At 55.5% G+C, this 453,568-nt stretch carries 459 protein-coding genes, 17 tRNA genes, 3 rRNA genes, 1 other RNA gene and 8 pseudogenes (2 of these 488 running past the window's edge); 199 read left to right on the top strand and 289 right to left on the bottom strand.

Translation table 11 applies throughout. From position 1 onward, the window contains the following. From ACZ5GQ_RS03315 to ACZ5GQ_RS03295, 5 genes are all read right to left on the bottom strand, one after another. Positions 1–726: the 5' portion of a VIT1/CCC1 transporter family protein gene (locus ACZ5GQ_RS03315; protein ID WP_498857207.1), read on the bottom strand. The gene continues 195 nt to the left of window position 1, outside the view; the window shows 726 of its 921 coding nt (coding positions 1–726); it begins with the start codon at positions 724–726; the stop codon falls past the left edge of the window. 43 nt (positions 727–769) lie between these two features. Next, positions 770–1,294 (bottom strand): NUDIX hydrolase, encoded by a 525-nt coding sequence (locus ACZ5GQ_RS03310; RefSeq protein WP_498857206.1) that lies wholly within the window; start codon positions 1,292–1,294, stop codon positions 770–772. After that, positions 1,291–3,231 (bottom strand): S9 family peptidase, encoded by a 1,941-nt coding sequence (locus ACZ5GQ_RS03305; RefSeq protein ID WP_498857360.1) that lies wholly within the window; start codon positions 3,229–3,231, stop codon positions 1,291–1,293. The genes ACZ5GQ_RS03310 and ACZ5GQ_RS03305 overlap by 4 nt, the downstream gene beginning before the upstream one ends. 64 nt (positions 3,232–3,295) lie before the next feature. Further along, on the bottom strand, positions 3,296–5,620 hold the full coding sequence (locus ACZ5GQ_RS03300) for a M1 family metallopeptidase (protein ID WP_498857205.1): 2,325 nt from the start codon (positions 5,618–5,620) through the stop codon (positions 3,296–3,298). A 149-nt stretch (positions 5,621–5,769) separates the two neighbouring features. Next, positions 5,770–7,152 (bottom strand): hypothetical protein, encoded by a 1,383-nt coding sequence (locus tag ACZ5GQ_RS03295; protein WP_498857204.1) that lies wholly within the window; start codon positions 7,150–7,152, stop codon positions 5,770–5,772. 130 nt (positions 7,153–7,282) lie between these two features. Here ACZ5GQ_RS03295 and ACZ5GQ_RS03290 point away from each other — a divergent pair, with 130 nt between their 5' ends. Beyond that, on the top strand, positions 7,283–8,554 hold the full coding sequence (locus ACZ5GQ_RS03290; RefSeq protein WP_498857203.1) for a hypothetical protein: 1,272 nt from the start codon (positions 7,283–7,285) through the stop codon (positions 8,552–8,554). Here the strand turns inward: ACZ5GQ_RS03290 and sat are convergent. Beyond that, a complete protein-coding gene (sat, locus tag ACZ5GQ_RS03285; RefSeq protein WP_498857202.1) occupies positions 8,532–9,695 on the bottom strand; it encodes a sulfate adenylyltransferase in 1,164 nt (387 codons plus the stop codon). The genes ACZ5GQ_RS03290 and sat overlap by 23 nt on opposite strands. 12 nt (positions 9,696–9,707) lie before the next feature. Continuing rightward, a complete protein-coding gene (locus ACZ5GQ_RS03280; RefSeq protein ID WP_498857201.1) occupies positions 9,708–9,947 on the bottom strand; it encodes a hypothetical protein in 240 nt (79 codons plus the stop codon). Positions 9,948–10,058: 111 nt separating this feature from the next. Here ACZ5GQ_RS03280 and cysC point away from each other — a divergent pair, with 111 nt between their 5' ends. After that, on the top strand, positions 10,059–10,601 hold the full coding sequence (gene cysC / locus ACZ5GQ_RS03275) for an adenylyl-sulfate kinase (protein ID WP_498857200.1): 543 nt from the start codon (positions 10,059–10,061) through the stop codon (positions 10,599–10,601). On the opposite strand, the gene ACZ5GQ_RS03270 is transcribed toward cysC, so the two are convergent. Beyond that, complete coding sequence (locus ACZ5GQ_RS03270; RefSeq protein WP_498857199.1) at positions 10,579–10,788, bottom strand: CopG family transcriptional regulator; 210 nt, start codon at positions 10,786–10,788, stop codon at positions 10,579–10,581. The genes cysC and ACZ5GQ_RS03270 overlap by 23 nt on opposite strands. A gap of 41 nt (positions 10,789–10,829) precedes the next feature. Then, on the bottom strand, positions 10,830–11,204 hold the full coding sequence (locus tag ACZ5GQ_RS03265) for a hypothetical protein (protein ID WP_498857198.1): 375 nt from the start codon (positions 11,202–11,204) through the stop codon (positions 10,830–10,832). 58 nt (positions 11,205–11,262) lie between these two features. Here ACZ5GQ_RS03265 and ACZ5GQ_RS03260 point away from each other — a divergent pair, with 58 nt between their 5' ends. Then, positions 11,263–11,691 (top strand): hypothetical protein, encoded by a 429-nt coding sequence (locus tag ACZ5GQ_RS03260; protein WP_498857197.1) that lies wholly within the window; start codon positions 11,263–11,265, stop codon positions 11,689–11,691. Here the strand turns inward: ACZ5GQ_RS03260 and ACZ5GQ_RS03255 are convergent. From ACZ5GQ_RS03255 to ACZ5GQ_RS03235, 5 genes are all read right to left on the bottom strand, one after another. Then, positions 11,680–11,994, bottom strand: a complete 315-nt coding sequence (locus ACZ5GQ_RS03255; RefSeq protein ID WP_498857196.1) for a hypothetical protein — start codon at positions 11,992–11,994, stop codon at positions 11,680–11,682. The genes ACZ5GQ_RS03260 and ACZ5GQ_RS03255 overlap by 12 nt on opposite strands. Further along, positions 11,952–12,665: a Gfo/Idh/MocA family protein gene (locus ACZ5GQ_RS03250; RefSeq protein ID WP_498857195.1), complete on the bottom strand. Its 714-nt coding sequence runs from the start codon at positions 12,663–12,665 to the stop codon at positions 11,952–11,954. Before ACZ5GQ_RS03250 ends, ACZ5GQ_RS03255 begins: the two co-directional genes overlap by 43 nt. Positions 12,666–12,712: 47 nt before the next feature. Further along, complete coding sequence (locus tag ACZ5GQ_RS03245; protein ID WP_498857194.1) at positions 12,713–14,083, bottom strand: ABC transporter permease; 1,371 nt, start codon at positions 14,081–14,083, stop codon at positions 12,713–12,715. Between the two features lie 6 nt (positions 14,084–14,089). Continuing rightward, positions 14,090–15,100 carry an ABC transporter permease gene (locus ACZ5GQ_RS03240; protein WP_498857193.1) on the bottom strand — a complete coding sequence of 337 codons (1,011 nt, stop codon included), beginning with the start codon at positions 15,098–15,100 and terminating at the stop codon, positions 14,090–14,092. 86 nt (positions 15,101–15,186) lie between these two features. Next, complete coding sequence (locus ACZ5GQ_RS03235; RefSeq protein ID WP_498857192.1) at positions 15,187–17,910, bottom strand: ABC transporter substrate-binding protein; 2,724 nt, start codon at positions 17,908–17,910, stop codon at positions 15,187–15,189. A 213-nt stretch (positions 17,911–18,123) separates the two neighbouring features. On the opposite strand from ACZ5GQ_RS03235, the gene ACZ5GQ_RS03230 reads away from it, so the two are divergent. Together ACZ5GQ_RS03230 and ACZ5GQ_RS03225 are read left to right on the top strand one after the other, a co-directional pair. Then, the gene (locus tag ACZ5GQ_RS03230; protein ID WP_498857191.1) at positions 18,124–19,101 is read left to right on the top strand and encodes a UDP-N-acetylglucosamine--N-acetylmuramyl-(pentapeptide) pyrophosphoryl-undecaprenol N-acetylglucosamine transferase; all 978 of its coding nucleotides are present in this window, start codon (positions 18,124–18,126) and stop codon (positions 19,099–19,101) included. Between the two features lie 13 nt (positions 19,102–19,114). Beyond that, on the top strand, positions 19,115–20,044 hold the full coding sequence (locus tag ACZ5GQ_RS03225) for a Rossmann-fold NAD(P)-binding domain-containing protein (protein WP_498857190.1): 930 nt from the start codon (positions 19,115–19,117) through the stop codon (positions 20,042–20,044). Here ACZ5GQ_RS03225 and ACZ5GQ_RS03220 read toward each other — a convergent pair. Together ACZ5GQ_RS03220 and ACZ5GQ_RS03215 are read right to left on the bottom strand one after the other, a co-directional pair. After that, a complete protein-coding gene (locus tag ACZ5GQ_RS03220; RefSeq protein WP_498857189.1) occupies positions 20,033–21,313 on the bottom strand; it encodes a glycosyltransferase family 2 protein in 1,281 nt (426 codons plus the stop codon). The two genes, ACZ5GQ_RS03225 and ACZ5GQ_RS03220, sit on opposite strands and share 12 nt — an antisense overlap. 55 nt (positions 21,314–21,368) lie before the next feature. Further along, positions 21,369–21,626, bottom strand: a complete 258-nt coding sequence (locus ACZ5GQ_RS03215; RefSeq protein ID WP_498857188.1) for a hypothetical protein — start codon at positions 21,624–21,626, stop codon at positions 21,369–21,371. Positions 21,627–21,754: 128 nt separating this feature from the next. On the opposite strand from ACZ5GQ_RS03215, the gene ACZ5GQ_RS03210 reads away from it, so the two are divergent. Further along, positions 21,755–22,429: a GNAT family N-acetyltransferase gene (locus tag ACZ5GQ_RS03210; protein WP_498857187.1), complete on the top strand. Its 675-nt coding sequence runs from the start codon at positions 21,755–21,757 to the stop codon at positions 22,427–22,429. Here the strand turns inward: ACZ5GQ_RS03210 and ACZ5GQ_RS03205 are convergent. Together ACZ5GQ_RS03205 and ACZ5GQ_RS03200 are read right to left on the bottom strand one after the other, a co-directional pair. Beyond that, positions 22,416–23,435, bottom strand: coding sequence for an MraY family glycosyltransferase (locus ACZ5GQ_RS03205; protein WP_498857186.1), 1,020 nt, complete (start codon positions 23,433–23,435; stop codon positions 22,416–22,418). The genes ACZ5GQ_RS03210 and ACZ5GQ_RS03205 overlap by 14 nt on opposite strands. 33 nt (positions 23,436–23,468) lie before the next feature. Next, entirely contained in the window at positions 23,469–24,413 is a 945-nt protein-coding gene (locus ACZ5GQ_RS03200) for a glycosyltransferase family 2 protein (protein ID WP_498857185.1), read from the bottom strand. A gap of 73 nt (positions 24,414–24,486) precedes the next feature. On the opposite strand from ACZ5GQ_RS03200, the gene ACZ5GQ_RS03195 reads away from it, so the two are divergent. The 3 genes from ACZ5GQ_RS03195 to sfsA are packed head-to-tail and all read left to right on the top strand — an operon-like array spanning position 24,487 to position 25,988. Further along, positions 24,487–24,948: a hypothetical protein gene (locus ACZ5GQ_RS03195; RefSeq protein WP_498857184.1), complete on the top strand. Its 462-nt coding sequence runs from the start codon at positions 24,487–24,489 to the stop codon at positions 24,946–24,948. After that, a complete protein-coding gene (locus ACZ5GQ_RS03190) occupies positions 24,926–25,291 on the top strand; it encodes a NifB/NifX family molybdenum-iron cluster-binding protein (RefSeq protein ID WP_498857183.1) in 366 nt (121 codons plus the stop codon). The genes ACZ5GQ_RS03195 and ACZ5GQ_RS03190 overlap by 23 nt, the downstream gene beginning before the upstream one ends. Then, the gene (gene sfsA / locus ACZ5GQ_RS03185) at positions 25,269–25,988 is read left to right on the top strand and encodes a DNA/RNA nuclease SfsA (protein WP_498857182.1); all 720 of its coding nucleotides are present in this window, start codon (positions 25,269–25,271) and stop codon (positions 25,986–25,988) included. The genes ACZ5GQ_RS03190 and sfsA overlap by 23 nt, the downstream gene beginning before the upstream one ends. Here sfsA and ACZ5GQ_RS03180 read toward each other — a convergent pair. The 5 genes from ACZ5GQ_RS03180 to truD form a co-directional block, all read right to left on the bottom strand. Next, positions 25,945–27,294, bottom strand: a complete 1,350-nt coding sequence (locus ACZ5GQ_RS03180; RefSeq protein ID WP_498857181.1) for an alkaline phosphatase family protein — start codon at positions 27,292–27,294, stop codon at positions 25,945–25,947. The two genes, sfsA and ACZ5GQ_RS03180, sit on opposite strands and share 44 nt — an antisense overlap. Before the next feature lie 130 nt (positions 27,295–27,424). Next, positions 27,425–31,552: a hypothetical protein gene (locus ACZ5GQ_RS03175; RefSeq protein WP_498857180.1), complete on the bottom strand. Its 4,128-nt coding sequence runs from the start codon at positions 31,550–31,552 to the stop codon at positions 27,425–27,427. A gap of 130 nt (positions 31,553–31,682) precedes the next feature. After that, entirely contained in the window at positions 31,683–34,508 is a 2,826-nt protein-coding gene (locus ACZ5GQ_RS03170) for a hypothetical protein (RefSeq protein ID WP_498857179.1), read from the bottom strand. 5 nt (positions 34,509–34,513) lie between these two features. After that, positions 34,514–35,251, bottom strand: a complete 738-nt coding sequence (locus ACZ5GQ_RS03165; protein WP_498857178.1) for a hypothetical protein — start codon at positions 35,249–35,251, stop codon at positions 34,514–34,516. A gap of 48 nt (positions 35,252–35,299) precedes the next feature. Next, entirely contained in the window at positions 35,300–36,412 is a 1,113-nt protein-coding gene (gene truD / locus ACZ5GQ_RS03160) for a pseudouridine synthase family protein (protein ID WP_498857177.1), read from the bottom strand. 48 nt (positions 36,413–36,460) lie between these two features. Between truD and ACZ5GQ_RS03155 the strand changes: the two genes are divergently transcribed. Continuing rightward, the gene (locus ACZ5GQ_RS03155) at positions 36,461–37,573 is read left to right on the top strand and encodes a glycosyltransferase (RefSeq protein WP_498857176.1); all 1,113 of its coding nucleotides are present in this window, start codon (positions 36,461–36,463) and stop codon (positions 37,571–37,573) included. On the opposite strand, the gene ACZ5GQ_RS03150 is transcribed toward ACZ5GQ_RS03155, so the two are convergent. Then, positions 37,563–38,933, bottom strand: coding sequence for an APC family permease (locus ACZ5GQ_RS03150; protein ID WP_498857175.1), 1,371 nt, complete (start codon positions 38,931–38,933; stop codon positions 37,563–37,565). The two genes, ACZ5GQ_RS03155 and ACZ5GQ_RS03150, sit on opposite strands and share 11 nt — an antisense overlap. A 129-nt stretch (positions 38,934–39,062) precedes the next feature. Between ACZ5GQ_RS03150 and ACZ5GQ_RS03145 the strand changes: the two genes are divergently transcribed. Beyond that, positions 39,063–39,974, top strand: a complete 912-nt coding sequence (locus ACZ5GQ_RS03145; protein WP_498857174.1) for a glycosyltransferase family 2 protein — start codon at positions 39,063–39,065, stop codon at positions 39,972–39,974. Between the two features lie 3 nt (positions 39,975–39,977). Here ACZ5GQ_RS03145 and ACZ5GQ_RS03140 read toward each other — a convergent pair whose 3' ends face one another. Continuing rightward, positions 39,978–41,111, bottom strand: a complete 1,134-nt coding sequence (locus ACZ5GQ_RS03140; RefSeq protein WP_498857173.1) for a DUF58 domain-containing protein — start codon at positions 41,109–41,111, stop codon at positions 39,978–39,980. Between the two features lie 2 nt (positions 41,112–41,113). Continuing rightward, on the bottom strand, positions 41,114–42,037 hold the full coding sequence (locus tag ACZ5GQ_RS03135) for an AAA family ATPase (RefSeq protein WP_498857172.1): 924 nt from the start codon (positions 42,035–42,037) through the stop codon (positions 41,114–41,116). A 91-nt stretch (positions 42,038–42,128) separates the two neighbouring features. Between ACZ5GQ_RS03135 and ACZ5GQ_RS03130 the strand changes: the two genes are divergently transcribed. Further along, positions 42,129–42,206: transfer RNA gene (locus tag ACZ5GQ_RS03130), tRNA-Trp, on the top strand. A gap of 19 nt (positions 42,207–42,225) precedes the next feature. Here the strand turns inward: ACZ5GQ_RS03130 and ACZ5GQ_RS03125 are convergent. The 8 genes from ACZ5GQ_RS03125 to ACZ5GQ_RS03090 form a co-directional block, all read right to left on the bottom strand. Next, on the bottom strand, positions 42,226–42,849 hold the full coding sequence (locus ACZ5GQ_RS03125) for a helical membrane plugin domain-containing protein (protein ID WP_498857171.1): 624 nt from the start codon (positions 42,847–42,849) through the stop codon (positions 42,226–42,228). Between the two features lie 90 nt (positions 42,850–42,939). Next, on the bottom strand, positions 42,940–45,723 hold the full coding sequence (locus ACZ5GQ_RS03120) for an ABC transporter substrate-binding protein (RefSeq protein WP_498857170.1): 2,784 nt from the start codon (positions 45,721–45,723) through the stop codon (positions 42,940–42,942). A gap of 89 nt (positions 45,724–45,812) precedes the next feature. After that, a complete protein-coding gene (locus ACZ5GQ_RS03115; protein WP_498857169.1) occupies positions 45,813–46,901 on the bottom strand; it encodes an ABC transporter ATP-binding protein in 1,089 nt (362 codons plus the stop codon). A 37-nt stretch (positions 46,902–46,938) separates the two neighbouring features. Continuing rightward, positions 46,939–47,829 carry an ABC transporter permease subunit gene (locus tag ACZ5GQ_RS03110; protein WP_498857168.1) on the bottom strand — a complete coding sequence of 297 codons (891 nt, stop codon included), beginning with the start codon at positions 47,827–47,829 and terminating at the stop codon, positions 46,939–46,941. 12 nt (positions 47,830–47,841) lie between these two features. Further along, positions 47,842–48,726 carry a carbohydrate ABC transporter permease gene (locus ACZ5GQ_RS03105; protein ID WP_498857167.1) on the bottom strand — a complete coding sequence of 295 codons (885 nt, stop codon included), beginning with the start codon at positions 48,724–48,726 and terminating at the stop codon, positions 47,842–47,844. 12 nt (positions 48,727–48,738) lie between these two features. Continuing rightward, positions 48,739–50,283, bottom strand: a complete 1,545-nt coding sequence (locus ACZ5GQ_RS03100) for a type 2 periplasmic-binding domain-containing protein (RefSeq protein WP_498857166.1) — start codon at positions 50,281–50,283, stop codon at positions 48,739–48,741. Positions 50,284–50,425: 142 nt separating this feature from the next. Beyond that, on the bottom strand, positions 50,426–51,883 hold the full coding sequence (locus tag ACZ5GQ_RS03095) for an alkaline phosphatase family protein (RefSeq protein WP_498857165.1): 1,458 nt from the start codon (positions 51,881–51,883) through the stop codon (positions 50,426–50,428). Positions 51,884–51,963: 80 nt separating this feature from the next. Then, the gene (locus ACZ5GQ_RS03090; protein ID WP_498857164.1) at positions 51,964–52,092 is read right to left on the bottom strand and encodes a hypothetical protein; all 129 of its coding nucleotides are present in this window, start codon (positions 52,090–52,092) and stop codon (positions 51,964–51,966) included. A gap of 125 nt (positions 52,093–52,217) precedes the next feature. Between ACZ5GQ_RS03090 and ACZ5GQ_RS03085 the strand changes: the two genes are divergently transcribed. Further along, positions 52,218–53,183 (top strand): MBL fold metallo-hydrolase, encoded by a 966-nt coding sequence (locus ACZ5GQ_RS03085; RefSeq protein WP_498857163.1) that lies wholly within the window; start codon positions 52,218–52,220, stop codon positions 53,181–53,183. On the opposite strand, the gene cobB is transcribed toward ACZ5GQ_RS03085, so the two are convergent. Further along, positions 53,175–53,963: an NAD-dependent protein deacetylase gene (cobB, locus tag ACZ5GQ_RS03080; RefSeq protein ID WP_498857359.1), complete on the bottom strand. Its 789-nt coding sequence runs from the start codon at positions 53,961–53,963 to the stop codon at positions 53,175–53,177. The two genes, ACZ5GQ_RS03085 and cobB, sit on opposite strands and share 9 nt — an antisense overlap. Before the next feature lie 212 nt (positions 53,964–54,175). Between cobB and ACZ5GQ_RS03075 the strand changes: the two genes are divergently transcribed. Then, a complete protein-coding gene (locus tag ACZ5GQ_RS03075; RefSeq protein WP_498857162.1) occupies positions 54,176–55,225 on the top strand; it encodes a GTPase in 1,050 nt (349 codons plus the stop codon). Here ACZ5GQ_RS03075 and ACZ5GQ_RS03070 read toward each other — a convergent pair whose 3' ends face one another. Further along, positions 55,226–56,107: an AbrB/MazE/SpoVT family DNA-binding domain-containing protein gene (locus ACZ5GQ_RS03070; protein WP_498857161.1), complete on the bottom strand. Its 882-nt coding sequence runs from the start codon at positions 56,105–56,107 to the stop codon at positions 55,226–55,228. A 182-nt stretch (positions 56,108–56,289) separates the two neighbouring features. Here ACZ5GQ_RS03070 and ACZ5GQ_RS03065 point away from each other — a divergent pair, with 182 nt between their 5' ends. From ACZ5GQ_RS03065 to ACZ5GQ_RS03045, 5 genes are all read left to right on the top strand, one after another. Further along, complete coding sequence (locus ACZ5GQ_RS03065) at positions 56,290–56,847, top strand: 2-oxoacid:acceptor oxidoreductase family protein (RefSeq protein WP_498857358.1); 558 nt, start codon at positions 56,290–56,292, stop codon at positions 56,845–56,847. Between the two features lie 5 nt (positions 56,848–56,852). After that, positions 56,853–57,176 carry a 4Fe-4S binding protein gene (locus ACZ5GQ_RS03060; protein ID WP_498857160.1) on the top strand — a complete coding sequence of 108 codons (324 nt, stop codon included), beginning with the start codon at positions 56,853–56,855 and terminating at the stop codon, positions 57,174–57,176. Between the two features lies 1 nt (position 57,177). After that, positions 57,178–58,371, top strand: coding sequence for a ferredoxin oxidoreductase (locus tag ACZ5GQ_RS03055; RefSeq protein WP_498857159.1), 1,194 nt, complete (start codon positions 57,178–57,180; stop codon positions 58,369–58,371). Next, positions 58,371–59,345 (top strand): thiamine pyrophosphate-dependent enzyme, encoded by a 975-nt coding sequence (locus ACZ5GQ_RS03050; protein ID WP_498857158.1) that lies wholly within the window; start codon positions 58,371–58,373, stop codon positions 59,343–59,345. The genes ACZ5GQ_RS03055 and ACZ5GQ_RS03050 overlap by 1 nt, the downstream gene beginning before the upstream one ends. A 253-nt stretch (positions 59,346–59,598) precedes the next feature. After that, positions 59,599–61,452 (top strand): APC family permease, encoded by a 1,854-nt coding sequence (locus ACZ5GQ_RS03045; protein ID WP_498857157.1) that lies wholly within the window; start codon positions 59,599–59,601, stop codon positions 61,450–61,452. A gap of 46 nt (positions 61,453–61,498) precedes the next feature. On the opposite strand, the gene ACZ5GQ_RS03040 is transcribed toward ACZ5GQ_RS03045, so the two are convergent. From ACZ5GQ_RS03040 to ACZ5GQ_RS03030, 3 genes are all read right to left on the bottom strand, one after another. Beyond that, positions 61,499–61,604 (bottom strand) — tRNA-Pro (locus ACZ5GQ_RS03040). Between the two features lie 72 nt (positions 61,605–61,676). Beyond that, complete coding sequence (lysS, locus tag ACZ5GQ_RS03035; protein ID WP_498857357.1) at positions 61,677–63,167, bottom strand: lysine--tRNA ligase; 1,491 nt, start codon at positions 63,165–63,167, stop codon at positions 61,677–61,679. A gap of 35 nt (positions 63,168–63,202) precedes the next feature. Beyond that, a complete protein-coding gene (locus ACZ5GQ_RS03030; RefSeq protein ID WP_498857156.1) occupies positions 63,203–63,769 on the bottom strand; it encodes a hypothetical protein in 567 nt (188 codons plus the stop codon). Between the two features lie 131 nt (positions 63,770–63,900). Between ACZ5GQ_RS03030 and ACZ5GQ_RS03025 the strand changes: the two genes are divergently transcribed. Both ACZ5GQ_RS03025 and hemB read left to right on the top strand, forming a co-directional pair. Then, the gene (locus ACZ5GQ_RS03025; RefSeq protein ID WP_498857155.1) at positions 63,901–65,118 is read left to right on the top strand and encodes a glutamyl-tRNA reductase; all 1,218 of its coding nucleotides are present in this window, start codon (positions 63,901–63,903) and stop codon (positions 65,116–65,118) included. Then, on the top strand, positions 65,115–66,131 hold the full coding sequence (gene hemB / locus ACZ5GQ_RS03020) for a porphobilinogen synthase (protein ID WP_498857154.1): 1,017 nt from the start codon (positions 65,115–65,117) through the stop codon (positions 66,129–66,131). The genes ACZ5GQ_RS03025 and hemB overlap by 4 nt, the downstream gene beginning before the upstream one ends. On the opposite strand, the gene ACZ5GQ_RS03015 is transcribed toward hemB, so the two are convergent. The 3 genes from ACZ5GQ_RS03015 to glmS are packed head-to-tail and all read right to left on the bottom strand — an operon-like array spanning position 66,132 to position 70,300. Beyond that, complete coding sequence (locus ACZ5GQ_RS03015; RefSeq protein WP_498857153.1) at positions 66,132–67,241, bottom strand: MFS transporter; 1,110 nt, start codon at positions 67,239–67,241, stop codon at positions 66,132–66,134. A gap of 33 nt (positions 67,242–67,274) precedes the next feature. Then, the gene (locus tag ACZ5GQ_RS03010; protein WP_498857152.1) at positions 67,275–68,432 is read right to left on the bottom strand and encodes a nucleotidyltransferase family protein; all 1,158 of its coding nucleotides are present in this window, start codon (positions 68,430–68,432) and stop codon (positions 67,275–67,277) included. Positions 68,433–68,437: 5 nt separating this feature from the next. Continuing rightward, positions 68,438–70,300: a glutamine--fructose-6-phosphate transaminase (isomerizing) gene (gene glmS / locus ACZ5GQ_RS03005; protein ID WP_498857151.1), complete on the bottom strand. Its 1,863-nt coding sequence runs from the start codon at positions 70,298–70,300 to the stop codon at positions 68,438–68,440. A gap of 200 nt (positions 70,301–70,500) precedes the next feature. On the opposite strand from glmS, the gene ACZ5GQ_RS03000 reads away from it, so the two are divergent. The 7 genes from ACZ5GQ_RS03000 (at position 70,501) to ACZ5GQ_RS02970 (ending at position 75,852) form a co-directional block, all read left to right on the top strand. After that, positions 70,501–71,004 carry a YbhB/YbcL family Raf kinase inhibitor-like protein gene (locus tag ACZ5GQ_RS03000; RefSeq protein WP_498857150.1) on the top strand — a complete coding sequence of 168 codons (504 nt, stop codon included), beginning with the start codon at positions 70,501–70,503 and terminating at the stop codon, positions 71,002–71,004. Positions 71,005–71,105: 101 nt separating this feature from the next. Then, positions 71,106–71,513, top strand: a complete 408-nt coding sequence (locus ACZ5GQ_RS02995; RefSeq protein ID WP_498857149.1) for a helix-turn-helix transcriptional regulator — start codon at positions 71,106–71,108, stop codon at positions 71,511–71,513. Between the two features lie 14 nt (positions 71,514–71,527). After that, a complete protein-coding gene (locus ACZ5GQ_RS02990) occupies positions 71,528–71,818 on the top strand; it encodes a signal recognition particle subunit SRP19/SEC65 family protein (protein WP_498857148.1) in 291 nt (96 codons plus the stop codon). A 74-nt stretch (positions 71,819–71,892) separates the two neighbouring features. After that, positions 71,893–73,047, top strand: coding sequence for a TIGR04053 family radical SAM/SPASM domain-containing protein (locus tag ACZ5GQ_RS02985; RefSeq protein WP_498857356.1), 1,155 nt, complete (start codon positions 71,893–71,895; stop codon positions 73,045–73,047). Further along, complete coding sequence (locus ACZ5GQ_RS02980; RefSeq protein WP_498857147.1) at positions 73,044–74,015, top strand: Lrp/AsnC family transcriptional regulator; 972 nt, start codon at positions 73,044–73,046, stop codon at positions 74,013–74,015. The genes ACZ5GQ_RS02985 and ACZ5GQ_RS02980 overlap by 4 nt, the downstream gene beginning before the upstream one ends. Further along, a complete protein-coding gene (locus ACZ5GQ_RS02975; RefSeq protein WP_498857146.1) occupies positions 74,012–75,184 on the top strand; it encodes a radical SAM protein in 1,173 nt (390 codons plus the stop codon). The genes ACZ5GQ_RS02980 and ACZ5GQ_RS02975 overlap by 4 nt, the downstream gene beginning before the upstream one ends. Continuing rightward, a complete protein-coding gene (locus ACZ5GQ_RS02970) occupies positions 75,181–75,852 on the top strand; it encodes a precorrin-2 dehydrogenase/sirohydrochlorin ferrochelatase family protein (protein ID WP_498857145.1) in 672 nt (223 codons plus the stop codon). The genes ACZ5GQ_RS02975 and ACZ5GQ_RS02970 overlap by 4 nt, the downstream gene beginning before the upstream one ends. 477 nt (positions 75,853–76,329) lie before the next feature. On the opposite strand, the gene ACZ5GQ_RS02965 is transcribed toward ACZ5GQ_RS02970, so the two are convergent. The 5 genes from ACZ5GQ_RS02965 to gyaR form a co-directional block, all read right to left on the bottom strand. Beyond that, positions 76,330–76,407, bottom strand: a tRNA-Arg gene (locus tag ACZ5GQ_RS02965). An 88-nt stretch (positions 76,408–76,495) separates the two neighbouring features. Beyond that, on the bottom strand, positions 76,496–77,380 hold the full coding sequence (locus tag ACZ5GQ_RS02960; RefSeq protein WP_498857144.1) for a dimethylarginine dimethylaminohydrolase family protein: 885 nt from the start codon (positions 77,378–77,380) through the stop codon (positions 76,496–76,498). 69 nt (positions 77,381–77,449) lie between these two features. Next, positions 77,450–78,295, bottom strand: coding sequence for a nucleoside phosphorylase (udp, locus tag ACZ5GQ_RS02955; RefSeq protein WP_498857143.1), 846 nt, complete (start codon positions 78,293–78,295; stop codon positions 77,450–77,452). Positions 78,296–78,328: 33 nt separating this feature from the next. Continuing rightward, the gene (locus ACZ5GQ_RS02950; RefSeq protein ID WP_498857142.1) at positions 78,329–79,267 is read right to left on the bottom strand and encodes a carbon-nitrogen hydrolase family protein; all 939 of its coding nucleotides are present in this window, start codon (positions 79,265–79,267) and stop codon (positions 78,329–78,331) included. Positions 79,268–79,646: 379 nt separating this feature from the next. Continuing rightward, positions 79,647–80,654 carry a Rossmann-fold NAD(P)-binding domain-containing protein gene (gene gyaR, locus ACZ5GQ_RS02945; RefSeq protein WP_498857141.1) on the bottom strand — a complete coding sequence of 336 codons (1,008 nt, stop codon included), beginning with the start codon at positions 80,652–80,654 and terminating at the stop codon, positions 79,647–79,649. A 164-nt stretch (positions 80,655–80,818) separates the two neighbouring features. On the opposite strand from gyaR, the gene ACZ5GQ_RS02940 reads away from it, so the two are divergent. Further along, complete coding sequence (locus tag ACZ5GQ_RS02940; RefSeq protein WP_498857140.1) at positions 80,819–82,903, top strand: (Fe-S)-binding protein; 2,085 nt, start codon at positions 80,819–80,821, stop codon at positions 82,901–82,903. On the opposite strand, the gene ACZ5GQ_RS02935 is transcribed toward ACZ5GQ_RS02940, so the two are convergent. Together ACZ5GQ_RS02935 and ACZ5GQ_RS02930 are read right to left on the bottom strand one after the other, a co-directional pair. After that, the gene (locus ACZ5GQ_RS02935; protein ID WP_498857139.1) at positions 82,898–83,371 is read right to left on the bottom strand and encodes an Hsp20/alpha crystallin family protein; all 474 of its coding nucleotides are present in this window, start codon (positions 83,369–83,371) and stop codon (positions 82,898–82,900) included. The genes ACZ5GQ_RS02940 and ACZ5GQ_RS02935 overlap by 6 nt on opposite strands. A 13-nt stretch (positions 83,372–83,384) precedes the next feature. Beyond that, on the bottom strand, positions 83,385–84,161 hold the full coding sequence (locus tag ACZ5GQ_RS02930; protein ID WP_498857138.1) for a proteasome assembly chaperone family protein: 777 nt from the start codon (positions 84,159–84,161) through the stop codon (positions 83,385–83,387). Between the two features lie 287 nt (positions 84,162–84,448). Here ACZ5GQ_RS02930 and ACZ5GQ_RS02925 point away from each other — a divergent pair, with 287 nt between their 5' ends. After that, positions 84,449–84,688, top strand: a complete 240-nt coding sequence (locus ACZ5GQ_RS02925; protein ID WP_498857137.1) for a ferredoxin — start codon at positions 84,449–84,451, stop codon at positions 84,686–84,688. Between the two features lie 56 nt (positions 84,689–84,744). Here ACZ5GQ_RS02925 and glnA read toward each other — a convergent pair whose 3' ends face one another. Next, positions 84,745–86,094, bottom strand: a complete 1,350-nt coding sequence (gene glnA / locus ACZ5GQ_RS02920; protein WP_498857136.1) for a glutamine synthetase family protein — start codon at positions 86,092–86,094, stop codon at positions 84,745–84,747. Between the two features lie 185 nt (positions 86,095–86,279). Between glnA and ACZ5GQ_RS02915 the strand changes: the two genes are divergently transcribed. Next, complete coding sequence (locus ACZ5GQ_RS02915) at positions 86,280–87,305, top strand: AbrB/MazE/SpoVT family DNA-binding domain-containing protein (protein ID WP_498857135.1); 1,026 nt, start codon at positions 86,280–86,282, stop codon at positions 87,303–87,305. Here ACZ5GQ_RS02915 and ACZ5GQ_RS02910 read toward each other — a convergent pair. Next, positions 87,271–87,945: a hypothetical protein gene (locus tag ACZ5GQ_RS02910; protein WP_498857134.1), complete on the bottom strand. Its 675-nt coding sequence runs from the start codon at positions 87,943–87,945 to the stop codon at positions 87,271–87,273. The two genes, ACZ5GQ_RS02915 and ACZ5GQ_RS02910, sit on opposite strands and share 35 nt — an antisense overlap. Before the next feature lie 86 nt (positions 87,946–88,031). Here ACZ5GQ_RS02910 and cmk point away from each other — a divergent pair, with 86 nt between their 5' ends. Beyond that, positions 88,032–88,589, top strand: coding sequence for a (d)CMP kinase (cmk, locus tag ACZ5GQ_RS02905; RefSeq protein ID WP_498857133.1), 558 nt, complete (start codon positions 88,032–88,034; stop codon positions 88,587–88,589). Positions 88,590–88,608: 19 nt separating this feature from the next. Here cmk and albA read toward each other — a convergent pair whose 3' ends face one another. After that, on the bottom strand, positions 88,609–88,908 hold the full coding sequence (gene albA / locus ACZ5GQ_RS02900) for a DNA-binding protein Alba (RefSeq protein WP_498857132.1): 300 nt from the start codon (positions 88,906–88,908) through the stop codon (positions 88,609–88,611). Positions 88,909–89,118: 210 nt separating this feature from the next. Between albA and ACZ5GQ_RS02895 the strand changes: the two genes are divergently transcribed. Both ACZ5GQ_RS02895 and ACZ5GQ_RS02890 read left to right on the top strand, forming a co-directional pair. Then, the gene (locus ACZ5GQ_RS02895) at positions 89,119–90,342 is read left to right on the top strand and encodes a M48 family metallopeptidase (RefSeq protein WP_498857131.1); all 1,224 of its coding nucleotides are present in this window, start codon (positions 89,119–89,121) and stop codon (positions 90,340–90,342) included. Between the two features lie 253 nt (positions 90,343–90,595). Then, complete coding sequence (locus tag ACZ5GQ_RS02890; protein WP_498857130.1) at positions 90,596–93,511, top strand: type B DNA-directed DNA polymerase; 2,916 nt, start codon at positions 90,596–90,598, stop codon at positions 93,509–93,511. Between the two features lie 192 nt (positions 93,512–93,703). On the opposite strand, the gene ACZ5GQ_RS02885 is transcribed toward ACZ5GQ_RS02890, so the two are convergent. The 3 genes from ACZ5GQ_RS02885 to ACZ5GQ_RS02875 all read right to left on the bottom strand — a co-directional run bounded on the left by ACZ5GQ_RS02885 (position 93,704) and on the right by ACZ5GQ_RS02875 (position 96,127). Next, a complete protein-coding gene (locus tag ACZ5GQ_RS02885; protein WP_013266051.1) occupies positions 93,704–94,222 on the bottom strand; it encodes a hypothetical protein in 519 nt (172 codons plus the stop codon). Positions 94,223–94,393: 171 nt separating this feature from the next. Next, entirely contained in the window at positions 94,394–95,902 is a 1,509-nt protein-coding gene (locus ACZ5GQ_RS02880; RefSeq protein WP_498857129.1) for a sodium:solute symporter family protein, read from the bottom strand. Positions 95,903–95,908: 6 nt separating this feature from the next. After that, on the bottom strand, positions 95,909–96,127 hold the full coding sequence (locus ACZ5GQ_RS02875; RefSeq protein WP_498857128.1) for a DUF3311 domain-containing protein: 219 nt from the start codon (positions 96,125–96,127) through the stop codon (positions 95,909–95,911). Between the two features lie 167 nt (positions 96,128–96,294). Between ACZ5GQ_RS02875 and ACZ5GQ_RS02870 the strand changes: the two genes are divergently transcribed. After that, positions 96,295–96,516, top strand: a complete 222-nt coding sequence (locus ACZ5GQ_RS02870) for a DUF2283 domain-containing protein (RefSeq protein ID WP_498857127.1) — start codon at positions 96,295–96,297, stop codon at positions 96,514–96,516. On the opposite strand, the gene ACZ5GQ_RS02865 is transcribed toward ACZ5GQ_RS02870, so the two are convergent. From ACZ5GQ_RS02865 to glyS, 3 genes are read right to left on the bottom strand one after another with little or no spacing between them, the layout of a single operon-like run. Continuing rightward, positions 96,513–96,965, bottom strand: a complete 453-nt coding sequence (locus tag ACZ5GQ_RS02865; protein ID WP_498857126.1) for a hypothetical protein — start codon at positions 96,963–96,965, stop codon at positions 96,513–96,515. The genes ACZ5GQ_RS02870 and ACZ5GQ_RS02865 overlap by 4 nt on opposite strands. Next, the gene (locus ACZ5GQ_RS02860) at positions 96,962–97,309 is read right to left on the bottom strand and encodes a hypothetical protein (RefSeq protein ID WP_498857125.1); all 348 of its coding nucleotides are present in this window, start codon (positions 97,307–97,309) and stop codon (positions 96,962–96,964) included. Before ACZ5GQ_RS02860 ends, ACZ5GQ_RS02865 begins: the two co-directional genes overlap by 4 nt. A gap of 5 nt (positions 97,310–97,314) precedes the next feature. Further along, the gene (glyS, locus tag ACZ5GQ_RS02855) at positions 97,315–99,069 is read right to left on the bottom strand and encodes a glycine--tRNA ligase (protein ID WP_498857124.1); all 1,755 of its coding nucleotides are present in this window, start codon (positions 99,067–99,069) and stop codon (positions 97,315–97,317) included. Between the two features lie 56 nt (positions 99,070–99,125). Here glyS and speB point away from each other — a divergent pair, with 56 nt between their 5' ends. After that, positions 99,126–100,058, top strand: a complete 933-nt coding sequence (gene speB, locus ACZ5GQ_RS02850) for an agmatinase family protein (RefSeq protein WP_498857123.1) — start codon at positions 99,126–99,128, stop codon at positions 100,056–100,058. On the opposite strand, the gene ACZ5GQ_RS02845 is transcribed toward speB, so the two are convergent. After that, positions 100,051–100,293 (bottom strand): TFIIB-type zinc ribbon-containing protein, encoded by a 243-nt coding sequence (locus ACZ5GQ_RS02845; protein ID WP_498857122.1) that lies wholly within the window; start codon positions 100,291–100,293, stop codon positions 100,051–100,053. The two genes, speB and ACZ5GQ_RS02845, sit on opposite strands and share 8 nt — an antisense overlap. 92 nt (positions 100,294–100,385) lie before the next feature. Here ACZ5GQ_RS02845 and ACZ5GQ_RS02840 point away from each other — a divergent pair, with 92 nt between their 5' ends. The 8 genes from ACZ5GQ_RS02840 (at position 100,386) to ACZ5GQ_RS02805 (ending at position 107,104) form a co-directional block, all read left to right on the top strand. Continuing rightward, on the top strand, positions 100,386–100,691 hold the full coding sequence (locus ACZ5GQ_RS02840) for a translation initiation factor (RefSeq protein WP_498857121.1): 306 nt from the start codon (positions 100,386–100,388) through the stop codon (positions 100,689–100,691). Positions 100,692–100,766: 75 nt separating this feature from the next. Continuing rightward, positions 100,767–101,783 (top strand): nicotinate mononucleotide-dependent phosphoribosyltransferase CobT, encoded by a 1,017-nt coding sequence (gene cobT / locus ACZ5GQ_RS02835; RefSeq protein WP_498857120.1) that lies wholly within the window; start codon positions 100,767–100,769, stop codon positions 101,781–101,783. Then, positions 101,770–102,852: an adenosylcobinamide amidohydrolase gene (locus ACZ5GQ_RS02830; RefSeq protein WP_498857119.1), complete on the top strand. Its 1,083-nt coding sequence runs from the start codon at positions 101,770–101,772 to the stop codon at positions 102,850–102,852. The genes cobT and ACZ5GQ_RS02830 overlap by 14 nt, the downstream gene beginning before the upstream one ends. Then, on the top strand, positions 102,845–103,360 hold the full coding sequence (locus tag ACZ5GQ_RS02825; RefSeq protein WP_498857118.1) for an NTP transferase domain-containing protein: 516 nt from the start codon (positions 102,845–102,847) through the stop codon (positions 103,358–103,360). The genes ACZ5GQ_RS02830 and ACZ5GQ_RS02825 overlap by 8 nt, the downstream gene beginning before the upstream one ends. Further along, positions 103,332–104,408: a pyridoxal phosphate-dependent aminotransferase gene (locus ACZ5GQ_RS02820; RefSeq protein WP_498857117.1), complete on the top strand. Its 1,077-nt coding sequence runs from the start codon at positions 103,332–103,334 to the stop codon at positions 104,406–104,408. Before ACZ5GQ_RS02825 ends, ACZ5GQ_RS02820 begins: the two co-directional genes overlap by 29 nt. After that, positions 104,399–105,121, top strand: coding sequence for an adenosylcobinamide-GDP ribazoletransferase (gene cobS / locus ACZ5GQ_RS02815; protein ID WP_498857116.1), 723 nt, complete (start codon positions 104,399–104,401; stop codon positions 105,119–105,121). Before ACZ5GQ_RS02820 ends, cobS begins: the two co-directional genes overlap by 10 nt. Further along, positions 105,118–106,062, top strand: coding sequence for a CobD/CbiB family cobalamin biosynthesis protein (locus ACZ5GQ_RS02810; RefSeq protein WP_498857115.1), 945 nt, complete (start codon positions 105,118–105,120; stop codon positions 106,060–106,062). Before cobS ends, ACZ5GQ_RS02810 begins: the two co-directional genes overlap by 4 nt. A gap of 19 nt (positions 106,063–106,081) precedes the next feature. Beyond that, positions 106,082–107,104 carry an asparagine synthase C-terminal domain-containing protein gene (locus ACZ5GQ_RS02805; RefSeq protein WP_498857114.1) on the top strand — a complete coding sequence of 341 codons (1,023 nt, stop codon included), beginning with the start codon at positions 106,082–106,084 and terminating at the stop codon, positions 107,102–107,104. Here the strand turns inward: ACZ5GQ_RS02805 and ACZ5GQ_RS02800 are convergent. Beyond that, positions 107,084–107,794 (bottom strand): DUF72 domain-containing protein, encoded by a 711-nt coding sequence (locus ACZ5GQ_RS02800; RefSeq protein ID WP_498857355.1) that lies wholly within the window; start codon positions 107,792–107,794, stop codon positions 107,084–107,086. The genes ACZ5GQ_RS02805 and ACZ5GQ_RS02800 overlap by 21 nt on opposite strands. 49 nt (positions 107,795–107,843) lie before the next feature. Between ACZ5GQ_RS02800 and ACZ5GQ_RS02795 the strand changes: the two genes are divergently transcribed. Beyond that, the gene (locus ACZ5GQ_RS02795) at positions 107,844–108,509 is read left to right on the top strand and encodes a DUF2250 domain-containing protein (protein WP_498857113.1); all 666 of its coding nucleotides are present in this window, start codon (positions 107,844–107,846) and stop codon (positions 108,507–108,509) included. On the opposite strand, the gene ribC is transcribed toward ACZ5GQ_RS02795, so the two are convergent. Genes ribC through ACZ5GQ_RS02765 form a run of 6 tightly spaced genes read right to left on the bottom strand, consistent with a single transcriptional unit; the run spans position 108,504 to position 111,132 of the window. Next, positions 108,504–108,920, bottom strand: coding sequence for a riboflavin synthase (ribC, locus tag ACZ5GQ_RS02790; protein ID WP_498857354.1), 417 nt, complete (start codon positions 108,918–108,920; stop codon positions 108,504–108,506). The two genes, ACZ5GQ_RS02795 and ribC, sit on opposite strands and share 6 nt — an antisense overlap. 22 nt (positions 108,921–108,942) lie before the next feature. Next, a complete protein-coding gene (locus tag ACZ5GQ_RS02785; RefSeq protein ID WP_498857112.1) occupies positions 108,943–109,182 on the bottom strand; it encodes a 3,4-dihydroxy-2-butanone-4-phosphate synthase in 240 nt (79 codons plus the stop codon). Beyond that, entirely contained in the window at positions 109,122–109,628 is a 507-nt protein-coding gene (locus ACZ5GQ_RS02780; protein ID WP_498857353.1) for a 3,4-dihydroxy-2-butanone-4-phosphate synthase, read from the bottom strand. Before ACZ5GQ_RS02780 ends, ACZ5GQ_RS02785 begins: the two co-directional genes overlap by 61 nt. Continuing rightward, a complete protein-coding gene (locus tag ACZ5GQ_RS02775) occupies positions 109,615–110,340 on the bottom strand; it encodes a hypothetical protein (protein ID WP_498857111.1) in 726 nt (241 codons plus the stop codon). The genes ACZ5GQ_RS02780 and ACZ5GQ_RS02775 overlap by 14 nt, the downstream gene beginning before the upstream one ends. Further along, positions 110,337–110,960, bottom strand: a complete 624-nt coding sequence (locus ACZ5GQ_RS02770; protein WP_498857110.1) for a stage II sporulation protein M — start codon at positions 110,958–110,960, stop codon at positions 110,337–110,339. Before ACZ5GQ_RS02770 ends, ACZ5GQ_RS02775 begins: the two co-directional genes overlap by 4 nt. Next, positions 110,947–111,132 (bottom strand): hypothetical protein, encoded by a 186-nt coding sequence (locus ACZ5GQ_RS02765; protein WP_498857109.1) that lies wholly within the window; start codon positions 111,130–111,132, stop codon positions 110,947–110,949. The genes ACZ5GQ_RS02770 and ACZ5GQ_RS02765 overlap by 14 nt, the downstream gene beginning before the upstream one ends. Positions 111,133–111,249: 117 nt before the next feature. Between ACZ5GQ_RS02765 and ACZ5GQ_RS02760 the strand changes: the two genes are divergently transcribed. Beyond that, on the top strand, positions 111,250–111,966 hold the full coding sequence (locus tag ACZ5GQ_RS02760; RefSeq protein ID WP_498857352.1) for a DUF2192 domain-containing protein: 717 nt from the start codon (positions 111,250–111,252) through the stop codon (positions 111,964–111,966). Here the strand turns inward: ACZ5GQ_RS02760 and ACZ5GQ_RS02755 are convergent, their stop codons facing one another. Continuing rightward, a complete protein-coding gene (locus tag ACZ5GQ_RS02755; protein WP_498857108.1) occupies positions 111,967–113,166 on the bottom strand; it encodes an acyl-CoA dehydrogenase family protein in 1,200 nt (399 codons plus the stop codon). 310 nt (positions 113,167–113,476) lie between these two features. On the opposite strand from ACZ5GQ_RS02755, the gene ACZ5GQ_RS02750 reads away from it, so the two are divergent. Then, on the top strand, positions 113,477–115,234 hold the full coding sequence (locus tag ACZ5GQ_RS02750; protein ID WP_498857107.1) for an APC family permease: 1,758 nt from the start codon (positions 113,477–113,479) through the stop codon (positions 115,232–115,234). 77 nt (positions 115,235–115,311) lie between these two features. On the opposite strand, the gene ACZ5GQ_RS02745 is transcribed toward ACZ5GQ_RS02750, so the two are convergent. Further along, a complete protein-coding gene (locus tag ACZ5GQ_RS02745; RefSeq protein WP_498857106.1) occupies positions 115,312–116,157 on the bottom strand; it encodes a DMT family transporter in 846 nt (281 codons plus the stop codon). An 80-nt stretch (positions 116,158–116,237) separates the two neighbouring features. Here ACZ5GQ_RS02745 and ACZ5GQ_RS02740 point away from each other — a divergent pair, with 80 nt between their 5' ends. From ACZ5GQ_RS02740 to ACZ5GQ_RS02730, 3 genes are all read left to right on the top strand, one after another. Then, the gene (locus tag ACZ5GQ_RS02740) at positions 116,238–116,696 is read left to right on the top strand and encodes a DUF2286 domain-containing protein (RefSeq protein WP_498857351.1); all 459 of its coding nucleotides are present in this window, start codon (positions 116,238–116,240) and stop codon (positions 116,694–116,696) included. Then, complete coding sequence (locus ACZ5GQ_RS02735) at positions 116,696–117,283, top strand: MarC family protein (protein ID WP_498857105.1); 588 nt, start codon at positions 116,696–116,698, stop codon at positions 117,281–117,283. The genes ACZ5GQ_RS02740 and ACZ5GQ_RS02735 overlap by 1 nt, the downstream gene beginning before the upstream one ends. A 197-nt stretch (positions 117,284–117,480) precedes the next feature. Further along, positions 117,481–117,909, top strand: coding sequence for a universal stress protein (locus ACZ5GQ_RS02730; protein WP_498857350.1), 429 nt, complete (start codon positions 117,481–117,483; stop codon positions 117,907–117,909). Here the strand turns inward: ACZ5GQ_RS02730 and ACZ5GQ_RS02725 are convergent. Continuing rightward, positions 117,881–119,113, bottom strand: coding sequence for an MFS transporter (locus tag ACZ5GQ_RS02725; RefSeq protein WP_498857104.1), 1,233 nt, complete (start codon positions 119,111–119,113; stop codon positions 117,881–117,883). The genes ACZ5GQ_RS02730 and ACZ5GQ_RS02725 overlap by 29 nt on opposite strands. Positions 119,114–119,243: 130 nt before the next feature. On the opposite strand from ACZ5GQ_RS02725, the gene ACZ5GQ_RS02720 reads away from it, so the two are divergent. After that, complete coding sequence (locus ACZ5GQ_RS02720) at positions 119,244–119,981, top strand: nucleotidyltransferase family protein (RefSeq protein ID WP_498857103.1); 738 nt, start codon at positions 119,244–119,246, stop codon at positions 119,979–119,981. Here ACZ5GQ_RS02720 and ACZ5GQ_RS02715 read toward each other — a convergent pair. Genes ACZ5GQ_RS02715 through ACZ5GQ_RS02705 form a run of 3 tightly spaced genes read right to left on the bottom strand, consistent with a single transcriptional unit; the run spans position 119,962 to position 122,555 of the window. Continuing rightward, positions 119,962–120,348 carry an aconitase X swivel domain-containing protein gene (locus ACZ5GQ_RS02715; RefSeq protein ID WP_498857102.1) on the bottom strand — a complete coding sequence of 129 codons (387 nt, stop codon included), beginning with the start codon at positions 120,346–120,348 and terminating at the stop codon, positions 119,962–119,964. The genes ACZ5GQ_RS02720 and ACZ5GQ_RS02715 overlap by 20 nt on opposite strands. A gap of 3 nt (positions 120,349–120,351) precedes the next feature. Next, positions 120,352–121,626 carry an aconitase X gene (locus ACZ5GQ_RS02710; protein WP_498857101.1) on the bottom strand — a complete coding sequence of 425 codons (1,275 nt, stop codon included), beginning with the start codon at positions 121,624–121,626 and terminating at the stop codon, positions 120,352–120,354. Next, entirely contained in the window at positions 121,557–122,555 is a 999-nt protein-coding gene (locus ACZ5GQ_RS02705) for a hypothetical protein (protein WP_498857100.1), read from the bottom strand. The genes ACZ5GQ_RS02710 and ACZ5GQ_RS02705 overlap by 70 nt, the downstream gene beginning before the upstream one ends. Before the next feature lie 55 nt (positions 122,556–122,610). On the opposite strand from ACZ5GQ_RS02705, the gene ACZ5GQ_RS02700 reads away from it, so the two are divergent. Next, positions 122,611–122,913: a PolB1-binding protein PBP2 family protein gene (locus tag ACZ5GQ_RS02700; protein ID WP_498857099.1), complete on the top strand. Its 303-nt coding sequence runs from the start codon at positions 122,611–122,613 to the stop codon at positions 122,911–122,913. Positions 122,914–123,205: 292 nt separating this feature from the next. Here the strand turns inward: ACZ5GQ_RS02700 and ACZ5GQ_RS02695 are convergent. The 9 genes and pseudogenes from ACZ5GQ_RS02695 to ACZ5GQ_RS02655 form a co-directional block, all read right to left on the bottom strand. Continuing rightward, positions 123,206–126,286 (bottom strand): 23S ribosomal RNA (locus ACZ5GQ_RS02695). A 190-nt stretch (positions 126,287–126,476) separates the two neighbouring features. Continuing rightward, positions 126,477–127,973: ribosomal RNA gene (locus ACZ5GQ_RS02690) — 16S ribosomal RNA — on the bottom strand. Together the 16S and 23S rRNA genes form the textbook arrangement of a ribosomal RNA operon. A gap of 412 nt (positions 127,974–128,385) precedes the next feature. Further along, positions 128,386–128,616 carry a hypothetical protein gene (locus ACZ5GQ_RS02685; RefSeq protein WP_498857098.1) on the bottom strand — a complete coding sequence of 77 codons (231 nt, stop codon included), beginning with the start codon at positions 128,614–128,616 and terminating at the stop codon, positions 128,386–128,388. Beyond that, positions 128,613–128,972 carry a hypothetical protein gene (locus tag ACZ5GQ_RS02680; protein ID WP_498857097.1) on the bottom strand — a complete coding sequence of 120 codons (360 nt, stop codon included), beginning with the start codon at positions 128,970–128,972 and terminating at the stop codon, positions 128,613–128,615. Before ACZ5GQ_RS02680 ends, ACZ5GQ_RS02685 begins: the two co-directional genes overlap by 4 nt. Further along, positions 128,969–129,244: an elongation factor 1-beta gene (locus tag ACZ5GQ_RS02675; protein ID WP_498857096.1), complete on the bottom strand. Its 276-nt coding sequence runs from the start codon at positions 129,242–129,244 to the stop codon at positions 128,969–128,971. Before ACZ5GQ_RS02675 ends, ACZ5GQ_RS02680 begins: the two co-directional genes overlap by 4 nt. Before the next feature lie 11 nt (positions 129,245–129,255). Next, the gene (locus ACZ5GQ_RS02670; protein WP_013266090.1) at positions 129,256–129,465 is read right to left on the bottom strand and encodes a zinc finger domain-containing protein; all 210 of its coding nucleotides are present in this window, start codon (positions 129,463–129,465) and stop codon (positions 129,256–129,258) included. Positions 129,466–129,499: 34 nt separating this feature from the next. Continuing rightward, a pseudogene (gene rqcH, locus ACZ5GQ_RS02665) lies at positions 129,500–131,445 on the bottom strand (ribosome rescue protein RqcH). A 17-nt stretch (positions 131,446–131,462) separates the two neighbouring features. Further along, positions 131,463–131,846, bottom strand: coding sequence for a UBP family nucleoid-associated protein (gene ubp / locus ACZ5GQ_RS02660; protein WP_498857095.1), 384 nt, complete (start codon positions 131,844–131,846; stop codon positions 131,463–131,465). Between the two features lie 81 nt (positions 131,847–131,927). Continuing rightward, entirely contained in the window at positions 131,928–132,647 is a 720-nt protein-coding gene (locus ACZ5GQ_RS02655; RefSeq protein ID WP_498857094.1) for a metallophosphoesterase family protein, read from the bottom strand. 351 nt (positions 132,648–132,998) lie between these two features. Between ACZ5GQ_RS02655 and ACZ5GQ_RS02650 the strand changes: the two genes are divergently transcribed. Further along, positions 132,999–134,201, top strand: a complete 1,203-nt coding sequence (locus tag ACZ5GQ_RS02650) for a tRNA pseudouridine(55) synthase (protein ID WP_498857093.1) — start codon at positions 132,999–133,001, stop codon at positions 134,199–134,201. 12 nt (positions 134,202–134,213) lie between these two features. Beyond that, positions 134,214–135,515, top strand: coding sequence for an ArsB/NhaD family transporter (locus ACZ5GQ_RS02645; RefSeq protein ID WP_498857349.1), 1,302 nt, complete (start codon positions 134,214–134,216; stop codon positions 135,513–135,515). Here the strand turns inward: ACZ5GQ_RS02645 and ACZ5GQ_RS02640 are convergent. The 6 genes and pseudogenes from ACZ5GQ_RS02640 to ACZ5GQ_RS02615 form a co-directional block, all read right to left on the bottom strand. Continuing rightward, positions 135,512–136,297, bottom strand: a complete 786-nt coding sequence (locus ACZ5GQ_RS02640) for an enoyl-CoA hydratase/isomerase family protein (protein ID WP_498857092.1) — start codon at positions 136,295–136,297, stop codon at positions 135,512–135,514. The genes ACZ5GQ_RS02645 and ACZ5GQ_RS02640 overlap by 4 nt on opposite strands. A gap of 95 nt (positions 136,298–136,392) precedes the next feature. Beyond that, positions 136,393–136,478, bottom strand: a tRNA-Ser gene (locus ACZ5GQ_RS02635). 35 nt (positions 136,479–136,513) lie between these two features. Further along, a pseudogene (locus ACZ5GQ_RS02630) lies at positions 136,514–137,541 on the bottom strand (RNA-guided pseudouridylation complex pseudouridine synthase subunit Cbf5). A 60-nt stretch (positions 137,542–137,601) separates the two neighbouring features. Next, the gene (locus ACZ5GQ_RS02625; protein WP_498857091.1) at positions 137,602–137,892 is read right to left on the bottom strand and encodes a KOW domain-containing RNA-binding protein; all 291 of its coding nucleotides are present in this window, start codon (positions 137,890–137,892) and stop codon (positions 137,602–137,604) included. Between the two features lie 55 nt (positions 137,893–137,947). Next, entirely contained in the window at positions 137,948–138,667 is a 720-nt protein-coding gene (locus tag ACZ5GQ_RS02620; protein WP_498857090.1) for a molybdenum cofactor biosynthesis protein, read from the bottom strand. Between the two features lie 115 nt (positions 138,668–138,782). Next, positions 138,783–138,911, bottom strand: coding sequence for a hypothetical protein (locus ACZ5GQ_RS02615; RefSeq protein WP_498857089.1), 129 nt, complete (start codon positions 138,909–138,911; stop codon positions 138,783–138,785). Positions 138,912–139,014: 103 nt separating this feature from the next. On the opposite strand from ACZ5GQ_RS02615, the gene ACZ5GQ_RS02610 reads away from it, so the two are divergent. Both ACZ5GQ_RS02610 and ACZ5GQ_RS02605 read left to right on the top strand, forming a co-directional pair. Further along, on the top strand, positions 139,015–141,834 hold the full coding sequence (locus tag ACZ5GQ_RS02610; protein ID WP_498857088.1) for a DEAD/DEAH box helicase: 2,820 nt from the start codon (positions 139,015–139,017) through the stop codon (positions 141,832–141,834). Then, positions 141,831–142,400, top strand: a complete 570-nt coding sequence (locus tag ACZ5GQ_RS02605) for a hypothetical protein (protein WP_498857087.1) — start codon at positions 141,831–141,833, stop codon at positions 142,398–142,400. The genes ACZ5GQ_RS02610 and ACZ5GQ_RS02605 overlap by 4 nt, the downstream gene beginning before the upstream one ends. Positions 142,401–142,498: 98 nt before the next feature. Here ACZ5GQ_RS02605 and ACZ5GQ_RS02600 read toward each other — a convergent pair whose 3' ends face one another. Beyond that, positions 142,499–142,699 (bottom strand): ribbon-helix-helix domain-containing protein, encoded by a 201-nt coding sequence (locus tag ACZ5GQ_RS02600; RefSeq protein ID WP_498857348.1) that lies wholly within the window; start codon positions 142,697–142,699, stop codon positions 142,499–142,501. Between the two features lie 175 nt (positions 142,700–142,874). On the opposite strand from ACZ5GQ_RS02600, the gene ACZ5GQ_RS02595 reads away from it, so the two are divergent. Then, positions 142,875–143,807, top strand: coding sequence for a GHMP family kinase ATP-binding protein (locus tag ACZ5GQ_RS02595; RefSeq protein WP_498857086.1), 933 nt, complete (start codon positions 142,875–142,877; stop codon positions 143,805–143,807). On the opposite strand, the gene ACZ5GQ_RS02590 is transcribed toward ACZ5GQ_RS02595, so the two are convergent. Genes ACZ5GQ_RS02590 through ACZ5GQ_RS02580 form a run of 3 tightly spaced genes read right to left on the bottom strand, consistent with a single transcriptional unit; the run spans position 143,791 to position 146,054 of the window. Further along, on the bottom strand, positions 143,791–144,546 hold the full coding sequence (locus ACZ5GQ_RS02590) for an FKBP-type peptidyl-prolyl cis-trans isomerase (protein WP_498857085.1): 756 nt from the start codon (positions 144,544–144,546) through the stop codon (positions 143,791–143,793). The genes ACZ5GQ_RS02595 and ACZ5GQ_RS02590 overlap by 17 nt on opposite strands. Beyond that, a complete protein-coding gene (locus ACZ5GQ_RS02585; RefSeq protein ID WP_498857084.1) occupies positions 144,547–145,047 on the bottom strand; it encodes a PUA domain-containing protein in 501 nt (166 codons plus the stop codon). Next, entirely contained in the window at positions 145,047–146,054 is a 1,008-nt protein-coding gene (locus ACZ5GQ_RS02580) for an RsmB/NOP family class I SAM-dependent RNA methyltransferase (protein WP_498857083.1), read from the bottom strand. Before ACZ5GQ_RS02580 ends, ACZ5GQ_RS02585 begins: the two co-directional genes overlap by 1 nt. A gap of 55 nt (positions 146,055–146,109) precedes the next feature. Here ACZ5GQ_RS02580 and ACZ5GQ_RS02575 point away from each other — a divergent pair, with 55 nt between their 5' ends. From ACZ5GQ_RS02575 to ACZ5GQ_RS02560, 4 genes are read left to right on the top strand one after another with little or no spacing between them, the layout of a single operon-like run. Then, positions 146,110–146,643: a nucleotidyl transferase family protein gene (locus ACZ5GQ_RS02575; protein WP_498857082.1), complete on the top strand. Its 534-nt coding sequence runs from the start codon at positions 146,110–146,112 to the stop codon at positions 146,641–146,643. Positions 146,644–146,694: 51 nt separating this feature from the next. Beyond that, a complete protein-coding gene (locus ACZ5GQ_RS02570) occupies positions 146,695–147,186 on the top strand; it encodes an adenosine-specific kinase (RefSeq protein ID WP_498857081.1) in 492 nt (163 codons plus the stop codon). A gap of 25 nt (positions 147,187–147,211) precedes the next feature. Next, positions 147,212–147,784, top strand: a complete 573-nt coding sequence (locus ACZ5GQ_RS02565; RefSeq protein WP_498857080.1) for a nucleoside/nucleotide kinase family protein — start codon at positions 147,212–147,214, stop codon at positions 147,782–147,784. Then, complete coding sequence (locus tag ACZ5GQ_RS02560; RefSeq protein WP_498857079.1) at positions 147,753–148,193, top strand: RNA-binding domain-containing protein; 441 nt, start codon at positions 147,753–147,755, stop codon at positions 148,191–148,193. The genes ACZ5GQ_RS02565 and ACZ5GQ_RS02560 overlap by 32 nt, the downstream gene beginning before the upstream one ends. Here ACZ5GQ_RS02560 and ACZ5GQ_RS02555 read toward each other — a convergent pair. Both ACZ5GQ_RS02555 and ACZ5GQ_RS02550 read right to left on the bottom strand, forming a co-directional pair. Next, positions 148,190–149,071, bottom strand: a complete 882-nt coding sequence (locus ACZ5GQ_RS02555; RefSeq protein WP_498857078.1) for a ribonuclease Z — start codon at positions 149,069–149,071, stop codon at positions 148,190–148,192. The genes ACZ5GQ_RS02560 and ACZ5GQ_RS02555 overlap by 4 nt on opposite strands. A 25-nt stretch (positions 149,072–149,096) precedes the next feature. Continuing rightward, complete coding sequence (locus ACZ5GQ_RS02550) at positions 149,097–150,107, bottom strand: class I SAM-dependent methyltransferase (protein WP_498857077.1); 1,011 nt, start codon at positions 150,105–150,107, stop codon at positions 149,097–149,099. Positions 150,108–150,200: 93 nt separating this feature from the next. Here ACZ5GQ_RS02550 and ACZ5GQ_RS02545 point away from each other — a divergent pair. After that, a tRNA-Thr gene (locus ACZ5GQ_RS02545) sits at positions 150,201–150,293 on the top strand. Between the two features lie 18 nt (positions 150,294–150,311). Here ACZ5GQ_RS02545 and ACZ5GQ_RS02540 read toward each other — a convergent pair. Next, a complete protein-coding gene (locus ACZ5GQ_RS02540; protein WP_498857076.1) occupies positions 150,312–150,746 on the bottom strand; it encodes a hypothetical protein in 435 nt (144 codons plus the stop codon). Positions 150,747–151,325: 579 nt separating this feature from the next. After that, the gene (locus ACZ5GQ_RS02535) at positions 151,326–152,396 is read right to left on the bottom strand and encodes a glycosyltransferase (RefSeq protein ID WP_498857347.1); all 1,071 of its coding nucleotides are present in this window, start codon (positions 152,394–152,396) and stop codon (positions 151,326–151,328) included. A gap of 83 nt (positions 152,397–152,479) precedes the next feature. On the opposite strand from ACZ5GQ_RS02535, the gene ACZ5GQ_RS02530 reads away from it, so the two are divergent. Beyond that, positions 152,480–153,091 (top strand): metallophosphoesterase, encoded by a 612-nt coding sequence (locus ACZ5GQ_RS02530; protein ID WP_498857075.1) that lies wholly within the window; start codon positions 152,480–152,482, stop codon positions 153,089–153,091. Next, complete coding sequence (locus ACZ5GQ_RS02525) at positions 153,076–153,258, top strand: hypothetical protein (protein ID WP_498857074.1); 183 nt, start codon at positions 153,076–153,078, stop codon at positions 153,256–153,258. Before ACZ5GQ_RS02530 ends, ACZ5GQ_RS02525 begins: the two co-directional genes overlap by 16 nt. Here the strand turns inward: ACZ5GQ_RS02525 and ACZ5GQ_RS02520 are convergent. The 5 genes from ACZ5GQ_RS02520 to pcn all read right to left on the bottom strand — a co-directional run bounded on the left by ACZ5GQ_RS02520 (position 153,251) and on the right by pcn (position 156,147). Beyond that, positions 153,251–153,817, bottom strand: coding sequence for a TATA-box-binding protein (locus ACZ5GQ_RS02520; RefSeq protein WP_498857346.1), 567 nt, complete (start codon positions 153,815–153,817; stop codon positions 153,251–153,253). The two genes, ACZ5GQ_RS02525 and ACZ5GQ_RS02520, sit on opposite strands and share 8 nt — an antisense overlap. 125 nt (positions 153,818–153,942) lie before the next feature. Further along, positions 153,943–154,425, bottom strand: a complete 483-nt coding sequence (locus tag ACZ5GQ_RS02515; RefSeq protein WP_498857073.1) for a hypothetical protein — start codon at positions 154,423–154,425, stop codon at positions 153,943–153,945. Beyond that, positions 154,370–155,134: a DNA primase small subunit domain-containing protein gene (locus ACZ5GQ_RS02510; protein WP_498857072.1), complete on the bottom strand. Its 765-nt coding sequence runs from the start codon at positions 155,132–155,134 to the stop codon at positions 154,370–154,372. Before ACZ5GQ_RS02510 ends, ACZ5GQ_RS02515 begins: the two co-directional genes overlap by 56 nt. Beyond that, positions 155,094–155,438: a hypothetical protein gene (locus tag ACZ5GQ_RS02505; RefSeq protein WP_498857071.1), complete on the bottom strand. Its 345-nt coding sequence runs from the start codon at positions 155,436–155,438 to the stop codon at positions 155,094–155,096. Before ACZ5GQ_RS02505 ends, ACZ5GQ_RS02510 begins: the two co-directional genes overlap by 41 nt. Beyond that, entirely contained in the window at positions 155,407–156,147 is a 741-nt protein-coding gene (pcn, locus tag ACZ5GQ_RS02500; protein WP_498857070.1) for a proliferating cell nuclear antigen (pcna), read from the bottom strand. The genes ACZ5GQ_RS02505 and pcn overlap by 32 nt, the downstream gene beginning before the upstream one ends. 214 nt (positions 156,148–156,361) lie before the next feature. On the opposite strand from pcn, the gene ACZ5GQ_RS02495 reads away from it, so the two are divergent. The 3 genes from ACZ5GQ_RS02495 (at position 156,362) to ACZ5GQ_RS02485 (ending at position 157,031) form a co-directional block, all read left to right on the top strand. Next, positions 156,362–156,437 (top strand) — tRNA-Asn (locus ACZ5GQ_RS02495). An 83-nt stretch (positions 156,438–156,520) separates the two neighbouring features. Continuing rightward, positions 156,521–156,808: a 50S ribosomal protein L44e gene (locus tag ACZ5GQ_RS02490; protein WP_013266120.1), complete on the top strand. Its 288-nt coding sequence runs from the start codon at positions 156,521–156,523 to the stop codon at positions 156,806–156,808. A gap of 13 nt (positions 156,809–156,821) precedes the next feature. Then, entirely contained in the window at positions 156,822–157,031 is a 210-nt protein-coding gene (locus ACZ5GQ_RS02485; protein WP_498857345.1) for a 30S ribosomal protein S27e, read from the top strand. Between the two features lie 41 nt (positions 157,032–157,072). Here the strand turns inward: ACZ5GQ_RS02485 and ACZ5GQ_RS02480 are convergent, their stop codons facing one another. From ACZ5GQ_RS02480 to ACZ5GQ_RS02470, 3 genes are all read right to left on the bottom strand, one after another. Then, positions 157,073–157,243, bottom strand: a complete 171-nt coding sequence (locus ACZ5GQ_RS02480; RefSeq protein WP_498857069.1) for an RNA-protein complex protein Nop10 — start codon at positions 157,241–157,243, stop codon at positions 157,073–157,075. Between the two features lie 11 nt (positions 157,244–157,254). Next, complete coding sequence (locus ACZ5GQ_RS02475) at positions 157,255–158,064, bottom strand: translation initiation factor IF-2 subunit alpha (RefSeq protein ID WP_498857068.1); 810 nt, start codon at positions 158,062–158,064, stop codon at positions 157,255–157,257. 68 nt (positions 158,065–158,132) lie between these two features. Further along, a complete protein-coding gene (locus tag ACZ5GQ_RS02470; protein ID WP_498857067.1) occupies positions 158,133–158,531 on the bottom strand; it encodes a hypothetical protein in 399 nt (132 codons plus the stop codon). Between the two features lie 117 nt (positions 158,532–158,648). On the opposite strand from ACZ5GQ_RS02470, the gene ACZ5GQ_RS02465 reads away from it, so the two are divergent. Next, positions 158,649–158,894 (top strand): hypothetical protein, encoded by a 246-nt coding sequence (locus ACZ5GQ_RS02465; RefSeq protein ID WP_498857066.1) that lies wholly within the window; start codon positions 158,649–158,651, stop codon positions 158,892–158,894. Between the two features lie 35 nt (positions 158,895–158,929). On the opposite strand, the gene ACZ5GQ_RS02460 is transcribed toward ACZ5GQ_RS02465, so the two are convergent. Together ACZ5GQ_RS02460 and secY are read right to left on the bottom strand one after the other, a co-directional pair. Continuing rightward, on the bottom strand, positions 158,930–159,556 hold the full coding sequence (locus ACZ5GQ_RS02460; protein WP_498857065.1) for an adenylate kinase: 627 nt from the start codon (positions 159,554–159,556) through the stop codon (positions 158,930–158,932). Beyond that, a complete protein-coding gene (gene secY, locus ACZ5GQ_RS02455) occupies positions 159,556–160,923 on the bottom strand; it encodes a preprotein translocase subunit SecY (protein WP_498857064.1) in 1,368 nt (455 codons plus the stop codon). The genes ACZ5GQ_RS02460 and secY overlap by 1 nt, the downstream gene beginning before the upstream one ends. Positions 160,924–161,055: 132 nt before the next feature. Here secY and ACZ5GQ_RS02450 point away from each other — a divergent pair. Further along, a tRNA-Leu gene (locus tag ACZ5GQ_RS02450) sits at positions 161,056–161,143 on the top strand. 74 nt (positions 161,144–161,217) lie between these two features. Further along, positions 161,218–162,414, top strand: a complete 1,197-nt coding sequence (locus ACZ5GQ_RS02445) for a hypothetical protein (protein ID WP_498857063.1) — start codon at positions 161,218–161,220, stop codon at positions 162,412–162,414. Here ACZ5GQ_RS02445 and pdo read toward each other — a convergent pair. Beyond that, positions 162,403–163,146 (bottom strand): protein disulfide oxidoreductase, encoded by a 744-nt coding sequence (gene pdo / locus ACZ5GQ_RS02440; RefSeq protein ID WP_498857062.1) that lies wholly within the window; start codon positions 163,144–163,146, stop codon positions 162,403–162,405. The two genes, ACZ5GQ_RS02445 and pdo, sit on opposite strands and share 12 nt — an antisense overlap. A gap of 181 nt (positions 163,147–163,327) precedes the next feature. Here pdo and ACZ5GQ_RS02435 point away from each other — a divergent pair, with 181 nt between their 5' ends. The 6 genes from ACZ5GQ_RS02435 to ACZ5GQ_RS02410 all read left to right on the top strand — a co-directional run bounded on the left by ACZ5GQ_RS02435 (position 163,328) and on the right by ACZ5GQ_RS02410 (position 168,153). Further along, complete coding sequence (locus ACZ5GQ_RS02435; RefSeq protein ID WP_498857061.1) at positions 163,328–163,741, top strand: transcriptional regulator; 414 nt, start codon at positions 163,328–163,330, stop codon at positions 163,739–163,741. A gap of 200 nt (positions 163,742–163,941) precedes the next feature. Next, positions 163,942–164,967 (top strand): transcriptional regulator, encoded by a 1,026-nt coding sequence (locus tag ACZ5GQ_RS02430; protein WP_498857060.1) that lies wholly within the window; start codon positions 163,942–163,944, stop codon positions 164,965–164,967. Beyond that, positions 164,891–165,481: a nucleoside-triphosphatase gene (locus ACZ5GQ_RS02425; protein ID WP_498857059.1), complete on the top strand. Its 591-nt coding sequence runs from the start codon at positions 164,891–164,893 to the stop codon at positions 165,479–165,481. The genes ACZ5GQ_RS02430 and ACZ5GQ_RS02425 overlap by 77 nt, the downstream gene beginning before the upstream one ends. Continuing rightward, positions 165,432–166,598 carry a hypothetical protein gene (locus ACZ5GQ_RS02420; RefSeq protein ID WP_498857058.1) on the top strand — a complete coding sequence of 389 codons (1,167 nt, stop codon included), beginning with the start codon at positions 165,432–165,434 and terminating at the stop codon, positions 166,596–166,598. The genes ACZ5GQ_RS02425 and ACZ5GQ_RS02420 overlap by 50 nt, the downstream gene beginning before the upstream one ends. Before the next feature lie 78 nt (positions 166,599–166,676). Continuing rightward, positions 166,677–167,795, top strand: coding sequence for a DUF373 family protein (locus ACZ5GQ_RS02415; protein WP_498857057.1), 1,119 nt, complete (start codon positions 166,677–166,679; stop codon positions 167,793–167,795). Between the two features lie 16 nt (positions 167,796–167,811). Further along, a complete protein-coding gene (locus ACZ5GQ_RS02410; protein ID WP_498857056.1) occupies positions 167,812–168,153 on the top strand; it encodes a hypothetical protein in 342 nt (113 codons plus the stop codon). Here ACZ5GQ_RS02410 and ACZ5GQ_RS02405 read toward each other — a convergent pair. From ACZ5GQ_RS02405 to ACZ5GQ_RS02395, 3 genes are read right to left on the bottom strand one after another with little or no spacing between them, the layout of a single operon-like run. Further along, positions 168,150–169,547: a hypothetical protein gene (locus tag ACZ5GQ_RS02405; RefSeq protein WP_498857055.1), complete on the bottom strand. Its 1,398-nt coding sequence runs from the start codon at positions 169,545–169,547 to the stop codon at positions 168,150–168,152. The two genes, ACZ5GQ_RS02410 and ACZ5GQ_RS02405, sit on opposite strands and share 4 nt — an antisense overlap. Further along, a complete protein-coding gene (locus tag ACZ5GQ_RS02400; protein WP_498857054.1) occupies positions 169,544–170,956 on the bottom strand; it encodes a type II/IV secretion system ATPase subunit in 1,413 nt (470 codons plus the stop codon). The genes ACZ5GQ_RS02405 and ACZ5GQ_RS02400 overlap by 4 nt, the downstream gene beginning before the upstream one ends. A 6-nt stretch (positions 170,957–170,962) precedes the next feature. Beyond that, on the bottom strand, positions 170,963–171,427 hold the full coding sequence (locus tag ACZ5GQ_RS02395) for an archaellin/type IV pilin N-terminal domain-containing protein (RefSeq protein ID WP_498857053.1): 465 nt from the start codon (positions 171,425–171,427) through the stop codon (positions 170,963–170,965). Between the two features lie 142 nt (positions 171,428–171,569). On the opposite strand from ACZ5GQ_RS02395, the gene ACZ5GQ_RS02390 reads away from it, so the two are divergent. From ACZ5GQ_RS02390 to ACZ5GQ_RS02380, 3 genes are all read left to right on the top strand, one after another. Continuing rightward, positions 171,570–172,529, top strand: coding sequence for a deoxyhypusine synthase (locus ACZ5GQ_RS02390; protein WP_498857052.1), 960 nt, complete (start codon positions 171,570–171,572; stop codon positions 172,527–172,529). Between the two features lie 154 nt (positions 172,530–172,683). Continuing rightward, positions 172,684–174,354, top strand: coding sequence for a DNA topoisomerase VI subunit B (locus ACZ5GQ_RS02385; protein ID WP_498857051.1), 1,671 nt, complete (start codon positions 172,684–172,686; stop codon positions 174,352–174,354). Between the two features lies 1 nt (position 174,355). Beyond that, positions 174,356–175,519 carry a DNA topoisomerase IV subunit A gene (locus ACZ5GQ_RS02380; RefSeq protein WP_498857050.1) on the top strand — a complete coding sequence of 388 codons (1,164 nt, stop codon included), beginning with the start codon at positions 174,356–174,358 and terminating at the stop codon, positions 175,517–175,519. Positions 175,520–175,575: 56 nt separating this feature from the next. Here the strand turns inward: ACZ5GQ_RS02380 and ACZ5GQ_RS02375 are convergent, their stop codons facing one another. The 17 genes from ACZ5GQ_RS02375 to ACZ5GQ_RS02295 all read right to left on the bottom strand — a co-directional run bounded on the left by ACZ5GQ_RS02375 (position 175,576) and on the right by ACZ5GQ_RS02295 (position 186,131). After that, complete coding sequence (locus tag ACZ5GQ_RS02375; RefSeq protein ID WP_498857049.1) at positions 175,576–176,337, bottom strand: DNA polymerase sliding clamp; 762 nt, start codon at positions 176,335–176,337, stop codon at positions 175,576–175,578. A 69-nt stretch (positions 176,338–176,406) separates the two neighbouring features. Then, positions 176,407–176,805: a 30S ribosomal protein S8 gene (locus tag ACZ5GQ_RS02370; RefSeq protein ID WP_498857048.1), complete on the bottom strand. Its 399-nt coding sequence runs from the start codon at positions 176,803–176,805 to the stop codon at positions 176,407–176,409. Positions 176,806–176,816: 11 nt separating this feature from the next. Beyond that, positions 176,817–176,981, bottom strand: a complete 165-nt coding sequence (locus tag ACZ5GQ_RS02365; RefSeq protein WP_048812935.1) for a 30S ribosomal protein S14 — start codon at positions 176,979–176,981, stop codon at positions 176,817–176,819. An 11-nt stretch (positions 176,982–176,992) separates the two neighbouring features. Beyond that, positions 176,993–177,559 carry a 50S ribosomal protein L5 gene (locus ACZ5GQ_RS02360; RefSeq protein ID WP_498857047.1) on the bottom strand — a complete coding sequence of 189 codons (567 nt, stop codon included), beginning with the start codon at positions 177,557–177,559 and terminating at the stop codon, positions 176,993–176,995. 4 nt (positions 177,560–177,563) lie between these two features. After that, entirely contained in the window at positions 177,564–178,316 is a 753-nt protein-coding gene (locus tag ACZ5GQ_RS02355; RefSeq protein ID WP_498857046.1) for a 30S ribosomal protein S4e, read from the bottom strand. Further along, the gene (rplX, locus tag ACZ5GQ_RS02350; protein WP_498857045.1) at positions 178,316–178,726 is read right to left on the bottom strand and encodes an uL24 family ribosomal protein; all 411 of its coding nucleotides are present in this window, start codon (positions 178,724–178,726) and stop codon (positions 178,316–178,318) included. The genes ACZ5GQ_RS02355 and rplX overlap by 1 nt, the downstream gene beginning before the upstream one ends. A gap of 11 nt (positions 178,727–178,737) precedes the next feature. Then, a complete protein-coding gene (locus tag ACZ5GQ_RS02345) occupies positions 178,738–179,160 on the bottom strand; it encodes a 50S ribosomal protein L14 (RefSeq protein ID WP_498857044.1) in 423 nt (140 codons plus the stop codon). Between the two features lie 6 nt (positions 179,161–179,166). Then, positions 179,167–179,511 carry a 30S ribosomal protein S17 gene (locus tag ACZ5GQ_RS02340; protein ID WP_498857043.1) on the bottom strand — a complete coding sequence of 115 codons (345 nt, stop codon included), beginning with the start codon at positions 179,509–179,511 and terminating at the stop codon, positions 179,167–179,169. Between the two features lie 136 nt (positions 179,512–179,647). After that, the gene (locus ACZ5GQ_RS02335; protein WP_498857042.1) at positions 179,648–179,935 is read right to left on the bottom strand and encodes a ribonuclease P protein component 1; all 288 of its coding nucleotides are present in this window, start codon (positions 179,933–179,935) and stop codon (positions 179,648–179,650) included. Further along, positions 179,932–180,192, bottom strand: coding sequence for an uL29 family ribosomal protein (rpmC, locus tag ACZ5GQ_RS02330; protein WP_498857041.1), 261 nt, complete (start codon positions 180,190–180,192; stop codon positions 179,932–179,934). The genes ACZ5GQ_RS02335 and rpmC overlap by 4 nt, the downstream gene beginning before the upstream one ends. Then, positions 180,167–180,883, bottom strand: coding sequence for an uS3 family ribosomal protein (locus ACZ5GQ_RS02325; RefSeq protein ID WP_498857040.1), 717 nt, complete (start codon positions 180,881–180,883; stop codon positions 180,167–180,169). The genes rpmC and ACZ5GQ_RS02325 overlap by 26 nt, the downstream gene beginning before the upstream one ends. Position 180,884: 1 nt before the next feature. Next, a complete protein-coding gene (rplV, locus tag ACZ5GQ_RS02320) occupies positions 180,885–181,364 on the bottom strand; it encodes a 50S ribosomal protein L22 (protein WP_498857039.1) in 480 nt (159 codons plus the stop codon). Positions 181,365–181,370: 6 nt separating this feature from the next. Then, positions 181,371–181,793, bottom strand: a complete 423-nt coding sequence (locus ACZ5GQ_RS02315) for a 30S ribosomal protein S19 (RefSeq protein ID WP_498857038.1) — start codon at positions 181,791–181,793, stop codon at positions 181,371–181,373. 118 nt (positions 181,794–181,911) lie between these two features. Further along, a complete protein-coding gene (locus ACZ5GQ_RS02310) occupies positions 181,912–182,337 on the bottom strand; it encodes an AbrB/MazE/SpoVT family DNA-binding domain-containing protein (RefSeq protein WP_498857037.1) in 426 nt (141 codons plus the stop codon). Positions 182,338–182,579: 242 nt separating this feature from the next. Then, positions 182,580–184,310, bottom strand: a complete 1,731-nt coding sequence (metG, locus tag ACZ5GQ_RS02305; protein ID WP_498857036.1) for a methionine--tRNA ligase — start codon at positions 184,308–184,310, stop codon at positions 182,580–182,582. Positions 184,311–184,372: 62 nt separating this feature from the next. Continuing rightward, positions 184,373–185,329 carry a hypothetical protein gene (locus ACZ5GQ_RS02300; RefSeq protein WP_498857035.1) on the bottom strand — a complete coding sequence of 319 codons (957 nt, stop codon included), beginning with the start codon at positions 185,327–185,329 and terminating at the stop codon, positions 184,373–184,375. Beyond that, positions 185,271–186,131 (bottom strand): nucleotidyltransferase domain-containing protein, encoded by an 861-nt coding sequence (locus ACZ5GQ_RS02295; protein ID WP_498857034.1) that lies wholly within the window; start codon positions 186,129–186,131, stop codon positions 185,271–185,273. Before ACZ5GQ_RS02295 ends, ACZ5GQ_RS02300 begins: the two co-directional genes overlap by 59 nt. Positions 186,132–186,300: 169 nt before the next feature. Between ACZ5GQ_RS02295 and hsp20 the strand changes: the two genes are divergently transcribed. Further along, a complete protein-coding gene (hsp20, locus tag ACZ5GQ_RS02290) occupies positions 186,301–186,834 on the top strand; it encodes an Hsp20/alpha crystallin family protein (RefSeq protein ID WP_498857033.1) in 534 nt (177 codons plus the stop codon). Between the two features lie 126 nt (positions 186,835–186,960). Beyond that, entirely contained in the window at positions 186,961–188,328 is a 1,368-nt protein-coding gene (locus tag ACZ5GQ_RS02285) for a digeranylgeranylglycerophospholipid reductase (RefSeq protein WP_498857344.1), read from the top strand. Positions 188,329–188,343: 15 nt separating this feature from the next. On the opposite strand, the gene cysS is transcribed toward ACZ5GQ_RS02285, so the two are convergent. Next, positions 188,344–189,774 carry a cysteine--tRNA ligase gene (gene cysS, locus ACZ5GQ_RS02280; protein ID WP_498857032.1) on the bottom strand — a complete coding sequence of 477 codons (1,431 nt, stop codon included), beginning with the start codon at positions 189,772–189,774 and terminating at the stop codon, positions 188,344–188,346. Between the two features lie 146 nt (positions 189,775–189,920). Here cysS and ACZ5GQ_RS02275 point away from each other — a divergent pair, with 146 nt between their 5' ends. Further along, on the top strand, positions 189,921–190,805 hold the full coding sequence (locus tag ACZ5GQ_RS02275; RefSeq protein WP_498857031.1) for a prenyltransferase: 885 nt from the start codon (positions 189,921–189,923) through the stop codon (positions 190,803–190,805). Between the two features lie 19 nt (positions 190,806–190,824). Here ACZ5GQ_RS02275 and ACZ5GQ_RS02270 read toward each other — a convergent pair whose 3' ends face one another. Together ACZ5GQ_RS02270 and ACZ5GQ_RS02265 are read right to left on the bottom strand one after the other, a co-directional pair. After that, positions 190,825–191,406 carry a hypothetical protein gene (locus ACZ5GQ_RS02270; protein ID WP_498857030.1) on the bottom strand — a complete coding sequence of 194 codons (582 nt, stop codon included), beginning with the start codon at positions 191,404–191,406 and terminating at the stop codon, positions 190,825–190,827. A 94-nt stretch (positions 191,407–191,500) separates the two neighbouring features. Further along, complete coding sequence (locus ACZ5GQ_RS02265) at positions 191,501–192,010, bottom strand: 50S ribosomal protein L11 (protein WP_498857029.1); 510 nt, start codon at positions 192,008–192,010, stop codon at positions 191,501–191,503. A 183-nt stretch (positions 192,011–192,193) separates the two neighbouring features. Between ACZ5GQ_RS02265 and ACZ5GQ_RS02260 the strand changes: the two genes are divergently transcribed. Next, on the top strand, positions 192,194–194,143 hold the full coding sequence (locus tag ACZ5GQ_RS02260; protein WP_498857028.1) for an aldehyde ferredoxin oxidoreductase N-terminal domain-containing protein: 1,950 nt from the start codon (positions 192,194–192,196) through the stop codon (positions 194,141–194,143). Positions 194,144–194,213: 70 nt separating this feature from the next. Here ACZ5GQ_RS02260 and alaS read toward each other — a convergent pair whose 3' ends face one another. The 4 genes from alaS to ACZ5GQ_RS02240 all read right to left on the bottom strand — a co-directional run bounded on the left by alaS (position 194,214) and on the right by ACZ5GQ_RS02240 (position 199,368). Continuing rightward, entirely contained in the window at positions 194,214–196,955 is a 2,742-nt protein-coding gene (alaS, locus tag ACZ5GQ_RS02255) for an alanine--tRNA ligase (RefSeq protein WP_498857343.1), read from the bottom strand. Between the two features lie 103 nt (positions 196,956–197,058). After that, positions 197,059–197,403 carry a 50S ribosomal protein P1 gene (rpl12p, locus tag ACZ5GQ_RS02250; protein WP_498857027.1) on the bottom strand — a complete coding sequence of 115 codons (345 nt, stop codon included), beginning with the start codon at positions 197,401–197,403 and terminating at the stop codon, positions 197,059–197,061. 278 nt (positions 197,404–197,681) lie between these two features. Further along, positions 197,682–198,716 carry a 50S ribosomal protein L10 gene (locus ACZ5GQ_RS02245; protein WP_498857026.1) on the bottom strand — a complete coding sequence of 345 codons (1,035 nt, stop codon included), beginning with the start codon at positions 198,714–198,716 and terminating at the stop codon, positions 197,682–197,684. 7 nt (positions 198,717–198,723) lie between these two features. After that, entirely contained in the window at positions 198,724–199,368 is a 645-nt protein-coding gene (locus ACZ5GQ_RS02240) for a 50S ribosomal protein L1 (RefSeq protein WP_498857025.1), read from the bottom strand. A gap of 144 nt (positions 199,369–199,512) precedes the next feature. On the opposite strand from ACZ5GQ_RS02240, the gene ACZ5GQ_RS02235 reads away from it, so the two are divergent. After that, positions 199,513–199,587 (top strand) — tRNA-Arg (locus ACZ5GQ_RS02235). Positions 199,588–199,720: 133 nt separating this feature from the next. Here ACZ5GQ_RS02235 and ACZ5GQ_RS02230 read toward each other — a convergent pair. Then, positions 199,721–201,478 carry a hypothetical protein gene (locus ACZ5GQ_RS02230; protein WP_498857024.1) on the bottom strand — a complete coding sequence of 586 codons (1,758 nt, stop codon included), beginning with the start codon at positions 201,476–201,478 and terminating at the stop codon, positions 199,721–199,723. Between the two features lie 526 nt (positions 201,479–202,004). Continuing rightward, positions 202,005–202,775, bottom strand: a complete 771-nt coding sequence (locus tag ACZ5GQ_RS02225) for a hypothetical protein (RefSeq protein WP_498857023.1) — start codon at positions 202,773–202,775, stop codon at positions 202,005–202,007. An 88-nt stretch (positions 202,776–202,863) separates the two neighbouring features. On the opposite strand from ACZ5GQ_RS02225, the gene ACZ5GQ_RS02220 reads away from it, so the two are divergent. Continuing rightward, complete coding sequence (locus ACZ5GQ_RS02220; RefSeq protein ID WP_498857342.1) at positions 202,864–203,124, top strand: hypothetical protein; 261 nt, start codon at positions 202,864–202,866, stop codon at positions 203,122–203,124. A 15-nt stretch (positions 203,125–203,139) separates the two neighbouring features. Next, positions 203,140–203,475, top strand: coding sequence for a hypothetical protein (locus ACZ5GQ_RS02215; protein ID WP_498857022.1), 336 nt, complete (start codon positions 203,140–203,142; stop codon positions 203,473–203,475). On the opposite strand, the gene ACZ5GQ_RS02210 is transcribed toward ACZ5GQ_RS02215, so the two are convergent. From ACZ5GQ_RS02210 to ACZ5GQ_RS02195, 4 genes are all read right to left on the bottom strand, one after another. Then, positions 203,453–203,686 carry a hypothetical protein gene (locus ACZ5GQ_RS02210; protein ID WP_498857021.1) on the bottom strand — a complete coding sequence of 78 codons (234 nt, stop codon included), beginning with the start codon at positions 203,684–203,686 and terminating at the stop codon, positions 203,453–203,455. The genes ACZ5GQ_RS02215 and ACZ5GQ_RS02210 overlap by 23 nt on opposite strands. A gap of 254 nt (positions 203,687–203,940) precedes the next feature. Continuing rightward, on the bottom strand, positions 203,941–204,984 hold the full coding sequence (gene twy1, locus ACZ5GQ_RS02205; RefSeq protein ID WP_498857020.1) for a 4-demethylwyosine synthase TYW1: 1,044 nt from the start codon (positions 204,982–204,984) through the stop codon (positions 203,941–203,943). Positions 204,985–204,986: 2 nt separating this feature from the next. Next, positions 204,987–206,009, bottom strand: a complete 1,023-nt coding sequence (locus ACZ5GQ_RS02200) for an NAD(P)/FAD-dependent oxidoreductase (RefSeq protein WP_498857019.1) — start codon at positions 206,007–206,009, stop codon at positions 204,987–204,989. A 251-nt stretch (positions 206,010–206,260) separates the two neighbouring features. After that, positions 206,261–206,932 (bottom strand): GntR family transcriptional regulator, encoded by a 672-nt coding sequence (locus ACZ5GQ_RS02195; RefSeq protein ID WP_498857018.1) that lies wholly within the window; start codon positions 206,930–206,932, stop codon positions 206,261–206,263. Between the two features lie 92 nt (positions 206,933–207,024). On the opposite strand from ACZ5GQ_RS02195, the gene ACZ5GQ_RS02190 reads away from it, so the two are divergent. The 3 genes from ACZ5GQ_RS02190 to ACZ5GQ_RS02180 all read left to right on the top strand — a co-directional run bounded on the left by ACZ5GQ_RS02190 (position 207,025) and on the right by ACZ5GQ_RS02180 (position 208,763). Then, positions 207,025–207,459 (top strand): hypothetical protein, encoded by a 435-nt coding sequence (locus ACZ5GQ_RS02190; protein ID WP_498857017.1) that lies wholly within the window; start codon positions 207,025–207,027, stop codon positions 207,457–207,459. Positions 207,460–207,613: 154 nt separating this feature from the next. Then, positions 207,614–207,728, top strand: a tRNA-Tyr gene (locus tag ACZ5GQ_RS02185). Between the two features lie 63 nt (positions 207,729–207,791). After that, positions 207,792–208,763 (top strand): MBL fold metallo-hydrolase, encoded by a 972-nt coding sequence (locus ACZ5GQ_RS02180; protein WP_498857016.1) that lies wholly within the window; start codon positions 207,792–207,794, stop codon positions 208,761–208,763. A 468-nt stretch (positions 208,764–209,231) separates the two neighbouring features. Here ACZ5GQ_RS02180 and ACZ5GQ_RS02175 read toward each other — a convergent pair whose 3' ends face one another. The 6 genes from ACZ5GQ_RS02175 to ACZ5GQ_RS02150 all read right to left on the bottom strand — a co-directional run bounded on the left by ACZ5GQ_RS02175 (position 209,232) and on the right by ACZ5GQ_RS02150 (position 214,220). Then, positions 209,232–210,044, bottom strand: coding sequence for a hypothetical protein (locus ACZ5GQ_RS02175; protein WP_498857015.1), 813 nt, complete (start codon positions 210,042–210,044; stop codon positions 209,232–209,234). Between the two features lie 6 nt (positions 210,045–210,050). Next, the gene (locus tag ACZ5GQ_RS02170) at positions 210,051–211,154 is read right to left on the bottom strand and encodes an electron transfer flavoprotein subunit alpha/FixB family protein (protein WP_498857014.1); all 1,104 of its coding nucleotides are present in this window, start codon (positions 211,152–211,154) and stop codon (positions 210,051–210,053) included. Next, entirely contained in the window at positions 211,151–212,005 is an 855-nt protein-coding gene (locus tag ACZ5GQ_RS02165; RefSeq protein ID WP_498857013.1) for an electron transfer flavoprotein subunit beta/FixA family protein, read from the bottom strand. Before ACZ5GQ_RS02165 ends, ACZ5GQ_RS02170 begins: the two co-directional genes overlap by 4 nt. A gap of 12 nt (positions 212,006–212,017) precedes the next feature. Beyond that, on the bottom strand, positions 212,018–212,323 hold the full coding sequence (locus tag ACZ5GQ_RS02160; RefSeq protein ID WP_498857012.1) for a ferredoxin family protein: 306 nt from the start codon (positions 212,321–212,323) through the stop codon (positions 212,018–212,020). Next, on the bottom strand, positions 212,320–213,624 hold the full coding sequence (locus ACZ5GQ_RS02155; protein WP_498857011.1) for an FAD-dependent oxidoreductase: 1,305 nt from the start codon (positions 213,622–213,624) through the stop codon (positions 212,320–212,322). Before ACZ5GQ_RS02155 ends, ACZ5GQ_RS02160 begins: the two co-directional genes overlap by 4 nt. A gap of 164 nt (positions 213,625–213,788) precedes the next feature. Next, positions 213,789–214,220 (bottom strand): translation initiation factor aIF-2 subunit beta, encoded by a 432-nt coding sequence (locus ACZ5GQ_RS02150; RefSeq protein WP_498857010.1) that lies wholly within the window; start codon positions 214,218–214,220, stop codon positions 213,789–213,791. Positions 214,221–214,327: 107 nt separating this feature from the next. Here ACZ5GQ_RS02150 and ACZ5GQ_RS02145 point away from each other — a divergent pair. Next, positions 214,328–214,400: transfer RNA gene (locus ACZ5GQ_RS02145), tRNA-Ala, on the top strand. Between the two features lie 168 nt (positions 214,401–214,568). Beyond that, positions 214,569–215,948 carry a serine--tRNA ligase gene (gene serS, locus ACZ5GQ_RS02140; RefSeq protein ID WP_498857009.1) on the top strand — a complete coding sequence of 460 codons (1,380 nt, stop codon included), beginning with the start codon at positions 214,569–214,571 and terminating at the stop codon, positions 215,946–215,948. A 45-nt stretch (positions 215,949–215,993) separates the two neighbouring features. On the opposite strand, the gene ACZ5GQ_RS02135 is transcribed toward serS, so the two are convergent. The 3 genes from ACZ5GQ_RS02135 to ACZ5GQ_RS02125 are packed head-to-tail and all read right to left on the bottom strand — an operon-like array spanning position 215,994 to position 217,985. Next, positions 215,994–217,211: an ABC transporter permease gene (locus ACZ5GQ_RS02135; RefSeq protein WP_498857008.1), complete on the bottom strand. Its 1,218-nt coding sequence runs from the start codon at positions 217,209–217,211 to the stop codon at positions 215,994–215,996. After that, on the bottom strand, positions 217,192–217,518 hold the full coding sequence (locus ACZ5GQ_RS02130; protein WP_498857007.1) for an ATP-binding cassette domain-containing protein: 327 nt from the start codon (positions 217,516–217,518) through the stop codon (positions 217,192–217,194). Before ACZ5GQ_RS02130 ends, ACZ5GQ_RS02135 begins: the two co-directional genes overlap by 20 nt. Before the next feature lie 53 nt (positions 217,519–217,571). Continuing rightward, positions 217,572–217,985: an ATP-binding cassette domain-containing protein gene (locus tag ACZ5GQ_RS02125; protein WP_498857006.1), complete on the bottom strand. Its 414-nt coding sequence runs from the start codon at positions 217,983–217,985 to the stop codon at positions 217,572–217,574. A 73-nt stretch (positions 217,986–218,058) separates the two neighbouring features. On the opposite strand from ACZ5GQ_RS02125, the gene ACZ5GQ_RS02120 reads away from it, so the two are divergent. Further along, positions 218,059–218,694 (top strand): hypothetical protein, encoded by a 636-nt coding sequence (locus ACZ5GQ_RS02120; RefSeq protein ID WP_498857005.1) that lies wholly within the window; start codon positions 218,059–218,061, stop codon positions 218,692–218,694. On the opposite strand, the gene ACZ5GQ_RS02115 is transcribed toward ACZ5GQ_RS02120, so the two are convergent. From ACZ5GQ_RS02115 to coaBC, 4 genes are all read right to left on the bottom strand, one after another. Next, on the bottom strand, positions 218,644–219,444 hold the full coding sequence (locus ACZ5GQ_RS02115; protein ID WP_498857004.1) for a 4-phosphopantoate--beta-alanine ligase: 801 nt from the start codon (positions 219,442–219,444) through the stop codon (positions 218,644–218,646). The genes ACZ5GQ_RS02120 and ACZ5GQ_RS02115 overlap by 51 nt on opposite strands. Positions 219,445–219,452: 8 nt before the next feature. Then, complete coding sequence (locus tag ACZ5GQ_RS02110) at positions 219,453–220,292, bottom strand: pantoate kinase (RefSeq protein ID WP_498857003.1); 840 nt, start codon at positions 220,290–220,292, stop codon at positions 219,453–219,455. Positions 220,293–220,325: 33 nt separating this feature from the next. Next, positions 220,326–221,129: an NAD+ synthase gene (locus tag ACZ5GQ_RS02105; RefSeq protein WP_498857341.1), complete on the bottom strand. Its 804-nt coding sequence runs from the start codon at positions 221,127–221,129 to the stop codon at positions 220,326–220,328. A 139-nt stretch (positions 221,130–221,268) separates the two neighbouring features. Beyond that, a complete protein-coding gene (coaBC, locus tag ACZ5GQ_RS02100; protein WP_498857002.1) occupies positions 221,269–222,510 on the bottom strand; it encodes a CoaC/EpiD family decarboxylase in 1,242 nt (413 codons plus the stop codon). Positions 222,511–222,605: 95 nt separating this feature from the next. On the opposite strand from coaBC, the gene rimI reads away from it, so the two are divergent. Then, entirely contained in the window at positions 222,606–223,196 is a 591-nt protein-coding gene (rimI, locus tag ACZ5GQ_RS02095; RefSeq protein WP_498857001.1) for a GNAT family protein, read from the top strand. A 39-nt stretch (positions 223,197–223,235) separates the two neighbouring features. On the opposite strand, the gene ACZ5GQ_RS02090 is transcribed toward rimI, so the two are convergent. Together ACZ5GQ_RS02090 and ACZ5GQ_RS02085 are read right to left on the bottom strand one after the other, a co-directional pair. Next, the gene (locus tag ACZ5GQ_RS02090; RefSeq protein WP_498857000.1) at positions 223,236–223,748 is read right to left on the bottom strand and encodes a hypothetical protein; all 513 of its coding nucleotides are present in this window, start codon (positions 223,746–223,748) and stop codon (positions 223,236–223,238) included. An 80-nt stretch (positions 223,749–223,828) separates the two neighbouring features. Continuing rightward, positions 223,829–226,240 (bottom strand): hypothetical protein, encoded by a 2,412-nt coding sequence (locus tag ACZ5GQ_RS02085; RefSeq protein ID WP_498856999.1) that lies wholly within the window; start codon positions 226,238–226,240, stop codon positions 223,829–223,831. A gap of 136 nt (positions 226,241–226,376) precedes the next feature. On the opposite strand from ACZ5GQ_RS02085, the gene prf1 reads away from it, so the two are divergent. After that, positions 226,377–227,507, top strand: a complete 1,131-nt coding sequence (gene prf1, locus ACZ5GQ_RS02080) for a eukaryotic release factor 1 family protein (RefSeq protein ID WP_498856998.1) — start codon at positions 226,377–226,379, stop codon at positions 227,505–227,507. Positions 227,508–227,525: 18 nt separating this feature from the next. Here the strand turns inward: prf1 and ACZ5GQ_RS02075 are convergent, their stop codons facing one another. Next, positions 227,526–228,038 (bottom strand): nicotinamide-nucleotide adenylyltransferase, encoded by a 513-nt coding sequence (locus ACZ5GQ_RS02075; protein WP_013266199.1) that lies wholly within the window; start codon positions 228,036–228,038, stop codon positions 227,526–227,528. An 81-nt stretch (positions 228,039–228,119) separates the two neighbouring features. Between ACZ5GQ_RS02075 and ACZ5GQ_RS02070 the strand changes: the two genes are divergently transcribed. After that, entirely contained in the window at positions 228,120–228,752 is a 633-nt protein-coding gene (locus ACZ5GQ_RS02070; protein WP_498856997.1) for a zinc metalloprotease, read from the top strand. A gap of 120 nt (positions 228,753–228,872) precedes the next feature. Next, positions 228,873–229,178 (top strand): hypothetical protein, encoded by a 306-nt coding sequence (locus tag ACZ5GQ_RS02065; RefSeq protein WP_498856996.1) that lies wholly within the window; start codon positions 228,873–228,875, stop codon positions 229,176–229,178. Between the two features lie 105 nt (positions 229,179–229,283). On the opposite strand, the gene ACZ5GQ_RS02060 is transcribed toward ACZ5GQ_RS02065, so the two are convergent. The 4 genes from ACZ5GQ_RS02060 to ACZ5GQ_RS02045 form a co-directional block, all read right to left on the bottom strand. Then, complete coding sequence (locus ACZ5GQ_RS02060; RefSeq protein WP_498856995.1) at positions 229,284–229,676, bottom strand: hypothetical protein; 393 nt, start codon at positions 229,674–229,676, stop codon at positions 229,284–229,286. 152 nt (positions 229,677–229,828) lie between these two features. Beyond that, a complete protein-coding gene (locus ACZ5GQ_RS02055) occupies positions 229,829–230,293 on the bottom strand; it encodes a RecB-family nuclease (RefSeq protein WP_498856994.1) in 465 nt (154 codons plus the stop codon). A 1-nt stretch (position 230,294) separates the two neighbouring features. Next, a complete protein-coding gene (locus ACZ5GQ_RS02050) occupies positions 230,295–231,698 on the bottom strand; it encodes a class-II aminoacyl-tRNA synthetase family protein (protein WP_498856993.1) in 1,404 nt (467 codons plus the stop codon). Positions 231,699–231,736: 38 nt separating this feature from the next. Next, on the bottom strand, positions 231,737–232,390 hold the full coding sequence (locus ACZ5GQ_RS02045; protein WP_498856992.1) for a hypothetical protein: 654 nt from the start codon (positions 232,388–232,390) through the stop codon (positions 231,737–231,739). Positions 232,391–232,476: 86 nt separating this feature from the next. On the opposite strand from ACZ5GQ_RS02045, the pseudogene ACZ5GQ_RS02040 reads away from it, so the two are divergent. The 8 genes and pseudogenes from ACZ5GQ_RS02040 (at position 232,477) to ACZ5GQ_RS02005 (ending at position 240,123) form a co-directional block, all read left to right on the top strand. Then, positions 232,477–234,923, top strand: a pseudogene (locus tag ACZ5GQ_RS02040) (valine--tRNA ligase). Positions 234,924–235,017: 94 nt separating this feature from the next. Further along, positions 235,018–235,945 (top strand): annotated as a pseudogene (locus tag ACZ5GQ_RS02035) (malate dehydrogenase). Positions 235,946–236,094: 149 nt separating this feature from the next. Next, positions 236,095–236,364 carry a hypothetical protein gene (locus tag ACZ5GQ_RS02030; protein WP_498856991.1) on the top strand — a complete coding sequence of 90 codons (270 nt, stop codon included), beginning with the start codon at positions 236,095–236,097 and terminating at the stop codon, positions 236,362–236,364. 109 nt (positions 236,365–236,473) lie between these two features. Beyond that, entirely contained in the window at positions 236,474–236,959 is a 486-nt protein-coding gene (locus ACZ5GQ_RS02025) for a multiprotein bridging factor aMBF1 (RefSeq protein ID WP_498856990.1), read from the top strand. Continuing rightward, positions 236,956–238,119, top strand: coding sequence for an HflX GTPase family protein (hflX, locus tag ACZ5GQ_RS02020; RefSeq protein ID WP_498856989.1), 1,164 nt, complete (start codon positions 236,956–236,958; stop codon positions 238,117–238,119). The genes ACZ5GQ_RS02025 and hflX overlap by 4 nt, the downstream gene beginning before the upstream one ends. Then, a complete protein-coding gene (locus ACZ5GQ_RS02015) occupies positions 238,037–238,615 on the top strand; it encodes a tRNA (cytidine(56)-2'-O)-methyltransferase (protein ID WP_498856988.1) in 579 nt (192 codons plus the stop codon). The genes hflX and ACZ5GQ_RS02015 overlap by 83 nt, the downstream gene beginning before the upstream one ends. Beyond that, positions 238,587–239,171: a transcription initiation factor IIE subunit alpha gene (locus ACZ5GQ_RS02010; RefSeq protein ID WP_498856987.1), complete on the top strand. Its 585-nt coding sequence runs from the start codon at positions 238,587–238,589 to the stop codon at positions 239,169–239,171. Before ACZ5GQ_RS02015 ends, ACZ5GQ_RS02010 begins: the two co-directional genes overlap by 29 nt. Then, positions 239,146–240,123, top strand: a complete 978-nt coding sequence (locus ACZ5GQ_RS02005; protein ID WP_498856986.1) for a DNA cytosine methyltransferase — start codon at positions 239,146–239,148, stop codon at positions 240,121–240,123. Before ACZ5GQ_RS02010 ends, ACZ5GQ_RS02005 begins: the two co-directional genes overlap by 26 nt. Before the next feature lie 25 nt (positions 240,124–240,148). Here ACZ5GQ_RS02005 and ACZ5GQ_RS02000 read toward each other — a convergent pair whose 3' ends face one another. From ACZ5GQ_RS02000 to ACZ5GQ_RS01985, 4 genes are all read right to left on the bottom strand, one after another. Continuing rightward, positions 240,149–241,315 carry a proteasome-activating nucleotidase gene (locus ACZ5GQ_RS02000; protein WP_498856985.1) on the bottom strand — a complete coding sequence of 389 codons (1,167 nt, stop codon included), beginning with the start codon at positions 241,313–241,315 and terminating at the stop codon, positions 240,149–240,151. Between the two features lie 279 nt (positions 241,316–241,594). Continuing rightward, positions 241,595–242,314: a replication initiator protein WhiP gene (locus ACZ5GQ_RS01995; protein ID WP_498856984.1), complete on the bottom strand. Its 720-nt coding sequence runs from the start codon at positions 242,312–242,314 to the stop codon at positions 241,595–241,597. A 118-nt stretch (positions 242,315–242,432) separates the two neighbouring features. Further along, positions 242,433–243,095: a hypothetical protein gene (locus tag ACZ5GQ_RS01990; protein ID WP_498856983.1), complete on the bottom strand. Its 663-nt coding sequence runs from the start codon at positions 243,093–243,095 to the stop codon at positions 242,433–242,435. After that, a complete protein-coding gene (locus ACZ5GQ_RS01985) occupies positions 243,016–243,309 on the bottom strand; it encodes a hypothetical protein (RefSeq protein ID WP_498856982.1) in 294 nt (97 codons plus the stop codon). The genes ACZ5GQ_RS01990 and ACZ5GQ_RS01985 overlap by 80 nt, the downstream gene beginning before the upstream one ends. A 210-nt stretch (positions 243,310–243,519) precedes the next feature. Between ACZ5GQ_RS01985 and ACZ5GQ_RS01980 the strand changes: the two genes are divergently transcribed. From ACZ5GQ_RS01980 to ACZ5GQ_RS01955, 6 genes are all read left to right on the top strand, one after another. After that, on the top strand, positions 243,520–245,067 hold the full coding sequence (locus tag ACZ5GQ_RS01980; RefSeq protein WP_498856981.1) for a type II/IV secretion system ATPase subunit: 1,548 nt from the start codon (positions 243,520–243,522) through the stop codon (positions 245,065–245,067). Positions 245,068–245,101: 34 nt separating this feature from the next. Next, positions 245,102–245,926: a pilus assembly protein TadB gene (locus ACZ5GQ_RS01975; protein WP_498856980.1), complete on the top strand. Its 825-nt coding sequence runs from the start codon at positions 245,102–245,104 to the stop codon at positions 245,924–245,926. A gap of 10 nt (positions 245,927–245,936) precedes the next feature. Beyond that, complete coding sequence (locus tag ACZ5GQ_RS01970; RefSeq protein WP_498856979.1) at positions 245,937–246,830, top strand: type II secretion system F family protein; 894 nt, start codon at positions 245,937–245,939, stop codon at positions 246,828–246,830. Between the two features lie 103 nt (positions 246,831–246,933). Continuing rightward, complete coding sequence (locus ACZ5GQ_RS01965) at positions 246,934–247,347, top strand: hypothetical protein (protein WP_498856978.1); 414 nt, start codon at positions 246,934–246,936, stop codon at positions 247,345–247,347. After that, the gene (locus ACZ5GQ_RS01960) at positions 247,334–247,624 is read left to right on the top strand and encodes an LYR motif-containing protein (RefSeq protein WP_498856977.1); all 291 of its coding nucleotides are present in this window, start codon (positions 247,334–247,336) and stop codon (positions 247,622–247,624) included. Before ACZ5GQ_RS01965 ends, ACZ5GQ_RS01960 begins: the two co-directional genes overlap by 14 nt. Further along, entirely contained in the window at positions 247,611–249,650 is a 2,040-nt protein-coding gene (locus ACZ5GQ_RS01955; protein WP_498856976.1) for an LYR motif-containing protein, read from the top strand. Before ACZ5GQ_RS01960 ends, ACZ5GQ_RS01955 begins: the two co-directional genes overlap by 14 nt. Here the strand turns inward: ACZ5GQ_RS01955 and ACZ5GQ_RS01950 are convergent. Next, positions 249,629–250,003, bottom strand: a complete 375-nt coding sequence (locus ACZ5GQ_RS01950; RefSeq protein ID WP_498856975.1) for a hypothetical protein — start codon at positions 250,001–250,003, stop codon at positions 249,629–249,631. The two genes, ACZ5GQ_RS01955 and ACZ5GQ_RS01950, sit on opposite strands and share 22 nt — an antisense overlap. Positions 250,004–250,082: 79 nt before the next feature. After that, positions 250,083–251,030 carry an ornithine carbamoyltransferase gene (gene argF / locus ACZ5GQ_RS01945; RefSeq protein WP_498856974.1) on the bottom strand — a complete coding sequence of 316 codons (948 nt, stop codon included), beginning with the start codon at positions 251,028–251,030 and terminating at the stop codon, positions 250,083–250,085. Positions 251,031–251,108: 78 nt separating this feature from the next. Here argF and ACZ5GQ_RS01940 point away from each other — a divergent pair, with 78 nt between their 5' ends. Both ACZ5GQ_RS01940 and ACZ5GQ_RS01935 read left to right on the top strand, forming a co-directional pair. Next, on the top strand, positions 251,109–251,573 hold the full coding sequence (locus ACZ5GQ_RS01940) for a PUA domain-containing protein (RefSeq protein ID WP_498856973.1): 465 nt from the start codon (positions 251,109–251,111) through the stop codon (positions 251,571–251,573). Beyond that, a complete protein-coding gene (locus ACZ5GQ_RS01935; RefSeq protein WP_498856972.1) occupies positions 251,570–252,304 on the top strand; it encodes a proteasome assembly chaperone family protein in 735 nt (244 codons plus the stop codon). Before ACZ5GQ_RS01940 ends, ACZ5GQ_RS01935 begins: the two co-directional genes overlap by 4 nt. A gap of 1 nt (position 252,305) precedes the next feature. Here ACZ5GQ_RS01935 and tgtA read toward each other — a convergent pair whose 3' ends face one another. Then, positions 252,306–253,856, bottom strand: a complete 1,551-nt coding sequence (gene tgtA, locus ACZ5GQ_RS01930) for a tRNA-ribosyltransferase family protein (RefSeq protein WP_498856971.1) — start codon at positions 253,854–253,856, stop codon at positions 252,306–252,308. Continuing rightward, complete coding sequence (locus ACZ5GQ_RS01925; protein WP_498856970.1) at positions 253,856–254,305, bottom strand: Lsm family RNA-binding protein; 450 nt, start codon at positions 254,303–254,305, stop codon at positions 253,856–253,858. Before ACZ5GQ_RS01925 ends, tgtA begins: the two co-directional genes overlap by 1 nt. A gap of 77 nt (positions 254,306–254,382) precedes the next feature. Between ACZ5GQ_RS01925 and ACZ5GQ_RS01920 the strand changes: the two genes are divergently transcribed. Further along, entirely contained in the window at positions 254,383–254,844 is a 462-nt protein-coding gene (locus ACZ5GQ_RS01920; protein ID WP_498856969.1) for an acyl-CoA thioesterase, read from the top strand. On the opposite strand, the gene arcC is transcribed toward ACZ5GQ_RS01920, so the two are convergent. From arcC to ACZ5GQ_RS01905, 3 genes are read right to left on the bottom strand one after another with little or no spacing between them, the layout of a single operon-like run. Then, entirely contained in the window at positions 254,841–255,758 is a 918-nt protein-coding gene (gene arcC, locus ACZ5GQ_RS01915; RefSeq protein ID WP_498856968.1) for a carbamate kinase, read from the bottom strand. The genes ACZ5GQ_RS01920 and arcC overlap by 4 nt on opposite strands. 24 nt (positions 255,759–255,782) lie before the next feature. After that, entirely contained in the window at positions 255,783–256,541 is a 759-nt protein-coding gene (locus tag ACZ5GQ_RS01910) for a phosphoribosyltransferase family protein (RefSeq protein ID WP_498856967.1), read from the bottom strand. Positions 256,542–256,557: 16 nt separating this feature from the next. Then, positions 256,558–256,785 carry a 30S ribosomal protein S17e gene (locus tag ACZ5GQ_RS01905; protein ID WP_498857340.1) on the bottom strand — a complete coding sequence of 76 codons (228 nt, stop codon included), beginning with the start codon at positions 256,783–256,785 and terminating at the stop codon, positions 256,558–256,560. Positions 256,786–256,914: 129 nt separating this feature from the next. Here ACZ5GQ_RS01905 and thsB point away from each other — a divergent pair, with 129 nt between their 5' ends. The 7 genes from thsB to ACZ5GQ_RS01870 all read left to right on the top strand — a co-directional run bounded on the left by thsB (position 256,915) and on the right by ACZ5GQ_RS01870 (position 265,591). Continuing rightward, positions 256,915–258,597: a thermosome subunit beta gene (gene thsB / locus ACZ5GQ_RS01900; RefSeq protein WP_498856966.1), complete on the top strand. Its 1,683-nt coding sequence runs from the start codon at positions 256,915–256,917 to the stop codon at positions 258,595–258,597. 175 nt (positions 258,598–258,772) lie between these two features. Continuing rightward, the gene (locus ACZ5GQ_RS01895) at positions 258,773–259,840 is read left to right on the top strand and encodes an NAD(P)-dependent glycerol-1-phosphate dehydrogenase (RefSeq protein WP_498856965.1); all 1,068 of its coding nucleotides are present in this window, start codon (positions 258,773–258,775) and stop codon (positions 259,838–259,840) included. A 102-nt stretch (positions 259,841–259,942) separates the two neighbouring features. After that, positions 259,943–260,572 carry an archaeal proteasome endopeptidase complex subunit beta gene (gene psmB, locus ACZ5GQ_RS01890; protein ID WP_498856964.1) on the top strand — a complete coding sequence of 210 codons (630 nt, stop codon included), beginning with the start codon at positions 259,943–259,945 and terminating at the stop codon, positions 260,570–260,572. Positions 260,573–260,614: 42 nt separating this feature from the next. After that, a complete protein-coding gene (locus ACZ5GQ_RS01885; protein ID WP_498856963.1) occupies positions 260,615–262,639 on the top strand; it encodes a beta-CASP ribonuclease aCPSF1 in 2,025 nt (674 codons plus the stop codon). Positions 262,640–262,648: 9 nt separating this feature from the next. Then, positions 262,649–263,884, top strand: coding sequence for an Nre family DNA repair protein (locus tag ACZ5GQ_RS01880; RefSeq protein WP_498856962.1), 1,236 nt, complete (start codon positions 262,649–262,651; stop codon positions 263,882–263,884). Positions 263,885–263,981: 97 nt separating this feature from the next. Then, positions 263,982–264,437 (top strand): Fur family transcriptional regulator, encoded by a 456-nt coding sequence (locus ACZ5GQ_RS01875; protein ID WP_498856961.1) that lies wholly within the window; start codon positions 263,982–263,984, stop codon positions 264,435–264,437. Positions 264,438–264,628: 191 nt separating this feature from the next. Beyond that, the gene (locus ACZ5GQ_RS01870; protein WP_498856960.1) at positions 264,629–265,591 is read left to right on the top strand and encodes an acyl-CoA thioesterase; all 963 of its coding nucleotides are present in this window, start codon (positions 264,629–264,631) and stop codon (positions 265,589–265,591) included. Here the strand turns inward: ACZ5GQ_RS01870 and ACZ5GQ_RS01865 are convergent. Continuing rightward, positions 265,588–266,781 carry a thiolase family protein gene (locus ACZ5GQ_RS01865; RefSeq protein WP_498856959.1) on the bottom strand — a complete coding sequence of 398 codons (1,194 nt, stop codon included), beginning with the start codon at positions 266,779–266,781 and terminating at the stop codon, positions 265,588–265,590. The genes ACZ5GQ_RS01870 and ACZ5GQ_RS01865 overlap by 4 nt on opposite strands. A gap of 141 nt (positions 266,782–266,922) precedes the next feature. Between ACZ5GQ_RS01865 and ACZ5GQ_RS01860 the strand changes: the two genes are divergently transcribed. From ACZ5GQ_RS01860 to ACZ5GQ_RS01845, 4 genes and pseudogenes are all read left to right on the top strand, one after another. After that, entirely contained in the window at positions 266,923–267,906 is a 984-nt protein-coding gene (locus ACZ5GQ_RS01860; protein ID WP_498856958.1) for a methylcobalamin--homocysteine methyltransferase, read from the top strand. Beyond that, positions 267,906–268,898 carry a methionine synthase gene (locus tag ACZ5GQ_RS01855; protein ID WP_498856957.1) on the top strand — a complete coding sequence of 331 codons (993 nt, stop codon included), beginning with the start codon at positions 267,906–267,908 and terminating at the stop codon, positions 268,896–268,898. The genes ACZ5GQ_RS01860 and ACZ5GQ_RS01855 overlap by 1 nt, the downstream gene beginning before the upstream one ends. Continuing rightward, positions 268,892–269,956, top strand: coding sequence for an AIR synthase family protein (locus ACZ5GQ_RS01850; protein ID WP_498856956.1), 1,065 nt, complete (start codon positions 268,892–268,894; stop codon positions 269,954–269,956). Before ACZ5GQ_RS01855 ends, ACZ5GQ_RS01850 begins: the two co-directional genes overlap by 7 nt. Next, positions 269,949–270,326, top strand: a pseudogene (locus ACZ5GQ_RS01845) (AAA family ATPase); the annotation flags it as partial. The gene ACZ5GQ_RS01850 and the pseudogene ACZ5GQ_RS01845, both read left to right, overlap by 8 nt. A 108-nt stretch (positions 270,327–270,434) precedes the next feature. On the opposite strand, the gene ACZ5GQ_RS01840 reads toward ACZ5GQ_RS01845, so the two are convergent. Continuing rightward, positions 270,435–272,099 (bottom strand): ATP-binding protein, encoded by a 1,665-nt coding sequence (locus ACZ5GQ_RS01840; RefSeq protein WP_498856955.1) that lies wholly within the window; start codon positions 272,097–272,099, stop codon positions 270,435–270,437. A 58-nt stretch (positions 272,100–272,157) separates the two neighbouring features. On the opposite strand from ACZ5GQ_RS01840, the gene ACZ5GQ_RS01835 reads away from it, so the two are divergent. Further along, entirely contained in the window at positions 272,158–273,177 is a 1,020-nt protein-coding gene (locus tag ACZ5GQ_RS01835; protein ID WP_498856954.1) for a molybdopterin-dependent oxidoreductase, read from the top strand. 125 nt (positions 273,178–273,302) lie between these two features. Here the strand turns inward: ACZ5GQ_RS01835 and ACZ5GQ_RS01830 are convergent, their stop codons facing one another. Beyond that, on the bottom strand, positions 273,303–273,866 hold the full coding sequence (locus ACZ5GQ_RS01830; protein ID WP_498856953.1) for a class I SAM-dependent methyltransferase: 564 nt from the start codon (positions 273,864–273,866) through the stop codon (positions 273,303–273,305). A gap of 73 nt (positions 273,867–273,939) precedes the next feature. Here ACZ5GQ_RS01830 and ACZ5GQ_RS01825 point away from each other — a divergent pair, with 73 nt between their 5' ends. Beyond that, positions 273,940–274,398 (top strand): hypothetical protein, encoded by a 459-nt coding sequence (locus tag ACZ5GQ_RS01825; RefSeq protein ID WP_498856952.1) that lies wholly within the window; start codon positions 273,940–273,942, stop codon positions 274,396–274,398. 7 nt (positions 274,399–274,405) lie between these two features. Here ACZ5GQ_RS01825 and ACZ5GQ_RS01820 read toward each other — a convergent pair whose 3' ends face one another. Further along, positions 274,406–274,723, bottom strand: a complete 318-nt coding sequence (locus ACZ5GQ_RS01820; protein WP_498856951.1) for a hypothetical protein — start codon at positions 274,721–274,723, stop codon at positions 274,406–274,408. A 201-nt stretch (positions 274,724–274,924) separates the two neighbouring features. Between ACZ5GQ_RS01820 and ACZ5GQ_RS01815 the strand changes: the two genes are divergently transcribed. From ACZ5GQ_RS01815 to ACZ5GQ_RS01800, 4 genes are all read left to right on the top strand, one after another. Further along, entirely contained in the window at positions 274,925–276,334 is a 1,410-nt protein-coding gene (locus ACZ5GQ_RS01815; protein WP_498856950.1) for an APC family permease, read from the top strand. Positions 276,335–276,406: 72 nt separating this feature from the next. Beyond that, a complete protein-coding gene (gene fni, locus ACZ5GQ_RS01810) occupies positions 276,407–277,540 on the top strand; it encodes an isopentenyl-diphosphate delta-isomerase (RefSeq protein ID WP_498856949.1) in 1,134 nt (377 codons plus the stop codon). Next, complete coding sequence (locus tag ACZ5GQ_RS01805; protein WP_498856948.1) at positions 277,530–278,546, top strand: polyprenyl synthetase family protein; 1,017 nt, start codon at positions 277,530–277,532, stop codon at positions 278,544–278,546. The genes fni and ACZ5GQ_RS01805 overlap by 11 nt, the downstream gene beginning before the upstream one ends. Before the next feature lie 2 nt (positions 278,547–278,548). Next, positions 278,549–280,279: a glutamate--tRNA ligase gene (locus ACZ5GQ_RS01800; protein ID WP_498856947.1), complete on the top strand. Its 1,731-nt coding sequence runs from the start codon at positions 278,549–278,551 to the stop codon at positions 280,277–280,279. A 5-nt stretch (positions 280,280–280,284) separates the two neighbouring features. Here the strand turns inward: ACZ5GQ_RS01800 and ACZ5GQ_RS01795 are convergent, their stop codons facing one another. From ACZ5GQ_RS01795 to pheS, 5 genes are all read right to left on the bottom strand, one after another. Continuing rightward, a complete protein-coding gene (locus tag ACZ5GQ_RS01795) occupies positions 280,285–281,646 on the bottom strand; it encodes a hypothetical protein (RefSeq protein ID WP_498856946.1) in 1,362 nt (453 codons plus the stop codon). Between the two features lie 47 nt (positions 281,647–281,693). Then, positions 281,694–283,547 (bottom strand): glycoside hydrolase family 15 protein, encoded by a 1,854-nt coding sequence (locus tag ACZ5GQ_RS01790; RefSeq protein WP_498856945.1) that lies wholly within the window; start codon positions 283,545–283,547, stop codon positions 281,694–281,696. A gap of 136 nt (positions 283,548–283,683) precedes the next feature. Next, positions 283,684–284,502 (bottom strand): GTP cyclohydrolase I FolE2, encoded by an 819-nt coding sequence (locus tag ACZ5GQ_RS01785; protein ID WP_498856944.1) that lies wholly within the window; start codon positions 284,500–284,502, stop codon positions 283,684–283,686. 7 nt (positions 284,503–284,509) lie between these two features. After that, entirely contained in the window at positions 284,510–286,186 is a 1,677-nt protein-coding gene (pheT, locus tag ACZ5GQ_RS01780) for a phenylalanine--tRNA ligase subunit beta (RefSeq protein WP_498856943.1), read from the bottom strand. Positions 286,187–286,190: 4 nt separating this feature from the next. Further along, positions 286,191–287,636, bottom strand: a complete 1,446-nt coding sequence (gene pheS / locus ACZ5GQ_RS01775; RefSeq protein WP_498856942.1) for a phenylalanine--tRNA ligase subunit alpha — start codon at positions 287,634–287,636, stop codon at positions 286,191–286,193. A 105-nt stretch (positions 287,637–287,741) separates the two neighbouring features. On the opposite strand from pheS, the gene ACZ5GQ_RS01770 reads away from it, so the two are divergent. Then, the gene (locus tag ACZ5GQ_RS01770; RefSeq protein WP_498856941.1) at positions 287,742–288,677 is read left to right on the top strand and encodes a hypothetical protein; all 936 of its coding nucleotides are present in this window, start codon (positions 287,742–287,744) and stop codon (positions 288,675–288,677) included. On the opposite strand, the gene ACZ5GQ_RS01765 is transcribed toward ACZ5GQ_RS01770, so the two are convergent. From ACZ5GQ_RS01765 to ACZ5GQ_RS01725, 9 genes are all read right to left on the bottom strand, one after another. Further along, positions 288,670–289,368, bottom strand: coding sequence for a nucleoside phosphorylase-I family protein (locus ACZ5GQ_RS01765; protein WP_498856940.1), 699 nt, complete (start codon positions 289,366–289,368; stop codon positions 288,670–288,672). The genes ACZ5GQ_RS01770 and ACZ5GQ_RS01765 overlap by 8 nt on opposite strands. Beyond that, the gene (locus tag ACZ5GQ_RS01760) at positions 289,369–291,282 is read right to left on the bottom strand and encodes a DALR anticodon-binding domain-containing protein (RefSeq protein ID WP_498856939.1); all 1,914 of its coding nucleotides are present in this window, start codon (positions 291,280–291,282) and stop codon (positions 289,369–289,371) included. Positions 291,283–291,318: 36 nt separating this feature from the next. After that, positions 291,319–292,884, bottom strand: a complete 1,566-nt coding sequence (locus ACZ5GQ_RS01755) for a vWA domain-containing protein (RefSeq protein ID WP_498856938.1) — start codon at positions 292,882–292,884, stop codon at positions 291,319–291,321. Next, positions 292,874–293,836, bottom strand: coding sequence for an AAA family ATPase (locus tag ACZ5GQ_RS01750; protein ID WP_498856937.1), 963 nt, complete (start codon positions 293,834–293,836; stop codon positions 292,874–292,876). Before ACZ5GQ_RS01750 ends, ACZ5GQ_RS01755 begins: the two co-directional genes overlap by 11 nt. 48 nt (positions 293,837–293,884) lie before the next feature. Then, positions 293,885–294,511 carry a CRISPR-associated protein Cas4 gene (gene cas4, locus ACZ5GQ_RS01745; protein WP_498857339.1) on the bottom strand — a complete coding sequence of 209 codons (627 nt, stop codon included), beginning with the start codon at positions 294,509–294,511 and terminating at the stop codon, positions 293,885–293,887. Beyond that, positions 294,511–297,696, bottom strand: coding sequence for an isoleucine--tRNA ligase (ileS, locus tag ACZ5GQ_RS01740; protein WP_498856936.1), 3,186 nt, complete (start codon positions 297,694–297,696; stop codon positions 294,511–294,513). Before ileS ends, cas4 begins: the two co-directional genes overlap by 1 nt. Before the next feature lie 3 nt (positions 297,697–297,699). Further along, entirely contained in the window at positions 297,700–297,972 is a 273-nt protein-coding gene (locus tag ACZ5GQ_RS01735) for a hypothetical protein (protein ID WP_498856935.1), read from the bottom strand. A gap of 75 nt (positions 297,973–298,047) precedes the next feature. Beyond that, positions 298,048–299,115, bottom strand: a complete 1,068-nt coding sequence (locus tag ACZ5GQ_RS01730; RefSeq protein WP_498856934.1) for a radical SAM protein — start codon at positions 299,113–299,115, stop codon at positions 298,048–298,050. Beyond that, positions 299,116–300,105 carry a TIGR00269 family protein gene (locus ACZ5GQ_RS01725; protein WP_498856933.1) on the bottom strand — a complete coding sequence of 330 codons (990 nt, stop codon included), beginning with the start codon at positions 300,103–300,105 and terminating at the stop codon, positions 299,116–299,118. A gap of 121 nt (positions 300,106–300,226) precedes the next feature. Here ACZ5GQ_RS01725 and ACZ5GQ_RS01720 point away from each other — a divergent pair, with 121 nt between their 5' ends. Beyond that, positions 300,227–300,700, top strand: coding sequence for an NUDIX hydrolase (locus ACZ5GQ_RS01720; protein ID WP_498856932.1), 474 nt, complete (start codon positions 300,227–300,229; stop codon positions 300,698–300,700). 77 nt (positions 300,701–300,777) lie between these two features. Here ACZ5GQ_RS01720 and ACZ5GQ_RS01715 read toward each other — a convergent pair whose 3' ends face one another. Next, a complete protein-coding gene (locus ACZ5GQ_RS01715; RefSeq protein ID WP_498856931.1) occupies positions 300,778–303,129 on the bottom strand; it encodes a DUF3536 domain-containing protein in 2,352 nt (783 codons plus the stop codon). A gap of 221 nt (positions 303,130–303,350) precedes the next feature. Here ACZ5GQ_RS01715 and ACZ5GQ_RS01710 point away from each other — a divergent pair, with 221 nt between their 5' ends. Then, a complete protein-coding gene (locus tag ACZ5GQ_RS01710) occupies positions 303,351–303,902 on the top strand; it encodes a CPBP family intramembrane glutamic endopeptidase (RefSeq protein ID WP_498856930.1) in 552 nt (183 codons plus the stop codon). Here the strand turns inward: ACZ5GQ_RS01710 and gcvPB are convergent. The 3 genes from gcvPB to ACZ5GQ_RS01695 all read right to left on the bottom strand — a co-directional run bounded on the left by gcvPB (position 303,894) and on the right by ACZ5GQ_RS01695 (position 308,870). Continuing rightward, positions 303,894–305,459: a glycine dehydrogenase subunit 2 gene (gene gcvPB, locus ACZ5GQ_RS01705; RefSeq protein WP_498856929.1), complete on the bottom strand. Its 1,566-nt coding sequence runs from the start codon at positions 305,457–305,459 to the stop codon at positions 303,894–303,896. The genes ACZ5GQ_RS01710 and gcvPB overlap by 9 nt on opposite strands. Then, the gene (gene gcvPA / locus ACZ5GQ_RS01700; RefSeq protein WP_498856928.1) at positions 305,456–306,850 is read right to left on the bottom strand and encodes a glycine dehydrogenase; all 1,395 of its coding nucleotides are present in this window, start codon (positions 306,848–306,850) and stop codon (positions 305,456–305,458) included. The genes gcvPB and gcvPA overlap by 4 nt, the downstream gene beginning before the upstream one ends. A gap of 94 nt (positions 306,851–306,944) precedes the next feature. Continuing rightward, a complete protein-coding gene (locus ACZ5GQ_RS01695; RefSeq protein ID WP_498856927.1) occupies positions 306,945–308,870 on the bottom strand; it encodes a glycoside hydrolase family 15 protein in 1,926 nt (641 codons plus the stop codon). Between the two features lie 134 nt (positions 308,871–309,004). On the opposite strand from ACZ5GQ_RS01695, the gene ACZ5GQ_RS01690 reads away from it, so the two are divergent. Continuing rightward, positions 309,005–309,319 (top strand): helix-turn-helix domain-containing protein, encoded by a 315-nt coding sequence (locus ACZ5GQ_RS01690; protein WP_498856926.1) that lies wholly within the window; start codon positions 309,005–309,007, stop codon positions 309,317–309,319. Here ACZ5GQ_RS01690 and ACZ5GQ_RS01685 read toward each other — a convergent pair. Continuing rightward, a complete protein-coding gene (locus ACZ5GQ_RS01685; RefSeq protein ID WP_498856925.1) occupies positions 309,309–309,590 on the bottom strand; it encodes a hypothetical protein in 282 nt (93 codons plus the stop codon). The genes ACZ5GQ_RS01690 and ACZ5GQ_RS01685 overlap by 11 nt on opposite strands. Before the next feature lie 140 nt (positions 309,591–309,730). Here ACZ5GQ_RS01685 and ACZ5GQ_RS01680 point away from each other — a divergent pair. Further along, positions 309,731–309,818: transfer RNA gene (locus ACZ5GQ_RS01680), tRNA-Leu, on the top strand. Positions 309,819–309,942: 124 nt separating this feature from the next. Here ACZ5GQ_RS01680 and ACZ5GQ_RS01675 read toward each other — a convergent pair. Further along, entirely contained in the window at positions 309,943–310,308 is a 366-nt protein-coding gene (locus tag ACZ5GQ_RS01675) for a hypothetical protein (protein ID WP_498856924.1), read from the bottom strand. A 59-nt stretch (positions 310,309–310,367) separates the two neighbouring features. Here ACZ5GQ_RS01675 and ACZ5GQ_RS01670 point away from each other — a divergent pair, with 59 nt between their 5' ends. After that, on the top strand, positions 310,368–310,637 hold the full coding sequence (locus ACZ5GQ_RS01670; RefSeq protein ID WP_498856923.1) for a MarR family transcriptional regulator: 270 nt from the start codon (positions 310,368–310,370) through the stop codon (positions 310,635–310,637). 174 nt (positions 310,638–310,811) lie between these two features. Here ACZ5GQ_RS01670 and ACZ5GQ_RS01665 read toward each other — a convergent pair whose 3' ends face one another. Beyond that, complete coding sequence (locus ACZ5GQ_RS01665) at positions 310,812–312,173, bottom strand: acetyl ornithine aminotransferase family protein (RefSeq protein WP_498856922.1); 1,362 nt, start codon at positions 312,171–312,173, stop codon at positions 310,812–310,814. Positions 312,174–312,220: 47 nt separating this feature from the next. On the opposite strand from ACZ5GQ_RS01665, the gene ACZ5GQ_RS01660 reads away from it, so the two are divergent. Next, positions 312,221–312,451 carry a hypothetical protein gene (locus tag ACZ5GQ_RS01660; RefSeq protein ID WP_498856921.1) on the top strand — a complete coding sequence of 77 codons (231 nt, stop codon included), beginning with the start codon at positions 312,221–312,223 and terminating at the stop codon, positions 312,449–312,451. A 16-nt stretch (positions 312,452–312,467) separates the two neighbouring features. On the opposite strand, the gene ACZ5GQ_RS01655 is transcribed toward ACZ5GQ_RS01660, so the two are convergent. From ACZ5GQ_RS01655 to ACZ5GQ_RS01630, 6 genes are all read right to left on the bottom strand, one after another. Further along, on the bottom strand, positions 312,468–313,727 hold the full coding sequence (locus tag ACZ5GQ_RS01655; RefSeq protein ID WP_498856920.1) for a nucleotidyltransferase family protein: 1,260 nt from the start codon (positions 313,725–313,727) through the stop codon (positions 312,468–312,470). Positions 313,728–313,819: 92 nt separating this feature from the next. Next, complete coding sequence (locus tag ACZ5GQ_RS01650) at positions 313,820–315,244, bottom strand: glycoside hydrolase family 57 protein (protein WP_498856919.1); 1,425 nt, start codon at positions 315,242–315,244, stop codon at positions 313,820–313,822. Next, positions 315,241–316,818, bottom strand: coding sequence for a glycogen/starch synthase (locus ACZ5GQ_RS01645; RefSeq protein WP_498856918.1), 1,578 nt, complete (start codon positions 316,816–316,818; stop codon positions 315,241–315,243). The genes ACZ5GQ_RS01650 and ACZ5GQ_RS01645 overlap by 4 nt, the downstream gene beginning before the upstream one ends. Positions 316,819–316,868: 50 nt before the next feature. Then, a complete protein-coding gene (locus ACZ5GQ_RS01640; RefSeq protein ID WP_498856917.1) occupies positions 316,869–317,609 on the bottom strand; it encodes a hypothetical protein in 741 nt (246 codons plus the stop codon). Continuing rightward, on the bottom strand, positions 317,593–318,339 hold the full coding sequence (gene alaXM / locus ACZ5GQ_RS01635; RefSeq protein ID WP_498856916.1) for an alanyl-tRNA editing protein AlaXM: 747 nt from the start codon (positions 318,337–318,339) through the stop codon (positions 317,593–317,595). The genes ACZ5GQ_RS01640 and alaXM overlap by 17 nt, the downstream gene beginning before the upstream one ends. Positions 318,340–318,358: 19 nt before the next feature. Beyond that, positions 318,359–318,463 (bottom strand) — tRNA-Thr (locus tag ACZ5GQ_RS01630). A gap of 166 nt (positions 318,464–318,629) precedes the next feature. Here ACZ5GQ_RS01630 and ACZ5GQ_RS01625 point away from each other — a divergent pair. The 4 genes from ACZ5GQ_RS01625 (at position 318,630) to ACZ5GQ_RS01610 (ending at position 321,527) form a co-directional block, all read left to right on the top strand. Next, a complete protein-coding gene (locus ACZ5GQ_RS01625) occupies positions 318,630–319,862 on the top strand; it encodes an aminotransferase-like domain-containing protein (RefSeq protein ID WP_498856915.1) in 1,233 nt (410 codons plus the stop codon). Positions 319,863–320,167: 305 nt separating this feature from the next. Further along, on the top strand, positions 320,168–321,130 hold the full coding sequence (locus tag ACZ5GQ_RS01620; protein WP_498856914.1) for an NAD-dependent epimerase/dehydratase family protein: 963 nt from the start codon (positions 320,168–320,170) through the stop codon (positions 321,128–321,130). A 29-nt stretch (positions 321,131–321,159) separates the two neighbouring features. After that, positions 321,160–321,237: transfer RNA gene (locus ACZ5GQ_RS01615), tRNA-Glu, on the top strand. A gap of 200 nt (positions 321,238–321,437) precedes the next feature. After that, a tRNA-Cys gene (locus ACZ5GQ_RS01610) sits at positions 321,438–321,527 on the top strand. An 11-nt stretch (positions 321,528–321,538) separates the two neighbouring features. On the opposite strand, the gene ACZ5GQ_RS01605 is transcribed toward ACZ5GQ_RS01610, so the two are convergent. The 4 genes from ACZ5GQ_RS01605 to ACZ5GQ_RS01590 all read right to left on the bottom strand — a co-directional run bounded on the left by ACZ5GQ_RS01605 (position 321,539) and on the right by ACZ5GQ_RS01590 (position 324,782). After that, the gene (locus tag ACZ5GQ_RS01605; RefSeq protein WP_498856913.1) at positions 321,539–322,573 is read right to left on the bottom strand and encodes an ABC transporter ATP-binding protein; all 1,035 of its coding nucleotides are present in this window, start codon (positions 322,571–322,573) and stop codon (positions 321,539–321,541) included. Continuing rightward, entirely contained in the window at positions 322,512–323,336 is an 825-nt protein-coding gene (locus ACZ5GQ_RS01600) for an ABC transporter permease (RefSeq protein ID WP_498856912.1), read from the bottom strand. The genes ACZ5GQ_RS01605 and ACZ5GQ_RS01600 overlap by 62 nt, the downstream gene beginning before the upstream one ends. Before the next feature lie 6 nt (positions 323,337–323,342). After that, entirely contained in the window at positions 323,343–324,545 is a 1,203-nt protein-coding gene (locus tag ACZ5GQ_RS01595; protein ID WP_498856911.1) for a type 2 periplasmic-binding domain-containing protein, read from the bottom strand. A gap of 66 nt (positions 324,546–324,611) precedes the next feature. After that, positions 324,612–324,782 (bottom strand): CopG family ribbon-helix-helix protein, encoded by a 171-nt coding sequence (locus ACZ5GQ_RS01590; RefSeq protein WP_498856910.1) that lies wholly within the window; start codon positions 324,780–324,782, stop codon positions 324,612–324,614. 148 nt (positions 324,783–324,930) lie between these two features. Between ACZ5GQ_RS01590 and ACZ5GQ_RS01585 the strand changes: the two genes are divergently transcribed. Next, positions 324,931–325,038: transfer RNA gene (locus ACZ5GQ_RS01585), tRNA-Met, on the top strand. Positions 325,039–325,127: 89 nt separating this feature from the next. Here the strand turns inward: ACZ5GQ_RS01585 and nuoN are convergent. The 11 genes from nuoN to ACZ5GQ_RS01530 all read right to left on the bottom strand — a co-directional run bounded on the left by nuoN (position 325,128) and on the right by ACZ5GQ_RS01530 (position 335,457). Next, entirely contained in the window at positions 325,128–326,567 is a 1,440-nt protein-coding gene (gene nuoN, locus ACZ5GQ_RS01580; RefSeq protein ID WP_498856909.1) for a proton-conducting transporter membrane subunit, read from the bottom strand. Positions 326,568–326,574: 7 nt separating this feature from the next. Next, positions 326,575–328,635, bottom strand: a complete 2,061-nt coding sequence (locus ACZ5GQ_RS01575; RefSeq protein WP_498856908.1) for an NADH-quinone oxidoreductase subunit 5 family protein — start codon at positions 328,633–328,635, stop codon at positions 326,575–326,577. Further along, the gene (locus tag ACZ5GQ_RS01570; protein WP_498856907.1) at positions 328,635–330,203 is read right to left on the bottom strand and encodes a complex I subunit 4 family protein; all 1,569 of its coding nucleotides are present in this window, start codon (positions 330,201–330,203) and stop codon (positions 328,635–328,637) included. Before ACZ5GQ_RS01570 ends, ACZ5GQ_RS01575 begins: the two co-directional genes overlap by 1 nt. A gap of 7 nt (positions 330,204–330,210) precedes the next feature. After that, positions 330,211–330,525 carry an NADH-quinone oxidoreductase subunit K gene (locus ACZ5GQ_RS01565; protein ID WP_498856906.1) on the bottom strand — a complete coding sequence of 105 codons (315 nt, stop codon included), beginning with the start codon at positions 330,523–330,525 and terminating at the stop codon, positions 330,211–330,213. Continuing rightward, a complete protein-coding gene (locus tag ACZ5GQ_RS01560; protein ID WP_498856905.1) occupies positions 330,522–331,019 on the bottom strand; it encodes an NADH-quinone oxidoreductase subunit J in 498 nt (165 codons plus the stop codon). The genes ACZ5GQ_RS01565 and ACZ5GQ_RS01560 overlap by 4 nt, the downstream gene beginning before the upstream one ends. Then, positions 331,016–331,606 (bottom strand): NuoI/complex I 23 kDa subunit family protein, encoded by a 591-nt coding sequence (gene nuoI, locus ACZ5GQ_RS01555; protein WP_498856904.1) that lies wholly within the window; start codon positions 331,604–331,606, stop codon positions 331,016–331,018. Before nuoI ends, ACZ5GQ_RS01560 begins: the two co-directional genes overlap by 4 nt. A 108-nt stretch (positions 331,607–331,714) precedes the next feature. Further along, complete coding sequence (nuoH, locus tag ACZ5GQ_RS01550) at positions 331,715–332,674, bottom strand: complex I subunit 1 family protein (protein ID WP_498856903.1); 960 nt, start codon at positions 332,672–332,674, stop codon at positions 331,715–331,717. A 5-nt stretch (positions 332,675–332,679) separates the two neighbouring features. Then, entirely contained in the window at positions 332,680–333,885 is a 1,206-nt protein-coding gene (locus tag ACZ5GQ_RS01545; protein ID WP_498857338.1) for an NADH-quinone oxidoreductase subunit D, read from the bottom strand. A 48-nt stretch (positions 333,886–333,933) separates the two neighbouring features. Continuing rightward, on the bottom strand, positions 333,934–334,449 hold the full coding sequence (locus ACZ5GQ_RS01540) for an NADH-quinone oxidoreductase subunit C (RefSeq protein ID WP_498856902.1): 516 nt from the start codon (positions 334,447–334,449) through the stop codon (positions 333,934–333,936). Then, on the bottom strand, positions 334,436–335,053 hold the full coding sequence (locus tag ACZ5GQ_RS01535) for an NADH-quinone oxidoreductase subunit B (protein WP_498856901.1): 618 nt from the start codon (positions 335,051–335,053) through the stop codon (positions 334,436–334,438). Before ACZ5GQ_RS01535 ends, ACZ5GQ_RS01540 begins: the two co-directional genes overlap by 14 nt. A 2-nt stretch (positions 335,054–335,055) precedes the next feature. After that, entirely contained in the window at positions 335,056–335,457 is a 402-nt protein-coding gene (locus tag ACZ5GQ_RS01530) for an NADH dehydrogenase subunit 3 (protein WP_498856900.1), read from the bottom strand. A 139-nt stretch (positions 335,458–335,596) separates the two neighbouring features. On the opposite strand from ACZ5GQ_RS01530, the gene ACZ5GQ_RS01525 reads away from it, so the two are divergent. From ACZ5GQ_RS01525 to ACZ5GQ_RS01515, 3 genes are all read left to right on the top strand, one after another. Next, complete coding sequence (locus ACZ5GQ_RS01525; RefSeq protein ID WP_498856899.1) at positions 335,597–335,980, top strand: prefoldin subunit beta; 384 nt, start codon at positions 335,597–335,599, stop codon at positions 335,978–335,980. Positions 335,981–336,070: 90 nt separating this feature from the next. Continuing rightward, a complete protein-coding gene (locus tag ACZ5GQ_RS01520) occupies positions 336,071–336,997 on the top strand; it encodes a DHH family phosphoesterase (protein ID WP_498856898.1) in 927 nt (308 codons plus the stop codon). After that, positions 336,990–337,730, top strand: coding sequence for an ERCC4 domain-containing protein (locus ACZ5GQ_RS01515; RefSeq protein ID WP_498856897.1), 741 nt, complete (start codon positions 336,990–336,992; stop codon positions 337,728–337,730). The genes ACZ5GQ_RS01520 and ACZ5GQ_RS01515 overlap by 8 nt, the downstream gene beginning before the upstream one ends. On the opposite strand, the gene ACZ5GQ_RS01510 is transcribed toward ACZ5GQ_RS01515, so the two are convergent. Continuing rightward, positions 337,727–338,647, bottom strand: a complete 921-nt coding sequence (locus tag ACZ5GQ_RS01510) for a polyprenyl synthetase family protein (RefSeq protein WP_498856896.1) — start codon at positions 338,645–338,647, stop codon at positions 337,727–337,729. The genes ACZ5GQ_RS01515 and ACZ5GQ_RS01510 overlap by 4 nt on opposite strands. Positions 338,648–338,729: 82 nt before the next feature. Here ACZ5GQ_RS01510 and ACZ5GQ_RS01505 point away from each other — a divergent pair, with 82 nt between their 5' ends. Together ACZ5GQ_RS01505 and ACZ5GQ_RS01500 are read left to right on the top strand one after the other, a co-directional pair. Continuing rightward, the gene (locus tag ACZ5GQ_RS01505; protein WP_498856895.1) at positions 338,730–339,437 is read left to right on the top strand and encodes a hypothetical protein; all 708 of its coding nucleotides are present in this window, start codon (positions 338,730–338,732) and stop codon (positions 339,435–339,437) included. A 256-nt stretch (positions 339,438–339,693) separates the two neighbouring features. Continuing rightward, positions 339,694–341,439, top strand: coding sequence for a hypothetical protein (locus tag ACZ5GQ_RS01500; RefSeq protein ID WP_498856894.1), 1,746 nt, complete (start codon positions 339,694–339,696; stop codon positions 341,437–341,439). Positions 341,440–341,598: 159 nt separating this feature from the next. Here ACZ5GQ_RS01500 and ACZ5GQ_RS01495 read toward each other — a convergent pair whose 3' ends face one another. Both ACZ5GQ_RS01495 and ACZ5GQ_RS01490 read right to left on the bottom strand, forming a co-directional pair. After that, positions 341,599–343,812, bottom strand: coding sequence for an elongation factor EF-2 (locus ACZ5GQ_RS01495; RefSeq protein WP_498856893.1), 2,214 nt, complete (start codon positions 343,810–343,812; stop codon positions 341,599–341,601). Between the two features lie 85 nt (positions 343,813–343,897). Next, positions 343,898–344,365: a DUF371 domain-containing protein gene (locus ACZ5GQ_RS01490; protein WP_498856892.1), complete on the bottom strand. Its 468-nt coding sequence runs from the start codon at positions 344,363–344,365 to the stop codon at positions 343,898–343,900. Between the two features lie 78 nt (positions 344,366–344,443). Here ACZ5GQ_RS01490 and ACZ5GQ_RS01485 point away from each other — a divergent pair, with 78 nt between their 5' ends. Beyond that, a complete protein-coding gene (locus ACZ5GQ_RS01485) occupies positions 344,444–345,115 on the top strand; it encodes a protein-L-isoaspartate O-methyltransferase family protein (RefSeq protein WP_498856891.1) in 672 nt (223 codons plus the stop codon). A gap of 151 nt (positions 345,116–345,266) precedes the next feature. Here ACZ5GQ_RS01485 and proS read toward each other — a convergent pair whose 3' ends face one another. The 3 genes from proS to dcd all read right to left on the bottom strand — a co-directional run bounded on the left by proS (position 345,267) and on the right by dcd (position 347,846). Next, on the bottom strand, positions 345,267–346,712 hold the full coding sequence (gene proS / locus ACZ5GQ_RS01480; RefSeq protein WP_498857337.1) for a proline--tRNA ligase: 1,446 nt from the start codon (positions 346,710–346,712) through the stop codon (positions 345,267–345,269). Between the two features lie 67 nt (positions 346,713–346,779). Beyond that, positions 346,780–347,190 carry an ATP synthase subunit c family protein gene (locus ACZ5GQ_RS01475; RefSeq protein ID WP_498856890.1) on the bottom strand — a complete coding sequence of 137 codons (411 nt, stop codon included), beginning with the start codon at positions 347,188–347,190 and terminating at the stop codon, positions 346,780–346,782. A gap of 104 nt (positions 347,191–347,294) precedes the next feature. Further along, the gene (dcd, locus tag ACZ5GQ_RS01470) at positions 347,295–347,846 is read right to left on the bottom strand and encodes a dCTP deaminase (RefSeq protein ID WP_498856889.1); all 552 of its coding nucleotides are present in this window, start codon (positions 347,844–347,846) and stop codon (positions 347,295–347,297) included. Between the two features lie 199 nt (positions 347,847–348,045). On the opposite strand from dcd, the gene ACZ5GQ_RS01465 reads away from it, so the two are divergent. After that, on the top strand, positions 348,046–348,804 hold the full coding sequence (locus tag ACZ5GQ_RS01465) for a DUF1614 domain-containing protein (protein ID WP_498856888.1): 759 nt from the start codon (positions 348,046–348,048) through the stop codon (positions 348,802–348,804). Here ACZ5GQ_RS01465 and ACZ5GQ_RS01460 read toward each other — a convergent pair. Continuing rightward, complete coding sequence (locus tag ACZ5GQ_RS01460) at positions 348,801–349,847, bottom strand: class I SAM-dependent methyltransferase (RefSeq protein ID WP_498856887.1); 1,047 nt, start codon at positions 349,845–349,847, stop codon at positions 348,801–348,803. The two genes, ACZ5GQ_RS01465 and ACZ5GQ_RS01460, sit on opposite strands and share 4 nt — an antisense overlap. A 17-nt stretch (positions 349,848–349,864) precedes the next feature. Beyond that, positions 349,865–350,183, bottom strand: an RNA gene (gene rnpB, locus ACZ5GQ_RS01455) — RNase P RNA component. An 81-nt stretch (positions 350,184–350,264) separates the two neighbouring features. Between rnpB and ACZ5GQ_RS01450 the strand changes: the two genes are divergently transcribed. Both ACZ5GQ_RS01450 and ACZ5GQ_RS01445 read left to right on the top strand, forming a co-directional pair. Next, on the top strand, positions 350,265–351,131 hold the full coding sequence (locus ACZ5GQ_RS01450; protein ID WP_498856886.1) for an NAD(+)/NADH kinase: 867 nt from the start codon (positions 350,265–350,267) through the stop codon (positions 351,129–351,131). Then, positions 351,073–351,549, top strand: a complete 477-nt coding sequence (locus ACZ5GQ_RS01445) for a hypothetical protein (protein WP_498856885.1) — start codon at positions 351,073–351,075, stop codon at positions 351,547–351,549. Before ACZ5GQ_RS01450 ends, ACZ5GQ_RS01445 begins: the two co-directional genes overlap by 59 nt. Here ACZ5GQ_RS01445 and ACZ5GQ_RS01440 read toward each other — a convergent pair. Both ACZ5GQ_RS01440 and ACZ5GQ_RS01435 read right to left on the bottom strand, forming a co-directional pair. Continuing rightward, the gene (locus ACZ5GQ_RS01440) at positions 351,536–352,849 is read right to left on the bottom strand and encodes a MiaB/RimO family radical SAM methylthiotransferase (protein WP_498856884.1); all 1,314 of its coding nucleotides are present in this window, start codon (positions 352,847–352,849) and stop codon (positions 351,536–351,538) included. The two genes, ACZ5GQ_RS01445 and ACZ5GQ_RS01440, sit on opposite strands and share 14 nt — an antisense overlap. A gap of 34 nt (positions 352,850–352,883) precedes the next feature. Continuing rightward, entirely contained in the window at positions 352,884–353,360 is a 477-nt protein-coding gene (locus ACZ5GQ_RS01435) for a Holliday junction resolvase-like protein (protein ID WP_498856883.1), read from the bottom strand. A 72-nt stretch (positions 353,361–353,432) separates the two neighbouring features. Between ACZ5GQ_RS01435 and pyrG the strand changes: the two genes are divergently transcribed. Then, a complete protein-coding gene (gene pyrG, locus ACZ5GQ_RS01430; protein WP_498856882.1) occupies positions 353,433–355,043 on the top strand; it encodes a CTP synthase in 1,611 nt (536 codons plus the stop codon). Between the two features lie 102 nt (positions 355,044–355,145). Beyond that, on the top strand, positions 355,146–355,751 hold the full coding sequence (locus tag ACZ5GQ_RS01425) for a hypothetical protein (RefSeq protein ID WP_498856881.1): 606 nt from the start codon (positions 355,146–355,148) through the stop codon (positions 355,749–355,751). 8 nt (positions 355,752–355,759) lie between these two features. On the opposite strand, the gene fen is transcribed toward ACZ5GQ_RS01425, so the two are convergent. The 3 genes from fen to ACZ5GQ_RS01410 all read right to left on the bottom strand — a co-directional run bounded on the left by fen (position 355,760) and on the right by ACZ5GQ_RS01410 (position 359,540). Continuing rightward, entirely contained in the window at positions 355,760–356,812 is a 1,053-nt protein-coding gene (gene fen / locus ACZ5GQ_RS01420; RefSeq protein ID WP_498856880.1) for a flap endonuclease-1, read from the bottom strand. A gap of 37 nt (positions 356,813–356,849) precedes the next feature. After that, positions 356,850–357,134, bottom strand: coding sequence for a hypothetical protein (locus tag ACZ5GQ_RS01415; RefSeq protein ID WP_498856879.1), 285 nt, complete (start codon positions 357,132–357,134; stop codon positions 356,850–356,852). Between the two features lie 183 nt (positions 357,135–357,317). Continuing rightward, positions 357,318–359,540, bottom strand: coding sequence for a CDC48 family AAA ATPase (locus ACZ5GQ_RS01410; protein WP_498856878.1), 2,223 nt, complete (start codon positions 359,538–359,540; stop codon positions 357,318–357,320). A 156-nt stretch (positions 359,541–359,696) separates the two neighbouring features. Here ACZ5GQ_RS01410 and ACZ5GQ_RS01405 point away from each other — a divergent pair, with 156 nt between their 5' ends. Genes ACZ5GQ_RS01405 through ACZ5GQ_RS01385 form a run of 5 tightly spaced genes read left to right on the top strand, consistent with a single transcriptional unit; the run spans position 359,697 to position 364,555 of the window. Then, positions 359,697–359,948 (top strand): hypothetical protein, encoded by a 252-nt coding sequence (locus tag ACZ5GQ_RS01405; RefSeq protein WP_498856877.1) that lies wholly within the window; start codon positions 359,697–359,699, stop codon positions 359,946–359,948. A 32-nt stretch (positions 359,949–359,980) separates the two neighbouring features. Continuing rightward, positions 359,981–361,456 carry a B12-binding domain-containing radical SAM protein gene (locus ACZ5GQ_RS01400; protein WP_498857336.1) on the top strand — a complete coding sequence of 492 codons (1,476 nt, stop codon included), beginning with the start codon at positions 359,981–359,983 and terminating at the stop codon, positions 361,454–361,456. Beyond that, positions 361,446–362,435 (top strand): flippase-like domain-containing protein, encoded by a 990-nt coding sequence (locus ACZ5GQ_RS01395; protein ID WP_498856876.1) that lies wholly within the window; start codon positions 361,446–361,448, stop codon positions 362,433–362,435. Before ACZ5GQ_RS01400 ends, ACZ5GQ_RS01395 begins: the two co-directional genes overlap by 11 nt. 48 nt (positions 362,436–362,483) lie before the next feature. Further along, the gene (asnS, locus tag ACZ5GQ_RS01390) at positions 362,484–363,779 is read left to right on the top strand and encodes an asparagine--tRNA ligase (RefSeq protein ID WP_498856875.1); all 1,296 of its coding nucleotides are present in this window, start codon (positions 362,484–362,486) and stop codon (positions 363,777–363,779) included. Beyond that, a complete protein-coding gene (locus tag ACZ5GQ_RS01385; protein ID WP_498856874.1) occupies positions 363,776–364,555 on the top strand; it encodes an adenine nucleotide alpha hydrolase family protein in 780 nt (259 codons plus the stop codon). Before asnS ends, ACZ5GQ_RS01385 begins: the two co-directional genes overlap by 4 nt. Here ACZ5GQ_RS01385 and ACZ5GQ_RS01380 read toward each other — a convergent pair. Continuing rightward, entirely contained in the window at positions 364,495–365,232 is a 738-nt protein-coding gene (locus ACZ5GQ_RS01380) for a TatD family hydrolase (RefSeq protein ID WP_498856873.1), read from the bottom strand. The genes ACZ5GQ_RS01385 and ACZ5GQ_RS01380 overlap by 61 nt on opposite strands. Positions 365,233–365,358: 126 nt before the next feature. Here ACZ5GQ_RS01380 and ACZ5GQ_RS01375 point away from each other — a divergent pair. Further along, positions 365,359–365,436, top strand: a tRNA-Val gene (locus ACZ5GQ_RS01375). Here the strand turns inward: ACZ5GQ_RS01375 and ACZ5GQ_RS01370 are convergent. The 4 genes from ACZ5GQ_RS01370 to ACZ5GQ_RS01355 form a co-directional block, all read right to left on the bottom strand. Next, positions 365,415–366,512 (bottom strand): site-2 protease family protein, encoded by a 1,098-nt coding sequence (locus ACZ5GQ_RS01370; RefSeq protein ID WP_498856872.1) that lies wholly within the window; start codon positions 366,510–366,512, stop codon positions 365,415–365,417. The genes ACZ5GQ_RS01375 and ACZ5GQ_RS01370 overlap by 22 nt on opposite strands. A 65-nt stretch (positions 366,513–366,577) precedes the next feature. Continuing rightward, positions 366,578–367,432, bottom strand: coding sequence for an SAM-dependent methyltransferase (locus ACZ5GQ_RS01365; protein WP_498856871.1), 855 nt, complete (start codon positions 367,430–367,432; stop codon positions 366,578–366,580). A gap of 67 nt (positions 367,433–367,499) precedes the next feature. After that, positions 367,500–367,997: a PadR family transcriptional regulator gene (locus ACZ5GQ_RS01360; RefSeq protein ID WP_498856870.1), complete on the bottom strand. Its 498-nt coding sequence runs from the start codon at positions 367,995–367,997 to the stop codon at positions 367,500–367,502. Between the two features lie 160 nt (positions 367,998–368,157). After that, on the bottom strand, positions 368,158–370,221 hold the full coding sequence (locus tag ACZ5GQ_RS01355; RefSeq protein ID WP_498856869.1) for a V-type ATP synthase subunit I: 2,064 nt from the start codon (positions 370,219–370,221) through the stop codon (positions 368,158–368,160). Positions 370,222–370,356: 135 nt separating this feature from the next. On the opposite strand from ACZ5GQ_RS01355, the gene ACZ5GQ_RS01350 reads away from it, so the two are divergent. Genes ACZ5GQ_RS01350 through ACZ5GQ_RS01335 form a run of 4 tightly spaced genes read left to right on the top strand, consistent with a single transcriptional unit; the run spans position 370,357 to position 374,505 of the window. Next, positions 370,357–370,692, top strand: a complete 336-nt coding sequence (locus ACZ5GQ_RS01350; protein WP_498856868.1) for a V-type ATP synthase subunit F — start codon at positions 370,357–370,359, stop codon at positions 370,690–370,692. Between the two features lie 5 nt (positions 370,693–370,697). Continuing rightward, the gene (locus ACZ5GQ_RS01345; protein WP_498856867.1) at positions 370,698–371,297 is read left to right on the top strand and encodes a V-type ATP synthase subunit E; all 600 of its coding nucleotides are present in this window, start codon (positions 370,698–370,700) and stop codon (positions 371,295–371,297) included. A 2-nt stretch (positions 371,298–371,299) separates the two neighbouring features. After that, positions 371,300–373,105: a V-type ATP synthase subunit A gene (locus ACZ5GQ_RS01340; protein WP_498856866.1), complete on the top strand. Its 1,806-nt coding sequence runs from the start codon at positions 371,300–371,302 to the stop codon at positions 373,103–373,105. Next, positions 373,102–374,505, top strand: coding sequence for a V-type ATP synthase subunit B (locus ACZ5GQ_RS01335; protein WP_498856865.1), 1,404 nt, complete (start codon positions 373,102–373,104; stop codon positions 374,503–374,505). Before ACZ5GQ_RS01340 ends, ACZ5GQ_RS01335 begins: the two co-directional genes overlap by 4 nt. Before the next feature lie 69 nt (positions 374,506–374,574). Here the strand turns inward: ACZ5GQ_RS01335 and pyrH are convergent, their stop codons facing one another. Continuing rightward, on the bottom strand, positions 374,575–375,264 hold the full coding sequence (gene pyrH / locus ACZ5GQ_RS01330; RefSeq protein ID WP_498856864.1) for an amino acid kinase family protein: 690 nt from the start codon (positions 375,262–375,264) through the stop codon (positions 374,575–374,577). A 133-nt stretch (positions 375,265–375,397) separates the two neighbouring features. Here pyrH and ACZ5GQ_RS01325 point away from each other — a divergent pair, with 133 nt between their 5' ends. Next, positions 375,398–375,793 carry a hypothetical protein gene (locus tag ACZ5GQ_RS01325; RefSeq protein ID WP_498857335.1) on the top strand — a complete coding sequence of 132 codons (396 nt, stop codon included), beginning with the start codon at positions 375,398–375,400 and terminating at the stop codon, positions 375,791–375,793. Between the two features lie 50 nt (positions 375,794–375,843). On the opposite strand, the gene ACZ5GQ_RS01320 is transcribed toward ACZ5GQ_RS01325, so the two are convergent. After that, positions 375,844–376,257, bottom strand: coding sequence for a hypothetical protein (locus tag ACZ5GQ_RS01320; RefSeq protein ID WP_498856863.1), 414 nt, complete (start codon positions 376,255–376,257; stop codon positions 375,844–375,846). A gap of 92 nt (positions 376,258–376,349) precedes the next feature. Here ACZ5GQ_RS01320 and ACZ5GQ_RS01315 point away from each other — a divergent pair, with 92 nt between their 5' ends. The 5 genes from ACZ5GQ_RS01315 (at position 376,350) to ACZ5GQ_RS01295 (ending at position 379,709) form a co-directional block, all read left to right on the top strand. Then, complete coding sequence (locus ACZ5GQ_RS01315) at positions 376,350–376,637, top strand: DNA-directed RNA polymerase subunit K (RefSeq protein ID WP_498856862.1); 288 nt, start codon at positions 376,350–376,352, stop codon at positions 376,635–376,637. A gap of 207 nt (positions 376,638–376,844) precedes the next feature. Further along, positions 376,845–377,144 carry a 50S ribosomal protein L21e gene (locus ACZ5GQ_RS01310; protein WP_013266345.1) on the top strand — a complete coding sequence of 100 codons (300 nt, stop codon included), beginning with the start codon at positions 376,845–376,847 and terminating at the stop codon, positions 377,142–377,144. A gap of 55 nt (positions 377,145–377,199) precedes the next feature. Continuing rightward, a complete protein-coding gene (locus ACZ5GQ_RS01305) occupies positions 377,200–377,517 on the top strand; it encodes a hypothetical protein (RefSeq protein WP_498856861.1) in 318 nt (105 codons plus the stop codon). 165 nt (positions 377,518–377,682) lie between these two features. Further along, positions 377,683–377,961 (top strand): hypothetical protein, encoded by a 279-nt coding sequence (locus ACZ5GQ_RS01300; protein ID WP_498856860.1) that lies wholly within the window; start codon positions 377,683–377,685, stop codon positions 377,959–377,961. After that, positions 377,919–379,709, top strand: a complete 1,791-nt coding sequence (locus tag ACZ5GQ_RS01295; RefSeq protein ID WP_498856859.1) for a DNA topoisomerase I — start codon at positions 377,919–377,921, stop codon at positions 379,707–379,709. The genes ACZ5GQ_RS01300 and ACZ5GQ_RS01295 overlap by 43 nt, the downstream gene beginning before the upstream one ends. 4 nt (positions 379,710–379,713) lie before the next feature. Here the strand turns inward: ACZ5GQ_RS01295 and ACZ5GQ_RS01290 are convergent, their stop codons facing one another. Beyond that, positions 379,714–380,250, bottom strand: a complete 537-nt coding sequence (locus ACZ5GQ_RS01290) for a S24/S26 family peptidase (protein WP_498856858.1) — start codon at positions 380,248–380,250, stop codon at positions 379,714–379,716. A 90-nt stretch (positions 380,251–380,340) separates the two neighbouring features. Then, positions 380,341–383,273, bottom strand: a pseudogene (locus tag ACZ5GQ_RS01285) (adenosylcobalamin-dependent ribonucleoside-diphosphate reductase). A 363-nt stretch (positions 383,274–383,636) separates the two neighbouring features. Between ACZ5GQ_RS01285 and ACZ5GQ_RS01280 the strand changes: the two are divergent. Continuing rightward, positions 383,637–384,509, top strand: coding sequence for a hypothetical protein (locus ACZ5GQ_RS01280; RefSeq protein ID WP_498856857.1), 873 nt, complete (start codon positions 383,637–383,639; stop codon positions 384,507–384,509). Here ACZ5GQ_RS01280 and ACZ5GQ_RS01275 read toward each other — a convergent pair. Next, positions 384,439–385,293 carry a hypothetical protein gene (locus tag ACZ5GQ_RS01275; protein ID WP_498856856.1) on the bottom strand — a complete coding sequence of 285 codons (855 nt, stop codon included), beginning with the start codon at positions 385,291–385,293 and terminating at the stop codon, positions 384,439–384,441. The two genes, ACZ5GQ_RS01280 and ACZ5GQ_RS01275, sit on opposite strands and share 71 nt — an antisense overlap. Positions 385,294–385,415: 122 nt before the next feature. On the opposite strand from ACZ5GQ_RS01275, the gene ACZ5GQ_RS01270 reads away from it, so the two are divergent. The 3 genes from ACZ5GQ_RS01270 to ACZ5GQ_RS01260 all read left to right on the top strand — a co-directional run bounded on the left by ACZ5GQ_RS01270 (position 385,416) and on the right by ACZ5GQ_RS01260 (position 387,526). Further along, positions 385,416–386,198, top strand: coding sequence for a radical SAM protein (locus ACZ5GQ_RS01270; protein ID WP_498856855.1), 783 nt, complete (start codon positions 385,416–385,418; stop codon positions 386,196–386,198). A gap of 66 nt (positions 386,199–386,264) precedes the next feature. Then, positions 386,265–386,588 carry a (Fe-S)-binding protein gene (locus tag ACZ5GQ_RS01265; protein ID WP_498856854.1) on the top strand — a complete coding sequence of 108 codons (324 nt, stop codon included), beginning with the start codon at positions 386,265–386,267 and terminating at the stop codon, positions 386,586–386,588. Beyond that, positions 386,585–387,526, top strand: coding sequence for a (Fe-S)-binding protein (locus ACZ5GQ_RS01260; protein ID WP_498856853.1), 942 nt, complete (start codon positions 386,585–386,587; stop codon positions 387,524–387,526). The genes ACZ5GQ_RS01265 and ACZ5GQ_RS01260 overlap by 4 nt, the downstream gene beginning before the upstream one ends. Here the strand turns inward: ACZ5GQ_RS01260 and ACZ5GQ_RS01255 are convergent. From ACZ5GQ_RS01255 to map, 8 genes and pseudogenes are all read right to left on the bottom strand, one after another. Further along, positions 387,512–389,749 carry a hypothetical protein gene (locus ACZ5GQ_RS01255; RefSeq protein ID WP_498856852.1) on the bottom strand — a complete coding sequence of 746 codons (2,238 nt, stop codon included), beginning with the start codon at positions 389,747–389,749 and terminating at the stop codon, positions 387,512–387,514. The genes ACZ5GQ_RS01260 and ACZ5GQ_RS01255 overlap by 15 nt on opposite strands. Positions 389,750–389,879: 130 nt before the next feature. Beyond that, positions 389,880–389,954: transfer RNA gene (locus tag ACZ5GQ_RS01250), tRNA-Glu, on the bottom strand. Positions 389,955–390,001: 47 nt separating this feature from the next. Next, positions 390,002–392,875, bottom strand: a complete 2,874-nt coding sequence (locus ACZ5GQ_RS01245; protein WP_498856851.1) for a DEAD/DEAH box helicase — start codon at positions 392,873–392,875, stop codon at positions 390,002–390,004. 121 nt (positions 392,876–392,996) lie between these two features. Beyond that, positions 392,997–394,671: pseudogene (gene thsA, locus ACZ5GQ_RS01240) on the bottom strand (thermosome subunit alpha). Positions 394,672–394,815: 144 nt separating this feature from the next. After that, a complete protein-coding gene (locus tag ACZ5GQ_RS01235) occupies positions 394,816–395,106 on the bottom strand; it encodes a hypothetical protein (RefSeq protein ID WP_498856850.1) in 291 nt (96 codons plus the stop codon). Positions 395,107–395,151: 45 nt separating this feature from the next. Further along, positions 395,152–395,436, bottom strand: coding sequence for a hypothetical protein (locus tag ACZ5GQ_RS01230; protein WP_498856849.1), 285 nt, complete (start codon positions 395,434–395,436; stop codon positions 395,152–395,154). Continuing rightward, positions 395,436–396,548, bottom strand: a complete 1,113-nt coding sequence (locus ACZ5GQ_RS01225; RefSeq protein WP_498856848.1) for a DUF1512 domain-containing protein — start codon at positions 396,546–396,548, stop codon at positions 395,436–395,438. Before ACZ5GQ_RS01225 ends, ACZ5GQ_RS01230 begins: the two co-directional genes overlap by 1 nt. Positions 396,549–396,607: 59 nt before the next feature. Then, positions 396,608–397,519, bottom strand: coding sequence for a M24 family metallopeptidase (gene map / locus ACZ5GQ_RS01220; RefSeq protein WP_498856847.1), 912 nt, complete (start codon positions 397,517–397,519; stop codon positions 396,608–396,610). Positions 397,520–397,621: 102 nt separating this feature from the next. Between map and ACZ5GQ_RS01215 the strand changes: the two genes are divergently transcribed. Next, positions 397,622–398,308 (top strand): MBL fold metallo-hydrolase, encoded by a 687-nt coding sequence (locus tag ACZ5GQ_RS01215; RefSeq protein WP_498856846.1) that lies wholly within the window; start codon positions 397,622–397,624, stop codon positions 398,306–398,308. A gap of 32 nt (positions 398,309–398,340) precedes the next feature. Beyond that, positions 398,341–400,146: an ATP-binding cassette domain-containing protein gene (locus tag ACZ5GQ_RS01210; RefSeq protein ID WP_498856845.1), complete on the top strand. Its 1,806-nt coding sequence runs from the start codon at positions 398,341–398,343 to the stop codon at positions 400,144–400,146. Here ACZ5GQ_RS01210 and ACZ5GQ_RS01205 read toward each other — a convergent pair. Next, the gene (locus tag ACZ5GQ_RS01205) at positions 400,143–400,880 is read right to left on the bottom strand and encodes an RNA methyltransferase (RefSeq protein ID WP_498857334.1); all 738 of its coding nucleotides are present in this window, start codon (positions 400,878–400,880) and stop codon (positions 400,143–400,145) included. The two genes, ACZ5GQ_RS01210 and ACZ5GQ_RS01205, sit on opposite strands and share 4 nt — an antisense overlap. Positions 400,881–400,883: 3 nt before the next feature. Then, positions 400,884–401,465: a 6-phospho-3-hexuloisomerase gene (gene hxlB / locus ACZ5GQ_RS01200; protein ID WP_498857333.1), complete on the bottom strand. Its 582-nt coding sequence runs from the start codon at positions 401,463–401,465 to the stop codon at positions 400,884–400,886. Positions 401,466–401,777: 312 nt separating this feature from the next. Between hxlB and ACZ5GQ_RS01195 the strand changes: the two genes are divergently transcribed. Further along, on the top strand, positions 401,778–402,047 hold the full coding sequence (locus ACZ5GQ_RS01195; RefSeq protein ID WP_498856844.1) for a hypothetical protein: 270 nt from the start codon (positions 401,778–401,780) through the stop codon (positions 402,045–402,047). A 33-nt stretch (positions 402,048–402,080) separates the two neighbouring features. Beyond that, positions 402,081–402,458: a hypothetical protein gene (locus ACZ5GQ_RS01190; RefSeq protein ID WP_498856843.1), complete on the top strand. Its 378-nt coding sequence runs from the start codon at positions 402,081–402,083 to the stop codon at positions 402,456–402,458. Here ACZ5GQ_RS01190 and ACZ5GQ_RS01185 read toward each other — a convergent pair. The 4 genes from ACZ5GQ_RS01185 to ACZ5GQ_RS01170 all read right to left on the bottom strand — a co-directional run bounded on the left by ACZ5GQ_RS01185 (position 402,453) and on the right by ACZ5GQ_RS01170 (position 405,084). Further along, positions 402,453–402,776 (bottom strand): hypothetical protein, encoded by a 324-nt coding sequence (locus tag ACZ5GQ_RS01185; protein ID WP_498856842.1) that lies wholly within the window; start codon positions 402,774–402,776, stop codon positions 402,453–402,455. The genes ACZ5GQ_RS01190 and ACZ5GQ_RS01185 overlap by 6 nt on opposite strands. Before the next feature lie 72 nt (positions 402,777–402,848). After that, on the bottom strand, positions 402,849–403,478 hold the full coding sequence (locus tag ACZ5GQ_RS01180) for a class I SAM-dependent methyltransferase (protein ID WP_498856841.1): 630 nt from the start codon (positions 403,476–403,478) through the stop codon (positions 402,849–402,851). Continuing rightward, positions 403,451–404,203, bottom strand: a complete 753-nt coding sequence (gene rsmA / locus ACZ5GQ_RS01175) for a class I SAM-dependent methyltransferase (protein WP_498856840.1) — start codon at positions 404,201–404,203, stop codon at positions 403,451–403,453. Before rsmA ends, ACZ5GQ_RS01180 begins: the two co-directional genes overlap by 28 nt. Continuing rightward, a complete protein-coding gene (locus ACZ5GQ_RS01170) occupies positions 404,200–405,084 on the bottom strand; it encodes a DUF655 domain-containing protein (protein ID WP_498856839.1) in 885 nt (294 codons plus the stop codon). The genes rsmA and ACZ5GQ_RS01170 overlap by 4 nt, the downstream gene beginning before the upstream one ends. 139 nt (positions 405,085–405,223) lie before the next feature. Here ACZ5GQ_RS01170 and ACZ5GQ_RS01165 point away from each other — a divergent pair, with 139 nt between their 5' ends. Continuing rightward, positions 405,224–405,583 (top strand): hypothetical protein, encoded by a 360-nt coding sequence (locus ACZ5GQ_RS01165; RefSeq protein ID WP_498856838.1) that lies wholly within the window; start codon positions 405,224–405,226, stop codon positions 405,581–405,583. On the opposite strand, the gene ACZ5GQ_RS01160 is transcribed toward ACZ5GQ_RS01165, so the two are convergent. The 5 genes from ACZ5GQ_RS01160 to aspS all read right to left on the bottom strand — a co-directional run bounded on the left by ACZ5GQ_RS01160 (position 405,580) and on the right by aspS (position 410,310). Further along, positions 405,580–406,725 carry a glycosyltransferase family 2 protein gene (locus tag ACZ5GQ_RS01160; protein WP_498856837.1) on the bottom strand — a complete coding sequence of 382 codons (1,146 nt, stop codon included), beginning with the start codon at positions 406,723–406,725 and terminating at the stop codon, positions 405,580–405,582. The two genes, ACZ5GQ_RS01165 and ACZ5GQ_RS01160, sit on opposite strands and share 4 nt — an antisense overlap. Before the next feature lie 87 nt (positions 406,726–406,812). Next, positions 406,813–407,166 (bottom strand): transcription factor S, encoded by a 354-nt coding sequence (locus tag ACZ5GQ_RS01155; protein WP_498856836.1) that lies wholly within the window; start codon positions 407,164–407,166, stop codon positions 406,813–406,815. Between the two features lie 84 nt (positions 407,167–407,250). Next, positions 407,251–408,312: a phosphoesterase gene (locus ACZ5GQ_RS01150; RefSeq protein WP_498856835.1), complete on the bottom strand. Its 1,062-nt coding sequence runs from the start codon at positions 408,310–408,312 to the stop codon at positions 407,251–407,253. A 94-nt stretch (positions 408,313–408,406) separates the two neighbouring features. After that, entirely contained in the window at positions 408,407–408,982 is a 576-nt protein-coding gene (locus tag ACZ5GQ_RS01145) for a DUF429 domain-containing protein (protein ID WP_498856834.1), read from the bottom strand. Continuing rightward, complete coding sequence (aspS, locus tag ACZ5GQ_RS01140) at positions 408,982–410,310, bottom strand: aspartate--tRNA ligase (RefSeq protein ID WP_498856833.1); 1,329 nt, start codon at positions 410,308–410,310, stop codon at positions 408,982–408,984. Before aspS ends, ACZ5GQ_RS01145 begins: the two co-directional genes overlap by 1 nt. A 137-nt stretch (positions 410,311–410,447) precedes the next feature. On the opposite strand from aspS, the gene ACZ5GQ_RS01135 reads away from it, so the two are divergent. Both ACZ5GQ_RS01135 and ACZ5GQ_RS01130 read left to right on the top strand, forming a co-directional pair. Beyond that, positions 410,448–411,257 carry a CoA transferase subunit A gene (locus ACZ5GQ_RS01135; protein ID WP_498857332.1) on the top strand — a complete coding sequence of 270 codons (810 nt, stop codon included), beginning with the start codon at positions 410,448–410,450 and terminating at the stop codon, positions 411,255–411,257. Continuing rightward, positions 411,257–412,003 (top strand): CoA-transferase subunit beta, encoded by a 747-nt coding sequence (locus ACZ5GQ_RS01130; protein WP_498856832.1) that lies wholly within the window; start codon positions 411,257–411,259, stop codon positions 412,001–412,003. The genes ACZ5GQ_RS01135 and ACZ5GQ_RS01130 overlap by 1 nt, the downstream gene beginning before the upstream one ends. Here ACZ5GQ_RS01130 and ACZ5GQ_RS01125 read toward each other — a convergent pair. Then, the gene (locus ACZ5GQ_RS01125) at positions 412,000–412,800 is read right to left on the bottom strand and encodes an aldose 1-epimerase (RefSeq protein WP_498856831.1); all 801 of its coding nucleotides are present in this window, start codon (positions 412,798–412,800) and stop codon (positions 412,000–412,002) included. The two genes, ACZ5GQ_RS01130 and ACZ5GQ_RS01125, sit on opposite strands and share 4 nt — an antisense overlap. 188 nt (positions 412,801–412,988) lie before the next feature. On the opposite strand from ACZ5GQ_RS01125, the gene ACZ5GQ_RS01120 reads away from it, so the two are divergent. Continuing rightward, the gene (locus ACZ5GQ_RS01120; RefSeq protein ID WP_498856830.1) at positions 412,989–414,581 is read left to right on the top strand and encodes a radical SAM protein; all 1,593 of its coding nucleotides are present in this window, start codon (positions 412,989–412,991) and stop codon (positions 414,579–414,581) included. On the opposite strand, the gene ACZ5GQ_RS01115 is transcribed toward ACZ5GQ_RS01120, so the two are convergent. Then, a complete protein-coding gene (locus tag ACZ5GQ_RS01115) occupies positions 414,559–415,179 on the bottom strand; it encodes a trimeric intracellular cation channel family protein (protein ID WP_498856829.1) in 621 nt (206 codons plus the stop codon). The two genes, ACZ5GQ_RS01120 and ACZ5GQ_RS01115, sit on opposite strands and share 23 nt — an antisense overlap. Before the next feature lie 119 nt (positions 415,180–415,298). Between ACZ5GQ_RS01115 and ACZ5GQ_RS01110 the strand changes: the two genes are divergently transcribed. From ACZ5GQ_RS01110 to ACZ5GQ_RS01065, 10 genes are all read left to right on the top strand, one after another. After that, a complete protein-coding gene (locus ACZ5GQ_RS01110) occupies positions 415,299–416,357 on the top strand; it encodes a PhoU domain-containing protein (RefSeq protein ID WP_498856828.1) in 1,059 nt (352 codons plus the stop codon). Between the two features lie 39 nt (positions 416,358–416,396). Continuing rightward, on the top strand, positions 416,397–416,708 hold the full coding sequence (locus ACZ5GQ_RS01105; RefSeq protein ID WP_498856827.1) for a hypothetical protein: 312 nt from the start codon (positions 416,397–416,399) through the stop codon (positions 416,706–416,708). Positions 416,709–416,710: 2 nt separating this feature from the next. Beyond that, a complete protein-coding gene (gene gatA / locus ACZ5GQ_RS01100; RefSeq protein WP_498856826.1) occupies positions 416,711–418,150 on the top strand; it encodes an Asp-tRNA(Asn)/Glu-tRNA(Gln) amidotransferase subunit GatA in 1,440 nt (479 codons plus the stop codon). Next, positions 418,147–419,598 carry an Asp-tRNA(Asn)/Glu-tRNA(Gln) amidotransferase subunit GatB gene (gene gatB / locus ACZ5GQ_RS01095; protein ID WP_498856825.1) on the top strand — a complete coding sequence of 484 codons (1,452 nt, stop codon included), beginning with the start codon at positions 418,147–418,149 and terminating at the stop codon, positions 419,596–419,598. The genes gatA and gatB overlap by 4 nt, the downstream gene beginning before the upstream one ends. A gap of 69 nt (positions 419,599–419,667) precedes the next feature. Beyond that, positions 419,668–420,819 carry an alkaline phosphatase family protein gene (locus ACZ5GQ_RS01090; RefSeq protein ID WP_498856824.1) on the top strand — a complete coding sequence of 384 codons (1,152 nt, stop codon included), beginning with the start codon at positions 419,668–419,670 and terminating at the stop codon, positions 420,817–420,819. 53 nt (positions 420,820–420,872) lie between these two features. Beyond that, a complete protein-coding gene (locus ACZ5GQ_RS01085) occupies positions 420,873–422,120 on the top strand; it encodes an MgtC/SapB family protein (protein ID WP_498857331.1) in 1,248 nt (415 codons plus the stop codon). A gap of 152 nt (positions 422,121–422,272) precedes the next feature. Continuing rightward, on the top strand, positions 422,273–423,253 hold the full coding sequence (gene radA, locus ACZ5GQ_RS01080; RefSeq protein ID WP_498856823.1) for a DNA repair and recombination protein RadA: 981 nt from the start codon (positions 422,273–422,275) through the stop codon (positions 423,251–423,253). A 4-nt stretch (positions 423,254–423,257) separates the two neighbouring features. Beyond that, positions 423,258–423,902 (top strand): hypothetical protein, encoded by a 645-nt coding sequence (locus ACZ5GQ_RS01075; protein WP_498856822.1) that lies wholly within the window; start codon positions 423,258–423,260, stop codon positions 423,900–423,902. Between the two features lie 134 nt (positions 423,903–424,036). Next, entirely contained in the window at positions 424,037–424,441 is a 405-nt protein-coding gene (locus tag ACZ5GQ_RS01070) for an HIT family protein (RefSeq protein WP_498856821.1), read from the top strand. Next, on the top strand, positions 424,419–425,465 hold the full coding sequence (locus tag ACZ5GQ_RS01065; protein WP_498856820.1) for a DHH family phosphoesterase: 1,047 nt from the start codon (positions 424,419–424,421) through the stop codon (positions 425,463–425,465). Before ACZ5GQ_RS01070 ends, ACZ5GQ_RS01065 begins: the two co-directional genes overlap by 23 nt. A 13-nt stretch (positions 425,466–425,478) precedes the next feature. On the opposite strand, the gene ACZ5GQ_RS01060 is transcribed toward ACZ5GQ_RS01065, so the two are convergent. The 9 genes from ACZ5GQ_RS01060 to ACZ5GQ_RS01020 form a co-directional block, all read right to left on the bottom strand. After that, positions 425,479–425,892, bottom strand: coding sequence for a hypothetical protein (locus ACZ5GQ_RS01060; protein ID WP_498856819.1), 414 nt, complete (start codon positions 425,890–425,892; stop codon positions 425,479–425,481). Between the two features lie 75 nt (positions 425,893–425,967). Continuing rightward, positions 425,968–426,927 (bottom strand): ABC transporter ATP-binding protein, encoded by a 960-nt coding sequence (locus tag ACZ5GQ_RS01055; RefSeq protein WP_498856818.1) that lies wholly within the window; start codon positions 426,925–426,927, stop codon positions 425,968–425,970. 79 nt (positions 426,928–427,006) lie between these two features. Then, positions 427,007–427,948 carry an ABC transporter ATP-binding protein gene (locus ACZ5GQ_RS01050; protein ID WP_498856817.1) on the bottom strand — a complete coding sequence of 314 codons (942 nt, stop codon included), beginning with the start codon at positions 427,946–427,948 and terminating at the stop codon, positions 427,007–427,009. 92 nt (positions 427,949–428,040) lie between these two features. Next, positions 428,041–428,162: ribosomal RNA gene (gene rrf / locus ACZ5GQ_RS01045) — 5S ribosomal RNA — on the bottom strand. Positions 428,163–428,288: 126 nt separating this feature from the next. Beyond that, the gene (locus ACZ5GQ_RS01040; protein WP_498856816.1) at positions 428,289–429,356 is read right to left on the bottom strand and encodes a tRNA (guanine-N1)-methyltransferase; all 1,068 of its coding nucleotides are present in this window, start codon (positions 429,354–429,356) and stop codon (positions 428,289–428,291) included. Between the two features lie 2 nt (positions 429,357–429,358). Further along, a complete protein-coding gene (gene rnhB / locus ACZ5GQ_RS01035) occupies positions 429,359–430,030 on the bottom strand; it encodes a ribonuclease HII (protein WP_498856815.1) in 672 nt (223 codons plus the stop codon). A gap of 42 nt (positions 430,031–430,072) precedes the next feature. Further along, the gene (locus ACZ5GQ_RS01030; protein WP_498856814.1) at positions 430,073–430,522 is read right to left on the bottom strand and encodes a metal-sulfur cluster assembly factor; all 450 of its coding nucleotides are present in this window, start codon (positions 430,520–430,522) and stop codon (positions 430,073–430,075) included. A 59-nt stretch (positions 430,523–430,581) separates the two neighbouring features. Then, positions 430,582–430,776, bottom strand: coding sequence for a hypothetical protein (locus tag ACZ5GQ_RS01025; RefSeq protein ID WP_498856813.1), 195 nt, complete (start codon positions 430,774–430,776; stop codon positions 430,582–430,584). Continuing rightward, entirely contained in the window at positions 430,757–431,572 is an 816-nt protein-coding gene (locus ACZ5GQ_RS01020) for a nicotinamide mononucleotide deamidase-related protein (RefSeq protein WP_498856812.1), read from the bottom strand. Before ACZ5GQ_RS01020 ends, ACZ5GQ_RS01025 begins: the two co-directional genes overlap by 20 nt. Positions 431,573–431,691: 119 nt before the next feature. Between ACZ5GQ_RS01020 and ACZ5GQ_RS01015 the strand changes: the two genes are divergently transcribed. After that, complete coding sequence (locus ACZ5GQ_RS01015; protein ID WP_498856811.1) at positions 431,692–431,943, top strand: hypothetical protein; 252 nt, start codon at positions 431,692–431,694, stop codon at positions 431,941–431,943. Here the strand turns inward: ACZ5GQ_RS01015 and ACZ5GQ_RS01010 are convergent. Beyond that, positions 431,915–432,586: a V-type ATP synthase subunit D gene (locus ACZ5GQ_RS01010; protein WP_498856810.1), complete on the bottom strand. Its 672-nt coding sequence runs from the start codon at positions 432,584–432,586 to the stop codon at positions 431,915–431,917. The two genes, ACZ5GQ_RS01015 and ACZ5GQ_RS01010, sit on opposite strands and share 29 nt — an antisense overlap. Positions 432,587–432,665: 79 nt before the next feature. On the opposite strand from ACZ5GQ_RS01010, the gene ACZ5GQ_RS01005 reads away from it, so the two are divergent. Further along, entirely contained in the window at positions 432,666–433,745 is a 1,080-nt protein-coding gene (locus tag ACZ5GQ_RS01005; protein WP_498856809.1) for a pelota family protein, read from the top strand. On the opposite strand, the gene ACZ5GQ_RS01000 is transcribed toward ACZ5GQ_RS01005, so the two are convergent. The 11 genes from ACZ5GQ_RS01000 to ACZ5GQ_RS00950 form a co-directional block, all read right to left on the bottom strand. Further along, entirely contained in the window at positions 433,726–434,520 is a 795-nt protein-coding gene (locus ACZ5GQ_RS01000) for an FIG domain-containing protein (RefSeq protein WP_498856808.1), read from the bottom strand. The two genes, ACZ5GQ_RS01005 and ACZ5GQ_RS01000, sit on opposite strands and share 20 nt — an antisense overlap. 60 nt (positions 434,521–434,580) lie before the next feature. Next, on the bottom strand, positions 434,581–435,681 hold the full coding sequence (locus tag ACZ5GQ_RS00995; RefSeq protein ID WP_498856807.1) for an MFS transporter: 1,101 nt from the start codon (positions 435,679–435,681) through the stop codon (positions 434,581–434,583). A gap of 7 nt (positions 435,682–435,688) precedes the next feature. After that, positions 435,689–436,735: a glycosyltransferase family 4 protein gene (locus ACZ5GQ_RS00990; protein ID WP_498856806.1), complete on the bottom strand. Its 1,047-nt coding sequence runs from the start codon at positions 436,733–436,735 to the stop codon at positions 435,689–435,691. Between the two features lie 5 nt (positions 436,736–436,740). Then, entirely contained in the window at positions 436,741–438,012 is a 1,272-nt protein-coding gene (locus ACZ5GQ_RS00985; protein WP_498856805.1) for an NAD-dependent epimerase/dehydratase family protein, read from the bottom strand. Positions 438,013–438,098: 86 nt separating this feature from the next. Next, positions 438,099–438,383: a winged helix-turn-helix domain-containing protein gene (locus tag ACZ5GQ_RS00980; RefSeq protein WP_498856804.1), complete on the bottom strand. Its 285-nt coding sequence runs from the start codon at positions 438,381–438,383 to the stop codon at positions 438,099–438,101. Further along, positions 438,380–439,021: a hypothetical protein gene (locus ACZ5GQ_RS00975; protein WP_498856803.1), complete on the bottom strand. Its 642-nt coding sequence runs from the start codon at positions 439,019–439,021 to the stop codon at positions 438,380–438,382. Before ACZ5GQ_RS00975 ends, ACZ5GQ_RS00980 begins: the two co-directional genes overlap by 4 nt. A 74-nt stretch (positions 439,022–439,095) precedes the next feature. Continuing rightward, positions 439,096–439,914, bottom strand: a complete 819-nt coding sequence (locus ACZ5GQ_RS00970; protein WP_498856802.1) for a carbohydrate kinase family protein — start codon at positions 439,912–439,914, stop codon at positions 439,096–439,098. Continuing rightward, entirely contained in the window at positions 439,911–440,963 is a 1,053-nt protein-coding gene (locus ACZ5GQ_RS00965; RefSeq protein ID WP_498856801.1) for a potassium channel family protein, read from the bottom strand. The genes ACZ5GQ_RS00970 and ACZ5GQ_RS00965 overlap by 4 nt, the downstream gene beginning before the upstream one ends. Positions 440,964–441,013: 50 nt before the next feature. Continuing rightward, complete coding sequence (locus tag ACZ5GQ_RS00960; RefSeq protein WP_498856800.1) at positions 441,014–441,649, bottom strand: TenA family protein; 636 nt, start codon at positions 441,647–441,649, stop codon at positions 441,014–441,016. 57 nt (positions 441,650–441,706) lie between these two features. After that, positions 441,707–442,918, bottom strand: a complete 1,212-nt coding sequence (locus ACZ5GQ_RS00955; protein WP_498856799.1) for an MFS transporter — start codon at positions 442,916–442,918, stop codon at positions 441,707–441,709. A gap of 32 nt (positions 442,919–442,950) precedes the next feature. Beyond that, positions 442,951–443,292 (bottom strand): MGMT family protein, encoded by a 342-nt coding sequence (locus ACZ5GQ_RS00950; protein ID WP_498856798.1) that lies wholly within the window; start codon positions 443,290–443,292, stop codon positions 442,951–442,953. 70 nt (positions 443,293–443,362) lie between these two features. Between ACZ5GQ_RS00950 and ACZ5GQ_RS00945 the strand changes: the two genes are divergently transcribed. Continuing rightward, the gene (locus ACZ5GQ_RS00945; RefSeq protein WP_498856797.1) at positions 443,363–443,878 is read left to right on the top strand and encodes a helical membrane plugin domain-containing protein; all 516 of its coding nucleotides are present in this window, start codon (positions 443,363–443,365) and stop codon (positions 443,876–443,878) included. Between the two features lie 58 nt (positions 443,879–443,936). Here ACZ5GQ_RS00945 and ACZ5GQ_RS00940 read toward each other — a convergent pair whose 3' ends face one another. The 6 genes and pseudogenes from ACZ5GQ_RS00940 to ACZ5GQ_RS00915 form a co-directional block, all read right to left on the bottom strand. Continuing rightward, positions 443,937–444,188 (bottom strand): ferredoxin, encoded by a 252-nt coding sequence (locus ACZ5GQ_RS00940; protein ID WP_498856796.1) that lies wholly within the window; start codon positions 444,186–444,188, stop codon positions 443,937–443,939. Positions 444,189–444,302: 114 nt separating this feature from the next. Then, positions 444,303–444,938 carry a superoxide dismutase gene (locus ACZ5GQ_RS00935; RefSeq protein WP_498856795.1) on the bottom strand — a complete coding sequence of 212 codons (636 nt, stop codon included), beginning with the start codon at positions 444,936–444,938 and terminating at the stop codon, positions 444,303–444,305. A 55-nt stretch (positions 444,939–444,993) separates the two neighbouring features. Continuing rightward, positions 444,994–445,359, bottom strand: a complete 366-nt coding sequence (locus ACZ5GQ_RS00930) for an AAA family ATPase (protein WP_498857330.1) — start codon at positions 445,357–445,359, stop codon at positions 444,994–444,996. Beyond that, positions 445,333–445,735: pseudogene (locus ACZ5GQ_RS00925) on the bottom strand (ATP-binding cassette domain-containing protein); the annotation flags it as partial. The gene ACZ5GQ_RS00930 and the pseudogene ACZ5GQ_RS00925, both read right to left, overlap by 27 nt. Further along, complete coding sequence (locus tag ACZ5GQ_RS00920; RefSeq protein WP_498856794.1) at positions 445,729–446,718, bottom strand: FecCD family ABC transporter permease; 990 nt, start codon at positions 446,716–446,718, stop codon at positions 445,729–445,731. The pseudogene ACZ5GQ_RS00925 and the gene ACZ5GQ_RS00920, both read right to left, overlap by 7 nt. Beyond that, a complete protein-coding gene (locus ACZ5GQ_RS00915) occupies positions 446,699–447,970 on the bottom strand; it encodes an ABC transporter substrate-binding protein (RefSeq protein ID WP_498856793.1) in 1,272 nt (423 codons plus the stop codon). Before ACZ5GQ_RS00915 ends, ACZ5GQ_RS00920 begins: the two co-directional genes overlap by 20 nt. Positions 447,971–448,095: 125 nt before the next feature. Between ACZ5GQ_RS00915 and ACZ5GQ_RS00910 the strand changes: the two genes are divergently transcribed. The 3 genes from ACZ5GQ_RS00910 to ACZ5GQ_RS00900 all read left to right on the top strand — a co-directional run bounded on the left by ACZ5GQ_RS00910 (position 448,096) and on the right by ACZ5GQ_RS00900 (position 450,365). Then, the gene (locus ACZ5GQ_RS00910) at positions 448,096–448,977 is read left to right on the top strand and encodes an eIF2B alpha/beta/delta subunit family protein (protein ID WP_498856792.1); all 882 of its coding nucleotides are present in this window, start codon (positions 448,096–448,098) and stop codon (positions 448,975–448,977) included. A 16-nt stretch (positions 448,978–448,993) separates the two neighbouring features. Then, positions 448,994–449,341: a hypothetical protein gene (locus ACZ5GQ_RS00905; RefSeq protein WP_498857329.1), complete on the top strand. Its 348-nt coding sequence runs from the start codon at positions 448,994–448,996 to the stop codon at positions 449,339–449,341. A gap of 142 nt (positions 449,342–449,483) precedes the next feature. After that, entirely contained in the window at positions 449,484–450,365 is an 882-nt protein-coding gene (locus ACZ5GQ_RS00900; protein WP_498856791.1) for a mechanosensitive ion channel family protein, read from the top strand. A 1-nt stretch (position 450,366) separates the two neighbouring features. On the opposite strand, the gene ACZ5GQ_RS00895 is transcribed toward ACZ5GQ_RS00900, so the two are convergent. After that, entirely contained in the window at positions 450,367–451,455 is a 1,089-nt protein-coding gene (locus tag ACZ5GQ_RS00895) for an MFS transporter (protein WP_498856790.1), read from the bottom strand. Positions 451,456–451,623: 168 nt separating this feature from the next. On the opposite strand from ACZ5GQ_RS00895, the gene ACZ5GQ_RS00890 reads away from it, so the two are divergent. Continuing rightward, positions 451,624–452,373: a helix-turn-helix domain-containing protein gene (locus ACZ5GQ_RS00890; RefSeq protein WP_498856789.1), complete on the top strand. Its 750-nt coding sequence runs from the start codon at positions 451,624–451,626 to the stop codon at positions 452,371–452,373. Here the strand turns inward: ACZ5GQ_RS00890 and ACZ5GQ_RS00885 are convergent. Then, positions 452,370–453,245: an MBL fold metallo-hydrolase gene (locus ACZ5GQ_RS00885; protein ID WP_498856788.1), complete on the bottom strand. Its 876-nt coding sequence runs from the start codon at positions 453,243–453,245 to the stop codon at positions 452,370–452,372. The genes ACZ5GQ_RS00890 and ACZ5GQ_RS00885 overlap by 4 nt on opposite strands. A 145-nt stretch (positions 453,246–453,390) precedes the next feature. On the opposite strand from ACZ5GQ_RS00885, the gene ACZ5GQ_RS00880 reads away from it, so the two are divergent. Continuing rightward, positions 453,391–453,568: the beginning of a DMT family transporter gene (locus tag ACZ5GQ_RS00880; protein ID WP_498856787.1), read on the top strand. Its footprint extends 680 nt past the window's final position; 178 of the gene's 858 nt are visible here — the first part of the coding sequence; its start codon is at positions 453,391–453,393; its stop codon lies off the right edge, out of view.

The raw sequence follows: 453,568 nt of genomic DNA, 5'->3' as shown, positions 1-453,568 counted from the left end.
CAGCAGTGAAGCCGCCAGGGCCTCGGCAGTGCTGCTGAGGAGCAGGTAAGGTATGCCCAGGAGCAGGGCGGTCACGAAGTAGGAGAGCCCCGTGGCCGCGGCGCTGAGGCCCGGCCTAGTGGTCCCCTCCTGCCTTGACTGCAGGAAGGCGGCCGCCGCCATTGAGATGGCGGCAGAGAACCCCACGAGGAGGCCCGCGAGCCCTACTATTAGGGTCCTCGCGGTGGCCCCAAGGAAGCCTGCATAAACGCCAACCAGCTCAGTTATGGCATCAGCCATGCCGAGGGCGACAAAGCCCAGGTACTCAACCCTGACGTCCTTAAGCCCCCTGAGGAACTCCGACTCATGGCCCTCCTCGTCAGCTATTATCTGCTCAAGCCTCGGCCTGAGCTCCTGGGGCATCCTAGGCATGAACCTCCTGTACTCCCTGGCCGCGCTGGCCTCCCTCCTCTCCAGGGCCTGCAGGGTGAACACAGGCCCAAAGATCTTGTATAGCACCCTGAACGCCCTGCCCGGCGGCGACGCCCTGCAGTCCCTGCCCAGGAGGGACCTCCAGAAGAGGTAGTGGCCCCTCTCCTGCTCAGCGGCCTGCCTCAGCTTCTGGGAGAGCTCGCCCTGCTCCTCGTCAGCCAGGGCCTCGTACAGCAGGTAGGTGCCAAGCTCGTCCTTGCAGTAGGCCTCCACCTTCTTCATGTCCTCCTCAGTGAGGCCCAGCTGCGCCTGCATGATTCACCTGAAGTCCATGTAACCCCGTGACCGTTATATCTTTCTACAGATTTAGCCTCGCCTTAAAGCTAACGTAGGCCTCCAGCAGGGCTATGGTCTTGAGGTCCCTCGCCTGCCCAAGGGCCTCCTCAGGCCTCATGAAGACCAGGCCTATGACCTCGTCAGGCTCAAGCCTCTGGCCAACCCTCGTCAGGCCCTCCGCAATATAGCCGTACTGCACCTCGTCGCTGTAGCCTGGGCTCACGTAGGCCTCGTAGACCCTGGTGAGCCTTGAGGCCCTGTAGCCAGTCTCCTCCTCGAGCTCCCTCAGGGCCGCCTCCTCCGGGGACTCCCCCTGCTCCACCCTGCCGGCTGGCGCCTCAAGGACCCAGGAGCCCGTGGCGGGCCTCCACTGCCTCTCAAGTATGACCCTGCCGTCGTCAAGCACCGGAAGCACCGCCACGGAGAGGCCGAAGGAGACCCTGTCAGCGTCGAACTCCCTGCCGTTGTAGGAGAACCTGACCCTCTCGAGCCTGACCCTGGCCCCCGAGCAGAGCCCCTCGCTCGAGACTATCCTGGGCTCGCTCACCTTGACTCACCCAGGTGTCCCTTCATCCAGTCAAGCATCAGCTTAAGGTACTCGACCCTGGTCCTGGGCCTGCCGCTCCTGGTCAGGTCATGGTCCTCGCCAGGGAATAGGGCCAGCTTGACCTCGACGCCAAGCACCTTGAGGGCTGTGAACAGCTGGAGGGCCTGGCTCACGGGGCACCTGTAGTCCTCCAGCGCGTGCATTATGAGCAGAGGGGTGGTCACGGACTCTATATAAGTCATTGGGCTTGCCTTTAGGTACTGGTCCGCGGACTTCCACGGCGGCTGGGCCATCAGCTGGTCCTCGTCGAAGTACCAGCCTATGTCGCTGGTCCCCCAGTCGCTGTAGAACTCCACGCAGCTCCTCTCGGTCATAGCTGCCTTGAACCTGGACGTGTGGGTTATCACCCAGTTGGTCATGAAGCCCCCGTAGCTCCCGCCGGCCACCCCGGCCCTGCTGGGGTCGAGCTGCTGGAACTGCCTCGTGGCCTCGTCAGCTATGGTCATTAGGTCCTCGTAGTCCACGGTGCCCCACCTGCCCCTTATGTCAGCGAAGTCCTCGCTGTAGCCGTCGCTGCCCCTCGGGTTGCCGTAAACAACGGCTATCCCAGCCGAGGCGAGCACGTGGAAGGCCACCATGAAGCCATAACCGTAGCTCGTCTTGGGCCCCCCGTGTATGTAGAGCACCCACGGCACCCTGCCCTTGGCGTCCCTCGGAAGGAGGACCCAGAAGTCCAGCTCCGTGCCGTCCCTGGCCCTTGCCTTTGCCTTAAGGGCCCTCGGCAGCGAGGCCTGCCTGAGGAAGTCGTCATTGAAGGACGTGAGCCTCCTGCCCGAGGTCCCCCTGAGCACGTGGAGCTCCGCGGGCTCGGACTCGTTCATCTGCGTGTAGTAGACCACGTCGGACGACTGGGACACGCTGAAGTCGTCAATGACCGCGTCCTCGGGCTTGAGCACGGGCTCCAGCCTGCCGCTGAGGGTGGCCCTGTAGAGCCACGCCCTGCCGGCGTCGCTGACGCTGAAGTAGAGCCAGCTGCCCGAGGCCTGTATGGGGCTTGTGCACGACGGCCCCCTGGCCTCGCTGTTGACGCTGTTAATCAGGTTCCTGTCAAGACCGAGCTCCACCTTTGTTAACTCCCCGGTCCTCAAGTTATAGGAGTAGAGCTTGTAGTGGCTCGAGAGCCCCCTCTCAAGCCTGTGCATGAGGAGGGCTATGCTGTTGCCGTCAGGGGACCAGGCCAGGCCCGCTATCGACGCCTTGGATAGCAGCTGCACGTCCTCGCCAGTTTCCACGTTCAGGAGCCTCAGCTCGTCGTACTGTGCGTGCACCTCCTCGAGCTGCTTAACGTAGGCTATCCTCTTGCCGTCAGGGGACCAGGCGAAGGAGCTCACGTCAAGCGTGTGGGAGGTCAGCCTCCTGGGCTCCCCTCCGCTGGCGCTGACGAGGTAGATGTTCCTGGGCCTGTCGAATATGTAGCCCTCGCCGTTGAAGAAGGGCGGGAGCCTCTCAATGACCAGGGCCTCCCTCTTGGAGTAGTCCTTCCACTCGCCCTGCCCCAGCGGCTTCCTAGCGATGAAGGCTATTGAGCTCCCCGCGGGCGACCATGCTATTGACGAGGCGCCGAAGCTCCACGTGAAGAGGGGGGTGGGCTCGTAGCCTGGCCTCATCAGCATAACTGAGGTCTGGGCAGGCTGCCCCTCCTGCCTCACGGTCCTTATGAAGGCTATCAGCTGGCCGTCTGGGGACCAGGCCGGGCACGAGTCCCCAGGGCCTGAGGTCACAGGGTAGTAGGAGCTGCCGTCGTAGAGCCATATGGAGCTGTCGTACCTGTTCTGCTGCACGTTAGGCCTTGAGACCACGAACAGCGCCTTAGAGCCGTCAGGCGAGGCCGCGGGGCTGGAGACAAGGGTAAGCTTAGCTAGGTCCTCAGGTGACATGCCGGACAACTCGAGGTCCCGGCTACACCTGCGTGGGAAAAATAAAAGCTAAGCACTATGGCGCTTACTGCCTCAGCCTTGAGTACGCCTCCAGGATCTCAAGGCCTCCCCTGACCTCAGCGCTCCTGCCGTCAGGCCTTGAGGCGAAGAAGTCGCTGACCTCCTTCTCCCTCCCGAGCCCTATGAAAGGCAGGTAGCCCATGAGCCACCTCTGAACTATTGCCGTCCCCTCGAAGGCCTTCTCCAGCCTGTCAAGGCCCCCGTCCCTTAGCCAGCCCCAGAGCAGGTCCCTGCCGTCGGGGTTAAGGCCAACCGTGAGCACGTAGAGCATGTTCTGCCTCCTCCCAGAGGCTATCCACTCTATGGCCTGCTGCAGGGCCGACCTGTCCCTGAGCTGGGCTGCAGCTATGAGGACCTTCACCTTCTCGGAGTCCAGCTGCTGCCTCTCGTGCTCCCTCCTGAGGCCCTCGAGGTCGCCCGTGGCCACTGCGTAGGCCGTGTAGACGGCCTGCCTCATGTTGGGGTCCACCTCCCTGCCGAACTGGGAGGCGAGCTCGGCGGCGAAGGAGCGGTCCATTATGGCCAGCCTGTTTGCTAACCTCCCGGCCAGCTCCCTGTACTGCTCCTCGGGCCTCCTGGACTGGAACGCGAACTGGGACCTGTGGTAGTCTATGGCCCTCTGCGCGAATATCGCTGGGTTAATGAGGAACAGGTTGAAGAGCTCGTTGCTCAGCTCAAGGGCGGGCAGGTAGTCCGGCACGCTGAAGTTGGTGTCAACGACCCTGAGGTACTCGTCCCTGCCAACGAGGCCAGCGAGCATGAAGTAGTAGTAGTCGTTGAGAAGCCCGTAGGCCTCAAGCTGGTTAAGCTTGGCGAGACCTGAGAGGTCCTGGTACAGGACCCTGTAGAAGCCCGCCCTGTCCAGGTTTACCTTGAGCTGTTTCACCTCCTCGCCCACGTCGACCTCATAGACCCTGGAGCTGAATATGGCGTTAACCCTCCTGCCGTTGACCTCCAGGGTGGCCGGCACCATGTAGGTCAGGTCCTCGAGCTTGCCCGAGAGCGAGAACCTGTGCTGCTCCAGCCTAACCTTGCTGCCCTCCACCGTTACCTTGAGGTACGGGTAGCCAGGCTTCATGATCCAGTCGTTCATGAGGTCCGCCACGGGCACCGATGTGAACGGCTGTATCGCGGTCCAGAGGTCCTGGGCGACGGCGTTTGAGTAGGCGTGGTGCTCCAGGTACGACGAGAGCCCTTTCCTGAACGATTCGCCCAGGAAGTACTCTACCATCCTGAGTATGCTTGCGCCCTTGCCATAGCTTATGTCATCAAATATCTCCTCTATCTCGTCAGGCGATGAGACCTCCACGTGTATTGGGTGGGTAGTGCTGAGCGAGTCCCTCACCATGGCACCGTCGGTCTCGCCCAGCAGGAAGTTCTCCCACATTAGGAGCTCAGGGGCGAAGGAGCTCACAGCCTTGTAGCTCATGAAAGTTGCAAAGCTCTCGTTGAGCCACAGGTCGTCCCACCACTTCATGGTAACCAGGTCCCCGAACCACTGGTGGGCTATCTCGTGAGCCACTACCTCCGCGACCCTCCTGCGCTGGGCCATGTCGGCGTTGTCAGGCGCTAGGAGGGCGCTCTCCCTGAACGTTATGGCACCCCAGTTCTCCATGGCCCCAAAGGCGAACTCAGGGACAGCTATGAGGTGCATCTTGGGCAGGGGGTAAGGTATGCCGAAGTACCTCTCGTAGAAGTCCACGCTGTTCCTTGCAGCCCAGAGGGCCAGCGAGCCGTACCTTGTCTTGCCGGGGACTGTTGCAAGAACGTAACGGCCTCCGCTGTCGACGACCTCCTCCCACTTGCCTATGCCTATGTACAGCAGGTAAGTTGACATGGGCGGCGTCTCCATGAACTCCACCAGCTTCCTGTCACCCTCGATGGTCACCCTCTCTATGGGCATGTTGGATATCGCGTGAAGGTCCCTGGGTATCCTCACAGAGAGCTTGAACCTGGCCTTGTAGGCCGGGTTGTCAACGCACGGGAACATCTCCCTGGCGTGCACGGACTCGAACTGCGTTGATATTACGTAGCCGCCCTCGTAAGGGGCCCTGTATATGCCTACCAGCTTCTCGGCGGCCTCGCCCTCGAAGTCAACCTCGAGCGTGCCCGAGAACCTCCCAGTCCTTACCGTGACCCCCTCCTCGTCTTGCGCGAACTGGACCGGGGACCCGTTGGCCTTAACTGAGGTCACCCTCACTCCCTTGGCGTCAAGCCTCAGGTCCTCCTGGGTCTCGAGCTCTATGGATTCATGACCCCTGTACCTGAAGCCATCAAAATCCATGAATATTACGTACCTCTTTATCGTTGCCTTGGGACTGGATGCCAAGCTGAGTCCCAGGAGCCTGTTATATAACTACATAAAAAGTGTTAGCACTTGCATGAGGTCAGGAGGCCGCTGGCGCGGCCAAGACCTGATCCCTAAGCCTAAAATAAAAGCGTAAAAACAGCTGCAATGAGGGGCCAGGACTTAAGGCATCAGTGCCTCCTGAGCAGGAAGAATGCCACGAGCAGGAGGCCAACGACCACCGCAGAGCCTCCTATGACATCCTTCGCCGGCGCGCTGCCGCTGGGCACTGTTACAACCACAGAGCTCAGGTTGCCTATGGTGGTCTGCGACGGCTTCACGGTGACGCCGTCAACGCCGACAAGGGTCACCTCCTCGTCCTCGACCGAGGCGAAGGCCTTGGCTATGTGGTCAAGCCCGTTCTGTTCATAGAACTGCGAGGCATTGCTGAAGAGGTACTGTATTGCCACCAGCGTGTCCTTTGGGTTCTTGGCGTTGGCCCCTATTATCATTGGGCTCCTGAAGCTGAACGTCACCATGTGGCCGTAGCTCGTTACGTTTATCTCCTCGCTCGAGGGCACCACTATCCTGAAGTTCTGCTGTATGTAGCTTATGAGCTCTGACGTGGCGTTAACGAAGGGCTCGGCGTTGTCAATCAGCTCCCCCAGGAGGCCGCTGTAGTCGCCAAGGTCAGTGTTCCCCTGCAGGCCTCCCTGCTGGGCCAGGGCTCCCAGGCCCCTGGCTAAGGCCTTTTGCAGGAGCTCTATTAGGCTGTCAGAGACGTTGACGCTTACCTCCTCTGAGGCCTCCCTGGCCTGATAGTTAACGTAATAGTGATAGCTGCCGTTTATGAAGCCTGGCGCCAGGGCGGCGCCTATGATGGCCTGCGCCAGGCCCAGGGTTGTGTTTGGAGGCGCTGGCGTGGCGTTAACCACTGCCTTGAGCACAACGCCGGTAAAGGTTGAGTTCTCATAGACCTTGAGCTCAGTTATGTTTATGCCAGTGGTGTTCAGGCTCTCATACTTGAACAGCTGAATGGGCACTGGGTATGGCGTGTGTGACACGTTAGCCTCTAGCAGGACTATGTACTCGGGCGAGGGCGACGTCACCGCCTCCACAAGCCTGTAGAGGCTCACGTTGGCCTCAAGCTGACCCTCACTTGCCAAAGCTACAACGGTGCCCATGAGCCTGAGCTCTGAGACCCTGCCGTTGGAGGTCCTGTTTATGAGGCCTGAGACGTTCAGCGACTGCAGGCCCAGCTCGCGGCCGGCGAACTTGCCCAGGCCGTTGAACCTGAGGTGCCCGTGCTTCGGCACCTGGCCGCTGTAGACGAGCCTCAGGTATGTCGAGCTGCTGTAGTAGGTTACCTCTAGGCTCAGGTTCTCCTTGGGTACCTCGTGCTCAAGCGTCGCCGTGCCGTTAACTGCTACCACCACCGCGCTGTTGGGGTAGACGTAGATGTAGTTGCTCCTGTTTACATGAACGCCCTCGGCCAGCGAGGCCGCCGGGTAGAGGACTATTATAGCTATTAGCAGCATTGACGCGGCCGCGGCGAGGGCCCTCCTGATCTCCAATAACTTCACCTCAAGGAGGTTAAAGTGTCGGGAAGAGTTATATGCGTATCTGCATAATGCAACGATGGGATTCCATTCCCTCGCATCCTGCTTACCGCTTTTAACGTCACAGAGGGACTGGGCACGGGGCTTGGGCTTGATACCTCGGTGGGCCGTTGCAGTCCTTGTCTATCTAATACTGATAGCTGGGGCCCTAGCAGCAGCGGCTTACCCCTACGTGAGGGGCTCCACGGACTGGGGAGTCCTCCTGGAGGGCCACAGGCTCATCTACTTCAGCCCAAGCGAGGGGTGGGTCGTAGCAGCAAGTAACAGCAGCACCGTAGTCTACTTCGACGGCAGGTGGCTCTCGCTCAACGTTACGGCCACGGCAGCGTGCCAGCTGGGGGACCAGCTCGTAGTGGTCGGCTTAGCCAGCGGCAGGCCCTCCATGGCTGACCTAAGCAGCTCCGGGGTCACGTACTACTACGTTGACGCTCAGGGCTACCTTACGGCCGTCTCATGCCATGAGGGCGAGGTCGCCGCGTCGGGGGTGCTCAACACGACCCCGTTCCCGCCCTACAGGCTCCTGGTGGCCTCGCTTAGGAACGGCTCGCTGATGGCGTACTCCACTAACTTCACCACGCTGGTACCCCCCTACAGCGCCGCCCCCCTCAGCGACGGGGTTGCGGTTGCGTTCAGCGACAGCTACCTAGTCTACGTGGATCCTCCGCGCGCCCAGGCCTACTACTATGGCAGCAACGTGACCATAGACTATGTTGGCAGCTATGACGGGGAGCCGCTCGTGGCGGGCTCTGAGATAGTAAAAAACCTGCAGGACGCGATGATAGCCCTTAACGGGACTGCCTACGTCTACAACGTTGAGGCCTACGCCTTCGCAGCAGCGGGGACCCTCAACGGGCTTGCGCTGTACCTGAGGCCGCCATATGGGTGGGCCTCAGTGCTCTACACCTACGGGGAACTTCCAAGGGCTGAGACCACGGCAGCGCTCGACTACCCCTTCTCGCTGGAGACCGCGTACCCGTTCCTTCACGGCATTGTGTACCTTGGACAGATCTTCGTGGGCTCAGGGAAGGACTACATAGCGGTTTACGTCAATGGGACCGTGCAGGGCTACCTAGAGGCTAACGGCTCCGTCATAGGGTGGGCCACGTCGTCCAGGCCAGCGGTGGTCACGCCCTCCCTCCTGGCGACGTTTCACCTTAGGCCCGTGAGCTCTTACGGGCTGTCCCTGCAGGCGCTTAACGTCAGCTCCCTGCACGGGGAGCCCGCGCAGGCCGGCCCGCTGAGGCTGGAGCACGTGAGGCTGGAGCACGGCTTCTACAACTACGCCATCGGCTACTCGGTTGATGCGATAATTGTTGGCACCATAATACTTGCGTTCATTGAGAGGAGGAGTTTATGAAGAGCCTGTCCTTAAGCTTTATCAGCGCGTCCGCCACCTCTGGCCTCATCATGTAGTCCGGCGGCCTCTGGCCCTCGGACAACAGCTTCCTTATCTCGGTGCCGCTTATCCTTCTCCTGTACTCGTCCCCGTGCGGACATATCTTGTCATTCACTATGCCTCCGCACTTGACGCAGTAGAAGGCCTCCCTCAGGAACAGCGGGGTTATGCCGAGGTCGGGGAACTCCCTGAAGATGTTCCAGGCCTCGTAGGGGCCGTAGAAGGAGCCCACGCCGGCGTGGTCCCTGCCCACTATTATGTGGGTTGCCCCGAAGTTCTTCCTCACTATAGCGTGGTGTATAGCCTCCTTTGGGCCTGCGTAGACCATCTTCATCCTGAGCACGCTGAAGACGTAGCTCGACCTGGGGAAGTAGTCCCTCAGAAGGACCTCATACGCTGCAACTATGGCTTCATCCGTGAAGTCCCCCGGCTTCTTCCAGCCCACCAGGGGGTTCACGAACAGGCCGTCTACGAAGCTCAGGGCGGCCTTCATGACGTACTCGTGACCCATGTGAGGCGCGTTCCTGGTCTGAAACGCTGCTATGCTCCTCCAGCCAAGCTGCTCGAAGAGGACCCTGGTCTCCTTGGGCCACAGCCTGTACTTCTCGAATGGCTCGGGCAGCTCGGCGAACTGCTCCACCTTGCCCCCTATGAGCATCTGCCCCTCCCTCCTGTAGAGCAGCACGACGCCAGGGTGGGCCTGGTCGGTGGTCCCGAAGACCTTCTCAGCGAAGGTCTTCCTGTCCCACTGGAAGGCGTCCTCTACGTTCATGATTGCGAACCTGACGCCCTTGTAGGACAGAGCTATCTCAGAGCCTAGGACCTCCTTGGCAAGCCTCGGCTCCACGTCAAGCACTATGGGTATGGTCCACGGGAGGTCGTTGGTTAACCTCGAGTTCCTCAGCACGCTCTCGTACTCGTCCTCAGTCATGAAGCCCTCCAGGGGGCTGTAGACGCCGTGAGTTATGTTGGCCACATCATAAGCTAGGGCCCCGGAGAGCTCAAGGGCGGGCAGCTCCGCAGCCTGGCACGATAGCTTCTCCGCCCTGGGCCCCCTGGCCACCCTGTCGATCAGCCTTCCGCCGTGGGGCTGGGACACCAACCTGGCTTCACCTCAGAGGTAGCCCAGGCTCTTGAGCCTCCTCAGTATCTCCTCCTTCTCCTCCTCACTTATCGCGCTCTGAACTTTCTCCCTCTCCATGTCGCTCACGACCTCCCTGAGGACGTAGGTGACGAACTGGGAGACGCTGTTGAAGCCCGTGCCGGCTATGAGGCTCTTTATCCTGTCGTAGAGGGGGGTGGGTATTGAGACCGTGGTGTACCTCCCCCTCTCGCCCTCTGGCTTCCTCGCCATTGACCTCGCCTTCTAATTAAGCTTAATTAGGAATATTTAAGCTTAATTAAGCTTAATTAAGGCCCGCGCTTTAAAGCCCCTAAAGACGCGTTGGCCCAGAGGTGCTGAGGCTTGAGGGGCCTGGTGGTCTGGCTCACCGGCCTGCCAGGGAGCGGCAAGACAACCATAGCTAACGCTGCCGCCGAGAGGCTAAGGGCCATGGGCTACAGGGTGGAGGTGCTTGACGGCGACTGGTTCAGGTCCCACATAGACCCCGAGGCCGGCTACACGAAGGAGGAGAGGATGAAGCACCTGGTCAGGGCCTCGTGGGTGGCCAGGCTCCTGGCCAGGAACGGGGTGATAGTGATCTGCAGCTTCGTCTCGCCCTACAGGGACGCCAGGGAGGAGGTCAGGAAGATAATATCGGAGGAGGCTGACTTCCTGGAGGTCTACGTCAAGTGCCCCCTGGAGGAGTGCATAAGGAGGGACCCCAAGGGCCTCTACAGGAAGGCCTTAACTGGCGAGATCAAGCACTTCACTGGCGTCTCAGACCCCTACGAGGAGCCGCTGAGCCCTGACCTCGTGCTTGACACTGTAAAGGACAACGTCAATGAGAACGCCGAAAAGCTCGTGAGCCTCATAACTTCAAGGCTTAAAGGTAGCCGAGCCTCCTGAGCCTGTCCTTTACGGCCTCCTCGTCCTCCTTGCTCATTGCTGTGCTCTCCTGCTCCTCGAGGAGTTGCCTGAGGAGGAACTCGACTAGTTCGTCAACTGACCTGAAGGTTCCCTGCTCCTCCACGTACTTCCTTGCCTTCTCGTAGAGGTCCCTGGGTATGGAGACCTGCGCCCTGTCCTCTGTCAAACGCTATCCCCGCCCTGAGCTGGCCGTGGGGCTAATATAAGCTAGTAGCAGGGGCTGCCGGCGGCCCTTAGCCTCTTCCTCCTCCTTACCCTAAGCAGCACCCTGAGAAGCTCCAGCAGGGGGAGCCAGAAGGTGAGGACTATCATGCTTGGCTCGTCAAGGGCCACGTGCCTTATGACGCTGTCGTTTAGGTTAGCCCTGTCCCTGTGGACCACGTAGAAGTGCTTGAACTCGAGCACGTGCAGGCAGCTCCCGTCGCTCAGTGTGGCCCTCCAGTTCCTCAGCTGTCCCCTGGGCTTCCCGAAGGAGGGCTCAAGGCACTGGTCCTCGGGCCTGGGCACAGAGTTCTTGGGCACTATGTAGTCAACGTGGTAAGGCGCCTTAGCCATGACCCTCTCTATGGTCTGCCAGTCCATTGAACCGCCACTAAGGCGTAATTTGTCACAAAATAAAACAGTTAGCATGTGCTGCAAAATGAGCGAGGAGTGCAGGGGCACCCTGAGGGTCGTGGCAGGGCTCATAGCCCTAGGTATGACTAAGGAGATGATAAGGGCCGCCCTGCACTACGACTTCAAGCTTGACTTGAGCGACGAGCAGTTCGACCAGCTTTACTCCAGCGCGGCTAAGTGCGTCGAGAGCGGCACGGTCAAGGTCAGGAGCTGGTCCACCCCCTTCAGGCCAGGGGACTGCAACAACGAGGTAGTAAGGGAGGTGGCAGCCATGATAATGAGGGGCGAGGACCTGGACTCCATAGTGCCCACCGTTCTCAGGAGGCACTACATGCTTAGGAGCGGCACCACGTACAGGGTGCTGACCCAGAGGGACGTGGAGTACGCCTACGACGTTGCGCTCCTCTGCATTAAGGACAAAATAGAGAGGTCCAGGAGGTGGTCAGCACCTTGAGGACGAGTATATGTCAAGGACGGCCCTGAGGTCCCTCAGCTCAAGCTCTGTGGGCATTGGGTTGTCCTTCCTCTTGCCGTCAACGTACTCAGCGAACGCCCTTACCTCCTCGCCTATCATGTCAGTCTTCGCCACCTCGAGCCTTGAGCCGTTCACCACCAGGTCCCCGTGCCTTGCAAAGTACCTGAAGCCCCTGGACTCCAGGAAGAGCCTTGAGGAGGGATCCTCGTATATGGACCCCCTGTCGCCGTAGACCTCTATTATAGGGGCGGGGGCTGCGCTCCTGAAGGCCCATCCATACATGTACACCCCCCTGCGCCTGACCTGAAGTTAAACATGGCGACCCCCACGTCCTCCCCCTCCATGTCAACGCTCCCCGTGCGGTAGACCATGGAGCACACGGAGGAGTACTCGCCGGCCACGTTTAGCATGACGTGTATCATGTGTATGCCGCCGTCTATCACGGCCCCGCCGCCCATGAGCTCCTTGACCCTCCTCCACGTCCTCGGCTGGTTGTAGTGTATGTCCCTCACAATCACTGTGTGGATCCTGCCAACGTTGGGCAGCTGCCTGTAGAGCTCGTTGAAGGTCTCGTCAAAGTGGTAGTTCTCAGCAACCATGAACTTAAGGCCCGAGGACTCTGCAGCCTTAACTATGGCCTCCGCCTCCTCCATGTTCCTGGCTATGGGCTTCTCAAGCATGACGTGCTTGCCGGCCCTGAGGGCCCTCAGCGTCATTGGCATGTGCGCGTCGTGGCTCACCACTAGGTCCACGGCGTCAACCTTTGACGAGAGGACGTCGTCGTAGTTGGTGAAGTAGCCGGCGGCGCCGAACCTCTCAGCTATGGCCTTGGCCTCCTGCTCAGAGGAGCTGTAGGTGTAGTACTCGATGTCGAAGCCCTCGTCCTTAAGCCTTGACATAGCTGCAAGGTGCACTGAGCCGAAGCCCCTGCTGCCAACGACTGCTATCCTCAACTCAGACCCTGCAAGGATGTGAGCTTCACGGCAAAAAAGGTTTAGCCCTACCTCCCGCCGAACGACGCCCTCTCTATGGCAAAGCCCACGACCACGAATGGCAGACTGACGAGCACTATCATGAGGCCTGGGAAGAGTATCCACCACCACCAGCCGTTGAGGGCAGCGTTGGCGTCGTAGGCGGCGTCAAGTATGCCTCCCCACGTCACTATGTTAGGCGGGGCTATCCCTATGAAGGCCAGGGTCTCAACCAGCAGTATTGCCCCCGGTATCCCAAGCACCGTGTACGCCACTATGAATGGCACCAGCCTGGGCAGGAAGTGCGTCAGGAACGTCCTGTACGAGGGTATACCCATCAGCTTGTCAGCCTCAACGAACGAGTTCGTCTTTATGCTCTGGGCCGCGCTCCTGGCTATTATTGCGTAGAACGGCCAGCTCAGGAACGTTATCAGGAGGGCCTCCTCCATTATTGACAGGCCTGACTTCAGCAGCAGCCCAAGGGCCACCAGGAACGGCAGTGCTGGGAGCGCCAGTATGACCGTGCTGAACCAGTTGAGGGCGGCGTCGGTCTTGCCTCCCAGGAAGCCAGCGTAGCCACCTATGAACGTGCCTATGAGCACTCCCAGCAGCGAGGTCACCACGCCTATCTCAAGCGCGTTCGGCAGCCCCAGCAGTATGCCAAGGAATATGGGCCTGCCGTAGATGTCGGTGCCCAGGGCTCCGTAGGCGTTCCCCATTATCCTCACCTGGGCAGCCTTAAACTTGGCGGGGCCCGCCGTCGCAATGAAGACGTTCACCCCGTAGGTGCCCAGCTCCGTTGGGCCCACGGTCCTCCTGGAGAGGTTGCTGAAAAGCGCCGTCGCCAGGGCCTGCGTGGTCAGCACCGTGGGCACCGTGCCCGTCTTCTGGAGCAGGTAGGCCGAGAGCGGCTTGGCCAGGGCGCTGAGGTCAAACGAGTACGCCGTCCCCATCACGGTCACGGTGGCGTTGACCGTTGACCCCGACGGCTTAACCCACTCCACCAGCATGTACTGCATTGTAGTGTTGGAGGCGAAGTTAAAGACCACGTCGGTAGGGACCTTGGAGTAGCGCCAGTTGAAGCTGTAGGTGAGCTCGTACACGTAGACCGTGCCTATGTGCTCATACACCTTCACCGAGTGGGGGTTCACGTAGAGCGAGGGGGCATAGCTTGACGGGCTCAGGAACGCCATCCAGGAAGGCGCCGCCACGGTCGGGTACGCGCTCTCCCAGTACTGGAGGTTGTTCAAGTAGTTGAACGCTACGCTCTTCGGCCACGTGCTTACGTACGCGGCGAGGCCTACGAAGATAAATATAACCACGAGGGCCGCCAGCGCGCTCTTGCTCTTCAGCACGTACTTCAAATAGAACATGAAGCTAGAGCCTGCCTCCTCAGACATCCCGCTTCACCCTTGGCTTGCCCTTATCCTTGGGTCCAGCATCCCCTTTATTACCTCGTTAAGGAACAGCGCTATTACAAGCACCAGAGTGAGCACGTAGGTTATTGCCATCACGGTCGCCTCGTCGGACTCCATGACAGCGTAGTACGTAAGCAGCCCTATGCCGGGCCACACGAACACTATCTCCGTCGTCAGGCCTCCGGCGAAGGAGCTCGCCAGCCACAGCATGGCCTGGGTGGCTATCGAGGGCGAAGCCGTCTTAAGTATGTGGCCAAAGACTATCCTCCTCTCGGGCAGCCCCCTGGCCTTTGCTGTGAGCACGAAGTCCTCCTTGGTGGTGGCCAGGGTCAGGCTCCTGACCACGTAGGCGAAGCCGCCTATGTTAACTATGAAGAAAGCCAGGAGCGGTAAGGTCATGTGATCCAGCAAGCTGGCCACGTACTGTAGCGGCTCCTTGGAGAAGTTGAGGCCGGCGCTCACTATGCCCCCCGGCGGGAACCAGCGGAGGCCGTAGGCGAGGCCAGCTATGAGCAGGAAACCTATCCACCACGTGGGCAGGCTCTGGTGCACAACCGCTATCACAGGTATAGCCTTGTCGTAAGCCGAGCCCTGGTACCTGGCCGCGAGCACCCCGAGGAGGGTGCCAACTGCAATTATTATCACAGTTCCAGTTGTGAAGAGTATTATGGTCCTTGGCAGGGCTACGGCAATTATCTGGGCTATGTTATTGGAGGTCGTGTAGCCCGGGTAGCTGACGCCTGGAGGAGTTACACCGAAGTGGAAGGTTATCAGGGCCTTCATCTGCAGGGCGAACCTAACTATGAGGGGCTGGTTGAGCCCGTAGGCCGCCTCAAGGGACTTCTCATACTCCTCAACCTCAAGGTTGACCTGAGTTAGGTTGAGGCTCCCCCTGGCGTGCCTTATGAGCTCGGTCTTCAGCTGGCTCGCCGAGTACTTCACGTAGTCAGAGTAAAGCCTCTGTATTACGGGATAGGTGAAAACATACAGTATAACCATGGCGGCAAAAAGCACAGTAATGTATATAATCGCAGTTTTAGCTAAAAAAGTCTTATAACCCATTAGTGGCTGTCACCCCTGGCCATTCACTTTCTCCTGGCCAGGAGTGCCACGGCAGCTATTATAACTATTACAACGACGACTATTCCCACTATCAACGTAGTCGATATAGTTACTGGCTTAGGCGTTGTCGTGGTCACTGGCGTCGTGGACGTTGTTGTGACTACTGGCGTTGTAGTTGTAGACGTTGTTGTCGTGGTCACCACTGGGGTGGTCGTAGTTGTGGTGGTCGTTGTCGTCGTTGTAGTAGTTGTGGTGGTCGTGGTGGTCACCATTGGGGTGACCGTTATGGGCACCTTTACCGGGTCAAGCAGTATGTTAGCAGGCGTGTAGGCCCACAGTATCAGGTAGTAGCTCCCAGGCGACAGGCTTGTGGGCACAGGTATGCTCACTGAGCCGTCGGCGCCGCTGGTGAGGTTCTCCTGAGCCACTACAGCGCCCTCAGGGGTCACGAACTGCGCTATGACGAACACTCCGCTCTGCGGGGTGGTGACATTAGTTCCGTCCGGCGTGCCGTAGACAGTGGCGCTTATGCTGCCTCCCGCCGGCACCATGCCCAGCGGCGGCAGGGTCACGTGCACGGAGTACAGCACTGGCGTGCTGGTCAGTATGCTGGGCACAGGCACGTTGAAGTACGGGTTCTTAACGAGCTTAGCGTACTGGCCAGGCTGGTAGGCCACCAGCATGTAGGGTCCTTCACCTATGACAGCGTTGCCGTATGTGTTGATGTAGTTTATGGCATCCGTGTAGGCCTCGTGGGCAAAGGTCGTGTTAACCAGCTGGACTCCGCTCAGGTTCTGGACCTCAAGCAGGCCCTCAGGTATGTAGCCCGTGCTGTTGTAGAGCTCCAGCGCCTTGAGCACGTTGCCCACGTCAGTTGGGTTCACGAGGTTTAGCCAGTCGACGTGCTCGCTGGTTGCGGCGCCGCTGCTCCATGCGGCCTCGCCGTGGGCCACCACGTAGGCCATGGCTGCGTAGAGCGGCCAGGGCATCATTCCGCCTCCGGGCTCAGCGTAGCCAAGTATTATGAAGTCGCCTACTGTGCTCAGCGCCGCGTACTCAGGGTTGAACCACCACGCAGTGCTCCAGATCTCCAGCGAGGTGCTGTTCAGTATCTCGAACCCAACTATCTGCTGCAGCGACGGGCCGTAGACTGCGGCCGCGGTCGAGTCGTATATTGGGCTGTTAGCTGACAGGCTCGCGTTGGCCGCTATCAGGTACTGCTCTATGAGGTCAGCTAGCGTTACTGGCTGGCCGTCAACGAACCTGTCGTTCTGTAGGAGTGGGGCAAAGTTAACTATCACAGCTACCTTGGCCGTTGTGTTCGGCGGCACATGCTGCACCTTCATGCTCGTCGCGTTGTACATGAGAGCCGACGTGGGCACGGTTATGTTAGCGACAGGTGAGAGGGCCACCAGCTTATAGGTGAACCCGACGGGCACGGGGAAGCCGTTGCCAGGTGTGTAGTATATTATTGGCAGGAAGACGCTGGCGGCCGTGGCAACGCTGTAGGAGTCAGTAAAGCCGGCTACTGGGTTCATGCTGCCCATGGCCAGGTGCCTCACCCCTATGGTGAGGGTGCCCGTCGGCGTCTTAGCGTTCAGGAAGCTGAACGGAGTAACCAGGCCCTCTATGTAGTTGGGCACCAGCCCTGTCACCATGTTGCTGTTGACAAATATGGGTATCAGGCTCATGCCCAGGCCGATCCTTATTGCAGATACTATGCCATAGTAGTTTATTATGTCGAGCCACTTGTAGTACTGCTGCTCACTCGTGAACTCGCTGAGCGCCAGCCTGAGGCTCAGGTTGTCTATTATGTTGAGCTCCTGGGTCAGCTTGGGCTCCTGTATGTTAGTCGTGTTAACGGGCAGGCCCCACGCCGTGCCGTAGGCGTCGCTCGCTGGCAGGTCGCCAAACGCAGCTCCGTAGAGGGAGGCCGGCAGGCCCCAGTCGTAGAAGCCGTAGGTGCCGCCCCAGGCCTCTATGAGCACGTTCCACGTGGTCTCATTTGGCACCATGCTGTATATGTCAGTTATCTCCTTCTGCAGGTTGCCGTACACAGGCTGCACCTGGAAGCCCAGGCTCTTGAGCTGGTCTATCAGGAATGACGCGTAGATGTACCTTACAGTGGCGTCAGTCCTGACGAAAACGTATATAACCACGGGCTGGCCGTTGGGGTAGTACCACTGGCCGTTTATGTACTTGTAGCCGTGGGCGGTGAGCGTCTTGTATATGGTCTCATTAGCGTAGGAGGGGTTGTAAGTTATGTTTGAGAACGCCGCGGTCACATTTGAGGTTGTCAGCATTTCGTACTCACCGCCGTACAGGGTCAGCGTCGGTATTCCGTAGCCGTAGAGGACGTCATTAACGAAGTAGCTCCTGTCCACTATGTAGTTAATCGCAAACCTGACGCTCTGGTAGTAGAACGGGTTGAGGACCTCCTGCCCGCTCGGGTTCTCTATGTACTCAACTGGGTTCAGGAGAACGTCATAGTAGGTTGAGGGCATCTCGTAGGCAACTGACCCTGGAGGCAGCGTGCCCATCTTGTAGGGCGGTATTGCATAGTCGTAGAAGGCTATGTAGCCGTGATCAAAGTCGCCGACCCCAGCAGTGTCTGACCCAGAGTAGCTCTTCAACACTATCGTTGACACGGGCTGCCCTGATGTCTGGGCCTTTGCAGTGAACGTGAGCGGCGTGAGCAGTACCAGGCTAAAGACTACAAACAGGGAGGCTACTAGGACTAGCTTCAACGCGTGCCGCATACTACCACGCTGTCTGTGTGGTATTACATTCAGAGAATTTATCTGTTGACTTTCGTAAGGTATTGCTGCTATCTGTCAACATGTGTTGCAATTACTTTACCTAAACGTGTTAAGTCTCACACGTAGGGATCTTATTTAACGCTGAGGGGCCCAGGGCGGTTAACGTTAAGAGCTCCCCCGAGCTGAAAGTCGCGAAGGAGCTTGAAGGCGCTGATAATAGCGAGCGGCGGCGGCCACACGGGGCACGCCCTGGCCCTAGCTGAGAGGCTCGTGGACTCCGGGGTAGCTGTTGACTTCGTTATACCGGAGGGCGACAGGTGGAGCGAGGAGCAGGTCTCCAGGCTGGGCAGGGTGGTCGCCAGGACGCCTAAGTTCCTCGACCCAGGCGAGGGGCTGGCGAAGGGAGTGCTCAGGCTCCCAGGCGCCCTGGTCAGGTCGCTGGCAAGGGTTCCCAGGGGCTATGACGTGGCCGTGGCCAGCGGGAGCAACCACAGCATAGCCTCAGGCATAGCGGCGTGGCTTAAGGGCTCCAAGCTGGTCACCATAGAGGCGACCGAGAGGTTCGTGGAGCCCAGCAGGGCCGTCAGGGCACTGTCCCCCATATCTAAGCTGGTGGCCCTTCAGTGGGAGGAGCAGAGGAGGTTCGCCCACAAGGGCGTCGTTGTGGGGCCGCTGCTGGGAAAGCAGCACTACAAGGTAAGGGACGAGGGCTACATACTTGTCACCGCGGGCAGCTACGGCTACAGGGCCCTCTTTGACGCGGCGGCCTCCTCCAGCCTAAGGGATAAGCTGATACTGCAGACGGGCAGGGTTGACCCGGGGCCCTACGTCAAGGCTGGCCTCAGGGCCTTCAGCTTCAGCCCAGAGCTTGAGGACCTGATAGCTGGGGCCAGGGTCGTGGTGACCCACTTCGGCAGGACAGCCGTCGAGGCGGCCTGCAAGTACGGCAAGCCCACTGTCCTGGCCCCCAACACGGAGTGGGTGTGGATGAGGGACCCGGTGAGGATGATAGAGGCCAGCATGATGGCCAGGAGGATAGGGGCCGTGCTCCTGCCCCCCGAGCAGGTCACCCCAGAGGGCGTTGAGAGGGCCGTGGAGGAGGCCCTGAAGTCAAGGCCTGCCAGCTGCGACGACGGCTCCGTCAAACTGGCTCAGATAATAACCTCCTGGGGCAGTTAACCCGAGGGCCCGCTTGAAGTTCATAGTGACAGGGGGCGCTGGCTTCATAGGGAGCAGCCTAGCGAGGCTGCTCCTTAGCGAGGGATATGAAGTCGTGGTTTTCGACGACCTGTCATCGGGCAGCAGGGATAACGTGCCCGAGGGGGCAAAGCTCATAGTTGGTGACGTCTCCAACAGGGGGGACCTTGAGAGGGCTGAGGCCGAGGCCAGGGGCGACGACGTAGCCATAGTCCACCTGGCCGCGGTCTCGGGGGTCGTGGAGGCCAGGGAGGACCCCTCCAGGGCCGTGAGGGTGAACGTGCTTGGCACCCAGGAGGTGCTGGACCTCGCGAGGAGGCTTGACGCCTACGTCGCTATTGCAAGTAGCGCGGCAGTCTACGGCGACGTCAGCGAGGTCCCCGTGAGGGAGGACATGCAGCTCAGGCCCACGAGCCTCTACGGCCTCACGAAGCTCTTTGACGAGCAGCTAGCTGAGCAGGCCCGCAGGGACTACGGGCTAAGGTCTGCCTACCTGAGACTTTTCAACGTCTACGGTCCAAGGATGAGGAGGGGACCCTATGCGAGCGTTATCTACAACTTCATGGAGGCCGCCATAAGGGGCCTCAGGCCCGTGATCTACGGCGACGGCCTTAACACCAGGGACTTCGTCTACGTTGACGACGTTGCCAGGGCCTTCGTTGAGGCCGTGAGGAGGAGGGCCACAGGGCCCTTTAACATAGGCACTGGCAGAGAGGTGAGCGTCCTGGACATACTTAAGCTCGTGTCCAAGGTCACTGGCGTCGACCTGAGGCCTGAGTTCAGGGAGCCGAGGCCAGGGGACATAAGGAGGAGCTGCGCGGACATAAGTAAGGCGAGGGAGGGCCTCGGCTGGGAGCCAAGGGTGAGCCTTGAGGAGGGCCTCAGGCTGACGTACAACTACATGAGAGAGAGCCTAAGACCTTGAGCCCCTCCACTCGTACCTCCTGAGGAGCATCTTTGGCAGGGCCACCAGCCCTGCGAGCAGGTAAATGGCTATGGCTGCCGGCAGGGGCCTCACGGCCTTCCCTGCCTTTGCTACGGCGCTTATGTAATAGGCGGCGCTGGGCACCAGCCACGCGGCTGACCACGCAAGGGTCCACGTCAGGAGCTCAGGGTGAAGCCTGGCAACTGCAAGTATGCCAAGCCACGGAGTTATGAGGTAGCCCCAGGCAGGCATTATGAGGAAGAGCAGCAGGGGCCACGTCCTCCTGACTCCCCTGAGGGCAGTGAAAGTGGCTAACATTGAGCCCCTTACCCACCTCTCCTTCTGCCTTATCACTGCCCTTATGGAGGTAAGGGGCTCCTCAACAACTGGGCTGCCGCTGAGGAAAGCGACCTTCATGCCCTTGCTGAGGAGCTTAGCTGAGAGGTCCAGGTCCTCAGTGGGGGCCCAGGGCGTCCAGAGGCCCACGGCCTCCAGGTCCTCCCTCCTCACGAAGTAGCCTGAGCCTGTTATCCAGGCGGAGCCTGTGAAGCCCATCAGGGCGGGCGCCAGGAACTGGTTGTAGAGCCTCATCTCCGCCGCCTGGGCCCTCATGTGGGCCCCGGCGAAGGTCCTCCTGGCCTCGGGCGGCAGTGCTATCTCCCTGGGAAGCTGTGCCGCCGAGTAGCCTGAGGCTATGGCCGAGACAGCCCTTGATATGGCGTCCGGAGGGGCGACGCCGTCGGCATCCAGCACGCCTATTATGTCACCCGTGGCCATCAACTCAGCCCTGTTGAGGGCCGCTGGCTTGCCCCTTGTGCTCCCGTCGCCCAGGGAGAGCCTGACCCTGACGCCCTCCACCATAGCCTCAGAGCCGTTGACCTTCCTGAGCCCCAGGGCCCCCAGCACGTCGTCAATAGTTGGGTCGTCGGCCTCAGCGGCTATTATTACCTCATAGAGGCCCCTGGGGTAGTCCTGGCTTAACAGTGACCTGACGGCCCTGAGGGTCCTCTCGCCCTCCCTGTAGGTGGGTACTATCACAGAAACCCTTGGCGTCGCGGGCAGGGGTTGCCTGGCATCCTGGGCCCTGCCCCTGGGGAGGCCGTGGAGTATTATGACCAGCTCTACTACGAGGGCCACGCCCACTGTTATAGCGCTCCCTGCGGCGTAGGCCATCAGGGCCTTTGAAGTCGATATGCTAAGGTGTAGGCTCTGTAGGTACTGGTGAAACGTTGTTATAATCTGCTGGCTGCTGATCACGTTAACACTCAAAGGTGCCCCCTTTCACCTTTAGCTCAGGGGCTAGAACTTAAAAAAGGTTAGGGACCTAGGCGTTGCCCTGCTGGCCCTTCAGCTCCGCTATCCTTCTGTCTACCTCCTTGAGCTGTTCTTCGACCCACGACCTGAGGTCCTCCAGGTACAGCCTGTAGGCCTCCAGTGCCCTGAGCTCGGAGTCCTTGTCGTAGTAGCCGTACCACGCCATGGCCCAGCCGGGCCTCTCCCACGGCGGCAGGTAAGAGAAGGGCCCGTGGCCAGGCCAGGGCCCCCAGCCCCACCAGCGCCTCCACCAGCCCGTATCGCTCACCCAACTCGAATATCCGATACAAGCCTTATAAGTCTTAATGCTGGGCCTTGCAGCTGCTGGAAAAAATAAATAGGTCAAATGCGAACTGTAAGCGTGAGCTGTATGCAACTCAAACCAAGGTGGTGCGCGTGCTCTCAAGGGTTAAGGTCTCCTTCGCGAGGGTCACCGCCGATGACAGGGAGGCAGTGCTGTCCATGTTAAAGGGCGCCCCTGAGCTGAGCCACATAGACATAAACGCCGCCTTTGACCGGTGGCTCAGGGAGGGCTACTTCATAAAGGCAGTTGACGCCGACAACAGGATAGTGGGGGTCCTCCACGCCATACAGCTCGAGGACGCCGTGTGGATGGAGGGCATCGGGGTGAGCAGCGACATAAGGAGGAAGGGGGTTGGGAGGCAGCTTGCGGCCTACGTGATGGACCTCACGGGGGGCAGGGTGTTCAGGGTAATGGCCAGCGAGAGGAACATACCGTCAAACGCCCTGGCGCTCTCCCTGGGGTTCAAGGAGGTTGACAGGGTCTACTTCAGCGACGGCGTGAGGGTTTCAGCTCCGGAGCTTGCAAGGAGGCTCGGCCTTGACGAGGCCCATGGGGCCAGCGTTGAGGGGCCCGGCTACGTGGACTCCTGGGTCTGGAGGCCCATAGAGTACTACAGGGGCAGGGTGTTCTCGAACGGCCAGGTCAAGCTCCTTGACACGGATCCGCCGTTCTTCGCCTCGGGCGACGCGGACGGCTACATGAGGTTCTCAAGGCAAAGGAGCGCCTACTCAGAGGCCTTTATAGTCTACGAGCTCAGGAGGGCCTGAGGAAGATTAGCAGGGCCGCGGCCCCCACTATGGCCTGAAGGGTCATGAGGCCTATCGTGACCCCCCTCTCCGTTGCCCTTCCCCTGAGCCTCCTCTGAAGCCTTATCATGACGTGCGTCAGGCTGTAGGACCTGTCGTAGGGGGGCTCAAGGGAGCCGTCGGGGCCCACCTTGCCGAAGTTCTCCTTGTAGACCCCGTGCAGCAGCCCCCTTATGAAGAGCAGGAGCTCTACGTAGTAGAGCAAGTACATGAAGAGGCCGAAGGCCGCTATGTCGCCCAGCACAACTATGCCGGCGTAGTAGGCGCCCACGGCGTAGGTCATCGTGTTGCCCGGGAAGACCCTGGCCGGGTACCAGTTGTAGAACAGGAAGCCCACGAGTGCCGCCATCATTATCAGTGACAGGTACGCCGTGAGCCAGAGGCCCTTAGCTATCGAGAAGGCCGCCGTGAAGGCAAGCATTACGACCCCCATGCCGGCCTCCAGGCCGTTGTAGCCCGCTATCATGTTGTAGGCGTTTGAGGCGCCCATGACCCCTATGGGCACCACAACCAGGGGGAACAGGAGCCCCAGGTAGAGCACGTGAATTACGGGCACGTGAACTATGTAGGCGTTGTACTTGGCTATCATGAGCGGCAGGGCGGCGGGTATCGTTGAGAGGACCCTCACCAGCGGGGGTATGCCCTTCTTCCAGCCAAGTATGTCGTCAAGGAGCCCTATGAGCCCGGTGAGCATTAGCAGGGAAAGCATTGAGAACAGAGGCACGGGGTTGTAGAGGGAGCCGTTGACGAAGGTGTTTATGGCCTCCATGACCAGGAGGCCCAGCGAGGCCCCCACTATGACCCAGAGGCCCCCGGCCTCGGCCACCTTCCTCCTGTCAGGCTTGTTCATGTCAGAGCCAACTAACCCCCTCGAGCTGGCCACGGCTATCCATGAAGGCTCCAGGGCCATCACTGAGCCCATGGCCACCAGCGACGATATTACTGCTACCACGGCCTCCTGCAGCAAGCTCCTCCCGAGGGCGTTGTCCTGGTCCTAGTTTTAAGCGTTGGAGCTGCAGGACCCCAGCGGCACCCCTATCTCCCTGGCCCTATCAACAACCCTGCTCGGCAGGAGGCTGACGTCGAAGCAGGGCCTCCCCCTGGCGTCCTCCTCCATGAGCCTGAGGCCCACCTCCTTCAGGTCATCAGTGCCGTACAGCCTCCTGGCCTCAGCCCTGACGGCCTCCATGGCCCTCTCGACGCCCTGGGATGACGCTATTGAGTAGAAGTTGGCCCTGGGCATGAGCCTCTTAACTGCGACCCTCTCAGGCCTCCTGACGCCGGTGAGGTGAAGCCCCATGGGGCTTGACGAGAGCCTCCTCCTGAAATAATATGGCGGCGCGTACAGGTACTCAAACCTCCCGTCCCACAGGTACCTGAGCCTCCTTGAGTATGTGAAGGCCCAGTGCTCCTCGTGGAGCCTGTCGGCCCTGCACCTGTGGCTCAGGTCGCCGCAGAGGGTTATGAAGGGCCAGTAGAGCAGCACGTACCTGTCCCTCCCCTCGCCCTCGACGAAGCCCCTGAGAGCCCTGCCGAGGCCCTCAAAGGCTATGAAGTCGGAGTCCCAGACCAGTATGTACCTGTACTTCGACTCCCTGAGGGCCAGCTCCCTGGCCTCGGCGTAGCCCCTCGGCGGGTACTGCCTGACCACCCTCACGCCGAGCCTTGACCTGGCGTCCTCCAGGACATCTTCAGTCTCGTCCCAGGGGTCGGAGGAGTCTATGACCAGCACCTCGTCAGCCATGGACGCCGCGTCCTCCAGGGCCAGGGGGAGCCAGTCAGGGTCATCATAAACTATTACAGTGGCGCTTACCCCAAGGGGCCTGCCCTCCCTCGAGGGGTCCACTAGCCTGAGGCCCCTCGCTACGGCAGCAAGCGAGTTGTAGACGGCCCACGTAACTCTCCTGCCCATCAGCCTTCTGGCGTACCTGAGCAGAGCTGCCAAGGCCCCTCAGGGGCCCCGCTGGGGGGACAGGTTATTAACTGCAGCCGCGACAGGCGGAGTGGGCCAAGGAGGCTTGAACTGGGACGACATAGTTAAGGTAGTGCTTTCCATGCCTCCTCACAGGGACCTGGCGCTCCTCAAGTCCCAGCTGCCGAGCCCCAGGTTGTCGGGGTTCAGGAGGAGGTGGCTCTCGGAGCCCAGGGGCCAGAGGGCTGACTGGGAGAAGGTCATGCCCGACGGGAGGTCAGTCCACGTGAGGGAGTACAGGGACTACTACCTGGTGCACTGGGACATTGCCTCGCCCTCGAGGAGCGCCCTGAGGCACCTGCTCTACGACGCCCCCCACTGGCTGCTCATAGCTATGACTGCCGCGGTCACTGTGATAGCCGTGCTCCTAGGGCCTGGAGCTAAGGTGGGCGCTGCAGGGGGACTCATGGCCACGGGCAACATGCTCCTGGGGTATAGGAGGTCGCTTATAGCCCCGGCCGAGCCCCTCAGGGCTCAGGGCTCTGTTGAGGGTCTGCCTACCACTTGACGAGGGCGGCAGGGTAGCGCTGTCCTCCAGGGCCAAGTACATGGCCTTAGGGGACCTTAACGGCAACTCTGTAAGCGTGGAAAAGGTCATTGAGAACCCGGCGCTGAGGGCCAGGGAGAGGAGGCCCAGCTTCATAAGGGCCTGCAGGGAGGCGGGGGCTGAGGCCGTGGTGGCGGCCCACGGCTCCTACTGCATACCGTCAGCCATAGAGGCCAGGAGGGGGCGGCTGAAGCTGCTCGTGGGCGAGGGGAGGCCCGAGGACCTCAGGCTCAGGGAGGCCGGCGCGTGGGAGTTCATATACTCCAGCCTGCTGGCCACCGTTGAGAGGGCGAGGGGCCATTAGGCCTGGCGAGGTCGCCTACACCTTTGAGGGCCCCCTGAGGGAAGCGACGGTAAGGGCGAGGCCCAACAGGTTCCTCGTGATACTTGATGACGGCACCAGGTGCCACCTTCATGACCCGGGGAGGCTGAGGGAGCTGATATACCCGGGCAACAGGGTCCTGGTGAGGCCCACCAGGGGGCTCAGGACGTCCTGCTCGGTGACGGCCGCCTGGTCCAACGGCAGGTGGGTCGTGGTGGACAGCAGGGTCCACAACAGGGTTGCGTCCCTCTTCCTGCCCCAGGGCGCCAGGCCAGAGGTGAGGGTTGGGGACAGCAGGCTTGACTTTAAATATGACGACACCTACGTTGAGGTCAAGGGCTGCACCCTCGTGGTTGATGGGGTCGCGCTCTTCCCGGATGCGCCCACTGAGAGGGGCAGGAGGCACGCTGAGGAGCTCGCGAGGCTCAGGGGCGAGGGCCACGGGGCCCTGATGATGTTCCTCATAATGAGGGACGACGCCCTCTGCCTCTCGCCCAACTGGTCAACGGACCCTGCGTTCTCGTTGCAGTTCGCCAGTATGGTCAAGGCCGGGGTCGCTGTTGAGGCCCACAAGTTCAGGCTGGAGGGCAACAACCTCGTGTATGTGGGTGATGTTCCGCTCTGCGAGGGGGCCCTCAGCGGGAGGCCAGCAGCTCCTCCAGCAGCCCCCTGGCCTTAGTTATGTCTATCAAGCCCTTGTCCCCCCTGGCCACCGTGCCCTCGGGGTCGTAGACGGAGAGCACCCCGAGCCAGTCGTGCATGGAGTCGTCTGGCCCCTTGTCGTTCCTGTCCATGTAGTTGGACGGCCACCCCACCGTGCCTATGGGCCTCCAGTTCAGGTCGTCCAGGTAAACTGTTAGGTCAGGCGCGTCCCCCCTGGCCACTGGGTATATCTCCTGCGGCTCGTAGGCCTCATTCCTCCAGGCCTCCCCGTTGGGCCCCCTTATCTTCATGACCGCCTCCTTCACCTCCCTCACCAGGCCCTCCAGCTCCTCCCTGCCAACTATGCCGTGGGGCTCCCTGCCCCTCACGTTGAAGAAGAAGCGGGAGTAGTAGCCTCCCCAGGCCCAGACCCTGGTGTGGTCCCAGTCTATCATGTCTGGCGTCAGGTCAGCGCCGGGGGAGCTAGGCCTCTCCTTCAGCTTCAGGTACCCCTCCTGCTCGAGCCACTGGTTTATGGCGAAGGCCCCGTGCATAGGCTTAGTGCCGTGGTCGCTGACTATCACTATTATTGAGTCCTTGAGGGGGCCCTTAGTCATTTCCTCGAGCCAGGAGTCCACCCTGCTGTAGACCTCAGGTATTGCCCTGCTGTAGACCTCGTGGTACGTGTACCTGGGGTGCCTCTCGTCGAAGTACTTCCAGAAGGCGTGGTGGGCCCTGTCTATGCCTATCTCAACGTATATGAAGGCGTCCCAGGCCTTGCTCTCTGCCAGGTACCTTACTATCCTGCCGTGGTTCTCAACCATGGCCAGCAGGTCCCTCCTGGCCGCGTCCCTGTCCTCAGTCCTGTAGACTATGTCAAAGATGGGGTCCCCCACGCTTGACTGAAGCTCCTGCCTGAGCCACGGGGGCCACGTGTAGGGCCTCTGGGGGCCCGGGGTGTTGAAGTCCGTCACCATGAAGCCGTTCACCGGCTTAGGAGGGTACGTCGGGGGGACGCCGAAGAGGCCGAACCTGAGCCCCCTCCTGCCCAGGTCGTCCCATATGGCCGGCTCCTTTACGTCCTGCGACGTGACCACGTAGGAGTCAAAGGTGCCGGGCCTCCTGTGCCTGAAGCCGTAGATGCCCAGCTCCCCGGGGCTCCTTCCGGTGAACATCACCATCCAGGCGGGCACCGTTATGGGAGGGTGGCAGGTCCTCATTAGGTAGCGGGCCGAGTCCTCCACCAGGCCCCTTATGAACTTGAAGCCGCCGCCGTCGTGGCCCTCGTAGAGCACGTAGGGAGGCAGGGAGTCAAGGCCTAGGACGAAGAGCCTCCTGGCCAAAGCACCTCACGCGCTGCCTTGAGCTCCAGGGAGTTAAATAAATGAGGTTCCCATGTGGAGCGAAGGGACAGCAGGTAACAAGATAGAATAAAAAGCAAAAGAAAAAAGCTAACTAATTAAATTTAGGCCCTCAGAACTTGGCGAAGGCAACGTAGGCTATCAGGGCCAGGGCTATTATTGCAACTATCAGCGCGCCGAGGCTGTAGGTGGCCGCCGAGGCGGCCGTTGAGGCCGCGCTGTGCGCTTCGCTCTCAGCGCTCGAGGCCGTGCTGCTGAGCGAGCTGAGGGTTGAGCTCATGCTGGTCACTGTGCTACTTATGGAGCTGACGGTGCTACTCACGCTGCTGAGCGTTGAGCTCATGCTGCTCACCGTGCTGCTTATGGAGCTGACCGTTGAGCTTATGGAGCTGACGGTGCTGCTGAGCGAGCTGATGCTCGAGGCGACGCTGCTTATTGTTGAGGCCGCCGAGCTGACGGTGCTGTTGACGCTCTGCAGTGACGAGTATATGCCGCTGAGGTCACTGGCCACGGTGCTCACGGTGCTCTTTATGGACTCCACGTTGCTTGCTATGGCGCCCAGCTGGCCGCCCAGGTTAGTTATGTCGGTCTCCACTGTGTTGAGTGACGCGTTCACGGCGCTGAAGTTGCCGGCCAGGTAGCCGCTTATGGTGGCCTTAGCCGTGCTTATCTGCGACGAGAGCATGGAGGCCTCAGACGCTATGGTTGAGTTGAGGCTGCCCAGCTTGGCTGAGAGGCCGCTGACCATGGATGCCATGGAGGCGTAGTCCTTAGCTATGGTTGAGTTGAGGCTGGCTATCTGCTCAGACAGGCTGCCCAGCTTGGCTGAGAGGCCACTGTACTCGCTTGCTATGGTTGAGTTGAGACCCTGGAGGTCAGAGCTCACCTGGCTCTCGAACTTGTTGAGGGCTGCCTGTATGGCAGTTGTGTTGACCTGCACTATGCCAGTGGCAGCTGCGGCCTCGCCAGTGAACTTCTCGCCAGTGAATATGTAGGTGGCGGCCTGCGTCACAGTTACGGCCAGGGTCCCGCCTGTCACGTTGCTGGGCAGCGCTATGAAGTACACGTAGTAGCCGGGTATCGTGGTCACGTACATTATGTCAGACGGCGGCAGCTGCTCCACGCCCGTTGGAGTGCTCACGTACGCAGCTATGGCAGGCTTCGACAGCACGAAGAAGTCCGAGGTGAACGACACCGGCAGGCCCAGCACGGGCACCTCGGTGGGCACCAGCACCTCAACCGGGGAGCCGCTGGCTGAGGCTGGGGCCACCAGCTGCGCCTGCACTGGGTAGGCCGGCAGGGTCTGCACGAAGTAGAGGGTGGCCTCGCCCGGCGGTATGGTCCTAGTTATGTTGACCGGAGGTGTAGCTGTCTGCGGCACGTAGGGCCCAGTTATGGACTCAGCTATCGTGTTGTAGCCTGGGCAGAGCTGCAGCGTCACGCCAGCCTGCAGGGTTGTGCCCACGGTGAGCTGCGGGTTGAGCAGGGTGCCGTTTACTATGTAGCCTATGAGCACCTCGCTGACAAAGCCGCACTGAGGCGAGACGTTTATGTAAACTGGCAGCGAGTACGGGTGCGTTATGGTCTGCGTCGTGTTGTAGCTTATCGGCGAGCCGAAGACGTACTCGGTGAGCGGCGTGCCCATGAGCGTCAGCAGGTAGCCCGGACTCGTGAGCAGAGGCGAGGACTTCACTATCACGCTGCCGTTGTTGTCGGTGAAGTTGGTCAGCACGTAGCCTATTGAGTACTGCCCAATGAGTATGTCAGCAGCCCTCGCCACGAAGACGCCCGTGTAGCTCGGGGCTGAGCCTGCCTCCACTGAGGCGTTGTATATGCTTATGTTGTACGCGCCCTCATAGGCGTTCGGTATGTAGGCTGCCGTTCCAGGCAGGTTCGGCACCGGCACGTTGTAGAAGACGCCGTAGCCTCCGGCGTACCAGGTTCCGCTGAAGGCTGTGTCCTCGAAGGGAGCCACCTGGGACACGTTGACCCCTGCGAAGTAGTCTGAATACTGCGGCAGGTAGAACCTGAGGACCACGGTGCCGTACTTGCCAGTGCTCACGTTAGCGGTGAAGCCTGCGCCTACCACCACTATGGTGCTTATCTCGCCCTCAGAGGCAGGTATGAGCGGCGCCGTCATGTTAGTTATGTACTTGGTCGCCTTGTACGGGTACTTCAGCAGGAAGCTCGGGAGCCTCACCTGGCCGAGCAGCCCAGTCGCTATGGGCTTTGGGCCGAAGACCTCAGGCGTCGGGTTGACGTAGACTATAGCGTTGCCCGAGTACTCGTTTATGGGCACGGTGAATGAGCTGCCGCTGCTGGTGGTGCTGTTGGTTACCAGGAACGTGTAGAGTGAGTTCTCAACATGTACAGTGTAGTCACCTGGAGCCTTTGAGAACACGTTGGTGTAGAGGCTGCCGCTGACGGGCACCTGGCTTATGTATGCGAAGTCGCCGTAGCCGTCAGCCACCTCAAGGGAGCTGCTTATTGGGGCAAGCGTCGAGGAGTAGACGGAGTTCGTCATGATCGGGTACTCAGAGGACTTCAGGGATGTGGTGAAGCCGAAGCCCCTCACTAGCAGGTAGTTGCCGAGCAGCAGAGTGCCGTTGTAGTAGAACATGCCCTGCCTGTTGCTCGTGAACACCTGGTAGAACGGGTACACGGGGACGGAGGCCTTGTTGTACCAGAGCGTGTCGTTCGCTATGAAGTTGTACGGGCTTACGGTGCCTGAGACGACCTCTGGCGAGTAGTGCAGCTCATACTCGAGTCCCAGGTAGGAGAACGGGTAGTAGGGCGCGTTGGGCACGAGGGCGTAGAACGACCCCATCCCACTTATGGTAGTGGTGGTAGATATGTTGGTGAATGAGTAGTTGGCGAACGTTATTCCCATGACGTAGTAGCCCTCTGAGGTGTAGAAGCTCTCCGAGTTCTCCTCAGCTGGGTACATGTACGGGCTGGTGGGCAGCAGCGTGCCGTTGCCTATGGCAGTCACTGCCGCGAAGGTTGTGTCATAAGGCACATCATATATGTTGAACTCCAGCACGTCGCCTGGGTTCAGCTGACTGGTCGGGCCGGCCACGCCGGTGCTCTCCCAGGTTACCTCAAAGCTTGGGAATATGTCGAGGGTCCCAGCGGCTGGGTTAGGCGTGAAGAGGCCGTACGGCTTGAACGTCGACGGGCTCACGCCGTAGTTTGTGAGGCTGTAGTTCACCGGGTGGAAGGTCACATTGCCCTTGCCATACTCGTAGGCACCCGTGGGCTCAAACATGACGTATGCGGTGCTCGGGGTCCCAACTGTTATTGTTGAAGTGCTAACAGCGTCAAGCTGGAAGAGGCTAATGTTGAAGTAGCTGGTCAGCGCACCTGACTTGAGGTGAACGGCGTCGGTCAGGGCTGGCAGAACTACGTCAGGAGATAATGTGCCGTATACGCCCAGCGAGGGCGGGGTGGTCGTGTAGTTGAAGGTTGGTGAACTAAACACTTCAGAGGCCTTAGATAAATTATTAGCTATCTCCAGAGCGCCGGTGGTCACGCTCACGTTAGAGTAGGAGCCGCTAAGCACATAGTACAGTTTCTCTGAAGCTATTTCAGCTATTATGCCTGAGGCAAACTGGTTGGCCCCGGTCACGTTGAGGAAGGCCTTGTCGCTGGTCGTGACCTGGGCTATGGGCACGTAGCTCAGGTTGTTTATCGGCTTTATCGCTACCTGTATCATGGGCCTTATGGTGAGGTTGAAGGGCCCAGCCGCTATCGCTGAGGCCGTGCCGCCGTACTGCACTGGGGCGGCAGTCGAGTACTTTAGGTACACGAGGGCCCAGCCCTGGGTGGTCAGGTTGTGCAGCACGGTCGTCTCCTCAGTCCGCCCTGAGGAGAGGGCATCCTCCGTGGAGCCGTAGGTGCTCAGATTCGCCAGGAAGTTGTACACGTCACCAGCTGATATGGTCAGGCTGCCCAGCACCGCGGTCACGTTGCTCGTGGAGAAGGCAGGGGTTATGGCGACGTCACCGTAGTAGACGTTAGGCAGGCCGTTGGCAGAGAGGTATATGTAGGCTTCCGCACCCTCGTAGGTCGACGTCAGGTTGAAGTTGAACTCAACGATGCCGTTGACGCTTACTACCTTGGTGTACACTTTGCCAGTTCCTTGGAGCGGCGAGTAGGCCTTGGCTGCCACAGCCCCCAGCAGGGGGGCGAGCAGCACGAGGGCCAGGACTATCGCTGCTAGAGCCTTATACGATCTCAACACGGCTCACCTATGCTTGGCCAGGACTACTTGGTCCTCATCGGGGTATTTAAGAAGTAACACCTGGGTATGCGGCACATAGAATCCCACCTGTGGGATAGGGGTTATGCGCCTCCCTTGGGGAGGGCCCTCAGCCCCCCGGGGCGACCAGGTAGATAATACCGAGCCTCCCCCTCACGGCAACCGTGACGTTGCCCTCAAGCGGCTGCGGGGAGAGCCCCAGGTAGAGGTAGCCTCCAACCTTGAGCACCACCAGGTAGGCTGTACCGTTAAGCCCTGCGCACGACAGCACTGCTGCGCTGAGCTGGGTTACGTTGACCTCAACGAAGGCCCCCTCCAGGGCCAGGGCAGTCCACGCAATAAGCTTGGCCGGGGCCTCGAAGGCAGTAACCTTGCCGCCAGCCCTGCCCGCGAGCTCCATGGCCCTGAGCGAGTAGTTGTAGGCCCCAACTGCATAAGCGCTTCCCTGGCCCCCCTCAAGGAGCTCCGCCTCGGCCCTCCCGAGCAGGGCTGCCGCCTGGCTAAGGTAGGCGTAGGCCTGCACCGAGGCGCCCCCGGCGAGGGCGTCCTCCTGGGCCTCTGAGTAGAGCTCCTCCATCCTCAGCGAGGCGAGCCTCAGGGAGCCGCTCAGGTTATTGACGAGCGGCGCCAGCGAGGAAACTATCTCAGCGGGCCCGCTGCCGGTGACCCCCTGGGTAATCGCCAGCGCCCTTGAGGCGTAGTCAACAGCCTCGCTGTAGTTGCCCTCGGCAGCGTAGCCCGCCGCCTGGGAGTCCAGGTAGAGTGCCCTGCCCAGGGCCCCCCAGTCCTCTGAGGCCTGGGAGGCCCACGAGCCTACCTGGGAGACCTGTGTCTGCGCCTCAGCCTGGAGGCCTGCCACGGGCTCGCTGCTGTTAACTATGGTGTCCACGTCCCCTGAGGCTGCCAGGAGCGTGGAGTTGAGCCAGGGCAGGTTCGGGGTCCCCTTGACGGCGGCCGAGTAGTTCCCTATCCCGGCGGCCCTCTCGGCCGAGGCGCTGGCAAGCTCAAGGGCCCCGCTGTAGTTGCCCAGGTATGCCTGCTCCAGGGCCTCGCCAAGCAGGAGCGAGGACCACTCGGCGTAGCTCAGCTCCCCCAGGTCTGCCACCGCCTGGGACAGCTGCTGGGCCAGGCTCGGGTCCTTCGAGTACGCCACGTCCCTCAGGCCTACCACGTAAGGCTCGGCCTCCCACAGGTAGTCGGTGGCGTTGGCAAGGACTGCGCTGGCCTGGGGGCCGGTGCAGTTGAAGGCCTCAGAGTCCAGGAGGAGCGACATGGAGAGCAGCATGGTGGCGTTGGCGGCCTCCTTCAGGTACGGTATGTACTTTGACGGCGGGGCCGGGTACTGGTTCACGGCGTAGTTTATGTAGCCGTCAAGGGACGCTATGGCGGCGCTGACGTTGCCAAGGAGCTCCCTCACCGGTGCGCTGACGTAAATGTAGTATGCGGTCGCGTCCTGCAGGGCCTCCTCGGCCAGCTGCTGGGAGGTGTAGGAGTACTCAAGGGTCAGGCCGTCGTTGCCGCCTATGTAGGCAGTTATTGCCAGGGACGCGTTGCCCAGGGCCTCGTAGTCCAGCATGGCCAGCTCCGAGGCCTGGGCGCGGGAGTCCCTGACTATTGAGGTCGAGAGGCTCAGGTTTGCCTCGCTGCTGTTGAGCACCACCATAAGCTCCCCGAGGGCCGAGGCCAGCGACCTGAGGGAGGCAGTGGCGTTCCTGACGTATGGCCCCTGAGGGGAGGCGTTAACAAGCGTGAGGAGCCTTAGGGCGCTGGACAGCGGGGCGTTGCTTAGCTTAGGCGATCCTCCTGACGAGAGATCCTCTATGGCCTGAACAATGTTAAGGTATGTCTGGTTCAGGTAGCCCATGGCCTGGCTGAGGTTCCCGTACGCCGCCTGAAGGCCCAGGCTGACGTTAACGCCCGGGAGCCCCTCGGCTATTGCCTTCAGGTCCTCCAAGGCGTGGCTTATGTTGCCCTCGAGCTGCCCGGGCCTGAGGTACGAAACGCTGCAGTTCCCTGGCTCCCTTAGCATGTACTCCTCCTCCAGGGCCCCCTGAATGCATGACATCGCTGAGGAGGCGTTGGAGAGCTCCCTCATTATTGTAGCATAGGTAGAGTTCAGTGCGCTGGTTTCGTTTGCCGCCTTAGCTAGAAGCTCCTCGGCCAGGCTTAGGTTAGCTGAGGCCTGGGCTGCCACGCGCTCCCTGAAGCTCATGTTGAGCAGGGGCTGCAGCCGCGGGCTGCTCTCATTTATGAGCTTTAGCAGCGAGTAGAGCTCGACGAGCTGCCCTGGAGACGTTACGTTGGCCCCTGAGACAAGCAGGTAAAGCTCCTCGGCCTCGCTGTACATGTTGGCCCTGGCCTCGCCGCTGGCCGAGGTGTTAATCTCAAGCACGTCCCGCTGCGCCAGGGAGAGCAGCTGGGCCAGCCCAGCGGGGAGGCCCGAGGAGGCCATGGCGGCTGAGTACCTGCTGGCCAGCTCAATGCCCCTGAGGCTCTCATTTATGGAGCCGCTGTAGTTGCCCTTTGACAGCAAAGAGTACGCCCTGGCTACGTATGCCTCCAGCAGCAAGGAGTAAGTTGAGTTAAATGAGAGCGAGGAGGCCAGATACTCCAGGGCCGCCAGGTAGCCCGCGGCCTCCGCCCACGGGGCAGGCCTCGGCGACTGGGCCCTGAGGTACAGGTATGATGCCTTCATTACCTGCAGGCTCAGCTCCTCGGCGCCGGTGTAGTTGCCCTCAGCGTACAGCTCCATCGCCCTGGAGAGCGTTGCGTTGAGGTAGCTCACGTTAGCCCCATAGGCCCTCAGGACTGACAGGTCAGCCGAAGCGGCCCTGAGCTGAGGGGGCGGCGAGGAGGACGCCAGCGTGGACGAGGGAACTGCGGCCAGCAACAGCAGGAGGAGCAGCGATGCCGCCAACAGATACCTGGACCTCAAGGGCCTCACCTCCTAGTAACTGCCACGGAGACGGCCACCGCAAGGGCCACCAGGACAGCTATTATCGTGATGTACTTGAGGACGTCAGACCTAGGCCTTGGGGTTGTAGTGGTTATTGGAGTTGTGGTTGTCGTGGTGGTCGTAGTAGTTGTGGTTCTAGTTGGGGTTGCGGTGGTTGTGGTCGTCATAATATGACTCGTAGTTGTGGTTGTCGTGGTGGTCGTTGAAGTGGTGGTCGTCACTGTTGTGGTAGTGGTTGTAGTAGTTGTGGTTGTCGTGGTGGTCACAGGCTGCGGCGTCACGTAAAGGGTAAGGTTCCCCGGCCCAGCCAGCAGGGCTGACAAGTTAACTAGCGTCGCGTTGGCCCCTGAGTAGTAGACCAGCACGCTGCCGTTGGCCACGCTCACGTAGGCCCTGTACGGCAGGTATATCCAGTAGGCCGCCACTGCCCCCTGGGTCGAGCACGGCGGCAGGTAAACGCTGATGTTAACGATGCCCGGGCTCAGCACGGAGACCTGCAGGGCGCCGTTGGAGTACTCGGCGTAGAGGCTCCCGACGCCCTGCTCATAGGCTGCGTATGAGTATGGCTTGGTGCAGAGGGGCAGCTCAAGGAGCTGGGGCGTTGACGTCACGTTAAGGCTCAGGGACTCCACGGCGCCTACATAGCTTACCTCTACCTGGGCGTGGACTACAGGCGCAAGGACTGCCGCTGCAACTATCAGCAGGACGGCCCACCTTATCATTGCCTAGGCCCGAGGGAGCTGGGCTGGGGCGACTATTATTTCTAAGTGCTACCCAGCGAAGGTTAACGGGTCTTGTCTGAGGAGCTCCCTGAGGACAACCGTGGCGTACATGCCCCTACCCAGGGAGAACTCGAGCCACTCTCCCGAGAGCCTCAGCCCCCTGACGTCCATGAAGGCGTCCCTAACCATGTCCCTGGCCCTCACCCCGAGCTCAGGGGACGCCAGCTCATTTACCCCCTCCTCAGCCATGACCTCCCTGCAGGCGCCCTCAGCGCTCGAGACCCTGGAGGGCACCACGATCCTTGCCGGAGCCTCGTTGACCTCAATGTACCTCGAGAGGCACAGGTTAAACAGGTAGGACTGGTATGCCTCCACAAAGAAGCCGGGGGGCACGGGGTACCTCCTTATGGCCCTGGCCGGGTCGCCGGTCCTCATGAGCTCCCTGAGCGCCCTAACCTCAGGCCACAGGCTCCCCCTGGCGGCCTCGAGGGCCTCCCTGTACATGCCCCTGTCGTAGAGCTCCCTGAACTCCCTCCATGCAGGGGGCTCAGTGCTGAAGGGCCTGCCGAGCAGCAGGTCAACCGCCTCCTTAAGGTTTCCCCTAACTATTGCCTTGCCCACCAGGTGGCTGTTGGGCCTCACGAGGCCGAACCTCTGGTAGCCGAAGTAGGCAGGCAGCCTCCCGCTCGAGGCCAGGGCCGAGGCCCTCCTGGCCAGCTCGTCGGCCCTCTGGGTGACCACCCTTATGGAGAACCTGTTGCCCGTGTGCTCGAGCCTCCTGTCGTGGTCCCCCAGGTACCTGAGCTCAACGCCGTCCCTCCTCGCCTCCATGACCTTCGGGGTACCCCCGAGAGTGTAGATGAGTTGAAAGGTCACGGCGTTTGAGTCCTTGATGCCAATGAAGTGGGGCCTGGAGCCGAGAAGCTTCAAGGCAAGCCTCGAAGCTGTGGAGTGGTCAACCCCCACCTTGGTTAAGATGTAGACGTGCATTCTGCCTGAGCCGCTGGGCCTGAACTCCGTGCACGGAACCCCAGCTATCTCCTCAACTACCCTGAAGCCTTCTGGCCTGGGCACCTGGGCCCCCAGCGGGCCCCAGTCGTAGTCAAGGTAATAGTAGAGCATGCCTATCATGACGTCAAGGTCGTAGGCGCTCCTCCTCAAGCCTTATCAAGTGAGGCCTGGGGGCTAGGCCTTTAAGCTCAGGGCATAATGAGGCCTGGGAGAAACATGGAGGTCGCCTCGCTGCTGTTTGCAGTGGGAGTCGCCCTGCTGTTCTGGCACGCAGCCTCGGCGCTGACATATTATGCCATGATGGCCAGGAGGTCGAAGGCCTACAGGCCGCCGAGGGGTGACTTCAGGGGCACGGTCACGGTTGTCATACCTACGTACAACGAGTCGAAGATAATAAGGAGGAAGCTTGACAACGTGGTATCTCAGTGGGATCCATCAGGGCTCGAGATACTAGTTGTCGACTCCAGCACCGACGGCACCGCAGACGAGGTGGAGAGGTGGTCCAGGGAAAGGGGCGTCCCAGTCAAGTTGCTGAGGGAGGCCTCCAGGTCTGGCAAGCACTTGGCGGAGAACTGGGCCCTCAGGGAGGCCAGGGGCGACATCGTCGTCTTCACTGACGCTGACTGCGAGTGGTCCCCCGGCTCGCTCCCCTCAGCGCTGTCGTCGCTGGCGGCCCCCGGGGTAGGCCTAGTGACTTGCATAAAGGAGCCCCCCTCAGGGGTCGAGGGCACCTACAGGTCGCTCTACAACGTTCTCAGGCTCGGCGAGAGCCAGGTCCACAGCACGCCCATAGCCCACGGCGAGCTCCTTGCTATCAAAAGGGACCTTGCAACGAGGCTGGGGGGCCTGAGGCCCGGCGCCGACGACAGCGACCTGGCCCACAGGGTTGCAATGAGCGGCCTCAGGTCAATAGCCCTGCCCGACGCCGTCTGCAGGGAGTACGTGCCTGACAGGGGCTACTTCAGGTGGAAGCTCAGGAGGGCTCAGCACCTCGTGGAGCACATGGCCAGGGCCTCCAGGGACCTTCGCAGGGCCCCCGGGGGCTACAGGGCGGTGCTGGCGTGGGAGTCATTCCTTCACCTCGTGAACCCCTGGCTGGCAATAGCTTCTCTGGCGGCCCTCATAGCGTCAGCAGCCATGGGCTCGCTGCCGGCCGCCATAGCCTTAGCCCTGGTGGCCGCCTCCATGGCCTTAAGCATGGCCAGGACCTGGGCCCTGGAGCAGCTGTTCCTGGTAATTGCAACGGCTAGGAACCTGGCCGGGAAGAGGGAGTACGTGTGGGAGAAGGTAGAGAAGTCCGTCAGCCCCTGAGCTTCTTGACCACCAGGAGCACGGCTACTGCCAGGTAGGCCGCCATCGCAGGCACGGCGTAGAGCACGGGCACGTTAAGGCCTACTAGGCTGAAGTAAATTATCACCAGGGACGTCGCGGTCCCCGCGGCCGGCAGCAGGTAGTGGCTCATGGCTGTCGCCAGGCCCCTGAGCCTCTCCCTCATGGCAACCCTTGAGAGGGACAGGTTAACTGCCACGTGGTAGGCCATGTTGAGGACGCTCATCAATGTTATCCAGAAGAGGATGCCGTAGAGCAGCCCGCGGACCACGCCGTAAAGCCCCACCATGGCTGCCTCCGTCAGCAGGGAGGCTGCGACGGCAACTGCAAAGGTAGTTATGCATGCATTTGAGGGCGAGCCGTACCTCTCGTGGACCCTGCAGAGGTAACCTGGGAGCAGGCCGTCCCTGGCCAGGGAGAACATCGTCCTCTCGGCCGAGCTGCCGAAGACTAGGACCCCCGTAAAGTAGCCTGATAGGGCTATCGCAAGCACAATAGTGGAGTACGCCCTCCCGGTGTAGCTTGAGAAGGCCGCCACGGCGGGGAGGAAGAGCGACCTGAGGCCCTGCACCTGCGAGGGGGGCACGGAGACCACGAGGGAGTACTCTACAAAGGTGTAGAAGGCTGCCATCATTACCAGCGCGGCCACCATGGCCTTCCTTATGGTCTCCCCGGGGGCCCTCGCCTCCTCGCCAAAGTTAACAATTGTCGAGTAGCCTATGTATGCCGTGTAGGGCCCCGTGAGGACCGCCAGGAAGAAGCCCGCTGGGCCCACGGCAGGCATCGTGAAGGGCTCAAGGCTCAGGTACCTGCTCCTCAGCACTATGACCAGGCTGCCAGCGAGTATGGCGGCCATCTGGGCGGCCCCGCTTATCATAGCAACCCTGGCCGAGAGCCTCACGCCCATGTAGCTCACTGCAAACATGAAAGCCTGCGTGAGGAGTCCCAGGGCCACGAGCAGCGGCAGGGGCACGGATATGTTGTAGAGCGACCTAAGGGCCACGTCAAGTATCCAGGCGAGCGCCACAGGAGTTATTATAATGGGTGAGAGCTGGGCCAGGAGCTGGGCCATGCCAACGACGCTGGCGGCCCTCCTGCCCCACGCCGCCTCGACAAACTTGTAGAAGCCGCCCGCGCTGGAAACCCTCCCACTGAACTGGTATATTGAGCTCGCGTTTATGAACACCAGCAGCGCCCCCAGCAGGAACGCCAAGGGCGCGGCGGCCCCGGCGTAGGCTATTGCGTTCCTGGAGACCACCAGGTATATGGAGCCTGGAAGTATGGCGCACACGCTCAAAAAGGCCAGCTGCAGGAACCCCACGGAGTTGCTCCTGAGGCTCATCGTTATCTCTTCCTAGAGAAAGTCCCTTGAGGTTTTAAGCGTGAGTAATGATCTCTGCAGCCAGGAAGGGCCCAACCCTTAAATAAGCCCTCCCACCATTGTTCCTGGGGCTCGCCTTTGGTGTAAAACATGAACTTGGAGGACGTCACAGCAATAGTACCAGCCGTTAATGAGGCTGAGGGGATAGTGCCCACCATACAGGAGCTCATAGACGTCGGCATACCGCCAGATAACATAATTGTAGTTGACGGCGGCAGTACCGACGGCACCCCCGAGCTGGCCTCAAAGCTTGGGGCGAGGGTAGTCAGGCAGAGGGGCAAGGGCAAGGCCGACGCCATAAGGTGCGGCCTGAGGCATGCCAAGACTTCCCTGATACTGGTTATAGACGCTGACTACACCTATCCAGCTAAGTACGTGCCGCAGATGGTAAGCGTGCTCAAGGAGGGAGGCTATGACGAGGTCATAGGGGTGAGGCCGGGCAGGTCGCAGCCGCTGGTCTATAAAATAGGCAACAGGCTGCTCACGTGGCTCTTCGACTCCATGTTCGGCGTCAAGCTCAGGGACGTGCTCAGCGGGCTCTACCTTGTGAAGAAGGAGGCGCTGACAGACGCCAGCTTTGAGATGGGAGGCTTCAGCGTTGAGAGCGAGATAGCGGCCCACATAGTCTCAACCGGGGGCTCCGTGGGCGAGGTGGAGATAGAGTACAGGAAAAGGCTTGGAAGGAAGAAGCTGAGGCCCTGGCACGGCCTCAGCATAGCCCTTGACATGGTCAGGCTGTCCTGGAGGTACAACCCCACGAGCACTCTCTTCCTCGCGGGGGCGCTCCTCATGATACCGGGCCTGCTAGTGGGCGGCGTCACGGCCTACCAGTTCTACTTCAAGCATGTCGACCACTTCGTCAACGCCATAATGGCCCTGGTGGTCACCGCCGCCGGCTTCAACAGCCTGCTCCTCGGGATACTCAGCATGTACCTGAAGAGGATGGAGTACAGGCTCCTGAAACACATAAGGTCCATGAGCAGGGGGCAGGGATCTGGCTGAGGGCTACGCTATCGTCAGCTCCCTGCAGCTGAAGAGCACCTTGCAGCCCGAGGCCTTCAGGAGCGAGACCTCGCGGTCATGCCTCTCCTTCATCAGGTAGGCCTCCTCCAGCGAGGGGGTCCTGAGCCAGGGCCTCGTGGGCTGCACCACAACGCAGCCGGGCGGCAGGAGGGAGGGGAGGGGGCTTAGCAGCTGGGTCACCGCTATCACCCTGCCCTCGGGGATGCCCTCAGATAGCCTGAGCCTGCCGGGGTAGTCGTCGAGCACCCTGAAGGCCTCGGGGTAGTACCTTCCCAGACGCTCAAGCAGCGCCCTGGCCAGGCCCTCGATGCCGTTGACCCTGGCCAGCCTCTCGCCGTCGTATATGTACGGCGTCACGCTGAGGCTCCCTGAGAGGCCAACAGCTATTGAGAGGGAGGCCGTCGCCAACTCGTCAGCTGAGACCGGGTCTGTGGCCGTCAGGTCGACCACGAGGGACACCTCCCTTGAGCCCTGGGGGTAGAACCTCTTGACCATGAGCCTCCCCCTCCTGGCAGTGGCCTTCCAGTCTATCACTTCCGCTGGCTCGCCAGGCCGAAGCTCCTCGCTCCACGCGTACTCCTCGCCCCTGGGCAGCGTGTACGCGGCCTCCGAGGTCACCTCCCCCCAGCCTTCCCTGGCCCCTGCAAGGGCCGCCACGGCCAGCGGCAGGAACCTGGGGCTCACGGAGACCCTGACCGGCGGCCTTACTGGGTCCTCCCAGGAGGCCGCGAAGAGGCCAAGGGGCGACCTCGCGGCGAACCTGACGAACGACAGGAGCCAGCTGCCAGCGTGGGGGCACCTGAGCCTTAGCAGGGAGCCGCCCCCGCCAACGTCAAGGGCGGCAACTAGCTGGTCCCTGACCAGGGCGCCCCTGAGCCTCCCGTGGGCTAAGGCAACGGCGGCCTCGGAGCCTACGGCGCAGGATACCTCCCTCTGCGACGGCCTGAGAGTGGTCGGCCTTGAAGACGTCAGGAGGGCCGCCAGGTCGGCGAGGGACGCGAGGGCCAGGGCTGCCCCCACGGCAGCTACAAGGTAGGCCTTCACTGCAGAACCTATGACAAGGAGTGCCGCCGAGAGCGCCAGGACCCTGGCCCCCCTTGACGTAACTCTTATCAAGTTCAGCCCCTCGGCACGGGCACCCTCTCAAGCACGGACCTTATTAGCGAGTCCGACGAGAGCCCCTCGCTGACTACAACCCTGTGCCTCAGCACGGGCAGGGCCACTGCCTTGACGTCGTCAGGGGTGACGAAGTCCCTGCCCTCCATGAGGGCCCTCGCCCTTGACATGCGATAAAGCCAGAGGGACGCCCTGACGCTCAGGGGCTCGGCCAGGTCAGACTTCCTGAGCTCGTCTATGATGTTAATCATGTACTCGGCGACCGAGTCATCAACCCTCACCCTTTTGACGGCCTCCTGGGCCTCCGCCACGTCCCTGAGGCTGGCCACGGACTTTATCTGGGGCGACATAAGCTCGTCGGCCATCTTTAATATCTTCAGCTCCTCCTCCCTCCGCGGGACCCCGACCTCCACCTTGGCCGCGAACCTGTCCACCTGGGTCACCGTGAGCGGGAAGACGCCGCCGGTGTCCCTGGGCACCTGGGTGGCTATGACAAGGAAAGGCCTTGGGAGCTGGAAGGTGCTGACGTCAACCGTCACCTGGCCCTCAGCCATGGCCTCCAGCAGGGCGCTCTGGGTCCTCGGGGTAGCCCTGTTGAGCTCATCAACGAGTACCACGTTAGCGAATATGGGGCCCGGCCTGAACCTGAACTCGCCCTTGGCCTGGTCCCACACCATGGAGCCGAGCACGTCTGAGGGCAGCAGGTCGGAGGTCATCTGGACCCTCTTGAACTGTCCCCCCATAGCCTGGGCCAACAGCTTGGCCAGGGTAGTCTTGCCGACGCCGGGCGGGCCCTCGAGGAGTATGTGCCCCTCGGCTAGTATAGCTGCCAGGGCGGTGTCAAGGGCCTCGTCGTTGCCCGCGTAGTAGGTCCTCACGGCGGACCTTATGGCGCTTACCACGTCCCTTGCCCTGCCTAGGTCCAAATGCCCACCCCCATCTTGGCCAGGGCCTTGAGTTAAAATTCTGAGCTGCCCTAACGCTTTAAAATTTCGGAGGACAAGGACCTCAGCTGGCGGGCCCGTAGCTCAGCCAGGTTAGAGCGGCGGGCTCCAGACCCGTAGGTCGGGGGTTCGAGTCCCTCCGGGCCCACCACATGGGGCCTCGGCCCCGGTCACTTTGACTTGTTCCTCTCCCTCACGCAGCGGCCTAGGCCCTTCGCTATCTGAAGGAGTATCCAGAGCGAGGTCCCCACGTCAGGGTCCCTGAGCCTGTAGCCCATGCCCAGGGCCCCGTACCTGCGCTCCTCCGTTACGTCAACCCTTCCAAGGGCTGTCACCGCGCATGAGGTGAGGTCCTGTATTGAGTTCTGGGCCAGAGCTATGTCGTCAGGCGATACCTTGGTCACTCCGTAACTTACAGAGGCCAGGAGGGCCATGAGCCTCATCAGGGCGGGATCGGTAGCCGCTGAGAGGAAGGAGTCCTCGGCCTTGTCAGCCAGGTAGGAGATCATGCCTAGCAGGCCGCTCCTCTTCAACTTTATTATGGCATCTAGCAGCTCCACCACTGCAACGGTTCCGACGTCAACGGGCGGCGGAGGCGGAAGCACTATGGGCTGTGGCGCCTGGGGCTTAGCCGCTGGGGCCTGCTGGGCTGCCGGAGCAGGGGGCCTAGCTGCGGCTGGGGCCGGCTTAGCTGCCTGAGGCGCCGTGGCGGCCTGAGGCCTTGCCTGTGGCTGCGCCGCGGGCCTTTGAGTGGCCTGAGGCGCGGCCTTGTCCTGAGGGCCCTGCTGGGACAAGTGCAGGTCACCTGGCACCTTAGGTCATATTTTAGAATTTATGCTTTCACAGTCCGCTTAAACGGCGCGGCCATTATATAGCTGCTGGGGCTAGCCCTTGACCCACCAGAAGTACGCGTAGTCGTTAATGCCTCCCCACATGGGGTTCTCCTGCCACGATATGAGGCCCATGTAGCCGTGCATGTAGGGCTTCGCCGCTATCAGCGCGTTCTGGTATATAGTGTAAACGTACATGTAGAGGTTCACCGCCTCCTGCTCTGCCTGCCTGTAGAGCTCGTAAGCCTCTGTATAGTTGCCAGATATGTCATAGTAGTTTGCGACACCTATAGTATTGTTCATTTCGAGGTACTCCATGGCCTCCTGCCAGAGCCACTTGCCTATCTCGGGCTCGACGCTCGGGCTCAGGCCTGGGTAGCTAATCTTTGACTGGTTGAAGTAGGCGCTGAGGTTCTCCAGGTAGGTCACGTTCCAGCCGTCAGGCAGGGCGTAGTCCCCGTCTTCTAGATACATGCCGTTCATGAAGTCATCAGCCATTGGGTAGTCGGCGCTCCAGTACCAGTAGTATATAGGCAGGCCGTTCTGCCCCGGCACCTGGTAGGCCTCTATTACGGCCTGGGGAAGGTATATGGGCACGGCGTTTATGTTCGGGTCTATGTTGTGGAGGGCCGCGGCCCACATCTGGGCCGCCGTGTAGTCCGTCGTGTCGCCGCTTGATATTACTATTGGGAAGTAGACGCTTATGTTATAGAAGCCGCTCTCCTCGAGCAGCTCCTTGGCGTACGTCAGGTTGAACGTGGGGCAGCCGGCGAGCTGCGAGGGGGGTATGTAAATGTCAAGGCCTGGAACCAGGGCCCCGCAGTAAAGGCTGCCGAAGTTGAAGTGGTACTTCACGTTCCCAACTATGTCGTTTATGTACTCAGTGTAGTTGAAGGCGTAGGCGAAGGCCTCCCTGACCAGGGGGTTGGCGAAGTACCAGCTGGGTACGTGGTACGCGGGGTTGATCTGCGAGAGCAGGGACTCGTTGACCTGAACGTTAAAGGCGAAGAACCACTCGAGCAGCGAGGGCGAGAAGGAGTAAATGACTGCCTTGCCCTGCGACTCCAGCTGAAGCAGCCTTGGTATGTAGCTTGTCGGCAGGTTTGTCACTATGTCCGCCTGGCCGGAGGCGAAGAGCTCATAGGCGGTCGTCGGGTCCTTGACCCACTCTATAACCACGGTATCGTTTGGCCTGGGGAAGTAGGTTATGTTGTTCGGCCAGTAGGGGTTAGGCTTGAGCACCACGCTCTGGCCCGGCGTGTAGACAGCTATGTAGTAGGGCCCCGTGAAGCCGGCGGACTGCCCTGAGGGCCACTGCACCGCCGTGTTGTAGCTGCCCTCGCTGCAAGTCTGCTCGTAGCTGTAGAAGGCCTCCGCCAGCTGGGTCATGTTGTGGTCGTAGAGGCCTGTGAAGTTTATGCCGTCCCCCACCTCCTCGAGCCACTTCGCGTCAAGGATTGAGCCGCCTTGTGGGTCAGCCAAAGCGTCAAAGAATGCCACTTGGCCAACAGGCCTCACCAGGTGGAACGTGACAGTGTCGGTCTCGTTGTTGTAGCTGACAGCGTTTATGATCTCCTCGGCCCCCTGGGTGTCGTTGGGCGACGTGACGACGAAGGTGAAGGGCGTGTAGTTCGGTATGAGGTACTGGGTGAGTATCCAGCCCGGCGTGCCGGGCGTTCCGCCGGCGCAGAGCATGTCCCTTATCACGCTGTACCAGACGTCGTACGCTGTTATCGGGTCGCCGTTGGCGGCCCTAAGGCCAGGCCTCACCTTGAATATGTACACCGTGTAGTTCGGCGATATGGCCCCGTAAAGGTACCTGGCCGTGGCGTTGGACCAGTTGCCCACGGTGGGCAGGTACTCGGCCGCCATAGGTATGAACTTGGTGGTGTTGGCCCCGAAGTACTCAACGAGCGTGGAGTAGACGTTAAGGAGCACCTCAAAGCCTATGTTGCCGTAGTCTATGTCTGGGTCGAAGCTGAAGGGACCTCCTGGCACGTTCTTAGCCACGACTATAGTGCCCGGGTTCGGAAGGTCAACGTCAAGCTTAAACATGGAGAACCTGAGCCCCCTCGACTCAACGGCCACCGTCTGCGTGTAGCTGTAGTTGAACGTCTGGCCGCTGGACACGTTGAGGGTCTCGACGGTCAGCGTGAGCGGGTAAAGGCCAGGCTCGCTGAAGCTGACGTTTATCGGGTCCTCAAGGGGCCTCAGGTACGTGTAGTTGCCAGTCCCAAGGTATGCCGTGTAGTTCCTCGGGCTGACCTCTATGGTCGTCCCGTTGCCAAGGCTGAGGAAGTACCTGTAGATTGTCATGTTCTGCCCCGAGGGCGGCTGGAGGTAGCCTATGAAGACGCTGGCCCTCTGGCCAACCTCAAGGACTGGGGTGCCATTTATGCCGCTTACTACAATTATTGGCACGCTGACCTCCTGGGACAGCTGCCCGCTGACGTTAGGGGTCACCAGGACCTCTATGAGCTCCTGCGACGTCGACGCCACCGCCCTGCCTCCCTTGATGAGCACGTAATATATCAGGTACCTGCCAGGCCAGCGGTACCTTACTGTAAGGTAGTCGCCACTTACCGTGACGCTGGAGCCGTTGCCCAGGAACACCTCGGCGGAGTAGCCGGCCGGGATCGGTATGTAAAGGCTGAGTGGCTGGCCGGCCACAACGGAGTAGGAGCTAGGCGCTGGCGGGGAGAGCTGCAGGGAGGCTGCGCTCCGCTGATGCTCTGAGCGTTGTACATAGGAGGCCGCCGCCAGGGCAACTATAACTGCCAGCAAAACGAGGGCCGCAAGGGCCTTGAAGTGCACGCCGCTCCTATACCCAGTTTTCACCTCGGGTCTCGGGGGGTTAATGGAGCCCCCCTATTTAAGCGTTACAATGGAAAACCCTGGCTAACAGCTTATTAGCCTTGTAAGAAAGGTCAGCGCCTCTGCTCCAAGTTATTGCCTGTGCTGGGGTCGTAGAGAGAGACCGCCTCGGCGGGCACGCTGAAGTTGACCCTGTCCCCTCTGTTGACGGTTGAAAGCGAGGGGTAAACGACTCTCAGCAGCTGGCCATCGCCGACGTCCAGGTGTATTACCGTGTAGGCCCCAACCCTCTCCACCATGGACACGGTGCCTGAGAGCTCCCCCTCGCCCACCCTTACGTCCTCGGGCCTGAAGCCAAATATGACCTCCTGGCCATCCTTGACGAGCTTCCTGTACTCCTCGGGCACTGGGACCCTGAGCTTGCCCTTCTTAGCAACTATGTAGCTGCCCGAGACGACCCCGTCAAACAAATTCATGGGCGGGTTGCCCACGAACGAAGCCACCCAGGCGTTCCTAGGCCTCCTGTAGACCTCCATTGGGTCCCCGAAGTCCTGTATTACCCCGTCGTGAAGGACGGCCAGCTTAGTAGCCAGGGAGAGGGCCTCAACCTGGTCATGTGTCACGTAAACTATTGTGGTGCCGAGCTGCCTGTGGAGCTGCTTCAGCTCCTCCCTTGCGAAGACCCTGACCTGGGCGTCAAGGTTTGCCATGGGCTCATCCATAAGTAGTATATCGGCCCCCTTGACCAGGGCCTTAGCTATGGCGACCCTCTGCTTCTGGCCCCCGCTGAGCTCGGAGGGCTTCTTCTGAAGTATGTCAGTTATCCTGAGCATCTCGGCCACCCTCTTGACCTCGCGGTCTATCTCCTCCTTGGGCCTGTGGGCCAGCTTCAGCGGGAAGGCTATGTTATCATACACGTTCATGAAGGGGTAAATGGCGTAGCTCTGAAATACCATTGCGACCCTCCTGTCCTTGGGCGGCAGGTCGTCCACCAGCTCGCCCCTCAGATATACGTGTCCCTTGTCCTGCTTCAGGAGGCCGGCTATGACCCTTAGCAGCGTCGTCTTGCCCTCCCCTGAGGGGCCCAACACCACTACTAGCTCGCCCTTGTCAACGCTCATGTTGAGGCCCCTGAGGGGGGTCACGGTGACGTTCTTCGTCCTGTAGGTCTTCCACACGTCCTCAAGCCTTATGTACTCCATGTCAACCCCACCTGGGCTTAGCTTGCCTGATTTAAAATCACTTTATGCCGGCCAGGCTGCTGTAGGCCTTAGTCATCATCCTCTGTGACACCAGGAACAGCGCCATGAGCGGTATTCCCATGAGCACCGCGCCTGCCGCAAATATGTTATAGTTAGGCGCAGAGGCCGGGTTGTAGAGGCCCGCCAGGTAGTAGAGGCCTAACATGGCTGTCCACAGCTTGGGGTTTATCCCTATGAAGGCGTAGGCGGTGGCGTAGTCCATGTAGGCCCCTAGGAACCCCAGGAGGGCAGTAAGTGCCACCACTGGCATGGCTAGCCTGAACACTATCCTTATGAAGGCGCCGAACCTGGAGAGGCCGTCAACCATTGCCGACTCCTCATAGTCGGGCGGTATGGAGTCTATGGCAAGCTTGGCCAGGAACGCCGCGAAGACAGCCGTGCCTGGGGTGTATGCAAGGACGAGGCCAACGTAGTTAAGCAGGTGAAGCCTGGCGAAGAGCAGGAAGAGCGGCACCGTAGTGGCAGTTACGGGCAGGAAGGTTATTATGTAGGTGAACGTGGCCAGCGTCTTCTTGGCTGGTATGTCAAGCCTTGAGAGCCCGTAACCCGCCACCATGGCCAACGCTATTGACAGGAGGGAGGTCGCCGCCGCGAGCTCTATGCTGTGCATGACCCAGAGCGGGAAGTTAGGTGCCTTTATGGTCGGCAGGAAGCGTCCCAGGATGAGCTGCCTGTAGGCTGTGAGCGTTATGTGCGTAGGTATGAGGTCCTTCAGCGAGAAGGCTAGGAGCCTGGTGACGTTGCTGAACGAGAGCAGTACTATATAGTAAATGGGCAGGATGGACCAGATGGCCATTACTATCAACACTAAGTATGACACGGCAAGCCTCAGCGCCCTCAGCATCTTGGCGCGGCTCCTAGAGCTCAAGGACACCACCCCTCACGTTATGCCCTCCAGGACCCCTGTGTACTTCATAACTATTATAGCTAGCACTATGGTTATTAGCGTTGATATTATGGAGAGGGCCGCGCCCATAGCATAATTGTTGTAAGCGAACGCCTGCTGGTACGCATAGACTATGTAGGTCTCCGTTGAAATGCCCGGCCCGCCGCCCGTCAGCACATATATTGGGTAAAAGTTGTTCCAGGTGAACACAAAGCTCGTTATAGCGACGAAGGCTATGGTCTTCCTGAGCGAGGGCAGCGTTATCTTGAGGAACTTTGTCAGGGCCCCAGCCCCATCGACGTCCGCCAGCTCATACAGCTCGCCTGGTATGCTCTGCAGCCCTGAGTAGAAGACCGTCATGTAGTAGGGAAAGCTGAGCCACACGTTTGTTACTATGAGCTCCGCCCAGGCCCCTGACACTGAAGACAGCGAGTTCACAGGGGGGAGGTGAAGTAAGGGGAGCAGGTACCTGTTCATGAACCCGTACGGGTACACCCACATGCCTTGCCACACCAGCAGCGAGATGAAGCCTGGGAAGGCCCACGGGAGTATCAATATCGCGTAGAACACTGACTTCCCCTTAAGGTCCTTCTGGTTTAATATGAGGGCAAGAGCAAAGCCGAGCGCCATCATTGGGACGAGGCTCCCCACGGTCCAGATCACTGTGTTTATTAGCAGCGTTGAGACGTAGTGTAGCCTTATCGCTATGACGTAGTTTAGCAGTCCCACGAACTTGTACTTGTAGAAGTGCAGGAGGCTCATGTCAGTCATTGATATGTATACAGAGTATAGTAGCGGATACAGGAATAGAAACAGGACAGCAGCCAGCAGGGGTAAAAAATATAGTAAGCCTTCAAGCTTAGGCGAAACTTTCGGCATTAGCTCCCCGCCTCAGTACCTGCTGGCGGGGAGCTCGGGCACCGTTAAAACTTCGCTTGGAGGCAGCTGGGCTGGGCTTAGCAGCCCGGCGCTCTGCAGCGAGCTTATGAAGGCCTGCTCCATGCCTTGCGCGGCCTGCTGGGCATTTATCTTTCCAGCGAAGAACTCGCTGGCATACTCGTGGAATGAGTTCCAGTAGTAGGCCATCTGCGGTATGTTCGGGAACTTCTGGCCGTGCTGGCTCTGCGCAAGTATTCCCTTTATCACCTGGTGCAGGCAGGCCAGGGTCTGGTTGCTGGTGGGCGCGCTCAGGTTCTGCAGGGCTGCCTGGTAAGCGCTGTTGAGCGCAGGTATGTCACCGGCGTACTCGAAGAGCCCGTACTCGTTGCTGTAGTTAGTCATGAACTCTATGAAGAGCAGGGCGGCGTGCAGGGTGGCGTTCCACTGGCTCGCGGGCACACCGTTGGCCTGAGGCGTGGTTATCGACCAGCCGGTGCTGCCTATGAAGGGCTCAGCGTAGAGGCCCGTCTGGCTCACCACGGGCAGCGGTGCGGCGCCAAGGTCACAGCCCAGGGCCTGGAAGTACGGCTTCAGGTCCCACGGGCCGTCGAATATTATGGCTGCCTTGTTCTCCATGAAGAGCTGGCCCTCGGCGCCTCCGGCCCCCGTGCTTGGGGCCAGGTAGTTAATCTTTAGGTCATAGGTCAGGTTGTACCAGAAGTTAAGGGCGTTAACCATGGCAGTTGAGTTGAGGGCAGGCACTATCTTGCCGTTCTGGGTCACGAATATCTGCCCGCCGAACCCTGCGAACCAGGCGGCGAACCTGTAGCCATACTCATCGCTGGCGCCGTAGGCGATCCCCCAGACCCCATAGGTCTTGTTTACCTGCTCAGCTATCTGTATCAGCTGGTCAGTGGTGTTAGGCGGCTCAGGCACGTACTTCTTGTTGTAGAACATCACTATGTAGTTTATGTTGTCGGGCAGCCCGTAGACGGAGCCGTTGAGGGTCCAGTCCTCTATTGCGGTGGGGTTAAACCTCTGGAAGTAGCTCGGCGGCAGGTACTGGCTTAGGTTAACCAGTATGCCTGCTGCGAAGAGGGCTCCGGCGGAGTCGCTGGAGTCCCTTATAATTATGGGCGCGTCGTGGGCCTGGGCCTCAGAGGTGTAGGGGCTTGTCCCTATGCCGGCGCCGTACTCAACCTCAACGTGTATCCACGGGTACTCCTGCTCGAACTCGGCCAGGGACTTGTTGAAGGCAATGTTCTCGCTGGTGCTATAAGAGTCAGCAACTGTAAGCGTGACCACCTGCGTCGTTGTTGTGGGCGAGGGCGTTGTTGTAGTCGTGGTGGTTATGGGCGTGGAGGTCGTTGTTGTGGGCGTAGGGGTCGTGGAAGTTGTGGTCGGGCTAGTGGAAGTTGTTGTAGGCGTCGTGCTTGTGACGTGGTGCCTCGACGAGACGTAGGCTAGGTAGCCCCCGACGGCCACAATAACTATTATAACTATTATGATAGCCGCCAGGGCCGCTGTAGATATGGACCTCCTGCTCTTTGACCTCACTCTCTACACCCCAAAACCGTGCTGCAGTGAACTATATTTTTAATGCGATATAAATGCCTTTATGAAGTTATGAACAAGTATATATACCGTATAATGTGTGCAACTACATTCCCACAGACTTGCAGACTTGCCAAGTCTTCCCCTAGCCACTGCGCCCCCTGAGCCTCACCCTCAGCCTGACGGCCGCGTCATAGGGGTACTCGCCAGCGCTCGCCCCAACAAGGCTTCTGCCGTCGGCCCCCCTGGGGGTCCTGAGACCCAGAAGGGAGAGCAGGGTGGGCGCAACGTCGTATACCTCCGCTACGTCAGCCCTCACCTCAGCGCCCCTCACGAGCAGGACGCCGTACACTTCATGGTCTGGCATCATGTCGTGCCTCAGGGCAGCGAGGGACCTGCTTGAGACCACGTGGTACCTCAACTCATCTACCGTCTCCACGAAGAGGCTTGGGTATGGGGGCATGTAGGCCCCCCTGAACCTCTCCTCAAGCTTTGACACCCTGAGGTACCTTGAGGCCGAGGACCCCTCTATCGCCCTGAGGCCTCTCTCCCTGGAGGCCTCGTCCCTGAAGTAGAGTATCCTGTCTATTGACAGACCCCCGGCGTCGTAGGTGAAGGGCTGCCTGGCCAGCTCACTCTCGCCCGAGGACTCGTGCGTGGCGGCAACTGCAACGTTGACTAGCTCTCCGCCAAGCCTTCCCCTGACCCTGGCCAGCGGCCCCCGCCTGGAGAGCTCCCTTGGCGAGAGGGAGGGGGGCAGGGCTCTTGAGATGAAGTCAGCTGCGGTCACAAGGTAAAGGGCTAGCCTCCCCGTAAGGCTCCTCGGCACCCCTACGCCGAACTCCCTCATTAGGGGGGCCAGCGCGTTGACGCAGACCCTGTGCACCCCAGCCCCATGATCTGAGGCAAGCACAAAGAACTTGGACCTCCTCATGAGCTCGCCGGCGAGCTCATCTATTGCCTCCCAGACCTCAGCGGACCTCGGCCCCACCGAGAGCACCTCCCTGTGGTCCTTGTGGAACGCCTGGTCTGGGTAGGGAAGCACTATGAAGTAGGCGTCCGCGTCAACCTCTGAGAGCAGCTCCAGGGCGCCCTCAACCAGCCTCTTAGTCCTCTCGTAGGGGTCCGGCATGTCGTTGAACGTTATGAAGTGCCTGCCCAGCCTGCCCGCCAGGTCCCCGGGGCTGTAGACGACCCTGGGAGCCAGGAAGGTGTCGCCGACCACGGTCATCCTGTCAAGGCAGCAGAGGCCCTCCAGGGGCCAGGTCAGGGGGTAGTTGACTACGGCGACGTCAAGCCCCATCAGGGCCGCGTCCTCAAAGACCCTGGGGAACATGACGTCCAGGGATGTGTAGGGCCTCGAGAGGTGCTCCCCCTTGGGCCCCCTGTAGTACTTTGTGAAGCCCCAGACCCCGTGCTTCGCCGGGTTCACGCCCGTGGCCATGCTGGTCCATGCCGTGGGCGTTATGGGCGGCATCGAGTGAAGCGGTATGGGCCTGCTGTCGCTCAGGGCGTACCCTATGTTCTTCAGCCCCAGCCTCTCCACAGCCCTTGAGAGCAGCGACGGCGACAGGGCGTCAAGGCCCAGTAGCGAGAGCTTCAAGCCAGGTACCAGGAAGCCCTAACGCCGCCGAATTTTAAGGAATAGCCTCAACAACTGCGCCAGCTTAGCGCGACTGAAGCTCATGCGCCCTCCGCAAAGGCGCTGGAGAGGTACCAGTCGAGCCTCTCCTCGTCCTCGGCTGAGACCTCAAACTTCACCCTCCTCTCCTTTGTCTGGCCCACCTCTACCCTTCCTGCCTCCACGCTCACTTCTTTCACCCGCTGTAAGAGTATGGGTGACGGAACCTTTTAAAGGGAAGTCCTAGGCTTCTTTCGGCAGCTGTCTAACAGAGGGCAAAATTAGCTTTGGGCCCCCACGGAGGACCGGGAAGGCCTTGGACGTCCAGAGGCTAAAGGTTTCAATACCGATCAAGGCCCTCGGCTACGTGAACTCTTACATTATAATAGATGATGGCAGCTTCAGCCTAGTTGACCCAGGCATGTACTGGGCCAACAGCTTTGACAGCCTGGCTGTGGGGCTTAAGGGCCTTGGTCTGAGCCTCAGCCGCCTCAGATCAATAATTGTAACGCACTTCCATGTTGACCATGCCACGGCGGCCCCCGTGCTGGCAAACTTAGCCGGAGCTGAGGTCTACATGGGGGCCGTGGACCTCGATGTCGTGAGGAGGGGCTTCAGGGACTACTTTGAGGGGGTCCTGGAGACCTACAGGTACTACGGAGTCCCAGAGGCCGAGGTCAAGGCGATGGAGGAGGTGCACCCGGTGCCAAGGCTCGGGGAAGTTTACGACGAGCTTGCCGATGTTGCTAGACCCCTGAGGGAGGGGGATACGCTGAATGTCGGCGAACCTCTTAAGGTAATTGAGCTGCCCGGTCACACGCCGGGGCACATAGCGTTGATAGGTAACGGGACGGCCATCGTGGGAGACGTAATATTGGACAGGATAACGCCTCACGTCATACTGGACACCGCGAATGCCTCCAGGGACCCCCTGGGCGACTACCTGAGGACCCTTGAGAGGGTCAAGTCTATGGACATTAGCACAGCAATGCCAGGCCACGGGGATATCATAAAGGCCCCGGCCAGGAGGGCCGATGAAATAATAGAGCACCACCGCAGCAGGCTCAGCGAGGCTAAGTCCCTCCTCTCGGTTCCAGCCACGCTTTATGACGTGGCCAGGCGCATGAGCTGGAGGACCTCGGCCAGCTCATGGGAGCTGATGAGCCCCTACGAGAAGTACTTTGCCATAGGCGAGGCCCTGGCCCACCTGAGGCACCTAGAAGTTATCGGTGAGGTCGAGGAGGTCAGCCGCGGCGGGCAGGTGCTCTTTAAGTTAGCTTAGGCCGGCCGCAGCCCTGCAGCCGCTGCCCTTTGCCAACATGTCCTCGACGAGCGCGCAGACCATGGGCATGAACTTCTCTACGGGGGCCTCCACCCTCAGGTCAGCCATGTCATCAAGCATAGTCTCCCCGACGTTTACTATGACAAGCCTTGCCCCCCTAGCCTTAGCTGCTATCGGGAGCTGGTTGGCAGGGCTCACGGCAAGGCTTGAGCCCACAACTATGAAGAGGTCCGAGGACTCAGCGAGGGAGAAGGCCTCCTCAAGGGCGTCCGAAGGAAGGGGCTCGCCGAAGTAGACAACGTCAGGCTTCAGGAGCCCGCCGCACACGGGGCACGTGGGGAGCCTGCCCTCCCTGACGGCTTTAAATGCCTCCTCTATGTCATACTTTCTGCCGCACTCTGTGCAGACAGCCCTCGAGGCGTTGCCGTGAAGCTCGATAACCCTCCTGCTTCCCGCGGCCTGGTGAAGGCCATCTATGTTCTGCGTTATAACAGCCTTCACGAGCCCCAGCTCCTCCAGCCTGGCTATAGCTATGTGGGCAGGGTTAGGCCTGACCCCCTTGAGCTGCCCGAACCTCTCCATAAAGAGCCGCCACGAGCCCAGGGGGTCCTGGTAGAAGTAGGATATCTCGAAGAGGGACGGGTCAAGCCTCCTCCAGAGGCCGTTGGGCCCCCTGAAGTCAGGTATGCCGCTCGCTGTGCTGACGCCGGCGCCCGTTAAGATTACGGCATTCCTGGCGGCCAGAAGCATCTCAGCGAGCCTCCTGGCCTCGGCCTCCATTGACACTCTCAGCCCCCAAAGCGCTCGAGGTTGACTAGCTATAAAGCGAGGGCCTCTCAGAACGAATAAAAGCATTTCAAGGAACTGAAGATTCTGGGGAGCCAGCCATAGTAACCAACCTGCCCGCTGAGGCAATAGCTAAGCTCAACAAGTACACTGAGGCTAAGACGACGGAGGAGAAGATCAGGGCGCTTGAGGACTTCCTGAGCTCTGTGCCCAAGCACAAGGGCACCGAGAAGCTGAGGCTGTGGGCGACCAGGAGGCTGGCCGAGCTCAGGGAGGAGTCAGAGAGGGAGAGGCAGAGGAGGTCGGGCAGCTCAAGGCCCGGCATGTTCATTGAGAAGGCCGGGGCGGGCCAGGTGGTGCTACTTGGGCCGCCCAACTCAGGCAAGAGCTCCATAGTGGCCAGGCTGACCAACGCCAAGGTGGCGGTGAGCCCAATACCTTACACCACGCAGCTCCCAGTGCCGGGCATGATGACCTACCTTGACGTCAAGCTGCAGCTGGTGGACACGCCGCCGCTCATCAACCCGGACGGCAGCGTCAACTCCAGGGTCGTGGCCCTGGCCAGGAACGCCGACGTCATAGCAATAGTTATCGGGCTTGACTCCCCCGAGCCGTCCAATGACTTGAGGGCCAGCCTCGAGGCGCTCGAGGACAGGGGCATAGCCTACTCCCTCGAGAAGGGCTTTGTCAAGGTCGAGAGGAGGACGCAGGGAGGGCTTACATTCATTTACAGGGGCACCCCCAGGTTCACAGAGGAGGACGCGAGGAGGCTGCTCAACAACTACAGGGTCTACAACGCTGTCATTGAGGTCTACGGCCCCGCCACGCTTGACGACCTCGAGGAGGCCATATTCAGCTTCAAGGTCTACAAGCCCACATTCGTGATATTCAACAAGGCCGACCTTCCTGCGTCAGAGTCAAGGGCCAGGGAGGCCGCCGGGCTGCTGCCGAGGGACGTGCCCTGGATTCTGGCCTCCGCCGAGACCGGCATTGGGCTGAGCAGCGTGGGGCCAGTGGCCTACAGGCTGCTTGGAGTCAAGAGGATCTACACCAAGAAGCCAGGCCAGCCCCCCAGCCCTGAGCCCCTGATAGTCAGGGCTGACGCCACCGTCAGGGAGATAGCTGAGAAGATAAGCCCGTCGCTGGCCAGCAGCATGAGGTACGCCAGGATATGGGGCAAGGGGGCCAAGTATGAGGGCCAGAGGGTCGGGCCAGACTACGTGCCCCAGGACGGTGATATTATAGAGATAAGGTGATCACTCGGAGAGGTTCTCGGCCTCCTGCTCCAGTATGCTTGGACATATGAGCTTCATTGACGCGCTCATCAGGGCGTCAGTCAGGGGCACAACCACCGTGGCGGCCCCTCCCTCGTGAAGGGCCATGTCCCTCAGCTCAGAGGCTATCATGGCTGAGTTTAGCAGCCTCCTGCCGCTGGCGCTCGCGAGGCCTCCCAGGAACTCGCCAACTGCCTCCTTCAGCTTATTGAGCAGCTCTACCCTGCCCTTCAAAACCACGGAGGAGTCCGCCACCATTGATGGCAGGGCCAGGAGCACCCCATAGGCCATGGGATCTATGATGTCTGACCCCCTCGAGTTCCTGAGGGAGGACTCTATGAGCTCCAGGGCCTGCCTCTCAAGCCTCCTTATCTCGGCCTCCTCGGCCCCTGAGGCCGCCGCCTCAAGCAGCTGCTGGAGCGAGCTGCTGGCCTCCTTTATGAGCCTGGTGACGTCAAGGCTTGGCGAGGGCGCCAGCGTCACCACAAGCCTGTCGGTGCCCCTCTCCACGGAGGCCACCTTCCTGCTTGCGTTGAGCTCCGCCATGAGCCTTTTGACGTCCGCCTCCCCAAGGCCCCTGATCAGTATCTCCACCTTGTCATAGCCGTGCACAAAGGCGCAGTTTACTATGGCCTCGACTCCGGCTATCTTAGCTATCCCGTTGTACCTTATAGTTACGGTGCCTGCCCTGTCCTCAGCCCTCTGATCCCTGGGCTGGACCAACAGCTTGCCGCCGCTCTCAATGACCTCTATCTCGTCGCCGACCTTTATCCCAAGCCTCCTGGCCCACTGCTTCGGCAGCGTTATTATCAGGCTTGACCCTCCGAGCCTCTGAACCTTCCTTGTGGTCGCGGTTTCACTCAAGCTCCCGCACCCAACTCTACAGGTATATGGGCGTATATATAACTTTAACGGCGTTAAAGAAAATTAGATGTTATTCTAAAAAGAAAATCCTCTAGACTGGGTACTTTTTATGGGAAGAGGGCTCAATTTACTTATATTTGCAGCTCCTCACTGAACTGCTGGTGAGGCGCTCAAAGTTGGTTATGCTGGAGATCAGGTGGCACGGCAGGGGAGGCCAGGGGGCAGTCACGGCAAGCGAGGTCATAGCCTCCGCCTCAATAATTGAGGGCAAGTACGCCCTGGCGTTCCCCGAGTTCGGAGCCGAGAGAAGAGGGGCGCCAGTGAGGGCTTACACCAGGATAACTGACAGCCCGCTCATACCCAGAACCCCTATAGAGCACCCAGACGTGGTGGTCGTGCTTGACAGGAGCCTGCTCAAGCCCTCCTACATAGAGGGCCTGAAGGACGGGGGCATCCTGGTAGCCAACAGCCCGCTCAAGCCGGACGAGCTCCTCCAGAAGCTGGGCTTCGGCAACAAGTACAGGGCGGCGACTGTGGACGCGACTGCCGTGGCTATGAAGTGGCTGAGGGCCAACATAGTTAACACGGCAATACTGGGGGCCCTCGTCAAGTCAACAGAGATTGTAAAGTTAGATACCGTATTAGACGTAATAAGGTCCAGGTTCCACGGTAAGATCGCGGAGGCCAACGTGATGGCGGTTAAGGAGGCCTATGACTTAACTCAGCTATCGTGGAGGTGAAGGACATGTCCGTGAGGCTACCGGGCTGGAAGGAGATGGTTATCGGTGGCGTCATTGCGAACCCTGGGAACAGCCTCGAGTATAAGACCGGCGACTGGAAGGTCCTCATGCCAGTGATAAACCAGGATAAGTGTATAAGGTGCAGGATCTGTTGGTACGTCTGCCCAGACAACGCCATAAAGGAGCTTGACAAGTCCTACACAACTAAGGCCAAGAGGGTCTACAAGATAAGCTACGACGTTGATTACGACTACTGCAAGGGGTGCGGTATGTGCGCCCAGGAGTGCCCAGTTAAGGCTATTGACATGGTTCCCGTGGAGGTGAGCTGAGGTGCAGGCCCAGGTTCAGTATAAGAGGCCCATACCCCTTAGCACCAACTACGCGGTGGCTCACGCCGTCAAGGACTTAGACGTTGACGTCATAGCTGCTTACCCAATAACCCCGCAGACCACCGTTGTGGAGAAGCTCTCGGAGTTCGTCGCCAACGGTGAGCTGGACGCTGAGTTCATACATGTTGAGAGCGAGCACAGCGCTCTGAGCGCCACCCTGGCAGCCTCCCTGGCCGGCGCAAGGGCCTTCACTGCTACCGCCAGCCAGGGACTGGCCTTCATGCACGAGGTTCTTCACGTCGCCTCAGGCCTGAGGGCCCCCATAGTCATGAGCGTCGCCATGAGGGCGCTGAGCGCCCCAATAAGCATATGGAACGACCAGACAGACCTCTTCAACGCCAGGGACGCTGGCTGGATAATCTACTTCGTCCACACTGCCCAGGAGGCCTACGACACCATAATACAGGCCTACAGGCTGGCCGAGGACAGGGACGTGCTTCTGCCCGTCATGGTGGGCTACGACGGCTACGTGATGAGTCACACCACGGAGCCCGTGGTGGTAGAGGACAGGGACACGGTGCTCAAGTTCGCGCCCAAGAGGCCATACCCGTACAAGCTTGACCCTGACCACCCTGTGACCATAGGGCCCATAGTGCCCCCTGAGTACTACTATGAGATAAAGTACCAGCAGGTCAAGGCCATGGAGGGCGTGCCGGAGAAGGCTGAGGATATAGACAGGGAATTCGGCAAGACCTTCGGCAGGAGCTACGGCATTATGGAGTGCTACATGTGTGACGGCGCCGAGGCCCTTATAGTTGCAAACGCCAGCTACGCCGCGACCCTGAAGAGCGTGCTGCCAGACGCCTGGAAGCAGGGGCTTAAGGTGGGCCTGCTGAGGCTGAGGCTCTACAGGCCGTTCCCAGTAAAGCACTTCGTTAACTACACGTCAAACGTGAAGAGCGTTCTCGTCATAGACAGGGCCATTAGCTACGGCGCGCCATACCAGGGGCCGCTGGCCAACGAGATAGCCGGCCTCAAGGTCAGGGAGGACCTCGGCTTCAACCTGACAAGCGTCGTGGCCGGCATAGGGCAGAGGACCATGGAGAACGAGGACTTCTTGGCGCTTGCCCGCCTGGCCTGGGAGGCCAGGACGAGGAAGTACCCTGAGACCATATTCTACGGGGTGAGGGAGTGATGGCGGAGCAGGTCAAGAGGTTACCCAGGATAAGGAGCCTGTTCGACCTGCCCAGGGATGAGTACTTCCTGAGCGGCCACGGGCTCTGCGCAGGGTGCACGGCTGGCACAATAATGAGGATGCTGACCAAGGTGGCGGGCAAGGACACAATAATAGTTAACGCCACGGGCTGCGTTGAGGTCTCAACAACTAGGTACCCATACTCCAACTGGGCAGTGCCCTGGTTCCACTCGGCGTTTGAGAACGCCGGCGCCAGCGCGGGAGGCATAGCGAGGGCCATTGAGGTAATGAAGAGGAAGGGCATGATACCGAAGGACAAGCAGATAAAGGTAATAGCGGTCGCTGGGGACGGCGGCACGGTTGACATAGGCCTGCAGAGCCTGAGCGGCATGCTCGAGAGGAGGGACCCCGTCATGTACGTGCTCTACGACAACGAGGCCTACATGAACACGGGCATACAGAGGAGCAGCGCAACGCCGTTCCACGCGTGGACAACCACAACGCCGGCAGGCAAGGTGTGGAGGGGCGAGTGGAGGACCAAGAAGGACATAGCCATGATAGTCGCTGCCCACAGGATACCCTACGTGGCTACCGCTAACCCGGCCTACCCACAGGACATGATAAACAAGTTCATAAGGGGCCTGGAGGTCCTTGACGAGGGGCCGTCGTTCATACACGTGTTAATGGCGTGCACCACCGGCTGGAGGTTCGACCCAGCCCTTGGAATAACCATATCAAGGCTTGCAACCGAGACCGGCGTGTTCCCGCTCTATGAGATTGACCATGGCAACTTCAGGGTCACGTTCCCAATAGCTAAGAGGAAGCCCGTCTCTGAGTACCTGAAGCTGCAGGGCAGGTTCGCCCACCTGACGCCTGCCGAGATAGAGGAGATACAGAAGCTTGTCGATGAAAGGGTGGCCGAGATAAACAAGCTGGCTGGAAAGGAGGTAATAGGCCCAGTAGCTAAGTCCTAACGTCACCGCCGTTCTTTCCTTTGGGCCTATCAATGGCTTATTTTCAGCACCTTACTAGTTGTATACAGTCATCGCTGGCTTCCTTCATGGGAAAAACTTAAATATTAACTCCTGCGGGCCAGGCTCAGGCGACCCACCTTTGTGGTGGAGGCTCACGGGCCCGGCTACGGGCCTAGAGGAACGTTACGCTTAACCTCATGGCTTTTTGTTAGCTGTCCCCATGGTAGCTTTATGGCCTGCGGGGTGAGGCCTCTTGGCTGACCGCGGTACTATAGAGGAGGACCAGAAGCTAAGCCGCTCCCTAGGCCTCTGGCACTACGTCGCAATAAACATAGGCGCAATAATAGGCGCTGGCTGGCTCCTCGCGCCGCTAGGAGCCGCCGCCTTCAATGGGCCCCTCTCCGTGGCCTCGTGGATAGTTGCGGCCGTGCTTGTGGCATTCATGGCTATTGCTTACGCCTACCTGGCCTCCGCCGCCCCGAGGAGCGGCGCCGTTGTAAGGTACCCTCAGATGGCCCACGGCGACCTCGTGGGCTTCTCAGCCGGCGTGCTCTACCTGCTCTCAATATCGTCGCTCCTTCCAGCTGAGGCCGTGGCAGCGGTCTCCTACGCCAGCTATTACATACCTGGGCTCGTCAGGAGCGCCACGGTGCTCGGGCAGCAGCTGACCGTGCTGACCCCCAAGGGACTAGTCGTGGCCGTTGCCATAGTATTAGTGATCTTTGCCATAAACTACTTCGGCGTCGCGCTGGTTGGCAACGTGAGCCTTGCCCTGATGATCTGGAAGGTAGCTGTCCCGCTGACAGTGATAGTGGCCCTGCTGACCCTTGCCTTTAACCCGCACAACTTCGCCCTTGCAGTGAGCACCCAGGCCTCGGGCGAAGGGCTCTCAGGGGCCGCAGCCGTCCTCGCGGCCATACCAGTTACAGGCATAGCTTACGCCATGCTGGGCTTCAGGCAGGCCGTTGAGTACAGCGGCGAGGGCAGGAGGGCCTCCAACGATGTCCCTAAAGCTGTCATCCTCTCTGTGGCGATGACGGCCGCCATATTCATCCTACTTCAGGTAGCCTTCATAGGGGGCCTCCGGTGGTCAAGCATAGATGTTAGCGAGACCGTCAGGCTCAGCAACGGAACTACCGTAAGCCGCCTCGAGCCTGTGACCCCAGGCAACTGGAGCGCCCTGGCAGTCTCAAGCATAGCGGCGGCCCCGCTGGCCAGCGAGCTTGCAATCGTTGGCCTTGGGGCCCTCAGCGTATTGATGATAATAGACGCCTGGGTCTCGCCGCTGGGCAACGCGATAGTCCAGATGGGTAACCTGGGCAGGATAGTCTATGGCATGGCGGCCAACGGGCACCTGCCTCGCAGGCTGAGCGGCCTTAACAGGTACGCGGTGCCAGGCCTTGGGCTCATAGTTGCCCTGGTGCTGGGCCTCATATTCCTGCTGCCCTTCCCAAGCTGGTACGCCATAGGGAGCTACGCCGTGCTCACGACACTGCTGACCTATGTCACTGGTGGGACGGCCCTAGGCGCTTTCACCGCGAGGAGCAGGTCCGTTAAGTTGCTCACGGCGGGCGCCCTCGGCGCCATAGGGGCCTCGCTGATAGCCTACTGGGCCGGCATGATACCCATGATACCAGTGTTCATAACGTTCACCTCGGCCCTGGCAGCATTCATGATAATAAGGGCCCTCTCCTCACGCACGTCCATGCTCGCAGTGGCCCTGCCCTACGCAGCTGCTATAGCGGTGTCGGACTACATTCTTGCCATCAAGGTGTTTTACCCTCTCAGCTCCGGGATAAGCGTCCCAGAGCAGGCAGTGGTCCACTACCTTGCGCTGTCCATGCTGCTATCCGTGCTATCCATGGCGGCCGCGATGGCGGCTGGCTACCTTATGGACAGGGACCTCAGGCCCTCGGTGAGGAGCGGCGCATGGTACGTTGGGCTTGTGACCTCAATGATGTTGGTTGACATACTTGGCCCCTACGGCCTCTCCTCCGTCTATGGGGGCGACCCGCTCATACCGTTCCCATTCGACCTCGTCATCGTGGCCGCGGTTACGTTGGCCGCCTACCTTGTCTCTGTGCTGACCGCGCCTAAGGAGTCCTAGCCGGCATAGCCCCTGCCGTGAGGCCTATCCTTCCTTCAGAAGCCGCTGGTGGGCCCGGGGGGATTTGAACCCCCGACCACAGGGACCCGAGTCGGGCGCCAAGTCCTCGGCATTGGCGTACCCCGCATCCTGCCAGACTGGACTACGGGCCCACCAAGGGAAAAGATGGGGGCAAGATATATAAACTTGAAACCAGGACCTGCCCGTGAACCATGTTGTGGGGGTCAGCCCCCCTGAACCAACTTGGCGCTGACCATGGGGAACGGCAGGACCTCCTTTATACTGTTCACGCCGACGAACATCATGACGAGCCTGTCGATGCCCACCCCTAGGCCGCCCGTGGGTGGCATGCCGTAGCTTAAGGCCCTGACGAAGTCAACGTCGTATGGGTGCGCCTCCAGGTCGCCCCTCTTCCTCATCTCCTGCTCCTCCCTGAAGAGCTGGTCCTGAAGCACGGGGTCGTTTAGCTCTGTGTAAGCGTTTGCCAGCTCCACGCCGGCCACGTAGAGCTCGAACCTCTCTACAAGCCCTGGCTTTGACCTGTGGGGCTTGCAGAGCGGGGTCGTCTCAATGGGGTAGTCCAGCACGAACGTGGGCTGTATAAGCTTGGGCGTGACGAGCTTATCAAAGAGCTTCTCTATCATCAGGCCCCTTGAGTAAACCCCTCCCCTGGGGACCAGGCCCATCTGGTCGAGCATCCTCTTCATCTCGTCGTCGCTCACCTGCTCTATGTTCTTACCTAAGGCCTCGGAGAGGAGGTCAAACATGGTCTCCCTCCTGAACCTCTGACCTACGTCGACCTCGGCCACGCTGCCGTCCGGCATAGGTATCCTGAGCTTAGTGGTTCCCAGCACCCTGGACGCCACAGTCCTTATCATGTCCTCCGTCAGGTCCATTATGTCGTTGTAGTCTGCATAGGCCCAGTAGAGCTCCATCATTGTGAACTCAGGGTTGTGGGTTACGTCTATGTCCTCGTTCCTGAACACCTTCCCTATCTCAAAGACCTTGTCGAAGCCTCCCACTATGAACCTCTTGAGGTAAAGCTCCAGCGATATCCTGAGGTACCAGTCCTCATCCAGGGCATTCACGTGCGTCATGAAGGGCCTCGCCAGGGCGCCTCCATAGACTGGCTGAAGGACCGGCGTCTCGACCTCGACAAAGCCCTTGGAGTAGAGGTACTGCCTGATCTCCTTAATAGTGTTGAACCTCACCTCCATGGCTCTCCTGGCCTGGTCGTTGTAAAGGAAGTCAACGTACCTGTGAGCATACCTGAACTCAGGGCTCAGCTTCGTCCAGTCGGGCGGCTCTATCAGGGCCTTGGCCAGCAGCTGGTAGTCCTTAACCAGGAGGGACAGCTCCCCCTTCATTGTGTAGAAGAGGTCCCCCCTGACCCCAATTATGTCCCCCCTTCCCACGTAATAGAGAAAGTCCTTGTACCTGTCGCCGAGCTCGTTAACTCTCAGGTAAAGCTGAAGCCTCTCGCCCTCATCGAAGATGTCTACGAACGAGGCCTTGCCGTGCCTCCTTATGTTGGCCACCCTCCCGGCGGTCGAGATGTCTTTAAGGAACGGCTCGTGGGGCTTGTCGCTCCTGGAGGCGGCAAGCTCCCTTATCTGCTTGATGGTGTGCGTTACGGGGTACTTGTGGGGGTAGGGGTTGATCCCCTTGGACCTGAGCTCCTCGAGCAGCTTGAGCCTCTCCTTATCCCACTCCACGCTCACGCTTGAGTGCCCCTAGAGCTATACTTTGACTAACTTTTAAGCGTGAGGCCCCTGCTGAGCTCCCTGAGCCACTCCCTAATCTCATTAAATGCCACATCAATGAGCGGGCCTAGAGCCCTTGAGCCGCATGCCCTGGCGGCCTCCTCGGCCTCGCTAACTATCTTTCCTGGGAGGAGCGCGAGCGGCGCTATGCAGTCCGCGCAGCCGTCGTTAACCACAGTTAGCCCGTTAAGCGTTATCATGGCCGCTATCCTTCCCACGTCGTCAAGCTGATCCTCAAGGAACCTCTTGGCAGGCCAGAAGTAGAGCCTGACGCTGGAGCACCCGGCCTCCTTGGCGGCCCTGGCTATAGCTGATGCCGTCAGCTCTGGGGGGATTGTGCCCCTCCACGAGGCGCCAGACCTCGCGGCGAACTCCATGACCTCCCTGGCGTGTCCTCCCCTCATTGGCATCAGTAGGACCACGGAGTCGCCTGCTGACGGGCTTATCGATGCGACCTCTGAGACCCTGACAAGCCGGGCACCCCCTACCTGTCTGACGACTTCTACTAGTTTTGAATCGTCGCCTCCTGGATCATGATAGAGTATATAGAGCAAAGCAGGTCAGCGTTTTTCAGGTGCGGTATATGTCTAAAATAGACATGTATATACTAGTTTAGTTCAGGTTGAGGGCAGGCATATGCAAGGCCCTTATTTGGATCCACCAACAGGTGCCCTTGGCGTCACTCTTGGAGGACCAGGAGAGCTTAGACATAAGTTCGCTGGAGATGTACGGGGTCACCTTCAGGGACTCATGCTTCCTCAGCATCTCACCGCACGCCAACAAGCTTGTGGAGAGGGCCTACCGCGAGCTTCTGCCCCTGTCCCGCGGAGTCGTGGTGCTCTCCACGTGCAACCGCTTTGAGGTATACCTTGACTCGCCGGCCCACGACAGGGCTGACGACATAGTTAACGAGATGCTTGGGTGCCACGTCCACCTGACGGGTATCGAGGCCGCCAGGCACCTGCTCCGCGTCGCCTCAGGCCTTGAGTCGGCCATACTTGGAGAGGACGAGGTGCTTGGCCAGGTCAGGGAGGCCTGGGTTTACTCCAGGAGGGCCGGGTACAGCAGCGAGCTCCTGGACGCGGTGTTCCACAGCGCCATCTCAGCCGGCGCCAGGGTTAGGAGCTCCACAAACATATCAAGGGGCGTCCTTGGGTACCCCAGGGCAGCGGTAGAGATTGCCGCGGCCAGGCTGGGAGGGCTTGACGGCAGGAGGGTGGCCATAGTGGGCGCCGGCATGGCCGCGGGCGAGATGGCCCAGCACCTATGTTCAAAGTGGAGGCCCTCCTCCTTGGTGATAGCTGACAGGAGCCCAGAGAAGGCCAGGGCCCTGGAGAGCCTATGCCAGCAGACAAAGGTTGAGGTCGCCACTCTTCAGCAGCTGCCCTCGTTGGCGCCCTTTGACGTCATGCTAGTGGCCATAAAGGGCGGCATGAGGCCCGAGCTGGAGGTGGCGGCCAGAGGGTCGGGCCTCGTGGTGGACATCTCGACGCCCCCGGCCTCGCCGCTCTTCCACGTGGGCATAGATGAAGTTAAGGACTTTGTAAACGCCAACCTATCTGCAAGGCTCGCAGAGGTCCCCAGGGCAGAGAAGATCATAGAAGAGGAGCTTGAGAACCTTCAGCAGGTAATAGTTAGGAAGGCCGTAGACAGAGCCATTTCATCAATAATGAGAGTCGTAAGCGTCATAGTGGACGAGGAGGCCAAGCTAACGGCAAAGAACATAGCCGGGGGCCAGGACCCCTACCAGGCGGTCTTGACCGCGCTGAACAGCACCGTGAAGAAGACCATGTTCCCGATATTCTCCTACCTCAGGGAGAGCCCTGAGTCAAGGGCAGAGCTGGCCAAAGAGCTTATGAACAGGTACAACTCCATGATAGGCCTGAGGGGGAGAAGACCTTGACAGGCTTTCCAAGGATAAGGCCGAGGAGGCTGAGGTCCTCCAGCTCCCTCAGGTCGCTCATAGCCGAGGTCGACCTAACGCCGTCAAGGTTCATAATGCCCCTCTTCGTTGACGAGAACCTCAAGTCGCCGGCCCCAACGCCAGGCCTTGAGGGCTACACCACGTACCCACCCGACTCAAAGGAACTCGTAAACCTCATCAACGCAGCCATGGAGGTGGGCGTAAAGTCGTTCCTGATCTTTGGGGTTCCCTCAACTAAGGACGAGGTGGGCTCCAGGGCCTTCGCTGAGGACGGGCCCGTGCAGAGGGCCCTGAGAGCCATAAGGTCTGAGGTGGGCTGGGAACCCGTTCTCATGACCGACCTCTGCATATGTGAGTACACGTCGCACGGGCACTGCGGCATCCCCGTGAGCTCAAAGAGGGGTACCATAATCGATAACGACTCCACCTTGAAGATTTACCAGAAGATAGCAGTGTCCCAGGCCCAGGCCGGGGCGGACTTCATAGCCCCCTCAGGAATGATGGACGGCCAGGTCAGGGCCATAAGGGAGGCCCTGGACGACGCCGGCTTCACAGACGTTGGCATAATGGCGTACTCAGCTAAGTACGCGAGCTCCATGTACGGCCCCTTCAGGGAGGCTGTGGACTCGGCCCCAAGGTTCGGCGACAGGAAGAGCTACCAGATGGACCCGCGCAACGCCAGGGAGGCCATAAAGGAGGTCAGGCTGGACCTTGAGGAGGGGGCCGACATAGTTATGGTCAAGCCGGCCCTCATGTACCTTGACGTCATAAGCCTCGTCAAGAGGACCTACCCTGACGTGCCCCTGGCCGCCTATAACGTCAGTGGGGAGTACGCAATGATAAAGGCGGCGGCGAAGCAGGGGCTCATAGACGGCGTGGCCGCCATGATGGAGGCCCTCTACTCCATAAGAAGGGCAGGGGCTGACATGATAATAACTTACTTCGCCCTAGACGCCGCCAGGGCCCTGACCTCTGGCAAGGCCTTCTTCTGATCACCTTACGTTTCTGAACAGCACGTAGAAGGCTGCGGTTGCCGCGCTGTAGAGCGCGGCAGTTATGAAGAACGGCAACGTCAGGTTCCCCACAGAGTATATGTAGCCTGTGAGCCATGGACCCATGGACCTCGGGAGCCCGTCTATCAGGTTAATCAGGCTTGAGCCCCTGGCCCTCTCCTCCTCAGGAACCATGGTGACCACGAGCGACATGAAGAGGGGGTTAGCCATATTCATAGCAGCGTTGCGGGCCACAAATATCGCGGCGGCCTCGTAGAAGGAGCCCGAGAAGGGCAGGGCTATCAGGAGCGCTATCCCTATGGCGTGAGTTAGCACTATAGCCCTTACCCTGCCCATGGCCTTGGCTATCGCAGGGGCCCCTATCGATGCCAGAGCTAAAGTAGCGTCAGCCATCATGTAGACCGGGGAGAGCCTCGCTGCCGTCACGTGAAACCTCAGGTTAAACCAGAGGGACATGAGGGGGAGTATCAGGCCTGCCCCTAGCCCTATAAGCGCGTCCGTCGATAGCCTGGCTATGTTCCTTATTGAGCCAAGCCTAAAAGTCACCCTGCCCGTGCCCCTGTAGCCCTCCCTTATCGGGGCCACCAGCGCGGCGGTTAGCATCACGGTCAGCGAGTCCGCGAGCATCGTGTACCTAAGGCCAACAGCCCAAGGTATGGAGGCCCCCACTATAGCAAGGGCCGTCGACAGCGATGACATTAAGCTCATGTTCCTGTCTATGTCCCTTGACTTCTCAGCCATGAGGGCCTGAAGGGACCCTCCCCCAAGGCCAAATATGAGGAGGGCGGCAACTGGCACGCCAAGGAACAGCAGGAGGTACGCTGTCGCTGACACCAGCCTCCCAACTATGAAGAACCTCTTCCTGCCGTAGGCGTCCGCTAGGGCGGACACCAGGAGGCCAGTCGTGGAGCCCACCAGTACGTAGCCACCAACAAGGAGGCCTACCTGGAACGAGTTAAGGCCGAGCGACTTCAGGTAAAGGGGGAGGGCCAGGGTCGTAGAACCAAATATTATGCCTGAGAGAGAGCCCGTGATTACCAGGAGCAGCTCCTCAGGCGTAAGCCTTGGCAGGCGCAGAGGCCATCCCACTGCCTAAGCCTTGGCTAGGAATTTAGCCTTAGCTCAGGGCAGCACTGCCCCCTTGCCGCTGACGGTGCAGCACTGGACCTCGTGGCCCGGCGACACTACAGCGCCCAGCTTGACCTTCTCCCCTAGGTACTCCGTGAGCCACCTGAGCCTCTCGGGCAGCCTCTCAGGGTAACCGTCGACCAGGTGGGCCCCGGGACCTATCACTGCGCCCTCACCAACCACCGAGCCCCTGACCTCCGACAGGGCCCCTACCCTCACATTGATGCCAACGTAACTCCTGTCTACAATAGCGTTCTCCTCCACCACCGCGCCCTGCTCTATCGAGGAGAAGCCCTCAACTACAGCGCCACTCATGACCCTCACATCCCTGCCTATGTATGCGGGCCCCTTCACCACCGCCCCCTCCTCCACCACCGCGCCCTCATCAACTATCACGTTATCGCCGATCACAGCTGACCTTGAGACCCTGGCGCCCCTCGCAACCCTGGTGCCGACGCCTTCAAGCAGCATGTTTATAGCTTCAAGTATGTCCCAGGGGTAGCCTATTTCGACCCACCTGCCGGGCCACTGGACCCCTCCCAGCACGCCCTGCCTTGCCATGGCCTTCATGGACTCGGCGAAGGGGGCCCTTGAAGCCTCCTCCAGCCTCCCCACGTCGCTCACCATGACGCCGCCGAAGACGTAGCCCCTCCCCATGCCCCACCTGTTGGCCTCCTGGGACTCCCACATGAAGTCCCTCACAGCGCCCCTGTAGTCAACGGTCACGAAGCCGTAGGTCTCGAGCCCCGTGGCGGCCGAGGCCAGAGCTAGAACTACAGGGAAGCCGCTGGTCTGATAGTACTCTACTGCGAGCTTAGCTATGGTGTTTGGGCTCGCCAGGAAGCCCGTGTAGACGACTATAGCCTCCTTCTCCTTTGAGGCGGCCGCCTCCTCATAGGCAGTCCTCAGGGCCCCCTGAATGTCAAGGCCCCTCTGCTCAACTACCCTGACGCCCTCGCGGCCGGCAGAGGCCATGCTCGAGAAGCCCTGGGTTGCAATTATCACTACGTCATCAACGCCCGCCTCCCTCAGCATGTCGAGGCTGTAGTCTATAAGCTGCCTCCCCAGCAGCTGCATGAACGGCTTCGGAGTCCTGGAAGTTATGGGCAGGAGCCTCTTGCCGTAGCCCCCTGCCAGGACGAACCCTATCATGGCAATCACTCCACCGTGACTGTCTTGGCCAGGTTCCTCGGCTTGTCAGGGTTGTAGCCCCTGCTGACAGCTATCCTGTAGGAGAGCAGCTGGAACAGCGGGGTCAGTATGAAGGGCTCCAGCTCCAGTACCCCCGACGATGGGGGCATGTCGATCCTAGTTATGGACTCGCGGCCCTCAAGCTCAAGTCCGAGGTCGGCGGGCTTCACAACGTAGACCCTCGCCCCTCTGGCCGCCATCTCCACCGCGTTGCCCGCTATCTCCCTGGCGTCGGAGGTGGCTACTATGAAGACCGGGAAGCCCCTCTCCACCAACGCTATGGGGCCGTGCTTGCTCTCGCCAGCCGGGTAGGCCTCAGCATGTATGTATGCTATCTCCTTCACCTTCAGCGCCCCCTCCCTGGCTATGGCGGCCCCGAGCCCCCTGCCCAGTATGTAGGCGCTGCCCGAGAGCCCCTTGGAGAGGGCCGTGGCCACTGGGTCTGAGGCCTCAAGGGTGTTGGCCAAAAGCTGCGGCACCTCCCTGAGGGCCCTGAGCAGCTCCCCTGCCTCAGAGGGCCTGAGCCTCCCCGAGGCCTCCCCGGCCCTTATTGAGAGGAGCTCTAGCAACATCACCTGCGACAGGAAAGTCTTGGTGGCGGCGACTCCGATCTCCGGGCCCGCCCTTGTGTAGAGCTTTAGCTGGGACTCCCTGTCAAGGGCGCTGCCGAGGACGTTAGTAACGCCAACAACCGTGGCCCCCCTCTCCTTGGCCTTCCTCACCGCCTCCAGGGTGTCGTAGGTCTCGCCGCTCTGGCTCACCGCTATAATTAGGTCCCCGCCGTCAATGCTGTCAACCAGGTAGGGCAGCTCCGAGGATATTATTGTGTGGGCCAGCACGCCCGCCCTCCTCGCAAGCAGTGATGAAAACACGAGCCCTGCATGGTAGCTCGTCCCGGCGGCTACCACTATCACCTTGTTGGCCCCTAATATGGCGGAGCTCGCCTTCTCAAGCGCTGGGTCCTCAACGTTCCCCTCGTAGGTGTCCCTCACTGCCTGGGGCTGCTCGTATATCTCCTTTATCATAAAGTGCGGGTACCCTCCCTTGCTGGCGGCCTCCGGGCTTATGTCAACGTGCCTAATCCTTGACTTTACCTCCTCCTCGCTGAGCCTCTCGTAGCCTGAGGGCGTCAGCCTGTAAATTGCCACCTCCCTCGGCGTGACGTAGCCGAACTCGCCGTCCTCAAGGAATATGATGTCCCTGGTGATGTCAAGGAGCGCGGGCACGTCGCTTGCCACGGCCTTAACCTTATCGCCTACTCCAACCAGGAGGGGGCTCCTGTTCTTGGCGAAGTAAACCCTGTCGGGCTCCCTCGAGTTAACTATGGCGAAGGCATAGGTTCCCTCGACCCTGCTTAGGGCCTGGGCCAGCGCCGAGACGAAGTCCCTGCCGTCCTTTACCCCCTCCTCTATAAGGTGCGCCACCAGCTCCGTGTCCGTGTCGCTCCTTATCCTGTGTCCCCTTGCCAGGAGCTCCTCCCTCAGGGAGGCGTAGTTTCTTATGACGCCGTTGTGAACTATAGCTATAGTTCCCGTGCAGTCCGTGTGGGGGTGGGCGTTGACGTCATTGGGCGGCCCGTGGGTGGCCCAGCGGGTGTGGCCTATGCCCGTGAGCCCGCTCATCTCATCTAGAGAGAGCCTCCTCCTGACGACCTCCAGCTCGCCGGCCCCCTTCCTCACGGCCAGCCCGTTGCCGCCCACCACAGCTATGCCGACGCTGTCGTAGCCCCTGTACTCAAGCCTCTGAAGGCCCTTTATTATAAGGGGCACGACGTCAGAGCAGCTGGCCGCGGCGCCTATTATGCCACACAAGGGCTTAGCCCTGCTCATTAAAAATGACGTGGACTAATAAGTTCTCCTCTTATGCGAGGACCATATATAAGCGCTGGGGGCACTGGATCGTTGGGATGAGGACGCCACGGGGCTGAGCTAGGCGATGATGTAACCTGTCTCAGCCGACCTCCGAGAAGTTCAACTGGCTAAGGGTTAAAGCTCTCCCAGAGCCTACAGTTTAAAAGGTGTGCACCTAGTTGGCTAAGGAGTACGTGATCCGCGAGGGGGCCCAGTTCCAGCTCCTCAGCGAGGCCTTTAAGGAGGGTGACGTCATACCTGTCAGGTACACCTGCGATGGCGAGGACTTAAGCCCGCCGCTCAGCTGGTCCTCGCTGCCACAGGGCACTAAGAGCCTTGCCCTGATAATGTACGACCCTGACGCACCTTCCGGCACCTTCATACACTGGGTCATCTATAACATCCCTCCAACGCTGACGCGCCTGGAGGAGGGCGTCGGCTCAAGCGGCGCGAGGGAGATCCCAGGGGTTGGGATCCAAGGAGTTAACGACTTCGGTGACGTAGGCTACGGGGGCCCGTGTCCTCCCAAGGGTCACGGACCTCACAGGTATTACTTCGCCCTTCACGCGCTGTCGTCACAGCTCACGTTAAGATCACCTGTGACCGCGTTATCCCTTCTAAACGCCATGAAGGGCAAGGTGCTCGGCTACTCCCTTCTCATGGGCAGGTACTCGAGGCAGTGAGCCTTGAAGGCTTACTTTTCTATCAAGAAACTTATTAAGCTCTCTCAAGCTTACTTAAAATTAGTGAAGTTTGCCGAACAGCTACTAACAGGGTGATAGCTATGTCTGATAACGAGAACGGCGACCTAGAGGAGAAGGCTATTGACATATTACGTCAGTACAAGGACGGCATCCTTCAGAGCGAGCTCTGGAAGACGCTGGGCATCTCGAGCAGGGAGGGCTCAAGGCTTGTCCTGAGGCTGATTCGCAGGGGAGTTGTAAGGCGCGAGGAGGTCACAGTAAACGGCAGGAGGACGTACAAGCTTTACGCGGTTAAGGTAGGCACGCCAACATTCTCCATAAAGGTCGACGTCAGCAGCATTTTAGACATACCGTGCGCGGCCTGCCCCCGCATCAGCGAGTGCGGCGCGGGAGGCTACTACGACCCGTCCACGTGCCCCCTCCTTGAGGCCTGGCTTAAGAAGGAGATTGCGAAGCTCAGGGTTCAGAGGGTTCAGACCGCTAGCTGATGACGGTGTCCCCCATGCCCAAGGAGGACCTAGAGGGAAAGATGATAATATGGCCCGTGTTCCTTGACTGCAACTACCCCAGATCCCTGGGCAGAAGGCTGTCGCTGGACGAGTGCGTTAAGTCCCCCAGCGTGCAGGAGATAGTCAAGGCTGCGAGGGACCTGGGCCTCAATCCAACAGCCGATGAGGCTAGTTACCCCAGGTTATGGTATGAGGTCAGGGGAAGGGTCATAGTTGACAAGAAGATGGGAAGACAGGAGGCCCTTAGGGCCATAGCGTCAAGGATCAAATCCATGAGGTCCTGAGGTCTTTGCGTGCATATACTAATTATCAATAGCCTATACGCGGCTGCAGCCGTGGGACGTGAAGCTTGAGCAGAATGGGCAGGTGGCCCTTTGAGGAGAAGCCTCTGCTGGTGTTCTGGGAGACCACCAAGGCCTGCCCCCTGGCGTGCATACACTGCAGGGCTGAAGCGATAACTAGGCCCCTGCCAGGGGAGCTCAGCCACGCTGAGGGCCTTGAGCTCGTGAGGCAGGTGGCGGAGTTTGGAAGGCCCTATCCAATACTGGTCTTCACCGGAGGTGACCCGCTGTCAAGGGACGACATATGGGAGCTCGTGGACGAGGCGCACAGCCTTGGAGTGCCAGTTGCCATGGCTCCCAGCCCTTCAAGGGCGCTGCTTGACAGCCTGGACATGATAGCCAGCGGCAAGGTGTCAGCGGTCTCGATAAGCATAGACCACCCGAGCCCAGAGGTTCACGACAAGGTTAGGCGATACCAGGGCTCCTGGGAGGCGGGCGTGACAGCAATAAGGGAGCTCATAAAGAGGGGGGTCAGAGTTCAGGTCAACACTGCCGTTATGAGGTCCACGGTTGATGGACTCCCAGGCATGGTAAAGCTCCTCAGGGACCTAGGAGTTGACGTCTGGGAGGTCTTCTACTTAGTGCCTGTGGGCAGGGCGGAGGCCAGGGAGGACCTGACGCCGCAGGAGTGGGAGGACGTGAGCGCATTCCTCTACGAGGCCAGCAGGTACGGCATAAACGTCAGGACCTCCGAGGGACCCATGTTTAGGAGGGTCTCCCTGCTGCTTAACTATGCCCGCTCAAGGAGACTGGAGCCCTCAAAGCTTGTGAGGCTTGGAGATCTTTACAGGAGGCTCACCAGCCAGCTCAGGGACCTAATGGGCGAGCCTGGGGAAGAGGCCAGGTTTGAGACCTCGGGCACTAGGGACGGCAAGGGAATAGTGTTTGTCTCGCACGACGGCATGGTGTACCCCAGCGGCTTCCTCCCGGTGCCGGTCGGTAACGTCAGGAGGGAGAGGCTAGTTGACATATACAGGCGCTCAAAGCTCATGGTGAGCCTCAGGGAGGCCTCGTTCAGGGGCAGGTGTGGCCAGTGTGAGTTCAAGGAGATATGCGGGGGCAGTAGGGCGAGGGCCTTCGCCTACAGCGGCGACCCCCTAGGCGAGGACCCCGCATGCCCCTATGTGCCTGGAAGCCTCGGGGTTAACATAAAGGAGGTGATGGCGTCTTGAGCGGCCTAACGGACCTGCAGGTAAGGGCCATAATGGAGCTGGAGTACAACTTCCCCCTCACGTCTACCGACCCCTACGCTGAGGTGGCCTCTTCGCTTGGGGTTGACGAGGAGGCCCTGCTGCAGGAGCTCAGGCTTCTGAGGTCCAAGGGGGTCCTTAAGAGGGTCGGCTTCTACTATAACTTCAGGTCGCAGGGCAAGGACGCCGCGCTGGTGGCCCTGAGGGCCGAGGACATAGATGCCATAGCCAAAGCCACCGCGGCTGACCCCCTGGTGACCCACTCATACCTAAGGGACGACCCTGACTACAACGTGTGGGTTGTAATAAAGCGCAACAACATGGACGAGATACTTAAGGCCACGGAGGAGCTTGCCCATATAGGCAGGGCCTCAAGGTACGTGGTCCTGACCTCCGTGAGGACCTACAAGCTCAGCGTCAAGTATGACTTGATAAAGGGCGTCTCAAGGGCTGGGAAGTACGCGCTGGTGCCCCCCACTGCCCCAAGGCCGGAGGCCCTGGGCATCTCCCCTAAGCTGCCGGAAGCCCTGAGGTCGCTCCCGCTCGAGTCTAGGCCCTATTCTGCGGCAGCTAAGCTAAGCGGGCTCACTGAGGAGGGCGTCGTAAGGCTCATCCCAAGGCTGCTGGAGGCGGGCGTCCTCCTGGACCCAGGGGCCGCGGTCGACGGCGAGGCCCTCGGCTTCAAGGAGAACGGCATGGTTGTCATGGAGCCCTCTGGCTCGGCCGAGGAGCTCTGCGAGGCCGCAGCCAGGAGCGAGCACTCGACGCACGTTGTCCTCAGGTCATCAATACCTGAGGGGGCCTGGAGGTACCCCTGCTACGCCATGATCCACGCCGTCAGGAGGGACCTGGTGGAGGAGGTGGCCAGAATAATAGCCAGGGACGCCGGGGCTAAGTCGTACAGGGTAATCTACAGCATAAGGGACCTGAAGCCGGGTGTGGTAAGGTGATACCGGTAAGCGTCATGGTTGCCGGTAAAGGGACTGTCTCAACCAAGATCAAGGGCCACTACGGCAAGGGCGCACCCTCAAGGTTCAGCGAGGAGCTCAGGCCAGTGGTCTTCTGGAACATAACCTACGCCTGCAACCTGAGGTGCGAGCACTGCTACATAGACGCCGGCCCAGCTCCAAGGCATGGAGAGCTCGGCAGGGAGAGGCTCCTCGAGGTGGCCGAGGAGATGGCTGAGATTGGAATACCACTAGTCATCTTCAGCGGAGGGGAGCCGCTGCTGAAGCCAGAGTTCTGGGACGTGGCTAAGCTGATATCAGAGAAGGGGAGGCCCAAGATGGCCCTGAGCTCCAACGGCACCCTGATAACAAGGGAGATGGCTCGGAGGCTCAGGGAGCTCAACTTCAGCTACGTTGGGGTGTCGCTCGACAGCCTCAGGCCTGAGGCCCACGACAAGTTCAGGGGCGTCCAGGGCGCCTTCAACATGACGGTGAGGGGGATCCGTAACGCTGTCGAGGAGGGCCTTGACGTCGGCATAAGGACCACTGTCACCAGGTGGAACTACTCTGAGGCGCCCAAGGTCGTTGACCTTGCGGCCCAGCTGGGGGCCAGCAGGGTCAGCTACTACCTGCTCGACTCCATAGGCAGGGCCAGGAACATAGTGTCAGAGCTGCCGAGCCCCCAGCAGGTCAAGGAGTTTGTCGACGCCATAATTGATAAGGCCAAGGAGTACGCCGGTAGGGTTGAAGTTGAGCTGGTTAGGGCTAACTTCGCGGGAATTTACATAGCAGACCTGCTCGCCAGGGACGCCAGTGAGTTCATGGATTACCTGAAGCTCATAAGCGCCCAGGGGGACTGCGGCAGGAAGACCGTAAGTATATACCCGGACGGCACCGTCAGGCCGTGTCAGTTCATAGACGAGTACATAGTAGGCGACCTGAGGAGGCAGAGCCTTAGGGAGATACTAAGCTACAATAACCCAGAGCTTGTCAAGTTCATAAAGCTCTATGAGAACCTGAGGGGGCCCAAGTGCGGCTCCTGCCCCTTCAAGCTGGTGTGCGGGGGCGGGAGCAGGGGGAGGGCAGAGGCCGTGAGCGGCGACTTCTGGGGGGACGACCCCCTCTGCTTCATAGACCCAGTGGAGCTGTGGCGCAGGAGGGGTCAGGGTTGACCTTCATACCCCTCTTCATAGACGTCAGCGGCCTCAGGGTCGTAGTATTTGGCGGCGGCTCCGTGGGGACCAGGAGGGCCCTGGAGTTCTCGTCAGCAGGGGCCAAGGTCACAGTGGTGGCCTCCCAGTTCTCCCACGAGCTGGAGGTGGCGTTCAAGGCAGGCCAGGTGGAGCTCGTGAAGGCCGAGATCAGGCCAGGCGATGATGTAGACAGGTTCATAAGGGGGTCGCACATAGTGGTTATAGCCACTTCTGACATGAAGCTCAACGACTACCTCGCCTCGAGGGCCCTGAGCCTCGGGGTCCTTGTAAACAACGCCACTGAGGCAAGGAAGGGCAACGTGGTGTACCCGTTCACCGCAGAGCCCATAGAGGGCCTCAAGGTGGCTGTCACCTCCCTGGGACTCTCAGGGGTCGCCGCCAGGAGGGCCAGGGACAGGATAGTTGAGTGCCTCAGCTCTGACAGGTACCTTAGGACGCTCCTCTCGGTCATGAGTAAGTTCAAGGAGGAGCTCAAGGGGTCAGTGAGCGACCCCAAGGTCAGGGTGCCGCTCTACTTCAAGGTGTCCGAGGACGAGATGTTTAACAAACTGGTAGAGCAGGGTGACGAGGAGGGCGCCCTCAGGAGGGCCCTTGAAGTAGCCCGCGAGTCGCTTGGCAAAGCCTAGCCTACCCCCACTAATGATTTCTTGAAAGGGTCCCGGGTTCCCCTCCTTCAGGGCCTCAAGGGCCTTCTCTATCTCTACTACCGAGAAGTTGCCGAGGGACCTTATGGCTATCCTTATCATGGTCCTTGCCATGCTCTCCGGCACCACGTGTAGCATCTCCCTGTAGGTGCCTACGGGATCCTCTACCAGTGACTCAGCAAAGGAGCGGCCGTGTATCATGTAAAAGTGGCTGTCCAAGTTAACCACCATCCCCAGGGCCACCTTCCTTAGCGCTGCGTCTATCAGCTTAACGGCCTGCTCCTTTGAGACCAAGGCGATCAACCGTGAAGCCTACAGTATACTTTATGGAGTGCCAAATATATTAGTTCTCAGACATCAGCTTTATGATGTTACTCTGCAAGCGCCTTGAAAAGACGGTATTACCCTCCTGAGGTGGAATATTAAAGATTGGAAAAGTCAAACAAGAGCCCTGCGATGTGGCGGACCCGGGGGGATTTGAACCCCCGACCACCGGCTTAGGAGGCCGGCGCTCTGTCCTGGCTGAGCTACGGGTCCACCGGCCTCCTCGCAGAGGGGTAGCCCACAACCTTATTTTAACTTTACTGGATTCCTAGGGCCAGAAGTAAGCATCGTACCTAATGGCTTAGCTATCGCTCACCTGATCCCTCCTCAGCACCCCTGTCAGGCAGTGCACGCCCCCGCCGCCCTTGAGAACCTCGTCAACCTTGACCTCTATCACGTCAACTCCCTCCGACTCCAGGACCTTCCTGACAGGGTCGCAGCCAGCGCCCATGACCACCCTGAGGGGCCTGAGGGCCACCATGTTAAGGCAGAGCCTTGCGCTCACGCCGCCAGGCAGCTGGGAATACTCTATAGGCACTACATTAAACCCAAGCCTCTGCAGCCTGTCCATTGCCTCCCACGGGAACATCTGCCTCACCGTTACTATAGTCCTCACGTCAACCTGAGCTATGTACTCGTCTATGTGGATGACGTTTATGGGTACCTGCACCTCGACTACCTCCTCGACTCCCATGGACTTCACCGTCTCTATGAAGGACCAGAGGCCCTTCCTGTTGGTCCTCTCCCCCACGCCGGCGATCGCCACGCTGGGGGAGAGCATCATGGCGTTGCCCCCCTCAAAGACCTCGTCATCCTCCATAACCTTCGCTATAGGGTAGCCAAGGCTCTCTATCTTCTCCTTGAAGGCCACCTCCTCGCCCCGACGAACCTCATACATAAACCTTGATATTATCGCGCCTGAGGGCCCCATGAAGAACGGGTCCCTGGCGTACATGGCATTCGGCTTGTCAGTTAGGCCCTCAACAGTGTGAACCTCAACCCCTTCCTTTCGATAGACCTCTATTAAGCTCTCAACCTCACTCCTGGCCTCCTCCAGGTTCAGGGGGGAACGGAAGAGGTAACGGCGGTAGTTGCTCTCGTTAACTATAGTCACCTCCTGGCCGGGCACGTGCATTAAGACCTCCCTTAGCCTGCCCACCTCCGAGCTGACCAGAAGGCCTCCCATGCGAGGTCCCAGGCTAGGCCTGATGCCCAAACATTAAATTTCTGTTAACTTGAGCGCACTGAAGGCCACTCAGGAGTTATACTTCAGAAGTGACGGGTAGAAGTACCTCTTGCCTGCCCTTCCTTTAGCCTCGTCCCACTCGTGAAGTATCCTCACGGCCTCGTTCGCCACCTTTATTAGGTTCTCCTCGCCGGCGTGCGCAACAAACTCGTCCCTGACCCTCTGGGCGTATACCGCGTGTACCGCCCCTGCCCTGAAGCCGTAGATGTTGGCCAGGGTGAGGAGCGTGGCGCTCTCCATCTCAAAGTTCAGCACCCTCATCTGCCTCAGGTCAGGCATTAGGTTCCTTGACCAGCTTGGCATGTAGCCCCCGTAGCCCGGCCTCCCCTGGCCCACGTAAAAGCTGTCGGTTGAGGCCGTGACCCCCACGTGGTACCTGACCCCGAGGCTCTCAGCTGCCTCTACCAGGGCCATGACTACTTCATAGTTGGCTGATGCCGGGTAGCCAGCTGGGGCGTATTGGTAGCTGGTGCCGTCCATCCTGACGGCGGCGGCAGTTATTATTAGATCCCCAACTTCTATGTCGTCCTGTATTGCCCCAGTGCTCCCAACCCTTATCATGGTGTCAGCGCCGAGCTCAAGTAACTCCTCAACGGCTATGGCCGTGGCCGGCCCCCCTATGCCAGTAGATATGACAGCCACGTCAACTCCCCTGTAGAGGCCCCTGAAGCTTGAGTACTCCCTCCTCTGGGCCAGCCTCCAGCTCCTGTCCCAGGATGAGGCTATCCTTGAGGCCCTCTCAACCTCGCCTGGCAGCAGCACGTACCTTGGGACGTCGCCCTTCCTGAGGCCCAGGTGGTAAACCCTGCCCTCAGAGTCGAAGGGCCTTGAAGCCGAAGACATGCGCTCCTCCAAGCAGACCCCTGCGTGGGCAGGCCTTGCTTAGAACTAAAGCTCTTCCTCCTCGGGCTCCCCTCCCTTAGCGCTGCTGTTCCTGCACAGTGACCTGAGGAGAGGGTAGAGGAAGTCCTTCGGCTCCCTTGAGGCGGCCCTGTCGACTTCAACATAGACTGGGAGGTCAAGGTCATCAAAGAGCCTGACCCTGTCCTTTATCACGCCGTTCTCAGGCTCGGCCATTATCGTAGGCATAAACGCCACGTAGCCGAGGCCGTTAGACCCCTCAACGGCACCCCCGACAAGCACGGCAGAGAAGCCGTTCTCGCGGGTCCTCACGTCCAGGAGCTCCATCACTTGCTCATAGTCCAACGTGAGTATGCCGTTGCCGGGCTCGGACCTCATCCTTATGAAGTTTGACTGAAAAGGCAACATAGTGCCTATAACGACGTCAGCCCCATTATATGACAGGGACCTGAGGACCTCGGGGTAGTTTATGTCCTCGTCAACGAAGATCCCGACCTTCACGTTAGTGCGCCCGACCTCGAACACCAGGACGTCCTTGCCTGGGGTGAGCCCGCTCTCCCTCTCCTTCCTTGTGAGCGCCACCTTCCTGTACTTGCCTACTAGCCTTCCGTTTGGGCCCACAACTATTGTTGTCAGGTAGAGCCTGGGCCCAGCCCTCTCGACGAGGGGGCCGGCTATTACATAGACCCCGTACTCCTCGCTAACTTTCGACACCATGGTTAGGGTGGGGCTCAGCTGCATCTCTGACTCTGAGATCCTCTCAGCAAAGCCCTTGAGTATCGAGGGGACCTTCTGGTCAGGGTAGTAGCCCACTATGGGGCCCGTGACCGGGTAGGCCGGGAGAACCAGTACATCGACTGGATGATCACTAACTGCCTTAGCCGCTAGCTCAAGGAGCCTCTTGGTGTTGGTCCTCCTGGCGCCAAGCCTTATGCGGGTGTGGAGCACTGCTATCCTCAGCGGCATCGCCAGCACCTGCAGCTCTTGGTTCAGTTAGGCGAAGTGGACTTAAAGCCTATACAGGCTTTTGGCTTATATCATTAAGGGAAGGCTTTCGCCATCACTGTTATAGCACTGGCCTAAGACTAACAACGAAAAACAAAAAGACCATCTTCTGTAATATTAGAAATTTAGAATGCAATCGCCAGCAGCTTACTTCTTCTGCTCACCCTGCTGCTCAGTGGCAGTCTTCTTCTTCTTTGCCAATTCAGGTCACCGGCCCTTACGGGCCGAGGATACTTTGTACTTGCCTGCACTCTTAAGAGTTTATACCCTCGAGGGCGGGGAGGCTGATTCAGGTTCCTATCTTTGGCGTTATACTCCATAGGAGTACGCTCATGGATGCTCAGAAGCCGGGCGGCCTAACCCTAAGGACCTCCTCGTTCACTAGCGTCGGAGGCCTCTCCCCCCTGCTGAAGGCTTCGAGGTTCCTGTAGACGAGCTCCGCCATCCTTGCCCTTGTCTCCCTCGTGGCGCTGCCAATGTGGGGTGTCAGCACCACGTTGCTCAGCTTAGTTATTGGGTGCGATGGGTCAAGGGGCTCGTTGGGGTACACGTCAAGGCCTGCCCCTGCTATCCAGCCCTCCTTGAGGGCCCTATATAGGGCGTCTATGTCGACTACCTTCCCTCTGGCCGTGTTCACTAGTATGGCCGTCCTCTTCATGAGCCTCAGCCTGGCCTCGTTGACCAGGTTCTGGGTCTCTGGCGTGAGGGGCACGTGCAAGGTCACTACGTCGCTCTCCTTGAAGAGCTCGTCTATGTCGACATAGGTTGCCCCTAGGGCCTCCATCTCGGGGTGCCTCCTCCTGCTGTTGTATATTATGTTCATGCTGAAGCCCTTGGCCCTCTTGGCGACCGCCTGCCCTATTCTGCCACCTCCCACTATGCCCAGCGTCTTGCCCACCAGGTCAAAGCCTAGCATCATAGTAGGGTGCCAGGCCGCGCCAGAGCTCCTCCAGCCCCCGTTCCTGACGTAGGCGTCTGACTCCACTATCCGGCGGGCCACAGCAAGTATGAGGGCCCAGGTCAGGTCTGCGGTGGCGTCGGTGAGCACGTCAGGCGTGTTAGTAACGTAGACGCCGTGCTTTGTGGCGCACTCAAGGTCCACGTTGTCAAAGCCTACGGCGTACTGGGCTATGATCCTGAGCTCGGGGCTCAGGGCCTCTATCACGTCGCACGTAACCTTGTCCTCAAGCGTAGTGACCAGGGCCTGAGCGCCCCTGGCCCTCGAAATTAGCTCCTCCTTGGTTGGGGGCCTGTACTCAGGCCACACGTCAACCCTCTGGAAAAGCTTCTTCACAGACTCAAAGGCAGGGAACGGGATCTCCCTGGTCACAAAGAGCCTGAGCTCCAAGCTCTCACTCCTGGCTAGTCGCGGAAGCTTGGATTAAATACAGTAGAGTAAAACGCCTCACTAATAGCGGGCCAGCTAAATTACAGCCTACTAGGGTGCAAAGGTACAGGCTATAGTTCAAGGCTTTTATATCAATTGACCTCAAAGGTTTTCTGGCGCTTAGCTTGACCTACATAGGCATAGTCAACTTCGTCTGGGTCAGGCAGTACGAGGCCTTGGTGTATGCAGTGGGTTTTGTGGTCTTTCTATGGCTTCTCTACGCGGCTTATGATGGCTACAGGCGGTGGACCCACGGCCTGACCAAGTGGAAGCTCATGTGCTGGCCGCCTGGCTACCCAGTTTCCACGGCGCTGAGGAACTTCGCCAAGTTCGCGCTGCTGCAGTGGAAGACCCTGAGGCAGCGCTTCCCAGGGGTCATGCACGCGCTGATATTTTACGGCATAGGGTGGCTCTTCATAGCGACCATACTCAGGGCAATAAACATGCACGTGGTTGTCTTCCTCACTGGCGACGTGTTTTATGTGTACAAGCTTCTCAACAACGTGGCCGGCCTAATGGTTATAGTAGGCGCGTCCATAGCCATTGTAAGGAGAAGGCTTAAGCTCACGCCCAACCTGCCCCAGGACCCCTACTACTACCTTGTGCTGGGCCTCCTCCTGGTCATTGTCGTGACTGGCTTCCTCGTTGACGGCATAGCCGGCGTGGCCTACAGGTACACCTGGGAGAGGCCCTGGTTTGACCCGGTCGGCTACCTCGTGTTTATGTGGGCCAGAACCGTGCCCGTGCCAGAGCTCCAGGAGATCTACAGGGGGCTGTGGCTCTTCCACATGAGCATAGCCATGGCAGCCCTGGCCATAATACCGTTCACTAACCTCTGGCACATCTACGCGGCGTCCCTTAACGTGACCTTCCAGAGGCAGGGCACGGCCCCCCAGGGAGTCAAGCCCGTGACGGACCTCGACGAGAGGATAGAGCAGGGCAAACCCCTTGGAGTGGTCAAGCTCTCTGACACCACCTGGAAGCAGCGCCTGGACTTTGACGCCTGCACCTCATGCATGAGGTGCACCAACGCCTGCCCAGCCTTCGCCGCAGGGAAGCCCCTGAGCCCCAGGGATGTAATAGTTACCATGCGTGACGCCATGAGGGAGGGCCTCTGGGACCAGCAGGTTTGGGGCAGCGGAAGGCTACAGGTTAACCCTGAGGCGCTCTGGAGCTGCGTCACCTGCGGGGCCTGCGTCTACGAGTGCCCTGTCACCATACACCACGTTGACACTATAATAGACGTGAGGAGGGGCATGGTCAGCGTGGGCTCTGAGGACGTCCCCAAGGACGCCCTTGACGCGCTTTACAGGCTGCAGCAGAACGGCAACCCGCTGGGCGCGAACCCGTATGATAGGGAGCAGTGGCTCAACGAGCTCGCCCAGAAGTACGGCGACGACATAATAGCTAAGGAGGGGGAGGAGTACGATTACCTCTACTGGGTGGGCTGCATAACCTCCTATGACCCAAGGATAAGGCCCGTTGCTGAGGCCATAGTGTCGCTCCTGAAGTCCGCGGGCGTTAAGGTGGCCATACCGGCTGAGCAGGGGTGCTGCGGCGAGCCGGCGAGGGCCATAGGCGACGAGGCCCTCTACGTTGAGCTCATGAAGCAGGCGCTGGAGGTCCTCAGCAGGTACAAGTTCAAGAAGCTTCTGGTCAACTGCCCCCACGGGTTTAACAACTTCAAGAACAACTACAAACTCTACAGGGACTACCTAGCCAAGAGGGAGGACACGGCTAAGCTTGCCGAGGTCCTGGACAGGCTTGAGGTTGAGCATCACTCAGTTGTGCTTGCCAGGCTGGTCAAGGAGGGCAAGATAAGGCCTGGCAAGGGGATTGACGCAGTGGTGACGTACCACGACCCGTGCTACCTCGGCAGGTGGAACGGCGTCTACGAGGAGCCCAGGAGCGTCATAGAGTCCACGGGCCTCAGGATAAGGGAAATGCCGAGGAACAGGTCCAGGAGCTTCTGCTGCGGCGGCGGTGGCGGGCAGCTGTTCTACGAGGTGAAGAAGGGGGAGCGCATCTCTACGCTCAGGGCTGAGGAGGCCTCAAAGACCTTGGGCGAGGGGGGCAGGAGGGTCGTAGCAGTCGCCTGCCCGTTCTGCAACACTATGTTCAGGGCTGAGTCAGGCAAGTTCAACTTCGAAGTTATGGACATAGCTGAGATACTTAGGGCTTCAGTCAAGGAGGACAAGGGAAGCTCATGACGAAGCCTTCTTAACTGTTATTATTAGGACTCCTCCCCTAAGCTCCGACTTGGCGGTCCTTGGATCAACGGGCTCCGGCAGCGCCTGCTCCCCGCTGTAGTAGCTTACCTTCCTGGCCCACGACACCTGGCCGTAGGCCTTCCTCAGGGCCTCGCTCCTTATCTGGGCCTTTACCGCTATCCTGTCCCGGGTCAGCTTGACGTCAACGGTGCGCGGGTCTGAGCCTGAAAGGTCCACCACTATTACCAGGTGGTCGCCCCTGTCGTGTATGCTTATGAGCGGGCTCAGCACGCCGCTCCTGAGCTCCTTGAGCCTCTCCTCGAACAGCTGCTCAGGCCTCATCTCCTCCTCAAGGTCGTCCACCATGGACCTCATCCAGGCCTCCATCTCGTCGAAGTCTGACATTATGTCGCGCATTATCCTCAGCGCCCTCTTCCTCATGCGCTCGAAGATGTCGTCGTATGACATTTCTGGTCAGCCCTCAGCTATATATTAGTGGAGCCCTGTACTCATAGCCCTTACCTACCTTGGCCAGGGCGTCCTTGGCCTCCCTGGCCATGCCCTGAAGCCTCAGCCTCAGGGTCTCGGCCTCCTGGAGCAGCTGGCTCACGTCGACGCTTATCCCAGTGACCCTCGAGAGCCCCTGAACCGCAAGGGCCGCGGCCTCCGGGTCAGGTATGTCAACAAATGAGTCGGTCAGCAGCAGTAGGGTGTTTACTCCTCTCTTCACGGACTCCTTCAGTATGGTCGCATAGGGGCCCACTATGAGGCCGTCAGGGAACGGCTTCCCCATGTCCTTTAGCGGCGCGGCCAGCGCCTCGGCCTCAGGAGTGGTTGCGAGCCAGTAGAGCGAGGGCTGAGCCTCAGCCCTAGCTGGGTTGCCGAGGCCGGAGATCCCTATTATGTACTCTATCCCCCTCTTCCTGGCGAACTCCACTATAGCGATAGCTAAGGGCACTATGCCGCTGGCAACCGGCATTACCTCAGTTACGAGGACGGCCATGTTACTGCCTGAGTATATCCTTATCGGGTACTTAACCGAGCCGTTGACTACGACAGCTGCTGGGGGTAGGTAGCCGTAGCTTTCTATGCCTACGGCGTCGTTTAGCTTGAGGCTCCCCACTATGTGGCCTGATGCTATAGGACCTACCAGGCCGGCGTCCGGTATCCCAAGCACTAGGTACTTGGGCTTGCCAAGCTCGCCGTACTCTATGAAGTTGTAGCCTAGGATCTCCTCTTCATAAGCCGCCAGGGGCACCCTGCAGCACCTTCCTACTGCTGCGCCGCAAACAATAATAAATAAAATAAAGAACACGACATGTATTGGCGATGCCAGGCGATCTTACCCCTTGCAACAGAGGCCTAGTCTGCCCAGTGGGTCTCGGTTAGAACACTCAAAACTCAAGGCGCTATATGGCAAGCTTTAGCGATATATCGGAAAGAAACTCATATTTGCTATTTAATAACAGTCCTTGTCTAACCCGTAATAAAGTTTTTGTACCTGTTCAGCCAGAACATGTGAGTCGGCAAGGGTGGTGACCTAGAGTGACCTTGAAGGTTTCGATAGACCCCAGGGATAACTGCATAGCAGACATGGTGTGCGTGAGCCTTTGCGGAGACGTCTTCGAGATGAGTGACGTGGACGGCAAGAGCCAGATAATAGCCAAGTGGAGGACGGACCCCAACACGATAAATGTTGGCCAGATACCAGACGATATGAAGGACTGCGCTGAGGCTGCCCAGCAGAGCTGCCCCACTAGCATAATTCACGTCGAGCCCGCATAAAGCCCTGCAATATCTTAAATTAAGAAAAAGTAACCAAAGCGCCCCTTTTTGCAGGTTCAATAACTCATGTACATGTAGAGTTCCACAGGTGATGGGTACATCCTTATGGTGTCCGACTCCCTCCTCTTGACCTCTATGTAAGAGTCTATCAGCTCCTTGCTCATAACGGGCAGTAAGTACTGGTAGTCACTCTCCAGGGCATCAAGGGCCTCGTCGAGGCTTCTGGGCAGCGTCTTGAGGCTCTCGCCCTCCATCTCATAGACGTTGTCACTGACCGGGTCGCCGGGATCTATCTTCCTAACTATGCCATCGTAGCCCGCAAGGAACGTAGCCGCCAGGGCCAGGTAAGGGTTGCAGAGGGGGTCTGGGCTCCTGAACTCCACCCTCGCCAGGTCCTTGTTACCTCCTGTGGCCGGCACCCTCACAGCGGCGCTCCTGTTGGAATAGCCCCACACGAGGTACACTGGAGCCTCGTAGCCAGGCACGAGCCTCCTGTAGCTGTTAACGGTAGGCGCCACGAAGGCCGCAAGGCTCCTGCCGTGCTCAAGTATGCCCCCTATGAAGTACCTGGCGGTCTGGCTCAGCTCGCTGCCATCCCCTGCAAAGAGGTTGTTACCCTTGGAGTCCCATAGGCTCAGGTGGAAGTGAAGCCCGCTACCGTTGTCGCCATAGAGCGGCTTCGGAAGGAAGACCGCAACCATGCCGTTCTCCCTGGCCGCCTGCCTGGCCACCTGCTTGAATGTGACTATTTCATCAGCTACGAACAGCGGGTCGCCGGCCTTCACGCTCACCTCCGACTGGGACACCGCGACCTCGTGATGAGTCGCGTTGAAGTCATATCCAAACGCCCTGAAGTACTTCAGCATCTTCTCCCTTATGGGCTCAAGGGTGTCCATGGGCTCTGGCAGGTGGTAGGCCTTCTTAACTACGCCGTGCGGCGCCTCCGTGTCCCACGGCTGCTCCTGGCTCACCACTGAGTAGCCTATGCCTTTCAGTGGGTTTATGATGTCTATCTTAATGGACTTGAAGAGGAAGAACTCGACCTCAGCGCCTGCAAGGGGGTGGTACCCGTTGTCGGCAAGGTACTTTATTACGGCCTCGGCCACGTACCTTGGGTCCTTCTGGTACCTCTGGCCGCCCGGCTCGTATATTTTGCCAAGGACTCTGGCCCTCTCGGGCCTCCACGGTATCCTTGAGAACGTTGACTTGTCGGCTGCCAAAAGCAGGTCGCTCCTGTTTATCGGCTCGAAGCCCTCAACGCTGCTGCCGTCAAAGGCTGCAATGATTCCGTCTGACTTCTTAAGGTAGCTCTCGTAAGGTATAGTTACTGAGCGAACGACTCCTGGTAGGTCTATATACTGTACTTCCAGGAACTCAGGATCCTTGCCTGCCTCGGCCTCGCCCATGTCGGCCTCACAGGCAAGGTAACCTGTAGCACACCAGGTTATAAATTTTTCTGAGCCTTTTCAGATAAAACACCAGCTTTAATTTTTATGATAGACATATACAAATACTTGTAGGATTATGGTGGAAGGCTTTTAACCGCTGTACATTTATTTGTCCCACTCTGTATACTTTAATAGGGAGCAGCTTGAAAGCCCTCACCTCCGATGAAGGGTCCCTGGAGGGCCGCGTCCTTCCCCGCAAGGTTCAGAAGCTTGGCACCTCCTCGCTCATAATAACGCTGCCGCGCGACTGGGCTAGGTCTCACGGCCTCAAGGCAGGAAGCATGGTAACTATAGTTGAGGATGGCGATAGGCTTGTGGTCATACCCTACGTCAAGGGCAGGCCCCTCACCGCGTCCTTCTCGCTTAAGCACCTCAACATATGCAAGCACCTGGGGCGCATGGTCTTCTGCGCTTACCTATCAGGCCTTGACGGGCTCACCTTTTACTCCAACAGGCCCATAAGGACTGACCTGGTGGAGAAGATAAGCAAGGTCTCAGATACAATAAACAACGACAGCGTCAAGGTCTACCTAAACAACATGTACGAGGTCAACGTCACCATAGAGGAGTACAGGGATGATATAACCAACGCGCTGGCCAACTACGGCAGGAGCCTCGCCTCAGCCTTCTCAAGGCTCTCCCAGCACGTCGCCGGCATAAGGATGACCGAGGAGGAGCTTGAGAGCATTTACAGCGACCTGAGGGGGCTAGCGTTCAGGACCCTCAGGTCAGGCGCCAAGGGAGTGGGCTATGGGATATCGCAGGAGCACCTGAACAGGCTCCTCATGGCTGGAGTCGGCTTGATGGTTCTCGTCAACGAGTCCTTCTACAAGCTCGGCAAAGATCTCCTGACCCTGGACAGCCAGCTCACGCAGGACGAGAAGGAGAGAGTCAAGTTCCTGTTCCAGGTGCTTGAGGTATCGCTGGTGGCCGCCTCGCTCGGGGTGGAGCCGCCGAGCATAAAGAAGGAAGAGGACGCGTACTTCAAGCTCAAGAGCCTGCTTGACCTTGAGGGGGAGCTCAGCGACATAGTGCGCGGCTCAACTGCCGCCTACGCCTACATATTGGCAAAGACCCTGGACATAGCGAGAATAATAAAGAATATAGAGGAGACGCTGCTCTGCCACGCGCTCTTTAAGAAGTACTCTGGGTCCGAGCAAGAGATATGATGTAGCTTTCAGCCCTGAGCAGCGACGAGAGGAAGCTCTCAGTAACTGAGGTGAGCTCTCCCTGTAGCTGAGGGTCAGGCCCGTTTACTAGAGACTTTGCTATAGCTGAGAGGTTCTGGGCCGCCTGCTCCGCCTGTGAGAGGTAGCCATTAAGTGTGGAGTTGGCCCCCAGCTCGCCCCCGATAAGCTGCAGAGACTTTATGGCCTCCACGCTTAGGTTGGCCGCCTCCGAGGCGGCCGTGGCCAGCTCATACCTATAGTAGACGCTGGGGGTCTGGTTGGCCTCGATAGTCAGGTTCACGGCAACGTCAAAGCTTTTCACTGCCACCAAGTTAAGCTCCAGGGACACGTTGGTTACCAGGAGTGACCTCTCGGCACTTAGCACGTTTACTGTAGTGTTGAGGTACCTCGTTAGGTTCTCATAATCCTTGAGGAGCTTGACGCTGTCGTTTAGCAGCTTGGCGGTTTCCAGGGCGTAGCCTGTGACGTTCTGAAGCTTTGAGCTGACGCTGTTGTACCTCTGCTGTAGGGAGGTGTAGTTGAAGTACCACGCTAAGTTTGTAGAAATTAGAACTACAGCAAGCGCTATTAACACTATGAACGCCCCTGCCTTAGACCTAGGGCCTCCCTGCTGGGACAAGTCTTGAACCTGAGCAGGCACACGCCTAAGAGCCTATTAAGCTTATCTGAACAGCCTAACTTAAGAGCCTTGAGGGGGCTAGCAGCTTGAACTCCATATGCAACGGCCGCAGGCCCGTTATAGTGTTCTCTGGTCAGCCGGGCTCAGGCAAGTCTACCTACGCGAGGAGGCTCGCGGCCGAGCTCGGCCTAAGGTACTACACCACCGGTCAAGCCTTCAGGAGCCTGGCGGAGAAGATGGGGGTCAGCCTAATGGAGCTGAACAGGCTCGCTGAGAGAGACCCCTCCATAGACCTTGCTATAGACGCTGAGTCACTCAGCGAGGCCAGGAAGGGATGCGTCGTGATAGACAGCCACCTGGCCGGGTGGCTCCTCAGGGACCTCGCTGACATCACGATATATATCAAGGCGTCACTGCCTGAGAGGACAAGGAGGATAGCCCTAAGGGACTCTAAGCCTGAGAGCGAGGCCCTCTTTGAGGCCTCGCAGAGGGAGATAAGCCACTGGGAGAGGTTCGCCAAGTACTATGGCATAGACCTAAGGGACCTGTCAAGCTATGACCTGGTAATTGACACCACAAGGATGGGCATCGAGGAGACCTATCAGGTGATCCTTACCTTCGTCAAAAAGGCCCTCTCCGTTTGACTTCGCTGAAGCCCTGCGCTTAAGACTTAGCTATGCAGATCTCTATGCTGCTTACCCTCCTCGTCTTCTGCTGGTTCGTCTGTGGGTCGGTGACAGTTATGTCGTGGCTGCCTATGTCAATGCCCTTTATCGTGACGTTCTTGGCGAACCTGCTCCTCACTATCTCAACAGTGTCCACAGCCTTGGTTATGTTCCTTCCCCTGGCCTTTATCACCACCTGACTGACGTTCTGCTCCATTAGGGTAGTCAGGACTGCCAAAACATAGTTCATTACAGGCTTCTTACCGATCCTTACCTCAGGTGCGCCCTCACAGACCATTTCGGACACCTCAGACCTAGACCTATGGACTGATTTGCAGTAGGACTATAACTCATATAAAAGCTTTTTGGAGCCCCAAGCCTCCTGAGGCGGCGTTTTACAGAACCTTGCGGTGGCATACTTAATTGAAGCTAGCGCTTTTAACTTCTCCAAGTTGGAAGTGGACTATGAAGAGACGTGAAGTAAGTAGTGGCAGGAGGAGATCGCAACATGATAGTGTATGATCCGCTCTTCGGGCTTTTCGCCTTTATGATGGCCTACTGGTGGCTCCTGATCCTAACCTCAATAGCCGCCGGAGGCGCAGTGGCTTTAATGGCAGCCATAGCGCCTAAGGCAATCAAAGGTGAGCCAAAGAGCCTGGCGGGCCTGAGGACTTCTATGGCTATAACAGCCATAGCAATAGTGCTGGCAGGGGTCGGCGTCTTCATAGGGGTGGCCGAGCTAATAGGCTACATCTTCGGGTACGCCCTTGTGGGCTCCTACCTAGTAATGACGGCCGTCATCTTCACGTTCTTCATAATATTGATACAGTGGCTCCTCTCGCCGTTCTTCATAAACCTGGTCTACAGGACCCACCCGCCCAGGACTGACGAAGAGAGGAAGTACCAGGCCATGCTAGAGGAGGTCGCCAAGAGGAGCCACATAAAGACCCCTAAGCTCAGGATAGCCGAGACTAACATACCAAATGCCTTCTCTTACGGCAGCCCCCTGTCCGGCAGCTACGTGGCCGTGACCAGGGGGCTCCTTAATCTGATGCCTGACGACGAGGTCGAGGCTGTACTGGGCCATGAAGTGGGCCACCTCAGGCACAGGGACGTCTCATGGATTTTGGCGCTAAGCGTCATACCCCTAGCGGTTTACTACCTGGGCCAGATGCTAATCTGGAGCGGCTTCTTTGGGGGCGGTGGCGGCGAGGAGAGGGGCAGGGGTGGCGGCATCAACGGCGGCATACTCTTAATGCTTGTCGGAATGCTGCTGGTGGTTGTGGGTGTCGTCTTCAGGTTCCTGGTCGGCAACTTCAACAGGCTAAGGGAGTACTACGCTGACGCCAACAGCGCCATGGTTACCTCCCCAAGGAAGATACAGAGGGCCTTGGCAAGGCTTCACATTGCAGTGGAGGGCAACAACTACTTTAAGCACCAGGTCAACTCCAGCAGCGGCTCCATGCTTAAGGCGCTCTTCATAGTGGCGCCTTTCGTTGAGATAAACGGAGGCTTCCTGTATGAGCCCGACGAGAACGCGTGGCCCTGGAGGAGGAGAAGGGAGCCCGACCTGAGCAGGTACAGGGACTATGACGTGGACCAGCTCATAGAGAAGATAAAGAATGAGAGGACGGACCCGGTGGCTGAGATGTTCGCGACTCACCCACCCATACCTAAGAGGCTCAGGTTCATCGACAACATAAAGTATTCCGTGAACCCTGTTGAGCCGTAACTTAGCCCGCACTCCTCCTTTTGTTTTAGGCAAAGGTAACCCTTTGCCTAAGGTTCTTTCTCAGATCGCAGCACAATGGATAATACCGAAACCAGACTGAAGGCTAAGCCGCCTAGGCAGGCCCAGGACCGGCCAGGGCTTTTTCGTTAATAGGTGCCAGCGCGGCCTTAACAGGTGGGGTTGAAGCCTGACGCCTGAGCCAGCCACCAAGAAGAAGGGGCCAAACCTGGACGAGTTCCTAAAGCAACTAGAGATGGCGCTGCGCAGCGATGGGCAGCCCCAGGCAGGAGGTCAGAACAGAGCTAATGATGAGCGCAAATCTAAGTCCTTTACCAGCTCGGGAGAGAAGAACAGTGATAACAGTAGAGCTCCAGCAAAACAGGCCCAGAGGCGGCTGGAGCCCGCCACAGGTAAGAGAGGCGCCAGGAGCATACTGGACTTTATGAGCGAGCCTAACGTTCAGGAGCTGCCGCAGGCCCCCCAGAGGCCAGCGGCTGAGCAGAACGACAACAAGCAGGAGCCCCGCGAGGCCCCAGCTAGGGCGCAGGAGGGGCAGCCAAGAGGCGAGCCTGAGCCCAGCGAGGCCAAGCTCCCAGAGACCTACGCCTGGTACGCCAGCTCCAAGGACTACCTTGTTGAGGCTCAGAAAGGTCAGAAGGCCCCGGGCCAGTGGTGGCTCTTCCAGGAGGAGACATACGTGGCCCAGGCGTCAGGCTACCTGCTTGAGGTTAGATATGACGGCGACCTGGGCAAGGCCGTTGCCTTCATATATGACCCCTCGACAAGCCGCGTGGTTAAGTGGGTTGACAGGACTGGCCACAAGCCCTACTTCCTGACTAACATGGAGCTTGGGGAGGACGGCAGGCCCCCTATAGACCTGACCAAGTACAAGTCCTTCAGCAACCTTGCCGTGGTCACCAAGAGGGACCCCATCACTAACCGCGACGTGAAGCTAACCAAGATAATAACTAACGACCCCCTGGCCGTCAAGTCCCTGAGGACCGTGCTTGCAGAGAAGGGCTACAGGGTGTGGGAGGCTGACATAAAGTACTTCCTTAACTACATCTACGACAACCAGCTCATACCGGGCATGCCTTATGAGGTGGCTGACAGCTGGAGGCAGAGGAACTGGAGGCGCAGTGAGGAGCTTGAGAAGCTCATAAGGGAGTCCTTCACCGAGGACCTGAAGGACATGGCGCTTGACTGGCAGTACATATTTGAGGAGCCGTCGCCCAAGGTACCTAAGGTGGCCTTTGACATAGAGGTCGTGGCCCCAGGGGAGGGCCGCTTCCCTGAGCCCAAGGAGGCTGACATGCCGGTAATGAGCGTCTCCATAGTTGACGACAAGGGCAACAGGTCCGTGCTCCTCCTGGCAAGGCCTGGAAGCCGGTTCAGCGGCAAGCAGAGGGTCGACGGCGAGGTTGAGCTCTTCGACAGCGAGAGGGCCATGCTTCTTGAGCTGCTGAGGAGACTGAGCCACTACGCCGTGGTGTTCACGTTCAACGGTGACAACTTTGACGTGCCGTACATCTACAACAGGCTGATAAACCTCGGCGTGAGGCCTGAGGACATACCAATAGCGTTCCTCCAGGACTACGTGACCTTCAAGGGGAGGCTGCACGTGGACCTTCACAGGGTCTTTGACATAAAGGCCCTGCAGAGCTACGCCTTCGGCAACAAGTACAGGGAGAAGAGCCTCGAGGCTGTATCTGAAGCTCTCCTTGGCCAGACCAAGCGTGAGATAAGCACGTTCCTTAATGACGTGAGCCTTGACGAGCTGGCCGCCTATAACCTCCAGGACTCCGTGCTCACTATGGGCCTCGTAACCTTTAACAACGAGCTGACGTGGAACCTGCTGGTCCTCCTGATGAGAATAAGCAAGTCAGGCCTTGAGGAGGTCTCAAGGTCCCAGGTCTCGGCCTGGATAAAGAGCACCCTGTACTGGGAGCACAGGCGGAGGGGCCTGCTGATACCGAGCAGGGAGGACATAGAGAGGATGATAGGCAAGCAGGCCCCGAGGAGCGCAGCCATAATAAAGGACAAGAAGTACAGGGGCGCCATAGTGCTCCAGCCGCCCCAGGGCGTGTTCTTCAATGTGATAGTGCTTGACTTCGCGAGCCTGTACCCGTCGGTCATAAGGAACTGGAACCTGAGCTATGAGACCGTTGATAACCCCTACTGCCAGAAGTACGTAGAGGCACCCGAGGTCGGGCACAAGATATGCATGGACAGGAAGGGCATTTCAAGCCAGCTCGTGGGGCTGCTGAGGGACTTCAGGGTTAAGGTGTACAAGAGGAAGGCCAAGGACAAGAACCTAAGCGAGGAGGAGAGGCTCTGGTACGAGACTGTTCAGGCGGCTATGAAGGTATACATAAATGCCAGCTACGGGGTCTTTGGTAACGAGGCCTTCGCGCTCTACAGCCTCCCAGTGGCTGAGAGCGTCACGGCAATAGGCAGGGCAACGCTCCTCGAGACCCTGCGCAAGGCCTCGGAGCTGAACCTGCACATACTTTACGGGGACACGGATAGCCTCTTCGTCTGGGACCCGCCGAAGGACGCCCTTAATGAGATAATAAAGTACGTACAGGAGAAGCTTGGTATGGACCTTGACATAGATAAGACCTTCAGGCTGGTGCTCTTCAGTGGCCTCAAGAAGAACTACGTCGGCTTTGACGGGGACAGCTACATAATAAAGGGCATGGTAGCCAAGAAGAGCAACACGCCTGAGTTCATAAAGTCTGAGACGGCGGACGTTATGAAGATACTGGGCAGCCTGCAGCGCCCTGAGGACCTGGAGAAGACTCTGGACCTGCTCAGGGAGAAGGTGCAGGAGATCTACACTAAGCTCAGGAGGAGGGAGTACACGCTAGACCAGCTGGCCATATCAGTCATGCTGAGCAAGGACCCAATGGAGTACAAGAAGAACACCCCGCAGCACGTCAAGGCGGCTCTGCTCCTCATAAATGAGGGCGTCCCGGTCAGCAGGGGTGACATAATATCGTTTGTGAAGACTAAGGACAAGGTAGGCGTTAAGCCCGTGAGGCTTGCAAGGTTAGCTGATGTTGACACGGCCAAGTACCTGGAGTACGTGAGGTCTGCCTTTGAGCAGTTCCTGCTCGCCTTTGGAGTCAGATGGGATGAGATGACAGGCGTCAAGAAGCTCCTCTAAAGCGTCAGCCCTCACACGGTTCCTCATCCCATGGGTCAGGCCGAAGTCGCTCTTCATCCGCCACACAGCTAGCTGTGGAAGGAGTTTAAGTGCTCTAGGTTTTACCAAAACAAATGGAAGGCCTTTCTGCTAAGGGAGAGGGTAAAGAATGACATAAAGAAAATAATGGGAGAGATTATAGGGCCTCTGCTATCACTTGGGGCTCCTTATGCCCCACAGCTTCCTGGCTGTGACCTTGAGGCCCGCGCTTATGGCATCAAGTATCTTGGGGTTAAGCTGCATCCTAGCCCTTGCTGGAGGCGGTGATATCTTGCTCAGCTGCAGGCCCAGGCTCAGCACAGAGCTTAGCACCTCGCGGGAGCCTGGATACTTGGTGCCCCCTATTAGGTCGGCAAAGTACGGCGCCCACGCGGTCGGATCCCTGCTCCTCCTGGTGATAACCAGGAAGCCTCCAACTGCGGCGCCGACCTCGGGCTTTATCTTGTACGAGGTGTAGTTCCCGGTGCTGGCCTCCTCCTCTATGTAGTTGCCGTTCTTAAGCGCGGTGGAGAGCATGTCAAACAGCTGCTGGGCCTTCCTGCCGCCTATCCTTACCAGGGTGGCCTCCCTTCCCTGAGATCCTGGCCCCCTGAACTGTATGATCAGGCCCCTTGCCGTCTTCCTGAGCACTAGCCTGTACAGCACTGGCTTGGAGCTCTCCTCAGCCGCCAACCTAGCTCACCTCCACGACTCACCAGATCAGTGGCAGCCAGCTAAATTATAGTTTTCCTCCGCGAAACAGGGGCTATCAACTTCTGCGAACATTGTCCGGAAATACCGTCATGTGAGGCTTCATAATTTAAAAGTCAAAAACGATAACCTGTGACCGATTAACTGGTCATTTCATTTATTGGACCTCCAGCCAGCGGCATAAGCTATGGCCGTGCCCAGGAGTACGACAGCTACGTTTACTGCAAGCGACAGGACGCCTATGTATAGCGGGTACCCAAACACAGGGTACGCCGACTTTGTCAACGGGCCAAAGTGATTAGCCAGGAGCAGCAGGTATATGCCTGAGAACATACCGGCGACCCACCCTGCAATTAGGGAGTACTTGTTCAGCTTCCTCGTCAGGAGGCCCAGGAAGACCGGCGGGAGGGTCTGCAGTATTATTATTCCTCCGGTGAGCTGGAGCTGGATGGCGTAGGTCAGCGGGGTCACGAAGACGAAGCCGAGGGCCAGGAACTTGAAGAAGACCGAGGCCCACTGCGCCGCCCTCGTCTCCCCCCTCTCGCTGAGCCTGAAGAACGGCTTTATTAAGTTCCTGACCAGCAGGTTGGCCTGAGCTATGGCCATTATTGCCGCTGGTACCATGCCACCTACGAATATGCCCAGGAGCACTATGCCGGCGAACCATGATGGCAAGGTAGCCACGGCGAGGGCCGGGACCGCTAACAGGCCCCTCTCGGCCGGCGGGAACTGGGCGAGCAGGCTCTCGGCCCCTGGGGAGGCATAAACCAGTATGCCGAGCAGCGCAAGTATTGCGAGCCCTATGCCGTAAATGGGTAAAAGCGCTGTGCTGTACCTAAGCGCCTTCCTGGACTCTGAGCTGAGGGAGCCATTAACAGCGTGCGGGTAAAGGTAAAGCGCCAGCGCGCTCCCTATAAAGAGGCTCTCATAGGCTGAGGCGAACGCAGGCTTAAGGTAGTCAACACCGCTGACAAGGTTATGCTTGGCGGCCACGCTGAAGGCCGTGGAGAAGCCGCCGTTTATAGAGAGCGGCACCAGGACCACAAGCGATATGACTCCCAGCCACACCAGGGCGTCCTTGAACACAGCTCCAAGGGCCGAGCCCCTGAGGCCGCTGGTGTAGGTGAAGGCTGCAAGTATTATGAATGCCACCACCAGAGCTATCTCGGAGACCTCTTTGGCGCTTGAGAGGCCCGCCATCATGACCTCAAGCACAGCCCTCATGCCGTCAATCTGAAGCGCTATGTAGGGCAGCTCGGCTACTATGCCAGTCAGGGCAACCAGTATGGCCAGCGTCACGGAGTTGAACTGGTCCTGGACGAAGTCAGCTGCCGTTATGTAGCCCTTTTCCCTTGACTTGTCCCACAGCATAGTCATAAACAGCATGGCGACTGCGAAGGTTATGGAGACGTAGGGCACCGCAAAGAAGGCCAGGGCGCCCTGAGCGTACTCTAGTGACGGAACCGCTACAAAGGTGTACGCCGTGTAAAGGTCAGCGCCTATGAGGAACCAGGCAAGGAACACTCCAAGCCTCCTGCCAGCCAGGGCCCACTCGTGCAGCTGGGCTAAGTTGCCTCTCCTCCACCTGGCCCCATAGAAGCCCAGGAACACAAAGACTACGAAGAGCGCCCAGAAGGTAACCCAGCCGGCTGTGCCTAACAAGCTGCCTCACCTCCCGCTAAGCCACCTCTCCCACAGGACTGCGGCTATGATGAACAACAGCGATGATATGGCCAGCCAGAGCGTCTGGTACCAGTAGAAGAACGGAACGCCCCCAAGGGACGGGCTGGCAAAGTCGTAAGTAGTGTACGCCATGTAGACTACGAGGGGTATTATAAGAAGTATCGCAATCACCACCTTCTGTCCTACCGTAAGCCCCTTGCTCACTTTCACCGCCAGGATTTCTTTGAAAACTGTATACAATTTTAAGTCTTTCCCTTTAAAGCTAACATATACCACACTTCCTTTTGCTAAACTTCTTGGTAGACATAAGGCCCGCGCGTAGTCCAAACCCTATTTAACTAAGGTTGAGAAGCAGGAAAGGGGGTCCGGCGTTGCAGGAGGCCGGCGAGGGCTATCCAAGGAAGTTAGTGGTCGATGACATAGGTAACATGTGGGTAGAGTATGACAAGCAGAGCGACACGCTGTATATAGGGTTCAGCGACAAGGAGGCCGAGGAGAGCTTTATGCTAGATGACGGCACAATAGTCAACATAAGCGGTAATGAGCTGATAAGCATAGTTATACAGAATGCCAGCAGCAGGCTTAACCTTTAGCTGCCCTTTCTTGCCTTAGAGGAGGCCCTGATCAGCACCTCCTGTATCAGCCTCGTCACCCTCCCGACTCCATCAAGGTCCTCGCTTACGTCAACTACCCTGCTGGCCTCCTTCAGGAGCTCCCTCTCCCTCCTCGAGCCCGCCATGATGTAGTAGCCCAGGAGGGCCTCCATGTAGTCGTCCCTTGTAAGGCAACAGCCGACGAGCGCCTCGTACTCCATAGTGGCCTTCTCTATCCCTTCCCTGGCGCTCCTGAGGGACCTGATGGTCTCCTCCATCTGCTCTACCATGCTCTCCTTCTCCTCATCCCTCAGCGACATGTACTGGTTCAGCTGCCCCCTCATCCTCTCCAGGAGGTCCGCGTGCTCCTGGAGGGCCTGGGCTATCTTATTGACGTTGAACTGAAGAAGCTCAGCTATGTTGTTACAGTTTACTTTGCAGCCACTCACTTCGGGGACCTCACGGACACGGTGCTCCTGTCAGCTATTCCGTGTCCCTTCATTTCGTCGGGGTTGGCCCACACCGAGGTGTCATCGTCGGTGGACTCATCTATGACAGCCTTGAACCTGAGCCTTATCTTGCCTCCCACGGCTATCTCAGCCTCATCAGTTATGCCGAGCTCCGTGGCCAGCTTCTTCGAGATCCTCAGCGTCCCCTGCTCAACCGCGGGGTCGTGTATGAGCTTCACCCTCTTCTCCTGCAGCTTGGTCTGCTTTGAGTAGAGGGCCGACGCGGGAGGTATGAAAGACAACATCTTGCCTATGTCCACCTTACCCTCGTCACCGGAGCTCATGATCTCTACCCTTCAGGCTCTACAGGCTTCCCAAGCTGAGCTATGTCCGCCAAGTTATAAATAAATTTCTTCAAGGCCTCGGGCGCGTCCTCAAGCCTGAGCCTGACCTGACGCCACGTGTCCCTGTCCCTCAGAGTCACTGTGCCATCCTCAAGGGTCTGGTAGTCAACCGTGAAGGCCGCGGGCACGCCTATTTCGTCAGCCCTAGCGTACCTCTTGCCGATGCTGCCCGAGTCGTCATAGAGCACGGTGAAGCCCGCGGAGACCAGGAGGTCCCTGAGCTGCCTGGCCTTGGACTCGAGCTTCTCCTCGCCCTCTATAAGCGGGAACACCGCAGCGTCAACAGGTGCCAGGTACCTTGGCAGGGAGAGCACTACCCTGCCCTCCCTCTCCCTGTAGGCCCTTTCTAGGGCCACGTAGAGCAGCCTGTCAGTGCCGAATGAGGGCTCAACCACGTGAGGGATGTAGCTCCTGCCGCTGACCTTCTGCTCAACCTCAACTATCTTAACTGCCGAGGCGGGGAACTCGAAGTCCCCTACCCTGAGCTTGCCGCTCTCCCTGAGCTGCCTCTCCGCCTCCTCCGCGGGCAGGGACTCAGCCAGCTTGATGGCCTCAGAAGCCCTTGACCTGTAGGTGCGGCCCGCGTAAGCCAGGTCCACAAGCACCTTCTTGACCTTCTCAACGCGGGGCTCCTTGTAAGGCTCGAACACCTTTAGGTCCTGCCCGCTGTACTTCATGTGCCTGCTGAGGTCGTAGTCGCCCCTGTAGGCATACCCAGCCACCTCAACCCAGCCCCACCTTGAGGTCTTGACCAGCTGGTCAAAGACCTGCGTGGCGTAGTGGGCCTTCTCCTTGGGCCCCTTCTCCTCAAAGAAGGTCTCGTCCTCGGGCACGCCTATGTACTTAACTAGGTCAAGGCCCACTGCCATCCAATACGCCATGCACGGGTGCACCACCACCTTCTTCTCTATGAGCTCCCTCACGGTGAACTCCTGGGGCTCCCCGCCCTCAAGGCGAACCTTGTACTGTCTGACCCTTAGCTTGCGGTCCAGGACCCTGTCAAGGTTTGGACAGCTGTCGCTCTGGGGGTCGAAGAAGAACTCCATCTCCATTATTGTGAAGTCCCTCAGCCTTATCATGCCCTGCCTTGGGCTTATCTCGTTCCTGCCGACCCTGCCCACCTGGGCTATGCCGAGCGGCATCCTGTTCCTCATGGACTCAAGGACCCTCCTGAAGCTGGTGAACATGCCCTGGGCCAGCTCTGGCCTTATGTAGCCGACGCTTCCCTCGTAGGGGCCTATCTGAGTCTTGAAGAGGAGGTTGAAGGTGCCCACATCTGAGAGCTCCCCTCCGCAGACGGGGCACCTTATGTTGTTCTCCCTTATCTTCCTGGTCAGCTCCTCAGGGCTCAGCCCCTCAGCGCTGACCTTAAGGACTTCCTCCACCAGGTGGTCAGCCCTGTATATCCTGCCGCACTTGGTGCACTTGACAACGGGGTCTGTGAAGTTCTCAACGTGACCGCTCGCCTCGTAAACTATGGAGGGCCCCACGGCTGGAGTCTCTATCTCAACTACGTAGTCCTGGTGGTTGAACACGAAGAACTTTCTCCAGGCCTCTATTATCTTCCGCTTCACGGCCAGCCCGTAAGGGCCTATGTCATAAAATCCGGCGAGCCCGCCGTATATCTCATAGCTGGGCCAGAAGAACCCCCTCCTCTTGGCCAGGTCGACAATCTTGTCATAGATGTCTTCCTCTGTCAATCCTGTTCACTTCCCGCGTTCCCTCTGTGCATGAGGTTTTAATCTATTGAAGCGACATGACCAAGGGGGCTGAGATGGGGCTCGGAAGGCTTTACATAACCACGGCTAACAGGCAGTTCGCCGGAATAGAGGGCAACCCGAAGTCCAAGTACAGGATAATAGGGGTCCCCTACGACTCCACGACGAGCTTTAGACCGGGCACCAGGTTTGGCCCTGACGCCGTCAGGCTCGCGGCGGCCGGTCTTGAGAGCAACAGCGCCTTCATAAAGGACGTCTACCTTGAGGACCTGTCGCCCTTCGATGAAGGGGACGTGGCTGTCTCCATAGGGGACACGGGCGAGACCCTAGCTAGGGTGGAGGCCGCGGTGAGGGAGCTGGCCTCTTCTGGCCTCCCGGTCATGTTAGGCGGCGAGCACACGATAACCCTAGGCGCACTCAGGGCCCTGGCCGACAGGAGGCCCTGCGTTGTCATGTTTGACGCGCACCTGGACCTCAGGAACGAGTACCTCGGCCTCAAGGTGGGGCACGCGACCTTTATGAGGAGGGCGCTGGAGCAGGTTAACATACCTAAGCTAATTTACATAGGCGCCAGGGCGTTCTCAAGGGAGGAGCTTGAGTTCGCCAGGTCCAAGGACAACATAATAACGATCTTCGGGCCCTCGGACATAATGACTCTGGGTCCCGTTAACGTGGCCTCCAACGTGCTCTCGGCCCTTAAGGGCTGCGAGAGCACCTATGTAACCGTTGACATGGACGCCTTTGATCCCGCCTACGCCCCAGGCGTGGGCAACCCGGAGCCCCTGGGCCTCACGCCCTACGAGGGGCTCTACCTGGTGTCCCGCATAGTTGACGAGAGGCTAGTTGGAGTAGACGTTGTTGAGGTCTCCCCCCACTACGACCCGGGAGGTGGCACGGCGGCGCTCGCGGCCAAGGTCCTAATAGAAGCTATGCTCAAGCACTATACGTCGCAGGCGAGGGCCTCTAAATAGCGTAGACCCTCCTCGGGGCAACTATGGTCGAGGGCGCCCTCACCTTAACGAACACCCTGTAGCCGCACATTGGGCACACCATGCTGTAGTACCGGCTCAGCTCGCTCTTGCTGGCCTTGTAGCCGCACCTGAGGCACATGTAGTAGACCTCCCTCGGCTTAATGCCGTAAAGCTCCACCTCCCCGGTCTCACCTGCTCCCTGGGCCTCGCCCTCGTTTGTAGGCTCCTCTGACACCTTAGGCTACCCTAAAGGTAGCGGCCCGGCAAACGTATATATCCTTAGCTACAGCCTATCAGCAAGAGAGGGAGGGGTGGCTGCAAAAACCCATGTCTGAGAACCTGGAGTGTGGAGGGCTGCCTCCTGAGATCTGCGAGCAGCTTAACGCAGAGCAGCAGATTATCAAGATAAGGCTTGAGGTAAGGAAGTTCAACAAACAGGTCACCGTTATAGAGGGCATAGACAGTAAGCAGTTCAACCTCAAAGAGATAGCCTCAAAGCTGAAGAGCGAGCTGGCCGCCGGCGGCACCTACAAGGATGGAAGGATAGAGATACAGGGCGACCACAGGAGGAGGGTCAAGGAGATCCTTGTCAAGATGGGCTTCCCTGAAGAGAACATAATGATAATAGAGTGAGTTTCCTCACACATACTTGCCTTAAGCTCAAGGCTTTTTTAAATGGCTGGCTACCCTAGCCAGCTAGGGGCTATATTGCGGCCAATAGGCGTCTACGTGGGCGGTTCTACGCTCACGTCAACAATTCCAGGCCTTAGCATAGCTGGCCCCTCTCCTGAGGGAACCCTCTACACTCCCACGCTTGACCTTGAGTACCTCGTGCTCGGGCTTCCTAGGTCTATGAAAGTGATCCCCATGACTCCCGACGGCCTGCCCACGCCGGCGCTGATAACTAGGGCCGTGCTTGAGCTCATGAAGGTTCCTTACCTTGTAGTCGACGCTGGCACCTACTATGGAATAAGGGCGCCCCACGTAAGGCTTCCCAGCGCTAGACATGGGGGGAACATAGCTGAGGGGCCCGCAATGCCTGAGGGGACCGCCAGGTCACTCTTTGAGGAGGCGAGGACCCTAGGGAGGCTCATATCAAGAGGTCATGACGTCGTCCTCATAGGCGAGACAATACCTGGCGGCACCACCGTGGCGGCGGCAATAATGAGCGCTGTCGGCCTGGATGGCGTGAACTACGTGAGCAGCGCCTCTCCAGACAACCCCAGGGACCTGAAGCGGCAGGTAGTGTCTAAGGCGCTCAGCAGGGTCAGCAGGGGGTCAGACATATTCAGCATAGTTGACGCCGTCGGCGACCCTGTCCACGTCACCATGGCGGGCGTGGCCCTTGGAGCTATGGAGGAGGGGGCCTCCGCTGTGCTGGCTGGGGGAACCCAGATGGGGGCAGTGCTGGCCATCCTTAAGGGCGCTGGCGTCGACACAAGCAGGCTCTCCCTCTGGACGACCAGGTGGATCCTTAACGACAGGACGTCAAACATAAGGGCGATAGCTGAGGCCTTTGGCGTCAGGGACCTGGAGGGGTCCGAGGTTGACTTTGCTGACTCGCCCTTTGAGGGACTGAGGATGTTTGAGAGGGGCTTCGTTAAGGAGGGGGTAGGCGCCGGGGGCACCATGGTTTTAGCCGCTAAGATGGGCTTTGACGTTAGTAGCGTTAAGTCGGCTATATACTCGGAGTACAAGAGGTTAAAGGACCTTGGTAGCGCTTGAGCTGGGCGACAGGTACCTTATAGTAAACTTTGACTCCCCCATGCACTTGCTCACCACGGCCCACCCAGAGGGCCTGGTGAGGTCCTCAAGGGTTGTAATTTACCAGGTCACTGACTCCGATGACCTTTCAAGGCCTGAGAAGTTCAAGGACGAGGTCAGGAAGTCCTTGGGCCTCAGCGGGAGCGACCCAGTGATGCTCACCGCGGCCGACGTGAGCGGGTACAGGAAAGCTACAGACGGGAATTATGGAGTTGTCGCCACCGTGGGCCTCTCCCACCCCTCATGCCATAACATGGGACTAACGTACGCCCCGCTCACGCCCTCCACCATAAATGTAGTTGCCTGGGTCCCTGAGAGGCTGACCATGTCAGCAATGTTAGACCTTCTCAGGGTCGTGGCCGAGACTAAGGCCGCCGCCTCGGCGGACCTGATGCTCAGGTGCGAGGGCGGGAGGGCTACAGGCACTGTAAGCGACGCCATAACTGTGGCCGCAACCCTGGACCCCTCAGGTGCGCTGTGGGCTGGGCAGGCAACCACAATAGGCTCCAGGGTGGCGTCCCTTGTCTATAGGGCGATCACCTCAGAGAGGCCCCCGCGCGAGCAGGTGCTCTCGTGGGCCCTGGGCCTCAGCCTCGAGGAGCTAGTAGATGATGCCATGAAACTGTACAGGTCAGCCCCCGTGCCCAGCGTGGCTGAGGACAAGGTCAAGGAAATGGTTGCGCGCGAGCTCGATCATCTGCTCCAGGACCCGAACGTCTGGGCCTTCATAGTTGCCGCGAGGGAGAACGACATTAGGGGTCAGGAGGGCCTGCTGCCGGGCCTCAGCCCTGACGAGTTCGCAGCTGACAGCAAGAAGGTGATAGCCGACGAGCTTCTCGCCACGGCGCTGAGCCTCTACATAAATGGCTTCAAGGCGCTAACTGCCACATATTGGGCTGACACACTGAAGGACAGGCTTGGCCTCAGGCTAGCCGCGCTGCCAATGTTTGAGGACGACATAGCTGCGTCCCTGGCAGCCTCGGTCCTCTCAAGGGTCTATGACAGGCTCCTGGGCGAGGGCCATGATTGAGGTGGCAGCTATAATGGCTGGAGGCCTTGGTTCAAGGCTTGGAGGCCCATGGAAGCCCGCGGTTCAGGTCTGCGGGAGGCCCCTCATAAGCCATGTAATGGACGCCGCGTCGTCCGTGTCAAGGCTCACGCTCATAGTGGCGTCGCCGGCCTCCCTGGAGTACCTGAGGGGGCTGCCCCTCCCGCCTCGCTTTGCTGAGCTTGTGCTAGACGGCAGCGGGTACGGCTATGACCTTAGAAGGCTGCTCAACGCCGTGAGGCCAAGGCCCCTGCTGGTGCTTCCAGCTGACCTATACGGCCTGAGGGCCAGGGACCTCGAGGAGGCCTACCGAGCTAGCCTAGAAGTCGCAGAGCCCGTGGTGACTGTGAGGGCCCGCGGCAAGTACGTCGGCATCTCCATCTTCAAGGGTTACAGCTATGATAGGTGGGTCGACGTGGATATAGACATGGATGTTATAAATGTCAACGACGGTGAGTCCCTTGAGGAGGCCCGCAGCAGGTGCAAGTAGAGGCCACGGAGGGGCCGCTCCCCCGGGCGCTTTAGACTTCAGCGCCCCCGCCAACCCCCTAGGCCCCCCGCCCGGACTGAGAGCCGCTGTCAACGAGTGCGCTGCCCTGGGCTCTTACCTCAGGTACCCCTCCCCAAGTGATTACATGAACCTCCTCAGGGCTGCCTCCGAGTTCCTAAATGTCGATGAGGATCACATAGTGCTTTCCAACGGCTCAGCCGAGCTGCTGTCCCTGATACCGCTCCCACTCAGGGCCAGGAGCCTTGTGGTGGTGGAGCCCAACTTCGGTGACCACGAACTACTTGCTAGGGCCGCATCCCTCGAGCTTGTTAGGGTCACAATGAGGCCCCTAGGCAACGCCTTCGCCTTTGACGAGGACATGGTCATTAAGGCTGCCAGGGCCACAAGGAGACCCGCCGTGCTCGTGATCTCCAGGCCCAACAACCCCACGGGCCTCGCGGCTGACGAGAAGTCCATAGATCGCATAGCCTCGTCCCTGCCCAATAACGTCTGGATGGTTGTTGACGAGGCCTTCGTGGACCTCTGCCCCGGCTGCCGCAGCCTGGGGGACCGCGAGGACATCGTAGTGCTCAGGTCGTTCACCAAGAGCCTCTCGTCACCGGGCCTCAGGCTAGGGGCCATGGTAACTGCGAACAGGAGGGCCCTTGAGGTTGTGGCGGGCTCCATGCAGGCCTGGCCCATAGATTCAATAACCGCCTGCTCGCTCTCTAAGGTCCTTGCACTTAAGTCAACAGCGCTTCACGTGGAGCGGGGGAGGGAGCTGGTCAGGCAGGAGCTGCCAAGGGTTACCTCAGCCCTGAGGTCCATGGGGCTCGTGGCCTTCGACTCCTCAGCCCCATACGTTCTGCTCCGACACCAGCCGCCAAACCCTCACTTCCAGAGGTCCCTGCTGGGCCAAGGCTTTTACATAAGGGACGCCTCCACCTTCTACTCACTGGACGGCCACTACTCGAGAATCTCTATCAGGGCCCCCGCGGAGAACAATGCCCTCATAAAGGCCATCGGGGTGGTCCTGGGTTGGGGCTGAAGGACCTCCTGGCCCTGTTCACCAGGCTCCCCGTTGGGGCTGGGAACCTTGAGGCCGCCGCCTCAAGCTTCTACATGGTGCCGGTGGTAGGCCTCGTAGAGGGTATTATAGTTTCGCTCCTAGGCCTTGCCGTGTCAGCTATTAAGCCCGTGCCATTGCTCGCGGCGTCAGTAATGATAGCAGCTCATGTCGCTGTAACAGGGGGGCTCCACCTGGACGGGCTGGCGGACTACAGCGATGTTTTGGGCTCGGGCCTGAGGGGCGAGGAGGCGGTGAAGGTCCTTAAGGATCCCAGAAGGGGGTCCTTCGCTATCATATCAGTGGCCGTTGCCCTGCTTGCCAGGTTCTCGGCATTATACTATCTCTACAGGGACCCAGCAATCATAATAGCCGCATACACCTCGTCCCTGGAGGCTTCCTTCGTCGCCGCCAGGGCTGGGGTTCAGGAGCCCTACGATGGCATGGCCTCCCACTTTGAGAGGGCCGCCAAGGACAGCCGGCAGCTTATGTTAAACGTACTGATTTACCTTATAATAATGGCTACCATAGCAGTCGTGAGGCCGCTTAGCATAATAAGCGCACTGGCCCTGTTAGTAGGCCTCGTCGTGGCCGTCGACGCGAACTCAAGGCTTGGTTTTGTCAACGGTGATGTAATAGGCGCCTCCATAGAGGTCAGCGGGCTAGCGGCCCTGGTCCTGGGTGTCCTGGCTTGATCCTGCCCAGGTTCCTCTACCCAGGGCCGTTAGAGCTCCTCTCAGCGCTGGCCCTCGCAATAGCCCTTGACATAGTCTACCCCTACCACAGCGGCCTCATGCTGAAGGTGCACCCTGTCCACACCTCCTACTTCATGGCGCTCAGGCTCTACAGGCCCTTCGCGTCACGCGCGCGGGGCATTATAATATGGGCTGCCGTGATGTCGTCTCACCTGGTAGCCTACGCGGCCGCGCTTTACCTTGCATACAGGCTCGGCCCGATTGCATGGGTTCTCGTGGCAGGCTACATAACTAAGACGTCGGCGTCCCTGAGGCTACTTATAGACGAGGTGAGCGGCGCTGGGAAGGCCCTTGAGGAGGGCGACCTAAGCAGGGCCAGGGCCCTGGCCCAGGGCCTTGTGAGGAGGGATTTAAGCAGGGAGGACGCGGGTCACGTGGCCTCAGCTGCCATAGAGTCCCTGGCTGAGAGCCTTAACGACGGCTTCGTCTCCCCCCTCTTCTGGTACGCCCTCCTTGGGCCCCTTGGGGCCCTGGCGCAGAGGATCATAAACACCCTGGACGGCGCCCTGGGCTTCAAGGACCCTGAGCACCTGAAGGTTGGCTGGATGAGCGCGTGGGCTGACACCGTGGCTAACTATATACCAGCAAGGCTCACAGCCGCGCTGATAGTAGCGGCCTCTGCAAGGCTTGCCAGGAGGGCGGCCGCTGCGTGGGCCTCATGCTCAGGGCTGACTGAAAGCAGGAACGCCGGCGCGCCCATGTCGGCCATGGCGGGAAGCCTTGGGGTGACCCTCGAGAAGAGGAGCTCTTACACCCTCTGCCCAGAGTTTGGCAGGCTCCCGGGGCCTCAGGACATAAAGGGGTCCATTAAGATAGCCATAACGTCGGCAGCGCTCATGGTGAGCTGCGAGGCTGTTATTTTAGCCCTGCTGCGCGCCTGAGCGCGGAAGTGAAAGTGACTTGAGCTGCGAGGCCCTGGGCCTCAGGCTCCTCCGCGACGTGGGCGACCTGCTTAAGAGGAGCTCCTGCGACTGCGTGCTCTTCAGCGGCGGCATAGACACGAGCTTCGTCACACTAGCAGCTGTCGAGGCAGGCTTAAGGCCTAAGCTGGTCACGGTGCTCTTCGAGGGCTCCGCCGACGAGCCGTACGTGGAGTACGTCTCCAAGGTCCTGGGTCTCGAGCTGGTCAAGGTGAGGCCAACCCCTGAGGAGGCCATGGAGTGCGTCGACATCGCGCTAAGGTCAATGGTTACCATAGACCCCATTGAGGTGGTCTCGGGGAGCGCCGTCTGCCTTGGGCTCAGGAAGGCCAGGGAGCTCGGCTGCAGGTGCGTGGCGACTGGCGACGGAGGGGACGAGCTCTTCATGGGCTATGACTTCCTCTTCGGCAGGGACAGGGAGCACCTGGAGGGCTGGCTCAACAGGGCTATCAGCAGCGCCTTCTTCAACTCGCTCCCCATATCGGCCCAGCTCGGCGTTAACGTGCTCCTGCCGCTCTACAGCGACGAGGCCAAAGCGGTTTCACGGGAGGCCTTAAGGGAGGGGTGCGACATCAAGGAGGTCAATGGGGTCACATACGGCAAGTATCTCATGAGAAGGGTCCTGGAACTCAAGGGCCTTAGCCTGGTGGCCTGGAGGAGGAAGGACCCCATAACCAGGGGCAGCGGCTCGGAGCAGCTGCTGAAACTTATGTCGTCCCTGGTGGGAGATGAAGAGGTCAGGAGGCTGACAGCGCTCACGGGCGTGCTGGTCCCCTCGAGGCCCCACGCCTACCTGCTGAGCAGGAGGCTGTCCCTCGGGCTCCCCATGCCTGGGAGGGCCGCCGAGAGTCCCTGCCCCATATGCGGGTCTGAGCTTAGGAACGGCTTCTGCAGGTTCTGCGGCACTTACATTGACGAGGCGGGGCGCCTTTCCGTCTACTCTGACGACGCTTCCAATCTGTCAGGGGCCTCCAGGCTCCTCTCAAAGGGCCCTAAGGGCTGAGAGCATGAACCTGGCGTTGTCTAACATCCAGTGGTCGTTGTTAAAGAAGACGTAGACCTTCCTAGGGCTGAGGGACCTTATGGCGTTGACGTCCTCCATGAGCTCCTCCCTGCTGTAGTTATAGGCATACCAGCTGCCCCTCCCATGCATCCTTAGGTAGACAACATCGTTGAAGCTCCTTATTATTACTCCCAGTGGGGAGTCCAGAGACACGAACGTGGCCCCAAGGCCTTTGGCCTCCTCAATAGCGCTTTCCGTGAACCAGGACTCGTGCCTGAACTCAAGGGCTGCCCTCTGGCCAAGCCCTGCGCTGGCCAGGAAGCTCCTCAGCCTTCCCAGGTTCTGCTCGCTAAACGAGAAGTTAGGGGGCAGCTGGAAGAGGTAAAAGTCTATGAGGTTGTCCATTGGTGAGAAGAGCTGCCTGAACTTAAGCCAGAGCTCCTGGGCCCTCTCGTTGAGCCTGTGCACGTGAGTTATGAGCCTGCTTACCTTGATGGACCACCTGAGGCCCGAGCCCCTCCTGGCCCACCCCTTCACCTGCGACGGGAAGGGGAACCTGTAGAACGAGGCGTTGAGCTCCACGGCGTTGAGGCCGCTGTTGCTCACGTACCAGTCAAGACTGCCGTCCTCGTTCCAGTCGTAGAGCCAGCCGGAGGTTCCAACGTAGACCTCCAAGCCCTGGGCCTCCATAGTGTTGTCCCCGTCAGCTAGCTTAAAGGCCCTTAGGCTTGCTACTAACTTGCGGAGGTGCGAGGCCGCGCAGGAGAGCGCTGACAAGGGCAACGAGGTTGAAGGCAAGTTAATGTCGCTGAGCCCCCTCTCGCTCTACATACTGTTTCACCTGAAGAAGGCCAACGTGGACTACGCTGGATCCATATCTAAGGTAATAGAGGTCCCGATAGATAAGGTTGTGGAGGAGCTTGACAAGCTTGAGGCCTCTGGCCTGATACAGAGGAGGGTGGGAGGCTCATCAATAAAGCGCAGCGAGGCCAGGTTTAAGCTCTCCGATGAGGTTCACAAGCACCACGTGTACTATGAGCTGAGCAGGGAGGGGGAGAGCCTCGTGAGGAACCTAATGCACAACCCCCAGGAGCTCTGTAAGTACTTTGAGTACCTAGCAGGTCACAAGAACGTGCTTAAGCTCCTCCTCTTCCTCTTTGAGGCCGAGAACGAGCACGCGGGCACGCTGGCCAAGGTGGTCGGCGACACCCCGTGCAACACCGTGGACCTACTGGACAGGCTTGAGGCCCTGGGCCTCGTGGTAAAGGTGAAGGAGAAGGTCATAAAAGCCTCCCACAGGAAGGCTAAGCCGAAGCCCGAGACCAGGACCCACCACGTTTACTACAGGGTCAGCGAGATGACAAAGATGCTCATAAGGTACAGCGGCCTCAGGAGGACTTCATAGGGGGCCTACGCTTGGCCTTCCCTGCCTGACGCCCTGGCCAGCCCACGGCCTGAGGGCGTCGAGACCTCCAGTCAAGAGCTTCACCAGGTTCTCCGCGTGGGCCCTCGCCCTGTTTATGGCTATTTCCTTGAGCTCCCTTGGGTCCTGGGACTCGTCCTCGTGGACAGTCACGTCAATTATGACCTTCCCCGTGAGCACCGAGAGCATTACAAGGCCGACGCTCATGGCGATGTAGCTGTACTTGTCCACCTGGGAGGCGCCGACCCAGCCAAGCGTTATGATGCCGTCGCACCCCATGTCTATGAGCCTGCGGGCGGCCCCGGGCAGGTCCTTTATGCCTGGCACTGTGTACCTGACTACCCTGTAGTCCGGCAGCTCCTCCCTCAGCACCTCCTCGGCGACGGAGCCCATGTCAACCCTTGAGAACGTGGTGTCAATCACTCCAACACATCTCGACTCCTTCACAGGCCTCAACCACCTCCCTGCCGCTCACCAGTACCAGGCCCTCCCTCTCAGCCACGGCCCTGGCCTTTTCAAGGCTCAGGGAGGGGCCGCGGTCGAGCATCTCAGCAAAGGTCGTGGCAGGCTCAAGGCCAGCCAGCACTGAGAGAGCTATGCTGAGCTCCGTGTGCCCCCTCCTGTTCCTGAGCCCCCTGGAGGCCAGGAGCGGCACGTGCCCAGGGGCCTGGAACTCTCCAAGGAACTTCCTCCTGCGCCCTCCTTGTCGCCAGAGATGAACCTCCTGACTACCTCGTAGAGCTCCCTCACGGTCTTTGACCTGTCAATGTCGCTTATGCCCGTCCTCACCGACATGTGGTTCACCCATATTGTGAAGGCAGGCCTGTCGCCGTAGAACAGCCTCCTCTCTGTCAGGGGCCTCAGGCCCGGCACCGAGGCTATGAGGTCGTCGCCCCACGGCACCCCAAGGTAGCTGGCTATGGACCACCTGGTGGCAAAGCATATGAGACCCCCAGCCATGGTCCTTAGAGTGTATATGGCGTCCGGCGTCACCGAGGACGCGTGGTATACCAGGTCCACCTCTGACTCCCTGGAGTCGGAATCGTATATCAGCACGGGCCTGCCGCTCTTGAAGGCCTTTATGGCATCATCTATGCTCACGCTCAACCACCAACGAGGTAGTTAGGGCCAGCAGGGAGATTATTAACAGAATGTAGGGTCCCTCCAACAGATCCCTGCCCAGGGGCCTACCGTTGCCGCCTGGACCTACTATGTATATGGGCGGCGGCAGGCCCTGTGGCCGCGAGCCGGCGGCGGTGGAACTGTTCACCAGGCCTCCCAGTACTATATCAGTATACCACCCGTCGCCCCTCAACAGGACCGAGAGCCACGTCGAGTTAGTGAAGTAAGTTAAGGGCTGAAACTCGGGCAGGCCGCCCTCAAACTCAACTAAGCGGCCGCAGCCTGCCCTGGACTCGCTTACAAGGCCTTCAAGGCCAGGGACCTCGCCGGCATTTACATAGGAGTCCCCCTGCCAGAGCCCTGCCAGAGAAACGTTGCCGCTACTGTTGACGCAAAGAGCCACGTCAGCGGTCCAGCCCCCGAGCGGCTGAACGTAGGTGGGGCTCACGTTAACAAGCTTAAGGGACACGTTAGAGATGAGTATAAGGACCAGGCCGCTGACGCGGTAGACCGCTATCCTCGAGCTGCCAGCCGAAAGACTAACGTATGTAACTTCGGCGCTGCCCGCCTTTAGCGCCGCCAGCTGGGGCGACGTGAGGGCTACTGTAGAGTTTTGAACAGGCACAGAGCTGTTGCCTATCAGTATAAGCAGCGGGAGCAGCGCGGCAAGGAGCGCTCGAAGCCAGCTCAAGGCATCGCACCAGCGGTGGCGTTTGTAAGGGCCTGCACGAAGGAGCCCGCCAGTATTGTTATACTCGACTCCGTCAGCGCTGCGACCACTAGCATGAGCACCGAGAGCGCCAGCAGCGAGAACGCTATAGAGTAGGCCTTGCTCAGGCCTCGCCTGAAGATGAGAATCATAGAGGACGCCACCAGGGAGAACGCCGGTATCTCTATAACTCCGTGTGGCGCGAGGAAGTAAAATATGACGAGCGAGTTGCCGTGAATAGGCAGCGTGTAGACACTAACGAAACCGACCAGGCCCCCGTTCAGTATTATCACAAATATTGGAAATACTATGGTTATCATGAGGACGAAGTCCATTATGTCCGTCAACGAGTTCTTGGCGAATATTATGCCTGGCAGGGCGGCGTAGAAGTAAGGCGATGACGTGTTTACAAAGCTCACTATGCTCCTTATGCTCTGCGTCTGGTTCAGCAGGTACTGGCCTAAGTAGCTGCTTATTATCTCCCTGTAGAACGTGGCCACCAAAACAGCCACTAACCCAAAGACTGCTATAAACAAGTACCAGGCTCTCCTGTAGGTGTCGTCGCCGGCTAGCTCGTCTAAAGCGTCGTCAAGCAGGCCCACTCCCTTCACCCCACGCTACCAGGACAACGCAGTCCCTGGCTATCCTGTCAGCCACCTTGAGGAGCACCTCAGGGGTGGTCTCAATGAGGTGGGCGCTCTCGCACGCCCTTAGGCACTCCTCAGGGCTGGCGCACCGAGTAAAGCTTACCTTGAACTCGGAGGCCCCGCCCAAGCCTACCTGGCCCAGTAGCTTCTGTCCGTTAAAAGTTAAATGAATATAGCTTTCAGCAAACACAGAGCTCTGGGTCAACACTGGCGGTGATGAGCCACGAAGGGCAGAACCAACAAGATTAGGTCAGAGGCCTTAATGAATGTATGGAACAACATAATAAGCATTTGGGACTCGGGCCAGCAGGTCGACAGGCAAAGCGCTATAGAGCTGCTCCGAAAGGAGTACGAAGGACTTAAAATTACGCCTATCAAGGGCTCGGCCGACCCGGCGGACCTTTATGACAAGGAGCTGACCAGCCTCTACGTAATGGGTAAGTATGGCATGGGTCTTGACGAACAGTACCCTGAGCAGTTTGACGCTATCTTCAGCATTGAGGTTAAGCTGGAGCAGGCCGCATCAATACTGACTACTGAGGGGGCCGCCGCGAAGGACAAGGTTCTCGCGCTCCTAGGCTCCGTCGACGGCAACACTGTTGCGAGGATCCTCAGGATAGGCCTGACCAAGGTTTACTTCGGCTTCGCTGATGACTCCTACATGAAGCAGCTAAGCGACGCCATCTCGGCCGCATTCCCGGAGAGAGCTGATGACGTCAACAGGTTCCTCAAGTTTTACTCCGCCTTCAAGGTAGCCATGGCCATAGAGCAGGGCTCCGTGAGGGACAGGCTCACCAAGGAGGCGCTCAAGGAGGCCGTGGCAATTCAGCTTGGCAGGGGCAAGGAGGCGGTGCCCAGCGACAGGTACATCGTGAAAATTGCCTCGGAGGTCTTCAAGGTTCCCGGGAAGGTGCTGAGACAAATCTTCGGGAGCATCAAGGAGGGGGCAGGGGGCCCCTAGTCATATCTTTAGCCCGAAGGCCTGCCTCAGCATCTCCTTCACTATTGTCAGCCTCTGGACCTCGTTTGTGCCCTCATAGATGGTAGTTATTATGGCGTCGCGCAGGTACCTCTCGAGGCCTGTCTCGAAGTCAACGCCGTAGCCTCCGTGTATCTGCACCGCCTGCCTGGCTATCCACTCGGCAGACTCCGAAGCGAATGTCTTGGCCAGGCTCGCGGCTATTGTGTACTCGGGCCTGCCCTGGTCTGCCAGGCTCGCGGCCCAGTAGGTGAGAAGCCTTGATGCCTCAAGTCTTATGTACATGTCGGCCAGCTTCTCAACTATCATCTCGAAGTTGATTATCCTCTGCCCGAAGAGCTCCCTCTGAAGGGCGTAGCTCACAGCCTTCTCGAAGGCCGCCTGGGCTATTCCGACGGCCTGGGCAGCTATGCCTATCCTCGTGTGATCGTACGTGGTGACCACGACCTTAAAGCCCTCGTTCTCCTTACCAACAACGTTCTCCGCTGGCACTTTAACGTTGTCCAGAACAACCTCATAGGGCTGCTCGCCCCTCATGCCTATTACCCTGAACTGCTGCCCTATCTTGACTCCGGGCCAGTCCCTCTCGACGACAAACGTGGTTATGCCCCACCACCTCTTGCCCTCCTGCGGCGGGCTTGTCCTGGCAGACACGAGGAGGTAGTCTGCCTCGCCAGCGGCGCTTATGAAGACCTTCCGCCCGTTTATTATATAGTGGTCGTTCTCCTTAACAGCCCTTGACTGTATGCCAGCGACGTCGCTGCCCCCGCTGGGCTCCGTGTTGGCATGAGCTCCCCTCCTCTCACCTCTAGCTATGGGCGTCACGTACTTCTTCTTCAGGTCCTCTGTGCCGAACTCCAGCACAGGTATGGCAAAGAGGTGGTTGACCCCAATGGCTACCGCTAAGCTCGGCACAGCCCTGGCTATCTCCTCCATGGCTATTGCGGTCATCAGCTGGCCGCCGCCCTGGCCGCCGTACTCCTCTGGTATTCCGACCCCCGTGAGGCCCTGCTCAGCCATAGCCTTGAATATCTCTGGCGGTATCCTGTTGCTCTCCTCTATCTCCCTCCACCTGGGCATCACCTCCTTCTCTACGAACTCCCTCACGGACTTCCTGAAGAGCTCGTGCTCCTCCGTCAGGTTTATCTTAAAGTCTTCAACGCTTTTGAATGGAAACACCATATTGGGTCCCATTTTGGAGGGTCCAAGGAAAATAATATGTAGAATGCCATAGAGGCCTCTGGCGACGCCAGCTGGGCAGCTTATTAAGCTGCCCGCATCAGCTCTAGATTTTGGCAAAAAGAGCCCGTATCTTAAATCCCACTGCATTACTGCTATAATATTGCTCAGAATCTGTATGCTGCCCTCGAAACTCTTTTATTCTCACACTTAGCAGGGACTGCTATAAAAGTGGTGATAGCTTGCGTCAGGCGGAGAAGGTAGCGCTGGCGGAAGCCCTGAGGGTGCGGCTCAGCCCACCCTCAGGAAGTCCTTGACCCTCCTGGACATCTTCATGTTAGGCATCACTGGCATGATAGGCTCGTCATGGCTCTTCAGCGTCTTAGGCGCCTCTGGCGTCATGGGCCCGGCCTCGCTGCTTTCGTGGATCCTGGCTGGGCTCTTCTTCGCCTTAATGGTGTTTGGGTTCGCTGAGCTTGGGGGTCTCTTCCCCTTCAGCGGCTCGCTGGCAAGATATAACCACTACACTCACGGAACTATAAGCAACTACATGCTGGCCTGGGCATACTTTGTTGGAGCGGTCACCACCGTGTCAGCGGAGGCCGTGGCCGTCGTTGAGTACGGCAGCCAGTATATGCCCTGGGCCTGGAACTCCAAGCTCGGCCTGCTCACGCCCGCTGGAGTTGCCCTGGCTGCCGCGCTAATACTTGTATTCTTTGCAATACAGCTCGTAGGCGTTCATGTCTTCGGCTGGTTCAACAGGTTTATCACCGCCTGGAAGCTCATAATACCGACGCTGACCCTGCTGCTCCTCCTATTGCTTTACTTCCACCCATCTAACGTGGTCGGCACCCCTAAGGGCTTCTTCCCCTTCGGGACGGCCGCAGTCTTCAGCGGCATGATAACTACTGGCATAGTGTACGCCTATGAGGGCTTCAGGCAGGGCCTTGAGTACGCGGGCGAGGCCAAGAACCCGCAGAGGGACGTGCCGCTCGGAACCCTCCTGGCCCTGGTGGTCACCATAGCAATTTACACGCTGCTTCAGCTGGCCTTCCTTGGCGGAATAAACTGGTCAGCGGCGGGCGTTCAGTTTGGAAACTGGACAGCCCTGAGCCAGAGCAGCTGGGGACCGCACCCGTTCTACTCCGAGCTGACGGCCACCGGAGTACCGATCCTTGTTGGCTTCGCGGTGCTCCTGCTCATAGATGCCATAGTGTCCCCGGCGGGCACCTTGGCGGCGTACGTGGGCACCAGCGGCAGGAACATCTACGGTATGTCAAGGGTTGGCTACATACCTAAGTTCTTTGCTAAGATACACAGGAGCTTCAGGACTCCCTGGGTAGCGCTGTTGGTGTCAACTATAATAGCCGTGGTCTTCCTCCTCCCGTTCCCCACCTGGTATGAGATCATGTCAATATCGGCTCTGGCCACTGTCTACAACTACCTTACGGTTGGCGTCACGAACCACGCCCTGAGGAGACTGGCCCCTGACCTGAAAAGGTCCTACAGGCCGCCGCTCTGGTACATAGTCTACCCGGCGTCCTTCGTAGTGGCCGCCATGTTTGTCTACTGGTCAGGGTGGAGCCTGGTCAACGTGATGGTGGAGCTTGTGGTAGTGGGCCTTCCACTTCTGCTGCTGGGCCCCTACAGGGACGAGCTGAAGCTCTCAAGGGGCCTCGCATGGTCCCTCGCAGGAATCGCCTGGGCCTCCTCTGCTGCAATCATCGCTGCCTACTACCTGAAGCTTGACAACATGGGCCTCCTGGGCTTTTCGATCTACTGGACCATAATTTCGCTCATCCAGGTGGGCTTCATGGCAGCGCTGTGGGTTGTCAGTAAAGGGCACCCAGACATAAGGGGCGCCATCTGGCTAGTTATATTCAACATAGTAATAGGCATAATATCGTTTATAGGGTCGCTGGGGCCCCTGCCGAAGCCCATAGTGCCCTACCCCTGGGATTACCTCTTGGCCGCGCTGGCCTCGCTGGCCGTCTACTTCATAGGGGTCTACACTGCGTACGAGACTAAGGACCTCAGGCAGGTCAAGGAGAGGGGGCTGCCTCTAGAGTAACTTCCCTGCTCTTCTCCCCTCCTTTCCTTTTTGTTAATAAGCATGTTATTAAACGGGCTCTCTTGAACTACCTTGGGCTAGGCCAGCTGAACTAACGTGGCGCCGCCGATCACTGCCGCGGAGGCCGCTATCTCTATGGGTCTGAGGAGCTTTCCAAGGAGGAGGGCCGTTGAGGCCATGGCAACTATCGGCGTTATCATTGAGAAGGCGCCGGCCCTGACCCCTCCCAGGCTCTTAACTCCGTAAAACCACGTGAGCCAGCCAATGGCCTGGATTATCACGGTCACGTAGATTATCAACAGTAAAGACCTTAGCGTTAAGCTGATGTACATTCCCAGCGGCCAGAAGGCCAGCACCAGTGGCGTGGAGGCCAACGACATAAAGGCCGTCACCCCCACAAGGTCCACCCCTTCGTCAGCCGCAACGTACTTCTCGAAGTATATGGTGCCAGCCGACCACAGGATGGCCCCCAACAGGCCAAGAAGTAAACCCATGTTCAGGCCCCTCAAGTCAGCCGCTGTCAGCGCCCCTATCCCTAACATACCTATCGTGACCCCGACGTACTGCAGCCCCTTTATCTTCCTGTGCAGTGCGTATGGGGTAGCTATCGTCGTAAACAGGGGCTGAGCGTAAATCATGACCGCAGCCAGCGAAGGGTTTGGGGAAAGCACTATTGAAAGGTTAAGGAGCACCAGGAAGGCTCCTATATTTATGAAGCCGGCGATCAGGGTCCTCCAGTTGGCGACCAGCTTCCTCGATATGGCCGCCAGCACGGCGCCCCCTATCAGGGTCCTGAGGGCCGCCAGGGCCACCGGGGAGACGTACCTCTCGGCCACGTCTATTATTGGGTAAGCGGTGCCCCAGACCGCCACGGTCACTGTCAGGTACGCGTAGCCCAGCCTCCTTGAAGCCCCCAGGCCCAAGCGGGCATCCTCGGCTTAGGCACCCCAGCTTTGCTTTTAAGCAGAGCTGCAGCCAGACTCGCGGGCTGAAAGGATTGAAGGTGCTTTCAATAAGGGCTGAGAGGGGCAAGGTAGTTCAGAGCGAGGTCGTGGACGGCGACCTAAGGGAGGTCGTGAAGAGGAAGGCCCTTGAGGCCATGAACGAGTGGGACCCGGCCACCAGCGACTTCATAGTGCTGAAGGATGACAGGGAGCTGGAGTTCCCCCTCCCGCTCAAGCCTGAGATAGTGGACCTCTTCAGGGACCTCGGGGAGCTTGGAAGCCTCGGAAGGACCAAGGACAAGGCCGTAGCACGCTTCCCTGTGTACACCATAAGCTTTGAGAACCGCATGGTAAGCGAAGACAAGTACGTGGAGTACAAGATCTACCTCCTGGCCCCCTACATAAATGAGGACGTCAGGACAGAGCTTGAGGCTGAGGCCCAGGACATAACTACTGAGAAGCAGGGGCCTGAGGGCATAGAGGAGGAGGGCGAAGGAGAAGAGGAGAAGGAGGGTTGATGAGCCTCAGCAGGGAGCTATTTGGCCTAGGCGAGGCAGTGGTAACTCTCTTCATAGTTCTTGACCCCTTCTCAGTGGTACCCTTCTACGTGAGCACCGTTGAGAAGCTGCCGCCCGCGAGGAGGGGCGGCTTCCTCAGGACATTAATATACTCGGCCATTTTCATGCTGCTCGCGTTCATAATAATAGGCGACTACATGCTTGAGCTCCTGGGGGTGACCCTGAGCGACTTCAGGATAGCGGCGGGCATAATACTGCTCGTGTACGCCATATCAAGCCTCTTCGACATAGAGATAGGGGCCCCGAGCAGCCCCGAGTCCATAGAGAAGCAGGCCATAGTGCCCCTGGCCACCCCCCTCCTGGCGGGGCCGGGGAGCATATCCACGGCCCTCTACTTCAGGTACATCTACGGCTACCCGGTGGCGATAGCCAGCGTGCTGATAAACGCGGCCCTGGCCTACGTCATACTGTACTTCGGCGAGAGGCTCATGCTGCTCCTTGGAAAGCACGGTGCTCTGCTCATAGACAAGTTCATGAGCCTCGTACTTGCGGGCTTTGCGGTGAGCCTCATAAGGGCCTCAATTTAGCGCCTCAGCCGGGGACAGCGTCCTCACCGGCTCAGACCTATCGACCTCCTCATCGGCGTTAAGCCTGAGGCCCTCTGCAACACAGGCCTTGATCATCGGTAGTCACGCTTGCAGCGCTCTTCATCGGGCCGCTCAGATACCTTGCCTTCTAACGTTTATAAAATCTAAACTTCAATAACAAGCACGTGGTGGGCCAGATGTATAAGAAGATACTTGTTGGCTACGACGGCAGCGAGGGCGGCGAGAAGGCGCTCAGCAGGGCCCTTGAGCTAGCCAAGAGCTTCAACAGCGAGCTCTGCCTCCTGACGGTCATACCCCCTAGCTCCATGGCCTTCGGAGAGATTGTTGTGCCGGATGCTGTCAACCTCTCGCTCATAATAGAGTCCTCCAGGAAGAGGCTCTCGGACCTCGCCGCTAAGCTCTCGGCAGAGGGCTATAAGGTCAGGTTCGAGGTGCTCACTGGCGACCCAGGGGACACAATAGTTAGCTATGCCGAGGTCAACGGCTGTGACCTGATAGTGCTTGGCAGGAGGAGGCTGTCAAGGCTCGAAAGGCTGGTCCTCGGCAGCGTGACCCACAAGGTGGCTGGCAAGTCTACTAAGGCTGACGTGCTTGTTGTGCCTTAGGCCTCCTTGGTAACATTATTAACATTATTGACGATATGACTGCAAAGGCCGCAAAGGCCCACATAGTAGCCTCGAGCGGCGTCATTCCAAGGAGCCCGTCGCCCTGAAGTATGAAGCCGCCCAGCAGGGCCCCAACAGAGCCTCCTACCGTGTTGCCTATGCCCCACACTATTGAGTTCGCCTGCGCCCTCACGCTCCTGTCAACCACCTCGGACACGTAGCCCAGCAGCACCGGGAAGCCGCTCATGGCAAAGAAGCTGTAGAGGCCCAGCAGCGTGGTTATCATTATAGGGCTGCGAGTGAACAGGAACGCTATGTAGAGGACCGTGGAGGCCAGGGTTGTCAGCACTATGACGCTTCTGCCCCCGTACCTGCTGACCATCCACCCAAACAGAGGCTGACCAGCTATGGCCGTGGCGTACGATGTCGTTACTATTATTCCCATAAGTATCCTGGACCTTACCAGGTGCTCGACGTAGGTTGGCACATACGTCATAACCCCAGTCATGAATATGGCCCTGATGAACACTATGGCCGTCAGGGGGACCAGGAGGTAGCTGTACTGGGATAGCCTTGAAAACGACCTGGCGGCGCTCTCCCTTGTGGCAGGCATCCTGAGGCCGCGAAGCCCAAAGCTTATGATGCCCGCCACTATGAAGACGTACGCGGCTATTATCGCCAGGGCCTCGCTGCCGCCCAGGTAAGCTATAGCTATCGTCATCACCGTGGGGAATACTGCCCTGCCAACGCTGCCGGCTGAGCCATTTATGCCGAGCGCCCTGCCCGCCTGGCCCTCATAGGAGTACTGAAGTATCGAGCCCCCCAGCGGGTGGTAGAAGGAGAGCCCAAGGCCCAGGAGCACCGACCCAAGGCCTATCAGGGCGAGCCTTGCATAGCCCCCGTACACGAAGGTTCCGGCGAAGGAGGCCATGGAGGCCCCTATGAATATGAAACCTAAGGTCATGAGCTTGACGTGGCTTCCCGTCCTGTCAGCCCTGTTGCTTATCACGGGGCTCACGAGGCCTGAGAGCACGTTAACCAGCGCTGCCATGCCTCCAAGGAAGGCCGGCGACACGTGCATGTCTATGTAGTACGTTATCAATATCGACACCGTGACCAGGAAGCTGTCATTTAAGAAGTGCGCCACGGAGGTGAACAGCAGCGACCTGGTCCTGATATTCATGGCAGCTCCCTTAAGGCTCAAGTCAGACTACAGATAAATATTTATCTACTAATTATCGAAGCACAAGGCCCCAAGCCTTGAAGTCCTAGGCGGCGCTGCCTAGAAGTTATTAAAATATCGTATTAATCACAGAGATATGGGGGAACAGCCTTTGTCCCTCACGGCAGCAATCCTGGCAGGAGGGGAGGGCACCAGGTTCAGGCCATACACTGACCTCATACCAAAGCCCATGATACCTCTGGGCCCTGATGAGAGGCCCGTGGCAGACCACATAGTTAGCATCCTTATAAAGGGCGGCGTGAGCCACGTGGTCTTCCTTGTCAACTACAAGTGGAAGTACGTGAGGAACTACTTTGGCTACGGCGACAGGTTCGGGATAAAGATAGACTACAGCATAGACGACGACAAGTACAAGAACACCGGGGGCTCGCTGCTCAAGGCCTATAAGCACCACCTGCTTGACAGCGATCCCATAGTTGTGTGGTACGGCGACATACTAGCTCCCATAAACGCCGGCGAGCTAGTCAAGGAGCACGTGAGGCAGGGTGCCGACGCCCTGGTAGTTGTCGCCAACAGCTACCAGGTCCCCGTGGGCGTCGCCGAGGTCAATGACAACAACGACGTGATTAGCCTCAAGGAGAAGCCGTGGATAAACATGAAGGTCACCATAGGCGTCCTCACGATAAGGCCAAGCCTCCTTGAGGAGTACGAGGGGCGGCTGGGCACCTCATTTGACATAATGGGGGACCTGATACCAGCCATGATAAGCTCAGGCAAGAAGGTCAAGGCCTACATATACAACGGCCCATGGGTTGACGTGGGGAGCCTCGAGAGGTACAAGAAAATAGACGAGGACCTGCTCAGGGAGGTCACGGAGCTGCCCTCCTGACCCTCACGACCCCGTCCCCCTCGAGCTCCACGAGGTCCCCGTCCCTCACCTGCGACAGCTGGGCCTCGGGTATGGAGTCCACCAGGGGTATCCCAGCCAGCACGCAGCCTGCCACAATTATGGGGTCAACCCTCGACATAACTATGGCGGCTGGAGCGACCCCGTTAGCCTTGAGCGCGTAAATAATGTAGCTGCCCACAGTGCTCCCCCTGGGCCTCATGGCCACTATGATCTTTGAGGCCACGCTCCTGCCGTCAGAGGTCTTGCCGGTGCTGGGATCCACGTCGCCGTAGAAGCTCAGGGCCTCCATTACAACTGCCGGGCCCAGAGCCCTGCCCGGGACCAGCTGCCTTCCCCTGAGCTCCATGGCTTACACCTCAGAGCCCAGCCTCCTGGCCAGCTCCTCCATGGGCTCAAGGCCCACCCTGAGCCCGTGCCTTGAGAGGTAGAACATGGCCTTGTAGCTGTAGGTCGCGACCCTTAGCCCCTCCCTCCTCAGCTTTGAAACTATGAGGCACGTGTCCCTCAGCACAACGGCCCCGTAGTCCCTGAGCACCCTCATGGCCTCGGGGCTCACGCGCCTCTCCTCCTCCCTTGACGTAGTTATGAGCAGCTGGGGCCTGTTGCTCTTGGGCTTAAGCCTTGAGAGCTCCCTGGCCAGGGCCTCCAGCTCCTCCGCGGAGGCGTGGGGGCACCCTATGTACACCAGGTCCACGTCGTCAATCCTCATGGACTCCAGCTCGGCCTCCAGGTCCCTGTAGTCTATTGAGACCACCTCCTCAAGCTCCCTGGGAGGCTCCTCCGGCGTGAGGCCCGGGACGAAAACCATAGCCATGTCCCCCTCGGCGCCTACCGCTGCCCCAAGCTCCTTAAAGGTCTCCCTGTCAACCTTGGCGTCCAGGAGCGGCGGCCCCTCGCGGCGGTGAAGCCTGACAAGCATCTTGCCGAGCGCGGCGGCCCTGGCGTAGTCAAGCCTGTAGCCCTCGGGGGCCTCGAGCCTGTAGGCGGCCCTGGGCCTCCTGTGTTCCGGCACGTGCATCCCATAATAGTACGTCCTGCCGGCTATGGCTGCCATCAGGGCCACAGGGCCCCCTTCCCTGTTGGTCCTCAGGCCAAGCACGCTGTTGGCGTAGACCACGGCGTTAGACTCCCCCCAGGCCACGCTCTGGCCGGGCCTGAGGCCCCTGACGGACGGTATGTAGTACGGGGTGCACGTCAGGGTCAGGGAGGCCCCCATCCTGTGAAGGGCGCTCACTATGGCCCTCTGCCCCTCGAGGACCTCCCCGTCAGCCGATATTAGGTCAAAGGCATCAGGGGCCTCAAGGTCGAAGCCTATGGGGTTAACAGTGGTCGGCACCGAGAACCTGGCGCCCATGTTGGCCAGGTCCTCTATGAGCTTCCTGCCCGGCTCCCCTATGTTTATGTAGGACACGCCTGAGACGTGGGCGTGAACTATGGGCTGGAGCCTCTCGGCCCCCAGGGCCTCGCCGACCTTAACTATCACCTCCAGCGCCTTTGCCTTGGCCTCCCCCTCCTCCCCCCTCAGGATCCTCTCCTCCTCAGCGGTCAGGTACATCAGTACCACCACGTGTCCATGAAGTTGTGCTCTGGCACCATGTAGAGCCTCTCCGACCTCGCCCTGCACGCCGGGGCCAATATGCACTCGCCACTATCGCAGCCGCCGAGGGAGCTGCACCTGGCCGAGCAGCCGGAGACGCACGAGGGCCCCTCGAAGGTGCAGCACGACCTGCCGAAGGACCACAGGAAGTCGTCCATTATGAACGGGTCCACGCCCGCAGCCTGGGCCACCAGCCTGTAGGCCTCCCTCACCGCCAGCCTGAGCATGACGTCCTCCTGGGGCCTGAACGGGTGGCCCGCCGCTATGAGCTCAAGTGTGTTGGAGTCAACGTCGACTATGCCGGTCCTGAGGGCTATCCTTGTCAGGTGGTTGTCCACGGGGACCTCCTTGTTCTGGGGGTCCTGGAATATCACCACCTCCCTCCTCTCTATGAACTTAGCCAGGAGGAAGGCCTTCTTTTCCACTGGGTCCTGGTAGGCCTTGAACACCTTGAGCAGGTCTATGAAGCCCTGGTTAACCCCCCTCCTTAGGTAGCCCCCTGAGTCAAGCACGATCCTGTATGGGTCGCCGTCGAAGAGGACCTTGAGCTTCAGGCCAAGGTCCCTGAGCAGCTCCGCCCTCACGTGGGCGTCCGGCGGCCTGGCCCCGTCAACGGTAAGCCACCTGAGGACTTCCTCATCGCTTACCCTGGCCAGCCTGTCCGCAGTGAAGAACCCTGGGTCCTCGGCGAAGAGCTTAGAGCCGAGCCTGTAGAGAAGGTCAGCCCCGTGGAACCTCTCGCCGTTAACCTCGGCCTCGTACTGCCTCCTGCCCCTGCTCAGCCTGTGGTCCATGGCAACCATGACTAGGAAGTACGCCATCACCTCCCTCCTAGGCGTCCCCCTGGGCGGGTAGTACCTGGGGTCCTCGAAGGTCTCAGGCTTAAGCCTGCCGGCGGCCTTAGCTATTAGCTTGCCGAGCTCCCTCGCCCTCTCCCTGTTGACCTCGACCTTCAAGCGGCGTCCCGTAACGCTGTTAAGTCTGACCAAAGATAAGCTTAGAGGAAGAGGTATGAGCGAGGACTGGGAAATAAGGGCCTCCCAGCTCCTTGAGGTTGCCAGGTCGCTCAAGGGGGAGCTGAGGGAGGCCTTCATCTACCTGGTGGACAACATATCAGTGGGCGACCTCAGGGCAGCCATGGACCTCAGGAGGAGGGGCATAAAGGACCCGGCGGCCGTGCTCGAGGAGCTGGTTAACATGGGACTGGCCGAGAGGGGGGACGAGTGCTACAACCTCCCCGCCCCCCTGAGGAGGCTCATAGCCGAGAGGGGGATTGGGGCCGTCGAGAGGGTCCTGGGCTCGGGCCCCGGCTAGGCGTTAACAATTGTTGACTGGCATGAAGCTGCGCTTAGTGGCCTCCTCCGCGGCTGCGAGGGAGTTGAAGGCGTCCATAGCGGCAGCTAACGGCCCCGGGCCGTGCAGGGCTGGCAGCACTCAGGCCTTGCCCCTGCGGCCATTATGTTAAGGGCTGGCCCCTGCAGCCGGCAAACTAAAACATGAGTAGTCTACCATCGCTGAAGAAGAAGCATAACTACGAGCGCCGCCCACCCGATGGGGCCGGCTGAACCCTCCAGGCCTGGCCCCACCAAGGTTCTAACTTATCCCTAGCCCCTGGGCCTCGGGCGATTGGGAACGGCGGGCTGAACCGCTCGGGCTTGCGCCCTCGCGGCTTACACCCCCGTCCCATCAACCCCGTCTTCTACGGGAGCCCTCGTCGCCCCGCCGGCAGAGCCGACGGAGCGAGTGGCCGCCTATTTTCGGGGTGGGGTTCCCGCTTAGATGCTTTCAGCGGTAACCCCTTACGGCGTGGCTGCCCGGCTTGCCCACCAGGACAGCCGGTAAACTAGAGGCCGCGGCGCCCCGTTCCTCTCGTACTGAGGGCACCTTCCCCTCAGGCGGCCAGCACCCCCCGCGGGTAGAGCCCAACCTGTCTCACGACGGTCTGAACCCAGCTCACGTTCCCCTTTAATGGGCGGGCAGCCCCACCCTTGGGGGCTGCTGCACCCCCAGGATGGGAAAAGCCGACATCGATGTAGCAAACCGCGGGGTCGATAGGAGCTCTCGCCCGCGACGACTCTGTTATCCCCGGGGTAACTTTTCCGTCGTGCCCGGCCCCCACCGAAGGGGGCACGAGCGTGCGCTAGGCCGCGGTTTCCCGTCCGGGCCCCATGCAGTTAAGGGCCCGGTCAGGCCGGCTTTTGCCCTTGCACTCTACGGCGGGTTTCTGACCCGCCTGAGCCGACCTTTGGGCGCCCGTGTTACCCTTTCGCGGGCGTGCCGCCCCAGCCGAACCGCCCACCTACCGCTGTCCCTGGCTTGCGCCAGGTTAGACCCTCAGGCAGAGGTGGGTGGTGTTTCATTGCCGCCTCAGGGCCTCCCGAAAGAGGCCCCTCACGGGCTCCCACCTACGCTACGCGCCTCCACCCGAGGGTCAACGGCAGGCTGCGGTGAAGCTCCACGGGGTCTTCTCGCCCTGCGGGGGGATGTGGGGCTGTGCACCCACCCAGTGGGTTCGCGGGGCCCCAGGCCGGGACAGCGGGGACCTCGTTGATCCGTTCATGCGCGTCGGAACTTACCCGACAAGGCATTTGGCTACCTTAAGAGGGTCAGGGTTACCCCCGGCCTTCAGTGGCGCTTTGCCCGGTTGTACCCGGGTTTCACGTACCACCAGTGGCCAGGATTCACCCCCCGTACACACCCTTTCGGGCTAGCGGGGAGCTATGTTTTTGTTAAACAGTCAGGTCCCCCTTGTCACTGCGACCTGCGGACCCCGGTTTTAGCCGAGGACCGCAGGCACCCCTTCTCCCGAAGTTACGGGGCCAGTTTGCCGAGTTCCCTGGCCTGGGTTGACCCCCCGACGCCTTGGGCTCCTCACCCAGGGGCACCTGTGTCGGTTCTCGGTACGGGCGTGGGGGATCCTTCCTGGCCTCCTTTTCATGGGCCCCGGGGCTCGGCGGAACCCGCCAAAGGCGGGCCATTCCCCCCTTCGGCCGCTTCTCGCCATTACGGCACTCCACGGCCTTCGGGCAGTTAGCTGGGTCGCCCCCGAACGGAGGCCCCCAGTCCGCCTACCCTGAGGCGTCGGAGGCCAGGCCTTGGGTTGCCCCGAAACGTACCCCCACGGCACGGGAATGTTAACCCGTTTCCCCTTCCCGGGCGCCGGTTAAGGGCCCGGTTAGGACCGGCTAACCCCCGGCTGACGAACATAGCCGGGGAACCCTGGCCCTTCCGGCGGCGGGGATTCTCACCCCGCTTCGCTGCTACTACCGCCGGGATCAGCACTCGGAGCGGCTCCACGGGACCTCACGGCCCCGCTTCTGCGCCACCCCGACGCCCGCCTACCGCACGCCCCCATCACGGAGGCGGCCCGAGGTCTCGGCGGCCGGCTTAGCCCCGACCAATCTTCGGGGCCCCCCGCCTCGGCGGGTGAGCTGTTACGCACTCCTTAGAGGATGGCTGCTGTTGGGCCCACCTCCCCGCTGTCTTAGGCGGGGGACGCCCTTCGATTGGCACTTAGCCGGCACTTTGGGGCCTTAACCTCGGTTTGGGTTGTTTCCCCCTCGGCCCCCAGCCTTACGCCGGGGAGCCCCACTCCCGCCTTCTTCGGCGGCCGCAGGTTCGGAGTTTGACTGGGTGCCGGAGGGTTTCCCCTCCTGGTCAACCCAATCAGTAACTCTACCCCACGGCCTGCCTCTGGCGAGGCTGGGCTCCGGCCCACTTCGGCGGGAACCAGCTATCACCGGGCTAGATTGGCCTTTCACCCCTAGACGGGGGTCATGGGAACGAGTTGCACGTCAGAACCCCTTCGGCCCTCCACGGGGGTTAGCCCCCCGCTTCGGCCTGCCCCCGTCTAGATCGCCCGGTTTCGGGCCTCACGGCCGTGACTCCAGGCCCTGTTAGGACCCCGCCCCTCGCTGGGTTTCCCCAGCTGCGGGCTTGTCGGTTTCCCTACGCCTTCGGGGCTGACCCCCTTAGGCTCGCCACGGCCGTGAACTCCCCGGCCCGTGTTTCAAGACGGAAGGCGTGACCCCGGTCAGCACCCCTCGTACTCCTCGGTCACCCGAGTTTCCTTCGGGGGCCTCACCCCTTTCGGGCCACGCCCTTTGTGGCCGCCCGGTTTCAGGCTCTTTTCACACCCCTACCCGGGGTCCTTTTCAGCTTTCCCTCACGGTACTTAGTTCGCTATCGGTCTCGGGACGTGTTTAGCCTTGGAGGTCGGTGTCCCCCACCTTCCCACGGCGAAACTAGGCCGTGGTACTCTCCTTCGCGGCGCGGGCCACCGCGGTTTCGCCTACGGGGCTATCACCCTCTACGGCGGGCCTTTCCAGGCCTCTTCGGCTACCGCGGCTAGGCCCGCTGGGGGTTGCCCCCCAGCCGCGAAGGCAGCGACCCCTCATCTCCCTACGGTTATCCCGTAGGGAATTGGTTTGGGCTCTCCCCCTTTCGGTCGCCCCTACTCAGGGGATCTCGATTGATTTCTCTTCCTGCCCCTACTAAGATGTTTCCGTTCGGGGCGTTCCCGTCCCTTACGGGACGCACGGGGCTGTTAACCCCGTGCAGGAGGTCCCATTCGGGGATCCCGGGTTCAGCGGCTGCATGCGCCTACCCCGGGCATATCGCCGCTTGCCGCGCCCTTCCTCGGCGCCCGAGCCGAGCCATCCACCGGGCGGCGTAGGCGCCGCAAGGGCCAGGGATAAGTCAGGTGCCCCTGGTGGGGCCAGGCCCAGATCTGGGCGCTGGCCCCATCGGGTGGGCGGCGCTCATTGAGCCCAGCCTCCGCTGGGCCCTAGCGCCCTTCGCTCACAAGCTTAGCTTGTGAGCTGCATCGGCTAAGGGGCCCGTGAGCTTTCACGCGGCAGGGCGCCCAACCGCCATTCGGGAGGTGATCCAGCCGCAGGTTCCCCTACGGCTACCTTGTTACGACTTCTCCCCCCTCGAGAAGGAGGGGTTCGACTCCCTCCCGAAGGAGGAAGCCTCACCCCTCCTTCTCTCAGGTGGAGCGACGGGCAGTGTGTACAAGGGGCAGGGACGTATTCACCGCGCGATGTTGACGCGCGGTTACTAGGGATTCCAGGTTCATGGGGGCGAGTTGCAGCCCCCAATCCCGACTACGGCGGGGTTTGAGGGATTGCCTCCCCCTTTCGGGGTCGGATCCCGCTGTCCCCGCCATTGTAGCCCGCGTGCAGCCCGGGGGTTTAGGGGCATGCTGACCTGCCGTGGCCCCCTCCTTCCTCCGCCTTAGCGGCGGCAGTCCCCCTAGTGTGCCCCAGCGGTCGCCCGCTGGGTCGCAACTAGGGGCGGGGGTCTCGCTCGTTGCCTGACTTAACAGGACACTTCACAGCACGAGCTGGCGACGGCCATGCACCTCCCCTCAGCGCGTCGGGCAAGGTCGTTAGCCTGGCCGTCATCCTGCTGTCGCCCCCGGTGAGGTTCCCGGCGTTGACTCCAATTGAGCCGCAGGCTCCACCCCTTGTGTGCCCCCCCGCCAATTCCTTAAAGTTTCAGCCTTGCGGCCGTACTCCCCAGGCGGCGGGCTTAACGGCTTCCCTGCGGCACCGGGCGGGCTCTAACGCCCGCCCGACACCTAGCCCGCATCGTTTACAGCCGGGACTACCCGGGTATCTAATCCGGTTCGCTCCCCCGGCTTTCGCCCCTCACCGTCGGGCGCGTTCCAGCCGGGCGCTTTCGCCACTGGTGGTCCCCCAGGGATTATCGGATTTCGCCCCTACCCCTGGGGTACCCCCGGCCTCTCCCGCCCCCTAGCCCCGCAGTATCCCCCCCACTCCCTGGGTTGAGCCCAGGGCTTTCAGGAGGGACTTACGGGGCCGGCTACGGGCGCTTTAGGCCCAGTAAACGTCCCGACCACTCGCGGGGCTGGTATTACCGCGGCGGCTGACACCAGACTTGCCCCCCGCTTATTCCCCCGCCTCCTTGCAGCGGGGAAAAGCTCCCTTACGGGAGCACTCGGGGTGACCCCGTCACGGTTTCCCGCATTGCGGAGGTTTCGCGCCTGGTGCGCCCCGTAGGGCCTGGGCCCTTGTCTCAGGGCCCATCTGGGGGCTCCCGCTCCCACGGCCCCTACCCGTCGTCGGCTTGGCGGGCCATTACCCCGCCAACAACCATGATGGGCCGCAGCCCCATCCTCGGGCGGACCCCAGGCGATAACCCCCCAGGGTCCCTTTCGGCGAGGGACCGTTCCAGGCCCCCTCGCCTATCGGGGATTAGCCCCAGTTTCCCGGGGTTATCCCCGTCCCGAGGGTAGGTTAGCTACGTGTTACTCAGCCGTGCGCCGCGCCCAGCGGCGGCTGGGCGCACGACTCCCATGGCTTAGCCTCACCCCGATAGCAGTCGGGTCCGGCAGGATCAACCGGAGTTCAGCCGCAAGGCGGCTGAGGCGGTTGGGCACACCCTGCCGTTGCGTGGCTCACGGGCCCCTGTCAGACCTAAGCGTCCCTGAGGTACCACTCCCCAGGGTTTGCTTAGGCCCCCATTCGCTAAGCGTCCACGGCTCCTGTCAGAGCCGTAGATTCTTCTTACTGTGCTAGGGTTTATAACGTTTGCTAGTAGCTGATACCTCAGAACAAGGTTATTAGCCACCCCAAGGCTCCGCGGACGCCGCTAGAGCTGAATTCTCTCAAGCGCTGCACATCATAATTGAATATCAGAACAATGTCCCCGCAGCCAGAGGCCGGGCCTCACACCGGGAGCGACGACTCCCCGTTGGCCCAGCGCCGCCGGGCGAGCAGCTGCGGGGCGCTATTACTGTGGCCTCCAGGGCTATTAACTTCAGGGCCCCCTGAGGAGGCCGAGCCTCCTGGCCAGGGACTCCCAGTCAAGGCTGAACACTATAAGGCCCGCCACCAGGCCTGCTGCAGCCATGAACGTTATAACCAGGTACTCTGGCAGCCTGAATATCATGGACACCTCGCCGGTTACGAAGTATAGCAGTGAGGTCTCGGCAACAGTCTTCAGGAGCTTGGCCGCGGCGGCCACGAGGCCCATGAGCTTGGCCCTCATGCCTGAGGCACCCCCACCATGTAGACGAAGTCATCAAGCGGGAGCACGGGCACCACCGCGGCGAAGAAGGCAAGCAGGTAGGCCCACCTGCTGTCAGAGTACCTGGCCAGGAACCTAACGTTCCTGCTCCTCCTCAGGACTCCCTTGAGGCCCACCCCAAGGTAGTACATGACTATCTTGGCCAGAGCCGCCCCAGCCGAGGCCGCCAGCACTGGGGGCCAGAAGCCCAGGCCCCCGTACCTTATCTCAAGCAGGACGACGGTGACGTAGGGAGGGGCCCCAAGGGGGATCAGGTTGAACAGCAGGGCCACGGAGAAGCTTATTAGTATTACTGAGGCCGCGCTCACGTGCGTCACTCGCTCATCCTTGTGACTGCCTCTACCTGCACGTCCTCGACGTCAGGCACTGACCTCAGCACGTCCTCAAGAGTCTCTGTGCCCCCCTCCACGTCCTCCGGCATAGCTATCACGAGCTTGAGCGCCTTGAGGCCGAAGGCTATGGGCTCCTCGCCTGAGTTAAGGACCTCGTAGCCCTGGGGCAGCGAGCCCTTGATCCTGTTGAGCAGGTCGCTCAGGTTAACGTCAACGGAGGACGGGGTTACAGTGACCAGCACAGCAACCTTCGCCAAGGCCGGTCACCTCACGGGCCCACGAAGCCGCAGTTGGGGCACCTGTACGGCGTCCCCTGCTTCCTGCACTTAGCGCAGCGCCATATCAGCACCTTGCCGCAGTTGGGGCAGTAGAAGGCCACCGCCTTCTCCTTCGGGTGAATTATCCTCCCGCAGCTAGTGCACACGGGCGGCTGGACCATGTCAAGCATGTCTATCTTTCTCACGGCAGCCACTGACATGCAGTCTCCCAGCTTCAGCTGAGGGGTTACCCTATTAAGTGTTAGCCCCAGGCGGCTCCTCCTTCGGCCTCCTCAGCCCAGCCCCCTGGCCTCTCCTGGCCAAGGTTATGTCGCACCTGCCCGGGAGCCTCTGGGCTACCTCTGAGGCGATCAGCGCCCTGACCCTGTCGTCGCCCGAGGCCCTGTACATGCGCTGTATGGCCTCCTCAGCGGCCTCCTCGACCTTCATGTCGCCGGGTATGAGCCTCACGTAGGCCAGCGACTGCAGGCGCACGAGCTCCTCGGTGCCAACCACTACAACCGGGAGCCCCTCCTCGTCAAGGGCCACGCCCAGGTAGAGCTCCATCCTGTAGGGCCTGAGGTAGCTCTTCTTGCCGTAGACCATGAATGAGCCCTTGGACAGGTACTCCCCCGAGGGCGGGCTCTTGGACACCTGGGAGCCCAGGGCCCAGTAGACGCTGACTGAGCCCATGCCCGCCTTCCACGCCTTGCTGTAGACCGCAGTTATGAGGCCCGCCTCCTGCAGGTCCTCATCGGAGAAGCCGCGCCCCTGGTCAGGAGCACCACCGCCGGCGCCCCGTGCACGTCAGCGTGAAGGAACACGTCACTCGGCCCGAGCAGCTTCCTCACTATGCTCTCGTTCTGGTCGGCGTCCCTCCCCCCTATGGCCAGGAGCCCTGAGCTGGTGACCAGCCAGTGGTACCTCTCGTACCAGGCCCTTCTCCTCCTGCTGGCCGCCGCCCTGAGCTCCTGAAGCCTGAGCTGCTCCTCCAGCTCCTTCAGCCTCTCGTCCATCTCAGCCTCAACGGCCCTGGCCCTCTCCGACTTTGCCCTGAGCTCGCCGGCCTCGCGATAGAGCCTCTTGACGGCGTCATCTACTGTCTCGTAAAGGTAAAGCTTCACGTCAACCCCTCCCACGCTAATTATTGCGTAGCCCTGCCTCCTGTTGACCTCCTTGACCCCCTCGCAGCCCTCCCTGCCGGCCTTAGCGCACTCGAGGGCGTCCTTTACATAGTAGTAGTTTGAGGCCACGGCGTTGGCCTGGCCCTCAAGCTCCCTGGACAGCTCCGCGTACCTCTCGGCCTCCTCCTTCGCCGCCTCAAGGCTTCTCATTAACTTCTGCCTCTCGGCCTCAGCGGCGCTGGCCCTCGGAGTGGCGGCCGCGGCCCTGCTGAAGTAATAGTCTAAGGCCTCGTCAAAGGTTGCGAACTCAAGCTCCTCAGCCCCCCTGACGCTAGTTGACCTGAAGGGCGTGGCCTGCAGGGCCTGGCCCGTTGACCTGTCCACGTAGACGTACCCCTTGCCCTGAGTCGACTCCGCAAGTATGGAGGCCAGGGACCTGGCGAGCCCCTCCGCGTCCTCGCCGCGAAGGGCCTGGGGCTCCAGGTCGGGGCTCAGGCCAGCCCTGAAGACCGCCTCCTCCGCGGCCTCGCCGGGGACCCCGAGGTCAAGAACTAGGGCCCTGACCAGGTCCTTGGCCTTGCTCCTGTGCACGACGTCCTCCAGCTGCCCAGGCCCCAGGGTGAATGGGTTGGCCTGCCTGAGGGGCGGGTAGGCGTAGGGGCTCCCCCTCCTCACTGACCTGTCCTTGGCCTGCAGGTACGAGCTCGCCGCTATCACCTTGCCCTCAGGCGAGACCAGAGCTACCACGCCCCTGGGCACGAGCTCCACTACTACCCTGCTGCCCCCCTCAAGGCTCAGCTCAACGACCCTGTCGAAGGCCACCTGGCTTATGCTGGATATCCTTGAGTCCCTGATGTTATCCCTCAGGGCCCTCACGAGCGGCGTCAGCTCGGCCCCGGGCTGGTACCTTGACGACATGTGCATCCTGACGGCCGGCTGTATCACCAGGTAGTCCCCATAGTAGGCCTTAACCTTCAGCCCTATCAGGTCGCCTGACTGGTATACGTTGTCAACCCTAGAGCCCAGCAGCGCCTTAGCAGATGATGACACCCAGGCGTACACGTCAAGGGAGCTCATGCTCTTCCTGGCCAATCCTATGACACCCTCTCAGCCCGCAGCCCCTTGAAGAGCTCCTTGAACCTCTCATAAGTGCCGCAGTCGACAATAATGTCGTTGTCCTCCCTTATCACCGAGAGCCCGTCCAAGGGGTTTGGCGGCGGCTCCGGCAGCCCCCTGGGCTTTACACTGCCAGCGTAGATGAGCCTGGAGTCGCCCTTCCTCCACCAGTACCTCCCGTAGTACTCGTAGACCCTGGTCAGCCCCCCGACCCTCTTGTAGACCTTGTGTACTGGCTTCAGGTAGTAGCCCCGCGACGAGGCGATCACGTTATAGGAGTATATGGCCTCCTTGATGTCGTTCAGGACGCGGCTAATGGGGCCGTAGCCGCCGTAGACCCTAACCCTGCACGGGGGCTCCATCGGCTTTTCCCGCTCATCCCCGCCAGGTCGCCTCGTCGCAGGTTCCATCACCGCCCCCAGGGCTACGTCGCTTGCGACGGATTAAAGGAAAGCGTCCAGGCCCACCCTCACCCTCCTGACCCACACGGGCGACCTGTTGAGGGGGAACGCAACGTTGTAGACAGGCACGCCATTAACTTGGGTCAGCCTGGTCCCGTTGTGGGCATGCCCGTGGACTGCCACGGTCGGCCTCGCCTCGGCTATCAGCCGCTCCATCCTGGAGCTGTAGAGGCTTGGGTATATCCTTGGGTCCTCCCCCTTAAGGTTTCCTCTGGCCAACGCGTAGTGCGACAGAAGTATAACATAGTCCGCCTGCGACCTCGCCTCGCGGAGTAACTCTGCGACCCTGTTGACCCTCTCAGCATAAATCTTAGTGATGTTCTCTATGTGCCGCAGCTGCCAGGAGGTGGGCCTGTCGATGGCCCCTGGGGTCCCCACGACCGCCACCCTCACGCCGCCGCAGGTGTAGACCTTCAGCTCGTCAGCGAGCCAGTCGACGTCGGGGTACCTTCTCCTCAGCTCGTCCCACCTGTCCTGAAACTCGTCGTTGCCGAACGTGGCCACCATCCTGCCCTCCACGACCTCCCTGGCGGCGGCGAACACCGGCTCAGCTGCAGCAACGTTGCCCCTGTCAATAATGTCACCTGCGAAGAGGAAAAGGCAAGGCCTCTCCTTAAACGACCTGAGGGAGTCCAGGAACGCCTTTAGGTACTCGGGCGAGTGTATGTCTGACGTGGCCAGTATCCTCGGCTCCTCCGTCACGGCCACCGCAATGAGTTTGTGAGGCGGGACTCTAAACTCTGTTGATACGTACGGCCCCCGCCAGCCTATTAAGACCTGCCGTAACCAATAGGCGAGTAACATCACCTTTTACCCTGCCCTTATTTCAGTTGGCGCGGCCCCGCCTCGCCATAAAGGTCCTGAACTTCAGCGGTGACCTGCATGCGCTTTTCGTTACAGCCGGCCTTAGCTTGCACAACCTATTATAATCGCCGCAGCCCCAGCCAGCGCGGGCCTATGATGCGCGATGGGCAGTCCGAGCCGTGAGGACTAACGACTTCCTGAGGCCCTATCCTTAATATTCTATTGGAGCCTGTCAGAGGGGGCGCTGACTTGAGCGAGGACCCAGTGCAGCAGGCCATGAAGGTGCTCGCCAAGTACCCGCTGTGCGACAGGTGCCTGGGGAGGCTGTTCGCGGGCCTGGGCAGGGGGCTGAGCAACGCCGATAGGGGCAGGGCCCTCAAGATCTCGGCTGTAATGAGCCTTCACGCCGCGGCGCTTAGCGGGAGGCTCCCGGAGGACGCGAAAGAGGTGCTGGCCAACGCCGGGGAGGCCGCCGCCCAGGTCTATGCTCAGCTCTTTGGCTCCCTTCCTGAGCGCAGGAGCTGCTACATATGTAATGACTTGCTGGACAAGTTCCTTGATGAAATGCCCCGGAGGGTGGCCGAGGCAGTGAAGGAGTGGGGCGGCGGCACCTTCCTGGTAGGCGCAAGAGTTGACCCGGAAATAATGGGCAGGGAGGAGCGCATAAAGGCTGAGTTCGGCCTTGCCTTCGGGGAGTCTATAAAGTCCGAGATAAAGAGGGAGCTGGGCAAGAGGGCCCAGCTGCTCGGCCCCAGGGTCTCATTTGACAGGCCGGACGTTGTAGTCATGGTTAGCTTCCCGGACGGCAACATTGACGTGCAGCCCAGGAGGCTCGTGGTCAAGGGCCTCTACAGGAGGTCCAGGAGGGACCTGCAGCTGAGGGCCAGGGAGGCCCTGTCCCACCCTCTTGTGGCCAAGCTGGTTAGCGACACGCAGTCGTCAAAGGTTGGGATAGCGGGGCTCTCCAGGGATGAGAAGGGGGTCAGGGTGCTGGGCCTGGGCGTGCCTGTGGAGTTCCACCTAGGGAGGCCCAGGGTGCGCCTGGCGCCCCCTGACGGCACGGTCATAGAGGCCGAGGGGGCCTCTCTTGAGGTCAACAGCTCCGTTGAGGCCCTCAGGCCAGAGGACCTCTCGAGGAGGGTCAGGGTCTACAGGTGCGTCATGTACGCCGAGGGGGCCTCTTTCGAGTCGCTGCAGCTGGCCGTGTCATCGCTGCGGGGCAGGGAGGTCAGGCAGAAGCTCATGGGGAGGGAGGTCAGCGGTGTCGTCAGGGAGGCCCAATGCATTGACATGGAGGGCGGCCTGGCCGAGTGCGTCATAGCACTTGACGAGAGGCTCTACATTATGGAACTGGTGAGCGGGAGGGGGACGGAGCCGAGCCTGAGCGGCCTCCTGGGAACCCCCGTCGACTGCGTGGAGGCCGACCTCCTTGGAGTGGTTCCCCTAAGGTGACTGAAGTTGATAGTGCATGACATAGTGAGGGAGCTCGCCGGGGGCGCCATTGTGGCCCTTATACTTGGCGGCCTCATGTTTAGGTCCAGGTACTTCCATAACTTGCCGATCTGGACCTTCATGTCGTTCGCCGCGTTCATAGCGATAGTCAGCGGCCTGGTGAAGCCTAACAATGTGGAGGAGTATGTTAACTGGAACGTGATACTCTTCCTCATAGGTATGTTTAACATCGGCGCGCTCGCCGAGGAGTCAGGGCTCCTTGAGTACATCACCTACTACGTGGTCTATAAGGTGAGGGACAGGGTCAAGCTAGTAGTAGTCCTGACCGTGGCACTTGGCATCATGGCAGCCGTAGTTGTTAACGATGCAGTTGCTGCCATGGGTTCGCTTATAATAGTGCCGCTGGCCAAGGCCATAGGCGTTGACCCGGAGCTGGCGATACTCATGTTGGCCTTCGCAGTCACCGTAGGCTCCACCATGACGCCCCTGGGCAACCCGCAGAACATGCTGATTGCCGTGAGCTCAGGCCTCCAGGCCCCCCTGAGCGCCTTCGTGGCCTACCTCGCGGTCCCCACCCTGATAAACCTCGTAGTCACAGGCTACATCCTAGCAAAGATATACGGCGTCAGGGGCGGGCCCGTGAAGGCGCCCTACAGGATACCTGAAGAGGCCATAAGGAACAAAAGGGATGCCATACTTGCCGCCTCGTCCCTGCTTGTCATAATAGTAGCGCTTACTGTAAACGACCTGCTTGAGCTTATGAGGAGGCCAGCAATAAGCGAGATAGGAATCATACCGTTTACAGTGGCCGCTGCGACCTTCATACTGTCAAGCGACCCAAGGGAGACCGTCAGGAGGGTCAACTGGGGCACGATACTGTTCTTCATTGTTATGTTCATAGCCATGGCCGGGGTCTGGAACTCTGGCATACTTCTGCCCCTCTTCAGGTACCTTCTACCAGGTGTCGGAGGGCCTCTTGACAACTTCCTCAGGGTCACCGCGTCCTCCCTCCTGCTAAGCCAGCTCCTGAGCAACGTGCCGTTCGTGGAGCTCTTCATAATATACATGCAGAGCGTCGGCTTTAGCGGCGCTAACCAGGTGGCCTGGCTGACCCTTGCCATGGCCTCAACCATAGCTGGCAACCTGACCATACTCGGGGCGGCCTCAAACGTGATAATATTGGAGTCGACTGAGGCTCGCTACGGCGTCTCCGTGAGCTACTGGAAGTTCATGGCGGTAGGGTCGCTAATTACGCTGGTGAACGTGGCCATCTACAGCGCCTACATTATCCCACTGTCTATGCTGCGCATCTAAGCTCGTCGCTCAGGCCTTCTGATGGCCGCCGGCTTGAGCTTATGCTCCTTGAACAGCTGCATCCTCTCCTTGGCCTCCTCAGTCATGGTCAGGGAGGCCAGCTGGCCTATGGCCTCCTTCATGTGTGATAGGTCAACATTCCTCAGGGCCAGCCTCTTTATTGCCTGCAGGGTCTGCGGTGGGAAAGACGTAAGCGTGCTTAATATATCGTCTACTGTCTGGTCGACGTCGGCCTGTGGCACCACCTCGTCAACTATGCCCAGCGCCGAGGCCTCGGCTGCTGACAACCTCTGGCCCGTCATTGCCAGGTACCTGGCCCTCCTATGGCCTAATGCAGTGACACCGAGGCTCAGCAGGAATGGGGGCAGGAGGCCGAGGGCAACCTCGGGGAAGCTTATCCAGGCGTTCTCGGCTGCCACAACTATGTCACAAGCCAGGAGGAGCTCTGCCCCGCCGCCAGCCGCCAGGCCCTTGACTGCGCATACTATGGGCTTATCGCACTTTATCATGGCTGTGATTACGTCAAGTATTCTGTTGAAGAACTCCTCTGACTCCCTCTGCGTGCTAAGCCTTGACATGGCCTCTATGTCGTCCCCTGCGCTGAAGGCCACCTCGCTCCCGGTGATCAGTATGGATCGCAGGTCAGTTGCGCAGCCCTTCTCCAGCTCCCTCGCGAGCGAGTCCCACATCTCGCCATTTATTGCGTTCAGCTTCTCGGGCCTGTTTATTGTAATTCTGTAAGCTAAGTTCTTGTAGTTCTCGCCGTATACATAAGTGGACATCTTTTCACCTATGCTACCCCAGAGTGGCCGCGGGGTATTTTTGCAGGGGCACGTGCCAAATAACTAAGGCCTATGGAATCAGTTAAGGCAGGGAGCGCCGGGGGTGGGATTTGAACCCACGCGCCCCTTGCGGAGCAACGGGTCTCCAGCCCGTCCCCTTGGGCCGCTCGGGCACCCCGGCGCCAAGGTGCAGGTGAATGCTTGTGCTTAAATCTGTTAGCTAAGCCCTCTGCTCTTCCACATGCGTGGGTAGATGCCACGCGGCATCACTATGCGGGTGGGCTTCACCACTATGCCCCTATCACGGTCCATTATTTCCTTGGCATCCACGGTGGCCTCTCCCAGGCCCACCAGCTCGCCCTTAAGCGTAAACATGGCGACCTGGCTGCCGGCCTTCACATCGGACGTCAGCAGCGACACACCTGGCGCGGCGAGGGGAGCGCCGTTGACGACGCTCTCAACAGCGCTGTCCCTGAGCACGACCTTCGGCAGCTCACACGTTATCACCTCCCCTGGAAGCACGGCCCTCCTAAGGTAGTCGTCCTTCCCCTCCTCCCTGAAGCGGTACACGGCCTCCGAGAGCTCCTGTAACGTAACTAGGTTGTGGTCCTCGTCGAACGGCCCCGTTTTGACTCTCCTTAGCTCCCTCATGTGAGCGCCGACGCCCAGGACGAGCCCCATGTCCCAGCACAGCTTCCTCATGTAGGTCCCTGGGTCCGACTCTACCCTGAGCAGCGCCAGCCTGCCCCTAACCTCAAGCACCTCAAGCGAGAATATTCTCCTAGTGCGCAGGGCCCTCTTGACGTTGCTCCTAACCGGCGGCCTCTGATATATGGTGCCCGTGAATTCCTTAGCAACATCCCTTAGCCTCTCCTCGCTTACATCGCCGTGAAGCTGCATGACGCATACATAGGCCTTCCTCGAGTGGACGACGGAGCCCATAATCTTGGTCATGTGCTCAAGTGCTATGGGCAGGACACCCGTTACCTTGGGATCTCCCCGCCCAGGCCTTACGGCCTGAGCCCAAGGGTCCCCCCATGTCCTGCCCGTTTTACCCCTAGGAGCCTCTTAACCCAGGCCGTGACCTCATGGCTTGTAGGCCCGGGGGGCTTATCAACGTTGACTACGCCATAGCTTATGTAGTTCTCTATGGGCCTCTCAGTCGGTATGACCCCATAGCTGCTCGACGTGTCCTCCGGTATTTTCTCAAGCCACTGAGCCCTGTGGCCGCAGAAGTCGTTCACGAAGTTCAAAAACTCCCTTCCACGCCTCGTGATCTCAGAGCTCAAGCTTAAGCACCGGCCTCAGGCTAAGGCCTGCTGAAGCTTTACCTTCTCCCTCATAAAGTCCTTGAGGCCGGCGGCCTCTATGGCCTTAAGTACCTCCTCGTCGCTGGCCCCTTTGTTTATCTGAATTACCTTGTCCAGAGGCATTATATGCGATATGTTGACCCTCCTCCTTCTTACGCCGGTCAGCGACTTGGGTCCCGTGATTAACACGTTATTCTCATCTACTATGTCTACTATGACGCACTTCCTGCCGGCCTCGCGGCCCCTCAGCTTATAGCATATCCTTCCAACCTCTATGGCAGGCACCTTAAGGCCACCCTGGGGGTTTTGAGGAGGCGGTTCACTTTAAAACTGTTCTAGCCTAAGGCTCGCGTTTAAGCTCCGTCTCCTTTATTTCCCTGTCACCAACTATGTAGTAAACTCCGCTCTCCCTCACCTCAGTCTTCCAGACAGGGGCCTCATGTTTCACGTGGTCGACCAGCCACTCGAGCGCCGGGAAGACGTTCTTCCTAGACTCCCCTGAGACGCCTACCACCATGGTTAGCTGGCCCGGCTTCCTCGGCCCCACGAAGTGTATCACGCAAGCGCCCGCCAGGGAGAACTTAGTCACGGCCTCCGAGGCCAGCTCCCTCAGCTTAGGCTCCATGAGCTCCTCCGAGTGCTCGTAGTCCAGCTCCTTGACCTGCTCACCTTTGTTTACGCCTCTGACTATGCCTACGAAGAAGGCCACGGCCCCGACCCTGGGGTCGTCGCCGTAGAGGAAGTTTGTCAAAGACGCCAGGTCTACAGGCTCGTCGTCTGTAGCGACCTTAACTAACACCTTCTCGCCGCCGCCGGAGGAGGGCGGGAGCACGTGTATGACTTTGGCGTCCTGGGGTATCTGCTGTGAAGGATTAAGGGGCCTTCCATCAACTATGACCTGCACCTCGCCCCTAAGCTCCTTAAGCACTTTCTCTAGGCCCATCGACGAGAGCCTTCCAAGGAGCTCAGAGACCGTAATGCCGTTACTGATCTCCATCTCCAGCTCGCTCCTGCCGGCCGCCTCGCGGAGCACCGAGTAAAGCTTTACCTTTACTTTCAAGCTATCACCTTAGAGCTTCCTTGCCTTCTCTTCTCAAGAGAGTCCCTGAGCTCTTTAGAGATTTGTTTGATAGGGCCCTCTACACATGAGGCCTCGGGCCTCTCCATGAGCAGCCTCAGGAACTTGGCCGCGCACTAGCGCTGTGGAACTCGAGAAGCAGGTCCCCCCTCCTTATAATTATGCCCTGGCCCTCGTGAAAAGGCCTGCCGCAAACCATGCACCTGTGGAGCTCACTCGTCGTCATACTTTGGAGACCTATGTAAGGGAGTGCCACACTATATTTAAGCACAGGCCCTACCTGCTGTAGAAGGTTTGGCGCTGTGGCCAGGTATGGATGGTAGACAGCTATGAGCGAGTCGCTGCTGAGACCAGAGCTAATAGGCCTGATGAAAAGGAAGGGTTGGAAGGGCCTCACGGAGCTGCAGGAGAGGGCAGCCAGGGCCATATTGGCCGGTAAGAACGTGCTTATCATGGCTCCCACCGGCGAGGGCAAGACTGAGGCGGCCCTGCTCCCCCTGCTTACCAGGCTCACCAACGAAGGGAACGTAACGCCCGTCAGCATACTTTACGTGACCCCAATGAGAGCGCTCATAAACGACCTTCACAGGAGGATAAGCTACTGGGCCGAGCCCCTAGGGCTGAGGGTAGCCAAGAAGCACGGCGACGTGCCCAGCTCTGAGAGGTACCTCAGGCTCAGGAACCCCCCTCACATACTCTTAACGACGCCTGAGAGCCTTGAGATAGACCTGGACTGGGCCCCCAAGTTCAGGGAGTACTACCGCAACGTTAAGGCAGTCATTGTAGACGAGGTCCATGAGCTGTTATCATCTAAGAGGGGGGCCCAGCTCCTCCTGCTGCTTGAAAGGCTCGTGAGGCTAGCAGGGGACTTCCAGAGGATAGGGCTCTCGGCAACCATCGGTAACCCTGGAAAGGCGCTGACGCTACTCAGGGGCAGCAGCAGGAGGGAATCAGAGCTAGTAAGGAGCGGCGGAGGCCGCGGGTTCCTCTTTGAGGTAAGGTATGTCGACGGCAACAAGGATCCATGGCCCAAGGTAGCGGAGCTCGTGTCGTCAGAGTCCTCAGGGCCGACGCTGGTGTTTACTAACAGCAGGTATGTTGCTGAGAAGCTTAGCCATGAGCTTCAGAAAAGCAGGCTGAATAACGTCTATGTACATCACTCCAGCGTCTCGGCCGAGGTCAGGGAGATGGTTGAGGAGAAGCTGAGGCGCGGCGAGGGCTGCCTGGTCGTGTGCACCAAGACGCTGGAGCTGGGGATAGACATAGGGTCCATAAGGAAGGTCATCCAGGTCCGCGCCCCAGGCTCGGTGGCCGCGCTTATACAGAGGGCAGGGAGGAGCTTCCACAGGCTGGGGGGCACCTCAGTGGGCCTGATAATAGCAACTGACCCTGTTGACCTGGCTGAGGCCTTAGCTGAAGTCAGGCTTGCGTCCAGCGGCTATGTCGAGGATGAAATACTTGACGAGGCGCCAGCTGACGTTATCGCCAAAGAGATTGTTGGCAGCGCACTCTCTAAAGATCCAAACCTCACAGTTGACGAGCTCTACAAAACTCTTAGGGGCTCCCCAATCTTCAAGCTAAGCCATGAGGAGTTCCTCTCCCTTATTAAATACCTGAGCGGGAACGGCATAATTGACGTCAACAGCAAGGGTTCAATAAGGGTTGGGGGCACTTTCTACAGGATCTGGAGGCTTCGCAACAGCCCTGATAGGCCATGGTCCCCGAGGGACTTCAGCGACTTTTTCTCCACAATTCCTAAGAGGGACATGTTCGCGGTAAAGTCGTCAGACTCCGTTATTGGCTACATAGACTCTTACTTCGTTTACCGCAACCTAAGGGTCGGCGACGTGATAAGGCTCGCAGGAAACGCGTGGGAAATCTTAAGAATAGATGAGGTTAACGAGCGCATCGACGTGGTACCTGCCAAGGGCTCCGGCGAGATACCCCTCTGGAAAGGCGAGGGCCTGACTAGGTCCAAGGAAGTCTCAGAGGAGTTCTACAGGGTTATCCTGGGCGACGGCTGGCGCGGCTACGAGCAGGGCCGCACGCTGGAGGCCATAGGGTCATGGTATAGGTCAAGGGGGATAACTATAGGCCCTCACGACATAGTTTACGAAAAGGCTGGAAACGAACAGGTGTTCCTTGGCCCCTTCGGCTCAAAGCTCGCCGAGACGCTGGGAGCTTTACTCGTATTTCTAGCCGCAAAGAGCAAGGGCCTTGACGCTTACTACAGGTCCTCGTTCTTCGGCGTAAGCGTTAATATGGGTGACCAGGACGCGCTGTCGGCCTTAATGGAGCTTGGGCCTGACGGCGTCAGGGAGGCTATCTACGAGTCCCTTGACTACCTGCCCGTGTTTCATGAAAGGCTGGCCGAGGCTAAGTACGACCTGGGCAAGCTAGGCGAAGTTAACAAGGAAAAGGATCTCACGCTAATAAACGAGGTCAAAAGGTTTATAATGAATAAGGAATTGGATGTCGAAGGCGCCATAAAGTTCATAGAGGGCCTCAGGGACCGCACAGTAAAGGTGCACGTTGTAAGCGATGGACCCTCACCCTTGACGCAGGAGCTCCTCTCGCTGCCGTTGGTGAGGCTCTGGGTTCAGGACCTATCAAAGAGGATTGCCGAGCTGCTTAAGGACTGGGCGTTCACGTCACTAGAGATTGCCGAGGAGCTTAAGCTGTCCGAGAAAACGGTGCTCAACAAGCTAAAGGACATGAGGCGCCCTGAGTACAACGACTTAAGGGTGATAGCGTTCCTGGACGTTAACAGCGACGAGTGGAGGTGGACCCTGGCCTCCTCATTTAACGACATAGCGTCGCTGGAGGACTTTGCGGAGAGCTTCACGCCGCTGGACCTTAATGCTGAGCTTAAGGTGACCGTGAAGAAGGGGTACATGTGGGAGCCCAGGGAAACTATAGTAAGGCCCAAGGACGTGATGAACAAGTGGAGCCTAATTTCACCTTACGTGGCAGGCACGGATGAAATATACGAGCTCAGGGTCTCCGCAGCGAATTACTATGGCGCAGACTACGAGAGCTCAGTCACGTACCATCACGTCAACGCCAGCCACGCAAGGCTTCTAATCTTAAACGCCGCCGCGTACCTACAGAGGCACAGCGGCCCCGTTGGAAAGGTGTCAGTGCAATGAACTTATGCGATGAAGTTGATTACATCAGGATAATTGGAGCCAAGGCCTCTAAGTCAGAGAACGCCGACTTAAGGTTCTTAGCGACATCTATATACAGCGCCGCCGATATGCTTAACAGAGTGTGCGAGTACCTAAGAGCTGAAGAGGTAAAGCCCCTAGTTGACGAGCTTGCCGCCGCCATTGACTCCGGCAACGTGTCCGCGGCCTCCTCAGCTCTAAGTGCTATCAAAGCTAAGGCCCAGAGCTATGGGAAACTTGTTCAGTTTAAGCTTGCGTCCCTGGCAACCAGGATCCTTGTAAGCTTATCGCTAATCGTTTCCTCATTTTTGCTGATCCTAATAGCGGTAACGCCGCTGGAGTTCGAGGCGGCGCCGATAATTCTAGGCCTGTCCATTGCCGCTGGAGCCCTATACTCAAGACCAACGGCAGATGCGTTCCTGATAGCAGCCTCCGCCGCGTTAATGGTCGCAGGGGCTGGCAGCTCCTTCGTTGTAGCCTTGATTACCTTGATAGCGAGCGTCGGTGACTTGTTAATAACAATGACAGCTTTCCCTAAACAGATATAGATGGTAAAGAGGCCTCACAGGAACAGATCATGGCGGCGTTGCCTTGGCTTTAAAAGAAACGCCGCATCTTACCTTTAGTTAACTCATTGCTGGCGTTGTTATACTTCCACCAACTCCGCAGACGTTGAGAGCTCGCCTTCGTTTAACAGGGTCTCTCCCCACAGCTCCCTCTTAAGGAGCTCCCTCACAGCAACCCTTATTACCTCGCTTCTGTTCGTATACTTCTCCTCCTTAACGAGCTCATCTATAGCCTTCACGTAGAGCTCAGGCATCTTCACAGTTACCAGCTTCACGCACATCACCGCATAAAAGCTTATAACCGCTGGCTTAAAGAGGAGTTAGCTCCCTTCAGCCCTTTCTTTTGTCAACATAGTAGAACTGATTCAAGTAATTATTAGAGCGGCCCAGCATTAACAGGCAGTTAAAGCCCTGGTGCTCTTAACCTCCGCTCCCCCCTAAACGTGGGGCTGAGGCTTGCGTGCAGAGGTAGAGACAGGCTCTAGGCTTCACGGGGGCTTCTATTATGCAGCAGGCGACTGGAACGTCAGGTGGGGCTCCATAGGCTTCTACGTTGACAAGCCCAAGTTCAGGGCCACCGTGGAGCTCTCCGACAAAGAGCAGTACAGGGGGCCCCAGGAACTTCTTGAATACGTCAGAAGGGCTGCCAGGGCGGCGGGCGTGCAGGGCTTCAACGTCGAGGTTCACGAGAGCCCCCCTGTCCATAGGGGCTTCGGGGCGGGGACCCAGGCGCTCCTGTCCCTTTACATGGCCTTCAAGGCGCTCAAGGGGGAGCAGCAGGAGGCCGTTGAGGAGGCGGCCTTGAAGCTGGGGAGGGCAAAGCACAGCGGCGCCGGGACTCTCGCCTTCAAGTATGGCGGGTTCGTAATGGACGCCGGGCTGCCAGGAAGGCCGAGGCCTCTCATCACGCTAAAGGTGCCGAGCGAGTGGAGGTTCGTAATAGTAGTACCTAACATCGAGAGGGGGCTGACCGATGAGGAGGAGGAAAGCATCATGGAGAGGAAGCAGTGGGGCAACAGCGAGTCTAACATAGCATTTATGACGAGCGGGGCCCTCAGGCTAGCTGCCGGCATAGCCAGGGGCGACCTAGATGACGCCCTTGAGGGCCTTAGGCTTGTTCAAAGGGGCACGGGAATACTTTTTACGTCCGTGCAGGGCGGCGAGTACAGAGGAAAGCTTAATGACTTAGCCGCCGAGGCCTGGAGGAGCAGGGTCATATTAGCGCAGTCAAGCTGGGGGCCAACGATGTACACAATAGTTGAAAACGAGTATGAGGCCCAGGGGGACGTCATGCTTATGAAGGAGATAATGAGCAACGTTGGCCTAACTGGGGAGGTTATCATATCACCTCCAAGAAATTACGGCGCCTCTATTAAGATTGTGGAGTAGCCTGAGCCTGCTGCTGTTGCGCCTGCTGCCCTTGGGCCGACGAGCCCTGCTGGCCCAAAGTGACGTTGATTACAAGCTTGACGCTCTTTATGCCGAGCAGCGACGAGAGGTCCCCGAGCAGCAGCTGAAGCCTTGACTCAAGGTCTGAGAGGTCTACCACCTCCTGGGGCAGCTGAAGCTCTATGGAGCCCTCCCCCTGCTGCGAGACGCTTACTGAGTTTCTGTCTATGGGCATGTACCTTGTGACCAGGTACTTCACCTTATCGTCAAGGGTCTCCAGCTTTCCAACGACTTCAAGCTCTACCTTCAGGTCCCTGCCCGCGAGCGGGTGGTTGAAGTCAATGTAGGCAAACCTCTCCGTGACGCTCTTTATGACCCCTATCCTGCCCCCGACCTCAACGCGGCGCCCAACCACTGGAGGTATGCCGTACCTGTTCAGCTGCTTTATGGGAAGCCTTATGACTAGGTCTTCACGGTAGGGCCCGTAGGCCTTGTCAGGCGTCGCCGTGAACTCCTTCTTCTGACCTACGTCCATGTCCCTTAGCTGCTCATCTATGGCCTTTATCACCTGGCTCCTGCCCACGACCACCAGGTAGGGCTCGTACCTCCTGTTAGAGTCATAGATGCCTGCGCCCTTAGCGACGTCCTCCTTGTTGGTGTCTTCCACCACCTCCCTGTCGCCGTCCTTAACGCTTATCACGTAGTTTATTAGCACGAAGTCACCATCCTTGAATGTCAACTACCCTCCCCTCCTTAGGTACCAGCCTAGGTCCTTCACTGGCTCAACCTTGGTTGCACGCCTGGATTTAAGCCTAATGTAGGATCCGATGCCCCACCCCAGTGGCTCCAGGGATGAGTCAAGAACTACGGAGAGCCCCTCCTTAAACTTAACTATGTGCTCCTCCGCAACCTCCTTTCCGTAAAGGAATACCTTGGTTCCATACTCGTCAAGCACTATGCAGTCCATGGAGACGAAGCACTTACTGGCGAGCCTCTGGGCCAGGGTGAGCCCTGGGTGGAAGCCCTCCCTGTCGATGTAGCCCAGGTAAAACCCTACGGAGTATAGTGAGGGGAGCCTGCCCACTGCCTCCTCGACGCTACCTGTGACGTCAAATATGTCGTAATAGTTGCCGTCAGGGACCTCAAGGTAGTAGGGCCTCGCGGCTATGGCCGGCATAGGAAGATTTAAGGAGTCGGCGAACTCCCTCAGCCTCTTAAGCATGTCGTCGGTGAGCCTCATCAGTCTAGGCGCCTTAGCTTGCATACGAAGAACCCCTCCGTGCCCTGCCTGTGGGGGAAGAGCCTGCCACAGCCCTTCACCCTGTCGTCAAATACTACCCCCCTGTACTCCTCGAAGGGCTTACTTAGAGGGAACCCGAACGGCCTCTCCGTGGTCACATAGTCCTTATCGGCGAGAACCTTATGTATAGTATATTCGCCCTCCTCGACCGCCGTTGAGCAGGCTGCATACGTCACGGTCCCTCCGGGGCTCACCAGGGACAGGGCCTTGTTAAGGAGCTCCACCTGAAGCTCATGTATTCTCCTTAGGTCCGAGAGCGAAGTCTTTGTCTTCCTGCTCCTGTCCTTCCTTATTATGCCCTCTCCGCTTGACGGCGCGTCGAGGAGCACCTGAGTCGGCCTGGTGTCCAGGCTTAAGGACCTGGCGTCAGACCTTATCAGTATGTAGTTGCTGAAGCCCATCCTCTGCAGGTTTGACCTGAGGGCCTTGATCCTCTCCCTCTTGGGCTCCACCGCTATTAGCAGCGAGGAGTCCCTGGTGAGCTGCAGTATCTGCGTTGACTTACCCCCTGGGGCTGCGGCCATGTCAAGTATTGTGGTAAAGGGCCTTGGATTCATGACGTAAACTATGAGCATGGAGCCCGGGTCCTGAAGGTAATAGTAGCCCTTCAAGTACTCGTGGGTTGCCCCGGGGCTTATAGGGGAGCTTATCACGTGGTAGCCGTGCGGAAGGAAGGGGATTCTCTCGAGCTCAAAGCCTGCCTCACCAAGCCTTGACTCGAGCTCCCCGCAGCTTACCTTAAAGTCGTTGCACCTGAGGGTCTCAGGCATGGGGACCTCGTTGGCTTCCAGAAGGTCCTCGGCCTCGCTCCCCAGCAGCTCCAGGTACCTCTCGACTATGTATGGCAGGTACCCGTACCTCTGGGCCAGCCTCCTGGCCTCAGGCGTAGACCTGTCGCTGAACACTATGTCATCCGTTCTGTCCCACTGAGCGCTCTGCTTAGGCAATCCTCGCCCCCTAGGCTAAAAACCCAGAATGCATGACTCTGGTGGGGAATTAAGCTTGAAGCAGTTTAAGAGGCTCGTGTTCCCGGGCAGGTTTCAGCCGCCTCACCTAGGCCACGTAAGCGCAATAAAGTATGCCCTTGAGCTTGCTGACGAGCTCACGATAATAATTGGAAGCGCGCAGGACAGCTTCTCGCTAAAGAACCCGCTGACGGCCGGCGAGAGGCTTCAGCTCCTCAGGACCGTGCTTGCCCACGAGCTCGGCGACGAGTACTGTAAGAGGGTCATGGTAGTTCCAGTTATGGACATAGAGATGAACAAGGTCTGGGTCCAGTACCTCAGGATGCTCCTCGGGGAGTTTGACGGCGTTGTCTCAGGCAACCCGCTGGTCCTGCAGCTCTTCAGGGACGCGGGGCTGGCCGCCATAGAGCAGCCAATGTTCAACAGGAGCGAGTGCAGCGGGACCAGGATCAGGGAGCTGATACTTCAGGGATCCGGAGACTGGACCTCATGCGTTCCGCCTTACCTGTTGCCCGAGCTTGAAAGGCTTGGCTTCGTCGAGAGGCTTCGCAGCCTGGCGTCCGAGGGCTAAGGGCTGCAAGGGCGCGTAAACTATTATAGGACCCAAGGCGTTAAAACAGCGGTGAACAGTGTGGAGCTTGAGGTTATAGATGTCCCCATACCTGAGGGCGCCAACGTCATTATAGGCAGGAGCCACTTCATCAAGACTACTGAGGACCTCTACGAGGCCCTGGTGACCTCCTCGCCAGGCATAAGGTTCGGCCTGGCCTTCTGCGAGGCCTCTGGCAAGAGGCTAGTGAGGAGAGAGGGCAACGACGAGGAGCTAGTTAAGGTCGCCACTGACACCTGCCTTAAGATAGGCGCCGGCCACGTCTTCGTGATATATATAAGGAATGCCTACCCGATAAACGTGCTTAACGCAATAAAGCACGTGCAAGAGGTTGTCTCTGTGGACGTGGCCACGGCAAACCCGGTCAAGGTAATAGTTGCTGACCTGGGCGAGAGCAGGGCTCTGCTGGGAGTCAGCGACGGTTTTAAGCCACTCGGGGTTGAAAGTGAGGAAGACGTGAAGGAGAGGAGGGAGTTCCTGAGGAAGATAGGTTATAAGCTATGAGCGTCACAACACCTGAGGGCTAAGGGTGCTAATAGTAGCTGTAACTGGGATGCCAGGGAGCGGAAAGAGCTGCTTCGCCAGGATGCTCTCAAAGGAGCTTAACGCCAAGCTTATAGTTATGGGCGACGTGGTGAGGGAGGAGGTTAAGAGGAGGGGCCTGCCCCTCACCGTGGCTAACATAGAGGGCGTGGCCACCGAGCTAAGGAAGATGTATGGCAGGGGCGCTGTAGGCCTGAAGGTCGCCGAGATGTTGAAGGAGGCCCAGGGCCAGTACGAGTACGTCGTTGTTGACGGCGTTAGAAGCCCTGAAGAGATAACTTACCTGAGGGCCGTGGGGGACCTCTGCGTAGTGGCGGTTCACGCCGCCCCAGCCATAAGGTTCGAGAGGGAGCTGAGGAGGGCCAGGGAGGGCGCCCTGACGTTGGACGACCTTAAGTTCAGGGACTCCAAGAACCTGGAGTACGGCATAGGGGATGTAATAGCCATGGCAGATTATATGATAATAAACGAGTCCGACGCGCAGGAGCTTGCAGGGCAGGCCGCCAGGCTCGCTAAGGTGATAAGGGATGGGCTCTGGAGAGATCGTTGCAGAGGTTGAGCTCAGGCCCACCGAGAGCGAGGAAAAGGTCATGAAGGCGCTCACCAACCTCTTTGACCCGGAGAGGGTTGAGAAGGTCCAGGCCGGCGACTATGAGGTAATTAGGGCCTACGCAAGCTCCCTGGCGTCGCTTCAAAAGCTGCACAGGCTCCTCAGGGTCCAGGAAATCCTCGAGGCCACCAGGAGCTACATGCTGAAGGAGCTCAAGGGGGACACCGTCACGCTGCTTTTCCATAAGCAGGCGGCGTATGAGGGGAAGGTGAGCCTGTTGACCTGGAGCGAGGAGTCGCCGCTGGGCCCCATAAAGATAACGATAAGGCACCCGAACATAAGGGACGTCATAGACTGGCTGGCCCCTCAGACGGCGAGGGGGAGGCCGCTCTGGGAGAGGGGCATGCCTGACCCTTAGACGTTGGCCACGAACCTCGCCAGGTCCCAGGCCAGCACCGAGTTCGGGAATATGGACCTGGCCTCCCGCTCCAGCTGGAGGGCCTCATAACCTTCATACCTGGTGCTTATGTGTGACAATATGAGCTTCCCGACGCCAGCCTCAGCCGCGTCCTCGGCTGCCCCAACGCTCGTGCTGTGGCCGTACTTTGACGCCTCATCCTTCATTGACGAGTCGTAAGTGGACTCGTGTATGAGCACGTTGGACTTAAGCGCCCCCTTAACTATGCTGTCGCAGGGCGACGTGTCCCCCGTGTATGATAGCTTGAATGACCTGGGGGAGGTGAGCCCTGAGCCCCCCTCCTCAAGCAGCTTGCGCACCTCTGAAGGCTCAACCTGCACCGCTATCCTTGGGCCCAGCTCCCATGTAAGCGAGTACCCGTAGGCCTCTATGGAGTGGCACGCTTTGAACCAGCTCAGCACCAGTCTATCCCTTCCCCACGACGACAGGGTGATGGAGCCGCCCTCGCCGGCGACTTCTATTACGTCAACGGGGAACTGCTCCTCAAACTTGCCGGCCTCCACCAGGGCCCTTATCTGCTCCGCCAGGTACTTTGGAGCTATTATCGTGAGCTTGCTCCTCCTTCCACTTAGCTGCATCGTGCCCAGAAGGCCCGGGAGGCCGTTTACGTGATCTCCATGTCCATGGGTCAACACTATAAAGTCCACCTTAGTGGGGGAAATTCCGGCCTGCCTCAGCCTCTGCTGGGTCCCCTCCCCGGAGTCCATAAGTATGACGTTGCCAGCCCAGTCCCTCACCACGTAAGCTGCCGTGAACCTCTCAAGGCTAGGCAGCGCGGCGCCGGTGCCAAGGGTTATGACCTCCACTTGTCTCGCCACAGCGCCTTGCCCGCGCGACTGGGAGCTACGTGGCCTTTTTAGCCACAACTATTTGCCTCGTGAGCCCGGAGTGAACGTACTGATCTATTCTGGCAACCACGTCAAAGCCCTGCTCAACGGCGTACTTATAGGGAACCTTATCAGCGGGCCCGGCGTAGACTACGTAGCCGCCTGGCCTCAACACCCGGGCCGACTCCCGCAGGAACCCCTCTAGCAGGTCCCCATAGCTCTCCCCAACAACCCTGGTGGACCTGCCGTAGGGAGGGTCACTGGCTATGGAGTCAACGCTTCCCTCCCTCAGGGGGAGGCGCCCTGCGTTGGCAATGAGCGACAGGGGGTCCAGCCCAGCCCATGAGAAGTTGGTCCTGGAGCCGTATGCCATGGAGCTGTCTATGTCAACGCACAACACCTTGCCGCCCCCGGCCAGCGCGGCCTCCAGGGCTAGGGTTCCGGTGCCGCAGAAGGCGTCCAGGAAGGTGCCCCCGTACGGCAGCCTAGAGAGGTTCACCATGGCCCTGGAGAGCCTTACGTCAAGCTCCCCTGATCTCCAGAAGGGCCTGTTGGGGGGCGACCTGAGCTTGACGTTACCAAGGTCCCTCCTGCCGGTTACAAGGCCTGCTATGGCGACGCCCTCGCTTATTAGTACCCTCAGCGTGTTCTCTGACCTTAAGCTCGGCCTTACAGAAAGACTGGCAAGTCCCCTCAGGAGCTCCGCAGGGCTGCAGCACGGCTCCACCTTGACTGAGGTCAGCTCAAGCTTGAAGGACCTGAGGCCCCTGAGCTCCAGGGACCTCAGGGCCTCGGCTAGGACCTCTTTGACCTCGCACCTTTCCCCGTAGGCTAAAACCTCCCCGACCTCCTTCACGTAGGCGGCTCTCCTAACGTAGGTTGACACCTTTGTTACATCTGCATTGAAGAGCACCGCCTGGTCAAGCCTCAGCAGCGGCCTGTACTCCGAGCCGCTCAGCTCCACCAGGGCCCTCAGCTCCTCCTCTGGAAGCCTTGGGTGTTTGCCGGAGAGGTAGGCATAGAGCATTAACTGGTTCTCCTAACAGAGGTAACCCCTGGGAGTTTAAGAGACCTTGAGCGCAGGCTTTTAAAAGAGGGCGTGCAAACAAGGCCCACGAGTGCCGCCGTAGCTCAGCCGGTAGACCCTGCGCGGGCCGTCAGCGCCGGCCTTGTAAGCCGGTGGTCGCGGGTTCAAGTCCCGCCGGCGGCTCCAGGCTGCTTGACCCTTGTCTCAGAGATACATCAGCAAAATGACCACAATAATATCGCCTGCAAAGCCAACGCTCATTATCATAGAGAACGCGTTATTTGACAGCCCTCCAGCGACAAAGGCCATGCCCGCAAGGCCGGCCATCAGCGTCATAGCCCCGCCTATAACTGAAAGCAAGGCCTTTAACGCGCTCCTGGACAGCAGCGACAGCGCGAGAGCTACTATGAACAGTAGGCCTATGATAACCCCTACCGCGACGTGGGGGGCAAGCATTGGTATGAGCGAGAAGTAGTACATCATGTAGCCCATCATAAAGTAGCCGCGGGGTGAGGCGACATTCATGGGCGCGAACAGGTTAATCCACATGCCGATCATAAACTGAATAACCAATAATATGGCCTGAAGCAGCGATATAACCTTTAGTAGCCTGCTGACCTCGCCCTTTTGGCCATTCAACGCACATCCTATAGGAAGCCGGAAACTATAACGTTAAAAGGGGCATATTAGGTCAACACCATAAAATAGCAGCTCTTTCACGGCATTAGAGCAAACAATCAACAGTAAATGTTATCTAAAGGCCTTCGTACCGGCTTGCCTCTTTAAGCATGGAGATGGCAGTCTGTTAAACTTTGTTGTCTGCCGCGCTGCCTGTAGGCTATATTATGGGCCTGTTAACATACAGCTGCAGGTATGGCTAATATTGAGTGACATAACTTAATTACAATGAGCCCTTCAGCGGAGTTTCCAAGCCTTCCTTGACGAGAGCGTGTAGTTAACTACAAGGCCTGCGAGGGATACCAATGAGGGCCGAGCTCTAGGTACGATCATGCCTTCCCTACCTTATTCATGTCAAGGCCTATTTGCTTGTTGGGTTTGCTCACTGCTTCACTTGCGCCGCTGGGGTATTCTGTCGATGCGTTTGCACAATGGTTTAACGCATCTGAAGCGAAAATGGGGAGCTAGCCGGCTCACGGGCTCAGGGGCCTAGAGCGATTAGACTCCGTGCAACTCACTGCGTAGCCAGCTCGGCTGCCCTCACCTCAGAGTCCACACCTTCCTGGCGGAGAGCGTGTAGTTCACCACGAAGCCCGCGAGGATGCCAATGAACAGGGCCAGCAGAGGGCTCGTGTGCGTGAGCCTGGCCAGCAGCTCAGCCACAAAGTATATCGTGAGCCCTGCCGGGGCCACCATGAGGTGGTACCTGAGGAGCCTGGAGTACCAGGGCCTGGGCCACCTGCCCCTGAACGTCCACCTGTCGTTGAGGGCGAAGTTGCTCAGTATGCTGACCTCTATCCCGGCCACGTAGGCGTAGGTGTACGCGAGGCCAGCCAGCATGGCCAGGTACGTGACGCCCTCGTTGACTCCAGTGCCCACGGCCCCCACGAGCGCGAACTTCACAGGCCTGGAAATCTTGATGACGTGCCAGAGGTACTCGACTATTGTCTTAATTCCGAGCTTGCTCTCCCCGCTGAGCCTTCTGCCGAAGGCGTACGGGACGTCAACAACTTTGGCTGTGGGGTTCCTGTACAGTATCTCGAGCAGGGCCTTGTAGCCAGTGGGATTAGCGTCCTCTATTGAGACCGACGACTTCCTAATCATGAAGAACCCCGACATCGGGTCAGACGTCCTCCTTGACTCGGGGACGAGAAGCCTGGCAACGACCGTGGCCCCCCAGCTTATCAGCCTCCTGAGCGGACTCCACTCGCCCACGCTCCCTCCTCTGGCGTACCTGCTCGCCACCACTACGTCAGCCCCCTCCTCCTCTGCGGCCCTCAGCATGAGCGGTATGACCTCAGGGGGGTGCTGCAGGTCTGCGTCCATTACGACCACGTACCTGCCCCTCGCCTCCCTTATGCCCCTGAATATGGCTGAGGCCAGGCCCCTCTCCCCCCTCCTCACTATCAGCCTGACCCTCGGGTCGCGGGCCATCTCCTCCCTCACGGCGTCGGCGGTGCCGTCAGGGCTGTTGTCGTCAACAAATATAATCTCGTAGTTGTTGACTTGCGCCAGGGCCTCGCTCAGCCTCCTAACCAGCGGGGCCACGTTTTCCCTCTCGTTGTACGTTGGCACTACCACGCTCAGGACCGTCTCGCCCAACCTGTTCACCTTGAGGTTTACTGTGGCGACCAATGGTGAGCTGCTAAGGACTCACGTTAAAAGCCCTAACAGCCATAGCTAGTTAGTGAAGATTGACTGAGGGGTGCGACCTCACGCTCAAGGACGCCCTTGGCTCAAGGCTGAAGCTGCTCGGGAGGTCCCCAGCGCTGCTGCACCAGGACAGCATGACACTTATCATAAGTGACGTGCACCTCGGCTATGAGGACTCCATGGCTTCACAGGGCGTCTTCCTCCCAAGGCTTCAGCTAAAGAAGGCTAAGAGCATCATAGACGAGGGCGTTAGGGCCGGCGCCAGGAGGCTCGTGATAGACGGCGACCTCAAGCACGTGTTTGAGAAGCTGACAAAGGGGGAAAGGCTTGAGGTGACAGAGCTTATCAGGCACGCGCTGGAAGCCGACATTAAAGAGATAGTGTTAGTTAGGGGCAACCACGACACCTTTGTGGCCCCGCTGCTCAAGGACTTTGGGGTTGAGGTCGTTGAAGACTATATGGACCTGGGTGACGGCATCATTGTAACTCACGGTCACAAGCTCGTTGACGTGGCTAAGAGCGCCTCTACTGTAATAATTGGCCACGAGCACCCAAGCCTTGAAATAAGCCTGGCGGGCACAAGGTTAAGCTTCAGGCGCTGCTCAGGTCACCCCTCAAGGGTGGCGGCGAGCTACTGGTGCTCCCGGCCATAAGCCTGTACCAGACGGGGACCGCCATAACTCCGAGCCCTGAGACCTACCTCTCGCCCATAGTAAAGGAGCTGGCGGAGCTGCAGGAGGCAGTCCCAATAATAGTTGACAGGGAAATAGGCGTGGTGGAACTGCCTACTCTTAAGGAGCTCTTCGCCGGAATTATTTGATGCACTTGTTCTCGTCGAGTATCTTGTATATGTTGTTCACGGCCTCGTAGACCTCGTTCTCCCTCTTGGCGCCCGTTATCACCATCTTGCCGCTGCTAAATATTAACAGGACGACCCTTGGCTTGTCCATCCTGAAGATTAACCCTGGGAACTGCTCGGGCTCATACATGCTGTGGGGCAGGACGAAGGCCGCCTTCTCAAGGTCAACCACCACGTTCAGGTTAGCTGAGGCCACTATGTTCTGTATCTGAATCTGGGGCCTGCCCTGTATGACTATTCCCTTAGTTATGAACTTCTTAAGTATGGCCTTGACAGCCCACACTAGCTGCTTGACGCTCTTGGCGCCAGTCACCACCATCTTGCCTGACTTAAACACGAGGGCTGTGATCTTAGGGCTCTGCAGCCTGTATACGAGGCCCGGGAACTGGTCCGGGTTGTAATCCACGTCAGGTATCCTGGCCTCTATTAAGTTCAGGTCAAGCGTGTTCTCCAATATCACGGTTGCCACTATATTCTCTATATTGACAACGGGCTTCCTCTCGCCTGGCGCCCCAGCAATGTTGACCTCAGGAGCCTCCTCTGGCTCTGGGGGCGACGCGATGTCGTCCTCTTTAGACAAAACCTACCACCCTTTTTAAGCTCCTGCTTATAAATCGTTAGGGCTCTTTATAAACTTTACTTAGTTTACTTCCTTAGGGACTTAAGCCATGAGTCGAGGTTCAGGGACCACGTTAGCGCGGGCTCCGCGAAGCCCATGGATATTAACCCTAGGGCAGTGCTAACGTCAACGAACGCAACATCCCCACCCCTCAATGTTATGCCGTCCGGGGTAGTTATGTCAGCCTTCATGAGCACTAGGACCCTCTCCCCCTTAGCTACTATTGCCCCGCCCAGGTAACTCCCGTAAAGCTCTGAGAACCTGTTGAAGAACTTAATTACGCCTGAGTCAGCGCCGTTGTAGTCTGCCCCCAGGTCCTCCAGCCTCGCCTTTGCGATCAGCCTAGATGACTCAATGATTATCTCCTTGAACTTCTCACAGTACGATGCCCCGGAGGAGCAGTAGAGGGACCAGAGCCTTCGAGTCCTCTTTATGGAGTCCGCCGAGAGGGGCTCATGGCGACCAGTCGCAGCCTTGTACGGGCCACCAGCCAGGGTCTCTTCTGACAAGCACCTCACCACCTGTAATAGTCACGTAGCCGGACAGATAGAGGTAGAGGGCCACAGAGGCCGGCAGGCTGAGCTCCTCCCTCTCAGTAAGCGACACCTCGAACCCAAGTATCCTCGTCGGGTCAAGGCCCTTAGTTGCCTTGGCTTCTAGGGTTCCACGGAAGGGCGAGAGCTGAGGTCCTGGGGTGAAGGAGTCGCAGATGGGGGTCACTATCAGCCCCCCTTTGGCGTTCAGCGAGCCTGGTATCCTGGTGAGCCTTGATGGGTCCTCGGTCACCATCGAGTCTATGTCAACGCCCAGGCGCGTTGACCCCGCAGCCCTCAGGTCCACCCCAAGGCTCGCCGCGAGGCCCCTCCAGCCGGGGTCCTCCGGCGTGGCCGGCGCGGGCCTTATACCCCTCTTGCTAGGGAACAGAAAGCTTGGGTCTAAACCTTCGGCCCTCACCAGCTTAGCTATCTCCCTCCTCTCGTCCCTGCCGAGCTGCATGCACTGCTCGCAGATGCCTCTGATGTGAAAGCCCCTGTGCCCAGTGAAGTAGATGAGCGGCTTGCCCCCCAGTAAATCCCTTACTATCCTGCCCACCAGGCGGGCGTTGTCAAAGCCCTTCATGAGGCACTCGTCGTCAACTATTTGCCCTTCGCAGGTCCCTGGGTGGTCCAGGTCTATGTCAAAAAGGAGCTCCGAGCCCTGCCAGCCCTTCTCCTCCATGTTGGGCGCGCTGAGGCAGCTCGTATATGCCCACTGAGTGATAGAGGTGCCTTGGAGTTCTCGACTTTATGTACTTCCTCAGCGACGCCTCGTCCTTAAACGACAGGTGCCTGACGTAGCTTTCTATGTCAAATGGTTGCAGGGCGAACTCCCTCTTTGCCATGTCGTGAGGAAGTATGAGGGGTGGGTCCAACCTGTAGTATATCGCAAACAGGCTCTTCAGGGAGTCGGCCTCTGACCACTTTCTTATGACTACCTCCTGCTGGGCGCCCTCACTCGATCCTTGGCGATACGTAGAAGACAAGCCTTCCACCGCCCTCGTAGTCGAATTGGACTCTGGCCGGGGCGTCCTGGGCATACTGAATGGTAACCTGGTCAGCTCCCCTTGCAGCCTTAATCATGTCATCGAAGTACTCGACACTATACGTGGCCTTGTCTGGTGAGTCAACCCTTATATCAACCAGGTTCTGGTCCTCCTTGCTGAGCTCTATCTCAACCTTTTCAACGTCACCTGCACCTATGAAGTGAAGCTTGTCGTCTGAGGTGGCTGCTATAGTTATTGCATCTGCTACCTCCTCGACAGCGTTTACAACGTCAACAAACACAACGTTCATAAGTTTCGCCGTGACAGAAAATGAGATGCGGGGCTCCGGCAGCTTCTCGACGCTAAGCGATATCTGGGGTATCTTAAACTCCCTCCTCCCGTGCCCCTCGAAGGCGACTGTAAGCGAGTCGCCGGAGGCCTCCAGCTCAAGGCTCTCGTCCTTCTGGCCTCTTGCCAGGACCTTGTTGAAAACGTCAAACGAAACCCCGAACATCTCTTCGCCAGAAACGGAGTACTCGTCAAAGGCCTCCTTAGGATAGAAGAGGTCTACCATAACCACCCTGCTTGAGTCCAGGGCCCTCAGGGAGAGTCCCTCCGACGTTGCGAGGAAGACGCCCTCATCTATGATGTTCTTGATGGAGCCTACTATGTAGACCCACGTCCTGGCGTTTCTGAACTTTAGCTTCACGCGCCACACCACATTAACTAAAGCGATAAAACACTTAAAAGGGGAGCGGTTCCTAGCCTTTGTCCAAAGCGTTAGTAAAGGGAGTCCCTATAATACACCCGTTGCCTGACGTGGCCTAGGTCGGCTAGAGCTGCGAGCCAGTCAATCTTGTTTCGCTCACGTGGTCCCTAGGGGCTAAGAGTTTAAAACAAGTCACCTTAACCTCTCTCCCTGGGCCGGGGTAGCTCAGCTGGTAGAGCGCCCGGCTGTTAACCGGGCGGTCGAGGGTTCGAATCCCTCCCCCGGCGCCACTTGGAGTTCTTGCAGCTTGGCTTGCAGACGTCACGAAACGGTTAAAAATTGCTTTAAGCAGCTGTGAGCCTAGGTGCTGCAGGTGAAGTTCCCAAAGACCATAAGAACCTATTGCCCACGCTGTAAGACTCACACTGAGCACACGGTGGCCATTTACAAGGCCGGCAAGAGGAGGACCCTGTCGGAGGGCCAGAGGAGGTACCTAAGGAAGAACGAGGGCTACGGCAGCAAGAGGAAGCCTGAACAGAAGAGGTTTGCAAAGACCACTAAGAAGGTAGTGCTACTCATCACCTGCACCAAGTGCGGCTACAAGAGGCACATACTTGGCATAAGGCTCAAGAAGATAGAGCTCACCGAGGTCATGAGGTGAGCCACCCGTGTCTATGGCTGCAGGAATTCCAAGGAGGAAGATACTGGTCCCCGAGCCCAGGAGCAGGTTTGTGCTGGTGGTCTGCCCCAACTGTGGCCACAAGCAGGTGGTGTTCAGCCACGCCACATTCCCAGTGCGCTGCCTCACCTGTGGAACCCTCCTTGTCAGGCCCACAGGAGGCAAGGCAAAGATCCTGGGCAAGGTAGAGAGCGTATTGGCCTAAGCTGCTCCTATAGGACAACAGGTAAAAGTAAGCCCCTATTCTCAAGAGTTACTGCTCATAGTTCTTAGCATATACCTGTACTTCACGTATTTGTCATCTGGGGAGAACCTGGGCGGGTGAGGCACCCTTAAAGGGCCTCCGCAGTAGGGACACCTGTCAGTACTTAGCGTGTACCTGCCGCATACGGAGCATCTCCTCAGGAGCCACCTCATTTTGAAGTCCCTTACTCGCGAAGTTTCTCCAGCGAGAACTCTGCGCCCAGCTCCTTGGCCGTTTTAGACATCACTTCCTCCAGGCTTTGGGCTAACTGCTCAAGCTCCTTATAGTCTACTCCCATGAGATCTATCCTATACCTTGGAGCCCCGATGGCATAGATCTTTATTGAGATGGAGTTGCCCCCCTTGGACTCTACGGCCTCCTCCGCGGACTTAAGTACGGCCTTTACCTTCTCTATTCCGTCAGGGCTCATGCTCTTTATGGTGGCCACCAAGCTCACCTTAACTTTCTTAACCTCAACGTACTTCTTGGCCGCCTCGGCCAACGGCTTTAACCACTCCTCGGACACTCCGGCAGCCGCCAAGGGTTGCTCGCCCTCGGTGGCAGCCATCTCTAACGCCGTCATAACGTCGCCGTACTTGTCCTCAAGCTTCCATATAACCTCCTCATACGCCTGCCTCTCGGTCTTCTTCAGCTCCTTTGCTATCATCAATATTATGTTCACGGCCTTCTGAGTCCTCTTCCACCAGGTCATCTTTTTCCTGCGCTCGTCGTCTGTGACTTTCTTCAGGCTGACGTCCACCTGGCCCTTGGCCCTGTTAACTCTTATTACCTTAACCGCCACCCGCTCGTTGACCTTAATCACGTCATCTATCGATTTAAACGAACGGCTGGACACCTCGACCCACGGTAGGAACGCCCTGAGGCCGTTGAACTCGTCGAGCTCCAGGTAGGCCCCATAGTCATGAAGCTCTTTCACTGTGCCTACCACAACCTCTCCCACGTCAGGCAGCTGCCTCCTGTTCAGCAGGGGCATTCGTACTCTCCTCCCTCTCCTCTGCACACATATCTCCATAGCCGCGTGAACTTAAACTATTAGCTTCCTTAAGGCCGCGCAGGCCTATACCAAACGCTTTTCTCGCCGCCCCTGTTTATCTCTATGAACGCCTTAACTTGAGAGTACAGCCCGTCCTTCTCAAGGCCTCTCCTCAGCCTGTAGAGCCTCTCATGCGAGACCCCCAACAGCTTAGCGACCCTGTAAGGGGGGAGGCCCACTGACATAGAGTAGATTAGCAGGAGCAGGCTCTCCAAGGCGCCGCTGCTGGTGAGCCTCCTCCTGAACTTCGGATCACTGCAGAGGTTCTCTACTAATCTCAACACCCAGGGGGAGGTCGCCACTAGGTTTGCCACCTCCCTGGGAAGCCTTATTTTCTTGACCCTCCCTGAGCACTCCGCGATAACTGTGTCGTCATTAAGTTTTAGCGTGACCTCTCCTGACGTCATTAATCTCTCGGCCCAGCTAGCAGGCTTTTAAGTATAAAGGCCTGACGTGTTCACCTATAACCTCTAGACTTTTTAGCTCGCGCCCCAGGCTCCACAGGACCCAGCGGGAGAGGCAAGTTGCCCCCCTCATCGCCTGACAGCGTAGCTAAGAAGCTAATTGAAATGTTAAAGAGAAGGAGGCCGGAGCTAGAGGCCCTCCTGGACGAGATTTCCAGAAACAGGGAGGGACAGAGGGAGCTAGCGCGGGCCTTCTCGCAGGCATATGAGGTCTACCTGAAGTCGTTGAGGCTGGAGGAGGCCTTTGACTTCTTGGTAAAGTACTTAGAGACCCTATACGATGACTATGGCGGGCTAGACGAGTGATATCAAGCTTCGTGAGCCGTTTTGCGAACTCCTTGCTAAAGCTTGGATATAGCGCTAAGCAACTGCTCCGCGGCCTCGGAGGCCTTGCCCTCACTGTTTATGATGATTGTCAACAAGGATCCGGCCTCGACAGCGCTGGCTATAGCCGCTGACCTGGCCATGTCCATTAGCTGACGAACTCCCTCCTCACCGCCAAAGTCTGACCTATATCTTGTGTTGTCACGCTGCTGCCTTGCAACTATCTCCTTTGGGTCCGCCTCAATGACAACTATCATGTCAGGCCTGAGGCTGTTAACCACATTGCTCGGAAGGCCCGGCAAGTAGCCTAGGGGGGTCTTAACTACAGCGTGAGTGTCTACTATCAGGTAATCTCCTTCCTTGAGATCACCGCCGGCCTCCTCGATTATTAGGGAGGCCGCCGTCTCTTGAAGCTCCAGCTGCTCCCTAAAGCTAAGGTACCTTATCTGATCCCTGTTCTTTATTAAGCCCTTTTTGACGGCTGTGTCCAACATGAAGTCGCCGAAGTTCAACACCTTGAGCCTGAGCCCCCTCTCCCTGGCCTTTTCCTGGAGCAGGGAGAGGACCGTGGTCTTCCCTACCCCAGGAACCCCGGTAACAACGATAACCTTGAAGGGATTTCGGCGAATCCCACCGGCTGACATCACTCGCCCACCAGCTTCCTTATCAGTGGGTAGGCCTCAAGGGCCCTCTCGTACGTTATTATCGAGTAGTACTGGTAGACTATGCCCACGGCGAGCAGGAGGCCGACGCCGCCGCCGTAGGCCCCGAAGAACGCCGCGACCACAGCTATGGCACCCACTATCAGGCTACTAAGTGACGTCAAGGGATATATATACCTTGCAAGTACGCCCTCCAATACCCTGGGGTTCCTCCTCATGCCGGGTATTTCTAGGCCTCCCTTTATTAAGGACTCAGCCTGTGAGCTCGGGTTGAGGCCCGCAACTTCAACCCACACGTAGCCAAAGGCCACCGAGAGCAGCATCCATGATATGGCGAAGACCACCGACCTCAGGGGGTCTAGAATGGTCTCCACAAGCCCGTTGGGCGGCGACAGGTAGAAGACAAGGTCGCTGTAGGCCCTGTAGACCAGCGAGTTAACGCCGAAGAACCTGGCTAGGGGCGCCTCGAAGAGCTGAAGGTCAGCAACCAGGATGGCCAGCAGGAGCACCGGTATGTTAGTTACGTAGATGAACTGGAGCGGCACCTTGGTCCTTATGCCCCTCAGCTGAGGCGACGTTACTGGTATCTCAACCATCATTGCTTGAAGGTAGACGAGCAATATGACTATAGCAAACGTGGCCAGCAGGCCTGTCACGTCAGGGAAGCCGTTGGCCCTCGCAAGCACTATGAATGGGTCCCTATCGTATATGAGGGCCGGGACCACCCCAAAGTCCAGCGCCAGCCTTGGGACGAACCCAAATATGTCCCAGACCACGGTCTGAGCGACCATAGCTAATATGAAGAGGCTTATGGCGCTCCCCAGCCCCCAGCCCTTCTGGAGGGCCTCATCCATCAATATCACTATGTAGCTGGCGACCACCAGCTGAATCACCACAAGAGCCTTAACCAGCGGGGACACCGGGGTTCCGGCAGGCCAGAACATGCCGCTGAGCGTAACTACCAGCGCCTCGGCAATAGCGAACAGCACGGCCAGGGTCTTCATGGCCCCTGTAAACTTCACCTGATCATCAGGGTTCGTTAGGTCTATGTCTATTAGCTTAGCGCCTGCCAGCACTTCAAGTATAAGGCCTGCCGTGACTATGGGCCCTATGCCTAGCTGCATCAGGGTTCCGACGCTGCTGGCAAATATGATGTTCTCAAGGGTTATGGTAGTGGCTGCCGTAGGGCTCACGGGCACGCCGTAAAGGGGTATGTTGCTCATTATGAGATATAGGACTAGCACTATGCCTGTCCAGGCAAGCCTCCTGGTCAAGCTCAACCTCTGCGAGGGCTTTGATACCGTTGGCAGGTACTCCGACATATTAGCTAAGGCGTCAAGTACGCCCAAGTAGAGTCCCTCTTCCCTAAGCGTCGCTGTCAGGACGCTTAAAATGCTTTACGAGGTGATTACTTTACAAGTCCTTTACGTGCAGGGCCGCGCAAACCTTTAAGAAACCTGACAATAGTTAGGGAAGACGGTGCGGGGGTGCCCGAGCCTGGTCAAAGGGGACGGGCTCAGAACCCGTTGGCGTAGGCCTGCGTGGGTTCGAAGCCCACCCCCCGCACCACAGGCTGTCCAGAGCAATAGCATGGCTACCTTAAACAAATAATTTAAAGGGGGACAGGCCTTTAAGTGGACTTCATGGACTGTGATGTTTGCATGGAAGATTTCGATCCACTGGGGTGGCTTGAGCTTTCAAAGCAGCTTAGAAGCAAGAAAGCTATTGACTATAATGAACTTAGAGTGCCTTCCCTCCCAGCTGTCTTAAACCTCGCAGGCATAAAGTCCGTTGAGGGCCCTAAAGGACTAGACCTAAGGTGGTCTTGCTGCGGCCTTTACGAGGTTACAGTGAATGGGGGCAACCTTTATTCGGAGCTGCCCGCCTCCCCCAGGCCGCTAGGCCTCCACATACGCCCTACGGGGCCGCGCAAGTTAGAGTATAACAACGCTTACCTGAACCCCCTCTCCTGGGATGTAAAGGACATTATACCGCTCTATGACAATGACTTAAGTCCGGTTGCCATAGCCGCCGTTGACGGCACAAGATGGTCAAAGCTTAAAGTGCTTAAGATCATGGACTTGGAGGCCTTTAGATCGAAGGAAGGTTCCGCAGTGGACTCTAAGGGGCCGCTGCAGCACCTCGGCATATCCCTTACCTCTAAAAAAGTAGAGCGCCTTGAAACCGACGTCGTTAACTCCTTCAAAGCCGACGACTTTCTCTTAGCCCGCTTTGCTAATAACGCCCTAGCGCTTCCCTTGACCCACTCGTCTAAGCTTACCTTAAGCGTTAACACCTCACGCTATGACATTAGGGCCTCGGTCCTTTACCCCTTTGCATACTTTGAGGATGTCTACAGGCCTGGGGATATCATAGAAGTAAACAGCATAGTGTTGAGGCAGCCGAAACCCTTGTCAATATCCTCAACTTCCCCTGTTAGAGTTGAGTTCAGGGGTGGCCATGTTGACCTAGAACTTCAGGGGACTACCTATATAGGTGAGGGGGACGAGCCTCAGGCCTTAAGGCAGCTGCTGCAGCTGACCGTGAACTACTTGCAAGGGAGTGCCTCCCCTGGCTTCATATCATCAGGTTCCTCGTCAGCGGTAATTCATGAGTTCGACCACGACGCTGGAAAAATGAGTTTTATGGTCATTAACCCAACGCACTACGACGCTGAGCTCGAGGCCAGGCTAAATAAAGAAGTGGTGGATGGTAGCGTCTGCTCACCTGTAGGATGTTATCCCTTGGAAAGGAGCCCTGTCGGCCTCCTTAGGGTTCCGGCCCCCAGGGGGTGCTACTGCCTTGTCTCAGTGGCCCTCGGCATTCCATCACATCCCTGAGGCCTCTCCCTCTGTCTTGGGCACAAGCTGGTCTAGTCTGTTCTCAGCGGCGGCCACCACGTAATTTATGAAGTCCTCCTCGTAGGGCACACCTATAAATGACATGACGCCATTTAGGGCTATGGCAGGAACGCTCATAACTCCATACTTCTCAGCTATGTCCATGTTCTCATAGGCCTCCACGGTGTCTGAGATCACCCTAGGGTTGTTCTGCTTCCAGGATTCGTAAGCGAACATGTTGGCGAGCAGCGCGGCGTAAGGGCAGTAAGGACATGAGGGGGTCACGACGGTCTCTATGTGCACTGAGCCCTTAAGCGAGGCCAGCTGCTTCTTCGTCTCAGGGTCGAGGCCGCTCTCGCCCTCACTTATCCTCATTATAGTCTCTATGAATCCCCTTATCTCCTCGCCTGCCGGAGTGCCAGTGTACCTTATCACGCCGCCCAGCAGCGTTACCGTGGGAACCCTCTCGACGTTCTGCCTCTTGAACTCCTCAAGGTCCTCGGGCTTAGACTTACTGAAGACCCTCAGCTGTAGCATTTTCTTGCCGTCGCGAACAGGTGAGGCGTCGGCTATGGTCTTAACAAGCTTGTACGCGTCCTCGCAGGTCTCGCAGCGCGAGGGGTCATCTATGAACAGATCCACGGTTACTGGCGACACCATATATGCTAGCGTGTCCTTCAGCTCCTTTATTAGCTCCTCGTCAAGCTCCACATCAAAGTACCTTCCAGCCACTGTTGCACACCAAACTACTTAGGTACCTTACTAGGAGCTTTTTAAGCGCTAGTTTAGTGAGCTGCGGCCAGGGCCTGCCTAAGGCATTAGCCCTTTGCAGCGCAAAGGTACCTTAAGGCTATTAGGCGCATACATAGCTCACATTTTTAGCCTTAGTTAAGCCGCATAACTCACTGGGACCATGAAGTTGAAGCAGCACATGCAGCAGCCGCTGCCCATACGCCAGCCCTGTGAGGTGGCAGCTAAGGAGGTCATGCCATCGATTAGGGCCTCTATAGCATATGTTCTGGTCAACGAGTTTAAGCTTTCTAAGTACGAGGCCGCCAGGCTCCTTGGCCTCACGCCTGCCGCAGTCTCAAACTATATAGAGGGGCGCCGCGGAGAGAAGTACATGGCTAAAATACTTGGTGATAAGGCTAAGGCCGATAAGATCAGGGAGGCCGCAATGATAATTTTGGCGTACCAGTCCGACGCCAGGAGCTCCGAGAGGTTCCAGAACATAACCTGCGCCATCTGCAGCTCTGTTAACGAGGTAGCTCAAACCTATGGATGTCACTATCTTGCCATGAAAAGGTCTGAGCAGCCACACGCCTAAAGAACGCCTACATTACCACCATGATAAGGCCGCCTTCACTTGCCTGCCAGCTCCTGCTTATACACATGATCATAAGGACTGGCTTAGGCCTACCGCTACTTTTACTACCCCATCGGTAGGTAAGGGCTTAGTTGAACAATACCCTTAAAACTCGCGAACAGTTAATTAATGCGGGGCCGTCACCAAGAGCGCGGCAGGCTATGTACGAGGCCTCGAGAGAGTTTGTAAATAGGTCATTATCCTTGCTGGAGGAAGTAGGTGACATTGTAGAGCTCAACTACCCTAAAAATCAGCTGAAGAGAACCGTGGACCTCGCGCTTAAGAATAAGGAAAACAGGGTGATCCTCATCAAGTTAGCCTACACCACTGACCTAATAGGCAGGGGCGAGAGGGAGGAGCTCAAGGGACTTTCATCAACGCTGAAGGTGAACTCCTTCATAGTGGCCGAGCGCAAGGGGGACGTTAAGTTAGTCGAGGGCGTGGTATACGATTACGAGGGCTCTAAGGTGATCAGCATTGAGACCCTAGTTAACTCCCTTGAGGGCGAGCTGCCAGTAATATATGAGGACAGGGACAGCTTCAAGGTTAAGGTTAACGGCGAGAAGCTGAGGCAGAGAAGGGAGCTTAAAGGATACAGCCTCGGCACCATGGCCAGGCTGGCCAAGGTATCTAGAAAGGCCATCTATGAGTACGAGAGGGGCAACATAAGGCCAACTCTTGAGGTGGCCGAGAGGCTGATAAATGAGCTTGGAGAGGACATAGTTGCCAGCATAGACATATTCAACCCCTCGGAGGAGGTGCTGTCTGGCTCCAAGCCTTCCCGCGGAACTAACTTTGACGATCAGATAGAAGTAGAAATAGCCAGGAGGCTCGGAGGACTTATGCTTGACGTTTGCCACGCGAGAAGGGCGCCGCTCGACATGTGCCTCTCCGGCAGTAACCTTAAGGCGTTAATAGCTGTATCTCACGGCGGTGAAAAGCCTAAGGACTTTAACGACAAGGTAGCCAACATGTTAAGGATGGCCAGGTCGATCAAGGGCGACGGCTTTGTAGTAGTAGAGCCTAGCCTTAAGGATTTAGCCAAGGAGCTTAGCGAGCCCGAAAAGGTCTTCACGGTGGAGGAGTTCATAGATTTCATAGGTGGCAGGGTTGCAGAAAAAGCTGATAGCAATAACTGGAAGGCCAGGAATAGGAAAGACGACGCTGGCTCAGGCTATAGCGAATGAGTTAGTTAATATGGGCTGTTCCCTGGGCGGCTTTGTGACGCCGGAGCTGCGGGAAGGGGGCGTCAGGAGGGGGTTCCTAGTAAGGAGCGTGGACGGCTCAAGGTCTGTGGTCCTGGCGACCCTGAAGCCTGTGGCGCGAGGGCTGAGAGTTGGAAGATATTATGTCGACCCTGCAGCAGAGGGCGAGATAATCTCAATATTAGAGGACAGCGTAGAGTCCAGCGACATAATTATAATAGATGAGGTAGGCCCCATGGAGCTCAGCCTAGGATCTTTAGCTAAAGCCATCACCGAGCTCATTATGAAGCCTCCTAAGCCTCTCATAGTGACTTTTTACTACAGGCTTAGGGAGAGGTCGCCGGAGCTCTTCTCCGCCCTGGCTCAGGGCATGCTAATACAGCTGGATGAAAGCAACAGGAATGAATACATAAAGAGGGCCCCTGAGCTTGCGAGGTGGCTGGTCAATGAAGCTTGCAGTAATAAGGGAAGGAAGGGCGCTGCTGTACATACCTGATACTAGGTTCGCGGTAGATCCTCTCAGGAGGAGCCTGGAGCCTGCATGGCTTCAGGTGTTCTACAACCCCAACATGGAACTTAACAGGGACCTCTCCATTCAGTTTCTTAACGCATACGTAGACGAGAGTACCTCACTTAAGAGCGCCGTGGACGTGCTTGCGGGCACGGGAGTCAGAGGTTTAAGGTACCTTCTCGAGGTAAGGGGGCTTCAGAGGGCTGTGATAAATGACATTAACGAGGATGCCCTAAAACTCATAAGGGCTAATATCGATCTTAACTCCCTGGAAGATAGGGCTATAGCATCTAACAGGGACGCCAACGCCCTCCTCTACAGTATAAGTCATGAGCTCGGGGAGGCCTATGACATAGTTGACCTCGACCCCTTCGGAAGCCCTGCGCCCTTCCTCAGCGCCGCAATCTCCGCCACATCTAGGGGCGGAGTTCTGGCGGCCACCGCAACGGACCTCGCGGTCCTGGGCGGCTCGAAGAGGCTGGCCGCAAAAAGGAAGTATTGGCTGGACAGCCCTCCAAAGCCAACTAGAGGCTACCGCGAGGTAGCGCTAAGGGTCCTCCTGGGCTTCATAGCCAGGGAGGCGGCATCGCACGATAAAGCCATGAAACCGCTCTTTTCGGTGAGCGTTGGCCATTACGCCAGGGTGTTCGTAACCTTTGAGCGGGGCTCCCAGAGAGCGTACAAGTCATTGGAGAACAACATGGGCTGCATAAGCGTCAGAAACGGCGTAGTTACTATGCAAAGGGACTTCCCCTCGGAGTCCTGCTATGGGCCTGTGTGGACGGGGCCCCTTTGGGATAAGGGCTTAGTGGGCAGGATGCTCAACGATGCAAAGTCGCACAAGTACGAGTACCAGGGGTGCCATGCTGGGGCCCTCAAGGTGCTAAGCCTAATAGAGGAGGAGCTGAGCCTTCAGGAGTTTCCTCACCAGAGGTTAGACGAGCTGTGCTCTGCGGCTAAGCATAACATGCCAGCCCTAAGCATAGTAAGGGCCAAGCTGACGTCACAGGGGTATAGGTTCTCCAAAACTCACTTAAGTCCCATAGGGTTTAGAACCGACGCGCCGCCTGATGCCATACTGGAGGCGTGCAAGTCGAGCTAGCAATCTACGCGTGACCCCTTATCAAGCGCAAAAACTAATAGCTTCCCCCTTTAGTTCAAAAATGAGAAGAGATAAACGATGGGTCTCAGGAGTGACGCCAGAAGGCCGCTAATAGTAGTTATAGATGAGGATGACGACATAGGCGCCACTCTAGGCAGGTCTCTGGTTATGGGCTATAAGAACGTCGTAGATGCAGCCACTCAGTTCGCCATACTGAGGCCTGAGGACCCGGACTCCAACGCAATGTTTGTTGGACTCAACCTCTATAAAGAGATGGAGGCTGATGGCAGAAACCCAGAGATCATCGTAGTTGGCGGTCACCCAAAGAACGCACTGTTGGCCCAGAGCCTGATTAAGGCCAGGGTTCAGCAGGCCATCTCTAAGTCCCCTGACAACTATGAGCTTTACGTGGTCGGTGACGGCCTGGACGAGCTCTTTATGGCGCAGATACTCCGGGATGTGGGCCCGATAGCCGGCGTAAAACAGGTTATAGTAGAACAAAGCCTTGGAGTTGAGGGGAGCTACATACTTCTAGCCAGATACATTAGGAAGGCCCTTAACGACCCCAGGTACTCAAAGTACTTTGTGGGGCTCCCTGGCCTGCTGCTCCTAACCTTCGGGCTTCTGACAATATTTGGTTACCTCATGCTCTCACTTAAGGTCATGGCAGCGCTGCTGGGCTTCTTCATGGTAGTTAAGGGCTTTAACCTGGAGTCGCAGCTATGGGATTACTTAAGGACGACCGCTGCAAGGGTTCGCGAGGGAAGCGTCTTTCAGCTGGCTGGTCTTGGAACCCTGGTCATCAGTATGGCGATCAGCGTCTACGGCGCCTATATTCTAAGCAGGGGCACGGCGCCCCTCACAAGCAAGGTTGGATACGCTATATCCTATGACGTCACCACGCTTATCATAGGCATGATCATATATGTCATTATAGCCAACGTTTTCTTCAAGGTGTCCCGCAGGGACTTCAGGCTGTATAGAGAGGCCCAGGTGGTCTCAGTGCTAATAATGCTTGCAGCAGGCCTCTACTACATGGGGCTCTCCATAGCCTCCACACCACTGCCTAGTACCTTAAACGGCAGTTACGTCTATAGCATCCTAATAGGTAGCGGCTTCATAGTGTACGCGCTAGTTGGCGCCGCCATAGCCGCCCTGATAGAGATAGGGGTCAGGGTGAGGTACCACGAGTCCTGAAGACCTTTATAATAACGTGTATCAGGTCATAACTAGTGAGAAGGACTGGCAGAAGGCCATAAAGATGATAGAGGACCTTCATTTAGACCTTGAGACCTTCATAGTATACTTTGACCTCAGGAGGAGAGGGAAAAAGGTTGCCATAGGACCTAGACCAAGGACCCTGCTCTATAATATGACAAGCAACAGGACAGCCGAAGTCCTAATACTGAGCGAAGGAAATTATGTAAAGCTCATGGACATAGTTAGGTGGAGCCAGAGGGCGGTAGCAGATGCCCATGAACCAATACTGGCCATCGTTGACGAGAGCGGCGGCGTAACTTATTATGAGGCGCGGGTCGTGAGGCAGCTCTCTTAGAGGGCAGCAAAGCGCACTACCAGAATAGAGAGCAGGGCTGATGCCAACGAGGACGCTGGGGACATCCTTCTGCCGCGGTGGAGCGCCGCCGCCGGGAGCGTCGAAAGGGGCGACATGGCCATAAGGAGCCTGGCAGCATAGTGAACTGAGAGGGTGTTAGTTAATATAGAGCTCAGGGAGGACGAGGCTATGTAGTTTACTAGCGCGTTGACCCCTACAAGGGAGACTGCTGGCGCTATAGCGGAAACCCCCATCAGTATGTAGGCCTCCACCTGCAGCGACTTTAGGCTCCTCAGCGACTCATAAAATATGTCAACGAAGCTTTGCAGCGCCGGGCCTACCCCAACTCGGCCAGCCACCTTATCAGAGCTCGCTATCGCGTTAATTACTGACTTGCCGAGCATTGAGGCCCTCGAGAGCACATCCACGAAGGGCAGCCCAAGCCTTGCCCTCTCCGATGCCTCCCTTAGGAGCCTGAGCGACTCAGCGAACCTTTTAGAAAGCATGACCCACGAGATCTCGGAGACCGCGGTAGCCAAAGCAAGGATGGCCAAAGCTATGACGTATTGCCCTAGGAACATAGCCGTTGAGGCCGCGACCACCGAGCCTATGGTCAGGCCAGTGACCCACCAGCCGCCCTCGGGCTCCCCAAGCCTAGGTCTGAGGATCGCTAGCATTATAGCAAGGCTTGGAGAGAGCACCATCATAAGCGTCGCAAGAGGCAGAAGGAGGTTAGAGCTTCCAAACAGTGATAATGGGAGTAGCACAGCGGCCGAAACTATGAGCGTAGTTATGGCTTCAGTTATGGTCTCGCCCAACTTTGCGTAGCTCTGCCAGGTGGACTTGATTGCATCCATGGTCCTTGTGTATAGGTTCAGGGCAGCCCTAAGCCTTGAGAGCCCCATCTCTTCAACGGTCAGCAGCTCCCTGATGACCTCCCTTAGTCTTGAACTTGGCGTAGTGTCAGCGAGTATCCTAAGCGCCCTTCTCTCGTCATAACCAGCCGCCAGGAGGTAGCTCAACCTGCTTGCCTCCACTCCGCTGAACTTAAGGCCCAGGCTCTTGGAGGCCGTTATGAAGACCGCCGAGAGGTCACGCGAGGAGGCGACGTATGGTATCATGACTGCCAGCAGGGAGGGCATCTCATCATTAATTCCCGAGCCTAGGATGGAGGCCAGGAGCCTCCTGCTGAGCCTAGGGAGAAGCAGCGCCACCGCCCCCAGCGAGGCCAGGGCCAGCGTCAGCAGCAGGTAACGGCCGTGAAGCGCTACATACGAGGCCCCAGCCGCAACGAAAAGGGTCCCAGAGGCTACTGGCGATATGGAGTCGATGATATTAAGGGTTACCGTCAGGGGGCCGTAGATCCTGGGGTCATTAAGTCTCCTACTTATCATATTATATCACCATAGCGTGATATGTAGAACTTTGCCAGCTCGGCGCACAGCTCCTCCGGGGACCTGCCAGCTACCGATTCAAGGAACTTAGCCCTTGCCTCTACCTCCTCCTTTATGTCACCTACGCCCAGCTTATCCGCTGCCCACTCCAGCTCCCGACTCCTTTCTACTAAGTCGCTGACCCCAGTCTCCCCGTACCTATAGATGGTGACAGCGTTGCCGTTCTCTACCTCAGCTATTTCTGCAACCCTCCTAACTGCACGACCCCCCGTGGCCTGAAGGCGCTTGACCTGCACTATGGATTTTATGGAGCTCAGGAAGAGGGGCGGCAGCGCTATGGGCTCCATGCTGAGCCTCATCACAACCCCCTGGGGTGAGTCGCTGTGAAGCGTGGTCATCGCCCCATAGCCGCTAGCCGCGGCCTGGGCTAGCAGCTTCCCTTCCCTTCCCCTGACCTCCCCTACAACTACGTAGTCCGCGCGCCTCCTGAGGGCGAACTTCAGGAGGTCCTCAAGGGTTATCTCCTCAACCTCCTCACCAGGGGTCCTTGGCCTAGTGACCAGGGAGTCCCAGATGGGGCCTGTGACCACCAGCTCTGGAGTGTCCTCTATAGTGACTACCTTGGAGTAGGGCGGCAGCACGCTGATAATTGACTGAAGAACCGTAGTTTTCCCAGCCCCCATGGCGCCGCTTACTATTATAAAGCCCTGGGCCTCGGCTATGAGCCAAAGGTAGGCGGCCGCAACGGGATCTATGGTCTTATTAGCTAACAGATCGGCTATAGTAAAGGGCTTCTGGGGGTACTTTCTTATGACGAAGCTGCTCCCGAACCTGCTCATCTCGTTCATGAACGACACTGATATCCTGTGGCCCTCCGCAGTTAACCCCTCGGCGTAAGGTGACGCTATGCTCACGCTCTTGCCGGCCTTCCTAGCAAGCTCAACAACTATCCCATTGGACTCCTCGTCGGTTAGCTTTATGTCCGTGAGTACCCAGCGCGACGGCACCTCCTTATGAATGACTATCACGTTCCTGACTGAACCTGTATATGATATCTCCTCTATGTGCGGGTCCAATATTAGCGGGTATATCTTGCCATAACCACTCCTATACTTCTCAGCCAGATAGCTCTCCTGTTCATCCCGGGGCTTTGCAAGCCCTGTGGCCACGTAAACAAGCCTGTCATGATCTATCGGCTCAGGCTCCCTCACCATAAGTCTTGGTATCCCGTCGCTCCCTCTGTAGAGGAAGTACTCCACAGGGCCTATCCTGTAGTGGGAGATAACGCTCCATGAGGGTGGGCTCTTCTCCTCTAAGCTGCGCTCAGCTATTGACTTAAGCCCTTCCTCATGGGAATAGCCAGAGGATCCGCGAATTGCCTCTTTAAACCTAGAGAGAAGCCCTATCATGGTCTCTCAGCCTGTAGTGACGCTCACAGGGTTTGTGTAGTAGAGCTGGTTGTTCATCTTGTAGAGTAAGTAGACGCTCTGCACAGTGAAGGCCAAATTTACATCGCCCACTGCAATTACCTCATCGCCAGGGTTTATGGTGACGTTCTGGGGAGTCGAAGTACTTAAGCTATAACCGCTGCTAGGGCTGCCCTCTATATAGACATACTCCTGAGACCCGTTTGAAAGCACCACGACAACCTTTTCAACTGATATCTGCACAGGTTCGTTGTTTATTATCTTAACGTAGAGCAGCGTGCCGCTGCCCGTGGGTGTAGCCGAGGCCTCGACGGTGACACCACTACCCATGCTCATAAAAGCACTCATAGACCTCTGAAAATATGAATAGACCATAAGGCCACCTACTATGGTGGCAGCTATCAAAATGACTGCTCCAATTATGTTTGAGAGGGACCTCCTCTGCCTGCTCATTACTACCACCTCCTAGCCTCCTGTAGAGAAGTGGGTAAGCAATGGCCAACGGCATTTCAGCTACAAATGCTTAAAAACCCAGGCCTTCCACCTTGATCTATCCCTATATTTCCTGCCTTCCCCACTGGGGTCAGGTGAGAGCGTGAAGCTAGAGCCAGTTAAGGACATAAAAGTAGACCCTAACATGAGCGTGAAGGAGCTAGTTAATTTGTACGGGGACGAATATGGTTTCATGGCTGGCCACCTGTGGAGGGCCTCACAGGTACTCGCTAAGGGGCTCAGCGAGTCCAACCTGAGGATCATCTCATTTACGGGCAACTTGATATCAACGGGCCTGAGGGGCGTAATAACGCAGCTCATAAGGGCCAGGCTTTTTAATGTCATTATGACCACGTGCGGCGCCTTAGACCATGACGTAGCGAGGGCCATGGGCGGGGCCTACTCCAAGGGGTACTTTGAAGGGGATGACGTTGACCTAGCAAGACATGGGATTCACAGACTGGGCAACATTTACATAAAGGTTGACGACTACGGGCCCAAGGTAGAGCAGTTTGTCAGATCCCTGGCAGCCAGGGCCTCGGCGCTCAAGGAGGAGTGGGGCATGTATGAGCTCCTGAGACTGGCAGGTGAGATGATAAATGATGAGGGCAGCTTCCTTAAGGCTGCACATGACACCGGCGCTGACGTTTTCGTCCCTGGCTGGCCCGACGGCGCCTTTGGGACTGACCTGTTCTTTGAGAGCCAGAGGGGAGTCAGGATAAAGATAAACTACTTTAAGGACATGCAGAGGCTCTCGGACCTGTTCTTCGGAACCCATGGCAAGGCTACGGCGCTTATAATAGGCGGGGGCATAAGCAAGCACCACACCATCTGGTGGAGCCAGTTTAGGGAAGGCCTTGACTATGTAGTTTACATAACCACGGCCGTTGAGTGGGATGGAAGCCTGAGCGGCGCCATGCCCAGGGAGGCCATAACGTGGGGCAAAGTAAAGCCCGAGGCCGACAAAGTTATAGTGTATGCGGACGCCACCATAGCGCTGCCCCTAATAGCGGCCTACCTCCTGGCCAACGTTAAGGTGCCTGAAGCCTCAAGCCAAGAATAATACCCACATTTTACTAGTTCTCGTTTACTTTATTAGTTTAGACCTTGTGCTGACACATGCTATCATGTGAAAATGTTTAAAGCTGCAGGGTAGCACTAATTTCTGAGCTAAGCACCTCTAAAAATTAGGTAAACAAAGTAAAAGGGGATGAGGCTTGGCTGAGGACAGCGCCATAGATAGCGCCAAGGAGAAGTTCTCAGAGATAAGTGTAGCAGAGTTTTTCTCTAAAAACAAGGAGCTAGCGGGCTTCTCAAACCCTACCAGGGCCCTTTACCAGACCGTCAGGGAGCTCGTTGAAAACGCGCTTGACGCCACTGACTCCCACGGGATACTGCCAGAGGTAAAGATATACATAAGGGAGGTTGAGCCTGAGACCGAGGAGAGGCCCGCCAGGTATGAGGTAAGCGTTGAGGACAACGGCATAGGAGTGCCCAAGACTGTGATGGCCCAGGCCTTCGGTAAGGTGCTCTTCAGCAGTAAGTATGTGATAAGGCAGACCAGGGGGATGTACGGCCTGGGAGTTAAGGCTGTAGTGCTTTACTCTCAGACCACCACGGGCAGACCCATAACAGTAGTTAGCTCGCAGGACGGCAGTAACTTCGTGTACTACCAGAAGATAAAGATAGACATCAAAAAGAACGAGCCTATAGTTACTGAGGATGGACAGCTGGACAAAAGGAGTTCGTGGCACGGCACAATAGCATCCGCAATAGTGGAGGGCGACTGGACCAGGGCCAAGCCGAAGATAATTGAATACGTGAGGCGTACTGCCATAATAGCGCCTTACGCGGAGCTCTGGCTTGTGACCCCTGAAGGTGAAGTTTACTTCTTCCCAAGGGCCACCAAGAAGATGCCCAAGCCGCCGAGGGAGGCCAAGCCTCATCCTCACGGAGTAGACCTGGAGCAGGTCAGGAGCATGCTTATGGCCACGCAAACCGAGACTCTGCTGGACTTCCTAAAGGAGGAGTTCCAGGGCATCGGCGATAAAACGGCTGCTGAATTCCTGAGGCACGTGGGCCTAAGGCCTGATATTAATCCAAAGACCCTCCTCAGAAAGGAGAAGTTAAAGGACCTCGAGTCGCTGGTAACAGCCCTGAGGAACTACAAAGGTTTCAAGGGGCCCAGAAGCGATTACCTGAGCCCCATAGGTGAGGAGCTCATAGAGCTTGGGCTCACCAGGATGTTTAAGCCGGAGTGGGTCAAGGCGGTTACAAGGCCGGCCAGGGCCTACCAGGGTCACCCATTCATAGTAGAGGTCGGCATTGCTTACGGCGGCGCCATACAGCCCCAGGAGGAGCCTATACTGCTCAGGTTCGCCAACAAGATACCTTTACTTTACGAGGAGAAGGAGGACGTGTCATACAAGGTTTTAACTAACATTGACTGGAGCAGGTACGGCGTTCAGGAGCCTTATCAGCTGGCAGTTCTTGTGCACGTCGCAAGTACTAAAGTTCCATATAAAGGCGTAGGGAAGGAAAGCATAAGCGAGATACCTGAGCTTGAGAGCGAGATCAGGAACGGAATCCATGAGGTGGCCAGGAGCCTCAGGATTTACATATCGCGCAAGGCGCGCGAGGAGCTCGCTAAGGAGAAGATAGTGAGCATAGCTAAGTACATACCCGAGGTGGCCAGGAGCCTCTCAATACTGAGCTCACCGCCTGAGAACCCGGACAGGTACAAGGAGCTTGAGCCCAAAGTAATGGAGCTGCTCATATCCAAGGTGGCGACGTCTATAGAGATGCCCAAGATTGACGGAAGGCAGGAGGATCCAAGGCTCATAGTTGAGAGGGTTATAAAGGGAGTCTCCATACAGGAGGTGAGTTAAGGTGTCAGCCCCGGCCCAGGACAGAGTAGACATTGAGGCTAGAAGGAAGGGCGCAGAAATAATCTACAAGACCTTTTCTAATTTGCTGAGCTCACTGGAAAAGGGCGCCGACCCTAAGCTAGTGATACCTAAGAGAACCCTTGCCAATACTGTCTTTGATGCTGAGAGGGGTATACTGAAGCTCGGCGTCTCAAAGCTTGAAAGGAAGTTCCTTGATATGAATGAGTCCAGGAGGTTTATGCAGACGCTCGTAATGGCTGCTAACATCTACAGAGCGCTCATAGAGAACGAGTACCCTACCATAAGGGACCTCTACTACAGGGGCAAGCACACCATAGTGTTTCATGACCTTGACGGAAGGCAGAGGGAGGAAAATACATGGGACGAACAGGCCGAGAGCGACGCGGCGCTTAGGGACTTGGAGGTCATGCTGGGCCTGCTAAGAGAGGACCTCATGATTCTGAGCAAAGAAAAGGGCAAAGTGGTTGGCAACATGAGGATAAGGAGCGGAAACGACGTCATAGACCTCTCTAAGCTTGGGCACGGCGCATATGCCATAGAGTCCACGCCTGACCTTATAGAGTTCCTCGACGTTGACGCTGAGTTTGTCCTAGTTGTTGAGAAGGATGCCGTGTTTCAGCAACTTCATAGGATAGGCTTCTGGCAGAAGTACAAGTCCATACTGGTGACCGGCGCCGGCCAGCCGGACAGGGCCACCAGAAGATTTGTAAGAAGGCTAAATGAAGAGCTGGGCCTGCCTGTCTACGTGCTCACGGACAGCGACCCATATGGGTGGTACATATACAGCGTCTTCAAGGTTGGGAGCATCCAGCTAAGTTATGAGAGCGAGAGGCTAGCTACCCCCAAGGCTAAGTTCCTCGGAGTCTCCATGAGCGACATTTTCGGCTATGGAAGAAAGAAGCCATACCTCACCGAGGAGGAGAGAAGAAACTATATAATCAAGGCAAAAGACCTTGACATAAGGAGGGCCAAGGAACTGATGAACTACTCGTGGTTCCGCACGCCTCTCTGGAAGAGAGAGATAGACATGTTCCTTGACAAGAAGGCTAAGCTGGAGATAGAGGCTATGGCAAGCAAGGGGCTTAAGTTCCTAGCGTTCCAGTACCTGCCAGAGAAAATACAGACCCACGACTGGATAGAGTAGCCTCCTAAGTTAATATTGTGGCCTCCTTGTATTGCTATACACGAAAAATTTATCTTTCATCCCTGAACAGGAGCTATGTATATTATCATCTGCTCGGGCCCGGAGAGGTTAATTGTAACCTTGAGCGGATAGTCTGTCGAGAACTCCAGCTGCACGCTCTCAGCAACCGACATGATTGGCCTAAGGGATGAGTACAAGGACTTAGCACTATAGGAGGCCTTGGTCTCGGCCTCCGCGCTCAGCTCCTGGAGCGGCGTCCCCTGCGACATTAGCCACCTATAGCTCTTGCCCTCAGCGGACGCTGTCACCTCAAGCTTGCCATCTGAAACGTGCAGCTCTACTACATCGCCAACGCTCTTAGCATCAGTTACCAGAGTCTCAAGGTCGTCAGCGCTCATAACTATCCTTGCCGTAGGGCTCATGTTTATTTCCCTTAGGGACTCCTCCGCTGACTCGGAGGCAGTCACCAGGAAGGACCTAGAAAAGGACGTCTTCTTATCCTGCAGCTCAACCGTGAGGCCAGGAGCCCCTGTCTCATAGATCATAGCAACTGCGTCATTTCTAGTAGCCCTTCTAACCACCCTGTTCATCTCACTCACGTTGACCGACAGTTTGACCTCACCGTCTACCGAGTACTCCTCAAAGGCTGAAGGCTCGAACTTAGCTATAGCCAGGACCGTCTTATCCGGGCTAAAGAGCCAGAACGTGGCCTCATTCTGCGCAAAGTCGAACGTAGCCTCATCGCTGACCTTGGCCATCGCCGACACTATGCGCTTAAGGCGGCTGCCCTCGGGGTAAACTGCTCTGAGAGATGCCATATCCAAGCTCCCACTGTTATTATGCGAACAGTGCCCTTTTTAAAGAATAAAACAAGGATGCGAAGCTCTTTAATAGACGTACGCTATAAGTATGCCTCCCAGGTGCTTCTGGATGGCATCTTTATGGGTCATTACGCCCTGGCTGGTTGAAATTATTAGATAGCCTAGGTCCCTGCTGGCTAGATACCTCCTCAAGTGCTCAGGCAACCTGAGCAGCTCCCTATAGGTGACGGGCGTCCTGGGCTTTATCGCGCCTATCTTATTTATATGGCCTAGTAAAGTCACCCTGAACTTGCCCCATCTGCCATCATCTATGTACTCGAAGTCCCCTATGTACCCCTCCTTCTGAAGGACCTTCAACACGGATACTGTTAGCTTAGATGCAGGCATTAATATGACCTCCCTCTGGCCCCTGAGCTCTGCATTATAAATCGCCGAGAGGTGAGCCGAAAGAGTGTCGTGTACCATTCCTTACCACCTCACGAGTACTTGTTAAACCCGAGCTCCACAGCTATCTCCCTGAAGCACTGACGGCAAAGGTAGAGACCGTACTTCTGTATAACCGCATCGCGGGTTCCACACCTCTGGCACTTCTGGGCGCCCCTTCCCATCACCTTAGCCTTGGGCGGCTTTATCTTCCCCATACATTATCACCTCACACAAAGGTAACCCCGAGCTCTTTATTCAGCAGCACCATAGTCTCCTCTGGTCTAACTCTGTGCCTTAAAGGTATAGATGAGCGGGCCCTCCTTCTCCTCTCAACTCTGAAGCCCGGCCTCTCTATTGTAAGGCAGACGTCCATACCAACTATACCTATCTCAGGGTCGTACTTCGCCCCGGGCAGCAATATGTACTCAGGTATTCCGAAGCAGACGTTTCCGAACTTATCTATGCTAGAGGCCTTAATCCTGTGGCCTACGGCCTCCAGAGCCCTCTTGAGGAAGTCCATGGCCTTTTGGCCACGGAGAGTCACGGCCACAGCTATGTTCTCTCCCCTGTGAATTCCGAAGGCCCTTATAGTTTTCTTGGCCTTCCTTAAAGTAGGCTTCTGGCCAGTGAGTTGCTCAAGCAGCCCCTGCACCTTGACTAGCCTCTCGCCGCTGCTTCCTAGAGCTATGTTTACCGTAACCTTCGCTATCCTAGGCTTTCTCATGGGATTCTTCTGCCAATCAGAGAGAACCTTATTTATGACGTCCTCCGTGAGGGCGACCTGCTGACTCATGCTATCACCCCTGGGTCACAGTAATCACTGGCTTATCGGTGCCCACCACGTAAATGTTGGACAGCGAGGTCTCGAAGGAGTTGCCTGCTGGGTCCTGCAGCGACACCACGCTCCTGTCCCATCCCCATCCCCTAGTGACGCTCACTATCTTGCCGAGCCTGCCCATGTTTCTGCCCCACACGACCAGTGCAAGGTTGCCCTCCTTGAACTCTATGTGCTCTTTCACAGTGCCCTCTGGAACGTTCAGCACAAGGGAGTCCAGCGGCTTGTAAGGAAGCTGGCCAGGCTTCCTTGGGTCCTCGACCCTGACGAGGACATTCCTTCCGTCGCTCAGGTGGACCTGGAAGTGCCCTCCCTTAAGCGTCGTGACGCCCTCTACCCTGAGAAGCTTCAGCGACGCTTCCTCCTTACTTATGGGCAGCAGCTTCAAAGTACCCGTTGGGTCTGGGACTACGCGATAGTAAAGGTTTAGCGACGGCAGCTCTACGATGTCCATAACCCCTATGGGGAACTTGTAATCCCTTACAACCTTTCCGTCAACCTTAACTTGCCCTGATGAAATTATCTTAGTGGCCTCGTGCGCTGTCTCAGCATATTTTAACAGATCCCTTATAACTATGAGCAGGGGAAGACTTCTGTCAACAGGGTGCGGGCCTGGCGACGGCTTTACAGTCCACGGCCTTACCTTTCTTGGAATTCTTTGGACGCTAGGCGCGCTGAGCGCCTTTAAGTGCCTAGATCCTCCCATCCTTGCCATTATTTGGCACCTCCTGCCTGCTGAGCCTCCTGTTGTACGGCCGCCTGTACGTTACCGCCCCTCCTCTCTATAATCTTTTTGCGCCAGTCATCCTTCAAGTTAAGGTCTGTTATGACCAGGTTCCACGGCCTTAGTTTAACCAGTATCTCGGTTCCGTCGGCCTTCTTCCTGGTTATGCCCTCCACTTTGACCCACAGCCCCTTTAGATCCACCTCGGCTACCTTGCCGCTCTTGCCCTTGTAGTCGCCCTTTACCACAACTACCTTGTCCCCTACCCTAAGCGGCAGCGACCTTATGCCAAGCTTGTCCCTCAGCTCCTTGCTTAAGTGCGCCGAGACGAACTTGTGCCTTATATGTAAGGGTGCGTTGTAGAACGCCTTACGCTGCTCCCTAGGCTGTTGACTGGCCATCCTCCTCACCCCTAAATTATAGTTGTGGCGAGCTTAGCTATGGAAGGCCACCTCTCAGCCGCTTCCCTTGCCACAGGGCCCCTGATCTCGCTGCCTTTAGGTGTTCCATCCTGGTTTATTAAGACAATAGCATTATCTGAGAATGAGATCCAGGTTCCATCAGGCCTCCTATAAGGCCTCTTCTGCCTTATGACGACTGCATAGCTTATCTGCTTTCTAACCTGGGGCGTGCCCTTCTTTATGGTAACTATCACCATGTCGCCGGGCCCTGCGGCCGCAAGTCTCCTTACCCTAGTCTTAACCCCGGGCACATCTATTATCATAGCTTCCTTAGCGCCGCTGTTGTCGGCAACCACGGCATATGTGCCTACCTGGAGGCCAGTGCTATAGCCAAAGCGTGAAAGTATCGCAGTGAACTTTTGCCTCCTTACCATCCTCTATCACCCCTCAAGCTTTCCTAAAACAACGAACTTAACGGTCTTGGAGAGAGGCCTTGTCTCCCCTATCAGGACCTTATCGCCGGGCTTCACGTCAACGCATGGCGGCACGTGAGCGTGCTTCTTTGTCCTCCTCCACTCATACCTCTTGAACTTGGCATCATAGTAAAGGTAGTCATGCCTCACCACAGCTGTGGTCTTAGTCTTCAGCTTCTCCACAGTTCCCTCCAGAAGCACGCCACGCACCCTGAGCGACCCGTGCCAGGGGCAGTTAGGGTCTGTGCAGGATACAGAGGGCGGCTTAACTCCAGGCACGCTTAATGCCTTTAGCGCTTTTTGAGCAGGCATGTTCTAATATCCCCTTTTCCTCTGTGCGGGTCTATCTAAGGACTTAAAAGGGTTTCCCCGTCGCACCTTACCGCTATAGGGGTAAGCCGGACCGAGCCGACGCCCGGCGCTCAGCTAAGCTTAGCCTCAGCGCCTGTTATCCCCTTACGGCTTTCTTCAGCCTCTCCTCAGGCCTACCTATAAGGTCTAACCCTTTAACAATGAAGTCGCCGTCCGGGGTGGCTATAGAAAACGTTGAGTAGAGCTTTATGAGAACTATCTCCCTTTTCCTGCCGTCCCTTTCCACTCTGAGCCTTAGGGCATTCTTGGAGTCCTCTATAACTATTCCAGAGACCCCGACCAGGGAAGGGTCGGTAGAACTGACCACCTTTAACTTCAAGCCAACGAGGGGTCTAAACCTTATGTTTGAAGAAGTGAACTTCATCCCTGCTTCTGCTGAGGGCTCGCAGCCTCTGCGGCAGCTTTAGTCTGCTGGCCCCTCCTGGACAGCTCATTCATTATGGTGAGTATCCTTGCTATGTTTTTCCTTAGCTCCCTTATCCTAGCCGGCGAGTCTATGGAGCCAGACAGCGCTTTCTGGCGTAACGATGCAAGTTCGCTCCGCTGCTCCTGCAGCAGCTTTGTAAGCTCGTCGAGGCCCCGCTTGCGCAGGTCGTCAGGACTTAGCTTGTACTTCGCCACCTCCCTCACCTCCCTCTATGATCTCCTTAATCCTCTGCTCGCCCTGCCCCCCTGAAATCTCTTCGCTTAGCTGCTTAACGATCTCTGCCGTCTCAGAGTCTGGCCTTATTAATATGTCAGGCCTTGCCGCCTCGGGCTTGATTATGCGGACTTCGACCCCAATTATGCCTAGAGGCAGCTTAGCATAGGCTATGGCACGGTCTGTGTAAACGTCAACTACATTGCCGGTCTTTATGACCTTACCTGCCTGGAGCTTCTCGAATCTAGCCCTCTCCCTGCTTAGCTTACCACTTATCACTATCTCCACGCCAACGGCGCCGGCCTCCATGATCCTTCTCATAGTAGCCATGGCTACTCTCCTGAAGTGATAGCCCATTTCAAGCGCCCTGGCTATCCTAAACGCCTGTACCCTCGCATTGAGCTCCATGTTGTCGGGCTGGCTGACGGTGACCTGAACGCCCTCAAGTCCAAACACCTTCTCCAGGACGGCCTGCAGTTTCCTTATTGTAGCCCCTCTCCTTCCTATGACCAGCGCTGGCCTCTCAGCAAATATGTGAACCCTAGTGCCTAGACCACTCTGAACTATCTGAACGCCAGCGTATCCTGCGGTGTAGAAGTTCTGAGCAAGGTACTCATCAACCTTGACCCTTATCAGGCCTTGCCTTAGGAAATAGCTCTTGATCCTAGACATTTCAGCTGCCACCCCTCTCCTCAACTACCACTTCAACGTGGGAGTGTACCTTCCTTATAATGTCGGCCCTGCCAAAGGCCCTGGGGTAAACCCTCTTCAATGTTATCCCCTTGTGAACGCCCACGTGGACTATGTAAAGGTTACCTACATCTAGGTTCTTGTTCTCGGCGTTATTAGAGACGTTTTCAAGAAGCTTCAGCATGTACTTAGCCGCCTTAACTGGATATTTGCCCATAGGTATGCCCCACCTGTCGGCCAACCCCCTCCTGTGGGGTATCTTCTTCGAGGCAGACCTATAGGGAACTGGCTCCTTAAGCTCTATGACCCTCCTAAGGTACTCTTCGGCGTCGCTTAGCTTCATGCCCTTTATGGCCCTCGCGACCTCGGTCATAACCTTAGGGTGAACTGGAACGTCCCACATCATAGCCTTAGCCGATAGGCCCTCGTTGGCAGGCTTAAACGAATAGGACCACTCCGGCACCCTGGATCACCCCTTGGCCGCTATGTGCAGGCTGCTCTTTGAGGCCTTGAGGCCTGGCTCTCCGTGGTGCACTATCTTCGTTGTGTGGCTGAACTCGCCCAGCCTGTGCCCTATCATCTCTGGAACTATCCTCACGGGCACGTACTCTTTGCCATTATAGACGGCTATCGTTAGGCCTATCATCTCTGGCAATATAACTAGGTCCCTCACGTGGGTCTTTATCATAACATCTGTCTTGCCTGAGCGCCTGAGCGCCCTTATCTTAGCAAGCAGTTTCTTCTGAGCTGGCGTCAAGCCTCTTTGCAGGCTTCTCCTCTGCCTTGATGGCAGTAAGGAGACGAACTCGTCAAGCGGCATGTTTAGAAGCTCCTCCAGGCTCTTGCCTCTGTACTTGAACCTCCTCCACTCAGGCCTCAGCTCTATTGACATTATTACTGCCCCTCGGCTCCGCCGTTCCAGGACTGTAGAGGCTTTTAAATAGTTTTAGGTATTAGATTGGCTAGAAAAGGGCGAGCAGGGCATCTATTGCGGTTGGCGCAACTGGCGGTCAGAAGCTTGGGGCCTCGAACTGCCTTATCATTACCTGGGTCACTATGTCTAGGTTTTCAAGAGCCTTACGTATAGTCTCTATGTCCGCATTTGATTGACTCATGTCAGCTATGAATACGCACTCCCCCTCCTCCCCTCTGGTTATCGAGGCGCACCTGCTGGCGACAATGTCTACCTTTAGCTCGCTTAGCTTGTCGGCCACCTTAGCTAGGGCGCCCACCTTATCGAGCACTGACACGTCGATCTCTATAACTTTGGCGTTCTCCGCCAGTATTGGGCTCACTATTATCTCCTTCTTATCTGTGTCGGCCAGCATAGCTACTAGCATGCCGGCCTCTATGCCCAGCGACTCCCTTATGGTCTGCGGTATCGTTATCCTTCCCTTGGAGTCTACCTTCACTAGACCTGTAAGCCTTGTGGACATTTAACTATCCCACCTCCGGTTCACATACTCTAAAGGTAACGTTATTAAAATTTTTGGAGTAATGAGTGCCATACCTAAACTCATTGAACCCAGCCTAACTGGTATCTCCTTTACTCAAAACATCTTAGAGCGCCACGGTCAGTGTGAGTCTAGGCATCTCATCCTTAACGTCGCTGGCTGCCCACGTCCTCATCCCGTGGTCCTGAAATATAGTACCCCCAGCGTTTTTAATAGCCTTCGCGCTAGCCGGCTATGTCGTAGTCCTTCAAAAGGGCTGGTCTCTTAGAGTTAGCCTTCACGTGCGCCTCCTCTATGATTTTATCGATGTTTTCTAAGAAGTTGTCAGGCAGCTTCTTAAAGAGCGGGTGTATCTCCCCTATTTTAGAGCCCCCGCTCATTGGCGTGTTAAGGTTCTCAGGCCACCTGGCGTCCATTACGCTGCCCGTGAAGCCTAACTGGTGCCAGAGGTCTTCAGCGGCGCTGGGCATGAAGGGCGCCATGAGGTGCGCCACCGTCTTTACTATGCTTGCCGCCACGTTAATCACGGTGCCCGCCCTTTCCCTGTCCCTCTTTATAAGGTCCCAGGGAGCTGACTCGTTGAGGTACCTATTGCCTAAGCGCGCCACCTCAAGCACGAACTCGCTGGCCCTCTTCAGTTCAACGTTGTCCATATGCTCTATAACTTTAGCAGCCAGCGACGACGCCTCCCCTAACACCTCCTTGTCATGATCATCAAGAGCCGTGGCAGGAGGTATAATGCCGTCAAACCTGCTCTTCACAAAGCTTAGCACCCTGTAGGCCAGGTTCCCTATATCATCGTTTAGCTCACTGTTAACTATCCTGTAAAACTCCTTCCACTGAAAGCTCACGTCACCGCTCTCCGGCCTCATTCTTATCAGCGCCCACCTCCAGTAATCGGCAGGGGCTATCTCCAGGGCCTCGTCTATCCAGACGCCCACCCTCCTGCTCTTGCTGAAGTGTCTCCCCTCGTAAAGCAAGTAGTCAGTCGCGCTTATGCGCCACGGCAACACGTATGGGTCGCCAGAGGCTATGAAGAGCGAGGGAAGTATTATGGAGTGGAACGGTATGTTGTCCTTGCCTATAAAGTAAACGGACCTAGTTGAGGGGTCAAACCACCACTGCTTCCAGGAGTCCTCGCCCTCGCCCCTGGACATCAGGTACTCCTTGGTGGCGCTTACATAGCCAAGTAGAGCGTCGAACCAGACATATATGGTTTTGTTCTCGGCACCGCTAAATGGCGCTGGTATGCCCCACTCTATGTCCCTTGTTAGAGCCCTTGGCTTCAGGCCCTGTTTGACCCACTCTATGCTATAGTTCTTGACGTTGTCCTGAAGCTCACTCCCCTGAAGCCATGAGAGCAGCTTCTCCTGAACCTTGCTCAGGTCTATGTAGTAGTTTGTCGTCTTCAGCCAGATGGGCGTCGCGCCGCAGATGGCGCACCTGGGGTTTATGAGGTCCCTCGGGGTTAGCAGCCTGCCGCAGTTATCGCACTGGTCCCCCCTTGCGTGCTCGTAACCACAGTAGGGGCACGTGCCCTCTATGAACCTGTCTGGCAGGAACATCTTATCATTGGGGCAATACGGCATCTCCTCGTCCTGAGGGAATATGTAGCCCCTCTTCTGCAGGTTAAGGAAGAACTCCCTGACGAACTCCTTGTGTATCGGACTCTCAGTCCTTGAGTACAGGCTGAAGTCGAACTCAAACCTCCTGAAGAGCTCAACGTCATATGCATGAACCTGATCAGTGAGCTCCTTAGGCTTTATGCCCCTCTTCCTGGCTTCAAGCTCTATTGGGGTTCCATGCTCGTCGCTGCCCGTCACAAACACGACGTCGTGGCCCATTAGCCTCAGGTACCTGGCGTAAACGTCCGCGCTCAGCAGGTGAAGCACGGTGCCCAGGTGAGGTATGAAGTTAGAGTACGGCCATGCCGAGGCTACTATGTATTTGCCCATGGCGCTTCACTTCAGCTTTACACAAGGATCGGTCCCACAGCTTTAAGTCAATATTCAGATCATCAAGGTTTGAACCGCCTACTTAAAGTCAGGCCCCCAGGCCTCTCCCTAGTCCCTATGAAAACTACTCTGCCATCCGATGTCGCTAGGCCGTCCACGGAGACCTCGCCTCCCCCGTACAGGTAACCCCCTAGGTTGTACTCAAACGAAACCAACGCCACGCCCTCCTCGGTCGAGACGCATGGAGGGTAGAGAAGGGCGCTCTCCTGATGGGGCTCTATTGTGAGGGTTCCAACATAGCTCCTCACGGGTGGCGCTATGTGATTATACTCGCTAAGCGGCCTGCACGCAGAGGCAGGGCTTTCTGGCACGCCTACCCAGCTCACTGGAACATTGACTTCTTCCAGAAGGCCCCTCCTCCACACAAGGCAGCCGAAGCCTTTCAGCCGCACGCCGCCGAAGTCCTCTTTGCACTCGCCTCCCCTGAGGGACCTTGTAAAGAAGTCAAAGGCTGCGACCGCCTCTTCAGCGCCGTAGATCACAAAGTCTATGTCAGAGAACTCCTGCTCTATTTCCATAGCAAAGGAACCCGTGAGCCCTAGGCTGTCAGCGGAGCCCACGGCCCTTGAAATGATGAGAGCGGCCCTAGTTAACTCAGGGGCCAGCGGGGATCCACCGCTCATCGCCCTCCTTAGGGCCTCCCTGGGGCTTACGTAGGCAAGGATGTCGCTCGCAGGCACATACGGCATGTAGGAGGAGTAAGCGGGGTCGTACAGGAGCTTGAGCCCAGAACTTTCGAACGCCTTAGCGACCCCGCCAGGACCATAGCTTTCTATAATCCGGCAGAGCCTGACCCCTGGCCTACTCCACCTGCCAAGGCGGCAGGGCACGTACTTGGGTATTATCGGTATGAGCCCTGGCGGTGACTGCAGCCCTATCTCTACGCCGAACAGGAGGCCCCTAGTTATTATCACGCTTCCATGGCCGTACCTGCAGCGGCCTAATGTAGCCCCAGACATCAGGCACCAAGTACAGGTCTGGCCCGGAGGCCTGTAATAGGCCTCTGGCCAGGTACCTGCCAGGAGGCAGCTCCTGGTACCTGGTCCTCCACGTCAGTATGTAAGCGACAGGCCCTGCGAGGCCTAGCCTAGCCCTATACCTTGCGGGAACCAGAAAGCTCTCACCTATGTCATTAATATAAATGACTCCCTCAAACCAGCCCAGGCTCCTGTAGAAGCTGGCGCAGCGCCTCTCGTCAATCTGCCTGAGTAGCCTCAAGGTGTAGGCTACTCCCTTGTAGCAGGAGTCCAGTAGCTTAAAGTCATGTAGCAGGTCGAAGTCTCTGATGGACCAGCTGTCCTTGACCTTAGAGTACCTGACGTCGCGATTGCACTCAGCTATATGGCCCTCCTGGGCAAGGTCCTTCAGCGCGCCGTAAAGCTCTGAGGGCTTATTAGAGTAGAGCAGGAGATCATAGTCACTGGAGGGTTTCGCCGTCCCCAGCGCCCAGCTGCCGGTTATGCCAACCCACTCCGGGCTCAGTAGGTCAAGCAGCTCTGCCAGGCTGCGCGGCAAAACAACGCTTCTCATAGCATCAGAAGGATCTATCAAGGCTCCATAGCGCCTGGGGATCACAAAGACTTCTCTGCCGACGCAGTCCAAGTACCTGTAAGAAATACCTCCCACGCTCTTATTACCACTGTGCCAGGGGACGCTGTTGTGATATGGGGCCGCTATGTAGCCGTCGTCGGGATGCTCATAGCCCTTGACGATCCAAGCAGCGCCGTCAGGAGACTTTACAAGCCACCCCTCGAAGGGCACTGAGCGTCTCCTTCTGCTAGTACGTAACTTGCACGACCAAAAAGGGCTTTTGAGCAAAGGCAGACCCTAATCGCTACCCTTAGCAGCAAACAATGTTGTAGTTAAGGACCCCAATTAGCTATCACTATATAAAATCTCCGAGAGAACCTTAAGAGTTGGGGGTTGGAGGTTGAGCGACGACCACAAGAAGAGGAAAAGGTCGTTCGACGATATATTTGACGAGATAGACGACCTCATGAGGAGGTTTGAGGAGGAGTTTGAAGATATGGAGAGGGACTTCGAGGACTTGCTTAAGAGCGCTCCCACCAAAGAGGGACCCTACTATTACGGCGTAAGGATATACGTCGGCCCAGACGGTGTGCCCCACATAGAGCAGTTTGGAAACATAAAGAAGGAGGGCAAGGGAAAGGTGATAATAAGTGATGAAACGGAGCCGATGGTAGACGTAATGGAACGTGACGATGAGGTATGGGTCGTAGCTGACCTGCCTGGCGTCGACAAAGACCAAATAAAGGTGTCGGCCACCGAGAGGACGGTCACTATAAGGGCTGAAGGCGACAAGAGAAAGTACTCGAAGGAAGTGGAGCTGCCAGCTCCCGTGGACCCGAACTCGGCTAAGGCAACATTTAAGAATGGAGTGCTCGAAATTAAGTTCAAGAAGCTCCAAGGCTCAAATAAAGGTGTTGACATAAAGGTAGAGTGACACGTAATCGGCAGCTTTCCCGGCTGCTGTCTAAGCCCATCTGACCTGATATTAATGGAACCCTCTAGCCCATGTATTGCTATTTTTAAACCCCACATAGGCCAGTAGCTAAGGAGGTTAGTCTTGGTGAAGGAATTAACATATGACGTGGTAATTGTGGGCCTTGGCCCCGCAGGCTCCTCACTCGCGTACTTTCTAAGGAAGTCAGGGCTTAGCATAGCAGGCATTGAAATGAATGGCCCCGAGGGCGCGTGGGGCAAGCCGTGTGGTGATGCCATAGGTAAGCATCACTTTGATGAGACGGGCCTCCCATACCCTACTGGTGAGTCGCTCAAACAGAAGATAGACGGCATTGATATAATAAGCCCCTACGGAGGCGTCAAGCTAAGGGTTAACGGCGAAGGATTCATAATAGATAGGAATAAGTACGGACTTACGCTCATCAACGAGAGCGCTAAGGGTGACGTTGACGTTTACATGAGAACGCGCGTCACGTCACCTAAGCTGGAAGGAGGAAAGCTCGTTGGCGTTTATGCCAAGGGTGAGAATGGCGAGGACCTTCTGTTTAAGGGAAAGATAATAATAGATGCCACCGGCAACAGCGGCTTGCTGAGGAGGCAGCTGCCCACCTCCTGGCCTGTTAACGAACCCCTAGACCCTAAAGACGCCAACATAGCCTACCGTGAGATCAGGGAGCTGAACTACACCGTAGAGGAGCCCAACTACCTGAAGATATATGTTAACCAGGAGATATCACCTGGAGGGTACTGGTGGTACTTCCCTGAGGGCAAGGAGTCCGCTAACATAGGCCTTGGAGTTCAAGGCGGCATGGGCTACCCAACACCTAACGTTATATTCAAACAGAGGCTCGAAAAGCTTGATGAAGTAAAGAACTATAGAAGGATTATCAGCGCGGCTGGCTCTAAGGTTCCGACGAGGCGCCCCGCCAACACCCTAGTGTGGGATAACTTCATTGGAATAGGGGATAATGGGTATACCGTGAACCCAGTGCACGGAGGTGGAATGGGCTACGCGATGGTCGCCGCCTACTACGCCTCTAAGTCAATAATCAAGGCGTTCACGGAGAACGACTTCTCAGCCAAGACTCTCTGGGACCTCAACATAAATTATATAAAGTCCATTGGGAAAAGGCAGGCATCTCTCGATATCTTCAGGATATTCTTACAAAGGCTCAGTAACGACGATATAGAGTACGGCCTTAAGCATGGTATAATGAACGCAGACCAAGTTTATGAGACGAGCGTCTCAGGCGAGCTTAAGGCTAACCTAGGGCTACTTGATAAGGTCTCCATAGCGCTCCGCATGCTAGGCAGGCCCTCTCTGCTGCCCAAGCTGGCCACCGTGGCTACCTATATGAAGAGGGTCCAGCAGCTCTACGACGCTTACCCAACGTCGCCAGAAGGGCTTGACACCTGGGTTACCGCTATCAACGCGCTATACTCCGAGTATAAGTCAAGGATTGGCGTGGCTTAGGCTTTTCACCATTAGTCAGCCTGTCCTCTTCCACGTGGTCTCCTCGCCTTTATCGACTAAGGTTATTCCATATGAGGCTAGCCTGGACCTTATGTAGTCTGCCAGGTCATACATCTTATTCTTACGAAGCTGCGACCTAACCTCGACTAGGAGGTCTATAAGCTGATCCTCGACGGAGGCCGCGGGGGTCATGGGTGCTCTCTCGAAAATGTCATCTAAGACTGCGTAGACCCTATTAAAGTCCACAAGTACCTTGTATGCGAAGGCCATGAGGGCCCTTGACTCAGACGAAGCTATGTACTTGTAATACTCCGAGGTTAAGGCCCACACGCTGCCTGCGGCCTCCCCCATGTTAAAGTCCCTCTGCATCGCCGCATGCCAGCTCAGGTACAGGGACCTTAACTTGAAAAATTCATCAACGTCTGCAGCCTTCATATGGTCTACATACTCCTCCTTGGAGAGTCTCTTGACCAGGTCACTTGCAATGTCACGCAGCCTCTCCACCAGCCTCTTGGCCTGCCCCAGGCTCTGCTCAGAGTACTCGAGGCTTCCCCTATAATGGGACGTCAGGACCCACATCCTTATTACATTAGGACCCCACTCGTTTATAGCATCCCTTAAGCTTATGATGTTCCCGAGGCTCTTGCTCATCTTCTCCCCCCTTATAGTTAGCATGCCGGTGTGAAGCCAGTACTTGACCCACGGGCCGCCGAAGAGGCTCTCGCTCTGGGCCCTCTCGTTCTCATGATGCGGAAATATGAGGTCCGAGCCGCCTCCATGGATGTCGATCCTGCTCCCAAGGTATCTGCTGCTCATCACGCTGCACTCTATGTGCCACCCTGGTCTCCCGCGGCCCCAGGGGCTCTCCCACCACGGCTCCCCAGGCTTAGCAGCCTTCCAGAGAGCGAAATCGTAGGGATGGCGCTTCTCCGACACAAGTCCCTCCCCCTGGTCCCAGAGAGCCTTGTTGAAGTTGTTGCTGAGCCTTCCATAGTCGGGATACGCATCGACGTCAAAGTAGACGCTGCCGCTCGGGGCCACATAAGCGTAGCCCTTCTCGATAAGCTTCTCTATGAAATCTATGATCTCACTTATGTGCGACGTTACCCTAGGATGCAGGTCGACCCTTATGTTAAGCTTTGACAGGCTCTCCAGGTAATCCTGTGCATAGGTGTCAGCAACCTCTTTCCAGCTGACTCCCTGCTCCGAGGCCCTCTTTATTATCTTGTCATCTATGTCTGTTATGTTCTGAACGTGATACACGGAGTAGCCGAGCAGGGAGAGGTACCTCTTTATCCCGTCAAATGCCACAAACGTCTTAGCATGGCCTATATGAACATAGTCGTAGACCGTTGGGCCGCAGACGTACATGGTCACGAGCGGGGGGGACCATGGCCTGAAGACCTCTTCCCTTCTCCCTAGAGTGTTAGTCACCGTCAGCGTCATCCTGCTCGCCTAAGCTTAAGCTGCGTGGCGAAGGTCCTTAAATTTGCCTCTGCTGAGGACTGGCCTTTACTGGCATAATTGACGCAGCGGTAGCCTCATTACAATCTTTTTAAGTCGCTTTTAAACCACTATAAAGTGGTGTTAACTTGGTCAGCGCGAGAAAGATGTTTATGGGCGCTAGACCATGGAGCTTGCCTATGCTCATAGTGGTGTTAATGATAGGGTTTCTCTCATCCAACGAGGTAAGGTTTTCCCTGATAACAACATTAATACTCCTGCTTGCTATCACAGGAGAGCTCCTCATGCACTCAGCAACCAACATACTTAATGACGTTTACGACTTCTATAAAGGCATAGACAGCCCAGAGCTGGCCACGGTTAGATACGACTTTGTCTTTGATAAGGAGGTGGGGCCCAGAAGGGCTCAGGCCATATCCCTCGCATTTTTCCTATCCTCGCTGGCGCTTGGAATTGCGGTGGCCGCCCTAGGAAGGCCGCTGGCGATACTCCTAGGGCTTCTAGGCATTTTCTTAGGATATTTTTACAGTGCGCCGCCCCTGGAGCTGAAGTACAGGGCCCTTGGCGACGTAGCAGTGGTGGCCTCCATGTTGCTCCTGGCCATCACTGGGTACTACCTGGCGAGCGGCTCGCTGTCCCTGAAGGGGCTCGCCGTCGGCGTGCCGATGGCCCTTATAATAGACGACGTACTTATGGCTAATAATATAAGAGACCTGGACAGGGATAGCAAGAGGGCAAAGACGCTAGCGACAGCACTAGGCTTAAAGCTTTCTGAGACTATATACTATGCATTCATAGCCGTTGCCTACGCTGCTCAGGCCGCCCTTGTAGCTCTGGGCGCGCTGCCGCCTGAGGCCCTCCTATCGCTCTTATCGTTACCTCTGCTCTTCCTAATAGCTAGGAAGATTGAGACCACGGGGTCCTGGCTGCAGATCGACGTAATGACCGCAAACCTAGCCATAGCCTTCGGGTTACTTGAAATAATAGGGCTGTCTCTTCACATGGTCCTATAGGCTTTACGTAAGGCCCAAACTATTGCCCACGGCCTTCTAATATCTTGAGAATGACGCCAACGCTCTCCCTGATCTCATCCAGACCGTTATAGCTAGTGTAGTATACCTCCACGTTTCCTCCGCCCACCTTGCCTGAAGGCAGCAGGAACTTGCCCCTGCCCTTAAATACGCTGAGCGAACCTCTGGAGTCAAAAACCCCTGCCTCAAACCTCACACAAGTAAAGTCCCTAGGGTCCTCAGAGGGAGCTGCGTCAAAGTACCTGTAGAGGTAGAGCCTCCCGTCCTGGAACGATACGCAGACAACCGCGTTGGGAACGCCTGGTCTGCCAAGATTGCATGTCAGCACGTCCCTTAGGAACATATAATTGAACTCTTTACAAGCCGTCGCCTGTAAAACGGATCTTTCAGTTAGGGAGATCCTATGCTCATTACGAAGGAGCCACGCCATGAAGAGTGCGGCCGAGAGCCAGAGCGCAACATAGATGGCAGCCATTATGTACCAGAAAGCCCTCACCTCCAGGTAAATAACGTATGTGACCACGGAAGTTGCCAGAACATCGGTTCCTGCAAAGGCCAAGGTCAGGGTTCTGGGCGATGTCACGTTGGGCGCCCCACGCCTATGGCTCTTCAGTAAGAGTTCACTGCAACGGGTGATGCCTGCCGCAGAAATCTTAAGCTCTAAAACAAGTCATACCTTAACGGGAGGCCCACTCGGACTCGTACTTATTTATTATTTCGTCATAAGCGCCGGCGTCCACATCCTTTATGACTTCCTTTGGGTCCTTGTTGTCCACCGTCAGCCCTATGCTCTTGGCAGTGCCAAGCACGCTCTTGACAGCGGACTTTAAGGTCTTAGCTGTTATCTTGGGCTTTATCATCAGTGAGACCTTTACTATGGACTCAAAACTTACGTTGCCAACCTTCTTGTGGGCCGGATCGCCGCTGGGCGCATCAACCCCAGCCTCCTTGAGCAGCAGCGCCGTAACTGTGGGGATCCCTACCTCTATACGATAGGACTTCGTGGTCATGTCAACTATTATCTTTACGGGCACGGTCATGCCCTTAAAGTCCTTAGTTTTGTTATTTATCTCGTCTATTACTTGCTTGACGTTTAGGCCCAGTGAGGACAGCGTAGGACCTAGGGGTGGGCCAGGCTTAGCGTTGCCCCCTTCTATCTGGATGTTTATTATCTTCTCCTGCGGCACCTGTAGCACCTCCCATAACTATCTTGCCTTGGGTTATAAAAGTTTCAGCTGCTCATGGTCCTATGAAGTTTTAATATAAAGCCATTAAATAAAGCCTAATTTGATCTAAGGTTTATCCTATAGCTATTTAACTTTCCTTACAAAACTGCTCTTAACGGAGATAAATGGAGGTGCTTAACTTAAATGGAGTTTAAAGTACTTTACATCGATGCCACAAAACGTTCTTATAGTATCGAACTAGTAAACAACCCAGAGCTCCTTGGAATAGTTGACCTTGGGCTGCAGATACACCTAGACATGAAGAGCTATAACGTGGACCCCCTAGATCCCGCTAATCCCCTTGTACTTGGAATAGGGCCCTTCGCTGGGGGCTCGGTTGTCGGCAGCCACAGGATAGTGGCCATCTTCAAGAGCCCTGAGAGCAGGGGCCTCCACGTAAGTGAAATGGGAGGGGCCGGCTACTCGTTCTTTAGGACAGGACTTGACGCAATCGTGATTACTGGCAGGAGCGAGAAGCCTCTGCTCATAAGGGTTATAGGCAGCTCTAACGGCGAGGTCTCCGTTAACTTCTCTGACTTAAGCTTTGATGAGCTCAACAAGATATACTCAAACTACTCAGGGCTTAGCGGCACTAAAGCGCTAACTAAATACGTCATCGACATGGACAGAGATCTCATAGTTAAGAATCACGCCAGGGTGGCCGTGGTAGGCCCTGGGGCCTATAAGACCCTCTTTGCGGGTATCTTCAGCTACGTCCTAGACGACAAGGGCAACCTCACCGAGGTCTCGGACTCCGCCTCCAGGGGCGGCGGAGGCTCGGTCATGGCGCAGGCGCACAACGTCGTGGCCATAACGTTTGGCGGGACTTATAAGAGACCTAACCCGAACCTCTCAAACGTGCAGATACTCAACAAGATTGCTCAGGAGGTCTATAAGAAGCCGTTCTCGCAGGCGCTCCTTGACAAGACAACAAAATACAGGTTTGACCCAGCCTCTAAGACCGGCGGCACATTCGGTGAGAACTACCCGCACTATAAGGAGCTCGTCCCAATGCTTAACTACAACCACGTATACCTGAGCCGCGGCCTCAGGCTTGAGCTGCACGGGAAAATCATGGATTACTTCTGGCGCCCGTTCCAGGACGAAGTCTTTGATGGAGGAAAACTTACGCCTGCCTCAAAGAACTGCGGCGAGCCATGCCCGGTTGTTTGCAAGAAGATATTCAACAAGGTCAAGATAGACTACGAGCCAGCCCATGGGGTTGGCCCCATAAGTGGCATCTTTGACATAAAGAGGAGCGCGGAGTTAGTAGACCTGGTTGATAACCTGGGGCTTGACGCGATAGAGGTAGGCCACTTCGTGGGATGGATATTTGACCTCATAGACAAGGGGCTTCTGAGCCCAGAGGATGTGGGGCTTGACGGGAAGCCAGTAATGGACCCGAAACTTCAGGGCCCGGAGGCTAGCAAGATAAACGCCGAGCTGGCCAAGAAGCTCCTTATAAACCTGGTCGACAGCGCTACCAAGGTCCTTAAGATAGTGGGCTCCGAGGGCCTCAGGACCGCGGCCAAGGAGCTTGACAACCTCTACAGCGACCGCGTGGCCAAGAGCGGCGTTAGGTTTGAGGATCTTCTAGTGTACGCGGCCTTCGGCAAGGGCGGCTACTTCACGCCAAACTTCTACTGGTCCCCAGGGGTCCTCGCGCCGCTCTTCGTGCTAGGTAAATATTGGACTGACTACTCGCCGGCATTTAGGGAGCCAGAGGATTATGCCTCAGCAGCGCTGCGGCGCGCGGTTATGGAGCTGTTGATAGCAAACGCCGGGTTCTGCAGGTTCCACAGGGGCTGGGCCGAGGAGGCCCTCGCAGGCCTCTATAAGGAGATGCTTGGAGTTGAGCTGGACGTCTACAGGCACGGGCTCCTGACCTATAAGAAGATAGCTGAGTACCAGGCCAAGTCGGAGGCCACTCCGGAGCCGTGGGAGTCCAGGAAAGTTATGGACGCCATAGCCTCCCTCGCGGCTGAAACGGGCGTGCACGGTTGGGAGGACGCCATGTATCACACAGAAAAGATGACAGAGTGGTGGAACAGGTTCTACAAGAAGCTTCAGGAAGAGCTAAACAAGGTCTCTTGAACTCAGGCCAACAAGTGTGGTATTTAGGGTTTCCTTTGATGATAGCTGGAGCGAAAGAGAACTTCAGCCTCTAGGCGCCCTGGGATGTTATCCTGAAGACGGAGCGCTTTACTATGGCGTCAACCTTCTCTGGGGCCGCGCTGGTGAAGAAGCTCCCATACGTGCCTCTGCCCCCGCCTGTGACTTTAAGCTCTGACGAGATCGCCGCGAGTATGGCCTCCGCGCTCAGCGATTTGGAAGCCTCCTTTCCTAGGCCCATCTCATATCTGTAGCCCTTATCCTGCTTAACAGCTAAAACTATGACGGAGTTTGCAAACTCGTCAGTCAGCTCCTTTAACGCTTCGCGCGCTGACTTCACGTCAGGCTCTGGGTACTCCAAAGTCGCAACGATAAGCCCGTTAACCTTACTTGAGGCCACAAGTCCCTTGGCAGTGTTGAGCCACAGGCTACGGTAGGCCTTTACTGACTCCTCCAGCTTCCTAAGCTCATCCTTAAGTTCCTTTATCTTGTTCAGCTCCTCGCCACCCTGAGCCCCTAGCTCTGAGGACAGCTGTGACACCCTGTCTTCAAGGGCTGCCATCTCCTCAGGAACCCTTGTGCCAGCTACGAACTCGAGCCTAACTACGCCATCCTGTATCTTTTCCACATTGATAATCTTAATGCCCCCTATGTCGCCAGTGTTAGTGACATGCGTCCCAAAGCAGGCCTCAACGTCCCAGCCCTGGACCTCTACAACCCTTATCCTGCGTTCCATGGGAACCCCACCCTCATAGAGCACAAAGCCGTACTTGGACTCGGCCTCGTTGCGGTCCATGTAAGTCTGCAACACGGGCCTTCTCTCATCAATGACCCTGTTCGCCAGCTCCTCTATCTTTCTGACCTCCTCCCTGGTAAGAGGCTTGTGGTGCGTTATGTCGAGCCTTGCCTTCTCGGGGGTCTTCTCTGCCCCTGCCTGCCAGACGTGGTTGCCTAGGACCCTCCTCGCTGCCCCGAGGATTACGTGGGTAGCCGTGTGATGCCTCATGAGCCTGAACCTGCGGACCCAGTCTATCTCGCCCCTCGCCTCACCACAGGAGTAGTTGCTAACAGTCCTGTCCAGCTTATGGACTATCACGTTGCCCGCCTTCTGGACATCGACCACGTTATATCTGTCCCCGCAGATCTCCATAACTCCCACGTCATTAAGCTGGCCGCCGCCTGTCGCATAGAATATGGTTGAGTCCAACACCACGTACTCGCCCTTGACGCCCAATATCTTAGCCGTGAAGCTCCTTGCGTAGGGATCCCTGTGGAACAGCAGCTCTGTGGGGCTGAACTGACGGGCCCACGAGACCACGTCCTCAGGCAGTGAGCTCTTCTCCTCTATAGAACGCACCTTGGCAGGGGTCCTATGCCTGGCGGCCACCAGCGAGTAGAAGTTGCGCGGGACCACCACTGTTATGCCCTTCTTAGCCGCGGCCTCGGCGACGACCTCTGGAGGTATGCCATAGCTGTCGTAGAGCTTAATTAGGGTCTCCAGGCCTGCTCCCTGCGACAGCTCACGTAAGGCCAGCTTCTCGCCCCTCTTAAGCAGGTCCTTATACCTGTCCTCCTCAAGGCTAACTGCCTCAATTATGTAATCTCTGTTTTCCCTGAGCTGCGGGAAGTCGGAGCCCCAGAGGTCTATCTGCATGTCAACGATCTTGGCTAAATCGTAGCTTTCATTAAGAAGCCTGAGCTGCCTCAGAGCCCTCCTTATCACAAGTCTGGCAAGGTAGCCCTCGCCTGAGTTGCTCGGAACGACGCCATCGCCCAGCATCATGGCTATGGTCTTGCTGTGATCCAGCACGCTGTACAGCCTTGCCTCGCGTTCCAGCACCTGTCTGACGTCTTCCAGGGGCGTACCCACTAGCTTTGAGACCTGCTGATAGAAGGCGTCAAGGCTACCCTCCACGTCAGGGTTGAACTTAGCCGCGGCCCTGAATGCTGCCCAGAGGTACTCCTCGGGAGGCCTTGGAAGGCCCAGCTCGCTCCGGACCCTGTCCAGGAGCTGGCCATAAATGGCATGGAAGGCCGTTGGGGTCTTCTGGGTAAACCAGGCCATGCGCTCGACGCCGTAACCTGTATCTACAATTTTCAGTGGGAGCTCAACATAGTTACCGTTTTCATCTATCTTGTACTGCATGAACACCAGGGTAGCTAGCTCGAGGCCGCCTACCGTGACCTCAAAGGACGGCCCGGCGTTGCCTCCTCCCTCCCACCAGGACTCCTTAAACACTATGAGGTCTCCGGGTATCCCTAACTCCTTAGTAAAGAACTCGTAGGCATACCTCACAGTCTCGTCCTTCCAGTAGACCTGCTTGTCCGGGTAGTTGAACGCGTGGTGCGCTGCCATCTCGAACGTAGTTAGGTGCCTCCCTATGGTGAGGCCCACGTTATCTATATCTTCAAGCCTTATGCAGGGCTGGCTTATAACAAGGGGGTTCGCAGGGGGCGGCACCAGGCCGCTGGTCACGTGCGGCTGAAAGTCCACGATGCTGGCTATTGTGAGGTAGAGGTCCTCACGCCACCTGGCCACCACGGGCCTAGGCTGAATTGGCGTGTGGCCGTGTCTTGCGAAGAAATCTATGAACTTCCTCCTGGCCTCGGCCACTGTTAGCCCTGGCACCGAGGGTATCTTGTCGAACCAGTAATCGGTGTCCGGCACGTCCTGGCAAGTATCAAAGCTGGGGTTAAGCGTCCAGAAGAAGTCCCCTCCAACCTTGCACTGCCTTCTCTGGTACCCCTGCTCCTTGAAGAAGGGGAGCCTGTACTCGTCAGGGTTTACCTGAATTGGCAAGCCCTACACCTTCCACTCTTCCTTACTGAGGTAGGACGTTGGTCTTAGTAAAATAGGTTTCTTCCAATATCTATGTAGCTTCCTATTAACTAGGCGCTCACATGCCGAAGAGGCCTGCGAGGCCCGCGCTGATGTCAGCCTCGCTGGCCTCGCTCTTCTTCTCCTCCTCCTTCTTCTGCTCCCCTCCCTGCTGGGCAGGCGCCTGGGCAGGGGCGGCTGCAGGCGCCGCAGCTGGGGCAGCCACGCTAGCCGCGGTGGCGTTCTTAAGAACATCCTCAAGGTTCAGCTGCGAAAGGCTGGCCACCAGCATCTTGACCTTAGCGTCGTCCACCTGAAGGCCCAGGGCTTCAACCACCTTCTTGAGGTTGTCCTCGTTTATCTGGGCCCCCGCGTAGTAGAGTGCAAGGGCCGCGTGCACATAGGCCTTGCCTTCCTGTGCCATACTCCATCAACCCCTTTCCAGTAGCTGTTATAGCAGGGGAGTTATAAAGAATGTTGCTGACTTAATGCGTTAGTCAAGAGCTGAGCCCCAGCGCCACTCAAGGCAATAGGTGAAGCGCAAAACATTCTAAAAGGTGTCTGGCTACATTGAATGGGCGGCAGGCTAGTGATGATACATGCGGCTTCTTCTAACTCTATGAGCTGAAGGAAACATTAGGGAAGGCTGGCTGCCATGGCATGGCTAAGCGGGCAGCTAAACACGGCTCCTCTGAAAGGGAGTCATGAGCCGAAGAGGCCTGCGAGGCCCGCGCTGATGTCAGCCTCGCTGGCCTCGCTCTTCTTCTCCTCCTCCTTCTTCTGCTCCCCTCCCTGCTGGGCAGGCGCCTGGGCAGGGGCGGCTGCAGGAGCTGCCTGCGCTACCTCAAGGCCCAGCTCCTTAGCCTTATCACCAAGGGCAGCAACAACGGACATCCCTTCAGCTACAGCCTGCTCAATCGCAGTCTTGGCGGTATCTGCATCTAGCGCCAGCTCCCCGGCCCTTATTACTGAGAGGGCTTCCAGCTCCGTCTCTACTGCCAGCAGCTGCACCACCTCAGGCACCTCGAAGAACCCTATGGTCTTGGCGAGGTAGGTCATCTCCTGCTCTGACCTTACTATGTCGTTCTTCGTGGCCTCAAGGTCTATGTGCAGCATGTCTCCAGGTATGACAGTCTCGCCATCCCACGCGGCAACTATGTTAAGCCCTATCTCCATAGGCTGTATGCCCAGCTGTTGTAGAAGGCTTGCGAGGTCGGGAGATATGACGTCGCCCTTCTTGGCCACTACCGTGTCGCTCTTTATGTATATGGTTCCCTTCCTGACCTCGTAGGGTATCTTAAGCTTTCCAAACACGCTTACCATGGGGCCGGGCCTAATGCCCGTGTCGCCCTCGGGAACCACTATATCCTTGGTCGCCACCTGCCCTGGCTTAGCAGGCGCGGGCATCTTCAGCCTGTCTATGGTTAGGGTCAGCAGGAATGGGTTCTCGTTGGTTGCTATCACAAGGACCCCGTGCTTAAGGTAGGGCTCTATCTTTTCCTTCTTAAGGCCACGGCGCTCAAGCGCCAGGTACACGAGGTTTTTCTTGGCCACGGTCATTATTGCCTTGCCACGAAGCTCCTTCCTTATCATCTGAAGCTGCTTAGCTGGCAGCCCCTCTAGGTCTGCAAAGAGGACGTACTTGTTCTCTGTAAATATTTTCTCGAGCTCTGCCACCCTCTGCTTCTTGTACTCCGGCGGCTCCGGCCTACCCTTTTTCTGAATTAATGCCGCCATACCTTAATCACCTCAGCGGCACTTCCACGGGTGTACCCATAGTAGTCTTTATATAAACGCTTCCTATCTTAGCCGTCCCTATCCTTGACTCTACCACCGAGAACACAGCATTTATGTTATCAGCCAGCTCCTCGGGCTTCATACTAGTGGTTCCCACCTTGCTCATTATCTGCGGCTGGCCCCTTACCCTGACCCAGGCTGCCCTCTTGTAGTTGTTGACAAGCTCTGCCAGGTTAGCCCTTGGCGGTATAGGTGTTGGCACCTTGCCCCTTGGTCCCAGGGCTGGGCCCAGGACGCTGCCAACAAGGCCCATGAGATCAGCCTGGACAAGGACCCAGTCGCATGAGCGGCCTATTGCCTTGACCCTCTTTTTGTCGCCGCGTATGGCGTTCAGGTCTTCCCTTGAAATTGTAGTCACGCCGAGCTTCTTGGCCTCAAGCAGAAGGTCACCCGCAGCCACCACACATACGTTTGGCTCCTTAGACGGCTTGTGGGGTAAGAACACCACCTCCCTCAGCCTGCCCTCTGGGCTCTTGACATCAAAGTCCTTGAGGGTGACTATGAGCTCTACTGACTGCTCGAACTTGGTCTTCTTGGAGAGCGAGAGCGCCCTGTTTATGTATTCTACCAGGGCCTCCTGCTGCAAGGGCACTTCTTGACACCTCTTTTATTGCTTAGCCTTACGCGGTGTATAAGGAACTCTGTGGGGTTAAAAGCGGTTTCCTAGGCTTAAGCGGCCTCCGGCGTGCAGGCCTCTGACAACGTTTTTTAAGCAATAGCTGCCCTTAACCTTTTGGGACCCGTAGCTCAGCCAGGACGGAGCGTCGGCCCTCTAAGCCGATGGTCGGGGGTTCAAATCCCCCCGGGTCCGCTTAGAACGCACAGACAGGTACACGCACGAGTTATGTCGTGCAGGCTCATACTATGGATTCGCTGCCCTCGGCGCTGAACATAGCGCGGTTTGTAAAGGGTTGTCTGCTCTTAAAAGCTGAGCTGCGCTGGAATTAAGCCGACGGCGCCTCAGCCGTGGCATTTATGTATATCAGCTCCCTTGGGAGGGTCAGCTCAACGCCGCTGGAAGTTATAGTGTAGACAGGCGTCATGTTACTATAGTAGACGTTTATAGTAGTGCTGCCCGTGTTGATGAGCGTCATTATGTTGGCTGATGCTGCGACACCGCTGCTCTCATAGCTGATAGACGATATGACCCCGGCCACCACGGGCGTCAGGGCGAAGGCCAGCCCTGGCTGGCCTAGGGCAGTCGCAACGGCAAATATGGCTGCCGAGGCTAACGCCGAGCCCAGGTCTATGCCTATGCCCAGGGTAGAGGGGGAGCTGCCCACCGAGAGCTCCACGTACGTGAAGGTGTACGTGGAGCTTGAGGGCGCTATGTTGGCCATTAGGCTCAGGTTACTTGCATAGTCCTGCCATATTACTGGGGCAGGCGTGTTGGGCAGCGGACACGTCCTGTTCATGTTGCTCCCGAAGAACGTGCTCGGGGACTGCTCGAGCACCTGCTGCTCGTAGGCCCACCTGCTGACGTTGATGCAGCTGTCGTAGGCCACCCAGCCGTACAGGGCTGGCACGTAGGCGCTGCCCGAGCTTACTACCTTGACCTCAGTGACCTGGTAGCTTAGGTACCAGCCCACAGGCGTCTCATTGAGGATCGGGCCAGAAGGCGTCGCTAGTTCAACCCTGTACTCGGTCCAGTTGACTAGGGCCCCCTGGCCAACCATGTAGATCTGTCCAACGTCGTCATCCTGGGTTGGATTTGTGGTGGCCGCCGTACCGCCACCTTCCTGAACCTTGTAGTCTGTGACGAAAGTCAATGAGGCGCCTGGTATCTCGGGGGAAAGGTCCTTAACGGCCTCGTACCAGTCGCCTAACTTTGCACTGTCAAATGCGGCCTCGAACGCGCTGCCAGCCACTGTGACAACGTTGATGCTGAACTCGCTCACCGAGTAGTCAGCGTCAGCAATACCTATGTACTCGGCGCCTTTCACGGCGCTCAGGTTCCCGTTGGGCTGCGCCGCGGCTACAGCTAGGCTTATGGGGGCTAGGCTGTCGTTGCTGGGGTACCAGGCTATCACCTTAGGCGCGTAAACGTACGTGAAACATGGGTACCCCGCGTGAGGGGCACAGACTATAGGCTGGGTGGACGTAGTGACTGGGGCCGTTGAGGTGCTTGTAGTCGTGGTCTGCTGGGGTCTGGAACCTACAGCGCTTAACCCCTTGCCGTTTACCACAGACTTGGCAATGATGGACGTAAACGGTCTAGAGAACCTGACGTAGATGATTGAGCCAGAGCCATCTAGCACCTCGCTCAAGTTGAGGGGCTGAGGGGTAAGCTGCGTCACCACCTCGACGCTGCCGTTGCCCAAGTTAATGGGGTACGAGGCCCATATAATTATTGACGGCTCAAGCGAGTAGGCCGCGGCGTTGCCGTAACTGTGAAGCCACGCCTCCGCCCAGCCCCTCAGCCTCGAGAGGTTAACGCTGACCACGCCGCCAGTGCCGTTGAGGACGGGTATGAACTCTGTGCCGTTTGGAGTAGGCATCCAGGCCCACACGGAGAACGAGGCGTTGGGCATAAGGTCCCCCGGGGAGTCGAGGGCGACAAGGGTCAGCTCCCCCCTTCTGGGCCCCGTGAGGGAAAGAAGCCCCTGCCTAACGGACGGAACTGCAAAGGGCAGGGCCGCCGCAGCTAAGATGACTGCGATGATAATGGCTGCAAGGATGTTCCTCGAGGCCGAGGAGGCCATAGACCCCACTACTTTAAAAGAAGTTTTAACCTAATATATAAATATATAGCACTGCACGGAAAGGGGCTTAAGAGTAGCCCCGGCAGTGTGCAGAAGGGCCGCCGCCTGCTAAAGCTGGGGTAAGCAATTGCCTCCTGCCTATTTTGCAGGCTATGTGCAAGAGGTCCCGCCACGGGCATGCCAGCATCAGGAAGCGGCGTTGCTGAGGCGGAGCCGCAGTTAGGAAGCCTTGGCAGGGCTGGCTTGGCACGTCAGCGACTGGGCGATTCATGGGCTCGCGCAAGGGCTTGGAGCTCATAGGCCCCTGGCGCCAGGCCTGCCTTACGAAAGGTCGCTAGGCCAACCACGCCGAGGCCGCCGCCGTTGCTGCGCAGGCCCTCTAAGGACCACGCGGCCACATGTTCCTGCAAGGCTTCCTAGCTAAAGTTCAAGAAAAGGGAAGGTTAAGCTGCAAAGTTAGACCCCTGCTGCAAGGGTCGTCTTGGAAATTCCAACGGCTTTAGCCTTACCAAAGAAAGCCGTCACGCTAGGAATAGGTGGTTATGTTTAAAAGGGTCATGGAAATGTAGTTCGCGGCACCTGTCCCAACGGTGATCTGCGCCGCCACTGGCACGCCATCCAGGTTAATTACCCCTGCACTGATGCTATATGCGCCGCTGGTGCCCAGGAACGAGGTCTGCGGCGTAATGGTTATTTCGACGCCCCTGTAGCTCTTGCCGTTAAACGATATTGGTGTGAACAGGTATCCCACTGTGGCGTCGGTGCTTCCTGGCTGCCCATCGAGAAGATCTTTCCAGTTTATGTTATAGTACGAGCTGAAGTACGAGAGCCCATAGAGGGGCCCAAGTCCAGGGAACGCCTCGAGTGATATGGTTCCAGTGAAGGGGTTATATGAAATGGTTGCGCTTGTCAACAGGGGCGTGATGTAAGAGGACATATTAGAGCCGCTCACGTTGCGCTTAACGCCTCCAAGGCTTATGTAGATCCATGTCAAGTTTGTGCTGTTGTACCCAAATTCCACGTAACCAAGCTCATAGCCTGAAGAGTTAGTGAGCTCAACGTAAGCCGTCCTGTTAGGGTAGTTCTTAAGTGCAACATAGTACACATCACCCGAAGGGGAGACATACATCTTATACTCAAGCGACGACACCTTGGACAGGACTGCGCCCAAGGGCCTCTGCGCGGTTACTGCAAGCAACGTTGACCTATAGGAGTAGTAGAACGCTATACCTATGGAGCCCACTACTATAGTTGCCGCAAATAAGGCTATCGTTAAGATTGCCAGCTTTCCTAGCAAATCCTGCACCCTTCCTCTGCCCTTCCTGTTAAAACGATAGGTTTTAAGTCTGTGTAGGCTCACGCTCGCGGAGGTGGAGTCTGAGACTATGACTGTAGGCAAGGTAAGGGGAGTTAATGCAATGGGGACGCTAGGCTGGACTACAGTTAGGTGCAGGGTTTGCGGAAGGCTGCTAGATCTGAGCGGCCAGAGGCCAGGAAGCAGGAAGTTTGAAGCCGTTTACATGTGCCCAAAGTGCGCTAAGACCCTCGACGCGTATTTCTGCGCGGCAGACGCCAGGTCGCTGAAGTATCGCTGTCCCTTCTGCGGCTCAGAGCTGGTGCTCGCCACGCCCGTGATAAGCGAGTGATGAGACAGGTCCCTCATGATTGAGAAGGACTTATTGAACGGCAATTACGTGATTAAGTTTGAGTCAAAGGGGCTGAAAACTTTCATAGTAGATATTGACGTGGCGCTTAGGCCTGACGTAAAGGTGGAGTGCGAGAAGTCCCTTAACTATAATGACGTGAAGCTCTGCTACGTCAAACGCTCCGAGGACTGCAAGCTTGTTATACTCATCGCTAGAAATCGCAGCGAAGCTATAGGATGCTATATGACGGGCTACGCAGGCCCTCCCGAAGGCGCTTATAACAAGTGCTTGCAATGCGCTAATGAGCTCTCAGTGGCCGTTGACAATGCTATTGCCAGCAAGGCCCAGTGACTCCACGGTAGCTGTAAATTTCCCCTAGCTCAGCCGCCGACAGGAGCCCGCATATGTAGTTCATGTCTAAGCCGAGGGATTCGCACACCCTTAACACGTTGCGAAGCGTTGGCCTCCTTATGGACTCCCTGAGGGCACGCCTGACCTGAGGGGCTGCCCCCTTAGCGTACCTCAAGGCCGACGCCAAGAGCCTCATGCCATCACTGTTCACTTCCTCACCTTTAGTAAAGTACAACCAATAGTTTGTGAGCAGCTTAAGCATGATTCTGGCTATCTCTCTATTGCTTTTCTCAAAGGGCGAACCCTCAGGGCTTGCACCCTTCTCCATCGCTACATCAGCTCGGCAGCGATGCGAGGCCTCATCATAGGGCCTAAGTCTGCTCCTTTCTTAAAAGTCCTCTGACGGTTAGGCATTAAATCCTATTTTGTAATTCCTTTCCTCTTGTGGTCCTAGAACAGGCAGAGTTAGGAAGTGGCCTCGTATTCCCCTGGCGCAGGTATGTCAGGCGAGTTCCAGTCTACAGGGGCGTTGCCGTACCTTATGGGTTTCTCAAGCTTAGAGAGCAGCACAACCCTGCTCGGCATGCTTTCACTAACTATTGGGTACCCTGTGAGCTCGCTGAGCTTCTTGGCCACCTCCTTGACCTCCCAGTGCCTCGGCATGTTGTCAAGGCGCAGCCTCCCCCTGCTGGCTCCCACGTACATGTAAGCCTTCACCTCTATGTAGTCCGGCCTGCCCAGTTCAACTAGCTTGGCGAAACCTTTGAGCGCTGCCTCGTTGTCATTGTACCCCTTAACTATGGTTATCCTGTAGACTGTCGTAGATGAGAAGCTTGGAAGCATCTCCAGGGTCTCTAGGGTCAACTCCCAAGCCCTTGGGACCAAGGGCCTATTGAAATAGTTGTACGACTCCTTATCCCATGACTCCAGACTGACATAAATTTGATTAGGCTCCTCCTCGAGATTTGCCAGGACGTCGGGCCTCACGCCCCTGGTGACCAGGAACGTTGTTATGCCCCTCCTGTGGAACTCCCTTATAAGCTCGCCCAGCCTGGGGTAGAGCGTCGCCTCACCGGTCAAGCTGATGGCTACATGCTTTGGCATTGTGGCCTCCTTGTACATCTGGGGCGGGACGCCCGGCCTCCCCTTGTAGCCGCTCACGATTCTCCGGTACTCCTGTATAGCCTTTTCAACTATCTCCTTAGGGTCATCAGCGAACGGCATGCGCGTCTCGTTCCACTCAACTCCAACGTCCTGGGGCCTGAGCCTCCAGCAGTGGAGGCAGGCGTTCCAGCACCAGTGGTTGGTGACGCTGAGCTGTATGCACCTGTGGCTCTCTATGCCGTAAAACTTGCCCTTGTAGCAGAACCTGCCCTCAACCAGGGCGGCGTGGTTCCAGTAACACTTCTTCACAGAGCTGTGGTTGCCAATTATATGATAGCCCTGCCTTATGAGCCTTTGGTTTAGCATATTATAGACTTCCTTCTCCTCTACCTGCCTCTCCTCCAACTTTACTTTGCCTCCTTAGTAGCCAGCGCGGGCCTCCTTACAAGCCCGTGCTCTGTCAAGTATGTATAGGCGCTGTAGGCGGCTATAGCCCCTGATGCAGCTGCGTTAACTATCTGCCTAAAGCCGCGCCACAGGCTTATTGCGTCGCCTGCAGCGAAGACCCCGGGAAGGTTCGTCCTCATCCATAGGTCAGTCTTGACATAGCCAAGCTCGTCAACTTCAAGGCCCAGGGACTGATACCAGTCCTTTGGGGGCTCGAAGCCTATTTCAATGAAAATGCCGTCGACCGCTAGCTCCCTGATACTGTTGTCCACGTTATTCTTTACTACGACGCTCCTAACTACCTTGTCGCCCTTGATCTCTGTAACGACGGAGTTGAGGACGAACTCTATGTTAGGCCTTGACATGGCTTCTTGAACGTAGAAGGGCTTTGCCCTGAACTCGCTCCTCCTGTGTATCAGGTACACCTTCTTCACGTAGCCTGAGAGCAGTATGGCCCCCTCAAAGGCCGCGTCGCCGCCCCCTACCACAGCTACCGCCTCCCTGCCCTTGTAGAGTGGCGCGTCGCAGATGCTGCAGTAGCTCACGCCCCTGCCAGCGAACTCATTCTCGCCGGGCACGTTTAGCTTCCTTCTCCTGGAGCCGACCGCAAGTATTATAGTCTTGGAATAGACGTCTAGCCCCCTTGTCCCGGTTACGTGATACTCGTCGCCTTCCCTGGAGAACTTCTGAACGGTTATGTTAGTGTAGATGGGAACGCCAAAGAGCTTTTCGGCGTGCTCCCTGAAGCGCGATATGAGCTCCGTCGCGCTAATCGAGAGCGTAGCGGGATAATCATCAACCACGTTAGTTAAGTTAAGCTGTCCTCCTACATCCTCAGAGACCACCACTGTCTTGAGCAGGAACCTTGACGCGTAGACGGCCGCCGAAAGCCCTGCGGGCCCCGCGCCTACTATGAGCACGTCATAATGTTCTCCCTTGGGAGGAACCTTAAACTGGGGCAAGGCTCCGAGTCTCAGCGACATTATTGCTTCACCTTTTCTCTTAACTCCCAACTGACCTTTTAAAAGTAGACTAAATACATGCTCTCTACCACAAGGGCGCTTAGCTGTACGGTAAAAGCGTTACAAAGATGGGTCTGAATGCGGAGGAATAAAGGCGAGGCAACGGCGATCTCGGCGTCGCTGTTCGCTGATGCACCGTTTCCAGGCAGCTCTGCAGCCTATCGCGTTTTAACCGGCATCCAGCTCAAGCTTTTTCTCTTAAATGGCCAGGATCAAACTAATATGCCCCCAATCATCTTCTTCGACTTTATGAATTCAATTAAGTTCATCTGGTGCCTAAGCGCGGCCTCGTGAGCTTCTTTTGGATCCCCCTTCTCTATAGCCTCGTAAATCCTCCAGTGCTCCTCTATTTCCTGCTCAACCCTGCTGCTAGACGCAAATAGGTCCACCCTGACAATAGCTAGCTTGTTCCTTAGGTCCTTAAGTATATCCCTCAGGTACTCGTTGCCGCTCATGTCAGCTATTATGTCATGGAAGTAGCTGTTGGCCTGAGCCAGGGCCAGCGGGTTGTTCTTATCTGCCTTCTTGAAATTCTCAGCTGCCTCCCTCAGCTTACTAAGCATGGCTGGGTCCCTGTTCTCGGCGGCCTTCTCGGCCGCCAAGGCCTCAAGGACAGCCCTCACCTCGAATATCTTTAGTATCTGCTCCTTAGTCAAGAAGGAGACATGGTAGCCGTCGCTGAGCTTCACGACGAGCCCTTCCTTTTCAAGTTTGTGCAACGCCTCCCTCACGGGCGTCCTGCTCACGTTATAGAGCTTGGCCAGCGTCGTCTCGCTTAACTTGTCCTTAGGCTCAAACCTCCTGCCAAGGATGTCGTTCTTCAGCATCTCATAAACCATGTCAGAATACTTAACAGACTTCTCGTTATTCTCCTCTGCACACATCTCTGCTCCCTTCTCAAAATAAAGCTATAAAAGAGAGAAAATAAACTTGTTCTTTTAAGCAAAGGAATGTTTATACTATCAAGGAGCGAACTGTGAGCTCGTCCTTACATGAAGAGTATTACGAGCTCCTGTGGAGAGCCGTCAGGTCTGGGCTCGCAGAGCTGCGCTCCAGATGCGTTGACACTGAAATGCTGGAGGACGAATGTCTTAAGTCGAGAGGTTATAGGTCGTTCAGCGAGATGCCCCTTTATGCTAGGCTGTTATGCGCCTCCCTAGCTGTTGTTACGGAGCTTATGTGCGACTACTTTAACGTCATTGCTGACTACGTGGCGTCCAACGGAGCTGACAGGGACGGCCTCTGCCAAGAGCTAAGGGAGGCTGAGCTCCTCCTGGCCAGCATAAGCTCTACTTTAGCTGAGGAGGCCGCAGAGTACAAGGTCCGTGATAACATTTACGAAGCCTTTCAGAATGTAGTTAACACTATAGGGGCTCTGTCCAGGTCTCTCTGCCCTGAAAACCGCAGGTGATGTTATAAAGCCCGAGGCTGAAACGTACCACGGGCCCTCGACCTTTTTACCTATTTGGAGAGGCTGCGCAAATTAAAGGCCTTATGGAAGCCCCTCTACATGGCGATCTCAGTAAGGCTTAAAACAACAGGGCACGAACAGGATACAAGGCAGGCCCGCCGTAGCTCAGCGGTCAGAGCGCCCGGCTGTAGTGGGACGGGGCGGCTGGAGGCCTAGCCCCTCCGGCCGACACCGGGTGGTCCGGGGTTCAATTCCCCGCGGCGGGACCAGGGCCTGCCATTCTATATTCGGCTATTTTTGAGCTAGCCAGACGGGCAGTAAGGGGGTTTAATTTGTTGGCCGCCGTGATGCCTAATGGAGCAATACTGCTAGGGGACAACGTTGTGGCCGACTCATACCACAGGAGGCCTATAAGGGTCGTCACTCACGCCCACGAAGACCATACCAAGTACCTAAGCCAGAGCATTTCTGAGAGCCTCTTTATCGCAGCGACCCCCGTAACCCATGAGTTCCTTAAGGTTCTAGGGTACTCAATACCTCAGAGCAAGATGTTGCAGCTTGACTACTACAAGGAGGTGGAGTTTGACAACGAGAGGCTGAAGCTTATACCGTCAAGGCACATAGCCGGGAGCGCCCAGGTAATGGTGGAGACTCCCCAGGGCACCGCCGGTTATACTGGCGACTTTAAGATGCCCGGCACGCCCCCCATGCAGGACCTCGACGTCCTGGTGGTGGATGCCACCTATGGCAGCCCTCACCTGTCCAGGAAGGGCACTGAGTGGGATGCCCTGGGGGCCCTGGTAAACATAATAGAGACCGAGTCGCCCAATAGCCCCATAATAATATATGGTTACAATGGGAAGCTTCAAGAAATAATGGTGGAACTAAGGATAAGAGGTGTTTCGGGCACGTTCCTGGCTGATGACACGACTTTGAAGCTTGCTAAGATAGCATCAAAGTTTTATAATGTGGAGTTAGGCGACGTGAGGCTTTACAGTAGAGATGAGCTTCTCCCAGGGTCAATAGCATTCATTCACTTGTCTAAGTCCTCATCTATGATACGGGTGCCAGCCGTTCATGTAATACTCACCGGTACCGAAAGGCGGGGACCCGCCGTTAAGGTTAACGACAGGGTCTACAGAGTGTCCTTCAGCGATCACGCGACCTTCTGGGAGGTCGTAGACTACATAAAGGAGTCAAGGCCAAAGAGGGTTATAGTTGACGCCTCACGCGGCTTTGACTCAAAGTTTATGGCCAAGTACCTCTCTAACGTACTTAACATAGACGCCGTCTCGCAGCCTTAGGTGTCTAACATGAGCGCGCAGGAACAGCAGGTGGCCCAGGTGAAGGCGCCAGATCCCAGGCTTACAAGCGCGAGGGCCTATCTAAATCACGCTTCTGAGGCCCAGCTAGGTCCAATCCTTATGTCTCTAGGCATAGTCCTTGCAATAGCCTCTTATATCCTCAGGCGACTTACGACGCTATCCGTCGACCTCTCCCTGGTGGGGCTAACCTCCGCTATGGTGGGGTCTGCTATAGAGATGACCTTCCTCCTCGTGGTATCGAGGACCCTTGACATAATGTTAGGAAAGAAGTACAACATTATACTTAAGGTCTTTGGGGTGGCCGCAATGATGGCCGCTTACATGGTTATAGTGGGCATGCCCATACTTGGGGCTTACCTGAAGAGGCTGACAGCGAGGGAGGGCCTAGCTGAAGGGAGACCTCTAGAACAAGAGAATGTAACCACCCCTAACCCGCTCTGGCTTTACTCACTCCTTACCTTCGGTTTCATCCTCTTTGTTGTCCAGAGGAACCTCAGCGTCAGGCTCCTGAGAGTTATTGATAATGCCCTTGGGCAGGGCGTCCCTGAACCTCTCGGCAGCCATAGCTAGAAGGGGCAGAACTATGCTAGGCGCTGAAGCCATCTCCTCATCCCAGATGACCCTCCAGTATGAGCCACACTCCTGACAGTACATAAGGCCGTACTTCCACTCCTTGTCCATAAAGGTTCCAAGCTTGAACTTGTTATCATTTCCACAGAAGGGGCAGACGGGAGAGCCCCTGCCGATGACCCACTCATAGCCGCAGAGGTGACACACCATCACGTACTTGTCCCCCCTCTTAACCATGGTGTGACTCTCAGCCCCGCAGAGGGGACAGTAGGGCGAGAGGTGCTCTATGGAACCTTTCTCCCTAAAGTACCTCTCAGCGTACGCCCTAGCTATCGCCTGAAACGCTATTAAGGTGCTTTTTGCCCCCTCCTGGGAGATGTCGCCAGAGATGGCCCTAGCTAGCACGTCGTCCACCGAGTCAGGATTCAGGCTCTCGCCTATGGCCTTTGACACGTAAACAGCCTCCTCCCTCAGGATACCATCGTTACTGAGCCTCGCTAAAAGGTCCTGCAATGTTAGGCCCTGGGACCAGACTCTGTCAATAACTTTAGCTACGTCATCCATTATCTTCAGCTGAACCTCTTCCACCTTCCTAGAGAGCTCAATGTTTACTCGAAGTCCAAGGACCCCAGCGAACCTGCTGAGGCTTCTCTCAAAAAGCTTCAGCCTCTCGTCAACCCCTTGACTCAAATTTGGTCACTCTATCTTGGGCGTCTCGCCCTTCTTTACCTGCTCCTTCAGATCCTTAAGCATCCTTATCAGGTGCGGTATAACCTCGCGGTAGTCTGCAACCACGCCGTAGTCGCACTGTGAGAATATAGGCGCTGTCGGGTCCTTGTTTATGGCGACCACCACCTCGGCCTCCCTCACGCCAAACATGTGCTGTGCCGCGCCGCTTATGCCAACGGCTATGTATATGACTGACTTTATTGACTTGCCTGTCTGGCCTATTTGCCTCTCATGGGGTATCCAGCCCAGGTCTACTGCCTTCCTGCTGCCCCCCACGACGGCGCCCATGACGTTAGCTAGCTCCTGCAGCATCTTGAAGCCCTCAGCTGTTCCAAGGCCTTTGCCGCCACCTATCACTAGCTCGGCCTTCTCTATGGGAACCTCGGTTCTTGGCACAACCTTGCGGGAGATCAGCCTCGCCTTAGGCTGAGGTACATAATCTACCTTTTCCTCTATTATCTCTCCCCTCCTGCTCGGGTCACGCTGAGGCAAGGGGAACACGTTAGGCCTCGCTGTCGCCAGCTGGGGCCTTCTGTTGGGCGTCCTTATGTATGCCAGCAGCACAGCGCCGAATGGAGGCCTTATCTGGAAGACGTCCCTAGTTTTCTCGTCAACGTCGAAGTCTGTGCAGTCAGCCGTTATCCCCGCCCTTAGGTGGTTGGCTATGTATGGCGCCAGCTCCCTCCCCCTCATTGTGCCGGCCACGAAGATCATCTCAGGCTTGTACTTCTTGATTAAGCTCACCGCGACCTCTCCGTAGACATTTGGAGCATAGGAGGAAAGACGAGGATCGTCAACAACTATGACCTCGTCTGCCCCGTACTCTATGAACTGGTTCGCGAACTTCTTTACGCCGTTGCCTAGGAGTACGCCAGTTACCTTAACGTTAAGCTTGTTCGCCACCTTCCTGGCGGGCGTTAACATCTGCAGGCTTGGCTCTATAATGCCGTTCTCGTCTACTTCCCCTATAACCCAGACGCCCCTGTACTCGCTGTTGTCCCTGCACTCCCACTCTGGGCAGAGCTTCTCGCAGTCCTGGGACCCTGAAGAGGGAGCGGCCCACTGGCTCATGCAGCATCACCTCCCTCCTTAAGGGCCTTTATCAGCGCCTTAGAGGCCTTTTCATCAGAGAGCAGCGACTTAAGTATCCACTTGGCAGCGTCCTCGCCATCCTTAGGCACGTAGACCTGCTTCTTCCTCGGCACCTCAGGGACGTCAACGGTCTTAGCTACGAAGGTTGGTGAGCCCTTAAGCCCAGTGCACCTTGGGTCCAGCTTCAGGTCGTTGTTAGTCCACGTGATCATGATGCTGGGGTTCGCCTTAAACCTTATCTTGTTAATCAGTGTGACAGGCCTTGGCTTCAGGGACTTCATGGCGACGTTTATTATAGCTGGAAGGTCTAACTCCCACTCCTCTATGGCCTCTTCAAGTATCCTCTCCACCCTCAGTTTTCCGTCCTCTGATAGCCATGCGTCCCGGACATAGTATATATAAGGCCATTCAAGCCAGCTGGCCGTCTGCGCGGCTATGTGGGCCGTGCTGGAGTCCGTGGTCTCCTGGCCAAAGATTACTAGGTCTACCTTACCTATCTCCTTATCGATCTTCTTTATGGCGTTTGCCAAAACATAGCTTGTGGCGAGGGTATCAGCTCCAGCGTAGGCCCTGTCAGTTATTAGTATGGCTTTGTCAACGCCCATGCCTACGAGGTACTCCAAGCCTTTCGCCGCTGGGGGAGGAGCCATGGAGATAGCTATTACCTCACCGCCGTACTTGTCCCTTAGCCTAAGGGCCAGCTCCGCTGCAGGCAAGTCGTGTGGATTTACTATGCTCGGAACCCCCTCCCTTATCAGAGTGCCTGTCTTAGGGTCTATCCTCACTGACTGGGTTCCAGGAACCCACTTTATGCCTACCACTATCCTCATAAGCCCACCCCCTCAAGTAAACCTAAAAATAATGCCATGACCGCTCTTAGGGTAGTTCCAAGTTATTGCATTCATGGGACAGATCACCCTGCAGGTGCCGCACTCCACGCAACCCTCGTAGCTGAAGACCACCCTGTCGCCGGCCAGCGTGTAGCAGCCTGCGGGGCAGAGGTAGATGCATGGCTTGGTGGGGCACTTCTCGCACTTAGTATAATCTACGACTATGTGAGGTTCCTCATCCACGTTCCAGACGTCGCTCTGAAGTATGTCTTCTAGCTTCAGGGGCTGAGGCTCCTGTTTGGCCTGTTGGACGCTCATAAGGACCTCACCACCGAGAGAGTTAATGGCAAGAGGTTAAATAGGCCGATCTTTTCGTTGCTAAGCACTGATATTAGAGCTTCGTAAGGTGTTGGAGTGGAGTAGTCCTGCTCGTAAAGTTCCCTAAAGAGGCCCAAGGCTATTCTAGGTAGCTTCGCAAAGAGCGTTGGGTCATTCATCAGCATCTCCGCCGCCAGGTGCTTCTTGAGGTCCTTGTACACGAAGCTATTCTTAAGATAGGTCTCGTAGACGCTTATGTTCTCATATGTAAAGCCTCCGTGGTCCCTGGCATACTTAACAGCCTCGGCGGCCAGCTTGCCGCTATAGACCGCAAAATCAACTCCACGGTAGTTTATGCCGGTACTTAAGAGCAGACCGGCCGCGTCGCCAACTACCAGAAGGCCCGGATAGGCAAACCGCTCAGGGGCGAACTTAAGCCCTCCCTCAATCGTCAGGTGGCCCCCGTACTCTGAAATTGTAGCGTCACGCCAGAGCCTCCTGAAGAACGGGTGAAGCCTAAAGCCTTCAACAAGCTCGTAAACGTGTTGGTTCAGGGCTCCGGCCTCTATGGCCTCTATGGCATGCTTTAGGTGAAGAACCACACCCATGCTAACCGTTTCCTTGTTAGTATAAATGAAGCCTCCCCCTGGGATGCCCTTAGTTATGTCACCTACCACAACCCAGGCGACGCCCTCGTTTGAGTCAATGCCAAACGAGGCCTCAAGCTGCGTGGCGCCAGTCCTTAGGACCTCCTTAACTCCAAGGGCCACATGATCAGGTTTGAGCTTCTCCACAAGGCCGGCCCTCTCAAGCAGGAGCCTGTTAACTCCCTCCGCGTCTATAATCACATCAGCCTCTACGGTGTCAGAGCCGCTCCTTACCCCTACTGCTTTGCCATCCTTGAATACTATTTCATCCACGGTGATCTCGTTAACGTAAAGGGCTCCTGCCTGCTCAGCCTTGCGCGCCATCCATGACGTCAGCTGCGGCAGGAAGGCGGTGAAGCTCTTGCCGGCGGGGCTCTTGTATTCGGCCGTGAAAACTTCCTCACCGTTGACCACGCTTATCCTCTCTCGTGTGACCCACCTCTGTATGGGGGCCTCCTTGTCAAGCTCTGGCCAGACCTCCCTAAGGGGCTGCGCGTAAACCCTTCCGCCAAAGAGCTCCTTCTCGCCCCCTCCCCTGCCTCGATCTATTAGAAGGGTCTTGAAGCCCTCCTTGGCTAAAGTGTAGGCTGCCGCAGAGCCCGCCGGCCCTGCGCCTATCACCACTACGTCGAACTTCGTAGGTACTGAGCTCAAAGCATAGGCACCATTACATTTGACTGTGGGCGTGCTTTAAAGTTTACTTCCAACCTGTGTATTAATTATCTATAACTTGAAAATCTAAGTTAACCTAAGTTAAGTTTGGCTAATATGTTCTTCCAAAGCATGGAGTAAAGGACCCTAAAGTCTTCACAAAGGGTTTAGAATGGCTTCAGCGTCTGTTCCGCGCCGCAGGCCTCACAGACTAGAACCCATACCTTGCCTCTCTTCTCTATGTGGGTATCTATGCTTCCGCAAGTAGGGCACCTGACGTAGCTTTTAACGAACATATCGAGAAGCTGCTTCAACACTTTACTGGAGACCTTAACGCTTAACACGAGCTGCCCAGAGCTCTCCTCATAGCTGCCCGCGGACGCCAGCTCCTTCATTAAGTAGCGTGAGACCATGTCAGGCTCTCTCTTTAACTTCTGAGAAATGTCCCTGAAGTTCTTTATAATGGTCTGTGTCCCGACCCTTATTACCTGAGGCTCTGGCAGTTCAAAGGTTCCTGAGCCGCTCTTTGGGGGTATCTTTTTGTACACCCTGTCAAGCAGCCATTCATAGTCCTTTAACTTCTCTAGGTCCCCGCTCAACGCTGCATCCCTAGCTACAGGCCTGCGAAAGGGATATAAGTTGATGGTCTACGCCTTCCGATAGGCCTTAAGCCTTAAAATTGCCAAAGGCAGTTCTGCCAGCGGGTGGGCCGGTAGCTCAGCTGGAAGAGCGCTCGGCTTGCACCCGAGAGGTCCCGGGTTCAAGTCCCGGCCGGTCCACCTATTTTTAGGGAAACAACGTGATCTGCCATGAAAGCTGACCTGGCAAGTACTGATTGTTTTATAGTAACCTTGTTATAATAACCTCCCGCGATTAATCATCATATACGGCTTTTAAGCCTTTAACTCACCATTAGGGCCAGAAGCCAGACACGAGGGTGAAGGTAAATGCCATGGAGCATACTGAATCTCCTTAGAACGAACCCAGAGGCTCTTAGGGAGGTTGCCAGAAAGAGGCAGATAGACGTCAAGATAATAGATGAGGCTGTTCAGCTTGACGAGCAGTGGAGGAAGGTGCAGGCAGAGATAAATGAGCTGAGGCATCAGCATAATGTCATCAGCGCCGCAATCCCTAAGGCGAAGGGGGAGGAAAAGGAGAAGCTCCTGGCTCAGGCCAAAGAGCTCAGCAGGGAGCTTGAAGACGCAGAGAGAAGGCTAAGCGAGCTTGAGGCAAAGAGGGAGGAGGCGCTGTGGAGACTGCCAAACATTGTTCTTGACGACGTTCCTGTAGGCGGGGAGGAGGCCACGAGGCCGGTAAGGTTCTGGGGAACCCCTAAGGTGTACCGCGAGTACCTTGACGCTTTCAAGGCCCAGACCGAGGCCTATGGCTTTAACGTGCCCTATGAGTTGATAGACTGGAAGCCTGTAGGTCATGCTGACATGCTCGAGAGCGTCCTAAAGCTTGGTGACACCGAGAAGGCCTCCGAGGTCGCTGGCTCCAGGTTTTACTACCTCTTTGATGACCTAGTTTGGCTGGACTTCGCCCTGCTGCTCTACGCTATTGACAAGCTTACCTCTAAGGGCTACACACTAGTGTTGCCGCCTTACATGCTGAGGTATAAGGTCATAAACAGCGTCATAGACCTAGCAACCTTCCAGGATGCCATCTATAAAATAGAGAATGACGACCTTTACCTGATAGCCACCGCGGAGCACTCACTGGCGGCAATGTATTATAATGAAGAGCTTTACGATGACGAGCTTCCAAAGAAGTTCGTTGGAATAAGCCCCGCCTTCAGGCGCGAGGCCGGAGCAGCCAACAAGGACCTTAAGGGAATATTTAGGGTTCACCAGTTCCATAAGGTTGAGCAGTTCATATTCTCAAAGCCCGAGGAGAGCCAGAAGATGCACGAGGAGCTTATATCAAACGCTGAGGAGCTGTTCCAGGGCCTGGGTATACCGTACAGGGTTGTGAACATAGCCTCCGGGGACCTAGGGGCCTGCGCTGTCAAGAAGTATGACTTGGAAGCCTGGATGCCTGCCCAGGGCAAGTACCGTGAGATGGTCAGCGCCAGCAACTGCACTGACTGGCAGGCCTACAGGCTTAACATAAGGTTAATCAGGAGGAAGGGCATGGAGAGGGGCGAGTACGTGCACACCCTGAACAGCACGGGAATAGCGTCAACGAGGACTATTACGGCCATACTAGAGAACTTCCAGGAACCCGATGGAACGGTTATAATACCTAAGGTGCTCAGGAAGTACCTCGAGCCCTTTGAGGCTGCCCCAAAGGACTTCATAAAGCCCAGGCCACGCAAAGCAATTTAACCCCTTTTTCAGCAGCTAGCTAAAACCTCTCCTTCTTTAGCTCAATCACCTTGACGTCACTAACCTCTCTGGGTTGAAAGCCTTAAGCGACAGGACAATGAACAGCGCTGTGAACGCCGCCATTATTAGTATGTCAAGGGCTGCCATCAAGTACTGTCCCACAACATAATTCGAGAGCGCGAGGGAGGCCTCAGTGAAGGGTATTGCCATGAGCACATACTTTATAGCTGCAGGCAGCGAGCTTACGTTAACAAAGAGCGCGCTGAAGTAAATGCCTAGCGCCACCATAAGTAGTGCGTAGGCGGAGGCCTGAGCTGCCCTGGCCGAGGGGCTCCTTAGAACTATGGGCATTATAAATGATGAAGTCATCAGCACTAAGACTGCTGAGTCGACCATGTTAAGTCCGAGAAGCGCTGGCGTTAGCTTAAGGCCCGCCGAGGCCGCCAACATGAGGAAGTAAATAATGAAGCCCGCGCTGTCAGCCACTGCAATTGCGAGGCCCATCACTGCGGAGGAGAGAAGCTTGCCCACAAGCAGTGATGCGTTTGAGAGCGGCGACGTTAAGAGCACCTCAAGGGTCTTGCGCTTCTTCTCCCCAAGGAAGGCGTCGCTCATCAGCACCACCGCCGGGTTGACAACGAAGAACAGAGAGAACTGAAGTAGCCTCACTGTGAGCGAGAGCTGAACCTGCTGGGCGCTCGCAGCCCTGCCAGAGGGCAATATATAGCCGGTAGTTATCACCACCGGATTAAGAAGCCTCTGCGCAGAGATGTTAACGCCCGCTATCCTCGCAAGGGTATCCACTCTGTGGTCAACTACCTCGGAGCTAAGCTGCGACACCACTGAGGAAATAACACCATCCACTTCCTGGGCAGCGTAGCTGCCCACCATGACCCTCACAATAAGTGTCGCTACGCCGTCCACGGACGTCAGGTTATCATAGAAACCCCTAGGTACTATAATCTCGATATCATAAACCTGAGGGGGAGGCTCGCTAGATATAGTTAAATTAACCTTTAGGCCCTGCTGCTCAGACTCCTTAACTATGCTCTCGCCAAGCCACTGAGCTATCCCAAGGGACTTCGTGTCGTTGACCTGTATGTAGACGGTAGTAAGCTGCGCAGAGCTGAGGCCCCCGGCAAGCAGCGCCATCAGCGGAAGCCCCACGAGGGGTACTATTATCATAAGTGCCAGGGCCCTGCGATCGCGAGCCATATCGAGGAGCTCTTTCCAGAGTACAGCCTTAACTTCCTCTACCCTCATAGGACTTCACCGCCTTAACGAACGCCTCCTCTAGGTTCTCAGCCTCGAAGGACTCCCTGGCCTCCTTTGGGCTGCCAGTGAACAGCGTCTTACCGTAGGCTATGAACGTTACCCTGTCTGCCAAGTACTCGGCCTCAGCCATGTTATGAGTAGCTATGACAAACGTAACGCCTGTGCGCGAGAGGGATTTTATCATGGTTCTAACTTCATGAGCTGAGAAGACGTCCAGGCCATTGGTCGGCTCATCAAGTAAAACTAACAAAGGCCTGTGCATGAGCGCCCTGGCTATCAGGAGCCTCCGCTTCATTCCATTGCTGTACTCGCCGGCCTTTCTTCTCAGGTCTCTATCGCTTAGGCCGGCTATGTTGCGCCTACCTTTACCATTTCCTCGACCTCGCTGGAGTCCCTAGCGTAAAGCCTAGCAAAGAACCTCAGGTACTCGTAGCCCGTGAGCCTTTCATACGGTGACGCGTCCTCAGGCACATAACCTATGTACCTGACGAGCCTACGCCACGAAGGTGTTGAGGGATCCGCCCCAAGGACGTTGAGGTAGCCCGAGTCCCTCCTCACGAGACCTATTATTATCTTAAATAGCGTGCTCTTGCCCGCGCCGTTATGGCCAGCTATTACGTGAACCTCCCCTCTCTTGACCTTTAAGTTAACCCCCCTTAGGGCAGGCGTCTTGCCGAACTTCTTAGTCACCTCTAGGGCCTCGATCACATTCTCACTATTGTCCAGAGGAAGCCCTGCGGGCTGGCCTAAGGCAGCTTTCACTGAAAACCACCGGCTCTTAGGTAGGACCTGTGGATGCAGTAGTTAAATTGCTTCAGCAGCAGTGGCGATTGACATGGAGGGCGACGCCTCTAGCGTGGAGGAGTTCCTGGCAAAGTATGGCGATAGGGGTTACTATGTCCTTAAGTCAATGCTAGAGGCGTCGCTAAGGGGTGGGGCTAAGCTTGGCGACTTCAGCCTAAGGGATCTTAAGGACAAACTAACAGCCTACGGCCTTGATTATAATCCCGTCCCGCTGCTTTACGCGCTGGAAAAGAACTACGGCATTATAAGGACCTCCTACAGGAGCAGCAACCAGCACTGGTGGGTTATATTAAAGAGGAGGGATGTTGAGGAGGCCATAGCTAAGTATGAGGGAAAGCCCACAGCCGAGGATGAGGACTACAGGCTAAAGCTCTTAAAGATACAGTTCTACAGCCTTAACCCGCAGAGGCTCCTCATGGAACTCAGGGCGGCCTCAAGGAGGGGGGATAAGGCCACAGTAGCCAAGGAGGCCTTTACTACGCTTCCCCTTCTGGTGGAGTTCCTGGAGAAGGCCAAGTCGCAGTACCCGGACGAGCTCTCCTCTGAGATAAGTCTCGCAGAAGAAATAATTAGACTAGCAGAGGAAATAGTTACTCCTAGGTACGCAGGCGCCCGCTCAAACGTTAACTTCGTCACGGAACCCCAGGTCGATTATGATTCCCCTTGAGGACGCGTACTCAAGCCTTTCAAGCATGGCCTTGAATGCCATGCTTAGAGTCCTTCTGTTGCTGTAGCTGCTGACTACCTCTCTTAGCTTATCTTTACTTAAGCCTTTAAGCTCTTCAGCCATGCCAATCATGTTCTTTGTGGCTCTTATAGCCTCGTCCACTATCGTTATTGAGGCTGCCTGAGCGGTTCTACTGAAGGGATTAAGGTCTATCGCTATAACTACCTTGCCCATCCTTCTGAGCGCCTCAGTTCTATCGCCGTCCTCTATCGCTACTAGGACAACGTCCGCCGAGTATATTCCGTCAACGCACACTATGCCCCTCGCGCTCTCAAGACCTGGTATGTGGGTCTTCTGGCACTCGACTCCATAAACTCTTGTGGCCCCATGCCTCTTCATGAAGTCCTCTATGGCCTTTACCCTCTCCTCAGTTCTATGGAAGACGTTCACCTCTATTGGGGCGTTTAGCTGCTCTGAGAGCTTCACTATCTCGTCGGCCGCTAGAGCAGCATAGTTTCCGTTCACAGAGATAATAGGCCTCTTAGCAAGGAGCATCGCAGCCACGGCTGCCCTCTCAGCTTCAAGGGCAAAGTCTAGGCTCTTCTCACCAAGTATATAGTCAAACGCCTCCCCTCTACCGTGGGATATCAACCCTTGGGGGACGACCACGCCCTCCTTCATGGCGTCCACTAGCTTCTGTCTTGTTAGCAGCGACCAGTACCTTGGATGGCTCCTTGGTATATCCTCCATGTGCTCATTCACCTCAAGTAAGGACCTGCCTCCGAAGGACTTAACTCCCTTATGCTATATGGAAGCCCCTTTCTAAGGTAGTCCACCGCGTCGCTTATGAAGTCATTCTCTAATATGAGAACTACTAGCCTCTTCTTAGCATAATAACCTAAGAGGCCAGGGGTTCTAGCCACGTACTCAAAGCCCTGCGCTCCCAGTATAGAGCTGGGGAGCCTTAGCTTGTCATTAAACGCCTTCACGCTCTCTATAAACGCCTCAAGGCTTAACTCCTCGTCAAGTTTCTTAAGTACAATGGACGACTCTGTGTAGAACTCCTCGCTCAGCGAGGAAAGCAGTGATTCCGTGCTCATCCCTCCGGCCTCTATTGAAAGCAACGAGACGCTCCTAGGCAAGTACATGCAGTCGACCTGGCCTATGCCAGGGGGTCCAGGTCTCCTCCTTAGCACCAGTCCTAGACCGCAGCTAATGGCTAACACATCCCCGAGGCCCGTCCTGTCCTGAACTTCTATCTCATGCGCCTGAAGCAGAAGGGAGCTCAGGTTCTTGCCCTTAAGGTAAGAGGCCAGGTGAGCTGCTGCCACCGCTGAAGCGCCGCTAGTAGCATAGCCGAAGCCCCACGGCAGTGGATTAGAGGACCTCACCCTTAGAGCATCGACACCGTTGTTTTCAAGGAGTTTTACCGCAGTTCTTGCAGGCTCCCCTGACAGCTTCAGGTCGTAACATAGCTCGAGGCGCGGCTCTACAGCTATACCTACGCCTATGGAGCCTGAGTCCCTAGGCGTGTTGCCCCACGCTGGAACAAAGGCGGCAGTTATGTGGTGTGGCACTGAGGCGCAGACGGGAGCCAACCCAAAACACCTTACTTAAAAGTAGAGCTTTTATCACTGCAAGTACTTAACCACGCTCTCCAATGGAGGTGACGGCGGCAGCGACCTCTTGTGCTGTGTGGCTCTGTTTAGCTGGAGGATCTTATTGATGATTTCCAAGCTAACGCCTGTCGCCTCAGCAGCCTCTGACGGCGATAGCTTAAGGTCATCAATAGCATGTATAACGACGTCTACCTGATCGTAGCTAACTCCCAGCTCGCCTTCAGCGGTCTGTCCCGGCCAGAGCCTTGGGCTACTCGGCTTGAACGCCACCTTCTCTGGCACCCCCAGCTTTAGTGCAAACCTCCTGACCTGGCTCTTCAGGAGAGGCGCTATGGGAAGTAGGTCGACGCCCCCGTCTCCATACTTGGTGAAGTAGCCTAGGAAGGCCTCGCTCCTGTCCCCGGTGCCCAGGACAGCGTAGTTAAACTTATTGGCATAGTAGTAAAGTAACGACATCCTGATCCTGGCCCTCAGGTTGCCCAGCGGAACAGTGTCCGAAGGATCGTAGACCGGTATGGTAGACCTGTAGGTGTCAACTATGGGAGCTATGTCTATTATATTATATGAGGTCTTGGCAATTTCTATCAGGTGCTTTGCGTCATCGACGTCCTCCTTTGGGGTTACAGTTGAGTCGTGCATAATTAAGGCCATGACCTTCTCCGGACCGACCGCCCTAACGGCGGCAAAGTAGGTGGCCGCTGAGTCAACGCCGCCGCTAAGACCTATCACGAAGCCTCTGACGGAGGAGTTCTCTAGGAAATCCTTTATAAAGGAGGTCACAGCGTCTATGGCTTTTTCATAGTCTATGTTAATCACGTCATCCAACAAAATTCTCCTGGGATTCAAGGTGGCCCTCTTTTACACCTAAGGTGCCACACTTATAAAGTTCTTTGAATATGGTGATCTTCAGCCTTTCAGCTAAACCCTGGGCGCTAGCAAGGCCTTTGATGCGCGACTAGCCATGAGTAGTCCTTACCTGCGAGAGCGCGATATCCATAATCTTCCTGGCCAGCACCTCCTTCCTGTCTAAGCCCAGGTCATAGATTTTACCGGAGCCCGTGTCAACTATAACTATTTTATCGTACTCGCTTGCAAAGCCATAGGTTCCTATATTAACTGGGTTTGCGGCCACTAGCGTGGCACCGTACTTGGAGGCCTTTTCCATGGCCGAGTTTATGAGGTCCTCCTCAGTAGTTGCTACGTCGGCAGCAAATGACACCAGGACTCTGGGCCTCAATACTATGGACTTTAAGGTCTTTGGCGCAGGCCTAAGGGTCACCGCATAACTTGAGTCGCTCTTAAGCTTGCCCTTATAAGGGGATTCTACCGTGAAGTCCAGAGGCGCCGCGGCACCAACTACTATGTCGTAAGTTTTCGAAGCTGTAAGCTCCCGCACCTTTTCTGCCATCTCCTCCGTAGTCTCGACATGGTAGGAATTTATGAAGTGCGGTATCTCGACGTCAACGTGACCATATATTAGGTCAACTTCCGCTCCCCTTGCAAAGGCATCTATGGCTATCTCAACCCCCATCCTCCCGGAGCTAGGGTTGGACACGAACCTCACCGAGTCTATCCAGCTCCTGGTGGCGCCGGCGATGACCAGCACCCTGAGACCCCTCATATCGAAGCCCCTCAGGGCAAACGAGGTAAACGCGCGGGCCACCAAATAGGGGTCCGGGTACTTAGCCACGGACTCGGCCTCAAGGGGCGGCACCACTAGCACTCCCATGTCCTTCAACCTGCGCAGGGCGTCCTGATATTGGGGGCTCCTTTCCATGCCCTCGTGCATTGCTGGAACCACGGCCACCGGCCTTCCATAACCCATCATTGTTATGGCTGTGAGCACCACTGGGTTGTCTGCTATGCCTAACGCGAGCTTAGCTATAGATGAATAAGTCGCGGGGGCGAGCAACATGGCAGAGCAGCTGTGAGCCATCTCCACATGCTCTATATTGCCTCCTATCGCAACTATGGGCTTGTTCCCCGTAGCCCAGTGAAATAGCTTCGGGTTGACCAATTCAGCTGCAGCCTTAGTCATTATAACGTGTACTTCAGCCCCCCTCCTCATGAGGGCCCTTGCCGTATCAAGCGACCTGTATATTGAGGCGCTGGCAGTCACGCCCAAGGCTATGCAGTGTCCTGCAAGCTCCTTTGACGTAGACCCTGTTATGTCAAGCGAGGGGTGCCTGAAGCTCAAAGGTCTAGCCCAACAGCTCTCTCTGCATGCCTGTAATTTAAAGTTAAGAGCCGTTTATTAACCTTGCAAAGTTACAGGCTCTCAGGCGCCCTGAAGTGAAAGCGGAGGAGCGGGAGGGTAGCGAAGGCTTTTCCTTCATAATAAGAAGGGCAAGGGAAGAGGACATAGATCAAGTGATGGAGGTAAACCTTGCGAGCCTTCCTGAGAACTACTGGTACAGCTTCTACGTTTATGTGCTTAACGAGTGGGGAGACGCCTTCCTAGTGGCCGAGCACCAGGGCAAAATAATAGGCTATATTATGAACAGGGTCGAGGAAACTCACGACAGGGTGCTCATGGGCCTCGAAAATGAGCTAGCGGAGAAACAGGAAAGAAACGAAGGCCTGCTGAGCGCCATCAAGAGGAGGTTTTCAGAGCCTGCTAAGGTGGGTCACGTAATTTCCATAGCCGTTTTAGCTGAGTATAGGCGTAAGGGTGTTGGATCAGCTCTCATGAACGAGGCTATAAATGTGCTTAAGTCCAAGTATGACGTAGACGCTATATACCTCGAGGTCAGGGTCTCCAACGCCCCCGCTATAAGCCTTTACGAGAAGTTTGGCTTTGAAAAGGTTAGGATCATTAAAGGTTACTACAGGGATGGCGAGGACGCTTACGTAATGGTGAAGAGGTTAAAGCCCGTGCGATAGGCATCTTAATAGGCGGGGCCGAGGCTCCTAGTCAAAGCATTACTGCTGTGATGCCAGAGTACTGGTGCTCCCCCTGCTCCTTGCGACGCTCTCCGCCTCTCTAATGACCTTTTTAGCTTCCTCATCTATTGACATCAGGTCCCTGTCGCTAAATCCCTCCGGCAACGATGGCTCTATGCTCATCCATGCCCTCGAGAGACTTTCCTCGGCACCCGAGATCTCCTCCTCAATTCTTGGATCCAGGTAGCTATAATCCTGCATAACCTTCTTTACTACATTCATAACCATGGCCACCTCCCTCCAGTTTACTAGACCTATGGTAATTAGCGTCTGCACCTTTAATAGGGCCCAATCAAGCAGCCAGTCAAGCGCGTTCAGGGCCTCCTCCATCTGCCTAACTTCGCTCCCCTGGGAGTAAGACCTCAGCCTCGCTATGCTGTATCGTACGCTTTTCTTTGCGTTAATTAGATATGCCTGGGCCTTTACCAAGTTATCCAGAGCCTGCCGCCTTAGGTCTGCGGGCTGCGACTTCTTTCCAAACAGCTTTGGCAATTAGCTGCACCTGAGAATGTGCTGTAATCAAAAGTTAAATTGGTTGAGGTCAAAAATGAAGGGCTGAGGCGATATTAAGCTTAAATGGCGCCTGTCCACCTATAAAGGAACACGACAACGCTATAGAAGTACGTCACGTTGGAGCCCGCTGGGCTCCACGCGTAGGGCACTGAAACGAACACCTTGACCGGCTGGTAGTAGGGCAGTGGACTGGGAGGAGTTATGGGCTCTGGCACTATAGAGCCCGTGAGCGGATCAACGTATTGCACCCCCGCGGGTACAAATGAGGTTATGTTGCTGAGGAACCTTGCACCTGCCCCAAAGTAGCCGTACTTGTTTAGCACGCTGATGCCATACATCATGAGGTCGTATATGGTAGTGTTAAGGGTTAAACTGACGTTGGACTCCGGGCCTCCAACAAACGCCGGGAACTGGTAAAACTCGTAGTTACCTTCCGTGGTTACCGAGGTATAGTTAGAGAAGAAGGGGCTGCCACTATATGGGTTAACTCTGAGGGCTATCCTTAACATCTGGTAAGACTTCGCGATATCGCCGAGCCCGTAGGTTATAGCGTAAACCCCAGCCTGAGGATTAACAGGATATACATTAGGATATGGGAACATTATCACGCTGTGGGTGCTGTTGTCATAAATGCCAATGAATATATCATAAGTTATTAGGTATGTATCGTTAGGCGGCAGCCTCATCATTTCAAGGTAAACTGGACTCTGATTTACAGGGGCCGTGAACGCGTTAGCTACCAGCCCTATCTGAGTCCCGTTGATTGTGGAGCCGTCAACCACCGTCGTCCTGTTGCCTAACGCTGCTATCCAGTAGCCATAGTCCCACCACGATACTATTATGGAGTTCTTTGAGGTGTTATACTTTATGTAATTGAGAGCTGCGAGCCACGCGTTGTTAATGGGTACTATGATTCTACTACTACCATTGGAGGTGGGCACCGAAAGCGCCGTTAGCCAACCAGTGGTCACCGCTGGCGCGTCCAGCTTCAGCGCAGTATAATCTTCAGGTATGTAATAAGCTGCGAACCCAAGGACAACTATGGCCAGTATTATTCCCACCGCAAGCGCAGCTGGCTCCCTCTTATAGTAGGTGCGCCTTAGCCTCTTGTCGAAGTAGCTGGTGTGCATGGACGTTAAAGCCCCTATGGAGGTTCCCGTGGAGAGGGCCAGGAAGAACGCGGCAGAGGGTATGAAGTAGGCCTCGTTGATGCTAGCTATTGTAAAGAGCACGCCAAGCGCCAAGAACGCTACCCTTAAAGTGTCGGTGCTGCTCAGCCTCTCACGCCTTAAAGTAATGTCGTAAATGAACACTATCAGCCCTATTAGCGTCACAAAGAAGACGGGCCCGTATTCCGCCATTGCCTCCGAGAACGGTATGGGCATGTACTCCTGCACTGTGAGCGGCACTATGCCCGTCAGAGGCCTTATACCGAGGGCCAGCAGCACTCTTGAGGGCAACGATATTATGCCCGACATGGCGGCTGCCGCAAGGAGTCCTACCCCTAGGACTATGACCCACAGGTGCATCTTCCTTGTAAACGTGCCCGTGAGGTGTATCTTTTCTAGGTGCAGCCTCTCAACGTTGGCCTCCAGCAGGTAAACAACAAGGACAGCCAAGAGAGCGAGGCCCAGGCTGTGATAGACATAGGCGGGCCCCACCGCGGGGGACGTTGAAAGTACCGCCAGGTAGCCTATTGATGCGGCCAGGTGCTTATAGAACCTGTCCATGGTGGGGCTTACAATGAAGGGATCCAGCAGCACTATAACAGCCAGTATTAATGCAACGTACTCATAGCCTCCCCATAGCCATGCAAGAGAGCCCCCTACTATGCCGCCCACCAGCGCGGCCGCTATGGACCTAACCCTTGAACTGGAGGTATAGGCCACCGCCAGGAAGTATAGCGAGAGCGCTATTATCCCAAGGCCAGAGACCTGCTTGCCGGGGTATGTGGCGAAGGACTTGTCAAGCACTATGGCCGGGTAGAAGGCGTAGACCGACGCGGCGGTGATTGCCCCCAGCTTTGACCTGGTGGCCCTGTAGACGGCCATGTAAGTGGCCGCTATTCCTATCACAGCAAATATGACTGGCTCAAGGCCCTCAGCTTCTATTATGAAGGCCTGACCCTTGCCCAGAAGCTTAGTTATGAAGGCCGCGAGCCACGGAATGCCAAGGTACTCAGTCTTCAGGAAGTTCCTTCCCCACGGGTACCAGAACGTGCCAACGTGGGACAGCTGGGAAAGCCCGCCTAGGTTGTGAGCATAGAAGTAATTGGCTAGCCAATAAAATATCCAAGGGTCATTGCCATTGACATACTTGAATCCATAAATTAGGCCTGGCAGGAGCCTTATGTAGGTGCTAACTATTATCATGACTAGTAAGACGGCCAACGATATAGGTAACGAAAACCTTTCTATGACATCTATAAAAGACCCTTCGCCCTGAGCCCTTGAGCCGCCACTTCTAGACATTAGAGTACCCAAAGCGTTTTGCGAGCGCAAGCACTATATACTTTACCCACTCATGTTTGAATAATATAAAAAGAAATTGAGTAAATAATAGGAAAGGCCTTATAGGCTCCGTCTTAACTCTAAACCGGAAGGAACCATGAGCGAGGACTTAGAGAAGAAGCTGCTGGTCGATAAGCGAACGCTCAAGGAGGTCATAAATGAGCTTAAGCAGTGGAGCGCCCCGGCCACTGTGCTGCTAAGCCTTTACGTCCCACCCGGGAGGCCCATAAGCGATGTAACTCAGATGCTTAGAGAGGAGCTCTCCCTGGCCGATAACATTAAGCTTAAGCGAACTCGAAACGCCGTGAAGAGAGCTATCGCGGCTGCCATAGACAGGCTCTCAATGATACCCAAGGTTCCTCCCAACGGCCTTGTCGCCTTCTGCGGCGAGAACCTTGACAACGGGGACTTCAAGTGCTATGTCTTCAGCCCACCTGAGAAGGTCCCAGTCTTTTACTATAGGACTGACAAAAGGTTCATAACGGAAATCTTAGAAGACATGATAGAGAGCGAGGACTCCGTAGGAGTCATAATAGTGGAGAGAGATCACGCCACTATAGGCCTAATCAAAGGGTCAAGGATACAGGTTCTGGAGGAGCTTGAGGATTTCATACCTGGAAAACATATGATGGGAGGGCAGAGCCAGAGGAGATATGACAGGATTATAGAACAGATGGTTGACGACTTCATGAAAAAGGTGGGCGAAAGAGCTAATGAGTACCTTCTGCCTATATACGAAACTGGCAAGCTTAAAGCCATCATAGTTGCAGGGCCTGGGTACGCTAAGTCCGACTTCGTCAAGTCCGGGTACCTTGACTACAGACTTCAGAAGATCGTAGACCCGCATCTAATTGACGTTTCATATCAGGGCGAAGAGGGCATAAGAGAGGCCCTGGAGAAGGCTGACGATGTAGTTCAGCTGTCTCTATACAGGGAGACTATAAATGCCTTCGAAAACTTTAAGCTTCACCTAGCTAAGGGGACGGGGCTAGCCATATATGGCCCCGATGACATAGAGAAGGCCCTTGATATGGGTGCTGTGGCCGTACTTCTAATACATGAGGATAGGCAGGACGTTGAAAAGTGGAAGGAGAAGGCAGAGTCCATGGGAGCTAAGGTCTATATAATACCCGAGTCCCTGCCGGAGTCCGAGTGGTTTCTTAAAACATTTGACGGCCTAGCTGGAATACTGAGGTACAAGGTCGACCTCTCTCTGCAGCAAAGCTAGGCTTTCAGACAGCGGCCGTTAATCCTCAGAGGATATCTTCCGTATTCTGTCAACGCCTCCTATCTCCTCTATGAACTTTGCTACGGAGGGCGTGACGTACTCCTTCCACTTGGGGTCGCCGCGGGCTATCATTGCACGTATTCTTTCGCCCCTCCACTCCTCGCGGTTGAAGGTAGGTGGGCTTATGACCTCTATGCCAGCATCTGAAAACGCCTTGCCTATGACTGGGTTTCTAGTCATTATTGCCTTAACCTTGGGCACGTAGGACAGCACGTAGTAAGCGCACCCGATGCTCACCTCCAGGGTCTCTATGGTGGCTGTGACTATCCTGTCGAGGCTTATGTTCTCGTCCTTGGCTGAGAGCCTTGCCATCTCGATCCTTTCACCAGCTGTAAATGGGTTCCTCACGGTGTAGTTCTCCGAGGCCATACCAACTAATATTACCACCTCATCGAAGCCCTGCGACAGAGCCCACTTAACGAGGCTCACGTGGCCCCTATGAAAAGGCTGGAACCTCCCGTAGAGCAACACTCGTTCCGTCAAAGTTAGCCCTCTGATGACTGGGCGAAAGAACTAAAATAAGCTCCGCTTCATGCTTAAGAGGGCGTTGAGTTGCGTCCATGGAGAAGGCCGTGGTACTACGCTGAGGTGGACGAACCCTACTCATGGATTATTGGGATCCTGGCAGTGCTTGTCGCCATGACGGGCGTTCAGGCCTTCAGGCTAGCCACGTACACCTCAGTTTATAGCTACATAGTTGGAGGGGTTGTTATTGGCATGGTTGTTCATGAGCTCATGCACAGAAACGTCGCACGCCGCTATGGCATGAGGTCAAGTTATGTCATTAATTGGCTGGGGGTAATTATTACTTTAGTCACCGCGATTCTCCCTATAAAGCTCATAGCCCCAGGCTATACTCGAGTCTACAGCCATGGTTTCGAAGAAGATAGGAAAGGCATCCTGCGCTCGGTGGCTGCAGGCCCCACGAGCAACATAGTAATGGCCATAGTAGCCCTCGTCGCTGGTGTGATAACAAGAGCTCTGGGATCCAGTACGTTTATCTCAGCATTTGCCTCCACATGGCTTATAGGGTTCTCAAACGTAAACTCCTATTTGGCATTCTTTAACCTGCTGCCCATACCGCCGTTAGATGGATACAAGATCTTCAGGCTAAGCCTGGAGCTGTGGATAGCTATGTTTGTAGTATCTATAGCTTTCTTCATAGCGACGTCAATAATTCTCTAAAAGGAAGAGACCCTTTTGCCTGAGGCGACTTTGTATGGGGGATCTTCCCGGTAAATATTTTCTGGACTGCATATGAAGGTTTTTACTTTTCTGTGCCTGTGAGTCTTACGGTGAGGCTTTGTGTCGCTTACACCTGATGAAAGGGAGCCCGACAAAGAGGATGGCAAGAGACGGTGGGTCATAAAGATCATCAAGAGCGCCAAGAGCCAGCACAAGCTTTGCCCATATTACGATAAAAAGACGCAGATATGCTTCCTCATGGTAACCATGAACAACCAGCAAGGCAAGTGTGATCGCGAAGGCAGGTTTGATGGATGCCCTACGTTTACCAACTTCTTGGAGAAAGTCTACGATGATTATGTTGCCAAGAAGAAGGTGCTGCCAAATAGCTTCCAAGATATAGTGTGGGGCATAACATCTATTTGACGCTTGACTTACCCACTGCAGATATTACACATAATTTGCCGTGCAGCCGTTCATCCACAACGTAAAAACGCGTTTTAGTGAAAGGCTGCCATCCCTAACCTACATTCACATAGAGTTGTCTAGGCTGTCAGACTCCTCACTGATTTCGGAGCCATCCCCGCCTTCGTCGCTCCAGTACTCGCCCTCAGTCTCTAGAAGCTCGGTGAGGTAGAAGTAGCCCTGCTTGTCCATAGTCACGACGTCGTTCCGTAGCAGCTCGCTCAGCGCGTATCTTATCTTATCCTCGCTGGCCAGGCCTGAGAGGTACTTATGGAAATCCTTCACGGACATCCTACCGTTACGACGAAGAAGGTTGATCAGGATCTCCTTAAGCTCCTCCTCATTAGGCGCCGTATAGACGATGACATCGCCGTCCTCATATATCCTAGAAAGGGCCTCGGTTATCGAAACATCATTAACCTGCGAGCCGTCTTTCCCACCACTCTTCCCATCATTCATATTAATTTTCACCTGCAGAGTGTAGGTAACTGAAACCTAAAAGTTAAAGCGCTTTCTGAAGTAGAGGGAAATTAGTTAAACTGCGATTAAGTAACATAAAAGATAAACTTAATGCGCCGACTTTGAAAGGTTCCAGTTCACATAACGAGGCCCTACCTTAGGAGCCCGTAGAGCAGCAGCGAGGCCTCCGCGGTGCTCCCAGCCCTATAGGATAGACCCTTTATGTAGACTGGCTTACCAAGGGAGAGCTCCTGTGGGCCAAAAGGAGCGTCGGAGCCATTAAACACTAGCATTATTGGACCGCCTGAGCCAGAGGCGAAGTCCCCCGAGAGAGGGTCTATGAGCTCTGTGGCGTGCTCCTTATCTACTAAGAACACCTGCGTGCTACCATAGGTCTCCACAGCGTCCTTGAGCTCGGGCAGCACGACCAGGCCCTTGCCGGCCTTGAGCAGAAGCCTGAAGGCCTCAGCAATGCCTGACTGAGCCGCAGCGCCGTAAACTTTGGTAGCCACCAGGAGGTCTATGTTCATGCTTAGCACTATCCTGGCCATATCAACTAGCCTCTGGACGCTTGAGGTGTTGTGAATAACCGGTATGACCTTCCTCAAGCCTCGCACCTCACAGCTGGTAACTCAGGTCGCCGGGGATCCTTGGAACCATTCCGGCTATCTCTTTTACGGGCTCCTCCAAGCGGGAGACCAGGGACTCTATGGCGTCCGCGGCCCCCAGGGGTTCATTGGCATTAACAGCTGTCTGCCTTCTGGAGCCGCCCTCGTAAATTGACACGGTCACAGAGCCTTTCTCTATCTCTCTTCTTCCCACGTAAATTATGGCCGCAGGCTTAGGGCCTGACTCCAGGAGCCTCACGTCGCCTGAGAGCGAGGTCCTGGTGGTCTCCATATAGCCTGACCTGAAGCCCTTAGCTATTAAGGCGCGGTGAAGCGATAGGGCGAAGTCCTCAACTCTCTTGTCGTACTCGTCACCAGCCTTTATCGCTAGTACCGCGAACTGCAGCGGCGCTAGGACGAAGGGCAGCCTGCCCTTGTAGTTGTCAAGGTACGCGCCGAGGAACCTCTCTATGGAGCCTATTAGGGCGCGGTGTATTATATAAACATCCTCGCTCCCATAGAGCTCCCTCACGACCTCAAATATCTTAAACCTCCTGGGCAAGTTAAAGTCGAACTGTATAGTGCCAAGCTGCCACTCCTTGCTCTCCTGGCCGCTCCCTAGCTTAACCAGCACGTCTATCTTTGGGCCATAGAATGCTGCCTCGCCCTCGGCCGCAGTGTACTTCAGCCCATACTTGTCCGCTATGGTTTCCAGCGCGCCCCTCAGGAAGTCCTCGGCCTTCTCCCACTCCTCCCTGGTGCCCATGAAGTCTGTCCCTATCTTGCTCTTGTCAGAGAGGCTTAGCCTGAGCGTTACCGTGGACGGGCTCATCTCCACGTTGAACAGCTTTGAGTAGATGGTTACCATCTCGTCAAACACTGAGGTTACGACGTTCACCGCGTCCTTGCCAAGGGTTATTATGTGCGCGTCGTCCTGCGTGAAGCTCCTCGGCCTAAGGAGTCCATAGACGCTTCCGCTCGGCTCAAGCCTGTGAACCCTGCCGACCTCGAACACCTTAAACGGCAGGCTCACCTTGCTGCGGTGCCTTGTAATTTCGCTGAGGAATATAAGTATGTGGAAAGGACAGTTCATAGGCTTTACGGCGTACTCCTTGCCCTCCACCTGGAAGACAAACATGTTCTGCTTGTAGTAGCCCATGTGGCCTGAGAGCTCAAAGAGGGCGCCGCTGCTCACTATAGGCGTCTCCGCTATGTAATAGCCTCTCCTCGCGTGGAAGTTGACCAGTATCTGCGAGAGCGCGGACCTAAAGTATCCGCCGCCTATAGTGAAGAGAGGTATCCCGTGGCCCAGCAGCGACCCTACGTCGGTTCCCAGCACGGATATCGTTAAGTCCGGCCTGGCAGCTATGTCAAGGTCCTGGGCATAGTCCATGTGATCCTTCTCTTGGCTCAACTTTTATCATCGCTTTCACTGTGAGATGAAGTGCTTTTTTAAGGTTTCTTAGGTGCCTGAACTTCTTGACTAGCCTCATCAGGGCCCCTCCCTTGAACTATAACGGTTGAGAGCACCGCAGCTAAGCCGAGCGGGCCGAGCGATGACAGGAAGCCATATATGAGTTCCTTGGGCCTCCCCCTTAGAGCTAGGGACGATACTATTGCACCCGCAACCGACGCCGCCAAATAGATGGCCTCGCTGTAAAATAGGGAGCCTATGAGGAACCCAAAAAATAGCTGAAGGGCTAGCCCAAGAGATGCTGAAGCCAGGGGGACTGCCGAGGGAGGTCCCACCCTCACTTTTAACCCAGAGCCTGGCTGATGCCACCTCAGCCCTATCAAGAAGTAAGTGGCCAGTGCGGCGATCAGGCCCACTGTCAGAGACGCGAGGCCTACCAGAAAGGCCTGAAACGACGACGAGGAGCCAAGAGGTATGAAGGAAATCGCCACAGCGGGATAAGGACTTCCCGTGAGGATCACTGACAAGGCTGCTCCCACAGCGGTCGCTAGAGGCAGCGCCGAAAGTAGCAGGATATAGCTAATAAAGCCCCCAAGGCTTGTTGCAGCGGTAGGCCGCTGCCTTGCCACAACGGATATTGCCTCTATGATGGTCGCCACAATTAAAACGGCCGCTACCCTAGCCCAGCCCATGCCCTCTCGGACAGGCTGTGGTCGCGGTGAGATAATAAGGAAAATAAAACCTGTGAGCCTTGAGTGTCTGAAAGGTGTGACCTGATTTGAAGCTAGAGCCGAAGATCAGCGAGACCAGATGGGACGTCAACAAGGAGCTAGAGCTACTCGACATATGGCGCAAGGAGGCCGCCTCCTCAGCTGGTGCCGCCGAGTGGCGCGAGAAGGAGGTGATAGTAATAGATACGCCGCCGCCCTACGCCAGCGGCAAGTGGCACGTGGGGGGCGCAGCCCACTACGCCCAGATAGACATGATTGCAAGGTACTTCAGGCTGAAGGGATACTACGTGCTGGCGCCCTTCTACGCTGACAGAAATGGGCTGCCAGTTGAAGTCCAGGTGGAGAGAACTTACGGCATCAATGCCAAGGAAATGGCCGCGACGCCTGAAGGAAGGAGGAAGTTCCTTGGACTGTGCAAGGAGTTCTTAGACAAGGCTGAGAGCGACCTTGTTAACGTGTGGACGAGGCTCGGCTGCTCCTTCGACTACTGGCGCGACGGCACTGACAGCCCTAAGTACAGAACCATGACCCAGAAGACGTTCATAGACCTGTTCAGGAGGGGCCTGATATATGAGGCCGAGAGGCCTGTGAGGTGGTGCCCCCGCTGCGGCACTACGCTGGCTGAGGCTGAGATAGAGTATGAGGAGAAGGAAGACTTCCTCTACTTCATTAAATACCGCCTCGCCGACTCAGGCCAGGACCTTGTGGTCGCCACCACCAGGCCTGAGCTGCTACCCGCTTGTGCAGCCCTGGCCTACAACCCCCAGGACGGCAGATACAAGGGCCTCGCTGGCAAGAAGGCCATAGCGCCAATATTTGGACATGAGGTCACGATCGTGGAGCACCCAAGCGTTGATATGAACTTTGGCACAGGGCTCGAGATGGTCTGCAGCTACGGCGATGAGGACGACGTAAGGCTCTTCAGGGAGCTGAACCTCAAGCCCAAGGTTATTATAGACCAGGATGGCCGCATGACGGAGGAGGCAGGGTTCCTGGCCGGCCTGAAGGTTGAGGAGGCCCGCAAAAGGGTCGCTGAGGAGCTTGAAAAGAGGGGGCTGCTAGTTAAGAAGGTCAGGATTAAGCACACCGTGCCTGTCTGCTGGAGGTGTAAAACCCCCCTGCAGATAATAAACAGGACTGAGCTCTTCCTGAGGCAGCTTGACCTGAGGGAAGAGATGAAGGAGCTCGTGAACAGGCTCGACATAAGGCCAGAGTTTCACAGGAAGAAGCTGCTTGAGTGGCTTGACTCCATAGCCATGGACTGGCCCATATCAAGGGACAGGTACTACGGCACCGAAATCCCTCTCTGGAGGTGCACCAAGTGCGGGTCCCTACTGGTCCCGGAGCCAGGCAAGTACTACAGGCCCTGGGAGGAGGAGCCGCCGTGGGACAAGTGCCCAGTGTGCGGGTGCCCAAGGAGTACCTCAAGGGGGAGACCCGCGTCTTCGATACCTGGTTTGACTCAAGCATTTCAATGCTTTACGTAACCAAGTGGCTCGAGGACCCAGAGTTCTTTAAGAGGGCCTCCCCGAACGTGCTGAGGCCCCAGGGCGAGGACATCATAAGGACGTGGCTCTACTACTCGCTGCTGCGTGTCTACCAGCTAACTGGGAAGCCAGCGTTTAGGTGGATTAGAATAACCGGCATGGGCCTTGACCCCAAGGGAAGGCCCATGCACAAGAGCTTAGGCAACGTAATAGACCCTGACCCCATCATAAACAAGTATGGTGCTGACGCCTTCCGCTTCTGGGCTGCCTCATCGGCCAAGCTAGGATATGACTATAGGTATGACGAAAAGAAGGTCATAACAGGCAGGAACTTTGCCACGAAGCTCTGGAACCTGGCAAGGTTCATATCTGCGTTCCCGGAGCCTAGTGAGGTTAGCAGGCTCAGGCCCGTGGACAAGGCATTCCTGGCCCTGGCCCAGCAGTATTTGGATGCCGCAGTCAAAGGCTATGAGGACCTTGATGTCTATGAGCCCGCGGTGCAGCTTTATGAGCTTACGTGGAACGTCTTTGCAGCTCATTACGTTGAGCTAGTTAAGGACAGGGCGTATTCAGAGAGCTACCCCTACGAGGACAGGGCCTCGGCCTGGTACACTCTGCACAGGATCTTTAGGGCAGCCATAGTGTTGCTGTCGCCCATAATGCCGTTCGTGACCGACTACATCTATAGGCAGCTCTATGGAAGGAGCGTGCACAGGGAGCGTTTGCCTGAGAGGCTCTTAGAGGAGCCTAAAATTAATGAACTGGCCGAGGACGCCAGGCAGATCATGAATGTCAACAGCTCAATATGGGCCTATAAGAAGGCAAACGGGCTTAGGCTGTCGGACCCCATAAAGGGCTACGCCGTGGCGGTGCCGGCCAGACTGTCGCCTTACTTAGACGACCTAAAGCCCTTCCATAAGGCCGAGTTCATGACATATGAGAGGTCCATGCCTGAGTGGGCCAATATAGGTCCTGGAGTCTACCTAGCTCCGCTGCCTCCTTCCTGAGGGCGCTGACTTTTCAATATAATAGCAAATTATGAACGCTTCTGCTGTTAGAGTTTTAGACTGAGCCCCCAGCTTACAAAGTGAGTGACCAGGTATGATAACTATTGTGGGTGGCGCTGGAAGGGTAGGAGTCACCACAGGCGCTATGATACTCCTCAGAGACCTTGACGATGTTATGCTGATAGATATAAAGCCCAACGCGCCACAGGGAGAGGCCCTAGACCTAAATCATATGGCCGCTGTCTTAGGCATCTCGAGGAGGGCCTATGGATCTAACGACTACAAAGACATGAGCGGCTCTGACATAGTGATAGTCACTGCGGGCTTCCCAAGGAAGGCAGGCCAGACCAGGGAGGATCTACTGAAGGTCAACGCTGACGTAATGAAGCAGATAGCCGACCAGATAAAGGAGTATGCGCCTAACTCTAAGGTCCTTGTCCTAACTAACCCGTCCGACGCTATGACTTATGTTATGTACAAGAGGCTTGGGTTCCCAAGGGAAAGAGTAATAGGCTTTAGCGGCCTGCTGGACTCTCCGAGGCTTGCCTACTACGCCTCCATCAAGCTAAACATATCACCAGCCTCCATACAGCCCGTGGTTCTCGGCATGCATGGGGAGCACATGTTCCCAGCCCCAAGGCTTTCAACCGTAGGGGTGCGTGCCGCTCAGCTCGCTCCTAGGTCAGAAGGACATCGATGAGATAGTGAAGCAGACTATAGACGCAGGAGCTGAGATAATAAAGCTAAGGGGCTACAGCAGCAACTGGGCCCCCGCGGCAGGCCTGGCCCTCATGGCTGAGGCCATAAAGAAGGACCAAAGGAAGGTGTACATCGTCAGCGCTTACCTGAACGGTGAGTACGGCTACAAGGACGTAATAGCCGAGGTCCCGGCAGTCCTAGGGCGCAACGGCATTGAGAAGATAATAGAGCTGCCGCTGACCGACGAAGAGAAGAAAGGCCTCGACACCAGCGTGAACGCCGTAAGAGATCTACTTAATGCTTTACCGCCTGAATATAAGTAAAGGCCCTAAGAGAAGCCGTCAGGGTTTGAAACCTCTCCTTCTTTTTAATGCTGTCTTAAGCTTCAGCAGCATTGATAATGTCCTCTGAAGGCCCAAGGTAGCTTGAGCCCTTTTAAGGTTCGAAGGCCCAGGGTACCCTGCGGGAAATAATGGCCTCAGGAGAGCAGCTGCCTAAGAAGGTGTTCTACATTAACATCTATCAGCTTAACTATAAGCCCTCCTCTGGCTGTGAGTTCTTCGAGTCCTACGAGGTCGGAGGCTCTTACATAGCTTACTGTAAGGTGTTGGAGAGCTATATTACGAGGTCTAAAGTACACAAATGCGAGACGCTCTTCAAGGACTGCCCCTTCAGAAGGGTTGGAATAAAGGCCTCGCTCTCCCAGGACAGCGAAGCAGGCGCAGCAACGTCACAGGGCTAATTAAGCGGGTCTCGATTACATTAAGTGCTGCCTCTAGTTATATCATAGCCGAAATTCGATATTTAAAGTTCACACGGAACTCACTATAAAAAGCGAGCGGGGAGGAACTTTGCCCGAACTATATTGTGAGGTCTGCGGAAAACCAATAGCTGGCAAGGGTCATAGGATATTAATGGATGGCGCTGAAATGCTTGTCTGTGATGAGTGTTTCCTGAAGCTGACCAAGAGCGGCCGGGCCGTCCCTGTAACCTCTAGGCCCAGGGAAGTGAGGCCTCGGCCTAGGAGGACGGCCAACGAAGTGACCCTTGAGGTGGTAGACAATTATCCTGAGGTAATAAGGGCTGCCAGAGAGTCCAAGGGGTGGACCCAGGCGGCTCTGGCCCAGAAGCTCAAGATAAGTGAGGCCATGGTAAAGAAGATAGAGAGCGGCAAGTACAAGCCTACCGTGGACTTGGCAAAGAAGATAGAGGCTGTCCTAAACGTAAAGATACTTCAACCCGTCGAGAGTGAGGAAGAGGAGGAAGAGGAGAGGCCGCCCGAGGACTATCTCACATTTGGGGATGTCGCCGTGGTTAGGAGGGGCAAGAACTCTTGAATGACGTAGAGGGGGGCAGCAGGCGAAGGGCAATACTAGTAGTTTCAAGGGAGTACCTGGATCACTTGGAGGAAGCCCTTGCCATAGCCGAGAGCGCCAACTATGAGGTTGTAGACATAATTAAGAGGTCTAAGCCCGGCAGGAGGATCAGCGAGGAGGCTGCGAGGAGGATCAGCGAGAGGGCTCGCAGGGCTAACGCCGAAGTAATAATTTACTATGGCAACCTTGAGCCCTCGTCCCTTTATAAGCTTGAGAAGGAGTCGAAGCTTAAGGTTTTGGACAGGGTCCTTGTGATACTTGAGATCTTCGCCCTTCATGCAGGATCTAAGGAGTCGAAGCTACAGATAGAGATGGCACGGCTTAAACATGAGCTACCACTTATAAGGGAGTACATAAGGAGGGCCAAGGCAGGGGAGCAGGTAGACTTCCTAGGCCCTGGAAGGTATGCCTTTGAAGCCTATGAGAAGCATGTAATAACTAGGATCGCAAGAATAAAGAGGGAGCTTGACGAGCTAAGGCGTAGGGTTAAGACGCAGGAACAGGCCAGGAAGGACAGCGGCGTGATCCTAGCGTCCATAGTGGGCTACGCCTCCGCCGGCAAGACCTCTATATTTAACGCCATAACTGGCGAGAGACAGCCAACGGGACCTGAGTACTTCACGACGCTCTTTGCTAAGCACAAGATGGTGAGCTTCAACGGCACCAAGATAATGCTTATAGACACCGTCGGCTTCGTGAGGGACGTGCCAGCCGAAATAATCGAGTCTTTTTACTCGACGCTTCAGGAGGCCTCACTGGCTGACGTCTTGATATTTGTAGTTGACTCATCGGAGAGCATAGATACCATCAAAGAGAAGGTTACAGCTGGGGTCTCACTTCTGAGCAGGCTTAACGCCATAAATAAGCCCATAATACTTGCCATGAACAAGATAGACCTAGTGGCACGTGACGACTTAAACAGGAAAGAGTCGCTGGTGCGCGAGCTCCTATCACACATGGGCATTAAGGCTGAGATCGTGGAGGTCTCAGCAGTTAAGAGGTTGAACCTGGAAGCGCTTCTAGAGAAGGTGTCAGAGAGTGTCGGAAGGATTGGAGGGCCTAGCGAGGCCCTACGGCAAGGTGTACGTGCTGAGGTTAGGCCACAGGCCGACGCGGGATAAGAGGGTAACCACTCACGTGGCCCTGGTGGCCAGGGCCTTCGGCGCAAACGGCTTTGTTCTTGAGGGCGTCTGCGACGACTCTGTATACAACTCCCTGGTAAAGGCCTCAAAGATGTGGGGAGGCGCCATCCATTACGAGTGCGGAGTTAATGGCCATGAGTACGTTAGGTCGTGGAAAGACAATGGAGGCGAAGTAGTTCACCTGACTATGTACGGGATGCCCATTGATGACGCCATCGGGAAGCTCTCCTCATCACCAAAGCCAAAGCTTATAGTAGTGGGTTCCCAGAAGGTGGAGGCCTTCTACTACATGAATGCTGACTACAATATTGCCATTGGGTGGCAGCCCCACAGCGAGGTGGCAGCGCTAGCCGTGTTTTTAGATAGGCTATTTAAAGGTAGAGAGCTCTATACTTACTATACGGACGCCAAGGCGTCCATAGTTCCCACCGAAAGAGGGAAGAAAGTTGAGTGGAGAGGACAGCGGAAACGGTGAGGATAAGAAGAGCCTGGAAGGCCTAAGGCAACTAATAAGGATGTTAGCAGTTAAGTCAGGAATTGATGAGGCCATGGCGGATGACCTCTTCGACCTCCTGCTCACTGTAGACCCCGAGAAAGGGATAAGCGATGAGGATGTTGAGCAGATGAAAGGCTACAAGCAGGCCGACGTTAGGAAGGTCTTCAGGATATTTTATGACCTGAGGATAGCTTCCTACAGGCGCGGCAAGCACCCCGACACAGGGGCCACGAGGTACTATTGGTACCTTGACTCTAGGGACGCGGACCTCGCGCTGCTGAGGCGCAAGAAGCAAGTACTTGAGAAGCTCAAGATGAGGCTTGAGTATGAGAGAAGCAATGAGTTTTACGTGTGCCCCAAGGATGGCACCAGGTACACCTTTGACTACGCTTACGAGTACCAGTTCACGTGCCAGAAGTGCGGCACAATGTTAGTTCCTGAGGACAACAGTAACTACATCAAGGTCCTGGAGAACCGCATATCTAAGCTTGAGGAGGAGATCAAGAAGGATGAGAGGCAGATATTTGGTCGTTGACCTGTTTTCAGGCGCTGGAGGCTTCTCAAGGGGTTTTGAGCTGGCCGGCTTTAACATTGTGGCCGCGGTGGAGAACGACCCGCCGGTAGCCAAGACCTATAAGGCCAACTTTCCGGGGACATACCTAATAGCCGATGACATAAAGGACGTGAGCGAGCTTACTATAAAGGACGTGAGCGGCCATGGGAGGGGAGACATAGATGTAGTCATAGCGAGCCCGCCGTGCGAGCCCTTCACGCCCACCAATAAGAGGAGGATGCAGGACCCAGTCGACAGAATACTCTCAGACCCAGTAGGCCAGCTTTACCTTCACGCGATAAGGCTGATAGGCGAGCTAAAGCCAAAGTATTTTGTAATAGAGAACGTGAGCGGGGTGGCTGAGGGACCCATAAAGAGGGTCATAGAGGAGGAGCTTAGGCGCAACGGTTATGATAAAGTTTACTTCAACATAATTAGGTCAGAGAAGTACGGTGCGCCCAACGAAAGGGTCAGGGCCTTTGTATCTAACGTGGAGCTTAAGCTCAAAGAGTCCAAGCCCATAACCGTGGAGGAAGCGCTCAGCGGCCTTCCCGAGCCTGGGAGCCCCTGGCCCCCAAATCACGACTACCCTCAGCCCCTGAGCAGGAGGCTGGAGAAGAAAGTCTCTAGGATAGGGTGGGGCAGGGCTATGATAACCTTTGAGGGCGCTGACTCAAGGAGGTTTCGCAACTTCATAAGGCTTAACCCCAAGAGGCCAGCCCCCACCGTGATGGGGTCCTCCCGCTTCGTTCACCCCTACGAGGACAGGCTACTTACTGTCAGGGAGCAGGCCAGGCTCATGGGGTTCCCAGACTACCACATATTCCTGGGGGGCAGGGACTCGCAATACAACATGGTCGGCGAGGCCGTCCCCGTCCCCCTTGCCAGGAACATAGCCGATTTCCTGCTTACCCTGCTAGATAATGAAGGGTAAGAGCGCTTGGGCATTGCTATGGATTTCATATATGGGTCCCGAATATCTGCTTCCTCTTCTCCATCCTGTTGCGAACCTTGTCAACAGCCTTTATAAAGTGCTCCTGGGACACGTAGTTCTTGCCGTCCCTGATTGCAAAGAACCCAGCCTCAGTGACTACTGCCTTGAGCTCGGCCCCTGAGAACCCCTCAGTCATGGAGGCTATCTCCTCAAGATCCACGTCCTTGAGCTTCATGTTCCTTGTGTGTATCTTAAGAATCTCGAGCCGTCCCTTCTTGTCAGGGAGCGGTATCTCTATTATCCTGTCAAACCTGCCCGGCCTCAGAAGCGCTGGGTCCAGCAGGTCTATCCTGTTGGTCGCCGCGACCACCTTGACGCCCTCTAGAGGGTCGAAGCCGTCCATCTCTGCAAGCAGCTGAAGCATGGTCCTCTGAACCTCCCTGTCGCCACTGGTACCCATGTCAACCCTCCTTGAACCTATGGCATCTATTTCATCAATGAATATGATCGACGGCTTCTTCTCCTTGGCCAGCCTGAAGACCTCCCTCACTATCCTTGCGCCTTCGCCTATGAACTTGTTGACAAACTGGCTCGCCACCACCCTTATGAACGTGGCCTTGACCTCGCCCGCCAGGGCCCTGGCGACCAACGTCTTGCCTGTGCCCGGAGGCCCATACAGTAGAACCCCCTTGGGGGGCTCTACCCCTATCTCATCGAAGAGCTGCGGCTTTATGAGGGGAAGTCCAACAACTTCGTATATTTCCCTTATCTGCTCCTCTAGGCCGCCCACGTCCTTGAACGTAACCGATGGCCTCTCCTCTATTTCCATAGCCTCGACCAGGGGATCGTGAATTGAGGGAAGCACCTCCACTATAGTAGATCCCTTGTTATTGAGGGCCACTGATGCCCCTGGCCTAAGCTTATCTATATCAACGTTGGAAGCCACCCTTACCACAAGGTTGGGCCCCGTGGAGCTCTTAACTACAGCCCTCCCATCCGATAGCACCTCCAAAACCATGGCCTCTATGTAAGGCGGCTCCAGCAGCTTGTTGAGCTCCTGCTTATAGAACTCCAGGTCCTTCTCGAGGTTCATGTTAAGCTGCGTCAAGTACCTTACCTTCTCCCTCAGCAAGGACAGCTCGTCATCGTCCGACCTTTCCTTGGTGTTCTTGCCTGACTCACTAAGTGACAAGACCCGCTACCCCATACCCATAATCTTCCTCATGAGTTTTTAAGGAGCTTACCCTAGTTCCACCGCTTGGCTTATCCTAATCTTTTGTAAACTCCCCAGTTTACACATAGTGAGAGCCACTACTACAGGGCAAGAATTCCGCTCACAAGAGTACAGCCCCACCTTGGGAGCGTATTACTCAGTCCTTTATACAAACGGTATTATTAAAGAGCCCTTCTCAGGCTGCGCCAGAGGATCCGCAGAGGCAATAATATAGGCGCTGTATAGTAGTGATTACTGCTAGCAGCGCTTAAGCAGCTCCTTGACGTTCTTAGAGAACCCAATTCTGATACCAAGGCGTGGATCCGTGTAAATATAAACTATGCCTTTGCTCTGCAGATCCCTGACCTTTTTCAGGAGCCACTCGTAGTCAGCCCTTAGCTTCTCGGCCAGCTGATCCAAGTACATGTAAGTCACGCCGTACTTTGAGTAATGTGTTAGGAGTTCCATAACGACCTCGCTCTCCTCGTCAGACACCTTGTCCTTAAGCTCCTGAAGGACGCACGCAGCGTCGGAGATCCTGCTTTCTTGTTGTTTCTTGTCAGTTTTATTAGTTAGCCCTGCAATGAATGACTGAACCTCGCTGTCCTCGCCGCCCCGCCGGCCCTCTCCCTTGTTGTTTCTTGTCTGGCTGACGGTAGACATGAGCCTCTGAGCCAGGGCCACGAACTCATTAAATTGTTCATCTCGCTGGGCCTCCGCGACCTGCCTAGCGTAGTCCTCGCCCTTGGGGGTTAGGTACCAGAGGCCCAGGTCATAATCAACGTAGCCCCTTGACTTCCAATATGAGAGGTAGCTCGAGATGTACTTGGGCTCCCTCCTTAAGACCTCAGCTATCTCAGCCGCTTTCATGGGCCTTGCAAGGAGCAGCACTAGTATAGCATCAACTAGCTTGCTCCTGGGCCCGCCCCGCTCCTTTAACTCCGCTAAAGGCTGCCCCCTTTCGGCATCTTTCTTCATGGCGCCTCAGTGAACATTTACCTTCATGGAGGTTTCCGCGTGGAAGGCCGAGTAATACTAGGGCTCCTGCGTAAACTGGGGAGTTTACAAGGGCTGGGCGTTGTACAGGAACCCCAGGCTACAACGATGGTAGGCCGCACTCCTGCGCTAATAAGTTAGTGGCGGCCCCGACAAGGGCAGGCCCACAGCTTGAGGGCACTATTATTATTGTGCCCCTCCTGCCTTCACTAAGTCCGCACAGGTCGGCTACTGACTCCTTTATGGCGTTCTCAAGCTCTGAGGGGAGGCCAGGGAAGCCCAGCTGGGGCGGGTCTAGGTAGCCGACCACGGCCAGCCGGCAGCCCTCAGAGACTACATAGTCCCTGATCTCATAGATCTTGGTTAGATCCTTAGGGGGCTCCGAGTCTATTGTAAGCGTCAGACAATCCTCTAGCCTTTCAACGCCCTTGATTGAGCACCTGACGGGGGATAATATGTTGCCTAACGATGAGAGGAGCTGCAGACCTTTCTCAGAGATCCTGCTGCCCTTATCATCCTTTACCACTAAGCCTTCATCAACTAACCTCTTCAAGAGGGTCTTTGTGGAGGCCTCCGTGAGCCCTAGCTCCCTGCTTAACGCTATCCTCCCAAGTTCGTACCTGGAGACCTTCCTCAGCGCCTCAAGAACGTGCCAAGGGCCAAACCCTGGCTTTCCTCCCCTCTCAGCCGCCGTTATTCGCTTTAGTGTTGCTACTGCTTCGCAGACCCCTTGGAGCTGGTAGGACGCTCCAGGCGCCTTCATCGGGAGTCACGCCCTCCTCTATCATGAAGACGGCCACGTCCTGTGGAAGTATTTCGTCACTTGAGGTTATAACCTTTCCAACGTCTTCCCAGCTCTTCTTAGCCCTTATGCCAAAATCGTCCCAGAGCCACTCAATAACATCATCTAAGGGCACCTTGCCTCTCAGCTGGCTCAGCAGCGCCTCCTTTATGGCCCTGTCCCTGCCTCTATTCATGCCTGCTCGTTATTTTTGCGGCGCACAGGCTATATTAACTAACATGCTCACATCACCGAGACCATGGCCAAAGATAGGCCTGAAGCGACGCGGTCTATAACCTTGTCATGGCTAATACTTGCTCTAGTAGCTACGGTTTCGTTGTTTTAGACTAAGTTGAGTAATCAATAAGAGCTTCAGGTAACCCATGCTAATAATGGCCCCCCATTAATGTCCGAGAAGGCGGCCCTAGAGGGCGTCAAGCTGCTGGAGAAGTACACAGTTATAGGAATGCCAAAGGTAGAGGTCAGCATCTATGAGGACACGGAGGGCCGAAGGTATTATGAAGTTATGGAGCCTCCCCTCAACACGGAGGTAAGGCGTAAGGCTTACGGTGAGCTGCTATCACTCATATCAAGGAGCCTCACGCTACTTGAGGCGCTTAATGCCTCAGGAAGTGTCGAGAAGGCCTTTGACATCCTAAGACCTTACGCCTATGAGGCCGTAAGGAGCGTGCTCAAGAGAGCACATAGGGTCAGCGGGGGAAGCCTCGAGGAGGCTGTAACTGCCGTGGCTTATCATGTTGCCAGGGACCTGGTAGGGTACGGCCCCATAGAGCCCCTCATGAGGGATCCCTACATAGAGGACATCTCATGTAATGGAGTTGGGATACCCGTGTTCGTCTACCACACAAGGTACGAGTGGCTGACCACGAATATTGTGATGCAGTCAGCCCAGGAGCTTAACTCCCTTGTAGCGAAGCTGGGCGTGAGGAGCGGCAAGGAGCCCTCGATAGCAACCCCTATAGTGGAGGGTGTCCTGAAGCGTGAGGGGTATAGGGTCAACATAGTCCTCGACGTGGTCTCACGCCACGGGTCCCAGTTCACAATTAGGAAGTTCAGGGCCGAGCCCTTCACTATAGTTGAGCTCCTCAGGCTCAAGACCCTGGACCCCCTTGTGGCGGCTCTTCTATGGATTGCGGTAGCAAACAAGCAGGGGGTCGTGTTTTATGGGCCTACGGGAAGCGGGAAGACCACCATGCTTAACGCTGTCACAATGTTGGTGCCCACCGAGTACAAGATAGTCACTGTTGAGGACACCCCTGAGGTCTTCCTGCCCTTCCACGAGAACTGGGGAGGCATGGTTTCAAGGCCTTCAACTGACCCAAGGGTTGAGAATGTCACGCTGCAGAGCCAGGTGGAGGCGGCCCTCAGGCAGAGGCCAGACGTCATAATAGTGGGCGAGATAAGGTCAAGGGAGGCCTACGCGTTCTTCCAGGCCCTTGCCACGGGCCACGGAGGCCTCACTACAGTCCACGCGGAGTCCGCTGACGTGCTCGTCAAGAGGCTCACCTCGCCTCCCATGAACGTTCCGGCCAGCCTAGTCTCCACGGCTAAGCTCTTCGTTAACATATTGAGGGTAGAGAGAGGGGGCCAGGTGTCAAGGAGGGTGACGAGGGTTCACGAGTCCAGGGGCTACGACCCCTCTACGGACAGCGTTAAGCTAGGCGAGGTGGTAGTGTGGGATCCGGAGAAGGACATCTGGAGGCTCACTAAGGAAAAGTTAGATCTATTAAGCACCGTGGCCGAGCTGCGGCTAATAACCTACGACGAGGCCTACGAGGACCTCATACGCAGGGCTACGGTCCTTGCGTGGCTGGCGGAGAAGAACGCCGACGTAACTCTGTTGCATACGATCACCAGACTTTACGAGCGCGAGCCGGAGAGAGTTTATGACGCTGCGCTGAAGGAGGTGAGCCGTTTTGAGCCGCCGGCCTAAGCCAGGGCCCTCCATGACGTTCCCTCTCTGTATCATGATACGAAGGCTGAGCCCCGGCATAGAGTATATAATTATAGGCGCTGGCATGGCAAAGGACCTGGACAGCTATTGTAGGAAGACTGTCTTCCCACTGACAGCGCTTATGACGGCGGCGCTGCCCTTTGTAGCGTTAGCGGCTCTTAAGAGGCTCCCGCTTAGCGGTCCTATAGAGTACCTAGTGTTAGCATTAGCCGCGGCCTCAGGGTTTCTGCTCTCCATAGCGCTCTCAATAGGGATCCCTGCCTTCAGCTACACGTCAAGAGCTGACTACCTTGAGGCTAAGTTTCACGTGTTCGCCTCAACCCTCGCTTCCCTCCTGGCTGGCGGCCAGAACCTCTCGGAGGCCCTCGCGGGCCTGGCGAAGTACGAGGATGAGCTCAAGGAGTTCAGGGTTGAGATAAATTACATAAAGTTAATGACGTCCCTCTCCCAAGACCCGGTGGTGATCCTAAACGAGCTCTCTAAGATAACGCCGTCCAACAGCTTGAAGACGTTGGCTGAGTCCCTCGCCAAGGGGGTGAGCACGGGCTCTGACCTGCTCTCAATAGTTAACTACCAGCTCGAGACGTACACGAACTATTACTATAGCCTTGTGGATAAGGTGGCGGCCTCCGTGGGCTCCCTGCTGGAGATGTTCCTCTCAGCGGGCATGATAATGCCCATCCTCGTGACTATAATGGGGATCCTGTTCTCGGTCTACCCCATACACGGCGTCTCGTTTACTTCCTTGGTGGTCCTAGCGATATTCATCCTCATGCCAATAATTTCTGCAGTAACGGTAGTGCTGATAGACGACCAGGTTTCCAAAATAAAGCTTTAGGGTGACGGGCTTGAGCACCTCTAAGTCGGTGCTGTTCTTCACCTCGCTTGCGGCGGCCATAGCGCTCGACGAGTATGTCTTAATATTCTTTGTAATAAGGCACGTCACCTATGAGTTCTTCGACGGAATACCGGTGCCCATGGGGATAACGTCGATAGTGGCCACCGACATAATAATATTTGGGCCCCTGCTCCCCGTAGCCATAGTGTTAAGCCGCAGGCAGGATATTGATAAGAGGCTGAAGCTGCAGAGCAGGGTGTTTCTGCAGGTGTTCCCAAGCATTGCCGCCTCCAGCGAGTCCATGGCCGAAGCTCTGGAGGCTGCAGCGTCGCTGAGCGAGAGCCCCCTTAGGGACTACATAAGCGCCTTCAGCGCGCTCTACAGGGCTACGGGCGACGCCGAGAGCTCCTTTAGGAAGGTCTTCTCAAAGGTTCCAAGAGAGGTCAGGCTCCTACTCTCGTCAATAGTGGTCGCTGAGAGGAGCGGGGGCAGGGCCAGGGACGTCTTAGAAGTGGTTAGCAAGTACGCCGCGGAGCTAGACAGGATGGAGTTTTCTCTCTTCAACAGGCTGAGGTCGTACTCCATGATAGTTTACATGGGCGTCGCTGTCTACGGCGCGGCCAGCGGCATTGGGGTCTCCATAGCTAGAGCCCTGTCGCAGGCGCCTGTAACCCTTGGCGCCTCGCAGCTTAGCGCCTCAACCCTGGTGGCAATAGTTGGGTTCCTTTACTACGCCCTGATAGTGCTCTCCCTGGCCTCGGCCTACGTTATGGCAAAGGCCATAGATGACTACCCACCCAAGGTGGTTGGCAACTTCCTGCAGCTGCTTGCCATAGGGTCAGCCACGTTAGTCGCAACCCTCATGATTATGCATGGTCCAGGAGCAGGAGCGCTTATAGCATAACAGACCCTAGCTATGGCACCATGCTTGGTGGCCTTTGCGGGGAATTTACTTAAAAGCTTAAAAATAAAAGCCTGCTTGTATAACAATATTATTAAAGTGAGCGATGTTGGCCAAGAGGAGCGTAAGTGACGTGGCCGCTGAGCTAATGTTGATACTTGTGGTACTTGCAGTTGGGGGTGCATTTCTAAGTTACTATTATGTCACTTTAACGCGGTATGAGGAGTCTGTTGGAAACGGCTATGAGTACCTCCAATACATTGTACCTATGTCTGCCTGGTCCGCTGGAGGGCACGTCTACGCCACGTTCAGCACAGGCCCCTATGGGGTGAGGCTTCTTAATGTGTTGGTTAACTCCAGCCCAGCTAGCTGTAACGTCACGGTTAGCGGTATCACCTACAGGTTACCTGCAGATCTGCCAGCCGCCTCCATGGGTTACGTCTCATGCAGGTGGTCTGGGCCTGGCCTGGTTGTGTTCGTCACGGACTCAGGTGAGGTGAGCGTCTATGCGGGGCCGTAAGTCCCAGGCGGCCATAGTAGGGGGGCTTATAGTAGCTTTGGCTGTTCTGGCTTCCATAGCAGCGATGACGTACATAATGGAGCAGTACAGGCTGAGGGCAAGTTATGCTATGGAGAGGACTCAGTATCTGCAGCTGTCCCAGGAGCTGCAGGAGGAGGTCGAAGCTTACTTAATTTATTTCAATGGTACCTATATTGAGCTTAGACTTTACTCTCAGTTCCCCTACTCCTATTTCGTCACGGACTCAGGTGAGGTGAGCGTCTATGCGGGGCCGTAAGTCCCAGGCGGCCATAGTAGGGGGGCTTATAGTAGCTTTGGCTGTTCTGGCTTCCATAGCAGCGATGACGTACATAATGGAGCAGTACAGGCTGAGGGCAAGTTATGCTATGGAGAGGACTCAGTATCTGCAGCTGTCCCAGGAGCTGCAGGAGGAGGTCGAAGCTTACTTAATTTATTTCAATGGTACCTATATTGAGCTTAGACTTTACTCTCAGTTCCCCTACTCCTATCAGGTCAATGGGCTGTCCTTGAGGCTTATAAATGGGTCACCCCTTCTAGTCTCTTCGTCTGGCAGCTCTGCTAACGTAACTGTGATAGGTCCCTACGGCACAATATATAATCTTCCAGCGTCCGCTGGCCCAGCGCAGTGGCTGACGATAATAGTGAAGCTTAACAGGGGCCTAGAGGCCGTCAAGAGCAACATGGTCGTATTACTTCAGAGCGGTAATGCCATGGCTGCGATTCCAGTGAGCTTCACTGTACGTTCTGCAGCGTCTACCAGCATTAACCCATACAACGGAACCTCCGTGCAGCAGCTGATAGGCACCAGGGTAATAACCACTTTAATCTCAGTGGTCACTCCCACGGAGAAGATAGCCATACCTAAGACCTACACCATAGTAAACCTGACGCCCATAATACTTTACAACCCGACCAGCGAGGCAACTCCTGTCGATCTAACAGTCAACTTTACCATAAACTTGAGCAGTAAAATAATCAAATATAACAGCATAAGCGTTAAGGATGGCACCGGCCTAGTTCCACTTGCTAACGTGCTTTTCGCTATCTGGAACGGCACTGGGTGGGATCCCCTGAACGGCTGGATAGAGTTCTACAACTCCACGGAGGCCACCGTATGGGTGAAGCTCGATAGGCAAATAATGCCGTACAATAACTTGACTATATACATGCTGTTCCTGAACGGCTCTACCTTAGGTACCGTAAACTGGGGAGTTAACTCCTACTACACCCAGAACCTCAGCACCGATAATATTGCATATGTAATGCAGGAGGGCCTCCTGTACCAGATATATGTAGATGCAAACGGAACCCTTTATGGTTCCGGAGGGGGCATTGGAGCTGCGGTGTCCCACTACTGCAACTCAAGGTACGGCTATGCCTACAGTATGGTTGGGTTCAGCTACGTTGGCCTTGCAGAATTCGTTTACAGCCTACCTTTATTTAATGCTGTGAGAACCTTTGCAAGCAATTATTCTTACTGCGTTCTTTACAATGGGACCTTGAACCAACAGCTGCTTTATTACTCACCGACAGCCCCGACGATAGCCTTTGTTAAGGTCTCTAACGCTAAGGCCGAGAGGAGCTACAGCTACGGCCTTTTCACTACTGACGTAATAAATGGCACGTTTATCTCTTACGGCGAGCCAGAGGTGTCCACAGAGGCCAACGAGCCTGTCTACGATTGGCAAGGATACTTGATAGAAGGCTATGACGTGGAGTTTAACTTCCAGAACGGGTTTGAGGGCGGCCAGCCGTGGCCCTATGGTCTCTACGAGTCCCAGCAGCAGATGTGTCTCTACGAGTCCCAGCAGCAGATGTCGTGGCTCCTGAAGGCGGTGGGCTGGGCAGCCGTGTATAACCCTAACCTGACAGTTGCCGCAACGACGGACGACGGCACGGTGATAGCTGTAAGAAGCGTCCCAGGCGGGGGGCCCTTCGTCAACTGGCTGGGCGGCTGGCCTGGGGTCAGCAACGCCATGCTCCCCGTTTGGGCCACAGACTATGGATGGACCGATTGGCAGAGTCCCGTATCATTTGAAGCCCCGCTTAACGCGACGATAAGCTCCATAGGTGACTACAGGGTGGTTGTGCTCTATTACCAAGACATAGGAACAGACACTTACTTTGCAGCGTTCGTGCCTTCCATCTCTATGGCATCAGACATTACATGGTACTCGCCTGTGTTCCCAGGCGGGGGCTCGTACCCCTATGCTAGGGCGCCTTTGGCACCGGACCTGCTCCTGGGCCCTCAGTCACCGGTTCAGGGCTGGATAGTTGGCTGAAGGTCAGGGGTGCAGGAGGCCAGGGCTATGTCCTTTAGGTACGTGAGCACGGGCCTCAGCTCCATAAAGACTGGGTCCTCAGGGTTAGAGCTTATTAACACATTGTTAACCATGTCGGCGAGGGCGCAGCTGTCTATGGAGGCCGCCAGCTTGTTGCCCCTCTTGGCCTCCTCGTAGGTCTCCTTGGCCTTCGCAGTTATCTTCAGCAGCGAGGCCTTCCACGACTTGTAAAGCATTATGCTTGCGATTGCTGAGGGGCTCTCCACGTCCTTAATTCTCTTCTCGCTCTTCTCGAGGCTGTTTATGTGCGATATCAGCACGTCAATAAGGCCCCCGAGCACCTCGTAGCTCAAAGCTATACCCCTTACATGCTAGCTGTCAGTGGGGTTAAAGGGGTAGGAGCTCGGGTAAGGCCTAAAACCTCTTAAGGGGCTACGGTATAAGGGCCGCCAACACCGCCTTCTCAGTGTGAAGCCTGTTCTCAGCCTCGTCCCAGACCACGGACCAGGGGCCATCTATCACATCATCGGTTACCTCCTCGCCGCGGTGGGCGGGCAGGCAGTGCATGAATATGGCCCGGCTCGACGCCCTCTCCATGAGCTTTGCGTTGACCTGGTAGGGGGCTAACAGCCTCTTCTTGGCCTCCGCCATGTTCTCCTGCCCCATGCTGACCCACACGTCAGTGTACACTATGTCAGCGCCGTCCACAGCCTCCTCGGGCTTCTCAGTAAACTTTATCTCGGCACCGCTGACCTCAGCGTCCCTCATAGCGGCCGCCAGTATGGACTCGTTAGGCTTGAGGGAGGCTGGAGACGCCACGTATATGCTGACCCCAAGCTTGGCCCCGACAACCATGAGGCTGTGGAGCATGTTGTCGCTTCCGTCGCCAACAAAGGCCAGCTTGAGGCCGCTGAACTTGCCCTTCTTCTCGTAAATTGTAAGGTAATCAGCTAACGCCTGGAGCGGGTGGGACAGGTCGCTTAACGCGTTTATCACGGGCACAGTGGCGTACTGCGCCAGGACCTCGAGGTCACTGTGGTTCCTGACCCTAGCCGCTATGGCGTCGACGAACCTGGAGAGCGTCCTGGCGGTGTCAGGTATGCTCTCGCCGCGGCCCAGCTGAAGCTCGCTTGAGCTGAGCATTATGGGCAGAGCTCCCAGCTGGTAAGCCGCAACTTCTAGGCTCACCCTAGTCCTAGTGGAGGGCTTCTCAAAAATCATGGCCACGCTCCTTCCGCGGAGAGTGTCCAACATCCTTTCGCCGGCGTAGAAGCACTCCTTCATCTGCCTTGAGAGGTCTAGCAGGAAGTTTATCTGCTCGGTTGAGTAGTCAGTGAGGCACAGGAAATCCTTACCCTTAAGCTCGTGCGGGGATGTCATATCTGGGACCCGGATCTCTTACATCATGTCAGTTTAAAAGCTTGCGGACAACCTGCGCCCTGGTCCGGGAAGGGGCCTTTGCCTCCAAGGCCTGTCACCGAGCGGGAGCTGAGGCAGGTGGGTTACCTGCTCGCGTTGCAGTTCAACGAGGAAGTAGCGGCAGCTATAACGTCACTTCCGCTTCAGGTGGAGCTCAGAAGAGGCAAAATAAGGTATGTTTATTACAATGGGGTTAGGCTGATGACATTAAGGCCTAGGGACTTCACATTTAGCATATCCCCGGAGGCAGGCAAGATCATAAAATCTGCGACAAAGCCTCCAAGGTTTAGGGTTATCGTAGCCGGTGGGCCCGCCCTCAGGGGCGAGGTCACTGGTAACACAGTCCTAGACGCCGACAAGTCAATAAGGCCTGGTGACGAGGTTCTAATAGTTGACTCTAATGATAACCTGCTTGGCGTCGGCAAGGCAAGGGCCCCAGGCTTTCTCATGCGCCAGCTGGGTTCACAGGAGGTTGTGAGGGTCAGGAGAGGTGTTGAGGATTGAGGACAAGAGGCATATCAATAGTAGTGAGGCAGCCCCCTGAGTCGCTCAGGGGCTCAGTGTTAGTGGCCGGTTTCCCGGGGTTCGGCAGGATCGGCTACGTGGTGCCACGATATTTGGCCTCAGCTCTGTCCCTCAGTAAGATAGGCTATGTGCTCACTCCAAGGCTTCCGTCAATGATAATTATGGAGGACGACGGCATAGGATTCCCATTTGAGCTCTACGCGGGCAGCGGTGTTGTGGCCCTGGTCAATAGGGCTGTCCCTGAGCCTGTAGACCAGAATGCCTACTGCAGCGAGGTGGCCCTCTGGGCCTCCCAGGTAGGAGTAAAGTACGCGATACTGGTCGGGGGCCTCAGTCGCGACTACGAGCCGCCAGATGAAAAGTACGGCTACAGGTGGCTTCACAACAGGCTCTACGAGGGTCCAAAGCTTCAGGCGCCGCTAATGGAGGAGGGCCTGGGCGTGGTTGGCCCGCTGGCCCTGCTTCACATATACCTTGAGCACTATGGCGTCCCAGCAGTTATGATACTGCCCTACTCGGCCGTGGACACGGTAGATTATGATGCGGCGCTCGTGGGCATGAAGGTTATAGTTAATGAACTGCTGGGCATAAAGGTCCCCATGGATGAGCTCGAGAGGCTTGCGGAGAAGCAGAAGGAGGAGCTGGAGAAGATCTCGGATATACTTTCCCAAGAGAGAGGAAGGCAGGGAGGCACGAACATATTCATGTGATTCAGCTCACGGCAGGCCTTAAGCTTCCCTTAGAGTCCCTCGTCCATAGGACCTTCAGGCCCATCCTCTGCATCTCTAACCCGGCCTCTAAGCTCCAGCGCTTCCTTTGGGTGGCCTCAACCATGACTTCATGGCCCTCCCTCCTGAGCCTTATTACTAGCGCCCTGAGGAAATTGATCAGATCCCTGATAACATCGTCTGGCACAGGCTCGCCATAGCTGAACTGGGCCGTCGGGTAAGCCCCGCAGATCTCCTCGGGGACAACGCCCAGGTATGGAACGTAATATGCCAGGGACTGCTCATCAGCCTTTTTGGACTGCTGGCACATGCCGCTTCTGCTCAGCAGGGGGCTCAGCCTGACCATGGCAGAGGAAGGCCTGTAGTGAAGCAGCACCCAGGTTCTCAGTCTTACGATCCTTGGATTCCACGTACTCTCTACAGAGAACAGCCTGACCCCGCGGAGGCCGCCCTTGCTGGTTGGCGTGAACGACTCCATGTATCGGTAGTACTTGCTTATGGCCCTCAGCGCCTCCCGCATCTCTGGGCGGTAGTGCGAGACCTCAACTAAGAGCTCCCAGAGCCTTCCCTCCCTCATGCTCTGCTTGACCCTTTCTATTGACCTTTTTATTGCGTAGAGGTTGTGTATCGCGAGTAGCCTCCTCCTCTGTTCAGCGGGCATCTCAAGCAGGTCCTTGGGGGTGTACTTTCTGCACACCGGGCATGAACAGGGGAAGTACTCCAGCTCCTGAAGCTTTACGGTGCCGTAGTCCGTTATATACCTGTCGTCCCTTGCATATAACATGTATGAGGCGGAGTCGAAGGTATCAATGCCTAGGGCCACTGCAAAGGGAAATATCAGCGGGTGGCCTGCCCCGAAGAGGTGCACGGGTCTCTCAGGCTTGAGGAACCTCTTGGCCGTACCTATCATATCTACAACCACTTTATAATTATATTTCTCCATGAAGACTGTGGGACTCCCTATCCCGTACATGGGATAAGGCAGGTCCGCCGACTCACTGGCGCTCTTGGCAACTAGGTCAAGGTACTTACCTCCCTGTATCGGGAGAACCCATATGGTCTTGGAGTTCTCAAGGTCAAGATAGGAAATGGCTTCCCTGGCGTTGTTCAAAGTGTTTATAACGCTTTGCTCCGCCAGGCCCCTGCTGACGTCGCCCGTGGGGTGGTCTAGGATTACAGCGATGTCACTCTTTATATCCTTCTCGAACGAGACGACAGTCCTCTGGTCAACGCTTATGGTACCGTACTCCAGCATTTGGTAGGCTCCTGAGTCAGTCATTACAACTCCATCAAAGCCTAGAATTTGATGAACCCCCAATTCCTTTGCCTTGTCGCCAAACCTCCTGTAAAGCAGGTAAGCGTTAGTTATGACTTGGTTAAAGCCTGCCTCCTTGATATCCTGTAGGCTGATCTCTTGGCGCAGCGGATCCACCACCGGAAAAAAGGCCGGCGTCTCGATACGGCCTGAGGCTGTCTCAAGGATCCCTATTCTGCCCGCCAGCTCAAAGTCTTTAATCCTGAACGTGCTAGGCATTAGCTAACTACGACCCCCTTAGTCCTCAGGTACTCTCTGAAGAGCGTGTTGACCTTCTGCGCCAGGGGGCCCGAGCCCTCTACGCCGTTCTTTGAGACCCTTATGGTTCTGCTGACCTCAACAACGTTAGCGTCCTCATAAACCCTGACCTGTGACCTGTCTATGTTGCCGAACCTGAGCAGGAACTCCATGAACTCCTTGGCGTTAAATACCTCAGACTCCCCAACCTTTATCTCGGCCAGGCGGCTTCCGCTTATTATTATGATGGGCCACTGGTTGCCGGAGGGGTCCTTAGCCTCCTCTATTACAACCGAGAGCGTTGAGGGATCAAAGCCAGTCAGCTTGCCTGTGTAGGTCTTGCCGTCGCTGGTCGTGACGTTGACGACGTGATCTATGAGGCTGTTAAGCTTTGCTGTGAACCTCCGCGCGGGCTCTGTGGCTATTGACATAGCGCCTACACCTAACTTTAGAGCTGTGGATAAAGGGAATAAAAACAGTATTTAGACGCTAACGCTAGGTGGCCTGTATGGCTTCCAGGCCCATATTTTCGGCCTCTTATAGAGTTTACTGGAGCGAGACAGACGCGGCGTGCTGGATGCACTTCTCTAATTATTTCAGGATCTGCGAGAGGACGGAAGAGGAGTTCCTGGCAGGGCTCGGCTTTACTCAGAGCAGCCGCCCCGGTAAGAGGCTAATAATGCCAAGGGTCAGCGCTAGGTGTGACTACAAGAGCCCCCTGGGCCCCGGGGACTTCTATAGGGTAGACATAACTGGCATTATAATAGGCAGGAGCAGCCTTACATATGAATACGAGATCTACAATGAGACCACGAACAGGCTGGCAGCCAAGTGCACAATAGTTACGGTAGCCTATGATGAGAGCCTAGGAAGATCCGTGGAGCTGCCACGTGAGTTGAAGGAGAAGCTGCTTGCCGTGGGCGCCAGGCTGCGCGAAGAGGCTGACGATATCGCGAAGAGGTCAGGCTAAGGCCTTATCCTTGTACCTGATGAACCCCTTATTACTTCTGGCAGCTCGTCAAGGCCCCCTATTATTGCCGTCCTCCCCGTTGACCTGACGAACCTCAGGGCAGCCAAGACCTTGGGCCCCATGGAGCCCGGGGGGAACTCCCCTCTCCTGTAGTATTCTTCGAGCTCGTCAGCGGAGACCTCGTCAAGCCACCGCTCGTTGGGCTTCCCAAAGCCCACGGCGACCCCTCTGACGTCGGTTAAAATTATGAAGAGGTCAGCCTTAAGCTTGACTGCAAGCAGGGAGCTCGCGAGGTCCTTGTCTACGACAGCCTCAACTGGCCTTAGGCCCTCCTCGGTCCTTATGACAGGTACGCCCCCTCCCCCTACCGATATAACTATGATGCCCTCCCTGGCGAGCTCTTCTATTAAGCTTGCCTCAAGTATGTCCAGGGGCTCGGGGCTTGGCACCACCCTCCTGTAGCCTCCCCTGGGATCCTGCTTGAACACCCAGCCGTACTCTGAGGACAGCCTCTTAGCTTCGGCCTCACTGAAGTAAGCGCCGACGAACTTCGTTGGGTTCTTGAAGGAAGGGTCATCAGCGTCTACGAGGGTCCTCGTTATTATGGCCACCGCCCTCCGCCTGCCCTGGAAGGCCTCCTCCAGGGCCATCTGAAGCATGAAGCCCAGCCAACCCTGGGTCATTGCGTCGGCCAGGTCCATGCTCTGAGGAGGGTAGCCCTTAGCTATGTTCATAACCTCGAGCAGGTAGCCCACCTGCGGTCCATTTCCATGGGTTATTATTATTTCATCATTTTGGAAGGCCTTTGCTATGAGTGAGGCCGTCCTCCTGACGTTGCTCCACTGTTCCTCAGGGCTCCCTTTCTCGCCCTTTCTAAGTATGGCGTTACCGCCCAGGGCTATCACTACGCGCATTGTGAACGCCGTTAAGCCGTGAGCTCATCGAGTATTTGAACCTTCCTTTCCATTAATTTCCCTCTTAAACTCGCTTGCCTCCCACGGAAATACTATCCATTTGCTCACCTGGTCCGCATAATAGTCAGGAACCAGCTTGGTCCAGGGCTTTATGTAAAGTGCCGCAGTCCTTATCTCTGTGGGCATATAAAGCGAGAGCGCTTGCACGGAGAACTGAAGCGTGAGCCCCGAGTCACTCACGTCATCAACTAGTAGGACCTTCTTGTCCTTTATTGGAAGCGTAAGAGGCTGCCTCAGGAAGGGCCTCTCCCCCCTCTGCCCTGGGGATATGTAAAGCTTCACCTCCAATGTGCCTATGTCTTCGACCCCCAGCCTGTCGGCCAGCAGCCTCCCAGGTATCAGGCCGCCCCTCATTATACACACTATGGCGTCGGGCCTAAAGCCAGAGCTATTTATCTTTTCGGCTATTTTTTCTACTGCCTCGTCTATCTGGCTCCACGTTATCCACTGGAACTTGTCATCCCCTCCATGATTCACTGGAAGTATGACTATCTCCTTAGCCGGGCGGCCTCTGTCAAGGAGTCTGCTGTCAACGCCGTCCACGAAGACTAGAAATCCAGGCTTAGGGGTTCCGTCCTGGGCGATCACGGGGCTGAGCCCCGGGTATTGTGAGAGCAGCTTCCTGAGAACCTCGGTCCAGCTGCCTCCCTCAATTAGTACCTCCTGGGCCCCTCCCGCTAGGTCCTTTAGCGCCGCTAGGAGCTTTACCTTAGTAGTTGGCAAGGGGGCTCAAGCCCTCTCAGCTGGCCTTAGCCTCCTCGCTCAGGCGCTTCTGCCTCTCCTTGTTAATTCTTACCAGGCTGGTTATGTATCCGGCCACCTGGTTCCTGAGCTTCTTCGAGGACCAGTAGGTCAGCTGCGACACTACCTTCTTATTGTTTTCAAAGCTCTCCGTGAACAGGTTAGGGTACTTAGCCAGGAGCTCCCTGGCAGTCCTCTTGACCAATGTTGTCCTAACCTTACCCATCTTACCACCAAGAGCCCCTGTGAGGTCAGGCATTAAAAGCATTAGGAAGAGGGCTCTAACCCCTCAGAAAAGCTTTTATAGAAGTACTCTAACATAAATTCAAGGAACATCAAGGCGGGTGAATAAGCTATGGCCTCACAGCTTGAAACTATGGGAGTTCCAGTGATTATACTCAAAGAGGGCACTCAGAGGACGGCCGGCAGGGAAGCCCTCCGCAACAACATGATGGCTGCCATTGCGGTGGCGGAGATCCTCAAGACTACATATGGTCCTAAGGGCATGGACAAGATGCTGGTTGACAGCCTTGGTGACGTAACTATAACCAACGACGGAGCCACGATACTTGACAAGATGGACATACAGCACCCCGCTGGCAAGATGTTGGTCCAGGCTGCCAAGGGTCAGGATGAGGAGGCGGGCGACGGAACCAAGACCTCAGTAATATTTGCCGGAGAGCTGCTCAGGCAGGCCGAAGATCTCATAGACAGGAACATACATCCAACCATAATAATACAGGGCTACAAGAGCGCAGTTGATAAGGCAATAGAGGTCCTTAATAGCATAGCAGAGCCCGTGTCCATAGATGACACTGACAAACTAATGAAGGTTGCCATGACCAGCCTCAACAGCAAAGCCGTCGGCGAGGCCAGGGAGTACTTCGCTAAGATAGTAGTTGACGCCGCGAGAGCCGTCGCTGAGAAGAGGGGCGACAAGTGGTATGTTGACATAAATAACGTGCAGATAGTCAAGAAGCACGGCGGCGCCCTTACAGATACTCAGCTGGTGAACGGCATTGTTATAGACAAGGAGGTTGTTCACCCTGACATGCCAAAGAGGGTTGAGCACGCCAAGATAGCCGTGCTTGACGCCCCGCTCGAGATACAGAAGCCTGAGATAGACATGGAGATAAGCATATCGTCACCTGACGCAATAAAGAGGCTGCTCGACAAGCAGGAGAAGATACTGCAGGACAAGGTAGAGAAGATAGCTGCCACCGGCGCCAACGTCGTGATAACCCAGAAGGGCATCGATGACGTGGCCCAGCACTTCCTGGCCAAGAAGGGAATACTTGCCGTGAGGAGGGTGAAGAGGAGCGACATAGAGAAGATAGCTAGGGCTACCGGTGCCAAGATAGTAACTAACCTCGATGACCTCAAGCCTGAGGACCTCGGCTACGCCGACCTGGTCGAGGAGAGGAAGGTAGGAGAGGACAAGATGGTCTTCATAGAGGGCGCCAAGAACCCGAAGAGCGTGACCATACTAATACGCGCAGGCTTTGAGAGGATGGTGGACGAGGCCGAGAGGGCTATACATGACGCGCTGAGCGCCGTGGCAGACGCAATAATGGACGGCAAGATAGTTGCAGGCGGAGGCGCCGTAGAGGCCGAGGTGGCTAAGTCTCTGAGGGAGTGGTCAAAGAGCGTCCCAGGCAAGACGCAGCTGGCAGTTGAAGCCTTCGTGAAGGCGCTCGAGGCTCTGCCGCAGACGCTGGCCACGAACGCCGGCTACGACCCAATAGACATACTCATGAAGCTCAGGAGCGCCCACTCGGATCCGTCAAAGAAGTGGTACGGCATAGACCTAAACACAGGCAACATAGTAGACATGTGGGCCAACGGCGTGGTAGAGCCGCTCAGGGTAAAGGTGAACGCATATAAGGCTGGAACTGAGGCCGCGACGCTGATACTGAGAATTGATGACATGGTAGCCGCGAAGAAGAGCTCAACTGGACCAAGCTCGAGCAAGAAGGAGGGCGGCGAGGAAGAGGAGTCCTCGTCAAGCACCTCAAGCACATCAAGCTCAAGCGACTGAGGGGAGCAACGTTACGTAATTAGAGGCAGCCGTTTTTCCTTTCAGTAAAAGGGTTCTCTTCAGGGGCAACTATCTTGGCCCCTTTTTGTGTTAGTTCTTGCCAAAGCCCTAGAGGTTGCGCCGCTTTATAGCTGCCTTTTATTGTTAGGCCTGCAGCGCACCCTGGAGGTTCGTGATGGATCAGCACATAATTGAACTGCCGAAAAGGATTGTGGTTGGAGATGGGGTTCTGAAGAGCCTTGGGGATCATTTCAAGGACATGTTCCCTAGCGGTTTGCTAGTTTTCGTGGTTACCGGGCCCCACATAGTAAGCTCAGTGTATAACGAGGTTAAGGAGATACTTGAAGATAAGGGCTTTAGCGTAGCCTACACCATAGCGGGGCCCGCGACCGTAGATGAGGCCAACAGGGTTGCAGAGGAGGCCAGGAAAGACAGGGCTGACATACTCCTAGGCTTAGGGGGCGGGAGGAGCATAGATCTAGCCAAGTACGCCGCGGCCGAATCGGGCAAGGAGTTCGTTAGCGTGCCCACGGCGCCTAGTCATGACGGTATAACGAGCCCCTTTGCAACTCTGAGGGGGTTTGAAAGGCCGTATTCAAAGTTAGCTAAGCCGCCGAGGCTCCTGTTATTGGACATAGACATTATCTCGTCAGCGCCAAGGAGGCTCGCCTCCGCAGGCTTCGGCGACTTGATAGGGAAGTACACAGCTGTGCTCGACTGGAAGCTAGCCCACAACCTTAGGGGCGAGTACTACGGGGCCTACGCGGCCAGCCTGGCACTCATGAGCGCAAGGCACGTGGGGGCGTACGCCAGGAAGATAGGCCTTGGCAGTAAGGATGGCATAAGGGCCCTGGTGGAGGCCCTGATAAGCAGCGGGGTGGCTATGTGCATAGCTGGGAGCAGCAGGCCCGCCAGCGGGTCTGAGCACCTGTTTGCCCACGCGCTCGAGATGATAAGCAGGAATCCGCCTCTTCACGGTGAGGCCGTGGGCGTAGGCACGATACTAATGTCGTACCTCTATGGCAAGGACTGGGTCCGCATAAGGAGGCTATTGAAAGAGGCGGGGGCCCCAGTTAACGCTAAGGAGTTAGGGGTCACCGACGATGAAATTATAGAGGCCCTAGTAAAGGCCGCTTCTATAAGGCCTGAGAGGTACACTATACTGGGCGAGAGGGGCCTAACGAGGGACGCCGCAGAGGAGCTGGCGACCAGGACTAAAGTTATTGAAGGGGCGGACTATTAACGTCCGGCTAAGTAGTCACACTAAAACCCTTGGCGGAGTCAAGTAAGGTTCGCAGAATGCATCTTTAAAAATCTGCCGTACAGTGAACCACCGGTGAAGAAGATGTTCAGTTATATCGCGCCAGACAAATACGGCAGGGGCTGGCATGGAACAACAACCGTGGGTCTAATAGCAGGTGACTATGTGATTCTTGCGGCGGACAAGAGGGCCACGGCTGGAACCCTGATAGCGAGCCGCAGCGTTAAGAAGATAGTTAAGCTTACAGATTATGCCGCAATGACCATATCAGGCCTTGTGGCGGACGCGCAGGCCTTAGCCGATGCCGTGAGGGAGGAGGCCAGGTACTATGAACTTGACAGGGGCAAGAGGCTGAGCGTTTATGGTATGGCAACTCTCCTGGCAAATATACTCTCATCAAGTAAGTACTTCCCGTATTTGGTTCAGTTGATAGTAGGCGGTTATGACACAGCGCCACGCCTTTACGCCATAGATCCTTATGGAGGGGTCACTGAGGAGAAGGTCACCTCCACAGGATCAGGCTCCCCGGTGGCCCTCGGGGTCCTAGAGAGAGGCTACAAGGACGGCATATCGTTAGACGACGCTGTAAACTTGGCCGCTGAAGCCATAAGGTCAGCCATACTCAGGGACTCTGCCACGGGCGACGGAATAGACGTCACGATAATAGGTCGCTCTACCTATCAGGAAAAGTTTATACCTTTTCAGCCACGCTAATCTTTCACAGGAACCGTAGACCGTTCCTGCGGTGGTGCAGCTTTGGAAAGCCAGTCTCAGCCAGGCGAAGGGAGGCGTCTGCTATCAGGGCTTGAGCTACGAAGGCGAATAGTTGAGGAGATATACAAGAACCTCGGCAGCGCTGAGATAGCTAAGATAGAGTTTGAGGGCCCGGAGATAGCGATCTACGTCAAGAACACTAAGTGGATGCTAGAGGGCGAGGAGAAGGTAAAGGAGCCCGCCAAGCTTCTCAGGAAGAGAATAGTTGTGAGGAGCGACCCGAAGGCCAGGGCGACAAGGGAGGCCACGATAAAGTACATTCTCGAGAACGCCCCTCAGGACGTCACCATAGACCCGAGCGACATACAGTTTGACGAGGTCCTCGGGGAGGTAAGGGTGCTGACCGACAAGCCTGGAAAGCTAATAGGGAAAGGCAAGACGTTCAGGAACCAGGTTCTGGCGGCCACAGGATGGAGGCTTGAGGTGCAGAGGAAGCCGCCCCTGGTCAGCAAGACGTTAGCTTCTCTTAACACGCTTTACCTTATGGCGTCAAGCGAGAGGAGGCACGCCCTCAGGGAGATAGGGGAGAGGATCTACAGGGACATGATCTCAGGGCCACGTTATGTAAGGATAACGGGCCTTGGAAGCTTCGGAGAGGTTGGCAGGTCCTGCATACTGATAGATACCTCGGAGAGCAAGATCCTGCTCGACGTTGGCTTCGCCCAGAGCGGCTTTGGCCCCGACGCTTACCCCATGTTTGACGCCCCTGAGCTAAGGCTTGACGAGCTGGACGCCGTAGTCATATCACACGCGCACATGGATCACGTGGGCCTGGCCCCCATGCTCTACAAGTACGGCTACCGTGGGCCCATATACATGACCCCAGCTACGCGCGACATAGCGACCCTCATGCTGCAGGACTTCATAAACCTCTACATAAAGGAGGGCAAGGAGCCTCCCTACACGCAGAAGGATCTGATTACCATGCTTAACCATACCATAACGGTGAACTATGACGTTGTCACTGACCTCTCGCCCGACGCAAAGCTCACCTTCAGCGACGCTGGCCACATACTGGGATCTGCCCTAGTGCACATACACATAGGCCAGGGCCTCTATAACATACTCTACACAGGGGACCTTAAGTACTATAGCGTGAGGGATAACAAGGCCCTGAGGCTCCAGCCTCCTGCAAACACGGAGTTCCACCGCATTGAGGCGCTAATAATGGAGAGCACCTATGGGGCCACGGAGACCCCCACCCGCGAAGAGGCCGAGCAGCAGCTGATAGACCTGATCAACAGGACCTACAAGAGAGGAGGCAAGGTGCTGCTGCCAGTTATGGCAGTGGGAAGGTCGCAGGACATGATGGTCCTCCTCAACAAGGCTATGCAGGAGAAGAAAATACCAGAGATGCCCATCTACATAGATGGGCTAATATATGAGGTTACAGCCATTTACACGGCTTACCCAGAGCTCCTCTCAAAGGAGATAAGGGACCAGATACTTAACGAGGGTGCGAACCCGTTCATCGGCCCGCAGATGGTGTTTGTGAACGATCAGAGCAAGAGGGACGAGGCCATATACAGCCAGGGGCCAGCAATAATAATTTCAACGAGCGGAATGATGGCAGGAGGTCCCATACTTGAGTACTTCAAGGCCTTGGCGGGTGACCCGAAGAACTCGCTGGTCTTCGTGAGCTACCAGGCGGCCGGGACCCTTGGCAGGAGAATAGTCGAAGGCGAGCGGGAGGTGCAGCTAGAGGACGAGAACAAGCTCAAGACATACAAGGTGAACCTCGAGGTCGCCAGGATAGAGGGCTTCTCAGGCCACGCCAACAGGAGCGAGCTACTGGCCTTCCTGAGGAGGCTCACGCCGAAGCCCAGGACCATAATACTTAACCACGGCGAGCCTGCCGGGCTCTCAGCGCTGGCTTCAACCATTAAGAGCAGGTGGGACAAGCTCGGCTTCGAGGCATCCCCAGAGGTTGTGGTGCCTGAGAACCTTGAGACCATAAGGGTGTACCCCAGATCCTCAAAACTGCACAACGCACTACTTTACAGCTGAGGGAGCACTTTGCCCTCCATACCCCCTGAGCTGTGCGCCAGGTGCAAGGGCTACAAGCTCCTCTGCGGCCTGCCTAGGTGCCCCATACTGGAGAGATTCAGGGTTCAGGTAAGCGCGGTGCAAAGGATAAACGGGAAGGACGTGACGGGCTCTACTCCTCCGAGCGTGCTGGTAGGCGAGTATGGGTACCCCAAGGTCTCGTTTTACTATATGGTGCCCCCTGGCAAGTCCTCGGACGAGGCAGCATACTATGACGCGCCTAAGCTATGGGCTGAGAGGAGGGAGACCCTTGGCAATATAGTGAAACTGAGGGGGGAGATGGTATCCGCCTATGTAAAGCTTGACGTTCATGAGCCCTGGAGGCTGTATGAGACGGAGCTGGGGCTGGCGTCCCTCTCTGAGAGGCCAGTTGAAAGCGATGTAGTCCTGAGATCGCTGCCGCTCCCTCAGCTCAAGTTCGACGGCATAACAAAACCCATGGGGCCCAGGGCCCCGGCCGAGAAGGTGGTTGTGAGCGGGACCCCCAAACTTCAGAGGAAGGCCGAGGAGGCTATCTGGGACGACGCTAAAGCCGAGGACATAATATGGGAGCTCTACCAGGCGGGCATCGACGTCTATAAGATACAGGACATGCTAAGCCTTGGGTTCCTCGGAAGGCTTAGGGCCAGAAGGCTGGTGCCAACAAGGTGGGCAATAACTGCTGTTGATGACATTATTTCAAGGAAGCTAAGGATGAAGGTGAGGGATTTCAGGAGCATAGACAATGTTGAAGTTAGGGAGGCGGAGTACTTGGGGAACCGCTTCTTAATAATACTTATGCCTGGCGAAGGCACCTTTGAGTGGATAGAGGTGTGGCACCCCAGGGGGCTCTGGACGCAGCAGGCAGAGAAACCAATAGTGGAGCGGGTAGAGGAGGACCCTCTCGGAAGGACTTCAACTATGGATGGCGGCTTCTCCGCGGCCCGTCTGGCCGTGCTTGAGGGCCTGGTAAGCTTGGCGAGGAAGGCAGACGTAGTCATTCTAAGGGAGGTGCTGCCCACATACTACGCCCCTGTGGGCAACTGGCACATACGCGAGTCCATAAGGAGGGCCATGTTTAGCGAGCCGAAGGTCTTCGATATCGTGCAGAAGGCCTCAGAGTATGCGGCTAGCTGGCTCAGGGCAAGCCCTCAGGAGGTGTTGGCCCAGAGCTCCCTGTTAGGCTTTAGAGCAAGGCCGAGAAAGCTAACGGACTTCCTAAGGTAATCAAGGCGTCGTAACTTAGCTTAGTGGGCAGCAACTGTATTGATATAAAGTTAAATATAAAAGCTTTTCAACACTAAAGGGTTCTAGAGTGCTGGCCATGGCAGAGGACGAGTGGGTAAAGCTAAGGCTGCAAGAGGTACTAGAGAAGATAAGCTCCGAGGATAAGAGGATAACACCGCAGAGGGTCCTCTTAACTAAGCTCATATTATCAAAGGTCAAGGAGCACGCATCGCTTAAGGAGCTCTTTGACGCTGCGCAGGAGGAGCTCCCCCGCGTAGGCATTTCTACAGTCTATAATACTATAAAGATGTTGGAAAGCATGGGCGTAGTGGACACATTTATAGTTAACGACAAGCTGAGAATAGACCAGCCGACTCCTCACATAAACGTGTACTGCCTAGACTCGGACAAGATCTTCGATGTTGACGGTGACGTAGCATCTATGGTTATGAATTCCTTGAAGTCAAAGGGGCTTAACGTCAAGAAGATAGTAGTCGAGGCCTACTGTAATGGAGAGAAGAGCGAGGTTAAGGAACCCGAGGCGGAATCCTAAGTTCTACCATTGGCTGAGCCAGTTATGTAGTCGTGAGGATGTTTGACTTCTGTAGCAGGGTGCCGTGCTGTCCTTTTTAATTAAAACATACTCTGGCGCCTAGGGTGGTGGTCCAGGTGTCTCGAGCAGGCTGTGAAAGAACGCTCTCACCATTACAGACTGCCATGACATCGGTGTTTCAGGCTCTGCCCATGCACGCTAACCCTCTGGGGATGCTATTTGGAGGCATCATGGAGGACTGGATGGTTCAGGTTGCAAGTATGGAGGCCACCAGGATAGCAAGGAGGCCAACACTATTAGCAAGCCTTGAAAGCCTCTATTTCCTCTCTCCAGTGCTCGTTGGTGAGAACGCTATAATAACTGCATGGGTTGACTACGTTGGTAACAGCAGCATTGACCTCAGCCTCCTGGTGGAGGCAGAGAACCCAATAATGAATGAGAAGAGGCTAACGACGTTAGCTCACATGACTTATGTGGCGGTCGGGAGAGACCTAAGGCCTGTCCCCGTGGGGGTCTGCATAGAGCCCAGGACTCCGGAGGAGGAGGCCCTCTACGAGGACGCCATTAAGAGAAGGAAGGCCAGGGAGGATAGAATAAGGGATAGGAAGCGGAGAGTCTTTGATACATCCCCTCCTAGGGGCCTTCTTGATAAGTACACGGTAGTAAGTAACAAGGTCGTGATGCCTGAGGACGTTATGCAGATAAACACGCTCTTCGCTGGGAGGCTCATGAGGCTCCTTGACGAGGTGACAGCCCTAGTGGCTACTAGGTATGCTCATGGACCAGTGGTAACGGCCTCTGTAGACAGCACTGACTTTTACACCCCGATACTGTTAGGAGAGACTATAGTAGCCTACAGCACGCTGACTTATGTTGGCAAGTCAAGCATGGAGGTGATGGCTAAGGTTATCAAGCGGGACGAGATAACTGGCGAGGAGCGTCACACCACTACAAGCTACTTTACGCTGGTTCACATAGGCCCCACCGGCAGAAGCGAGCCCGTAGAGCCCTTCACGCCGACCGAGGATTGGCAGAAGAAACTAATCGCTGAGGCTGAAGAGAGGAGGCGCCTGAGACTCGAGGGACTTCAGGCTTTCAGGGAAAACGCTGAGAAAGTCAGGGAGCTTTTGGCTCAGAGGGGGCTAGCCCCTTAGACCAGTTCTATGGCTATGGAGGCTGCCCCTCCAAGCCCATGACATATAGACGCCACTCCCCTCTTACCTCCATGTTTCCTCAGGACGTTAATCAGTTCCAAGGTTATCCTCGCGCCGCTCATGCCTAACGGGTGGCCGACGGCTATGGCACCCCCGTGAACGTTCATGCGGTCATATGGTATTCCCAGCTCCTTGTGCATTATGTAGCTGTTCACCGCAAAGGCCTCGTTGTTTTCCCAGTAGTCAACCATGTCTATTGTCCACCCTACATCATCAAGCAGCTTCTTCACAGCTCCAACAGGCGCCGCGGGGAACCTCCAGGTCTCAACGCCGTGGTAGGCAAAGCCCACTATTCTCGCTATAGGTTTAAGCCCAAGCGACTTCACCGCTTCCTCGCTAGCTATGAGAAGGGTCGCAGCTCCATCACTGAGCTGGCTGCTGGAGCCCGCTGTGTGAGGCCCCCTGCTGCTGAAGGCGTAAGGCAGCGACTTGAGCTTCTCTATGCTTGTGTCCCTCCTTATTCCTTCATCATAGTCCAACAGCACCTTACCATTCCTTTCATAGGGCACCACGAAGTCTTTCAACAGGTTGTTATCCCAAGCCTTAGCCGCCCTCTCGTGGCTTTCATACGATATCCTGTCCAGCTCATCCCTTGGGGCATTGTATTCAGCCGCTGTCATGTCGGCCTCCTCCCCCATAACCTTGTTAAGGAGCACGTCCCAGAGACCGTCATATACCATGGCATCTAAGATCTGCCACTCCCTGCCTATGAGGTGCTTAACTCCCCACCTTGCAGAGGAGTGAATTATGAAGGGAGCCATGCTCATAGATTCCATGCCGCCCGCGGCAATTATGTTATAGGAGCCCGAAGCTATGTAGTTGGCAGCCGTTATTATGGCGGCCATGCCGCTAGCGCATACCATGTCAACAGTCATGGAGTCTATGTGGTAAGGTACCCCGCTCTTTATCGCTACCTGCCTGGCTGAGTCCATGCCGGTGCCAGCCCTTATTACATGCCCATAGACTAACATGTCGAGGTCCGATGGCTTAAGGCCTACCCTTTCAAGAGTCTCCTTAAGCGTGAACGTTGCTAGGTCAACAGCCGGTACGTCCTTATAGGCGCCTCCAAACTTGCCGACGGGTGTCCTAACGCCATCTACTATGTAAATGTTCTGCTTAAACTTGGGCATGCCGCGCCCTAGCTCTGACGGAACTTAGAGGCTTATAATGGCTCTTCATGGGACATTAATAAGGTTAAGGGCCAGGCAGTGCCAGGTCATACAGCTCAAGCTTAAAAGACCCCCTAACACTGGGAGAGGGGGTGTTAATTATTGAAGTTATGGTCCATGGTGCTTGGAGGCTTTCCTCGCACGAGGGAGGCAAGGCACGCATTAAGGGACCTAGAGAGGGGTGCAGGCTCACAGGTTTACATAGAGTGGAGCGTGACCGCAGAGGAGGCCGCCATAGTAGGTGCGCAGGAGGCCCTTGGGTTCAGGTATGTTGTCGATGGAATGGTTGACTGGCATGATATATTTAGGCCGTTCGTTAGCGCATGGAGGAACGTAACGGCAAGCGGCCTTCTAAGGTACTTTGACAACAACTTTTTCTACAGGGTGCCTGTGTTCACAGACAGGCCGGACCCCGATCACTTCGTATGGCCCCAGCGCATAAGGGCCTTCAGCAGCATAGCAGAGCCAAACCCCCTGAAAGCCGTCATACCAGGCCCCCTGACGTTCCTCATGATGTCCAAGAATGCAAGTGAGCTGAGCAAGGATGACCTGGCGGAGAGCATAGCGTCAGCACTAGCTATGGAGGCCCAGGCAGCGGAGGAGGCGGGGGCAGCGCTCATACAAATAGACGAGCCTTACATGACTGAGCAGGAGCTCTCAAGGGACGATGCGATATTAGGCGTCGAGCTCATAAACAGCATAGTGGCTAGGCTTAAGGTGCCCACAGCCGTATCAATATACTTTGACGTGGCCAGGGAGGATGTGTATGAGGCCCTTCTGAACGTAAAAACCACGTACCTCTCCATAGATGTAGCCGACGCGCCAGCTAGGGCGCTCTCGCTTGTAGCAAAGAAGGGCCTTGGGGGCCACAAACCGATCTTAGGGGTCATAGACGCCAGGAGAATAGAGGATGACGACTTTGAGAAGGTAAAGAGTTGGGTGCTTCAGGTCTCCAAAGAGGCAAGTGACGAAGAGGTGGGCCTCACCACCACTACCTGGTTTGACGTAATACCATATACATATAGCCTTAGAAAGGCTTACCTACTCTCCGCCATAACTGAAAAGCTTAGGGAGGTGACGCCGTAATGAGTTACCAGGTGCCTTCAAAGTTTCCAACAACAGTGATAGGCAGCTACCCAAAGCTCCCGGAGGCCAGCGAACTAATAAAGAGAAGGGACCGCGGCGAGATCTCCGAGGAGGAGTTCCACAGGCTCATAAGGGGGCCCATAGCTGAGGTCGTGAGGGACTACCTAGAGGCTGGGGTGGATATAATCAGCGATGGCGAGCAGTCACGCGAAGACATGGTAGTCTACTTTGCGCAGAGGGTGCAGGGCTATGAGGAGGGCGAGTGGGTGAGAATTTATGACAACATGTACTTCAGGAAGCCCATAATTAGGGGCCCCCTCGCCAGAGGCTCACAGCTTGCAGTAGAGGACTGGCTTTACACGTCATCAATAAGCGGCGGGAGACCCGTGAAGTTTATAATAACAGGGCCCTATACCATGATGGAGTGGAGCTTCAATACGTACTACAAGGACAGAAGCGAGCTCATCATGGCGCTGGCCAAGGTGATAAGGGAGGAAATCCTAGATGCTGTTAAGGCCGGCGCTAAGTACATACAGGTGGACGAGCCTGCGCTCTCAACAAGGCCCTGGAAGGAGGAGGCAGAGCTGGCGGGAGAGGCGCTACGCTACGTCTTCTCTGGCGTAGAGGCCAAGAGGATAGTTCACATATGCTATGGGAGGCTCGAGAGGATACTGCCCTATATACTGGATTACCCCGTAGACCAGTTCGCGCTAGAGTTCAAGAATAGCAACTTCAGGCTGCTGCCCTACCTGAAGGAGTACGGCTACAACAAAGAGCTCGGCTACGGCGTAATAGATGTCCACAGCATGCAGGTTGAAACGGTGAAGGAAGTAAAGGAGGCCATAGAGAAGCTAATGAAACTTGACCTGCTGCCTCCTGAGAAGATTTACATAAACCCGGACTGCGGCCTTAAGCCGTTGCCTCGCGAGGTCGCTAAGGCCAAGTTAATCAACATGGTTAAGGCCGCCTCGGAGGCCAGGAGCGAATGGTAGATGACAATATCATAAGACTTTATGAGGGCGGCTGGACAGGCAAGCTGCCCCAAGAGGTTCTTGAACAAGTGGTGCTCTCCAGAGTAAGGGGGTTCGGCTGGGCGTCAACTGTTATGGGTCCAGCCATAGGTGAGGACGCGGCACTAATAGACCTGGGAAGCTGTGTCATGGCCGTCCACAGCGACCCAATAACTGAGTCCCGATTCAGCGTCGGCTCCCTGGCGGTTGACGTGGCATCTAATGACATAGCTGTAAGGGGGGTAAGACCTCAGTGGATGTTAGTAGACGTGCTAATGCCCGTGGGCTCTTTGATCTCCTCGCTCAGCGCTCTAGTGAGCGAGCTCTCATCGGAGGCCAGGAGGCTGGGAATAGAGATAGTGGGTGGCCACACAGAGGCAGCTCCAGGCTTGAGCCACGCCATAGTGATAGCCACAGTGATGGGGTGCGGCAGGCACGACAACATAGTCACGACCTCAGGGGCTAAGGAGGGGGACCTGGTCATACAGGTTAACCCGACAGCCATGGAGGCCACAGCTATAATAGCAAGTGACTTCAAAGATTTACTCCTTAAGGCTGGGCTCGGCGAGAACGACATCAGTGAGGCCTCTTCGCTGATCTCAAGGATAAGCATAATGAACTACGCCCTTCCCTTAGCGGAAAGGAGGCTGGTCACCTCCATGCATGACGTAACTGAGGGGGGCATTATAGGCGCCGCTTACGAGGTCGCCAGGGCCTCTGGGCACGATATAACAATATATAGGGACAGCATCATAGTCGAGGGCATAACAAGAAAAATCTTTGATGCACTTAAAATAGACCCGCTCAAGTCCATGGGGAGCGGCTCCTTCATAGTCACTGTAAGGCCTGAGAACAAAGAGAGGGCCCTTGAGCTGCTCGCAGGGCTTGGGGCTAGGTCGTCAGTCATAGGCGTAGTGGGAGGGAGCTCCAGGAGCCCTAAGTTAATAGTCAAAGGGAAGAGCTCAGAGCAGGAGTATTCGTCACCGCCTGAGGACGAGGTCGCCAGGCTGTGGTCTAGAGGGAGGGAACCTGATGGCTGAGCAGCTAGCAATAATAGTGGCCGGGACTCCGGGGGTTGGCAAGTCCACACTCTCAAGTATGCTCTCGGAGGAGCTGGGGTGTAGTATAGTTGAGCCGTCGGAGGTAGCTGTGAAGGAGGGCCTGGGAAGGCCGGACCCTGAGAGGCCAGGAACCCTCATAATTGATGAGGAGAGGCTCGTAAACTCCATATTAAACAAGTTGAGCCCCTGCACCATCGTGCCCACGCACTACCCGTCGCTCTTCCTGGACTTCGAAGGCTTTAACGAGCTGGTGCCCTTTGTTATTCTCCTCAGGCTAAACCCGCTGGTCCTGTTCGAGAGGCTCTTGTCAAGGGGCTGGCCCCGCCGTAAGGTTCTTGAGAACGTTATGGCTGAGGCGCTGGGCTCCGTTGCCGAGGAGCTCATAGACTATGGCGACATGACCATAGAGGTTGACACTACAGGCATGAGCCCTCAGTCAGTGCTCTCCAGCGTCATGTCAGGCATAGTAGAGTGGAGGACTGGCATTAGCATTGACTGGCTCTCTGACCCGGCCGTTGCCAGCGCTGTCCCTCAGTGGGGCTCTGAACTGGACCTTTACGAGAATGGGGTTAACGATAGTGGGTGACTGAACTATGGCCTCGCCAGGCTGTAGCTTATCAAGGAGATCAACCATCTCGTGAGATAAGTTCATGCTCTGAACTACCACTTCTTTATCTCTGAGGCTCCTGAGGGCGTGGACTATCTTAGTGTTGGCATTTAGCAGCACGTCATTAGGCACAGCTGAAGGACTCTGGGTGGCCAGGGCTATGTAGAGCCCATACTTCCTGGACTCAGCCATTATATGGCCCAGGAGGTCGTTGTCGTCACTGAAGAGGTTATGCGCTTTGTCTATTGCTGCCACCACAGGGGTAGTCCTGTTCCTGCGAGAGAACATGGCCGCAAGCATTATCAGCGAGTAGGCCCTTCTGACAGTGTAGCTCTCTATCTCGTCAAGCAGTACTATCCTTGACTCCTCCTCCAGCTCCTCAAGGTCTACAGAGCCATTGAACAGGTTGGAGAACTTATCGCTAGCCACCACGGCCACTTTCCTTAACAGGCCTCTCTTGACCTCCCTGTCCCACCTGGCCTCCTCTGGGTAGGCCTCTATGGCCTCCTGAAGCTCGCTGAAGCTCTTTGGTATGCCGTCGTTGAAAACCCTCATAACTATGTAGCTCTGGGGCTGGGTCAGGTTCATGGCGCTGCTGAGCACGTCCAGCAGGAGCTCCGGGGACGACCGAAGGCCTTTGTCAGTAAATGGATTAATTCCTCCATCCCTAAGGGGGCTCCACCTCTTCAGATTATCATCGACTAGCCTGTTTATTTCGCCAGCCCAGTCGAAGGCCACAAAATTAACTCCAACGTCTTTTAGGCCCTCAAGTATTGTGGTAAGGGTCGTGGTCTTCCCAGTGCCCGTCGAGCCGAAGATAGCCACGTGACCCCTTATATCGTTAACGGTGAGCTGCACTGGCTTCGGGTAGGCGCCCTCATAGGCAACTCCAAGCCTAAGCCCTACCGCCTGTTCCTCAGAGGGTGCCAACGGAAGGGAGCCCCTAGAAGGCTCCACTATGATGGGCTCGCCCTTGCCGTTAGGCTCGAGGGCTTCGAGGCCCTTCACAAGGGACTCCGGCACGTCCTCCAGCTCGCTAAGCCTGGCGCCTTTGACGTTCATTGATATAAGGGTCTTCAAGATCTCAGCCTCTATGTTGACCTCAGATGGGTCGGGGTTCAGGACGCCTATGAGGGTCCTGCTATAGCCCCCTTGGAGCATTGAAATCACCATGTACCTGGCCCTGCCAGCCTTAGCCCTCTCCTTCACTATGGAGGCCAATACCTGGGAGGCCTGGGCCCTCTCCTCAGCTGTGCCCGTGGTCACGACCTCTATTACCCTGAAGTTCATGCTGCTAGAGGGTGATTTTTTGCTGCGCCTCTTGATCGCTATCGAGACGCCGGCCGCTGATGAGATCAGCGCGGCAGCGCCTGCGGCGCCAATTGCAAGGCTTCCCGCCGGCATCCTGAGAGCTCCCGCGTCCAGCAGCAGCTTGGCTATGATTATAGCGCTTGGCACCGAGGCCAGAGGCCGATACCTCCTGGGCACGCCGTCTATCAGCTTCTTGATCTCCATGGTTGCCCGTAAGTACCTCTGCCTTAAATTCAGGGCCCCTCTTCTCCGGAAGGGGAACATGACAGCCGTACCTAACATTTTAGGATGCAAAGTATACCTTAATCGAAGGCTTGCAGAGATAGGTATGCCGGTGGCCTTTGAGTGCTCCTCGACCGACAGGCTGGCGTCGCTTGACGACGTCAAGGGCGAGGCCGCCGCCGGTCTGAGTAAAGTCGTTGAGCTCACCAACTCCGCTGGGCTGAACGCCGTTTACTCAGGCCACGAGCTGATAGGAAGGTCCTTCGACCTTTACGTGTTTAAGCTGACCAGCGGGACAAGCGAGGTAGGCCAGCTTAGGGTTGTCGTCAGGAAGTCAACGTTCATAAATCTCACAGGGGTCCTCTTCACTAACGGCCTTGCCTTAATGCCGCCCGAGGGGGAGCTGCTCAGGAGAGGCGAAGTTAGGGAGGGCGAGGTTTTAAGTCAGGTCATGGCTTCTAAGGAGTGCGCAGCCACCGAGCTGCCCCTAGGCCAGGTCGCTATACCTAAGTTTGTAATTTACTCAGCCGAGGGCGAGATCCCTAGGATTGAAAGGGGCTCCTGGAAGCTTGTCCTGACAGGGCCGGACGGCGACTCGGTAGAGCTGGGGCTTGCTGACGTAATGGGCGAGGCCAGGGATCTAGGGCCTGAGGACTTTCACTGCGTCACGGGCTGGAGCGTCAAGGGCCGGAGGTATCTTGGAGTTCCACTGAAGGACCTCTTCAGGAAGCTTAATGGCTTAGGGGACGCCAAGTGGGTCTACTCGTGGAGCTACTCTGGCTACACCTCGGTAATGCCAATTGACATAGCAGTGGAGAGCGCGGCACTAGTAGTGGGTATAGATGGCAGGGCCCTGCCTGATGAGAACGGGGGCCCCGCTAGGATCTTCAGCCCACTTCTCTACGGCTGGAAGGGGACTAAGTGGGTCTCAAAGATTGAGCTTTTGAGGGACTATGAGGATGGCTACTGGGAGGCCTTAGCTTATCATGAGAGGGGGCTAGCGTCCCATAATGAGAGGTTCAAGCTAAGGAATCCGTCTTTAACGGACTTCTGTTGGTAACTTTAACTAAAACCTAATGCGGCATATGACCTTGCCATAGTCACAGGTGATTCATTGTTATAGAAGGAGGGACACCTCAGAGGCTCTGCCTTGAATTTAGGTGAAGTGTCTACTTTCAGCCCAGCTCAGGGCTTAACTCCCATGACTAAGTAATGGGTGTCGCTGATATCCTGAATCGCGTTAATTGAAGTCAAGCCTACGATCCTTAGCTCTTCAGTTACCCTCTCAGGGGGCACCCTAAGCCACTGCGGAGGTCCGAAGAGGGTTACCCCCTTTTTAAACTCATAGACCGCAAGCCTTCCTCCATGCTTTAGTAAGCGCACAGCAGTCCTCAATGCTGCTTGTGAAACGCCTTCATAAATGAAGTCATGTAACACGTTTGCCATTATCACCACATCAGCCATGTTATCAGGTAGCTTCACGTCCTTAGTTACGTCAGCCTCAATAATCTCAATGTTGGAGAGCCCTTCCTCCGAGGCCCTTTTAACAACTATCTGAAGGGACTCCTTATCTATGTCTACTGCGTAGACTTTTCCAGGATAGACTACCCTAGCCACAGGTATTGCAAACCTTCCAGGCCCTGAGCCCAAGTCCACCACTGTCATGCCTGGCTGCAATCCAAGAGGTTCCAGGATTGAGGGGTTCACAGGAGGCATCAAGTGCTTTCTGAACAGGCCATGCCTATCCATATCGGTTTACCGAGTGGAGGGAGTCAGGAGGAGCATAAAAGTTTAGAACTAGTTACAGCTGACGTGGCGACGCGTGCCCGCAGCCAGAGGGTCAGCGATGGGAAGCACCGATGCAGAGGCGGGGTTTCAGCGTGAGTTCACAAGGAAACTCGAAATGGCCTTGTTAGGGGCGTTTTCCATAATTTCGCTGCTCCTGGGTTACATGGTGGGTTCAGTTGCTGCAAGGACATTTTTAGGCTCCTCTATAGTTGTTTCGCTGCTTCTCTATCTCATTTTGTTGGCGTTCTATCCCAGGTACAGGTTTCCATTCCTCGCTTACATGGTTGGGGCCGACGCTGGCTCCCTGATGTTCGATGCAACTGTTCTGCATGCTAAAGTGGTGGTTTACCCTCTGGTGGTACTTCTTATCAATGATCTGGGCAGGTTTTCCATCGATGTGGACTTTGTACAGCTTTTGATACTCATTGAAGCCATAGTATACATAGTGAGAAAACTACATGAGCCTAGGAAAAGGCTGTCGGAGGGCTCATGAAACTATTTCATTCTATCGAGAGGTACTTTGAAAGGAGCGGGTTGAGCGCTTCGTTGCTTATCCTCTCGGACAGCTCAGGCTCAAAGTGCCTGCAGAGGGCCACCAGGCCCGCGAGTCTAATAACCTCATTCCTTATGGAGATATTAAGCTCAGCTAGCCTAAAGGTCAGTGACGACTCAAGGGACTTCTCCCTTACAAGCGCTTGGCGAACCTTGTTACAGTCGTCAGGGGAAATCTCAGGTGATTCATCCCTAGGGGCCTCAAGCTCTATCTCATCAACCTTAGGTTCAAGCCACGAGAAGTAGGCCGGGGAGTGAAGCTTCAAACATGATATAAGGTCATTCTGGGACTTGATCACTACTCTGAGATCGCTTAAGATACTTTCAAGTTGGCTTCTCAGGTCTTTTATTCTCTCTCTAGCCTCGGACAGCTCTTTATATAACTCTTCGCACTCAGCGAAACCTAAACACCCCAGTAAACCTTTTAAGTAGTACGAGATTATTTAAATGAGAAGGTAGCCCAATCAATGAAGACCTCGGAGAGGACGACAGCTACGACGGAGGGACAGCTAAGTAGAAAGCTGAGCCTGCTAGACCTTGTGTTTCTGTCTTTTGGAGGCCAGGCGGCGCTGCTCTCCCTGCTAACTTACGCCACAGGGGTGGTCTCCTATACGGGAAGTTTCGCCCCAACAGTAATTATATTAGGAACGCTCGTGGTCATGCTAAACGCGATGGTTGTCTATGGCCTCTCAAAGAGGTATGGTGAGACCGGAGGCTACTATATATATGCATTTTATAGCTTAACTCGAAGGCTAGGCCTGGAGACCGGCTGGCTCTACATAATGTACTCCGTTATCTACGGCTCTGCTTATTTCCTAGGCGCTGCCTACGTTCTGAGGTACGCCCTCCACCTGGATCCTCTCCTTGCCACTATTATGATATACATCCCGGCGGCGACGTTCCTAATCTTGGGCATCAGGCCCTCAGCAAAATATGCAGAGATAGCCTCAATAATAGAAGTTGTCGCGATTCTTTACATAAGTTTGGCTAACCTCATGATAGCAGGCTTCAGGCTCTATAACCCGTTCTCATCAAGGTTAGTACCGCCGCCATCGCTCTTAGCAGCTGGCATTCTATTTGCGATAGGCATACCCACAGGATATGGCTCCATAACTCCGCTGGGTGGGGAGGCCATAAGGAAGGAGTACATAGGTAAAGCCGCAATAATTGTGGTCATAGCGGGCGGCCTCCTTGCTAGCCTGGCGGTATACTCGCTCCTGGACGCTTCATTGGTAACTGGCCAGTTAAACTTCATACTAACGGCAAGGGTACCGGTTATAGACTTTATGCGTAAGTTCTACGGAGACCTTTATATAATACCGCTAGTTTTCGCCGCATTCAACGACGGAATTTTAGCGCCCCTGTCATTTATGGCCGCCACGTCAAGGACTCTCTACGCGATGGCAAAAAACAACATGCTGTATAAGGGCTTAGCAGTGGTTAAGGGCGATCACCCATTTAATGCCGTGGTGGCAACGGTGGCTATTTATGGTATAGTTACTTTTCCAGTGCTGATACTCTATGAGAGGCCCTTTGCACTGTTCCTAGTTTATGGTAGCCTGGCGGGCCTCGCCAACCTATTTGTGCACCTTTCTGCTAACTTCTCTTATATTCTTGAAGGCTTCAGGGGGCTGCGCAGAGCCATGACTTTTGACTCGCTTAGGTCATTTAGCTGGATAACCAGAAAGCTAACGGACATCTTAATAGGATTTGGTGCCGCCATCATAAGTCTGTGGGCCATGTCGCTGAGCTTTGTATCAAAGAGCCTTCAGCTAGAGGTTGACATATTCATAGCATGGATAATAATAGGGTTCATATATGCTGAAGTCCTGGACGAGCTTAAGAGCATAAGAGGCTCCGAGCAGTCACAAGGCTAGTAGACGGATCGCACGGAACCTGGGCCGTTATTTAAGCCCCTCCACTACGGGTACTTATGAGTGAGCAGCTAGATGTCGTTCACCAGCGCCCGGAAGCTTGAGCACATAGACATTGTAAGGAGGGGTAACGTGGAGCCTCAGGAAACTACCCTACTAGAGTACGTAAGACTAGTTCACAGGTCGCTCCCGGAGGTCAACCTGGATGACATAGATCTCTCGGTTGAGTTCTGTGGCCATGAGTTAGGCGCACCTCTCATAATAACTGGCATGACAGGGGGTCATCCTGATGTGGAGCCCATAAACGCCGCCATAGCTGAGGTTGCCGAGAAGTTCAGAATAGCAATGGGCGTCGGAAGCCAGAGGGCTGCCATAGAGGACCCTTCGTTAGTTAGGACGTTTTCCGTAGTAAGGGAGAAGGCTCCTCACGCCTTCATTGTGGCTAACCTCGGCGGGGCGCAGCTGGCCAAAGGGTACGGGGTGAAGGAGGCCCTGAAGGCCGTAGAGATGATAGAGGCCGACGCAATAGCGGTGCACCTTAACGTTGGGCAAGAACTGTTTCAGGACGAGGGCGACACCAAGTTCAGCGGCATACTGGAGAAGGTAGCAGAGCTCGTAGACGAGATGCCAGTGCCCGTAATAGTTAAGGAGGTGGGCACCGGTCTCAGCGCTGAGGATATTAGTGCGCTACGTTCTGTTGGAGTCAAGTGCTTTGACGTTGCAGGGTTAGGCGGCACTAACTGGATCAAGATAGAGGCCCTCAGGTCTAAAGCTAAGCACGGGGCGCCGCTCAGGGATCCAGCTAGCATGGCGGATCTTTGGGGCAACCCCACGGCTATTGCAATAGTGGAGGCCAGGAGCGCGGCCCCTGACGCATATATAATTGGAAGCGGTGGAATCAGGGACGGCCTTGACGTAGCCAAAGCCATAGCTCTAGGCGCCGACATAGGTGGCTTTGCGGCTCCTGCGCTCAGGGCGCTCTCGGCTGGTCGCGAAGGGCTGGAGAGGTACGTTTTACAGACGCTTTATCAGTTAAAGGCGGCAATGTTAATGAGTGGCAGCAGGAGGCCTCAGGATCTTTGGCTTGCTGGCGTTACCGTGTGGGGTCGGCTCAAGGATGAGCTAGAGTCAAGGGGCATAAACGTTAGTAGTTACTTAAATAGCAGAGTTACGACACTTCTTTGGAGGAGGCGAAACAATGGCGTTTGACGACATGAATGACCTCGTGAATAAGTACGTTCCGTTAGTGAACTCGGACATATATGACGTGATAAAGGGCGCTCCTGAGGAGCTCTACAAAGCCTCACTTCACTTAATAAAGGCAGGCGGGAAGAGGCTAAGGCCGCTGGTGGTTCTCGCCACAGCTAGGGCCTTAGGCGGTATTGACGCCGAGGCCCGCGCAATCCCTCTGGCCTCTGCAGTGGAGATTTTCCATAACTTCACTCTAGTGCATGACGACATTATGGACAACGATGACTTTAGAAGGGGAGTTCCTACAGTCCACAAGGTCTATGGGGTTCCGCTGGCTATTACCGCTGGTGACCTTATGTTTTCGCTGTCATTTGCGTCGATTCTGAGGAGCCTTGAGAAAGGACTTGATGAGGAGTACGTAATTAAAGCTGTACAGGCTCTAACAGAGGCCTCACGCAAGGTGGCTGAGGGGCAAGGTTATGATATGCTCTTTGAGAAGAGCTGGGACGTGGACTCAGAGGACTACCTAAGGATGATATACCTTAAGACGGGGGCCCTAGTGGAGGCCTCGGCCAAGCTAGGCGCCATAGCGGCTAAGGCCAAGGACGAGGTGATAGAGACCATGGGGGAGTACGGGAGGCTTGTCGGCCTGGCATTCCAGATAAGGGATGACATACTTGGAGTTTTTGGCGACCCAGCCAAGACTGGCAAGCCTGTCTACAGCGATCTTCGCCGCGGCAAGAAAACTATACTGGTGCTGAAGGCGGCCTCAAGCGACGAGAGGGTAAAGGAGCTTTTGGCTGAGATATTCAAAGGGGATAGCTCGGAGGAGAAGCTTAAGGAGGCGGCTGAAGCTATAAAGGGCACTGGGGCCCTTGACTATGCGCAGAGCCTGGCTAACAGCTACTCTCAGCTTGCCATAGAAAAGCTTGACATGTTAAAGGCCTCAGGACTCATAGTGGATGAAAAGGCCTATAGAGCCCTAAAGGACCTTGCAGTATTTAGTGCCCAGAGGGAGAAGTAAACATGAGCTTAGATGAGCTGAGGTCCCTGGTCTACAGGGTTACGCTGCGTAACGCGGTGCAGCACGGAGGCAAGGCGATGGTAAACAGCGTAATGTCAACGCTCATAGCCGAGCACCCAGAGCTCAGGCAGAGGGCCAGGGAGCTGGCGCCCATAGTAAAGGAGACGGTGGATAAGGTTAACTCTATGAGCTTTGAGGAGCAGCGTGACGCGCTGGCAAGGGAATTTGGCGAGGTGGTGGAAGAGGGCCAGAAGAGACAAAAGCCTGAGCAGAAGGTCCTGCCCCCGCTTCCTAACGCCCAGGAAGGCAAAGTCGTCACAAGGTTTGCCCCTAACCCAGACTTTGCAATTCATATAGGCAATGCCAGGCCTGCCATATTGAGCTACGAGTACGCGAGGATGTACAAGGGCAAGATGGTACTAAGGTTTGAGGATACTGACCCAAGGACTAAGACACCTATGAAGGAGGCCTATGACATGATTAAGGAGGACCTCAGGTGGCTCGGAGTCAGGTGGGATGAGGAGTACATACAGAGCCTTCGCATGGAGATATTCTATTCAACTATGAAGGAGGCCCTCTCAAAGGGCTGCGCCTATGTGGATCTAGGGGGCGAGGAAAGCAAGAAGCTGATATCGGAGGGGGTGCCGCCGGATTACAGGGACAAGCCGCCGGAGTGGCAGTTAGAGGAGTTTGAAAAGATGCTTTCAGGGCACTATAAGGAGGGTGAGGCAGTAGTAAGATTTAAGACAAACGTTGAAGACCCGAACCCCAGCCTCAGGGACTGGGTGGCCTTCAGGATCATTGACACAAGCGTTCACCCGCACCCGCTGACGGGGGACAAGTACATAGTGTGGCCTACCTACAACTTTGCTGTCAGTGTTGATGACCATTTAATGGGCATTACTCATGTACTCAGAGGTAAGGAGCATCAGCTTAACACGGTTAAGCAAAGTTACGTCTACAAGTGCTTTGGGTGGCCTGAACCTACATACATACACTTCGGGAGACTGAAGCTGGAGGGCTTCATAATGAGCAAGAGCTATATAAAGAAGATAATGAATGACAGGCCAGGCGAGTTCATGGGTCTTGACGACCCAAGGTTTGGTACCATAGCTGGCCTTCGTAGGCGTGGCATACTGCCTGAGTCCATAAGGGACGTAATTCTTGATGTAGGTGTGAGACCTGGCGACGCCAAGCTCAGCTGGGCAAACCTGGCCGCAGTTAACAGGAAGAAGCTCGACCCCATAGCCGACAGATTGATGTTCGTAGAGCTTACCGGAGGTCGCGGCGTCAGGATGAGGCTGAGCCAGCCGGACTGCTACGTGGCAAGGATACCTTTACATCCCAATAGGCTGCAGGCCGTCCGTGAGATAAAGGTATGCAATGGCGACTACATCTATATTCCAAGCGATGATACCAAGGCTCCCGTTGTGAGGCTCGCCGGCTTAGGAAACTACATAGTAAATGTTAAAGACGGTCTGCTAGAGTTCAAGAATGACAGCCTTGAAGAGGCTAGGAGGGAAGGCTATCCGATAATTCAGTGGGTGCCCGAGACGGGCTCTGTTAAGCTCACGGTGCTGGAACCTGATGGCCTAAACTTAGTAAGGCACGAGGGGCTCGTCGAGAGTTACATAAACAACTACAGCAAAGGTTCCAGGCTGCAGTTCATACGTTACGGCTTTGTCATAATAGACTCCATTGAACCGCTCGTTGCCATATTAACTCATACATAAGCGTTTTACTGAGAGGACAACTCCTTGACATAGTTTGCCAGATCATCCGAGCCCTCCTTGTACCTTATTATAGCGTTCAATGGCACATAGTGATATCCTGTGTGCGCAATGATTTCATAAACTGACTCATAGCTGGCCCTTTCGATAAGCCAAAAGAAGAGCGTCGGAAGGTCGTCTAGCAGGTTGCTAAGCCCTTTACTCTCAGCGCTACTGATGTACGAGTCTACGAGGCTCCTGAAGGCTTCTTTCTCCCATTTAAGAAGCTCCTCGGAGGGCCATGACGATACTTGAAGAAGTGAGGCGCCGGTCCTTAGCTGTTCGCCCATCATTGCAGCGTAATCAATGCTCCTTGCTAAGGCAGCCAAGTCTCTCACAGCAGGCTCTTTCTCTAGCTTGTTTGCGGGCATCTTATAGGGCTCCCCCTCGAAGTCAGTTATGTATATGCTCCCGTCCTGGGACTCTATTATCTGGTAAAGGTGAAGGTCGCCATGTATCCTTAGCTTGGTTCTTCCTAGGAGTTTCTCTGCGAGCGGCTCCAGGTAGCTGACAAGCTCCTCTAATGAGTCGGCAGCCTCGTAAACTAGGGGTCTATCGTTGTACGGAAGCATGTGTATGCCTTTTTCCCTTAGCCACGAGGCCCTCCAGCTGATCCTTTCAAACCATCTTCTGATGTCCGCATCAGTTATGGGTTCCGGCCTGCACCAGCTCTCACTACAGGCCATCATGACGTTGTGAAGCTCTGAAACGGCAGACCCTATTTTAGGTCCTATGAAGCCTATGTTATCAGTGGACCTGTTAGAGGCGTCGTTAACGTAGGCCGTGGCCGCCGGGGATCCATCAACAAAGCTAGTTACTATGATATAAGGTGAACCCTCGTAGGTTAAGTCGCACATGAAGGCGGGGGCCTGCTTGTAGTTTGCAAACGTTAAGTATCTGAGCACGAGAGGTTCTATATTATCACTCTCAAGACGTCTTAAGGCCTTTATTAGCAGTTTCCTGCCGTCTTCATCTATGGCCTCATAGCTTACGGATCTCAGCCCTGAGCTTATGATTTTAAGTCCCTTTATTTTTATGAGCCCATCACAGCTTGACTCTAACGAGGCGGCGGGGGAGCGCAGCACCGAGTTAAGCCACGCTATAGAGGAGTCCAGCTCTATGACTGAACCGTTAGGTAGCACGGAAATAGGCGCGAAGGCCTTCTCATCACAACCCTCAACTATGAGAGCAAGGCCTCCATCTATGGGTTTGCAGTAGTAGGTTACGCTATCACAGCTTAGCGCCCAAGGCCTTGAGGTATACCACTTGAGTATAGGCGAGCTGCACTCTGCTGCTAAGTTAGACACCTGTATCTCTATTGAGGGCTGCACTATTATTAAAAATCAAGGTAGCGAGCCCTTGCTGGCGCAACTAAAAATTAGCTCGGCGGGAGCAAGCTCTTGCCAGTCAACATATAGTAAGTCTTAATATATTCGGCGTGGCTCCACGCTAGCGGCATAACAGAGAGGGGCGCTGAGTCGAAGGGGCTGACCTGCTCTGGCAGCATTCCAGTGGGGGAAGCGACGCCCTCGACCCACGCCATTAATTGTTTAGCGGCGTCAAGGTTTTTCTGTAATATATAGCTCTGCGCCAGCCACATAGTAGTTATTATCCATGGATTGCCCGGTATGCCAGTATAGTCGCCGTTAATCCTTTGGTAGTAGTCGTTTTCATACCTTGCGAGGCCCCCTACCCTGTTAACCCACAATTTATCCTTCACAGCCTTTACGGTGCCCTCGAACATGGGGTCTGAAGGATCTACAAGACCGAAGAGGCCAGCTGCTAGGGCTGAGGAATCTAAGGTCTTGTCGACGCTGACAACCCTGTCCTTGTCTATTACTATCATCCTGTAGAAGTAGCCTCCTTCCTTATTAAACATGTGCTCCCTGAAGCCGTTCTGGATGACCTTAGCCAAGCGCCTCCACTTATCCTCCTTGCTCCATGTGCCGAGCCTCCTTGCTATGTCAGCTGCGCTCTTCATTGCAGCGTAGACGGCGGCGACCGTATACGTGTGAACCCCAAGCCTCTCTTCCCAGAGGTCGTAGCTCATCAGGGGCAGGGACAGCTTCTCGTTGATGAAATTGGCCATGAAATCTACAGCTTTTTCTAGATCCTCATAGATCTCACGTAACAGGAAGTAATCATTAGAGGCCATTATATGGTACCAGAAGCCATAGACTGCCAGGGCGGTCTCGTCCTCCTGTATGTTCTTGCTAATTTCGGTCTCGGAAGTCCACGGGTGCCATGTGCTTCCAAAAGTGCCGTCAGCATTATACTTCTGATAGAGGTAACCTTCAGGGGTCATAAGCTCTGTAAACAGCTTCTCGTAGAACCTCCTGGTAAAGGACCAGTAGCCCATGGAGTCGAGGGCTATAGCTACATGGACTGCATCCCTTGGCCACGTATATGCGTATGTGTCAAGGTTAAACTTAAGGATGTCGGTGTCTAGCGACGCAGGCACCTCGCCGCTGTTACCCATGTGGCCGATAAGTACAGCTACGCTTTGTTTTAAGAGCTTCACATCCTTGACGGGCTCTGTAAGGACGCTCCAATACCTGCTGTCGCGCTCAAAGTGCTCGCCGGGCCTCGCCCTCAGATCCTTTACTGACTCTACAAGTTCTCTGTAACTTCTTCCCGCAACTATGTAAAGGTAAAAGTCCTTAGCGGCTATGGAGACGGCGCTGTCAACGGAGCCCTGGGCTATTGGGTTCTTATTTAAGATACCATCCTGGCAGTCTTCAAAGACAGTCCCTTGATCCCTCCTTCCTGTAGTGTACTCATAGAGTTTATGCGATGATGTTACTGCAAACCAGGTGCCCCCCTTATAGTGAATTATGGCGTCGAGCCGAGGGTCGTAAAGCGCCGTGTCGCCGAGCTCGCTGTTGTTAAGCCTGAAGTCGTTATACTGTATGAACCTAAAGAGGCCCTCACCCTTTATGCTTACCTTAGTTATTATTGCTGGTCTTGTCTGGGAGGCCAGCGAGGTAAGCTCTACGGTAACTTCGCCCAGCCTGAAAATGGCCTTAGCTATCAGGTTATCCATTTCAATTGACTTGTCCACGCTTTCAAGCCATATCATCTGGCCGTCCTTCCATAGACCCATCCTAAAGGCGCCGTTAACTGAGTGATTGTGATGTTGGTCAAGCATGGGATAATAAATGCTCCTTATGTAGAAGTTGCCATCATAGAGGGCTGCTATAGTTCCATTACTAACCATTGCAAGTCGTGCCATTTATGATCACCGCGTGGGAATCGTATCATGGTATATTTACTGTAGGACCCCCATTTTAAGGGTAGTTTAAATGTAAATGCTCGAAACGGCCACCAAGAGGTCGCGAGCGCGCGTTTAGAGCTTCCTTGACATAGCATTAGGCGTTACAGCCTATCTTGGGCAGCTCTTCAACTTTTCCCTCGGCGACTGCGAAGACGTCGTGTGGGTGTATGCTCTCTAAGCTGTAGATCTCGGCTTTAAGTACAGTATCCCCAGGAAGGCTTTCGTCAACCAGGCACCTGAGTCTCCTCACTGCATCCCTGACTGCGTCCTCAGCGAACTTTGGATTCCTGTGAGCTCCAAAGACAAGCTTTGCCTCTTGGGGTCTCTTAAGCAGTGTGAAGGCTGGTGCTGAGAGGGAGGCCCAGAGGGCTGAAGCTATGTCATCAATGCTAATTATGTGAAGCTTACGGGATATTATGGAGCCCTTGAGCATTACCTTCTGGCTATGGCTAGGCGCTGTGGAGCTGTAGTTGAACATGTCAGCTATGGTTCTCTGCGCGCTGGGACATACCGTGAAACCCTTAACGGAGACGCTTGTCAGGAAAGTCTTTTCGCTCCTTCCTCCCACTACGGCAACCTTAACCTTAACTGGCTCCAGGGACTCTATATCCTCAAAGACAGCCCTCGCCCAATAGGTTGTGTATAGCTCGACGCCAGCGCTATCGCTGTAGTTGTGTAAGTTTAGAAGTTGGTCATGAATGCTCTCCGCGAGGCCCTCAAGGCTCCAGGACTCCTGGGGGAGGGAGTCCAATATCTGCATAGCATCAACATTACGGGACAGATGGGCCCCTTTTCTGCTAGATGAAATGTCCACATAAACATTAATTCTAGCGTCAAAAGCAAAGGTTCCCTGGGGCGACTTTATCAGGATTCTCTTCAGGACCCCCCTGAAGCCTATCCTCTTAACTGGCACAGGGTAATCAGGGCTCTTGTCCTGCAGCTCCAGCCCTTATCACCTTTAGGAGCTCTGTTAACGAGAGTTCAAAAACGGCCACTGGGTATGTAATGTTAAGCTTATCCAGTACGTCAGGGTTTATCTCCCCAATAATTCCAACCTCGCGGCCGTTAGCCAGGAGCGATGCGGACCTGCCTGCGAGGAGCCAGCTGACCGTAAGGGGCCTAGCGCTGGGCTTGACGCCAAATGACCTTATAAAAGCGTAGGCAATAGACTGTATGTCCTCATAGCTCACAGAGTCATCCATGGTGGCGGCGGCTAACTTTAGGTCCTCCACAACCTCGGAGCCTACCTTTCTGACAGCCTTGCCTATCTCAAAGATGTTGACGGGCTTAGCCTTACTTACGTTGAAGAGCATGAACTGAAGGAGCTGAGGCACGAGGGAAGGCCTTAAGGCGTCTAGCTCCTCTTGCACAGGGTTCTTAAGCCTCACAGAGTCGCTGGCCATGTCAAAGAGCTTTAGCAGGGAGGAGCTTGTTAACATATAATTCATAACCTCCGTGAAGCCAAGCCCTGTCATTATATCGCGTGCCGCCCTCGAGAGCAGGGAGTGATCTAACAGCGACCCCCTTGCATCATTGACGTACTTGCTAGGCGAGAGCTTAGGAGAGTCGTAGCCCAGCGCCATAGCAACGTCCTCTACAAGATCTATCTCTGATATTATATCATAACGGAATGGGGGAACCACTACCTTAACGTGGTCGTTTTCGGGCGAGGCGCTGTGCCTCATCTTAAGTAGCGAGAGCACAACTTCATCGGCAGTTAGGTCTGCGCCTAGAACCCTGTTAACGTAATTTACATCAAGGCTCATCTCCTTACTCTTAAGCGCTGGTGTTTGCAAGGGCTCTCCAGACCTCGGGGTCACCTTAACGAGGCCTATGTATGACCCTCTCCTCTCGGCTAAGTTAAGCACTATGATGTCCAGCACCTTAAGTACGGAGGCTAAGTCTGTCCCAGTGACGTCGATAAGAAGGTCCCTGGTACCTACCTCAACTCTGGTAAGCTCCGAGTTTATCACAGGCGGCAAAGAAAGAACTGTTCCATCATCTTCTATAAATGCTGGGTGAAAGCCTTCAGCAAGGCTTATGTTACCATATTTCACTCCCTGCTCCGTGCCTCTCAGGACCTCATCTATTGATATGGCTTCGCTCCTGCCAAGGGGTATCATGCTGCTCTTGAGCGGCAGCATAGTATACTTAAGCTTCTTAGACTTAACCTTAGCTAAGTCGTGGAACCCTATGGCAACCTTCCTCCTCCTTCTTCCTATGGTATCGTGAAGTTTTTCCTGGAACTGGACAAGCTCCTCAAGGAAGGACTCTGAGTCAACATTTACATTATATACTACTGCTGCAACTATGTAGGGCCTAGTTCCTGGCATCTCGTTAATTAACTCTAGGCCGCTGTCCCTGGGCTTCTCATTGATGGGTTTCCAACCAAGTTCTATGGACTCTATGCCCCTAACAGCCCTTGCTATGCCCTCAGAGATAAACATGTCCGGCCTGTCAGGGTTTATCTCAACTGAGAGGTATTCATTGTCAAGCTCCGTCTCGCACTTTAGTCTGAAGAGGGCCTCCTCAACAATATCCAGGTCTAGGCCTGAGGTGTCCACCAGCCTCTCAGGCTTAAACCTGAGCGTTACCATGTCCTTACACCTCGGCTTTAAACGATCTCAGAAAGTCGTAATCCTTAGAGTAAAGGTCCCTAACGTCATGGAGTCCAAAGCGGGCTAAGGCTAGCCTTTCAACGCCCATGCCCCAGGCCCCCACCTGGTAGTCAACGCCTGCAATCCTGAGGACCTCTGGCCTGAAGAGGCCTGCGCCGAAGACCTCCACAAGGTCGTTTCCTATCTTCGCATAGCCCTCTACGCTGGGTTCTGTAAATGGGAAGTAAGCAGGCTTAAACTTAAGCTCCAGGCCAAGCCTCTTGCCGAACTCGCTCAGGAACCCAAGGAGATCCCTAAAAGTGAAGCCATTCCACCCCATAATTCCGTCTAGTTGGTGGAAGTCTGACAGGTGCGTGGCATCCACGGGATCTGCCCTGAAGACTTTGTCTATTGTAAAGAACCTAACCGGAGGCCTAGGCCTTGATGCAAGGACCCTTATGGTCACAGCGGTGGTCTGGCTCCTTAGAATTCTCCTCGAGGCTATGCCTTCATCCCATCTGTATCCCCACCCATGTTCGTGTTCATACCTAACTCTGGCAACGATGTCAGCGTACTCCCTTAGGTCAGCCGGCGGCAGGTCAGGCCAGAAAGTGTCATGCATTTCCCTAGCCGGGTGATCCTGGGGCTGAAAGAGCGCGTCAAAGTTGAATAGCTCTAACTCCACAAGAGGGCCACTTACTTCGGTGAAACCCATCTCTTTCATGAGGTCTTTGAGCTCCTCTATAAACTCGGCAAAGAAGTGCTTTCTCGCTGGCATCCTTAACGGTGGCTCCGCGCTAACATTGTATGGCCTTAGGGTGTACTCTCTCCATCTGCCTGTAGCTATAAGTTCATGAGATAACTTAGCTATACTTGGCTTAGCGGTTGCCAGCGACAGCCCTTGAGGCAACAACCTCACGCTTATCAGGCTTTTCTGTTCAACCTTTACAAGCCCTCTGCTTTTCAGCGTATCAACTATCTTCTCACTTACAAGCCCTCCCTCCTTTACGCTCTTAAGGCCCTCCTTTAGGTTAACTATGCTAGCCCTGAATTTTTCGCGGTCTACAAGAGTTATAATGCCGTTAGCTATCTTTACGTAGCCAGCCCTCACGGCAATTCCAACAGCTACATTGAAGTCCTTTCCAAGTTGGTTCCTGGCTGAGTCAACGGTGGCCGAGCCATTGTTGGCCTCTAATAGCTCAAGAAGCCTCTCTTCAGGTAACCCGTTCCTTAAGGCCTCCTCGCCCCTCTCGGTAAGGAGCACCTTGGTGACGGTCTTCCTGCTGACCTTAACAAGCCCCTTGGCTTCAAGGAGGTTTGCTAGGCTCGCGGCACTGCTCGCAGGTATACCTATAAGCTCCTCAGACTTCTCAAGGTCTAGCGGTTCGCCAAGCTTTGCGAGCCTCTTTAAAAGCTCCAGCTCGCTGGGGCTTAGCTGCTCAGCGGCCATGGTTAGCCTCCCGTGATTGACTTAAGGCTGAACAATTAAATGTTTGTCTCGGAGGATTAGAGTCACAGGTAAGCTTAATATCCTCTGTCGGGTTGACTTCACATCTTGATGGTTAGTGTGGGGGCCACCAGGGCCATTCTAAGGCTTATAAGGCAGAGGATAGGCGAGCCTACCTTAAGGAAGGTGGAGCCGCCAAAGGGCTTCCTATTTGTGGCATCCCGCGATAGCGTAGATGTAACGCTTTACCCTGTGTCCTTGGACTACCTCTTAGTACAGCCGGAGGGCTACTCAGACGTTTTTAAGTACACGTCAGAGCTCACGATAGCCCAAGAGCCATGGCAGTCGTATTGCCAGTGGCACAACGGTCCCCTGGACGAGGCTGATGATCCTCTTAAGAGGTTATACTGCCCGGTTGCTGCTGAGGGCTTCTGCTCAAAGCACAGGAGGTCCGAGAGGGCTATCTACACGCTTTGCCTTGATTCGAGGTCGGAGAAGGCGCTCGAAGCTTGTAGGTACATAGACAGCATAGTGAAGGGTGAGTACGTAGTTTATATGCTAGACTATGGAGGCGATAAGCCTAAGGTTGGTGCGACGAGGAAATTCAGGCTATTGGAGAGAATAGCGGAGCAGCCTCACGTAGTAGCCACGGTGCTCATGGAGGTGGACAGCCTCCTGGCTGCAAGGAAAGCTGAGATGAAGGTATCAAGCAGCGGCATAGCCGTAGAGAGTTGGCGCCATAAGCTGCTCAACGCGCAAGACTACTACTTTGCGTCGCTGAGACTCAGCGAGGCGGCATCGAAGGCCTCCAAGCTTTTAGGAGTTCAGTGGGACGGTAAGTTGTTCTCAATAATCTCGCAGGACTTCATATCCATGAGACCTAGGGTTGTTGACGCGAGGGCGCTTATAGGTAAGTCGTTAATTCCAGGGGCCTCTTGGGGTGGATTTATAATGTTTAAGGACAGCAAGGGCTCCTTTGTGGCTGTTAAGTCATCAGAGTTGATGCACAAGGATTCTCTGATAATAGATCTTGGTTCTACGTGACAAGCGCCTCTAGAGACGCCGTGGCGGCGCTCATAAGGCTCCTGTCCGTGAGGGCCTGATCGCTCTGCAAGGAGCCCGCTGAGTTGCTTATCACGAGGGCGCAGGCAGAGCTGACCCCCCTTATCCTTGATAGAGCCGTCACCGTGGCGCACTCCATTTCGACGGCCTTAAATCCAAGGGATTTAAGCAGGCTAAGAACGCTAGACTCTGCGTAGAAGGAGTCGCTAGAGAAGACAGGCCCCCTGACAACCTTTACATCTAGCTTTAACTTAGATAGCTCCTGCAAGAGCCTGTAGGTGAGCTCTGGGTCAGGAGATGAAGGTGGGCATATAGGTCCAAAGTAAAGTCCAAGCCCTGCGCCGCCATAGGTTGATGACGCCGCGTCTACCACAACTATATCTCCTGGCCTCAGCTCTGAGGAGATTGCACCAGCTGTCCCTACTCTTATGATTTTCTTTGCCCCTATGCTTATCAGTTCCTCAACTACGATGGCAGCGCTGGGGCCCCCCATTCCGTGGGCAGCTATGGCAACTTCCCTGCCCCTGTAAAGACCTACGTAAGTTCTGAGCCCCCTGTTATCGTTTATGAGCTGCGGCCTTTCAAGTAATAGCGCGAACCTGTCGGCCCTCAGCGGGTCTCCAGTTATCAGGACCCCTTCGGGGACCTTCTCAGCTTTTATATGATAAGGCATTCACATCCTCCTCAACGTTGGTATGCCCAGTACGTTCATACCAATGCCTAGGGACTGCCTTACTATGTCCACTATCAACGCCTTCAGCTCCCTTGCTCCAACGTCGGACTCCCTTATTACAGAGTCCTGCTCGTACCAAGTATTGAAATTATCCGCCAAGTCGGCTAAGTGCGATACAAGGTCCTCTGGAGCTAGGTCGTCAGCTGCCTTGGCTATTACCAGCGGGGTCCTCAATGCCCTCACCAGGAGCCTCCTCCTAGGCTCCGTGCACTTCTCAGGGTCCACGGAGTTAAGATCAATCTTTCCATGCTTTTCAAGTATATTAACTGCCCTCACGTACGTGTACTGAAGGTATGGGCCACTGCTCTCCTTAAGGTTCATGGCCTTCTCGACGCTGAATGTCAGAGGCTTTGAGGCGCTCATGTGAACCATGAAGTATCTGATGGCTCCAACGCTTATGCTCTTAGCTATTGCCATGGCCTCCTCTTTTGACATAGACGGATTCCTCTCTATGACCTCTTTTAATGCCCTCGCAGAAAGCTCGCTGAGAAGGGAGTCAAGTGTGACGTACTCGCCCCTCCTGCCGTGCATGCTGCCTGTGGTGAGCCTAACTATTTCGTAGTCATAGTGAATTAAGTTTAACGCCTCCTTCCTGTGGCCAAGGCCGTAAAGCGCTACCCTTAGCTGAAGCTGCGGGAGCCTCTGATCAGCGCCTATGACGTTGATTACCTTGTCTGCACCTGTCTGCGAGAACTTGAGTACGCTATAGGCCAGATCCCTTGTGGTGTAAAGCGTTGTCCCGTCACTCCTGAGCAGAATGAGGGGCGGCAAGGGGAACCCCTTGGGAAGCTTTATAGAGCTAAGGGCCTCCTTGTCGTGCTGAATTTCCTCGCTTATTATCCGAGGTATGTCTATTGCGTCAGCGTCCTTGTATTTAATGAAGTACTTGCTTTTCTTAGCCTCTTCAACAAGCTCGCCCACGAGCCCACTCCAAACTAGGTCGCTTTCCCAGTCCCAGAAGTCAAAGCTTATGTCAAGAACCTCAAGGCTCTGTCTAAAGCCTTCAAGGACTGCCTGAACCATAGATCTAATCAGGGTCTTCTCGGGCTCGAGCCCTTTCTCGTATCTATTATTGAGGTCAGCTACGGCTGCGTCAGGATTCTCGAGGGATAAGATCGCCGTGTAAAGCTTATCAAAGAGGCCTCCTGGGTCCTGGGACTTTAGTTTAGCAAGGGTTGAGGCTAGCTTCTCCGCCTCCTCGCTGTTCCCGGCCTTTTTGGCATTTAGAAAGTCTATGGTGGTGCTGGTTACAGCGTATATCCAGCCCACCAGCGAGTCAGGCTTTATTGAGAGCCTTTGTGACTCCTTTAGCACATCTATGCCCAGCAGCTTGACACCGAGGGCAGCTATGGACACCTGGCGGCCTACGTCATCTATGTAAAACCTTGTCACGACGTTATGCCCTCTAGACCTGAGGAGCCTCCCAAGCGAATCCCCTATGCAGGCGTTTCTTGTATGTCCTATATGGAGAGGATGTATGGGGTTAGCGCTAGTATGTTCAACCACTATCTTGAGGGGCCTAGGGGTCTTGGGAACCTCTAGCTCCTCGCCATTCTTGGCCCACTCTACTACCGCCTTAATAAGATCCCCGCATTTAAAAGTTAAGTTGGTAAAGCCCTTTAGGTTCTTCACGTCGACGTAGCTAATATTGTAGTCTGACGCTAGTTTGCTTGCCAGCGCCTTGGCTACCTCATCAGGATTCTTGGAGTACCTTATCGAAGGAAACGAGGAGTCCCCGTATTCTTCCTTTACAGGCTCCATTAGATCCCTAAGGGCAACAAGCTGGTCAATGCCGAGTATATTTGAGAGGACCTCCGAAGAGCTGACGATAGCTCGGGTCACAGGGTCTAGCAAGCTTCGGGCCCTAGCGCCAAGCAGCGAGACGTCGACTTAAACTTTCCTGAGGATCTCTGAAAAGGCCCTTATGACGTCGCTCTGCCTGCCCACTGTGGTTACTATCGCGCCGCAGCTCCGTATCTTTGAGAGCTCAGCCTCGCTTACCGATGGAGGCGTAATGGCTGCAAGCCTACGGCCGCTATTGATAAAGCTACAGATGGTTTCAGAAGGTTCGGAGTCTTTAACTGTTTGCCTTAGGTCTGATATCAAGATGGCCCTCCTAGAGCCTTCAGAGGCCTTTATGGCCTGGGAAATGTTAGTATATCCATCAAATCTAAGCGATGCCAACAGTCTTATTATGGCTTGCCTCTTCAGAGGCCCTTTTACGATCTTCACCGCATCATTAAAGAGCACAAGCGTATCTATGCCATCCGCGGCAGAAGCAGCGGCTGCAAGAGCCATAGAGGAATATGTTCTCATCGAGCCACTGACGTCCAGTAGGAGCGAAAAGCTCTTTACTCTCTCACGGCTTCTGTAGGTCATAAAATTGTTGATCATCCTTATGTACTTCTGTTCAGACCTTCTTAAGTCAAGCCGTCCACCGGTCGCGCTATAAGTTATTCTCTTGCCCTGATACGAGCTTATTGATGTTCTGACAAGCGAAAGATCCAAGAGGCGTTCAAGGGCCCTTCTCCTCCTTTGATCCTCAGCGGTGATGTAGAGGTCCTGGATAACTGGAACTAGGGTCTCCAGCGGCAAGCTAGCTAGGGAGCCCAAGTCCCCCTGGGCAACCCCTATTATGGCCTTAGCCTCGTCCAGGAGGCTTCTGGCGATCTCTTTAAGTTCGCCTTCATGGGCCTTACCAAGGGACTTCTCAGTGGATTCGATTTCATTCACTGCAAACTGGAGGTACTGAGGCTCTTGGTCATTTAGATAGGCTAAGGAGTACCTCAATGAGATGGACGCCCTAACTAAAGCTTCAAGCGGGGACCCCTTTACGAGGCCCTTGACTTCAACCCTCCAGAGCAGCCTGGGGTCCACAGCCTTTGCTATACTTAGAGCCTCCTCATAGCTGTCTGCATCTGCGATAAGCCTTCTCACGACCTCCGCGGCCTTCTCCATACTCATATATCTGACTGCTGCTAGGCTTCTCTCTTTGCCAACACTTAACGCTATGGAGGGCCTCCGCTCTAGAATCTTGGCAACTATGCGAGGGTCCTTCAGTTCGCCCATCTTAGCTAGCATGTTAGCAACATACTTTAGCTTGCGCGAATTTTTAGGAACTTCATACATGTACTGCAGCCTATCTACAGCGTTGTAATACGACTCCAGCTCATGGCTTTCATTTACTCCCTTTATAAGGTCTTTTTCAAGGCTATCACTCTGCGCCAATAACATAGGTAGTAATTTCTTTATTAATGTCTCTGATTCCTCATCCTTAGCTAGCGTAGCTAGAATTATCGTGGTTATATCATCATTATCCAAGTGGCCATTGAGGCTAGAGTAAGCGTCGGCCAAGGATACTGCGGCCAGCTCTTCATCTATGCTGACCTCTTTGCCTTGACGCCTGAGCTGCATTGCCAGCTTATGCACAAGACTTATTAGGTGGTCATTCCTCATGGGTGGCCCCTTCGCCGATGTGTTCTTTAACTACCGCGTATACTACGTCTTCATCAGCTGGATCCTTTATGAGCGCTGCTGCGGCCGTCTCAATTAAGTGCCTCGGAAGCACGCTTACGCTTCCTTCAGTCCTTGCAACTGCCTGAGCTAGACGAACCCAGGAGATGGATGCGTCAACGCCTGGCTTATGTAGCAAGTCGTTGGAGCTCCTAAGGGCGTTAATTACGTTGACAACTTTTCTCAACAAGGAGTCCTTTACGGGGGGCTTGTCATTTACATGTAGCATTATTATTTTGAGCTCAGTCTCAGGGTCGGGGTATGTAAACCTTATTCTGACTACTCTCCTTAGGAAGGCGTCGCTCAGTTCACCTTGTGCTATGTCTGCGGGGTTGCTAGTAAAGATAAACTGAAATCCTAGGCCTTTAGCCTTAAAGGACCTTTTTAGCTCAGGGACGACAATTCTCCTTTTATCTATTATGTCCAGCAGCATATTCTGGAAGTCCTCATTGCTCCTCCTGATCTCATCTATTAGCACCCCGGCATCCAATATCATAGCTGCGAGCAGGGGCCTTGGAATGAACGAGCTCTCGTTAAAGCCGTATCTCATGGCCATGAGAGGGTGGAAGTCACCAATAGTTTTATATTCATCATAATCCGGCGACGCGGGTAGCACGAAGGGATCCCTGCCAGACCACAGCCTCAGGAGGGCCTCTCCAATCTCTGTCTTGCCAGTGCCTGGAGGCCCCTCAAAAAGCACCGGTTTACCTATCATAAAAGCCGCGAAGGTCACTTTAACTATTCTGGGGTCCACCAGTAGTTTAAACCGCTCCTCAAGCACTTTGATGGCTTCTGCTGGGTTTCTCACAGGCTTTGCCGTCTCTGAAATCTGTGAGTAAATTTCCCTTGCCTTCGCCTCTATGGGGTCCTCCTTATCACTGTTATAGCTTTCCATTTCAGCTACTCCTGCCTCTGTGGTTGCGCTGACTAAAGGGTTTTTGCCTTACTGCTCCTCTATAGTATCAATGTTGATAAGCCATGAGCCCGGCTCCTCTAAGTTCTTGGCCTCCTCGCCCTCTAAGTCCAGAAGGAAACAGACGTCCCTGTACGGGCAGCTGTTGCAGCGACGGCCCCTCTTGGCTGCTGGAAGTATCCCGTTCTTCTTCACTAAAAGGTAGTCATCCACAGCCTTAAGTACCAGGGCTGAAAGCTTGCTGTCAAACTTAAACACTCTTGATGCCGTTGGATACCTGACCTCGACAGTAATTTCCTGAGGCTGGTAGTTTTTGGCAACTATAAGTCCATAGGCGCCGGCCTGAATAATGTCGCTTATCCACGCCCCTCTCCTTGGTGCTCTTGAGCTCTTCCTTTCAATAATGTGCGCCTTCCCTTCGTCTATTCTGATTGCGTCTGCCCGGCCAACTATCATGACGTTCTCGTTTAAAGTTAAAACTAAGTCATGTTCGTTCATGTAGCCTTTAATCTTATCTCTAAGGACGAACAGGGCATGAAAAGCTTTCCCTAAGAAGAGCCTTAGAACCTCAGGGAGGCTTCTCCTTCTTGGCATGTAAAGCTCAAAGAAGGCGAGCCTTGGACAATAGCCGAACGTGTGAAGGTCGCTAGGCCTTATTATTGTTGGTTTCTTTTGACTTCCCTTATCGCCAAGCTCAGGCGTTTCTCATCAACCTCCCACTCGCTAGGCTTCACACCCTCAGGGGGTGAGTCGTAATGTATTGCAATGGCCCTAGTCTCGGACTTAACGTAATCCTCAAGGACCTTGGCCGCAGTGAGAAGCTCCTCATCACCATTGATCCAGAGCTCTATGTACGCGTCCACGGAGAGGCCTGCCTGCTTCCTCATGTACTGGACCCTCCTTATTATTTCTCTCGCAGTGCCCTCAAGGGCCTCCTGCTCAGAGATGCGCTTATCAAGGGCTATCGTGCCATAAGGCGTCTCCTCAGCTAAGAGCCACTCTGGGTACTTTGCAACTATCTTCACGTGCCTCCTCTCCACTCTCACCTTCTGTCCGTTAACAGTAATATCATAGAAACCTTTCTGTAGTATTTCCTGCGCCGCTGTAGGGTCGCTCTGCAGGGCCTTTATAACAAGGGGGGTCAGCTTCTTGAAGTCAGGTCCCATAGTGCTGAACTCAGGCTCAAGGCTGTACACCCTTAGCTCATTGAGAAGTTCTGAAGACACAACTTTAACCTCCTTGACGTTAACTGCCTGCGTAAGCAGGCCTTGAAGCTCCCTGACAGCGTCCTGCACCTCCTGTGACGAAGGCGATATGTACAGCGTCCTAAGAGGCCTCCTTAGTTTAATGCCCCCCTTCATTCTAGCCGACAGCGCGTACTCGGTTATCTTCCTTATGATCTCCATTTTACCTTCAAGATCCTTATTTATGAGTGAGGTGTCGGGTTCAGGCAGCAGGGCCATATGAACGCTCTCCGGCATATCGGGTTCGGCAGGCCTGACGAAATTCTGATAGAGGTACTCGCTCAGGAAGGGCATTATTGGGGCTGCCATAAGAATCCAAGTCCTAAGTGCTACATAAAGTGTTGCGTAGGCGGCCCTCTTTGAAGGCGTGTCGCTCTCTTCCCATACTCTCCTCCTTATGAGCCTCAGGTACCATCTACTGACATCCTCAACTATGAAGTCCCTTAATATGCGGGCGGCCTCGTGAACCTCAAGCCCATCAAAGCGCTTCCTATATTCATAAAGGTAACTGTTAAGTCTTGACAGGAGCCAGCGGTCCTCAACTTCAAGATAATCCTTTACTGAGTCAAGGGTAACGGCCTTTGGGTCAAAGCCGTCCAAGCTCATGTAAAGCGAGGCGAACGCATACACGTTCCTCATTATAGTGAAGTCCCTGGCCGTTATGTCTATGTTGTGCCATGAAAATCTGAGGTCCTCCCATGTGGTGTTACGCAGCAGGTAAAGCCTGAGGACGTCGCGTGGGTACTTCTTCAGGATATCTTCAACAGCGACATAGTTGCCAAGGGACTTATGCATCTCTCTGCCCTGCTCGTCCAGGACGAACCCATGAACTAGCACCCTTCTGTAAGGTACATTGCCAAACCCTATCACGCCTGAGCGCAGGAGGCTGAAGAACCAGCCCCTCAGCTGATCATGACCTTCGAGCACAAAGTCAACAGGCATAAGGCGATTAAAGGTATCCCTGTTCCTGGGGAAGCCCAGGCTAGCATAGAACGCTATGCCGCTATCGAACCAGACGTCAGCGACGTCAGGAACCCTAGTCATAGTGCCGCCGCACTTGGGGCACTTCAGGGTGACCTCGTCAATCCACGGCCTGTGCAGATGCTCGGGGCGACGGCCTCCGAGTCTGACTATATCGTCAACGCTCCCTACGACCTCTACATGGCCGCAGCTGTTGCAGACCCATATGGGCAGGGGTATGCCCCAGTACCTCTGCCTGCTGACCACCCAGTCCTCTATATTGGTTACTAGTGAGGCTATCCTGCTCTTGGCCCATGAGGGTACCCACTCAACGTTGTCGAGCTGCCTGAGCAGTTCCTGCCTCAGCCTGCTGACGCCTATGAACCACTGCTCCGTGGTCCTGAGAACTAGCGGCGTCTTGCACCTCCAGCATATAGGGTACCTATGCTTTACTTTACCTACGTGAAGCAGCGCTCCCCTGCTCTGCAGGTCATTAATTATAGCTTCGTTGGCCTCTGTTCTGAAGTAAAGACCTTTGTACCTTCCAGCTTCCTCAGTTAACCTGCCCTGGTTGTCAACTACGCTTATGGGCGGCACCCCAAGCTTAGAGCCTACGTCAAAGTCTATATCGCCGTGGCCTGGGGCTGAGTGAACTAGGCCTGTTCCCTCGGTAGCCACCACAGCCTCCGGCGCCATCACAACCCTGTGATACTTCTTGAGAACTGACTGAGCTGGAACTATGTCTTCAAGCGGGTGTGTATACTCGAGGCCTTCAAGCTCGGATCCCTTGAATGTCCTGATAACCTTGTAGTTAGTTATGCCTGCCTCCCCCATTACTGCTTCCACTCTACTTTTGAGCAAGACATACCTTTCACCGTTGGCTTCAACTTCTGCGTACTCCATGTCTGGGTGAGCCATAACAAACGCGTTTGCTGGCAGCGTCCAAGGGGTTGTAGTCCAAATGAGCAGATAAAGGTTATCACCGCCCTTTACCTTAAACTTCACGTAGATGGAGGGATCCTCTAGTTCGGTGTACTCGGAGACCTCGTAATCTGCTAAAGTGGTCTCGCACCTAGGGCACCAGTGCAGTACCCTTTGACTCCTATAGAGCAGGCCTTTATCATGAGCTACTTTGAACAGGTACCAGCCGGACTCTATGTAGTCGTCTGAGTAGGTAACATAAGGGTTCTCCCAGTCCATGAAGACTCCAAGCTGCTTGAAGTTCTCTGTCATGCCTTTTATGTTATTCTTGACCACGTTGAGGCACGTGTTTACAAACCTTTCTATGCCAACCGATGTCTCTATCTCTTTCTTGTTCTTTATGTTATACATTCTTTCGACAAGGATCTCTATGGGTAGGCCGTGGGTGTCATAGCCGGGTTTGTCCCATACATCATAACCTAACATCCTGTAATACCTGAGCAGCGCATCCTTAAGCACCTTGTTCCATGCCGTGCCGAGGTGTATCGTAGAGGCGCTTGCATAAGGAGGCCCATCAAGGAAGTAGAGTTTCCCCTTATTGCCTTTAAGCGACTTTATTTTGTGATATATGTCGTTCTTTTCCCAGAAGCTGAAGACCCAGTCCTCTATATCATGTTGGGGCCTGTTGTCAGATGCTAGGTAGCCTGGGACTTTCAAGCCTCACACCCCAGTATCTATCCAGTCCACCTTAACGTACTTTGAGCCTACTATTGAAGATACTATCTTAGCTATCTCGTCCTGAAGGCCTTCCTTCGCTATTGGTAGCTCCAGGAACCTGAACTCTGGCAGCACCGAAGACTTTATGTCTACAGGTTCAACCCCATACTTCTCCTTAAGCTTTCTCTTAACTTCCTCGTGCTCAGAGTCATAATAGGCCGTGTAATAAATTCTGTAGAGCTTCTTGTGAACTGCTGGGCCTTCTTTATCTGGCATTAGACACACCTGTACCGTTGGTGCCTTGAAAGCTATTTAGGCTTTTTAAGAGCTAAATGACTTCGAAGGCTTTGCTTACTCGGGCCTAGCTATATAAATGTTATTATCGTCCTCAATCACTTTTACTCTTACCTTTGAGCCAACGGGGGCTCTGGCACCAACTATTGAAAAGACCCTGGTGCACTCGGGATCAACTCCAAGCATCTCGTTCCTAAGCCATCCCTCGGAGACTACCATCAGGGTAACTTTGTCGCCTTTCTTATAGGGCTTGTCTATTCTGGAGGTCTGTCTGAAGCCCAGCTCCACTGGCGAGGGCGCTAACTTATAGCCAGTCTTAGCTTCAAGGTCTCTAAGGTAAGCATAGAATTTACCCCAACTCCACGGCCTAACTCCCGGGGGCCTCCTACCATACTTGTGTTCCTCATACTTTTGAGCTAAGACGCCAGTGGGCCAGCCGCTCCTGGAGCCAAGCCTAAGCTCTCTAGCCAAGCTAATTATGCGCGGCAGCTCGCTGTCGTTAAGCCCAGGTACAATCACAGGGGTAAAAACTATGTCAAGCTTTGTCTCCTCGATAAGCTTTCTAACAGTTCGGATTATGCTGTCAACGTTATACCATGGAACTCCAACCATCTTTCTGGCAAGCCCAGGGTCGATGGCATCAATGCTCAGGTTTATCCTATCAAGGCCCGCCTCATAGAGCCTCTTGCCTAGCTCTACTGAGAGGGAGCCTCCGTGAGTCTCTATGGCAACCCTCTTTATGCCTTTCTCCTGCTTTAGAAGCCTTACAAGCTCCACTATCAACGGGTTAGTAAGCGGCTCGCCAACGCCGTCTATGAGGGCCTCAACGTCGCCGCCCTTAGCCCTGGCCACCTCCCCTGCCCATCTGGCTAGCCACTCCACGTCATAAACCATGTACTCAGCGCTTCTGTGCCTTGAGCCAGGGCCAGCGTCAACGCTGCAGAATATGCAGTTATGGAAGCAGAGCGTGGAGGGCCTTACCTGTATAACATTAGACCCCCTCTCAATAACGCCAAAAGCTATGTGCCCCATGAGGGGGAAGTCCCTGTAAATCTTATAAAGAGTCCTGTTGTAAACCTTAGGGCCTTCCTTTATATCATATGCGCAATCGTACAAGGTCTTCACCTAGATGCTGACCCTCAGCCTCCTGATGGAGTAAAGCGGCCTGTCAACTCCTATGCCCTCGAGCAGCTCGCACAACTTGCAGAGGGCCTTTCCATCCGGAGTGGGCTCGCCGCACCTAATGCACCTTCCTAGGTCGCTTCTGGGTTTAATGCCGACGGCTATAGGCTCAAGAATTCTATCAAGGCTCTCCATAAAGTGGAGCAGCGCCCCCGGATGCTCACTCTCGTACTTGTAGAGCTCCCTTCTGACCTTGGCCCTAAGGGTTGGAAGTTGATATATGTAAGGGCACTCTGTCTCCTGTATATGATATCCCTTGAGGAATGTGAAGGTGGCGGTCTCCCATTCATAGATCTTACGGAGGGGCTTTATTCTTCTGACCAACATAGGGTCTTTGATGAGCTCTGCCAGAGGGTGCTGCCTCAGCAGACTCTCAAAGTCCCCTCTAAGTATGTTTATGACAGCGGTCTGGCTTTCATCGTCAAGATTATGTGCGGTGGCAAGCTTGTTGGCGCCTAGCTCCCTCGCATAATAATTCATTATCCTCCTTCTAGCTATGCCGCAATAAGTGCAGGCGCTGATGTGGGTGGAGCGCTCCTTAGCCTTGTACATAATTTCATCAACGCTAAGGCCAGTGTATTCCTTTATCGAGGTTACTATTACGTCAATGCCAAACTCCTTAGCGGTCGCCACTAGATATCGAGCATCCTCCTCCTTGTTATAGCCATGGATGCCCTCAATTATATTGAGGCCTATGAGCCTGCTACTCTTGTAAATTCTGCTCATTACGTCAAGCAGGGTGTAGCCGTCCTTGCCGCCACTGAGGGCCAGAAGAATGACGTCTCCAGGCTCTATCATTTTCCACCTTTCTACCTCCCGCTTAACTCTGGCAGTAATGTCTTCGAAGAAGCATTCGCGGCAAAGAGGCTCGCCCCTCTGAGGCTGGTAAACTTCGGCTTGTCTTAGGCCGCACCTGCTGCAGAGAGGCGGCAAGGCCTCTTCCTGAGGCTTAGCTATTATTTTAGACCTATTATACGTGTTTTCAATAAAGTGAATAAGCAGCGGTTGAACTTGCTTCTGGGGAGCTATGCCCAGTCAAAAGCCTTCTGCCGCGGTGCTAATCTTACTTTGGGGTTCGCCACCCCACGTCCTACTTGAAAGGAAGAGTTGCTCCCTTAAGTCAAGGTTTGCATGCGACGTGGCCCTGCCGGGAGGCCTTATAAGGGAAGGTGAAACCCCTGAGCAGGCCGCCTTGAGGGAGGCCTGGGAGGAGGCCTGGGTTCATCCAAGCTTAGTAAGGCTTCGTGGTAAGCTGGGAATCTTTAACACCCTCTCCGAGCCTAAGATTTATACGGAGGCCATAGTGGCCGAGCCCAGAGGCCCCATAGATCCAAGGCCAAGGGATCCGGAGGTGGACGCAGTCTTCTGGGTCAACATAAATAACCTGAAGGAGCCCGGTCCTGTAAAACATAGAAGGAGGGGGGCAGTATATGGAATACTTCTTGGCAACGATTTAGTTCTTTGGGGTTTAACTCTTAGAATACTCGAAAAACTTAGAGAGACGGCACCAGTTGATGAAGGTCATTAAAATGCTAAGGCTACGGGTACTTTACTTTAAGATTTAATGCTATGACTTTATATAAATCGTTAACCTGCTGGGGCAGCCTAATCGCGAAGAACTTTATTTCTAAGCTTGACAAATTCGGCCTGTACCGAGTGCAGGTAGTCCTCGCCAAGGCCCAGCGTTTTATATGAAGAGAGCAACAAACTGAGGTCTCTTAGGGCCTGCTCATTTAAGGGATTCTCTTGAAGAACCTTCAGCAAATCTGACATCCTGGAGGCGTAGGCCCTGGACACTTCATGATCGACTTTTAGGCTGCTGTTAGCCGCCCATTTGCTGAGCTCCATAATTATGGATGTGTTGAGGGGGCTCTCAGCCAGGAGCTGTAATATGGACTTCTCTACAAAATACTCTACCAGGTGCTCAAAGACCCTTGGGTAATCCATGCCAAGTATTCTCACGTATTGCATGAGTGGCATGTAGTTATCATAAAGGACGTCGAACTGATGTGAGAGGTCTATAGTTGCGCTCTCCATTACGTGGTTAAGTAATATTCTCTGCTCGTCCTTTAGGGATCTCTGAAGGTCTATAAAACCGTCACCAAACACAGAGCTAAGGTAGCTTACAAGATCGGGCATCATACCTTTAGAGAACATACTTGATATGGTTTTTTCAACATTCTCGTACTCCTGCATAGACGATATAGTCTTAGCGCCACCGAAAACGTCATACCATCCATAGTATATGGCCGCGAACATTATGTGATGGTAGGTCCACGTCACCCTGGATATGAGAGTTGCCACACCGCTTAGGGCCCTAAACCTTCCCAATTTGAGCGGTGAGAGCCTCTCTATAATGACTCTATATGAGTAGAAGTCTGTCTCCTGGGGCATCGATTCAAAGAGGAGCCTCATTGCAAGCATTGCAGCTATTTTCTCTGGCGTCATAGCGGCGCTCACGGCGAACTTCATATAGATGTCCTTTCCGGTCCCAGCGGAGGGATCGTTGGATTTTGCATTATCTAAAATTTCAAGAACTTTAGACTCTATGTCATTACCGGAAGTCTCCCTGAGAAGTTCTAGCGCCCTCCTCATGTGAAGCATTATTTGTATGGGCTCAGGCCTGTATATGTCCTCGAAGAACCAGGCGTCGCTTGACTGCATCAAGAGCGCCTGTCTCACCATCTCTAGAAGCCTTAGAGCTAAACTCTTGGATCTCTCATCAGTGACCCTGAGGTGCTCTTTAAGGAACTCCTCCGTGGCCTCTGAAGAAGAGTTTTCGGCCAGCACAGAACCGTAGTCTAATAATGCCTTCCTGGGCTCTGCAAACAACTCACTGCTAATCTTAAGGTACGAGTTCATAATCTCCGAGGCCACCAAATCTACAGCGGTTCTGAGGGGAGTCCTCCAGGCCTGAGTCCACCCAGGCCTTATATCGGAGCCACAGCCGCAGTTGCTCCTCCAGCGTTCAATGCCGTGTGGGCAGCTCCACGAGGTGTTCTCGGCTATCTCAACTTCATAGGCTGGTGGTGATATCTTGGAGTAAAACTCTGAGATGTTGGTGAGTGATATTCCATAACTAGGGGCTAGGGAAAAGGCCCTGGCCAGCTCTACCTCGCCCCCCTTCTTGTGATGCCCAAAGGTCTCTCCATCAACCGCTATTGTGACCAGCTGAGGCGATGGGCTGCCAGGGTCAAACGCCTCGAGGACTTTTCTGAGCAGGAGCTCACCGCTCTTAAGCGCATCGCCAAAGGCTACAAGGCCTGAGAGCCACTTATTATATAACACCACTCCTATCTCCTTTCCGGAGGAAAGTATGGCCTTATAGGTCACCCTGGTATTGACGCTCTTTTCGTCAACGGGCCTCTTAGGGCCTTCAGGTATCCTAACGGCCTTTGCCTGATTTGGCCCCAGGAGGACGAACTTTATCCCATAGTCGCTTAGAATTTCCAGCGTTAGGTTATCGACTGCGGCCTCAGGAAGCCAAAACCCTTCGGGTTCGCGCTCGAAGTACTTTTCAAAGTACTTTATCCCCCACGCTATGGCTGTCTCTCTGTACTCTCTGTTGGCCAAGGGCATTATGATGTGAGCGTAAGGCTGGGCCAGCGCATTTCCATGACCTGACCTATGAACCACGCTCTCCTTATCTGCCTCAACTATGCTATTAAGCACATTAGGGTACCTCTTGGCCAAGTAGTCAAGAAGAAGGGGGCCAAAGCTGAAGGTAAGATAGAGGTAGTTGTTGAAGAAATCTTCAACGAGGCCCTGCTCGTCCTCAAGCTTGGCCATAGCGTTGCTCTCGTAGCATTCCCTGGTTATGCGGTCGTTCCAGTCATGATAAGGTTTGACCGAAGGATCATAGTCTACCTCTTCAGTCCATGGGTTAAACCTGGGTGGTTGGTAGAAGTGACCGAAGATAGCCAGGTACCTGTTAGTACTCACAGCACTTGCGTCCATTTGCGCTCAGGGCGCTCTAACGCATGGACATTTAAAAGCATATTACTATATTTCTTCGCCTAACGGCTTAAACTAGTAGCTACCTACCTAGACTTTATTTTTAACTCTTGGGCTATGTGAGGACTTGACTTACGAGAGAAGTGGTGCCAATGCCAAGGTATCTAAGCTCTGAGAACCTAAAGGTGGCGTTTCTATTCGCTATCCCTTACTTATTATTCTTCTTGTCGTTTAGGGTGTTCGCCTCCCACTTTCTCTACGCGATGGCCGTTTCCACTGTGATTATGGCGCTCTTTTCCTTCGAGCTTTTCCCCGAGATAAGGAGCCTTTACAGGCCCTCCATCAGGAATGTAATTATGTCGCTTCCGTTCGCTGGCCTGGCCTACCTTCTCTTCTACCTAGGGTGGGTAGGCACTGTGTACCTTGGTCTTTCAAAGGGGGTGTACTTCATTTATGACATAGTGCCTAGAGTGCCCTTCTCTCTGCTCGCACTGGCCTCTATAGGGCTTTCAGAGGAGCCTTACTGGAGGGGCTTTGTGCAGAGGGTGTTCGTTGAGAAAAAGCTCAGGCTTAAGTGGCCTTTTGCTGCGCTCTTCTATGGCCTGGTTCACATAGTCACCGGGGATCCAGTGCTGCCCTTAGCGGCCTTTGTATTTGGTGTCGTAATGTCATGGGCTGCGGAGCGTTATGGGCTCACAACTTCATCGGCTGCACATGTTATATGGCTTTATGTGATACTCTATGCAATACCGGTAATAAGGCTTCCCTTACCTTAGTACCATCTCTTTGCCGCTGGCCCTGGCTCTGAAGACTCTGTAAGTAGGTGTCACGCTCCGTGGATGATTAGCTTTAACGACGTCAACGCGGCCAACGCTCGTGTTGAGCGGTGTTGACTTAAGCTTCTCTGGGTTGCTCCTTGCTAACTCCTCCGCCTCCTTCAACTTCTCTACGTACTTGTCTATGTTTTCCTTAGTCTCGGACTCTGTGAACTCGAACATTAGTGCCTCCTTAACTATGAGCGGGAAATACATTGTTGGCGCATAGAGGCCAGCGTCCAGAAGGTATTTGCTTACGTCCTCGGCAGTTACCCCAGTCTCGTTAAGGAGTGGTTCGGCGCTTATTACAGCTTCATGTTTCCTAGGCCTTGACGGCGCGTATGGAAGCGAGAACAGCTTAGTCTCCTTAAGGACCCTTGCCGTGAAGTAGTTGGTATTTAAGGTGGCTATTTCCCCAGCCCTTCTAAGGCCCTGAGGGCCTAGGGAAAGTATGTATGCGTAGGCCCAGATCAGCTGGGGCACGTTGCCAAGGAACGGCCTTACGGAGCCTGGGCTGTTTGAACCCCTCCACCTGACTCTGTACATATTGTTCTCATTGTCGTAGTACACGACAGGCCCGGGCAGCAGGTCGCTAAGCTTAAGGGAATCAGTAATAGGGCGGTCCTTAATGCACACCGGCCCGGCGCCTGGTCCTCCACCTCCGTGAGGCGTTGAGAAGGTCTTGTGAAGGTTTAGGTGAGCTATATCGAAGCCCATGTCTCCAGGCCTTGCGCGGCCCATTATGCCGTTCAAATTGGCGCCATCATAATATAGGAGCCCGTCAACGGCATGGACGTCCTTAGCTACGTCAAGTATCCTCTGCTCAAAGAGCCCGAGTGTTGATGGATTTGTTAACATGAGGCCCGCAGTTTGAGGCCCAAGAGCCGACCTGAAGGCTTCATAATCTAGGTTCCCATCGTCGGCCGTGGGTATCTCAACTACCTTGAAACCGCCCATGGCGGCGCTGGCAGGGTTTGTGCCGTGCGCCGAGTCTGGGATTATTATTTCATTTTTAACGTCGGCCTGGCCTTTAGCTACGTGGTAGCCCTTTATTATAAGGATCCCGGTGAACTCGCCCTGGGCGCCCGCTGCTGGGGAGAGGGTGCACACGTCCATGCCTGTTATTGCCTTTAGCCACTCCTGCAGCCCGAACAGGAGCTCAAGCAGGCCTTGGATCTTCTCCTCCGGCATAAGGGGATGCAGCATCTCAAGCCTTTCATCGAAGGCAAACTTAAGCCCTATGCGAGGGTTATACTTCATAGTGCAGCTTCCCAAGGGGACAGGGCCGTTGTCAACACCATATGACATCTCCGAGAGCCTAGTGAAGTGCCTTACAACTTCGACCTCGCTGACCTCTGGTAGCTCAGGCTCCTTCTCCCTGGCCATTTCTTGAGGCACCGGCAGGTCTCCGACCAGTTTCTTGAATTCATCGACAAGGCTTGAGAAGAGCAGGCCCCTCCGTCCCCTGTCAAGTTCATAAATTAGCGGCTCACTCCATGCAGACTGCCTGTAGCTCACTTTCTGGTCACCTCGTCTAGCGCATTCACTAAGAGGTCTATGTCTTCCTTAGTGTGCAGTTCGCTAAAGCTGAGGAGCCCCCAACTGCTCTTAGACCATGTAACATAGTTTGAGAGTGGGATGCCAGCCATTATTCCCTTGTCTAACAGGAGGCGCCAGATGTCATAGTAAGGCTTAGGGGTCTCTATTATGAAGTCAGCGAAGAACTCACCCTTCAGTGGCAGCTTAAAGCCATGCCTTGAGATGACGGCGGCCGCGTAGTGCGACCTGTACCTTATTGCCTCAGCCAGCTCCTTGATCCCCTTGGGGCCCAGGAGTGACATGTAGACGGCAGCTGCTATTGCGTTGAGCGCGGCATTAGTAGTTATGTTGCTAGTAGCTTTGGACCTCCTTATGTGCTGCTCCCTGGTCTGAAGTATCATTGCAAAGGCCCTTGAGCTTCCATCCTTGGACGTGGTCAGACCTATTATCCTGCCTGGCATCTGTTTTATGAGGGAACCGTCCCACCTGACAGCCATTATGCCAAGCGTCGAACCACCTGCATAGAGACCTAAGCCGAGCGGCTGGCCCTCCCCGACTGCTATGTCGGCTCCAAGCTCGCCGGGCGGCTTATATATTCCTAAGGCTAAGGGGTCCACGCCTACTATGAAAAGCGCGTCGCTGTCATGGGCTATCTCGGAGATGTCTTTGGCATTCATGTCGATGATTCCGGTGAATGTGTATGGAAGCTCTAAGTAAACGGCGGAGGCTTTTCCCTTGCCCGTCTTTGCCTTGAGGTCCTCAACGTCAGCGTAGCCATTTTCTTTGTCAGTGGCGTAAAAATCTACCTCTATTCCCTGGGGCCACGTATATGCCTTAAGGGTTGACAGATGAAACGGGTTAATCACGTCAGGCACTAGCACGCGCTTTACTCCCTTGACCCTCACTGCCATCAGGGCTGCCTCCCCGAGGGCGCTGGCCCAGTCATACATGCTTGAGTTAACTACGTCCATTTCGAGTAAGTCGGCCATAAGGCTCTGGTACTCAAAGAGCGCCTGAAGAAGCCCCTGGCTGATCTCCGCCTGGTAAGGCGTGTAAGCCGTTAAGAACTCGCCGCGAGTCACTATCTCCCTAACCACCGGAGGAACGTAGTGGGGCCTTAGTCCCCCTCCAGCAAAAGGAGGGGCCTTTAGCTTAGCATTTTTGTCAAGAAGGTTGTCAATGATCCTAGAGACCTCCACCTCACTCAGAGGCCTTCCGGCACCTATTTGCATGGAGCTCCACTTGTCCTCATCTATTAGAAGCTCCCTGGGTATGTCGGAGTATAGGTCGTCTACGCTTTTGACACCTATGGTAGACAGCATCTCCTTGATGATATTGTCGGAGGAGTTAGGTATCCATGGATAGCTCATGCCCTAGCCCCATGCTGTATAGGTCTGGTAATTTTTAAACTTGAAATAAAGGCTCTCTCGAAGAACCCCAAATCATAAAGGTTCCAAAACTTCATCAGCCGGCCTCGAGGGACCTTATCCTGCGGGCCGACGCCCTTTGAAGCAGGTAGGCTACCAGGAGGACTGCTGCAAGGACTACCAAGGATATGCCGTAATAGATTATGTTGCTATTGGTAGTTCTTTGTTTAACATTAAGGGCTAACATTACATACATGGCAGACGACCAGGTAAGTGGCGACGTAGTAGGTAGAGGAAGCCCCGTGTTGGGGTCTATGGCCTCCGGCAACAGCCCATGCTGGGAGTGGTTATAGGCCCATAACATTAAGTTAAGGGCTGCAGTATAGTTGCCTATATCAGAGTAGTAGAGGCCAAGGAAGAGGGTAGTGATTATCCAGGGAGGCATCGGGCCACTACTGTCAAAGAGATATTCGTCGTAGTGATAATCATCGCCATAGAACCTGGCCAGTCCTCCGACCTTCTCATTCCACAGACTTCTCAGGATTGTGTACACGTCCTCTCTTACGACATTCTGGGGCCACAAAGATATGTTAAACGAGAGGGGGAGCAGTGATGAGGAACTTATCAGTGGCGGCTGCGGATTAAGCAGCACTTCAGAGCCGTTGGGGGTATAGAGCACTACCTGACTCAGGTCTGAGTAAAATGATGAGCCGTTCCAGAAGTACTCGTATATGCTCTTGTTGAGAAGCGAGGCAGCGTAGTATATCTTACTAACGTTGTACCCCAGATATGAAAGCATATTGGCTGAGTCTAGAAGTCCCATGAGGTTAAAGGCTTGAGTCCAGAAGTGGTATCCAAGGCGATCTTCCCATACGCTGAGGTCCTCAGGGACTAGGTGAAGCTTTGAGCCAAGGATCCATGAGAGCTGCGCGTTTACGCTCTTATTTATGAGTGTTAGCATGGTCTCTAAGAAAGTAATGTTGTGCGTTAGCAGGAAATACTGGTAAATACCGACTTCTACTATGCCTACGCTGTCAAGTTCAGGTATGCCAAAGGACTGGTCAGGCTCACCGCTGTAGAAGTTGTAGCGGGTAAACCAAACTCCGCTCCTATACTGGGACGCATTAAGCAGCCATAGCCAATACTTAAGAGCGCTGTTGAGATGCCCGGAGTCTTGCAGCGCAATAGCGGCAAAGGATGAGTCCCTGACCCAACTATAGAGGTAGACTGGACTTGGCGAGGCGGCGAACGTGCCTAGGTAGGGGTTCTGATCATCCTTTAGTATTAGCAATGAAAGATAGTACTCCCTCGCTAGTGGGTTAGAGTTTAATCCTATGGGTCTCCTAGACTTGAAGAGCCATGAATTCACCTTCAGCTCGTTGTAGTTTATGATATTGCTAATGTCATTGTCACATGAAGAGTTCAGCGAAAGTTCTATGTAACTGGGTCCTTTGCCCACGGTAATGGTAATCAACGTGTAATTAGCCTCACTAAGTGTAGACACGCTATTGTTGCTGCAGAGCTCTGCATAGAAGTTATAGCTGTACATGAAGACTTTAGCGACATTCCTGCTTAAACTAACGTTGGACCGCGTTGAGAAGTTTACATAGGCTGTGAAGGGAGCCTTAGAGCGGATTATCGCTAAGAGCAGGTTGCTAGCAGGCGGGGCCAGCAGCTGCAGTTCACCGTAGTCATCATATATTATGATGCTATTGTTAACACCTAGATACGCCTCAGTGGAGAGTCCAGTTTCAAAATGTATTGATATGGGTAAAATGCCTAGGGGGCCCACATAGAAGTTAGTCACTGTAGGCTCGCTATTTATGAGTCCGTCCATTGAAGCGTTAGGAATCGGTATGCCCGTATAGACAAGGAAGCTCGAGTTTGCCCAATTGCTTAACATAAGGAAGGACGGCGAGAGGTTTGTAGCGGAGGGCCCAACTCCTATGCCGCGTGCTACTGGGACTATCAGGGTAGCGACCAAGAGTCCTACAAGGAAAAGCCCTAAGCCCCTCGCTAGCAAGGCAGCTCCTGATCCGTCGTCAACTTAGAAGCTTTTAACCCTAATTGCGCTAGCTTCAGTGGATGCTAAGCCTCTGGGCTTAGGGCTAGCCCCCTAAAAAGGCACCTTAAGCGTAGCTCACTTCGGGGATCTGGGTGAGCGACCCAATAATCGATCTCTTGGAGCTATTCAAAGAAAAGGGTCCCCTCTCGCCGGGGGATGTCTCGCAGCAACTTAACATGCCAAAGTACAAGGCTCTTGCCATGGTTTCATGCCTAAGCAACATGGGATTATTGGAGCCGCTTTACGTAAAGGGCAGCTATAAGATCTATAAGATAAGCTTGGTAGGGCAACAATTCCTTGAGAAAGCGGGGAAAGCGGGTACCGCTGCAGCAGCTATGGAGGACATTCTGCTAGCTCAGCAAGCTATCCATGAATCTCAACAGGATAAAGAGGCCGCTACGGCATAAATGAAGGTTTATACTTAAGGTTTATTATCGGTACAACTACCCAGCCTGGTCTGCTTCTATCACTCAGCTCCACTTTCTCGCCACTCTCGTCAACCTTTAGAAGGACGTACTTGTACCTCATCTCGTCTCCTGTAGGCTTTGAGCGGAAGTAGTATATTATTGGTATGCCGTAGTACTTGTAGTAATCCCGATAAGTGGTCTGTATAAAGTAATAGACGGAGTCTGATTCAAAATACCTATATATAGGCATAACTATGGCATAGGAGGTCATGGTAGTTGCAAGCCTTACTATATCCGAAAGCGAATCGACCTCGACAGTAAACGTCTTGGGGATCTCTTCCGTATCGAAGCCACCGCTCTCAAGTTAAGGAGATAAGGATTTTAAACATTCAAGTATGAGACTAAATTTGTGCGGGGGTGCCCGAGCCTGGCCAAAGGGGACGGGCTTAGAACCCGTTGGCGTAGGCCTGCGTGGGTTCGAAGCCCACCCCCCGCACCACAGGTTCAGGGCTTGCGCGATGGGCTCTCCGTTTATGCTAATATACTTCCTTCCCTTTTCTCTTTTCTCTGTAAGGGCTAGCTTAGCAAGCGCTCTATGAAAGTGAAGTTATAGCTAAGCGAGATCAACCTTCCTTTGTCGACCCACCTGATGGCTGGGCGCCTGAGGGCGGGGCCTTTGCCTGAGCTTTGGACTCTAGACTCTTCACCTTATAAATGGCGGAGGACCAAACTCTGTCACTTATCTTGATGCCGTTCTTCTCAAGGGACTCCTTTATCCTGTTCAAAAACTCCTCATAGCTTAGTGACTCCCTTGCAGTGCCAAGGTCCACGTTTACTACCTTGCGGGAGGCAGGCTCTAAGACCCTTACCACGTCGCTTACTTGGCCCTTCCTTGAGTACCTGTAGACGTCAAGCTCTCTTAATCCAAGCAGCTCAAGGAGTGCTCTATAGTAGGTGAACTGGGCTCCTTTGCTCACTTTCGCCTGCACCTCTACTACCGCAGGCCCCCTCCCCTATATAAAAGGCTTCTAGCATATTGGTGAAGTACATGAGGGTAAGCGTAAGCATGGACTTCGTGGCGGGCATTGTTAGGTCTCTCGGCAAAAACTACGTGACCCCAAAGGATTTAAGCGAAGCCATGGGCGTCTCAACTAAAACTGCAGGGAAAATACTGAAGGCCTTAGAGAGCAGGGGGTACGTGGCAAGGTACTCAAACAGGGCCTATAAGGTGTTGAGGGGCTCACGGCCTCCTGAGGACGAATACCATGCGTCTACGCTGATAGTCAGGTACCCTGAGGACCCGTCCATCCCTTACTAGGTCTGCCAGCGCCTTCCTTAAAGGCCTCCTGTCACCGCTCCATGAAAGCCTTTGTACTATCTCTTCAAACGTCAGGCCTTGGTCGCCGAGCACCGAAAGTATGGATCTCTTAAGTTCTTCATCTTCCACCAAATGGCATCCCAGAAAGGGGTGAGGCTTGAAGGGTTAAGAATGCTATGCGCTGAGGTTCCTGTTCTCCTCCCTCAGCACGTCGGCTATGATCTCTACTGCCTTCATCATCAGCTCATCGCTTATTACTAGCGGTGGGGCTATCCTTATTGTTGACAGGCCGGCACCTATTACTACCACGCCGCGCTTGAACGACTTCTCTATGACGTTGGCAAGCTCCTTGGTGGCGGGCTCCTTAGTGCGCCTGTTCCTGACGAGCTCCACGCCTATCATAAGTCCCTTGCCCCTGACGTCTCCAATTATCTCAAGTTCGTCCTTGAGATCGTTGAAGTACTTAATAACTTCATTGCCAAGCTTTGTGGCGTGATCCAACAGGTTCTCCTCCTTAATAACGTCAATTACGGCGCTCATTGCAGCCGTGGCTATAGGGTTGCCTCCGAAGGTGTTCGCGTGGCTCCCCTTGGTGAGCGCGGCCGCCACGTCGCCGCGGGCCACCACTGCCCCCAGGGGCAGGCCCCCACCTATTGCCTTGGCCAGGGCCATTATGTCTGGCTTAACCCCCCAGTGCTCTATTGCAAACCACTTGCCGCTTCTTCCCATACCTGCCTGGACCTCGTCATCTATTAGGAGTATCCCGTACTTGTCAGCTATTTTCCTGAGCCCTGGGAGGAAATTGTCAGGTGGCACTATGTAGCCTCCTTCACCCTGTATGGGCTCCACGACTATTCCGGCCACCTCCGTGGGATCCACGAGCTTGGCAAATATCCAGTCCTCTATGTAGCCAAGGACGGCCTCACCACACTCCTTGGGGTCGTCCGTCCTGAAGACACAACGGTATGGGTACGGGTAGGGCACGTGTATGACTCCGGGCATCAGGGGGCCGAAGCCTTTCCTGTAGTGGGCCTTGCTTGCGGTGAGCGAGAGCGACCCCATGGTCCTTCCGTGGAAGGCCCCTAGGAACGCTATGAAGTACTGCCTTGAGCCTCCGAAGAAGTACCTGGCAAACTTAAGCGAACCCTCTATGCTTTCGGTGCCGCTGTTGGTGAAGAACACCTTTCCATTGTTGACGGGCGATACTGTTAACAGCTTCTCGGCAGCTGTGACTGCGCTCTCATAATAAAAATCTGTAAGCGAATAATGCTGAAGCTTCTCAGCCTGCTCCTTTATGGCCTGGACCACCTTCGGGTGGCTGTGGCCCACGTTCATGACCGCTATGCCGGCGTTGAGATCTATATACTTATTTCCATCGACGTCCTCAACAATGGCTCCATGGCCTTCCTTGACAACTAGCGGAACCCACCTAACATAAGACTGCACAAGAACTTTTGAGTCCTTCTCTATTATGCTCCTGGCCACTGGGCCAGGGGGCTCGACCCTTATCAGCGGCGCCTCTGACAACCCGAACACCAAGAGTTAATAGCGCCAGAGGTTTATCTATTAAAGGTGAGGAAACGTTGCCAAAATACGAGTTTGAGCTTGTAGAGGAGTATTTTCTGGAAGGAGAACATAGGTACAGGCTAAAAGTGAAAGGAACTAATTTAATTGTAAACGTAGCTGCTGACACATTAGAGGAGGCCGCCTCTAAGGCAGCTGGCATCTTAGAGCAGAGCGGCGCCACGGAGTTCATAAAGCTAAACGGCGTTAAAACAGATCAAGGTGACAAGGCGCCGCAGGCCAAGACTTAAGTCCAAGGAAGGGCTGTCATGACGGCGGCCCTCTCCTGTTGCTGATCTCAGCATCGGACTCTATTGACCTGTGAGGCCATATCTGCGAGTCTATTATTACTGCATTGTCGCCTATTATTACGTCATTACCTATGTAGCTGTTAATTATCTTCACATTGTTTCCTATGGCCACATGCCTTCCAACTACACTTGACTCAACCGTAGAGTTGTCGCCCACTATGCTCCTGTCCATCACTATAGACTTAGTTATCCTGGCCCCAGACTTAACTATAACGTAGTTATCTATGATGGAGTCCGTAATGGAGGCTCCATCCTCCACTGATACGTGCCTTCCTATAAGTACACGTCCGCTGAGGTCTATTCTCTTTTGGGCCGACCTCTCTACTAAGTCCAGGTGATCCTTCTTAGACCTAGAGCTAAACCCCATCATGTATATGGTGTCGTGATAAACAGTGGCAACGCCAAGCCTCTCTGGCGGCAGCGACTCAAGGAGATAAAAGGAGGCCTTCACAAAGCTCTCTATAGTGCCTATATCAAACCAGTAGCCATTTAGGGGGTACCCCACAACTTTATAACCCTTAGCTATAAGGTAAGGTATAACGTCTCTTCCAAAGTCCCCCTTACCCTGTTTCACAAGCGACGCGAACTCGTCGGACCTGAGGAACTTGACCAGGTCCTGTGACAGGAGGTATATGCCTGTATTAGCTAGATTTGATGGCGCCTTCTCAGGGTCCGCAGGCTTCTCTACAAAGGACTCTATCGACCAGTCGCTCTTCAACTTAGCTAGTCCCAGCTGTCTCAGGGACTCCTTGTCGTCGACCCTCTTGAGGGCTATAGTCATGAACGCGTCGTTGGACTCATGAAACTTGGCTAGCTCACCGACGTTAAGGCTCGCCACAGTGTCTCCTTGGACAACTAGTATATCATCATTTATATCGTAGTAATTAGCCAATATTGAAATTGAGTGCGCATTGCCCACGCTTGTTACGTTAGGCTGATACCTAAGTTTGAGCACCAGCCTCTTACCGTCTGGGGATCTTACGGAGAACCTCTCCCCAAGGTGGTCGTAGACGTCCCTGTAGTTATAAAAGCCGCTAACCCCAAGGAATACCTCCCCAATGCCCTGAAGCGCAAGTTCATCAAGTATGAAGTCTATTACGAACCTGTTGAGGAACCTAACCATAGGCTTCGAGGTGTCAACGGTAAATGGGTAAAGCCTTGTCCCCAGGCCCCCAATTGGTATAGCGGCTTTCTTTACCTCTGGTATTCCGCCCACCAGTTATTTCCTAGACTTTTAGTACTTATAAGGGTTCGTAACGTTTCATAAAATGAAACAAGTGAGATGTGTTCAACGTCGAAACACCTTGGTCAGCACTTTTTGGCAAGGCCTAAAGCCGCAGCTAGGTTCAGGCCGAAGACTTCCTGAAGCCACTTGTCCAAGTACCCCTCGCTTATCGCCTTATTTATGAAATCCTTGTGTGGCGCGCCAAGGGCTGAGACCAGGTCTGGGATGCTGCACACCTTGGCTACCTCAGTCCCGCCAGGATTGTAGAACCTGAAGCAGAGGTCGTCAGGCAACCTTACTTTAACCACTGCGCAGGGGCTCTCCTTGAGCCCATTCCTTATCATGAGGCCCAGGAGCTCCAACGCATAACTGTAGGTTAGAAAAGAATCATAGGGGTCCCCAAGGTAACTGAAGTACCTGTGGACCTCCCCCTCATTGCCAGGCTTAGTAGCCATGTAGTAAAGGTTATCGCTAACCGAGAGAAGCCTCCAGGAGCGTAGATAATCGCCGCCCAGCGCGCGGGCGAAGTAATAGTATTTCCTCAGCACGTCAAACGCTTTCCTCTGCATGCCGTTCCCTAGCCACGCGCTCAGGTCCCTTTCATCAGCCCAGCTTATGGTGGACCAGGGAGGCACGTCAAGGTACCCCCTGGGCTCGAGGTTTACAGCTTCAGAGGCCTTAAGGAACTTGACGCCGCGCTTTGAAAGCTCCACGGGCAGCCACCTTAAAAACTCATGAATGCCGCTCTCGGGCCAGTGGTGTTCGCCAAAGGTCTCATAGTCGAGCGCTACAACAACCAGGTCGCCCGGCGTGCTGGCAACCCATGAGGCGTACTTATCAGCTGTGAGCGGGTACTCGTTCCACTGCCTGTCGCTGAACCTAAAGCCTATGTCGTCGCTTAGCCTGTAGTTTCTGAGCAGGAGCCTAATGCCGCAGAGCGGATTCTGGTAGACATAGTTAGGCGACCTCCATCCAAGCAGCCAGTCGACCCCTTCAGTGATAACGCCCTTAAATCCAAGCCTCTGAAACTCGCAGCCTATATCGTTGTTATATATAAATTCTGTGTTTTCAGCTACTGAAGGGTTGACGCCAAACGTCTCCCTCACAAGATCTGTTTGAGCCTTAACCTGGTCTTCAAACTCCGACTTATCAATAAACCACGCCAGGGAGTGATAGTAAGTCTGTGCCGCAAGCTCAAGCGTGCCGTTGTCAACGAGCTTTCTGAGGAGATCTATAACTTCTCCGTGCTCCTTCCTGAGCTGCTCCAAGAGTATCCCGCTTATGCTCATAGTGACCTTGAGGTCCTTTACTTTCTGTGAGGCCTCATACAGAATCTTGGTCGCGGCAAGGTATGTTCTGGATACAACCCGTGATAGTATTTCTGAGTTGCCCGCAGCATCTATGGCTTCGTTAAGGCTGGCAGGCAAATTGCTTGGGCTGTAAAGTGACAGTTTCTTCAGCCGAAGAGGCTGGTGCAGCTCGAAGAACAGCACTATGCGGGAGGTCATGACGATATCGCCCTATAGTAGGCCATCTGCCTAGCCTTTTCATAGCACTGAAGCAGCTGCTCCGCAGTGGACTCGGGCCGGAACCTTGCATTTACGTCACTTATTGCAAACTCCCTAATGTCATTTTCAAGCGTGGGGTTCTTCTTGGCCATGGACTTAAGCTGCTCCATGGGTATGCGCTCCACATCGTGATCCCACATAATATGGGACAGGGACTCCATCGCCAGGCCCAGCTCATATGGGTCCTCAGGCTTAGTTAGCAGTCCATCCCCCTTGCCAGATCTTAGGTCAACAACTATCTCTTTGAGCCCTCCCACGGCTGACGCTATGACGGGAGTTCCCACGGCCAGGGACTCCACGGCCACAAGCCCAAAGGGCTCCCAGCGCGAGGGCACCAAGGTGGCCGCGGCGAGCCTTATCATGGCCTTATATGCGTGGTCGGGCACCCTATTTGACGATATGAGGACCCTTCCCCTGCGCTCTTCAGCCAGCCTTTTGATGTACTGTTCATAGCCATAATCGCCCACAGGTATCCCAAGTACGATCAGAGACGCCGATGGGGCGTAGTCCAAAGCCCTTATAGCTATATCTATGCCTTTCTGAGAAGTTAGCCTGCCTGCCACTATGAACACGGCCAGGTTCCTGTCTATTTCGTTGAGCCATGAGCCGGGCTTCACATACTTGTCTATCAGTTCGAAGAGAACCTGACGATCAGCAGCGCCATAGTTGCTTTCTATCCACTTCTCGACGTCCTTAAGGTCCCATTCCGTGCTGTTATAGGCAACGCACGACTTACCCCCTATCCAGTCGCCGTACCTCCTCTTAAGCTCCTCATTCAGGTAGCTATAGCTTACGGTCTGTATGGCATCAGCTTCTATGACTCCAAAGGCTTCCACATTACCACCCACTGAGTCCCACACGGCCCTGTTGCTTGCAGGCTCATGCCTGTAGACCCTCCACACAAGGTGAGGCTCATCGTCAAGCCCTGACCACTCCGGCGAGGCGTAGTGCCATGGAAAACTTGGGGAACCGCTGAGATGTATGGTGTAAAGCACGGGCACTGCGTAGCCCCTCTTCTCGAGCTCGTCACGTAATGATATTCCTGCCAGCACGGTGTGCCAATCGTTGACGTGTATGATGTCAGGCTGGATCTCTATCCATGAGAACGCCTTTACAGCTCTAGTCATGAGGGCTGCCTTCTCTTCAACGTAGGCGTAGGGGTTCCACGAGTCGAATATGACACCAGTTGAGTAGTCGAGTCCCTTGAACATAACAACCCTGAAACCCTCTATGAAGGCCTCCTCAGCGCCAAGACAATAGTTATAGCTGTTGCCGTCAACGCCCCTCCGGCTTCCGCACACTGCAAAGTCCAGTGGCCTTAAGTTATACTTAGTTCTGATGCCGAGGTCAAGGTGTCTCCCATGAGAAGGCATGAGAACAGTCACTTCAATGCCTTTCTTGCTTAGGTACTTTGCGTACTTGAAGACTGCCTCGCCAAGGCCTCCGACCTTAACCAACGGCGAGAGCTCGAAGGTCAGGATCCAGGCCCTCTTTATCGAGCGAGGCGCTACCAAAGCCCTTGGAGGCAAGCTTAAACCCATCTATATGCCAGGAGTCGCGTGGATTAAATTCTAATAGTAATAGGAGACCTGAAGGGATTAGCCATTGAGTTGTTTGGACATTGCATTATAGTTAGGGTGCCAAGATTAAGTAGCAGGCTCAGGGGAATCCTCGTCCCCTTAACTATCTTTTCGAAAACAAGCGCTGTGCCTAGCCATATCCTATCCCAGTACTTCCTCCCTAAACGCCTCTCGCTGCTCCTGACCTTGGGGCACTTAAGCCTGATATAGCCAAGGCCGTCTATGAACGGCGTATGTCCATGATATAGGAAGCGTATGGTAACTTTATTCAGGCCTGCAAGATTGTACTCACACAGGTCGTAGTGAACTCTCGCATAGGCGAAGAGTAACTTATACTCGTCCCCATAGTTTTTAGCAAACACCAGCTCTATGGGCTCGTACTCGGCCTTGCCGTCGCCTCTATAGATAGAAAATGGAAACCAGGAGTAGAGCGTGAGGCCCACGAGGCCCAGCTCCTCGTTGATAAAGTCTGGCCACGCGGTCACCTTGAACTCTGTCGCAGGATTCACGTTTCTAGGTATTTCGACCTCGGCCATGTACTTGTTTATGAGAACATCTATGAGGTGCCGGGAGAGCGATGCCAACTTAGGCAGCTCTCTCCTGAACGCCTCCTGATCACTTATGGCCAGCTTCAGGGATGTGGGTATGCCGTCAATGTCGGGTATACGGCCCTTTAAGTTGCTGCACTCTCTAATCAGCGCGTCCGCGTCAGGACTTCTGAGCACCCGCGGGCACCTGCGAGAGACGGTAGTAGACTCTCTTTCTAGTCTTGCCTCTGTTCTCTACAGTAACTACCTCTATGCGGCCCACTTCACAGGTGTTCCTAACATGCGGGGCTCCGTCGGCCTGTATGTCAACTCCTGGTATCTCAACTATCCTGAGCTTGTCAACGGCTGGAGGCAGCCTTCCGGCAAGCTTCACTATGCCAGGTATTTGCATCGCCTTATCGCGGTCAAGCCAGTAGACCTTAACTTCGATGCACTTGCTGAGCACACTGTTGGCTTCTTCCACGGCACTTAGTATCGCCTGTCTCCAGTTCTCAACGCCGCTCAGGTCGAAGTCGTCCTGAGCCTCATCAGGCCTTATGTGCCCGCCGGTTATCTTGGCTCCATATTTGTTATAGAGAATAGCTGCCAGGACGTGACTTGCTGTGTGAAGTCTCATCATGGAGTACCTTCTCTTCCAGTCTAGGATGCCCTTTACTCTATCCCCGGGGGTCAGCTGGACGGGAAGCTCTGTTATATGGGCTACGTCATCGCCATCTTCAACAACATTAACAACCTTTACCGTCGAGCCTGACGGCAACACTAGGAGGCCCGTGTCGGTGTCCAGGCCCCCCGAGGGTCCTGGATGGAAGGCCGTGGCGTCTAGGTACACTTTATTTTGATCAACCTTAGTTACAGTGGCCTCGAACTCCTTCAGGTATGAGTCCTCTTGGTAGAGTAGCCTTACCATTAATCACACACCTCAGGTGTGGAGCCGCCGGCGGGACTTGAACCCGCGACCACCGGCTCTCTCGACCTCGGCCTTGGCCAGAGCCCATACGAGGCCGGCGCTCTACCGGCTGAGCTACGGCGGCCCGCTTGTTAGCCATAGGGTGGGCCGTTATTAATACTTCGCTCCTGCTGCTACTGGTTAAGCTGTGTATCCCACCATGTGTACCTAATCGGTTTTATAAAGCTTCAAACGTAGAATACGTAGTGCTTTAAAGCTTCTGACTTATTTTAACAAATAGGCCGAGCAGTTTGATTGACGTAACAAGTAAATTCTCAAGCGGAGTGAAGTCCCTAAGGCCCTCAGAGATAAGGGAGATTTTAGCGCTGACGGAGAACAAGAAGGTTCTAAGCCTCGCCGGAGGGCTGCCGGGCCCCGAGGTCTTCCCGAAGGAAGAGCTCGCTGCAATAGCGTCAAGGGTCATAGAGGAGCTTGGGGACAGTGCCCTTCAGTATTCACCCACCTTAGGCGTCATGCCGTTCAGAGAGGCAGTTATAGACTTTGTGAAGGGCAAGGGCGTCAAAGTCACTGATAACGACAGGGTTGCCGTGACAACCGGAAGCCAGGAGGCGATATACCTACTTGCAATGACGCTGATAAACCCAGGTGATGGCATTATAGTTGAGAGCCCCACTTATCTGGCTGCCCTAAACGTGTTCAGGTACTACGGGGCCAACTTCATATCTATACCCTTAGATGAGAACGGCATGCGGACAGACCTGCTGGAGGACAGCATCAAGAAGGCTAAGGAGAACGGCATCAGAGTTAAGATGATATACACGGTTGCTACGTGCCACAACCCAACAGGCGTCATAATGAGCGACGACAGGAGGAAGGAGCTAATGGAGATAGCCAGCAAGTACGACCTGTTAGTGATAGAGGATGACCCTTACAGCTTCTTTGTGTTCGACGATAATATAAAGTTCACTCACCTGAAGACAATGGATGACGAGGGTCGTGTGATATACCTTGGTACTTTCAGCAAAATACTGGCCCCTGGGCTGAGGCTTGGGTACATGATAGCCGACAGGCAGCTCGTTAGGGCCGTCGAGCTGGCAAAGCAGATGGTTGACCTGCACTCATCCACGCTTTCCCAGTACATAGCGCTCTACGCAATAAAGGAGGGCGTGGTCGACAGAACAATAGAGAGGGCCAGGAAGTCATATAAGGAGAAGAGGGATGTCATGATAGATGCCTTAGAGGAGTACATGCCTAAGGGCAGCCACTGGTTCAAGCCAAGGGGTGGACTCTTCGCCTTCATATACCTGCCAGAGGGGGTTGACACCTCAGACATGTTGCAGATGGCTATAGACAGGGGCGTTGCGTACGTGCCGGGCAGAAGCTTCTTCAGCGATGGCGGCGGCGCAAACGCAATGAGGATAAACTTCAGCTATCTGCCACCCGATAAGCTGAGGGAGGGGATAAAGCTCATAGCAAACACTGCCATAGATTATCTAAAGGCCAAGGGTAGGACGACATCCTGAGAGGGCTCAGAGCTCCAGACCTTCATCATTTTTTATCAGGTAAACAACCTCCTCATGGCCCTGGCGCGCTGAGGCTTGGAGAGTTCTTATCTTCAGCGCGGACTCTTAAGTGATCAACGCTTATGGTCGCGGTATTCCAGACGTCAATAGCTTGCAGAGGTCTTTGAACACAACAATTTATTATTACGCGGTGTTCACGCATACTTGGCGTGAAGAGGCTCGAAAGGGCTGACATCAGGATGAAGAACCCGCGCAGGGCTGACCGTAAAGTCTGCTGGGAGAGCTTTGCTTAGGGGTGTACGTGCGTGAAGTTCCTGGTAACCGGGGGTGCAGGCTTCATAGGCTCTCACTTGGTAGAACTGCTCATAGAGGAAGGCCATGAAGTCACTGTTGTTGATAACTTGAGCACAGGCAGACTTGAGTTCCTGAAGGACGTGATTGGGAACCCCCGCCTCAGGTTCATTAGGGCTGACCTGACTAACCCTGAGGTGGCCAAGGAGGTCACCAAGGGGGTCGAGGCTGTGGTACACCTGGCGGCGAACCCAGAGGTTAGGATAGGATCGCAGAGCCCTGAGTCCATATACGTCCAGAACGTTCAGATGACCTATAACATACTTGAGGGCATGAGAGCCAATAGAGTGAAGTCCATAGCGTTCGCCTCGTCCTCCACAGTCTACGGGGACGCCACTGTCATACCCACGCCTGAGAACTACGGTCCCTGTTATCCGATCAGCGTGTATGGGGGCTCCAAGCTGGCCTCGGAAGGGTTGATAAGCGGCTATGCCTTTACCTTTGACTGGACCGCAGTGTCCTACCGGCTGGCAAACGTAGTAGGTCCTAGGTCCACCCACGGGGTCATATATGATTTTATAAACAAGCTCAAGAGGGATCCCACGCGACTTGAGGTCCTGGGCGACGGCACGCAGAGCAAGAGCTATGTACACGTCAGCGACACAGTAAGGGCCATGTATCAGCTCTTCATGAAGGCCTTAGAGAAGGGGGTAAGGTATGAGGCCTTTAACATAGGCACCCCGGATAGGGTCTCAGTGCTTGAGATAGCCCACATAGTGGCTGAGACCATGGGCCTAAGCCCTCAGATATACACGACCGGAGGAGTTGATGGAGGAAGGGGGTGGAAGGGTGACGTAAAGGTAATGCAGTTGTCCATAGAGAAAGCCGTAAGCTGGGGCTGGTCCCCTCAGATAGGGAGCAGCAGGGACGTCATAAGGAGGGCAGTAACTGAGGTCCTAAGCGGGTTCAAAGCTTAATTTTCCCCGCAACTAAACCTGAGCCAGGTGCCGCGGTAGTATAGTCCGGCCCAGTATGCGGGCCTTTCGAGCCCGTGACCCGGGTTCAAATCCCGGCCGCGGCACCAGGAGTCAGTTTCTCTTGAAGTATGAGCTGAACTCAATGTGGCTTAACTGAGGTCAGAAGAATTTGATTAAAGATTCGAGCTTCCAACTTCACGTCATTATGATAGTCGCAGTTAAGATTCTTAGTAGGTAAGCCTTAGCTTAAAGCAACCTAAGTGAGACAAACACACTTAACCCCAACCGAGGTACAAAGTCTACCGGAGCCGGGGTGGCCGAGCGGTCCAAGGCGGCGGGCTGCAGTGGCTCGTGGAGACCCGTTAACTCCCGGGTTCGAATCCCGGCCCCGGCTCCAACTTGGTAAACCTAAAGGTTCACTACTGCCAGGCCTTCGCGTTTTATGCATATCTTAGACTCTCCTGGCATAACATGGTCTTCTGCAAGCCCCGTCACCTTGAGATTGCCTACCCTGGCCACGGCCCTGCGGACACCGTCAAGACCAACGTATATCTGTTCAACAAAGCCATCAAGGGAGATGCCGTCACACTTAGGATCTCCTCCAATTAACACGAAGTTATACCTGGTCGCCAGCGCCCTGCTGCTGTCGCATAGCTGCGAACTAATAGCGTTACATGGTATTATGTTGTCATAGCCCAGGTAGACAGCTGCCTCTGCCTTGACTGGGTTCCTTAATGCCGTCTCTACATCCCCTAGGTCGATAAGCTTCCCGCCGCTCATGAAGAGAAGCCTTGACGCCAGCCTAAGGAGTTTGCTTATTGAGTGACTCACAATAATAGTGGTTATTCCGAACTCCTTAGTTACGTGGCGTATGATATCTATGAGCTCCTCAACCGATGTGGGATCTAGATTTGAGGTCGGCTCGTCGAGGAGCAGGAGCGACGGCCTGACTATAACAGCCCTCGCTATGGCTACCCTCTGCATCTGACCCCCGGAGAGCTCGCTTACCCTTCTGTCCAGGAGCTCAGCTATGTGAAGCCTCTCTGCCATCTCTCTGACTAGCTTCTCCCTCTCCTTCCTCGGCACTCCCCTTACTTTAAGGCCAAACTCCACGTTGTCCCTGACGCTCATGTTATCAAAGAGGGCGGTGCTCTGGGGCACGTAGCCTATGTTCCTCCTGTTAATTGGCATGTAGGTCGAATCAACGCCGTTTATTATAATTTTGCCCTCTATGGGCCTGTAGAAGCCAAGAATGGTCTTCAGCAGCGTCGTCTTGCCGGCTCCGTTGGGGCCGAAGACTAATGCCACCTCGCCCCTCTCAAGCTCTAGGCTAATAGGGCCAAGCGTGAAGTTACCCACCTTAGCCACTAGGCCCTCAAGCTTAAGCGCCGAGGCCAGCCTTGGACCCCCTCCTTGCCTCGAGGAGCATCCTTGCGAGCACAAATATACCTAAAACCACTACTAGCATGGCGGCGGAGAACTTGGCAGCCTCTATAATTCCAATGCCTACGTAGGCCTCATAGATCGCAACAGGGGCCGGATAAACAAGGGACTTGCCAAGGTAGACCTCATATGCTACTATGAAGAGCGCGCCGGCCTCGGAGGCGGCCCTGGCCCATGACGTTAACGCTCCCCCAGCTATGGACCTCTTTATCTTGGGCAGGACCACACTGATGAAGGCCCTTGCCCTGGAGGCTCCTAGACTCATCGCTGTGAGCTCAAGCTCCGGGTCAAGCATATTGATGGCCGACTCCACCACCCGCACGGTGTAAGTTGCCGAGACATACGTAACTGCCATGGCGGCTCCCAGCAACGTGTCAACTACGTTAATGTGAAGCCTGTGAAATATGGGGCCAAGTCCCACGTACCAGGAGAACGCAAGGACTATCATGACGCCTACTATTATGTGGGGTATCGCTATTGGTAGGTCTATGAGCGACTCGACAATGCTTTTGCCCTTGAAGTTATAGCGGCTCATCAGGTACGCCAGGGGAACCCCAAAGATGACGGAGGCTGCGGCAGCTATGGTTGACGTTATTATAGTGACCAGCAGCGCGAGCTCGAAGCTCCTTACCTTAAGCGCCTCTTCAAGCCCGCTGCTGCCAACTAACAGCAGTACAGCTATTGGGTACGAGAAGAAGATCAGGAGGAGGCCCCCTATAATAGCAAAGAACAAGACAAAGAGGCTTAGCCTGGGCCTAACCAAGGCCCCTCACGATGAGTTGGAAGATGGGAATATGTCACTGAGGTATGACACGTTGGACAGGGGCACGGTGAACGGCTTCAGCGGCGCGGGCACGGCTGAGTAGTTGCCATAGACAACGCCGGGCACTATTGGGTCGATGCCGTAGCTCTCAAGCACCTTCTGGCCAGCCGGGCTGAATATAAGCAACAGGAAGTCCACGGCAGCCTGCTGGTTTGGAGCAGAGTATGGTATAGTGGCTGTGTAGACCACTGGGTTGCAGGCGAAGGTCTTGGTTACGCCGAGTTCTGTCCAGGTAATGTTAACTTTGTGATAGAAGTTGACGTAGCTAAGGTTGCCTAGGTTTATGAACGGCGGCAGCGTTATGTAGGTCATGTTGAAGCCCTCCTGCTGGTAAGCCTCGGTCTGAGGTATGGCGTTTGAAGTGTATGCAGAGAGCACGAACTGCACTGAGTTGTTGGCATACATCAATGTGAGGAGGTCTATCTCCGTGTTCCTCATCTGGTACTTAGATGTATGATCGTAAACCGCGCTCCAGTAATAGGAGGCGTTATGCATGAAGGCGAGGCCGGCCAGCTTGAGCACGCACTGGGCCTGGTAGCCGCTTGGGTCGGTGAACGGGTTCGAGACTCCGACCACTGTGCTCGAGTTCAGCGCTATTATGTCAAATATCTTTTCCCAGGTCTGGTTCCACTGCGCACTGAAGGGCTGCTCCGCCTGGGCCTGCTTCCAGAGCGCGTAAACCTCCTTGCCCGCAGGCGTCTCCAGGTCAACGATTATGACCATCTGAGTCACGCCGAAGGCTATCTCATAGTTGGCATACTTTGGGAAGAGTACGCTTGGTATTGTAGTAGTGTCGGCGCTGGCCACTAGGCTGAAGACCTGGGTTGTGGCCTCCTTCTGCGCAACCTCGCCGCTCCCTGCGAAGAGCGGCTGACCCTCAGTTATCGAGGGGTTGTACTGCTTTAGCATAGAGAGAAGCTGGTCAAAGCTAAACTTCAGGGTGCCCGCCGCGCCGACGGTGAAGGGTGAAGTTGAGACAGGGGTTGTGGTTGTAGTGGTCGGCGTGGTCGTTGTAGAGGTAGTTACAGGCGGCGTTACAGTAACAGTCTTATGAGGCGCGGCCACGTACCCGACCCCGGCTCCAACAATGAGTCCTATTACAAGGCCGACGACGAGGTATATCCACAGCGAGGCTCCTTTGGAGCTCACATCGGCACACCGAAAAGGGTAGGTAAACTGAGTAATATAAAACCCTTCTTGGCTAATATAAGTGTATTAATATACTGATGGTCTGCTCGCAGCCTTCGAGGAGAGGTAGGCTTCTATGGCCTCCCTAATTAATTCGCTTCTGTACCTCTTCTCAGCTACTGCTAGCTTGTCAAGTCTCATTAATGTGTCAACGTCGAGCTTAAACGTTATTATTCTTAGAGGCCTGTTTGCAGGCATCTAAGACCCCTGAAGCTTCTCTTATTCCTTGATTAAAAGTAGGTCGCTAAGTCTGCTATTTACGCCCTCCGGCGGAAACGCATAACCTCTTACGAAACTGCCAGGGTACTAAGCTTTAAAAAGAGTCTTGCCAAATAGCGATACAGGTGCCGCCGTAGCTCAGCAGGTTGGAGCGCCGGACTCATACGGCCCTCGCGCCGAGGTCGGGGCTGGGGAAATCCGGAGGTCCCGGGTTCAAACCCCGGCGGCGGCACCACCTTCTCTTCTTCCCGTTATCATTAGAAGGGAAGGGTTGTCTTCACAGGTCTCTAGAAAAGAAGAAAACCCAAACTTAAGGTCTCCTTGTTAGATGTATATTGAGACTACGCCCCTGAAGGTTAGCGGGGCCACGAGGCCTAGCAACACCAGCAGGAGGGAGGCTATCAGCAGGGCGGCCGCATACCTGGTCCTTGGCTTTGGGGTGGCCTCATAGTCCTTGCGGAGCATCTCCCTTGAGGCTATTATGTAGTAGACAGAGCTCACGCCGCTGTTTATCAGCGCTGCCAGGGCCAGCCAGACGCTGAACCCCACGGCCGCAAGGAACATGTAAAGTTTGCCCCAGAAGCCCAGCAGCGGAGGCACTCCGAGGAGGCTATAGAGAAGCACCGAGGCTGTAACTGCGCTTAGTGGGCTGGACTTCATGAGGCCTCTCAGGGAGTCAAGGCTCCCTCCTACCTCGCCAGTGAAGGCAAACAGCGGGGCCTTGGCCACAGCGTAGGCTATTGATTGGAGGGCAACTGCGAACAGGGAGAGCCTCAGCATGTACTCGTTGCCTATGCCAGCGAAGTAGGAGGCGGCCGCTATCGCGGCAAATATGTAGCCTACCTGCGCCATGGAGCTGTACGCAAGTATGACCTGCAGGTCCCTGGTGGTCAGGGCAGCGAAATTACCATACGTCATGGTTGCGACGGCCAGCGCCGCGAGAGTTATTGCAATGGCCGTGTGCAGCTCCCCGCCAGAGGCTATTATGACCAGGACCCTGGTCAGGACCGCAAGGAAGCTCAGCTTCACGACGGCGGCCACAAAGGAGACAGTCCTTCCGTCGCCCCTGCCATAGACGCTTGGCAGCCACCAGTGGAATGGGAAGAGGCCAACCTTGAATCCAAGGGCCGCGAGGAGCAAAAGCACTGCGAGGGCCATAAGCCCTCTGGCGCTTGCAGAGAGGCCGCTGAGGGGGGCTATTGAGAACGTGTAGGCGCCGCTTGACACTGAAATGAATGCTAGGGAACCCACTAAGGCAAGCGTCGCCACCATGCCTACGAAGATGTACCTTACGCCGGCTGCCTTAGCGTTCTTGGAATCCGGGGCAGCTATTATTATGTAGCTTATCACAGAGACCAGCAGCCATGAGGCCAATATTACCAGGGCATTGGTTGCCCCGGCCAGGAAGAATGAGCCGAAGAGCGTCATGGGCACTAGGCTGTATAACGATGGGCTGCTGCTCCACTTTAGCCCATCAGTGCCCACGGCCAGCAGGAACAGCACCGATGCCAGGGAGGCGCCAAGAAGCATGAGGGACGTGAAGGAGTCCTGCACTACCAGACCGTGGTAGAAGCTTAGCGGACTGCCCAGGGATGCCGCGTAGAAGGATATTGCCATGGCTGTCGCGAAGGAGCCCACGCCTATAGCCGCCATTACAACTGGGGCGACGTTGTCCCTGCGACCCGACGGCGACGTTAGAGGGGCCAGCAGGGAGGCCGCCAGGGTGACGTAGAGTAGGAATTCAATGGTACCTATCTCCCACACAGCCCTCTCACCTCCACGCCATGAACATCAGTATACCAATAATCACCATCATGAAGAGGTAAAGCGTCAGTATGTAATCAGTTCTGCCCCTCAGGAGGCCCCTGAGCCCCCTTGAGGCCAGCTCGCCGGCCTTAGGGAGCACGTAGTGGTAGAACAGGTCTATGCCCCTGTTGACCACGTTGAGCAGCCACGAGAGGCCCGCGAAGGAGTCAAGGAACAGGTAGTAAATTGCCGAGTTCACGTACCACCTGTTGAAGAGGAACGAATGTATTGCCTTGAGCGCGTCGCTCTTCTGCAGCAGGTACACAAGGCTGTGGCGCCTCATGTAAAGCAGGGCGACACCTAGGATGTCTATTATAACTACCGCGGTTACGACTATTGTAGTGAGGTCTATGGGAGGCATGAACGGCGGGGTCACCTTTATGTCCAGCGTCTCCCCGACGCCGTTTGCCACCCAATAGCCTACGTAGAACCACGCGGCGCCCAGTATTATTGAGGCAAGCCCAAGTATTGTGTAGGGCACTAGCATCAGCACAGGCGCCTCATGGTAGTGCCTGCCCTCAGCCTCCCTGTTGAGGGGCGGCAGGTGGAACACCCTAACTATGAGCCTCGTTATGTAGGCTGCTGTGAAGACAACTGCTATTACGGCCAGGGCGTAGAGGGAGTAGACTGCGGTCCTCTCAACAGTGCCTAGGACGAGCTCCTTTGCGAAGAAGCCCAGGAACGGAGGCACTGCGGCCAGGCTAAGTCCCGCGAGCCAGGTGGAGACGCCGGTCACCTTCATGTACTTCCAGAAGTTGCCCATGTCATCTATGAACCTGCTCTCCGAGGCGTGTAGAGCGTAGCCGGCTACCAGGAAGAGGGCGGCCTTAAACACGGCGTGCGCTATTAACATTGCAAGCCCTGCCATCTCAGCGTAGGCCATGGCAGCGTAGTTGCCTGTCACCACTGCAAGGCCTCCTGCGGCCACTGCAAGTATCATGTAACCTAGGTACTCCGCTGTTGAGAAAGCTAGTATGAGCTTAAACTCATGGTTAACTATGGCCATCGTAGCCATCATGAACAGCGTCACGGCGGCCAACGAAGCCACCAGTAGGAAGTATTCGTGTACTTGGGCTACCGCAGCTGGGGCTCCGAGGGATGCGGCTACTAGGGCCCCGACGAAGAATATGGGGGCGAACCTGAGCATGTAGTAGACTCCTACCTTAACCATGGTAGCTGCGTGTATCAGCGCCGAGACAGGGGTTGGGCCAGTCATAGCTGTGACAAGCCATTCGAAGAAGGGGAACTGGGCGCTCTTAGAGAGGGCGCCGAGCGTGAACACGAAGAGGAAAGTAGCCAAGAGCCCTCTTGACGCCAGGAACGCCATCCAGCTGCCGGCGGAGCTGGCGATGGCTGGTATGCTCATGGATCCAACGAGCACGAAGAGGCCCGTCATGCCTATGATGAAGCCTATGTCACCCACCCTGGTGAACAGTATTGCCCTGACGCCGCTCGTGCTTGGCTCAAAGTACATGGGCTTCCCTAGGGCGGTGCTCCTGGGAACCCCCACCCAGTACTCCTCCTCGTCAGTGTACCAGTGGCCTATGAGCGCGTAGCTAGCGAGGCCTGTGCCCTCCCACCCTACGAACATGAGTATCAGATTACTTGCGGTTACTACAAGCATCATGCTGCCTACGAAGAACGAGATGAAGAAGAAGTAGCGCTGAACTCCCCAGTCACCCTTCATGTACTCGACGCTGTAGAGGTCTATCAGGAAGCTGAGCCATGACACTACAGTAGCCATTATCGCGCTGAGCCCATCAAGGTAGACGCCAACGTGAACCTTCAGCAAGGAGTTCCAGTACCACGTGCTGGTTGCATATATGACTTCATGGTTTGCCAGCACGTAGTAGAGCGCTGCCGTCGAAACTAAGGCGCTGACAAGCACGCTGAGCACGCTTATGACGCTGTAAATCTGCTCCCTTCTCACGCCTGCCAGCCAAAGCAGGGCAAGTAGGCCGGCCCCGGTGAACGGGGCGAGCCAGGTCCAAGACCAGGTTAGCCAGTACGCGTGAACTACAGTCATCATGGGTCACCTCCTAATCCTGAAAGCAGAACTACGTGAGATACCGCAGCGCTAAGGCCTGTCGTAAGCGGGTTTATAGCCAAGAAGAAAACCACTCCAAATACCGCCACGGCCAACATGGCAAGCTTAAAGCCGTCAACGCGCTCCCTGGCCTCAATCTTTGACCTGGGCTGGCCGTAGAACACCCTTCTCATAGTTATGAACGAGTAAGCCGCTGTTATCGTAAGCGCGACTATAAGGAGAAGGCTCAGCCCGAACATCGTGGCTAGGTTTATGAATAGCAGCGACTTGACGACCCCTAACACGACAAATATCTCGCTCCACATGCCAACGCTGGGCGGCAGCCCTGCTAAGTTCATGAAGCCGAACAGGGCTAGGGCAGCCACCAGCGGGTACCTCCTGGCGAGGCCGCCCATCTTAGTTATGTCCCTGAGCCCGTGGGCCTCAGTTATGAACACACCTGCTGACATGAAGAGCAGGGCCTTGCCTATGGCGTGGGATAGGTAGATCAGCATGGCGCCAATTATGCCGTACTCGTTAAGGGTGGCGAGCCCCAAAAGCATGTAGCCCATCTGGCTTATGCTCGAGTACGCAAGGAACCTCTTGAAGTCGGTCTGCCTAAGGGCCACGAGGCCTGCATAGATTATCGTCGTGAACGCAAGGCCTAGCAGGAAGTTGCGCCAGTCCTCCATCTGGGTTGGGAAGAGGGGTATGACGAACCTCGCTATTGCGTACCCTGCGAGGCCTATGAGGTTAGGCGACAGGAGGGCTGAGATGGGCGTCGGCGCCTCTGCGTGTGCGTATGGAAGCCACATGTGAACCCCGAAGACAGCCATCTTGACGAAGAGGCCGAAGAGAAGTAGCGCAGCTATTAGTGTTGCAGCGGAGCCTATGTATTCAACGGAGCCCACAGAAACAAGCTGCCCGTTAGATATGGTCAAATAGTTAAAGCTGTGGATAAGGTATCCCAGGTAGAGAACTCCTGTAAGGAAGACCACAGCGCCTATGTGCGTCCACACGAAGTAGAGTAGTGAGATCCTCCTCCTATCGCCGTAGCCGTAGAAGGCTATTAGCAGGAACGATGATATCAAGCTGCCCTCAAGGAACACGTAGAACTCTACTAGGTTGGTCGAGTAAGCGAGGCCCAGCATGGTAGCCGCGAAGATATTGTAGAGCAGCAGGTAGGTACCAAGGCTTGGAGGCCTCTCGCCGGACTCCTCCATCTCACCTATCCTGGTCTCCATGTACTTTATGCTGTAGACAGCCACGAAGGAAGTCACTATGGAGAGCCCTATTACCACGGGCGCTGATAACCCGTCTATACCAAGGGCTATAGTGCCTACCGAGTACCTAGTCAAGTTGAAGTAGAGTGGGTCCACAAGGCTCCCTGTCTCCAGAGCCCCTGAGGCGTAGCCGTAGACTACAACGAGGAGGGGGATGATGAGGGAGGCAGCTGACAGGTAAAACAGAGCGTGAAGCCCAGACCTGCTCCTGAGAGGCCAAGCTATGATGCCAAGTAACACGGGCAGGACAACAGTTACCCAGAGCAGTGGGTATGGAAGCATCATACGGCGCTCACACCTCCGACTCCTCTAGGTCGCTGGACGAAAGCGACCTGTACTGCCTTAGAAAAGCTATAAGTATGGAGACCACTACAACCACCTCCACAGAGACCACGGAAATAACTATTATGCCAAAGTAGGCTGCAAGGGTTGCAAAGCCTGAGAGCAGAGGTATGACGAGGAGCAGCAGCCCGTTAAATATGACCTCAACTGACAGCAGCTGCCTCAGCAGGTTATTTGAGGCTGTCAGACCGTATGCGCCAATGGCCATTATAATTGCTGAGGCTACAAAAAGCGTGGCTCCCACAAATGAGTCTATTAGGATCACTTCTTATCACCCCTCTTAGCTATAGAAATGGCCTCAACAACTGTGGCCGCCTGCCCTATGAATATGAGTGCTAAGACTGGCAGGTACTCCTTAAGGGCCCCAGCGGCGGCTGCGGATACCGACAGTGATGGAGGAACAGTGAACAGCCTGTAAAGACCTGATACGGTGACCACTATTATTACAAAGGTGGCCAGCGCTGCGGCCACTGCAAGCCCCCTAAAGGAGTCAAAGGACTCCTGCCCCTGAGGCCCTATCATGCTTATCGATATAATTATGAACATGACTGCGGCGCCCACGTATACAAGGACCAGATAGGCGCTGACTAGGCCAAACCCAGCTATTGCAAGTAAAGCAGCCGTGAAGGAACCCAGTATTGCGAGCATAATGCTGGCGTAGACGAGGTCCTTAAGCCTTATCACAAATATGGCCGACGCTATCGCCATCACCGAGAGCACTATAGCATATAGCGGCAGGTCTATGGATACTCCGCTCACGACTTTTCACCTCCCCCGACTGGCTGGCTTGAACTTCCCTCATTTGAGCTTTCTTCAACGCGCACCTTGACAAGTCCCCTCTTCTCGTCAAACACGTAGGTGACGGGAACTCCCTCCTTGGCAGTTATAAACTCTGGCTCCTCCTGGAACTCCTCCACGTTAAGGATCATATCCTGCATGTTAAGGTAAACAAGGTCATGGTAGGGCACGTGGTAGAGGGCCTCTGTTGGGCACACGTCAACGCAGAAGCCGCAGAATATGCAGCGATTATAATTAATTACGGGGTATTTCTTCTTCATCACCCTGTTCAGTTTTTTGTCCTTGACCTCCATCGTGACCATCTTGATAGCCCTTGCTGGGCATATCCTTGCACATGAGGCACAGCTTATGCACTTGTCAAATATAAGAACTATGTAGCCTCTGTAGCCCTGCCTCAGCTTAATGTACTCATGGGGGTACAGCAGCGTTATCCTGTTTGGGTCTATGAAGTACTTGATCCCTACTATTAGCGCTCCCAGGTTTCCAGCTATGGCCCTGCCAAGGAACGTGGCCCTTGGAACCCTCTTAAGTGACGGCCTTGCAGGCATGGCCTTTCACCTCACGGGTGCACCCCTATGAAAGCCTCAAACACGCTTAGGCCGAAGGCCGCTATTGCCATGGGTATGAGCACCTCCCAGGCCAGGCTCAGCGCCTGGTCAAGCCTGTACCTTCCATAGACCGCGCAGGAAGCTCATTATTGCCATAATTATGACGGCCTTGATTACTACTATGAGGCTTGGCACGAGGTAGCCAAGCACTATGCCTGGTCCTGGCCTGTAAGGGGCCCAGCCGCCCAGGAACACCAGGGCTATCAGGACTGAGAAGGCCCAGCGCCTTATGTAGGCCCCTCCCATGTTAAGGCCGTAGAGGAGGCCCGAGTACTCAGTAAAGGGCCCAGCCACGAGCTCGCTCTCCGAGTCAGGTATCTCGAAGGGGAAGCCGCTGGTCGACATGAGCACAGCTATGAAGGCGTCAAGCAGGGCTATGGGGTTCAGGAGCCCGAGCCAGCGCCCACTGAGCTGGTAGTTAACAATGGTCACTAGGTCGAAGGTGTGAAGCAGGGGCACTACTGAAAGAAGCGATATAACCGCTATGAGCTCGTATGCCACTACTATGAATGACTCTCTCAGGCCTCCGAGCACTGAGAACTTGCTGTTGCTAGCCCACGACATCATGACCACGAAGATAGGTGACAGCGTTGATAGTGCGACGGCTATGAGCAGGCTGTAGCTCATCGGTATAGGCCAGTAGCTGGGTATTGACGTCATTGGCACGGCCACCATGGGTAGAAGCGAAAGTATCAGGGATATGTTGGGTGCCAGTATGTATGACATAAAGTCAACGGCGCTGGGTACTATAATCTCCTGCATTGTGTACCTTACTAGGTCGGCTATCAGCTGCGGGGCCCCTCCAGTCCTTGGGCTTATCTCAAGCGGGCCATACCTCATCTGGACCCTGGCCGCGGCCTTACGCTCAAACCATATGATAAATATCACCACTACAAGCGCGGCTACAAGCCCAGGTATTATGACGAACTGGTAGACCGGAGGGTAGAAAACTATGTAGTGAAGGATCCCCCACCCTATATCATAGAGCACCCTTGCCGCCGTCACCATGTTCATCACCTATCCCATTCGGGTGGGAAATAATCAAAACTACCGTATATTGCAGGCAAGTCCATAAGCCTATGGCCAGGCATCACGTACTTAAACGCTATCACGTTTCTGAACGATGGTGACACGACTCTCACCCTATACGGGACATCCTTTCCGTCGCTCTCGACATAGTAGAACATCTCACCCCTTCCAGCCTCAACTCTAGCAGCTGCCTTACCTGCAGGGACCTTGAGGGTCGCGAAGAGGGGCATTAGCTTAACCCTGTACTTGCCGGCGTACGGTATGTTACCCTCGTATACGTCCTTGTAGAGCTTAGGCGCGGTCTTCCAGAACTTGTCGTGCATGAAGCCCTCCCTTGGGTGCTTCTCCAGCCAGTCCACGACCTGCTCTATTATGTTAAGGCTCTGCCTTATCTCCTCGACCCTTATCCAGGCCCTTGCTAGCGAGTCGCCCTCCTCGAAAACCGGTATCTCAAAGTCGAGCTCTGGGTAGGCCTCGTAAGGTTCAACGAGCCTTACATCATATTTAATGCCGCTCGCCCTTGCGTTGGGCCCAACTATGCCGAGCTCTGCAGCCCTAGTCTTGGAAATTACACCAACGCCCTCGAGCCTCTTCCTTATGTTTGGGTTATTCAGGAATATCTTGGCGTACTCATTTAACCTGTTCCTCATGTACCTGACGGCTTTTCTCGCGTTCTCAGGGAAGTCATCTGGCATATCCCTTCTCACCCCGCCAAAGACGGGGTAGCTGTGGGTTAGCCTTGCGCCTGTCAGGTCCTCAGCAAGCTGTACAAAGACCTCCCTGTCCCCGAAGGCCCACATGTAGAGGGTAGAGTGCCCGAGGAAGACCCCAAATATCCCCATGCCGTAGAGGTGGCTTGCTATCCTGTTTATCTCGCAGAGGAGCGTCCTGAGGTACTTAGCCCTCTCAGGCGGCTCTATGTCAAGGAGCTTCTCAACGGCCTCGACGTAGGGCAGGGTTATGTTGCACGCGTCCAGTATAGCCATCCTCTCGAAGAGCGGTATGTTCTTTATCCAGTCCCTGCCCTCGGCAAGCTTTTCCATGGTCCTGTGGACGAACCCTATGTCTGGGTCGACCCTTACCATAACGTCGCCGTCAAGTTCAACTATTATCCTCATGTGGCCCGAGCCTGGATGGGCAGGCCCTATCTGAACCTCGTAGACGTTCCTCTCGACAGGCCTTACCTCCATGCCGGGCAGGTGTGGCACGCCGCTGCTCGGCTCCTGCGCTGACATGGCTCACCACCACTTGGTCGCCTTAAAGCCCTCATAGTCAGTTTCTATGTCGTCGCTTTCCTCCTTGACTATGAAGTCCTTGCGTAAGGGCTTGAGCGCGGCCACCACTGGGGTCAGCAGGAGCAACCTGAGGTCAGGGTGGCCGTCGAAGGTTATCCCAAACATCTCGTACTCCTCCCTTTCATGGAACTCCGCGCTTAACCACACGGGCGTGAGGCTTGGGCAGTGCGGGTTATCCCTGCTTATGTAGGTTGACAGAGAAACCATGAACCTGGAAAGGTCCTCGTTAAGGTAGCTGGTCAGGTGGTACATAACCTTAAACTGCTTCTTGGCTATGTAGTCCACAGCTCCAACAGATATCACGTGGTCAAACCCCATGTCCTTCAGTTTCCTGGCAGCGTCGACTAGATGCTCAACAGGGACTACTATGTCTATGTAGCCCTTGGCCGGCTCCACCTGCGGCTTATAATCCTTCAGGGCCTCGAGGATGCTCTTTTGAAGCTCCTCAGCTGTAACCACCGCCCTCACCCCTCCACCCGCAGAGGTCCTCCTTAGGTAAGATGTACTTCAGGTCCTTCCTGACCCCCTCAATAACCCACTTCGAGGCGACGCCGCGGCTTCTTATGATCTTCTGAAGCTCTACTATGGACCTGGCGACGGCCTCAGGCCTTGGTGGGCACCCAGGTATGTAGACGTCAACAGGAACCACCTGCCATGGCCTAACTATGTTGTAGCTGTTGTAGAAGATGCCGCCGTCAAGGGAGCAGGCACCCATTGCTATGACGAACTTGGGGAAGGGCATCTGCTCCCACGTTATCCTAACGGTACATGCCATCTTCTTTGTTACCGTGCCCTCGATTATTATCAGGTTGGTCTGCCTTGGGCTGACCCATGGAAGCGAGCCATACCTCTCATTGTCAAACCTTGGGCCCCAGGCGGCCCCGATCTCGCAGCCACAGCAGCTAGTCATAAGGTGAACGGGCCACAGGCTGAAGGCCGTAGCCCAGTCGACGACTTTAGCTATGGTTCCCTTGATGAGGCTCTCCTTAGCAAGCTGGGCCGCTACCTCAAGGTTACCTATATAAGCCTTTCCCTCCCTTGCCTTCTCCTGCACCTGGGCCATCTTTAATCCCTCCACTCCTCGATTCTCTTAGACACGTATGCGCCATATGCCAGCAGGGGGGCAAAAACGGCCACCATTACAAGGTAGAGCAGGAGAAGGTTGCGACTATACTCTGAGGGGGCAGAAGCTAGGAATGTTAACAGAACAACTGCTGGCTCCACGGCGAGGAACATTATGAGGTAGCCGAAGTACTGGTAGGAGAGCCTAGACTTGCCAACCCCCCTTGGCGGGTTGGAGGACTCAAAAAGCTTGTACTTGTAGGGCTCCTTGGACTCTATGTAGCTGGCAGGCCTAAGCAGCATGCGAAGGAGAAGTATCGTGCCGACGAGCACTGCAAGAATTATCGTTGGCACTATTATGAATGAGTTAGCGGCGAGCACTAAGGGGCTGTAAGCTATAGACAATTCCCTAACTCACCAAACCTGTTAATTAATGACCAAATATAAATTCCTTGCTTACCTTAACAGCTTTGACTGTTAAAGTCTTGAGGCTCACGAGTAGAGCATAATAACCTTAGTGAGGAATTTTTGCTAGGTGCGTGAAGTGGTAGAGAGGGTACCTCCAGAGGCCGAGGTAAAGTACAACAAGTACCTTCAGCTTAGGGACACCTACAACGCCATAGTTCAGCAGAGGCTCGCGGCCGAGTCGTCTCTGAGCGAGATAGAGAAAGTGATAGAGACCCTCAACGGACTTTCAGATAACGCGGAGGTTTATAAGATGGCGGGCTTCGTGCTTGTTAAGTCAACAAAGGGCGATCTTCTCAAGGAGCTGCAGGACCGCAAGGAGAACCTAGAGCTCAAGATTAAGGCGCTTAAGAACCAGGAAAACTTAGTGAAGGAGGAGCTTGATAAGGTGGCTGGAGAACTACAGCGGCTGCTGCAGGGGGCTGCTGGAGGCGGGGCCGCAGGCCCCGCAGGGGGCTCTTAGCCCTTGCACGCTGAACCCAGCCGCCTAGATTCACGAGAGCTTTATGAGGGGCTCATTAATTTAGCCAAGGGTTCTGATGTCAAGGTTCTTATGCATGGCAACGCTGACTTGGATGCCGTCGCTTCCGCGCTTCTTGTGTGTAGGCTTCTGGAGGGGATCTCCAGGAGCTGTTGCCTTTACTCGCCTGAGGGCCTGAGCAGGCAGTCCAGGGAGCTGTTGGCCTCGCTTTCCATTAACATACCTCTGTGCGACGGCCTGGAAGGTCAGGCAGACGTCCTTATAACGGTGGACGCCAGCAATGTGTCGCAGCTTGGAGTTAACGCCGATGCCCTGAAACAGGCAAAGGTTGTTGTGATAGATCACCACAGCCCAGGAAGCCTACATGCCATGGCATCCCTTCTAATAAGCGACGAGAGCGCCCCATCGTGCGTTGAAGTGGTCCTGCCGCTTGTCGGGCATAGCGGCCTTGAGCTGAAGCCCGCTGAGGCAACGCTTATACTTACGGCAATACTTGAGGAGACATCATTCCTGGAGAGGGCCTCAATAGATACTTTTAGGTTCATAGTCAAATTAATGGAGATAGGCGCAGACTACGCCTTTGCTGTTAGTTTCTTAAGGCAAGGTAACGATGAGCCCATAGACAAGAGAGCTGCAAGACTTAAGGGCCTCTCAAGGGCTACTGTTAGTGTTATCTGTGGCCAGCTGGCAGTAGCAGTGACACGTGTAGGTTCCTTCGAGGCTGACGTTGCCAGGTCCATGATATCCCTAGGCGCCGACGTTGCGGCCGTAATTAATGACGACAGAGTATCCTTGCGCGTTTCGAAGCGCGCCCTTAGGTTCAGTATTAAGGCATCTGAGCTGGCGGCTTTCATGGCTGAAAGGCTGGGCGGCGAAGGAGGAGGCCATGATGGGGCTGCGGCTCTCAGGTTAAAGGCTCCAAACCAGGCTATAGTTGACAAGGTGTTAGGCCTCACCGTTAACTTCGTGAGGCAACGCTGTGGTGGTTCCAGTGACTGAAGGAAGCGCAGCCAAAAGGGTAAGGATCTATGCTGATGTGAGGGAGGAGGCCTCAGGGGTTCCCTCACTGCTAGAATCTCTAGGAGTTCTCGTGATAAGAAAGCAGCTTCCCGAGGGGGATTACATAATACCGCCTGACATAGTCGTTGAGAGGAAGAACGCCAAGGACTTCGTGTCGTCGCTGTTTGATGGGAGGCTCTTCGATCAGGCTCAGAGGTTGAAAGCTAACTACAAGGAGGTATACTATATAATAGAGGGTGACCTAATCAGAGAGTTCAGGTACTGGCACGACAGGGAATCACAGCTCATAGGTGCTATAACTACCTTGGTGTCCGCCTACGACGTTAAGGTTCTCTGGAGCGGGAGCCCTGCTCAGACAGCAGAGTACATAGCGGACCTCGCGCTCAAGTCATTTAAGGAGGGGCTCATAAACCGCCCTGTCGTGATAAACAAGAAGCCGTCATATAAGGACATACGTGAGTGGCAGCTTTACATAGTTCAGTCCTTCCCAGGCATAGGCGCCAAGACCGCCGAGAGGATCTTAGAGAGGTTTGGCTCGCTTGAGGCCTTCTTTAATGCGAGCGTAGCTGAGATAGCCAGCGTTGAGGGCGTTGGAGAAGCTAAGGCCGCAAGAATCAAGGAGCTCCTCAAGGCACCCTACAAGAGGGTCTCGAGGCAGACCACCCTGGAGAGCTTTTACTCAGGCAAGGATAACAGCCAACGCAGCGACTAGAGCTCCTCTAGCTCAGCGTCAAGGCCTGCGCTGCTCAGCATCTTCCTTGATATAAACCATGGAACCTCAGCCAGCAGCTTTGAGGCAGTATTAGGTGGCAGGAAGCTAACGTCAACAGATTTCCTCAGGAGGTCCTTTAGGTAAGCTATGCCCCTGTCTATGATCTCCTTGTCGCCATGGGCATCGAGGCTGTCCTCAGCCCACTTGATGAAGAGCTCCTCGCTCGGGTCCAGCTTAGGCTTCAACCCCCTCACGTAGTTTGCAAAGTCGGCTATGTCATCAGCGAGCTGGTAGCTGGTGCCAACAACGTTGCCATACTTCCAGGCGCTCTCGGCAAGCTCCTCATGGCCAGCGGCTATGACGCCAAGCGAAGCTGAGAGCGAGAACAGAGAACCTGTCTTAAGGGAGGCTAATAGCATGTAGTCGGCGGGGCTCAGGTTGAGCGCAAGGTAAGCGTCCATGATCTCCCCCCTAACCATGGACTCCCACGCCATTATGCTGTAGCTGAGGGCTTGGAGGCCGTACTTCTCTATCATCTTTAGCGCTACGGGCACGAGGAGGAGCGATATCATGGCGCTCTGCCCGACCCCGTACAGGACCCACGCGGCCGGCTTGTCCCTTCTCTGGGCGTCCTTGTCTATTATGTCGTCCAGGGCGAGGCTGGCGCCCTGGACAAGCTCTATTGCTATTGCAGCGTCCTCGGCAACCATCGGGTCGCCTGAGAGGGCCTCCGCGAACAACATTGTTATAAAGCCCCTGAACATCTTGCCACCCTTCACTATGTATGAGGCAAGGCCCTTAGCCCCGCTCATCTCGAGCGAGGAAACTATTGCATCAAGTCGCGGCTCCACTGCTGCCCTTATTTCTTCCCACTTGGATAGCAGAAGCTTTGTTATTTCGTCAGAGGACTTTTCCAATTCGCTCTCCTCTAAGCTACTGTTGTCTTTGTACTTTTTATAACTTATTATGTAACGAGGGTAGAGAGGCGCCGGGCCTCAAATGGCCAAAAGGCAGTTCGAGAGGACTACCTACGGCTCCCTCTACGCAGCCATGATAGAGGCAATATTAAATGTTGTCGAGGGCTACTACGAGGAGAGCGGCCAGCTCCTGTCGGCCCTGGTGGACATTCAGGATGAAAGGGGGGCGTTGGAGGCCCTAAGGTCCGGTAACGAAGTTAGAGTAAGAGCCTACGCGCCATGGCTTAAGGGCGTTGAAGAGGAGGCGACGATAGGCAGCTCAAGAGTAATAGTCACTGGCGTCCCGCAGGCCGAGATCGGTCAGGGCAGCAGGCCGCTACAGTCCCTTTACTTAGAGGCGCCGCAGAAGACGATCTATTATGACAGGGACTTGCTGAGGGAACTAGCCTCAGAGACCTCCCAGAGCCTAGTTGAGTTCATGATAATATATACTGACTATGGCTCAGCTGTCGTAATAGAGGGGGAGAGGCTTAGAGTATCAGTGCCAGAGGTAAGGTCTGTAGCAGTACTTCACACACACCCAGAGCCCCACTGCATCCTATCGCATAAGGACGTGGAAAGCGGCCTTGAGCTGATGATGGTCAGGGGGCTCTTTATGGGGGCTGTGACGGAGAGCTGCGCAAACGTAATGTATAGGGTCGGCCTTTTGGAAGAGGAGGACCTTTTGAAGATCAAGAGTGGGGAGCTAGGCTCCTTAAAGAGCATCAAGTTTAACACTCTATTGTACTGAGGGCTCGGCCTTCAACATAGCAGCTTCTAGCCCTTCACAGCCCTCGCGCCCAGGCGATCTGCTTGACCATAGCTTCCATTGTCCTGCCTTCGCGTTCTAGTAGCCCCAGTGACGTCTCAACCCTAGCTTCGTCAGCCCAGGTGCAGAGTTTGGCTAGAGGGCGATGGCTAAGCCGTCGCCCGAGGGGCCTTGGCAGCAGCGGCCAGCCCAGCCGATATATATTGCAACCTCTTTATTACAAAAATCGGTGGCGCCAGTGGGACGGTGCGCTGAGCTCTTCCTTGCAATACTTATAGTCGCCGTTGTGGTCGCCACCGTAGCCCTGCCAGCGCTTAGGCTACTGTTGCCTCCATGGCTCTGGCTCGCCAAGAGAAGGGGCTTCCTAACGCTTTACGCCGTAGCCCCTAGCAGAGACGGGGACCTGCAACTCCTGGGAAACGCCTCCTTCTCAGTTTGGGCCTTCTACCCTACTCCAAGGGGCACCGTGTTCCAGGGAGTCTACAACGGCACCGGGGGCCTCGTATACATAAACCTCTCGTCGCTCGTCAGCTGGGCTGAGGCATGGGTGAGCTACTACGGCCCCCAGGCCGTCTACTACTTCATGCCCTCCCTCGTGGTATTCATCTCATACCCGGTAGTCATGAACTCGACTGCTGTTGAGGTGATAAGCCAGCAGTTCATGGTGCCGCTTAACCTAACGGCGCCCCTAACTGGGAGAGGCGAAGTTATCAAGCTAAGCGTGACGCGCCCGCTCAGGTTCTACTACGCGAGGCCAGAGGCCAGCGGCCTAAAGCACGGCGTAACGCTAGGCCATGAGGTGCTGACTGTGACCGGACCAGAGCAGACGACTACGACTACAACAACTTCAACGCCAGTGAGCACCACTTACACCTATCAGCCCCCCTACTGCTACGAGTACGTGCCCCACGTGCTTGCCTGGTACCCCAGTAACAGCAGCCTGGCTCCGATAAGCCTCGCAATAGCGCTGGCGCAGCCGGCCAGCGAGAGTTCCATGCTAAGCATACCTATAGCGTTTGGAAGCGCTGTAATAAACGAGGTGGGCTTCAACGCCGTAGCGGCGGCTGGTGCCGCGTTCTCGGATGCAGTTAACAATGCCGCCGCAGGCGCCATAGGCCAGGCCCTGTCGGCGCTCTCGCCAATTATACCAGGCGCCACGCTGACGTTCACGCAGGCGAAGGTGAGCTCAGCTGGTGACGCAATTGCGTCTACGCTGAGGTTAGCGGGCCCTGACGTCAGCCAGCTCTTCATAGTTGGCCAGGTGGCCCTGGTCAATTGGACTATCTATATCTACTGCATCAATACGCCCCGCGGCCCTTGGCTTGTCAGTTGGTACAAAGGCTGGCAGGTAGGAACCATGCTCACGGCCCTGAAGGTTATTAAAAGCGGCAATGCGGTCGCGCCCGCAATCTACCTCTGGCAGGCCTACGACCCCTGCGTCAACGTGTCAGCTTGGGCCCATGAGTACCCAAAGGTCGAGTTCGGCTACGGCAACCCAGGGCTCCCCCAGGAGGTCTATGATGAGATCGTTAACGCCAGCTGTCCTATGCCTAACACGCCAGCCCCCGTCGACTGGCAGGACTACGCGTACAACATGACTAAAGTAGCGGTGCTGCAACCAGGAGGGGTCTTTAACAGGTCCTACGTCAACCTCGAGGCAACCACCGGGCCGTCGACGCTGGGGGCAGCCCTAGACGCCGGCTCAGCGCTGGCCTCAGCGGGCGCCGCAGCCCTGATTGCGGCTGGCGTGGCGGCGCCAGAGGCCAGCCTGGCCCTAGTTGTGGCCGCTCTGATGAGCTCTGTTCAGTTTACCACAGTCGCTGCGGCGGAGTCAGCCAATTACATATTTGCTTACAGCTATCAGGAGACCAACGTTACGTTTGTCTATCTATCAAACATGACGCCGAAGTACTCTATGGAGAGCAACGGCCTGAGCGTAACTTTGCCCAGGGAGCTAATACTTATAAATACCTCGGCTCCCTAGCAGGCAGAACACTAAGGCTTCTTTGCCTTAAGAGCCTAAGGCCATCCTAGTTTTCCTCAGCGAGCATAGGTAAGGGTAAGGCCTTGGCCCCCTCTGGCTGGGCCGGAGGGCCTGAGGAAACAGCAAGGAGTCGCTTACAGCCATGTGCGGAGAGGCGGGTTACGGGCCCAGCAGGTCTGAGAGGCTCGGTAGCTTCGGCGGGAGTCCCTTCCTTTCCCTTATCTTCTTTATCAGGTCATCGAGCATGTTGTCAGGCACAGGGGCCCACCTACTGAACTCCGTGCCCCAGAGGGCCTTTCCTGCTGTAGACCCTCTTAGCTCAGCCGCTAGGTCAAAGCTCTCCGCTATTGGTATCTCGGCGAGCACCCTGGTACCGCTTGGCGTGTTCTCCACGTCGATGATCCTCCCACGCTTCTTGACTATTATCGTGGTTACCGCGCTGAGGTACTCCATTGGTATCCTTATGTCAAGCTTCTGTATGGGCTCCAGCAGCGTTGGCCTTGAGGTAAGTATGCCAGCCCATATGGCGTTCCTCACTGCAGGGTATATCTGGCCAGGCCCTCTGTGCACCGGGTCCTCGTGCACTTCAGCATCGTGAAGTACTACCTTAATGCCCCTGACAGGCTCGGCTGCCAGCGGGCCCTCCTTCACGGCTATTCTAAAGCCGCCAATTATGGTATCCTTGACGTCCTTGAGGTACTGCACTCCTGAAGTCATGTCTACGAAGACGTTTATGTTTTCATCTATTGCCCAAATTCTCCTGGCCTCGTCGTAGTCCCAGCCAGCCTGCTCCTTGAGTATCTTCGCCCTGTCCCTCGGATCCTGGTCCTCCCTCACGACGCCCCTGTGTATGAGGTCTATGGTCTCATCGTTCAGCGGCTCAACGCTCAGGTAGAACCTGTTGTGCTTGTTGGGGCTCTTGCCCTCAAAGACCTGGCTCTTCTCTCTCACGGACTCCCTATAAACTATTATTGGCTGGCTGGCCTTGACTTCAAGGCCGTACATCTCCTTTAGCATCCACAGCGCTATCTCCAGGTGAAGCTGCCCCATTCCTGAGAGAAGGTATTCGCCTGTCTCCTCGTTGATCTTAGCTACCAGGTTAGGGTCTTCTATGGTGAGCTTCCTTAGGGCGTCTACGAGCTTAGGCAGGTCCTGGACCTTGGCCGGCTCTATGGCTATCGTAACTACGGGCTCCGCTATGTAGTGCAGCTGCTCAAATGGGGCGGCCTGCGACTTGTATTGGCTGTCGACAAGGGTCTCTCCGGCCCTAAGGTTATCTATGCCCATTATTGCCGCTATGTTGCCAGCAGTGATCCTCTGCGTCAGCTCCCTGAAGGGACCCATGTAAAGGCTTACCTGCAGCACTCTGCCGGTGGTGTCCTGGGACACTACGTAGAGCTCCTTGCCGGGCTCCAGGGTGCCTGAGAACACCCTGCCAGTGGCCACCAGGCCTGCCTTCTCAACGTGGATGGCGTTCACGTAAAATACGACAGGCCCGTTAGGGTCAGCCTCAAGCATGGCCTTTCCAAGGTCGCTGTTAAGGTCCCCCTTCCATATCTTCGGGATCCTGTACTTCTGCGCCTCTCTTGGGTTAGGGACGAATTTAACTACCATGTCTAGCAGCGCCTCGTGCAGAGGGGCCTTCTTCGTGAGCGCGGCTATCTTGTCCTTGTCATTGCTTGAGTAGGCCTCTATTATCTGCTGGAAGTTTATGCCCTTCTTGGACGCTATCGGCACCGTTATGCCCCACTGGTCCTTGGCGCTTCCGAAGGCCACGTTTCCGGCCGCTGGGTTCAGCTTCCACTTATCCTTAAACTCAGGCTCAGCGTACATGTCTATGAGGTTGTTGACGTCCTTTATTATCTCCACGAGCCTATCCTGCAGCTGGGATGGCGTCAGCCTCAGCTCCTTTATGAGCCTGTCTATTTTGTTTATGTAGAGTACAGGCCTCACCCTCTCCTCCAGGGCCTGCCTTAGAACGGTCTCCGTCTGAGTCATTACGCCCTCGGCAGCGTCAACAACTACGATCGCTCCATCGAGAACCCTCAGGCTCCTTGTGACCATACCTGTGAAGTCTATGTGGCCTGGCGTGTCAATTAGGTTAATTACATATCCTTTGCCGTTATACTCGTGGTACAGGCTTGCGTTGGCGGCCTTTACAGTCATCTGCCTCTCCTTCTCGACGTTAAGGTAGTCAAGGGCCAGCGCCTCGCCTGCAACTCTCTCAGATATTATTCCAGCGCCCGCCAGCAGGGCATCGCTCGTAGTAGTTTTGCCGTGGTCTACATGTGCTATTACTCCTATGTTTCTTACCTGCTCAATGTTGCTCATTATCTTCTCGATCTCTGAGACCATTTTAACTCGAGCGCCCATGGGTTGTTCCACCTAGTAGTCAATCGCAAGTTACGGTCGCATTTGAGGGTTAAAAACGATTCTTAAACTAAAAGATGGCCTTTGGTTAGATGTTATTTTTGTGGGAGCCGCTATGTAGGAAGGGCAGATAAGTTATATATACATGTAAATCATTGCCGCTAGCAAGCTGCGAGATCAGCCCCCTATTAAGGTCTGCCGCAGCCTTGTTGCTCCTTACCATAATTGTTGAGCTTTCAACATAATCGCTCCTCCTTATTATAATCTTCGTGTCGTTGGAGGCCGTTATCCTAGGGTCTCCGTGGCCTATGACGGCATCGCAGAGGTCACCGGAGCACAGCACTACAAGCACTAAATTATTAGGATCTCTCAGCCCATCCCTAAGCCAGTCTGGGAGGCTGGAGGCGCTGGCCTCTGATGATACGCCAATTATGCAGTCACCCCTTGGAGTTAGGCTCTCCTCCTTGGTTATCTCTATCGTGGTCCTATGTTTTGCAGTTACGTTAGCGTGTCCCTTAGCTTTGAAGTGAAACCATCTGCTCACTAGCTCGCCCATCGAGGGCCCTACTTGAGCAAGCCCTCGATAGAATAAAGGTAAATTAGGCCAGCAGTCAAAATATTTACAAGGTAAGTCTTGGCCAGCGTGAAGCAGGACACCTTTGAAGTGGCCAGAAGGAAGCTCGTAGAGAGCCTTAAGCTAAGGGGGTACCTGAGGAGCCAGGCCGTCGAGAGGGCCATGCTGAGTGTTCCAAGGGAACTTTTTGTGCCCGAGAACGTTAGGGACAGAGCCTATGAAGACAGGCCGCTTCCAATAGGCTATGGACAAACCATAAGCGCGCCGAGCATCGTGGCCTACATGACTGAGCTTCTGGAAGTTTCGGAGGGCATGAAGGTCCTTGAGGTAGGCACAGGCTCGGGCTATCAGGCGGCGATCCTGGCTATGATAGTGGGCGACAGGGGGCACGTGTGGACCGTGGAGCGTATACCGGAGCTCGCAGGTAGAGCTAAGGACATCATAGGGTCCCTGGGACTTGGGGAGAGGGTAACCGTAATTGTGGGCGATGGAAGCCTAGGCTATCCGCCGGCGTCGCCCTACGACAGGATAATAGTGACTGCAGCGTCCCCAAAGGTCCCAAGGCCCCTCATAGAGCAGCTCGCTGAAGGGGGCGTTATGGTCATACCTGTGGGAAGCAGGGAGGAGCAGGTACTCACCATAGTTAGAAAGAAGGAGGGCCAGGTTTTCCAGCAAAGCGACCTAGAGGTCCTCTTCGTACCCTTAATAGGGGCTGAGGCGTGGGATCGCTAGCTCCGTAGGCTCAAAAGCGTTTTAGATCTAACGCGACAGCTGTAACTTGCGATGATGTGTGTGGTGGACTCCGAGCCATAGCGGCTATGAGGTCAAGGAGCCCTCTGAGCCTCGAGCCGTTGGAAAAGGACCTCTTTTACTGAAGCACAAGCTAATACTGCTTTGAGAACCTCATGTAAGTTACAGCAGGCCTCCCACACACGGGGCACGTGCCCTCCGCCTTCTCATAAGGCCATGGTGTTCCTAAGGACTTTACCTGAAGCTCATTCATTACTTTAACTGCGCACTCCTCGCTGCCGCACCACGGTATCTCTACAACTCCCCTCTTTTCATTGATGGCCTTTCTAGCCTCGTCTAGGTTTGAGACCCTAGTGATGTGGTCTGCCAGGAACTTCTTAGCCCTCTCGATAAGGTAAGCATTTATATCATTAAAGGTCCTCTTTATGCTCTCTGCAGCTTCGCTGAGGGGCACGGTCTTCTTTTCAAGCGTGTCCCTCCTAACTATGGTCACGGTGTTCCCTGAGGCCTCCCTTGGGCCTATCTCAACCCTTACGGGGACTCCTTTTGCATCCCAGTAGTAATACTTGTCGCCTGGAGTAGTGTCTTCGCGGTCGTCAAGTTTAGCCCTCAACCCGGAGCTTAGCAGAGTCGAAAGCACGTTGCGTGCATATTCGAGGACTTTTCTGCCCTCTTCCTCTGACTGGGAAGGAATCGGAATTATGACAACCTGTGTAGGGGCCACGTCAGGAGGGAGCACGAGGCCCATATCATCTCCATGAACAGCTATTAGCGTGGCCACTACCCTGTCGCTGACGCCGTAGCTTGTCTGCCACGGATAGTCGAACTTCTCATCCCTAGTCTGGATCCTAAACGAGAACGCCTTGGTGAAGTTCTGGCCAAGGTTATGAACGGTACCTATCTGCAGGGTCCTGCCGTCAGGCATTACTGTGTCAAAGGCTATGGTGTAAAGCGTGCCCGCGAACTTGTCCCAGTCGGGCCTCCTTGAGATTATGTAGGGTATTCCGAGGGAGTCAAAGAACTTCTTATAAACTTCTATGGCCTCCCTGACTTGCCTCTCGGCGTCTTCAAAGCTCTCGTGGACTGTGTGGGCCTCCTTAAACATGCTTATTTCCCTTACCCTTATCAGGGGGCGTGTTGCTTTGGTCTCATACCTGAAGACGCTGACCACCTGGTAGAACTTCCTTGGGAGCTGCTTGTAGCTCTGTATCCAGAGCGACTCGTAGTAAGTTATTGGGGTTTCGCTGGTAGGCCTTAGCGCGAGCTTCTGGTCAAGCTCCTCAAGTCCTCCGTGAGTGACCCAGTAGACCTCATCCTCAAAGCCCTTTACGTGCTCACTCTCCTTGGCCAGCATCCAGTCAGGTATAAGGAGTGGGAAGAGCACCTCTTCGTGGCCCGTCTCGTCGAGGAGCCTCCTCATGAGGTCTATAACCCTTCTCCTTATCTGAAATCCGTAGGGCATCCAGACGCCCATTCCTTTGACGGGGTACCTACCATAGTCGTAGATCTCGGCCCTATCAAGCACCCAGTCGAACCACTCTGAGAAGTTGTTGTACCATCTCTCCCTCTTGGTTTTCACCATGGCTAAGTCGCCAGCATCATAAAAGGCAGGGCTAACTTATAAAAAATCATAAAGGGGCCTAGGCTTATGCTGTAGGCAGCACGAAGGCCACTATTATGGCCACCAGTAGCCCGTAGATGGCTATTCCCTCGCCGAGCACGACGAACAGGAAAGCCGTTCCGAACATCTCCCTCTTTTCAGCAACGGCGCTTATAGCCGATGCCCCAGCGACACCTACCGCGTAGCCGCCTCCGATGCCAGCAAGCCCAACTGCTAGCCCGGCTCCAATGGCCTTACCAACTACTGACATGTAGTAGGGCGATGCTTGGTCGGCAGTGGCGGCGGCCTGCGCGTGCGACACAGCAAGCCCAGTAGCTATGGCGGCAGCAAAGGAGATCAGGGCCACGAGAACCATTATAGCTCTGTACTTAGGCCTTGACCAGGCTTCCCTGAGCACTAACCTTAAGCCTTCGAAATAGCTGCTCTTGACTGTCATTACCTAACACCAACAAAGACTTAATGTAGCGGCTCTATTTAAGCGCTAAGATAAGGAAGGCCTGGGCTTTCCATTGTATACCACTGAAAGTAGTAACATGGCTGTTATATTTTTGTTTGTACGCTCTCAAAGAACTGCGGGAGCCTGACGCCCCTCTGCCCCCTGTACCTGCCGCTGTAGGGCCTCGTGGATGGGGTCTCCATCTTGACCAGGACCAGGTGGAGGAACCTGTCGCCCACGTAAAGCTTGACGGGGAACTCGCTCCCTATGACCTCGATGGTCAGCTGGCCCTCGAAGCCGGCGTCCACCACGGTGGACGGTATGTATATCCCAGTCCTTGCCCAGGTGCTCCTCAGGTTCACCAGGCCAGCAACGTAGGGCGGCAGCCTTATGTACTCCGCCGTGTGGAGCAGGTAGTGCCTGTGCGGGGCTATCACGAAGCTGCCCTCGCCGCCCGCGTCCCTGCAGTCGTAGAAGGCCGACGGGTCCCCGGGCGCCCTCGGGTCGAGCACGGCCTCAGTGCTCCTGAACTCGCAGTAGGTGCCCCCGAGCCTGAGGTCAAGGCCGTTCTCCCTTATGACCTCCTCGTCAAGCGGCTCGACGCTGAGCTCCCCGGCCCTTATGAGGGTCTCTATGTCCCTGTCGCTGAGTATCATAAGGCCTCTGTACCCGTTAGAAGTTTAGATTTGCAGGGTAGTTACATCTTTAGGGCCAATATTACCTTAACTTCCTTATATCTAAAGGGGGACAACATGCATGCTTAGGTATGTTAATTAAATGCAGGATCAAGTGGAAGAAGCTAGTATTTTAAGCTTTAAATCTTCGGATATCTGGACGACCCGGGAGCGCGGCTTAATGGACAGGGACGAAATACAGAATAGGAAAGTGCTGATAACCTATCCAACGCATCCAATGTTCCTGTGGGCCTACCTTGCAGTGGCCTTGATTTTAGCGATCCTCTTCTCAAGGTTTCCGCTCTATGTTGCAGAGGCCTCTTACAGCAGCGACTCATTAGAGCTGGCGTCAATAGCTATAGCACTTATAGTACTAAGCCCAATCCTGAGCTTCATAAACCTTGTAGTTAAGAAGCTTAACACAGGGGTCATTGCTAGTGAGGTAGAGCTTAGCTATGTCGAGTTTTTCGGAATACCAATACCAATACCAAGGCTTAGGATGCGCGAGGTGAAGACGCTTTTAGCTATGAATGTGGGCGGCGCGCTCGTGCCAATAACCACATCAGCCATATTCTCATACTTACTGATTAACTCCCCTTACAGGGGCATGTTTATGACTTCTGCAGCTGCGGATATAATAGTTGTCGCGCTGGTTACATACGCGCTTTCAAGGCCCATGCCGGGCGTAGGCATCGTGGTGCCAGCCTTTATCCCGCCCCTAATAGCTGCGTTCGTTGCCATAGCCACAAGCGGCTTTGGAGTCCCAGCAGCAGCCGCCGCCTACATAGGTGGCTCCCTGGGCAGCCTTCTTGGAGCCGATGTAATTAGGCTATCGCGGAGCTATAGGAATCTAACAGCCACAGTTCTAAGCATAGGTGGTGCTGGCGTGTTCGATGGCGTGTTCATGAGTGGCGTTCTTGCATTTCTCCTGGCCATCTAGAGGCTGATCGCCTGGGCACGGCCCTTCACTTCAAGGTCAACCGCGTATATGGACTTAGAGGGGCTGTACTCTATGACCTTGCGCGAGGAGGTCACTGCAAAATCTTTGCACGCCTTAGAGGCCTCCTCGGTTATTGTTCTGATGGCTAGGTCCTCGCTCTCCGCCAGATAATAAACGTGAAGCGTGGACCCGCTCGCTAGGGAGAGCTTACAGGCGGCATCTATAAACTTAGGTGAGGAGGTGGGGTTATTCATTATTATCCTATGAAAGCCTCCCCTAAGCAGTAGGGGCAATGTAATGGCGTCGGACCTTGTAACGGTCACATCGCCCCTAAGCAGCTTCCTATTAAGCCTAGCGTTAGCGCCTGCCAGGGCAGCCGCGTAAGGGTTAAGGTCGTTAGCTATTACGGAGACCTTCCTCCTGGAGGCTATTAACAGCGAGAAAGGCCCTACGCCGCAGAACATATCAAGTACCCTCTCGCCATCCTCTACCATTGATGATATTCTAAGCCTCTCCCCAGAAAGCCTGGGATTAAAGTATGTCCTGGCGACGTCAACGTAAAGCCTAAGGCCTGACTCCTTGGTTACGGTCATAGTGTTGCCGTCACCGTAGAGAAGCACAAGCTGGGGAAGCCTCAGCTCGCCAGTTGTCCCAAGTTTTAGGAACACGGAGGTCACTCTGGGGTACATCCTTGAGAGTGTCTCGGCGGCCTTTACGTAAGTTGGAATTCCAACAGTGGAATTGTAATTTAACAAGACGATACTGCCTATGATCAGGAAGCCAGACAGTCCTGGCACTTCGTCGGAGAGCTTGCCAGGCCTTCCCTTGCTGTTGAACAAGGCTTTGCATGGCCTAGCCCTTATACCTTCAGCTAAGAGCGCAGAGACGGCCTTCTCGACGTTGCTAACGGGTAACGCTATCTCGTCATTTTCAAGCCTTCTAGGCTTTAGGTCGTTTAGGAGCCCTGCTAGCCTAAGCACTTTTAGCGCCCTTTCAGTATCCATTGGCCTGACTGCAATGCAGTCGCAATATTCGCCGGCCAAGCTAGCAGCACCCAGGGAGGCCGAGGCTATAACCCGCCTTCTGTACTTCGGCGGCATTTGACTCAGCGGCTCCCAGGGCCTCCCGCGGCTCCTCACAGGCCCTGGCCTTGCTCCGCCGGGGACGGCCGTTTCACCGCATCCCCCGCGGTCCTCGACCGGTTAGCTGCAGGCCCGTCGCCGGGCCCACCTCGCGGAGTCATAGCCATGCCACGGGGGCCGTGTCGTCTCTGTGCCGTTGCCCAGGGGTCTGCCCTGGCCCCTTGCGGGGCCCGGCTGCCGCTGGGAGGGCGGTGTTTCCTCAGGCCCCTTCGGGCCCGTGGCCGCCAGCCTCGGCCTCCCAGAGTTTCATTAAATGTCGGGGACGCAAGTAATAAGGGTTGGCTGTAAATGAATACCTGAGGCAGTAAGTGAGGTGGCTTGGCTAAGGAGGAGGCTGTTGGGATAGTTGCTAGGCCGTCAAGCAGTATCGCTGAAGGTCTTGCCCTAAAGGTAGTAGAGACCCTTAGGCAGCTCGGAGTGGAGCCCCTCGTAGAGGCTGAGACCGCCGCAGCCTACAGCAACACCTTAGGCAAACTAGGGACCTTTAGCATAGAGCGCGACCCCCCTCATAAGGTAATAGTGATAGGCGGCGATGGAACTCTCCTTAGGGCGGCGATTAGATCTGGAAACAATGAAGTTATTTTCCTTGCCGTGCGTGCAGGCAAGCGTGGCTTTCTCTTAGACGTTGACGAATCTGTGCTGAGCGAGAGAATTAGGGATTTCATCAACGATAACTATGAGCTGGTGCTCCACCAGCGCATTAAGGCTTTTGTAAACGGTAATCCGCTTCCCTGCGTCGTAAATGATGTCGTCATATTTACTTCAGAGGGCTCCATGGTCAGGCTTGACGTCTATCATGATGAGGGAGAGCTTAGAGAAAGGGTTATGGGAGTTGACGGTGATGGACTCATAATATCCACTACAACGGGCTCCACGGCATACAGCCTTAACGCTGGGGGACCCATAGTAGACCCTCGGCTTGACGTAATCATAATAACGCCCCTTAACCCTGTACAGCTGTTCCTAAGGCCTGTGGTCATGTCTAGGAGCACCCGGCTCAGCATAACAATGAGAGATGACAGCGGGCCTGCTTACCTGGTTCTTGACGGCCAGATCAAAGTGAACCTAAGGCCGGGCGATAAGGTCAACATTTATCCCTGCGAGGTCCCTCTAAAGGTGGCCAGGTTTGAGTGGTGGTCAAACTACTACGAGAGGCTCTTCGCCCGCCTGCTCAGCTATTGGTAAGGGCGTCAGCGTAGCCGTGCTGGACACCGGTGCGCTGCTGGCCTCGGTCCAGCTCCATCTACCCTTGACATGTGTTACCACCGAGGAAGTCTATAGTGAGGTTAAAGACGAGGAGTCCAGGAAGGCCTTAGACCTCTCCACTGATACTGGGAAGCTCCTGGTAATTGCGCCCTCGGCAGAGTCAAGAAATAAGGCCATGGAGTACGCCAGGGAAGTTGGGGTGCTCGGAAAGCTGAGCGCCGCTGACCTGAGCGTGCTCTCCCTCGCCGTAGAACTGAGGGACTGTGGTAACAGGGTCTCCGTAGTGACTGACGATTATGCCCTTCAGCTAGCCTCCGTTCATGCAGGGCTCGACGTAGTGAGGGTAAGGTACAGGGGCATTAAGGAGCTCAGGAAGAATAGGGCTAACTTACGATAACTCCCCTCAGGTCAAAGTACGTGGCATCAGTAACCTTAACTTCCACGAAGTCGCCGTACCTTCTTGATGGGCTTGCCGGCACGGCCACAGGGAAGTAGTTGTCAAGCCTTACTGTGCTAAAGCCTTCCCTAAAGCTTCTTGAAGCCAGAAGCCCCCTGAAGTTGCTGCCCACGTAGCTTCTGTAGATCTCAATGCCTATCCTCTTAATGACCTCCTGTATCCTTAGGCTCCGCTCCTTCTTAATAGGCTCAGGCACCTGGGGCATGGAGGCGGAGGCTGTCCTGGGCCTTATGCTGTACTGAGCAAGGTAGACCCTCTCAAACCTGAGTTCCTCTACTAGCTTGACGCTGTTCACGAAGGCCTCCTCGTCCTCGCCCGGGTGGCCTACTATGATGTCTGTGGCGAAGAGTGACGAGGGGTACCTGGATTTAACCTTGCTGTGGAGCTCCTTGAACTCCGCCACGGTATACCTGCGGTTCATAATCTTAAGCACGCGGTCGTCGCCGCTCTGAACAGGTATATGGAAGAACTTGAAGACCCTTTCATCGCGGTAAACGTCTAGAAGGTCATCAATTATCTCCATAGCTTGGTTTGGCGTCATCATGCCGATCCTGAGCCTGTACTCCCCTGGCACGTTATCTAGTATGTCTGCTATGAGATCAGGAAGCCTTGGCTTACCGGGCAGGTCTAAGCCGTAGGCTGCCGCGTCCTGTCCGGTGAGCCTAATCTCCCTCGCCCCGCTCTGTACCAGCTCCCTGACAGTATTGACTATGGCTCTAGGAGGATATGACTTCAGGTACCTCCTGGCCAGCTTGGTCTCGCAGAAGCTGCAGTTCTCAAGGCAGCCCTCGGAGATCATTACCGTGGCTACGCTGTCCCTTATTGGAGGCCTCGGCAGGAGGCTCACATCCCTCTCGCCATCAAGTAGGTAAGTGGGCTTATCAGCGGTGACTACGTCCAGTATCCTAGTCACGTTCTGAGGCGACACTAGGCTCGCAAGGGGTACAGTCCTCAGGATCAGGGAAGGCCTGGCCTTGGAGAGACAGCCGCTCACAACGAGTTTCTTGCCCTGAAGCGACAGGCCGCTTAGCTCCTTAAGCCTCTTCGCTATCTTAGCTTCTGTGTCAAGCCTTACCGCGCAGGTGTTAACTATTATTACGTCTGCGTCCCTGGGGTCGTTGCACTCCTCGTACCCTGCACTTCTAAGGATGCTTCTCATTATCTCGCTGTCAAACTCTGACAGGGCACAGCCATAGGTCTCGAGGTAGTACTTGGTCGTGGGGTCCACCGAAGCCTTCAAAGTCGCCTGAACTTTTCTGCTTTAGTTATAACAGTTAGCGCTTTAGAAGGTCCTCAGCCCTAACTATTTCAAACGAGACCCTGCAGCTCTCTACTGCATCCTTGACGGCTTTCTCCCTATCGGTCAGCTTTGAATCCCCGCTCTTAAGCTCAATAAACCTAACATAGACACTCTTGCCATCCTCAAGGCCATCAAATACAACGAAGTCTACAGGGCTTCCGAGGAACCTCACGTCCTTTGGGTTAAACCTGAACCCAGGCAAGATAGGGGCCAGCTGCTCATATATCTTGCCTGCAGTGACGGCCGAACTCCTCCTGGCGGCGTCCTCTCGGGCCTTGTCTATTATACTTGTAGCCAGCTCTCGCGCCCTGGCTTCAACTAGCTTGTTCATGTCCCTCTCAACGACCTTCAAGGACCTCTTAGCCAGAGATAGTCTGACGGTCTGGACTATTATAATTATTAGCTCTGCCAACACGACTGAAGCTATGAGATAATACAGAATTTGCATCATCCCACCTTGCTCTAACTGCGGTCAGAGCGCTTACCGTTAAAAGAGCTGCTAGTCTAGAGACTAGGAGGCACAGTGCCAGACACGAAATACGTGTTCATAACAGGCGGCGTGATGTCAGGCATAGGCAAAGGTATCGTGTCAGCCTCCACGGGTCTTCTACTGAAGTCTCGCGGTTACAAGGTAGGTATAGTTAAGGTTGACCCTTACCTTAATGTGGACGCAGGGACTATGAATCCGTACGCTCATGGCGAGGTCTACGTCACTGAGGATGGTGGTGAGACCGACCTAGACCTAGGCCACTATGAGAGGTTCCTCGGAGAGAACCTAAGCAAGAAACACAACATAACTACGGGCCAGGTCTACTACAGCGTCATAATGAAGGAGAGGAGGGGCGAGTACTTAGGCAAGACTGTACAGATAATACCCCACATAACTGACGAGATAAAGCAGCGCATATCATCCGTTGCCCGCGAGACTGGGGTTGACGTTTTAGTTGTGGAGATAGGCGGCACCGTAGGCGACATAGAGGGGCTCCCGTTCCTAGAGGCGGCTAGGCAGATGTACGTTGAGCTGGGCTCAAGCAACGTGGCGTTCGTTCACGTTGCCTGGGCCCCAGTTCTGAGCACCACAGGGGAGCAGAAGACGAAGCCTGTGCAGCACAGCGTTTACGAGCTTCGTAGGATAGGGATTCAGCCTAACATAGTAGTGGTCAGGAGCCCAAGGCCCCTTGAGGCTGAGTCCCGTCAGAAGATAGCGCTTTTCGCTAACCTATCCCCTTCAGACGTGATAAGCGATCATGACGTGGACTATGTCTACGAGGTTCCGCTGCTGCTGGAGTCCCAGGGCTATGCAGCCAGACTACTGTCAAGGTTAGGCCTTCAGGACAGGGAGCCGGACCTTGAGGCCTGGAAGTCCTTTGTTGACAGGCTAAAGAGTATTGATAAGACTGCTAACATAGCCATGGTCGGCAAGTACACTAAGCTTAAGGATAGCTACCTCAGCATAGTCGAAGCCCTGAGGCATGCAGGGGTTGCAGTTGGTGTCAAGCCAAACCTTGTCTGGGTCGAGGCCACAGATGTTGAGGAGGGCAAAATAAAGGTTGAGGACGTGCTGTCAACCGTTGACGGCGCTGTGGTGTTGCCAGGGTTCGGAAAGCGCGGCGCAGAGGGCAAAATAAAGGCGATCAGGTACCTGAGGGAGAACAACATACCAACGCTGGGGATCTGCTTTGGGCTTCAGCTGTCAGTAGTGGAGTTCGCCCGTGACGTGGTAGGCCTTGAGAACGCGAATAGTACGGAGATAGACCCAGGCACTCCTTACCCTGTGGTTGACCTACTTCCATGGGAGCGTGACGTCAAGGAGCTTGGGGGCACCCTAAGACTTGGGGCCTCCCAGATAAACCTTGTCAAGGGCACCCAGCTCTACGAGCTGTATGGCAGGGATGTGATATACGAGAGACACAGGCACAGGTACGAGGTTAACCCCAAGTACGTTGACAAGCTAGTTGAGGCAGGCCTTATAATAAGCGCGTGGAGCCCTCAGGGCCTAGTCGAGGCAGCGGAGCTGCCGCGCAAGGAGCACAGGTTCTTCATAGGTACGCAGCCTCACCCAGAGTTCAAGAGCAGGCCCCTGTCTCCTAGCCCACCTTATGTGGGCCTACTTAGGGCCGCCCAGACAAGGTGACAGTGAACCATCGCCTAGATGGCGCTAGCCTTGGCTAAGCGGCTTATGCTATAGTGTTATTTTAAAAGTAAACGTTTAAGCTTTCCCGCTTACCTGTAGCTTTTGGTGCAGCTGAATATGCAGATACCACTAGACAAGATCTGTGTTAAGAGCGGGGTTCTCTGTGACAAGTGCAAAGCTAAGATAGACTCCGGGAAGTATCAGAGGTGGGAAGTCGACGTAATGAGGGTCCTTCTGAACCTAGAGTCAAGCTTTAGGGAATTGAAAAGCGCCTCCTACAGGAAGTCAGTTATAGTAGGGGACACGCTCTATATAGTGCTTGACAACGTTACTGCGGTTAGTAGGCAGTTAGCTAGGGCCTTGGAAAAGGAGCTTTCAAGCCTTAACATTAGAAGGATATTCGTTGTGCCAGGCTCCAATGATCCAAGGAAACTTATAGAGAGCCTGCTTCCGTCACAGGTGCTCTCTGTAAACACTTACTACGCGCCAGACGGCTCAACCTACTACATAGCTAAGCTGCCCTCAAGCGAGAGGTGGAAAGTATCAGAGATAGAGCAGAGCACTAAGGCGGTCTTCAAGTCGCTAAGCGGCAGCGACCTCTACATAGAGTATGAGAATGTGACTGTACCAGGCCGTCCTCGGGACATTGAAGAGAGCAAGATAGACAAGGCTAAGCTTTCAGAGGTCCTGCGTCACATAGGCAGCTGAACAACTGGTCACCCAAACCACATGTCAAGCCTGGACTGCTTACCCCTCAGGCTTTCCTTGAACGCCTTGGCAAGCCTTTCAGCGGCCTTGGTAACTCTGTCCTCGCTGAAGTCGTGTTCCTTAACCAGTAGCTCCTTGATCTTTTCGACGTCTGGCTCCTTAAACAATATACTGTAGTTAGAGTTCACAGGGGGCTTAACAAAGTAGTCAAATATCTTAAATGGATCTACGTCTCCGGGAAGCTGCGACTTTATGGACTCCAGGGCCTTAGTGACGTCTTTTACGCTCTTGACAAAGTTAAGGGCTGTCTTAGGCCCATAACCTTTGACCCCGTCTGGATCAAAGTCAGTCCCTACCAGTATGCCTAGAAGTATTAGCTGCTCTCTCGTTATGCCTAAAGTCTTAAGCATCACGTTAAGATCTATGATTTCGGGCTTAACTTCGACGTACTCATCTTTGTTGGGGAGCTTCCTTTTGCCAGTTATCGCTAGGTTTCTAACCAGCCTGGGGGCGCCGAAGAGCAGGCTATCATAGTCCTGGCTCCCTGCCGCCCACGCGTCCCCTTTCTGAGCCAAGTGAGCCGCTTGCGCCTCGCCGTCGGCTGGTGCCTGAACCCACGGTATGCCCATGTAGTCAAGCAGCCTCTTGGCCTCGCTTACCATGTCGCTGGAGAGCTCTGAGGTCGCTTGGGCGTACTTCCTGGCCTCCTCAATGGAGCCGGACTCCTTGGCTTTGGCGTACTTCTCGGCAGCTTCCCTCTTCCTCGCGATCCTCTCCTCTATTTCTTTCCTCTTCATCTCAGGCGGCTTGCCATCAAAGACATAGACGGGCTTTAGACCCTCCTCCACCAGGTTTATCGTCCTGTAAAAGAGCCCGCTTAGGTGGCTTGTTACCCTCCCCTGGGAGTCCTTGAGCGGGGTACCGTCGGGCTGCCTTATTGCGGAGAGGAACTGGTAAAGCATGTTGTAGCCGTCCAGGGCGATAACGTAGCCTTTGAGCGCCTTAAGGTCCACCTCGCGCCTGGCCTGGTCGGGTATTATGTCCCTAATGTTAACGCCCACGGGGCCCCCCTTGTATGTTAGGGGCCTGCAAAGCTATCTATGTTTGCTGTTCCTCTACGCCTTTGGCCTCCTCGGCGTTTTCACGCTGTACTATAAGCTCTATTTGCCTGTCCTCCTTCGTGCTAGAGCTTACCTTAATGAGACCCATAATTTCAAGTTTGAGGAGCACCTTTGTCAGGTCAGCCAAGGAAACGGAGTACCCACTCTTAATAAGGTAGGATAGCACCTCCTCGTCAGTCACCGGAACCTTGCCATCGTTCGTCATCTCCTTCAGAGTTTCATACACCACGTTTATCAGGGGTTGGTTATACCATACAGACAACGCCCTTCACCGTCTACTGGATAGCCTAATGCCGTCCAAACAGGTTAACTTGTCCAGGAGTAGTTTAAAATTTTGCTTTTTAATTATAGAGTGTTACAATGGAAGGCGCCCGTGAAGCCTTAGAGTTGGGCCTTAGGGGTTGCTCGCTAATATCATTAATCTTCTGCCGTCAAGCAAAAGGGGTTACACGGAGAGCGAGGGCTGTGAAGGCCTCTGTGACGATACGCTTATCTGCCTTGCGGTTTCGAGCCATCTGAGGTAGAAGTCTATCATATATTTAGTCACGCTGGGCCTGACCCTGTTAAGGGCCTGCTCGAAGTGCTTGAACTTAACTATCGGGGAGTTTATGTCCTCCCTCAGCGCAGTGAGGGCTGCCTCCCTCACAAGTGCGGCTAGATCTGCACCGGTGTAGCCGTTGGTCATTTTTGCCAGCTCGGCTAAGTCAACGTCCTCAGCTAAGGGCACGTTGCGAGTGTGTATCTTCAGGATCTCCAGTCTGCCCTTCTCGTCTGGTGGAGGCACGTATATGAGCTTCTCAAACCTGCCTGGTCTGAGCAGGGCTGGGTCAACGAGGTCGGGCCTGTTGGTGGCTGCTATTACTACCACGTTCTCAAGGTTAGTTATTCCGTCTATCTCTGTGAGCAGCTGGCTCACTATTCTCTCGCCGACGTTGCTGTCCTCCTCAGTCCCCCTAAGGCTTGCTATTGACTCTATCTCGTCAAAGAACACCACGGCCGGCGCGTACTGCCTGGCCTTCTTGAATATCTCCCTTATGGCCTTCTCGCTCTCGCCGACCCACTTGCTCAGGACCTCGGGGCCCCTTATGGCTATGAAGTTGGCCCCGCTCTCTGTGGCTACGGCCTTTGCAAGCATTGTCTTGCCGGTGCCGGGCGGGCCGAAGAGCAGCACGCCCTTGGGGGGCTCGATGCCAAGCCTGCTGAACGAGTTCGGGTACTTCAGCGGCCACTCAACTATCTCCCTCAGCTCCTGCTTAACGTCCTCGAGGCCGCCTATGTCGCTCCAGTGAACCTCGGGCACCTCGACTTCTATCTCCCTTAGGCCGCTGGGAGTTATCTCTTTGAACGCTGCAAGGAAGTCCTGCATTGTGACTACCATCCTCTCCAGCAGCTCCGTGGGTATCTTCTCCTGGTCTATGTCTATCTCGGGCAAGTACCTCCTTAGGGCGTGCATGGCGGCCTCCTTTGCCAGCGCCGCCAGGTCAGCGCCGGTGTATCCCTTGGTCATCTCGGCCAGCTTCTCAAGGTCTACGTCGTCTGCAAGCGGCATATGTCTGGTGTGTATCTGAAGTATCTCAAGCCTTCCCTGCTTGTCTGGCACTGGTACCTCTATCTCCCTGTCAAACCTCCCGGGTCTCCTGAGGGCCGGGTCTATTGCGTTAGGCCTATTGGTAGCCCCTATCACTATGACCTGTCCCCTCCCCTCAAGGCCGTCCATTAGGGCCAGGAGCTGCGCGACGACCCTTCTCTCAACTTCACCTATAACTTCATCCCTCTTGGGCGCTATGGCGTCGATCTCATCGATAAAGATGATGGCTGGCGCGTTCTTCTTGGCCTCCTCAAATATCTCCCTTAGCCTCTGCTCGCTCTCGCCATAGAACTTGCTCATGATCTCAGGTCCATTTATAGCGACAAAGTAGGCGTCACTCTCCGTGGCCACCGCCTTTGCCAGGAGGGTCTTTCCAGTGCCTGGAGGTCCATAGAGCAGCACGCCCTTGGGGGGCTCGATGCCAAGCCTGCTGAAGAGCTCTGGGTGCCTCAGCGGCAGCTCCACGAGCTCCCTAATTCTGGCTATGACTTCATGCAGGCCTCCTATATCCTCATAGGTGACCTTTGGGAACGAGGCGGATATGGGCTTCTCCAGTACATCAACCACAGTCTTCTCAGTCACCACAACGATGCCTCTTGGCTTTGTGTCTATCACCACTAGCTGCACGGCCTGCCCTATAACGGGTATCTGGACTATGTCGTTCTCAACCAGCGGAAGCCCTATGAGCTTTTTCTTTACGTACTTCTTGAAGCTGTCATCTATTGATATCGAGTGTATAGTAGGCGCCAGCTTAACCCTTACGGCCTGCTTAGGCTCGGCCCTCCTGACTATGACCTTATCACCAATGTTGACATCAGCGTTCCTCCTAAGGTTGCCGTCCATCCTTATTATGTCAAGTCCTGCGTCCTCGGGCAGCGCTGGCCACACTATGGCAGCTGTCTTCTTCTTGCCCTCTATCTCAACTACGTCACCAGCCTCCACGCCTAGCTCCTTCATTATATCGATGTCTATCCTTACCCTCTTCCTTCCAGAGTCCCTTGGCTTGGTCTCTGAAACCCTTAGGACTACTTCTTTAGATGGAGGCCTTTGCTGATTTTGGTTGCTGTTGTTTTCGGCCAACTAAGCGCACCTCCAATATTCTTCCTGTGTCGGGCCTAATAAAATGGAGCTCTTTACCCTAAAAATAAAAACAAAGACAAAAATAAATTAGATTAATACTAATATTAGAGGACCTTTTTATAGGAGCCTTTTAGTTATGAAAGGCGGAGATAGCATTTGCAGGTGCAACAGAAGAAGTTTACACTTGATATTGGCAGTTATTATATAATCAGGTGGGATCCAAAGGTCCAGGGAGAGGACGATCTCAGGAAGATGTTGGCTGAGAGCCTGAAGAAGGGGGCCAAGAGGGTGGCCATCATAGTCAAGTCGGACGACGTCGATTATATGATAAAGGCCAGGGAAGTCATAGCTGGCTTCATAGCTCAGACCATAGTTATATTTAGGGAGAGGGAGGTGAAGGCTGATTGACGTTTGACGTTGTCATAACCACGGATAGAAGCATGATGACTGATCATCATCATCATGAGTTCCTTGGATTCATGACTACGGGGCCTGCCTTTGGGGTCCCTGAGTGGATGTGGAGGTGGATAGCAGCACCAAAGCCCAAGGTTGACAGCCTAGGGAGGCCTAAGGTGGCCCCCTACGGGCTAAGGAAGATAGAGGCCGCTCTGATTGACGCGGGCTTTAATGCCGCAGTTGTGGATCCAGACCATATAGGCAAACACCTGGACACCATGAAGGTCCTCATGATAGGCCACCACGACTTCTTCGCTTACGGGCCGCCCAGCAGCGAGTGGTGGACTATAACAGGCAGGGAGCCATTCAACAGGGTCAGCTTTAGGAGGTTCATGGAGAGCCCGGCCGTCAGGGAGGCCAAGAGGAGGGGGGTCAAGATAATAGTTGGAGGCCCAGCCGCCTGGCAGTGGCTCTGGAGCACTGACGAGTGGAAGAAGTGGGGCGTTGATACAGTAGTTGATGGCGAGGCTGACAGGGTGGTCTCAGAGCTCGTGGATAGGGCCCTCAAGGGCCAGGAGCTTCCGGATTACATATATATAGGGCCATACGACACCCCCGCCACTGCTGAGGAGATACCTAAGATAAAGCACGCCAGCGTTAATGGGCTAGTAGAAATTATGAGGGGATGTCCAAGGGGGTGCAAGTTCTGCAGCGTTACCCTAAGGCCATGGAGGTTCATACCTGTCGATGACGTGATAAGCGAGATAAAGGTCAACATGAGCGAGGGCGAAAAAGGCATAATACTCCACAGCGAGGACGTCCTCCTGTACTACGCTGACGGCATAAAGCCGAGGCCCGAGGGCCTGCTAAAGCTTCACACAGCAATAAGGCAGCTCACCGACGAGCCCATAGGCTGGAGCCACGCGAGCCTGGCGGCCATAAAGTACGCCGAGGACAACCACAAGCTTATATCTAAGCTGACGGAGATCATGTTCTCAAGCGAGAAGCAGAGGTACCTGGGTGTTGAGGTTGGCCTGGAGACCGGCAGTGTTAAGCTTGCCAGAAAAGTCATGCCGGCTAAGTCGGCCCCCTACCCAACTGAGAAGTATCCAGAAGTTGTAGAGGACGCATTTGCAATAATGCACGAGCATAACGTAATTCCGGCGGCCACGCTAATAATTGGCCAGCCCGGCGAGGAGCCCGACGACGTTGTAGCCACCACAGAGCTTGTTGAGAAGCTGAGACCTTACAGGAGCCTTATAGTGCCCATGTTCTTCGTACCAATGGGGGCCTTCAAGAACATGGAGTGGTTCAGGAAAAACATGGTGAGGCCTGAGCATGTGGAGCTTCTCAAGGCTACGCTCAGGCACAGCGCCTACTGGGCCAGAGATATAGTTGACAGGTTCTACCTTAAGGGAACCAGGTACTTCCTAGTGAGGGCGGCGATTAAGTGGATCATAGGGTATATAGAGAGGAAAGCCGAGGAGGCTGCTAGGGCTGTGGAGCAGCTTGGAGCCTAAGGTTAACGGCTCAGGAAGCGCTAAGAGGTATCTAATCTTTATAGTTGTATTCTTCCTGCTTCTCGTGCTCGCAATTTTCAATATAATGGGAGGAGGCCTTGAGCACGTAGCGTACTATTTGTCTCGTAACTACGACTTAGTCCTCACGGCCGCGGCAATTATATTCTTTGAGGAGTCCCTGAAAAGCGTCAGGTTTGTCATAGCTGCTAGGTCAAGGGGCCTAAGGCTTTCTCCACTAAGAGCTTGGGAGGCCCACTTCTCAAGCCTCTTCATAGGAATGCTGACGCCCGCGTTCTCAGGGGCCATACCTACGGCCACAGCGATAATAGGGAGCGCCACAGGGGCAACACCTTCCGAGGCCCTTTCCGTGGCCCTTTCGGCAACCTTCATAGACTCCGTGGTGCCAGCCGCCCTCTCGTTGTACTTCGCCTGGGGCCTCCTGCCTAGGTCTGTGGTGGTGCTTCTCATCTCCATAACTATCATAGTAGTCTGGGCAATGATAATATCAAAAAGGCTTACTGCCTGGCTCCTTCTTGAGATCTCAAAGAGGTTGAACTCAAACATCGCGAGTTTAATAGAGGAGGAAATAGAGAACATGAGGGACTCCTTAAGCCATATCATATCGTCAAGGAGCTCGATAATACCAATGTTACTAGTCTCCGTGGCCTCCTATATTATAGAGGCTATGTCCATCTACGTGCTTACTCTAGGGGGCTTTCACGGCTTCCTCGTAGACTTTGAGGCTCTGATGATGTCGTATGTAGGAGGTAACGTACCTACGCCTGGCGGCGAGGGAGGGGTTGAATACTCCTTAGCATTGCTGCTCAAGGGGGTGGACGCTGTTCTGTGGAGGACTGCCTACATAGTGGTTGCTATAGCACCTATAGTGTTGCTCGGAAGGATAGTATCTGGGTATGTAGATTATGGGAGCCTTGTTTACTACCACTATAAGGCCTTGCTCAGAGGCCATGAGGGATAAGTGCCACATATATAAGACCTAAAGCTACACATTCTGCAGGGGCGTATAATGACTGTGGGCTTTATGAGCACTAGGGAAGTGATTGCCAGCAGCGATGGCAGCAGGGTTAAGTTGAGGGGGTGGGTATATCGTAAGAGGGACCTCTCCTCAAAGATATTCATTGTGGTTAGGGATTCCGAGGGCATAGTTCAGTGCGTAGTTGACAGGAGTAATGAGGAGATCTCAAAGGTGGCAGAGAAGGTAACCATAGAGTCCTCCGTGGAGATAGAGGGCATCGCCAGGAGCGATCCAAGGGCCCCTGGAGGCAAGGAAGTTAGCGTGGAGAAACTTAACATAGTTGGCCTAGCCGACGACTTCCCCATAAAGGGAGGGGAGAGCATAGACTACCTGCTCGATATAAGGCACCTGTGGCTTAGGTCAAGAAGGCTGACTCAGATAATGAGGATACGCGCGACTGTCCTTGAGACCCTGAGGAACTACTTCATTTCTAACGGCTGGTGGGAGGTCAGCCCTCCAATATTAACCCAGAGCGCAGTGGAGGGCGGGGCCACGCTCTTCCCGGTGGACTTCTTTGGCAGGAAGGCCTACCTGAGCCAGAGCGCGCAGTTCTACCTGGAAGTCATGATATTTAGCCTTGAGAGGGTGTGGTCGCTGACGCCCAGCTTTAGGGCTGAGAGAAGCAGGACCAGGAGGCACCTCTACGAATACTGGCACCTGGAGGGAGAGGCCGCATGGATGGACATGCACGACATGATGAAGTTCGTCGAAGGCTTAGTTAAGAGTGCAGTTAAGGCTGTCCTTGATAAGAGACAGGAGGAGCTGCAGTTCCTTAAGAGAAACCAGGGGCCTCTCGAGGAAACTTTGAAGTCATCGTTTGAGGAGGTCACATATGACGAGGCCATAGAGAGGCTGCAGAAGAAGGGCTTTAACATAAAGTGGGGCGATGATATAGGTGCTGACGAAGAGAGGGCGCTGACGCAGGACCTTAACGTGCCGTTCTTCCTCACCATGTTCCCAAAGCACCTTAAGAGCTTCTACATGAAGGTCTCCGACGAGAGGCCGGAGGTGGTATTGGGCTTCGACCTTGAGGCCCCTGAGGGCTATGGAGAAGTAGTTGGTGGAAGCCAGAGGGAGGACAGGTACGATGTCCTGTTGCAGAGAATTAAGGAGAATAACCTAAACCCTGACGACTACCAATGGTACCTAGACCTGAGGAGGTATGGCTCAGTGCCCCACAGCGGCTTTGGCCTGGGCGTGGACAGGCTAGTGATGTGGATAGCGGGCCTGGATCACATAAGGGACGCCATACCGTTCCCGAGGCTTCGTGAGAGGATATATCCATGAAGGTCTGCGGCCTTCTCTCTGGGGGCAAGGACAGCAATTACGCCTTCTACATGGCTTTAGTGGAGGGCGCTGAGGTAAGCTGCATAGCTTCTGTGATGCCAACTAGGGAGGACAGCTGGATGTTTCACAGGCCCTTGGTTGAGCTCACTAGGCTTCAGGCAGAGGCGATGGGGTTCGGCGATAGGTATCATTCTATAGGCGTGAGCGGCGTCAAGGAGGCCGAGGTAGTAGAGCTCAGGGAGGGGCTCAGGAAACTTAAGAACATGTATAACTTTGACACCATAACGGTCGGGGGCATAGCTAGCAGGTACCAGTACGAGAGGTTCAGAGCAATAGCGGAAGATCTTGGGGTGAAAATTTATGACCCCCAGTGGGGTATGAACCCAGAAGACTACATGAGGGAGCTCGTGAGAAAGGGCATAGTATTCGTTATAAGCCAGATAACTACCGAGGGCCTCGATATGAGTATGCTCGGCGTGCCGGTTCAGGAGCTCCCTCAGGTGGAGGAGATTATAAGGCTCTCGAGAAGGTACGGCTTTCACCCTGCATTTGAGGGAGGGGAGGCTGAGACCTTTGTTGTAATGGCGCCTCACTTTATGAAGGGCATATGCTTGAGGGCCTATAGGAAGAAAATAGCCGAGTACCAATACGTTCTGGAGGTCTCCTCAGCTGAACTATGCGATGACGTAACTATTTCCGTGGACTCAGAGGTTTATCATGTTGTCAGGAGGCGCAGCGAGTTGCCTTCGACGACCTTCAGCAGCTCCTCTAGCTGAACAGCCTTTATGCTAGCGACCTCCTTAGCCAGGTCAGGGATCATAAGCGGGGTAAGCCTGAGCCCATGGTAATTATACGGCCCGTCGCTCTCAAATACCATGAAATTCGCTGGAGTCGCCTTGGCCACATCCTTAAGCTTAGGCTGCACCTTCAGGGCCACGTTTATTGAGATGAAGTAGCCCCGGCCGATAATCTCAGGTATTAAGTTAAGCGGGCCGCTGTACCAGTGAAACATGACCTTAGGCACGCCAACCTCGACAGCTATTGAGAGCGCATTGCGCCAGGCGTCAGGGGAGTGTATGTTAAGCAGCGCGTCAAGCTCCTTAGCCGCTTCAGCATATGCTCTGAAAACTTTTACCTGGGACTGCATTGTATCTATGGGCATAAAGTGCCTGTCAAGGCCTACCTCCCCGATGCACTTCACGCCATACCTGGTTGTAAGCCTAAGGAGCTCCCAGGCCTCTGAGATATCATGATCTCTGAGCGACCATGGGTGAAAGCCCGCGCAGGGCACCACGTTGGGGAACCTTTCCGAGAGATCAACTACTCTATTGAATGACTTTAGGTCCTCCGAGACGGCCACTATCCTCAGGTCCTTAATTGCATCGAACAGTCCCTCTATCTCCTTGTCACTGAACTCATCAAGGTGGCAGTGCATGTCATAATACAGGGGCATCACCCTACCTCTCTGTGAGCTAACACGTAAAGGCCTTTAGTTTTATTTCCAAGGGCTCTGGAAGCTAAAGGCCTTTAAGGGAGGCCACAGAGACTTCTACAGGGCCCGGCAAGGAGCCGAGGTCGTGGGCCCGTCGTCTAGACTGGATAGGACGCCGCCCTTACACGGCGGAGGTCGCCGGTTCAAGTCCGGCCGGGCCCACCACCTGAAGGTAAACTCGCGTTATGCGGGTATTGGAAGGGTAAGCATAGAAGCAGGCCATATATTATTATGGCAAGTATGCCAGGCCATGAGAGCTTAGAGGTCTCCATTGCAGGTCCAGGGTGCCTGCCCCTGGTGAGTAGCAGTAGGAACAGCGCTATTATCCCAAAGAGGCCTAAGGTCGGCAGGTAGAGGCCTGCAACTAGCAGCGTTACAACAAACACCAGTGAGATTAGCATGTGGCCCCTCTCGCCCAGGGCAGCCCTTAGCACATGGCCCCCATCCAGCTGACCAACAGGGATCAAGTTAAGGAACGTCACGAAGAACACTATATAGGCCGCAAAGGAGAGGGGGGACATTTCCACCACGTAGCCTGACGGCGTATGTATGAACGCTAGAAGGAGGTCCATGATCACAGGCACTGCTGGCAGGGAGGAGCTAGGGGGCACTGCTGCGGCCGGAACTAGGGCAGACATGTGAAGTCCCAGCAGCGCCACCGGTATTGCTGCAAGAAATCCGGCCAAGGGACCGGCTACCCCTATGAGGGCCAGCTCGTCAGCCGTTGCAGGTATCCACTTCATGTTTATCACGGCCCCCAGCGTTCCAAGGAAGCCTAGCTGTAGCGGCGGCGCAGGTAATAGGTAAGGCGGGCTTCTGGGCACGTTGAACCTTCTCATAAAGACCCAGTGGCCTGCCTCATGTATTAGGAGAGGGCCCAGGAGCCCTGCCATGTAAAGCAGCGGCGTTAGGCTACCTCCGCCTGGCAGCCCTGTGAGGGCCATTCCTGATAGGTAAACCGTCACTATAGTGAAGGCAGCAAGACCTATTAGTAACGCCAGGTTAGAGCCGCTGCTGTACTTAGTAACTATCAGCGTAAGAGACCCATCGCCCTCCTTCCTGAGGGCTGGCGCCAGGCCTACCTTAACGAGATCCTTGTAGAGTGACTTGAAGGAGCTTATCAGGTCCCCTCTGACCCCTATAACTTTGTACTTAACGGCTCCGCCCTCAAGCTCCGCGCGGTCTGCCAAGTCCATGTACTTTGCCGCTATCTGATATACAGGGTCTTGTTGGTAATCCATCTTTTCCAGGTTCCCCAGGCGCAGAAGTACCCCGGATTTAATTAAACCTACTTCATGATGCCTCCTCAGTAGCTGTCGGAATACATTATTTTGAGCGCCTCGCTGTAGGCACTACATGCATCAAAGTTCTGTAAGAGCCTGTTATGAGATATCATGGCATTCTCTGGGATCGAGTACACATAGTGAAGGAACTCCCTCTCGCTTACATGTAGCTTGGTCGGTATCACAAGGCTTCCAACGTCGACGTTAGGGATGAAATCCGCGCTGCCAAGGGTAAACTGCTTTACAACGGCGTCCTCACCTATGGAAACCAGCAGCACTATAATGTTCATCAGCGTGTCCAGCCTAGTCCCAATTAGCTTCCTAAGCGATCCCTTTAGCTCCTTGATGGCCTCAGAGGGGCTTAGACTAAGGCCCTCAGGTGACACGTCAAGGAGTAATAGGGTGTGAAGGTCATGACATAAGTTGCCCAGCAGCCCCAGGGCGGCCTCCTCCGCGCTTACCCCCCTCCAGGGCCCTGGCAAAGTTACGGCCCTGCCGAACTTGTAGAAATGAAGGCCAAGGAGCGACTCCACGGAGCAGGGGCCGGAGATTCCACTTATAATTTTGACTCTGACCCCCTTCCTTGCGCTCTCCACTACCAGCGAGCTGTGGGTGGTAGCTATTAGAGGGTCCCCAGGAACCACGAGGGCAACCTTAAGCTTTGAGGCTAGGTCAACTATATTTGATGACATTTCCTCCAGATCAGACCTTGAGGCCTCCCTTACGTTACTGTTAAGCTTCCTGATAGCAGCAGGAAGCCATCTACTTGAAGGCATTGTGTAGGTCTCTACTATAACTATGTCAGCACCCCTTATTGCTTCCTCGGCCTCCCTAGTTAGCTGAGACTCCCTTAGGCCGCCGCCCACGAGGATTAACATGGAGGCCCCTAATATCTTGAAAGGCACGAAGGCTAGTTAAAAGCTCACAGATAGCTGGTGGAAGGCTTTACTGTTTATCGTTGGGCTGGTTGGCCGCTTTTAAATCGCCACATTCAGAGTAAGCGCTCTCAGCAAGTTCCTTGACCCAGCTATTGAGACGGCTGCACAAGAGGTCAGCGTCCTTGCTATATCCATGCTCCCTCAGGCGTCTTATCGAGCTCTTAACTATAGAGCTGAGGAAGTTCATGTAGAGGTCACTCTTCTTTAGCAGCAGCTCCCTGAACTCTTCCCAACCCTTCTCAGTAAGCATATAAGTTATCTTCTTGCCACCCCTTACGTTACTCTCCTCGATATCAGCTATGTCTACGAGCCCGAGGTCTTTCATATAGCTCAGGAGCGGGTATATGGAGCCTGCGGCGGGCTTCCACTGATTCATGGTGAGCTCTCTAATCTTCTTTATTATCTCATAGCCATGCATGGGCTTCTCTGAGAGTATGAAGAGCATGAACCATATTAGCGTGTCCCTATATCTTACTGCGCCTTTCGTTTCCTCAGTTTCAGTCATGGAGTATCCCGTCTCCTTGCAGCTGCCTCATTTAAATCTAAGTGTAACAAGCATATATATCTTTTATTATCTAAAGGTTGCCTTTACTTTCAGGCGCTCAGCCCTGGTGTCACTCCTCACGCCTTCTCGGTAATACCAGCTCTCCTCACAGCGCCTAGCTTTAGCTAGAGGAGGGAAGGATTACAAAGGTAACTCCCGGTATCCTTATTGGGTTAAATGGTATTCCAAGACCTCTGTAGAACTTGTTGAACCACTCGTAGAAGTGAAGCCTTAGGTCATGAGCGAACGCTACTATGCCTTCAAGCCCTGCAGTCAACAGGTTACCTATTATGTAGATTACAGTCGCTGCAGCTATTGTGTAGGGCGTTGGGTGCGACGTAAGAACTACGTACGTGAGTACCGTGAATCCTACCATGAGCCCTGCATGGGCCAGGCTGAGGCCCATGATCCTTAAGAAGCTTATGGTGTTGCCGAGAGCCATTATTAATCCCTCAAAGACCCCTAGGAAGCTCTCATACGGGTCAAGCCTGAAGCCCTCCCCCACGGAAGCCTTGTATATGCCATCGCCCAGCACAAGCCATATTATAGAGGCTACGCCACCGTAGAAGACGAAGGACTCCATGGGGCCTCCGTGGCCCAGGTCGAAGACTGCCAGCTCTATTACGTAGCCTGCCTTATAAGCGTTGAAGTACACTAGGAACGGTAGGTCTGCTGCGAGGAAGAGCAGCAGCAGCGGGGCCCTCCTGGCGATCAGGTCCTCATAGTCATGGCTTATTAGGTCGTCAGCAACTCCAAGGGCGTTGCCAAATACCAGCATAAAGCCTCCTATCCAGAATGACAGGTCTAAGATCTCATCGAAGAGAAGCATGGTGTAGTTGCTGCTTGGGTGCTCGTAGGCCTCCGCCACGGGTGACTCGAGCGGCGGCACCTTGAACCCTAGCGATCTCCAAAACGCGTCAAGTCCCACTAAGTGGGCTGGGATGGGGCCGAAGAACTCGCCTGCAAAGAAGCCCGCTATCATGCCGGCGGCACCTAGTATGGCAACCACCTTGCCGAGGTCCCTGCTTCTTGGAAGTATGTAAAGCAGCGCAAAGAGGAGCACCAAGAGGCCATGGCCTATGTCAGGGAACATGAGTCCAAATATAATTGGCATTGTAATCGCAAGGAAGAGCGTCGGCACTATCTCGTTATTTGAGGGGGTTCCATACATGTCAACTATGCTCTGGAACCACCTGAAGTAGCCTGGAAGCTCAACCTTTGAGGGGACGTAGCTCTCCCCCCTCTTAAATCCGAGGCTCAAAACCATGTAGGAGCCGTTGCAGCACACATCCAGCGACTCCCTGAGTCTCTTGGAGTCTTTGACGTCTACAAAGCCGTGTATGAAAGTAATGGTCTCGGTCCTGGCGGAGTAGCTCAGTATCTTAAAGACTTCAGAGAGCGCGGAGACCTCGGCATAGTACTCCTCGAGCTCTGGCAGCCTCTTTCTAATTTCCCTCTTTACGTCTTCCAGTTCAGAGCTCAGCTTGGAGAGCTCGTCGCCCACCTGGGAGGCGGCCTGAGATGGTGATCCAGGGAGGTCGGGTGGCAGGACTAGCTGCCTCCAGCCAAGGGACCTCGTGAGCTCCGTTGCGGCGTCCCTGACCTGGCCGGCCTCGCCCGCCATGGCGAATATCGCTGTATCCTTATCTATTAGTTCGACTGCAGAGATCAGTCCCCTCTTGTTGACTATATTCATAGCGATGCCCAGCTGCGCGGCGCTTATTATGCCAACTGCGGCCTTTAGGTCGCTGCCCTCCCAGGCGGACCTAACATCGGACGAGAGGCGCTTGAAGGGCTCAAGGGCAGTGACAATGTTTTGAAGCTCCGCTATGCGGGCAGTGAGCTCCGTGGCCCTCGTAGAGAGCTTCTCGAGGTCCCTCTCAAGATCCCTGTGAACCTTAACCACGTTATTAAAGGTCTCCTCCCAGCTGCTGACCTTTATAGTTATGTTGACATTACTCGACGGCGCAAGCCCGGCTGCCTTAAAGAACCCCTCAAGCCTTGACTTGAGCTCCGTGGACTCTGTCATCAAGTGCCTGTAGCTGCGGTTGACATACCTTGAGAGGTCTCCCGAGGGCTCTTCCACGTGGAATATCCCCAGGGAAGCCAGGGCAGCCACTGCACGGTCGTAATGCTCGTTAGGTATTGCTATGAGCACCTCTTCAAGCCTGTTTGCAATTATCATAGTTTTCTCAGGGGCTCTCTGTGCTGAAGGGCATTTTAAACTTCACAGGAAGCGCCGCTGCGCATCTATCTCAAGGACCCCAAGAAGTTAATTAAAATAAAAATGAATGCATCAAAAGCTTTAAAACTAGCTTATATGGTAAAAAGCAAGGGCCTATTGTTGATGTCAGCGGGCGAGGAGTCAAACGTCGTAGTAGTTGGTGACAAGGAGACACTATCCCTTTTCAGGATGATAGGCATGGAGGTGATCGAAGCCCGTGACCAGCGCAGCGCTGAAGAAGCCGTTAGGCAGGCGGCCTCTAAGGGCACAAGGCTAATCATTGCTCTCAAGCATGTGGTGTCGGACGAGAGCTCTCTGAAGGAAGTAGCGCGACAATATGGCGCAACGCTTCTTATACTCCCTACTAAGTGGGCCAGGTCGGAGCCTATTAATATAGAAAAGCTGCTGGCTGAGGCCCTTGGTTTAGGGTGAGCAAGATGAGCATAAGCGGAAATCCAGACAGGGTGGCATCAGACATAATTAAAAAGAAGTTAGCCAGCTTTGACTCAATGTTAAGCGAGGCAGAAGGCGCCGCGGAGAAGCTACTCTTAAGCTCCTATAATGACGCTGAGAAGAGGCTAAGGGACGCCATAGAGGCTAAGGCTGCGGAGCTTAAGGAGAGGCTCAGGAGTGACATGGCTGCCGCAGACCTTCAAGTTAAACTTAAGGAGGACGAGATAAAGGATAGAACAATAAATGAGGTGATAGACGAGGCCACGTCAAGGCTGAGGTCGGACAGGGGGGAGTGGTACACTAAGTACTTAAAGTCTGTAATTGAGGAGCTCGCCGAGGAGTCAAAGGAGTATGGCGGCTTTATTTTACAAGTTAACAAGGATGACAGGAAGTTGGTCTCTGACATGATAAAGGCTTACCCCACCCTCGAGCTTTCCGAACAGGGCGTGGACATCACGGGCGGCCTTATAGCGATCTCTAAGGATGGCAGTCTAAGGGTGGACTACTCTATTGATCAGTTTATAAAGGAGAACCTCTCGTCTTTGAGGGGGCTGGCCTCAAGGACATTATTTGGAAGTGAGTGACGATGGTAGTAAGGGGAAGGATATACAGGATATCGGGACCGCTGGTTGTAGCTGAGGGCATGACAGGGGTTCAGATGTTTGAGGTAGTCAGAGTTGGCGAGGAGGGACTCATAGGCGAGGTCACGAGGATTAGGGGCGATATGGCCTACATACAGGTCTATGAGTCGACTAGCGGCCTCAGGCCTGGGGAGCCTGTAGAGGGAACGGGGGCTCCGCTAAGCGTAGACCTTGGTCCTGGGCTCATCGGCAGCATATTCGACGGCGTCCAAAGGCCTCTTCCCAGCATAGTAGCTGCAATAGCTAAGACTAACCCAGCGAGAAGCATATTTGTGGAGAGGGGAGTCAACGTACCTCCGATACCAAGGGACAAGAAGTGGCACTTCACGCCGTCAGATGCTGTTAAGCCCGGCGATAAGGTTGGACCTGGAGATATAATTGGCGTGGTGGAGGAGACGCCCATAATCCAGCACAAGATACTGGTGCCTCCTAACGTTGAGGGAACCGTGAAGTGGATAGCAAGCGAGGGCGATTACACTATCGTAGACCCCATAGCTGAGGTTGACGTTGGCGGCGGCGAGATAAGGCAGCTCTACATGTACCAGAGGTGGCCTGTGAGGCAGCCAAGGCCATATGTACAGAAGCTTGAGCCGACGGAGCCCCTCATAACTGGTATGAGGATCATAGACCTCCTGTTCCCCATGGCTAAGGGAGGCACCGGCATGATACCTGGGGGCTTCGGCACTGGAAAGACCGTGACCCTGCATAACCTGGCGCAGTGGTCATCAGCTAACGTCATAATATACATAGGTTGCGGCGAGAGGGGCAACGAGATGACCGAGGTCCTTGACAAGTTCCCAACCTATAAGGATCCGTGGACCGGAAGGCCGCTCATGGAGAGGAGCATACTGGTGGCTAACACGAGCAATATGCCCGTGGCCGCCAGGGAGGCAAGCATTTATGTGGGCATAACAATGGGCGAGTACTACCGTGACATGGGGTATGACGTGCTTCTTGTGGCCGACTCTACCAGCAGGTGGGCAGAGGCCCTCAGGGAGATGGCTGGAAGACTTGAGGAGATGCCCGCAGAGGAGGGCTACCCAAGTTACCTCGCCTCAAGGCTAGCCGAGTTCTACGAGAGGGCAGGAAGGGTTAGGGCCCTGGGCAACCCCGGCAGGTTTGGCAGCGTCACTGTTATAGGTGCCGTTAGTCCGCCAGGCGGCGACTTCACGGAGCCAGTGACGACTCACACCAGGAGGTTCACTAAGGTCTTCTGGGCACTTGACACGGCCTTGGCCTACAGCAGGCACTACCCAGCGATCAACTGGATAACGAGCTATAGCGCTTACTCGGATACCGTGGCCGAGTGGTGGCACAAGAACGTGGACCCACACTGGAGTGAGTACAGGCAGGAGGTGATGAACATTTTGATAAGGGAGAACGAGCTCAGGGAGATAGTCAGGCTCATTGGTACTGAAGGCCTCAGCGAGCAGGATAAGCTAATACTTGAGGCGGCCAGGCTCATAAAGGAGGGCCTGCTGAAGCAGAACGCCTTCGACCCCATAGATACGTTTACAACGGTGCAAAAGCAGATGGCGCTGATGCGCATGTTCGTTGAGTTCTACAGGGCTGCCAGCGACGCAGTAAAGAGAAATGTGCCAGTGAGCAAGATAAAGGACTCCCTTGGTAGGATGTACAGCTACATGATGAGGGCCAGGTTCACCATACCTAACGATAAGGTTGATGAAATAGACAAGATGACGCGGGACATTGTTAACATTATAAATAACCTTGGGGGTGGCCAGGCATGAGCGTCCTAGGAGCCAGGGAGTACAGTAGGATCTCTGAGATCAGGGGTCCCCTGCTCATAGTGGAGGGCGTCAGCAGGGTAGCCTTTGATGAGATAGTTGAGGTCGAGCTCAGTAACGGCGAGAGACGCAGAGGCAGGGTGCTTGAAGTAGCCGGCAATACCGCAGTAGTTCAGGTCTTCGAGGGAACTACGGGCATCTCGACCACAGGGGCCAGGGTCAGGTTCCTGGGCAGAACTCTCGAGATGCCTGTGTCAGCTGATATGCTCGGCAGAACCTTTGACGCGCTCGGAAGACCCATAGACGGGGGCCCGGACATAATAGCTGAGGAGAAATATGACATTAACGGCTCGCCCATAAATCCAGCTGTTAGGGCCTACCCTGAGGACTTCATACAGACGGGCGTGAGCGCCATAGATGGCATGAACACCCTGGTGAGGGGTCAGAAACTTCCTATATTCAGCGGCACTGGCCTGCCCCATAACGAGCTCGCCGCGCAGATAGCTAGGCAGGCCACAGTAAGGGGTGAGGAAGAGGAGTTCAGCGTGGTCTTTGCAGCCATAGGCGTAAAGTACGATGATTACATGTTCTTCAGGAAGTTCTTCGAAGAGACGGGCGCTATGAAGAGGGTGGCTATGTTCGTTAACTTAGCAGACGAGCCTGCAATGCTGAGGCTCGTGACTCCAAGGGCTGCTCTGACGCTGGCCGAGTATCTAGCTTATGAAAACGACATGCACGTCCTGGTGATATTAACTGACATGACTAACTACGCGGAGGCCCTTAGAGAGATCAGTGCGGCAAGGGAGGAGGTGCCGGGCAGGCAGGGCTACCCAGGCTACATGTACAGCGACCTGGCAAGCATCTACGAGAGGGCCGGCAGGGTTCACGGCAGGAAAGGAAGCATAACTCAGATGCCCATACTAACCATGCCTAATGACGACATCACGCACCCCATACCTGACCTCACTGGCTACATAACTGAGGGTCAGATAGTCCTGAGCAGAGACCTCTATAACAGAGGCATATATCCGCCGATCAACGTGCTTATGAGCCTCTCGAGGCTGATGAAGGAGGGCATAGGTGCTGGCAAGACCAGGGAGGATCACGCTCAGGTGAGTGATCAGCTTTACGCTGCCTACAGCAGGGGAGTGGAGCTCAGAAGCCTGGCAGCCGTGATAGGCGAGGAGAGCCTCAGCGAGACGGAGAGGAGGTTCCTGAAGTTCGCTGACCTCTTCGAGAAGAAGTTCCTGTCGCAGGGCCTGAGGGAGAACCGCTCAATAGAGCAGACCCTAGATCTAGCATGGGAAATACTGGCTGAGCTGCCTGAGGACGAGCTAACTAATATCAGGGAAGAGATGATAAAGAAGTATCACCCCAAGTACAGGTCGCAGGGGTCCTCTTGAGTCCTGAAGCTTTAACTTTGCTTTTGTGGCGTTATGCTTTACTAGCTTTATCGTAGTACATAATAAGCTTTAGCTGACCAGGGTGCCCAGGTCTTCCTGGTTCAGCAGAACTCTTTGTATAACTCCTGGATCCCTTCCGTCTATAAACCTCACCTTTATGCGACTCCTCCTAACGACGCTAAGCGCCACGGAGTCGAAGAGCTCATAGGTGCCGGCCAGGCTTCTCTTGTCCCTTATGATATTCTCAAGCTCGTCATATGTGGCAGTTTTCAGTAGTCTTGCTCCAGGCTCTCCTGGAGCGCCGCCAGCGTAGACCCCAGCCACGCCATTAAGTAGGTTAAGCAGCAGACCAGCCCCTATAGTTTCAGCTAGGACTGCTGCAACAGCGTTAGTGCTGTGGCCCGGCTGAAGGCCCCCAAGGACAGGTATGAGGCCCTCCTCAAACACAGTAAGGGCCTCCCTGACGTTCCTCGGTATGTCTATGGGTGAGTACGGGTAAAGGGCTGACGCGACTGCCATGGCATTAAGTATGGCCGACTCTATGCCTATCTCATCAAGTATGGACTCAGGGGCCCCCAGCTCTCTGAGCGCCGTTATGTAAGACCTGGCAGTGCTCCCTCCGCCCACTACTATGCCTAGCCTCCACCCGGAGCTCCTGACCTTCTCAACTGACTCCCTGAGAAGCCTCAGGTACAGGGGCGAAGGAGGGCTTACTAGCGAGCCGCTGAGCTTCACAACTGCCACCCTCTCCCTGTTCATGCTATCAGCCTCAGCCGCCTAGCCCCGTTCACCCCTCACTGCTTTTAACCTACATCATCGGCAGGATTCTGTAGTCACATCAAGGCTAAAAGCTCACGCGCTCCTCGCTAGCCTGGTGCTAAAGTTGGCGTCCGTGACGCTCGAAGTTGACATGGGCAAGTACAAGAGTGTGAAGGTTCCCTTAGACGTCGCTGAGAGGCTTATAGTTGACGTCAGTAAGAGGCTCAACATAGAGTCTAAGGACGTTATGGAGTCCCTCAGGATAGTAAGAAACTTTGACGAGTTTTATGAGTTCCAACAGAAGAAGTTTAAGGACTACGTGGTACCGGACAAAGACATAAGTGATATGATAAGAGGTGCTGTTGTTGTCGACAGCCTGAAGCTGATAAAGGAGGGCTCCTCGAAGGAAGTAGTTGTCACGTTTGATAGGAGAGTCGATGAGAACGTTATCATAGATTCGCTGAAGTCGTTAGGCTTTGACGTGGAGGTCAAAAGGTTTGACCTGATGCAACTCCTCAAGGCTAAGTAACGACAGTAAAATTGTAAAAGAAAAGGGATCTCCGAGCTTAAAACGGCCCTTCAGGAGCCGGCCTCTGGCCCCTTCTGTGAGGGGCCCTCCTCTCCTTCCTTGCTCTCCTTACTCTTTGAGCTCCTTCTTCTCTTCCGCGACGAGGATTTCCTAGTGGTGGCCTGCTTAGACCTTGAACCCCTCCTCCGTCTCTTCTTTACGCTCTCGCCAACCTTCTTGAGGGCGTCCTCTACCTTCTCAAGGTAAAGGGCTTTGGCCTCGTCCACGCTTATCTTGCCCTCCTCGGCCTCCTCGAGTATATCGAACGCGTCAAGCATTATCTGTAAGAGCTCAGGGCTGCTGACCTTGTACTCTAAGGCCTCTACCTCCTCCTCACTCGTACTCTCGCTCTCGGCCTCACTGCTCCCCTCGTTAGTGGTCTCTTCAGACTCAGCCTCCTTTGGCTCCTCCTGGTCCTCGCTCACGGGGGCCCTCCTCAGTGATTTGGTTAAGTGCTGAAGCGTGAGTTAAAAATTTAAAACAACATAACAAATGTTAGAAAGAGCAGGTGCATCCAGTGCCCGAACAAGTTAAGCTGCACCCGACGAGTAAGGAGGAGATAGTCATAGGACCCCCCTATCTTACGAAGTATGAGAGGGCTAAGATCATAGGGCTAAGGGCCCTTCAACTTGACAACGGCGCCCTGCCCCTAGTTGACGTTGACAAGGTCAATGTAAGGAGGGACCCGGTGGAAATAGCGGCCTATGAGCTAGATCATGGGCTCCTTCCAGTGTCCATCGTAAGGTACACGCCTTCTGGCGCTGTTCAGATAATACCTGTCAAGCTTCTGTTGCAGGATCAGTAGCCTAACTAACGCGGGATAAACTCCTCAAGCGTAGGCCATAACCCATGGAGGTCGGAGACTTTCATTAATGCCATGCCTCAATGATATCAATTATAGGACAGCAATTTTATCAAAAAGCAGGACCTGTGGCGCAGAGCAAATGCAGTGAACAGGCAACAACGCTTTTAAATAGTTAAAGGCAGGTAAAAGAAGGTTTGGTGACACTGCATGGTCAAGGCGCCTAAGGGCTACAGACATAGGACAAGGAAACTCTTAACTAAGGATGTACGTGAGAAGGGGGCAATACCAAGGGCCAGCGTAATGTTCTACCCATATAAGGTAGGTGATAAGGTAGCTATAAAGATAGACCCGTCGTTCCATAAGGGTATGCCGCACAGGCGCTACCACGGCCTCACAGGCACTATAGTGGGCGTCAGGGGAAGGGCCTACGTGGTCTCTGTTCCTGTGGGCGACAGTGTGAAGACCATAATAACGTATGCCGCTCACCTCAGGCCTCTTAAGGCCTGAGGGGGGTGCTTCTTAGCCATGTTAAGGAGGATAGAGAGCAGGAGGTACCTAACATATGCCGAAGCGCAAGATCCTTGAAGATAGAATTGCTGAGAGCGGCGGTGCCTTAAACCCAACCCAGGATAGGACTTGGCAGTACCTCAAGCAGTTTGGGACGGCGGACCCGGCGGCGGCTAGGGAAGCAGTGGATTCGTTAGTCAAGGAGGGCCTAGACGAGTACCTAGCTGTACAGCTTGTCAATATGTGCCCTAACGAGGACGGCTATATAAATGCTATACTTAGCTCGAAGGAAGGTCTCGAAATAAACGAGGAGCTCTTAGCCAAGGTTAAGGAGGCGCTCTCCAAGGTGTGCTCTCCGCAGCCTTTAAAGTAAACAGGCCCGCGGGTGCCTAATGGGCATATCCAGGGGTCTACTTATGTCGGCCTCGCATCGCTCAAGAGGTAAAAGGGCTTTCGGTGCGTCGCTCTTACCTTGAGGGGCTCCTTATCTCCTTTTCTTCCTGCCTTGGACCCTTAGCTTAAATGTAGGGTAACAAGGTTGCGCCCTAACAAGAGCTGCAGCGTACCACAGTACTACGACATTATAATAGCAGAGAAGCCCAAGGCCGCGGATAAAATTGCCCATGCTCTTGGAAACCCGCTGAAATGCACTATAAACAGGGTCCCCGTTTACATACTTGATGTAAATGGCACCAACATAGTTGTGGTTTCAAGCGCAGGGCACATGTTTGGGCCCTCAACTGACGTAGATGGCCTTCCAGTCGTCACGATAAAGTGGGAGCCCCTCTGTGCTTCGACAGGAGGTCAAAGTATCTGAAGCCCTATTACGAGGTCCTCTCCAGGCTAGTGCCCAAGGCCAGATATTTCATAAACGCATGCGACTATGATATAGAAGGGAGCACCATAGGTTACAAGATAATAGAGGCCTTCGGCGACAGGTCAAGGGCTAAAAGGATGAAGTTCTCCAGCCTGACCGTCGCAGAGCTCAGGCAGGCCTTCAAGAGGCTTCTGCCGCTCGACATTAACAACGCCATGGCTGGCATAGCCAGAGCGGAGCTTGACTGGCTCTGGGGTATAAACGTCTCAAGGTTGCTGATGAAATCATACAGGGAGGTGACGGGGGAAAGGCTTTCACTTAGCGCAGGCCGCGTACAGACCCCAACCTTGGCTGAGGCCGTGAGGAGGTGGGTCAAAATAAATACGCACGTGCCACTCCCACAGCCCTCGCTGGCAGCTAAGCTACTTCACAGGGGCGTTGAGTTCACGGCGTACCCGCTGGGCTGGTCCGTTGACACGGTGGCGGAGGCCAGGGAGGTTGCAAGAGAGGTAAAGGAAGGCAAGTATATGGAGGTGGCGTCGGTAAGCAAGGCTTCAGAGAGCATAAGGCCTCCGCCCCCCTTTAATTTAACAGACCTGCAGAAGGAGGCGGCGAGAATCTACGGCCTTTCCCCATACAGGACACAGGAGGTCGCTGAGGACCTTTACCTGGCCGCCCTGATAAGTTACCCAAGGACCAACAGCGAGAAGCTGCCCCCCACGCTTAACTATAGGGAGGTCCTTGACAGTATAGCCAGGCAGCCCAGGTATAAGGGGCTCGTCAGTGACCTGCTAAGGGAGACCGGGGGTGTCCTGAGGCCACGCGAGGGGCCCGCAGACGACCCTGCGCACCCAGCCATATACCCCACCGGCGAGCGACCTACAGGGCTTGACAAGATCCACGAGGCCATATATGACCTCATCGTGAGGAGGTTCATGGCGGCCTTCGCGCGGCCTGCCGTACTCAACACAACGTCAGCGGTACTCATGGACGTCAAGGCGAGGAGGTGGGAAGCCCGAGGTCTGAACGTGAGCGAGGAGGGGTGGCTTAAATACTATCCGTTCCACAAGTTCAGCGAGTCACAGCTCCCTGTAATAAACAGGGGCGACAGGCCCCTAGTTAGGTCAATAACCGTCAGGGTTTCATGGAGCGGCCCTGGGGTCAAGCTGAGCAGGCTCTCCTTACTTGAATGGATGGAGGCGAACAACCTGGGCACCAAGGGCACCAGGGCTAGAATTATAGAGACTCTCTACAGGAGGGGCTTCATAGTATCGAGGGGGTCGTACACGGAGATAACAAACTTAGGCTACGCGGTTTACAAAGTGCTCAGCGAGGTGGCCCCTGAGCTTATGAGCGTCTCGCTAACCAGGGAGTTTGAGGGCCTACTTGATGAAATATCTATGGGAAAGGCGAGCAGGGAGGAGGTGGTGAACAGGGCCAAGAAGTACATATCGGAGCTTGTTATGAGGCAGCTAAATAATAACATAAAGGTGATGGGCACCTACTTGGCCGAGTTCATAGGCAAGGTTAGACCCAAGGACAGGTGCTTCATATGTGGAAGGCCAGCGGTTAGCCAGAACCTCTGCGAGCTGCACCTAGCTGCCAAGAGGAATCTAGAGGAGAACATAGATGAGGTGGCTAGAAGGCTTGGGGTTAGCAGGGAGGAGGCGCTTAACAAAATTTCCAGCAGCAAGCTCACAGGCAAATGGGTCAGGGAGGTGGCGGCAGTAATGAAGTCAGGGAAGTGAGGGCCTAGGGCTGTTGTGATGAAGGGTGAAACATCAATGAGAGCCCGCCTATGTAAGGTATCACTAGGGGGTGCTGACCCCCTATAACCACCCCTTTGACATAAAAGTATGGAGTTCCACCGACCTCGTAGCCATCTATGTTTACAGTGCCGCATATCGATGGGTAACCTGGGTCAGGAAATGGGTTGTTGTCGCCTTTAGTGACGAAACATAATATCCCATTGTGATAGTACCTATAAATCACCCTGTGAATTATGAGCGCGTTATCAAGGTATATGCCGTAAAAGTTGCCCGTGAATCTGTACACTATTACATCGCCAACTCTTATGTCTGCAGGATTAACTTTCTCTATAAATACTATATCGCCTGTCTGAAGAGTTGGTAACATGCTCCTGCCGTCAACTACAACCGCCTGAAGGCCATAGGCTATGTGCCAGTAGGCCAGAAGCGCCATCAATGCTATTATAACTATTACAAGGGCAGCGGATCCTAAAGGAGCGGCCTTTGACCTTCCCCTTTCGGCCTTAGGGTCCTGGGACATGACAGCTCGTAGGAAACCTTCTTTGAGCACCTTTAAATGGTTTACCTTCGTTTGTGAAATGGTGAGTTCGTTCTAGTAATGAAAAAGTGGTTAAAGGTTGCAGGTTTTACACGTGCTATTTTCATCAGACTCGACTTCCACTATGTTGCTATCCCTCTTTATCTTGAAGAGGCCGCCCAGCTTCTCGTCAGCTAAGGCCTCCTCGGCGCTCATGGACCTCTTTATTAGAGCCATCCTCATGCTTGGCTTCCTGAGCAGCCTCACAGGAACCCTGTTGAGCTCGCGTTGCTGTCCGCCGAAGTAGATGACCTGCACGCCCTTGCTCTCGTCCCTGTAGATGGTGACCCCCTTGAGGCCCGTGAGCCACGCAGCCATGTAGGCGGTGGCCACAGCGTTAACGCTGGCGTCCCTGGGCAGGTTCACCGTCTTGCTTATGGCCTGGTCAGTGTAGAGCTGGGCCGCGGCCTGGTGGGCTATGTGGTACCACACGTCAAAGTCCATGCTGGTGGCGAAGAGCCTGGCAAGCTCCTTAATTCTCGCTATCAGCTTCTCGGCGTCCCAGCTGGCCTTAACAATTCTTCCGTCAACCTCCTGCATCTGGGCGTCTCTTATGGCCTTCTCGACGTCCTCCAGCGCCCACCTCAGGCTGCCCTTGTGCCTAGATATGGCCTCAAGCAGCCTCTCGCCAAGCTCGGCGGGGGCCCCGGCCTCTGCTATGGCAGAGTAGAGCCTGTCCCTGAACTCCTTGACCACCTCCCATAGCTCCCCTATCGTGACCCTCCTCAGGTACACAAGGGCGAAGTAAGGCTCTATGCCGCTCGTGGTGCCGGCAATTATAGAGATGGTACCAGTCGGCGCTGTGGTGTTAACAGCAGTGTGCCTGGGGGCCCTGGCGCCGAGCGACCTGCCGTAGGCCTTCAGGGCCTCCCAGAGCCCAGCAGGGTCGTATATTGCCATGGCCAGCATGTGCCTCGGGCTGCCGGCCAGCTCCTCCGGCCTCATCCTCTTCGCCTCGGTGAGCGTCGCCTCGGTGACCCCGAAGACGTCCCTCAGGACCCTCCCCAGGGCCTCAAGCTTCAGCAGTCTCACTGAGCCGTCTGGCAGCACCCTCCTGGCGGTCTCGCCCTCCAGCTGGCTAACTATATAGTCGCTTAGCCTGACGTCGTGGTACTTGACCACCAGCCAGCCGTCCCTCACGCCTGCGACCTCAGCCGCCTTCAGCAGGGCCGGCGTCAGCAGGTTCACGGTCTCCTCTGGGCTGGCCTTCTCCACGCACCTGAGCTCCCTCCAGTCGAACCTCCTGCACTCGAAGGCTGGGGCGTGGCCGAGCTTCGCCCCCAGCTCCCAGCTCCTCTTCCAGGCCTCCGCCTCTATCATTGCCATGGCTATCATGGTGAAGGCCACTGCCTCCTCGCTGTCGTAAGGTATGCCGAGCCTGGCCAGGGCGTTGGCGAGCCCCATTATCCCTAGGCCCACCTTCCTCGTGAACTTGTTCACCATGTCCTGCCTGGGGTCGGGCTGCCTGTTGTAGTCTATCACCGCGTCAAGGCCGTCAACGGCCAGGTCCACGTCCCTGGCGAAGGCCTCCAGGTCAAACCTGCCATCCCTGACGTACTTGTCAAGGCTGAGGGAGCCCAGGTTGCAGCTCTCGTAGGGGTACAGGGGCTCCTCGCCGCACGGGTTAGTCGCCGCCACCGCCCCGAGCCACGGGGTCGGGACCCACTTGTTGTGGTTGTCGAGGAATATCATGCCTGGGTCGCCGCCCTCCCAGGCGCCCCTGACTATCTCCTCCCACAGCCTCCTGGCAGGGTAGTGCCAGCCGTGCGGGTTCCTCCTGGAGGTGTCCACGTCTCTGGGTATCCTTGACTTGGCCCTCTCCATGACGTCCTCAAACACGTTCATGTAGGGCGTCTCTATCCCGCTCTCCCGGAGCACCCTCAGGGCCCTTCCCTCGCCCGTTGCCCTTGAGACGGAGTAGTGCAGCCTGTAGATTCCGTCGCCCTCGTCACTGTACCTCGGGTTCACCATCCACCACTCCTGGCCGTTTATGACAGCCTCCATGAACGCGTCGTGAGTTCCGACGCTTATGTTAAAGTTGGTCAGGAAGGCGTCCTGCATGGGCGCCCTCTTGGCCTGTATGAAGCCCGCCTCCTCGGGGCTCTGCCATCCTGAGGTCAGCTTTATGAGCGCATCAAGAGCTGTCTTGTCAACCTCGTAATAGCCATCCTTCTCAAGCTGTTCAAGGGTCCTCCTGTACTGCTCCAGTATAGCGCTAACCTGTGGGGGCAGCGTCGAGGCCAGCGCCTTCCACGGGTCGAAGTCTGGGTTGTAGAGGTCAGGGTGCCAGTCGTGCAGGATACCCATGTTTGCCCCCCTTCTCTTGCCCCCCTGCTTGACGACGTCGGTCGATACGTCGTAGAGTCTCATGAAGCTGAGGGGGCCGCTAGCCACGCCGCTGGTCCCAGCCACCACGTCGCCCCTTGGCCTCAGCTCGGAGAAGCTGAAGCCCTCCCCGCCGCCGTACTTGAACGTCATGACCTGGACCGTGAGGCCATCCATTATGCCCCTCATGTCATCATATACAGGGGTCACATAGCAGGCGCTCAGGCGCCCTTAGCGCCGTCAGCGTACATGTTGAAGAGCGTCGGCGAGTTAAACATGAACCTGCCCTCTATCATGGCCCTGTAGAGGGCCTCGGGGTCAACCCTCTCGCTGAAGCCCAGGGCCACCCTCCTCATAACCATTGAGGGGGTCTCTACGTACCTGCCCCTCAGGTCCTTAGTCATGTACCTGCTCATGAGGACCCTGATCGCGTTATAGGTGAACTTCATGTCATCTTCACATACGCTGTTTACGCACTCAGGAAGCTCTGATAGCTTGCCGCCGTTGGGGGCGCGTCCACTGTAGGCTTGCCTAACCTCTGAGTATATGTCTAAGAGGAGCAGCTTCTTGGCCTCGCTCTCAAGCTCAGGCCTTGTCAGCGAGGCCCTTATGAGCTCCAGCTGCTTTGCATCGCTGCTCATAGTATCTTCACCTCAGTATGCTAGCAAAGAACATGTGTCAGCCGAGGCTCTTTTGTGACTGCCATTACGTGGGAGGAACCTCAGCTTCGATAGGACTACAATTGACCAGAAACCGCGGAGCTCTCGCTGCCTTAGGGTCAAGCAATAGCTAGCATGGCTGGCACTAAAGCGAGGAACCCGGTATGACTCATAGGCATCAGCGGTAGTACCGTATCCTGCATTGCTGATGTACTTGGGCTGCAATGTTCGAGCCCCGTTTATATATCCAGGGGGCCGTCTTTAGGCTGGGCGTAGTCCTATTATTCGCACGGCCCGCCGAATACCTATAACTTTCACTGAAACTTAAAGCGCGTGCGGCAGGCCTTGGAGGCTCCAGGAACCTGCAGCGTCTGCGGCGTCAGGCAGGCTAAATACTATAGGGCTTCCAGCGGCGAAAGGCTGTGCGAGAGGTGCCTCTTCAGGCTCCTTGAGAGGTCTATGGCGAGAACCCTCAGCAGGGCCGGCGCCAGGGAGGACAGCAGGTTTGTCGTGCCTATAACATCATTTTCCCCGTCAAGCTCCATGCTTGCAGCCAAGGTGTTAGCGCACGTGGAGCGAAGGTTTAAGTCCAAGATTTATGTGCTTCTGCCAAACTTTTATCACGGGCTTGAAGGCCTGCTTGAAGGCCTGCCTCACCCAGTTGAAGTGGTCAGTGCAACTGTTGACCCCCCTCCCCCAAGGAGTTCGAGCATAGTTTCATGCATTAGGTACGACAGGTCGTGGTCGCTTAGGGTCTCGGAGCAGCTGGGCGCTGACATAATAGTCATGCCGCTCGCCAGGACCGCCTCAACGCTGGTGCTTCTTGAGTCTCTCATGACTGATGGGGGAATAGGGCGCACAGAGTCCATGGAGGTTCTCAGCGTAGGCAGAGTCAAGGTGGTAAACGCCTTCTATAGGCTTGAGGACGAGGTTGTGAGGGCCGCAGAGTTCCTTGAGGGGTTTAGCGAGGTACAGCCAGCCTGCAGGGCAATAATTACAGTTAAGGACATTTACCTTTCAGTCGCTGGGAGGCCAGAGCTTGACCACAGCTCTGAGGAGCTTATTAATCATCTGGCAACCCCCGTCACATCAACTTGTCCAGTTTGCGGCGGCGCCTCTGAAGGAGGCTTGTGCGTACACTGCAGGGCTATGGGGCTTGAGGGCCTGAGGGTAACTGTTGTTGGCTCTCAGTCCCCTGGGCCTGGCCGCGGCTACTGAGGAGCTTCTGCAGGAGCTCCTTCTCGGACCTGTTTAGGTGCAGGATCAGCGCGTAGCCTTGCCTCGGCGCAAGGCTAGGGGGCTTCACGTCGTCATCAAGCACTATGTAGCCAGCTGAGACTATTTCCTCTAAGAGCCTCGGGTGAAGCCTTGTCGCCAGTGACTCAAGGACCTTCTCAAACTCTATGTGCTTCTTAATCTCACCCTCACTTAGCTCAGCCCCGCAGACCATGCATGTGAGGTCTGGGGTCACGGCCCTGAAGCCGCACCTGGGGCACTCGACAGGCGTTGGGTTGCCGTACTGGGACCAGAGGGACCTGAGGCTGTCAATTATGTCATCTGCCTTCAGCCTCAGGGCCTCCCTGTACAGGTAGGGGGCTGCCCTGCCGGCCATCTCGGGCGCGTAGGCTACTATGAACTCCAGCTGCTCCCTGGTGAGGCGCTGCCCCCTCGAGAGCAGGGAGGCCGACACCGCCTTAAGGACGTTGTCCTTCATAGCGACGATCCTCTTCATGGCCGCGTCCTCGGTCAGCTTGGATGACCTGGACTCCGCCAGCGAGCTTACAATTGAGTACACTAGGTCCTTTATGTCGGCCGGCTGCAGGCCTATTAGGTCAAGCCCTAGGGCTGGTATTAGCTTTGAGGAGAGGGACTCCGCTATGGCTTTTATGTCCTCCTCACTGGTGCCCCTCCTGATCGTTGATGAAGATCTGCGCCTTCTCTGCGCAGCGGCAGCGGCGTCCTGGGGCTCCTCTGCGCGCTGCCTTCTTCTGCCCCTAGGCAAGCTTCACATCCACTAGGTCAGAGTTCAGGGAAGGTAATTAGGGCTAGCAGTTCAGTGCACAAACATCACCGTTCAGGCTTCAGGCGTTTAGGGCGTCGTCAGCACGGTACAGGCGAGCAGAGTTGAGCCAGGAGGGTTATGATCCCATTCAGAGGGCCGAGGCCCTCAGGAGGCTAGTGACAAGGGAGGTCGACGGCGTTGAGTGGAGGCTGTACTATAGGTTCAGGGCTGACAGATGGTATGGCGGCATAGCCACTGGCGACGTCATAGGCTGTGACCTGTCCTGCGGTTTTTGCTGGAGCTGGCGCTTTAGGGATAACATCTCCTTGGGCAAGTTTATGTCCCCCCAGCAGGCCTTTAACGCCATATATTCAATAGCCAAGTCTAAGGGATTCACCCAGGTTAGGCTGAGCGGCGCAGAGCCTACCATAAGCAGGAAGCATCTGCTAGACCTCATAAAGCTCTTTGATGAGAAAGGGATTACCTTTATACTTGAGACCAACGGCCTCCTAATAGGATGGGACCCCTCGTACGCTAAGGACCTTGCGGCTCACTCTAACGTAGTGGTGAGGGTGTCATTTAAGGGCACCAACGCCGAGGAGTTCCACAGGCTCACAGGGGCCAGGGCGGACTTCTTCGAGCTTCAGTTTAGGGCCATTGAGAACCTCGTCTCAGCGGGCATGGAGCCCGGCAGGGAGGTCTACGCGGCCGCCATGATAGGGTTCAGCGACGATAATTCGATAAGGGACTTTGTAAAGAGGCTCGCATCCATAGATGAAAGGCTCACCGACGTAGATTGGGAGTACGTCATACTTTACCGGCACGTTGAGGAGCAGCTTAGGAGGCTAGGGCTGAAGCCCAGGAGAGCCGTGACTCCAGACAATATACCCGTCAGCATGATATGACTCACTCACGACAGGCATCGCGGTAAACATGAATAGGGGCTAGGCAACTTTAGGCGATGAGGGCGCTTGAGCTACAGGGAGAGGCTGCTAGAGGAAGCTAGTAAATGCGTGTACTGCGGCTTTTGCGAGAGCGTCTGCCCCACTCAGCCCTTTGGGCCTCATAGGGGTTACGGCCCCAGGGGCAGAGTAACACTGCTGAGAGAGCTCCTCGAGGGCCGCGCCGAGCTAAGCGATGAAGTTTTGTCAAGCTTTTACAGCTGCCTGCTCTGTAACGCCTGTTCTACAGTATGTCCTGCCAGGATCAGGGTTGGGGACCTAATGAGAATGGCCAGGGCTATGTTGTGGGGTGATGCCGTGATAGAATCCAGCGCAACGGTGAGGACAAGATGAGGGGGCTTAAGATATCCTCAGTGCTTAGGTTCATGAGGACTTACACCCTCCTCACAGGTTATCCTGTGCCAGCGCCGCCTGACTTCGCCTCCCGCTGGTCACAGGGCCTTGGCCTTAAGGGCAGCGGCAAGTACCTCCTGTTCACAGGGGCGCTTTACCAGCTCGTGCCTTACATCAATGCAACTGTTAGGTTACTCAGCCTCATGGAGTCGCGGGGCCTATCTAACCTGCTCGACGTGGCTGAGGGTCTCGCAAGGCTGAGGCCCTCCTACCTTCAGGGGCTCGTGAGGCCTGATCCTCGCGAGGTGGAAGAATACAACGGAATTCTCAGGTCAATAGCCTCCCTGCTGATGAATTCGCGTATAGATTTCGCCTATGACCCCGCCGTCTCCGACATGTACAGCGGCGCCCTGTTGTTTGATTATGGGATAACCGATGGGCTCAAAGAACATGCGGCAAAGGTAGCTAAGGCCATAGAGTCCAAGGAAGGGATTGAGGCCATAATAACAGTGGACCCGCACACCACCCTCACGCTAATGCACTATAAGGACCTCGTGGGCCTTGATGTTAAGGTTATCAGTTACCTAGAGGTTGTCAAACCTAGGCTCTCCTCTCAGATTAAGGCTACAATCCACGACTCGTGCATATACGCAAGGGACCTGGGCCTTGCCGACAAGGTCAGGTCTCTGCTTAAAGAGGCGGGCGTGTCGCTGGTTGAGCCAAGGAACCACGGTATTAGAACCTCGTGCTGTGGCGGGCCAGTGGAATCCCTGTCGCCTGGGCTAGCCGAGGCCGTAGCAGCAAGGAGAGTTAGGGAACTAAGGGAGGCCTCTGAGAAGGCAATAGCCATGTGCCCCATATGCCTGAGCAACCTAAGGCGGGCTGGAGGGTCTATAATAGACATAGCGCTGGTCCTGGGCGGCTTAGTCAAGCAGTGACATAACTGCTAGCGACGCTACTATGATACCTTGGCCCAGCACAGCAGATGGCATGGCAGCGACCAGCGGAGCCGCTCTATCGGCGTGTGAGGCTGCTACATAAATCAGGGGCAACGCTACGGCCAGAACCAATGATATGAAGGCCGACGGGAGCTTTGTCAGCTCAAGGATCCATGACGTCCCGAAGTAAACCCCTACGGCAGTGCTGATGGCTGCAGAGGTTACGTACACCGCGGCGTTATTGATGATGCGGCTGCGACTCCTTCTAACCTTGGCGGCCACAGCGACTATCCAGAGGGACAGGGCTGCAGGGGTAAGGAATGTGGCCGCACCAAGTATAAGCGAAGCAACTGTACTATAAGGCTTCCTCTTGGCATAGAAGGCTATAGCTATAACTAAGGCCAGGGCAGCAGCTGAAGTTAAGGGTCCAGGTTCCAGTAACGGGATTGCTGCGGCGCTGTCCATCAGGGCGGCAGCACGCAACAACGCGAGGTTGTCGTTACGTGAAGACACAATTAACATAGCCGAGAGCATCGCCAAGGAGCCTGTTACTGAGGCCCCCAGGGCTACTGCTGGAGGAAGGCCAGCAACCTTAGGAGGCCAAAAGGAGCCGTACTCAAAGGACCTGAAGGCCAGCGGCAGCCCGTTATTTAAGTCGTAGATTAAAGCTGGCGGTCCCTTGATCACAGTCGAGACCATTACGATGGGCCATGAGATGTAGCTCCTGGCTACAAGGGCCGCGAGACCTAGGCCTATGGGAAGGACGAGCGCAGCGGCAATATCGTCTAGCAGCTCATTTGACCTCAAGACGGCTCCAACCCGCGGCAGGAGGGCCGTCATAGTTAGTGACGTTAAAAGCACAGCAACGCTGAGCAGACTCAGCGTCCCAGTAGCGTAAAATGACGTAGCAGCTATGATTGAGGCTATGCCCAAACCCTCTAGCGAGACGGACCTGGTCAAAGGGCTCTCGCTGTCCTCGACTTTAGTAAGGGAGGCGAGAAGTCCAATGAAGGGGAACCAGAGCCAGTAGGAGTAAAGCGGCCGTGGGTAAGTGAAGAAGGCGAGCGCCGGAAAGATGAACGCTGCAGCGCCTAACTCCTCATAAAACAGGTAGGTGAGTACTGATCCCATTATAAGGATCAAGACCGCTGCTATGTCAAGCCATAGCTTTGGCAACATTAGGTGCGATACGAAATAGACGCTTGAGACGCCAAAGCCCTCCAGGTCAAGGTTAAGCCTCGCTGGGAGCAGCACGTCATTTATGAAGACGTGTGGTGAGCTGATAAGGAAAGGCAAGTTTATTGCGGTAACAGTGATTAGTGTCGAGAACACCCCCTTCAATGCGCTTGATCTGCCAAGCCTTCTAAGCGACAGCGGGAAGTAGATGAATGCCAGCGCGGCTGCGTACTGCCTGTACGAGGCTGCGAGGCCTATCATGGCGCCGGCTATCACTGGGTTGTCTGCAAACGCAACCATCAGAATGGCGGGTGCCAGCCAGCCAGTTATGGGGTCAAAGGTCGCCGGATCCATTATCATGTATAGGGCCCCTGATGCCGCCACCAAGGGAAAGAGGTCCCTTCCGGCCTGCCTGAGCCTTAAATATAGGACTGCCAAGGCAGCCCCAAGAACCGCGGAGTCCCATACATTGCCTGGCACTCGCAGCAGCACTGCCGGAACATAGTAAAGGAAGGAGAAGGCCGGGTAGTCAAGCGACGAGACGAAGCCTATGGCATGGGAAGCATTGTAAGGAGGCCCGGCCTGGTAGATAAGCGTCAGCTTGTTTATGGAGGTCCTCGACAGCAGGAAGCCTGAGTAGTTAACTAAGTAGGGGTTAAAACCTCTTAGCAGCTCCTTGGCAGCCTCTATTTGAATTACGTAGGAGTCCTCGCGACCTCCGCTTACTATTATTTTGCCGTGTAAGTATATCAGAAAAGCCATGACGCCTGAGGCGCCAGCGATTATCATCGAGATAAGCGATACCTTTCTCTCAAGTCTTCTGTTAACTATAATGCTTGACAGCAACATCAGGCCGAGGCCTACTGCGAAGAGCAAGAATGCAGTTGCCACGGCAGCAGGGTAGGGGACATAATAGGGGAAGGGGTAATTCATGAAGAGGCCAGCGTTGACATCAGTACCGTAGGCTCCATAGACCATGACCGAGAGGGCTATTAGATTAAACCCTATCAGTAATACAAGCGGTCTGTTGAACTCCTTAGTACTCATATCAAGTATCCCATAACTGGCCGCTCAAAGCAGTGTTACAGCTGAAAATAAAAGGACTGAGCTTCCGCAACCGCGCTATAATAGCATGAAGGAAGAAGTAGTAAGACTTCATAAGCCAACGGCGAAAAGGTGCCGCGGCCGGGATTTGAACCCGGGTCACAGGCTCGAGAGGCCTGCATACTGGGCCGGGCTATACTACCGCGGCACCTTGGTAGCATATGGGACCTGGGATATTTAAAATTAGCCGCGGCCTTAAGGCTGCCTCCTCTTGCTCTCGGCGTTGTTGTCTATGAACTTCTTGTAGACAAGGTACTCCTCCTTGGCCTTGAGCAGCGCCTTATAGAAGGCCTGCTCTCCCCCCTTGAAGTACTCCTGCATGACCCTCTTCGCAGCCCTGGGGCCCACACCGGAGGTCATAAGGGCCTCAACGACATACCTGCCCAGGCCCTGGGACGCGTAGCTTATATAAAGTAACGCCCTCTCCTGGACCTCCTTTATTAACTTCTTTTCATCATTGTTAGGCTTCTTGAGGGACCCTCTCCTCCAGGCGGCGTACTTCGCGGCGGCCTCCTCGCCCCACTCAGTGGCCGGCAGTGGGGCTATCATCATGGCGCCGCACCTTGGACACCTCATAGCATCTCCTACGTCGGAGGCCCTTGCCCTCCAGGTGTTGCCGCAGGCGGTGCATACGAACAGCGCCTCCTTTGAAAGCGCCGCCCTTCTAAGGCCCTCAGCTATGTAGTCAATCGCTATTTCCTTCATGTTAGTAGCCAGCTCCCTTCTAAGGTAAGGGTTGTTTGTGACCTCCTTGAAGAGCGGTGATGGCGTGGGAGAGCTAACTACGTGAACCTCCTTGAGATTTGAGAGAAAGTCGTAGACGGCTGAGGGGTCCAACTTGTCGAAGGCTATCTCCTTCAGGGTCTCCTCGTCAACTATGGAGCCCCTGTAGGCTTCCATGGCCTTCCTGCCCTGCTCTAGCGAAATTCTGGCATCGGGGTCTATCACGCCTAACTTCTTAGCTACCTGCAGGAACCTGGCTATGTAAAGGGGGGTTGACCTCACCGCATCGTAGCTCATGGCCACGAGCTCAGCGTAGTCAAGCGACTTAAGCCTCTCAAGGGCCTCCTTTATCGCCTCTGCAGGCACTCCGGCCGGTGATGAGAACACTATGGCGTAAGGTATATAGTCGAACCAAACCTTCATCCTGCTCTCTAGGGCCTTTGATATGAGAAGCGCAAGCATAAGGTTTCCCTTGCTGCCAAGGCACGCGTAGAGGACGCTTACGCCCTTGGACTCCTCGACCACGGGCTCGCTGTACGTTAACGTGGTACCCCACGTCCTGCGGCTCTCCTCAGCCACCTTCACGATCCTGTTAGCATCCTCCTCATCAATACCTTTTGACTTTAGCAGCTCAAGGCCTCTCTCAGGCTCCATCATGGAGAAGCTAAGCACGCCGCAGACCTCTCGGGCAACCTTTGAACTGACGGGTATGAGCTCCCCCTCCCATATGGGTATTGCGCCCTCTGCCTCGCCGACAGGCTTAGCGTCTATCCTCTCACCGTCATAATCTATGTTAACGACCTCCCACACCTTCCCAGCTAAGGTGAATCTAAACTTAGTGCTCCCGCTGGTTAGCATTGCAACTTCCACGAACCTCTCACTAACTTCGCCAACAAGGTTCGTGGATGATATGTCGTAGACCTTAAAGTTTATTTCGTCAGGTATCATCGAGACCTCGTAAAGGTACTTAAAGGTCCTTCTTGACCTCTTGATCTCCCCTGTCTCAGGGTCAAACTTGATCACCTTCACAGAGTCTAGGTGCTCGGCCACTTTTTTGACGTCCTCAAGGGTCACGCGAGCTAGAGGCGCAGCCCTCGTAGCGATCTCATAAACTCTCTTAATGTTATCTGCGGACCCCTCTACCAGCATGGCGGTCATCTGGTGAGCAAGCACGTCAAGTGGGTTGCGCGGAAAGCTGAGGTCCTCAAGCTCCCCTTTCTCAGTTCTCCTAGCTATTGAGGCTGACTCAAGGACCTCAAAGACGTTGTCAAAAGTTACTATCGTGGCCCGGCTCGTCCCCCCAAAGACGTGGCCTGACCTACCTGCCCTCTGGGTCATCGCTATTACCTCCCTTGGCGACATGAACTGAATCACGTGGTTAACGGATCCAATGTCTATGCCCAGCTCCATGCTCGAGGTGGCAACCATGAGCTTTACCTTGCCCTCCCTGAACCTGGCCTCGGCGGTCTCCCTCACGCTCCTGGAGAGGCTTCCGTGGTGTACTGCTATGTTATCAGTGCCTATGACTCCCCCTATGAGCGACGCCAACTTCTCAGCTACGGACCTGGTGTTTGTGAATACCAGTACTGAGCCTCTCTCCCTCTTGCTGATCTCGGCTATTCTCTTGGCTGCCTCCTGGAACTCGTCCTGACCCTTGACTACATTCACGTCAATCACGTATTTCCTCTCCCCCTTGTCCTCAACTATGTCGATGGGTCTGTTGAAGGCCAGGAGCGCCGCGGCCTCCTTCTTAGATCTCTCAGAGAGAGTTGCGGAGAGACCTACTCTCTGGATCCTGTTCCTGGAAGCCTCCTCCAGCCTTTCTAGCACTACGGAGAGCTCAGCCCCCCTCTTGTTGTCAAGCATCTCCTGAACCTCATCAACTATGACGAAGGACACGGATGACCAGATGTCTCTGCCCTTGGCTACAGTTAAGAGCAGATTGAGGCTCTCAGGCGTGGTCACCATGAAGTCAGGGGGGCTCTGTAAGAACCTTCTCCTTATGGTAGTTGTCGAGTCTCCATGGCGAAGCGATATAGCGAAACCAACGGACTCTACAATCCTGGAGATCCTAAGCGTTACGTCTCTATTAAGTGCCCTAAGGGGAGTTATGTAGATGGCCTTAACAGTTCCATCGCCCGGCGTGAAGCGGTCTAGCATCATGGATACGACCGGGAAGACGGCGGCCTCGGTCTTACCACTGCCCGTTGGGGAGACCACTAAGGTGTTAGTACCTGTCAATATCACTGGTATGGCCTTCTCCTGTATAGGAAGGAGGCTCCTGTATCCGAGGGACGCTATCGCTGCCCTCAGCCTGGGGTTAAGCATGTCGATAGCGCTTCCCAACGGGCTTCATCCACAGTACGTGGGGATGGGAAGGCTATTAAGGGAGAGGGTTTTATAGAAATGAGAAGAGATTACTAGTTATAAAAGAAGGAAAGGGGAAGCCCGTTTAGAGCTGCATTGTTTATGACGAGGGGCTTGAGCTGCTTCCACTGCTAGAGGAGCTTGAGGAGCCCTCCTCGCCCTCCTTCTTCTTCTCCTCCTTCGGCGGCGCCGCAGCTATGAGGTCGTCTATCTTGAGCAGAGCTATGGCGGCCTCTGAGGCTCCCTTTATCACCTGCTTCTTGACTAACAGCGGCTCATAGACGTTTATGTCTAGCATGTTTTCAGCTACCTTGCTGTTCAGCACGTCAACGCCAGCGAACGTTAGCTTCTTGCTGTGCAGGGACCTGAGCTGCATCACAGTGTCGAGCGGGTCCATGCCAGCGCTCTCGGCCAGCACGCTAGGTATGGTCTCAAGGGCGTCTGCGAAGGCCTCTATGGCAAGCTGCTCCTTGCCTCCTATGGTGGCGGCATAGTCCCTGAGCTGCATGGCGATCTCAATCTCAGGAGCTCCTCCGCCGCCAACTATCTTCGGCTCCCTCATTATGTTCCTCAGGGCGTGGAGCACATCGTTGAGGTTCCTCTCGGCCTCGTCGAGCAGCATGTCATTAGCTCCGCGGAGCAGTATGGTCACGCTCCTCGGGTTCTTGGCGCCCTCTGATGAATACCATCTTGTCGTTGCCGACCTTCCTCTCCTCGACCAGGTCGGCGTAGCCCAGGCTCTCAGGCTTGAGGTCCCTGACGCTGGTGACTATCTTGGCGCCGGTGGCCTTGGCCAGCTTCTCTATGTCGCTCCTCTTCGCCCTCCTCACGGCAAGTATTCCCTTCTTGGCCAGGAAGTGCTGGGCCACGTCATCGATGCCCTTCTGGGTTATCACGACGTTGGCGCCGGTGGCAGCTATCTGGTCTACCATGTCCTTAAGTATCTTGGTCTCCTCATCCAGGAACGAGTCAAGCTGATCGACGTCGCTCACCCTTATCTTTGTAGTTATATCAGGCTTCTGTATCTCGAGCGGGGCGTCAAGCACAGCTATCTTGGCGTGCTCAACCCTCCTTGGCATGCCTGGGTGCACTACCTCCTTGTCGAGTACTATGCCTCTGACGAGCACGGAGTCCATTAGGCTCTCTCCCTTCTTCTTCTCTATCTTAACGTTGTCGAGGTCTACGTTGAAGCCGCCCTCGGGCTTGGGCTCGGCAACTATCTTTATGGCGTTAACTGCCAGGTCGACCATCTTGTCCCTCTCAGGTCCCTGGCCCGCGTACTTGCTGCCTATCGTAGTATAGGCTATCTTCCTGAGGTTCTCGTCGTTATTAACGTCGACGGGCACAGCTATCTTGTCCAGGATCTCAAGGGCCTTGTTCATGGCCTTAGTGTAGCCGTCAATTATGATTGATGGGTGTATGTTCTGCTCGAGGAGGGCTTCAGCCTTCTCCAGCAGTGCGCCAGCAAGTACTACGACGCTAGTGGTGCCGTCGCCCACCTCGGCGTCCTGGGCCTTAGCTATCTCAACAAGGAGCTTGGCAGCTGGGTGCTGAACCTCCATCTCCTTAACTATTGTAGCGCCGTCGTTTGTTACAGTGACGTCTCCAAACGAGTCTATTAGCATCTTATCGAGGCCGCGAGGTCCAAGGCTCGTCTTAAGCATTTCGGCCAGGACTTGGGCAGCCAATATGTTGTTCCTCATAGCTTCCCTGCCATAAGACCTCTGAGTTCCTTCCTTGAGTATCAGCACGGGTATCCCTTGAGCTGCCGCCATAATTCACCACCGTGTAGCTCTCAATAAGCTATCGTGGGATTACTTCTATAAAAGTTTTTCTCTCGCAGAGTTTTGGCTAAGCTATGTGAGAGTTATATGAGTTATAATAGTCCGAGGAGGCCTTTTGTTGATTTAAAGGCACCCTTAAGACTCCCTGGAGCGGTAGGTTCTCCTTCTCGTGTACTTCCTCTCCTCCCTGCCGTGGGACTCCTTGAGTGAGCTCAGGAGCTCCTCATTGACGTTTAGCTCTCTAGGCTTACGAGTCGCCGTGGTACTTCCCACAGAGCCGCACGAGAGAAGTCCCTGAAGGGTAATGAGGCACTCGTCGCAGACCCTGAGCACCCTGCCGTCAACGCGGCACAGCCTTGTAGGCACCCTCCTCTCACAGATGTCGCAGACCTCCCATGATAGTGTGTCACGCACGCCAACTCCCACCTGGCTTTATACTATCGAAGGCCTTATTATGCGAGCGCCGGGCGGCTATAGACCTCCCCGCTTCTTGCTTTCCTCCTTAATAGCATATATCCCCACAATCCTTCTAGGCGTCCCGTCAGAGCAGGAGCCCGTGACGAGGCCCACGTAGTCCCCTTCCCTGAAGTCTCTCGTGCTTGTGGACCCTCCGCACTGCTCCACGGTTACTATTTTAGGCCTCTTCTTGAGCTCCTGCAGCTTCTTTATGTCATTCATCTGCTTTATGGTCATTGCCGTGGTTGCCGCCAGCAGCACTATGAGGAACATCAGCATGTAATATTGTAAGATGTTCATCACTGGCCCACCCCTACAGTGTTGCCAACTCCTATTACTACGACGGTGTCCCCCTCCTTGCTCTCGCCCCTGATAATCTGTTTGACTCTCTCTACGGCCTTCTCAACACCGTTGTATATGTCCTGATTCATTGCTAGTATGGCCTCATCCATGCCCATCTTAACTATAACAGCCCTCAGCGGTATGTTATATTCCGTGGCAACCCTCTCAAACCTTATCTTCTCCGGGCCCGGATCTCCTATAGCGGCTCCGACGCCCTCAGCAACGTCGCCCGTGTTCTCCCCCTCGAACTTCAAGGCGGCGTCAACAGTTATCATAAGCGAAACTTTCCTGCCCTGGGCAATGGCCTCCCTTATTACCTTCTCTGCAGCCTCACCAGGCCTTCCTACAGTGGAGGCAGGCCCCTTCGCCTTAACAAGTATAAGGTTACGTCCCTCAAAGTTAGTTTCTGTAACTACGGTGTCCTCTGTGACCTCCCTCCACTTGGCGTCAGGCCCTGCGAGCCTCAGGGCTACCATAGGGCCAGCGCCGTCGCCCACGGGGACCTTTGTCAGGAAGTCATCCAGAGCCTTCCTGTAGGTCTGCGCTAGCTGCACTATCTGAGGCATGAATATCTCCAGTTGAAGTATCAGGTACCAGTTCTTCGTCTTCTCGCTGAAGAGCAGGAGGTGCCTCACGTACTTATAGATGAAGTTTAACGCAGAAGTGATCTCGGCCGCAGTAGAGGCTATGCTCCTGGTCACGTCGTCTGAGTTGGGCATGGCCTCTATGAACGAGTCCTTGAACCTCATGTCCCTGAGGTTAAGCAGGTGCCTCATCCTGCTTATTATATCTGTGGGCTCAACGGACACGGGGTCTATTGTAAAGAAGTCCGTTAGCCTGTCAAGCAGGGAAGCAGCGTCCTTGGCGTTATTCTTGTTCATGAAGTCTAGGGTCGTCTTCTTAGCGTCGTCCGCAAGGCCTCCCAGCAGGTTAAGCTTCGACCTTATGTCAGCTCTGTACCAGTAGACCTGGATCCAGTTGCCCAGGCCAGTTAGCCATAGGAACAGGAGCGCTATCCACAGTATGTTGACGCCTACGGTTATCCAAGTGGCTAATGCGCTTGAGGTCATCTTCTTTTCTCTCCGTTTAGCGGAAAACCGCAGAAGCTTTTAAGCTGTAGCAACTAAGGCTATAGCTTCGTGGCAACTATCACACCATCGTGCGTTATTACGAAGGTGTGCTCGAACTGCGACACTGGGGCCCTGGAGGCCTCTATGAGCACTGGGTACTCTATCAGTGCCCTCGCCCTAACGAGCTCCGCAAGTCCAGCCTCTATTTCCTCACGCTTCCACTCTGGGTAGAGCCACCTCTTGGCAAAGGGCAGGGTGCTGTAATGGGAAAGTATATACTCCAGGAGCTGCCTTGCGCCCTCCGAAATCCTCTGGGGCCTGTTGCCGGTGGCAGAGTATATGTATGCTTTTGGCCCATCAACGACAAGGCCCCTGCCACTGGTGGCAAAGGGCTCTACCGCGACCTGGGTCCCAGGCCTCAGCCTGTGGTAGAACAGCGACCTCTCAGCATAGTTTGGGATTGAGAGGCCGGCGTGAAGCGTGTATCTCTCTATAGTATGGCCCGTCAGGTTCCTCACCGGCTTAAAGCCCATGGACTTTATGACGTTCTCTATAGTTTTACCTATGTCGTAAACCCTTATGTCAGGCTTCATAACTTCAGCCACCTTGTCGAGGGCGCCCTTGGCCGCGAGGGCTAGCTGCTGGAAGGAGTCGCTGCCTATGGCTACCGTTGCAGCCGTGTCAGAGAGGTATCCGTCGACCGAGGCCCCCACGTCAACCTTTACGACAGCTTTATCAGGGACCCTGACGTCATCATCTATGCCAGGCGAATAGTGTGCCGCGACCTCGTTCACAGAGAAGTTGCAGGGAAACGCAGGCCTTGCCCCCCTCTTGATGATAAGCGACTCCACCTCGTCGCAGATTTCCCTCGCGCTGGCGCCAGGCTTCACCAGGGAGGCTCCAAGCTCCCTGGCCTCAGCGCCTATGCGGCCAGCCTCTAGGATCTTAGATATCTCCTCCTGGCTTATCAAAGGCTAACCCTCGCGCTACGGAATTCCCGGAAAGGCTATAAGTGGAGACACATAGGTATTTGCTTTTATCCTCTAATCCCTAACAGCGCCGAGGGACCAGGCATGGGGTACCTAGTCTATTATGGACACTCTGCGTTTGAGGTAGACGTTTCAGGAAAGAAGATACTCATAGATCCATGGCTTACCAACCCCATCTCGCCCGTGAAGCCAGGGGACATAACGGGCGTGGACTACATAGTTCTGACGCACGATCACGATGACCATCTGGGCGACACTTTTGAGATTATGAAGAATAACCCTAAGGCTAAAGTCGTCAGTACCTATGAGATAGCTAACTTTGTCGCTGAGAAGGTCGGCGATGAGTCAAGGGCAATCGGAGGTAACATGGGCGGCCCTATGGTGTTGGAGGGAGGCATAAAGGTCGCCTTGGTGCCCGCTAACCACACTAGCACTCACGGCTCGGCCACTGGTGCAGTAATAATAACAGATGAAGGAACCCTTTATCACGCCGGGGACACTGGCATCATGGCAGAGATGAGCCTCATTGGCGAGCTCTATAGGCCAGACATTGCAATGCTGCCCATAGGCGGCCACTTTACAATGGATCACAACGAGGCGGCCAAAGCCGTGGAGCTGATAAAGCCTAAGGTGGCCATACCGATGCACTACGGCACGTTCCCGGTGCTCTATGGCGACCCTCAGGAGTTCGCAAGGATGGTAACGTCAAGGGGGCTGCCAACCAAGGTTGTAATTCTAAGGCCAGGAGAAAGGTTTGAGTTTAAGTTTTAAGGTTCCAGTCCCACTTTAGCTAAGGGTCACTTATGACAAGGATAGCCGTAATAGACAGCGACGAGTGCAAGCCGAAGCGATGCAGTTACCAGTGTATTTCGGTGTGCCCCATAAACAAAAGTAAAAAGGACGTAGCCATAGAGGCTGACACTAAGGCCAGGGCAAAGCCGATAATTCATGAGGACGTCTGCATAGGCTGCGGCCTCTGCGTCAAGGCATGCCCCTTTGACGCCATAGCCATAGTTAACCTTCCCGAGGAGCTCAGCGAGGAGGCAGTCCACAGGTACGGCATTAACGGCTTCAAGCTCTTCAGGCTGCCGATACCTAAGGATGGACAAATAATAGGGCTCCTGGGCAAGAACGGCGTTGGCAAGACTACGGCCCTGAAGATACTTGCCGGCGAGCTGAGGCCTAACCTAGGCAGGACCGACGTTAAGGAGGTGCCGGCTGAGGAGGTTCTAAGGCATTTCAGGGGCAGCGAGCTTCAGACGTACCTTCAGAAGCTTTATGACGGGAAGCTCAGGGTAGCCCATAAGGTTCAGTACATAGACCTCGTGCCCAGGTACCTAAAGGGAACAGTAGGGGAGCTCCTTAAGTGCGCGGACGAGAGAGGGGTCGCCAGGGACCTGGCCCAGGAGGTGGGCCTGGACGCCGTATGGGACAGGGACGTGAGGAACCTGAGCGGCGGCGAGCTCCAGAGGATGGTCATAGTTGCCACGCTGAGTAAGGACGCGAACGTTTATATGTTTGACGAGCCCAGCAGCTACCTTGACATAAGGGAGAGGGTGAGAGTCTCAAGGCTAATAAGGTCTGAGGTGAAGCCGGGCAAGTACTTCCTAGTGGTGGAGCACGACCTTGCAATGTTGGACTACTTAAGTGACAACGTTCACATACTCTACGGTGAGCCTGGGGTCTACGGCATAGTCTCGCAGCCCTATGGGGTTAGGGTAGGCATAAACGCGTTCCTCGACGGCTACCTCCAGTCAGAGAACATGAGGATAAGGAGCACACCAATAGTGTTCAGCAGGTCCGTCCAGACCGCCCAGCAGGAGACGGAGTACAAGTACCTTGAGTGGACCCAGGCCAGGATAAGGCTTGGAGACTTCACGCTCGACGTGATGCCAGGCTACATCAACGGAGGGGAAGTTATAGCAGTGACCGGGCCTAACGGCATAGGTAAGACGACCTTTATAAGGTACCTGACGGGCGAGCTCAAAGCCGATGAGGGGGTTCCCTTCTCCTACAGGGAGCTCAAGGTCAGCTATAAGCCCCAGTACATAGGGCCTGACTTCTTCCCCGAGGGCATGACCGTGGCGGACGTCCTCAGGAGCGTCAACCCTGAGGCCGTTACTAGCGGCACCTGGCTCTACATTGAGCTCACTGAGAAGCTCGGCCTCCATAGGCTCTTTGACAGGGAGGCGAGGGAGCTGAGCGGAGGCGAGATGCAGAAGCTGGCCATAGCCATGTCACTGAGCAGGGAGGCTGACCTCTACCTGCTTGATGAGCCCTCGGCGCACCTTGATGTGGAGGAGAGGCTCGCTGTGGGCAAAATAATAAGGAGGCTCACGGAGACTAGGAAGGCTGCAGCCTTCGTGGCAGAGCATGACATAATGATGATAGCCATGATAAGCAACAGGGCCATGGTTTTCAGCGGCACTCCAGGAGTTCATGGAGTGGCTTCCTCGCCAGCGCCTCTGAGGAACAGCATGAACGAGCTGCTCTCGCAGCTTGGCATAACTATGAGGCAGGAGAAGGAGAGCGGCAGGCCAAGGATAAACAAGGAGGGCTCCTACTTGGATAGGCTTCAGAAGGCTAAGAAGATCTACTTCGAAGTTTAGGCCTCGTCGCATGGGCCACCGCAGAGCTCCTCAATCTTTCTCCTAGCCATGTCCCTACAGCCCAGCGAAGAACAGGCCTTGCTGAGCAGGTTTAAGAGGTGCCTCGCCTCAGCCGCCGTGGACTTTGAGAGCAGCTTCCTAACGGAGAGGCCCGAGTCATCCTCACTGTTGCCCACCGTCAGCGCCAGCGACCTCGCGTAGGCCTCAGCTAAGGCAATGGTCTTCCTAGTTGGGGGCTCGTACTCTGGCGCCCCCCTCCTGGCCTTGTAAATTTCATAAAGGAGTATGGCAGTGGCATTTGAGACGTTCAGCGCTGTGTACTTAGGCGATGAGGGTATGGTACATAGGAGGTCGCACTTGGCCAGCTCATCCCTGGTAAGGCCAACGCTCTCCCTTCCTACGACCAGGGCTACGGTTCCCCTTCTGGCGTTCATTAGCTCTGCCGCCTGCTCGGGCGTGATAGGCGATCTCAATAGGTCCCTGGCAGAGCTTTCGTCAGAGGTGCACACGCTAAGCTCGACGCCTTTCAGGGCCTCCTCAAGGCTTCCCACAATAGTCGCCTTCCATGCCATGTCAGAAGCTTTGGCGGCCCACCTGAGGGACTCAGCGACGCTGGCCGTCGGCGACACCAGGTAAAGTTCGTCTACGTCGAAGTTAACGGAGAGCCTGAATATGTAGCCCAGGTTTACGGGCCCCTCAATGCCTACAGCCACCAGCCTGAGCCTCAAGGCCATCACTTAGAACTCAACGTTTGCGTGTCTGCTCCTCATCTCGTCCTCACTCACGTTAAGCTTTATCATAAGGTAGTAGACGACGCCGTCCAGGAACAGCATGGCCGTGTCCTCAAACAGGGTGCCCAGAGGTGCCAAGGGCTCGTGAAGTCCAAGTATCTGCCTTGCAAAGTAGTCGTCCATTTTGCTTATCTTAGACCTTCCAGGTATCCTGACGACGAGGTCAGCTATGCTGCCTAAGGGGCTCTCCGGGAAGGTGGTTATCGCTATTACATAAGCACCAACCTTCTTGGCAGCATCTGCGGCGTCAACTATCAGACCCGTCCTGCCGGAGCCCGAGATTGCTATGGCTACGTCGCCCTTAGATATGCTGGGCACTATGGTCTCGCCGAGCACGTATGAGTTAAAGCCGAGGTGAAGGAGCCTCATAGCGAAGGCTTTGCCCACGAGGCCGCTGCGACCGGCGCCCATCACTAAAGCCTTGCCTTTCCTGCGGTAGACGTCAGTCAGCACGTCAACCATTTTGTCGACCTCGTTAACATCTATTACTTCAGCGGCTCTAATAGCGAACTCTGAGATCTCCTTCATGGCCTTTATTGCAGGGTGCTCGGAGCTCAAATGTAGCCCTCTCAAAACAAGAGTAGTCCTAACTTTAAGTTTTTCATGAAGACGTTAAGTCGCAGGCTCGTCGCCCCACTATCAGGTAAAGGGGGCCAAATCCTTAGCCTTAGAGGAAGCGTTTTCACCCTTGAATCTTTATAGTTTACGTGGCCCCGCCGGTCTCACGTTGCCTGAGATCCCATGGGGGAGATGAAGATGATGGACAAACGGTTAGGCGGGGCACACCGCTTATGATGCCTATTTTTAAGGGTTGCCCTAGCCTCAACTATGGGGACGCCCTTGAAGAAAGGCAAGGAAGAGCAGCCAGAGCCTCCAAGGGGCCTCATAGAGGTTGAAGGCCTTGCCATGAATGGCCTCCTGAAGAGCTTTAGCGTTGAGGATTGCGGTAAGCCTAAGGGGTACCAAAGAATAGTTGCAGAGACCATAGATGGAAGAACCATAAAGACTGGATGCCTTGAACCAGACGCCGCCAGGAGAGAAGTCATGGTAATGAACTTATACCTCAGGCAGTGGAGTAAGTTTATTGTAAGGCAGAGCTCGGGCCGGTGATGTAAGGTATTACCGCTGAGGGAGTGAAGAGACTTGTCCCCCACTGAGGCCGAGGGGTTCTGTAAAGGGAGTTCCAATCCTGAGTCTCAGCTAGTTGAGAGGCTCCTTAAGTCCCTCTCATCTGGGCCAAGGGCCTTTGTTATAGACAAGAAGCTAGACGACTACCAGTCCCTCTTAAAGATAATAAGCGTGAGCGGCGCAGGGGGGCTTCTTCAGGTTAGCGACCTAGGCAACCTGATGGTCATCTATATAGACAGGCAGAGGCTTGAGAAGGTTTGCTCCTACGAGGAATGCGGTGCCAAGAGCGACCCCGTGGAAAAGAATCTGTGCGCGAAAGAGTGCGGAGCAAGGAAGGTTAACGAAGTCTTCCAGGCCATAGTTAGGGATCTTTGCGAAACCCTTTCATCATGAGCTCTTACCTGAGCTCCCCTTGGAAAGCTTCTCTAGGCACTTGGAAACTTGTTCATCTGCGACGACAGCCGATATCTCAAAGCTCCTGTCTAAACTAGCAAAAGCCTCAGGGACTGCAGAGTATAGGTCCCTTATGAACCTTGCAATTGCAGCCCTTACTAACGAGCTCTTGCTGACGTGGCATATCTCAGCTATGGCATTTATTGCTATGGCCTCGGGCAGCGATATCTTGGCACTTATGGTTATAATCTTTGAGATATTTATGTCATCAAGTGATATGGTCTCGGTACTCTGAGCTTCGGAGTACACGCTCTGCATAGTGTAAGGCCCTACAGGTTAGCAGGCTTTCGCTAATATTATCTTACCCCTGTCGAAAGGGACCAGATACCCTTATTTTTTAACGTTGAACCGACTCCATAGCTCAACGCGGAGCTCCTCCATAAAGAACCTTTGACTGGCCAAGGAAGCGCTCATGTGAAGCCCCTCGCCCCTAAGACAATCGTCTATATTAAACGAGGATAGCGATGACCTTACTATGAGCACCTCATTGCCAACCCTGGCGGCGTCCTTACATAGCCTTTCGTGGTTTGAGCCCTCGCTCCAAGCCAGGGACTCCCAGGACTCGCACTCGTCCCGAGGATTATCGCTTGAGGGCAGGTATGGAGGATTAAGTATTACTAGGTCCCAGCTCCGCTCGCCGCTGAGGCACTTAGCCCCGTTGCACTGTATAACTGCAGCGTCAAAACCTAGCGTTGTCCTGGCGCACCTGACAGCGTACGGAGATATGTCGATGGCTGCAAGCCTGCTGGGATGAAAGAGGATTAGGGAGGCTAGGGCCAGTATGCCAGAGCCCGTGCCGAGGTCAAGCACCGTCTCATATGTTCTTCCCATGTCCTTAAGTTTCACCATAGCGTCTATCGCTAGCAACGAGTCATCGCTGGGCTCATAGACGCACTTAGACAGGGCCACCCTAAGCCTTCCAGCCGTCGTAATTACGTCGGTCCACCTAAGCTCAGCCATTTAGCGACACCAGCCAGCTGCTCCGGAGTAAGGTCCCTGACCCTAGCTCCTGGGGGGAGACCTTTGAGGCTCTCCGGCATGTTGCCCAGGCAGCGAGAGACCGCTTTCGTCACCAGCTTGTTCCTGTATGAAAAGAGGCACCTGGTAACCCTCTCTAAAGCATCACCTGTAGAGTCCCACCTCCTTACCCTTACCATCTGTACCACGGCGGCGTCAACCTTAGGCCTTGGCCTAAACCACGACGACGGCATAACCCCTATGATTCGCGTCCTGAAGTAGGCCTGGGATATCACTGATAGCCTGCCATACAGCTCGCTCCCAGGGGGTGCCGTGATTCTCTTAGCTACTTCGAGCTGCAGTCCAAGGACCATGAGCTCCAGGTTATTGTTCCTGGCAGCGTTGACTATTATGGAGCTGCTAAGGTAAAATGGGGTGTTAGAGACCAATATTGGCGACCTTGTTATTGACACGTGCCTAGCTCCATCCCCAACTATTACCGAGACATTATAGGGGGCCTTCGCTGAGAGCTTGGTTGCCAGCTTCTGGTCAAACTCCACCGCCAGAACCCTCCTGGCAACCTTAGCTATTGGTATGGTCAGCTGGCCCTCGCCGGGGCCCACTTCCAGTATATCAAGTCCTTCGAAGCCTCTAAGGCCTTCGAGGAAGAGGTTTACTCCGTACTCATTTACTAGGAACCTCTGGCCAAGGTCCCTTGGATACCTCATTTACGGCCCTCTCTGCGAGCCCCTCCGAGGACTGAGAGGTAATCTAGGAAGGGCACCCCGCTTGTAGAGGGCATCACGAACAGGTTATACTTAGAGCGGCCCTCCAACTCCTCAAGCACCTTGTCTGTGAGGACCTCGACGGGGTCATCCTTTATTAGCTTGCGTATCTCGTCAAAGGACTCAAAGGGCTTCTTGGCCCTGGCGTCCAGAATGGCCATCAGGGTCTTCTTGCCTACCCCCCTGAGGAGCTCTATGGAGTGGAGCCTTATGTTTATGGGCTCGGCCTTGTTGAAGAAGTCTATGAAAACCTTTTCGTTGGCCTTTATTATGTACTTTATGGCCTCCCTCAGGTTCCTCTTGGCTATCTCAGTCAGGCTTTCGTAGGTTAGCGGGGTCCTTGGGGCAGCTATGGCCTTAGGGGGCAGCCCCATGTTAGTAAGAACCTTGGAGAACTCGACGAGGGAGTTAACTATTTCAAGCTCGTCGCCAGCCATTACTTTGAGAAGGTCAAGCAGCCTTTGCTCAACCTTTGCAGTTGGCAGGCAAATTCTCTTGGAGTCGCCGGCGCTGATGCAGGCCATTGGTATGCTGACCTTTCTTGTGTGCCTTCCAACTGGGTCAAGGGGCTCCTCAACGGTCTCAAGAACTTCCTTAGTCACTGCGACCTCCTCTAGGGGCTCCACTGGCTGAAGTGGGATGCCGTCAAGCAGCGTAAACCTGCTCTCGCCGATCGCCTGAGCTACCGGCTTCTCCCTGTGCCACCTGTGTGGGTCCAGGTAGTAGCCAGCCTCCATGTAATCCAAGATTACAGCTTTCTGCTCTATTTGAGATACCTCAGCCTGTTGCTCTGCTCTCCTTGGGGGCCCCCTCGGCGCTGCCATTATGTTACCTACCTAGATATCCTCTGGCTGCGAAGCCTTTATATTGCTATAAAACGTCTACTCCGAGCTAAGATGCCTACGCCCTGACCTCTCGGTAACACACTTTAAGCCTCTGAGGCACGTCTCCCAGGGAACTTACATGAGCGAGGAAGGCAGCAGAGGAAGGAAGAGGATGGAGCTTCCAAAGAAGCGTGAGGACCTAGAAAGGATCTCTGAAGAAGTTGAGGCCAGGGAGCACTCAGAGTTTGAGGAGGAGCACCATCACCACCATGAGGAGGACGTAGAGGACGTGGTCTCAGTCCTCGAGCTTCTCGTAGACTCTCTGAACGCAAACTACAAGAGCTTGGAGTCCACGGTCAACATTCACTCTGATGAAATAATAAGGATATACAAGATATTGGCCAAAATAGTGGAGGCATGTGGAGAGACGGACCCCTCCGCCCGGGAGAAGAGCCTTAGGGAGGCCGTGGAGCTCCTCCAGCCCCAGGTCAAGGCTTAGATAGACTTATCTATTACTACGAAGTCCCTGCTCTTAAGCTTTAAGATGCCATACATAAATCCAAGACCTTCAAGTATCCAGAAGGCCGGCACCGCCAGAAGGTACCTAAACTTGCCGGCCCTTCTGACTCCGTAGATGTACACGAACCAGTAGGCAGCGCTGGTAGGCGCCGCCAGCAGAAGCAGAATGAGTGAGTGAGTCAAGGGCACAAGGATCCAGAGGCCAACTATGCCCACGGTCCTTAAGAATGACTTAATGAATGTCATCAACTTCATGGAGTTTGGAACCTTCCTCCAGCTCTCAAGTATTCCTGCGTGCCACCTACTCCTCTGCCTGATGAAGTCCTTCACTGAGTTGGGACTAAGTATGCTTACCCTAGTTCTGCTCTGCCAAGTGAGGCCTCCGAGCCTCAGGACTTCGGCGGCAAACATGTAGTCCTCTACCCTGCTGGGCTCGTTGAACGCGTTGCTCCTTAGCAGGAAAGAGCCCTTTACCCCCAGCAGTTCGCCGTGGAGACCCACATAAGGCCTCTTCACAAGTCCCGTGAAGAGCCTGAAGAAGGAGATGTCGTCAAGGAATCTCGTGAAGTCCATTATAAACGTCAGGTACGACCTTCCCCTGCGAGGCATGAGGACGGGGTTGAAGGCCACGAAGCCCCTTCTCTCATAATAGGGTATCTCGTAGAGAAAGCTGTCGTCAAGGACTAGGTTATCGTCATCAAGGAAGACGTACCATGTGTCAGGCCTTACATAGTTCTCCACAAAGTACCTCAGGGCTCTTCCCTTTCCAAACAAATCCCTTCTGTAGTCCTTAGGCACGACGACCACGTTGATCCAGCTTAAGCTCTTCAGGTAGCTTTCTAAAGGCGCTCCCTCGTCAATAACCACATATATAGGAATGTTCAGGAACCTGTTGTGGTTCAAGGACATTATGAGCGAGTCCCTGACCTTCTCGTCAGCCACAGAGGGTATAACCAGAGCCACGTTATTGGCCTTTGTTGGGCTCCTCTTAGTGGAGTAGGCCGTGAGGGCTATGAGAAGCACTATAAGGTAAACGCTTAGCATCCCCCAGTCAACTACAATTGCGTACTTGACGTAGGGCTCGGACTGAGGGATCTGAAGCGATGAGACTAATTCCTGCACAGTGTCCGTGGCGAAGACACCTGTAGAAGATGTTAAGGGGGTGAAATATATTAACCTAAACAGCTGCTGGGCGGCGCTATGTAAGGCTTAGGCGTATTCACGCCACGTATAGCCACACTTGGTGCACCTGTAGAACCTAGTAGGCGGCTCGTCCGCGGCCCTGGTCTGCATCATCCATGCCAGCACCTCGTCGTTGCCGCACCTGGGGCACCTGACGCTGCCCTTAAGTACCTGCGCTGTGGGCGGCGGCGCGTTGGCGTCAACTACTATTATTCTCTCCTTAGGCGTGTGGGCAACCCTCTCTGTGAAGCTGAGCTGGGTGGTTACGCGCGCCCTGCTGGGAACCTCCTCTTCATAGCCGCACTTAGGGCAAACGAACATTAGCTTGCCGTTGACAGACTTTGGCCTCATCAGTGTGCCGCACCTTGGGCAGAACTTCATCTGTTGCGCCATAGCTCCCTACCCCATTAGCCTCTAGCAACGGTGTAAATTACAAGTTAAATAGGTTAACACCGCTCTTGGCAGCTACTGGCCGCCGAACCTAAAGGCCTTTAGCGAGGCCCTTCTGATAGCGTCCTCCAGCTCCTTGTCGCTAATGCCCTTCTTTACTCTCCCGGAGGCTATGTTTTCATGGCCTCCTAGATCCTCTATCACGCCCTCTTTGAAGAGCTCCTCAGCTATCTTCATGGCCTCTCCGTGGCCGCTTCTTATTATCAGTAGCTCTGTGTCATCGCCCTTCGAGACTAGAAGGGCCACCGTGCTCTTGGTGATCTTATAAATAGCTGAAGCCAATGCTGAGGCCCCGCTCTTGTTCCACTTGCCCCTGGCGTCAACCAGTTTCAGGAAGCCCACGGCTTTAGCTGTCATCGCAAGTCCTGTGGCCACCTCCTTTATCTCCTTGTCGCTCCTCTCGGAGATCTCAAGACCCTTTGACACCAGGCTCTCATAGTCTTTAGCTGACGGAATCACCGAGACGTCGAAGGGCAGCACGCTTGAGGCCCACCGCACGTACTTCCTCCAGAGCTCAGGATCCTTGGACTGGTTTATCACCTTAGATATGGAGGCAGCCAGCTTAACCATACCTTCGGTGGCGTTCCTGTTATTCCTGCTCAGCCAACCGCCCCCCTCGAGCACCGCCGCGCTGGACACCAGGTCCTTAAGCCTTGGGGTTAGCTTGACTCCGAGCGACTCCAGGAAGACTTTGACTAGCACTGAGGTGGGCGAGAGCCCTATGAATGTAACGGCTGAGTACTTGCTCTCTATGTAGGTGCTCTTCTCTATGGTTATCTTGTGGTGATCAAAGTAGTAAATCTTAGGCTTGCAACCGCCGGCTATAAGCTGGTCTAAGGAGGCCTCCACCTCCTGAGTGAAAGGTATGTCAAGTAGTATGGTGTAGTCCCAGCAGCCACCCTTGAAGGCCTCAGATATAGTCCTTGGGCTTGCAGGCCGGAGCTCTGCCGGACACTTATTACCCTTTACAGGAAAGGCCTTTGCAACCTCGCTGGCATAAACTATCTCAGCTGATGCAATGATCCCGTCTGCGTCCCAGTCGCCAACTATTAGTATCTTAGGGCATTGGTCGCTCATCGCGGCTCTAAAACCTCCTGCTCCGGCGGAGCTCCAGCTCACTTTACGTGTCCAGCAATGAAAAGCGTTTTTAATTGTTATCCCTTTAAGGAGGCTAAGGCTTAGACATCACCGCTGCGCACGCACCTCTGCAGAGCCCCTCAGGCAGCAGCACCAGCTCCCCCTCAAGCCCTTTGAAGCTATAGTATGTCTGAGCTGAGTAACACATGGCGACAAGGGCCGCCACAGCGGCGTCCGCCTCGTGCCTGTTAGACATGGATCCTGCTGCCACCTCAAGGTTAAGGCTCCTTATAATGTCGTATATGTCGGCGCAGCCGCTTGACTTAATTGCGCTTGCAGGGTGGGTCTCTACGACTTTAATACCAAGGCTAGATAAGGCGCGAGCTATTCTTACGCCCCTGACGGCGAGGGACTTCATAGAGCGCATAGTTAATGGAAGCAGCTTAAAGCCTTTAGAAATGGCTGCCAGCTCGAAGTCCCTGAAGGGCCCCCTGCCAAGGCTGAGCGGCGAGTCTATGGCTACAACCCTAGGGGATTCTGCTATTACAAAGCTTACGATCTCCTCGTCGGTGTGCGCGCTTTTAGTAAAGACTGCCCGGCCCCTTATGGCTGCTAGTCCCGTTACCCTTCCAGGACTAGCGGCGAGGTCTATACCAACAAAGGAGGGCATCAGGGGGTTAGCCTCTCTGGGTCCCTTGGGAGCAGCCTGGCCTCCCTCACGTTCTCAAGGTTGAGGAACTGCTTAACTATCCTCTCCAGCCCAAGGCCTGCGCCGCCGTGTGGAGGCGCCCCGTACTTGAAGAAGTTCAGGTAGAACTGGAACCTCTCAGGGTTTAGGCCTTTGTCCCTGAGGTTTGCAAGCAGCTGGTCATACCTGTGCTCCCTCTGGCTGCCAGTGGCTATCTCGAGGCCCCTGAAGAGTAGGTCGAAGCCCAGCGTCCACTCGGGCTCCTGGGGCTTTCTCATTGTGTAGAACGGCCTGACCTTCCACGGGTACTCGGTCACGAAGATGAAGTCGCTGTCGTACTCCTTGAGGGCATAGTCGCCGAGCTCGCGCTCCGCCTGGGGGTCAAGGTCCTCCATGTAGGGTAGCTGGTGGTTGTACCTCTCCCTGAGGACCTCGTACGCCTCCCTTATGGTTATACGGGGCACCTTAGATGGCACCCTGAGCCTTAGGTCAAAGTAGTTGCGGACGTTCTTAATTGAGTCATCGGTTTCGGCCTCCTTCGCAAGGTACCTGAAGAAGGACTCAAGCATGTTCATTACGTCCTCGGGCCCCTCTATGAAGCCCATTTCAATGTCAAGCCCGTGGAACTCCGTCAGGTGCTTCACCGTGTGGTGGGCCTCAGCCCTGAAGACGGGGCCCACCTCGAAGACCCTCTCAAGGCCAGCTATGACAGCCATCTGCTTGTAGAACTGAGGGCTCTGGGCCAGGTAGGCCTCCCTGCCAAAGTAGATCACTGGAAAGACCTCGGCCCCGCCCTCTGTGCCGGCGGCCACTATCTTAGGCGTGAAAATCTCTACGAAGCCGTTCTGCCTGAAGAACTCCCTGAACTTGTTGGCAACCCACGACTCGAACTGGAAGATGGCCGACACCTTAAGGTTCCTGACGTCAAGCCACCTGTAGTCAAGCCTAACGTTGAGTTGGGCTTCAGTGCTCGTGGCCGGCTCAAGGGGTATGGGCTCCACGGGCTTTGAAAACACCTGAACGTCCGTGGCCTGCAGCTCGTACTTCAGCTTGCTCTTGCTTTCAACGAGCGTGCCCTCAAAACAGGCCACCGTCTCCTTGACGAGCTCCCTGGAAGCCTCTATGACAGCCTCGGGAGTCACCCCCTTCTTTATGACTACCTGGAGGATGCCGCTTCTGTCCCTGAGCAGCACGAACCTGACGCCGCCCAGGTCCCTTATGTTGTCGACCCAGCCGCACACCTTAATTTTCTGGCCTAGCAGGCTGCCAGCCCTGTCATATATCTGGGAGATGAAGCTGTCCTTTAGCACGCCGGCTCCCGTGACGCAGGCCGGTGAACATAGTTTTAAGCTTGATAGGGAACTAAGTGGTTTGCATTTTAAGGTTAAAAATGTAGGACTCTAAATAAAATATTTGTGGGACCGTGCCTTCAACGAAGCTCGTCAGCATGGGGGAGGCAGTGGGCCTGGTTAGGGATAATGACGAGGTTACCATAAGTGGCATGACCTTCTTTAGAAACCCAATGGCGCTGATATCGGCAATAATAAGGGCTGGCGTAAAGGGCCTCTCGTTCGTGGACAGGGAGCCAGGCCTCGGCCTTGACGTTATGGTGGCCTCGGGCGCTGTTAGCAAGGTTAGGGCAGCCATGGCCACTTTTGAACATTATGGCCTGGCGCCCACCGTGAGGAAGAAGGCGGAGGAGGGGGCCATAAGTTACCTGGAGGACACGTGCGGGGCCATAATAGCTGGCCTCAGGGCCGGCGCTCAGGGGGTCCCTTTCATGCCAGTGAGGGGCATCTTGGGCTCGGACCTACTCAAAATACACGAGGCGGCCGGCACGTGGAAGGTAATGAAGGACCCGTTCACTGGGGAGGAGCTGGTGGCCGTGAGGGCCATTGAGCCTGACGTCGCACTAATTCACGTTCAAGTGAGTGACGAGTATGGCAATGCAGTGATTATGGGACCTCGGTTTGAAGACGAGCTAAAGATAAGGGCCGCCAAGAGGGTCATTTTATCAGCTGAGAAGGTGGTCAGCAGTGATGAGCTTAAGAGGCTGACCAGGGACCTGGGCCTGACGCTCTCAGCGACATCGCTGTACGTCTCAGCAGTGGTCAGGGCCCCTGAGGGCGCGTGGCCCACGGGAGTTTACGGGCTATACGAGCCTGATTACGAAGCCATAGGGGCTTACTACAAGGCGGCCAAGCAGGGATCTGCCATGGAATGGATCAGGGACAACCTCCTGAGGAGGTGGCAGTGATGTCGAGCAGGCCGACGGACCTTATGATAAAGTGCATGGCGAGCTTCGTGAGCGACGGAGACTACGTATATCATGGCCTGGACAGCATACTCCCAGCCCTTGCCATGGTATACGCCGCCAGGTACCTTAAGAGAAGCTTTGTGTGGCACAGCGTGGGAGAGTCCTTCATGCCTGACCCCGAGAAGGTTTCAATAAGGCCCTCCACGGGTGACCCCTCCATGGAGCCTAACCCGGTGGGATTCTTCACGACTGTAGACTCTTTCGACATAGCCGCCAAGGGAAGGATGGACCTGATGTTCTTCGGCGCCGCCCAGGTGGACGAGAGCGGGAACATAAACTTGACAGCCATAGGCAGCTATGAGAGGCCCAAGGTGAAGCTTCCAGGGGGCGCGGCCGCAGCGTACCTGTTCCCCCTGGTGAGGAAAATAGTGGTGTGGGCAAGGCATGAGCCCAGGGTACTAGTTCGCAGGGTTGACTTTGTAACGGGAAGCGGCGAGGAAAGGCTCAGGAGGGGGCTGCCGCTCTACCTGTGCAGCAACAGGGCCCTCATAGAGTTCACCCGGGAGGGGCCCGTGCTCAGGTCTTTGCTGTATGGCTTCACTGTTGACGACGTCCTTAAGTCGGCTTCGATGAGGATAGCAGTGCCCGGCAAGGTCGATGTGATACCTCCTCTCAGCGAGGAAGAGATGAGGGTCATTTCGGAGGCGGACCCTGGAGGACTAAGGTACGAGGAGGGCTACGGCTAATCATAGTATGCCTTGAAGCCTACCCTGACTGACTGGGAGGGCTCAACTACTATTAGGCCCATGTGATTATGGTAAGCGTCAGGGGCCCCGCTCATGGGCTCTATGGCCACGGAGCCCTTAATGCCAGTGTAAACCTGGAAATACCTCATGCTGTCACTAACTATCCTGACGGCCTCCTTACCACTAACTATGAGCTTAACGGTGCCGGAGGGCACTAGGAAGCAGTCATCGTACTCACCGCCCTCACTAAACTCGTAGTAATAAAGCCTCCCCGTTGGTATCTTGTCAATCGCCTCGCACCTGAAGGCCTCAGCCTCTATTCTCCACGGCATGTTACCGACGACGAAGTAAGGGTGCCAACCCACGACTAAAGGCGCCCTCCTAGGCCCAAGGTTCTTAACTACAGCCTCGGCCGTCAGGAGGCCCTCACTAATGGAATACGTGACTTGCAAGTTGAGCTGCGAGGGGTAACCTTGGTGCGAGAGTGTTGTCTCAAGCGTTGCAGAGCTCGCGGAGGAGCTGACAACGTTAAACTCCCTGTCAAGAAGCAGGCCGTGAATGGCGTTTCCCTCGCTGTTGCGGGGCAGGCTGTATAAGACCCCGTCAAATACGTAGGTTGCGCCCCTGACCCTGTTGGCGAACGGTGCAAGGAAGGCCATGCCGGCCTTCGTCGGAGCCGAGGGATCCCCCTTTGTTATTATGTCTTTATCACGATGTCTGAGAGCCGCCAGGTAGGCGCCCTTTTCATATATTGTTGCCTCGTCGCTGCCGCTCTGAAGCCTTATCAACAGCCTCACCAGAAGAAGGCTACTGAACGGATCATTTAAAAGCTAAGAACGATCTTGTGATGCTAAGGTAAATAAAGTCCCTGGACCCCTGCTAGGGGTGGCGGATGAGGAGAACTTACCCGACTTAGCGGTGCTGAGGGGCTCAGGGTTCCCGACGCCGTAGGTCTTTAACTAAAAGCCTTCAAAAGGTCTGGCTTTTGCGCAGGCAGAGAGGCCAGCGAGTCGTGAGGCCTAGAAAGCTGCTGATAGTAGACGGTTACAACGATGAGCCAGGAGGCCTAGGGGTGCCTCCGTACATAGACGTGTACGCTAGGTACATAGCTGGGGCCGTGTTTGATGTTGACAAGACCGCCAAGGTTCACTACATAACGATTGATGAGCTGAGGCAAAGGCCTAGCCCTGCGCAGCTGCTGAGGCTATATGACGCAGTAATATTCATAGCGGGCGTCGTCGTGCCGGGAAAGTACATAGGCGGCAGGCCCGCCACCGCGGAGGAGCTGGCCTCTATAGCTTCGTCGCTGGAGGGACCGCTTAAGGTCCTGGTGGGCCCAGCGGCCAGGTGGGGCATGGGGCCCGAGGGAGGCTCGGCGGGCTACCCTCCGTCGTTCTTTAAGTCTCACGGTTTTGACGTTTTAGTCTCCGGTGACCCGGAGGAGTACGTCTACGACCTTGTTAAGTATGGCGAGGAGGCGGCGTCGCCAAGGGCTGTAAGGGAGGACTACAGCAAGGTCAACAGGTTTGCGGTCCTCGGCGCCAGCATAGTTAGATTTCATCCCAACTTCGGCAAGAACCTTATAGCTGAGATAGAGACCTACAGGGGCTGCGCCAGGTGGGTCAGCGGCGGCTGCTCCTTCTGCGTTGAGCCCCTCAGGGGCAGGCCCATAGCCAGGGACCCCATGGCGATAGTTAAGGAGGTGAGGGCTCTTTATGAAGTTGGCGTCAAGAACTTCAGGTTAGGGAGGCAGGCGGACATATTGGTCTACAACTCAAGCCAGCTGGGCTCTGAGGAGTGGCCTAGGCCCTCGCCGCAGGAGCTTGAGAGGCTCTTCCATGGTATTCGCGTGGAGGCCCCTAACATTGAGGTGCTTCACATAGACAACGTTAACCCGGGCACCATAGCCAGGTACCCGGAGGAGTCGACGGAGGCCCTCAAGGTAATAGTTAAGTACCACACCCCCGGGGACGTGGCTGCCTTAGGCGTTGAGAGCGTGGACCCGCAGGTGGTAAAGCTTAACAACTTAAAGGTCACCGCTGATGATGCCCTAAAGGCCATAGAAATAATAAACAGGGTAGGGGCGTCAAGGGGTTATAACGGGCTTCCGGAGCTGCTCCCAGGCATAAACTTTATCTTAGGACTGCCTGGCGAGAGGAGGGAAAGCTACAGGCTTAACAGGGAGTTCCTCGAGGAGATACTGAGGAGGAAGCTGCTCGTCAGGAGGGTTAACGTTAGGAAGATATTGGCGCTGCCAACCACCAGGGTCTACAACATGAGGTGGGGGGTAAGCAGGAAGCTCGAGGCCGAGGCCAAGTCCTTTACCTACTTCGTTAGGCACGTCTTTGACAGGACCGAGCTGTCCTGGGTAGCGCCTAAGGGCACAATCATGAAAGGCCTCTGGGTGGAGGAGTGCGAGCTCGGCTACTGCTACGCAAGGCAAGTAGGCAGCTATCCGCTCATGGTTATGATAAGGGGAAGCTACCCGAGGCTGCAGTACATAGAGGCTGTTAGGGTCGAGGGAGTCCATTCAGCAAGGGCCGTGGAGGGAAGCGTCATAGAGCCTGGGCCTGGCTAGCCCTGGGAAGCTCAAGGCCCAGCTCGTAGGAGACTAGCCTTAAGGCCAGCACGGTTGCAAGCCCAAAGGCGGAGGCGTAAGCCTTGGAGAGCTCCTGTGCAAGATAGTAGACCACGCCTCCGGCGGCGGCTGCAGTGGCGTAGATCTCCCTCCTGAGCACCATAGGGATTTCTCCAACTAGCACGTCCCTCAACGCTCCTCCGCCTGTGCCGACCAGGGTCGCAATTATTGCAACGGCCACTACGTTCAACCCCCTTGAGGTGGCCAGGTACGCTCCAAATACTGCAAAGTCCGCGAGGCCTATTGCGTCAGCAAAGAAGAGGGCCTTTGCTGTTGAAGGCCTCTGCAAGGCCCTCCAGAAGTAAAAGACCCCTATGGAGACGGCTATTGACATTAATAAGTCAAAGGGGTCCTTAAGCACAAGCGGAGGAGTCATGCCCAGGAGGACCTCGGCAATTATTCCGCCGGCGTAGCTGGTCACAAGCCCAAGCACAGCGACGCCAAATATGTCCAGACCCTTCCTGACGCCCTTCAGGGCGCCTGAGGCCGAGAAGCTCACTATGCCTATATAGTTAAGTAGCTCGAGCACTGCGGCCATCCTGCGTCGCCTTTAAACTCTGGGTGCAGGAGGCGCGTTTTCAGATCTACTAGGCCTATGGCCTCAGGTATTATATTTAACCTCTCGTTTAGGTATATAAGTTATATAGGGGCTAAGGGTTGCAAAGACATGATGAGGAGGGAGAGGCCAGCTCCTTCATTGTCAAGAGGAGAGTTCAGATAACTGGTGGCTCGACCTATATAGTCTCCCTTCCTAAAGAGTGGGCTAAAGTGCTCAATATAGACAAGGGCTCAGAGGTCCTCCTTGAGCTAAACCCAGAGGGTTGGATAAGGCTTAGATCGCCAAACTCCACCTCAAAGGGCATTGAGAGAGTTACTGAGGTAACTGTGAGGCCTAACCTAAGCGACGCGGTATTGTCTATGCAGATAATATCGGCCTACCTGGCAGGCTATGACACCATAAATATAAGGTTTGATCCTCAGATGGCCGAGGCCGCCGAGAGGATAGCAAACTTTGTGAGGACTAAGACTATAGGTCTTGAGCTGTTGGAGGAGTCCAACGACCAGCTCACATTGAAGACAGTGGTAGACCTTACCTCCATATCAGCCCATACAGCTGTGGAAAATATGATAAAGGTCGTGAAGTCTATGATAACGGACCTCTCGGACGTAATTGAGGGCTTAAAGCAGAGGGACCTCTTGGACACAATAATAAGACGTGATGACATAGTGGATAAGCTTTACCTCTACATATTTAAACAGCTGAATCTCGCGCTCCAGGGCCTTATGAGCCCCAAGGAGCTTGGCATGAATGCGCTGGCAGAGGCCATAAACCTCTACACAATGGTCAAAAGCCTCGAGCGGATAGCGGATCAGGTGGTCTCGATAGCCCAGTGGCTCCTTGACTATAACGGCCAGCTGACGGCTGAGATAAGGCAGCTCTTTGATAAGGTGAAGCTCAGCGTCCTCAGCTCCATAGATCTTATAAATACACTCTCACAGGAGCAGATACTACTCATGTACGAGTCCCTCCACAGGGAGGCCGTGTGGGTGGCGGAGCTCTACTCGAAGGCCAGGGCCTCCGGCTGCGCCAACGAGTGTTATCCAATATTCGATGGTGCCAAGAGAATAGTCGCCCAGACCATAGATTTACTTGAGGCCATGATGGGCCTCAACGCCCTGAGGAGCCTTGAGAACAGGAGGACTCTCGTATCCTAAGAGAAAAAAAGGATAAAATACTCTTATCTTTGGAGTTGCGTGGAGGTGCAGACTCCCTTTGGGGAATGCTCGAGGGAGGAGCTTGAGGAGCTTTTGCGCCTTCTGAGGCTCTCAAGGCTCTCCTTTGAAGAGGATGAACTTCAGCAGCTCTGCGTCGATGTTAGGAACATAAGGGCAATGCTCTCGAAGGTCTCCAAGTACAGAGACTGTGAGGTAGAGCCACTCTATAACGTCTGGGATGAGACCTTGTCGCCACCCCAGCAGGTAGCTGAGAGGCGTACCACAATAACGTGGCTTCCTAAGGATCGCCTCAAGGATGGCATGGTTAAGGTTCCGTGGAGGGGTGGATAAGGATGAGGACAATGACCGCAGCTTCGGTGCTCACAGAGATGCTATCAGGCTCTAAGACCCCAGAGGAACACGTCATGGAGGTTTACGAAGCTATAGATAGGTGGGAGCCCAAGGTCAGGGGCTTCATAACGTTGCTTGACAGAGACTTAGTGATGAAGAGGGCAAAGGACATTGAAAGGCAGCTGAGGGAGGGCCGCAAGCTACCGCTTGCTGGCCTAGTCGTTGCAGTTAAAGACAACATTTCAACAAACTTCGCGCCAACCACAGCGGGCTCAAGAATACTTTCGGGTTATGTGCCGCCATTTAACGCTACCGTAGTTGAGAGGCTCCTGGATGCAGGAGCCATAATAATAGGGAAGACTAACATGGACGAGTTCGCCATGGGGAGCACCACAGAGCTCAGTGGCTTCTGGCCAACCCACAACCCATGGGACCTTGACAGGGTGCCGGGAGGGAGCAGCGGCGGCTCCGCTGCAGTGCTGGCATATGGCGGCGCTGACCTAGCCCTAGGAAGCGATACCGGGGGCTCGGTCAGGCTTCCCGCCGCCTACACTGGCACCGTCGGGCTCAAGCCAACTTATGGGCTTGTGAGCAGGTACGGCCTCATACCATACGCTAACAGCCTGGAACAGATAAGCCCCATGGCCAGGTCAGTGGTGGACGTAGCGCTGCTCCTAGAGGCGATAGCTGGACATGACCCTCGCGACGCCACTAGCCTAGCCATTGAAAGGGTCAGCTTGAGCTCTAAGCCTCAGCCGGATCCTAAGGATTTTCACATATGCGTTCCCCACGAAATGATAGACGGTTCAGACCCCCCTGTGAAGGGAACCATAACTAAACTTCTGGACAAGCTTCAGTCTGAAGGCGTTGAAGTAGATTATGACGCATCTCTTCCCTCAGCTGCGGACGCGTTGCCCATATACTATACTATAGCGCTAGCTGAGGCTGCGAGCAACCTTGCCAGGTACGATGGCAAGCTCTATCCCTTCGCTGAGCTGAGGCCCAACTACACGGAGACGGTGATAGCTACGCGCGCCAACGGCTTTGGCAAGGAGGTCAAGAGAAGGATAGTGCTGGGCGTTATGGCCCTAAGCGAGGGCTACCGCGACGAGTTTTACGTAGCCGCAGCCAGGGGTAGAAGGATCTTGAGGGATGAAGTCCTGAGGCTTGTCAGGAAGTGCATAATCGCGGGCTCCGTGAGCCCAACGCTGCCCCCCAAGATAGGGGAGAGGATAACGGATCCGCTCAAGCTATACACTCTTGACGTCTACACAGTGATTGCTAACTTGGCGGGCGTCCCCTCAATTGCAATGCCCGCTGGCTTCTATGGCGGCCTGCCTGTCGGCGTGCAGTTCATGGCGGGCCCGCTCGAGGAGACCAAGCTGGTTGCCTTGGGCAAGCTAGTTGAAGAGGCGACAGGGCTCGGAGGTGTGATGCCTTGAGCTACACGCCCTTTAAGATAGGCCTTGAAATACACGTGCAGCTCACGGAGGCTGGGACTAAGCTGTTCTGTGACTGTAAGTCAAACTACAGGGGCATGCCGCCTAACAGCAACGTATGCCCCGTGTGCCTGGGGCTTCCCGGCGCCTTACCTGTGCCGAGGAGGCAGCCGCTCAGGTTTGCTGCAGCCCTCTCAATGCTCATGAACTGTGAGATGCCGCCAGCCATGATATTCACAAGGAAGCACTACTTCTACCCCGACCTGCCAAAGAACTACCAGATAACACAGTACCAGGGCGGGGGAGGCGCCCCTATATGTCTCAGGGGCAGGGCCAGGTATTATGATCCTGACGCCGACGAGTGGCGCGAGGTCACAATAAGGAGGATAAACGTCGAGGAGGACCCAGGCAGGACGGAGTACGAGGGCACAATAACATCTAGCGAGAGCGCCTACATAGACTACAACAGGAGCGGGGTGCCCTTAGTAGAGGTGGTCACCGAGCCAGAGCTCAGGAGCCCCAGGGACGCAAGAAGGTTCGTGGAGTACCTGCTGCTTGTCATGGAGTACATAGGCGCCACCAACCCACGCCTTGAGGGGGCCTTCAGGGTTGACGCTAACGTGAGCGTTGAGGGCGGCGAGAGGGTGGAGATAAAGAACATAGGGAGCACCCTTGACCTGGAGAGGGCCATAAGGTACGAGCTGTTCAGGGAGAGCAAGCTAGTCTCCCAGGGAGGCCGTGTGGAGAGGGAGACTAGGGGCTGGGACCCAGTCAGGAGGGTCACAAAGCCGCAGAGGGCTAAGGAGACCGAGGAGGAGTACCTTTACTTCCCTGACCCTGACATACCTCCAGTGCCCATGAAGGAGCTTATAGACGAGGCCAGGCCGCTGACCCTCAGGGATCCGGCTAAATATATGGAAGTCATAACGGCCCATGGGGTGCCAAGGAGGCAGGCCTGGAGCATAGTGCTCTACAGGCCGGCCCTCTCCGTTTACCTGGGCGCCGTGGAAAGGGGGGCGGAGGCCCCTCTGGTTGCTAGGATGATAGCGGTTGACCTCAAAGGGCTCCTGAAGAAGCAGGGCGTGGACCTGCACGAGGAAAGCTCGTGGCCTCCATCAGAGACAATAGCAGCCCTTGCCGAGCTCATTAGCAGGGGCGAATACACTTACGACGAGATTAAATATAACGCGCTGCCGGCGCTGGCCGCAAACCCTGAGACGCCCCTCGAGAAGCTGCTGCCTCCTAGGTTAGAAGACTTAGGCGAAGTAATCACGGCGGTCCTCTCAAGGGAGAAGAAAGCGGTCAAAGACTACCTAAGCGGCAAGGAGGAGGCCCTTGACTACCTGGTGGGCTCGGCGCTTAAGATGAGAAGGGGTTACGCCGTAGACCCTAAGCTCGTGCGTAGCATCATACTCGAGAGGCTGAGGCAACTTCAAGACAATGGGAACTAAGCCATAACTGGCGGTTTTAGTGCGTAGAAGTTAAAGCCTTGCTGCAGGTCAAGCTGCTGGGAGACAAGCGTGGAGGAGAAGCAGAACTTCGTGTGGCCGGACTACGCAGCCGAGAACAACCTGTACTCAGTCTCGTGCGGCCTTGCTGAGTTCTTTGGTGTTAAAAGGCAGTGTATAGGCAAGAGCTTCGAGATAACCGGCAGGAGGCTGGTGCTCATATACCTTGACGCGCTTAGTTGGGACCTCTTCGTGGAGACTGGAGTCAAGGTCTCGGGCACTGTAACTAAGGCAACAACAGTGTTTCCATCCACAACTGCCGCGGCCCTGAGCACGCTAATGACAGCCCAGTCTCCAGGCGAGCACGGCCTAGTAGGCTACACGGTCTTCAATAAAAGGCTCGGAGGCGTGATAAATGGAATAAAGTACTCATACATGGCTGAGAGCGGCTCTGGCACCATAGATTACATGCCGCTTCAGAAGGCCTTTCCCGTCAAGCCATGGCTTGCTGAGAGCTCAGCTAAGGTGCTGGCGCTCATGTCAAGCGGCGCCGCCAGCGGGGAGCTCACCAGGACGTACTTGAACACCAGGCCCCAGGAGGGTCTAACTAAGATAAAGTCACACTCTAACTCGTTTGAAATGCTGGCCTCCCTCAGGGAGGCCCTGGAGGGTGAGCCCTACGACCTTATCTATGTTTACTATGATAACCCTGACCACATAGGGCACGGCTATGGCTTCAGAAGCCAGCACAGGGACCTGATACTTGAGGAGCTCAGGCTTACTTTGACGCACTTGGAAGAGCTTGCCCAGAAGTACAAGGACAGGTACACGTTCCTGTTGCTCTCAGATCACGGCCAGGTAACCGTTAGCAACGTCTACGTATTTAACAATGACGAGGAACTGCTCAGGGTGCTTGAAGTGCCTCCTTATGGAGACTCAAGGGCTGTCTGGTTTAGGACCAGGGATAACATAAGGGATATGCTCAAGTCCAAGTATAAGCTTGAGGTGATGAGCAAGCAGGAGGTCATAGAGAGCGGCATACTTGGCAGAGTGGACAATTTTGTGGCTGACAACATAATAGGCGATTACCTGGGCATAGCAGCTGACTCCACCTCTAAGTATCACTACTCATATAGGGATGACGACCCTGCCTTAAGGCTCAGGGGCAACCACAGCGGGATGACGCCTGAGGAGATGTACATACCTCTGGTGGTCTGGAGCTAGCCTTCACATTTTAAAAGCCCTTGTAGGGCTAAAGTTGTGAAGAGTAGGTGGCTATGGCTTACTCACAGCTGGAGCCCCTGCTAATGTCTGTAGCGGTGGGAGCAATAGTAGGCCTGGTAAACGAGTACAGAAAGATAACGGGCTCAAGGATATTCCTGGGGCTGAGGACCTCCATATTCACTTCAATGTTGGGTTACGTGTTCGCGCTGCTTTATGAGAAGGCGGGCTACCTGCTCCTGGGCGTCGCCTTCATTTCAATTACGGTGATCGCGGCCACCATATATGTGGAGAGGGCCAGGGTCACGAGAAGCCTTGGGGCGACCACTTATGTCAGCATGTTCCTTGTGTTCGCCTCAGGGGTCCTGGTAGGTATGGGCATGTACCTTCAGGGCACCGTAATATCGGTGCTTGTGGCGGCGCTCAGCTTCTATAAGACCCAGCTCCTTAACGCGATATCAAGGATTAGACGTGAGGAGCTGCTGGCGCTCCTGAACCTCCTGGTGATATCAATTGTTATACTTCCGCTGCTGCCAGACAAGTTCGTAGGACCCCTTGGCATCTTCAACCCATACGAGTTCTGGCTGACCGTGGTGGTAGTTGCCATAATATTCTTCGCCCAGTACGTGACCCTGAGGGTCTCCAGGAGGGGGCTCCTAGCGTTTACGATAATAGGCGGCCTCATATCAAGCACTACCGTGACCCTTAGCCTTATACAGTTGAGCAATGAGAAGCAGGAGGCATCAAGGTCTCTTGCCCTAAACACGCTGCTCTCTAACGTGCCTCTCGCCCTCATACAGGTACTGGCAGCGATATACTTCACAACCTACTCGGCGCAGCTTGCGGCCATAGTAGCCATCCCAACCACGCTCATAGCCTTAGCCTTAGCTCTCCTGGGCGTGATCAAATCCAAGGAGCTGAGCCCGACCAACATAGAGCCCCCCTCAACCCCGCTCCCAGTACTGAGGATAGTAGAGTTCGCCGTGCTCCTCTTTATAATAACCTCTGTTGCTAAAGCTATAGGGGTCCTCTTCCCAAGCCTGCTGCCTCTGACCATATTTGTAAGCGCCCTCGGGAACGCCCTTGGGGCTATAATAGCCGTTGGAATCCTTTTCAACCGTTCTATAATAACCTTAAAGGCTGCGGCCCAGCTTGCAATGCTTTCACTGACGGCTGGGGTGATAGAGAAGGCCTTCCTCTCGTTACTATCGTCAAGCTGGAGCTACAGGAAGCTGGTGATAGTTGGCTCAGCGGCGCTGGGAGCATTCACGGTAGCCCTGATGTACATGCTTGGCGTCGCATAAAGGCCCTCCGGCAGCCCAAGGCCTCCTCCGCCCTGGGGTAAGCTACATCAGAGTATTACCAAGGCTTCCCTATATAATAGTTTCAAGTGACGTGGCAACCTTACTTGGAAATATAGGGCTTAGTTTCTAGAGAAGTACCGAGGAGACCGAAAGTGTCAGAGGCTAACGCGAGCCAGACAGTTAAGAAGCCTAAGGACATAACGGAGTTGCCCGGTGTGGGGCCCACCACGGCCGAGAAGCTCGTAGAGAGCGGGTACGCCACCATAGAGGCCATAGCTGTGGCGACTCCACAGGAGATAGCGCAGGCCACGGGAATACCGCTGCAGACAGCCCAGAAGATAGTGGAGTCTGCGAGGCAGGCGCTGGACATACACTTCAAGACGGCCCTGGAGCTTAAGAAGGAGAGAATGAGCGTAAGGAAGATAACAACTGGCAGCAAGGCACTTGACGACCTCCTAGGCGGCGGCATAGAGACTAAGCAGATAACCGAGTTCTTCGGGGAGTTTGGCACAGGTAAGACTCAGATATGCCATCAGCTCTCCGTAAACGTTCAGCTGCCTGAGGACAAGGGAGGCCTCAACGGGAAGGCTGTCTACATAGACACTGAAGGTACTTTCAGGTGGGAGAGAATAGAGCAGATGGCCAGGGGTCTCGGCCTCGACCCTGACAAGGTTATGGATAACATCTACTGGATAAGGGCCATAAACAGTCACCACCAGATGGCTATAGTTGACCAGCTGTTTGACATGCTAGATAAGGACACTATTAGACTAGTAGTGGTCGACTCGCTGACGAGCCACTTCAGGGCCGAGTTCCCAGGGAGGGAGAACCTGGCCGCAAGGCAGCAGCTGCTTAACAGGCACCTGCACCAGCTCATGAGGCTTGCAGAGGTATATGATGTAGCGGTAGTGGTCACAAACCAGGTAATGGCTAGGCCCGACGTGTTCTACGGGGATCCCACGGCTGCCGTTGGAGGCAACGTGGTAGCTCACGCGCCCGGCATAAGGGTTCAGCTGAAGAAGAGCAGGAACAACAAGAGGATAGCCAGAATAGTTGACGCGCCTCACCTGCCGGAGGGCGAGACAGTATTTGCAATAACGGAGTACGGCATACGCGACGCCGAGGAGGAGTGACCTTTTGGAGTGGCTTCCCCTCTCGCTCCTGCCATGGGCGCTGGCGGCTATAGTATCCACGCCCCCTGCCGTGCTTGACTTCCTGTACAGGTCCGTGCCTGAGCACCTGTGGTACTTAGGAGGCAAGGTTGTGGCGGTAGTGTCGTTCCTGATATACCTTAAGATTTACCCTTTCAGGCTTCTGTTGTTATTTTACCTTGAGTCTCTGATAGCGCCTGCGGCGGTAGGGGTATCGACGGTGACGGGCTTCATGGGCGCTGGCGACCTCTGGGCCTCCCTGGCTATTTCTTTGATGCTACCGGCGCCTCCTCCAGGAAGCCTCATGCCCCCCTCGCTGCTGGTGATACTCCTGGCGGCGGTCATAGAGCTTATATCGAGGCCCCTGGTCACGGCGGTCACGGCGGCGAGGCTGGGCTTAAGGGCGAGGGGCCTTAGCGTGTTGATGCCATGCGACATGGCCTCCAGGATCAGGTGGTGGTTCCCGAAGGGCTCCTCGGCCGTTAAGGAGGTGCCCTCAGAGGCCATATCAAGGGCGTGTCAGGAGGGAAGTGAAGTCCGCCTGCAGATCGGAATGCCATTCGTTACATTCATTTTAATTGCCCTGCCCCTGGCTCTAGTCCTGGAGCTTACGTTGTTCAGGGTGCCTTAGATGGATTGGCCTAAGTCGTGGTATAACATACTGTGGGCCCCCTGGAGAATGACGTACATCTCAACCATAGCCGGAAGGTCAGAGGGGTGCTTCCTCTGCGAAGCCCCAAGGAACCCGGATGAGAGGATGCCCTGGTGCTCTTCAAGGGTAAGTACTCATTCATAATACTTAACAAGTATCCTTACAACACGGGTCACCTGATGATAGCCCCCTACAGGCACGTGGCTTCAATTGAGGACCTCACGGAGGAGGAGATGAGGGAGATAGGCCTTTTACTTAAAGCCTCGGTCGAAGCCCTCAGGGCTGTCTATAGGCCTGAGGGGTTTAACATAGGCATAAACATAGGGGACGTGGCGGGTGCCGGGGTGCCAGGGCACATACACGTTCACGTGGTGCCCAGGTGGAAGGGGGATGCTAACTATATAACAGTGGTCGGAGGTACCAAGGTAATCTCGCAGACCTTGGAGGACACCTATGACAGGCTTAGACCTGAGGTGCAGAGGGCGGCGATGAAATATGGAGTTACAGCCAAGGACTGACAGAAGGGTAATTATAATAACCCACAACGACCTGGACGGCGCGGCTGCCGCCGCCTCCTACCTCAGGATAATAGGAGTTAAGCCACAGGACGCCGTGATAATGTTCGCCGAGCCCTACAACATTGACCAAGTCATAGACCGCCTGACGCCCTACCTTGAGCCGCACACTACCATGGTGTTTATGGACATAGGCTTCAACTCGCAGTCAACCCCCAGGGCCATAGACAGGCTTAGGTCCGCCGCCGTCAAAGACCTTGAGGTCGAGTGGTACGATCACCACGTATGGGCCGAGGAGGACGTTAACGCTGTGCAGAAGCTGGGTGCGAGGCTTTTCGTTGACAGGAGCACGTGCGGCGCCGGGGTAGTAATAAGGTACGCCTCCAAGCTTTACGGAGTTGAGGTCGACGACTTCATGAACAGGCTTGAGAGGGCTGTGTGCGCCGCGGACCTGTGGAGGTGGGATGACCCCCTAGCCCCCAAGCTCTTCAGGGCCTCAACTTCACCTCCCGACACCCGTAATGGTCAGTGGAAGGAAAAGCTTGTGGAGAAGTTCTTCAACGGCATCCTCTGGGACGATGAGCTTCAGGCTAGGCTCGAGAGCTACCTGAAGGAGGAGCTGGCCAACTCATCAAATGAGCTCAAGGACAGCTACTCCGTTGGCAGCGACGGGTGCGTCATAGCGTCCGTGGTGAGGAGCTCGGACCTGCCGTCGGATAGCATACTCGGCTCGATGCTCGTCTCCAGGGCCCACGCGAACGCCGCTGCGCTGATAAAGAGAAAGAGCTTCAGGAGGGTCTCGCTTTCGCTGAGGAGCAGGGGAGGCGCTAACGTACAGGTAATTGCAAGGCAGCTCGGGGGCGGCGGCCACCCAAGGGCCTCAGGGGCCTCCATGAGCCTGCCCCTTCATGTAGCGCTGCTAGGCTTGATAAGCAGAAAATACCTAGCTAAATACGTGTCGCAAAGGCTCTTAGAAATTGCCATAGCAACTGAGGCATGCAAGGGAAGTGGTGTGATAAGCGGCTGAGCAGCCTATGTAATCACTGCTGAGGGGAGCCCTCCTTCTTCTCCTCCGCGGCTGGCTGCGCCTGCTGTCCCTGCGCGGCCTGCGCTTCCTGAGCCCCGCCTGCGGCTGCTGGGGCGGCTGGCTGCGCTGCCTGTGATGGCTGCGCCTGCTGGGCCTTAGCCTTCTCCTCCTTAGCCTTCTTTCTCTCCTCGGCCCTCCTCTTCTTGGCCTCCGCTATCTCCTGGTCTATGTCAACCACCTTCTTGCAGTTAAGCTTTGAGAGCACGTCATTGAGCTGCGAGGGGTCAACCTTGTAGGTGTATAGGTACCTCTTGGTCCTCACCTTTATCTTCGCCTTGCCATCCCTTGTCACCCTCTTAACCCTGCACTCTACGGCCTTCTGGGCTACCTTAACGAGGTCGTCAACGCTTAACAGCTCTACTGGCACATTGCCTCACCAGCGGCTCTGTACAAGGAATGGTTATAAAAGCTCTCCTCCGCACGGCGGGCCTAGATAACGCTGTTACTTCGCTACCAACGTTTTAGTCCCCGCGACGCCGCCCTTCTCGGAGAGCTCAAGTATCCTCATTATGGGAACCATGCTCTGACCTAGCACGCAGAGGCCCCAGAGGGCGTTAACAAGTGGCGGAAACACGTTATAGAGCGCGTAAATTATGCCTGTGAGGTCTCCGATGCTGAGTTTCCCTGACCTGACCTGTTGAACACCAACAAACGCCATTAACGCTGGGAGGCCATATCCATAGATTAGCGAGAGGGACCAGAACACCCTGTCATAATGTACCTGCTTTATCATGCCGTGCTGCCACCTAGTAATAGAGCCCAGGACCTCGCCCTCCGGCGACTCACCCCTTAGGAGGTCCTCAATCTTGTGTATCATATCGCTATAGTACTTCCTCTCCACGCTTCTGGCCCCCTCTACCCCAGCAAGGTAGGGCTCCAGTATTGCGAGGGAGAGGGGCATGACAGCCACCGTGAGCATGCCTATAAATGGCGACAGCTCCCACACGGTGACCGCCGCAGTGGCTGCTGTAAGCAGGTTAGGGACGAAGGTGGTGTACATGCCTCCTACGTTCCACATGACGAAGTCGACGTCATTTGCAACCCTTCCTACTATATCCGAGGGGTCACCAGACCTCCTGAGGTCGTTTACTAGCCTCAGCTTTATCTCAGAGATCCCCCTGACTATCGAGACCCAGAAGGGCCTGTAGAGCCACTCCGTGGCCCCATAGATGACTGCAGCCATCACCATCATGAGCAGGGCCCTTCTAAGCCCAAGGCCGTCATTCCTCTGAAGGTAATTCACAAGGTTTGTTATTGACAGCGGCACGAGGTAGCCCGAGGCGTAGGCCCTGAGGGCGAAGGCTGCTAGCGCTGCAGCAAAGCCTATGTTTATCTCTCGCCTCATAAGGTAGGTTCTGTAAAACTTGACTGTGAGGGACAGCATCTTAGCGCTTCTCAGCAAGTTTACGGCCCCTTCTCAATGAACCGTGAGAGTTTAAAAGACAGCAAGTTAGTAAGTGGACTAACTAGTTAAGGCATGGCTATTCTTCAAAAGTCTTAAACTTGAGTATGTTAAATCTGACCCTTTCGCCTTCCTTCAGCCTCTGGCTGGAGTAGCCTCTAATTTCGTAGTCTCCAAGCTCTATGTGAACTAGGTACTTGCCCATTATGAACTCTACTGTGTCAACTACACCTTCATAGGGGCCCTGGCCTATAATTACATCATCAGCTCTAACGCCTATAGTCCCCTTGAGGCCTATCACGGAGCCATCAATTATTGCCATGGGCGGATCCCCGACAAAGGCGGCCACGTACTTATTTGCAGGATCGTAATAGAGCTCCTCTGGCGTGCCAACCTGAAGTATTCTCCCCTCCATCATTATTGCCATCCTGTCAGCCTCGGCCATGGCCTCTATCTGGTCGTGCGTGACGTATATGGTTGTTATCCTCTCCCTCCTCTGCAGGTCCTTTATGAACCTCCTCGCGGATATCCTCTGCGGCGCATCTATGTTGCTCAGGGGCTCATCAAGGAGGAGGACCTTAGGTCTTTTGACCAGCGCCCTGGCCAGGGCGACCCTCTGCTGCTGTCCCCCGGACAGCTGTGAGGGGTAGCGGTCGAGGAGGTCCCTTATGCCAAGCTCCTCAGCCATATCAATAGTGCGCTTGCGGGCGTCGGGCTCGCCCTCTATTGGCATCATTATGTTCTCTAGGACTGTCTTATGGGGGTAAAGCACGTAGTTCTGGAAGAGCATAGAGACCGATCTTTTGCCTGGGGGCAGGTCCGTGACGTCGACGTTGTCTATGTATATTTTCCCTGCGTCGACCTTCTCAAGGCCTGCTATGCACCTGAGCAGGGTAGTCTTTCCTGAGCCAGAGTATCCCAATATCACAAAGAGTTCTCCATCGTGGACGTCAAGGTCTATGCCGTTCAGCACCCTATGCTTTCCGAAGCTCTTAACCAGGCCCCTTATTGAGAGCCCCAAGCAGCAGTACCCTGCCTTCTGTGAGTCCTTAACTTTAATTCCTTATCACGCGTCAGGCCTGGCCTTAGTTTAAGCTAGGACCTTCAGAAGCGCCGGCCCCGGCTTGGAGGGGGCTGCGAGGCCTTTCGGACCTCACTGCCCCCTCCAACGTGGCCTGCTTAACTTCCGGGTTCGAGATGAGTCCGGGTGTTGCCAGGCCACTATGGCCGGGCCGGCAGGCTTAGAGTTCCCAGGACGGGTAAATAAGTGTTTCCTTACTGTAACGCTCGCCTGAAAGCCTTTTAGCTAGTGCTAAGCTCTCGCGCCCTAAAGCTATAGAAATAGAAAATGTGATGCAATCCTAGTTGTTATTATTAATAACTTCTACGTGTGCGCGTCTGGCGGCTTCGAGGAACTCATCATATGTGAGGGGAAGCCATGACCTCAGCTGTTCATAGAAGTCGTTGTTGACTTTGTTTGTGCCCTTGTCGCTTGAGTACTTCACTATCTCCCTGTAGGCCCTTGCTATCCTGTCCTTCTTGCTCATCGTTGTTATTATGGCCTTCTCTATGTCACCTCCATAGAGGTAGCGACTCTTGAGGAGGACCTCTACTATCCTGTTTATTCTCTCGGGAACTCCAATCACAGAGCCCTTGAGCTCTATCCTCCTTGGAACCCCCCAGGGCACCAGGCTGTCGAGCATCCTGCTGAGGCCGGGCCTCGGTATCTTGTCCACTATGCCCCCTATCAGGAAGGCGTCAGCAGTCATCACGTCGTCTGGCTTGAGGGGCGTAGAGGCGTCAGGCCTTAATATTATAACCTTATCGGCGTCATAGCCCCAGAGGACCTCACTGGGCCTAGCATTAACTATGGCTACCTTGTTGACGCCCATTACTTCATTTATCCACTTAGCCGTCTCCTCGTCGGCCCCCGTTATCGACATGTGGGCGTCCCAGAGGTACTCCCTTATCACTGAGAGCGTGACGCTCAGCTGAAGCCTGAGCTTGGAGAGCTCCTCAGGCGTGTGCAGGAACTTCATGCTGAGGTCTATCACGAACAGGGGAAGCGGAGGCTGAGGCAAGTAGTCAAGGAGCGCCCTCCACGGAACGGTCTTCTCAGTAGGGGAGGGCTTCCTTACTATCACGGCGTCCGCGTTAACTTCACCCTTGCCGTACACTATTGACTTGTTTTTACCCTTCCATTCAGTCTCGTAAGCTTTCTTGCCCTTAAACGCCTCCTCGCCCAGGAAGTACTCCCTTATCAACATCTCAACAGCCGCGTACTGGAAGCCCAGCCTGTAGAGCCTGTCCCCCTCAAGCCACTCCCTAGAGCCAAGCACATCATAGCCATAGGCGTCCATAAGCTTAAGGAGGGCCCCAGAAGGCCTTGACTCTAGGCTTTGCTGAACTTTATCGCTCGTCTCCAGCACCCCTATACCATGAAGTCCTCAAGTGTCCTCCTAGGGCTTTTAGCTTTCCTAACAAAAGCGTTGGTGCCTCTCAAGGTGCCCCAGGAGTACCTTATTATTGGCGGCCTGGCCCCTGAGGAGAGCACTCTCTTGACCCAGCTCACGGTCAGCGGGTCCGAGGGGTAGCCGCTGCCCTCTACCCCATACATGGACCTGAGGACCTCTATCCTGCGGTCCCTTATTACCTTGGCAATTATGCTCGCGGCAGAGACAACGACATAGTTAGCGTCCGCCTTAGGCTCTACTACGAGCCTTCCCATGAAGCCAAGTCTCTTAAGCTCCTCCGGAAGGGTCTTGAGCTCGCCGAACTTATCTATGTAAATGGCCTTGACGAGCCCGGCCCCTAGCCTGCCGAGTAATATCTTTAACCCGTTGAGGGCGGCCCTTTCCTCAAGCCTGTTAACGTTCTCCCTGTCTATCTCGGCTGGCCTTATTGGGACTACTACAAACTCGCCGAGCCTGACTATAGACCTGTAGAGCCTTTCCCTTGAGTGAGGGGTTAGCTGCTTGCTGTCCCTTACGCCCATATCCTTGAGGAGGCCTAAGTTCTCCTCCTTGGTAGCGAAGCAGGCTAACATAAGCTCTCCAACTAGGCTTCCCCTTCCCGCCTCGTCGACGCCTATTACCCAGCTCACGACGCCCTGCCTACGCTAGCGGCAATGGTCCCGTGCGAAGCTTTATGCGTTGCCCTGCTGTGGGCTCTGCTCCTCGTTCATCTGCTGATACCTCTGCTTCCACTCCTCAACTACGTCATAGCCATATACTTCCTTGAGCAGCTCCCTGCCCTCCTCGCTGACCATGTCAGGGTTCCAGGGCGGATCAAAGGTCACGTCAATCTCTATGTCGTCTTCACTGATGCCAGGAATCCTGTCCATTATGGCCTGCTCGACGTAACCCAGTATTGAACCTGTCACCGGACAGCCGACGGCTGTCAGCGTCATAAGTATCCTGACCTTTGGCTTCCCGTTCTCCTTGGTCGCCTCTATCTCATAAACTAGGCCAAGGTTGAATATATCCACGGGTATCTCTGGGTCATAGACCTCTTTAAGCGCGTCCTCCACGAGCTTTATCAGCTCCGGATCGCCGCTTACCTTTAGCTTGGGCGGTCCTGCGCGGACCTCAGACAAGGCTACCTCCTTACACTAAGGTTGGCGGGAAAATTTATATAAAGCCGTTTAGACGCCCTTCAGCCCCCGCGGAGCACCTTGTCCCTGTAGAGCCAGAGTATTATAAGGTAGGAGAGCCATGGGGCCGCTAGCATTATGGCTGCGCCCAGGAAAAGGTAGGCCCTTCCGAGCCTAGGGCTCATGGCAACTAGGACCCCTCCTGCGGCCGCTATGGAAAAGGTTATCACTAACTTGTCACGAACAGCCTTCCTCACTAACCTTTCCGCCGAGCTTCTGCGCTCCAACTTTAACGGCCTCCAGGGCTGACATGGCCTTAGTTAGGGCCTCCTCCTTTGAGGCGCCTGAGGCCAGGACTTTTATCTCTAGGATAGGGTTCCCGACCTCTACTCCCTTCGGGTGACTCTTTACGTAGCAGCCCGGGTTCTTCCTCTCGGCCTCCTCAACGAATGGGGCCAGCGACGACTCGGGCACGCCGACTACCCTGAAGCCGCACTCGACCACCGAGAGCTGCGGAGCTATGGCCTTAAGCCTTGGCATTACCTCCTCCTCAAATATTGCCTCCATCTCCTTGGGCACGCCAGGAAGCGAAACTATTATAGTGCTGCCAAGGTCAAGCCATGAGCCAGGGGCAGTTCCTGCAGAGTTCCTCAGCGCCACGGCCCCCTCAGGCATGTAGGCCATCTTCTCCCTCTCCTTGGTCATCTGTAGGCCGCCCTGGCTGTACTTGGCTAAGACCATCTCGTAGGCATCCTTGTTAAGCACAAGCCTGCGGTTAGTCGCCAGGGCCACGGCCTCAAGGGTCCTGTCATCATACGTCGGTCCGAGCCCCCCAGTGGTTATGAGCAGCCTCACGCCCCTTGAGAGCGCTCTCCTTATTTCATCGCCTATCTCCTCAAGGTCGTCGGGAGTAACTATAATCCTCTCAACGCTGAACCCAAGGAAGGTCAGCCTTCTAGCAAGCCACGCAGCGTTGGTGTTCACTATCCTCCCTATTAGTATCTCGTTGCCTATGGTCAGCAGCCACGCCTTAGGGCCCTGCTGCAGGGCCACGTGCAAGCCCCCTACGCTAAAGTGGAGCCTGGGAGAAAACAGCGTTGCGCCTCAGGAAGTATTACTGTGCGCGATACCCTTAGTGAGCTAGCGGAGTAAGTAAGTAGCGGTGAGAAGGAGTGACCTTAGAGGCCCTGCAGTACGCTGTAAACTCCGTGTTTAGTCACTTTAGCGGGCTTCAGCTGAGCTCAGCGGGCAACGTGCTCGCCCTAGCTGGAGTCGTAATGCTGCTCGCCATAATAGTGATAGGAGGCGTGGTGCTCATAGCTAGGGGCATAAAAGCTATGGGGAACCTGACGCCGGGCAAGTTCCTGGCGGTGCTCATAGGCATTGCAGTGGTGTTCATAGTTGTTGGGGCGTTGGCGCCTTAGCTGCCTTGCTCTCCTCAACAGCCGTGAGCATTCTTTTAAGGTGCTTAAGCCTAACGAAGTCCTCCCTTTCCCTCTCGTCAAGCACCATTGATATGAACTTTATGGCCTTCTCATAGCTTGGTATTATAACATAGTCAAGCGAGTTAATGAGCCTCTGCGTCCTCTTCAGCTCCTCTATCAGCCTAGTTATGGTCTCCTCGTACTGCGCAAGCCTAAGTATTGCGGGAACCTCCTCCCTTAGCATGACGTAGCTCTCCACCAGGTCAGGCGAGGAGCCTGGAGGTATGGCGGGGCTTGCCACAGACGTCGGTATAAGCTGAAACACGGGGGCCTTAACTGTGAACATAACCGTAACCCCAGCCTTTATCCTGAGCGAGCTCTTAACGGAACTGGCGTAGGCCCACGTCCTCTGCAGGCCCTCCGAGGCCTCGCCCCTGTAGAACTCCGTGAACATCTCCTCGAGTCTGCTGTAGACCTCCTTCTGGTACCTGTTATAGTCCTCCGCGACGCTCCTTATGTAGTGAAGTAGTACGTCCCTCTTCTCCTCGAGTACCCTCCTAATTCTCCTTATAGTGGCGTACTCCCTTCGCAGCCTTATCAGGTTTATCTTGGTTGGCAGCGTGCTCCTGACGTCTATGGCCAAGCCTCAGGCCCCAGTAGCTAGCGGGCTATGCTAGACTTTAAGCGGTGCGGTCCACCTGAACTGGGAAAGGAAGTACGACATGGAGGTCAGGCTGCTAGACTCCAAGGCCAGGTACATAGAGGTGCTGCCCAGGAGCGAGGAGGACCTGTGGACGTTAGCTATGACTTTAAGGCAGGGCGACCTGATAAGGACCGTCGTTACCCGTGACGTGGGCGGGAGGGACGCTAAGAGCAAGGAGAGGAGGCCCATTGAGGTCCTGCTAAGGGTCGAGAGCGTTGAGTTTCAGCCTTTCACTGGAACCCTGAGGGTCTTCGGCGTCATCGAGGAGGGCCCAGACAGGTTCGGCGTCAAGGGCAAGCATCAGTCAGCCTACATTGGGCTCAACCAGTGGGTCACCCTCATAAGGGACGGGGGGTGGAGCCAGAGGATTATAGAGAAGCTAAGGGCTAGCGGGCCCAGGGGCAGGGCAATTATACTTGCAGTAGACTACGACAGCTACGCACTGGCCGTCCTGACCCCCGTGGGCCTCAGGATACTCTATGAGAACCCGCTCTCCCTGGGCTCCAAGGATGACCCAAGGAGAGAGGCAAACCTTGAGGAGGCCATAGATAGGATTGCAAACGAGCTCGTGGAGCAGGCCTCTAAAGAGAGTGCCAACGTAGTCGTAGTTGCAGGTCCAACGACCATGAAGGACGAGGTGGCATCCAAGGTGAGGCTGCTGGCCCGCGGCCTAAGGGTCGTGGAGGACACGGTGTCCTCTGGCGGCGTGGAGGGAATCTATGAAGTCATGAGAAGGCAGAGCGTGCTGGAGGCCCTTAATGAGATGAACAGCGTTAGGGCGGAGAGCATACTTGGCGAGTTCATGAGGCTTGTCTCGACAAACCCTGACCTTGTGGCCTACACCTTGCCTGAGGTGAGGCTAGCCGCAGAGCTGGGGGCCGTGAGGTCCCTAGTTATAGTGGACTCGCTTCTCTACTCCCTAAACGATAGCGAGAGGGAGGCTGCCCAGGAGGTTATTGAAAGCGTGGAGTCCCGGGGAGGCGAGGTAGTGGTGATAACCAAGGACTCCCCTGCCTCTGACACGGTAGCCTCTATGGGAGGCGTGATAGCTATTCTGAGGTATAAGGTGCCCAGGGAGCTCAGGGAGCCTCAGAAATAGCCCTGATGATATCTGCTGCCCTCTCCTTCCTGGCCACTATAACATCACCTACCGCCGACACTTTATCGATGTCCCCGCCAAGCTCGTTGCCTTTAGAGTCTAGCGTGGCGGCGCCGCACTCCCTGGCTATGCCGAGGGCTGCAGCCACGTCAACGTTCCTCAGCTTGCCCCTGAGGTCTATGAAGGCGAGCCCCCTGCCGAGACCTACCATGGCTATCTCCAGGGCTGAGCTGCCGAGGCTCCTGACCTTGAGCTTGGGTATGTAGTTGAAGAGCCTGGATATCCTGTAAGCCTCCTCGGGCCTCTCAACATAGACAAACACTATCTCGCTCTCAGAGGCCGGCGGCGCGACCCTCTCGTTGCCTTCAAAGCACCCCTCCCCTCTGCCAAATGATATGGTCTTGCCGAAACCTATGGGGGCCACCGCGCCGGCCACGGCGTCAGATAGGGACCTCGAGCCCGGCGGTATAACTGCTATGGAGACCGAGCACCATGGTATGCAGTTCTCATAGTTGAGGCTCCCGTCCAGGGGGTCTACTACGAAGGTGTAGTCCCCGTTCCCCATGACTCCGCTCTCCTCGCTCACCATTTTGAAGCTGAGCCCCTGGGCCCTGAGATCCTCGAATATGGCCTTCTCTGACTCAAGGTCAGCCCTTATGGTCTCTCCCTTGACCCTCTTTGTCGAGTCCGTGCACCACTCCTCCCTCAGCATCTTGGCTGCGCCCTCAGCAACCTTGACCACCAACGACCTGAGCTCCTCTACCTCCTTGCTCATCCTCTACCCCGTACGACCGTTTCGCCCGGCGATTTAAAGTGGAAGCACAGTTCATTAGGCTCAGAGGACTAGGGCCAGCGCCAGGGCAACTGCCGCAAGGGGCACCGAAACTACGTATATATGTTCTATAGCGCCTAACATGACCATAAGCGAGGCCACAAGGGGGGCAAGCACTTCCCCAGCGCCTGAGGAGAGAGCTATTACGTAGCTCGCCTTGATCTCGCTGTCCGGTGACGATTCAAACGACTCGTAGAGTGACACTGGATAAATAAGCGCGTGAGGCACGCCGAAGAGTATAATGCCAGCAGTCACAAATTCGATGACGTTAGTTGACAGCAGGGCAGTTGATATCGTGAGCGCCACCAACGCTGCTATCTCTGCTGCTTTTACGTTCCTGAGCCTGGTGGAGCCAAGCCTTATAGCCGCTGATATTACAAACATGGCCGTCAGGAGTCCAAAGGCCTGCCCAGTGCTCATGCCCAGCACCTTAATTGCATAGAGGGACCAGTAGGATAACACAAGCGGAAATATCGTGGAGTACAGGAAGTTCACGTAAAATGCCTTAGCGAACCTTCTCGTGGTGAAGAACCTCCTGAGGTCGCTAAGAGCGGGCAACCTTATGTGCACGTTAGCGTGTGACGGCAGAGGTGTCAAGAGCACGTGGAGGGCCGAGGCTATGGCTACAGCCCCAGCGGCAATGAAGACGAGCCCCAGCTCTGAAGACGGCATCAATGATGAGATGAGGGTGGCGGCGATAAGGCCAAGGGAGAGCCCTAAGGAGTAGCTGCCCAGCCCCTCCATGGGCCTTTCCCTTGACGAAAGCCTGTGCAACGATGGGGCCAGCGCAGAGCCTGCCATCCCGGATCCAAAGCCCGCAGCTATTATGCTTAGAACAGCAAGACTTGGACTTAAGGCTAAGGTTATGAGCCCCAAAGCCATGAGCGGGAGGCCCACAAGGCTGCTTGCCTTAGCCCTCTTAGCAAGGGTTGCCGCGAGGGAGCCAAAAGCTATGGATATCCACATGAGGATTACCATGTAAGAGATAAGAGGGGTCTTGATGCCAGAGATCGCGAGGAAGGCCACGGCTGTGGCCTGGAGGGATGCGGTGGCGAACCTTATGGAGGCCGCGGAAAGCACGAAGCCTAAGGACTCCCTCCTCAAGAGCACCTCAGCCTTCCGAGGCCTGCCTGTACACCTTAAGGAGGCTCTCTCCTATAACCTCTGGGTCGTGGTCCCTTCTGACTACCTCCTGTGCCCTCGCTGAGAGGCTTTCCCTGAGGTCCTGGTCGCTAACCAGCTTCTCTAGGGAGTCAGCAAGCATATCATAGTTGTCCTTCTCAACTACGAGGCCTGCCTCGCCTACAAGCTCAGGGAGGGCGCCTACGTTGGTCACTATCGGGATAGCCCCATATGCCATGGCCTCAAGCACTGTCAGGTTATAAGCCTCGGCCCTGCTCGGGGCCAGCACTACGTCCGTAGTTGGCATAATGACCTCATGTAAAGTACGGTCGTCAACCCTTTCAAAGGCCCTGATGCCTTTAAGTCCCACCTCGGTCAGCCTAGAGGCTCTGGGGCCTATAACTATTAGCCTCACGTTGCTAAAGTATCTGTGTATCCTTACGAACGCCTTAAGCGCCACGTCGAGCCCTTTCCTGATGGGGTCCCTGGCCACTATTAGCACGTTAACGGTGTCGTGAGGTCTTCTGCTCTTGACAGAGACAGGGGGAGGAATTACGTGAACCTTCGAGGCCGGCACCCCGTCCCTCAGGAAGCCCTCGTAAGCCCACTTGGACCATGTTATAACGGCCCTGCAGCTGCTGTCTACAAGCTTATCTATAAGGGTCCCAGTGATAGCCTCCTTGGCAACCTCTGGCACGTTAACGTATTCATCAAGGTACTGGCCAGGGCTCTCGTCGCTCTCGTGAACCCACGGCACCGCAGCGCGAGTGAGGTCTATGAAGAAGCTGTGAACAAGGTCAAAGCCCTCTCCCAGAGGTGCTCTTAGAGCCCTTGAAGCCTGTCTGACGAGCGACCTGAGGAGCTCCATGGGCGAAAGCTCGCTGTAATTGGTAGGCGCCTCATAAATCTTTGAGCGCTGCAGGATGAAGTACCTGACGCGTGGGGGTGGGTTGAGAAGCCTCAGCAGGGGCCCTCTCCTTAGCTTTCCAATCCTCTTGTCGTACTCGGAGAGCAGCAGTACCTTGAGCTCGTCCAACTGGGTCACCCAAAGCCGGCCAGCTTCAGTATCTCACTTACAGTAAGGGGTCTCTCAACCTCCTTGGGCAGGCTGAAGCCCTGCCTGTCGTAGATGTATGAGTCCTTCCACCTGGCGTACGGGTAGATTAGCTCCTTCATGGACTCAACTCTGGACCTGTATTTTATAACGTCCTCGAATATCTCCCTTATGACGTCCTTCATGTCCTTCTCCCTGCGGAACCCGAGCGAGGGGAGTACCCTATGCTCCACATCGTAGAAGTGCTCCTCCTTCTCAACTCTTGGGTCCTCTATTCTCTCGAAGTCGACATCTATGCCGTACTCCTTAGCGACCTCAGCCACCATCTGAGCCAGGGTCAGGGTGTCATAGATCATGTCAAGCTGGTTAACGGTCCTGTACTCGCCCTCCCTGGGCGGGTTCTCGAGAAGCAGCGTCATCGCGTTAATGCTATCGTAGAGTGACAGGAAGCCCCTGGTCTGCCTCCCCTTGCCGTAGATCAGGAGCTTCTTAAGGAGTACCGCCTGGACAACGTATTTATTTATCACGGTTCCCCAGGTGGAGTCAAAGTCAAGCCTAGTCTGAAGCTCCTCCGCTATGACAGTTTCGTGCGTCCTCGTCCCGAAGACCACTCCCTGCATTATGTCAGTCACCCTAAGGCCGTAGATGTCATTTGCCAGGAGCAGGTTGTATGTGTCAAAGATCTTACTGAGGTGGTAAAAGCTCTGGCCCATCCTTGGGAACAGGAACCTGTCCCTGCGGCCCTTGTACTCTATCTCTATGTCACCCTCTGTTATGGTTATGTTAGGGGTCCCGTACTCGCCCATGGAGCCCATCTTAAGCAGGTGGGCGTCAGGCGCGTGCCTTGCCAGGGAGAAGATTATGTTGAGGTTACCAACAACGTTGTTTACCTCTGTATAGACTGCGTGCCTCTGGTCTATCATACTGAAGGGGGCAGACCTCTGGTGGGCCAGGTGCACCACAGCTGAAGGCTTATACTTAGCTATCACTTCGTCAACTCTCTGGGGGTCCCTGACATCACCTGGCTCGAATATCAGGTTGTCCCTTCCTGTGTACTCTTTAAACGCCTTGAGTCTCTCGGCCATGGTAGCTATGGGAATTATGCTGTCAGAGTTAACCGACTTCACAAGCAGCCTGGTTGACATATTATCAAATATTACTACGTCGTCACTAGTTTTCATGGCAAGGTGCATTGCAAGGGGCCATCCGATGTAGCCGTCGCCCCCGAAAACTATTATTGGCCCCCTGAGCTGCGGCATGGCGTTTCATCACTTCTAGGGCGCCATTCTATCCAAATAAGCCGTTTGTACTCGGAGTACAGGGCCCTTTGCAGGTACTAGCACGTTTAAAGGGAGAGCCCGAAGCCCCTGAGGAAGTAGTCCATTTTCCTGAGCTCGCGGTAGAAGTTCAGGCCCTTCTCGGTCAGCACGAGGTAGTTGCCATCGCTGCCCCTTTCCTCTATTATAAGTCCCTTCTCCTCAAGCTCTGAGAGGTATATAATAAACCTGTCATAGGGGAGGTTAGCGCTTGAGAGCACGTGCGAGAACCTGGCCTTGCCGTTCTCATCGGCTATGCTTTTCAGCACGTCATAGTATATCTTAAGCTTACTTCTTGGTGGCGACCTGCTCAATACCTGCTCCACCTCAGCAGGAAAACTGCTAGCAGCACGAACGAGACGAACTGAACTAGCTCACCGTAGATGTAGAAGTAGGGGCTCCTGATGGCCGAAGAGTACAGCATTATTATATGTGACGCCAGCAGGAAGCCGAAGGAGAGCAGAATGAGCCTCGAGGCCCTGCTCCCTCCTCTGCTCTCAAGCAGGAGGCCCTCGAATATCACTATCGAGAGGAGGGTTATTGACATGACCTGGGACGAGTCGAACACAAGGTGACCTAAAAGGAAGTACTCCCTCAGCTCCCTTGGCGCGATTACTATGGCCTCTAGGGTTCCCCAGTAGGCGGCCTTGGTGTAGCCTATGGCAAACACCAGGTAGGCCACGTTCTGCAGAAGCAGGTATGAGACGCCCGCTAGGTAGGCCAGCCTGGCGTCCTCATATATGTTACCTATGCCTAGCCCTAATGACATGCTTAGCCAACCCTGTATTATAAGTCCAATGCCGAGGAGCAGGAACCCAAAGCTTATGTAGCTCAGGGGCGACGCCCTCACGGCTCTCTGGTACATAAAAGCTATGTAGCTAGTGATTAGCGCCACTATCCCGCTCAGCAGGCTCAGCATGCCGCCCAGCGTTATGAAGTCCTTAAGTAGCATCAGCTGCCTCCTGCTATGATTTGGACTGGAGGGTAAGTTTAAAAGTATAAAAAGGCCCAGGGAGCTGCCCAGGGCTAGTACTGGCCAAGTACCTTAGTCTTTGAGATCCCCCTCATTATCTCAAGGAAGTCCTCCTGCGACCTAAGGTAAGCCTCGTCAAGGGGCAAGCCCTGCACAAGGAACCTGTGCGATACCAGCGCAAGCATAACGTCCCCGGCCCCGGTCCTATCTTCAAGCAACTCGTTGCCCTGCGGCGATGGCACAGCAGTTACCTTGCCATTGACGTAGATCAGCGCCCCGCCGGGCCCTACGGTGTAGAGCACGTTGGGGAACCTACTCGCAAGGGATTCGGCCACGGACTCACACGCGTCATCGTTAGAGAGGTGAACCAGGGAAACGTGTTCAGGGCTCAGCTTTTCCCACCACCCGTCTCCTAAGCTCCTAGAGAAGCCCTGCACGTCAACGCTTACCCTCCTGCCGCTGAGCGCGCTAAGCCTCAGGAGCTCTGGAGGGACCTCGGAGTACACCGGAGATATGATTACAATGTCGGGATCGCACTCCTTAATGGCCGAGCTCAGGTCGTCCGCCCTTAGTGGCTCAGAGAAGCTTTCTATAGTTGACCTCCTGACGGGCGACCCGGGGTCGTAGTAGTGGGCGAAAACGTAACCCTCGCCGCGGCCCTCGCAGCAGAGCCTCCTTATGCCGAGGGACGACTCCAGCTTTACTGTGGGACTGACGAGGCGACCATAGGTTCCCAGCGCACACACTTCATATCCGAGGCTTTTGAGGGCGAAGCCAGCGTAGAGCGCGGGCCCGCCGGCCTGGAGCCTGACCACGCCGTTAGGAAGTCTCACCCTGTCTAACGTTGGGGAGGCTATTATGAGCGCCCTCAAGCGGACTCACCGCCAGCCGAGCATATCTTCCTTATTTCAGCGAACTTGGTCGGGTCCCCCAGGACCACGAGGCCGTCGCCCTCCTCAAGCTTGAAATCCATGGAGAAGTACGGGGTGAAGACCCCCTTGCGCTCCACCAGGACAGGTATTACCCCCTTAGGCAGCTCCCTCAGGGCCATGCCATCGCACTTGGAGCCCTTCTCAACCTTGAAGAAACCAATGCCGTAGCCCGCCTGGCGAAGCGCCTTGCTGCTGCCCTCAGTGGACTCGAGCAGCAGGCCTCCAAGGTTACTTGAAAGCGCCATGCCCGCCAGGGCTCTCCCTATGAATCTCCTGAGCCTCACAACCTGAGTAGCCCCAGAGTCAAGGAACACGTCCGTCAGGTCCTCGTTGTGTATCATTACCACGGTCCTGACCCTGGGGTTAAGTCTCTTCACCCTTATGAGGGCCGTGAGCGAGTCAGAGTCGCTGTCAAGGGCTATTATTACAACTGCCGCGGACTCTACGCCAGCGGCCCTCAGCTCCTTCTCGCTAGTTGGATTACCTATTATTACCCTGTGGTTCTGGAGGCTGGCCGCCAGCGACTCATTGTTTGTGACCATGATGTATTCAACTCCCATTCTGTCCAGCTCGGTTGCCACCTCAGGCACGTTGCCGAGCACCACAACGTGGTCCTTCACGTGCGAAGCCCTCCACCTGGCCCTGGCGTCAGTCCACACTGTCCTCTTAGTTATAGTTGAGACTATATTCATTACTATAGTAGTGTAGGTCGCCACAGAGGCCAGGACCAGCGCTGTGAGGAACAGCTTCTCAGAGTCCGGCATAGCATTTATTGGCGGGGTGTAGAGGCCTATGGTGGTCACCAGGCCTACGGACGCATATATTGCGGATACCAGGTCAATGTGCTGGAAGTATATGAAGACGTAGGCGGTTATAGCAATTATGACGGCGAGGGCCGCCATCTGCGGCATAAGCCTTGAGAGCACGGAGTACGGCGCTGAGAGTACTTCGAGCACCTCCAGCATCAGCTTGCTGCGAGTCCTTACCATTAAGCCCTTGGGCTCAGACTGGGCTGCCGCCTTAATAGCCTTGTGCGGTCTCAGTAGACCGTTGGGTCCTTTCTGAGGGCTGACTCCCAGAACGATATCTCAAACCTGACGCTGTTAACGAAGGCCCTCTGCATCTCCGGCGTCACGTTGTACGAGTCGAGAACCTCAAGAAGGGCCCTCACGCGCGAGTTGTAGTCCTCCGAGGCGTAGAACTCGCCCCAGGCCCTGTAGAGGGGGTCGCTTGAGAGGGCCACGTAGCTGCCGACCTCGCTGTAGCCCCACATGCAGGGGGCCCACGCGGCCAGGAACTCGGGCCAGCCGAGCGAGGCGTAGTAGTTAAGGTGTCTAGTATAGACGTAGTTAGTTAAGTTCATTCCTGTCGAGCTTATCTCAGCCTCGCTTATACCAAGCTCGCTGAAAAGCTTCGAGTGTACCTCAGCCCCGCGCTCGGGGTTAGCAAAGACCGCCAGGAGAACCTTGATGGCCTCTGAAAGGGGGGCCTGAGAGGCGGCCCTTATGACGGCCCTCTGCATCTCTGCAACATACTTAGAGTCCTGCACTAGGTAGTATCTGAACACGTCCCTCGGCAAGGTACCGTCGCGGAGCATCTCGACGAACCTGCTCCTCACGTACTGGCCCCACAGGTCCCCGGCCGACTGCCTTAGGATCTCAGAAGCCTTAGCCAAGTCAGGTCCCGCCTGCTACTACCGACAGTAGTAATTAAAAACGCTAGTAGAGGCCGCTTAAGGGCCCTGCGCAATCACAGGAGGCCTGACGAGCACCGCAGAGGCCCTGCGGGCAAAGAACATGGTGGCGCCAAAGATGGCAGCCACTATAGGCACTATGCTTAGTATAGTGGTCTGGTACCCGGCCGCGGTCACTATAGCTCCAAGGGCGGCCGGCAGCCCGGAGCCTATTACCATCATTATCGAGAAGAAGTAGCTGTTAGCGGCGTTGAGGCTCCTTGGGTCAAAGGTCCTGGATATGGAGATGACGCTAAGAGTGTACGTAAGGCCATGCGGAATTCCGAGGAGGAGCAGCGCAGCCATGTAAACCAGCAGGCTGGGCGAGGCCCAGGCAGCTATGAGGCCCAGGAGGGTAAGGCTTGACGAGAGTATCATAAGCCTCACCACGTTGTATGGGGGCCTTATGGCTAACACCAGCCTCCCCAGGAACGACGTTGTGTAGAACAGTGAGTATAGCAGAAGCGCTATGGAGTCGCTTACGTGAAACCTGTACTCGGCGTAGAGGCCTGCGAAGCTAGTTATAAAGGCGAAGGGCACCGAGTACGTCAGGTTGTTGAGCGAGGCTGCTATGAACCCGTTGTTGGCAAGTATAGAGGCCACCTTGGGCCTAGCTGAGCCCTTGGCTGTGCGCTCCTCCTCAGGAAACTTGACCAGTGGGGCAACTACTGCTACGAGGGCCGCTATGGGCTCAAAGAATATGAACGAGTCCTTAAGCCCAACATATTTTACTATAACGGAGTCAATAGCAGGGCCCACGAGCAAGGAGGTGCTGAGGGCAAGCGTGTAGATTGTGAGGAGCCTCTCCCTGGCCTTAAGGTCCTTAAGGCTTCCAGCGGAGGTCATTATATTAGGCATTATAGGGCCCAGCGCAATGCCGGCGGCTATTGCAAGCAGCCAGATAGTCAGGGGGCTTGAGAAGGCATAGAGTGGAAACAGCGCCACGTAAGCTATGGCTGCCGCTATGAAGAACTTTCTCCTGGACTCCGCTGACAGCCTAGCGTTTATGAAGGTGCTCGAGACGAAGGTGGATCCCATGAAGGCCGTTGCTATGAGCCCTACGGCAAGGCCGTTGAAGTTGAAAAGCCTCTTGACTAGCAGGGGCAGGGTGGTCGCTATCATATTATTTGAGGCCCTGGCGCCGAACGTGATCAGTATCACTATGGCCGCCATCACCGCGAACGAGTCTACGCTGCCTTTGGCTGCCTTCATTAGGCTTCACCTTTATGCGTCAGCGTACGGCTTTACGTATTATGGTCAGTCACCCATAAATTTTTATCTATAGACCTCAGGTCCCTAATTATGAAGTCCTCGAGCACTTTGCCCTTATCATCAAACCTGACGCCCTCGGACTCTAGGAGCCTCCTCTTCACCTCTGGCCCCCCGAAGGCATAGCCACCTACGCTCCTGTCGGACATTATCACTCTATGACATGGTATTTCAATAGGCCTTGGATTTCTCCTGAGGGCCCTGGCCACTGTCCTGGGAGAGACGCCAAGAAGCTCTGCTACGGCCTTGTAGGTGGTCACCTTGCCTCTAGGTATTGCCTTAATGACCATGTAGACCTTTTCGTCCAGGCCGCTCATAGTGACCCTAAGTAATTACTGAGAATCACTTATAAAGGTGTACCATAAAGAAAAGGCTGAGGAGAGCGAGTTGAGCGAGGACAACATAAAGGCCGCCCAGCTGCTTGGCGCAGCCCTGGGGGCCTTTGTGTCATCGCTGCTTGCCGCCCTTCCAGCATCGCTGGAGGAGATTGCAAAGCAGGGCGGCCAGGGCGAGGGACCCTCAAGCCAGATAGCCAGGTGGGCAGTTTCTGCCTCCCAGGAGATATCAAAGGTGTTGGACTCCAAGCTGCCCCCTCAGGAGGTTGGCAAGCTGGTTGAAGGGCTTGTGGTGTCCTTTAAGGGGCTTGCGGACGTCGCCATAGAGCTCTCTAGGACCCTGGGCGACCCGCAGGTGGCCGAGGTCATAAAGAGGACCTCGGAGGGCTTTAAGAAGAGCCTCAACCTCATTTCATCATCTTATTATGACCCTATGGCAATGATAAGGGCCATGTCGGACCCTGACGTGGCCTACGCAGTGGGCGTTATACTAGCCATACTTAAAGCCTTTGGCGTGGCCCTCAGGGTGTCCGCAGACAAGGCCATGGGGGATCAAAAAACCAGCTGACCTTATAGGAAAACCTAGGATACTTAGCGAGCAGCCCCTCAAGGTGGGCTCTAAAACTTCAGTAAGAGCCGTTAGGACCCTCGTAATGGATTATCTGCGTCGGGCAGCTCTTGGCCGCAGCGTCAACGCAGTCCTGGAAGTCGTCGGGCACTTCGCCGTGGTTTATGTCGTTGGGGTCCGTCCTCCACTTGGCTATTATCTGGCTCTTGCCGTCCACGTCACTCATCTCGAAGACGTCTCCGCAAAGGCTCACGCACACCATGTCTGCTATGCAGTTATCCCTGGGGTCTATCCTGACCTTTATGGTCATCCTTGGTCCCACTTCTCAGTAGTTTTTAGAAAGGAAAAAGCAAGAATATGTACCTAAAAATTAAAAACTAAATGATAACAAAAATATATACAGGCCTATTTATTACTCATAGTTTCAAAGTATCAGCTTAGGCGTGTTCAGCGCCTTCTGGTACCTGGCCTCCACGTCGTCCCAGTTTACCAGGTCCCACCAGCTGTCGACGTACTTAGCTCTGTCGTTCCTGTAGTCTATGTAGTAGGCGTGCTCAAACACGTCAACTGCTAGCAGCGGTATCAGGTTTGTGGTAACGACATTGTTATGCTTCTCGACCTGCAGTATCCTCAGGTCGCCAGTTACAGGGTCGTATGCAAGTATGGCCCATCCTACGCCCTCAACGTTCTTGGCGGCGTCGCCGAAGAGCTTCTTAAACTTGTCAAAGGAGCCAAAGAACTTGTTTATCGCGTCCCCTATGGCGCCTCCAGGCGTTCCCCCTCCCTTACCCTTAGGGGCCATGTTAAGCCAGTAGAGAGTGTGCAGTATGTGTCCTCCGTAGTTGAACTCGAAGTCCCTGGCAACTGCCCTCACGTCTATGTCGGTCAGCTGGCCGTTAAGGTACTTCTCAAGCTTGTCAAGGGCAGCGTTGGCGCCGTTGACGTAGCCTAGGTGGTGCTTGTCATGGTGATACCTAAGAGTTTCGGCACTTATTATGGGTTCAAGGGCATCATAGTTGTACGGAAGGGGCGGAAGCTCGTACCTCTTAAGGGAGACCACTTTTCTCGCCCAGGAGCTCAGGACGCTACTGGAATATAAATCAATGTATGATTATTCACTTAGAAAATCTTTTTAAGAGCAGCTCGGGCATATAAGATGGCGTGTTCCCGTCGATGCGCCTTATGCTAATCCCGTAGACGTCGCTCAGAAGCCCCTCGCTCAGGGCTTCCTCAGGCGGGCCGAACGACACCAGCCTGCCGGACTTCAGCACGGCGACGTTGTCCGCTATTGCGGTATACTCTATGTCGTGGGTGGCTACCACTGCTGAGACGCCCTCCCTCGTGAGCTCCTGCAGCAGCTCGATGACCTTGGCCCTGTTGGTGACGTCCAGGAAAGCTGTGGGCTCGTCAAGTATGAGCAGCCTTGGGCCGCGGGACAGGGCCGCCGCCAGGAGCAGGAGCCTCTGCTCTCCGCTGCTCATTGATATGACGGGCCTGCGCCAGCCCCTCCAGGCCAAACCTGCCCAGGGCCTCCAGGAACCTATTTTTCCACGAGCCGTCAGAGGAGCGGTAATTCATGGCAAGGGCCACGTCAAGGCCCCTGGCCATGGGGTCCAGGGACGGCTGCGCGGGCACATAAGATATGTACCTGCGGTACCCCTCGGGCCTGACCCCGTCAAGCTCTACGGAGCCCCTGAACTTTATGAGCCCGGCCAGGGCCCTCAGCAGCGTCGTCTTGCCCGCCCCGTTGGGGCCTATTATCATGAGTAGGCCTGAGCCATGTGTAAAACTTATGTCATTTAGTATGCGGACATCGTTTATCTCATAGCTGAGGTTTCTTACGGCTATGCTCACCATGAGCCCTCGCTCCTCGACTTTAACAGTATGTAGACCAGCAGAGGGGCCCCAAAGACGCTGGTGACGGCCGTAAGTGGCGCCTCTGAAGGATATATAACTAACCTTGCAGCTATGTCGCTGACCACTGTGAGCGTGGCGCCTATAATGGCTGCTGCCGGAAGGACCATGGAGAAGTTACTTCCATATATGCGCCTCGCGAGCCATGGTGACACAAGGCCTATGAAGCCCACGGGGCCTGACATAGCTACAACAGCTGACGTAGCAGAGGAGGCCAACAGGAAGGACAGGGTCCTCACTAGGCCCACGTTGACTCCCAGGCTCCTGGCCACATCGTCACCAAGCATGAAGGTGTTGACTCTCTTTGCTAGGACGGCGAGCCCCGCCAGGGACGCCAAGGCGACCGCCGCGGACCTTTCAAGCACGTTGGTGGTCACGAAGGCCACGCTGCCAAACATCCAGTAAAGCGCCCCGGGCAGCCTTGGGCCAAGGTCTATCATGAGGAACATAGTTATGCCGCTCAACAGGTAGGAGGCCGCAACGCCAGTTATCAAGAAGGTAGACGCGCCGCCGCCGGCGAGCGAGGAGACTAGCGTCACTAGGGCGAGCGTCAGGAGCCCGCCGGCCATTGCGGCTGCGTACAGCTCGAGGAAGCCCACGTGGCCCAGGTATATCATGAGCGTGACGCCTAGTAAGGCCCCCGAGGCTACCCCAGCAAGGTATGGGTCAACGAGGGGGTTGCGGAGGGTGTACTGCAGCGAGGCACCGGCGGAGGCCAGGGAGACACCTAACACTATTGCTGCAGCTGTCCTGGTAAGCCTGTAGACTATAATGTAAAGGTAGGTGTCAGGCATGTCATGGCCTATCATTAGGTCGACCAGCTGGGGCAGGCCAACCCTGGAGTAGGGGCCTGTTGAGACTGAGGCCAGCGAGGCCAGCGCCAGCAGTATCGGGGGCGCCAGCCACTTAAGCTGGCCCGCCCTCAAGGTTCACACCTGATATGCTTAGCGTTGACGGCGAGATCACGCTTGGCAGGCTGCTTATGTTGAATGCCTGCGGGTGAAGTATTTCGGCTATTAGCAGCGCACCATATGGTGCAAGCACGGACGGCTCGCTTAGGACGCTCTCGTACCAACCCTCCACTAAGTAAACCCTGCCTGAGGCTATGGCACTGATGTTCTTGTAGGCGGGCCCTATGGACGAGTTGAGCCACTGTATAAGGTAGGACTCGTTGAAGAGCCCCCCGTTGCTCATCAATATTATAACCTGCGGGTTAGCCTCGAGGAGCTCCTCAGCCGTCACCACTGGCCACCCGCTGCTGTTGGCGAAGGCGTTGACGCCGCCGCCCAGCATTACAAGGTCGTTCTGAAAGGTGCCGCCACCGGCCACGTAGGTTGGGTTCACCCAAAGTATGACCGCTACCCTTACCTCTGGAAGGCCCTGAAGCCTTGACTCCAGGGAGCTGATCATAGCGGAGTCGTTCTCTACAATGCTTACGGCCTCCTTTACGTGCCCTGTGGCCTCGCCTACCATGATTATGGACTTATATACGTCGCTAAGAGAGCTCGAGGAGGGCAGCAGGAGCACGGGTATGCCGTACTGGCTGAGCACTGAGGCTATGTAGTCGTTGTAACCCCACCCGGCCGTCCCAATGACGAGGTCAGGCCTCAGCGCAAGTATGGCCTCAACGCTTGGGGAGCTCCAGGTGCTGCCTATGCTGGCCACTGAGCCGTTCTGGTATAGCTTGTTTATCGTGTAGTTGAAGGGCGGCGGAAGGTACGTGAGGCTGTTATTATCAACTCCAACAAGCTGGCTGGCAGCGCCTACCGCAAGCACCATCTCGGTAGAGGCAGGGTCAAGGGTCACTACTCTGTGGGGCATCGCAGGTATATAGATTGTCTGGTTGAGCGCGTCAACTATGGCAACTGGGAACCCTATGGTTGCCTCTAGGTTTGAGACCTCGTCCCTTATCTTTGCTATCTGGGAGCTGACGCTCGCGTTAAGCTGCGCTAGGAGCTCTCCAATGTACTCGCTCTCGTCAGTCAGCCTGCTCGACACCTCACTCATCACGGTGCTGTTTATATTCGACACTGAGGAGCTGACGTCACCGAGCTTCCTGTTAATTGCCTGAACCTGGTACATAGAGTAAGCCGTCAGCCCCACAAGAACGACCATAACTATCAGGGTTGACGCCAAGAGGGCTGTTGCTGTTGACCCCTTAGCGCTCCCTTTGCTCATACTAGATCCCTGGATACCGTATCCAGGCATCTAATTAAAAGTTTTCGCCCTGGTGCAAACGTAAGGGATAGGCCCCTGCGAAAAGGAAAAATCCCTTTTTGTTCCCAGCGTGCCCTGGGGGTAATTTGCTGGAAAGCATACGAAGGGCTGTGCTCGAGGTTTCATCAGAGCAGATAAGGGGGGCGTCGTGGTCCGCGGAGACGCTTGCCAGGGCTGTTATCGAGGACTCCTCAAGCGGTAGGGCATCATGCGATAACGTGGACAGCATCTCGGGCCTGCTCGTATCGGCCAACCCGACCATGGGGAGCATAGACAGCCTCGTGTGGGCGCTGAAGGAGGCCTGCTACAGCGGCAGGACACTTAAGGACGGGGCTGAGGCCTTCCTGGACTACATGAAGTGGTCAAGGGAGGAGGTTGTTAGGCACGCGGTGGACCTAGTTAAGGGCCAGCCCATAAGCGTCATCACGATAAGCTACAGCAGCAACGTAGTCGACGTTCTAAAGTCCATACAGAACATGGTCAAGAAGGTCTACGTGCTTGAGAGCCTGCCGGGGGGCGAGGGAAGGAACGCCGCGGCGGAGCTCAGGTCAAATAGGTTTGACGTGGAGCTAATAGCTGACGCCGCGGCGAGCTCCTACGTGGGCCGCGCAGACATGGTTCTTATAGGCGCAGACAACGTGACCTCCGACGGCTGCATATACAACAAGGTGGGCTCCAAGAACCTTGCTATACTTGCTGGCTACTTTGGAAAGCCCGTGATAGCCGTGTTCGAGCCGTATAAGATAACGGAGGACTCCCAGTGCGGAGGCGTCAAGCTTGTGGAGAGGACCTACCAGGCAGAGCCATGGGGCGAGGTCAGCTACAAGGTCTTTGACGAGCTTACCAGGGACCTGGTTGACGCAGTTCTCAGCGTGAGGGGGCTCACTGACAACACCCCTGCGCAGATATCTTCCCTCAGGAGGTCCTTTGAGGAGTGGGTGATGTCGAGGATTGAAGGAAAACGATGACATTGAGGGGGCCTCCCTGACTGAGCTGGAGAAGCTCATCCTGGTTCACATATACAAGTACGGGCCTGACAACCCCTGGTACATGGCCAGAAGGCTCCTGGGGGCCAGCGGGTGGGCTCCCAAGTACAGCGAGGACGAGATAGAGAGGGCCTGCAATGACCTGGAGTCTAAGGGGTACCTGACCAGGTTCAAGGGACAGCTTAAGAGGGAGGTCACCTCGTCGGTCAAGCCGTGGCTTAAGTTCAAGTCCAGGGAGATGGGCCACAAGCCGAGCGGCGTCTACTACGATCTAACCAAGGCGGGAAGGAAGCTGGCGTCTACGATATACAAGGCTATGAGACAGAACGAGGGCGCCAGCGTTTAAACCTTGAGATATCAGCGGCCAGCTAACAGGATTTAAGGGACCTTCATCAGCAGTGAGACCTCCTGGGTGCTAGATGTCCGTTAATAACTCTTATACCACAGTGACGCGGCGCGTTGGTCACGGCACGCTCTACTTTCTCTTGTTGGCAGCCTTGATAGTAGCCATAGTGATTCTAGTAGGTTACGTGCTCATAAAGCTGAAGCTCATACCTACAGGCTTTGAGAACTACCTTTACGGCGTACTTTGGCTCATAGCGTCTGTGTCCGTGACGCAGCTGGTTGCTATAGCTCTTAGGAACAGGCTCGCCTCAACCGTGGGCCCCGCCAACGCATCCTCAGTGGCCTTCATAGTGAGGCTCAGCGGCTATGTAATTGCGTTCGTGGTGTTCCTGGCAATAATAAAGGTGGGAGTAACTGAGGCCCTGGCCGCTGGCGGCTTCGCAGGGCTAGTGGTGGGTCTTGCCTCGCAGTTCGTCCTCTCTAACATATTTGGGGGCATAGTAATAATACTCACGAGGCCCTTCAAGGTAGGCGACAGGATAACGTTCAGCACCTGGCAGTACGGCCTCATAGTGCCCTCCTACCCGCCTAAGTTCTTCTCAACGGACTACCTGATACCTGGCTACACAGGCGTTGTGCAGGAGATAAACCTGATGTACACAGTTATACTCTCAGACGACAACGTCCCAATAAAGGTGCCAAACAGCATTATGGCCCAGGCAGCGATATTCGTGCACTCGGACAACGAGATAAGGAGGGTCAGGACCCGCTACGAGGTCCCCAAGGATCTTGATCCTGAGATGGTTATAGAGAGGCTCAAGAAGGAGCTCTCGTCGCTCCCTATAGTGGCGGACGTGCCAACTATAAGGGTCATAGAGACGAGCCAGAGCACCTACGTTCTGGCGATAGACGCCAAGTGCAAGACAATGTTTGAGGACGAGGCCCGCCACAACATATTAATAACTGTAATGAAGACTATAAGGGCAATCCAGGAGGAGCAGAGGAAGACTAAGCCCACGGGCTAGCCTAGCGGCCCCTTCTCCTGGCCTCTAAGGCTGCTAGCATTAACGCTGATGCAAAGAGGGGCGAACCTATGACAAGGGCCCCAGCGCCATAGCCCTCCTCCATGAGCGCGGCTATCACGACGCCGCCCAGGAGGCCGCTGAAAGCCTTACCGGTGTAGATGGCTGCGTTATTTGAAGTCGAGAACGCCTCGCCGTAGAGGTCGCCTACTATGCTGAAGAACAGAGGTATCTGGGCGCCGTTGAAGAAGCCGACTAGGGAGACTGCGACGACCTTAATGAGCCCAGGGCCGTAAAGCGCTAGGGCCGAGGACAAGGCTACCGTTAGGAGGGACGCCAATATGGTCCTAGGCCTTCCCAGCTTATCTGATAGGGCCCCTAGGACTGGCCTCCCAAGGCCGCTTGACAGGGGAAAGACGGAGGCTGCAATACCAAAGAGGTACCCCTTGAGGTCCGTCAGCCTTCCCAGCGAGCTTGAGAAGGAAACCAGCGGAACCAGGGAGAGGACGAACGTCACGTAGAGCAGCCACCAGCTGGGCGACCGCGCGGTCACTGTCAGGTCAACGCCCTTGAGCCCCCTAGGGTAGTCTATAACTGCAGAGATGCCGCTCAGCACGAACAGCTCCAGGAGCCCTATGATTAGGCTTACCTCCCTGAAGCTCCTTGAGAGGCCTATGAACGGGTTGGCCACCGCAGCCCCAAGGCCGAAGCCAAGGCTCACTAGACCTGTAGCAAGCCCCCTCCTGTCGGGGAACCACTTCACTGCGGCGTTTGATGCTATGCCATAGAGCACCCCTTCGCCCACGCTTCCAACGCTCCAGAAGGTGTAGAACTCCGCCAGGGAGGTAGAGAGGGCCGTGCCAAGGAAGCCCATGGCAGAGAGCAACGAGGCCAGGGGCGCTATGAGCCTTGGCCCCCTCCTGTCAACAAGGGGGCCGGCGGCCAGCTGCGAAGCAGTAGAGAATATAGCGAATAGCGTGAATGCCACGCTGACCTTGAGGAAGTTTATGTGAAGGCCATACGCTATCAGCGGGCTGAGGACGTTCCAGGAGTACTGGTAAAGCGAGTTAAAGGCCATCACTACGAAGCTCATGGCAAGGAGCTCGCTCCTTCTCGTCCTTAAGGCACCTCGCTGGCCCGCCTCCCCTGGCCTTTCGCCTGTTTTAACGCTAAAACGGCCGCGAGGTGTGATCGCGGGCTTGCGTTCAGCCATTAAGTATTATAAGGATACATAAGTCACATACGACTCGCGGGAAGTAGAATGAGCGCTGACGTGAACGACCTAGAGACAGCCATCAGGAGCCTGCTGGGTATCAATAAGTACGAGGCAGCGGCCTACCTGGCCCTCCTGAAGCTTGGAAAGGCAAAGCCTCAGGACATAGCCAAGGAGTCCTCGGTGCCCTCCCAGAGGATTTACGACGTGCTCAGGAGCCTTGAGTCCATGGGCCTCGTGACGGAGTTTGACGGCGTCTACCAGCCGATTGAGCCAAAGCAAGCCATAAGTGCCATAGCGGAGAGCGAGATAATGAAGAGCCTTGAGAAGGCAAACAGGCTGAGGGAGCTCGGGGACCTGCTCTCAAGGACCTACGGGGCCAGCATAAGGGAAGGGACCAGGGTGAGCCTTGTGAGAGGGCTAAACAACGTCTTTGGCGCAGCCATGTCCTACAGCAGCTCCTGCAGCTCAAGGCCCATATTCATGGCGTTCAAGGTATTTGACAAGCTCGCCGAGCTCCTCCCCGAGCTGAGGAAGCTCGTGACGTCGTTGCCCTCTGGGGCAACCGTGATAGTGCCCAAGGGGTCGCTAGATAAGTACAAGCAGCTGGCTGACGAGTTTAGGAGGCTCGGCATAAGCTTCGTGGAGTCGGAGGTCGCATTTATAGACCTCATGGTGTCGTGCAACGCTGTTATAATAGGGCTCCCTCACGGCAATGACGCCGTTGCGGTGGTAGTTATCGATAAGGACTTCTCAGACGCTATGTACAAGAGGCTCAGCGAGCTGGTCTCTCGTTAAGCCGGTATGGGTTCCCCTCTCCTCACCGCATCAACGAGGCCGTCAATGGTGTTTTCAAGGAACCCCTTTATCATAAACTCCTCGCCGTCCGAGAGCAGGGACCTTACGTAGTCATCATTCTTGGCAAGCAGCCCTTCTAGGACGTCATAGCTCTGTTTGTCTGACTTCTTGATGAGATTGAGCCAGAGGGTCACCTGGGACTTGGCCCTCGCAAGCCATGTCATAGCATCGTCATGAATTCCGAAGTGCGTCGGCGCTATCTTTTTCGGCTCCAGCGACATCATCTTGTCTATGCTCTCGACGTACATCATTGGCTTGAAGGGCGGGGGCGTGGTGGGCAGCATGACCTCACGCCCTTTCACAGTAAATATAACGCCAGCCGAGTCCCCAGTGAAGATTATGCCGTCAGGGTCCAGCAGCAGGCTCATGTGGTGGCTCGCGTGCCCCGGAGTGTGTATAACCCTTATCCTTGAGCTGCCTAGCTCCAGGACCTTTCCGTCATCCGCCGGGAAGACCCTCTCGGGGCTGGCGGTAAGGGGCCTCCCGTAGGTGCGTGGCAGTATTGGGGCCACCTTAAATGAGGCCTCGTAGAGCTTTGAGGGATCCACTATGTGGGGCACGCCCCTGGGGTGCGAGAACACTGTCGCTGAGGGGAAGTCCTTCAGCAGGTGGGCGGCGGACCCAGCGTGATCAAGGTGCACGTGAGTCACCACTATTAAGTCAGGCTTCACGCCAAGGGACTCAAGGCCCTCTCTGAGCTTGTCATAAGCGCTCTCCGGGCCCGGGTCCACCACGGCTACCTTTTCATCTATTATGACAAAGGAGGATATGTAGCCCCTGAGCTCCCCCGGGCTCACGTCGATAACCTTCACTTCCGCCAGGCCTAGTCACCTTGGTTTTGAACGGAGTGCTAGGTTAAAGCTGTGAGTGTAGAGCGCGGAGACTTCAAAGGGAACTATATGCGTTGGCCAGCTGACGTGTTTTAATCCCTGCACTTCAAAGGCCCTTGGAAGGCCTTTGCGCGTAGCGGACTACGCCCTAATGGCAATAATGGCCGTCAGCTTCTCCTTAGCCGCTATTCTAGTTGTGCTTAGCGGCGCGCCGGGGCCCGTAGCCGCCACGTGGAGGCTAGTATTATCATCGGCTATTGTGGCAGCCATAGCGTGGGCCAGGGGCTCCATAGGCTCCCTGGCGA

The organism is Caldococcus noboribetus, from assembly GCF_055389385.1.
The sequence above is the reverse complement of the archived record's forward strand: the minus strand, read 5'-3'. Positions and strand labels throughout refer to the sequence as shown.

Bases quoted from the DNA above. Each gene is read 5' to 3' on its own strand.
- ACZ5GQ_RS03060 (WP_498857160.1), top strand. From the start codon at position 56,853: ATGTCCGTGAGGCTACCGGGCTGGAAGGAGATGGTTATCGGTGGCGTC.
- ACZ5GQ_RS02985 (WP_498857356.1), top strand. From the start codon at position 71,893: ATGGGCAGGTGGCCCTTTGAGGAGAAGCCTCTGCTGGTGTTCTGGGAG.
- ACZ5GQ_RS01995 (WP_498856984.1), bottom strand. From the start codon at position 242,314: ATGAAGAAAGATGCCGAAAGGGGGCAGCCTTTAGCGGAGTTAAAGGAG.
- ACZ5GQ_RS02860 (WP_498857125.1), bottom strand. From the start codon at position 97,309: ATGAGCTCCGGTGACGAGGGTAAGGTGGACATAGGCAAGATGTTGTCT.
- ACZ5GQ_RS01575 (WP_498856908.1), bottom strand. From the start codon at position 328,635: ATGACTGTAGTTCACGCGTACTGGCTAACCTGGTCTTGGACCTGGCTC.
- ACZ5GQ_RS01840 (WP_498856955.1), bottom strand. From the start codon at position 272,099: ATGGAGATCAAGAAGCTGATAGACGGCGTGCCCAGGAGGTATCGGCCT.
- ACZ5GQ_RS01965 (WP_498856978.1), top strand. From the start codon at position 246,934: ATGTTGGCCAAGAGGAGCGTAAGTGACGTGGCCGCTGAGCTAATGTTG.
- ACZ5GQ_RS01165 (WP_498856838.1), top strand. From the start codon at position 405,224: ATGAGCGAGGAAGGCAGCAGAGGAAGGAAGAGGATGGAGCTTCCAAAG.
- ACZ5GQ_RS03145 (WP_498857174.1), top strand. From the start codon at position 39,063: ATGAACTTGGAGGACGTCACAGCAATAGTACCAGCCGTTAATGAGGCT.
- ACZ5GQ_RS01590 (WP_498856910.1), bottom strand. From the start codon at position 324,782: ATGCCTGCAAACAGGCCTCTAAGAATAATAACGTTTAAGCTCGACGTT.
- ACZ5GQ_RS02640 (WP_498857092.1), bottom strand. From the start codon at position 136,297: ATGTCCACTTATGTATACGGCGAGAACTACAAGAACTTAGCTTACAGA.
- ACZ5GQ_RS01925 (WP_498856970.1), bottom strand. From the start codon at position 254,305: ATGTCAATAGCCACAGAGCCCGCGCGGAGGTTCACAGCAAAGCTTAAC.
- ACZ5GQ_RS02715 (WP_498857102.1), bottom strand. From the start codon at position 120,348: ATGGAGCTCAGGGGAAGGCAGCTGGTCCCGGGCAGGGCTCTGGGCCCG.
- ACZ5GQ_RS02165 (WP_498857013.1), bottom strand. From the start codon at position 212,005: ATGAGGATAGTGGTAGGCATAAAGTGGGTTCCTGGAACCCAGTCAGTG.
- speB (WP_498857123.1), top strand. From the start codon at position 99,126: ATGACCAAGGGGGCTGAGATGGGGCTCGGAAGGCTTTACATAACCACG.
- ACZ5GQ_RS01065 (WP_498856820.1), top strand. From the start codon at position 424,419: ATGGAGTTACAGCCAAGGACTGACAGAAGGGTAATTATAATAACCCAC.
- ACZ5GQ_RS03115 (WP_498857169.1), bottom strand. From the start codon at position 46,901: ATGGAGTACATAAGGCTTGAGGACGTGTGGAAGACCTACAGGACGAAG.
- ACZ5GQ_RS03010 (WP_498857152.1), bottom strand. From the start codon at position 68,432: ATGATAGGGTTCGTCCTGGCAGGGGGCTACGGCAAGAGGCTCCTGCCC.
- ACZ5GQ_RS01735 (WP_498856935.1), bottom strand. From the start codon at position 297,972: ATGCCAGATAAAGAAGGCCCAGCAGTTCACAAGAAGCTCTACAGAATT.
- ACZ5GQ_RS01085 (WP_498857331.1), top strand. From the start codon at position 420,873: ATGGCTTACTCACAGCTGGAGCCCCTGCTAATGTCTGTAGCGGTGGGA.
- ACZ5GQ_RS02060 (WP_498856995.1), bottom strand. From the start codon at position 229,676: ATGAATGATGGGAAGAGTGGTGGGAAAGACGGCTCGCAGGTTAATGAT.
- ACZ5GQ_RS01310 (WP_013266345.1), top strand. From the start codon at position 376,845: ATGGTCAAGGCGCCTAAGGGCTACAGACATAGGACAAGGAAACTCTTA.
- pyrH (WP_498856864.1), bottom strand. From the start codon at position 375,264: ATGAACAGGGAGAGGGTGGCAGTTGTGAAGCTCAGCGGCTCGCTAGTA.
- ACZ5GQ_RS02415 (WP_498857057.1), top strand. From the start codon at position 166,677: ATGGGTCTCAGGAGTGACGCCAGAAGGCCGCTAATAGTAGTTATAGAT.
- ACZ5GQ_RS01170 (WP_498856839.1), bottom strand. From the start codon at position 405,084: ATGGCAGCGCCGAGGGGGCCCCCAAGGAGAGCAGAGCAACAGGCTGAG.
- ACZ5GQ_RS01895 (WP_498856965.1), top strand. From the start codon at position 258,773: ATGGATCAGCACATAATTGAACTGCCGAAAAGGATTGTGGTTGGAGAT.
- ACZ5GQ_RS01380 (WP_498856873.1), bottom strand. From the start codon at position 365,232: ATGCCCCTGTATTATGACATGCACTGCCACCTTGATGAGTTCAGTGAC.
- ACZ5GQ_RS01355 (WP_498856869.1), bottom strand. From the start codon at position 370,221: ATGATAATTGCAAACAGGCTTGAAGAGGTGCTCATAGCAATACCTAAC.
- ACZ5GQ_RS01805 (WP_498856948.1), top strand. From the start codon at position 277,530: ATGGCGTTTGACGACATGAATGACCTCGTGAATAAGTACGTTCCGTTA.
- ACZ5GQ_RS00950 (WP_498856798.1), bottom strand. From the start codon at position 443,292: ATGAGCGGCCTGGACGAAAAGGTCTACATGGTCATTAAGGCAATACCT.
- ubp (WP_498857095.1), bottom strand. From the start codon at position 131,846: ATGGAGCCCCCGTGCAGGGTTAGGGTCTACGGCGGCTACGGCCCCATT.
- ACZ5GQ_RS02600 (WP_498857348.1), bottom strand. From the start codon at position 142,699: ATGTGCGTGAAGCTGGTAACTGTGAAGATGCCTGAGCTCTACGTGAAG.
- ACZ5GQ_RS01490 (WP_498856892.1), bottom strand. From the start codon at position 344,365: ATGGGCGAGCTAGTGAGCAGATGGTTTCACTTCAAAGCTAAGGGACAC.
- ACZ5GQ_RS01305 (WP_498856861.1), top strand. From the start codon at position 377,200: ATGCCGAAGCGCAAGATCCTTGAAGATAGAATTGCTGAGAGCGGCGGT.
- ACZ5GQ_RS03240 (WP_498857193.1), bottom strand. From the start codon at position 15,100: ATGGTTATACTGTATGTTTTCACCTATCCCGTAATACAGAGGCTTTAC.
- serS (WP_498857009.1), top strand. From the start codon at position 214,569: ATGCCATGGAGCATACTGAATCTCCTTAGAACGAACCCAGAGGCTCTT.
- ACZ5GQ_RS02585 (WP_498857084.1), bottom strand. From the start codon at position 145,047: ATGAGGCTCACCGACGACATGCTTAAGAGGCTGAGGGAGTTCGCCGAC.
- ACZ5GQ_RS01150 (WP_498856835.1), bottom strand. From the start codon at position 408,312: ATGAGCGACCAATGCCCTAAGATACTAATAGTTGGCGACTGGGACGCA.
- ACZ5GQ_RS02550 (WP_498857077.1), bottom strand. From the start codon at position 150,107: ATGCTCTATGCCTACCTCTCCGGCAAACACCCAAGGCTTCCAGAGGAG.
- ACZ5GQ_RS01400 (WP_498857336.1), top strand. From the start codon at position 359,981: ATGATGACTGATCATCATCATCATGAGTTCCTTGGATTCATGACTACG.
- alaXM (WP_498856916.1), bottom strand. From the start codon at position 318,339: ATGGTAAGGCTACTCTACCAAGAGGACTCATACCTGAAGGAGTTCGAG.
- ACZ5GQ_RS02340 (WP_498857043.1), bottom strand. From the start codon at position 179,511: ATGCCTGCTCAAAAAGCGCTAAAGGCATTAAGCGTGCCTGGAGTTAAG.
- ACZ5GQ_RS03150 (WP_498857175.1), bottom strand. From the start codon at position 38,933: ATGAGCCTCAGGAGCAACTCCGTGGGGTTCCTGCAGCTGGCCTTTTTG.
- ACZ5GQ_RS01345 (WP_498856867.1), top strand. From the start codon at position 370,698: ATGAGCATAAGCGGAAATCCAGACAGGGTGGCATCAGACATAATTAAA.
- ACZ5GQ_RS02355 (WP_498857046.1), bottom strand. From the start codon at position 178,316: ATGGCAAGGATGGGAGGATCTAGGCACTTAAAGGCGCTCAGCGCGCCT.
- nuoH (WP_498856903.1), bottom strand. From the start codon at position 332,674: ATGGTGACGGCGGCAAGGGTGCTCTATGATATAGGGTGGGGGATCCTT.
- ACZ5GQ_RS02755 (WP_498857108.1), bottom strand. From the start codon at position 113,166: ATGGTGTTTCCATTCAAAAGCGTTGAAGACTTTAAGATAAACCTGACG.
- ACZ5GQ_RS02230 (WP_498857024.1), bottom strand. From the start codon at position 201,478: ATGGCCTCCTCGGCCTCGAGGAACATCCTTGCAGCCATTATCATCGCA.
- ACZ5GQ_RS02670 (WP_013266090.1), bottom strand. From the start codon at position 129,465: ATGTCAGTGGCTGCCGTGAGAAAGATAGACATGCTTGACATGGTCCAG.
- gatA (WP_498856826.1), top strand. From the start codon at position 416,711: ATGAGGACAATGACCGCAGCTTCGGTGCTCACAGAGATGCTATCAGGC.
- ACZ5GQ_RS02135 (WP_498857008.1), bottom strand. From the start codon at position 217,211: ATGAGGGTAGAGGAAGTTAAGGCTGTACTCTGGAAAGAGCTCCTCGAT.
- ACZ5GQ_RS02325 (WP_498857040.1), bottom strand. From the start codon at position 180,883: ATGTCTAGGATCAAGAGCTATTTCCTAAGGCAAGGCCTGATAAGGGTC.
- ACZ5GQ_RS00985 (WP_498856805.1), bottom strand. From the start codon at position 438,012: ATGCCGCAGCTCAGGGGGCCAATAATAGTTTTCGGGGGCGACGGCTAC.
- tgtA (WP_498856971.1), bottom strand. From the start codon at position 253,856: ATGCCTAGCACGTTCAGGATTAAAGACTTTGAGCTGGCGGGCAGAATA.
- ACZ5GQ_RS02310 (WP_498857037.1), bottom strand. From the start codon at position 182,337: ATGTCCACAAGGCTTACAGGTCTAGTGAAGGTAGACTCCAAGGGAAGG.
- ACZ5GQ_RS01855 (WP_498856957.1), top strand. From the start codon at position 267,906: ATGAGTTACCAGGTGCCTTCAAAGTTTCCAACAACAGTGATAGGCAGC.
- cobB (WP_498857359.1), bottom strand. From the start codon at position 53,963: ATGGAGGCCGAGGCCAGGAGGCTCGCTGAGATGCTTCTGGCCGCCAGG.
- ACZ5GQ_RS00895 (WP_498856790.1), bottom strand. From the start codon at position 451,455: ATGAGCTTCGTAGTGATGGCCTTTAACTCGCTTTACCAGTACTCCTGG.
- ACZ5GQ_RS00955 (WP_498856799.1), bottom strand. From the start codon at position 442,918: ATGAAGGCAGCCAAAGGCAGCGTAGACTCGTTCGCGGTGATGGCGGCC.
- ACZ5GQ_RS01145 (WP_498856834.1), bottom strand. From the start codon at position 408,982: ATGCCCTCCTTTGTTGGTATAGACCTCGCCGCTAGTCCTGGAAGGGTA.
- ACZ5GQ_RS02460 (WP_498857065.1), bottom strand. From the start codon at position 159,556: ATGTCAGCCGGTGGGATTCGCCGAAATCCCTTCAAGGTTATCGTTGTT.
- ACZ5GQ_RS02615 (WP_498857089.1), bottom strand. From the start codon at position 138,911: ATGACGACGAGTGAGCTCCACAGGTGCATGGTTTGCGGCAGGCCTTTT.
- ACZ5GQ_RS03155 (WP_498857176.1), top strand. From the start codon at position 36,461: ATGAGGCCTGGGAGAAACATGGAGGTCGCCTCGCTGCTGTTTGCAGTG.
- ribC (WP_498857354.1), bottom strand. From the start codon at position 108,920: ATGGGCTCCGTCGCCGAGGAGGTGCTGAGGGAGGAGCTGCCGGACTAC.
- ACZ5GQ_RS01920 (WP_498856969.1), top strand. From the start codon at position 254,383: ATGGCTTCCAGGCCCATATTTTCGGCCTCTTATAGAGTTTACTGGAGC.
- ACZ5GQ_RS01340 (WP_498856866.1), top strand. From the start codon at position 371,300: ATGGTAGTAAGGGGAAGGATATACAGGATATCGGGACCGCTGGTTGTA.
- ACZ5GQ_RS02315 (WP_498857038.1), bottom strand. From the start codon at position 181,793: ATGTCAATAGAGCTGAGGCCTGAGTGGAGGAGGTTCAAGTACAGAGGC.
- ACZ5GQ_RS01000 (WP_498856808.1), bottom strand. From the start codon at position 434,520: ATGAGCAAGGAGGTAGAGGAGCTCAGGTCGTTGGTGGTCAAGGTTGCT.
- ACZ5GQ_RS01650 (WP_498856919.1), bottom strand. From the start codon at position 315,244: ATGACCTCCCGCATAGTGCTGTTCTTCGAGCTGCACCAGCCTCTTCGG.
- ACZ5GQ_RS01875 (WP_498856961.1), top strand. From the start codon at position 263,982: ATGGCAGAGGACGAGTGGGTAAAGCTAAGGCTGCAAGAGGTACTAGAG.
- ACZ5GQ_RS02890 (WP_498857130.1), top strand. From the start codon at position 90,596: ATGGCGCTGCGCAGCGATGGGCAGCCCCAGGCAGGAGGTCAGAACAGA.
- ACZ5GQ_RS02005 (WP_498856986.1), top strand. From the start codon at position 239,146: ATGAGAGGCAGATATTTGGTCGTTGACCTGTTTTCAGGCGCTGGAGGC.
- ACZ5GQ_RS01960 (WP_498856977.1), top strand. From the start codon at position 247,334: ATGCGGGGCCGTAAGTCCCAGGCGGCCATAGTAGGGGGGCTTATAGTA.
- hxlB (WP_498857333.1), bottom strand. From the start codon at position 401,465: ATGAAGGAGATCTCAGAGTTCGCTATTAGAGCCGCTGAAGTAATAGAT.
- ACZ5GQ_RS02200 (WP_498857019.1), bottom strand. From the start codon at position 206,009: ATGTCGCTGAGACTCGGAGCCTTGCCCCAGTTTAAGGTTCCTCCCAAG.
- ACZ5GQ_RS02435 (WP_498857061.1), top strand. From the start codon at position 163,328: ATGAAGTTGAAGCAGCACATGCAGCAGCCGCTGCCCATACGCCAGCCC.
- rplX (WP_498857045.1), bottom strand. From the start codon at position 178,726: ATGGCCAGTCAACAGCCTAGGGAGCAGCGTAAGGCGTTCTACAACGCA.
- ACZ5GQ_RS02420 (WP_498857058.1), top strand. From the start codon at position 165,432: ATGAAGCTTGCAGTAATAAGGGAAGGAAGGGCGCTGCTGTACATACCT.
- ACZ5GQ_RS02335 (WP_498857042.1), bottom strand. From the start codon at position 179,935: ATGAAGTTCACTTCTTCAAACATAAGGTTTAGACCCCTCGTTGGCTTG.
- ACZ5GQ_RS02825 (WP_498857118.1), top strand. From the start codon at position 102,845: ATGATTGAGGTGGCAGCTATAATGGCTGGAGGCCTTGGTTCAAGGCTT.
- ACZ5GQ_RS01155 (WP_498856836.1), bottom strand. From the start codon at position 407,166: ATGAAGTTCTGCCCAAGGTGCGGCACACTGATGAGGCCAAAGTCTGTC.
- ACZ5GQ_RS02560 (WP_498857079.1), top strand. From the start codon at position 147,753: ATGGGCTCTGGAGAGATCGTTGCAGAGGTTGAGCTCAGGCCCACCGAG.
- ACZ5GQ_RS02960 (WP_498857144.1), bottom strand. From the start codon at position 77,380: ATGGGAGGCCTTCTGGTCAGCTCGGAGGTGGGCAGGCTAAGGGAGGTC.
- ACZ5GQ_RS01505 (WP_498856895.1), top strand. From the start codon at position 338,730: ATGGCCAAAAGGCAGTTCGAGAGGACTACCTACGGCTCCCTCTACGCA.
- ACZ5GQ_RS02045 (WP_498856992.1), bottom strand. From the start codon at position 232,390: ATGGGCTGGGCTAGGGTAGCGGCCGTTTTAATTGTGGCGACCATCATA.
- psmB (WP_498856964.1), top strand. From the start codon at position 259,943: ATGTTCAGTTATATCGCGCCAGACAAATACGGCAGGGGCTGGCATGGA.
- glmS (WP_498857151.1), bottom strand. From the start codon at position 70,300: ATGAGCAGGGCTAAGCCCTTGTGTGGCATAATAGGCGCCGCGGCCAGC.
- ACZ5GQ_RS02510 (WP_498857072.1), bottom strand. From the start codon at position 155,134: ATGGAGGAGAAGGGCTGGCAGGGCTCGGAGCTCCTTTTTGACATAGAC.
- ACZ5GQ_RS02800 (WP_498857355.1), bottom strand. From the start codon at position 107,794: ATGGAGGCCCAGGGCTTGGAGGTCTACGTTGGAACCTCCGGCTGGCTC.
- ACZ5GQ_RS01360 (WP_498856870.1), bottom strand. From the start codon at position 367,997: ATGACTGAAACTGAGGAAACGAAAGGCGCAGTAAGATATAGGGACACG.
- ACZ5GQ_RS01535 (WP_498856901.1), bottom strand. From the start codon at position 335,053: ATGGCCCAGGTGCAGGAGAAGGCAAGGGAGGGAAAGGCTTATATAGGT.
- ACZ5GQ_RS02470 (WP_498857067.1), bottom strand. From the start codon at position 158,531: ATGACGTCAGGAGAGGTCACGCTAAAACTTAATGACGACACAGTTATC.
- ACZ5GQ_RS01865 (WP_498856959.1), bottom strand. From the start codon at position 266,781: ATGCCCAAGTTTAAGCAGAACATTTACATAGTAGATGGCGTTAGGACA.
- metG (WP_498857036.1), bottom strand. From the start codon at position 184,310: ATGGGCAAATACATAGTAGCCTCGGCATGGCCGTACTCTAACTTCATA.
- ACZ5GQ_RS02085 (WP_498856999.1), bottom strand. From the start codon at position 226,240: ATGTCTAGAAGTGGCGGCTCAAGGGCTCAGGGCGAAGGGTCTTTTATA.
- ACZ5GQ_RS01465 (WP_498856888.1), top strand. From the start codon at position 348,046: ATGGACAGGGACGAAATACAGAATAGGAAAGTGCTGATAACCTATCCA.
- ACZ5GQ_RS01520 (WP_498856898.1), top strand. From the start codon at position 336,071: ATGCATGGCAACGCTGACTTGGATGCCGTCGCTTCCGCGCTTCTTGTG.
- rpl12p (WP_498857027.1), bottom strand. From the start codon at position 197,403: ATGGCACAGGAAGGCAAGGCCTATGTGCACGCGGCCCTTGCACTCTAC.
- gcvPA (WP_498856928.1), bottom strand. From the start codon at position 306,850: ATGAGCTATCCATGGATACCTAACTCCTCCGACAATATCATCAAGGAG.
- ACZ5GQ_RS02445 (WP_498857063.1), top strand. From the start codon at position 161,218: ATGGACTGTGATGTTTGCATGGAAGATTTCGATCCACTGGGGTGGCTT.
- ACZ5GQ_RS00975 (WP_498856803.1), bottom strand. From the start codon at position 439,021: ATGCTACTTAAGGACTTCATAACGCTGGGCGGCATGCTGAGCCTGCTG.
- nuoI (WP_498856904.1), bottom strand. From the start codon at position 331,606: ATGCCTGCAAGGCCGTCACTTAAGAGGGTTCCAAGGGCCACGTTCCTT.
- ACZ5GQ_RS02115 (WP_498857004.1), bottom strand. From the start codon at position 219,444: ATGGAGGATATACCAAGGAGCCATCCAAGGTACTGGTCGCTGCTAACA.
- ACZ5GQ_RS02735 (WP_498857105.1), top strand. From the start codon at position 116,696: ATGAGCCTCAGCAGGGAGCTATTTGGCCTAGGCGAGGCAGTGGTAACT.
- ACZ5GQ_RS01750 (WP_498856937.1), bottom strand. From the start codon at position 293,836: ATGGAAAGCTATAACAGTGATAAGGAGGACCCCATAGAGGCGAAGGCA.
- pheT (WP_498856943.1), bottom strand. From the start codon at position 286,186: ATGGTAACGCTCAGGTTTAAGCCTGAGAGGCTGGTGGACACCTCAGGC.
- arcC (WP_498856968.1), bottom strand. From the start codon at position 255,758: ATGCGCGTAGTGATAGCCCTGGGCGGTAACGCCATACTTAGAAAGGGC.
- ACZ5GQ_RS01370 (WP_498856872.1), bottom strand. From the start codon at position 366,512: ATGGATTACCAACAAGACCCTGTATATCAGATAGCGGCAAAGTACATG.
- ACZ5GQ_RS02475 (WP_498857068.1), bottom strand. From the start codon at position 158,064: ATGCCCCTGCTGAACAGGAGGCAGCTGCCTGACGTGGGAGAGGTTGTG.
- ACZ5GQ_RS01130 (WP_498856832.1), top strand. From the start codon at position 411,257: ATGTCGAGCAGGCCGACGGACCTTATGATAAAGTGCATGGCGAGCTTC.
- ACZ5GQ_RS03265 (WP_498857198.1), bottom strand. From the start codon at position 11,204: ATGGACTGGCAGACCATAGAGAGGGTCATGGCTAAGGCGCCTTACCAC.
- ACZ5GQ_RS01955 (WP_498856976.1), top strand. From the start codon at position 247,611: ATGCGGGGCCGTAAGTCCCAGGCGGCCATAGTAGGGGGGCTTATAGTA.
- ACZ5GQ_RS01800 (WP_498856947.1), top strand. From the start codon at position 278,549: ATGAGCTTAGATGAGCTGAGGTCCCTGGTCTACAGGGTTACGCTGCGT.
- ACZ5GQ_RS01815 (WP_498856950.1), top strand. From the start codon at position 274,925: ATGAAGACCTCGGAGAGGACGACAGCTACGACGGAGGGACAGCTAAGT.
- ACZ5GQ_RS01980 (WP_498856981.1), top strand. From the start codon at position 243,520: ATGTCCGAGAAGGCGGCCCTAGAGGGCGTCAAGCTGCTGGAGAAGTAC.
- ACZ5GQ_RS01215 (WP_498856846.1), top strand. From the start codon at position 397,622: ATGGGGTACCTAGTCTATTATGGACACTCTGCGTTTGAGGTAGACGTT.
- ACZ5GQ_RS02195 (WP_498857018.1), bottom strand. From the start codon at position 206,932: ATGTGTGCAGAGGAGAATAACGAGAAGTCTGTTAAGTATTCTGACATG.
- rsmA (WP_498856840.1), bottom strand. From the start codon at position 404,203: ATGAGGTATCCAAGGGACCTTGGCCAGAGGTTCCTAGTAAATGAGTAC.
- ACZ5GQ_RS03260 (WP_498857197.1), top strand. From the start codon at position 11,263: ATGAGCGAGGAGTGCAGGGGCACCCTGAGGGTCGTGGCAGGGCTCATA.
- ACZ5GQ_RS02485 (WP_498857345.1), top strand. From the start codon at position 156,822: ATGGCTGCAGGAATTCCAAGGAGGAAGATACTGGTCCCCGAGCCCAGG.
- ACZ5GQ_RS02030 (WP_498856991.1), top strand. From the start codon at position 236,095: ATGGCCTCAGGAGAGCAGCTGCCTAAGAAGGTGTTCTACATTAACATC.
- cysS (WP_498857032.1), bottom strand. From the start codon at position 189,774: ATGACGCTGACGGTGACTAACACTCTAGGGAGAAGGGAAGAGGTCTTC.
- ACZ5GQ_RS01365 (WP_498856871.1), bottom strand. From the start codon at position 367,432: ATGTTAATCCTCGTGGGCGGCGGCCTAAGGGAGTCTCAGCTAACTAGG.
- ACZ5GQ_RS01905 (WP_498857340.1), bottom strand. From the start codon at position 256,785: ATGGGTAAGGTTAGGACAACATTGGTCAAGAGGACTGCCAGGGAGCTC.
- ACZ5GQ_RS02430 (WP_498857060.1), top strand. From the start codon at position 163,942: ATGTACGAGGCCTCGAGAGAGTTTGTAAATAGGTCATTATCCTTGCTG.
- ACZ5GQ_RS02990 (WP_498857148.1), top strand. From the start codon at position 71,528: ATGCCCAAGGAGGACCTAGAGGGAAAGATGATAATATGGCCCGTGTTC.
- ACZ5GQ_RS01135 (WP_498857332.1), top strand. From the start codon at position 410,448: ATGGGGGAGGCAGTGGGCCTGGTTAGGGATAATGACGAGGTTACCATA.
- ACZ5GQ_RS02160 (WP_498857012.1), bottom strand. From the start codon at position 212,323: ATGAGCGTCCAACAGGCCAAACAGGAGCCTCAGCCCCTGAAGCTAGAA.
- ACZ5GQ_RS01850 (WP_498856956.1), top strand. From the start codon at position 268,892: ATGGTAGATGACAATATCATAAGACTTTATGAGGGCGGCTGGACAGGC.
- ACZ5GQ_RS03105 (WP_498857167.1), bottom strand. From the start codon at position 48,726: ATGCCGAAAGTTTCGCCTAAGCTTGAAGGCTTACTATATTTTTTACCC.
- ACZ5GQ_RS01180 (WP_498856841.1), bottom strand. From the start codon at position 403,478: ATGGCTGAGCTTAGGTGGACCGACGTAATTACGACGGCTGGAAGGCTT.
- ACZ5GQ_RS02360 (WP_498857047.1), bottom strand. From the start codon at position 177,559: ATGAGTCAGCAGGTCGCCCTCACGGAGGACGTCATAAATAAGGTTCTC.
- ACZ5GQ_RS02260 (WP_498857028.1), top strand. From the start codon at position 192,194: ATGGAGTTTAAAGTACTTTACATCGATGCCACAAAACGTTCTTATAGT.
- ACZ5GQ_RS02935 (WP_498857139.1), bottom strand. From the start codon at position 83,371: ATGTCATACGACGACATCTTCGAGCGCATGAGGAAGAGGGCGCTGAGG.
- ACZ5GQ_RS02895 (WP_498857131.1), top strand. From the start codon at position 89,119: ATGATAGTGTATGATCCGCTCTTCGGGCTTTTCGCCTTTATGATGGCC.
- ACZ5GQ_RS02480 (WP_498857069.1), bottom strand. From the start codon at position 157,243: ATGAGGTGGCTCCTGAGGAGATGCTCCGTATGCGGCAGGTACACGCTA.
- asnS (WP_498856875.1), top strand. From the start codon at position 362,484: ATGACTGTGGGCTTTATGAGCACTAGGGAAGTGATTGCCAGCAGCGAT.
- ACZ5GQ_RS00930 (WP_498857330.1), bottom strand. From the start codon at position 445,359: ATGAGCAGCGGAGAGCAGAGGCTCCTGCTCCTGGCGGCGGCCCTGTCC.
- ACZ5GQ_RS02370 (WP_498857048.1), bottom strand. From the start codon at position 176,805: ATGGTACACGACACTCTTTCGGCTCACCTCTCGGCGATTTATAATGCA.
- ACZ5GQ_RS01495 (WP_498856893.1), bottom strand. From the start codon at position 343,812: ATGGGCGCTCGAGTTAAAATGGTCTCAGAGATCGAGAAGATAATGAGC.
- fni (WP_498856949.1), top strand. From the start codon at position 276,407: ATGTCGTTCACCAGCGCCCGGAAGCTTGAGCACATAGACATTGTAAGG.
- ACZ5GQ_RS01230 (WP_498856849.1), bottom strand. From the start codon at position 395,436: ATGAACATCTTACAATATTACATGCTGATGTTCCTCATAGTGCTGCTG.
- ACZ5GQ_RS01830 (WP_498856953.1), bottom strand. From the start codon at position 273,866: ATGGATAGGCATGGCCTGTTCAGAAAGCACTTGATGCCTCCTGTGAAC.
- ACZ5GQ_RS00915 (WP_498856793.1), bottom strand. From the start codon at position 447,970: ATGAGCAAAGGGAGCGCTAAGGGGTCAACAGCAACAGCCCTCTTGGCG.
- ACZ5GQ_RS02995 (WP_498857149.1), top strand. From the start codon at position 71,106: ATGTCTGATAACGAGAACGGCGACCTAGAGGAGAAGGCTATTGACATA.
- ACZ5GQ_RS01350 (WP_498856868.1), top strand. From the start codon at position 370,357: ATGGTAAAAAGCAAGGGCCTATTGTTGATGTCAGCGGGCGAGGAGTCA.
- ACZ5GQ_RS02700 (WP_498857099.1), top strand. From the start codon at position 122,611: ATGAGCGAGGACTGGGAAATAAGGGCCTCCCAGCTCCTTGAGGTTGCC.
- ACZ5GQ_RS01570 (WP_498856907.1), bottom strand. From the start codon at position 330,203: ATGATGCTTCCATACCCACTGCTCTGGGTAACTGTTGTCCTGCCCGTG.
- ACZ5GQ_RS02245 (WP_498857026.1), bottom strand. From the start codon at position 198,716: ATGGCGGCATTAATTCAGAAAAAGGGTAGGCCGGAGCCGCCGGAGTAC.
- ACZ5GQ_RS01115 (WP_498856829.1), bottom strand. From the start codon at position 415,179: ATGGCCGCAGTGCTCGAGCTACTTAACTATATAGGCATAGTGAGCTTC.
- ACZ5GQ_RS01255 (WP_498856852.1), bottom strand. From the start codon at position 389,749: ATGAGTACTAAGGAGTTCAACAGACCGCTTGTATTACTGATAGGGTTT.
- ACZ5GQ_RS01975 (WP_498856980.1), top strand. From the start codon at position 245,102: ATGATACGAAGGCTGAGCCCCGGCATAGAGTATATAATTATAGGCGCT.
- ACZ5GQ_RS03165 (WP_498857178.1), bottom strand. From the start codon at position 35,251: ATGATAAGGTGGGCCGTCCTGCTGATAGTTGCAGCGGCAGTCCTTGCG.
- ACZ5GQ_RS02375 (WP_498857049.1), bottom strand. From the start codon at position 176,337: ATGGCATCTCTCAGAGCAGTTTACCCCGAGGGCAGCCGCCTTAAGCGC.
- albA (WP_498857132.1), bottom strand. From the start codon at position 88,908: ATGGTCTGTGAGGGCGCACCTGAGGTAAGGATCGGTAAGAAGCCTGTA.
- ACZ5GQ_RS02610 (WP_498857088.1), top strand. From the start codon at position 139,015: ATGAGCGAGTCGCTGCTGAGACCAGAGCTAATAGGCCTGATGAAAAGG.
- ACZ5GQ_RS01545 (WP_498857338.1), bottom strand. From the start codon at position 333,885: ATGGAGGTAAGGCCTGTCGAGAGGAACGTCTACGAGGTTCAGATAGGG.
- ACZ5GQ_RS03280 (WP_498857201.1), bottom strand. From the start codon at position 9,947: ATGGCGAGGAAGCCAGAGGGCGAGAGGGGGAGGTACACCACGGTCTCA.
- ACZ5GQ_RS01790 (WP_498856945.1), bottom strand. From the start codon at position 283,547: ATGGCACGACTTGCAATGGTTAGTAATGGAACTATAGCAGCCCTCTAT.
- ACZ5GQ_RS02685 (WP_498857098.1), bottom strand. From the start codon at position 128,616: ATGAGGGCCAAGCTCATGGGCCTCGTGGCCGCCGCGGCCAAGCTCCTG.
- ACZ5GQ_RS02170 (WP_498857014.1), bottom strand. From the start codon at position 211,154: ATGAGCCAGTGGGCCGCTCCCTCTTCAGGGTCCCAGGACTGCGAGAAG.
- prf1 (WP_498856998.1), top strand. From the start codon at position 226,377: ATGAGCGAGGACTTAGAGAAGAAGCTGCTGGTCGATAAGCGAACGCTC.
- glnA (WP_498857136.1), bottom strand. From the start codon at position 86,094: ATGGGCGAGGCCGAGGCAGGCAAGGATCCTGAGTTCCTGGAAGTACAG.
- ACZ5GQ_RS02215 (WP_498857022.1), top strand. From the start codon at position 203,140: ATGATTGAGAAGGACTTATTGAACGGCAATTACGTGATTAAGTTTGAG.
- ACZ5GQ_RS03305 (WP_498857360.1), bottom strand. From the start codon at position 3,231: ATGTCACCTGAGGACCTAGCTAAGCTTACCCTTGTCTCCAGCCCCGCG.
- ACZ5GQ_RS01755 (WP_498856938.1), bottom strand. From the start codon at position 292,884: ATGAGGAATGACCACCTAATAAGTCTTGTGCATAAGCTGGCAATGCAG.
- ACZ5GQ_RS03245 (WP_498857194.1), bottom strand. From the start codon at position 14,083: ATGTCTGAGGAGGCAGGCTCTAGCTTCATGTTCTATTTGAAGTACGTG.
- ACZ5GQ_RS02730 (WP_498857350.1), top strand. From the start codon at position 117,481: ATGTATAAGAAGATACTTGTTGGCTACGACGGCAGCGAGGGCGGCGAG.
- ACZ5GQ_RS00965 (WP_498856801.1), bottom strand. From the start codon at position 440,963: ATGGTAAGGACTCGCAGCAAGCTGATGCTGGAGGTGCTCGAAGTACTC.
- ACZ5GQ_RS01205 (WP_498857334.1), bottom strand. From the start codon at position 400,880: ATGGCCTTGAGGCTCAGGCTGGTGGCTGTAGGCATTGAGGGGCCCGTA.
- ACZ5GQ_RS01765 (WP_498856940.1), bottom strand. From the start codon at position 289,368: ATGCCTTATCATATAAAAGCTGAGAAGGTCCCCGAAGGGGTCCTGATA.
- ACZ5GQ_RS01990 (WP_498856983.1), bottom strand. From the start codon at position 243,095: ATGAAGGCGCCTGGAGCGTCCTACCAGCTCCAAGGGGTCTGCGAAGCA.
- ACZ5GQ_RS01225 (WP_498856848.1), bottom strand. From the start codon at position 396,548: ATGACCTCAAGCGCATTAGCCACTTGGATAACCGTAGGCGTCAACATA.
- pheS (WP_498856942.1), bottom strand. From the start codon at position 287,636: ATGGCCGCTGAGCAGCTAAGCCCCAGCGAGCTGGAGCTTTTAAAGAGG.
- ACZ5GQ_RS02405 (WP_498857055.1), bottom strand. From the start codon at position 169,547: ATGATAAGTAGGAGACTTAATGACCCCAGGATCTACGGCCCCCTGACG.
- ACZ5GQ_RS01835 (WP_498856954.1), top strand. From the start codon at position 272,158: ATGACAGCCGTACCTAACATTTTAGGATGCAAAGTATACCTTAATCGA.
- ACZ5GQ_RS02840 (WP_498857121.1), top strand. From the start codon at position 100,386: ATGTCTGAGAACCTGGAGTGTGGAGGGCTGCCTCCTGAGATCTGCGAG.
- ACZ5GQ_RS01985 (WP_498856982.1), bottom strand. From the start codon at position 243,309: ATGAATAGAGGCAGGGACAGGGCCATAAAGGAGGCGCTGCTGAGCCAG.
- ACZ5GQ_RS03050 (WP_498857158.1), top strand. From the start codon at position 58,371: ATGGCGGAGCAGGTCAAGAGGTTACCCAGGATAAGGAGCCTGTTCGAC.
- argF (WP_498856974.1), bottom strand. From the start codon at position 251,030: ATGACATCCCCGCACGAGCTTAAGGGTAAGGATTTCCTGTGCCTCACT.
- ACZ5GQ_RS02345 (WP_498857044.1), bottom strand. From the start codon at position 179,160: ATGGTAAGGAGGCAAAAGTTCACTGCGATACTTTCACGCTTTGGCTAT.
- ACZ5GQ_RS01005 (WP_498856809.1), top strand. From the start codon at position 432,666: ATGGAGGTCAGGCTGCTAGACTCCAAGGCCAGGTACATAGAGGTGCTG.
- ACZ5GQ_RS00940 (WP_498856796.1), bottom strand. From the start codon at position 444,188: ATGACCATAAAGGTCAGGATAGACCCCAGGGATAACTGCATAGCAGAC.
- ACZ5GQ_RS01385 (WP_498856874.1), top strand. From the start codon at position 363,776: ATGAAGGTCTGCGGCCTTCTCTCTGGGGGCAAGGACAGCAATTACGCC.
- ACZ5GQ_RS03255 (WP_498857196.1), bottom strand. From the start codon at position 11,994: ATGTATGGATGGGCCTTCAGGAGCGCAGCCCCCGCCCCTATAATAGAG.
- ACZ5GQ_RS02400 (WP_498857054.1), bottom strand. From the start codon at position 170,956: ATGATAGGGCTTCTCTCTAGGTTTAAAGAGGCAATTCGCGGATCCTCT.
- dcd (WP_498856889.1), bottom strand. From the start codon at position 347,846: ATGATACTCAGCGACAGGGACATAGAGACCCTCATAAGGGCCGGGGAG.
- ACZ5GQ_RS03065 (WP_498857358.1), top strand. From the start codon at position 56,290: ATGCTGGAGATCAGGTGGCACGGCAGGGGAGGCCAGGGGGCAGTCACG.
- ACZ5GQ_RS02130 (WP_498857007.1), bottom strand. From the start codon at position 217,518: ATGAAGCGGAGGCTCCTGATAGCCAGGGCGCTCATGCACAGGCCTTTG.
- ACZ5GQ_RS02300 (WP_498857035.1), bottom strand. From the start codon at position 185,329: ATGTCTGGGGCTACATTAGGCCGCTGCAGGTACGGCCATGGAAGCGTG.
- ACZ5GQ_RS00890 (WP_498856789.1), top strand. From the start codon at position 451,624: ATGAGCGCTGACGTGAACGACCTAGAGACAGCCATCAGGAGCCTGCTG.
- ACZ5GQ_RS01715 (WP_498856931.1), bottom strand. From the start codon at position 303,129: ATGGACGCAAGTGCTGTGAGTACTAACAGGTACCTGGCTATCTTCGGT.
- ACZ5GQ_RS01210 (WP_498856845.1), top strand. From the start codon at position 398,341: ATGACAAGGATAGCCGTAATAGACAGCGACGAGTGCAAGCCGAAGCGA.
- ACZ5GQ_RS01335 (WP_498856865.1), top strand. From the start codon at position 373,102: ATGAGCGTCCTAGGAGCCAGGGAGTACAGTAGGATCTCTGAGATCAGG.
- ACZ5GQ_RS01435 (WP_498856883.1), bottom strand. From the start codon at position 353,360: ATGATGCAAATTCTGTATTATCTCATAGCTTCAGTCGTGTTGGCAGAG.
- ACZ5GQ_RS01670 (WP_498856923.1), top strand. From the start codon at position 310,368: ATGAGGGTAAGCGTAAGCATGGACTTCGTGGCGGGCATTGTTAGGTCT.
- ACZ5GQ_RS02120 (WP_498857005.1), top strand. From the start codon at position 218,059: ATGGAGGGCGACGCCTCTAGCGTGGAGGAGTTCCTGGCAAAGTATGGC.
- ACZ5GQ_RS02395 (WP_498857053.1), bottom strand. From the start codon at position 171,427: ATGAGCAGGCAGAGGAGGTCCCTCTCAAACATAATTGGAGCAGTCATT.
- ACZ5GQ_RS01685 (WP_498856925.1), bottom strand. From the start codon at position 309,590: ATGACCTCCTATGCCATAGTTATGCCTATATATAGGTATTTTGAATCA.
- thsB (WP_498856966.1), top strand. From the start codon at position 256,915: ATGGCCTCACAGCTTGAAACTATGGGAGTTCCAGTGATTATACTCAAA.
- ACZ5GQ_RS01260 (WP_498856853.1), top strand. From the start codon at position 386,585: ATGAGGGGGCTTAAGATATCCTCAGTGCTTAGGTTCATGAGGACTTAC.
- ACZ5GQ_RS01475 (WP_498856890.1), bottom strand. From the start codon at position 347,190: ATGACAGTCAAGAGCAGCTATTTCGAAGGCTTAAGGTTAGTGCTCAGG.
- ACZ5GQ_RS01185 (WP_498856842.1), bottom strand. From the start codon at position 402,776: ATGCAGAGCGTGTACTCCGAAGCTCAGAGTACCGAGACCATATCACTT.
- ACZ5GQ_RS02365 (WP_048812935.1), bottom strand. From the start codon at position 176,981: ATGGGGAAGATAAAGCCGCCCAAGGCTAAGGTGATGGGAAGGGGCGCC.
- ACZ5GQ_RS02220 (WP_498857342.1), top strand. From the start codon at position 202,864: ATGACTGTAGGCAAGGTAAGGGGAGTTAATGCAATGGGGACGCTAGGC.
- ACZ5GQ_RS01870 (WP_498856960.1), top strand. From the start codon at position 264,629: ATGCACGCTAACCCTCTGGGGATGCTATTTGGAGGCATCATGGAGGAC.
- ACZ5GQ_RS02950 (WP_498857142.1), bottom strand. From the start codon at position 79,267: ATGCCGCTGAGGATAGCAGTGCTCCACACCCGCATAAGGCTTGGCGCC.
- ACZ5GQ_RS02605 (WP_498857087.1), top strand. From the start codon at position 141,831: ATGAACTTATGCGATGAAGTTGATTACATCAGGATAATTGGAGCCAAG.
- ACZ5GQ_RS01290 (WP_498856858.1), bottom strand. From the start codon at position 380,250: ATGTCCCAGGACCCTAAGGCCGAAAGGGGAAGGTCAAAGGCCGCTCCT.